The sequence below is a fragment of the Streptomyces sp. NBC_00207 genome (assembly GCF_045160965.1).
In the GTDB taxonomy this organism is placed as follows: Bacteria; Actinomycetota; Actinomycetes; order Streptomycetales; family Streptomycetaceae; genus Streptomyces.
The window spans coordinates 2,715,001-3,169,406 of the sequence record NZ_CP130715.1; the positions used below are offsets into that span (position 1 = coordinate 2,715,001).

The following is a 454,406-nucleotide window of genomic DNA, read 5'->3' on the forward strand; positions in this document are numbered from 1 at the left end:
GGCCACGGTGAGGACCGGCCGGTCGAAGAAGGACCGGGGCAGGGGCGTACGGTCGGGGCGCGCGCTCATCCGGTCGAGCGTAGTGGAACGCGCACACCTGCAACCGGGGCCTAAGGTTCCGCGTTGGTAAGGGGTAGGCGCGGCGTAGTGCCAGTCCTTAGATCTGTATCAGGGAGTTTGAGCATGGGGTTCAGGAAGCTGTTCGCGAGCCTGGGTGCCGGTGGTGCCTCGGTGGACACGATCATCACCGAGCCGAACGTCGTGCCGGGCGGAATCGTCCAGGGCGAGGTCCGGATCCAGGGCGGATCCGTGGAGCAGCAGATCGAGGGGCTGTCCGTCGGGCTGCAGGCGCGGGTCGAGGTCGAGGGTGGCGACCAGGAGTACAAGCAGGACGTGGTCTTCACGAAGCAGCGTCTCGGCGGTGCCTTCAAGGTGGAGGCCGGCGCGCTGCACGTGGTGCCGTTCGGGCTGGAGATCCCCTGGGAGACGCCGATCACCCACTTCGGGGGTCAGCACCTGCACGGGATGAACATCGGGGTGAGCACCGAGCTGGAGATCGCGCGGGCGGTGGACGCGGGTGACCTCGACCCGATCAACGTGCACCCGGTGCCGGCGCAGCAGGCGATCCTCGACGCCTTCCGTCAGCTCGGCTTCTCCTTCCGCAGCGCGGACATGGAGCGCGGGCACATCCGCGGGACGCGGCAGTCGCTGCCCTTCTACCAGGAGATCGAGTTCCTGCCGCCGTCGCAGTACCGGGGGCTGAACCAGGTCGAGCTGACCTTCGTCTCGGACGGCCGGGAGATGGACGTCGTCCTGGAGATGGACAAGAAGCCGGGTCTGTTCAGCGAGGGCAGCGACACCTACCGCTGCTTCCAGGTGGGTCTGCAGTCGTACCAGGGCACCGACTGGGCGGCGTATCTGAACCAGTGGATCGCCAGCGTCGGTTCGCAGCGCAACTGGTTCTAGGCTCGGGACCGCGTTCGTACGCGGACGCGGATCCGATGTCTCCCCCTCCCGGAGGTTCAGCAGTGTCAGAGCAGAGCAGGGCGCCCCTTCCGCACGACTTCCACCCCGAGGTGCCGTCCTTCACGGTGACCAGCGAGGACGTCTCCCACGGAGCCGATCTGCACGCGGCGCAGGTCCTGACGGGGAAGAACGTCTCGCCGCATCTGCGGTGGGAGGGCTTCCCCGAGGGGACCAAGAGCTTCGCCGTGACCTGCTTCGACCCGGACGCGCCCACGGGCAGCGGGTTCTGGCACTGGGTGCTCTTCGACCTGCCGGTGTCGGTGACGGAGCTGCCGGCCGGGGCGGGCACCGGGTCCTTCCCCGGGCTGCCCGAGGGGGCCGTGCACGCGCGGAACGACTACGGCACGAGGGACTTCGGCGGGGCGGCTCCGCCGCGCGGGGAGCGGCACCGCTACGTGTTCACCGTGTACGCGGTGGACCGGGAGCAGCTCGGCCCGGACGAGGACTCGTCCCCGGCGTCGGTCGGTTTCCATCTGCGGTTCCACGCCCTCGGGCGGGCTCAGCTGATCGCCGAGTACGAGTCGCCCGCCCGCTGATCGTTCTCCGAGCGTTTGCCCGGTCCTGGTCTAAAGAAGGCCAGGACCGGGCATTTTTATTGCGTTGTCCCGCGTGGCGCGCGCGGCCAGAGTGGTTGCGGGCCCAGCCGCCGGTGTGGTCGCGGGCCTGCACACGGGAGGTGGGCGAGATGCGGGACACGCTGGTGCTGAATGCGAGCTTCGAGCCGCTGTCGACGGTGACCCTGAACCGGGCTGTCGTCCTGGTACTGCAGGACAAGGCCGTCGTCGAACAGTCGCATCCCGAACTGCGCGTGCGCGCGGCCACCATGGATCTTCCGATGCCCCGGGTGATCAGGCTCTGCAGGTACGTACGGGTGCCCTTCCGAAGACATGCTCCCTGGTCGCGGAGGGGGGTGCTGGTCCGGGACCAGCATCGTTGCGCGTACTGCGGGAAACGCGCGACGACCGTGGACCACGTGCTGCCCCGGGCCCAGGGGGGCGGGGACACGTGGCTGAACACGGTGGCGTCCTGCGCCGAGGACAACCACCGCAAGGCGGCCCGGACTCCGGAGGAGGCGGGGATGCCGCTCCTCCGGAAGCCCTTCGTGCCGTCTCCGGCGGACGCGATGCTGCTGGCCCTGGGGGTGGGCGCGCGGGAGGCCCTGCCGGAGTGGCTGGAGCGCTCCGCCTAGTCGGATACCCGCTCGCCGGGTAGTCGCGCGCGCTGAGCGGCGTAGCTTTCCTACGTCGCTCAGCGGACCAGTAGCTGGACGATGGCGATGATGCCGACCGTCACGATGACCGCGCGCAGGACGGTCGGCGAGAGCCTGCGGCCGACCTTGGCGCCGATCTGACCGCCGATGGTGGAGCCGACGGCGATGAGGAGGACGGCCGTCCAGTCGAACTCGGCGACGAAGAGGAAGACGACGGCCGCGACGCCGTTCACCAGGGCGGCGATGACGTTCTTGACGGCGTTGATCCGTTGCAGGTCCTCGCGGAGCAGCAGGCCCATCAGGCCGAGGTAGAGCACGCCCTGGGCGGCTCCGAAGTAGCCTCCGTACGCGCTGGAGACCAGCATGCCGCCGAGCAGGGCCGGGCCGCCGTCGGGGTGGGTCGTGTCGCCTCCGGCGGCTTCCTGCCGACGGCGCAGGGCCGCGGCGAGCCTGGGCTGGAGGACGACGAGTACGAGCGCGAGTCCGATGAGGACGGGCACGATCGTGTCGAAGGAGTCCGACGGCAGGGTGAGGAGCAGGACCGCGCCCGCGAGGCCGCCGACGACGGATACGGAACCGAGCCGCAGGATGCGGGCCCGCTGGCCCTGGAGTTCCTTGCGGTAGCCGATGGCTCCGCTGATCGAACCGGGCACCAGGCCCAGGGTGTTGGACACGTTGGCGGTCACCGGCGGGAGGCCGGTGGCCAGCAGCACCGGGAAGGTGATCAGGGTGCCGGAGCCGACGATGGTGTTGATCGTGCCCGCGCCGATGCCGGCGGCGAGGACCGCGAGTGATTCCCAGATGGACATGGACGGTGCCATCCCCTTTGCATGAGTGAGTCGCCTCCCCGCCATGAAGGTCGAGGGGCCTCACCGATCATGCAGGAGGGGATGGCCGTTCAGTCGATCGGGGGCTGTTCGCGGCGCTCCGCGGCGTCCTTGTCCCGTGCGGAGGGGATACCGCCGCCGTCCTTGCCCGTGCCCTGCGGGTTGAAGCCGGAACCGCCGCCCATGGGGCCGAAGTTGCCCATGGCACCGGAGAGGCCCTTGAGGGCGTCGCCGATCTCGCTCGGCACGATCCAGAGCTTGTTGGCATCGCCCTCGGCGATCTTCGGGAGCATCTGGAGGTACTGGTAGGCGAGGAGCTTCTGGTCGGCGTCGCCGGCGTGGATGGACTCGAACACCGTGCGGATGGCCTGGGCCTCGCCCTCGGCGCGCAGCGCGGCGGCCTTGGCGTCACCCTCGGCGCGGAGGATGGAGGACTGCTTCTCACCTTCGGCGCGCAGGATCTCGGACTGCCGGACACCCTCGGCCTGGAGGATCGCGGCGCGCTTGTCGCGGTCGGCGCGCATCTGCTTCTCCATCGAGTCCTGGATGGAGGTCGGCGGCTCGATGGCCTTGAGCTCGACGCGGTTGACGCGGATGCCCCACTTGCCGGTGGCCTCGTCGAGGACCCCGCGCAGGGCGGCGTTGATCTCCTCGCGGGAGGTGAGGGTCCGCTCCAGGTCCATGCCGCCGATGATGTTGCGCAGCGTGGTGACGGTGAGCTGCTCGATGGCCTGGATGTAGCTGGCCACCTCGTACGTCGCAGCCCGGGCGTCGGTCACCTGGTAGTAGATGACCGTGTCGATGTTGACGACCAGGTTGTCCTGGGTGATGACCGGCTGCGGCGGGAAGGGGACGACCTGTTCGCGGAGGTCGATGCGGTTGCGGATCGAGTCGATGAACGGGACGACGATGTTGAGGCCCGCGTTGAGCGTGCGGGTGTAGCGGCCGAACCGCTCGACGATGGCGGCGCTGGCCTGCGGGATCACCTGGATCGTCTTGACCAGTGCGATGAAGACCAGAACCACCAGAATGATCAGGACGATGATGATCGGTTGCATGCGGTTCCCCGTGCCCTTCCGGCTGTCTGTGCTGCCCCGTTGTGCGGAGTCTCGCAGACCAGCGGGCTGCGAGCAGGCTGCTTGTCACATCACGACGGCGGTCGCCCCGTCGATCTCCACGACGTCGACGGACTGGCCCGGTTCGAAACTGGTGTCCGTGTCGAGGGTGCGCGCCGACCAGATCTCGCCGGCGAGCTTGATGCGTCCGCCGCTGCCGTCGACCCGTTCGAGGACGACGGCCGTTCTGCCCCTCAACGCGTCGATGCCGCTGCGGTGTTGGGGGCGCTGGTCACGGTGCCGGTTGGCGATGGGCCGGACGACGGCGATGAGCGCGACCGACACGATGACGAAGACCAGGACCTGTGCCACCACTCCCCCGCCGAGGGCCGCGGTGACGGAGGCCGCCACGGCGCCGACGGCGAACATGCCGAACTCCGGCATCGCCGTCAGGACGAGGGGGATGCCCAGTCCGACCGCGCCGATGAGCCACCACACCCATGCGTCGATGTCCACATGGTCATGGTAGGTCCGGCGGGCGCGGTCCGGACAGGGTGCGGGGGCCCGTTACTGCCCCAGGGGAAGGCCCTGGGCGGTCCAGCGGTCACTCCCGTTGCGCTCGACGACCAGGGGGAGGCCGAAGCAGAGCGAGAGGTTGCGGGAGGTCAGTTCGAGGTCGATCGGGCCCGCGGTGACGACCTTGCCCTGACGGATCATCAGGACGTGGGTGAAGCCGGGGGCGATCTCCTCGACGTGGTGCGTGACCATGACCATGGAGGGGGCGAGCGGGTCGCGGGCGAGCCGGCCGAGGCGGCGTACGAGGTCCTCGCGCCCGCCGAGGTCCAGGCCGGCGGCGGGCTCGTCGAGGAGCAGCAGCTCGGGGTCGGTCATCAGGGCGCGGGCGATCAGCGTGCGCTTGCGCTCGCCCTCGGAGAGGGTGCCGAACTTGCGGTCGAGGTACTCGGTCATGCCGAGGCGGTCGAGGAAGGCGCGGGCGCGCAGCTCGTCGATCTCCTCGTACTCCTCCTGCCAGGTCGCCGTCATGCCGTAGGCGGCGGTGAGGACGGTCTGCAGGACGGTCTGCCGCTTGGGCAGCTTGTCGGCCATCGCGATGCCGGCGACGCCGATGCGGGGGCGCAGCTCGAACACGTCGGTGCCGGGCTTGCCGAGGGTGCCGCCGAGGATGGTGGCGGTGCCCTTGGTGGGGAAGAGGTAGCTGGAGGCGAGGTTCAGCAGTGTGGTCTTGCCGGCGCCGTTGGGGCCGAGGATCACCCAGCGCTCGCCCTCCTTCACCGACCAGGAGACCTGGTCCACCAGAGCCCGGCCCTCGCGGACCACGGATACGTCCACCAGCTCCAGAACATCGCTCATGAGCGTGTTGTCACCCCTTGCAGTCACGGTTCTCTGTGCGCCGGTAGACGCAGCCCCAGGGGAAAACCTACGCCACTCGGCGAGGGGTCCGGGGCCGGGGCCCGGTGCCGGGTCCGATCCGTAAAGTGGGGGGATGCTTTTCGAACCACGTTCAGGGCGGCTGGCCGCCTGGGGGAACGCGCTGCTGGCCGGTCTGGTCTCGCCCGACGAGGCCGTGTTGTCGATCGTGGGCGAGGACGCCGTGCACCGGGTGGAGGGGCTGCCGGGCGAGTCGGGTCCGGTGGGGCTCACCCTTGCGCTCGGCCGGATGCGGGCGCTGGGGGTGACGGGGCTGCGGGTGGCGCTGCCGGCGCCGGGGCATCCGCTGGGGCTGAGCGGGCCGCCGGAGTTCAATGCGCGGGCGCTGGAGGCCGAGGAGGCCGTGGTGTGCGCGGGGGCCGCGCTGGGGCTCGTACCCGAGGTCGCCGAGGTGGGGCCCGAGGGTGATGTGCACGTGTCGGTGACCTGGCACTGCCTGCCGGTACGGGAGGCTCCGCCGGCCGACGTGCCGTCGCTGGGCGAGGCGGAGCGGGAGCTGGCGGAGGCCCTGCGCGAGGCCACCGTGACGCTGACCCGGCTGGACGTGGCCGGGTCCGGGCCGGTGGCGGAGGCGGCGCTGTCGGCGTACCGCGCGCGGGCGGAGGCGGGGCGGGACGCGCTGGCGCCGGGCTATCCGGCGCGGGCGGTGCGGGTGCTGGCGCTGGCGCAGCGGGTGGACCTGATGGTGTCGCTGGCGTACGAGAACGGGCACGGGGGTGCGGTGGCCGCCTCGGAGATGGCGGCGCGGGCGGAGGCCTTGCGGCCGGTGGAGCGGGTGGCCCGGCGGGCGCTCGTCGCGGCGTACAACTCGGCCGTCGAGGAGAGCTAGGCCGGGCCGGCTGCGCCGGGGCTCCCCGGGCTCCGCCCGGACCCGCGCCTCAAACGCCGGAGGGGCTGACATTGCGAGGAACGCATCGGGAGCAGCGTGCCGCGGCCCCGCTTCCCGGGGAGAGGGGGGAAGCGGGGCCGTGGTGCGCGAGGGGCGCGTCAGGCGTTGACGCCGGTGTTGCCGAAGGCGGGGTTGAGCAGGCCGATCACGTTGACCGTGTTGCCGACCACGTTCACAGGGACGTGGACCGGGACCTGGAGCAGGTTCCCGGAGGCCACGCCGGGCGAGTTCAGGGCCTCGCCCTCCGCCGACGCACCGCCGTGCGCCGAGGAGACACCGGCGCCGGCGGCCAGGAGGCCGCCCGCGATCATGGTGACGGCTGCGGCCTTCTTGAAGTTCTTCACGTTCTCGTCCTCCAGTACGTCTGCCGCGACCAGCCGTCGCGGCACGCCATGGAGAACGCCGGCCCCCTCCGCGGGGATACGCCATGTGGGCGACATACACCCGACCGTATGAATCTCAGTCCGGAAGGAGACGGTCCGATTTACGTCGCTTATTCGGCGAGTCCGTGCCTGACCGCCCACAATGCGGCCTGAGTCCGATCGGAAAGGTCCAACTTCATCAGGATGTTCGAGACGTGGGTCTTGACCGTCTTCTCGGACAGCACCAGCGCGCGGGCGATCTCGCGGTTGGAGCGGCCGTCCGCGATCAGGCCGAGCACCTCGCGCTCGCGGTCGGTCAGCGAGCCGGGCCGGCCCGCCGGGGGACTCTGGTCGTCCTGGGAGAGCAGGGCCACCGCGACCTCCGGCTGGAGCAGCACGTGGCCCGCGTGGACGGAGCGGATGGCTCCGGCCAGGGCGTCGGGGTCGATGTCCTTGTAGACGTATCCCGCGGCGCCGGCCCGCAGGGCGGGGACCACCGTCCGCTGCTCCGTGAAGCTGGTGACGATCAGCACGCGCGCCGGGTTCGCCAGCTCGCGCAGCCTGCGCAGCGCCTCGATCCCGTCGGTGCCCGGCATCTTGATGTCCATGAGGATCACGTCGGGCCGCAGTTCCTCGGCGCGGGCGATGCCCTCCTCTCCGTCGGAGGCCTCGCCGACGACCTCGATGTCCTCCTGGACCTCCAGGAAGGTGCGCAGACCGCGCCGGACCACCTGGTGGTCGTCGACCAGCAGTACGCGAACGCGGCTGCCGCTGCCGCCGGGACTCTCAGCCACCGGGTACCTCCATCTCGATCGTCGTGCCCTGACCGGGCTCCGAGTGCACGGTGAGCCGGCCGCCGACGCCGTCCGCGCGGTCCCGCATGGAGACCAGCCCCAGGTGGCGGCCCGCCCGGCGGACGAACCGGGGGTCGAAGCCCTTTCCGGAGTCGACGACCTTGAGGACCGCGCCGCCGGCGGGCGTCCTGGTGAGGGCGACCTCGACGCGGTCGCCGCCCGAGTGGCGCAGGGCGTTGTGGAGGGCCTCCTGGGCGACGCGGAGGACTGCTTCCTCCTGGGTCGCGGGGAGGGCCCGTACGCCGTCACACGTGAAGGTGACGTGCGCGGTGTGGGCGCGGTCGAGTACGTGGACGTGCGTGCGCAGGGTGGCGACCAGTCCGTCCTCGTCCAGTGCGGCGGGGCGGAGCTCGGTCACGGCGGCGCGCAGTTCGTCGGCTGCCTCCGCCGCCAGGGCGGCCACCTGCTGGAGCTCGTCCTTGGCGCGGGCCGGGTCGCGGTCGACGAGGGCGGCGGCGGCCTGGGCGGTGAGGCGGAGCGAGAAGAGCTTCTGGCTGACGGCGTCGTGCAGCTCGTGGGCGAGCCGGGAGCGCTCCTCGGCGATGGTGAGCTCGCGGCTGCGCTCGTAGAGGCGGGCGTTGGTGAGGGCGATGGCCGCGTGCTGGGCGAGGAGGGAGAGGAGGTCCTGGTCCTCGTCGGTGAAGCCGCGCGGGCCGCCCGGGGCGCTCTGCTTGTTCGCGAGGAAGATCGCGGCGAGGGTCTCCTCGCCGTCCCGGACGGGCATGCCGAGGAAGTCGGACATGTCGGGGTGGGCGGCGGGCCAGCCCTCGAAGCGCGGGTCCTTGCGTACGTCGGCCAGTCGCTGGGGGCCGTCCTCGTGGAGCATCGCGGCGAGGATGCCGTGCTGGCGGGGCAGCGGGCCGATGCGGCGCCACTGCTCCGCGCTGATGCCGTCCACGACGAACTGGGCGAAGCCGCCGTGGTCGTCCGGAACGCCCAGGGCCGCGTACTCGGCGCCCAGGAGCTCGCGGGCCGACGCGACGATCGTGCGCAGGACGTCACGGACCTCCAGGCGGCGGCTCATGGCGAGCAGCGCGGTGCTCACCGCGGCCAGGCCGCTGCGGGGTCCGCCCGGTAGGGGGCTTGCGGTCATGGCCTCACCGTACCCGCGGCCGTGACCTGCGGGATCGGGCCGGGGCATCCCCCGATGGACGTAGGTCCAAGGGACCTGTACGGGTGGGGCCCGCGGCCGACGCGGCGCCGGGCGGGCCTTCCTACGTTGGGGGCATCTGCTGATCCGGATGGAAGAGGGCGAGGGAGCTGTCATGTCGGTGGCGATCGTGACGGGGGCGTCCAGGGGGCTCGGCCGGGCACTGGCCGGGGAGCTGGCGGCGCGGGGCTGGGACCTGGTGCTGAGCGCGCGCGGGGCGGCGGCGCTGGAGGAGGCGGCGGCCGCGCTGGAGCAAGGGGGAGGGGCGGCGCGCAGCGCCTCGGTGAGGGGTGGCGGCCGGGCGACGGGTGGGCGGGTGGTCCCGGTGGCCGGGGACGTGTCCTCGGGGGCGCACCGGGCGGCTCTGGTGGCTGCGGCGCGGGGGCTGGGCGGGCTGGACCTGCTGGTGAACAACGCGGGGGTGCTGGGGGCGGAGCCACTGGTTCCGCTGGCGGTGCATTCGCTGGACGGGCTGCGCGAGGCGTTCGAGGTCAATGTGGTGGGGGCGCTGGGGCTGGTCCAGGAGGGGCTGCCGCTGCTGCGGGCCGCGGAGGCCGGGGCGGTGCTCAACATCAGCTCGGACGCGGCGGTGGTGGCGTACGCGACGTGGGGTGCGTACGGGGCGACCAAGGCGGCGGGGGATCTGCTGTCGGGCGTGCTGGCGGTGGAGGAGCCGGGGCTGCGGGTGTGGTGGGCGGATCCGGGCTCGATGCGGACGCGGATGATGGCGGCGGCCGAGCCCGGGGAGGACCTGGCGGGGCTGCCGACGCCGGAGGAGGTGGCTCCGGCACTGCTGCGGCTGGTGGCGGAGGGCCTGCCGAGCGGTCGCTACACGGCGGAGGGCCTGTCGGCGGGACCGGCGGCGGGGACGGCCCCGGAAGCAGCGGGTGGTGGGCTGTGAGGGCGGGGCGGCTTCGGGAGGGGGGACTGTATATACAGATACCGGACATTCCGCCGGAGCTGCTGGCCCGGGTTCCGGCCGAGCAGCGGGGGCCGGGGCTCGGGCGGGACGCGGTGCGGCTGCTGGTGTCCGGGGGCGGTGGGGACGTGTCGCTGCACGCCTTCCCGGAGCTGCCGGAGCTGCTGCGGGCCGGGGACGTACTGGTGGTGAACACGTCGACGACGCTGGCGGCCGCCGTGGACGCCCGGCTCGGCGGCGAGGAGCTGGTGGTGCACTTCTCGACCCGGGGCGACGACGGCCGCTGGGCGGTGGAGCTGCGCGCCCCCGCGGGCGGGGGAACCACGCGGCCCCGCGCCGGGGGTCCCGCGGGGGCGGTGGTGGAGCTGCCGGGCAGGCGTGCCCTCGTACTGGAGGAGCCGCTGGCGGCGGGGGCGGACCGGCTGTGGTGGGCGCGGCCGGTACTGGAGGGGCCGCCGGGGGTCGCCGCCGGGCCGCGGGACGGCGTGCCGGCGCTGCTGCGGGCGTACGGGCGGCCGATCCGGTACGGGTACACGGAGCGGGACCAGCCGCTGTCGGCCTACCAGACGGTGTTCGCGGTGCCGGCCGCCGACGGGTCGGGCTCGGCGGAGATGCCGAGTGCGGGGCGGCCCTTCACGGCGGAGCTGGTGGCGCGGCTGGTGAGCCGGGGGGTGCAGTTCGCGCCGCTGACCCTGCACACGGGGGTGGCCTCGCAGGAGGCGCACGAGCCGCCGTACCCGGAGCGGTACGAGGTGCCGGCGACCACGGCGTGGCTGGTGAACGCCGCCAGGGCCAGCGGGGGGCGGGTGATCGCGGTGGGGACCACGGCGGTGCGGGCCCTGGAGTCGGCCGCCGACGCGCGCGGGGTGGTGCGCCCGGCCGGCGGGTGGACCGACCTGGTGGTGACGCCGGAGCGCGGGGTGCGGGTGGTGGACGGGCTGCTGACCGGGCTGCACGAGCCGGAGGCGTCCCACCTGCTGATGCTGGAGGCGGTCGCGGGGCGGACCGCCGTACGGCTCGGGTATGCCGAGGCGCTGGCCCGTCTCTGCCTTTGGCACGAGTTCGGGGACGTCCATCTGCTACTCAAGGATGAGAACCGTGACGGATTGAATTGCACGGGCAACGCACGGTGAGACCACAACGTGCCCGATGTGAGCCCGGGCATAGGACGCACATCACTTACGAAGCTCCCTAGTGGACAGGTAAAGGTCCTGTCAGCACGGGCGCACCTAGCGCCGAGGCCGGAATTGCGGCCTCGGCGCCCGGCCCTGATCCACTAAGCGGGATCGTACGTCACACCTTTGCCACAGCTTTTTGCCACCGCTAAGAATTGCCCTCGTCGCACAGCGCCGCGGCGGATCCCGGATCCTCGAGGCGCTTTCCTGCGGCTCCCGCGATTCGAAGAGGTTGCCCCGCCATGTCTGCTTCCCGCACTCCCGGTCACAGTCGTCTGACGAAGGCACACAAGCTGTCCATTGCCGGCGTCGCCACGTTCAGCGCCGCCGCGCTCGCCTTCTCCCTCGTCCCGGCCGACACCGCCGAGGCCGGAACGGTCAACGCCGCTCCCGTCGCCTGGACCAAGGTCGTCGACGCCGCGCAGACCCAGGCCGTGCAGCAGCACCTCTCCGCACAGCAGGTCGTCGCCGACAAGAAGGCCAAGGACGCGGAGAAGGCCAAGGCCGAGGCCGCCGCGAAGAAGGCCCGCGCGCAGAAGGAGGCCGCGAGCCGCTCCGCCGCCCGCACCCCCGTCTTCGCGAACAACCTGGACGGCTGGATCAAGGAAGCCCTCTTCATCATGAAGAAGGAGGGCATTCCGGGCACCTACGCCGGGATCCACAAGAACATCATGCGCGAGTCCAGCGGTAACCCGATGGCGATCAACAACTGGGACATCAACGCCCAGAACGGTATCCCCAGCAAGGGTCTGCTCCAGGTCATCTACCCGACCTTCAAGGCCTACCACGTCAAGGGCACCAAGTTCGACCAGTACGACCCGGTCGCCAACATCGTCGCCGCCTGCAACTACGCGGCCGACCGCTACGGCTCGATGGACAACGTCAACAGCGCCTACTAGGCCACTGGCGTTCCCCCAGCCCCCCACGCGCCTCAGGGCGGCACCCGGACTTCCGGGTGCCGCCCTGAGGCGTTTCGTGCGTGAGGTCCTGCCTGCGGACCCCGTCTGCCGGCCCTGACTGCGGGGCCTTCCGCGGACTACTTGCCCGCGCGCATGACCTCGGGCTCGTGGCGGCGCAGCAGGCGCTGCACCAGGAAGCCGCAGGCGATGCCGAGGAGCAGCAGAACGGTGATGTTCAGGCTCCACTGGCCGACCGTGGCGTCCCAGAGCGGGTCGGTGTTGGTCGGGTTGTCGCGGTCCCACGGCGGCATGAGCTTGCCGAGGTTCAGCGTGGTGCCTGCGGCGGCGACGGCCCAGCGGGACGGCATCAGCCAGGCGAACTGCTCCAGGCCCGGAGAGTCGTAGACCTGGAAGAGGATGCCGGTGAAGACGACCTGGACGATCGCGAACATGACCAGCAGCGGCATGGTCTTCTCGGCGGTCTTCACCAGCGAGGAGATCACCAGGCCGAACATCATCGAGGTGAAGCCGAGCGCGATGACCGACAGGCAGAGCTCGACGGCCGGCGGCATCAGCAGGCCCTCGGTGGGCAGGTCGCGCGGGAAGAAGCCGATCCCGCAGATGATCACGCCCTGGATGGCGGTGATGACGCCGAGGACGATCACCTTCGACATGAGGTACGCCGACCGGGACAGGCCGGTCGCGCGCTCACGCTCGTAGATGACGCGTTCCTTGATCAGCTCACGGACCGAGTTGGCGGCGCCCGAGAAGCACATGCCGACCGCGAGGATCAGCATGATCGTGCCGGCGTCGCCGTTGAACTGGGACGGCGGCTTCGGCGGGGCGAGGCCGAAGGTCGCGGGGATGACCGTGGAGACCACGCCGAGGACCGCGGGCAGGATCAGCATCAGGCCGATGAAGCCCTTGTCGGAGGCGATCACCGAGACGTAGCGGCGGATCAGCGTCCACAGCTGCGAGCCCCAGCCCTGCGGCTTGGGCGGCATCATCTGCTGCGGCGACGGCATCGCGACGGACTGCGGGGCGACCGCGTCGATGTCGGCGGCGTACAGCTGGTAGTGCTGCGAGCCCTTCCAGCGGCCGGCCCAGTCGTAGTCGCGGTAGTTCTCGAAGGCCGAGAAGACGTCGGCCCACGTGGTGTAGCCGAAGAAGTTCAGCGCCTCGTCCGGCGGGCCGAAGTACGCGACCGAACCGCCCGGGGCCATGACCAGCAGCTTGTCGCAGATGGCCAGCTCGGCGACCGAGTGGGTGACGACGAGGACCGTGCGGCCGTCGTCGGCGAGGCCGCGCAGCAGCTGCATGACGTCGCGGTCCATGCCCGGGTCGAGACCGGAGGTCGGCTCGTCCAGGAAGATCAGCGAGGGCTTGGTGAGCAGCTCCAGGGCCACGGACACGCGCTTGCGCTGACCACCGGAGAGCGCGGTGATCTTCTTGTCCTTGTGGATGTCGAGCTTGAGCTCGCGCAGCACCTCGTCGATGCGGGCGGCGCGCTCGGACTCGGCGGTGTCTCCGGGGAAGCGGAGCTTGGCCGCGTACTTGAGCGCGGTGCTGACCTTCAGCTCCTTGTGCAGGATGTCGTCCTGCGGGACCAGGCCGATGCGCTGGCGGAGCTCCGCGAACTGCTTGTACAGGTTGCGGTTGTCGTAGAGGACGTCGCCCTGGTCGGCGGGCCGGTAACCGGTCAGCGCCTTGAGCAGGGTGGACTTGCCGGAGCCGGAGGGCCCGATGACGCCGATCAGCGACTTCTCCGGGACGCCGAAGGTGACGTCCTTGAGGATCTGCTTGCCGCCGTCGACGGTGACCGTGAGGTGGCGGGCCGAGAAGGAGACCTCGCCGGTGTCGACGAACTCCTCGAGGCGGTCGCCGACGATCCGGAACGTCGAGTGGCCGACGCCGACGATGTCGTTCGGACCGAGCAGCGCGGTGCCGGACTTGGCCAGCGGCTGACCGTTGACGTAGGTGCCGTTGTGGCTGCCGAGGTCGTGGATCTCGAAGCGGCCTCCCGGCATCGAGCGGAACTCGGCGTGGTGGCGGGAGACCTGGAGGTCGGAGACCACCAGCTCGTTCTCCAGCGCACGGCCGATCCGCATGACGTGGCCCAGCGAGAGCTGGTGGAACGTCGTCGGGCTGCGGTCCCCGTAGGCCGGGGCTCCGCCCTGTGCCGGGCGGGGCGCGCCGCCGCCCTGCTGGTGCGGGAGGTGCGCCTGCGGCTGCTGTTGGTACGGAGCCTGCTGCTGCTGTTCCCAGGCCTGCTGCTGGGGCTGCTGCTGCGGGGCTTGGTAGGCCGGGGCCTGCGGCTGGGCGTACGCCTGCGCCTGCTGGGCCGGGGCCTGCTGGGCCACGGCCGGCTGCGGCGCGGCGGCGGCGCTCAGATTCAGCCGCGGGCCGTCGGTCGCGTTGCCCAGGTGGACCGGCGTGCCGGGCACGAGCTGGGTCTGCTGGACCCGCGCCCCGTGCACGTAGGTGCCGTTGGTGCTGCCGTGGTCCTCGATGCCCCAACTCTGGCCGTTCCAGGCGATCGTGGCATGCCGCCACGACACCCGCGCGTCGTCGATCACCACGTCTCCCTGGGGATCACGCCCCAGCGAGTACGACCTGGACGGATCGAGCGTCCAGGTCCTTCCATTCAATTCCAGTACGAGTTCCGGCACTCCAGCCCCACTTAAGTCCCCCGAGAATCCCCCATGACGTCAGGGAGTCTAGGGATGGCGAACATCCGGGGGAACTATTTCAGGCCCGCAGCCGTATGTGGAATCCGGGCCTTGCCGGGGCGTCTACGACTGCCCGTTGACGGGGTCGAAAGTCACCCGGAGAGTGAGATACGGGACTTCTCGCCCGGAGGTCCCCTCGCGTACCGCTCGGTAGGCATCGGGGGTTCACCGCATGCGCCGCATTCGTTGGGGAGACGTGCTCGTGTCCGCGGTCGCCGCGGTGGGCTGGTGTCTGATCGTGATGGCGGGGGTGGCAGGGCTCGGGCTGCACCTCCTGGGCGCCGATGCCGCAGGAGGGTCGCTCGGGGCGATGACGGCCGCCGTGGTGGTCCTCGCGGCCGGCGGCACCGTGACCCCCTCGGGCGAGGTGTCGGCCTTCGGCGTCGTCGGGGCGGGTGCCGAAACCTCCCTGGACGTCATGCCCTTGGGGGTGGCGCTGGCCGGGGCGCTGGTCCTGGGGTCAATGTTCGTGCGCTCGCTACGGGCCGGGGCGGGCCCCGGTGAGACGGCCGCCCGGGTCCTCGTGCTCACGGCGCTGTTCGTCGCGACGGCGGGCGGGCTGGCCTGGGCCGGGCACGACGTGGTCACCCTCGACGGGACGGTGCTGCCCAAGACCCCGGCCAAGGTGGAGATCCCGGGGATCGGCGACATCGGCGGGCTGCTGCCGGACCGCATCGGGGACCTGATCGAGACGCGGACCCGGGTCGGGTTCTCGGTGGAGACCGGGCCGACGCTGCTGGGCGCGGGGCTGTGGGCGCTCGCCGTGCTGGCGGTGGCCCTGCTGGTCTCGCGGCGCGGGCCGGCCGCACTCGCCCGGATCCGCCCGGCCGCCTCGGCGGTGGTGGCGATGCTGCTGGTCGCGGTGGCGGCCGGGCTGGCCGCGGCGGTGTGGGCGGCGCTGGGCGACGCCCATCCGCGACGGGTCATGGGGGCCGCGCTGCTGGGGGCGCCGAACGGAAGCTGGCTGGGGGTGCTGCTGGGGCTGTTCGTACCGGTGCGCGGCCGGGCCGAGGGGGAGCCGGCCCGGCTGCTGCCCGATCCGCTGGACGACCTGCTGGCCGTGTCCGCGCAGGAGCCGGTGACGGTGGCCCGCCTCGCGGAGTACGACGGGCGGGTCTGGCTGCTGGTCGCGGGGGTGGCCCTGCTGCTGCTCTACGCGGGCGTGCTGGCAGCCGTACGGACCCCCGTACGCGGTCCGGGGCGCGGGGTGCTCGGGTGCGCGGCGCGGCTGTCGGCGGTGACGGCAGTGGCCCTGGCGGGGCTGGTGTGGCTGACGGGGCTCTCGGCGGACGCGTCGCTGGCGGTGCTGGGGGTGGACGCGGTGGACGCCGGGGTCGAGCTGCGGGGGTCCCTTCCGCTCGCCCTCGTGCTGGGCGCGGTGTGGGGGGCGGTGGCCGGGGCGGCGGGCGCGGTCCTGGCGCCCCGGCGCCGGCCGGCCGTCCCGGGACGGGCCGGCGCGCGGGGGCCCGCCCCGGGGTGGCCCGACCCGGAGGCGCCGACGGCCGCGTACCCCGGGATCGTGCCGTACGGCGGGCCCCCGCGCGGCTCGCCTCCCCGGCCGGCCGGGGAGGCGGACGGCTCCTGGGACGTGACCGTGACCGGCATCCCGCCCTGGTCGCCCAGGCAGCCGAGGCCGCCCCGCCGGGAGCCCTTCACTCCGCCTCCCCCGCCGGGGGCGCCACCGCCCCCGCCGAAGCCGCCGGCGCCGCCGCGGTGAGGCTCGGCGCGGGGCCGCTCCCCACCCCGCCCTTCCGCCGTTCCCCGGGGCTCCGCCCCGGATCCCGCTCCTCAAACGCCGGAGGGGTTGAAAGATCGTTCAAGACGTGGGACGGGGGTCCTGGGCCCGGGGTGGGGAAGATACGGTGAGGGCACCATGAGCGCATCGCAGACCTCCGACGTCCCCACCCTCCTCGTCAAGATCTTCGGCAAGGACCGTCCCGGGATCACCGCCGGGCTGTTCGACACCCTCGCCGCCTACTCCGTCGATGTCGTCGACATCGAGCAGGTCGTCACCCGTGGCCGCATCGTTCTGTGCGCCCTCGTCACCAAGCCCGCCGGAGGCGCCGAGGGCGACCTGCGGGCCACCGTCCACAGCTGGGCCGAGTCCCTCAAGATGCAGGCCGAGATCCTCTCCGGCACCGGTGACAACCGGCCGCGCGGCAGCGGCCGCTCCCATGTCACCGTGCTCGGGCATCCGCTCACCGCCGAGTCCACGGCCGCCATCGCCTCCCGGATCACCGAGACCGGCGGCAACATCGACCGTATCTTCCGCCTTGCCAAGTACCCGGTGACGGCGGTGGAGTTCGCCGTCTCCGGTGTCGAGACCGAGCCGCTGCGCACCGCGCTGGCCACCGCCTCCGCGCACATCGGCGTGGACGTGGCCGTGGTCTCGGCCGGACTGCACCGCCGGGCCCAGCGCCTGGTCGTCATGGACGTGGACTCGACCCTGATCCAGGACGAGGTCATCGAGCTGTTCGCCGCGCACGCCGGCTGCGAGGCCGAGGTCGCCGAGGTCACCGAGCGGGCCATGCGCGGCGAGCTGGACTTCGAGCAGTCGCTGCACGCCCGGGTGGCGCTGCTGGCGGGCCTGGACGCCTCCGTCGTGGACAAGGTCCGCGCCGAGGTGCAGCTGACCCCGGGTGCCCGGACCCTGATCCGCACGCTCAAGCGGCTCGGCTACCAGGTGGGTGTGGTCTCGGGCGGCTTCACCCAGGTCACGGATGATCTGCGGGAGCGGCTGGGGCTGGACTTCGCCTCCGCCAACACGCTGGAGATCGTCGACGGGAAGCTGACGGGCCGGGTCACCGGCGAGATCGTGGACCGGGCGGGCAAGGCCCGGCTGCTGCGCCGCTTCGCCGCCGAGGCCGGGGTGCCGCTGGCCCAGACGGTGGCCATCGGCGACGGGGCCAACGACCTGGACATGCTGAACGCGGCCGGGCTCGGTGTGGCCTTCAACGCCAAGCCGGTGGTCCGCGAGGCCGCGCACACGGCGGTGAACGTGCCCTTCCTGGACGCGGTGCTGTACCTGCTCGGGATCACCCGCGAGGAGGTCGAGGCCGCCGATCTGGCCTGACCCCCGGGACACGAACGGGATGCGAACGGGCCCCGGCGGCCGATGCGGCTGCCGGGGCCCGTTCGCGCGTACGCGGCCGGTCGGGCCGGTCAGTGCCCCTTGGGGGTCCAGTAGTCGAGCAGGGTGCCCACCCCGTGCTCCACGGACTTCCACGATCCGGTGAAGGAGACGACGGCGAGGGCCGCGGTCGGGAATCCCGTACGGGTCATCCTCGCGAGGGTGTCTCCCTCCGCGCGCCCGGAGAGGGCGTCGGCGAGGGCGTGCATGCCGGGGTTGTGGCCGATGACGAGGAGGTCGGAGACCTCGTCGGAGGTCTCGTTCAGCAGGGCGATGAGCTCGCCCAGCGAGGCGTCGTAGAGCCTCTCCTCGTAGTGGGTCTTGGGCCGGTGCGGCATCTCCTGGACGGCGAGCTTCCAGGTCTCTCGGGTGCGGGCCGCGGTGGAGCAGAGGGCCAGGTCGAAGACGATGCCGGTCTCGGCGAGCTTCAGACCGACGGCCGGCGCGTCCTTGCGGCCTCGTTCCGCCAGCGGGCGGTCGTGGTCGGACACCTCGGGCCAGTCGGCCTTGGCGTGCCGGAGGAGGGCGATCCTGCGGGGTGTGTCGGCGCTCATGACTCCCAGCTTCGCATGAAAGGAGCCACGCGGCGCAGGGTGTTGAGGGGGCTCACCCCGGGAGGTGAGGGGCGCTCGGGAGGTCAGCCGACGGCGCGCAGGAGCTGCTCCGCGACCTGGACCAGGGACGAGGCCTCGCCGGTGGCCGCGTGGGCCTCGCCGGAGCCGGCGAGGAGCGTCAGCAGGAGGCCGAAGGCGAGGGCGGGCAGGGCCAGCGCCCACCAGTGCAGCCGGGCGCTCGCGCCGGCGGCGGCGCGGGCCCGGGGGGCGGTGGCGGACGGGAGGGACCGGGTGTGCGTGGGGGCCGACATGGCCGCCTCCGTGGGTGTGCGGACGGGACTGGCTCGCTGTTCACGAATCTATGGATCCGGTGCGGCCGTTCCCATCCGGGGCACACCCCACTTCACCCTGAGCCTGACCCCCTAGGGGTGGTGGGGTTGTCCCCACCCTCGGGGGGAGGCGGGCGTCCTCGGGGAGGTCGTGAGGGGCGTCCTCAGGGGCGTCCTCAGGGCGAGGCGATCGTGGCGATCACCGAGATGATCACGGTGATGCCGAGGATCGCGCCGAGCACGAGGCCGAGCTTCTTGCGGCCGTCCTGCGGGTTCGGTTCAAGTACGGGCGACATGCCGGTCAGTCTCGCATGCCGCATTCGTCCTCGATCGTGCGGTCCCGGCCTGCCAGGACTCCCAGCGCGATCTGCGGGACGAGCAGGCCCGCCATCAGGGCGAGCGGCAGGTCCCAGCCGCCGCTGTGCTGGTAGAGGGCGCCGATGAGGAGGGGGCCGGGGATGGAGATGAGGTAGCCGGTGCTCTGGGCGAAGGCGGAGAGCTTGACCACGCCGGCCGGGGACTTGGCGCGCAGCCCGATGAGGGTGATGACGAGGGGGAACGCGCAGTTGGAGATGCCGAGCAGGAGCGCCCAGGCCCAGGCTCCGGCGGCGGGGGCGAAGTAGAGCCCGAGGTAGCCGGTGAGGCCGAAGACGCCGAGGACGGCGGCGATGGCGCCCTGGTTCCTCATCCGGGCGGCGAGGCCCGGTATGACGAACGCGAGCGGGACGCCCATGACCATGGTGACGGCGAGCAGCACACCAGCGGTGGAGGCGGAGACCCCGGCGTCGCGGAAGATCTGCGGGAGCCAGCCCATGGTGATGTACGCGCCCGTGGCCTGGAGGCCGAAGTAGCAGGCGAGGGCCCAGGCGGTGCGGCTGCGGACGACCCGCGGGCCCGCGTCGGCCCGTACGGCGGTGCCCGCGCCGGAGGCGGCGGCTGCGGCCGTGGCCCGCTCGGCGCGCCGGGAGGCCCGGGCGACGGGCAGCCAGGGCAGTACGGCGGCCAGGGCGAGCACGGCCCAGATCAGCAGGCCGGTGCGCCAGCTGCCGCCGAGGGCGCCGGTCAGCGGGACGGTCGCGGCGGCGGCGAGCGAGGTGCCGGCGGCCAGGGCCATGGAGTACAGGCCGGTCATGGTGCCGACCCGGTCCGGGAAGTAGCGCTTGACGATCACCGGGAGCAGGACGTTGGTGAGGGCTATGCCGGCCAGGGAGAGGGCGCTGGCGGCCAGGAAGCCCGCGGCTCCACTCGTGAAGGGGCGGATCAGCAGGCCCGTGGCGACGGCGGCCATGCCGGCGCAGACGACGGCGGCCGGGCCGAAGCGGCGGGAGAGCCGGGGCGCGGTGACGCCGAAGACGGCGAAGCAGAGGGCGGGGACGGAGGTGATCAGTCCGGCGACGGTGCCGCTCATGCCGAGACCGGTGCGGGTCTCCTCGAAGAGGGCGCCGAGGCTGGTGATGGCGGGCCGCAGGTTGAGGGCGGCCAGCACGATTCCGACGATGAGCACCGGGCCGAGCCAGGCCGGCTGCGCCGTCGCGTGCGGGGTGGCGGCGGCCGCGGTGCGGGCCGCGGCCTCCTCGCGGGCGGCCTGCCGCGGGGGCTGGTGGCTCCCGTCGGGCCGGTCGAGCGTCTGGAGTTCTTCGTCGGACATCCAGCCATCATAGAATCATGGGATGATTGGTTGTCCAGTCGCTCTTGAGAGGAACCCATGCCGCTGACGTCGCCACGGCGCTCCGCACTCGTCGATCAGGTGATCGCCCAGCTGCGGAACCAGATCACCTCCGGCGAGTGGCCGGTCGGCGCCCGCATCCCGACCGAGCCGGAGCTCGTCGAGCTGCTCGGCGTTGCCCGCAACACGGTGCGCGAGGCCGTGCGGGCGCTGGCGCACAACGGCCTCCTGGACATCCGGCAGGGCTCGGGCACGTACGTCATCGCCACCAGCGAGCTGGCCGGCGTCATGCACCGCCGGTTCGCCGGTGCCGAGCCGCGGCACATCGCCGAGCTGCGTTCGACGCTGGAGTCCTCGGCGGCCCGGCTGGCCGCGGAGCGGCGCACCGAGCGGGACCTCGTACAGCTGGACGCGCTGCTGGCGCGCCGCGAGGAGGCCTGGGCGGGCGGGGACGCGGAGGTCTTCGTGGCCGCGGACGTGAGCCTGCACATGGCGGTGGTGACGGCCTCGCACAACGAGGTGCTGATCGGGCTGTACGCGGACCTCGGCGACCTGGTGGCCGACTGGCTGCGGGCGGACGTGGGCACCGAGCTGCATCCGTCGGCCCATCTGGACCACGCGCGGCTGATCGAGGCGATCCGGCGCGGGGACGGGGACGCCGCGGCCTCGGAGGCGGCGGGCTACCCCTTCGCCTGCCTCGGCAAGAACACGGACGGCGAGGACAAGGACGGCGCGCGCGGGGGCGGGGAGAGCACGGGCGGCGAGGACAGGGCCGGGGGTCCGCTCACGCCCGCTGGTGGCTGACCCAGGCCGAGCGGACCTCTTTCCAGCAGCGGCCGATGAGCTCCACCCGGCCGGCCGGTCCGACGGGCACGGCCGCGCCGTCGCCGTCCACGTCCCACCAGCGGTCGCATTCGACGTGCAGCCGCAGCAGGTCGGTCTCCGGGTAGGCGTTGTGGCAGTTCGCCGTCACCTGCGAGCCCTCGATGATGGTGTCGCAGTCGGCTCCGAAGAGTTCCCGCCCGGTGGGGCGCGAGGGCTGGGCGGGGGGCTCGGCGGGGATCTCCGCGAGCTCCACGACGGCCGGGGCCACCGCTTCGGGGCCGGGTGCCGATTCGTCTCCCACGGGCTGGGCGGCCGCTCCGGGGACCAGGAGTCCGGTCAGGATCACCGAGGTGACCAGCATCGATACCGTTCGGCTCGGCCTCGCTCGCACTCCTACCCTCCTCCCCGCAGGAGCCGGGAAGATCCCGACCTGGCCAGTTTGCAGGCATCCGTCCTGGTTTTCGACTCGGGAAGATCCGGTCGGCCGGTGAACATACGAGCGATCGATGCCCGCGGGCCACGTGAAACGGCGGCGGCCGCGCCTCCCCGGGAGGGAAGCGCGGCCGCCGCCGTACGGACGCAGGAGCCCTGACCTGAGGTCAGGCACCCATCGCGTGCAGGCCGCCGTCCACGTGGACGATCTCGCCGGTGGTCTTCGGGAACCAGTCGGACAGCAGGGCCACGACGCCCTTGCCCGTCGGCTCCGGGTCGCTCATGTCCCACTCCAGCATGGAGCGGGAGTTCCAGACGTCGGCCAGCTCGCTGAAGCCCGGGATGGACTTCGCGGCCATCGAGCCGATCGGACCGGCCGAGACCAGGTTGCAGCGGATGTTCTCCTTGCCCAGGTCGCGGGCGAGGTAACGGCTGGTGGCCTCCAGGGCGGCCTTGGCCGGGCCCATCCAGTCGTACTGAGGCCAGGCGAACTGCGCGTCGAAGGTGAGGCCGACGATGGCCGCGCCCTCCGCCGGGAACAGCGGCTTGCAGGCCATGGCCAGCGACTTCAGCGAGAACGCCGAGACGTGCATGGCGGTGGCGACCGACTCGAACGGGGTGTTCAGGAAGTTGCCGCCGAGGGCGTCCTGCGGCGCGAAGCCGATCGAGTGGACGACGCCGTCGAGGCCGCCGAGCTCGTCGCGGACGAGGCCCTCCAGGCGGGCCAGGTGCTCGTCGTTGGTGACGTCGAGCTCGATCACCTTGACCGGCTTGGGCAGCTTCTTCGCGATGCGCTCGGTCAGCGACGGGCGCGGCCAGGCGGTGAGGATGACCTCGGCGCCCTGCTCCTGGGCCAGCCGGGCCGTGTGGAAGGCGATGGAGGACTCCATCAGCACACCCGTGATGAGGATGCGCTTGCCCTCGAGAATTCCGCTCATGGTGATCAGTGACCCATGCCCAATCCGCCGTCAACGGGAATGACGGCTCCGGTGATGTACGCGGCGTCGTCGGACGCCAGGAAGCGGACGGCTGCCGCGATCTCCTCGGGCTGCGCGTAACGGCCGAGCGGCACCTGGCCCACGATGCCCGCGCGCTGCTCGTCGGTGAGCACCTTCGTCATGTCGGTGTCCACGAAACCGGGGGCGACGACGTTGAAGGTGATGTTGCGGGAACCCAGCTCACGGGCGAGCGAGCGGGCGAAGCCGACCAGCGCGGCCTTCGAAGCGGCGTAGTTGGCCTGGCCGGCCGAGCCGAGCAGTCCGACGACCGAGGAGATCAGGACGACGCGGCCCTTCTTGGCACGGAGCATGCCACGGTTCGCGCGCTTGACCACCCGGAACGTGCCGGTGAGGTTCGTGTCGACGACGGACGCGAAGTCCTCCTCGGACATCCGCATCAGCAGCGTGTCCTTGGTGATGCCGGCATTGGCCACCAGCACCTCGACCGCGCCGTGCGCGTCCTCGATCTGCTTGTAGGCCTGCTCCACCTGCTCGGAGTCGGTGATGTCGCACCGCACCGCCAGGACACCGAGCGAGGTGAGCGCCTCCGGCGGCTCACCCGACCGGAACGTGATCGCGACCTTGTCGCCGGCCTCCGCGAAGGCTCGGGCGATGGCGAGGCCGATGCCCCGGTTTCCTCCGGTGACGAGAACCGAGCGGCTCAACAGATCACCCTTTCGCTAGCGGTCTGAATACCAAAAACCTATAGGTCGCATCGCTCGTACGGAGAATCGACCCCCGACAGGGCCTCGCGGCGGGCTCTGTCGAGTCCCTACAGAAAGATGTAGGCACGAAGGCCCCGATCGCGACATGATCGGGGCGACCGGCCCCGACCCCGGGAGGACTTCCGTGCCCCATTCCATCGACGCGGCCTTCACCGCGCTTCCCTTGCGGGCGCTCGCCGACGCGGCGCTCGCCCGGGCCCGCGCGCTGGGCGCCGAGCATGCCGACTTCCGGCTGGAGCGGATCCGCAGCGCCTCCTGGCGCCTGCGCGACGCCAAGCCCGCCGGCGGGTCCGACACCACCGACCTCGGATTCGCGGTCCGGGTGGTGCACGGGGGCAGCTGGGGATTCGCCTCCGGTGTGGACCTGACCATGGACACCGCCGCCAAGGTGGCCTCGCAGGCCGTGGCCATGGCGAAGCTGTCCGCCCAGGTGATCAAGGCCGCCGGTTCGGACGAGCGCGTGGAGCTCGCCGACGAGCCGGTGCACGCGGACCGCACCTGGATCTCCGCCTACGACGTGAACCCGTTCGAGGTGCCGGACGCGGAGAAGGCGGCGCTCCTCGCCGACTGGAGCGCGCGCCTGCTGGCGGCCGACGGCGTGGCGCACGTGGACGCCTCGCTGCTCGCCGTGCACGAGAACAAGTTCTACGCCGACACCGCGGGCACGTCGACCACGCAGCAGCGGGTGCGGATCCACCCGCAGCTCACCGCCGTCGCCGTGAACGGCACGACCGGCGAGTTCGACTCCATGCGCACGATCGCCCCGCCCGCCGGCCGCGGCTGGGAGTACCTGACCGGCACCGGCTGGGACTGGAACTCCGAGCTGGAGCAGATCCCCGGCCTGCTCGCCGAGAAGATGCGGGCGCCGAGCGTCCAGGCCGGGCGCTACGACCTGGTGGTGGACCCGTCCAACCTGTGGCTCACCATCCACGAGTCCATCGGCCACGCCACCGAGCTCGACCGGGCCCTGGGCTACGAGGCGGCGTACGCGGGGACCTCCTTCGCCACCTTCGACCAGCTGAACAAGCTGACGTACGGTTCCTCGATCATGAACGTGACCGGTGACCGCACGGCCGAGCACGGTCTGGCGACCATCGGGTACGACGACGAGGGCGTCCAGGCGCAGTCCTGGGACCTGGTCAAGGACGGCACCCTGGTCGGCTACCAGCTGGACCGGCGGATCGCGAAGCTGACGGGCCTGGGCCGCTCCAACGGCTGCGCCTACGCCGACTCCCCCGGGCACGTGCCCGTCCAGCGGATGGCGAACGTCTCGCTGCAGCCGGATCCGGGCGGGCTCTCGACCGAGGACCTGATCGGCGGGGTGGAGCGCGGGATCTACGTGGTCGGCGACCGCTCCTGGTCGATCGACATGCAGCGCTACAACTTCCAGTTCACCGGGCAGCGGTTCTTCCGGATCGAGAACGGCCGGCTGGCCGGACAGCTGCGCGACGTCGCGTACCAGGCCACCACGACCGATTTCTGGGGCTCGATGGAGAAGGTCGGCGGCCCGCAGACCTACGTCCTGGGCGGCGCCTTCAACTGCGGCAAGGCCCAGCCGGGCCAGGTCGCGGCGGTCTCGCACGGCTGCCCGTCCGCGCTGTTCCGCGACGTGAACATCTTGAACACCACGCAGGAGGCCGGCCGATGAGCACGCTTTCGAACGGACGCACCAAGCCCCACGAGATCGTCGAGCGGGCGCTGGAGCTGTCCACCGCCGACGGCTGTGTCGTCATCGCCGACGAGGAGTCCAGCGCCAACCTGCGCTGGGCGGGCAACGCGCTCACCACCAACGGCGTCACCCGCGGCCGGACCCTGACGGTCATCGCCACGGTCGACGGCAAGGAGGGCACGGCCTCGGGGGTCGTCTCGCGCTCCGCCGTGACCGCGGACGACCTGGAGCCGCTGGTGCGGGCCGCCGAGGCGGCCGCACGCGGGGCGGGCCCGGCGGAGGACGCCCAGCCGCTGGTCACCGGGACCCCGGCCTCGCCGGACTTCACCGACGCCCCCGCCGAGACCACCTCGGCGGTGTTCGCCGACTTCGCGCCGGCCCTCGGCGAGGCCTTCGCCCGGGCCCGGGCCGGCGGCCGGGAGCTGTACGGCTTCGCCAACCACGAGCTGGTCTCCACGTACGTCGGCACCTCCACCGGGCTGCGGCTGCGCCACGACCAGCCCAACGGCACGCTGGAGCTGAACGCGAAGTCCCCGGACCGGCAGCGCTCGGCCTGGGCCGGCCGCTCCACCCGGGACTTCAAGGACGTGGACCCGACCGCACTGGACGCCGAGCTCGCCGTGCGCCTGGGCTGGGCGGAGCGGAAGATCGACCTGCCCGCCGGGCGGTACGAGACCCTGCTGCCGCCGACGGCCGTGGCGGACCTGCTGATCTACCAGATGTGGTCGGCGGCGGCCCGGGACGCGGTGGAGGGCCGTACGGTCTTCTCCAAGCCCGGCGGCGGCACCCGGCTCGGCGAGAAGCTGTCCGAGCTGCCGCTGACGCTGCGCAGCGACCCGAACGCGCCGGGTCTGGAGACCGCGCCGTTCGTGATCGCGCACAGCTCCGGCGACGACGCCTCGGTCTTCGACAACGGCCTGCCGGTTCCGGCGACCGAGTGGATCCGCGACGGGGAACTGGCCCGGCTGACCACGACCCGGCACACCGCCGGCCTGACCGGGATGCAGCTCTCCCCCGGCTTCGGGAACCTGATCCTCGACGGGGGCGGCGAGAAGTCCCTGGAGGAGATGGTGGCGGGGACCGAGCGGGGTCTGCTGCTGACCTGCCTCTGGTACATCCGCGAGGTGGACCCCGCCACGCTGCTGCTCACGGGGCTCACCCGGGACGGCGTCTACCTGGTGGAGAACGGGCAGGTCGTCGGCGAGGTCAACAACTTCCGCTTCAACGAGTCCCCCGTGGACCTGCTGTCGCGGGCCTCGGAGGCCGGCCGGACCGAGAAGACGCTGCCGCGCGAGTGGAGCGACTGGTTCACCCGGGCCGCGATGCCTGCGCTGCGCATCCCGGATTTCAACATGAGTTCGGTCAGCAAGGGCGTCTGACCGGCCTAGACTGACCGTTGCAACGAAGTGTTGCAATTTCCATCATCCGAAGGAGTCGAGAGACCGTGACGGACATCGTCGACGAACTGAAGTGGCGTGGGCTCTTCGCCCAGTCCACTGATGAAGAAGCGCTGCGCAAGGCCTTCGCGGACGGTCCGGTCACGTTCTATTGCGGCTTCGACCCGACGGCCGCCTCGCTGCACGTGGGGCACCTGGTGCAGGTGCTCACCGTGCGCCGGCTCCAGCTGGCCGGGAACCGGCCGCTGGCGCTGGTCGGCGGGGCCACCGGGCAGATCGGCGACCCGCGGCCGACGGCCGAGCGCACGCTGAACGACCCGGAGACGATCGCGAACTGGGTGACCCGGCTGCGCACCCAGATCGAGCCGTTCCTGTCCTTCGAGGGCGAGAACGCGGCGCTCATGGTGAACAACCTGGACTGGACGGCGGGCATGTCCGCCATCGAGTTCCTGCGGGACATCGGCAAGCACTTCCGGGTCAACAAGATGCTGACGAAGGACTCGGTCGCCAAGCGGCTCGACTCCGACCAGGGCATCAGCTACACGGAGTTCAGCTACCAGCTGCTCCAGGGGATGGACTTCCTGGAGCTGTACCGGCGCTACGGCTGCGTGCTCCAGCAGGGCGGCTCCGACCAGTGGGGCAACCTGACGGCGGGGCTCGACCTGATCCACCGCGTCGAGCCGGGCGCGGTCGTGCACGCGCTGGCGACCCCGCTGATGGTCAAGGCGGACGGCACCAAGTTCGGCAAGTCCGAGAGCGGGGCCGTCTGGCTCGACCCGGAGATGACCACGCCGTACGCGTTCTACCAGTTCTGGCTGAACGTGGACGACCGGGACATCTCCACCTACATGCGGATCCTGTCCTTCAAGTCCCGTGAGGAGCTGGAGGCGCTGGAGGCGCAGACCGCCGAGCGGCCGCAGGCGCGTGCCGCGCAGCGGGCGCTGGCGGAGGAGCTGACCACGCTCGTGCACGGCGCCGACCAGTGCGCCGCCGTGATCGCCGCGTCGAAGGCGCTGTTCGGCCAGGGCGAGCTGGCGGACCTGGACGAGGCCACGCTGGCCGCGGCCCTGTCCGAGCTGCCGCACGCCCGGGTCGCGGAGCCGGGCCTGGTCGTGGACCTGTTCGCGGAGACCGGCCTGGTCGCGAGCAAGTCGGCCGCCCGCCGGACCGTGAAGGAGGGCGGTGCCTACGTGAACAACGTGAAGGTCGCCGCCGAGGACGCGGTCCCCGCCAAGGAGGACCTGCTGCACGGGCGCTGGCTGGTGCTGCGCCGGGGCAAGAAGAACCTGGCGGCCGTCGAGGTCACCGGGGCCTGAGGCCTCGTAGGACGGCACGCGGAACACGGCGGAGGGGCCGGTTCGGACTCGGGGTCCGGCCGGCCCCTCCGTCATGATCCGGAGTGCCTCACGTCATCTGCCGCTTGCGGCCCCGGATCGATCCGTAGAGCATCTCGCCCAGCCCGACCACGAGGACCGCTCCGGCGAGCTGCAGCAGGTGCCGGGTCCAGTCGATGCCCGCGGTCTCCCCCACGCCGATCCAGCCGGCCACGGCGTTGCCGAGGACGGCGCCGGCGATGCCGAAGAGGGTGGTGAGCCATAGGGGCTGGTGCTGCTTGCCCGGCAGGATGGCCCGGGCTATCAGCCCCAGCACGAAACCGACGATGATCGCCCACAACCAAGACATGTCGAGCCTCCTCCTGGCGCGTTGTGCGCACGTGGGCCCAGTTTCGGCCCGCCCGGCGTACCGCGCATTTCGGACAGCCCCCAATGGGGGTGCCCCCTCTCCTCGCGGATGCGGGGGCGGCGTACCGTGGAGAGGTCCGGGCCGGGGAGCGCCCGGCGGGCGATCGGGCGGTGGAGCGTGGAACGGACGAAGCGGCAGAAGCGGAACGGGGCCGAGGTGTTCCGGATCACCGGTGCGCGGATGGGCCTCGACGAGGACGTGCGGGGCCGCCAGCGCCGGTACGTGATCTCGATGGGCATCAGGACCCTGTCGGTCATCGCGACCGTGCTGTTGTGGAACGTGCAGCGCCCGGTGGCCATCGTGACGCTCGTCGCGGGAGCCCTGCTGCCGTACGTGGCCGTGGTCATCGCGAACGCGGGGCGCGAGTCGACGCCCTCGCTGCCCTCCCACTTCATCCCCGCTCCGGTGCGGCCGGCGCTGGACGCGGGAAACCTCAAGAAAAGCTCAGATCAATCATGAAGTTCCGGTGCACTCCACCGGGTCGTGCGTGACATACTGCTCACGCGCTCCGCATCCCCCGTCGGAGCGACGGACCGACGCCGGGCAGCTCCCCCCGTGGCTGCTCGGCGTCGCCTTTCCGTTCTAGGGTTGGGCCGTGACTTCCTCCGACGCTTCCGGTGTCCCCTCCGGCCCCGACGAAACCCCCACCTGCTCCGCCAAGGGCTGCCGCGACGCGGCCGTCTGGGTCCTGGCGTGGAACAACCCCACGCTGCACACGCCGGAGCGGCGCAAGACCTGGCTGGCGTGCGAGGAGCACCGCGAACACCTGTCCCAGTTCCTGGGGGTCCGCGGTTTCCTCAAGGACGTCGTGAAGATCGGCGAGTGGGTCCAGCCGGAGGGCTCGGAGCGCCAACGCTGAACCCGGCCTGCCGCCGAGCACGGCCGGGCCGCCGGACCCGGCCGGCTGGACGAGCCCGGCCGGCTGGACGAGCCCGGCCGGCCACCGACGCCCGGTCAGCCGCCGATCGCGGACATCGGGCGGTCGGGCTGCAGGAAGGACGGGTCGTCGAGGCCGGACCCGGCCTTCTTGCCCCACATCGCCACCTTCCACAGCCGGGCGATCTCCTCGTCCGGGGCGCCCGAGCGCAGGGCGGCGCGCAGGTCCGACTCCTCGGTGGCGAACAGGCACGTACGGATCTGGCCGTCGGCCGTGAGCCGCGTACGGTCGCAGGCGCCGCAGAACGGGCGGGTGACCGAGGCGATGACGCCGACGGTGGCCGGGCCGCCGTCGACCACCCAGCGCTCGGCCGGGGCGGAGCCGCGCTCGTCGGCGCCTTCCTCGGTGAGGGTGAAGCGGGTGCGCAGGGACTGCAGGATGTCCCCGGCGGTGATCATGCCGTCGCGCTTCCAGCCGTGCTGGGCGTCGAGCGGCATCTGCTCGATGAAGCGGAGCTCGTACTCGTTCTCGACGGCCCAGGCCAGCAGGTCGGGGGCCTCGTCGTCGTTGAGCCCGGGCATGAGGACGGCGTTGACCTTGACGGGGGTGAGGCCGGCCTCGCGGGCGGCGGCCATGCCGTCGATGACGTCCTTGTGCCGGTCGCGGCGGGTGAGGGTCTTGAAGACCTCGGGCCGCAGGGTGTCCAGGGAAACGTTCACGCGGTCCAGGCCGGCGGCCTTGAGTGCCTGCGCGGTGCGCTTGAGACCGATGCCGTTCGTGGTCAGCGACATCTTGGGGCGGGGTTCCAGGGCCGCGCACTGCTCGACGATCCCGACCAGGCCGGGGCGGAGCAGGGGCTCGCCGCCGGTGAAGCGGACCTCGGTGATGCCGAGCCGGGTGACGGCGATGCGGATCAGCCGGACGATCTCGTCGTCACTGAGCAGATCGGACTTGCCGAGCCACTGCAGCCCTTCTTCGGGCATGCAGTAGGTACAGCGCAGATTGCACCGGTCGGTGAGCGAGACGCGCAGGTCAGTGGCCACGCGGCCGTAGGTGTCGAGAAGCACTGTGGGCCCCCTCCCCTGTCCGGATCTAGAGGTACGCGCGATATTTGGATCTACTTCACGCGTTCTATTTCGAGCCTACGCGACGCCTGTGTCGTGAAGAGGTCCCCGAATGAACGAGACGTAACGTGGCCGCGTCGTAGGGACCTACGACACGGCCACGCTGGGTGTTCGGACGATGTCAGTGCGCCCCTGTTCCGGTGAGGGAGCGCACCTCCAGCTCGGCGAACTTCTGGGGGTCGGCCTTCTCCTTGGAGAGGACGGTTCCCAGCCAGCCCAGGAAGAACCCGAGGGGGATCGAGATGATGCCCGGGTTCTCCAGCGGGAACCAGAAGAAGTCCGCGTCCTTGAACATCGAGGTGGGCTTGCCGGACACGACCGGGGAGAAGAGCACCAGGCCGACGGCCGAGATCAGGCCGCCGTAGATGGACCAGAGCGCGCCCTGGGTGGTGAAGCGCTTCCAGAAGAGGCTGTAGAGGATCGTCGGCAGGTTGGCGGAGGCGGCGACCGCGAAGGCGAGCGCGACCAGGCCGGCGACGTTGAGGTCGCGGGCCAGGGCCCCCAGGCCGATGGCGACGGCCCCGATGACGACCGTGGACCAGCGGGCGGCGCGCACCTCCTCCTTCTCGGTGGCCTTGCCCTTGCGGATCACGTTCACGTACAGGTCGTGCGCGAAGGACGAGGAGGAGGCGAGGGTCAGGCCCGCGACGACGGCGAGGATGGTGGCGAAGGCGACCGCGGAGATGACGGCGAGCAGGATCGCGCCGCCCGTGGAGTCGGGTCCTCCGCCGACCGCCTGGGCGAGCAGCGGCGCCGCCGTGTTGCCCGCCTTGTTGGACTTGATGATCTCGTCCCGGTCGAGCAGGGCCGCGGCCCCGAAACCGAGGGCGATGGTCATCAGGTAGAAGGCGCCGATGATGCCGATGGCCCAGAGGACGGACTTCCGCGCGGCCTTGGCGGTGGGCACCGTGTAGAAGCGGATCAGGATGTGCGGCAGGCCGGCGGTGCCCAGGACCAGGGCGATGCCGAGCGAGATGAAGTCCAGCTTCGAGGTCGAGTCCTTGCCGTACTTCATCCCCGGCTCGAGGAACTTCGCCCCCTGCTCGCTGTTCTCCGCCGCCTTGCCCAGCAGGTCGGAGATGTTGAAGTTGAACTTCACCAGCACCAGGAAGGTGATCAGGAGCGTGCCCGCGATGAGCAGGACGGCCTTGACCATCTGGACCCAGGTGGTGCCCTTCATGCCGCCGATGGTCACGTAGACGATCATCAGGACGCCGACCAGCGCGACGATGGCGACCTTGCCGCCGTCGCTGGTGATGCCCAGGAGCAGCGAGACGAGCACGCCGGCGCCGGCCATCTGGGCGAGCAGGTAGAAGATCGAGACCACGATGGTGGAGGTGCCGGCGGCGGTCCGGACGGGCCGCTGGCGCATCCGGTACGCGAGCACGTCGCCCATGGTGTAGCGGCCGGAGTTGCGCAGCGGCTCGGCGACGAGGAGCAGCGCGACCAGCCACGCGACGAGGAAGCCGATGGAGTAGAGGAAGCCGTCGTAGCCGAAGAGGGCGATGGCTCCGGCGATGCCGAGGAAGGACGCGGCGGACATGTAGTCGCCGGAGATGGCGAGGCCGTTCTGGAAGCCGGTGAACTGGCGCCCGCCCGCGTAGAAGTCGGCGGCGTCCTTGGTCTGGCGGCCGGCCCAGACGGTGATGATCAGGGTGGCGACGACGAACAGCCCGAACAGGGTGATGATCAGCGGGCGGTGCTCGGTGGCGCTTGCGGCCGTCGTCAGGTGGAGCGCGCCGGTCATTCCGCGGCCTCCATCCGCGCCTTGATGGCCTCGGCCTTGGGGTCGAGCCTGGTCGCGGCGTGCTGCGCGTACAGCCAGGCGATGAGGAAGGTCGTCGCGAACTGGGCGAGGCCGAGCACGAGGGCGACGTTGATGTTGCCGAAGAGCTTGGTCCCCATGAAGCCGCCCGCGTAGTTGGACAGCAGGACGTAGAGCAGGTACCAGGCGATGAAGGCCACGGTGAGCGGGAAGGCGAAGGAGCGGTAGGAGCTCCGCAGTTCGGCGAATTCGGCGCTCTGCTGGACGCTCGCGAAATCTTCGGCCGTGGGGCCGGCCAGTGGCGTTCCCGCGCTGCCCGGCGGCGGCGCTGCTTCGGTGGTCACGGGGGGATCTCCTTGTGACGCGGGTGCGGTGGGGACGACGGACAAAACAACCTCCGTGTGGGGGGCCGGTGGTGCCGAGCCCCCCTGTCAACGGCACGTACGGCGGGTCGGGACGGTTCAACACCCATGGGTTCTTCGGAAACTGATTTCTCGAACTGATGGCGTAGCAGGGAACGGCAGCGCTAGGTTCGCTTGTCATGAACCCGTCCGACGCAACCGCGTGCGGACGGCTTTTTCAAAGATGATCTGGAGAACCCATGGCTCATCTGGGACCCGTCCGCCGGCGCGCCCTCGCCGTGCCGGTCGGCCTGGCGCTCACCGCCTCGCTCGCCTTCCTGCCCTCGGTCCCGGCCTCCGCCGCGCCGCTGGGCAACACGGCGGACGGGGCGGTGACCGCGAAGCCCTCGACCTCCGGGCCCAAGCTGTCGTACGTGGCGAACCTGAACGCGTACGCCACGGTGAAGGCGGCGAAGAAGGCCGTCGAGCGGGCCGGCGGAACGGTGGTGACGGCCTATGAGCAGATCGGGGTCGTCGTCGCACATTCCCAGAACCCCGACTTCGCCAGGCAGCTGCGCGCCCAGCGCGGTCTGTTCGTGTCGGTCGGCGCCACCCGGACGGCCCCGATGCAGGCGGTGCAGACCACCGAGGAAGGCGCGACGCAGCGGTTGAGCGCGGCGGACGCCGCCAAGGCCGCGGCGCAGGCCCAGGAGGGTCAGGAGCCGCTGGAGCCCAACCAGTGGGACCTGCGGACGATCAAGGCCGACGAGGCTCACAAGATCAACGATGGCAGCCCGGACGTAACCGTGGGCATCATCGACACGGGTGTCGACGACACCCACCCCGATCTCGCCCCGAACTTCTCCAAGGGCCAGTCCGCCAACTGCGTCGGCGGCGTCGCGGACACCACCGAGGGCGCCTGGCGCCCGTACCCCGACGGCAGCGACCACGGCACCCACGTGGCCGGCACCATAGGCGCCGCGCGCAACGGCCTCGGCATCAGCGGTGTCGCACCGGGCGTGAAGATCGCCGCGATCAAGGTGAGCGAGCCCGGGACCAGCCTCTTCTACACCGAGGCGGTCGTCTGCGGCTTCATGTTCGCCGCCGAGAAGGGGATCGAGGTCACCAACAACAGCTATTACGTCGACCCGTACCTCTTCAACTGCAAGACCGACGACGACCAGAAGGCGCTGGTGGAGGCCATCGGCAGGGCCACCAAGTACGCCGAGCGCAAGGGCACGCTCCACGTGGCCTCGGCCGGCAACTCGAACCAGGACCTGGCGGCCGACTCCCTCGTCGACGAGACCAGCCCGAACGACACCACCCCGGTCACCCGCACCATCGACCCGAAGGTCTGCCTGGACCTGCCCACGCAGCTGCCGGGCGTGGTCACCGTCTCGGCGACCGGCGACAAGGGCCTGCGCTCGTACTACTCCAGCTACGGCCTCGGGGTCGTGGACGTCGCCGCCCCCGGCGGCGACAAGTGGCAGGTCCCGGCCACCCCGGACGCCAACGGGCGCGTGCTGTCGACCGTCCCGGGCGGCGGCTACGGCTACAAGCAGGGCACCTCGATGGCCGCCCCGCACGTCGCGGGCGTCGCGGCGCTGCTCAAGAGCGCCCACCCGGGGGCCACGCCCTCCCAGCTGCAGGCGATGCTCAAGGTGCAGTCCACGAAGGCGGCCTGCCCGACGCAGATCTACGACGCCACGGGCGCGCTGATCAACGCCACCACCTGCAAGGCCAAGTGGGGCCAGACGGGCTACTACGGCTCCGGCGTGGTCGACGCGCTCAAGGCCGTCAAGTAGGGCGGTCGGCCGGCAGCGGCAGAGCGCGGGAACGAGGACGGGCCGGGCGGGGATCATCCCGCCCGGCCCGTCCGGTCATCCGGACCGCCGGTTCATGCAGTCATCCGGTCATCCGGTCAGGGCTTGATCAGCACCTTGAGCGCGGTGCGGTCGTCCATCGCGCGGTAGCCGTCCGGGACCTCGTCCAGGGACACGGCACGGTCGAAGACGGGCGCCGGGTCGATCGCGCCGCTGAGCACGTCCTCCAGCAGCTCCGGGATGTACGCGCGGACCGGGGCCACACCTCCGCGCAGGGTGATGTTGCGGTCGAACATGACGCCGAGGTCGAGGCCGGTGCCGCTGCCGTGCGGGACGCCGACGTAGCCGACGGAGCCGCCGTCGCGGGTGATGTTCACGGCGGTGCGCATGGACTGCTCGGTGCCGACCGCCTCGATGACGGAGTGCGCGCCCCGGCCGCCGGTGAGCTCGCGCACGGCCGCCTCGGCGGCCTCGCCGCGCTCGGCGACGACGTCGGTGGCCCCGAAGAGCCTGGCTATGTCCGTACGGACGGTGTGGCGGCCCAGTGCGATGATCCGCTCGGCGCCCAGGCGCTTGGCGGCGAGGACGCCGCACAGGCCGACCGCGCCGTCACCGACGACGGCGACCGTGGAGCCCGGGCGCACCCCCGCGCCCAGGGCCGCGTGGTGCCCGGTGCCCATGACGTCGGAGAGCGCGAGCAGCCCGGTGAGCAGGTGGTCGTCGGAGACGGCCTCGGCGGGCAGCTTGACCAGGGTGCCGTCGGCGTGCGGGACGCGGACCGCCTCGCCCTGGCCGCCGTCGTGGCCGACCGAGCCCCAGAAACCGCCGTGGTCGCAGGAGGTGAAGAGGCCTTCCTTGCAGTACTCGCAGGTGCCGTCCGACCACATGAAGGGCGCGACGACCAGGTCGCCGGCGCGCAGGCCGGACACGGCGGGGCCGGTCTCCTCGACGATGCCCAGGAACTCGTGGCCGATCCGCTGGCCGGGCTGGCGCTCGGCCTCGCCGCGGTAGGCCCACAGGTCGCTGCCGCAGATGCAGGCACGCAGGACGCGGACGACGGCGTCCTCGGGGCGCTGGATCGCAGCGTCGGGCACCTCCTCCACGCGGATGTCGTGCGGGGCGTGGATGACGGTGGCGCGCATGGTGGTGCAGTCCTCCGGCTCGGGGTTGTTCAGTCTTGTACGACTGAGGACCGTCCTACGGTACGCCTGCTTCGCGGGTGGTCGTCGCACCGGTGGCCAGGAGGTACTGGGCGGCCACGTAGGTGGCCATGATCCAGAAGTCCGGGCGGGGCAGCTGGGGCCACTCGGCGACCCCGGAGGCGATGAGGGTGTCGGAGAGCAGGAACAGCGCCCCGCCGATCCCGGCCCGCAGGCCGAGGGCGCTGGAGCAGAACGCCATGGCGGTGAGCAGCAGGCTGTAGCCGGCGACCGGGATCCGCAGGTCGGCCGGCAGGTCGGACCAGAGCAGGGCGACGGTCCCGAGGAGGGCGAGCGCGTACGCGCCCCCGAGCAGCGGGTTCGCGGGCCGCTTGCCGAAGAGGACGAGGTAGCAGACGTGCCCGACGGCGAAGGAGCCCATGCCGACGAGGAAGGCGGCCTCGGCGTCGAAGAGCAGGGCCAGGTCACCGCCCCAGCCGAACAGCAGGGCGGCGACCAGCAGCCGGGGCGCGCCGCGGGTGATCGCGTAGGCGACGAGCAGCGGCATCAGCAGCGGCTTGGCGATGAGGTGCCCGAGGTGCCAGTCGGCCAGCAGGGACCCGAGGTCGACGGCGGTGGCCGCGGCGAAGGCCGCGAGGGCGCGGCGCCCGAGGCGGTCCCGGCCGGCGGGCGCGCGGCCGGCGGCCCAGGAGGGGGCGGGGCGTTCCGGGGACGGTGCGGTGCTCACGCGGTGGTCTCCCGTACGGAGGTCCGGGCGTCGGCGGCGGCGTCCGCGGCGGGCGCTCCGGCGGGGGCGGGGGCTTCGGGGGCAGGGGCAGAAGCGGGGGCAGCGGCTTCGGCGGCAGGGGCAGAAGCGGGGGCGGCGGCGGGCTGCCAGCCCGGGCCGCGGAAGACCCGTCCGGCGCGCTCGCGCCAGTTCGCGGCGGCCCGCACGTCCCGCGCGATGGCCGCGTACTCGTGGGTGGCCACGCGCAGCGGGTTGTGGGTGCCGATGTTCTTGGTGAGCCCGTAGACGGGCCGCTCCGTCTCCCCCACCCAGGAGCCGAACATCCGGTCCCAGACGATCAGGATCCCGCCGAAGTTCCGGTCCAGGTATCCGCCCTGCGAGGCGTGGTGGACGCGGTGGTGGGAGGGGGTGTTGAAGACGTACTCGTAGGCCCGGGGGAGCTTGCCGATGCGCTCGGTGTGGACCCAGAACTGGTAGAGGAGGTTGAGTCCGTAGCAGAACGGGATCGCCGCGGGGTGCACGCCGAGGGCCACCATCGGCAGGTAGAACCACCAGGTGGTAGCGCTGGTCCAGGGCTGGCGCAGGGCGGTGGTGAGGTTGAACCGCCGGCTGCTGTGGTGGACCACGTGGCAGGCCCACAGGATGCGGATGACGTGGTGGAGCCGGTGCTGCCAGTAGTAGAGGAAGTCCTGGACCAGCAGCATCAGCAGGGCGGTCCACCACAGGAACGGCACCCGCAGCGGGGTGAGTTCGTAGACCGCGGTGAAGACGGCGACGACGGGGATCTTCCACAGCAGGTCGAAGCCGATGCTGCCGAGCCCCATGGTGATGCTCGTGGCCGCGTCCTTGGTGTCGTACCCGGCCGCGTCGTCGTCGGGATGGATCCGGTAGCTCACCACCTCCAGGACGGTGAGCAGCACGAAGGCCGGTATGGACCACAGCACGACATCGGGCAGGTTCGGCATGAGCGCACCATAGAGGCGCCCTCGGGGGCTCCGCTAGGGGTTGTTACCGATCGGTATCCGACCGGGTTACCGCAGGTTCGCGAGATGATGTCCGGGCCGACGGGAGGGCACGGGATGACGGGCTTCGAGACGGTTCTCTTACGGGTGGCCGGGACGGCGGCGGGGGCTCTGGTGAAGTCCCTCCTGGCGCGGGCCCCCGGCGCGGGCCTGACGGCCGACCCGGCCCGTCCGGTGCCGGCCTGGCGCAAGCCGGCGGCGGAGCTCGGACCCGCGGAGGTCCGGCGCCTGACCGACATCCTGGCGGCCCGCATGGGCCCGGCCTGCGCGGCGCTCCCGGAGGCCGAACGCCTGGCGGCACTGGACGCGGTCGGCGACGCCTTCGCGGCCCTGGGCCCGCTGGACGCGAAGGCCCTCTTCGCGGCGGACCTCGACCCGGCGGCCCTGGCGGCGACCGCGCCCCCGCCCCCGGCGGGCCTGGCGCCCGCGGCCGAGGCCCTGTACGGGCGGCTGGTGCGGCTGTGCTGCGAGCACGCGGTGGAGTACGCGACCACCCTGCCGGGGTTCGGGGCCCGGACCGGTGTGGAACTGGTCCGGCGCACCGGGGAGCTGGCCCGCGCGCTGGACCGCCTGGGCGCCGCCGGGGACGGGACGGCGTACTCATTCGAGGAGCGGTACGCCCGGTACATGGCCGAGGAGCACGGCCGCCTCCAGCTGTTCGGCGTCACGCTCGGCCAGTCGCGCCAGGACTGGCCGCTGGACCTGGCCTACATCAGCCTCGCCGTGAGCGCGGAGACGTCGGCGCTGGACTCCTACGGCTTCTCCCACTCCACGCAGGGCAAGCAGGTGCGGATCGAGCAGACCCTGTCGGTGTCGGAGCGGATCCTGCTGCGCGGAGCCGCCGGTTCCGGCAAGAGCACCGTGGTGCAGTGGCTGGCCCTCAACGCGGCCCGGCGCACCTTCGGCCCCGGACTCGAATCGTGGAACCTGCTGGTCCCGTTCGTCCTGCGGCTGCGTTCGTTCACCTCGGCCAAGTCCCTGCCGATGCCCGGCGAGTTCCTGTCGGCGGCGGGAGTGCCGCTCCCGGCGCCCGAGGGCTGGGTGGAGGGGCTCCTCGGGAGCGGCCGCGCCCTGATCCTCGTGGACGGCGTGGACGAGGTGCCGCTGCGGCTGCGCAAGCGGACGGAGGCCTGGCTCCGGTCGCTGATCACCGCCTATCCGCAGGCGCGGTACGTGGTCACGACGCGTCCGTCGGCGGTCCCGGAGGACTGGCTCTCGCGGCAGGACTTCACCCACTACTCCCTCCTCCCCATGGAGCGGGAGGACATCCGCGCGTTCATCGCTCAATGGCACGCCTCCGCCCGGGCCGAGTGCTCCACCGAAGAGGAGAGGGCCCGACTGCACTCGTACGCCGGGTCCCTCATGAGCGCGGTGGGAACCCGCCGCGACCTGAGCCGGCTGGCGACCAACCCCCTCATGTGCGCACTGCTGTGCGCCCTCAACCGCGACCGCCGCATGCACCTCCCCCGCGCGCGCAAGGAGTTGTACGACGCGGCGCTCGAAATGCTCCTGGTCCGCCGTGACACGGAACGCGAGATCAGCGCGGTCGAGGGGGTCTACCTCACCCGTGACGAGCAGATCCTGCTCCTGCAGCGGTTCGCGTACTGGCTGATCCGCAACGGGCAGGCGGAGACCTCGATCGGGGAGGTGGTGGGGCTGGTCGACGGGTGGCTGGACCTGATGCCGCAGGTGCGCGCCCAGGGCACCGCCGAGCAGGTCGTCACACACCTGCTGATCCGGTCCGGACTGCTGCGCGAGCCCACCAAGGGTTCCGTGACCTTCGTGCACCGCACCTTCCAGGACTACCTGGGCGCGAAGGCCGCGGTGGAGGCGAGGGACTTCGGCGTACTGGTCCGCCACACGCACGACGACACGTGGGACGACGTCGTACGCATGGCCGTCGGGCACGCCCGTTCGGACGAGCGGGCGGAGATCCTGCGGCGCGTGCTGGACCGCGCCGCCCAGGAACCCGACCTGGACAACCGGCTCGTGCTGCTCGCGGCGACCTGCCTCGAGCACTCCCCCGAGCTGGCCCCCGACGTGCGGCACGAGATCGAGACGCGCGCGGCGCAGCTCGTTCCACCGCGCACGTTCAACGAGGCGGAGGAGCTGGCGCGGGCCGGCGGGCTGACGCTGGAGCTGCTCCCCGGTCCGGACGAGGTGACGGAGCCGGAGGCGGCCGCCGTGATCCGGACGGCCGCGCTGATCGGCGGCGCGCACGCGCTGCAGGTCATCGGCCGTTTCCGGGATGACCTCCGGGTCGGGGTGATGGCCGAGCTCAACGGTTCCTGGGGAAGGTTCAAGGCCCAGGACTACGCGGACACGGTGCTCTCCGGCTCGTCCCTGACCCAGGGGTTCCTGAACGTGCGCACGGCCCGGCAGCTCGCCGCCCTGCCCAGGCTGCGGCACATCCTGCGGCTGCGGCTGACCGGGGACCACCGGCTCACCGACGAGGTCGTCTCGCGGGAGAACCTGCTCGGGCTGCAGCTGTCCGACAACGGCGCCCTCGTCGACCTCGCACCGCTCCGGGCGCTGGACCGGCTCGAATACCTCGGCCTCGAATCCTGCCGGTCGCTGTTCGACCTGTCGCCGCTCTGCGGGACGGCGGTGCAGCGCCTCTTCCTCACCCGGATGCCCGGGCGCCTGGCCCTGGAGCCGCTGCGCGACCTGCGCCGCCTCGCGCTGCTGGGTCTCGACTCGGCCTGGGGTCACCGTTGTGTGGGCACGCTGCCGGCTCCCGAAGGGCTCACCGGTCTGTGGCTGGTGAGCGGCGGCTGTCTCCTCGACCTCGATGGTCTCGACCGGTGGCCCCGGCTGTCCTCGCTGACGGTCTCGGGGAACCGGCAGGCCGGCCGGCTCGCGAAGCTGCCCTACGACCTTCCCCTCTCCTTCCTGCAGGTGACGAGTGCGTCGGAGCTGGACCTCACGGCCTTCACCCGGTACCGGGGACTGCGCGAGCTGTTCCTGGCCGGCTGCTCGCTCGCTTCGGGGCTGGAGGCGCTGGCGGAGCTGCCCGAGCTCGCCACGCTGACGTTGAGCGCGTGCGACGGGCCGCTGGACCTCGCGCCCCTGGCCGGGCTGGAGAAGCTGCAGGTCGTGGTCCACCGGGACACCCCGGTGCGGGGGACGCACGCGCTGGCGCCGACGCAGCTCACCTATGCGGGAGCGTGAGCCGCGTCGACCGCAGCGCTACCAGACCCGGACCGAGCCCCCCTTGGCGAAGGCCGGGCTGGTGGCCTCGGGGGGGACCTGCGCCAGGGGTTCGGCGATCTCCGAGACCAGCGGGCCGTGTTGGGCGGCGAGCGCGTCCAGGAGGGTCAGGTCGAAGCCGTAGACGCGGGCCGCGTTGCCGCCGGCCATGGCCGCCACCTCCGCGCGCGGGAGGCCCGCGTAGGCGATGCGGAGGCCTTCGCGGGAGAAGGGGGTGGTGCCCTCGTCGTGCGGGTAGTCGCTGCCCCACATGATCTTGTCGAGGCCGATCCGGTCCCGGAGCGGGACCTCGTGGGGGCGCATGAAGCTGGCGCCCACGAAGCAGTTCTCCCGCCAGACCTCGCTCGGGCCGCTGCCCATGGACTCCGCGAGGCCCGCCCCGAACTTGGCCTCGGCCGTGGCCGAGGCCGCGACCAGGCGGCCGTGGTAGTAGTCCAGCATCTCCAGCACGCCGGGGATCCAGCCGGATCCCTGCTCCGTCAGGACCAGTTTGAGGCCCGGATGGCGGCGGAAGGCCCCGCCGAAGATGAGGTGCCACAGGGCGCGGTGCGAGAACCAGGTGGTCTCCACCATGAAGACCGCGCGGGCGGCCGGTTCGTCGCCCAGCGGCGGGGACGCCGAGCCGCCGTGGTGGTTGACCGGGACGTCCAGCTCGTCGCACACCGCCCAGATGGGGTCGTACGCGGCCGAGTAGAGCTCCGGGACCGTGGAGCCGGGCGGGACGCCGGGCAGCAGGATGCCGCCCGTGAGGCCCGCCTCCTTCGTGCGGCGGATCTCCTTCACCGCCGCGTCCACGTCGTTGAGGAGGATCTGCACCACGCCGGCGCGCCGGCCCGGCGCATCCGCGCAGAAGTCCGCCAGCCAGCGGTTGTGGGCCTGGAGCCCGGCCCAGCGCATCTCGTACTCGGCGGCCGTGGGCGGCTGCGCCATCAGGGAGGCCTTGGGGAAGAACGGCGGGATGGTGTTCGGGAAGACGACCTCGGCGACGATGCCGTCCGCCTCCAGCTCGGAGAGCCGGCGCCGGGAGTTCCAGTTGCGGTCCGCCGTGTCCGCGAGGAGGTCCTCGTACGGGTTCACGTAGGTGGCGGCCCAGGCGTCGAAGTCGTCGTGGTACCGCTTCTCCAGGTACGGCTTGTAGTCCAGCAGGTCGGCGCCCGCGTGGCAGTCCGCCGAGATGACCGTGTAGCGGTCCTGGTCCTGCGTCATCACGAGACCCCCAGTACCGGGAAGTCGCCGCCCGTGAGCCAGTGGCGGCCGGCCTCGCGGGAGCGGGCCCAGGAGGCCGCCACCGCCGCCTGGTCGGGGGACTGGCCCAGCTCGGCCGGGGTGGGGCCGATCCGGCGGGCGACGGGAGCGAGCTTCTCCGTGTCGAAGCCGAAGACCTCGGCCGCCGCGAGGCCGAGCATCCGGCGGGTCTCGTCGACGGGGATGTCGTGGAAGGTCCTCCGCAGCCAGTTCCGGGTGTCGGGCCAGGTGCCCTCCGGGTGCGGGAAGTCCGAGCCCCACAGGATGTTGTCCACGCCGATCTCGTAGCGCTGGGCCAGTTCGCGCCGCTTGGTGTTGGTCGCGCAGACGAACACCTGGCGGTCCAGGTACTCGCTCGGCGGCCGTTTCAGCTCCTCGAACGGGGAGAGCTTCTTGCCGCCGTGCGCGCCGAGGTAGAGGCGGTCCATGAACCACAGCTGGTTCGGCAGCCACCAGCAGCCCGATTCCGCCACGCCGAACCTGAGGCCGGGGTGGCGCTCGAAGACCCCCGACCAGAGCAGGAACCACAGCGGGCGGGCCGGCCACCAGGTGACCTCGGAGACGAAGATGCCCAGGTGGTCGCCGTACTCGTGGCGCGGGGAGGACCCGGAGTGGGTGACGATCGGCATCCGCGTCTCGGCCGCCGCCGCCCAGACGGGGTCGTAGCGGCGGTCGTGGTAGGGGGCCTTGTCCACCCACATGGCGGGGATCATCAGCGCGCCCAGTCCGGACTCCTTGGCCCGGTGGATCTCGGCGACGACCTTCGACGGTTCGCCCGTGATGGGGAGCAGGGCGACCCCGCAGTGGCGCTCGGGGTTCTCGGAGACGAACTCCGCCAGCCAGCGGTTGTGCGCCTGCGCGCCCGCCATGCCGAGCTCGGGGTCCTGGTCGCCGGAGAGGCCGAGGCCCACTCCGAAGGGGGCCGCGGTCTGGCTGTCGACGGCGTCCGCGTCGGGGAAGACGACCTCGGCGGCCACGCCGTCGCCGTCGAGCTCCTTCAGCCGCTGCCCGGTGTCCCAGCCGCCCCTCAGGCCTTCCTCGTGGTCGTGGAACCACTTCTCGGCGAAGGCCTCGTTGCGGACGCCGAGCCGGGTGGCCTCCGCGCGGCGGGCGTCGCGCTCGCCGAGGAACTCGTCGAACTGGGGGTGGAAGCGGGAATCGAGGTAGGGCCGGTACCGCTCCGTGGGCAGGCCCGCGTGGCAGTCGGAGGAGATGATCAGGTACGGGTCTTCGTACGGTGTGCCGCTCACGATGTCACTCACGACGAACGCCCCTCAGTCGAGGATGAAGCTTTCCAGGTAGGCGGGGTTGGCCCGGTCGAGCATCGACTGCGACCGGGCGCGGATCTGCCGGTCGCTGTGCTCGCTGGCCGGGAGCATCCAGAAGCGGTCGGCGCGGATGCCGTCGAGGACGTGCTCGGCGACCTCCTCGACGGGGGTGAAGTTCACCTCGTGGCCGGCCTGCCTCATCGCCGCCTCGTACTGGTCGAGGCTGCGGTACGGGGACTTGCGCGGCCGTTCCTTCGCGTACCGCTCGGGCCGGTTGCGGTGCGACTCCCACAGCCCGGTGCGCAGCATGTGCGGTCCGGGGAAGAGGACGGAGGCCCCGACGGCGGCGCCCTCCGCCTTGAGGTGGGCGTAGAGCGACTCGGTCATGGTGACCACGGCCGCCTTGGTGACGGCGTAGACCGAGGCGGTGGGCAGGGGGGCGATGCCGCCGTCGCCGGAGGAGGTGTTGACGACGTGGCCGGGCGCGCCGCCCGCGATCATGCGGGGGACGAAGGCCTGGATGCCGTGGAAGACGCCCCACACGTTGACGGAGAAGGCCCATTTCCAGTCGTTGGGCTCGTGCTCCCACATCCGGCCCTCGGCGCCGGAGCCGACGCCCGCGTTGTTGCACAGCACGTGCACGGCGCCGAAGGTCTCGTACGCCGCGTCGGCCAGCGCGGTCACGGAGTCCCGGTCGCTGACGTCGACGATGTGCGCGAGCACCTGGGCGCCGTCCGCGGCGAGTTCGTCGGCGGCCTTGCGCAGGGCGCCCTCCTCCACGTCGGCGAGGACCACCTTCAGTCCCTCGGCGGCGAAGCGGCGGGCCATCGCGAGGCCGATGCCGCCGGCGGCTCCGGTGACGACGGCCACCTGTCCCGGTTCGATGCGCATGTCAGACACTGCCTTCCGGAGGGCCGTCGAGGATCTGCATCGGGTCGTCATAGCGCTGGTGGATGTAAGGGAGCAGGGCCTGGGCGCTGACCCGCTCGACGACCCGGCCCTTCTGGTCGGTGGTCTTCTCGCCGATGGTGATCTCCACGATCCGGCGGACCGGGAGGTCGGCGATGGGGTCGAACATCGACTCGCGCAGGACGATGTCCCCGGTGATGTGCTCCAGCCTGCGAACCCTCTCGTTGCGCGTGCAGTGCACGAGGACCGGGTCGGCGTCGAAGCCCGAACCGTCCACGGCGGGCAGGAACTTGAAGTAGAAGTCGGTCTTCCGGGTGGGCTCGGGCAGCGGCAGTGCGCGGTCCACCGCCCCGCGCACCTCGACGAAGGCGATGCCGTGCCGGGCGAGGGCGGCCCGGACGACGAGGCCGTCGCGCTCGACGGTGACCTCGCCCAGCTTCTTCGGCTCGCCGAACACCTCGCGGCCGCCGATCAGGGCGCGCTCGTGGGTCATCGGCATGACCAGCGGGTACCAGCCCTCGACCCCGCCGTGCCGGGCGGCGACGGCCACCGAGCCGGCGCCGAGCGGGTAGCCGGGCAGGTCGACCTTGCTGATGTTGGCCCGTACGAGGGGCCGGTCGGCCGGTTTGAGGGGCGGCGGCAGGACCGCCCCCACGACGTCGGGGTCGCTCTCCCAGACGGCCACCACACCGGTGGACCAGATGTCGGGGAGCTTGGAACTCTTCTCGCGCGCCGCCGCGATCTCGGCCTCGGTCCGCGCTCCGTACCGTACGCGTGCCATGTCTCGCACCATCCCTCGTCTCGGGGGGAGTCGGTTCTGTAACACAGTTACACCGCCACCGATGAAGGGTAAAGACCCGTGCACACACGAGAACTGACACTTCGACAGATCGGCGGCCCGCAGACATGGCCAGATCAGCGCTGACCCGCGACGAGGTGCTGGACGCCGCCGCGTCCCTGGTCAAGCAGCACGGTCCGGCCGCGCTCACCATGCGCAAGCTCGCCGCCGAGCTGGGCACCGCGGTGACGTCGATCTACTGGCACGTCGGCAACCGCGAATCGCTGCTCGACGCCCTCGTGCGGCGGACCGTGGAGGACATGGGCGCGATCAGGCCCGTGGGCCGCACCCCCGCCGACCGCATCCTGTCGGTGGCCCGGACCCTGCGCCGCGAACTGCGCGAGCGCCCGCACCTGATCGCGATGGTCCACGAGCGCGGGCTCACCGAGCGGATGTTCCTGCCCGCCCAGCAGGCGCTCGTCCACGAGGTGCACGCCGCGGGACTGCGCGGCGCCCGGGCGGCCGACGCGGTGCGCGCGATCCAGTTCCAGATCGTCGGCTTCCTGCTCGTCGAGCGCAACCGCGAGCGCTCCCCCGCGCAGTCCCCGGCCGAGAGCGAGCTCTGGGACCCGGCCGCGGCCCCCCACGACCCGGCCCTCGCCCGCGCCCTGGCCCGCCCGGCGGACCCGGAGCGGCTGTTCCTGCTGTCCGTACGGGCCCTCGTGCACGCCCTGCTCGCGCCGGGCGGATAAACACTTGGCCCGGCGCCCGCCTCCGTGATGGGATCCGCAGTACGGGGGCGGCTCCCCGGCGCGCATCCTTCTCCCTTCCTCCAAAGAATCCCAGCGCGCCCACTCTCCGCCCCCGTTTTCGTACGCGGAGGGAATACACGCATGTCTGCCATCGAGTCCGTGCTGCTGCGCCGGCTCCAGACCGTCTACGTCGGCCCCGCGCCGGAAGGTGCCGCTCCCTGGGGTGACGCTTCCGGAGGCACCGCTCCCGAAGGGGACCGGACCACCGCCGGACCCGGCCTGCGCAGGCTCGAGTCCGAGCTGCTGGACCGCGGCTGCACCCTCTCGCCGGGCCTCTACGCGGCCCTGGCCGCGCTCCCCTCCGGGGAACTCCCCGCCACCCACGCCCGGCTGGTCGGCCTCGCCGACGAGCTGCTCGGCTCCGACCGCACGCACGTCCCGCTCCTGCGCCGCTTCCCGGGCGTCGTCCCGCACAGCACCGAGCGGCTCTACACCGACCGGGTCTTCGCCCACCTGCTCCAGCAGCCCGACCAGCCGTGCGTGCTGTGCGGGGAGCAGCGCACCGTCTTCCCCGTGTCGCCCTGCGCCCATCTCGTGTGCCGGCTGTGCTGGGACGGCGCCGACTACGCGGGCTGTCCGCTGTGCCACCGGCGGATCGATTCCGCCGACCCGTTCCTGCGCCCCGTACGGGCCGTCGGGGCCGCCAAGGCGCCCTCAAAGGGCCCGCTCCGGCTGCTGCGGCACGGCACCGACCCGGCCGCCGACGCGCTCCCGGTCCTGCAGGCCCTGCTCACCCAGAGCACCCCGCTCTCGCCGCAGGACCGCGAGGACCTGACCGTTCTGCTGGCCGTCGCCCCGGCGGACCCTGGCCTGCTGCCCGAGCACATCCCGGTCCGCGAGACCAAGGCCCTGGTGCTGGGCACCCTGCTGCCCGGCGCCCCCGACAGGGCCGCGCTGCTCGGGCGGCTCGATACCGCCACCGACGTGCTGCGGCTGCTCGCCGTCCTGTCCGGCGGGGAGGCCGGCCTGGACCCGCTGCCGCGCTTCGCGGGCCCGGGACGGCCGCTGCGCCGCGAACTGCTCGGCGTGCTCGACGCGTTGCCCACGGAGTACCTCGTCGAGGACGTGCTGCGGCATCCGACCGCGTGGAAGCGTGCGGCCGAGACCCTCCACCCCTTCGAACAGCACGGCCGGCACCCGCGCGCCGCACTGGCCTTCGCCGTGCTGCGGGGCACCACGGTGACGCCCGGCACCCCGCTCGGGGCGGCGCTGCTGGAGACCGCCGCCGCGCACCCGGACGCCGTGCGCGTGGAGGGCAGCCGGATCCGGCCCGCCACCTGGGCCGGCCGGCTGGAGCAGGCCCTCGCCGACGGGGACGCGGGAGCCGCCGCCGCGCTCGCCGGACAGCGCCCGGGTGAACTCGTACGCCGCCTCGACCACCTGCTGCGCCTGCACACCGGACCGGAGCTCGTGCCCGCGCTGGAGAAGGCCCTCGAACGCGGGTTGCCCAAGGCCGGCGCGGGCCCGCTGCTCTCGGCGCTCGGCGCGCTGCGGGTGCGCGCCGAGGACCGCAGGGGCAGCCGGCGCGTCTTCTTCCCCGCCGGGCAGGTCGCCTCCGCCCAGTCGGTGACCGAGGTGCGCCCGCCGCTGCCCGAGCGGCTCGTCGCCGCGGTGGTCGCGCTGCTCGAGGCCGAGGTGCTGCGCCGGCTCGCGGCGGCCGGGGCCGAGGCGGGCCCCTACGACCTGGCCGTCCTCGACTCGGCGCTGGCCGACCTCACCGTGCCCTTCGGCGAGCGCACCGCCGCCAAGGCCCTGGTGGCCGTGCCACGGGGCAGTGTCCAGACCCTGCCCGAGGGCGAGGTGCTGCGGCTGTTCCTGCACTGGACGGAACCGGAGGGCATGCGGACCGACCTCGACCTGTCCGTCGCCTTCTTCGACGCCGACTGGAACTTCACCGGCCTGTGCGACTACACGAACCTCGTGCACGGGCCGGACCGGGGCGCCGTGCACTCGGGCGACCTCACCTCGGCTCCGGCGCCGCTCGGGGCCACCGAGTACGTCGACCTGGACCTCGCGGCGCTCGCCGCGCACGGCGACGTGTACGCGGTCCCGCTGGTCTTCAGTTTCAACAACGTGCCCTTCGAGGAGCTGACGGACGCCTTCGCCGGCTTCATGGCGCTGCCCGTCGACGGGCCGCGCGACGCCTCGTACGACCCGCGCACCGTGCGCCAGCGCTTCGACCTGACGGGCAGGTCCCGGGTCTGCATGCCGATGGTGGTGGACCTGACCGCCCGCAGGGCGCTGTGGACGGACGTCCACCTGCCGCCCTCGGGCGGGTACCAGAGCGTCCGCTCGCACGCGGACGAGCTGGCCGTGGTGGCTTCCGACCTCTGGGAGTCCTTCGGCTCCGGCACCCGCACGAGCCTGTGGGACCTCACGGTGTGGCGGGCTGCGGCCCGCACCCGTGAAGTGGCCGTGGTACGGCGGGCAGCGCTTCCGGGCCTGCTCGACGAGCTGTGGCTGTACCGGGCCGGGGACGGCGAGCCGGTGGCCGCCTTCGCCGCCCGGATCGCGGCGCTGGAGCCGCCGCAGGAGCGCCGCCCGCGCACGGACGCCGACACGGAGGCCGCCGAAGTGGCGGCGGGGAAGCGGGTGTTCCTGGCGCTGGTGCACGCGAGCGTGGCCCCGCACGGGGCTTCGGGGACGGCCTTCCGGCTGTTCCCCGGGCCTGCCGAACCGGCGGGCACCCTCGCCCTCGTGAGCGCCGGCGAACTGGTCTCGGAACTGGGCTGATGGGGCATCGCGGCCACGGGTGTCAGTCGGGGCCGATATCCTCTGTGACCATGCTCGACGACCGTACGACCGCAGAGACGACGTGGCCGACCGCGTACCCACAGGGGTACGCGGTCGTCGACGTGGAGACGACCGGGCTCGCCCGCGACGACCGGATAGTCTCCGCCGCCGTCTACCGGCTCGACGCGCAGGGCAATGTCGAGGACCACTGGTACACCCTGGTCAACCCGCAGCGGGACCCGGGACCGGTGTGGATCCACGGCCTGACGAGCGAGGTGCTCGCCGGTGCACCGCTCTTCAAGGACATCGCCGAGGAGTTCGCCGGCCGGCTCGCGGACCGGGTGCTGGTCGCGCACAACGCCATCTTCGACTGGCAGATGATCGCCCGGGAGTACGCGCGGGCCGCCGAGACCGCACCGGTCCGTCAGCGGCTGTGCACCATCGCCCTGTCGAAGGAACTGAACCTCCCGCTGCCCAACCACAAGCTGGAGTCGCTCGCCGCGCACTTCGGCGTGGTCCAGCAGCGCGCCCACCACGCGCTCGACGACGCCCGGGTGCTGGCGGAGGCGTTCCGCCCGTCGCTGCACGCGGCCGCGCAGGGCGGCGTACGGCTGCCCCTGCTGGAATGCCGGCCGCTGACGGAGTGGTCGGACTCGGCCGCCGCCCCGCGCGTGGGGTACCAGTCCTCGTACCGCGGCGGCGGCTGGCGGCCCTCGCGCAAGCGGCCGCCGTGCCCGCATCCGAATCCGGGGCGCTACGAGGACGGCGAGCCGCTGAAGCAGGGCATGCGGATCGCCTTCTCCGGTGACACCTCGGTGGAGCGGGAGCTGCTGGAGGACCGCGCGGTCGAGGCGGGTCTGCACATCGCGACGAGCGTGTCGCGGCTCACCAGCCTCCTGGTGACGAACGACCCCGACTCGGCGACGTCGAAGACGGTCAAGGCGAAGACCTTCGGCACTCCGGTCGTCGACGAGGCCGCCTTCACCCAGCTGCTGCGGGACGTGGCCCCGGCGGAGTCCTGAGCCCGATCGCCGGGACGGGGAGGAGCCGTTGCGCCGGGCGGGTGCAGGCGCGGCGACTCACCCCGCTGGATCTTGTTCCGGTCCCTCCCCGTGCGCAGCATTCGGCGCATGGCACGTTGTGAGGTCTGCGGAAACGATTACGGCATGTCCTTCGAGGTGCACGCGCAGGGCGCCGTGCACGTCTTCGACTGCTTCTCCTGCGCCATCCACCGCATGGCGCCCGTCTGCGAGCACTGCCGGGTCTCGATCATCGGGCAGGGCGTCGAGGTCTCGGGGCAGTGGTTCTGCGGGGCGCACTGCGCCCGCGCCGAGGGGAAGGTGGGCATCGTCGACCGCGTCTGACTCTCCCGTCCCGTCCCTCCCCCTCCTGCCCCTCCTCCCCCTCCTGCTCCTCCTCCCTCCCCGATCCCGCACCCGTGACCCCGGACGGCCACCCGGCCGCCGGGGTCTTCCGCGCTGGGGGTACCGTCGTGGGCGTGTACCGCTTTGTGCTGACCCGGCAGTGGGTGTGCCTCACCCTGATCGCCCTCGCCCTCATCCCCGTGATGATCAAGCTGGGGTTCTGGCAGTACCACCGCCATGAGCACCGGGTCGCGCAGAACCAGCTGATCGATGCGAACCTGCGGGCGAAGCCGGTCCCCATGACCGAGGTCACCTCCCCCGGGCACCGGGTGCCCCGCGCCGACTTCTGGCGTGCGGTCACCGCGACCGGCACGTACGACACCGCGCACGAGGTCGTCGTACGGATGCGCACCGACAACGACGACAAGGTCGGCTTCCACGTCCTGACCCCGCTGGTCCTCTCCGACGGCCGGGTGGTCCTGGTCAACCGGGGCTGGGTGCAGGGCGGCGACGACCCCCGCGCCTACCCGCCGGTCCCGGCCGCACCCTCGGGCGAGGTCACCGTCACCGGCCGGCTGAAGGCCGACGAGACGAGCGGCGGCAGCGGCATCAAGGACCGCAAGGGCCTGCCGGACCGCCAGGTCATGCTGATCAACAGTGCACAGCAGGCGGAGTACCTGGGCCGGCCGGTTCTCGGCGGATATCTGGAGCTCACCGCTCCGGCCCCGGCGGACGGCACCCCGGAGCCCATCGCCGACCCCGACCACGACTCGATCGGCCCCCACATGGCGTACGCCGTCCAGTGGTGGCTGTTCACAGCCGCGGTGCCGGTGGGCTGGGTGGTCCTCGTACGGCGGGAGAAGCGCGACCGCGAGGAAGCGGCGGCCAAGGCCGAAGCCATCGAACAGGAGCCCGCGACCGCGTAGCGTGTCGGCATGGATCTTGGACTGAAAGACCGTGTCTACATCGTCACCGGGGCCACGCGCGGCCTCGGCTTCGCCTCCGCCCGGGAACTGACCGCCGACGGCGCGAAGGTCCTCGTGACGGGCCGGGACGAGAAGCGGGCGGCCGACGCCGCCGCCTCGCTCGGCCCGAACGCCGTGGGTGTGGCGGCCGACAACTCCGACCCGGCGGTGGCCGGGCGGCTCGTCGCCACCGCGCGCGAGCGCTTCGGCCGCCTCGACGGCATCCTCATCAGCGTCGGCGGCCCGGCCCCCGGTTTCGCGGCCGACAGCACCGACGAACAGTGGTCGGCGGCCTTCGACTCGGTCTTCCTGGGCGCGGTCCGCCTCGCTCGGGCGGCGGCGGCCGAGCTGGGCGAGGGCGGGGTCATCGGCTTCGTCCTGTCGGGCTCGGTCCATGAACCGATCCCCGGGCTGACCATCTCCAACGGCCTGCGCCCGGGCCTGGCGGGCTTCGCGAAGTCCCTCTCGGTGGAGCTCGGCCCGCGCGGGATCCGGGTCGTCGGCCTGCTCCCGGCGCGCATCGACACCGACCGCGTGCGGGAGCTCGACGCGCTGGGCGGTGACGCGGACGCCGCCCGCGCCGGGAACGAGTCCCGCATCCCGCTGCGGCGGTACGGCGCCCCGGAGGAGTTCGGCCGCACGGCGGCCTTCCTGCTGTCCCCGGCCGCCTCGTACCTGACGGGCATCATGCTCCCGGTCGACGGCGGCTCCCGCCACGGCTTCTGACCCGCCTTCGGGCATGTCGGCCCCGCCGGCCCGGGGCTACGTGACCCGCTGCGCCCGGTGCGACGTCACCGACAGGCGGGCCTCCGTCGGGAGATCGGCGAGGCCCGCCGAGGCGCGGGCGTGGGTGAGGACCGGGCCCGCCACGGCGGCGAGCGTGTCGACGGGGACCGCGTGGGGTTCCAGTTCCAGGGCAACCCGCAGCGCGGGCGACCCGCGCCGCCCGCGCAGCACCACCCGGCAGCCTGCGACCCCGTCCAGCGCGCCGGCCTCCGCGGCCACCGCCTCCTCCAGGGCGCGCCCGCGCAGCACGGCGAAGGCCCCGTCCCCGGTGTCCACGACCACCGCGGGCAGCCGCGGGCGCCGCAGCTGGGACAGCAGCCACCACAGCGCGAGCAGCACGACCACTGCGAGCCCGGCGAGCACCGCCCACCACTCCCAGCCGTCGGCGTGCCAGTACCGATGCCTCGCCGCGGCCGTCAGCAGCGGGGCCTGCCGCCCATGTAGGGGCCACGAGCCCGTCAGCAGCACGGCCCCGGCCGCCAGCAGGACCGCTCCGGACACCGCCAGCAGGATCCGGTTCACCGTCCCGAGCATCCCGCTCACCTCCTGACCCGTACGCGTGTGTGCGGCGGGTGCGCGAGGCCCAGTTCCTCGACGCCGACGGCGAGTACGGCGTCCAGGTCGGCCCGTACCTCGTCCAGCTCTCGGAAGTGCGAGGTGGCCCGCACCCCGATCCGGGACCGGCCCACCTTGACCCGGACCGAGCGCACCCCGGACACCTCCATGGCCCGGTCCCGCAGGACCTGCGCGGCGGCCTTGCGGCCGAGACCGGCCCGTACCGCGGCGCCCTGGCCGGGCGCCCGCATGGTCAGGATCCGGCGGAGCCCGGGGGTGAGCGCCAGCAGCAGGAGGACCGCCCCGGCCACGGCCAGGGCCCCGCCGGTCACCTGCACCGACAGGTCGGCCGGTGTCTGCGTTTCCAGCCAGTGGGCGAGGTCGTGGCGCCAGCTCATGGCGGGCCGGCCGGCCCGTACGGCGGCCAGGTCGTACAGGAACAGCCCCGCCACCCCCAGCACGGCCAGGGCGGTGAGCGCGGCGGGCACCCGCCGGGCGGAGCGGAACCGGTGGGCGCGGCCGGAGCCGGGCGCCGTCACCGCAGCCGCCGGTCCCGCCCGGCGGCGGTCCGGGTGTGGGCGGAGTGCAGGTGCTCGACATCGATGTCCACCTCGGGCACGGACATCTGCGCGCACTCCTCGACGCGGAGGGCGACCCGGGCGCGTACGGCGGCGCACTGGGCGGCGAGGTCGGAGGGGTAGTCGAGCTCCAGGCTCACCCGTACCCGTGCGATGTCGTGGTGCACCGTGACGGTGGCGTGCGGGGGCGCGCCCGAGGGGGCAGCGAGCGCCTCCCTCGCGGCCTGGGCCGCGATCTTGGCGACGACCCGGTCTGCGATGAGGGTGGATCCGCGGTCTGCGGCCGCCACCCGTGGCGGGGTGGCCCGGGGCTGAGTCGTGCTCATCGGCCCCTCACCCGCGCCGGTCGTCACGGCGGCGGAACAGGTCTCCGGCGTCCAGGTCCCCGTCGAGGAAGCGTCCTACGACGAATCCGAGGGCGCCGAGGGCCGCCACCAGGAGGAAGGCGCCGAAACCGCCGAAGTAACCGGCGAACGCCAGGGCCATTCCGGCGAACAGGCCGGCGATCGCCATGCTCATTGCGGGCTCCTTGTCGGCTACTGGAGACGGGACTCCGGCTCCTCGTCGGGCTCGTCGGGCAGCTTGACGTCGCTGACGGCGATGTTGACCTCGACGACCTCCAGGCCGGTCATCCGCTCGACCGCCGAGATGACGTTCTCACGGACCGCCCGTGCCACGTCGCGGATCGACACGCCGTAGTCGACGATGATCTCCAGGTCGAGGGCGGTCTGGACCTCGCCGACCTCCGCCTTGACCCCGCGGCTGACGGAGGCCTTCTGGCCGCCGGGCACGCGGTCGCGGACGGCGCCGAAGGTACGGGAGAGGGCGGTGCCGCTGCCCATGGCGTGTACGCCGACCACCTCGCGGGCGGCCAGTCCGGCGATCTTCTCGACCACGCCGTCGGAGATGCTCGTGCGGCCGCGGTCGCCGGGTTCCTTGGCGGAGCCACCGCGGCCTGATGCGGATTCGGTCATGGCGTGCCCTTTCGCGCGTGCGGAGTCGGACTCACTCCGCACCACGGTAAGCGCGTTGCCGCGTCCGCGCCCCGGGACTACGCCGCTCGGCCGTCGGCGAGTCCGGATTCGGCCGCGCCGAATCCGGCCCCGCCGACGGTTGAGGCGCGGGGGTGCGGGCTAGTCGGACAGCCCCGCGAGGTCCCGCAGGCGGCGGGCCTGCGCGGCGCGTTCGGCGGCGCGCTGGTCGTCGTACGGGCGGGACTGCGCGGCTCGCAGGAGCGCCTTGGTCTCGATCACGGCGTCGCGCGGCGGAGCGAGCAGCGCGGTGGTGAGGTCCTGGACGGCGGCGTCGAGCTCGTCGGCCGGGACGACCAGGTTGGCGAGGCCGACCCGCTCCGCTTCCTCGGCGTGCACGAAGCGGCCCGTCGCGCAGATCTCCAGCGCGCGGGCGTAGCCGACCAGGGAGGTCAGGGGCTGGGTTCCGGCCAGGTCGGGGACCAGGCCCAGGCTGGTCTCGCGCATGGCGAACTGCACGTCGTCCGCGACCACGCGCAGATCGCACGCGAGCGCGAGCTGGAAGCCGGCGCCGATCGCGTGCCCCTGCACGGCGGCGACGGAGATGATGTCGTTACGCCTCCACCAGGTGAATGCCTCCTGGTACTCGGCGATCGTGGAGTCGAGCAGTTCGTCCGATCCACGTGCCAGATCGAGGAAGGACGGCTCTCCCTCGAAGCCTTCGGGGGTGAACGCCTGCCGGTCGAGCCCGGCGGAGAAGGACTGGCCCTCACCGCGCAGCACGACGACCCGGACGGTGCCCGGCAACGACCTCCCGGCCTCGGCCAAAGCCCGCCAGAGCGCGGGGGATTGGGCATTTCGCTTGGCCGGATTGGTCAGTGTCACCGTGGCGACCGTGTCGTCGACGGTGAGTCGTACGCCGTCCTTGTCGAGCAGAGCCATCTGTGTATGCCTCCGGTGTGCAGTCGGCCGCAAGCCCGGCCTAAGTGACTGCACAGTAACCACCCAGCCGACCGGGAGGCCGACCGGGGGTCACCGAAGGAAACGTCGGAACATGTGAGCTTTGAAGCCGTTGGAGCGTTGGAACCGATGGGACCAGGGTCAGGCCGTAGCCGCCTTCTTGCCTCGCGTCGCGCCACCGCGACCGCGCAGCGAAACCCCGGACTCACTGAGCATCCGGTGGACGAATCCGTAGGACCGACCGGTCTCTTCGGCCAGCGCCCGGATACTCGCACCGGAGTCGTACTTCTTCTTCAGGTCTGCCGCGAGCTTGTCGCGCGCGGCGCCGGTTACCCGGCTGCCCTTCTTCAGAGTCTCGGCCACCCGTGCCTCCTCATGGGAAGTGCGCTCTGGACTTCTCATGATCACCCCTCCCACGCTTCCTGGCCACCCATTCAGCAAGGTCGGTACGGCGGCATTTCTCGAGCCGTGGACGCCCGAGCAGAACGGAATCTTCTCTTCCGCCGCATGACTTCCGTCACACTTCGCCGCCCCCGACGGGAATCGCCAGGTCAGAGGCGGGGCGGCGGAAAACGAACGGCCCCGGCCGCGCACCTTCGCTGGTGCGGCCGGGGCCGTCGTACGACGCGCAACGGTACGAGACCGTCTCACTCAGATGATGGATCACCCCTGAGCCGAATGATCCATAAGGAACTGGATCAGGTCCGGGGCGGCCCCGGACCGGGCCCGACCGGGGGCCGGGCGGGACCCTGCCCGGGTCAGGCGAGCGCCACCAGGTCCCGGTAGTCCGGGCCCCACAGGTCCTCGACGCCGTCGGGGAGCAGGATGATCCGCTCCGGCTCCAGCGCCTCGACCGCGCCCTCGTCGTGGGTCACGAGGATGACCGCGCCCTTGTACGTGCGCAGGGCGCCCAGGATCTCCTCGCGGCTGGCCGGGTCGAGGTTGTTCGTGGGCTCGTCGAGCAGCAGCACGTTCGCCGAGGAGACGACCAGCGTGGCCAGGGCCAGACGGGTCTTCTCACCGCCGGAGAGCACCCCGGCGGGCTTGTCCACGTCGTCCCCGGAGAACAGGAAGGAGCCGAGCGTCTTGCGTACGGCGACCAGGTCCAGGTCGGGCGCGGAGGAGCGCATGTTCTCCAGGACCGTGCGGTCCGGGTCCAGGGTCTCGTGCTCCTGGGCGTAGTAGCCGAGCTTGAGGCCGTGGCCGGGGACGACGGTGCCCGTGTCCGGCTTCTCGGTGCCCGACAGCAGGCGCAGCAGGGTGGTCTTGCCGGCGCCGTTGAGGCCGAGGATGACGACGCGGGAGCCCTTGTCGATGGCCAGGTCGACGTCGGTGAAGATCTCCAGCGAGCCGTACGACTTGGAGAGGCCCTCGGCGGTCAGCGGGGTCTTCCCGCAGGGAGCCGGGTCCGGGAAGCGCAGCTTGGCGACCTTGTCGGAGACGCGGACGGCGTCCAGGCCGGCGAGCAGCCGGTCGGCGCGCTTGGCCATGTTCTGCGCGGCGACGGTCTTGGTGGCCTTGGCGCGCATCTTGTCGGCCTGCGAGTTCAGGGCCGCGGCCTTCTTCTCGGCGTTCTGGCGCTCGCGCTTGCGGCGCTTCTCGTCGGCCTCGCGCTGCTGCTGGTAGAGCTTCCAGCCCATGTTGTAGACGTCGATCTGGGCGCGGTTGGCATCCAGGTAGAAGACCTTGTTGACGACGGTCTCGACCAGGTCGACATCGTGGGAGATCACGATGAAGCCGCCGCGGTAGTTCTTCAGGTAGTCCCGCAGCCAGACGATGGAGTCGGCGTCGAGGTGGTTGGTGGGCTCGTCGAGGAGCAGGGTGTCGGCGTCCGAGAAGAGGATCCGGGCGAGCTCGACGCGGCGGCGCTGACCACCGGAGAGGGTGTGCAGCGGCTGTCCGAGCACCCGGTCGGGCAGGCTGAGCGCCGCGGAGATGGTGGCGGCCTCGGACTCGGCGGCGTACCCGCCCTTGGTGAGGAACTCGGTCTCCTGGCGCTCGTACTGCTTGAGCGCCTTCTCCCGGGTGGCGCCGGCGCCGGTGGCGATGCGCTCCTCGTTGGCGCGCATCTTCTTGATCAGTACGTCGAGTCCGCGGGCGGACAGGATCCGGTCGCGGGCCAGGACGTCGAGGTCGCCGGTGCGCGGGTCCTGCGGGAGGTAGCCGACCTCGCCCGAGCGGGCGATGGAGCCGGCGGCGGGCTGTCCCTCGCCCGCGAGGCACTTGGTGAGGGTGGTCTTGCCCGCTCCGTTGCGGCCGACCAGGCCGATGCGGTCGCCCTTGGCGACGCGGAAGGAGGCGGACTCGATGAGGATGCGGGCGCCGGCGCGCAGCTCGATGCCGGTGGCGGTGATCACGGAAATACTCCAGGGCGGGTGGGGACGGCGGAAGGGGGGCAGGACGCGATGCTTCGACGCCGCTAATCCGCGAGGAGATTTGCCATGGGAGACATTCTACCGGGGGTGTGCAACTGGTTTCCGGGCGCGGGCCGGGCCGCCCGCCGGGCGGGAGCCGCCGCCCGGTGTCCCCCGTTCGGCCCTGGGACCCCGCGGAGGGCCGGGGCGCGTACCTGGAGCAATGGGTCGATACTCGCCGCAGGGGCGGGTATGCGGCCCACCCGGTCCCCCGAAGAGAGGGCGGTGCGGGGATGCAGTTCGACGACGACGCCGACCTGGACACCTCCGAGGTCGAGGACGTGCGCGGCAGCCGCATCCCCGGCGGGAGGGCCACGGTCGGCGGCGGCCTCGTCGGCATCGTCGCGCTCATCCTGGGACTGCTCTTCGGTGTGGGTCCGGACGAGCTGGGGCTGTCCTCCGGGGACCAGGAGCCGGGGCCGGCCGCGTCCTCCGTCAACGAGGTCCGGCAGGAGTGCAGGAAGGGGCGGGACGCGAACGCGCGGGAGGACTGCCGGCTGGTCGCGGTGGTCAACAGCACCCAGGACTTCTGGAGGCAGGAGTTCGCCCGGCGCGGGGGCCAGTACGGCCCGGCGTCGACGGTGTTCTTCACCGGCCGGGTGAACACCGCGTGCGGGGCCGCCACCTCGGCGGTGGGCCCCTTCTACTGCCCCGCCGACCGGCAGGTCTATCTGGACCTGGGCTTCTTCAACGAGCTGCGGACGAAGTTCGGTGCGAGCGGCGGCCCGTTCGCCCAGGCCTACGTCGTCGCCCACGAGTACGGGCACCACATCCAGAACCAGCTCGGGACGCTCCAGCGCGCCCAGGACGGCCGGCAGGGGGCGAACAGCAACGCGGTCAGGGTCGAGCTGCAGGCCGACTGCTACGCCGGGGTGTGGGCGCGCAACGCGACGCGCACCCCGGACGAGTCCATCGGGCGGCCGCTGATCACCACCCTGACCGACGAGGACATCAGGGACGGGCTGGACGCGGCGGCCGCGGTCGGCGACGACCGGATCCAGGAGAAGTTCCAGGGCCGGGTGACCCCGGAGTCCTGGACGCACGGCTCGGCCGAGCAGCGCCGGCAGTGGTTCTACCAGGGCTACCGCACGGGCGACATGGCCCAGTGCAACACCTTCCGCTGACTGTCGCCGCCGCCTGCCATGCTGGTGTGACGCGGGTCACCGTCACGAGAGGGAGTGATCGTCATGGCAGGCGTTCCGTCCATCTGTCCCACGCTGGTCTACCGCGACGCGAAGGCCGCCATCAGGCTGCTGACCGAGGCCTTCGGGTTCAGCCAGGTCGAGGTGTACGAGGGTGAGGACGGCTCGGTGGTGCACGCGGAGCTGAGCTACGGCAACGGCGTGGTGATGCTGGGCAGCAAGGGCACCGGCGGGGTCTTCGACAAGGCCATGGAGGGCGCGGGCCCTTCGGGGATCTATGTCGTGGTCGACGACGTGGACGCCCACCACCGGCGGGCCGCCGAGCACGGGGTGGAGATCGTGATGGAACCCAAGGACCAGGACTACGGCTCGCGCGATTACATGGCCCGCGACGCCGAAGGCAACATCTGGAGCTTCGGCACGTACGCGCCGCAGGTCTGAGACCCGCGGCGCCGCGTCCCCGCCGCGGCCGGGACTACGCGCCGCCGGTGTGGACCTGGAAGGCGGCCCGGCGGACGGCCTTGGCCAGGGCCGGGTCGGGGTGTGCGGCGGCCAGCGCGACCAGGACCTGCACGGTGCGCGGATGGCCGACCGCGCGGACCTCGTCCAGCAGCCGGGGGACGGTGGTGCGGACGGCCGAGTCCAGGTGGCGGGCCAGCAGCTCGGCCTCGCCGTGGTCGGCGATGGCGGCCGCGGTGTCCACCCAGAGCCAGGTCGACTCCTCGGCGGTGAGGACGTCCTGCGCCTCGTCGGGGTCGATCCCGTCGTGCTCGGCGAGCCAGAGCAGGGCGTACGGGCGCAGGCCGGGTTCGCGTACGGCGGCGCGCACCTCGGGCTCGGCGGGGGCGCCGACGACGCGCAGCGCCTCGAAGGCGAGGCCGCGCAGCAGGGCGTCCTCGCCGCGGGCGGCCTGCAGGAGCTCGGCCACGGCGTGGCCGACGGGCCGGGCGGCGAGCCAGGCCTGGTACTCGGCGCGGGCCGGGCCGGGGGTGAGCCGGGCGCAGCCGTGCAGCATGGCGGCGGCGGACTGCTCGATGTTCCCGGCGGGGCTCTGCGCGGCGACGCAGATCTGCTCCAGCTTGACCCAGACGGCCCAGCTGCCGAGCGGGGTGAGCGTGGCCCGGGCGGGGCCGAGGGTGACGGCGTCGACGGCGGCGAGTCCGCCGAGCGCCCAGCGCAGCAGCCGGGCGAGGGGGACGGGGCGGGCCTCCGCGGAGCCGGTTCCGGCGGACGTCAGCGCCGTCGCGGGCTCTGCGTCGTAGGGGATCTCGCACCGCTCGTCGCGCAGTTCGGTGACGCGCTGCCCGAGCAGGTCGAGCAGGTCGGGGACGGTCACCGGGCCGGCGGACAGCTGGAGCAGGGAGAGGAGCTGGGGCATCGCCTCGACGACCTCGGCGACGGCCGAGGGGGCGATGTCGGCGGGGGCGGGGTGGACCAGGGACCAGGCGTCGAAGAGGGCGACCCAGCCGCGCAGTACGGCGGTGTCGTCGCGGTCCCAGGCCCGCAGCCGCCAGCCGGGCCGGGCGTGGCCGCCGTGCACCTCGACCAGGCCCGCCAGCCGGGCGCGGTCCCAGCCGACCCGGATCTGGCCGTGCGTCAGGCCCAGTTCCCCGGCGGCGCGTTCGACGTCGGAGGCCGGCAGCGCGCCGGTGGGTGCGGGCCGTCCGCCGTCTCCGGCACCGAGGTTGCGCTCGGCCCAGCGGGTCAGGCGTACGGCGTCGGCGAGCGAGGCCCGGGCCCGGTTCGCGAGGTCGGCCGTGGCGGGGGTGCCCGCCGGGGGCCTCGGGGCGGGCCGGGTGCGTCGGTCCGTCACCGCCTTGCGTGCCGCGGCGACCGAACGCGGGGAGACGAGTCGGAGTCTGGAGTCGCGAGCCAACTGCTCATCAGGCTTTCGGGACGTCACGGAAGCAGTCTCGCCCGTCACTGGCCGAAAGCCCAAACGGAATCAGCCGTTGCCGCCACCCGCCTGCGGGGCAGACCGGGACAACACGCCCGCGGACACCGCTCCGTCACACGGCCTTCACATGACAGGCCCTCACATGAGGGGGGTGAGGAAGCGTCGCAGGGCCTCCTCGTAGCCGGCCGGGTCGGCGTTCCACATGGCTCCGTGGCCGGCCCCGTGCACGGTGTGCAGGGTGACGAGGTCGGGGCGGGCCGCGGCGAGCCGGCGGGAGGGGCCCCAGGGGGCGAGGGCGTCGTCCGGGCCGTGGAAGATCAGCACGGGGACCCGCAGGGATCCGGGGTCCGCCCCCGGCGGCCGGCGGTCGGCCCGCAGCCCCGCGCGGCCCTCGGCGGCCCGGACGGCCAGTGGCAGCACCACGGCCGGGGTGCGGCGCGCCGCGGCGAGCCCGCGCAGGGTCGTGTGCCAGTCGAGCACCGGCGAGTCCAGCACCAGCCCGGAGATCCGGTCGGCCAGCGCCGAGCGTTCGGCGGCGTGCAGGGCCATGGCGGCGCCGGTCGACCAGCCGTGCAGGACGACGCGGCGGGCGCCGTAGCGCACGGCGTAGCGGATGGCGGCGTCCAGGTCCCGCCACTCCGATTCACCGAGGTGGCCGATGCCGTCGGGCGGGGCCGGGGCGCCGAGGTCGCCGCGGTAGCCCAGGTCCAGGACGGGCAGCTGGTGCCGGTTCAGGAAGGGCATGACCACCATCGGGTGCTCGCGGCTGCTGCCGAGGCCGTGCACGGTGATCACCCAGGTGTCGCGGGCGGCGGGCACGAACCAGGCGGGCAGCGCCCCGAGCTCCCCGGGGATGTCCACGTCGGCGTGGTCGAGTCCGAGGGCGGTGCGCGGGTCGCCGAGGTACACCTGCGGCGTCAGGGCGACCCGGGTGCCGGGGCCGAGGGTGCCGTGGCTGACGGTGAGGAGCTGCCGTACGACGGTGTCGGGGTAGTGGTCGGCGTCGGAGATCACGGGCCCGACGACCGCGTGCACACCGGGCGCGACCAGGCCGTAGGTGCCGGGGCGCAGGGAGGCGAGCGAGCGGGTCAGCGTGACCCGGCCCGGGGCGGTGGAGTGGACGCTGAGCCGTGGCCCGCCGGGGAGGGGGCGTCCCGGTTCGGGGCGGAGGGCCGCGTCGGCGGCGTACCTGCCGACCACCACGGCGGCCGCACCGGCGCCGAGGAGGGTCGTGGTGACGGCCGCTGCCGTTGCTGTCGCGGTACGCACCGTTCCAGTGTCCCGGCGGGTGCTCCGGAGGGCCACCGGAGCGCCACCGGAGGAGATCGCTCCGCTGCCCGCGGCGCCGCCGCCGGAAGCGGAGTGATCTAGGTCTCATTCGGGCACGCGAGTGGGGTGCCGTCCGCCCCTCCGGTCCGGTGCGGAGGCGTGGATTCACCCGGCTTTGACGTGCATTTATCGAGATATCTACGTCAGAATCAGGACGAATGTCCCGATCGCACCCCGAGCCAGTACACCGCTCCGCCCGAGTCAGTTCACCTTCCGTTCATCCAGATTGCCTACGGTCGCCGAGCCACTGACGTCAAACAGAAGCCTGGGTAAATGGAGCACATAACGCTTCTCCTCGGGATCGTGATCATCACCGCTCTCGTGTTCGACTTCACGAACGGTTTCCACGACACAGCCAACGCGATGGCCACCACCATCTCGACCGGCGCCCTCAAGCCCAAGACGGCGGTGGCCATGTCCGCCGTGCTCAACCTCGTCGGCGCGTTCATGTCCGTGGAGGTCGCCAAGACGATCTCCAAGGGCCTGGTCAACGAAGAGGGCATCCAGCCAGAAGTGATCTTCGCCGCCCTGGTCGGCGCGATCCTCTGGAACCTCGTCACCTGGCTGGTCGGACTGCCCTCCAGCTCCTCGCACGCCCTGATGGGCGGCCTGATCGGTGCCGCGGTCGCCTCCGCCGGCATCGGCGCGGTCAACGGCAGCGTCGTCGTCACCAAGGTGCTCATCCCCGCGATCGCCGCCCCGATGGTGGCCGGCATCGCCGCGTACGTGGCCGCCAAGCTCACCTACAAGCTGGGCAACAAGGTCGGCGAGAAGACCTCCGCCAAGGGGTACCGCGCCGGTCAGATCGCCTCGGCCGGTCTCGTCTCCCTCGCGCACGGCACCAACGACGCGCAGAAGACGATGGGCATCATCACCCTGGCCCTCATCGCCGGCGGCGCGATCGCGCCCGACGCGAACCCGCCGGTCTGGGTCATCGTCTCCGCCGGTATGGCCATCGCGATGGGCACCTACCTGGGCGGCTGGCGCATCATCCGCACCATGGGCAGCGGCCTGACCGACCTGCAGCCGCAGCAGGGCTTCGCCGCCCAGACCTCGGCCGCGTCCGTCATCCTCGCCTCCTCGAACCTGGGCTTCTCGCTCTCCACCACCCACTCGTGCTCCGGTGCGGTCATGGGTGCGGGCCTGGGCCGCAAGGGCGGTGTGGTCCGCTGGTCCACCGCGACCCGGATGTTCGTCGCCTGGGGCCTGACCCTGCCGGCCGCCGCGCTGGTCTCGGCCGGTGCCGAGCTGGTCATGCGCATCGGTGACGTCGGCATCGCCGCGGTCACGCTCTTCCTGATCGGCTCCTGCCTGGCCATCTGGTTCATCTCGCGCCGCCAGGTCGTCGACCACAACAACGTCAACGAGGTGGAGCCGGCCCGCGCCGAGGAGCCGGGTGTCGTCACCACGGCGATGGCCGCGGTCACCGTCCCGCCGACCGTCGCCGCCGCCGGCACCACCGCCGCGGTCACGGACGAAGACCTCAAGGCCACCATCCCGGCCGCGACGCAGACCCCGGCGGCTCCGGCCGCCGCGGTCTGACCGCGACAGGGACACAACAGAGACCCAGACATTCAGAAAGCGACAGTATGAAGATCGACTGGGAAGCGCTCGGCTCCGTCTTCGGGGTCAGCCTCTTCGCCACCGTCGCCCTCGTGGCCCTCTTCACCCTGGGCCTGGTGGGCCTGTCCAAGCACGAGACCGCCACCGAGCAGGGCGGCACCGCCACCCTCGCCCGCAGCGGCGCGTACGCCTGCTTCGCGGTCATCGCGGCGGCCGTGGGCTACGGGATCTACCTGATCGTCGCCTGAAGCACCGCCCGGGGCACCGCCCCGGGCGCCTTCCGGGGCATCACACGCGAAGGCTCCCTCCGGGTTTCTCCCGGGGGGAGCTTTCGCGTACCCGGACACTCCCCGGCCGCTCCTCCGTCCTCCCACGCCTCTGCCGCGCCGCAGGTCAACGGCGAGTTGACGGGCCTTCTCGGCCCGTGGTGGACTGCCCGAGCCAATACGGCGGCATGGAGAGGAAGTCCGGTGCGAATCCGGCGCGGTCCCGCCACTGTCACCGGGGAGCGCACGCCGCGAGTGCGCCCCGGGAGCCAGGAACTCTCGCCGCCGGACACGTCGAACCAGGGCGCGGACCCTGAGTGAGGACATACCTGCCACCATGCGTGCCGATCGCGTCTTCGCGTACGGCGCCACGGCGGGCCTGATCGGCGACCGGATCCTCGGTGATCCCCGCCGAGGGCACCCCGTGGCCGCCTTCGGACGGGCCGCCGCCGCCGTCGAACGCGCCCTGTGGCGCGACGACCGCGCCCGCGGCCTCGTGCACACCCTGGTGTGCGCCGGCGGCGCGGCCGCCGTGGGCGCGCTGGGCGCCCGCGCCGTGCGCTCCCGGCCCGCAGCCGCCCGTATCGCCCTCACCGCCGCCGCCACCTGGGCCGTCGTGGGCGGCACCTCGCTGGGCCGGGAGGCCCGCGCCATCGGCGGGGCCCTCGCCGCCGGGGACACCGAGGTGGCCCGGGAGCGGCTGCCGCACCTGTGCGGGCGCGACCCGCAGGCCCTGGACGGCCAGCAGATGGCCCGGGCCGTCGTGGAGTCGGTCGCGGAGAACACCTCCGACGCGGTGGTCGGGGCCCTGGTCTGGGGCGCCGCGGCCGGTGTCCCCGGCCTGCTGGCCTTCCGCGCCGTCAACACCCTGGACGCGATGGTCGGCCACAAGTCCCCCCGCTACCTCCGCTACGGCTGGGCCTCGGCCCGGCTCGACGACCTGGCGGGCTGGCCGGGCGCCCGGCTGACCGCGGTCGCCGCCGTCCTGGCCGGCCCCGACCGCCGGGGAGCCGTACGCGCCTGGCGCGCGGACGCGGCCGCGCACCCCAGCCCGAACGCCGGTCCCGTCGAGGCCTCCTTCGCCGGGGCGCTCGGCGTGCGGCTGGGCGGCACCCTCGCGTACGGCGGCCGGGTCGAGCACCGGGCGGTGCTGAACGGCGAGGCCGGACGCCCGGTGGAGGTCGCGGACATCGAACGGGCGGTACGGCTGTCGCGGCAGGTGACCTGGCTGGCGCTCGGGGCCTGTGTGGCGGCCCGGACGCTGGTCTCCGGCAGGACGAGGAAGGGACGTCGATGAGCGGCGCGAAGCTCGGCGGCGGACTCCTGGTCGCCGGAACCACGTCGGACGCCGGCAAGAGCGTGGTCACGGCGGGCATCTGCCGCTGGCTGGCCCGCCAGGGCGTGAAGGTGGCGCCCTTCAAGGCGCAGAACATGTCGCTGAACTCCTTCGTCACGCGGGAAGGCGCCGAGATCGGCCGCGCCCAGGCGATGCAGGCCCAGGCGGCCCGCGTGGAGCCGACCGCGCTGATGAACCCGGTGCTGCTCAAGCCGGGCAGCGACCGCAGCAGCCAGGTGGTGCTGCTCGGCAAACCGGTGGGCGAGATGAGCGCCCGCGGCTACCACGGCGGCAGGCAGGAGCAGCTGCTCGGCATCGTCACGGACTGCCTGGCGCAGCTGCGGGGCACGTATGACGCCGTGATCTGCGAGGGGGCGGGAAGTCCGGCCGAGATCAACCTGCGCCGGACCGACATCGTGAACATGGGCATCGCGCGGGCCGCGCGGTTCCCGGTGGTCGTGGTCGGGGACATCGACCGCGGCGGGGTCTTCGCGTCCTTCTTCGGGACGACGGCGCTGCTCTCCCCCGAGGACCAGTCGCTGATCGCCGGATACATGGTCAACAAGTTCCGCGGCGACGTGTCGCTGCTGGAGCCGGGCATGGAGATGCTGCGCGGCCTGACCGGACGGGCCACGTACGGGGTGCTGCCCTTCCAGCACGGGCTGGGCATCGACGAGGAGGACGGCCTGCGGGTCTCCCTGCGGGGCGCGGTACGGGAGTCCGTGGTGGCGCCGCCCGTCGGCGAGGACGTGCTGCGGGTCGCCGTGTGCGCGGTGCCGCTGATGTCGAACTTCACGGACGTCGACGCGCTCGCGGCGGAGCCCGGGGTCGTGGTGCGGTTCGTGGACCGGGCCGAGGAGCTGGCCGACGCGGACCTGGTCGTCGTACCCGGCACCCGGGGCACGGTGAAGGCCCTCGCCTGGCTGCGCGAACGCGGGCTCGCGGACGCGCTGCTGCGGCGGGCCGCCGAGGGACGGCCGGTGCTCGGCATCTGCGGCGGGTTCCAGGTGCTGGGCGAGCGGATCTCGGACGAGGTCGAATCGCGGGCGGGCGACGTCGACGGCCTCGGACTCCTCCCCGTACGGGTCCGCTTCGAACGGGAGAAGACCCTGGCACGCCCGGTGGGCTCGGCGCTCGGGGAGCCGGTCGAGGGGTACGAGATCCACCACGGCGTGGCGGAGGTCCTCGGCGGGGAGCCCTTCCTGGACGGCTGCCGGGTCGGGTCGGTGTGGGGCACCCACTGGCACGGCTCGCTGGAATCGGACGGCTTCCGCCGCGCGTTCCTCCGTGAGGTGGCTTCTGCGGCCGGGCGCCGCTTCGTCCCCGCCCCGGACACCTCCTTCTCCACGCTACGGGAAGAGCAACTGGACCTGCTGGGCGACCTGATCGAGGAACACGCCGATACGGATGCGCTGCTGAAGCTGATCGAGGGCGGAGCCCCGGCGGGCCTGCCCTTCCTTCCGCCGGGCGCGCCGTGACGGGCCGGGCCCTGCGGGGCTGTCCCCCACCTCGCCCCTTCCCGGAACCGGGCCCCGCCCGGACCCGGCGGGCGCCGCATCCCGGGGAGGCCCCATCCCCGCGGGAGCGGGGACCAGAGCAGGAGCTCGATCAGGTGCTCGTGCAGGAGGGGGGCATCCCCGCGGGAGCGGGGAGCAGGAACGCCAGCATGGCCAAGCGCCGGTACAGCGGCACCGATGTCCATCGCAAGCCACTCGAAGGAGTGACCGTCTCGTGAGCAGCACCCACTTCCCGTTTTCAGCCGTCGTCGGGCAGGACGATCTACGGTTGGCTCTGCTGCTCAACGCCGTGAGCCCAGCGGTCGGCGGGGTGCTCGTGCGCGGCGAGAAGGGGACCGCCAAGTCCACCGCCGTGCGCGCGCTGTCGGCGCTGCTGCCGCAGGTCGACGTCGTTCCCGGCTGCCGGTTCTCCTGCGCACCGGCCGCGCCCGACCCGTCGTGCCCGGACGGCCCGCACGAGTCCGGCCCCGGCGCCCTGCGGCACGCGCGCATGGTGGAGCTGCCCGTCGGTGCCTCCGAAGACCGGCTGGTCGGTGCTCTGGACATCGAACGCGCCCTCGCCGAGGGGGTGAAGGCCTTCGAGCCCGGACTGCTCGCCGACGCCCACCGCGGGATCCTCTACGTCGACGAGGTCAACCTCCTCCATGACCACTTGGTGGACGTGCTGCTGGACGCCGCCGCGATGGGCGCCTCGTACGTGGAGCGCGAGGGCGTCTCCGTCCGGCACGCCGCCCGCTTCCTGCTCGTCGGCACCATGAACCCCGAGGAGGGCGAGCTGCGGCCGCAGCTCCTCGACCGGTTCGGACTCACCGTCGAGGTGGCCGCCTCCCGCGAGCCCGCCCAGCGCGTCGAGGTGGTCCGCCGCCGACTCGCCTACGAGGACGACCCCGCGGGCTTCGCGACCCGCTGGGCCGGGGACGAACACGAGGTCCGCGCCCGGGTGGTGGCCGCCCGGGCACTGCTCCCGAAGGTCTCCCTCGGCGACACCGCACTTCTGCAGATCGCGGCGACCTGCGCCGGGTTCGAGGTCGACGGCATGCGCGCCGACATCGTGATGGCCCGGACCGCTACCGCGCTGGCCGCCTGGGCCGGGCGGACCGACGTGCGCAAGGAGGACGTCCGGCAGGCCGCTCTGCTGGCGCTCCCCCACCGGCGGCGCCGCAACCCGTTCGACGCGCCGGGGCTGGACGAGGACATGCTCGACCGGATCCTGGACGGGTTCCCCGACGAGGAGCCGGAGCCCGACCCGGAGCCGGAGCCCGAGGGCCCCGACGACGGCGGTCCCGGGGACGGCGGTCCCGACGGCGGCCCGGGCGGCACGCCCCCACAGGACGGCGGACTCCAGGACCCGGGCCCCTCGCCCGAGACCCCCGAAGGCGGCGAGGCCCCCGCGGAAGCCCCCGAGGCCCCGCAGCCCGCCGCCCAGGAGAACGCCGGGCCCGAGCAGGCCGCCGTACGGGCCGCCGAGCCGTTCCGGACGAAGATGCTGAGCGTGCCCGGCCTCGGCGAGGGCGCCGCCGGGCGCCGTTCGCGCGCCCGTACCGCGCACGGCCGGACCACCGGCGCCCAGCGCCCCCGCGGCCACCTGACGAAGCTGCACCTGATGGCCACCGTGCACGCGGCCGCCCCGCACCAGAGGGCCCGCGGCCGGGACGGACGCGGGCTGGTCATCCGCAAGGACGACCTGCGCCAGGCCACCCGCGAGGGCCGTGAGGGCAATCTCGTCCTCTTCGTCGTCGACGCCTCCGGCTCCATGGCCGCCCGCCGGCGCATGAGCGCGGTCAAGGGCGCCGTGCTGTCGCTGCTCCTGGACGCCTACCAGCGCCGGGACAAGGTCGGCCTGATCACCTTCCGGGGGGCCACCGCCGAGCTGGCACTGCCCCCGACCTCCTCGGTGGACGCGGCCGCGGCCCGGCTGGAGCAGCTGCCCACCGGCGGCCGCACCCCGCTGGCCGCCGGGCTGCTGAAGGCCCACGAGGTACTGCGGATCGAGCGGCTGCGGGATCCCTCGCGCCGGCCGCTGCTGGTGGTCGTCACCGACGGCCGGGCCACCTCGGCCGGGACCGCCGCGGGCCGGACGGACAGCACCCCGCGGGAACTGGCCGGGCGCAGCGCGCGCCTGCTGCAGGCCGGAGGCGTCGCCTCGGTGGTCGTGGACTGCGAATCCGGGCCGGTCCGGCTGGGGCTGGCCGGCGTACTGGCCGCCGACCTCGGCGGACCCGCCGTCACGCTCGACGGGCTGCGGGCCGACTCGCTGGCCGGGCTCGTGAAGAACGTACGTACCGCAGTGACATCCGACAGCAACAGGAGGGCCGCGTAATGCCTCAGGGACAGCCGTCCGTCGTTCCGGACGACGGACTCACGACGCGCCAGCGCCGCAACCGCCCGCTCGTCTTCGTGCACACCGGCCCCGGCAAGGGCAAGTCCACGGCGGCCTTCGGGCTGGCCCTGCGCGCCTGGAACCAGGGCTGGTCGATCGGGGTGTTCCAGTTCGTCAAGTCGGCGAAGTGGAAGGTCGGCGAGGAGAACGCGCTCAAGGTGCTCGGCGCATCGGGCGAGGGCGGCGCGGTCGCCTGGCACAAGATGGGCGAGGGCTGGTCCTGGGTCCAGCGGGACGCGCAGCTCGACAACGAGCAGGCGGCCAAGGAGGGCTGGGAGCAGGTCAAGCGCGATCTGGCCGCCGAGACGCACAAGCTGTACGTGCTGGACGAGTTCGCCTACCCGATGCACTGGGGCTGGATCGACGTCGACGAGGTCATCGAGGTGCTGCGCAACCGTCCCGGTACGCAGCACGTGGTGATCACGGGCCGCAACGCGCCGGAGAAGCTGGTGGAGTTCGCGGACCTCGTCACCGAGATGACCAAGGTCAAGCACCCGATGGACACCGGCCAGAAGGGCCAGAAGGGCATCGAGTGGTGACCTCGTACCGGTTCGACGTGCCTCGTCTGGTCATCGCCGCGCCCTCGTCGGGCAGCGGCAAGACCACCGTCGCCACGGGCCTGATGGCGGCCTTCTCGGAGCGCGGCCTCGCCGTGTCCCCGCACAAGGCCGGGCCCGACTACATCGACCCCGGCTACCACGCGCTGGCCACCGGCCGGCCGGGGCGCAACCTCGACGCCTTCATGTGCGGGCCGGAGCTGATCGCTCCGCTGTTCGCGCACGCGGCGGCCGGGTGCGACCTCGCCGTGGTCGAGGGCGTGATGGGGCTCTACGACGGGGCGGCGGGCCGGGGTGAGCTGGCCTCGACGGCGCAGGTCGCGAAGTTGCTGCGGGCGCCGGTGGTGCTGGTGGTCGACGCCTCCTCGCAGTCGCGGTCGGTGGCGGCGCTCGTACACGGCTTCGCGTCCTTCGACCCGCAGGTGCGGCTGGGGGGCGTGATCCTGAACAAGGTCGGCTCCGACCGGCACGAGGTGATGCTGCGGGAGGCCCTGGAGGAGGCGGGGATGCCGGTGCTCGGCGTCCTGCGGCGGGCTCCGCAGGTGGCCACGCCCTCGCGCCACCTGGGCCTGGTCCCGGTGGCCGAGCGGCGCGCGGACGCCGTTGCCGCCGTGGCCGCGCTGGCCGAGCAGGTCAGGGCGGGCTGCGACCTGGACGCCCTGATGGCCCTGGCGAGGACCGCACCGCCGTTGGCCTGCGAAGCCTGGGATGCGGAACGCGCCCTGGCGGGCACTCGCCCCAGCGGACGGCCGGTGGTCGCGGTCGCCGGAGGACCCGCGTTCACGTTCTCCTACGCCGAGCACGCGGAGCTCCTCACCGCCGCCGGGGCGGACGTCGTCACCTTCGACCCGCTCAGGGACGAGGCGCTGCCCGAGGGAACCACCGGCCTGGTGATCGGCGGCGGCTTCCCCGAGGTGTACGCGCCGGAGCTGTCCGCCAACGAACCGCTCCGCAAGGCCGTGGCCCGCTTCGCGGAGGCCGGCGGCCCGGTGGCCGCCGAGTGCGCCGGGCTGCTGTACCTCGCGCGGTCGCTGGACGGCAAGCCCATGTGCGGCGTGCTCGACGCCGACGCCCGGATGTCGGAGCGGCTCACCCTCGGCTACCGCGAGGCGGTCGCGGTGTCGGACAGCGCGCTCGCCGCCAACGGCACCCGGCTGCGCGGCCACGAGTTCCACCGGACGGTGATCGAGCCGGGCGCCGGGGCCGCGCCGGCGTGGGGGTTCACGCACCCCGAACGCCGCGTCGAGGGCTTCGTACAGCAGGGTGTGCACGCCAGCTACCTGCACACGCACTGGGCGGCGGAGCCTTCCGTCGCGCTCCGCTTCGTCGAAGCGGCGGCGGCCCGGCCGTGAGATCAGTCCGCGATGCCCACCACGAGCCAGATCCCGGCCACCCCGCCCACCGTGCACATCAGCGTGGACAGGGCGGGGTGCTTGTGGTGGGCCTCGGGCAGGATCTCGGCGGCCGCGAGGTAGAGCAGGACGCCGCCGAAGAATCCGAGGTACGCGCCGAGGGGTTCCTCCGGAAGGGTGAACAGCAGAGTGGACGCCGCGCCCACGACCGGGGCGACGGCGTCCGCGAAGAGCATCATCAGGGCCTTGCGGCGGTCGTTCCCGTAGAGGCTGGTGAGCGTGTACGTGTTGAACCCGTCGGCGAAGTCGTGGGTGATGACGGCCAGCGCCACGGCCACGCCCATCCCCCCGCCGACCTGGAAGGCCGCGCCCAGGGCCACTCCGTCGGCGAGGCTGTGGCCGACCATGGCCGCGGCCGCGGTGAGCCCGACCTGCGGGACGCGGGCGCCGTCCTCGGCGCCGTGTGCGGCCTGGCGGACCGCCAGGAGCCGCTCCACGACGTGGGCGACGAGGAATCCGGCCACGAAGAGCAGCAGGGCGAGGGGGACGCCGAACACCTCGTCGCCCGCCGCGTGGAGGGACTCCGGGAGCAGGTCGAGGCCGACGACGCCGAGCATCAGCCCGCCGGCCAGGCCCAGCACGAGGTGGCGGCGGTCGGTGACGCGCTGCGCCGTCCATCCGCCCGCCAGGGTCATCAGGAACGCACCCAACGCCACGATCACGGCCATGTGCCCCTGAATACAGACTCCTCGCGTCGCGCGCACGTCCGCGCGCGGGTGGCGGGCATCGGAGTGTTGACGACCGACCGGTGCCGGTGACGTGCGGGTGGCGGGCCGGTGACCGAGGCGGTGACGGTGTTGGTGTCGGTGGGAGTGACTGTGACTGTGACTACGGAGGGAGGACTCCCGGTGGGCGACTACGCGACGCATCTGGTGGTCGGGGTCGGCGGACGCGCGGGGGTCTCCGTCGCGGAGGTCTGCGCCCTGATCGAGGAGACGCTGCGGGGGGCCGGGCTGACCGCGGAGGCGGTGACGGCCCTGGCGACGGTGGATTCGAAGGTGGGCGAGGCGGGGATCGCGGGCGCGGCGGAACGTTTCGGCGTACCCCTCGTCGGCTACCCCGCCGAACAGCTGGCCGCGATCGCCGTGCCGCACCCCTCCGAGGCGGCGCGCACCGCCGCCGGGACCCCCTCGGTGGCGGAGGCCGCGGCCCTCGTGACGGGCGGGGAACTCCTCGTGCCCAAGCGACGGTCGGTGGCGGCCACCTGCGCGGTGGCCACGGCGCAGGCGCACGACCTGCGCCATCACGGGGACGCCGAGGTGATCGATGCGGGCTCCGGGCTGGTGGACCTCGCGGTCAACGTACGGGCGGACACCCCGCCGGCCTGGCTCAAGCAGCGGATCGCCGCCTCCCTCGGGGATCTCGCCGCCTACCCCGACGGCCGTGCGGCCCGCGCGGCGGTGGCGGCCCGGCACGGGCTGCCGGTCGAGCGGGTGCTGTTGACGGCGGGGGCCGCGGAGGCCTTCGTCCTGATCGCGCGGGCGCTGGGCGCCGTACGGCCGGTGGTGGTGCATCCGCAGTTCACCGAGCCGGAGGCGGCCCTGCGGGACGCGGGCCACCGGGTGGAGCGGGTGGTGCTGCGGGCGGAGGACGGGTTCCGGCTGGACCCGGCGGCGGTGCCGGAGGACGCGGACCTGGTGGTGATCGGCAACCCGACCAACCCGACGTCCGTCCTGCACCCGGCGGCGACGCTGGCCGCGCTGGCCCGGCCGGGCCGGATCCTGGTGGTGGACGAGGCGTTCATGGACGCGGTCCCGGGCGAGCGGGAGGCCCTGGCCGGACGGATGGACCTGCCGGGGCTGGTGGTGCTGCGGAGCCTGACCAAGACCTGGGGGCTGGCGGGGCTGCGGATCGGCTACGTGCTGGCCGAGCCGGAGGTGATCGCGAAGCTCGCGGGCGCCCAGCCGCTGTGGCCGGTGTCGACCCCTGCCCTGGTGGCGGCCGAGGCCTGTCTGGCTCCGGCGGCGCTGGCCGAGGCGGAGGAGGCGGCCCGGCGGATCGCGGTGGACCGGGCCCATCTGCTGGCCGGACTCGCGGAGTTCGACGAGGTGACGGTCGTGGGGGTGGCGGAGGGGCCGTTCGTGCTGATCCGGGTGGCACGGGCCGCGGAGGTCCGCACCCGGCTGCGCGCCCTCGGTTTCGCCGTCCGCCGCGGGGACACCTTCCCGGGGCTGGACCGCTCCTGGCTGCGGCTGGCGGTCCGCGACCGGGCGACGACGGGCCGACTGCTGCAGGCCCTGGACCGCGCCCTCGCCCTGACCGCCCGCTGAGCCGACGCCCGCCGCGCGCCCTCCGGCGGCTTCATCCGGCTAGAAACCGCTCCTGACCTGCGCACTTTCCCTCAAGCCTGGGGCGGCGCCACTCGATCGGCCCCCCTACTATGGCCACGGGGGCGGGGGCCGGGTCAGGATCCCCGCATCGGTGCATGACATCGGGGGGTTGGAAATGAAGGCATCCGCCAAGATATCCGCGGCGCTGGCCGGGCTGGCGGTCGTGGGCGGCTGTGTCTACGCCGTGCCGCAGCTGTTCGACCGCGGCGCGGCGCCCGGAACGCAGCAGCGACTGCAGGGCCTGCCGGACCGGGCCGCGTCCGCCCCGCCGGAGGGCGCCGGCTCCCCGGGACAGCCCTTCACCCTGGTGGCGACCGGCGACATCATCCCGTACCCCTCGATCGTCCAGCGGTCTGCGGACGATGCCGACCAGGCCGGGGAGTACGACTTCCGGAAGATACTCGCCGGGGTCAAACCCCTGGTCTCCGCCGCCGACCTGGCGATATGCCACCACGAGATACCGTACGGCCGGCCCGGCGGGCCCTACACGGGCTATCCCACCTTCAAGGCCCCGCACCAGCTGGCGGACGCCCTCAAGGACGCCGGGTACGACGGCTGTTCCACCGCCTCGAACCACACCCTCGACGACGGCTACGAGGGCCTCGCCCGCACCCTGGACCACCTCGACCGGGTCGGCATCCCGCACGTCGGCTCGGCCCGCAGCGCGGAGGAGGCCAAGGCCCCGGCCCGGCTCGCGGCCGGCGGCGCGCAGGTCGCCCAGCTCTCGTACACGTACGGCACGAACGGCATCCCGCTCCCCCAGGACAAGCCGTGGGCCGTGAACCTGATCGACAAGGACCGGATCCTCGCCGACGCCCGCGCCGCCCGGGCCGGCGGCGCGAACGTGGTGGTGCTCAGCGTCCACTGGGGCACCGAGTGGCAGACGGCGCCCGACGAACAGCAGAAGGAACTGGCGCAGGCGCTGACCGCCTCCCGCTCGGCCGACGGCCTCCCCGACATCGATCTGATCATCGGCACGCACAACCACGTGCCGCAGCCCTACGAGAAGATCAACGGCACGTGGGTGGTCTTCGGGATGGGCGACCAGGTCGCCAGCTTCGTACCGGCCGACAAACTGCGCGGCAACCAGTCCTCGGTCCCCCGCTTCACCTTCGCCCCGGCGGCGGCCCACCCCGGCCGCTGGGAGGTGGTGAAGGCCGAGTACCTCACGCAGTACTCGGACATGGGGCCGCCGTTCCGCGTCGTCTGCGCCTCCTGCGCGGCCTCCGACACCGCCCTGCCCGCCGCGAAGCGGAGCGAGTACGCCCGGATCGACCAGCAGGTCACCGAGGCCGTGCTGTCGCGCGGCGCGGGCGGGCAGGGGCTGGAGCACGCCACCCGCTGAGCACTCCCCTCCGTGTGCTCCTCGGGGCGGCGGCCCGGATGGGTCCCGGTCCGGTCCTGTCCTCCGGTCCGGTCCTGTCCTCCGGTCCGGTCCGGCGGTCCTACGAGGCCCTGCCCCGGCGGGTCACCAGGAGCGCGACCCCGCCGATGCCGAGCAGGAACAGTGCCCCGCCCGCGACGTACGGGGTCAGTGAACCGCCGCCGGTTTCGGCCAGGTTGGCGTCGGTGGTGATGCCGGAGGCGATGCCGGAGCCGGTCCCCGTCCCCGCCTGCGGCTTGACGTCCGGGTTCACCGCCGGCGGGGCCGACGAAGGCGCCGGGCCCGCCGGGGTCTCGCAGTGCGCCTCGGCGAGCACGATCTCGCCCTCCACCTGCGCCACGTTCAGGTTCAGCGGGTTCACCGACACCTTCAGGCGGAGCGCGGCCGCGGCGGCCGTGGTGGAGGTGGTCTGCGTGTCGGACAGCTCCAGGTCGACCACGCCCACGCCCGGGACCTCCAGCTTGGTGGGGCCGCCCGCCGACAGGGTGACCTTCTTGCCGAGCGCCGTCACGTTCCCGAGGACGTTCGCGCTGGCCACCGGTTTCTTGCCCGTCTCGCACACGGCCTTGGACGTGACCTTCTCCACCTCGACGAGGGAGAGCAGGGGCAGCCCGGGCACGTGCACCGAGGCCTTGGCGAGGTTGGCCTCCGCCTCGGCCCGGTTCTTGTCCGCGGTCGCCTTGGACGTGGCCACATCGGCGCGCAGGACACTGACCGGCTTGTTCCCCTCGACCCCGTCCAGGGTGACCGTCAGCGCGGTCTTCTCGGCCGTCGCCGGTGCGCTGACCTCGTTGAGGGTCGTCTTCAGCGGTACGTTCACGGTCTTGTTGAGCAGGCCCACGTCCAGTCCGGCGCGCAGGACCACGGCGCCGGCCTTGCCCTCGCCGCCCGTCCCGGCTCCGCCGCCTCCCGTGGCGAGGGCGGGCGGGGCGGTGAGCAGGGCCATCGCTCCCGTGGCGAGCAGGACGGCCGCGGGCATGCGGAAGCTGTTGCTGTTCAAGGTGTGGAACCCCCGGGGAGATGGGTGCCGTCGCGCCGCCAATGGGGGACACCGCGCGCGCCGACGGCCTTGACCCCGGAATCTTTACGCACTGTGAGTGAACGAGCGGCAACCTGACGTGAGTTCACCCCAAAGGGTGGTTTCCACGCACGTATTCGATTCATGGCGCCTCAGAAGGAACGGGAGTTCCCTCCTTTCACGGACGGCCGGCCCGTGCGGCCGTCTTCAACGACCGACGGGCCCCCGATGTCACGCGGCGTCAACAGGGTGCCGAGGCAAGGCTCAAGCCCTGACCTCGCCGTTCACGACGACCCGCAGCGGCTGCGCCAGCGCGCGGACGTCGGCCCGCGGGTCGGTGCCGTAGACCACGAGGTCCGCCGGCGCCCCCTCCGTGAGACCGGGCCTGCCGAGCCACTCGCGCGCCGCCCAGGCCGTCGCCGAGAGGGCGTCCAGCGGCGGGATCCCGGCCTTCACCAGCTCCACCACCTCCGCCGCGACCAGGCCGTGCGGCAGCGAACCGCCGGCGTCCGTGCCGACGTAGACGGGGATGCCCGCGTCGTAGGCGGCGCGCACGGTGTCGTACCGCCGCTCGTGGAGCCGCCGCATGTGCGCCGACCAGCGCGGGAACTTCGCCTCGCCGCCCGCCGCCATCTTCGGGAACGTCGCGATGTTCACGAGGGTCGGGACGATCGCGACCCCGCGCTCCGCGAACAGCGGGATGGTGTCCTCGGTGAGGCCGGTGGCGTGCTCGATGCAGTCGATGCCCGCCTCGACCAGGTCCCGCAGCGAGTCCTCCGCGAAGCAGTGCGCGGTGACGCGGGCGCCCAGCCGGTGCGCCTCGGCGATGGCCGCCTCGACCTCGGCGCGCGGCCAGCAGGCCGCCAGGTCCCCGGCGTCGCGGTCGATCCAGTCGCCGACCAGCTTCACCCAGCCGTCGCCGCGCAGCGCCTCGCGGCCGACGTACTCGACCAGGTCGGACGGCTCGATCTCGTGCGCGTAGTTGCGGATGTAGCGGCGGGTGCGCGCGATGTGCCGGCCGGCCCGGATGATCTTCGGCAGGTCCTCGCGGTCGTCGATCCAGCGGGTGTCGGAGGGCGATCCGGCGTCGCGGATGAGGAGGGTACCGGCGTCCCGGTCCGCGAGGGCCTGGCGCTCGGCGGTCGCGGCGTCGACCGGACCGTGGGCGTCCAGTCCCACGTGGCAGTGCGCATCGACCAGCCCCGGCAGCGCCCAGCCCGTCACCGTGGTGACCTCGCGGGCCCCGGGCGGGCGCTCGTAGGCGACCCGCCCGCCGACCACCCAGAGTTCGTCGCGGACCTCGTCGGGCCCGACCAGCACCCGCCCCTTCACGTGCAGCACATCACTCATGGCGGCACTGTACGTGCGCCCCGCACGTGCGCGCCGTCCGCCTCAGGACGAGGAGAGGACGTCCAGCAGCCGGTCCACGTCCGCCTCCGTGCTGTAGAGGTGGAACGAGGCCCGCAGGGCGCCGGCGCGGGCCGAGGTCGCGATGCCGGCCGCCTGCAGGGCGGGCTGCCGGTCCGCGAGGCCCGGCACCGAGACGATGGCGGCCTCGCCGGGCACGGGCTCGTGGCCGAGGCGGGCGAGTCCGGCCCGGTAGCGGGCGGCGAGGGCGGTGTCGTGGGCGTGGATGGCGTCGATGCCGATCCGCTCGATCAGGGCCAGCGAGGCTTCGGCCGCGTGGTAGGCGAGGAAGGCCGGGGACTCGTCGAACCGCCTTGCTCCGTGGGCCAGTTGCGAGATCGGCCCGTAGGTGGCGTCCCACATGGACTCGGCCGCCACCCAGCCGGCGTGCAGCGGGGTCAGGGTGGGCTGGGCCTCCTGTGACACGGTCAGGAACGAGGCCCCGCGGACGGCGAGCAGCCATTTGAAGCCGACGGCGACCGTGTAGTCGTAGGGCGAGGCGTCGAAGGGCAGCCAGCCCACGGCCTGGGACGCGTCCACGAGCATCCGGGCCCCGTGCGCCGTCGTCGCCGCGCGCACCGCGGGCAGGTCGGCGATCCGCCCGTCCGCGGACTGTACGGCGCTCAGCGAGACCAGGGCGGTGTCCGGGCCGACGGCCTCGGCGAGGGACTCCAGCGGCGCGAAGCGGACCTTGAGGTCGTCCCGCACCACGAAGGGGTTGATCACGGAGGAGAAGTCGCCCTCCGGGCACAGGACTTCGGCGCCGGGCGGGAGCGAGGCCGCGACGAGGCCGACGTGGGTGGAGACGGCCGAGCCGACGGCCACCCGCTCGGCGTCCACTCCGACGAGGCGGGCGAAGGCGGCCCGGGAGCGGTTCACGCGGTCGAAGTCGCCGAAGCCGGTGGGGGCGCCGGCCCCCGCCGCCTCGGCCAGCTCCCGTACGGCCGCGACGGCGGAACGCGGGAGCACCCCGCAGGTGGCGGTGTTGAGGTAGGTGGTGGAGTGGGCGAACTCGGCACGGGTCGCTTCGTCGAGAAGATCCATGCCGTCAACTCTGCGACAGGAACAACCCAAAGTCCATTGCCGAGTTATCTACTCCCACCCCAAGTCATCCTTATGCCTGCGGGACGGCGCAGGCCCCGTCCGGCTCGCACGCCTCCGCCTCGGCGGCCGGCTCCTCGATCTCCCGCCCCGCCCATGCCTGCTCCAGGGCCCGGGTGAACACCTCGGCCGGCTGCCCGCCGGAGATTCCGTAGCGGCGGTCGAGGACGAAGAACGGCACGGCGTTCGCGCCCAGCTCTGCAGCCTCGCGCTCGTCGGCCCGCACCTCGGCGGCGTAGGCGGAGTCGTCGGCGAGCACGGCACGCGCCTCGGCCTCGTCCAGCCCGGCCTCGACGGCGAGCGCGACCAGCACCTCGGGGTCGAAGACGGAGCGCTCCTCGCCGAAGTTGGCCCGGTAGGCGAGGTCGAGCAGCTCCTCCTGCCGGCCGCGGGCACCGGCCAGGTGCAGCAGCCGGTGGATGTCGAAGGTGTTGCCGTGGTCGCGGCCGTCGGTCCGGTACTCCAGCCCCTCGGCGCGGGCGCTGGCCGCCACATGCTCCTCCATGCCCCGCGCCTCGTCGAGGGTGCGGCCGTACTTCTTGGCGAGCATCTCCAGGACGGGTGCGGTGACCCCCTTGGCACTGCCCGGGTCGAGCTCGAAGGACCGGAACACGACCTCCACCTCGTCACGGTGCGCGAACTCGGCCAGCCCCTTCGTGAAACGGGCCTTGCCGATGTAGCACCAGGGGCAGGCGATGTCGCTCCAGATCTCGACGCGCATGATCCTTCTTCTCTCCGGGGTCGGGGGACAAAACGGTTTCCCCTTCAACCACCCGCTGCCCCGTCTCATTCCCCGGACACGGCGGGGAGCGGACGTGCGGGCAGGGTGCGGGGACCGCGCCGCAAGTGAACGGGCGCGGTCCCCGTGGGCATGCGGGTCCGGAGGCGGCTCGTCAGCGCTGGGGCGGTCGGGGGTCCCCGGGGGCGGGGGGCTCGTTGCCGCCGATCTGCTCGTTGAGCTTCTGCTGCGCCGTGTCGACCTGGCTCTGGTATTTGTTCCCGGTCTTCGCGTCGAAGGCGTCTCCGGCCTTCTCGACTCCTTGGCGGGCCTGGTCAGGGTGTCCCTTGATCAGGTCTTTGAGCTTGTCGAGCATGGACATGGGGCGTCCTCTCTACGGAATGCCGGTCGCTTCCAGCTTCTCCGCGAAGGCCGGTGTCCGCACCCGGAGCGTCCGCGGACCCCCCGGTCGAGTCCTCTGCGGGCGGCGGACCGATCTGGAGCCAGAGGGTGCGGTGGGTGCCCGCGTGCGGGGTGGAGGGGTCCGGGCGCCAGCCGTGGGTGGCGTAGAAGGCCTGGGCGCGGAGGTTGTGCGCGTAGACCTCCAGGCGGACCCGGCTGACCCCGGTGCGGCGCCACACGTCGAGGCAGGCGGCGTGCAGGGCGGCTCCGGTGCCGCGGCGCCAGTGGACCGGGTCGACGTGGAGCTGGGTGAGCGTGGTCTCGCCGCCCTCCGTACGGAAGGCGGCGACGCCGGTGAGCCGGCCGTCCTGCTCGGCGCAGAGCACCGCGCCCTCGGCGGGGTCGCGGGCGACGGCCCGGGACCAGCCCTCGCGCGTCCGGTGGAACTCCACGTCACCCGCGTAGGCCTGTTCGGGGATGTGGCCCCGGTAGTACGTGGCCCGGGCCCGCGTGTGCAGGGCGGCGATGGCGTCGAGGTCTGCGGGCTCCGCGGCTCTGATCACGGGAAGGGGAACGCGCCGGGAACCCGGGCGGTTCCCGGCGCGTGGACTGCGAAGCCCGCGTGGCTACTTCTTCAGCCACGCCTCCATCATCTTCTGGGCGATGGGGGCGGCCAGCCTGCCGCCGCCGATCTCGGAGCGGTCGGTGTCCGAGTTCTCGATCACCACGGCGACCGCGATCTGCTTGCCGCCCAGCTTGCCGTACGAGGTGAACCAGGCCAGCGGTGCGAGGCTGTTGTTGACGCCGCGCTGGGCGGTACCGGTCTTGCCGCCCACCTCGGCGCCCGCCACCTGGGCCGGCTTGCCGCCGCCCTCGGTGGCGACCGTGCGCATGGCGTCCCGGATCATCGAAGCGGTCTTCTCGCTCATGACCTGCTGGGACTTCGGGTCCTTGAAGCTCTCCAGCACGTCGCCGTTGCCGTCGGTGACCTCGGAGACCATGTGCGGGGCGACGAGCTTGCCGCCGTTCTCGATCGCGGCCGTCACCATCGCCATCTGCAGCGGGGTGGCCTGCACGTCGAACTGGCCGATACCCGTCTGCGCGACCTGGTCGACCGACATCTTCTTCGACGGGTACTTGCTCGGCGGGTTGGTGCGGACCGGGGTGTCGATCTGCACGTTGAATCCGAGCTTCTCGGCCGTCGCGCGCATCTTGTCCTGGCCGAGCTTGGAGGCGAGCTCGGCGAAGACGTTGTTGCAGGACAACCGCAGGGCGGTGCGCACGGAGGCGTTGTTGCAGGCCGCGGAGCCCGCCTCGCTGGGCAGCAGGGTGCGGGTGCCGGGGATCGTGTACGGGTCGGCGATGCCGGTCGGCTGGTCGAGGTTGCCCACGAGGCCGTTCTCGATGGCCGCGGCGAGGGTGACCAGCTTGAAAGTGGAGCCGGGCGCCTGGGGCTTGCGCAGCGCCACGTTCTCCAGGGCCTTGCCCTTGTCCGCGGAGAGTTCGGTCCAGGCCTTCTCGTCGTTGGCGCCGGCGATGCTGCCCGGGTCGAAGGAGGGGTTGTTCACCACGGCGAGGACCTCGCCGGTCGCGGGGTCGATGGCCACGGCGGCGCCCTGCTTGCCCTGGAGCGCGTCGTAGGCGGCCTTCTGCACGCCCTTGTCGATCGTGGTCAGGACGTTGCCGGGGGCGGCCCGCTTGTTGGTGAGCATGTCCATCACGGTCTTCAGCCGGCTGTCCGAACCGTTGAGGACGTTCTTGTAGATGCCCTCCAGCAGGGTCGTGCCATAGGCCTGGGAGCTGTACCCGGTGATCGGCGCGTAGAGGGGGCCGTCGACATACGTCCGCTTGTAGCCGAAGTCCTTGCCGCCCGTCTTCACCGAGCCGGTGATCGCCTCCCCGCCCACGATGATGTTCCCCAGCGGGTTCTCGTACTGCCCGATGAGGTTCCGGCGGTTGTGCTTGTCGTCTGCGAGGGCCTGGCCTTGGTATGCCTGCACCCAGGTGACGCGGACCAGCAGGGCCAGCACCAGAAGCAGACAGAAGACCGACGCACGCCTGATCGTCTTGTTCATCCCCCAGAAGGACGTCCCGGCGACCCCAGCCGTTCCGCTCTGCCCCGATTGTGGCGGGGTTCTCAGCTTTTCTTCATGATGAAGCCCCCCTCGTACGCCGCGATGACCGCCTGGGTGCGGTCGCGGGAGCCGGTCTTGGTGAGGACCGCCGCGACGTGCGTCTTGACCGTCTGCGGTCCGACCCCGAGGCGCTCGCTCATCTCGTGGTTGGACAGTCCGGTGGCCATCAGCCGCAGTACGTCGGCCTCGCGGTCGGTGAGCCGGGCCACCCAGGGCGCGGTGGCGGGCGGGGCGCCGCCGGCCGTGTGGGCGGCGGCGAGGGAGCGCACCGCGGCGGGGAAGAGCAGCGAGTCGCCGCGGGCGACGAGCCGGACCGCGCCGATCAGCTCGTCGGGGTCGGCGCGCTTGAGGAGGAAGCCCACGGCTCCCGCCCGCAGCGCGTCGTAGACGTAGGCGTCGTTCTCGAAGGTGGTGACGACCACGATCCGGGGCGGCGCGGCCATGGTGGCGAGGATCTGCTCGGTGGCCCGGATCCCGTCGATCTCGGGCATCCGGACGTCCATCAGCACCACGTCCGGGGCCAGTGAGCGCACCAGCGGGACGGCTTCGGCGCCGGTGGCGGCCTCGCCGACGACCTGCAGGTCGGGCTCGGCCTCCAGGATGACCCGCAGCGCGGTGCGGACCATCCGCTCGTCGTCGCAGAGCACGATCCGCAGCGGCGGACGGCCCGCCGGGATCGGCGGGGCGGGCGGGGCGGGCGGAGTCGGCGGGATCGCCCCGGTGGGCGGGGTCGGCGGGGTCGGCGGGGTCGCCCCAGTGGGCGGAGTCGGCGGGGTCGGTGCGCTCATCGGTCGCCTCCGGCGAGCGGGAGGACGGCCCGCAGCCGCCACTGGTCCTCGTACGGGCCGGCCTCGACGCTGCCGCCGAGCAGTGCGGCCCGTTCCGCCGAGCCGGTCAGTCCCCGGCCCCCGGTGGTGCGGGGCTCCCCTTGGCCGGGGGCGGCGGGCGCATTGGTCATGATGATCTCCAGTTCGCGGTGTCCGCTCTCGTGGCCGGCCCGTACCCGGATCCGCAGATCCACCGGGCCGGTGCCGTGGCGGAGGGCGTTGCTGAGTCCCTCCTGGACTATCCGGTACGCCTCGCGGGAGGCGATCGCCGGAAGCCCTGTCCAGTCCCCGCCGGGGCCGGGGTCCTGGTGCGCGGTGATGGTGGTGCCGGCCGCCCTGGTGCGGGCCAGCAGTCCGTCGAGGTCGGCGCCGAGGGTCGGGGCCGGTGCCGCGTCCGGCCGGGCCGGGTCCCCGTCCCGCAGCAGGCCCAGTACGGCGTCCAGCTCGCCCACCGTCCGCCGGGTGGTGTCCTCGATCGCGGCCAGCGCCTCCCGTACGAACTCGGGGTCCCGCTCCAGCATCCGCCGGGCGGCGACCGCCTGGAGGGTGACGGCGCTCAGCGCGTGCCCGACCGCGTCGTGCAGCTCCCGGGCCAGCCGGTTGCGCACGGCCAGGTCCGCGGCCCGCTCCTCGGCGGCGGCCAGCCGGTCCGCCGCCGTCGGCCCGAGGAGTACGGGCGCCATCCGGGCCAGCAGCGCCCCGGCCCCGGCGGCGCACAGGACGAGCCCGCCCAGCAGACCGATCCCGATCAGGGGGGCCACGTACGGATCGGCCTCGGAGGTGAACCAGCCCAGTCCGAGCTCGGCCTCACGCAGTCCGCTCACGAGCGGCAGCGTGATCAGCAGCACCGCCATGGGCGGTACGGCGAGGGTCATCCCGCTGATCACCGCGCCGACCCCCAGGTGCAGGGTCCACCAGGCGGAGGTCCGCCCCCGCGCGGCCCAGGACCGCGCCGGCCCTTCCGCCAGCTGCTCCCCCGGCACCCCGCACATGGCCCGGACCGCGGCCACGGACAGCGGCCGGACCAGCCCGAAGACGGCGGTCACCGCGACCAGCGGCAGGGCCGCCGCATAGGCGGCGAGGGTCAGCGGGAAGGAGTTGAGGGCATTGGCCCCGCCGGCCGCCATACCGACCCCCACCTGGGTGAGGAGGAAGTACGGCATCAGCAGCGCCCCGCCGAGGATCAGGTGGATCCAGCGCAGCCGGGCCCGCGAGCCCAGCAGCCGGCCCGGAGCGCCGCGCTTCATCCTTCGCGGCGGGATATGAGGAAGCGGGTGAGGACGGCGGCGGCGAGCGATCCGGTGATCATCTGGCCAGCGTAGGCCAACAGGACTGCGGAGGAAGGTCCTTCACCACCGTCCAGCTGCGGTCCCAGCGAAGCGACCAGCACCCAGGCCCCCCAGGTCAGCGCCGCGCCCGCCCCGATCCAGGCGAGGGCGAGCGGCCACCGCGCCCGGAGCCCCCCGCCACGGGCCAGCAGCAGCGCCCCCGCCCCGGCGGCGAGCGCGCACATCCCGTGGACCGCGGACACCACACCCGTCTCCGCGGAGTGCGCGGCCGCCTGTTCGGCACCCAGTCCGGCCGTGCCGCCGAAGGCCCAGTACGCGTACACCGCCGCGACCGCCAGGCCGGCGGTGGCCGCGGCCGCCGCCACCACCCCCGTGGATGACGGCAGCCGCGCCCCCGTCCCGCCCTGCCACAGCCGGCCCCAGCGCTCTCGCGCGTAGGGCACGAACAGCCCGGCCAGGGCGAGTCCTTGGACCATGAAGCCGCCGTAGACCACGTTGAACACCCAGGGGTCCAGGAACGGCTCGCGCGCGGCCGCCGCGGCCGGGCCCTCCCCGAAACCGAGCGCCCGTATGAGCAGTTGGCCCGGGAACGCCGTGACGATCGGGGTCAGCAGTCCCGTGGCCACGAAGACGGGGACGGCCAGCAGCCAGGCGGGCACTCGTATGCCCCAGGGCCTGGTGAGCACCAGGACGAGCAGGATGACGCTCGCGTCCATGGCCAGCGTGACGGAATTGGCCGCGATAAAGAACGGCCCGGGCTCCAGCAGCACGCTGCCGTCCGTTATACCGGTCCGGCTCCCGGACAGCCAGGCGGTCTTCAGCGCCAGGTACGGCACGGTGGCCGCGATGGCCACCGCCCCCAGGGTCCGCCGCCCGGCCCCCGGAGCGGGGGCCGGCGGCCTCGTCGCGTACGCCGTCCGAACGGCTCGTGTGCTCATGACCCAACGGTCCCGCGCCGACCGCCCCCGCCACCTCCCCCTCAAAGGGGAACCACCTCCCCCGCGCGGGGGAGGAACCACCCGCACCGCCGCGTCACATGCGGCGCGTCACCACCGACAGCCGGTCCCGTGCCTCGAACAGCGCCGCCTTGATGACCTGTTCGTGCCCCGCCGTCAGCCGGGCCACCGGCACCGAGCAGCTCACCGCGTCCCGGGCCGGCGTCCGGTACGGGACCGCCACGCCGAAACAGCGCAGCCCGAGCGTGTTCTCCTCCCGGTCCACCGCGTACCCCTGCTCCCGCACCAGCGCCAGCTCCTCGACGAGCTGCTCCCGGTCGGTGATGGTGTGCTCGGTGACCGCCTCCAGCCGCCGGGGCAGCAGCCTCCGTACCTCTTCGTCCGTGTGCGTGGCCAGCAGCGCCTTGCCGAGCGCCGTCGAGTGCACGGGGAGCCGCCGCCCGACCCGGGTGAAGGGCCGCAGGTAGTGCTGGGACTGCCGGGTGGCGAGGTACACCACGCTCGTCCCGTCCATCCGCGCCAGGTGGATGGTCTCCGTCGTGTCGTCGGAGAGGCGGTCCAGAGTGGGCCGGGCGGCGGCGACCACCTCGTCGCCGTCGATGTACGAACTTCCGACCAGCAGGGCCCGTACGCCGATTCCGTACCGCGTGCCCGTCGCGTCCGTCTCCACCCACCCCAGGTTCACCAGCGTGCGCAGCAGCATGTAGAGGCTGGACTTGGGCAGGTCGAGGTCGTGCTGGATGTCCGCCAGGCTGTGCAGCCCCGGCCGCGCCGCGAAGTGCTCCAGCAGCAGGACGGTCCGTACCGCCGATTTGACCGGCGCCGCCGCAACCGGGATCCCCGACTCGGTCGTCGTCATACGCCTGCTTCCCCTCTGGTCGCCTCTTGTCACGCGGAGGACGCGGAAATAGAGTCCGCAGCAGATGTGATCATTCATCCACCGGAACCGCGTTCAGAATACTGAACGATCCAGGAGGCAGTGGGCCATGACAACGACACCAGTCTGGAGTGTGGACCCCCGCACCGGGAAGCAGCGCGAGCAGGTTGCGGTGGAGGCCACGCCCCAGGAGGTGGCCGAAACCGTACGGGCGGCCCACGCGGCCCGTGGCGCACTCGCCGACGCCACCGTCCGCGCCGCCTTCCTGCGCACCGCCGCCGCGCTGCTCGACGAGTCCGCCGCCCACGTCATCGAGGCCGCCGACGCCGAGACGGCTCTCGGCCCGGGCCGGCTCACCGGCGAACTGGCGCGTACCACCGGCCAGCTGCGCGCCTTCGCCGAGGCGGTCGACGAGGGCGCCTACCTCGACATCCGGATCGACCGCGCCGACCCCTCCCTCAGTCCGCCCCGCCCCGAACTGCGCCGCTACAAGGTCCCGCTCGGCGTGGTCGCGGTCTACGCCGCCTCCAACTTCCCGCTCGCCTTCTCCGTCCCTGGCGGTGACACCGCGAGCGCGCTGGCGGCCGGCTGCCCGGTGGTCGTCAAGGCGCACCCCGACCACCCCGCCACCTCCGAACTGTGCGCCTCGCTGCTGCGCCGGGCGGCGGCCTCCGTCGGACTTCCGGCCGAAGTGGTGAGCGTGGTCCACGGGTTCGACGCCGGCCTGGAGCTGATCCGCCACCCGCTGGTGGCCGCCGCCGGATTCACCGGTTCCATCCGGGGCGGGCGGGCACTGTTCGACGCGGCTGCCGCCCGGCCCGTGCCGATCCCCTTCCACGGCGAGCTGGGCTCCCTCAACCCCGTCGTGGTCACCCCGGCCGCGGCCGCCGAGCGCGCCGAGGAGATCGGCGCCGGGCTGGCGGGCTCGGTCACCCTCGGCCTCGGCCAGTTCTGTGTGAAGCCCGGGCTGGTGCTGGTCCCCGAGGGCCCGGCTGGCGACCGCCTCACCGGCGCGCTCACCAAGGCGCTCGGGGAGACCGAGCCCGGGGTGCTGCTCGACCACCGGATGCGGGAGAACTTCGTCTCCGGGGTGCGCGAGCGGGCCGGGCTGCCCGGCGTCGACGCGCCCGTCACCCCGGGCTCCGGCGGGGAGCACACCGTCGGCGCGGGCTACCTGACCGTGCGGGCGGGGGACCTGCTCGGGGGCGGCGCCCACGACCTGCTCCTGGAGGAGTGCTTCGGCCCGGTCACCGTCGTCGTGCGGTACGCCGACCAGGGCGAGGCCGGCGCGGTGCTCGGCCGGCTCCCCGGGAACCTGAGCGCCACGCTCCAGCTGTCGGCCGCCGAGACGGAGGGCGCACCGGGCCCGGCCGCCGAGCTGATCGGGCAGGTCACGGAGCTGGCGGGCCGGATCGTGGTCAACGGCTGGCCGACCGGCGTGGCGGTGGCCCCGGCCCAGCACCACGGCGGCCCCTACCCGGCGGCGACCTCGCACTCCACCTCGGTGGGCGGAACCGCGATCGAGCGCTGGCTGCGGCCGGTGGCCTACCAGTCCGTGCCGGACGCACTCCTTCCGGCGGAACTGCGCGAGGCCAATCCGCTGGGGCTGCCGCGCCGGGTCACGGGCGACTGAGCGCAGGGCGTACCCGGCCGGGGGGCGTAACCCCGGCCGGGACGCGCCCAGGCCGGGACGCGCCCAGGCGGGGCCACCACCCGTAAACCCGTTGCCCGCCCCGCTCGCGGCGGGCAGGCTGCGCCCCATGCCGAAGCCGCACGGATTCACGTACGAGGCACTCGGCGCCCAGTGCCTCGTCATCACCCACCAGGGCCGCACCGCCGCCACCCTGCGCGGGGCCCGGGCGGAGAAGTTCCTCGCCGAGGTGGAGTCCGGCGACGCGCAGCTGGTCATGGCCCGCTGGACCGGCTCGTACAAGTTCGGCAACGAGCGCGCGGCGCGGAACCATCCCCGCAACCGGCGCTGAAATCTCGCGCGAGGGTAAGGGAACGGCAAAGCCCCTCCGGTCGTTCTCCGGGCATGACCGCTATGACCCCTGGTTCCAACCTGCCGCTCAACACCGTCCGCGTGACGGTGGACGTGGCTGCGCCGGTGCGGCTCGACGTATCGGCCCTGCTCCTGACGGCCGACGGCAAGGTGCGCTCCGACGCCGACTTCATCTTCTTCAACCAGCCCTCCGGCCCCGGTGTCAGCTACCGGTCCGGTGGCGGTGCGGCGCCGGACTCGATCACGGTGGACACCGGCGCGGTGCCGCCGGGCATCGAGCGGATCGTGGTCACGGCCAGCCCCGACGCCGCCGGGCAGAGCTTCCAGGGCATCGAGCCCACGGCCACCGTGCGGGGCGCCGACGGCGGCACGGTGATCGCCTCCTTCACCCCGCCGCAGCTGGGCACCGAGACGGCGCTCGTCGTCGTCGAGATCTACCTGCGCGGCGGCGTGTGGAAGGTGCGCGCGGTCGGCCAGGGGTATGCGAACGGCCTCGCCGGCATCGCCACCGACTTCGGGGTCTCCGTGGAGGACGAGCCGGCTCCCGCGGCCGCCGCCGTCACTCCGCCCGTCGCCCCGGCACCTCCCGCGCCGCCCGCGCCCCCCGCCCCGCCGGTCTCCTACCCGCCCTCCCCCTGGCTCGGCGGCGCCACGACCCCGGCCGCCCCCGTCACCCCCGCCGCGCCGGTCCCGGCGGCGGCGCCCGCCGCACCCCCGGCCGCCCCGCCCGGCACCGGGAAGATCAACCTCGACAAGGGCCGGGTCAGCCTCCAGAAGAACCAGACCGTCTCCCTGGTCAAGGGCGGCCGCCCGCTGCTCTCCCAGGTGAAGATGGGCCTGGGCTGGGAGCCCGCCTTCGGCGGCCGGGACATCGACCTCGACGCCTCCGTCATCGCGTACGGCCCCCAGCGCAACCACATCGACAGCTGCTACTTCGGCAAGCTGTCCATCCTGGGCGGCTCCGTCAAGCACTCGGGGGACAACCTCACCGGTGAGGGCGCGGGCGACGACGAGGTGATCGTCGTGGACCTCGGCCGGCTCCCCGCCGAGGCCACGGGCCTGGTCTTCACGGTCAACTCCTTCTCCGGCCAGAAGTTCACCGAGGTGGCGAAGGCCTACTGCCGCCTGATCGACGCGGCGAGCGGCGAGGAGCTGGTGCGCTTCGACCTGACCTCCGCCGAGCCGCAGACCGGCGTGATGATGGCCAAGCTGATCAAGCAGTTCAGCGGCGAGTGGGAGATGACGGCCATGGGCGAGTTTGTGAAGTCGCGCACAGTGCGCGGCATGGTCAAGCCCGCCGCGCAGGCACTCTGAGCAGGTGGGCGGGCACCGGCAGCCACGGCGGCGCATCCCGGGTGATGGATGCCACGCGTAATCCGTACGTTGCTGTCAGTGCCCGCCCGTAGCCTTGAAACCATGCACCAGACACTCACACCCGCGGGACCCGCCCGCCCGTCCGCCGCCGAGGCGAACGAGGCGATACGGCTCCTCGTCGAGACCCGGGTGGACGGCGAGTGGCCCTCGGCGGCGTATGAGTTCCTGCTCACCGAGTGGGCCGACGGCTCGCGCGCGGAGGTTTCCGCAGGCCAGTGAGCGCGGGCGCCCAGGCGCCCGCGCCATGCCCGTACGAGCGCTCGCGCCCGTGGGGCCGCCCGGGCTCCGCCCGCGTCAGTGGCCGCGCCGCCACGGCCCGGTGATGGCCAGCATGATGCCCGGGCTCTGGATGTTGGCGAACAGCGTCCGCCCGTCCGGGGAGAAGCAGACACCGGTGAATTCGGAGTACTCCGGCTCCTCGGCCGACCCGATGTTCAGCTCGTTGCGCGCCAGCGGGTAGGTACGGCCCGAGTCGGTCGCGCCGAACAGGTGCTGCAGCCCCGAGCCGTCCTCGGCGATGACCAGCCCTCCGTACGGCGACACGGTGATGTTGTCCGGGCCGTCGTAGCCGCCGTCCACCGACGGATCCGCGTTGACACCGATCAGGACGGTCAGCCGGACCGTGCGCCGCTTCGGGTCGTAGAACCACACCTGGCCGTCGTGCGCCGCGCCCGGGCTCTCCGCACGGGCGTAGGAGGAGACGAAGTACGCGCCTCCGTCGGCCCACCACATGCCCTCCAGCTTGCGCCCGCGCGTCACCACCCCGTCCGCGAACTGCTTGCGCACCGAAACGGTCCGGGCGTCACGGTCCTGGACGTCCACCCAGTCGACCCCGTAGACGGTGCCGATCTTCGTGGCGCGCGAGAAGTCGTCGACGAACCGGCCCGAGCTGTCGATGCACTTGGCGGCCTGCAGCACGCCGGCGTCGGCGGCGAGCGTACGGAGCCTGCCGCGCCCGTGGTGGAAGCCGCGGGGCGGGGTCCAGCGGTAGAGCAGCCCGTTGGGGCCGGAGGCGTCCTCGGTCAGGTACGCGTGGCCCTGGCGCGGGTCGATGACCACGGCCTCGTGGTCGTAGCGGCCGAAGGCCTTGACCGGGCGCGGGTCGCGGTTGGCGCGCCGGTCGTGCGGGTCGACCTCGAAGACGTAGCCGTGGTCCTTGGTCATGCCGTTCTTGCCGGCGAGGTCGGAGTTCTCCTCGCAGGTCAGCCAGGTGCCCCAGGGGGTGGAGCCGCCCGCGCAGTTGGTGGACGTACCGGCGATGCCCACCCATTCGGCGACCTCGCCGCCGCGCCGGACCTCGACGACCGTGCAGCCGCCGGCCGCGGCCGGGTCGTAGACCAGGCCCTCGGTGAGCGGGACGGGGTGGGCCCAGCCCGAACGGGGGCCCTTGAGCTCGTGGTTGTTGACGAGGAGGGTGACTCCTCGGTGGCCCTCGAAGGCGGCGGTCCCGTCGTGGTTGGACGGGGTGCTCTCGCCGGACTCCAGCGTGGTGACCCCGCTGTGGGTGATCACGCGGTACTTGAACCCGGCGGGGAGCGCGAGGATGCCCGCCGGGTCGGGGACGAGCGGGCCGTAGCCGGGCTCGCAGGGCCGTCCGTGCTCGTCCCGGCGGGTGCTGTCGTCGGCCGCCAGCGCTCCCGGAGCGGTGGCGAGGGCGCCGACCGTCCCGGTGAGCGCGACTCCCGCGCCGGCGATGACGGTGCGGGCGGTGAAGTCTCTACGGCTGAGCGGCATCGGTTCTCCTGGGGTGGGGAGGTGGTGCGCCTGTCGTGCGGTCGTCGGCGCACACGCTCTCGCCCGCACGTGAACGGCGGCTGAACTACCCACGAAGAGGATCAGTCCCCTTGCCGGAGGCCGGAATGGCCAACTCCGGCCGCAGGAACGGCGCATTGTCACTACCCCGGCCGGGGCGCCCGGGATTCCGGGGCCGCCCGGCCCCACCGGCCACGCCAACCCCACCGGCCCCCACGGGCCACGTCGGCCAACCCCACCGGCCACCGCCACCGCCCCCACTGCTACGCCACCGCTGCCCACCACCACCGCTCGGCTCAGGGGCGGCGGGAACGTGCCTTGAACGCGGCCTTGCGGGCCTCCTTCGCCGCCTTCTTGTCCGGGTGCAGCCGGCCCATCGCCTCCAGGACGTACGCCGTCGCCGGGTGCTCCACCCGCCACACCTGATCGAAGAACCCCGCGTGATGGGCCGTCAGCGTCTCCATCAGGAGCGGCAGCTCCTCCGTCTCCCCGTCGGCGGCCAGCTGCGCCGCGATCGTGTCGACCGTCAGCCAGAACACCATCTCCGGGTCCGGCGCCGGTACGTCGGCCACCCCGCGCTCCGCCAGCCAGACCCGGGCGAGTCCGCCGAGCTCCGCGTCGTCCAGCACCGCGCGGACCGCCGGCTCGGCCTCCGGCCCGGCCGGCGCCAGGGCCTGCTGGCACCGGAGGCGGCGCAGCGGGCCGGCCTCGTCGTCCCCGCGTGCGGCGGCCAGCAGTTCGGCGACCGCTGCGGGCAGTTCGCGGCCGGCCAGCCACTGTTCGATCTCGGCCTGGGCGGCGTTCTCGGGGTAGAAGGAGACCGCGTCGAGCAGTGCGTCGGCGCCCTTGTCGGCCAGTTCGCCGACGGCGGGGGCCTCGACCCCGGCCTCCAGCATGCGGGCCCGGATCCCGTACAGGCCGAGCGGGGTGAGGCGGACCATGCCGTAGCGGGAGACGTCCTCGTCGTCCACGGCGGCCGGGCCGCCCGCCTGGGCGGCGCCGGCGGCGATCTCCGCTTCGTCGGCCTCCGCCATCAGCTCCTCGTCGACGGGCCGGAACTCGACCAGCCCGATCGGCTCCAGCTGGCTGAACTGGTCGTCGAGGCGCATCATCGCGTCCGAGACTTGCTCCAGCACGGCGTCGGTGGGCTCGCCCATGTCGTCGGGGACGACCATCGACGCGGCGAGCACCGGCAGCGGAACCGGCCGGTCCGCCGCTCCCCCCTCGGTGACGGTGAGCAGGTAGAGGTTGGCCAGGACCCCGTCGAGGAAGTCCGCCTCGCGGCCCGGGTTCCAGTCCAGCCGGTCGAAGTCGACCTCGCCGCCCGCGTCCAGCGCGTCGACGAGGCCGTCCAGGTCGGGCACCGCCGCGTCGGCGAGCACCGTGTCCAGGGCCGCCAGCCACAGGTCGAGCACGTCGCCGGGCGCACCTCTCGTCACCAGCGCCAGGTCCTCGCCGGGCGCGGCCGTGCCGAACCGCTCCTCGCCGCCCTGCCCGGCCCCGGGGCCGCCGGCCGGACCGGCGTCCTCCTCCGGCTCCGTCACGTCGACCAGGCCGGTGTCCACGGCCACCCGCCAGGCCTGGCTCGCGTACCCGGCGGAGTCCGCGTCGGCGGCGTCGAGGCCGAGGACCGTGACGGCCTCCGGCAGCTGGTCCGCGACGAGTTCACCGCCGATGCCGACGCGCGTCCCGGGTCCGGCCCAGCGGGCGAGGCGTACGGCGCGCGCGAACAGCGGGGCGACGAGGGCGTCGCGCGCCAGTTCCGCGTCGGAGTGCAGCCGTACCGGCGGCAGCGTGGGGTGCGACTCTGCGGACATGGTGCTGTTCTCCTCGCGGACGCGGTGGGGCCGGGCGCGCAGCCGGGCCGGCGGGCCGTGACGACCGATTGGTCCGTCATGTGCGCGCGGACATCGGCGACATGGCCGACATGGCAGGCAGGCCGGCGCAGGGCAGATGTGGCGCAGATGACAGCGGTGGCCGTCGTTCGGCGCTCCAGCGTAGACGCATTTCGGGACCATCCGGCGGTCCATCACCTTTGGTTCATCCCACAGTCAGCTGTCGTATTCCCTGGAGGGCTTGACAACTTTGCTGGCCACACAGGAAATTGACGCGCGTAGATGTATCGGGAGCGGCACGCCTCCCGCAGATCTCGCTGCGACCCCGCTGCCGCGCCCCTCCTTTCCCTCTCCCACACCGGAGTTCCTGCCCATGCGCTCCTCGCATCCCCGTTCCGCCGCCGTCGCGGCCCTCGTCGCCACCGCACTGGCCACCGGCCTGCTCGCGGGCTCCGCCGACGCGGCCGAAGGCGCCGTGTCCGCCGATCCGATACGCATCCACGACATCCAGGGCACCACCCGGATATCCCCGCTGAACGGCAAGCAGGTCACCGACGTCGAGGGCATCGTGACGGGCGTGCGGACGTACGGCTCGCGCGGCTTCTGGATCCAGGACCCGGACGCCGACGACAACGACGCCACCAGTGAAGGCGTGTTCGTCTTCACCAGCTCCGTTCCGACCGTCGCCGTGGGCGACGCGGTGAAGGTCTCCGGCACCGTCGGCGAGTACGTCCCCGGCGGCCTGAACTCCGGCAACCAGTCGGTGACCCAGATCTCCAAGCCGGCGGTGACCGTGGTCTCCTCCGGCAACGCGCTGCCCGAGGCCACCGCGATCAACGAGTACTCGGTGCCCGCGGAGTACGCCCCGGCGGGCGACCCGGCCGCCGCCGGCAGCATCAACGGCCTGACCCTGCAGCCCGCGCGCTACGCCCTGGACTACTACGAGTCCCTGGAGGGCATGAACGTCCGCATCGGCACCTCCCGCGTGGTCGGCGCCACCGACCCGTACTCGGAGCTGTGGGTCACGGTGAAGGGCTGGGAGAACACCGCCAAGCGCGGTGGCACGATCTACGGCTCCTACGAGTCCCAGAACACCGGCCGCCTCCAGATCCAGCAGCTCGCGCCCCTCGCGCAGCAGCCCTTCCCGGTGGCCAACGTCGGCGACAAGCTGACCGGCACCACCGAGGGCCCGCTGGACTTCAACCAGTTCGGCGGCTACACGCTGGTGGCCCGCACCCTCGGCACGGTCGCGGCGGGCACCCTCGCCCCCGAGAAGACCAAGCCGCAGGCCGAGCAGGAGCTCGCGGTGGCCACGTACAACGTGGAGAACCTCGACCCGACCGACCCGCAGGAGAAGTTCGACGCGCTGGCGAAGGCCGTCGTCGAGAACCTCGCCTCCCCCGACGTCCTCGCCCTGGAGGAGATCCAGGACGACAACGGCGCCAAGAACGACGGCACCGTCTCGGCCGAGCAGACGCTGACGAAGTTCACCGCGGCGATCACGGCGGCGGGCGGCCCGGCCTACCAGTGGCGGACCGTCAACCCCGAGGACAAGAAGGACGGCGGCGAGCCCGGCGGCAACATCCGCCAGGTCTTCCTCTTCAACCCGGCGCGCGTCTCCTTCACCGAGCGCGCCCCGGGCGACGCGGTGACGGCGACCGGCGTGGTCAAGGAGAACGGCAAGGCCGCCCTGACCCACTCCCCCGGCCGCGTCGACCCCGCGAACCCGGCGTGGGCGGACAGCCGCAAGCCGCTCGCGGGCGAGTTCGTCTTCCGCGGCAAGACGGTCTTCGTGATCGCCAACCACTTCGGTTCCAAGGGCGGCGACGAGGGCCTGACCTCGCACCACCAGCCGCCGGTCCGTTCCTCGGAGGCCAAGCGGCTGCTGCAGGCGCAGGCCGTGAACGGCTTCGTCAAGGAGATCCTGGCCGCGGACAAGAACGCGAACGTCCTGGTCCTCGGTGACATCAACGACTTCGAGTTCTCGGCGACGACGAACGCGCTGGCGGACGGCGGGGCGCTGTACCCGGCGATCAAGTCGCTGCCGAAGGCGGAGCGCTACTCGTACGTCTACCAGGGCAACGCCCAGGTGCTGGACCAGATCCTGACCAGCCCGGCCATCAAGAAGTTCACGTACGACAGCGTGCACATCAACGCGGAGTTCGCGGCGCAGAACAGCGACCACGACCCGCAGGTGCTGCGCTTCCGCCCGTAACACCCCGCTCCCACGGGCCGCAGGGGGTCCGGCCGCCGTCCGGGCCGGACCCCCTGCCACAATCCGGCCATGACCTTCCGCACCGCCACCCGACGGGACCTGCCCGCCGTACTCGCCCTGCTCGCGGACGAGGACCGGGTCCTCGACCCGGCCTCGATCGTGGTCGGCGAGGCGCACGAGCGGGCCTTCGCCGCCATCGAGGCGGATCCCCGCAACGAGATGCTGGTCCTCACGGACGGAGCGGAAGGGCCGGACCGGGCGGAAGGACCTGACCGCGCTGGCGGAGCGCACGCGTCGGACGAGGCGCACGAGATCGTCCTCGGCTGCCTCCAGCTGACGTACATACCGGGCCTGGGCCAGAACGGGCAGGAGCGGGCCGTGGTGGAGGCCGTACGGGTCCGCGCGGACCGGCGGGGCGCGGGACTCGGCGCGGAGCTGATGCGCCTCGCCGTCGAGCGGGCCCGCGAGCGCGGCTGCGGCCTGGTCCAGCTGACGAGCAGCAAGCGGCGCACCGCGGCCCACCGCTTCTACGAGCGGCTGGGCTTCGCACGCAGCCACGAGGGCTTCAAGCTGCAGCTGGAGCCGTAACGGGCGCTTTCCGGGCAAGGTGGGGACTTTCGGCCCTGGCGTGACGCTCGACACATCCCTACCGAATCCACCGGTTGTGGTGTTGAGTGTCTCCACGCCCGATCTTGCCCCGGCTTGCACCGCCCCCTCCCTGGAGGATCCGCGTGTTCCCCTCCATCCCACTCGCCCAGGAAATCGGCCTCGCCGTCCTGCTCGTGGCTGCGATCGTCTGGGTCGTCGGACTCGGCCACATGCTGTGGGGCAGCCGCTTCCAGCACCCGGAGCCCGCCGCCCACGAGGGCCTGCCGATGATCCCGGCCCAGCGCAGCTCCGCCTCGCACCCGATGGAGTCGGTGGAACTGACCGAGGCGGAACAGCAGGCCTTCGCCGGCCTGATCCGGACGATCCCCCTGCACTGACCGCCGCCGCCCCTGCCCCTGCCCCTAGGCCTGCTCGCGGGCGCGGGCCGGGGCCCGCCGCCGTCCCACGGCGCCGACCAGGGCGCAGACGCCGGCGGTCACGGCGAGGCTCCCCACCATGACCATCCCCGCGCCGATCACGAAGAGCCCGCTGGCGTCGTCCGACCAGTCGTAGGCGGCGGCGATCGTCAGGCCGGCCGTGACGCCCGCGACGGTGCCCGCCGCGTGGCCCCGGAATGCCGCCCAGCACACCGGCACGAGCAGGGTCAGCACGAGCCCGATCACCTGCCAGGCCTCGTAGGGCCCGGTCTGCGTACCGTCGGGGTGCACGTCGCGCTGCTGGTCCCAGCCCAGCCAGGCGGCCCACGCCGCCGATGCCACCACGGCGAGCAGCACGGCTATCAGGGGGCGGGGAGCTGGGCCGGAGAGGAGTCGTCGTCGCATGCTCCCAGCCTCCCCTCCGGCCCCACTGCCGGCCAGAGCGCACGTACTCAGTCGCGACCGAGTACCAGACGACCGAACGCCCTCCCGGCCCGTGACGGGCCGAGAGGGCGTTCGGTGCTGACCGCCGGCGACCGGCAAAGCGTCAGTTGTGGCTGTGCAGGACCTCGTTCAGGCCGCCCCAGGCCGCCTTGTACGGGCGGGCCTCGACGGCGCCGGTGACCGAGTTGCGGCGGAAGAGGATGTTGCTGGCGCCGGAGAGCTCCAGGGCCTTGACGATCTGGCCGTCCGGCAGGGTGACGCGGGTGCCCGCGGTCACGTACAGGCCGGCCTCGACGACGCACTCGTCGCCCAGCGCGATGCCGACGCCTGCCTCGGCGCCGATCAGGGTGCGCTCGCCGATCGAGATGATCTGCTTGCCGCCGCCCGAGAGGGTGCCCATGGTGGAGGCGCCGCCGCCGATGTCGGAGCCGTCGCCGACCACGACGCCCGCGGAGATGCGGCCCTCGACCATGGAGGTGCCGAGGGTGCCGGCGTTGAAGTTGACGAAGCCCTCGTGCATGACGGTGGTGCCCTCGGCGAGGTGCGCGCCGAGGCGGACGCGGTCCGCGTCGGCGATGCGCACGCCCTTGGGGGCGACGTAGTCGGTCATCCGCGGGAACTTGTCGATCGAGGTGACCTGGAGGTGCAGGCCCTCGGCGCGCGCGTTGAGGCGGACGGTCTCGACCTGGTCGATCGCGACCGGGCCCAGCGAGGTCCAGGCGACGTTGGCGAGCAGCCCGAAGACGCCGTCGAGGTTCTGGCCGTGCGGCTTGACCAGGCGGTGGCTGAGCAGGTGCAGGCGCAGGTACGCGTCGTGCGCGTCCAGCGGCTTGTCCTCCAGGGAGGCGATCACCGTACGGACGGCTACGACCTCGACTCCGCGGACCGCGTCCGTGCGGATCGCCTTGGCCGCGGCGGCGCCGAGGAGCTCCACGGCCTGCTCGGCGGTGAGGCGCTCGGTGCCGGCCGGGCCGGGCTCGGCGACCAGCTCGGGGGCGGGGAACCAGGTGTCGAGGACGGTGCCGTCGGCGGTGAGGGTGGCAAGTCCGGCGGCGACGGCGCCGGTGGTACGCGTAGCAGTCATATCCGAAACCTAACCGGCGACGGCCTGAGGTTGCGAACCGGTCTCATGTGCCGGTCGGAGGGTGTGTCGCCGCTGCCGTGCGGACGCCCACAGCACCGCCCCGCCCGCCCCCGCCGCCAGCACCGCGCACAGCGGCCACAACAGTCCGGGCGCGACGGAATACAGCGCTCCGCCCAGCGGCGGGCCGATGACGACCCCGCTGACGGAGATCCCCGCGTACAGGCTCTGGAACCGCCCCACGGCGTGTTCGGGCGCCTCGTCGGCGACGTAGGCGGTGGCGGTGGTCTTGTAGAGGATCTCGCCGAGGCTCAGCAGGACCATCATCGCCACGGCGCTCGCGATCCCGGCCCCGAGCAGCAGCGCGGCGTACCCGGCTCCGACCAGCACCAGCCCGGTGCCGATCACCGGCAGCGCCGGCCGCTCGCGCAGCGCGACCGCGGCGGGCAGCTCCAGCAGCAGGATCACCCCGCCGTTGAGGGCGATGACGAGCCCGAAGGCCCGCGGGTCCAGCCCGTGGTCGGTGAGGAAGACGGGGAAGGTGGAGTACTGCTGGCGGTAGACGACGTCGGTCACCAGGATGGCGCCGAGCAGCACCAGCAGGGCGGGCCGGGCCCGCAGTTCGGCGGCGAGTCCGCGGCCCCGACCCCCGTCCGGGGCCGCGGAGGTCTTGCGGGAGGCGCCGCGGGCGGGGACGACGCGGGCGGTCCAGAGGGCGAAGAGGAGCGTGCCGGCGCCGTCGGCGACGAACAGCCAGTCGTAGGAGAGCCCGGTCGCGACCAGGGCTCCCAGCGGCGGCCCGAGGGTGAATCCGCCGTTGGAGACGCAGCGGACGACGGCGAAGGCCTGGCGGCGGGCTCCCTCCGGGACGGTGACCGCGACCAGAGCGGAGTTGGCGGCACGGATCACGCCGGAGGCGTACTGGGCCAGGGGCAGCGCCGCCCACAGGAGCGGGGTGGGCAGCAGCGGGAGGACTCCCAGGGCCACGCCGCCCACGGTGGCCGCGACGAGGAGCACCCGGCGGTGGCCGAAGCGGTCCCCGTACCAGCCGCCGGTGAAGTTTCCGGCGACCAGGCCGATGCCGCCGATGCCGGTCACCAGGCCGGCCTGGGCGGCGCCGAGGCCGCGCGGTCCCGTCAGGTAGAGGAAGACGAAGACGAAGGTGAAGCTGACGACGGCGTTGACGAAGACCCCCGCAGCCAGCAGCCACACGACCCTCGGTATGTCCTTGAACCCCTGCAGCACACCCGTGCCCCCCACATCCGACGAGTAAGTTCCCTTTGGGAACTGACTATGTCAGCATGACAACCTCGGGTCAACGGACAAAGGAGCTCCCATGGCCCAGCGCACACACCTCGGCGACGCGGACTGCGCCATCGCCCAGGCCCTCGACGTGGTGGGCGACTGGTGGACGCTGCTGATCGTGCGCGACACCGCGCGCGGCCTGCACCGCTTCGACGAGCTCCAGCGCGAGCTGGGGATGTCCCGCAAGGTGCTGACGGAGCGGCTGAAGATGCTCGTCGACGCCGGGGTGCTGACGCGCGAGCCGTACCAGGAGCGCCCGGTGCGGCACGAGTACCGGCTGACCCCGCGCGGGCGGGGGCTGCTGCCGGTCCTGGTGGCCCTCCAGGACTGGGGAGACACCTGGGTCCTGGGAGAGGGAGAGATGACGGCGACGACCGACGAGGCCTCGCGGGAGGCGGAACGGGTGCATGCGCTGCGCGGCACGCGGGTGCCGGAGCTGCTGCTGCCGGACCGTTTCGGCGGGCTGAGCGACCCGGTGGCGGACACCCCGTTCACGGTCCTGTACTGCTTCCCGGGCGCGTACGCGCGCGCCGAGTCCTACCCGCCCGGCTGGGCCGGCATCCCGGGCGCCAAGGGCTGCACGTTCGAGTCGTGCACCTACCGCGACCAGCTCGCGGAGTTCACCGCGGCCGGCGCCACCGTGCACGGGGTGTCGTCCCAGCGCCCGGACGAGCAGGGGGAGTTCGCGGAGCAGGAGCGGCTGCGGTTCCCGCTCCTCTCGGACGCGGACCTCGCACTGACGGCGGCGCTGCGCCTGCCGACCTTCCGGGCGGCGGGCGTGACCCGGATCAAGCGCCTCACCCTGGTCGTGGACCGCGACCGCACGATCCGCGAGGTGTTCTACCCGATCCGGGACATCGAGGCGAGCGTGGCCGCGGCGCTGGCGACGGTCCGCTCCGCGGGTTAGCCGGGCTGCGGGTCAGCCGGGCCGCGCTCCGGGCCGGGCCGGCGAGGCCGGGCCGCCACGGCACGGAGCCCCGCCCCCGCCGGCGCAGCTCCGCGCCTAGGACGGCCGCAGCACCCGCCCCAGGACCTCGCGGGCGTACTCCTCGTCGTACGCGGCGTCCGTCAGCAGGACCTGGAGGCCGATGCCGTCCATGACCGCCACCAGCGCCCGCGCCGTCACCGGATCCGTTCGCGAGGCCAGCCCGGCGGACACGGCCTCGCACCACTGCGCCGCCACCGGCCGCAGCGCCGGGCGGCGCAGGGCCGCGAGGTAGAGCTCGTACTCCAGCTCGACCCGGCCCCGGTCCGCCGCCAGGAACTCCCCCAGCAGACGGGCCAGGGCCCGGGCGAGGTCCGCGTCGGGATCGGCCAGCGCCGGCGAGTCCGCCAGTGCCCGCGCGAAGCCCTCGTTGGCCTGGCGCAGGGCCGCGACCAGCAGATCGTCGAGGGTCTTGAAGTGGTACGTCGTCGACCCGAGCGGTACGTCGGCCTCCGCGGCCGCGCTGCGGTGGCTCAGCCCCGCGATGCCCTTGGCTTCCACCACCCGGATCGCGGCGTCGATGATCCGCTGCCGCCGGTCCGGGTCGTAGCGTCGCGCGCCGGAGGGCATCAGTGCGCTCCGCCGAGGTTCAGCAGGACCACCCCGCCGATCACCAGGGCGATCCCGGCGATCTTGGCGGCGGTGGCCGCCTCCCCCATGAACAGGATGCCGATGGCGGCGATGGCGGCGGTGCCCACGCCCGCCCATATGGCGTACGCCGTGCCGACCGACATCGACTTCAGTGTCTGCGCGAGCAGGGTGAAGGCGATGACGTACCCCAGCAGGGTGCCCAGCGAGGGCCACAGCTTCGTGAAACCGTCGCTGTACTTCATGGCGGTGGTTCCGGCGACCTCGGCGGCGATGGCCGCGGCAAGCAGTACGTAGGGCATGTGTACAAGGGTACACATCGATGCGTACACCTGTACACACAAGCGACCCGCCGCACGACCCGGGACTCCTGCGGCCCGCGGCGCTACCCTGTCCGCCTCCTGGGGAGACGAAGGGGCGGCCCGCGCATGGCGCAGCATTGGACCCATCAGGGCGGCGGCTGGCTGCCCCCGCGCTCTCCCCGGCCGGGGGTCATACCCCTGCGCCCGCTCTCACCGGGGGAGATCCTCGGCGGCGCCCTCGCCACCCTGCGCCGGTACGGCGGCCGCTTGGTCGGCGCCCTGCTCCTCGGCCAGCTCGGCGCGCTGCTGCTGGTCGCCGCCGTCGCCGGGGCGGCCACCCTCGCCTCCCTGACCCGTACCGCCGGCAGCCGGGCCTTCGTCTACGCCCTCTTCCCGGCCGTCGCCCTGTTCCTGCTGTTCAGCTGGGCCCTGGCCGGCGCCCTGGCCGCGGCCCTGCTCCGGCCGGCCGTGCTCGGGCGGCGCGTGGCGGTGCGCGAGCTGCTGCGCGCCGCCCTGCCCCGGACCCCCGCGGTGCTCGGCGCCCGGCTGCTGGCCCTGCTCGCCGCCGCCGGACCGGGCGCCGCCGCCTTCGCCGCCGGGCTGCCTCCGCTCGCGCTGCTCCCCCTGGCGCCGGTCGCCCTGTGGCTCGCCGTGCTCTTCGCCCTGGCGCCCACGGCCTCCGGGTACGAGGGACTCGGCCCCGTGGCGGCCCTGCGCCGGTCGGCCGGGCTGGTGCGAGGCGGCTGGTGGCGGACCCTGTGCGTCACGGCTCCGGCGGGCGTGCTCGCGCTGGGGGCCGCATACGTCCTCCTGCACTGGTTCGGCGCCCTGGGTGTGCTGCTCGCGCCGGCGCTGCTGCTGACCTTCCCCCAGGTGACCGTCGGCCTGCTCTACGCCGACCGGCGGCTCCGCCGTGAGCACCCCGCCGGGTCGCTCACGGCGGAGCCCCTGGTCACGGGTTCAGCGTGAACCAGGCCGCCCGCGCCTTCTTCCACTCGGCGTGCGTCAGGTCCTTGGCCTCGGTGCCGTCCCCGTAGAGGTCCGCGGACCCGCTGTCGGTGATCAGCTGCACCCGGGCTCCCGCGGCCGTCAGGTCGGGGACGTCCACGACGGCCTCCCAGCCGCCCGGGTCGGTGGTCGGCAGGTCGGCCCGCTTGACCGGGGCGTGACCGGCGACGCCGTCCCACTGGTAGAGCGCGTACGGGTCGGAGTTGTCGTCCGCGGCCCAGGAGCCGGCCAGGATCAGGTACTGCCCGGCCGCGTTCTTGCGGATGTCCCGGACGGAGAGTCCGCCGAGGTCCAGCTCGATGCCCGTCCCGAAGACCGCCTGGGCCCCGCTCGCCAGGACCTGGTCGAAGTTGGTGACCGGCACGATCAGGGCCTTGCCTCCCGGCACGGCCGGCGCCAGCGGGGCGCGGAAGCCCAGGTAGGCGGTGGTCGTGGAACCCGGCGCGAACTCCAGGCCCTCCACGTTGAATCCGTCGATCTGCTTCGGCGCCTCACCTGCGGCGGTGCCCGCCGCGAAGCCGTAGCGGTTGCCGTTCGCCCTGTCCCAGGCGACGAGGTCCTCGCGGAGCTTCTTGTACGAGCGCCCGTACGCCAGCTGCGTGCCCGTGCCGGACCCGCTCACCGTGGTGGTGAACACCGTGTTCCGGGGCGCCTTGTACTCGCCGTCCTTGTTGTTGCCGAGCGAGCCCGTCCAGTAGATGGTGTCGCCGATCCGGGTCGCCCCCTCGATGTCCACCTCCTTGCTGACGCCGAGCTGCGAGCTGAAGTCCCAGGTCTTCACCGGCGCGCCCGAGCGGGACCGGTCGTAGAGGCGCAGCACGTTGGACTCGTCGTCGGCCACCACCGCGTACCCGCCGCCCACGTCCACGGCGGCCGAGGCGTCCGCGGAGCCGGTGAAGTAACGCGCGTCGGCCGGGTTCTGCACGGCGGCGGATGCCGCGTAGTACAGCGCCCTGGTGGCGGTCTTCCCGCCCAGCCCGGTCACCTTGACGGTGAGGTTGGTGTAGCCGCGGCCGCGTGCGGCGACGGCCAGCTGCCGCACCGCCCCGGCGCCGGTGACGGTGACGTCCCCGGTCCCGGCGACCGAGGCCTTGCTCGACGCCGAGGCGCTGACCGTGAGGGCGGCGGCGTCGGCGCCGCTCTGGCCGACGGTGACGTTCACGACCGGGTCCCCGGTCGCCCCGACGGCCCCGGACAGGTAGGACGCGGACAGGGCGATCGTCGGCGTCCCGTACGTCACGGCCTGTGCGGGCGCGGTCAGCCCGACGATCAGCAGGGCGGCGGCGCCGGCTGTCCCGGCGGCGAAACGAACGGTCACAGAGGGTCCTCTCGTATGCGGCGCCACGTCGTGACGGCCGTCGAGAAGGTTCGGTGACGGTGGACAACTCCGGGTGCACGCCATCCGTCCGGCCGGAGAACAGCGTTCCGGAAAACCGAGAGGGCCCCCGGCACGCGTGTGCCGGGGGCCCTCCTGGGCGAGCTGGGGGTGATCAGACGTTGAAGCCGAGCGCGCGGAGCTGCTCACGACCGTCGTCCGTGATCTTGTCCGGGCCCCACGGCGGCATCCAGACCCAGTTGATCCGAAGCTCGTTGACGATGCCGTCCGTCGCCGACTTCGCCTGGTCCTCGATGACGTCCGTCAGCGGGCAGGCCGCCGAGGTCAGCGTCATGTCGAGGGTGGCGATGTTCGCGTCGTCGATGTGGATGCCGTAGATCAGGCCCAGATTGACGACGTCGATGCCCAGCTCGGGGTCGACCACGTCGTAGAGGGCCTCGCGGACCTCTTCCTCGGTGGCCGGCTTGATCGACGCCTCGGGCGTCGCGTTCTCGGTCATGCCGTCTTCCTCTCCGCGTCGCCCAGAGCCTGGGCGGTCGCGTCCTTCCACGCCATCCAACTCAGCAGAGCACACTTCACGCGAGCCGGGTACTTGGAGACGCCGACGAACGCGACCGCGTCCTCCAGCACGTCCTCCATGGCCTCGTCCGGCTCGATCTTGCCCTTGGACTGCATCATCTCCAGGAAGACAGCCTGGATCTTCTGCGCCTCGGCCAGTTCCTTGCCGACCAGCAGCTCATTGAGTACGGACGCGCTGGCCTGGCTGATGGAGCAGCCCTGGCCCTCGTACGAGACGTCGGTCAGCGTCTCGCCGTCGTACTTCACGCGCAGCGTGATCTCGTCGCCGCACGTCGGGTTGACGTGGTGCACCTCGGCGTCGCCGTCGCGCAGGCCACGCCCGTGCGGGTGCTTGTAGTGGTCCAGGATCAGTTCCTGGTACATCGAATCCAGCTTCACCGTGTCCTCGTCAGCCTCATCGTCGTCGACTCGTCGTCACCCGAAGAAGTTCCGTACGTGCTCCAGCCCGTCGATCAGTGCGTCGACCTCGGCCGGAGAGGAGTACAGGTAGAAAGACGCCCGCGTCGTCGCAGGAATTCCGTAGCGCAGGCAGACGGGGCGCGCGCAGTGGTGTCCCACGCGGACCGCGATGCCCTGCTCGTCCAGCACCTGGCCGACGTCGTGCGGGTGGATGTCGCCGAGGACGAAGGAGATCGCGGCGCCGCGGTCCTCGGCCGTGGTGGGGCCGATGATCCGCAGGTCGGGCACCTCGGCGAGGCGCTTGATCGCGTACTCGGTGATCGCGTGCTCGTGCGCGGCGATCTTGTCCATGCCGATCGCGGACAGGTAGTCCACGGCCGCGCCGAGGCCGACGGCCTGGGCGATCGGGGGCGTACCGGCCTCGAACTTGTGGGGCGCCGGGGCGTACGTCGAGGCGTGCATCGACACGGTCTCGATCATCTCGCCGCCGCCGAGGAACGGCGGCAGGTCTTCCAGGAGCTCCTGGCGGCCCCAGAGGACGCCGATGCCGGTCGGGCCGCACATCTTGTGGCCGGTGAAGGCCACGAAGTCGGCGCCGAGCGCCTGTACGTCCAGCGGCATGTGCGGGGCGGCCTGGGAGGCGTCGATCAGCACCAGGGCGCCGACGTCCTGGGCGCGCCGGACGATCGCCTCGACCGGGTTGACCGTGCCCATGATGTTGGAGACCAGCGTGAAGGAGACGATCTTCGTCTTCTCCGTGATGACCTCTTCGATGTTGGACAGGTCGAGCCGGCCGTCGTCGGTGAGGCCGAACCACTTCAGCTTCGCGCCGGTGCGCTGCGAGAGCAGCTGCCACGGGACGATGTTGGAGTGGTGCTCCATCTCCGTGATGGCGATCTCGGTCTCGCGGTCGACCCGGTAGGGCTCGTCCGCCCAGCCGAGCATGTTCGCGACCAGGTTGAGCGACTCCGAGGCGTTCTTGGTGAAGATCACCTCGTCGCGGCTCGGGGCGTTGATGAAGGCGGCGACCTTGTCGCGAGCGCCCTCGTACAGCGCCGTGGCCTCCTCGGCGAGCACGTGCACGCCACGGTGGACGTTGGCGTTGTGCTGCTCGTAGTACTCGTTCAGCGCATCGAGCACCTGGCGCGGCTTCTGCGAGGTCGCCGCGTTGTCCAGGTAAACGATCTTCTTCCCGTCGTGGACCACACGATCCAGCAGGGGGAAGTCCTTGCGGATCGCCTCGATGTCGAGGAGGCCAGGCAGCTGTGTCACGCGGTCGCGCCACCCTTCACGTACTTGTCGTAACCCTCGGCCTCCAGCTGGTCGGCGAGCTCGGCGCCACCGGACTCGGCGATACGGCCGTTCGCGAACACGTGCACGAAGTCGGGCTTGATGTAGCGCAGGATGCGCGTGTAGTGGGTGATCAGCAGGGTGCCGACCTCGCCGCTCTCGCGGACGCGGTTGACGCCCTCCGAGACGATGCGCAGCGCGTCGACGTCGAGGCCGGAGTCGGTCTCGTCGAGGATCGCGATCTTCGGCTTGAGGAGCTCGAGCTGCAGGATCTCGTGGCGCTTCTTCTCACCGCCGGAGAAGCCCTCGTTGACGTTGCGGTCGGCGAAGGCCGGGTCCATGGAGAGCTGCTCCATCGCGGACTTGACCTCCTTCACCCAGGTGCGCAGCTTCGGGGCCTCGCCGCGGATGGCGGTGGCCGAGGTGCGCAGGAAGTTGGAGACCGAGACGCCGGGGACCTCGACCGGGTACTGCATCGCGAGGAAGACGCCGGCGCGCGCGCGCTCGTCGACGGACATCTCCAGGACGTCCTCGCCGTCGAGGGTCACGGTGCCACCGGTGACGGTGTACTTCGGGTGACCGGCGAGCGAGTACGCGAGGGTGGACTTGCCGGAGCCGTTCGGACCCATGATGGCGTGCGTCTCACCCTGCTTGACGGTGAGGTCGACGCCCTTGAGGATCTCGCGGGCGCCGTTCTCGGCCTCGACGGAGACGTGCAGGTCGTGGATTTCAAGCGTTGCCATGGATACCTCAGGACTCCTGGGTGAGGGAGACGAGCACGTCGTCCCCTTCGATCTTTACGGGGTATACGGGTACGGGGCGCGTCGCGGGCAGACCGGAGGGCTTGCCGGTGCGCAGGTCGAAGGCCGACCCGTGCAGCCAGCACTCGATCATGCAGTCCTCGACCTCGCCCTCCGAGAGCGAGACGTTCGCGTGCGAGCAGATGTCGTTGATCGCGAACACCTCCCCGTCGGTGGAGACGATGGACACCGGCGTGCCGTCGAGTTCCACCCTCTTCGGGGTGTTCTCCTCCAGCTCGCTCAGCGTGCAGGCCTTGACGTAATTCATCAGACGGAACCCTGGAGCTCGGTCTCGATCTTCGAGAGCAGACGCTCCTCGATGTCCGGGACACCGATCTGCTGGACGAGCTCGGCGAAGAAGCCGCGGACGACCAGACGGCGGGCCTCGTCGGCCGGGATGCCACGGGCCTGCAGGTAGAAGAGCTGCTCGTCGTCGAAGCGACCGGTCGCCGAGGCGTGGCCGGCGCCGACGATCTCGCCGGTCTCGATCTCCAGGTTCGGCACCGAGTCGACCCGCGCACCGTCCGTGAGGACGAGGTTGCGGTTCATCTCGTAGGTGTCGGTGCCCTCGGCGGTCTTCTCGATGAGCACGTCACCGATCCAGACCGCGTGGGCGTCCTGGCCCTGGAGCGCGCCCTTGTAGACCACGTTCGACTTGCAGTGCGGCGCGACGTGGTTGACCAGGAGGCGGTGCTCCTGGTGCTGGCCGGCGTCCGTGAAGTACAGGCCGAACAGCTCGGCCTCTCCGCCGGGGCCGGCGTAGGTGATGCGCGGGTGGATGCGGACGACGTCGCCGCCGAAGGTGACCACGATCGACTTGAAGGTCGCGTCGCGGCCGATCAGCGTGTTGTGCTGCGAGCAGTGGACGGCGGTGTCGTCCCAGTCCTGCACCGAGACGACCGTGAGCTTGGCGCCGTCGCCGACCAGGAAGTCGACGTTGGCGGCGCGCACGGCGTCACCGGTGTGGTCGATGACGATGACGGCCTCGGCGAAGGCCTGCACGTCGAAGACGGTGTGCCCGAAGGTGGTGCCGCCCTCGCCGTGCAGCGTGAGGCGCACCGGCTCGGTCAGGACGGCCTCCTTGGGCACGGTGACGACCGTGGCCTTGGCGAAGGACGAGAACGCCTGGGCGGCGATCCGGTCCACGGGGGTGCCGGCCTTGCCGATGCGCGCGTCGCCGCGCTCCACCGACTCGACCGTGACGCCCTCGGGCGCGTCGATCTGGGCCTTGATGGCGCCGTCGGCGACCGCGGTGCCGTCGTGGAGACCACGCAGGCGGGCCAGCGGGGTGAAGCGCCACTCCTCCTCGCGGCCGTGGGGCACGGGGAAGTCCGCCACGTCGAAGGACGGGGGGGCACTCATCCGGGTGGCGACGGTGGACTCGGCGGCCACCGCGATCGCGCCGGCGGTGGTCGAACCCGCCGGAATGTTCTGAGCCTCAGCCATGGCTGTCTTCGTGCTCTCTTCCTACGTCAAAGAATGTCTGCGGGACTCGGGCGGCCGGGACTAGCCGACCGAACCCTCCATCTGCAGCTCGATCAGCCGGTTCAGCTCCAGGGCGTACTCCATGGGCAACTCACGCGCGATGGGCTCGACGAAGCCGCGCACGATCATGGCCATCGCCTCGAACTCCGTCAGACCGCGGCTCATCAGGTAGAAGAGCTGGTCGTCGGAGACCTTGGAGACGGTGGCCTCGTGGCCCATGGAGACGTCGTCCTCACGGACGTCCACGTACGGGTACGTGTCCGAGCGGGAGATGGTGTCGACGAGGAGCGCGTCGCACAGCACGTTGGACTTCGAGCCGTGGGCACCCTCGCCGATCTCGACCAGGCCTCGGTACGAGGTGCGGCCGCCGCCCCGGGCCACCGACTTGGAGACGATGTTCGAGGAGGTGTTCGGCGCCATGTGGACCATCTTGGAGCCGGCGTCCTGGTGCTGGCCCTCGCCCGCGAAGGCGATGGAGAGGGTCTCGCCCTTGGCGTGCTCGCCCATCAGGTAGACGGCCGGGTACTTCATGGTGACCTTGGAACCGATGTTGCCGTCGATCCACTCCATGGTCGCGCCCTCGTACGCCACGGCGCGCTTGGTGACCAGGTTGTAGACGTTGTTCGACCAGTTCTGGATCGTCGTGTAGCGGCAGCGGCCGCCCTTCTTGACGATGATCTCGACGACGGCGCTGTGCAGCGAGTCCGAGGAGTAGATCGGGGCGGTGCAGCCCTCGACGTAGTGGACGTAGGCGTCCTCGTCGACGATGATCAGCGTCCGCTCGAACTGGCCCATGTTCTCCGTGTTGATGCGGAAGTAGGCCTGGAGCGGGATGTCGACCTTCACGCCCTTGGGGACGTAGATGAAGGAGCCGCCGGACCACACCGCGGTGTTCAGCGACGCGAACTTGTTGTCGCCGACCGGGATGACCGTGCCGAAGTACTCCTGGAAGAGCTCCGGGTGCTCCTTGAGCGCGGTGTCCGTGTCGAGGAAGATGACGCCCTGCTCCTCCAGGTCCTCACGGATCTGGTGGTAGACGACCTCGGACTCGTACTGGGCCGCGACACCGGCGACGAGGCGCTGCTTCTCCGCCTCCGGGATGCCGAGCTTGTCGTACGTGTTCTTGATGTCCTCCGGCAGGTCCTCCCACGAAGCGGCCTGCTTCTCGGTGGAACGCACGAAGTACTTGATGTTGTCGAAGTCGATGCCCGAGAGGTCGGAACCCCAGTTCGGCATGGGCTTCTTGTCGAACAGCTTCAGGCCCTTGAGGCGGAGCTTCAGCATCCACTCCGGCTCGGACTTCTTCGCCGAGATGTCGCGGACGACATCCTCGGACAGACCCCGCTTGGCAGCGGCACCGGCCGCGTCGGAGTCGGCCCAGCCGTATTCGTAGGTGCCCAGGCCATCGAGCTCAGGGTGAGCAGTCTCCGTGGTCATGCGGGGTTCCTCCCGGCCGTACTTGCAGATACTGATGTGTCGGTCTGTGTGGTGCTCGCGCTGCGCGGAATGAACGTGGTGCACACTCCGTCGCCGTGGGCGATGGTGGCGAGGCGCTGCACATGCGTCCCGAGCAGGCGTGAGAAGACCTCGGTCTCCGCCTCGCAGAGCTGCGGGAACTGCTCGGCCACATGGGCGACCGGGCAGTGGTGCTGGCAGAGCTGCTCACCGCTGTGCGGACCGGGAGCGCTCTTCGCCGTAGCAGCGTACCCGTCTGCGGTCAACGCCTTGGCCAGGGCCTCCGTGCGGTCCCCGGGAGCAGCCGCCTCCATTGCTTCCCGGTAGGCGCGCGCCTGCGTCTCCATCCGCGACCTGGCGAAGGCGGCGACGGCCGCCTCGCCCTGCTCGCCGCCGCCGACCGACTGCGCGATCCAGCGCAGGGCGTCCGCGGCGAGCGTGTCGTAGGACTGGTCGAAGGCGTCGCGGCCGCAGTCGGTGAGCGCGAAGACCTTGGCGGGCCGACCCCGGGTACGCGCACCGTACACACGCTGCTCACGGGGTTCGACCACGTCGTCGGTGACGAGCGTGTCGAGGTGGCGGCGGACGGCGGCCTGGGTGAGGCCGAGACGCTGGGCGAGGTCGGCGACGGTGGACGGACCGTGGTCCAGGATCGAGCGCGCCACTCGGTTGCGGGTTGACCGCTCCCCGGTGGCGAGCTCCCCCTGGGGGGTCTCGATCTGCCGTTCGCCGTATTTCACAACGCCATTGTTGCGTAATTAGTCGAGCCCCGACAAGCCGTGACGGATGCCACTCCTGGTGGCCTCCATCACTAAGGGTTACCTAATCTATCGACGCAGAGTTATTTGGAGGGAGGCATTCCGCCCTCTCCCCGACCGGCTCCGGAACGCCGGTACACGGCTCCCACCAGCACACCTCCGCCCGTGACGTTTCCCGGGGAGGTGAACATCAAGTTCCGGAAAAGATCACGGAAAGCGGCCGGGCCGTCCGGGACGGCGGACCGAAAAGAACCCCTCTTCACTACGCCGCGGTCGTGAATAAGCGGCCCGCACACCCTCCACCGGGGTCCGCAGCCCCCCGACCCCGGGGCCCGTGGACCCTCCCCCGGCTCCGTAGACTCACCCTTCATGAGCAACGACCCCGCCGTGGAGATCCGCGGACTGGTGAAGCGGTACGGCACCAAGACCGCGGTGGACGGCCTGGACCTCACCGTCCGCACGGCCTCCGTCACGGCGGTCCTCGGTCCCAACGGCGCGGGCAAGACGACCACGGTGGAGACCTGCGAGGGCTACCACCGCCCCGACGCCGGCACCGTCCGCGTCCTCGGCCTCGACCCGGTCGCCCAGGCCGGGGCGCTGCGCCCGCGGATCGGTGTGATGCTCCAGTCCGGAGGCGTCTACTCCGGGGCCCGCGCGGTCGAGATGCTGCGCCACATGGCCAAGCTGTACGCCGACCCGCTCGACGTCGACACCCTGGTGGAACGCCTCGGACTCGGCGGCTGCGGCCGCACCGCCTACCGCCGGCTCTCCGGCGGCCAGCAGCAGCGCCTGGCCCTGGCCATGGCCGTCGTGGGCCGCCCCGAGCTGGTCTTCCTGGACGAGCCCACCGCCGGACTGGACCCGCAGGCCCGCCGCGCGACCTGGGACCTCGTACGCGAGCTGCGCACCGACGGGGTCACCGTCGTCCTCACCACCCACCACATGGACGAGGCCGAGCAGCTCTCGGACGAGGTCGCCATCGTGGACGCGGGCCGGGTCATCGCCCACGGCAGCCCCGAGCAGCTCTGCCGGGGCGGCGCCGAGAACACCCTGCGCTTCACCGGCCGCCCCTCCCTCGACCTCGCCTCGCTGCTGAAGGCGCTGCCCGACGGCACCCAGGCCGCCGAGCTGCTCCCGGGCACCTACCGGGTCACCGGCGACGTCCACCCGCAGCTGCTGGCCACCGTCGCCTCCTGGTGCGCGCAGCACGGCGTGATGCCGGACAGCCTCACGGTGGAGCGGCACACCCTCGAAGACGTGTTCCTCGAACTGACCGGTAAGGAGCTGCGCGCATGAGCGCCGGTACGTTCACCCCCCATCCGGGGGCCGCGCCCGTGTCCCGCATGATCCTCGCGCAGACGGCTCTGGAGACCCGGATGCTGCTGCGCAACGGGGAGCAGCTGCTGCTCACCGTGATCATCCCGGCGCTGCTGCTGACCCTGTTCTCCGCCGTCGACATCATCACCGTGCCCGTCGAGGAAGGGGGCTCCGGGAAGTCCGTGGACTTCCTCGCCCCCGGCATCCTGGCGCTCGCCGTGATGTCCACCGCCTTCACGGGCCAGGCCATCGCCACCGGCTTCGACCGCCGCTACGGGATCCTCAAGCGGCTCGGGGCCTCCCCGCTGCCGCGCTGGGCCCTGATGGCCGCCAAGACCCTGTCGGTGCTGGTCACCGAGGTACTGCAGATCGCCCTGCTGACGGTGATCGCCCTCGCCCTGGGCTGGTCCCCGCACGGGAACCCGCTGTCGGTCGCCGCGCTGATCCTGCTCGGCACGGCCGCCTTCTCCGGGCTGGGACTGCTGATGGCGGGCACCCTCAAGGCCGAGATGACCCTGGCCGCCGCCAACCTGGTCTTCCTGCTGCTGCTCGTCGGCGGCGGGGTGATCGTCCCCATGGAGAAGTTCCCGGAGGCGGTGCAGTCCGTCCTGGGGCTGCTGCCCATCTCGGCCCTCTCCGACGGTCTGCGCGAGGTGCTCCAGCACGGGGCCGCGCTGCCGTGGGGCGACGCCGCCGTGCTCGCCGGCTGGGCCGTACTCGGTCTGGGCGCCGCCGCGCGGCTCTTCCGCTGGGAATGAAACCCTTCCCCTCCCGCTGAGATTGCCGCGAGGATGGGCGCCTCCACACATGAAGCCGGGGGGCGGACATGGTGCAGCGGGAGGCCGTACTTCGGCTGGACGAGCAGTGGGCACAGGTGCGGTCGGGGGCGGCGCACGCGGGACCGGAGGAGCGCGAACGGCTCCTCGACGAGCTCATCGGCGCCCTGCGCGCCCTCACGGACGACCCGCAGTGCACCGCGCTGCTCGGGCTCCGGCTCGCCGACCGGGCCGCCCTGCGGTTCGCCACGGGGGACCGGGCGGGTGCGCTGGCCACGATCGAGGAGGGGCTGCGCAGCTCCGAGCGCGCGGCCCGGCACTCCGCCGAGTTCGCCCGCTGGTACGCCCGCGGGCTGATCAACCACGGGGTGTGGCTGGCCTGGCCGCTGAGCGACGAGGCCCGGCTGCCGAAGCACCCGCTGGGCCCGGCCGCCACCGAGGGTCCGAGCGCCATGGAGCGGGCGGCCGGTGAGCGCGCCCGTGATCTGACCCGGACCGCGGTGGAGGTGTGGGCGGGCCTGGACCAGCACGATCCGGTCAACCGTCGGGGCCTCGCCCAGGCCAAGGTGTTCCTCGGCGACCGCCTCGCCGAGCTGGGCTTCGCCGAGGACGCGGTGGCCTGGGCCGTGGACGCGGAGTCCGACTTCCGGCAGCTGCTGCTCGCGGATCCCGGCGCCGAGGAGTCGGAGGAGGCCGAGGAGGCCCTCGACCACATCGGCCGCCAGCTGGAACTGCGGCTGCGCTTCCTGGCCTTCGAGTCCCTGGTCGGCCTGCGCGCACGGAGGCTGATGCCCGAACGGCTGCTGCCGCAGGCCGTGGTGGCCGCCCGCATCCAGGGCGTGGAGGAGTCCGAGGTTGCGGCCCGGCTGCGCCTCGACCCCGAACAGGTGCGGACGATGCTGGAGGTCACACCCTGGCTCGCGGTGTGGCGCGTCGAGGTGCGCGGCCCTGACGGGCTGTGGCACATACTCCCCCATCCATGGCACAGCGCCACAGAGGTGAGGAACCGGACAGCCGAGGATGTAGCGGGCGAATTGATACGGGGGTTCACGGGATCGGCGGACTACCCGGGCGACGGCGTCCCTTGGCGCATCCGAGTGTGGTGGCACGAGGAGGGCGACCCGGCCGGGGCGAGGTTCCGGCTGGTCGCGGGCCCCGACGCCCCCACGGCCACCCCCTCGTGAAACTTTGCACAAGGCGCCGCCTACGATAGGTGCCGTGTTGAACCCCTTCGCTTACATCGCCGACCGCTGGACTCCGTCACCCCGGATCGTCCGGCGCGCGGCACTCGCCGCCCTCGTCATGAGCGTGGCCATTGTCGTCACCGGCGGCGCGGTGCGGCTGACCGGATCCGGTCTCGGCTGCGACACCTGGCCCAAGTGCACCGACGACAGCCTGATCGCGACGCAGGCCCAGGGCTTCCACGGCGCCATCGAGTTCGGCAACCGGATGCTGACGTACGTCCTCAGCGCGGCCGTCGGCTGGATCATCCTCGCGGCGCGCTCGGCCAAGCCCTGGCGCCACTCGCTGACGCAGCTCGGCTGGGTCCAGTTCGTCGTCGTGATGGCCAACGCCGTGCTCGGCGGCATCACCGTCATGACGGGCCTCAACCCGTACAGCGTGGCGGGGCACTTCCTGCTCGCCACCGCGCTCATCGCGGTGACGACCGTCACCTGGCAGCGCACCGGCGAGGGCGACACCGCCCCCCGCCCGCGCGTGCCGGGCCCGGTGCGGAAGCTGTCGTGGGCGCTGATCGTCACCACCCTCGTGCTGATCGCGGCGGGCACGGTGGTCACCGGTTCCGGACCGCACGCCGGCGACAGCAGCGAGATCCGGCGGATGCCGTTCGACTGGACGGCCACCGCCCACGTGCACGCCGTCGCCGCCTGGCTGGTGTGCGCCCTGGCCGTCGCGATGTGGCTGGTGCTGCGCGTGGTCGACGCCCCCGTCGACACCCGGGCGCGCGCCCGCGACCTGCTGATCGTGCTGCTCGCCCAGGGCGGCATCGGCTACGTGCAGTTCTTCACCGACCTGCCCGAGCTCCTCGTCGCCGCGCACATGCTGGGCTCCTGCCTGGTGTGGATCGCCGTGCTCCGGGTCGCGCTGAGCCTGCGCGAGCGGCCGTCCGAGCAGGCGGGGATCCCGGCCCAGGGCGACCCGCAGCTCTCCGCCGTCTGAGCCGTGCGGGCTTGAGGGACGCGGGCCGGGGGGTGCGTGGACCGGGGGGCCGCGTGCGCCGGGCGCGCGTGCGCTAAGGGCCGTCCAGTCGGTAGACGCGGCGGGCGTTGCCCGCCGCGACCATGGCGGCCACGCGCTCCGCGTCGCGCCAGGACCAGGACCCCTCCGCGACCCAGCCGCCCAGCACCCGGCCCAGCGCCTCCCGGAACACCAGGGCGCCCACCGCGTGCAGTTCCGGCAGCCGCCGGCCGCCGCTGGAGAAGAGCAGTTTCCCGAACGGCGCGAGTTCCAGCAGCTCGGCCAGGACCGCCGCGGCCCCCGCCCCGGTCCGCCCGAGGGCCGGCCCGGTGTCGGCGTAGACGTGCGGGAAGGCCGCCGCGAGCCGCGCCGCGTGCCGGTGGTGGTGCGGATGTCCGCCGAGCAGCACCAGCCGTGCGCCCAGGCCCGCGGTGGCCCGTACGAACTCCGTCAGCGGCGCCGGATCGGCCGCGTCCGTGTGCAGCTGGAGCGGCAGCCCGGACGACACCGCGCTCCACAACAGGTGCCGCAGGAGTACGGGGTCCCGTACGGCCCCGCCCCTGGACCGCCCGGCCAGCCACCGTCCGGCCGCCCCGCGCACCTCGCCCGGACCGGGCGGCTCGGGCGCGAGGGCCGGGGCGCCCTCGCCGTCGAAGGCGGCCGCGCAGGTGAAGGCCGCGGCCCCGGCGGCGGCGTGGTGGACGGCCTCGGCGAGATTGGCGAGGAAGGCGGACACCGTGCCGGAGGTGTCGGCGACCTGCTCGGCCAGTAACTCCAGCCGGACCGATTCGAAGGCCTCGGCGTCCCCGGCGAGAGCCAGCTCCTTGGGCCCGGTGAGGTCCCCGGCCACCCCGGTGTCGACCAGGTAGGCGGCGACCCCGGACCCCCTGAGCAGCCGCCGCGCGGTCTCGGCCGCGCCCAGCTCGCGCCGCCGGGCCAGATAGCGGGCGGGGGCGGCGTGCGGCTCCAGGCCCAGCAGCGGCGAGCACCAGCGGCGCACCGCGAAACCGGTCTGGGTGTCGAAGAAGGTGGTGCCCGCGGCAGGCGGGCCTGCCGAGCGGACCAGCTCGGCCTCGAAGGTGCCCAGGCCCAGCTCCGTACGGAGTACTCCGTGGCAGTACTGGTCCACCAGGGGCGGCGTTTCGATCATCCGGGCATCCCGTTGCGGACGTGAGGAAGGGGCTTCCACACGTCCTAACGGGTGAGCGGGGTGTGAGGTGTTGCTCGCGCTGTTGACCGAGAACCTAGTTCTCGTGTCCGCCGAGCTGGATGCCGGCCATCCGCGTCCACTCGTACGGGCCGGTGCGCACGCGCGCCGCGAACTCCCCGTCGAACTCTTCGTGGAGGGTCAGCCCGGCCTTCTCGGCGGCGAGCTGCGCCACCGCGAAGGTCGGCGCCACCAGGTCGCCCCAGCCGCCGTCCGAACCCACGAGCACGATCCGGGTGCCGGCCTGGCCGATGTGGGCGAGCTGGCCCTCGGCGCCGCCGTGCTGCTTGGCGAAGGCGCCGATCTGCTTGGCGAGCTTCGCCGCCGTACGGTCCTGCTTCTTGTCCGCGGCGCCTGCGGTGTCCGCTGCGCCTGCGGTCTCTGCGGTGTCTCCCATGGAAGGCATGCTACCGGCGAGTAATCAACGGAGGAAGGGATCCACGGCCACCGCCACGAACAGCAGCGACACGTAGGTGATCGACCAGTGGAACAGGCGCATCTCCTTGAGCTTCACGCCCGTCACGCCCGCCTTGGCGCGTGCGTGCAGCGCGTGCGCCTCCCACAGCCACCAGCCGCCCGCCGCCAGCGCGACCGCGGTGTAGAACCAGCCGGTGTACCCCAGCGGGGTCAGCAGCAGCGAGACCGCCACCATCACCCAGCTGTAGAGGACGATCTGGCGCGCCACGGCCTTGTTGCCCGCAACGACGGGGAGCATCGGCACGCCGGCCCGGGCGTAGTCGTCCTTCACCTTCATCGACAGCGGCCAGTAGTGCGGCGGCGTCCAGAAGAAGATGACGAGGAAGAGGATGACCGCGGCCCAGGAGAGCTCGTTCGTCACCGCGGACCAGCCGATGAGCACCGGCATGCAGCCCGCGATGCCGCCCCAGACGATGTTCTGCGCGGTGCGCCGCTTCAGCAGCATCGTGTAGACCACGACGTAGAAGAGGAGCGCGCCGAGCGACAGGGCCGCCGAGAGCCAGTTGACGAGCAGGCCGAAGAACAGGGTGGAGACCACCGCGAGGGTGAGGCCGAAGGCCAGGCACTCCCGCGGGCTGACCATGCCGGTCACCAGCGGGCGCTGCGAGGTCCGGTCCATCAGCGCGTCGATGTCGCGGTCGATGTACATGTTCAGCGCGTTGGCGCCGCCCGCGGACAAGTAGCCGCCGAAGCAGGTCACGAGGACCAGCCACAGGGACGGCACGCCCTGCTCGGCAAGGAACATCACCGGCACTGTGGTGATCAGCAGAAGTTCGATGATCCGCGGCTTGGTCAATGCCACGAAAGCCATGACGCGGGTCCCGAACGGCCGGTGACCGGGGCTCGTCCCGAGCACCGCCGCTGGACGGGATTCGACGGCCGTCACGCACACCCCTGAGAGAGAATCCAGCAAGCTCCGACTCAGGCCATTCATGACATGAAGGCCCGGTTAAGGCTTGCGCGTACCACGCCACTGTAGACGTTGCGCTTACGTCGCCCGGCGCCGGGGTCGCCTCGTGTTGGGCCGATCGGACCGTGCATACCTACGGGGGACGCCGCGGTCCGGGCTCCCGTGCGCGGGTGAACACACGTCGGCGGCGCGGTGACGGACTGCCTGCACTCGAATAGCTGCACGCCGTTGCGGGGGTAGGCTCGGAATCGCGCCGGTGCACCGTTCGTCACCGGGATTCATACATGTGGAGAGGAGCCCTGACCCACGGTGAGCACCAAGCCGACCACCACAGAGCTCGAGTGGACCGAACTGGACCAGCGGGCCGTCGACACCGCCCGCATCCTGGCCGCTGACGCGGTCCAGAAGGTCGGAAACGGCCACCCCGGTACGGCGATGAGCCTGGCCCCCGCCGCGTACACCCTCTTCCAGAAGGTGATGCGGCACGACCCGGCGGACCCCGAGTGGGTGGGCCGCGACCGCTTCGTGCTCTCCGCGGGGCACTCGTCCCTGACGCTCTACACCCAGCTGTACCTCGGCGGGTTCGGGCTCGAGCTGGACGACCTGAAGGCGTTCCGCACCTGGGGCTCGAAGACCCCCGGTCACCCGGAGTACGGCCACACGGCCGGCGTGGAGACCACCACCGGCCCCCTCGGCCAGGGTGTCGCCAACGCGGTGGGCATGGCCATGGCCGCCCGCTACGAGCGCGGCCTGTTCGACCCAGAGGCCGCCCCGGGCACCTCTCCGTTCGACCACATGGTCTACGCGATCGCGGGCGACGGCTGCCTCCAGGAGGGCATCTCCCACGAGGCGTCCGCGCTGGCCGGCCACCAGAAGCTCGGCAACCTCGTACTGCTGTGGGACGACAACCACATCTCCATCGAGGGTGACACGGAGACGGCCGTCTCCGAGGACACCATCAAGCGCTACGAGGCGTACGGCTGGCACGTCCAGCGCGTCGCGCAGCAGGAGAACGGCGACCTCGACCCGAAGGCGCTGTTCGCCGCCCTCCAGGCCGCCAAGGCCGAGACCGGGCGCCCGTCCTTCATCGCGGCCCGCTCGATCATCGCCTGGCCGGCCCCCCACGCCCAGAACACCGAGGCCGCCCACGGCTCCGCGCTCGGCGACGACGAGGTCGCGGCCACCAAGCGCGTCCTCGGCTTCGACCCGGAGCAGACCTTCGAGGTCGCCGACGAGGTCATCGCGCACACCCGCAAGGCCCTCGACCGCGGCCGCGAGGCCAAGGCCGCCTGGGAGAAGGACTTCTCCGCCTGGCGCACCGCCAACCCGGAGCACGCCGCGTCGTTCGACCGCATCAACGCCAACGAGCTGCCCGCGGGCTGGGAGGACGAGCTCCCCGTCTTCGAGGCCGGCAAGGGCGTCGCCACCCGCGCCGCATCCGGCAAGGTTCTCCAGGCCCTCGGCGCGGTCATCCCGGAGCTGTGGGGCGGCTCGGCCGACCTGGCCGGCTCCAACAACACCACCATCGACAAGAACTCCTCGTTCCTGCCGAAGGACAACCCGCTGCCGGAGGCCGACCCGTACGGCCGCACCCTCCACTTCGGCATCCGCGAGCACGCCATGGCCGCGGCCATGAACGGCATCGCCCTGCACGGCCACACCCGTGTCTACGGCGGCACCTTCCTGGTGTTCTCCGACTACATGCGCAACGCCGTGCGCCTGTCGTCCCTGATGCACCTGCCGGTGACCTACGTGTGGACGCACGACTCCATCGGCCTCGGCGAGGACGGCCCGACCCACCAGCCGGTCGAGCACCTGGCCTCGCTGCGCGCCATCCCGGGCCTGAACGTCGTCCGCCCGGCCGACGCCAACGAGACCGCGATCGCCTGGCGCGAGATCCTCAAGCGCCACACCAAGGTGTTCGGCAAGGGCGCCCCGCACGGTCTGGCCCTCACCCGCCAGGGCGTGCCGACCTACGAGCGCAACGAGGACGCCGCCAAGGGCGGGTACGTGCTCTTCGAGGCCGAGGGCGGTCCCGCCCAGGTCGTGCTCATCGGCACCGGCTCCGAGGTCCACCTCGCCGTCGAGGCCCGCGAGCAGCTCCAGGCCGAGGGCATCCCGGCCCGGGTGGTCTCCATGCCGTCCGTCGAGTGGTTCGAGGAGCAGCCGCAGGAGTACAAGGACAGCGTCCTGCCCTCCTCGGTGAAGGCCCGCGTCGCGGTCGAGGCCGGCATCGGCCTGACCTGGCACCGGTACGTCGGCGACGCCGGCCGCATCGTGTCGCTGGAGCACTTCGGCGCCTCCGCCGACGCGAAGGTGCTGTTCCGCGAGTTCGGCTTCACCGCCGAGGCCGTGACCGCCGCCGCCAAGGACTCCCTCGCCGCCGCCGCGCGCTGACGCCGGTCCAGAACCAAGTAGGAGATGTAATCCCATGACAGACGCACTCAAGCGCCTCTCCGACGAAGGCGTGGCGATCTGGCTGGACGACCTGTCCCGCAAGCGCATCACGTCCGGCAACCTGGCCGAGCTCATCGACCAGTCGCACGTGGTCGGTGTCACCACCAACCCGGCGATCTTCCAGAAGGCGATCAGCGGCGGCGAGGGCTACGAGCAGCAGCTCACCGACCTCGCGACCCGCAAGGTCACCGTGGAGGAGGCCCTGCGCATGATCACCACGGCGGACGTCCGCGACGCCGCCGACATCCTGCGCCCGGTCTACGACCGCACCGACGGCCAGGACGGCCGCGTGTCGATCGAGGTCGACCCGCGCCTGGCGCACAACACGCCCGCGACCGTCGCCGAGGCCAAGCAGCTGGCCTGGCTGGTGGACCGCCCGAACACGCTCATCAAGATCCCGGCGACCAAGGCCGGCCTGCCGGCGATCACCGAGGTCATCGGCAAGGGCATCAGCGTCAACGTCACGCTGATCTTCTCGCTGGAGCGCTACCGCGAGGTCATGGACGCGTACCTGGCGGGCCTGGAGAAGGCCAAGGCCGCGGGCCTGGACCTGTCCCTGATCCACTCGGTCGCCTCCTTCTTCGTGTCCCGCGTGGACAGCGAGATCGACAAGCGCCTGGACGCGGTGGGCACCGACGAGGCGAAGGCCCTCAAGGGCAAGGCGGCGCTCGCCAACGCCCGTCTGGCCTACGAGGCGTACGAGGAGGTCTTCTCCTCGGACCGCTGGAACGCCCTGGAGCGCGTCGGAGCCAACAAGCAGCGTCCGCTGTGGGCCTCGACCGGCGTCAAGGACCCGGCGTACAAGGACACCCTGTACGTGGACGACCTGGTCGCCCCGAACACGGTGAACACCATGCCGGAGGCCACCCTGGAGGCCACCGCCGACCACGGGCAGATCACGGGTGACACCGTGCGCGGCTCCTACGAGCAGGCCCGTGCCGAGCTCGACGCGGTCGCGAAGCTGGGCATTTCGTACGACGATGTGGTGCAGCTGCTCGAGGACGAGGGCGTCGAGAAGTTCGAAGCGTCCTGGAACGACCTGCTGAAGTCGACCGAGGCGGAGCTTGAGCGCCTTGCCCCCACGGAGGCCTGAACACCTTGTCTGTGAACGGAGCGAACCCGCTTCGTGACGCACAGGACCGGCGGCTCCCGCGCATCGCGGGGCCGTCCGGCCTGGTCATTTTCGGCGTTACGGGTGACCTGTCGCGCAAGAAGCTGATGCCTGCCGTCTACGACCTGGCCAATCGCGGCCTGCTCCCGCCCGGCTTCTCGCTGATCGGGTTCGCCCGCCGCGAGTGGGAGCACGAGGACTTCGCCCAGGAGGTGTACGAGGCCGTCAAGGAGCACTCGCGCACCCCGTTCCGGGAGGAGGTCTGGCAGCAGCTGGTGCAGGGCTGCCGATTCGTGCAGGGCGACTTCGACGACGACGCGGCCTTCGAGACCCTGAAGGCCACGATCGACGAGCTGGACAAGGCGCAGGGCACGGGCGGCAACTTCGCCTTCTACCTGTCGGTCCCGCCCAAGTGGTTCCCGAAGGTGGTCCAGCAGCTCAAGGACCACGGGCTGGCCCAGAAGGAGGGATCCTGGCGGCGCGCCGTCATCGAGAAGCCCTTCGGCCACGACCTGAAGAGCGCCGAGGAGCTCAACAAGGTCGTTCACGAGGTCTTCCCCCGTGACGAGGTCTTCCGGATCGACCACTACCTCGGCAAGGAGACCGTCCAGAACATCCTGGCGCTCCGCTTCGCCAACACCATGTTCGAGCCGATCTGGAACCGGTCGTACGTCGACCACGTGCAGATCACCATGGCCGAGGACATCGGCATCGGCGGCCGGGCCGGGTACTACGACGGCATCGGCGCGGCCCGTGACGTCATCCAGAACCACCTGCTGCAGCTGCTCGCGCTGACCGCGATGGAGGAGCCCGGCTCCTTCCACCCCAAGGCGCTGGTGGCGGAGAAGCTCAAGGTGCTCAGCGCCGTCGAGATCCCCGAGGACCTGGGCAAGCACACCGTGCGCGGCCAGTACGCGGCGGCGTGGCAGGGCGGCGAGAAGGTCGTCGGGTACCTCGAAGAGGACGGCATCGACCCCAAGTCGAAGACCGACACCTACGCGGCCATCCGGCTGGAGATCAACAACCGCCGCTGGGCGGGCGTCCCGTTCTACCTGCGGACCGGCAAGCGCCTGGGCCGCCGGGTGACCGAGATCGCCGTGGTCTTCAAGCGCGCCCCGTACCTGCCGTTCGAGTCGGGCGCGACCGAGGAGCTGGGGCAGAACGCCCTGGTCATCCGGGTCCAGCCGGACGAGGGAGTGACGGTCCGCTTCGGTTCCAAGGTTCCGGGCACCTCCATGGAGGTCCGGGACGTCACGATGGACTTCGCCTACGGCGAGTCCTTCACGGAGTCGAGCCCCGAGGCGTACGAGCGGCTCATCCTCGACGTGCTCCTCGGCGACGCGAACCTCTTCCCGCGTCACCAGGAAGTCGAGCTCTCCTGGAACATCCTCGACCCGATCGAGGAGTACTGGGACAAGCACGGCAAGCCCGCGCAGTACCCGTCGGGCACCTGGGGGCCGGTCGAGGCGGACGAGATGCTCGCACGAGACGGACGGAGCTGGCGCCGGCCATGAAGATCGACCTCACGGAGACCAACTCCAGCAAGATCAACGCCGCGATGGTGCAGGCACGCCGGGACATCGGCACGCCGGCCATCGGCATGGTCCTCACGCTGGTGATCGTGACCGACGAGGAGAACGCGTACGACGCGCTCAAGTCGGCGAACGACGCGTCCCACGAACACCCCTCGCGGATCGTCGTCGTCATCAAGCGGGCCAGCCGCTCCCCCCGCAGCCGCCGCGACGCCCGGCTCGACGCGGAGATCCGCGTCGGGGCGGACTCCGGCAGCGGTGAGACGGTCGTGCTCCGCCTTCACGGCGAACTGGTCGACCACGCCCAGTCGGTGGTTCTCCCCCTGCTCCTGCCGGACGCCCCCGTGGTCGTCTGGTGGCCGGACGGTGCACCCGCGGACCTGGCGGGCGATCCGCTGGGGACGCTGGGCCAGCGCCGGATCTCGGACACGTACTCCTGCGAGGACCCGACCCGGGAACTCAGCGCCCGGGGGGCGGCGTACGCCCCGGGGGACACGGACCTCTCGTGGACCCGCATCACCCCGTGGCGTTCCATGCTGGCGGCCGCGCTCGACCAGCAGCAGCTGTCGGTCACCTCGGCGACCGTCGAGGGCGAGGACGAGAACCCGAGCTGCGAGCTGCTGGCCATGTGGCTGGCGGACCGTCTCAAGGTCCCGGTCACGCGCACGCTGTCCTCGGGCCCCGGCCTGACGGCGGTACGCCTGTCGACCAAGGACGGCGACATCGTCCTGGACCGCGCGGACGGGGCACTGGCCACGCTGTGCATGCCGGGGCAGCCCGACCGTGCGGTGGCGCTCAAGCGCCGCGACACGGCCGAGCTCCTGGCGGAGGAGCTGCGCCGGCTGGACCCGGACAACACGTACGAGTCCGCGCTGAAGTTCGGCGTGGCCAGGCTCCAGCCGTCGGCTCCGGCCAAGGCCGAGGCCCCGGCGAAGCCCGAGGCGGAGGCCGAGGCGGAGGCCGAGGCGGAGGCCGAGGCCAAGCCGGAGCCCCCGAAGCCGGCCGCCAAGCCGTCGAAGAAGGCCGCGAACAAGTAACGGGGCCCTGCGGGAGACTGGGGCTCCGCCCCAGACCCCGCGCCTCAAACGCCGGCGAGGCTGGATTTTCCAGCCCGTCCGGCGTTTGAGGACCGGGTCCGGGCGGAGCCCGGTTGCTCCGCGCAGCGGCACCCGCACCACCGCACCCCGGAACTACACAAAAGGCGGCAACACCATGGGTATGACGACTCCCCAGGTCGTCGTCCACCGGGACAAGGAACTGATGGCCCAGGCCACCGCGGCCCGGCTCATCACGAAGATCGTGGACGCTCAGGCGGCCCGCGGCAGCGCGTCCGTGGTCCTCACCGGCGGACGCAACGGCAACGGCCTCCTCGCGGCACTGGCCACCGCCCCCGCCCGCGACGCCGTCGACTGGGCGCGGCTCGACCTCTGGTGGGGCGACGAGCGGTACGTCCCCGCCGACGACCCCGAGCGGAATCACACCCAGGCCCGCGAGGCCCTCCTGGACTCGGTCCCGGTGGATCCCGCCCGCGTGCACGTGATGCCGGCCTCGGACGGCCCGTACGGGGCCGACGTCGACGCGGCCGCGGCGGCCTACGCGGCCGAGCTGGCGAAGGCGGCCGGCCCCGAGGACCACGGTCCGGTCCCCCGCTTCGACGTGCTGATGCTGGGCGTGGGCCCGGACACGCACGTGGCCTCGCTCTTCCCGGAGCACCCGGCGGCCCGCGAGAGCGAGCGGACGGTGGTCGGCGTCCACGGCGCCCCGAAGCCCCCGCCCACCCGGATCTCGCTGACGCTCCCGGCGATCCGGGCGGCCCGTGAGGTCTGGCTGCTGGCGGCGGGCGAGGACAAGGCCGGCGCGGTGTCCATCGCCCTCGGCGGCGCGGGCGAGGTCCAGGCCCCGGCCGCGGCCGCCTACGGCCGCTCCCGCACCCTGTGGCTGCTGGACCGTGCGGCGGCGGCCAGGCTCCCGGCCGGGATGTATCCCCCGGCCTCCTGACCGGTATGACGCGAAGGGCCCGCTCTCCCGAGGAGAGCGGGCCCTTCGTCGTCGACGGTCAGCTCCGGCCGCGCAGCTTCCGGTACGTGGCCACCAGCGCCTTCGTCGAGGCGTCCAGGCCCTGCACGTCCGCGCCCCCGGTCAGGGCGGGCTCGACGCGCTTGGCGAGCACCTTTCCGAGCTCGACGCCCCACTGGTCGAAGGAGTCGATGTTCCACACCGCGCCCTGGACGAACACCTTGTGCTCGTACAGCGCGATCAGCTGGCCCAGCACGCCCGGGGTGAGCTCGGTCGCCAGGATGGTGGTCGTCGGGTGGTTGCCGTGGAAGGTCTTGTGCGGGACGAGCGACTCCGGCGCCCCCTCGGCGCGCACCTCGTCCGCCGTCTTGCCGAAGGCCAGCGCCTGGGTCTGGGCGAAGAAGTTGGCCATCAGCAGGTCGTGCTGGGCCGCCGGGGCCGCCTCCAGCTCGGCCACCGGCTTCGCGAAGCCGATGAAGTCCGCGGGGATCACCTTCGTCCCCTGGTGGATCAGCTGGTAGTAGGCGTGCTGCCCGTTGGTGCCGGGCGTGCCCCAGACCACGGGGCCGGTCTGCCACTCGACCGGATTGCCGTCGCGGTCCACGGACTTGCCGTTGGACTCCATGTCCAGCTGCTGCAAGTACGCGGTGAAGCGCGAGAGGTAGTGGCTGTACGGGAGCACCGCGTGCGACTGCGCATCGAAGAAGGCGCCGTACCAGATGCCCAACAGGCCCATGAGGAGCGGGACGTTCTCCTCCGGCGGCGCCGTGCGGAAGTGCTGGTCCATCAGGCGGAAGCCGGCCAGCAGGTCACGGAAGGCGTCCGGGCCGATCGCGATCATCAGGGAGAGGCCGATGGCCGAGTCGAAGGAGTAGCGGCCGCCGACCCAGTCCCAGAACCCGAACATGTTGGCCGGATCGATGCCGAAGTCGGTGACCTTCTCGGAGTTGGTCGACAGCGCGACGAAGTGCCGTGCCACGGCCTTCTGCTCTCCCCCGAGGCCCGCCAGCAGCCAGCCGCGCGCCGTGGTGGCGTTGGTGATGGTCTCGATGGTGGTGAAGGTCTTGGAGGCGACGATGAACAGCGTCTCGGCCGGGTCCAGGTCCCGTACGGCCTCGTGGAGGTCCGCGCCGTCGACGTTGGACACGAAGCGCACGGTCAGACCGCGGTCGGCGAAGGCGCGCAGGGCCTCGTAGGCCATGGCCGGACCGAGGTCGGAGCCGCCGATGCCGATGTTGACGACGTTCTTGATGCGCTTGCCGGTGAAGCCGGTCCACGCCCCCGACCTGACCTGGTCGGCGAAGGCCGCCATCTTGTCCAGGACGGCGTGGACGCCGGGGACCACGTCCTCGCCGTCCACCTCGACGACGACGTCCCTCGGCGCGCGCAGGGCGGTGTGCAGCACCGCCCGGTCCTCGGTCGTGTTGATCTTCTCGCCTCGGAACATCGCCTCGCGCAGCTCGGCCACGCCCGTGGCCGCGGCCAGCTCGCGGAGCAGGGCGAGCGTCTCGTCGGTCACGAGGTGCTTCGAGTAGTCGATGTGCAGGTCCCCGACCCGCAGGGTGTAGGCCGCGCCGCGGCCGGGATTCTCCTCGAACAGCTCCCGCAGATGCGTCTGCCCGAATTCCTCCCGGTGCTTGCCGAGTGCCAGCCACTCCGGCGTCCGGTTGAGCTTCGTCCTGCTGTCTGCGTTCATCTCGGACATCAACCCGTTTCTTCCGTCCTGTCGTGCCCCGCCGTTCTCCAACCTAAGGGATCAGAAGCGGCGCAACGCACACAAAGAGGCCCGGCTCCGCAGGAGATGATTCCTGCGGGGCCGGGCCTCACGTCACATACTTGGGGCGGTGTCAGATCTCGCCGCGGAGTTTGGCGAGCGCCTCGGCGAGGATCGCCTCGCCGTCGGCGTCCGAGCGGCGTTCCCGTACGTACGCCAGGTGCGTCTTGTACGGTTCGGTGCGCGGCGGCGCGGGCGGGTTGTCCCGGTCCTGGCCGGCCGGGAACCCGCAGCGCGGGCAGTCCCAGGTGTCCGGCACCTGTGCGTCGCTGGCGAAGCTCGGCTGCGTCTCGTGCCCGTTCGAGCACCAGAAGGAGATGCGCAGGCGGGGCGCGGACTCGCCGCGCTCTGCCTCACCCATCGGCCCCGCTCCGACCCGGCTACCACGGATCGCGTTGCCACTTGCCACGGTCGTAACTCCCTGCGTGATGGTGCCGCGGAGTGTGAGTGGAATTTCCGCCGCGGAGCGCCCAAGTCTACGTAAGGCCCAACGCACGTCCAGTGAGCGGAGTTACTGATTCCGCGCTGTGAACGCCGGACCTCATGATAGGCCGGGCACCACCGACAGGACTGCCGGAATGGCCAGAACGGTCAGCTGCTCGACTTCATCAGCAGGCCGAGCGCGACGATGCACGCGAACCACAGCAGACCCACGACGACGGTGATGCGGTCCAGGTTGCGCTCCGCGACGGAGGAACCGCCGACCGACGACTGCATTCCGCCGCCGAACATGTCGGAGAGGCCGCCGCCCTTGCCCTTGTGCATCAGCACGAGCAGCATCAGCAGGGCGCTGAAGACGATCAGGGCGATCGAGAACCCCATAATCACGGCTGATTCCTACTTTCTGGCTTTTTCAGGCTTTCCGGCTTTGCGTGATGTGCGCGGGGGCCAGTGGCTGATGGTTCAGCCCCTGGCCCCCGCAAGGGTACGACGGATCGGCCCTACCGCATACTCACTGGTCGCGGAAGCGGACGATCTTGACGAACTCGTCCGCGTCCAGCGCCGCGCCGCCGATCAGGGCGCCGTCGACGTCGGGCTGGGCCATGATCGCCGCGATGTTCCCGGACTTCACCGAGCCGCCGTACTGGATGCGGACCTTGTCGGCCAGCTCCTGCGAGTACAGCTCCGCGAGGCGGGTGCGGATCGCCCCGCAGACCTCCTGGGCGTCGTCGGGGGTGGCGACCTCGCCGGTGCCGATGGCCCAGACGGGCTCGTAGGCGATCACGATGGACTCGACCTGCTCGGCCGGGACGTCCTTGAGGCCGCCGTCGAGCTGGCTCAGCGTGTACGGGACCTGCTGGCCGGCCTTGCGGACGTCCAGGCCCTCGCCGACGCACAGGATCGGGGTGATCCCGTGCCGGTAGGCGGCCTTGACCTTGGCATTGCAGATCTCGTCCGTCTCGCCGTGGTACTGACGGCGCTCGCTGTGGCCGACGGCCACGTACGTGCACTTCAGCTTCGCCAGCATGGAGCCGGAGATCTCACCGGTGTAGGCGCCGGAGTCCTGCGCGGAGAGGTCCTGGGCCCCGTACTTGATCTTCAGCTTGTCGCCGTCGACCAGGGTCTGGACCGAGCGCAGGTCGACGAAGGGCGGCAGGACCGCGACCTCGACGGCGTCGTAGTCCTTGTCGGCGAGCGCGAAGGCGAGCTTCTGGACGTGGGCGATGGCCTCGAGGTGGTTGAGGTTCATCTTCCAGTTGCCCGCCATCAGCGGGGTACGGCCGTTCACAGCGTCAGACATAAGGGGTCAGCCCTCCAGGGCGGCGAGGCCGGGGAGCGTCTTGCCCTCGAGGTATTCGAGGGAGGCGCCGCCACCGGTCGAGATGTGGCCGAAAGCATTCTCGTCGAAGCCGAGGATGCGGACCGCGGCGGCGCTGTCTCCGCCGCCGACGACGGTGAAGGCGCTGCTGTCGAGCAGTGCCTGGGCGATGGCCGTGGTACCGCCGGCGTAGTCGGGGTGCTCGAAGACGCCGACCGGGCCGTTCCAGAAGACGGTCCTGGCATCGGCGATCTTCGACGCGTACAGCTCGCGCGTCCTGGGGCCGATGTCCAGACCCTCCTTGTCGGCGGGGATCTTGTCCGCGTCCACGATCGCGAAGTCGGCCGGGGTCTTGCCCTTGAGGTCCGGGAACTCCGCGGAGACCAGCACGTCGACCGGGAGGACCAGCTCGACGCCGGTGTCCTCGGCGCGCTGCATGTACTCCTTGACCTTGTCCACCTGGTCCTTCTGGAGCAGGGAGATGCCGACCTCGTAGCCCTTGGCGTAGAGGAAGGTGTAGGCCATGCCGCCGCCGATGAGGATGCGGTCGGCCTTGCCGAGCAGCTCGTCGATGACGGCCAGCTTGTCGGAGACCTTGGCGCCGCCGAGGACCACGACGTACGGGCGCTCGACCTCGGCGGTGAGCTTCTTCAGGACGCCGACCTCGGTGGCGATGAGGTAACCGGCCGCGTGCGGGAGGCGCGCGGGCAGGTCGAAGACCGAGGCGTGCTTGCGGTGGACGGCGCCGAAGCCGTCGCCGACGTAGACGTCGGCGAGCTGGGCGAGCTGGTCCGCGAAGGCGCCGCGCTCGGCATCGTCCTTCGAGGTCTCGCCGGCGTTGAAGCGGAGGTTCTCGATGACGGCCACGTGGCCGTCGGCGAGGGCCGCGACGGTCTCCTTGGCGGAGGCTCCGACGGTGTCGGTGGCGAAGGCGACGTCCGCACCGAGCAGTTCGCCGAGGCGCGTGGCGGCGGGCGCGAGCGAGAAGGCCGGCTCCACGCCGGTCCCCTTGGGCCGGCCCAGGTGCGAGGCCACGATGACGCGGGCGCCGGCGGCGGCGAGCTTCGCGATCGTGGGCTGGACGGCGCGGATGCGGCCGTCGTCGGTGATGGTGCCTTCGGCCAGCGGGACGTTCAGGTCCGCGCGGACGAAGACCCGCTTGCCCTTGACGCCCTCGGCGAGGAGTTCATCGATCGTCTTCATGTGTACCTACTCCTTTGTGTCCTTCACTCGAAGGGCGAGGAAGGGAGAACGAGGCAAGCAACAGGGCCCGTGCGGCGCTTCGTCGCGCTGCTCGGACCCTGTGCTCACATCGTGGTGCCTTGCCTGCGTGCTTAGAGCTGACCGCCGACGAAGACGGTGAGGTCGACGAGACGGTTGGAGTAGCCCCACTCGTTGTCGTACCAGCCGACGACCTTAACCTGCGTGCCTTCCTGGACCATGGTCAGGGAGGAGTCGAAGGTGCAGGACGCGGGCCAGTTCACGATGTCGGAAGAGACGATCGCGTCCTCGGTGTAGTCGAGGATGCCCTTGAGCTGCCCCTCGGCGGCCTTCTGGAAGGCCGCGTTGATCTCTTCCACGGTGGTCTCGCGGGAGAGCTCCAGGACCAGGTCGGTGACCGAACCGGTCGGAACCGGGACGCGCATGGCGATGCCGTCCAGCTTGCCCTTGAGCTGCGGCAGGACCAGAGCGGTGGCCTTGGCGGCACCGGTGGAGGTCGGGATGATGTTCTCGGCGGCGGCGCGGGCGCGGCGCAGGTCCGAGTGCGGGAAGTCCAGGATGCGCTGGTCGTTCGTGTACGCGTGGACCGTCGTCATCATGCCCTTGACGATGCCGAAGTTCTCGTCGAGGACCTTGGCCATCGGCGCCACGCAGTTGGTGGTGCAGGAGGCGTTGGAGATGACGTGGTGGTTGGCCGCGTCGTACTTGTCCTGGTTGACGCCCATCACGATGGTGATGTCCTCGTCCTTGGCCGGAGCCGAGATGAGGACCTTCTTCGCGCCGGCCGCAATGTGCTTGGCGGCGTCGGCCTTCTTGGTGAAGATGCCGGTCGACTCGATGACGATGTCGGCGCCCAGCTCACCCCAGGGGAGGTTCGCGGGGTCGCGCTCGGCGAAGGTCTTGAAGGTCTGGCCACCGACGGTGATGCTGTTGTCGGTGTGGCTGACCTCGTGCTTCAGCCGGCCCAGGATGGTGTCGTACTTGAGAAGGTGCACCAGGGTCGCGTTGTCAGTCAGGTCGTTGACACCGACGATCTCGATGTCCGCTCCCTGCTCCAGGAGCGCCCGGAAATAGTTGCGGCCAATGCGGCCAAAACCGTTGATGCCTACGCGGATCGTCACGAACCGATCTCCTCGTTGGTGCGCCGGTTAGTGCGCCGGCGAGCTGAAATGGGATGTCCCCGACCGCTTACGACCCTACCTCTCCGTGAGCTTTTGGGTGACATCGGTCGGGGCCTGACACGCCCCCCGGTCCCGTACCTGACGCTCCGGAACCGGACCGGGGGACTTTGCTCCTTGTCACTCAGGGTGAGTGGTGAAGGGGCCGCTGATCAGCGGTTCAGCGTGCGCAGTGCCTTACCGACGAGTAGCGCGCGGTCCGCCGCTGCGGGCACGTGCTCCAGGCCGAAACCGAGCAGGACGGTGTCACGGGTAGTGATCGCCGCGAAGGACTTGAACAGTTCGCCGGACCGGGACCAATCGCCGGGAACCTCAGGGCTTCCGGCGGGTGCGCCCTGGGCCGTCCAGACGCCGAGCGAGGACTCGAAGCCCTCGACGGCCTGGTCCGCTCCGCCGACGGACAGGCGCGCCTCGTCCGCGAAGACGCCGCGGCCGCCCGAGCCCGGGTCGGTGATGTAGGAGAGCGAGACCTCGACGCTCTTGCCCGCGTAGGCGCTCAGGTCGAAGGAGACCTGCTTCCAGCCGCCGGAGGAACCGGTGAAGCTGTTCCACGCGCCGCTGGTGCCCTGCGCGGTGCAGCCGCCGGAGTCCAGGGTGAGGTAGCGGCGCAGGAACGGGTGGCCGTTCATGAAGAATCCGGCCGCGCACTCCTCCGGGACCGTGGTGCTGCTCAGGCCGCCCGTGTCCGGCAGCGTCGTCCAGTCGTCGCCGCCGGCCGTACGGGCCTCCAGCGCGGCGTGGTCGTAGCCCTCCTCGACGTTCCAGTTGAGGGCGAGCTTCAGCTGCGGCTTGTCGGCCGCGGTGACGCCGGTGAGGTCGATCGTGCGGACGAGGCGCTTCCAGTCGTCGTCCGCGTGCAGGGCCGAGGCCATCCCGGTGCCCGCGTAGGGGGCGTACGGGTTCACGACCCCGGTGAACCGGCCCGCCTGGGCGCTCTTGAACTGCGGGAACTGTGCGGGGGCCAGGGTCTCGGAGGTGGCCGTGTAGGCGCCCGGGGCGTTCAGCGGGTTGCCCGCGGCGTCGCCGAGGCCGCCCTTCGCCCCGCTCAGGGAACCGTCGCCGATGAAGCCGCTGGCGCCGGGCGTGCTGATCCGGCTGTACGCGCCGAGCCAGTACTGGCTGAAGTCGTTGGTCACGGCGCGGCCGACCTGGGCGTTGCCGCCCGCCAGCTCGCCGGCCTCGATCAGCTTGCCGCCCTCGTTGAGGAAGTCGCGCACCGCCAGCTGGGTTTCACCGCCCGGGGTCTTGGCCCCGGTGTAGTGAACGGCCGTACGGAAGTGCGAGAGCACGCCCAGGTGGTGCGGGGCGCCCTGGGTCGCCACGTCCCAGACCGCCGCGGACTTCCCGTTGGCGCGCAGGGCGTCGACGTAGCTCTGGGCGTGCTGGGCCTTGGCCCCCTCCTCGGCGATCACCAGGACGTCCGCGCGGGGCCGCTCGGACACCGTGTAGGTGAAGTGCTCGCTGGAGACGGACTTGCCGGAGCGGTCGCGGCCGGTGAACCAGACCTCGACCTTGTCGCCGGGCTTCGCGCCGTCCACCTTGGCGCGGTACTCGTCGAACCAGTTGTTGTCGTCGCCGCCGTAGACCTCGCCGCCCTTCCAGGCCTTGAGGTCCTCGTCGTGCGTGCGGCCGCCGTTGATCCGGAAGTTGAGCTCCTTGTCCTTCAGCGCCTTGCGGGCCGTGACGGAGACCGTCTGGTCCTCGCCGCGGGCCACGTAGGAGGTGGTGAAGGGGTCGGGGGTGAAGTCAGCGGCGCTCAGGCCCACGGAGGACACCGGGCGGTCCGGCTGCGCGGCGCTCTCGCCCACCGAGAGGGCGAAGGGGACGTTCTTGGCGAACTCCGCCTGGACGAGCTTCTCGTCGTCCGGGAAGTTGAAGCCGGAGGCGCAGTCCTCGGGCTTCCACTGGTCGTTCGGGTCGACCGCCGAGGCGGTCTGGCAGGTGGTCATCTCCGGCGTGAACATCATGATGCCGTTGACGTTGGAGGCGTGGCCGTCGGCCTCGCCGTTCGTGGTGTAGAGCTCGGAGGAGACCTGCGGGTAGTAGCCCGGTACCGCGGGGTTCTCCGGCGTGCCGGCGAGCGCCTTGTACGCGATGTCGTCGGGGGTGGGGGTGGCCACCTGCCAGCCCACGCCGTAGAGCAGCAGCTCGGCGGCGGAGTGGTAGTTGATGGCGTAGTCGAAGCCGATGCGCTTCTCGAAGGCGTCGAGGGCGGTGGTCTCCGGCTCGGAGGACGCCTTCGGGCCGCGGTAGGTCTCGCTCGCCTGGTTCGGCGAGGAACCCTCGTTGTCGTAGCCCCACTTGAAGGCGAAGTTGCGGTTGAGGTCGATCCCGTCGCCGGCACTGATCTTGCCGTCGCCGTTGTTGTCGCGCAGGTTCTTGCGCCACAGCCGCTCGCCGTCCGGCGCGTGCGTGAAGTCGTACCCGTCCGGGTTGGCGGAGAGCAGGAACCACAGCTCGGTCGAGTCCACCAGCTTGGTGATCCGCTGGTCCTTGCCGTAGTTGTCGATCGTGTGGTGCATCAGCCGCCGGGTCATCTCGGGGGTGATCCACTCACGGGCGTGCTGGTTGGACATGTAGAGCACGGAGGGCTTGTCGCCGTCCTTGGTCTTCTTGGCGTTCTTGCTGACCTTGAGGGCGAGGATGTCCTTGCCCTGGACGGTCTTGCCGATGGAGACGACCTTGGTGAGCGCCGGGTTCTCCTGCGCCGTGCGCAGGATCTCCTCCTGGAGGCCGCCCTTGCCGCTGTACGGGCGGAACACGCCGTCGCCCGCCGCCTTGGCGCGGGCCAGCCCCTGGGCGCCGATCCTCCGCTCGGCGAGCTTGACGCCCTGGGCTTCGAGCTCCTTGGCCTGCCCGCCGGTGAGGAAGAGCTCGACCCGGGCGGTCCCGGTGTCCGGGGCGCGCTCGGTGAGCTCGTGGGCGTCCTGGCCGGCGGCGAGGACGAGCGGGACCTGTTCCCGGGTGATGTCGGCGTCGTAGACCCGTACCTCGTCGGCGCCGGGTGCGGTGCCGGAGCCGGGCTGGGCCTGGGCCGCCACGGGTAGCGCGGCGAGTGTGCTTGCGAAGACGAGTGCGCTTGCGGCGAGGATCGATCTCGCGCGGTGCCTCATATGCCCCCCTGGGCGTCGTCTGCCACGAAAGCTTCGGACGCCAGACTCAAGACCGGCCCATGCTCATGTCAATGGGGCCTACGGCAAAGGGGCCCGCACGAGTGATCGCGCGGACCCCTTTGCCGTACAAGGGGATCACCGGCTAACCGGCCATGTTGTCGGCCATCTCCTCGCTGAGGTCGAGGTTCGACTCGGTGCCCGGGATGCCGAGGTCCTGGGCGCGCTTGTCGGCCATCGCCAGCAGGCGGCGGATCCGGCCCGCGACCGCGTCCTTGGTCAGCGGCGGGTCGGCGAGCGCGCCCAGCTCCTCCAGGGAGGCCTGCTTGTGCTCCATGCGCAGCCGGCCGGCCGCGGCGAGGTGCTCGGGGACCTCCTCGCCGAGGATCTCCAGCGCGCGCTGCACGCGGGCTCCGGCGGCCACCGCGGCCCGCGCCGAGCGGCGCAGGTTGGCGTCGTCGAAGTTGGCGAGGCGGTTGGCGGTGGCGCGGACCTCGCGCCGCATCCGCCGCTCCTCCCAGGCCAGCACCGACTCGTGGGCGCCGAGGCGGGTCAGCAGGGCGCCGATCGCGTCGCCGTCGCGGACCACGACCCGGTCGACGCCGCGCACCTCGCGCGCCTTGGCGGCGATGGAGAGCCTGCGGGCGGCGCCCACCAGGGCCAGGGCGGCCTCCGGGCCGGGGCAGGTGACCTCCAGGGAGGAGGACCGGCCCGGCTCGGTGAGCGAGCCGTGGGCCAGGAAGGCGCCGCGCCACGCCGCCTCGGCGTCACAGGTGGCCCCGGAGACCACCTGCGGGGGAAGGCCCCGGATGGGGCGGCCGCGGCCGTCCACGAGGCCCGTCTGGCGCGCCAGCTGGTCACCGCCGGCCACGACGCGGACCACGTAGCGGCTGCCGCGGCGCAGTCCGCCGGGGGCCATCACCACCAGGTCCGAAGAATGGCCGAAGATCTCCAGGATGTCCTTGCGCAGGCGTCTCGCCGCGATCCCGGTGTCGAGCTCCGCCTCGATGACGATGCGGCCGCTCACCAGGTGCAGGCCGCCCGCGAACCGAAGGATCGCCGAGACCTCCGCCTTCCTGCAGCAGGTCCGGGTGACGGGGAGGCGGGAGATCTCATCCTTCACCGCGGGCGTCATCGCCATGGGCCGATCCTTCCATGCATCCGAAAAATACGGTCGTACGCGGCGGCCAGCAGCTCCGGATCGTGCTTCGGAGAACCGTCCTGCCTGGCCACGGGGGCCAGCTCGACCGCGGCACCGAACCGTTTCGCGGCATCGGCGAGGGACTCGCGGTCGGGTACGGCGGCCTCGTCGGCCAGCACCACGTCCAGGGCGAGTTTAGGGGCGTGTCGGGCCAAAACCTCCAAATGACGCTGCGGAGAGAAGCCCTCTGTTTCGCCGGGCTGCGGCGCGAGGTTCAGCGAGAGGACCCGGCGGGCCTTCGTCTCGACCAGTGCGTCGAGCAGTTCCGGCACCAGCAGGTGCGGAATGACGGAGGAGAACCAGGACCCCGGACCGAGCACCACCCAGTCGGCGTCCAGGACCGCCGCGACGGCCTCCGGCACGGCCGGCGGGTCGCTCGGCACCACCTGTACGGAGAGCACCTCGCCCGGGGTCAGGGCCACCGTGGCCTGCCCGCGGACGGTGTCCACGTCCTCGGGGCGGGCCGGGTCGTGCCCCCTGACCAGGGCCTGCAGCTCCAGCGGCACCGCCGACATCGGCAGCACCCGGCCCTGGGCGCCGAGCAGCCTGCCCACCAGGTCGAGGGCCTGGACGGGGTCGCCGAGCTGTTCCCACAGGGCGACGATCAGCAGGTTGCCGACGGCGTGGCCGTGCAGGTCGCCCTCGGACTGGAAGCGGTGCTGGATGACCCGGGCCCAGGTCTGGCCCCAGTCGTCGTCGCCGCACAGCGCGGCCAGCGCCTTGCGCAGGTCGCCGGGCGGCAGCACGTCGAGCTCCTCCCGGAGCCGGCCGCTGGAGCCGCCGTCGTCGGCGACGGTGACCACGGCGGTGAGGTCACCGGTGATCCGGCGCAGGGCGGCGAGGGAGGCCGACAGGCCCTGGCCGCCGCCGAGCGCCACCACCTTGGGCGTGGCGCCGCGCCGGCGGCCGGAACGGCCGGAGCGGCCCGCGCCGTCCTCGCCCCGTCCCGGGGTGAGGCGGCGCAGACGGCTCAGCCGCGGGGTCCGTGCGGTCACTCGCGCCCCATGTCCCGGTGGACGACGACGGTCTCGACTCCCTCGGAGGCGAGGCGGGCGGCGAGCTTCTCGGACATGGCCACGCTGCGGTGCTTGCCGCCCGTGCACCCGACCGCGATGGTCACGTACCGCTTGCCCTCGCGGCGGTAGCCGGTGGCGATGAGCTGGAGCAGCTCGGTGTAGCGGTCGAGGAACTCCTTGGCGCCGGGCTGGCTGAAGACGTACCCCGACACCTCCTCGTTGAGCCCGGTGAAGGGGCGCAGCTCCGGGACCCAGTGCGGGTTCGGGATGAAGCGGCAGTCGACGACCAGGTCGGCGTCGACGGGGAGGCCGTACTTGTAGCCGAAGGACATGACGGTGGCCCGCAGCTCGGGCTCCTCGTCCCCGGCGAACTGGGCGTCCATCTTGGCGCGCAGCTCGTGCACGTTGAGGCTGGAGGTGTCGATCACCAGGTCGGCGTCGCCGCGCAGCTCGCGCAGCAGGTCCCGCTCGGCGGCGATGCCGTCGGTGATGCGGCCGTCACCCTGGAGCGGGTGCGGGCGGCGGACCGACTCGAAGCGCCGGACCAGGGCGTCGTCGGAGGACTCCAGGAAGACGATGCGCCGCGTGACGCCCTTGCTGTCGAGGTCGGCGAGGGACTCGCGCAGGGCGTCGAAGAACTGGCGGCCGCGGACGTCGACGACGACGGCGATGCGCGCCACGTTGCCCTGCGAGCGGGCACCGAGCTCCACCATGGTGGGGATCAGCGCCGGCGGGAGGTTGTCGACGACGAACCAGCCGAGGTCCTCCAGACACTTCGCCGCCGTACTGCGGCCCGCCCCGGACATGCCGGAGATGATCACCAGCTCGGGGATGGCCGCCTCGGCGGTCTCGCCGGGCTCCGCTGTCGTGCCCGTACTCACCTGTGCTCCGTCTCGGTCGTGCGTGGTCTCGTGCTCGGTCATTGCTCGGTCCCCCGTTCGGACGATGACTCCCGGCTACTGCCGGGAGGTGCCCCCACCCGCGGGGGCGGGGTTCTCATCCTCAATGATCTCTCCTGTGGCCGTGTTGACGGCAGGGCCGGCGGGGACCGCCCCGGCGAGGGCCGCGGCCACGGTCTCGGCCGTCTTCCGTCCTATGCCCGGGACCTCGCAGATCTGGTCGATTGTCGCCTGTCTCAGCTTCTTCACCGAACCGAAGTGCTTGACCAGGGCCTGTTTGCGACTCTCGCCGAGGCCGGGCACCTCGTCCAGCGGGCCCGACTTCAGGCGCTTGCCGCGCTTGTTGCGCTGGTACTGGATGGCGAAGCGGTGGGCTTCGTCACGCACCCGCTGGAGCAGGTAGAGGCCCTCGCTGGTGCGGGGCAGCACGACCGGGTCCTCCTCGCCGGGCAGCCAGACCTCCTCCAGCCGCTTGGCCAGGCCGCACACGGCGACGTCGTCCACCCCGAGCTCCTCCAGGGCCCGCTTGGCGGCGGCGACCTGCGGCTGCCCGCCGTCGACCACCACGAGCTGGGGCGGGTACGCGAAGCGCCGGGGCCGCCCGTCGTCCTCGGGCACCGCGCCGTCGCCCTCCTCGGCCTCCCACTCGCCCGTCTTCAGCTTCTCCTGGAGGTAGCGGCGGAAGCGCCGCGAGACCACCTCGTGCATGGAGCGGACGTCGTCCTGCCCCTCGAACGACTTGATCTGGAAGCGCCGGTACTCGCTCTTGCGGGCCAGCCCGTCCTCGAACACCACCATCGACGCGACGACGTCGTCCCCCTGCAGGTGGGAGATGTCGAAGCACTCGATGCGCAGCGGGGCACCGTCGAGCTCCAGGGCCTCGGCGATCTCCTCCAGTGCCCGGGAGCGGGTGGTGAGGTCGCTGGCGCGCTTGGTCTTGTGCAGGGCGAGGGACTGGAGCGCGTTGCGGTGGACGGTCTCCATGAGGGCCTTCTTGTCGCCGCGCTGCGGTATCCGCAGGCTGACCTGGGACCCCCGGCGGTCGGCGAGCCACTGGCTCAGCACGGGCGTGTCCTCGGGCAGCGCCGGGACCAGCACCTCCTTGGGGACGGCCTCGCCCTTCTCCTCGCCGTACAGCTGCTGGAGGGCGTGCTCCACGAGCCCGGCGGTGTCGACGGCCTCCACCTTGTCGGTGACCCAGCCGCGCTGGCCGCGGACGCGGCCGCCGCGCACGTGGAAGATCTGCACCGCCGCTTCGAGCTCGTCCTCGGCGACGGCGATCAGGTCGGCGTCGGTGGCGTCGGCCAGCACGACGGCGTTCTTCTCCATCGCCCGGCGCAGCGCCCCCATGTCGTCGCGCAGCCGGGCGGCCTTCTCGTACTCCATCTCCTCGGCGGCCTCGTGCATCTCCTTCTCCAGGCGGGAGAGGTACGTCCCCGTCCGCCCGGCCATGAAGTCGCAGAAGTCCTCGGCCAGTTCGCGGTGCTCCTCGGGGGTGACCCGGCCGACACAGGGAGCGGAGCACTTGCCGATGTAGCCGAGCAGGCAGGGGCGGCCGATCTGGGCGGAGCGCTTGAACACTCCGGCGGAGCAGGTCCGCACCGGGAACACCCGGAGCATCAGGTCGACGGTCTCGCGGATCGCCCAGGCGTGCCCGTACGGCCCGAAGTAGCGCACGCCCTTCTTCTTGGGCCCCCGCATGACCTGGACCCTGGGGTACTCCTCGTTCAGCGTCACGGCGAGGGAGGGGTAGCTCTTGTCGTCCCGGTACTTGACGTTGAACCGCGGATCGAACTCCTTGATCCACGAGTACTCCAGCTGGAGCGCCTCGACCTCGGTGGACACCACGGTCCACTCGACGGAGGCGGCCGTGGTCACCATGGTGGCCGTACGGGGGTGCAGGCCGGCCACGTCCTGGAAGTAGCTGGCCAGGCGCTGGCGCAGGCTCTTGGCCTTCCCGACGTAGATCACCCGGCGGTGTTCGTCGCGGAATTTGTAGACCCCCGGGGAGTCGGGGATCTGTCCCGGCTGGGGGCGGTAGCTGGAAGGGTCGGCCATGCCAACCACCCTACTGGCGCGGTCCGACAACCGACCGCAGGCCTCCGGCCCGGTGTGCGGCTCCGGGCCGCCTGCTGCGCGAGGCTCCCCGGGCTCCGCCCGGACCCGGAAGAACGGGGCTCCACCCGGACCCGCGCCTCGAACGCCGACGGGGCTGCATTCCAGCCCGTCCGGCGTTTGAGGACCGGGGTCCGGGGCGGAGCCCCGGTATTTCAGCCCCGCCGGCGTTTGAGGCGCGGGGCGGAGCCCCGGGAGCTACGCCCCGACGGCGCGGCGGCGGCGCAAGGCCAGGAGCCCGGCTCCGCCCAGCGCCAGCGCCACGGTGCCTCCGGCGACCACCTCCACCGGAGTCCCGGCGGCCTCGGCCTCGGCCGGCCCGGCATAGCCGCCCGCCCCGCCCCGCGCGGCATAGGCGGAGCCGGGGAGCTTGTCCCCGTACGCCCCGGCCACCCGGGCCCGGTAGGCGGCCAGGCTGGTACCCCCGGTGCCCACGGCCCTTACGGCGTCCTCGTCCAGCGGCAGCACCCGACCGCCCCCGGCCACGTACCACGCGTCGATCTGCGGCTCCCGGAACACCGTTCCGCCGGGCAGTTTCTCCGCGCCCAGCTGCGCGTAGCGGAATTCGTCGTCGCCGGAGGCGATGTTCACGACCTGCCAGCCCGTCTCCGTCCGCGCCGTCCACAGCGCGGCCTGCTGGCCGTCGGAGGAGACCGCCTTGCTCGCGAGGAACTCCAGGCGGGCGACGGACGCCCCCGCCCGGCCCGCGACGAAGTCCGGGGAGAGGTGGTTGACCGGTATCGCCTCGCCCTCGACGCGGGGCTGCGCGGCGGCCGGGGAGACCCTGCCCTCGCGGGCGAAGAAACGGGACAGCGTGGCGAGGGTGTCGGGAGCGGTCGCCGCCCGCCCGGCGGCGGCCTTGTGCTCGGCTGTGGCGGTCTGCGGCTGCGGCACGGGGGCCGGGGCGGCCGCGAGGGCCTGCGGGGCGAGCCCGAGGAGGGCGGTGGCGGCGAGGACCGCGGCGGCGGTGGCGGTGGCGGTGGCGCGCAGGGTCATGGTGGTCACGCCCCGATCCGGTAGAGCGAGTGGGTCCAGGAGAAGGTGCTGTTGTTCACGTACCAGGCGTGCGAGGCCCAGTTGTAGCGGTCGCTGGAGGGCCAGGGGTCGCCCCAGTAGACCCAGTTGCTTGCGGTGTCGTAGCCGTAGACGACGTGCATGTGGCCGCCGCCGTTCGACCACTGGATCCGGGTCTCGATCGGCCGGTCGGCGTTGATCTCGGTCTGGACGGTGGAGTACTGGAGCCAGCCGTTGACGTACGAGCCGGGGTTGATGCCGGCCCAGCGCAGTCCGGTCTGGACGTTGCCGAGGGTGGCCTGGTTGTTGGGGCACTCGGAGCCCTGCTGGCGGTTGAAGGCGGCGTTGCAGAACTGGTTCTGGGTGTGGTTCCGGCCGAACCAGGTGGCGATGGTGTTGCCGCCCGCGGCCCAGCACCAGTTGGTCTTCTGCTGCGCCTGCATGGTGATGTTCAGGCGCTTGTAGGCCAGTGCGGAATCGGTGCCGGCCTCGGCTGCCGTGGCGGTGGCGGTGCCGACAGGCAGGGTGAACAGCACGGCGGTGAGGAGGGCGGCCAGGGAAAGCCGCCGGTTTCGGTTGCGCATCGCGTTCCTCCCGATGGGGGGAGTGGGGGGTGGAGGAGCGCGTCCGGACGCTGTGGAGGAGCATCGAGCAGTTGTCGCGATCAGGTCAACACGCTTCAATACGCGGTGACGTTGCAGTGTGAACGGTGGGGCTGCGGTGTGAACGGTTGCTGTCGTTTCACCTGGTCCCCCGGAGCCTCCGGCGCGATCCTCCGCGCCGGCGCGTGTGAACGTTCACAGAGGAGTCGCGATGGCGCCGACCGGGGACACGGCCGAACTCGGCCGGTTGCTGCGCGGCGGCCCCTTCCACCTCGCCCTGCGCGCCGCCCTCGCCGCCCGGGGGCTGCCCCTGCACCGGATCCAGCACCGGCTGGCGGCACAGGGCATCAAAGTCGGTGTCACCAGCCTCAGTTACTGGCAGCAGGGCGCCCGCCGGCCGCGGCACCCGGAGTCGCTGCGGGCCGTCACCGCCCTGGAGCGGATCCTGGAGCTGCCCGACGGCGCCCTCGTCCGCCTGCTCTCCGCTCCGCAACCCGCCCCGGGGCCCGCCCGCCCGGCCACCCGCCCGTACCGGGCCCTGTTCAGCATGGGCGGCACGGTGGAGCGGCTGCTGGACGGCATGGAGCTGCCGCCGGACGGCGGACTGCACTCGCTCGGCCACCACGAGCGGGTCCGCATCGGCCCGGCGGGCGAGCTGCGGGTCCGGGAGTCGCAGCAGATCGTCCGGGCGCACCGCGACGGCGTCGACCGCTACCTGGCCGTCCACCACGGCGATCCGGGCTGCGACGTGTCCCGGATCCGCGTGACGGCGTACGAGAACTGCCGTACGGGCCGGGTGCGCTGCCATCCGGAGGCCGGGGTGGTGGTCGCGGAGCTGCTCTTCGACGCACGGCTGCGGCGCGGGGACACCTACGTCTTCGGCTACGGCATCGAGGACGGCACGGGCGCCCGCAGCGGCGAGTACGTGCGCGGATTCAGCTACGCGGGCGGCCAGTACATGCTCCAGGTCCGCTTCGACGAGGCGGCCCTTCCGGTGCGCTGCCGGCGCTTCGCCCGCACCGGACCGAAGGCCCCGCGCACGGGCCTCGTCGACCTGACGCCCAGTGGCCGGCACCGGGTGGTGCACCTGGTGGAGCAGACGGTGCGGCGCGGGATCCTCGGGATCACCTGGGACTGGGAGTGACCGACCGGCGGGGTCAGCCCGCGATGAGCTTGCCGTTCTCGGCCCGGACCGGGACGGCGGGCAGCGGGGCGGACGCCGGGCCGCGCAGGACCTTGCCGGTGGCCACGTCGAAGCGGCTGCCGTGGCAGGGGCAGTTGCCCTGACCCTCGACGATCTTGTCCAGGACGCAGCCGGCGTGGGTGCACTGGGCGCTGAACGCCGTGTACCGGCCCTCCGCCGGGCAGCTGACGATCAGCTTCTGCTCCCGGTACAGCTTGGCCCCGCCGACCGGGACGTCGGCCGCGGCGCCGAGCTCCACCGGCGCGGTGGGCGTGGCGGGGGTGTTGCCCCCGCTGTCGGTCTCCGTGGAGCAGGCCGCGAGCGTCATTCCGGCCCCGGCGGCCCCGGCGAGCGCGGCGGCGCCCTTGAGGACGGTACGGCGGGCGGCGGACTGCGGCGCGGGCATGCGGTTCTCCTGGGGTGGCGGCACGGTGGGGACGGTACGGGACGGGCACGGGCCGGGTGCGGGCGGGGCCCGTCCGGGGCACCGGCCCACCCGACGATACCGCCGCCCCATGGGGTACCTTCCCCGCGTGATCGTCGTCGGCGGAGAAGCCCTCATCGACCTGGTGCCCGCGGCGCGGCCGCCGGGCGCGCTGCTGCCCCGGCCGGGCGGGGGACCGTACAACACCGCGCTCGCCCTCGGGCGGCTCGGCGCCGAGGTGGCCTTCTGCTCGCGGGTCTCGTCGGACGGCTTCGGCGAGAGCCTGCTGGCCGGGCTGCGGGCGGCCGGGGTGGACGTGTCGCTGGTCCAGCGCGGACCGGAGCCGACCACCCTCGCCGTGCCCTCGCTCGCCCCGGACGGCTCGGCCTCGTACGGCTTCTACGTCGAGGGCACCGCGGACCGGCTGTTCACCCTGCCGCCCGCCCTCCCCGACGGGGTACGCGCCCTCGCGCTCGGTACCTGCTCTCTGGTCCTGGAACCGGGTGCCGGCGCGTACGAGGCCCTGCTGCGGCGGGAGGCCGGGCGCGGGCTGCTGACCCTGCTGGACCCCAACATCCGGCCGGCGCTGATCGCGGACCCGGCGGCGTACCGCGCACGCTTCCGGGAGCGGCTGCTGCCGAGCACGACCGTCCTCAAGCTGTCCGAGGAGGACGCGGCCTGGCTGGGCGGCGGGGTCCGCGACTGGCTTGCCGCGGGGCCCTCTGCGGTGGTGCTGACCCGGGGCGCGGCGGGCCTGACCGTCTGGACGCGGGAGGGCGAGGAGCACTCGGCGGCAGCCCGCCGGGTCGAGGTGGCCGACACCATCGGGGCCGGCGACACCGTCAACGCCGCCCTGCTGCACCGGCTCGCGGGCGCGCCGGGGCGCCCGGTGGACTGGCCGGACGTCCTGGCCTACGCCGCCCACGCGGCGGCTCTGACCTGCACGCGGGCCGGCGCGGAGCCTCCGTACGCGGCGGAGCTCAGCGGATAGCGGCCCAGACGGTCCCGGCCACGGCCGGAGCGAACTCCTCGACCGGCCGGACCACCTGGGCGCCGGAGAAGTGCAGGAAGAAGGCCCGCTGGAAGCAGGCGCCGAGCAGCAGGGCGGCGGCGGCCGCCGGGTCGGCGTCGGGCCGCAGCCGCCCGGCGGCAAGCTCGCGCCGCAGCCGGCCGGCCAGGGCGTCGAGGACCGTGTGGGGCCCGGTGCCGATCTTCTGGACGCCCTCGCGGTGGCGGATGAGCAGGGCGGGTTCCGCGAAGAGCGAGGCGGCCATGGGCATGGCGTCGGCGTAGAAGAGCGAGGCGTGCCGGGCGATGTCGGTGAGCGTCTCCTCGACCCCCTGCTCCCCCGGATCGGGATCGGCCCGCAGGACGGCCATGAGCGGGCCCGCGTTGGGGGTGCGCTCCATCAGCACGCGGACGAACAGTTCCTCCTTGTTCGCGAAGTACTTGTAGAGCGCGGCCTCCGAGCAGCCGGCCTCGCGGGCGATGGCCTTGGTGGTGGCCTTGGCCAGGCCGCTGGTGCGCATCAGCTTCTCGGCGGCGTCGAGCAGCCGCTCAGGGGTGGGACGGCTTGACTTCGGGGTGAGCATTCACTCACTCTAAGGGCAGGAAGGGGTAAGTGAACACTCACCCACCTACCTACGCACATGTCGGGAGCCAGCATGAAACTCACGGTGTTCGGAGCCACGGGCGGCGTCGGCCACGAGGTCGTCAGGCAGGCACTGGCCGCGGGACACGAGGTCACGGCGGTCGTCCGCGACCCGGCCCGGCTGACCATGCCGGCCCACGACCGGCTCCAGGTGGCCGTCGTCGGCGACCTGACGGACGAGGACGCACTGGTCCCCGTACTGGCGGGCCGGTCGGCGGTGATCTCGGCCCTCGGCGCAGCCGGCAACAAGCAGGCCAAGGCGGCCCCGGTGACGGGTCCGGCGGTACGGGCCATCCTCGCGGCGATGGGCCGGGCGGGCGTGACCCGCCTCTCGGTCGTCAGCGCGGCCCCGGTCGGCCCGCCGGCCCAGGGCGAGGGCGTGCTCACCCGGGCGGTGGTCTACCCGCTCCTGCGCAGACTGCTGCGGGACCTCTACGCGGACCTCGCGGTGATGGAGGCGGAGCTGCGCGCGAGCGGAGTCGAGTGGACGGTCATCCGCCCGCCGATGCTCCGCGACAAGCCGCACACCGGCACGTACCGCCGGGCGATCGACGCCAACGTCCGCGGAGGCCACGCCATCCCCCGCGCGGACGTGGCCGACGCGCTCCTCACCACCCTCACCGACCCGGCTTACACGGCCCGCACAGTGGGCGTCGCCTCCTAGCGGAACCGGGCCCGCGGCCCGGTGGGTCGCCTCCTCACAGCGCGGGGCTACGCCCCACACCCCGACGGCGCTCCGCGCCCGCGCCTCAATCGCCGGCGGGCTGAATTGTCCGGCCCCGCCGCACCCTCCAGCCTCGTCGGCGTTTGAGGCGCGGGGTTCGCGGCGGAGCCCAGGGGCTGCCTTGGGGCAGACGAAGAGGGGCCCGGCCGCAGCCGAACCCCTCCCGCCGAGCTCAGCGCAGCGGCTACGCCTTGCGGGCCCGCGCAGCCGTCTTCTTCGCCGGCGCCGCCTTCTTCGCGGCGGCAGCCGCCGTCTTCTTGGCGGGAGCCTTCTTCACTGCGGCCCGCGCCGGAGGCGCCCCCGCGTCGGAGACCCGGTCCGCCCCCAGGATGTCCCGCAGGAACTTGCCCGTGTGGCTGGCCCCCACCGACGCCACCTGCTCCGGCGTGCCCTCGGCCACCACCAGGCCGCCGCCGTAGCCGCCTTCCGGGCCCATGTCGATGACCCAGTCCGCGGTCTTGATGACGTCCAGGTTGTGCTCGATGACGATCACCGAGTTCCCCTTGTCCACCAGCCCCGACAGCACCTTGATCAGCTTCGAGATGTCCTCGAAGTGCAGACCCGTCGTCGGCTCGTCCAGCACGTACACCGTCCGGCCCGTCGACCGCTTCTGCAGCTCGGAGGCCAGCTTCACGCGCTGCGCCTCGCCACCCGACAGCGTCGGCGCCGACTGGCCGAGGCGGACGTAGCCCAGCCCGACCTCGTTGAGCGTCTTCAGGTGACGCGCGATCGTCGGCACCGCCTCGAAGAAGCCCAGAGCCTCCTCGATCGGCATGTTCAGGACCTCGGCGATGGACTTGCCCTTGTAGTGGACCTCCAGCGTCTCCCGGTTGTACCGGTCGCCGTGGCAGACCTCGCACGGGACGTAGACGTCCGGCAGGAAGTTCATCTCGATCTTGATCGTGCCGTCGCCGGAGCAGTTCTCGCACCGGCCGCCCTTGACGTTGAAGGAGAAGCGGCCCGGCAGGTAGCCGCGCACCTTCGCCTCCATCGTCTCCGCGAAGAGCTTGCGCACGTGGTCGAAGACGCCGGTGTACGTCGCCGGGTTGGACCGCGGCGTCCGGCCGATGGGCGACTGGTCGACGTGGACCACCTTGTCGACGAGGTCGTCCCCCTCCACCCGGGTGTGCCGCCCGGGCACCGAGCGGGCGCCGTTCAGCTCGCGCGCCAGGTGCGTGTAGAGGATGTCGTTGACCAGCGTCGACTTGCCCGAGCCGGACACTCCGGTCACGGCCGTGAGCACGCCCAGCGGGAAGGACACGTCGATGTCCCGCAGGTTGTTCTCCTTGGCGCCGTGGACGGTGAGCCTGCGCTCGCCGTTCACGGGCCGGCGCATGTCCGGGATCGCGATGGAGCGCTTGCCCGACAGGTACTGCCCGGTCATCGACTCGGGGTTCTTCAGCAGCTCCTTGAGCGAACCGCTGTGCACCACCTTGCCGCCGTGCTCGCCCGCGCCCGGGCCGATGTCCACGACCCAGTCGGCCACCTTGATGGTGTCCTCGTCGTGCTCGACCACGATGAGCGTGTTGCCCATGTCCCGCAGCCGCACCAGCGTCTCGATCAGCCGGTGGTTGTCCCGCTGGTGCAGGCCGATGGAGGGCTCGTCCAGCACGTACAGCACGCCGACCAGGCCGGAGCCGATCTGCGTCGCGAGCCGGATGCGCTGGGCCTCGCCGCCCGACAGGGTGCCCGCGGCCCGGTTGAGCGAGAGGTAGTCCAGACCGACGTCGACGAGGAAGCGGAGCCGCTCGTTGACCTCCTTCAGGACCCGCTCGGCGATCTTCTTGTCGCGGGCGTCGAGCCGCAACCGTCCCAGGAAGTCCGCGCACTCGCTGATCGACATGGCGGCGACCTCGGCGATGGACTTCTCCATCACCGTCACCGCGAGCACGATCGGCTTGAGGCGGGTGCCCTCACAGGTCGGGCAGGGCACCTCGCGCATGTAGCCCTCGAAGCGCTCGCGGCTGGCGTCGCTCTCCGACTCCGCGTGCCGCCGCTTGACGAACGGCACGGCGCCCTCGAAGGCCGTCGTGTACGCCCGCTCCCGCCCGTACCGGTTGCGGTAGCGGACCTCGATCTGCGTCTTGTGCCCGTAGAGCAGGGCCTTCTTCGCACGCGCCGGCAGGCCGGCCCACGGGATGTCGGTCCGGAAGCCGAGCTCCCCGGCGAGCGCGCCGATCAGCCGCTGGAAGTAGTCCTTGGTGTGGCCGAGCGACCACGGCGAGACCGCGCCCTCGTCCAGGGACTTGTCCTCGTCCGGAATGATCAGCTCGGGGTCGACCTCCATGCGCGTGCCGATGCCGGTGCACTCGGGGCAGGCGCCGAAGGGCGAGTTGAAGGAGAAGGAGCGCGGCTCCAGCTCCTCGAAGGAGAGGTCGTCGTAGGGGCAGTAGAGGTGCTCGGAATACATCCGCTCACGCTCGGGGTCGTCCTCGGCGAGGTCGACGAAGTCCAGGATCACCATGCCGCCGGAGAGGCCGAGGGCCGTCTCCACGGAGTCGGTGAGCCGGCGCTTGGCACTGTCCTTGACGGTGAGGCGGTCGATGACCACCTCGATGGTGTGCTTCTCCTGCTTCTTCAGCGTGGGCGGCTCGGAGAGCTGGATGGTCTCCCCGTCCACCCGCGCCCGGCTGTAGCCCTTGGTCTGCAGGTCGGAGAAGAGATCGACGAACTCGCCCTTGCGCTCGCGCACCAGCGGCGAGAGCACCTGGAAGCGGCTGCCCTCGGGGAGCGCGAGCACCTTGTCGACGATCGCCTGCGGCGACTGGCGCGAGATGGGGCGGCGGCACTCGGGGCAGTGCGGCTTGCCGATGCGGGCGAAGAGGAGGCGGAGGTAGTCGTAGACCTCGGTGATGGTGCCCACGGTCGAGCGCGGGTTGCGCGAGGTCGACTTCTGGTCGATCGAGACGGCCGGGGAGAGGCCCTCGATGAAGTCGACGTCGGGCTTGTCCATCTGCCCGAGGAACTGGCGTGCGTACGACGAGAGCGACTCGACGTAGCGGCGCTGGCCCTCGGCGAAGATCGTGTCGAAGGCCAGGGAGGACTTGCCCGACCCGGAGAGTCCGGTGAAGACGATGAGCGAATCGCGGGGCAGGTCGAGCGAGACATTCTTGAGGTTGTGCTCGCGAGCGCCACGAACGATGAGACGGTCGGTCACGCCGGTCCGCACCTTTCTTGAGAGAGCGGGGGCACGGGCCCCCGTCCCAGGGTATGGGGGGCGCCTCTGCGGTGGAGATGGAGTCTGAACTTCGAGCGTATAGCACGCACATTCGATTTACGGCACTCCGAAGACCTCTTCACCCGATCGTGTGGCCGAAGCCCGCAGACCACTAGGCTCGTCCCATGACTGATCATGTGCACGACCTGCGATCTGTACGTGAAGCCACGGACCGGCTGCTGACCGCAGTCGCGAAAATGGACAACGCAGCCCTTGCCGAGGAGTCACATCTCCCCGGCTGGACCCGCGGCCACATCCTGGCCCACCTCGCGCGCAACGCGGACGCCCTCGTGAACGTCTTCGAGGGGCGCCCGATGTACGAGAGCGCCTCCGCACGCGACGCGGACATCGCACGCGATGCCGGCCGGCCCCTCGAAGAACACCTGACGGACCTCCGTGATTCCGGGGCCCGCTTCCTCGCCACCACGGAGCCCGACCAGGACTGGTCCCGCACCGTCGAGCTGCGCAACGGCATCACCGACCTGGCCGCCAACGTGCCCTTCCGCCGCTGGATCGAGGTCGACCTGCACCACGTCGACCTGAACATCGGCTACGAGCTCGAAGACCTGCCGCAGGAGTTCACCGACCGCGAGATCACCTTCCTCGCCGACCGCTGGTCCGCACGTCCGGAAGTGCCGCCGACGGCCCTGGTCGCCGCCGACGGGCGGACCTGGCGCACCGGCTCCGCCGGGGAGCCGGCCGTGACCGTGTCCGGCACCGCCGCCGGGCTGCTGGCCTGGCTGGCCGGCCGCGGCGACAAGGGCGCCTCGCTCACCACCGCGGGCGGCCCCCTCCCCGGGCTCCCGCCGCTCTAGGATCAAGACATGACGTACACCGGAGAGGTCAAAGTCGGCGGTCCGGCCGACGTGCACGAGCTCGCGGACCTGATGATTTCCAAGGTCGCGGTGGGCTCCATGAACAACAACGCCTACCTGCTGCGCTGCCGGGCCACCGACGAGCAGCTGCTCATCGACGCGGCCGCCGAGGCGGTCACGCTGCTGAGCCTGATCGGGGACGACGGCATCGCGTCCGTGGTCACCACCCACCGGCACGGCGACCACTGGGGAGCGCTCGAGGAGGTCGTCGCGGCGACCGGCGCGCGGACCTACGCGGGCGCCCAGGACGCCGAGGGCATCCCGGTGCCGACCGACGTGGCCGTTGCGGACGGGGACACGATCCAGGTCGGGCGGGTCAAGCTGACCGCCCGCCACCTGGTCGGACACACCCCCGGCTCGATCGCCCTGATCTACGACGACCCGCACGGCCACGCGCACGTGTTCACCGGCGACTGCCTCTTCCCCGGCGGAGTCGGCAACACCGGGGGCGACCCGAAGGCCTTCGCGAGCCTGATCGACGACGTCGAGCACAAGCTCTTCGAGCAGCTGTCGGACGAGACCTGGGTCTACCCCGGCCACGGCAACGACACCACGCTCGGCGCGGAGCGTCCGCACCTGGCCGAATGGCGCGAGCGCGGCTGGTAGGCAGCGCAACGCGTCAACTTCGGTACGCGACGCACTCCTTCCGGTCGTTGACGGCCGAACGCACGTCCTGAGGGCGGGGAGCGGGTAGTTGGTGCAGCATGCACCAGGACCCATCCCCGCCCCTCGCGTCCTCCCCCGCTCCCTCTCCCGACTCCGCCGCCGCCGCTCGGCACGCCGGGACGGACGACACCGCCCGCCCCGGCATGCTGCGGCTCGCCTCGGCCTCGCTCGCCGGGACCGCGATCGAGTTCTACGACTTCTTCGTCTACGGAACGGCCGCCGCCCTCGTGCTCGGCCCGCTGTTCTTCCCCTCCTTCTCCCCGCTCGCCGGGACCCTCGCCGCCTTCGGCACCTTCGGCGTCGGCTTCCTCGCCCGCCCGCTCGGATCGGCGGTCTTCGGCCACATCGGCGACCGCTACGGCCGCCGCCCGGTACTCCTCGCCTCCCTGCTGCTGACCGGCCTCGCCACGGTCGCCGTCGGCTGCGTGCCCACGTACGGATCGATCGGCGTGGCCGCGCCCGTACTCCTGCTCCTGCTGCGCTTCCTGCAGGGCCTCGGGCTCGGCGGCGAGTGGGGCGGCGCGGTGCTGCTGACCGCCGAGCACGCGCCCGAGCAGCGGCGCGGGCTGTGGTCGAGCTTCCCGCAGATCGGCCCGCCGGTGGGTTTCCTGCTGGCCAACGGCCTGATGCTGGGGCTGTCCGCGTCGCTGAGCGATGCGCAGTTCACCTCGTGGGGGTGGCGGGTGCCGTTCTGGGCCGCCGGGCTGCTGGCCCTGGCCGGGCTGTGGCTGCGCCGCTCGGCGGAGGAGACCCCGCAGTTCAAAGCGCTGACGGAGACCGGGCGGCGGGCCGAGGCGCCGCTGGCCGAGGTGGTCCGCGGGCACTGGCGGCTGCTCCTGCTGACCGGCGGGGCGCTCGCCGTGGCCTACGCCGTCTTCTACGCGGTCACCACCTGGGCGCTCGCGTACGCCACCGAGCGCCTCGGCCTCGGCCGGACGGTGGTGCTGGCCTGCATCATGGGCGCCGTCGCACTGATGGGCCTGGTGACCCCGCTGGTGGCGGTGCTCGGCGACCGGTACGGCCGCCGGCCGCTGTGCCTGGCCGGGTGCACGGCCTGCGCGCTGCTGATGTTCCCGCTGGTGGCGCTGCTCGATACGGCCGACCCGCTGCTGATGACACTGGGCTTCACGGGGGCGCTGCTGGCCATGGTGACGATGTTCGCGGTGGTGGGGGCGTACCTGCCGGAGCTGTACGCCCCGCGGATCCGGTGCACGGGCGCGGCCGTCGGCTACAACCTGGGCGGCGTGCTGGGCGGGGCGCTGACCCCGATCGTGGCGACGGCGCTCGCGGACGGCTCGGGTCCGCCGTGGGGCGTCGCCGTGTACCTGACCGGGATCGCCCTGCTCAGCCTGGGCTGCTTCGCGCTGCTGCCGGAGACCAGTCCGCTGGTCGTGGGGGCGCGGTCGGGCGCCGGCAGGGGAACGGAAACGGGGGCGGCCGAAGCGGCCGCCCCCGCGTAGCTGCGTAGCTCCCGTTACGCGTCGATGCTCTCCTGGCGGGCGGCGGCCTCGGCCGCCGCCTGCTTCTTCGAGGCCATCAGGCTGGTGACCGTGGTGATGACCAGGACACCGCAGATGACGCCGAGGGAGACCGGGATCGAGATCACCGGGACGTGCACCCCGTTCTCGTGCAGGGCGTGCAGCACCAGCTTGATTCCGATGAAGCCCAGGATGATCGACAGGCCGTAGCTGAGGTGGACCAGCTTCTTCAGCAGGCCGCCGATGAGGAAGTACAGCTGGCGCAGGCCCATCAGGGCGAAGGCGTTGGCCGTGAAGACGATGTACGGGTCCTGGGTGAGGCCGAAGATCGCGGGGATGGAGTCCAGGGCGAACAGCACGTCGGTGGTGCCGATGGCCAGCATGACGACCATCAGCGGGGTCAGCACGCGCTTGCCGTTGTTGACGATGAAGAGCTTGGTGCCGTGGTACTGGTCGGCGACGCCGAACTTCTTCTCGACGGACTTGAGGAGACGGTTCTCCTCGAACTCCTCGTCGTCCTCGTCCTTGCGGGCCTCCTGGATCAGCTTCCACGCGGTGTAGATCAGGAACGCGCCGAAGATGTAGAAGACCCAGGAGAAGCTGGCGATGATCGCGGCGCCGGCGGCGATGAAGACCGCACGCAGGACCAGGGCGATCAGCACGCCGATGAGCAGCACGCGCTGCTGGAGGTGGGAGGGCACCGCGAACTTCGCCATGATCAGGACGAAGACGAAGAGGTTGTCGACGCTCAGCGACTTCTCGGTGATGAAGCCCGCGAAGAACTCCTGGGACGCCTGGGGGTTGCCGAAGAACCACAGGCCGAGTCCGAAGAGTGCGGCGAGGACGATCCAGACGACCGTCCAGATGCCCGCTTCCTTGACCGACACGTCGTGCGGCTTGCGGCCGATGAAGAAATCGGCACCGATGAGGAGGGACAGACCGAGAATGGTCGCGGCCCACAGGGCCCAGGAAACTTCCATGGTGAACACGCCTCCGGCGGATGGCTCAGGACTACGTCAGCGTCATCGCTGCCGGAGGTCTCTTCCACCCGGGCGGCCTGGAGGCCGTGGGCCGGCGCCCCGGGACCGACTGCGCTCACATCACCGCAGTGGTCCGTATTGACGGGTACGCCGTAGCAGGAAAGCAGGAATACTCCCCTCCGCACACACGAGCATACCCGTCAAAGGCAGATTAGGTAAAGAGAATCCCAAAGGATGGTCACGGACCGGTAGTGCGACGGGTCTGCGCCACCCGGTCCAGCGCCTGTTCCAGGACCCCGCTGCCCTGCGGCGGAAGGTCCGGTTCGAAGGTCCAGGCGTGGTGGACCCAGGGATCGGCGAGATGGCTGTCCGGAACCGGCGACAGCCGCATCAGCGAGCGCCACAGCGGGTCGAGCAGCGGCCCGTAGGCCGAGGCCTCGTCGCGGTCGGCGACCATCAGCAGGTGCACGCCGACCGCCGGGCCCTCGTCGGCGAGGTAGCGCAACTGGGTCACGGCCCGGTCGTCGAAGCCGTGCGGGAAGTCGTGCACGAGCAGCAGCTGGTCGGCCGTGTCCACGTCCGGCGGCAGATCCTCGGGGGCGCCGGCCCGCAGCGCCATCTGTACGAGGTCCACCCGCCGGGTCAGCCGCGCCAGGGTCTGGGTGACCCCGTGTGCCCCGGCGGCGGGCGGCCCGGCCAGCACCCCGGCGCGGACGAGGGGCGCCAGGGAGGCGGCGCCCGCCCCGGCCGCGTCGATGACGTGCACGGAGAACTGGTCGCCGGGGTGGACCGCGAGCAGCCGCACCGCGTGCGCGACGGCCATGTCCATGGCGGCCCGGCGCAGCCGGTCGGTGTCCATGGCCATCGCGGCCTCGGAGCCCGTACGGCCGTTGTCGATCCAGATCCCGCGCTCCAGCGGGACCCTCATCAGCATGGGGATCCGCAGGTCGGGGCGCTCGGGCAGGTGCAGGTCGCCCAGGCGCAGGGCGAGCGGGTTCTCCTCGGGCGGCGCGGTCGCCCGGCTGTCGTGCCAGACCGGGTTGTCCCAGCGGGCGTACGCGGCCGGCAGCGCGGGCTCGACCACCTCCGACTCGGCGATCAGCTGGGCGAGATCGCGGTCGAGGACGGCCTGGGCCTGGGCGACGAGCTCCTCGCGGCGGGCGCGGGCGGTGTCGCGGGCGGCGTTGCCGGAGCCTCCGAGGCGGTGGCGCGGGTCGGAGAGGGCCTCGTCCAGTTCGCGGTCCATGCGGGAGTCGGCGAACTCGACGGCGCTGCGGTAGGCGGCCACCGTGCGGGCCAGGTCCTCGAACATGCCCCAGACCTGGTTGTAGAGCCGCTCCTCCATGGACCAGCCGCTGGCGTCCCCGGCCACGGGCCGCGGAGGCTGTCCGGGCTCCTGCGGCGCGGCGGCCCGCGGCGCCGGCTCGGGCGGCTCCGTGCTGGTGCGGCGGCGCCGCGGGTGGGCGTAGTTGATGGTGGGCGGCGAGCCCCCGGTGTCGCCGCCGGGCGCGGGCCCGGGCGTACCGGCGTACGGGACGCCGGAGACGGGGACCGGGCCGGGCGGCTCGGGGGCGGCCGCGGGGCCCTGGACCTGGTTCTGGGCCGGGGTGGCCGGGGCCTGCGGGGCGCGCAGGTCGCGGGCCGGGCTCCGCAGGGCCGCAAGCGTGCCGTCGCCCTGCGCGGCCGGGGCTGCCGTGCGCAGCGCGGCGGCGGCCAGCGCGGCGGCGTCCGCCGCCGGGAGTCCGCCGTCGGTCAGCAGGGCGCCGAGGCCGTCGGCGTAGCCCTGGCCCACGGCGCGGACCTTCCAGGCACCCTGGCGCCGGTACAGCTCCAGGGCGACCACGGCGGTCTCGGCTTCCAGCCCGGTCAGCGTGTAGCCGGCGAGCTCGGCGCCCGCCGGGTCGGCCACGGCCACGTAGGAGGCCGGGACCGAGCCGAAGCGTGCCGGGCCGCCGGGCGGCAGCACGAGCAGCACGCCGACCCGGTGGACGTCCGCCGCGACCGCGTCGAGGTCGACGGCGAGGGTGTGCCGGTCGGCGAGCTCCCCGGGCGCCTGCACGCCGGGGAGGGACCTGGCCCCCGGGTGGGCCAGTACCGCGTCGCCGGCGAACCGGCCCTGTTCGTCGGCGAGCGAGGCCAGGGCGAGCACGGGTGTGCCCGCCGAGACCCTGATCTCCACCCGGCTGTGGGACACGGGGTGGTTCTGCCCCCGGACCAGTTCGGCCGTCATCGTGCAGCCCCTCCCCCGTGCCTTCTTCTCTCGTGCCTTCTTCTGTGCCGGTACTTCTACAGGTGCGGCAGGATCGCCGGCATGAGGTCCTGGAAGGTACGGCCGTTGGCCGGGTTCCCGAGGGCCGTCATCTGCCAGCCGGCGCCCACGCGGGACACCTTCGCCATGATCTGCGCGGTGTACTGACCGCCGCCGTCGAGGGTGTAGCGGGCCAGCTCCTGGCCGTTGGTCTCGTCGACGATGCGGCAGAACGCGTTCTGCACCTCCTGGAACGTCTGGCCGGTGAAGGAGTTCACCGTGAAGACGATCTGGTCGATGTGGACCGGCACGCGCTGGAGGTCGACGAGGATCGCCTCGTCGTCCCCGCCCTGGCCGACGCCGCCGACGAGGTTGTCGCCGGTGTGGCGCACCGAGCCGTCGTCGCTCTGGAGGTGACGGAAGAACACGACGTCCACCGGCTGCTTGTCGGCGAAGAGCACCGCCGACGCGTCGAGGTCGATCTCCCGCGTCCGCGAACCGAACAGTCCGCGGCGCTTCGCCGCCTGCCAGCCGAGGCCCATCCGGACCGCGGTCAGCGTGCCCCCGTCCGCCTTCTGCAGACTGATGGCCTGACCCTTGGTCATATTGACCGTCACGAGCTGTCCCCTCTCCATGGCCCGCCCCAATAACGGGCGCGCAGGGTGTACCTGCGGCTGTGATTCAACCCTACTGACCCGCTCCGGGTCAGGCGAGGCCCGCTTCCTTCATCTGCCGCAACTCCTTCTTCAGCTCGCCCACCTCGTCCCGGATCCGGGCCGCGACCTCGAACTGCAGCTCCGCGGCCGCCCCGCGCATGCGCTCCGTCATCTGCTCGATGAGCGAGGCCAGCTCCTCGGCGGGCCGGTCGGTGAGCACCTCGGCGCCCTTGGCGGCCTTGGCCCCCTTCGCGCCCTTGCCGCCCGCCTTGGTCTGGGCGGCCCGGCCGCCGAGCGCCGGCACAGGGGCCTTGGCTCCCTTGCCGTCCTTCGCCTGCCGGTATCCGGTGCCGAGGAGCTCCTCGGTGTCGAGTTCCTCGCGGGCGATCGTGGCGACGATGTCGTTGATCTTCTTGCGCAGCGGCTGCGGGTCGATCCCGTTCGCCGTGTTGTAGGCGATCTGCTTCTCCCGGCGCCGGTTGGTCTCGTCGATGGCCTTCTCCATCGCCGGGGTCATCTTGTCCGCGTACATGTGGACCTGGCCCGAGACGTTGCGCGCGGCGCGGCCGATGGTCTGGATCAGGGAGGTCCCGGAGCGCAGGAAGCCCTCCTTGTCGGCGTCGAGGATCGCCACCAGGGACACCTCGGGCAGGTCGAGGCCCTCGCGCAGCAGGTTGATGCCGACCAGGACGTCGTACTCGCCGGCCCGCAGCTCGCGCAGCAGCTCGATGCGGCGCAGGGTGTCCACGTCGCTGTGCAGGTAGCGGACCTGGATGCCGAGCTCCAGGAAGTAGTCCGTGAGGTCCTCGGCCATCTTCTTGGTGAGGGTGGTGACCAGGATCCGCTCGTCCTTCTCCACCCGCTGCCGGATCTCGTGGACCAGGTCGTCGATCTGCCCCTCGGTGGGCTTGACCACGACCTCGGGGTCGATGAGGCCGGTGGGGCGGATGATCTGCTCGACGAAGCCGTCGCCGCGCGAGAGCTCGTACTTTCCGGGGGTCGCCGACAGGTAGACGGTCTGGCCGATGCGCTCCTGGAACTCCTCCCACTTCAGCGGCCGGTTGTCGAGGGCCGACGGCAGCCGGAATCCGTGGTCGACCAGGGTCCGCTTGCGGGAGGCGTCGCCCTCGTACATGGCGCCGATCTGCGGCACGGTCACGTGCGACTCGTCGATGACCAGGAGGAAGTCCTCCGGGAAGTAGTCGATGAGGGTGTTCGGGGCGGAGCCGCGCTCGCGGTCGTCCATGTGCAGCGAGTAGTTCTCGATGCCGGAGCAGGACCCGATCTGCCGCATCATCTCCAGGTCGTACGTGGTGCGCATGCGCAGCCGCTGCGCCTCCAGCATCTTGCCCTGCTTCTCCAGCTCGGCGAGGCGCTCGGCCAGCTCGGCCTCGATGCCGGTGATCGCCTTCTCCATGCGCTCGGGGCCGGCGACGTAGTGGCTCGCGGGGAAGACGTACAGCTCGCGGTCCTCGCTGATGACCTCGCCGGTCAGCGGGTGGAGGGTGGAGAGGGCCTCGATCTCGTCGCCGAACATCTCGATGCGGACGGCCAGTTCCTCGTAGACCGGGAAGATCTCGATGGTGTCGCCGCGCACCCGGAAGGTGCCGCGGGTGAAGGCCACGTCGTTGCGCGTGTACTGGATGTCGACGAAGCGGCGCAGCAGCTGGTCCCGGTCGATCTCCTCGCCGACCTTGAGGGAGACCATCCGGTCGACGTACTCCTGCGGGGTGCCGAGGCCGTAGATGCAGGACACGGAGGCGACGACGATCACGTCGCGCCGGGTCAGCAGCGAGTTGGTCGCGGAGTGGCGCAGCCGCTCCACCTCCTCGTTGATCGAGGAGTCCTTCTCGATGTACGTGTCCGACTGCGGTACGTACGCCTCGGGCTGGTAGTAGTCGTAGTACGAGACGAAGTACTCGACGGCGTTGTTCGGCAGGAGCTCGCGGAACTCGTTCGCCAGCTGGGCGGCGAGCGTCTTGTTCGGCGCCATGACGAGGGTGGGGCGCTGAAGCTTCTCGATCATCCAGGCGGTGGTCGCCGACTTGCCGGTGCCGGTCGCACCCAGCAGGACGACATCCTTCTCACCTGCACGGATACGCCTCTCCAGGTCGGCGATGGCCGTCGGCTGGTCGCCGCTGGGCTGGTAGGGGCTGACGACCTCGAAAGGCGCCACCGTGCGTTCGATCTTCGATACGGGCCGCATGAGTCCACCGTACGACCCCCCACTGACACTCACGCATCCGCGCCGGTCCTCGGCGCGCTCCGACGGCTCCGGACGCTCGGGGGCCCGTCATTCGTTCTGGTCCGTTTGTCGTAGTTCGGTGGCGGCTCGGTGATCTTCAACCCCATGATCGCCGTGAAGTGCATCGCCACAACGTCTGCCGCTCCGCACCCGTCTGACGCAGGAACAGGGCTCACGACCCGAGGAGAACGCACATGTACGTCCGAGTCCGCCCCGCCGCCGCGGCCGCCGCCGCGTTCCTGGGCTTCACCCTCACGTTGCTGGGCGGGACGGCCTCGTACGCCGCCACCGGCCCCGGATCCGCCACCGGCCGGGCAGTGCTGGGGGAGCCCGTCGTGTACGCCCACCGGGGGGCTTCGGCGTACGCCCCCGAGAACACCCTGGCCGCGATCGACCTGGCGATGCGGCTGGGCTTCGACTGGGTCGAGAACGACGTGCAGCGCACCAGGGACGGCGAGCTCATGGTGATCCACGACGACACCCTGGCCCGGACCACGAACGTCGAGCAGGTGTTCCCGGGCCGCTCCCCCTGGAAGGTCAAGGACTTCACCGCGGCCGAGATCGCCCGGCTGGACGCGGGCAGCTGGTTCGGCGAGGAGTACGCGGGCGCCCGCGTGCCGACCTTGCGGCAGTACCTCAACCGGGTGCAGCGCAACCAGCAGAAGCTGCTGCTGGAGATCAAGAAGCCGGAGCTCTACCCGGGGATCGAGGAGCAGACCCTGAAGGTGCTGGAGGAGGCCGGCTGGCTCGACGAGCGGCACGTGACGCAGCGCCTGGTGGTGCAGAGCTTCAGCGCCGACTGCGTGCGCATCGTGCACCGCCTGCGCCCGGACCTCGTGACGGCCTTCCTGGGCACCCCCACCGTGGCGGACCTGCCGCTGTACGCGGAGTTCACCGACCGGATCAACCCGTGGCACACCACGATCTCGGCCGACTGGGTCGCGGCCGTGCACGGCCTGCTCGGGGCCCACGGCAAGGCCATGGAGGTGGACACCTGGATCGTGGACGACGCGGCGACCGCCCGGAAGGTCCAGGACATGGGCGTGGACGGGATCATCACCAACGCCCCGGACGTGGTGCAGGAGGCGGTCGGCGGGTTCTGAGCCCGCAGGGCCGCGGCCGGCGTGGGTGACGAGGATGATGTGGCCGAAGCGGCCGGCGTTGTCAGGGGGGAGCCGTACGGTGGACGCGTGGACACCACCGAGCGGCCCCGCGGGCCGCACCTCGAATGGACCGTCGTCGCCAGCGACATCGGTCCCCTGCTCCTGGCCGCGACCCCGGAGGGTCTGGTCCGGGTCGAGTTCCATGCCACCCCGGACCGGGTCGAGAAGATGATCGGCCCGCTCGTCTCCCGGCTGGGCGCCGACGCCCGGCGGCCGGCCCCGGGCGAGGAGGTGCTGCTGGCCGAGCCCATACGCCAGCTCAAGGCGTACTTCGCCGGCACGCTGCGGCGCTTCGAGCTGCCGCTGGACTGGCGCCTCAGCTCCGGTTTCAACCGGCAGGTGCTCCAGGAGCTGGACCGTTCCGTGCCGTACGGATCGGTCGTGGGCTACGGCGAACTGGCCGCCCGCGCCGGACAGCCCGGCGCCGCCCAGGCCGTGGGCAACGCCATGGGTTCGAATCCGCTGCCGCTGGTGGTGGCCTGCCACCGGGTCGTGGAGAACGACGGGGGCATCGGGGGATTCGGCGGCGGGGTGGAGACCAAGCGGCAGCTGCTCGCGCTGGAGGGCGTGCTCCCGGAGCCGCTGTTCTGAACGGGGCCCTGACCTGCGTGCGGGCCGGGACGCGGGAACGGTTCCGCCGGGCGGTAAGGGGTGGCACACTGCGGCGGTGACTACTGCTGCCGCCGCACCCGGCTTCACCACGCCCTCCGGGCCCCTCGTCACGCACCCGCGGAAGCGGAGTGCGGCATGACGGCCTCCCCCGGCACGGACCGGCCTGCCCCGCCGCTCGGCCTGCCGGACGTGGCCCGGTTGCAGCGGCGCACCTCCTGGGTCCTCATCGCCGGCCAGATCCTCGGCGGCCTCGGCGTGCCCATCAGCATCGCCCTGGCCCCCGTGCTCGCCACCGAGATCAGCGGCACCGAGGCCCTGTCCGGCCTCGCCTCCACCGCCGCGGTGATCGGCACCGCCCTGGTCTCGCTGCCGCTCGCCGCCCTGATGACCGCGCGCGGCCGCCGCCCCGGCCTGGTCCTCGCCTACGCCATCGGCGCCGTCGGGGCGGGACTCGTCGTCCTCGCCGCCACCATCGGGAACTTCCCGCTGCTGCTGCTCGGCATGGCCGCCTTCGGCGCCGCCTCCTCCGCCAACCTGCAGGCCCGGTTCGCAGCCGCGGACCTCGCCGCCCCGGACCACCGGGCCCGGGCGATCTCCGTCGTCGTGTGGGCGTCCACCCTCGGCGCGGTGCTCGGCCCCAACCTCTCCGCGCCGGCCAGCCGCAGCTTCGCCGGGACCTCGATACCCGAGACGGCGGGCCCCTTCGTGTGGGCCGCCGTCGTCTTCCTGCTCACCGGCACGCTGATCGGCGTACTCCTGCGCCCCGACCCGCTGCTGACGGCCCGGGCGCTCGCCGCGCCGGCGGAGCAGACCCGCGAGGGCCGCTCGCTGCGCGCCGGATTCGCCGCCGTCAAGGCCTCCCCGCGGGCCCGGCTCGCACTCGTCACCGTCGCCGTGTCGCACACCGTCATGGTCTCGATCATGGTGATGACCCCGATGGACCTGGGCCACCACGGCGCCGGCCTGGAGCTCATCGGCCTGGTCATCAGCATTCACATCGCCGGCATGTTCGCCTTCTCCCCGTTGATGGGGTGGCTCGCGGACCGGCTCGGACGGCTGTCCGTGATCGGCCTGGGCGCCGGGCTGCTGTCGCTCGCCGCGCTGCTCGCGGGGACGGCCGGGCCCAGCCACGGCCGGACCGCGCTCGGGCTGTTCCTGCTCGGGCTCGGCTGGTCCGCCGGGATGGTGTCCGGCTCGGCCCTGCTGACCGACTCGGTGCCCCAGCCCGCGCGGGCCGCCGTACAGGGCCTGAGCGACCTCACGATGAACGCGTCCGCGGGGGTGGGCGGCGCGGCCGCCGGCCTGGTCATGTCCCAGGCGGGCTACGGCTGGCTGAACGCCGTCGGCGCCGCGCTGCTGCTGCCGATGGCCGCGCTCGTCCTGTTCACCGCGCGCCGCCACCCCGTCGCCGCGAAGGGTGCCGGCGGCTGAGGGGTGTCGGCGGCCGATCGGCGTCAGTAGCTGATGTGGTAGGCCTTGCGGAGCGTCTCGTGCACGGTCCAGGTGGTCTTGTCGCCCTCCCGCAGGACGCAGGCGGAGCCGGGGCCCACCTCGAGGGTCTCGCCTCCCTCGACCTCCACGGTGGCGCGGCCGCTGACCACCACGAACAGTTCGTTGGCCTCGGTGTCGGTGACCACGCCCGGGGTGATCTGCCAGATCCCGCGCACCTGTGTGCCGTCCGGCGACTCCCAGAGCACCTTGCCCGTCACGACGGGCTCCCCCGAGACGATCTGGGCGGGGTCGAGGTCCTCGGGCTCCAGTTCCACGTCCGCGACGGTGACGGAGAAGGAGGCGGGGGTGGCGGAGTGATCACTGGTGCTCATGGCGCGCCAGCCTAGTCCGGCCCGCCCGTACGGCGCGGTGACCACAGCGTCCAGGAACGGCCGGGCCTACGAGTCACCCTGTCCAGTCGGACCGGGTCGCCGGGTGGTGAGGACCGGCTGGAGGAACCCGGTGTCCGCCGGTGCGTGCCAGACCGTCTCGCGCAGGCCGGCCTCCCGGGCGAATTCGGCGGTCCGCTCCTGCGGCAGCGCCCAGTACGTCGCCCTCGACGTCCGTGTGGTCCACGTGTCGCCGGTCGGCAGCAGCTGGAAGAGCTCCAGGTCGTAGCGTTCCCCGTCGGCGTGCCAGTGCCACAGCTGGAAGGTGATGGTCCGCCCGTCGGGGCCGGTGCGGACGCGCGGGGCCTCGCTCTGCGGGCGGGCCCGGAGCAGTTCGCCGTACGGGCGGGTGGAGAGCAGCAGCAGTCCGCCGGGGCGCAGGACCCGCCGGGTTTCGGCCAGCGCGGTGCGCACGTCGTGAGCGGTGAGCAGGTGCGGCAGCGCGTTGTCGGCGCAGACCACGGCGTCGAAGGAGGCGTCCGCGAAGGGCAGGGCCAGCATGTCGGCGGCCGCGACGCGCAGGTCGAGCCCCCGGCCGGCGGCCTCCCTGGCGGCACGGGCCGCGGAGGCGGGGCTCAGGTCGGTCCCGGTGACCCGGTGGCCCAGGGCCGCGAGGCCCAGGGCCTGGGTGCCGATGCCGCAGGCGTTGTCGAGGACGGTGTGCGGTCCGGCGCCCAGCGCGGTCGTGAGGAGGGCGTCGAGGGCCCGGCCCTGCCGGGTGACGGACGCGTCCCAGTCCGCGTAGATGAGGTCGTACCGGTCGGCCAGTTCGTCGTAGAACCCGCGCGTGTCCATGGGGGAACGCTACTCGGACAGGTTGGGACGGGTGTGGCGGGAGTGCGTTTGGAGGCGCTGATCCCGTGCCATGGATGGGGACATGTCACAGCACACAGCAACTGCACCCCTGTCGGGCGGACCGGTCCTGTCGGAAGAGGTGCGCGAGGCGCTCGCCCGGGGCAAGCCGGTGGTGGCCCTGGAGTCGACGATCCTCGCGCACGGCCTGCCCCGCCCCCGCAACCTGGCGGTGGGACTCGAACTGGAGGCGCTGGTCCGTGCGGAAGGCGCGGTTCCGGCAACGGTGGCGGTCGTGGACGGGGTGGCGTACGCGGGCCTGGACAAGGCGCAGCTGGAGCGGATCGCGGGCGGCGACGGCGTCCGCAAGCTCGGCCACCGGGACCTGGCCCCCGCGCTGGCGACGCGCACGACCGGGGCGACGACGGTGTCCGCGACGGCCTTCCTGGCCGCGCGGGCGGGCCTGCGGGTCTTCGCCACGGGCGGGCTGGGCGGCGTACACCGGGAGTGGGCGCAGACGCAGGACGAGTCGGCGGACCTCGCGCTGCTGGCGCGGACGCGGATCACGGTGGTGTGCGCGGGGGTGAAGTCCATCCTGGACGTGCCGGGCACGCTGCAGCGGCTGGAGACGCTGGGGGTCGGGGTGCTCGGGTACGGGACCGACCGCTTCCCCGGGTTCTACCTGGCCGATTCCGGCGAGCCGGTGGACTGGACGGTGCACCGGCCCGAGGAGGTCGCGGCGGTGATGGCCGCTCAGGACGCGCTGGGCGGACCGGAGTCGGCACTGCTGGTGGCCAATCCGGTGGCCGAGGCGGAGCAGCTGGACCCGGAACTGCACGACCGGGTGCTCGCGGAGGCGCTCGCCGAATGCCGTGAGCGGGGGATCACAGGGCAGGCGGTGACCCCGTTCCTGCTGGGGTTCCTGGTACGGGCCACCGGCGGCGCCTCGCTGGAGGCCAATCTGGCGGCGGTGCGCGGCAATGTGCGGCTCGGAGCCCGGATCGCGGGGGCCTGGGCGGCACGGGCATGACCGGGGCGGGCCTGACCGGGGCGGGTCTGACCGGGCCGGGAGCACTGGTCGTCGTCGGGGACGTGGTGACGGACGTGGTGGCGATACATCCGGAGCCCCTCGCTCCGGCCACGGACACCGCCGCCCGCATCCGGACCCTGCCGGGTGGCGCCGGGGCCAACGCCGCCTGCTGGGCGGCCCGTACGGGGACCGCGGAGGTACGCCTCCTGGCGCGGGTGGGCAGCGAATCGGCGCGGTGGCACGAACGCGCGCTGGTGGACGCCGGGGTGCGGCCGCGGCTGGTGATCGACCCGGAGGAACCGACCGGGACGGTCGTCGCGCTGGTCGGCAAGGACGCGGAGCGCACCTTCCTGACCGACAGCGGGGCCTCGCTGCGGCTGTGTCCCGCCGACTGGGCTCCCTCGCTGCTGGACGGGGCGGCCCACCTCCACCTGTCCGGCTACCTCTTCTTCGCCGACAGCAGCCGCGAGCTGGCCATGGTCGCGCTGCGGGCGGCCCGGACCCGGGGGGTGCCGGTGAGCGTGGACCCCGCCTCGGCCGGTTTCCTGCAGGCCCTGGGGCCGCAGCGCTTCCTCGACGCGGTGGCCGGAGCGTGCGTCCTGCTGCCCAACGAGGACGAGGCCCGGCTGCTGGCCGGACTGCCGGAGCCGGCCGGGGTGGCCCGCGCGGCGGTGGAACTCAGCCGGCGGATACCGCTGGTGGTGGTGACCCTGGGACCGGCCGGTGCGCTGGTCGCCGAACGGGGCCGGATCACCGCCGAGGTCGCCGCCGAGCCGGCCGAGGCGGTGGACTCCACGGGCGCCGGAGACGCCTTCACCGGCGGCTTCCTGGCAGCCCGCCTCCAGGGCGCGGACCCCGCGGAAGCCGCCCGGGCCGGCTGCCGCACGGCAGCCCTGTCGGTAACCCGCCCGGGCGGCCGCCCTTAGGCACGGGCCGCCTATTGCGGCCCGGCCGGGCCGTCCCGGCTCCGCCGGCGTTCGAGGCGCGGGGGCCGGGGCAGCGCCCCCGGAAACGGCGCCGCACCCGCCCCGCCGCCCCCGCGCCCCTCTCACCGGCCGCGGCCCCGAACCCCCGTCCAGGCGGGATGCCTGGAATCATCGGCCCGCACCACCACGTCCGCGCCGGCCCCCGGATCCACCTCCGCCTCGTACCGCGCGAACGCCGCCACCGTCCACCGCGCCGACTCCTCCGTCCGCCGGCCCAGCGCCCCCTGCGACAGCCGGATGTGGACGCTCAGGTCGAAGGGGAACCACTGCCCCAGCAGCAGCGGGCCGTGCACCAGCAGCACCCCGCCGGCCGGGAGTTCCGCGTACGGGCTGCGCGTCGCCCGGTCGGTCACGGGGTCCCACAGGTCCGGCAGCACCCGCCCGGTGCCTCCGGGGTCCGTCGGGCCGAACACCTCCCGCCAGAGCGCCGCCGTGTCGTACCAGCCGTCGAGGTACGAGTCCACGTCCTGCCGCCCGTACTCGAAGCGGAGGGAGGCGGGCCGCAGGAATCCGCCGGTCGCCACCACCATCACCGCACGTCCGCGCCTGCGCAGCGCTTGCGCGAGCTCCTCCGCCAGCACGCCGGTCCCGGCGGCAGGCGCTCCGTCGATGCCCACCCTCTGCCAACTGCCCTGCCCGGGCAGGTTGTCAGGGTCGTCGAGGTGACCGGCGAGCTGCTCGGCCATCCGCTGCCATGTGATCGCTTCCCACTTCACCGGCCCATTGTCAGTGGTCGGCCTTAGCGTTTTTCACGAGGGATCACCGGCGGAAACGGAGCCGGCGGCCCGGCCTTCGGGGAGGGGTTTGTCATGGCTCGGGAGACGACGTATCTGGAGCTGTCGCAGGACGGCGGCGGGGCGCACAAGTTCTACGAGGTGACCGTGGACGGCACGGCCGTCTCCGTGCGGTACGGACGCATCGGCGCGGACGGCCAGTTGCAGAGCTCCTCCTTCCCGACCGCCGAGAAGGCCCGTGCGGCTGCCGCGAAGAAGATCGGGGAGAAGGTCCGCAAGGGGTACGCCCCCGCCGTGCAGGGGCAGCGCGCGGCGCGGTCGGTGACCCGCCGCCAGGTGACGTCGGCTCCGTCGACGGCGCGCGCGGTGGCCCCGGTGCTGTGGCGTTTCCGCACCGGCTCCTCCGCTTTCGGGATCCATGTGGACGAGGACCGCTGCTGGGTCGGCAACCAGGCCGGTGACGTCTACACCCTGAGCCACGGCGGAGAGGTGCTGGCCCGGTATTCGCTGCCGGACGGGGTGAAGTGCCTGGTGGCGGACGAGTTCTGGATATACGCGGGCTGCGACGACGGCACGGTGTACGACCTGTCGTCGAAGGTTCCCTTCGGGGCGTACGACATCGCGGAGGACGTGGACATCTTCTGGCTCGACATCCGCGAGGGCGTCCTGAACGTCTCCGACCGCAACGGCGGGCTGACGGTCATCGACCACGAGGACGAGTTCCAGTGGTCGAGGCGCTCGGCCGGCTCCAACGCGTGGATGGTCCGGGCGGACGCGGACGCCGTCTACCACGGGCACAGCAAGGGGGTGACCGCGTACGCGCCGGACGGCGGGCGGGAGCTGTGGCACACCGCGACCAACGGCTCGGTGCTGTTCGGCTGGCAGGAGGACCACGCGGTGTACGCGGGCACCGGGAGGAACACCGTGCAGCGCCTGTCGAAGGCGACGGGCGCGGTGGAGGCCACCTACCGGTGCGACGCGGCGGTGTACTCGTGCGCGACCTCGCCGGACGGAAGGCACGTCTTCGCGGGTGACCTCTCCTCCTCGGTGTACTGCTTCGACGCCGACGGGCAGCGGCTGTGGAAGCTGGGTACGGGAAGCGGGTCGGCGCTGTCCATGCAGTACCTGGACGAGCGGCTGTACCTGGTCACCACGGACGGTTCGCTGGTCTGCGTGGATGCGAGCGAGCAGGCGATCACGGCGGCCCAGCAGGGCTCGGTGCCGGCGCCGGTGGACGTGAAGTCGGCGGCGGCGCTGCCGGTGTTCACCCCGGCCGCGTCGGCCTCGGCTGTGGCCACGGTCTCGGTGGCCTCGGCGCCGGCCGGCGGTGTGGTGGTGGAGTGCGTCCAGCAGGGCGGCCGGATGCGGGTGCAGGTGGTGTCGGACGGCTTCGAGCCCTCGTGGAACGTCCAGTTCCCGCGCGGGATACGGGAGCCCGGCGCCCGGTACGTGGTCGAGGGGCTGCACGCCGCCTCAGGGGGCTTCTACCGGGTCCGCGGAGAGATACGACGGCTTGTGTGAGCGGCAGGCCGGCGACGCGGCACCGGCCGGTGCCGGGGTGGGTATCGCGAAGGGGGTCCCCTCGGGGAGCGCGGGGGTCACGTAGAGCACGACCGGCTCGGTACCGAGGTTGTGGCCCAGGTGGATGTGCCCGATGCCCGCAGGTTCCACGAAGGTGGTCCCGGCCCGGTGCACCACCACGGTGCGATCGTGCAGGATCCGGGTCAGGGTCCCGGCCAGCACCTTCGCGTCCAGCCGGACCCGGTGGAAGTGCCAGCCGGTGCAGCCGCCGGGCGGGATGACGATCTTCCGTCCCGACGGGGCCCCGGCACCACGTGCCCTGCCCGGCGGTACCGTCGCCGTCGTCGCCTGTCTTCCACCCATGTGTCCTCCTCCGCGGGCCGGCCCCGGTTCACGGCCCACCGTAGAAGGGGTTGTGGCATCCAGGAAGAGTTGACAAAACATCAACCGACCCTCCCCACCAGGTGATATGAGGCCCCTACGGCGGTATCACCCCTGTATGAGCCTGGTGGTGTTCGAGTCCCTGAAGCAGATCCACTGCGCCGAGTGCCGGCAGGGCCCGCTCCGGCACCTCGTGCGCGAGACGGGCGTGCCCCGCTGCCTGGACTGCGCGGATCTCGGGCACCTCGTCTACCTGCCGCGCGGGGACGCCGCGCTCACCCGACGTTCCCGCGAGGCCAGTTCGCTCTCCGCGGTGGTCGTCCGCTTCAACAAACGGCGCCGCCGGTACGAGCGCCTGGGGCTCCTCGTCGAGAACGCCGCCCTGGCCCGCGCGGAGCGCGCCTGTCTCGCGGACTCCGAGGCACGGGCGCGCCGCCGGGAGCGCGACCGGCTGCGCCGCGCAGCGGAGGACACCCGGTTCACGGCGGCCTTCGCCGCCGAGATAGTGCGGCTGTTCCCCGGATGTCCGGCCGACCGGGCGGTGGCGATCGCCACGCACGCCTCGGTGCGCGGCAGCGGCCGGGTGGGCCGCACCGCGGCCGGCCGGGCCCTCGACGAGCTGGCGGTCTCGGTCGCGGTACGGGCGGCGGTGCGGCACACCGACACCGAGTACGACGCCCTGCTGATGGCGGGCGTCCCCCGGTTCGCGGCCCGGGCCCGGCTGGCGCCGCGGATCGACGCCATCCTCGACGGGTGGCGCTCCGTGCCTAGTTGAGGCGGAAGCGGCGGTAGAGGAGGACACCGCCGAGCAGGAGCGCTCCGCTCCCGGGCAGCAGGTATCCGAGGCCGTCGGCCCCGGTGTGGGCGAGGGCCTCGGTGTGCCGCGGCGGTGCGGGCGGGGTGGCCGGCCGCTCGGTGACGGGCGGCGCGACGACCGGCGGCGCGACGACGGGGGGCTGGGCGGGCTTGCCACCGGTGGGCTCCTCGCCGTTGACGGAGGTGTTGCCGTGCGAGGAGTTGCCGACGCCGACCACGCTCACGGAGTTGCCGCTGAGGTTCAGCGGAAGCTCGACGGGAAGCTGCAGTCCGTTGCCGGACAGCACCCCCGGCGAATCCTTTCCGCGCCCTTCCGCCACGGCCCCTCCGCCGTTTCCGGCCCCCGGTTTCGACGCATGCGAGGACCCCGAGGACCCCTGACCGGGCTGCCCGCCACCGCCTCCCGGCGCCTGATTGCCACAGCGGTTCCCGGCGGCCGGGTTGAGCACTCCGACCACGTTCACGGTGTTCCCGCAGACGTTGACCGGGACGTGCAACGGCAGTTGGACCAGGTTCCCGGACAGCAGCCCCGGCGAGCGCTCGGCCCGCCCGCCCGCGTCCGCATCGGCGTAGGCGAATCCGCTCACGCCCGCGACCGCCAGCCCACCTCCCGCAACCACCGCCGCGATCACACCATTCCGACGACTGTGACGCATCAGCTTCCCTGCCTTCCGGAGGATTCAGCGGGCGCTTCACCCGCACCGGAGATAACGCGGTAAACCCATTCGGGTTATAGAGCCGATAGGCATTTCACTCCATCGTGTACTGGGTAGTGCCTACTTCATGACTGATCGCCCGCTGCTCCTCCTCGACGTGGACGGACCGCTCAACCCCTTCCGTTCGCCCCTCGCCGGTCTGCGCGGCTACCGGAGCCACCGGATGCGGCCGGACGTCTGGCTCTCCTACCGCGACCCGGAGTCGCGCAGCGCCCGGCGCGGCGCACGGGTCCGCCTCCACCCGTCCCACGGGGCCCGGCTGCTGGCCCTGCCCTTCGAGCTCGCCTGGGCCACCGCCTGGACGCACCAGGCCAACACGATGATCGCCCCGCACATCGGACTGCCCGGAGACCTGTCCGTCGTCGAATGGCCGGAGCTCTTCGTCGAGGACCCCGACGGCCTCTCCTGGAAGACCCGCCACCTCCTCGAGTGGGCAGGGGGCCGGCCGTTCGCCTGGGTCGACGACATGATCAACCCCCGCGACCGCGCCTGGGTCGCCGCCCACTACCCGGCCCCGGCCCTCCTCCTGCGCATCCACCCCCGCCACGGCCTGCGCGACCGCGACTTCACCGCCTTGACCCGCTGGGCCGCCGGACTCAGCCCAGCAGAGCCGTGACCGGGTCCGGGGAGGGGCGGCCCGTGGGCCACCAGTCCTCGTCGTCCGGGCGGGATTCGTAGGCGTACCAGAGGGCGTCACGGCCGAGGCGGAGCTGGCGTGTGCGGCCGGTGAGGCGGTTGCGGTCCGGGCGGAACGAACCCTGGGCGGCGGCCAGCAGCACCGGGCGGGCCCGGTCGAAGGGGCCCGCCGGCGGGTCCCAGGGCTCTTCGAGCGCGGCCAGTGCCGGGCGGCCGCCCTGGCGCCACGCGGCGGCCGCCCGGGCGAGGTCGGTGGTGGTGCGGCCGGTGGCGCGGGCCAGGTCGCGGTAGAGGGTGCGGGCGGCGCCGGTGAGCCCGGCCGTGGGGTGCGCGGACGCCAGCCGGACGGCGTCCTGCCAGAGGCTGAGCCCGGCGATCGGGTCCTCGCCGGTGGTGAGGAGGGCGAGGGCGCGGGCGGCCGCGTCGCAGGCGAGCTGGTCGAGGGCCAGCGGGTCCGGGGCCGCCGGATCGGCCGGGTAGGCGGGCGGGAGGCCTGCGGCGGCGGGCGCCGCAAGCGGCGCGGGCAGCAGCGGCAGGCCGGTGCGGGCGAGCGCGGCCCGGGCCGGGACCCCGGGGAAGTCCGGTGCAGTGTCGGGCTGTTCGCGGGCGGCGTGGGCGGCGTTGCGGCGGGTGAGCTCCTCGAGGAGCTCCCGCTCCCCCCGGCCGCGCAGGAGCAGCAGGACGAAGGGGTCCTCGTCGAGGAGGCGGGCCGCCCGGTAGCAGAGGGCCGCCGCGTGCTTGCACGGCGGACGTCCGAAGTCCGGGCAGGAACAGTGCGGGACGAGCTCGCCCGCACCGGGCAGGACGCTCTGCGCGAGCGACTGCGGAACCTCCCGCTCCAGCAGCGCGGCGAGCGCCGCGGGGTCGGCCGCGACCTCCTCCAGGAGCCCGTTCCACTCCGGGTCCGCGAAGGCGGGCAGGGTCAGCTCGGTGCGGTACGGGCGGGGCCGGCTGCCGCGGACGTACGCCACGATCCGGCCGGGCGTGACGGTCACGGCGTCGACGTGCCCCTCCGCGGCGTACGCACGGCCGCGGGCCAGGCGGGCCGTGTCGTGGGAGACCTCCTCCAGCGCCGTCACCCAGGCCCGGCCCCACCAGCTCACCGCCGCGGCCCCGGCGGGCACGGTCTCGAAGGTGCGGCGGCGGTCGTCCCGCGCGGTGATCATGCGGGCCTCCGCAGGGAGACGAGGTCGGCCAGCTCGCGGTCGGTCAGCTCGGTCAGCGCCGACTCGCCCGAGCCGAGGACGGCATCGGCCAGGGCCCGCTTCGCCTCCAGCATCTCGGCGATCCGGTCCTCGACGGTGCCTTCGGCGATGATCCGGTGGACCTGTACGGGCTGGGTCTGGCCGATGCGGTAGGCGCGGTCGGTGGCCTGTTCCTCGACGGCCGGGTTCCACCAGCGGTCGAAGTGGATGACATGGCCGGCCCGGGTGAGGTTCAGCCCCGTGCCCGCCGCCTTCAGGGACAGCAGGAAGACGGGCACCTCGCCGGCCTGGAAGCGGTCGACGAGCTCCTCCCGGCGCGGCACCGGAGTCCCCCCGTGCAGCAGTTGGTGGGAGATCCCCCGGGCCGACAGGTGCCGTTCGATCAGGCGGGCCATCGTCACGTACTGGGTGAAGACGAGGACGGAGCCGCCCTCGGCCAGGATCGTGTCCAGCAGCTCGTCCAGCAGGGCGAGCTTCCCCGAGCGGTGGCCGATCCTGGGCTGCTCCTCCTTGAGGTACTGCGCCGGGTGGTTGCAGATCTGCTTGAGCGAGGCCAGCAGCTTCATGATCATGCCGCGTCGTTCCATGCCCTCGCTCGACTCGATCACGGCCATCGCCTCGTCCACCGCGGCCTGGTAGAGCGAGGCCTGCTCCCGGGTGAGGGAGACGGGGTGGTCGGTCTCCGTCTTCGGCGGCAGCTCGGGCGCGATGCCGGGGTCGGACTTCTTGCGCCGCAGCAGGAACGGCCGTACGAGCGCGGACAGCCGGGCGACCGCCGCCTCGTTGCCGCCGTCCTCCTCCGTCTGGTGCTCCACCGGGCGGGCGTGGCGGGCCCGGAAGGCGGTGAGCGGCCCCAGCAGCCCCGGCGTGGTCCAGTCGAGCAGCGCCCACAGCTCGGAGAGGTTGTTCTCCACGGGGGTGCCGGTCAGCGCCACCCGGGCCGGCGCCGGCACCGTGCGCAGCGCCTTCGCGGTCGCCGAGTGCGGGTTCTTGACGTGCTGCGCCTCATCGGCGACGACCATGCCCCAGCGCTGCTGCGCCAGCAGGGCGGCGCTGGCGCGCATCGTGCCGTACGTGGTGAGGACGAACCCGCCCTCGCAGGACGTCAGGTCCTCGATGCTGCGGCCGCCTCCGTGGAAGCGGCGCACGGGCGTGCCGGGGGCGAACTTCTCGATCTCCCGCTGCCAGTTGCCCAGGAGGGACGCGGGGCACACCACGAGCGTCGGCTCGGGCCGGTCCCGGTGCAGGTGCAGCGCGATCAGGGTGACGGTCTTGCCCAGGCCCATGTCGTCGGCGAGGCAGCCGCCGAGACCGAGCGAGGTCATCAGGTCCAGCCAGGCCAGGCCGCGGGCCTGGTAGTCGCGCAGGGTGGCCTTGAGGGCGGCGGGCTGCGGGAGCGGGGCCAGCTCCCCCGTCAGCCGCTCCCGCAGGGCGGCCAGTGCCCCCACCGGCACCGCCTCGACCGGCTCGCCGTCGACCTCGGCCGTCCCCGACAGCGCGGCGGCCAGCGCGTCCACCGGGTCCAGCACGCCCAGTTCCCGCTTGCGCGCCTTGCGCACCAGCTCCGGGTCCACCCGCACCCACTGGTCCCGCAGCCGTACGACGGGCCGGTGGGCCTGTGCCAGCGCGTCCATCTCCCCCGGGGTGAGCCGGTCGCCGCCCAGCGCCAGTTCCCAGGAGAAGGCGAAGAGGTGCTCGGCGTCGAAGAAGGCGGTGCCGTCGGTCGCGGAACCGGGCGCGGTGGACCGTACGACGGCGGTCGCGGACAGCGTACGGGCCAGCTCGCGCGGCCAGTGGACCAGGACCCCGGCGGCCGCGAGCCGGCTCGCAGCCACCCCCAGCAGGTCCTCGAGCTCCGGATCGGACAGGGCGAGGGAATCGGGCACGGGCTGGTCCAGCAGCCGCAGCAGGGGCGGCCAGACCCGCGCGGCGCGGCGCAGCGCGAGCACGGCGTCGATCCGGGCGCGGGGACCGAACCCGGCGGCCGCCGTGCCCGCCCACAACTGGCCGGCGTCGGTGACCAGGGTCGGATCGGCCAGGCTGTGCACCTGGACGACGGCGGCCCCGGCGCGCCGGACGTCCTCGCCCTCGGCTTCGTCGAAGAGCCGGAAGGACGACAGGTCGAGCCGCAGCGAGACGCCGACCCCGGCGTCGGCTCCGGCCGCGACCTGTGCGGCCCAGTCCTGTATCCCGGGCACCTGCTGCGCCTCCCGCGCGGCGAACGGCCGCCCGGCGGCCACGGACGCGGCCGGGGTACGGGGCAGGCTGTCGGCGACGGCGTCGAGGAACGCGCGGACCAGCGCCTCCGGTTCGGGCAGCTGGAGCGGGCGGCGGCCGGGCAGGGGGGTCGCGTACCCCTCGTGCGGCAGGGCCGCGGCGATCGCGCGCAGGTGGTCGATGTCCGCGGCGTCGAGCGGCCCGGCGCGCCAGGCGTCCACGCCCTCGGGGGTGAGCCCGGGGAGCAGCCGGCCGCGGGCGGCCAGGGTGAGCGCCTGCGTGGCGGCGGTCCCCCAGGCGCGGGTGGCGGGGTGCGCGGCGGGGCTGCGGGGCGCCCGCGCGAGCAGGGGCAGGGAGGAGGCGACGGAGAAGGTCACGGCGGGCACGGTCCGGCTGCGGACGCCGTCGCCGTGCGGGCGCACGACGGTGAGCTGCGTCGGCGTACCCGCCTCGGGCAGGGCGTCCCCGTCGGGCGCCCAGAAGGCGACCCGCCCCTGGCGGGGGACGGCTGCGGGCAGGAAGACGGCGGCGTGGCGCAGCAGCGCGGATGCCTGCACGGATGCCTGCGCGGCTGCCTGCGGCTGCGGCTGCGTTGTCACGGTGTCCCCTCCCCGTCTCGCCCGTCGATGCGCTTGCGGATCTGCTGATCCGCTCTGCCGACGAGTCTAGGCGCGGCCACCGACAACGCCTCTGACCTGCGGATCACCGTCCCCAGCGGCCCTGCTCCGCCGCGTACCCGTACACCGGTCGGCCGGGGGCCGCGCTCGTGCGCAGCGGGCGCCCGTCGTCGTCGATGCGGAGGGTGCCCGAGCCGGACGGCGCGGACCACCAGAGGTCGAGGGACCAGTCGCAGTCGCAGCCCGTGGTGACCGCCTCCACCCGCAGGACGACCGGTTCGGACGCCGAGACGCGCATCGGGAAGGCGGGGGCCGGCAGCGTGCCCCCGGCGTCGTTCCCGGCGACCGGGCGGGCCAGCGGGCGCGGCGCGTCCAGGTTGACGGCGAAGACGGCCGGCGTGAGGGCCCCGCCGCAGCCCTGCGACATCTGGTAGACGTTCCAGGCCGGCGGGGTACGGCGGCCTGACACGCGGACCTGCAGGTCCTCCAGGACCACGGCGCCCGGGCCCGTGCCGTGCAGGGTGACCTCCACGATCTGCTTCCCGGCGTGCACGGCGCGCTGCGCCGATGCCCAGGCGGGCGCGTCCGCCTCCACGGGCGGCGGCGGCACCGATCCCGGACCCCGCTCGGCCAGGTAGGCGTGATCGCAGCCCGCGGTCCACACGTGCGACCGGACCGCCGCCCTCAGGGGCGCTGCCGGAGACCGGGGCGGAGCCGGGACCGGCGGTGACGCGGAGGGCGGGACGGACGCCGGACCCGGACCACCGGCCGGCGGCGGGGGCTCCGGTGTGCTCGTGGCCCCTGGCGCCGACGCCGGGGCGGACTCGGTTCCGGAGGCGCCTGCGGATGCCGCCGGCGCCGTCGTACCCGCCCCGGGCCCGCTCCCCGTCCCCATCCCCGTCCAGGCTCCGGCCCGCGGCGCACGGGGCTCGGGGCCGGCCGCCGCGAGCAGGGCCACGGCCACCGCGCCCGCCGCCACCCCCGCGGCGGCGACCACGGCCACCCGCCTCCGATACCAGGGCCTGCCTCCCGCGGGCTCCGCGACGACGGCCGGCTCCCCCACGACGACGACGGGCTCCGCCCCCGACTCCGACTCCGACCCCGGCTCCTGCTCCGGCACAGGCACAGGCTCCGGTGGCGCCCCCGCGCGCCGCCGCGCATCGGCCAGCAGCCACGCCCGGTGAAGGTCCACCGCCTCCCCCGGCGATGCCCCGCAGGCCCGTGCGAAGCGGTCCACCACCGCAAACTCCGCCGGCAGCGCCTCCCCGTTGCAGTAGCGGTGCAAGGTCGACGTACTCGTGTGCAGGCGGCGTGCCAGGGCCCCGTAACTCAGCCCCCCACGCTCCTTCAGCTCCCGCATCAGCCGCGCGAAATTCCCGGCCTCGCTCACCGCGTTCCCCCGTCCGGCGTCCCGTGACTGCGTTCCATGCCTGAGGTGTTCCCCCAGGTGACAGTGCGTACGGCCGTTCCAGCGTCCCGAATTCGCCCCAAACCGTGGCCGGCCGGGCGGCCCGGGGAACAGGCTCGTCAGGCACACCGAACCACTCACGGGGAGACCGTTCATGTTCCGACGCACCGACACCGCCGCCACCCTCGCCACCGCGCTCGTCGCCGCGGCGACCGCCTTCGTCCTCACCGCCCCCGCCTCCGCAACGGCCGCCACCGCGACGCCCGTCCCGCCCGGATTCCTGGCCGGCACCGACCTGCCGCCGCACCCCGGATCGGCCTGGTACCCGGGCAAGATCACCAAGGGGCTGCCCGAGTTCGCGCCCTTCTGCCTGGACGGCGTGCTTCCGGCGGCGGGCAGCTGGCACCGCGCCTTCGGCACCGAGTTCGACACCGGCGCCGTGCAGGTCTCCGTACGGTCCTCCTCGGCCTCCGCCGCGACCGAGCTCGTCGGCAGGCTGGAGCGCAAGGTCGCGGCGTGCGCCGCCGACTGGCTGCGGACGACCCCGGGCGGCACAGCCTCCTGGGAGGACTACGGAACGCTCCCCGTCGAGGAGGGCGCGCACGTCTACGGGGTCCACACCTCGGTCCCCGACTCGGAGCCGGGTGTGCACCTCTACGGGATCGGCCGCGACGGCTCCACCGTGACCGTCGTGAAGTGGGGCGAGATGGGCAACCTGTCCCAGGCCCCGGTCGCCGCGTTCAAGAAAACGACCACGACGGCCGTGAACAAGCTCAACCCGTAGCCGGGCGACGTCCCGCCCCCGGCGCGCCGGCCGGCCCGAGTGGGACCATGGACGTGAGAGGCGATGCCATGCGTTCCGGGAATGAGCCGGTGACCGCGCGCAGCCCGCTGCGGCTGCGGTTCTGGCTGGGTGTCTGGGGGCTGATCTGGGCCGCCGCCGGGACGGCCGCCTTCTCGCTGGCGGGCCGTCCCGGATGGGCGGCCGCCTGCGGCGCGCTGGCGGTCATCGTGGCCGTGGACCTGGCCGTGATCGTGCGCCATATCCGGCAGGGGCCGCACTACCAGCCGGGCCGGGACATCCCACCGTACGAGCCGCCCCGCAGCCGGTGAGCCGGCGGACGGTGGGCGGCGGACGGTGGCCGTTCGGCTGGTGAGCCGTCGGCTCAGGCCTGGTCCTCGAAACGGGCCGCCGCCAGGTACTCCGGCTGCGGGTCGAGGGCGGCGGCGAGGCGGAAGTGCTTGCGCGCCTGCTCGGGCCGGCCCGCGCGCTCATGGGTACGGGCCAGCGCGAAATGGGCGAAGGCGTTGTCCGGCTCCCGCTCCAGCACCAGCTCGAACTCCAGCTCCGCGGGGCGCAGTTGGGCCGCGGCGAAGAAGGCCCGGGCCCGCAGCAGCCGCGCCGCCGTGTTCTCCGGATGGGCGGCTATGACCGAGTCGAGCAGCTTGACCGCGCCGCGCGGGTCGCGTGCGGCCAGCAGTTGCTCCGCGGCCCGGTAGTCGATGACGTGCGTTTCCGGGCTGGACGGCGTGGGGCGCGTGGTCTCGGACACAGTCTGGATCCTTCCCTCTACGGGCGCGTTCAACGCCCCCACCATGGTCGCTATTCCATGAACACGTCAGGCGGTGCCGCCGGCGGCCCGCGCCGTGAGCTCTTCCCAGACCTTGCGCACCTGCGGCTCCAGCGCCTCCAGGGGCCCGTCGTTGTCGATCACGAGGGTCGCCACCGCGAGCCGCTGCTCCCGCGTGGCCTGCGCGGCCATCCGGGCCCGCGCCTCCTGCTCGGCCATCCCGCGCAGCGCCGTCAGCCGGGCCAGCTGCGTCGTCGGCGCCGCGTCCACCACGACCACCAGGTCGTAGAGCGGCGCCAGGCCGTTCTCCGTGAGCAGCGGTACGTCGTGCACCACGATCGCGTCGGCCCCCGCGGCCGCCTCCAGCTCGGCCGACCGGGCCCCGACCAGCGGGTGCACGATCGCGTTGAGCGTCTGGAGCTTCGCCGGGTCCGAGAACACGATGGACCCGAGCTTCGGCCGGTCCAGCACCCCCTCGGCGGTCAGCACCGACTCCCCGAAGGCCGCCACGACGGCCGCGAGCCCCGGCGTACCGGGCTCCACGACCTCGCGCGCGATCCGATCGGCGTCGACGACGATCGCCCCGTACCCCGCCAGCAGCCGCGAGACCTCGCTCTTGCCGGCACCGATTCCGCCCGTCAGGCCCACTTTCAGCATGTCCGCAGCCTAGACCCCGCCCCCGGCGCCCCTACAGCCCCGTCGGCGTCAGTTCTCGCCCTCGCGCTCCGCCAGGAACCGCTCGAACTCGCGCCCGATCTCGTCCGCCGACGGAAGCTCCGCGGGCTCGGCGATCATGTTGCCCCGGGTCTCGGCTCCGGCGGCCGCGTCGTACTGGTGCTCCAGCCCCTGCACCAGGCTGACCAGCTCCTCGTCGCCCTCCCGGATCTGCCGGTCGATCTCCGTCTGCGTGCGGTGCGCCTCGGTCCGCAGCGCGTGCGCCACGGCCGGCAGGACCAGCCCGGTCGCCGCCGTGATCGCCTCCAGCACCGTCAGCGCGGCGTCCGGGTACGGGGAGCGCGCGACGTAGTGCGGTACGTGCGCGGCGACGCCCAGCACGTCGTGCCCGGCCTGGGCCAGGCGGAACTCCACCAGGGACTCCGCGCTGCCCGGGACCTGCGCCTCGTCGAAGGGGCTGCGGTGGCCGGGCATGAGGTCGGTCCGGTTGCCGTGCGGGGTGATGCCCACGGGACGGGTGTGCGGAACGCCCATCGGGATGCCGTGGAAGTTGACCGAGAGCCGGACCCCGAGGCGCTCGACGATCTGCCGGACGGCGACGGCGAAGCGCTCCCACTCCACGTCCGGCTCCGGGCCGGACAGCAGCAGGAAGGGCGCGCCGGTGGCGTCCTGGACCAGTCGGAGCTCCAGCCGGGGCTCCTCGAACTCCGTCCAGTGGTCGCGCTGGAAGGTCAGCAGCGGGCGGCGTGCCCGGTAGTCCACCAGCCGGTCGGCGTCGAAGCGGGCGACCACCTGGTGGGGCAGGGTGTCCAGCAGCCGCTCGACGATCTGCTCGCCGGCCTCACCCGCGTCGATGTACCCCTCGAAGTGGTACAGCATGACCAGCCCGGCCGAGTCCTGGGCGACCGCCAGGTCGGCCACCGCCAGGCCCTTGGCATCCCATTCGTACAAACCCTGTGGATCAAGCACCGCCACCACTCCTCCTCGCCTCGTTCCCTGCCAAGAACGTCCAAGACGGCGCCGCCATTCCCCAGTTGGCCGCATTCACAGGAACGCAACGGATCAGCGGCGGATCGACGGCGGTCAACCGCGGCCCGGCGGCGGTCAGGCGGGAAACGCGGTGAGGCCCGCCCCCCGAAGGGGACGGGCCTCACCGTTCAACTCAACTCAGCTCTGCTCACACCGGAGTGTGATGCGCGCTGCGATCAGCTCTGGCCGCCGGCCAGCTTCTCGCGGAGCGCGGCCAGGGCCTCGTCCGACGCCAGGGCGCCGGAGGTCTCGTCCGACTCCGAGGAGTACGAACCACCCGAGATGCCCGCACCGGCGTTGCCACCGGCGGCCGGGGCGGCAGCGCCCTCGGCAGCAGCGGCCTCGTCGGCCTCGCGGCTCTTGATGACCTGGGCCTGGTGCTGCTCGAAGCGCTGCTGCGCCTCGGCGTACTGGGTCTCCCAGGCCTCGCGCTGCTTCTCGTAGCCCTCGAGCCAGTCGTTGGTCTCGGGGTCGAAGCCCTCGGGGTAGATGTAGTTGCCCTGGTCGTCGTAGGACGCGGCCATGCCGTACAGGGTCGGGTCGAACTCGACCGACGCCGGGTCGGCACCGAAGGACTCGTTGGCCTGCTTCAGGGACAGCGAGATCCGGCGACGCTCGAGGTCGATGTCGATGACCTTGACGAAGATCTCGTCGTTGACCTGGACGACCTGCTCCGGGATCTCCACGTGGCGCTCGGCCAGCTCGGAGATGTGGACCAGACCCTCGATGCCCTCGTCCACGCGGACGAACGCACCGAACGGAACCAGCTTGGTGACCTTACCCGGGACGACCTGACCGATCTGGTGGGTCCGGGCGAACTGCTGCCACGGGTCCTCCTGCGTCGCCTTCAGCGACAGGGAGACGCGCTCGCGGTCCATGTCAACGTCGAGAACCTCGACGGTGACCTCCTGGCCGACCTCGACAACCTCGGACGGGTGGTCGATGTGCTTCCAGGACAGCTCGGAGACGTGGACGAGACCGTCGACGCCACCCAGGTCCACGAAGGCACCGAAGTTGACGATCGAGGAAACGACGCCGGAGCGGACCTGACCCTTCTGCAGGGTGGTGAGGAACGTCTGGCGAACCTCGGACTGGGTCTGCTCCAGCCAGGCGCGGCGGGACAGGACCACGTTGTTGCGGTTCTTGTCCAGCTCGATGATCTTCGCCTCGAGCTCCTTGCCCACGTAGGGCTGGAGGTCGCGGACACGACGCATCTCGACGAGAGAGGCCGGCAGGAAGCCGCGGAGGCCGATGTCGAGGATGAGACCACCCTTGACGACCTCGATGACGGTACCGGTGACGATGCCGTCTTCTTCCTTGATCTTCTCGATCGTGCCCCAGGCACGCTCGTACTGAGCGCGCTTCTTGGACAGGATCAGGCGGCCTTCCTTGTCCTCCTTCTGGAGAACCAGGGCCTCGATCTCGTCGCCGACCTTGACGACCTCGTTCGGGTCGACGTCGTGCTTGATCGAGAGCTCACGGCTCGGGATCACGCCTTCGGTCTTGTAACCGATGTCGAGCAGGACCTCGTCCCGGTCGACCTTCACGATGACGCCGTCGACGATGTCGCCGTCGTTGAAGTACTTGATCGTCTCGTCGATCGCGGCGAGGAAGGCTTCCTCGTTACCGATGTCGTTGACCGCTACCTGCGGAGTGGTAGAGGTGGTCTCGGTGCTGCTCGTCATGTGGGAAAGGGCTCCGGTTACGGACAGAAAGTCGTAGGTACTGCTACGCCGGGAGCCCTTATCGGCATCTGCCGAAGCCGGACAGCCAAGGAGACCCCCATTTCCGCGAAACGCGGCGGGGCCTCGAAAACCGAGGGGACATCAACAGATACAAGCGCAGCCTGCTAGGTCTGAGGAGCACAGGCTCGCAGCGCAACTTGTAGCATACGGGGGCGGCCGGACAGGGTCAATGCGCGAAGGCGCACACCACGGGCGGATCACCGCATAACCGGCACAATTCGTGGGCTGGAGCGCCTTCCTGACGCTTCCTGCCACTTTTTGAAGACATTCGCAGACTACGACGACGGGCCCCATGAACCAAGAGGACTACGCCCCCGAAGACGCGTACGAGGCCGATCCGGGCTCCGTGGAAGACGCCGAGGCCACACGGCGTGACGCGGGGGAGGCGGAGAGCAGCCGGGCGAGCCGTGGCTGGTGGGACCGCAACGCCGACGAGTACCAGAGCGAGCACGGCGCCTTCCTCGGCGACGACCGCTTCGTGTGGGGGCCCGAGGGGCTGGACGAGGCGGAGGCGGCCCTCCTCGGCCCCGCCGGCTCCCTCAAGGACAAGGACGTCCTGGAGATCGGCGCCGGCGCCGCCCAGTGCTCGCGCTGGCTGGCCGCGCAGGGCGCCCGCCCGGTGGCCCTCGACCTCTCCCACCGCCAGCTCCAGCACGCCCTGCGCATCGGCGATGACGTCCCCCTGGTCGAGGCCGACGCCGGGCGGCTCCCCTTCCGCGACGGCTCCTTCGACCTCGCCTGCTCCGCCTACGGCGCCGTCCCCTTCGTCGCCGACCCGGTCAACGTCATGCGCGAGGTGCACCGCGTCCTGCGCCCCGGCGGCCGCTGGGTCTTCTCCGTCACCCACCCCATCCGCTGGGCCTTCCCCGACGAGCCCGGCCCCGAGGGGCTGTCCGTCGCCGCCTCCTACTTCGACCGGACCCCGTACGTGGAGCAGGACGAGCAGGGGCGCGCGGTGTACGTCGAGCACCACCGCACCCTCGGAGACCGGGTCCGCGACGTGGTCGCGGGCGGCTTCCGCCTGGTCGACCTGGTCGAGCCGGAGTGGCCCGAGTGGAACAGCCAGGAGTGGGGCGGCTGGTCCCCGCTGCGCGGCAACCTGATCCCGGGCACCGCGATCTTCGTGTGCGAGAGGGCCTGATCCCTTGATCCGCCAGGCCGCCCTCGACGCCCTCCCCGTAAGAGGGGCCGTGCCCGCGCTGGTCTCCGCGCTGGACGGCCACGGCGCCGCGGTGCTCTGTGCCCCGCCCGGCACCGGCAAGACCACGCTGGTGCCGCTGGTGCTGGCGGGGCTGGTGGGCGGCGGGCCCCGGCGCCGGGTCGTGGTCGCCGAGCCACGGCGGATCGCCGCCCGTGCCGCGGCCCGGCGCATGGCCTGGCTGCTGGGCGAGGCCGTCGGCGGCTCCGTCGGCTTCACGGTGCGCGGGGAGCGGGTGGCGGGTCCCGGCACGGTGGTGGAGGTGGTCACCACCGGGGTGCTGCTCCAGCGGCTCCAGCGCGACCAGGAACTGGCCGGCGTGGACGTGGTGGTCCTGGACGAGTGCCACGAGCGGCACCTGGACGCCGACACGGTCGCCGCCTTCCTCCTCGACGTACGGGAGACACTGCGGCCGGAGCTCCGGCTCGTGGCGGCTTCCGCGACGACCGACGCTGCCGGCTGGGCGCGCGTACTCGGCCGCGGCGGTCCCGGCGACGCGCCGGTGGTGGAGGCCTCGGGAGTCTCGTACCCGGTGGAGACCGTCTGGGCCCCGCCGGCCCGGCCGGTGCGGCCCCCGCACGGGATGCGGGTGGATCCGGCGCAGCTGACGCACGTGGCCTCGGTGGTGCGGCGGGCCCTCGCGGAGCGGGAGGGCGACGTCCTGTGCTTCCTGCCCGGCGTCGGCGAGATCGCCCGCGTCGCCGGGCAGCTGGGCGGCGTGGACGCGGAGGTGCTGCAGGTCCACGGCCGGGCCCCGGCTGCCGTGCAGGACGCGGCACTGACGGCCTCGGACCACCGCCGGGTGATCCTTTCCACCGCGGTGGCGGAGTCGAGCCTGACCGTTCCCGGAGTACGGGTGGTGGTGGACTCGGGGCTGGCCCGCGAGCCCCGGGTGGACCACGCCCGGGGGCTGGGCGCGCTGGCGACCGTACGGGCCTCCCGCGCGGCCGGGCGGCAGCGGGCGGGCCGGGCCGGACGCGAGGCGCCGGGCGCGGTGTACCGCTGCTGGGCCGAGGCGGAGGACGGCCGCCTGCCCGCGTTCCCGTCGCCGGAGATACGCATCGCCGACCTGACGCAGTTCGCGTTGCAGGCGGCGTGCTGGGGCGACCCGGACGCGTCCGGCCTGGCGCTGCCGGACCCGCCGCCCGCCGGGGCGATGGCCGCGGCGCGGGAGGTGCTGGTGGCCGTCGGCGCGGTGTACGGGGCCGGTCGGCCGACCCCGCGCGGCCTGCGCATGGCCCGGCTCGGGCTGCACCCGCGGCTGGCCCGCGCCCTGCTGGACGGCTCGGCCGCGCTCGGTGCCCGGCGGGCGGCGGAGCTGGTGGCCCTGCTCAGCGAGGAGCCGCCGCGCGAGTACGGGGACGACCTGGCCGGTGCCTGGCGGCAGGCCAGGCGGGGCGGCGACGCCTACGCGGCCCGCTGGCGCACGGAGGTCAGCCGCCTGGAACGCGCCGTGCGGGACCCTGCGGGGCCTTCGGGGGCTCCGCCCCCGGACCCCCGCGCCTCAAACGCCGGCGAGGCTGTTTCTTCAGCCCCTCCGGCGCTTGAGGAGCGGGGTGCGGGGCGGAGCCCCGGCAGCGGCGCTGCGCCCGACGACGGCGCTGCCGGGCTCGTCGCCGCCCTGGCGTTCCCCGAGCGGGTCGCGAAGGCCAAGGGGGAAGGGGCCTTCCTGATGGCCTCCGGCACCGGGGCCGAGCTCGGCGACGGCTCGGGCCTGCGCCGCGCGCCCTGGCTGGCGGTCGCCGTCGCCGACAGGCCCCCGCACTCGGCCTCCGCCCGGATCCGGCTGGCCGCGGTCATCGACGAGGACACCGCCCTGGCCGCCGCCGCCCACCTGCGGACCGAGGGCGAAGAGGTGCGCTGGGAGGACGGGGACCTGATCGCCCGCGCAGCGCAGCGGCTCGGGGCGATCGAGCTGGCCGTGCGCCCGCTGCGCAGCCCGGACCCGGCGCTCGTACGGGCCGCCCTGCTCGACGGGCTCCGCTCCGAGGGCCTCGGCCTGCTGCGCTGGTCCCCGGACGCGCAGACCCTTCGGGCCCGGCTGGGCTTCCTGCACCGCACGCTCGGCGGTGCGTGGCCCGACGTAGTAGAGGACGGCGCCCTGCTGGACCGGGCCGACGACTGGCTGGAGCCCGAGCTGTCGCGGGCCCGGCGCCGGGCGGACCTGGGGCGCATCGACCCCGGGCAGGCGCTGAACCGGCTGCTGCCGTGGGCCACCGGTGAGGCCGCCCGGCTGGACGAGCTGGCTCCGGAACGGCTGGAGGTGCCCAGCGGATCCCGGATCCGGCTGGACTACTCCGCCGAGCACGGGCAGCCGGTGCTCGCGGTGAAGCTCCAGGAGCTGTTCGGGCTGGCCGAGACCCCGAAGGTGGCCGGTGTGCCGGTGCTGGTGCACCTGCTGTCGCCCGCCGGACGGCCCGCCGCCGTCACCGCCGACCTCGCCTCCTTCTGGCGGGGCGGCTACCGCGCCGTCCGTGCCGAGCTGCGCGGCCGCTACCCCAAGCACCCCTGGCCGGAGGACCCGGCGACCGCCGAGCCCACCCGCCACACGAACGCCCGGCTCAGACGCTGAGCCCTTCCTCTTCCTCTTCCTCCCGCACCCGGCGTCCGCGGGCCTCCAGCCACAGCGCCAGCCCCAGCAGCGCGAGCCCGCCGCCGGCCAGGCCGATGGGCGCGTAGGTGTGCAGTGCGAGGACCTTCGTACGGTTCGACTTGACCAGGTCGACGGTGTAGTCGGAGTAGTCCTCGCGCATCGTCACGTGCCCGGCGAAGGCGGTGAGCTTGCCGTCGGGGCCGCCCGCCGCGATGCCGCCCCGCATCTCCTGCTGGATGTCCTGCTCGGCGTTGACCGGCGCCCCGGTCACCGGGTCGACCCAGAACCTCACCTTGGCGGTGTACCAGAGGGTGGTTCCGGTGGCGGCCTCGATCGTCGACGGGTCGATGCCCTCGATCGGCATCTTCTTCGGCATGGCGACCTTGGTCCAGGGGATCGTCTGCTCGAAGTAGTAGACGTCCATGCCCTTGAAGGTGCGCGGTCCGACGTAGTGGATCGGCGAGGAGGTCCGGGTCTGCGCGTCGAAGTACAGGTAGTCGCGCGGCTCGGTGAAGAACGGCCACTTGAACTCGATGCCCTCGCGCTTGACGGCGTCCCCGTCGACCATCTCCCCGGTGGCGTGCACCGGGTCCTGGGTGTGGGCGTCGAAGATGTAGCGCTCGGGGATCTGGGAGACCATCTTCCCGTCGGGGCCGATGATGTAGGACAGCGTGTCCCAGACGACGACGTCCTTGCCCGCGCTCGATTCGATCTCCTTCGACGCCTCCACGTTCCCCTTGAGCGTCTGGACGATCGTGACCTTGTCGACCTTCTTGGGCTGCATGCCGCCGGTGTAGTCGAGGAGGGTCGCGTCCTTCGCCTCCAGGACCATCTCCTGGTACTGGCTCGGCGGGATCTTGGCGAGGCGGGGGTACGCGTACCAGCGCAGCAGCGGCGCGAGGGCTGCGCAGAACACGGCTAGGGCCAGCAGGACAAGGCTCGCTCTGCGTCGCAAGGCCGGGCCCTCCTCTACTTTCCGGGCGCGGGGGGCGCGGTGGTGAGCAGGGGCTTGGGTGAGGTCTCGCCTTCGGGCACCCCGAACGCCGTGATGGCGAACACGAGGGCCAGCGCGGCCGCGAGGCCGATGACGGCGGCGACGAATGCGCGCATGCCGGGGCTCCGAAATCTGATGAGGCGTCAGAGATGGGGCACCGTAGCAACGCGGGGGCGAGATGAGAACCGTTCGAGCGGCGGATCACCACTGGGCCGCCCGGGGGGCCTCGGTGCCCGCCGGCACGCCGCCCCCGCGTTGCGCACGGCGGGACGCCCACCCCATGGAACACTCATCGCCAACAGAATGTAATCACACGATTACATATAGCGATCGGAGAAGTGATGCGCAGACGTCGGTTCATGACCGTGGCCCTGGCTCTGCCGTTCGTGGCCGCACTCAGCCTCGGCAGCACCGCGGGCGCGACCTCCCTGGCGGCCATTCCGTGCGACGTCACCGCCCTCAACAACGCGATCATCGCCGCGAACAACAACACCGGACCGCACACGATCCGGCTCGCACCCAAATGCGTCTACAACGTCCTCACTCCCGCGTCGACCGGCGGTCTCGGCCCCAACGCCCTGCCCCTGATCTCGGGCACCGTCACGCTGCTGGGGAACAAGACCACCATCCGACGGGATCCCGACGCGACCGAGGGCTTCCGCATCGCGCAGATCGACGGCCCCGGCGGGCGCCTGACCGTCGAGGGCGTCACCGCGACCGGCGGCGGCTATCTCGACTACGCCGGCACCTACCTGCCCACGGACGGAGGGACGCTCATCCTCAAGCACAGCACCGTGACCAACAGCACGGCGAACCAGGGGGGCGCCATCTACGTGAACCAGAGCAGCACCCTTGAGATGTACGACAGTGTCGTGCGGGACAGTGCAGCCCAGCGGGGCGGTGCCATCTACAACGGGCCGGGAAGCACCACCCTGCTGCAGAAGACCAAAGTGGTGCGGAACCAGGCCACGGAGCTGGGGGGCGGCCTCTTCACCGCCGGGGTCTCCATGACCATCAAGAACTCGCACATCGGGGGCAACCGCGCCTACCAGCAGGGCGGCGGAATCTACAACGACCGCTCTCCGCTGGACATCTCCTCGACGACCATCGCAGACAACCGCGCGGGCCAAACGGGTGGCGGTATCACCAATGACGGCACCACCACGCTGACGGACACAAAGGTGCGGCGCAACATCGCGCTCAACGGCGGCGGCGTCTGGCAAGGAACCTCCGCCGGCACCGCCCTGACCCTCGTCAGGAGCCGGATCTTCGAGAACACGCCCAACAACTGCCGGCCCGTCGGGTCGATCCCCGGCTGCACGAACTGACCCCGGGCTCGATCCGCAAGCCCGGCTTGATCCGCAAGGCGCGGCCTGTGCTGCGACCCGGTGAACCTTCCCGGTCACAGCACTAGGTGTGCTGCCCCGGGGTCGACCGGGGCACCTCCGGAGTGGATGCCGGAGACGCGGTGGGCTTCGGCGTGCGTGAGGAGCTAGGCGTCGGGCTGGACGTCGAAGTCGGCATGGGGGTGGGCGTCGGGGTCGGCGAGGGCTTCGGGTCCGGCGTGGGCGTAGGGGTCGGCGTAGGGGTCGGCGTGGGCGTAGGGGTCGGCGTGGGCGTGGGCGTGGGCGTCGGGGACGGCGTAGGCGTCGGGGTCGGCTTCGGGTCCGGCGTGGGTGTCGGGGTGGGCTTCGGGTCCGGGGTCGGAGTGGGCGTCGGGGACGGCGTGGGCTTCGGGTCCGGCGTCGGAGTGGGGGTCGGCTTCGGCTTCGGCTTCGGCTTCGGGGTGGGGCTCGGGGGCGGCGTCGTGGGCGTGCCCGATCCCGTACCGGGCCGGTCCGGGATCTCGTGCGTCCCCTTCAGGTAGTACGCGAACCAGGACCGGACCGTCCGCAGGTACTCCGAGGAGCGGTTGTAGGAGAGCACCGCCCGGTCCAGGTCCGCGTCCGTCCGCAGGTCCCGGGTGCCCGCACACAGGTACCGTCCGGCCGCGAGGGCCGCGTCGTGCACGTTGTTCGGGTTGCGCCGGCCGTCGCCGTCCGCGTCCTGGCCCCATGCCGCCCACGTGGAGGGGATGAACTGCATCGGCCCGACCGCCCGGTCGTACCGGGCGTCCCCGTCGTAGGCCCCGCCGTCCGTGTCCGGGATGTTCGCGAAGCCCTTGCCGTCGAGCACCGGCCCCAGGATCGGCCGCAGGGTGGTCCCGGCCGCGTCGACCTGGCCGCCGCGCGCCTGACCGGACTCCACCTTCCCGATCGCCGCGAGGAGTTGCCAGCGCAGTCCGCATCCGGGGTCGCTCTGTCCCACCGTCTTCTCCGCCCGCAGGTAGGCCGCGAGCACGCTCGCCGGTATGCCCTGCGCCCCTTCGGCCGGTCCGGTTCCGGCGAGCACCGGCACCGCCGTCGTCTCCGGAGCCTGCGGCTGCGGCTGCGTGGTCTGCGCCTCGTCCGGCAGCACCACGGCCGGTGGCTCCGGGCGGGCCAGCGGCGGGAGTTCGGTGAAGTAGGCGGAGTCGCCGCCGCTCGCCTGCGCCGGGAGGGCCGGCTCGCCTTCGCCGATCGCGGCCGTCCGGTCCTCCCCGGCGCCCGCCGGCCCCTGCGAAGCGGTCAGCGCCGCGGCCACCAGCGCGGAGACCAGGGCGGCTGCCGCCCCCTTGCGCAGCCTGCGTCCGATTATTCGAGCCGACATGAGCCGGACCCCTCCCCCTCGACGTCCGCGTGACCATACGTCAACTCGCTGCAATGGGCACGGACAGCGGGCCGGAATTCACCACATCGCCACGTCCGTGCGCAGGTCACGCATACTGTCGGGACCCTTCGGGAGCATTGGCCCGAAGTAAGGAACAGCCACGGGGACTTCCACGAGTCCGTCCAGGAGAGGTGCCATGCCGTTCACTCTCAGCCATGCGGCCGCCGTACTTCCGGCCATCCGCCGGACCGGGCGTGCGCGCGGCCACCTCGTCGCCTCGGCCCTGGTCCTCGGGTCGTTCGCGCCGGACACCTTCTACTTCACTGACGCGATCGTCGAGGGCGTCCTGGCGTACGGGGCCTTCACGCACTCGCTGCCGGGCATCCTCACGCTGGACGCCCTGCTGACCGCCGTGCTGGTGGGGTTCTGGCTTCTGCTGCGCGAGCCGCTGATCGCGCTCCTGCCGCGCGGTCTGCAGGGCAGGGTGCACGCCTTCCTGCGGGGCGAGGCATGGCGCGATCGTCCCCGGCCGGCCGCGCTCGTCGGCTGGTTCTACGTCTCGGCGGCCCTCGGGTCCCTGACCCACGTGGCGTGGGACAGCTTCACGCACCACGACCGCTGGGGCACGAACGCGCTGCCCGATCTCGCCGAGCCGCTCGCCTACGGCCTGCCGGGCTACTCCTTCCTCCAGTACGGCACTTCGGCCGTCGCCGCATGTGCCCTGCTCTGGTTCACGGCGACCGCCCTGCGCCGGCTTCCCGCGCTCCCGGCCCCCGCGTCCGTGCCGGTGCTCTCCCGCGCGGAGCTCTGGGGTGCGCTCGCCCTGCTCGTGGTGTGCGTGGCGGCCGGGGTGACCCGGCGTGTGTTCCGCTTCTTCGACTTCTACGACCGGATCCGTACGCCGCTCGACATCATCCCGACCGTCTGCTTCGGCGCGGGCGCCGGACTGACCGTGGCGCTGCTGGGCTACGGGGTCCTCGTGCGGCTGCGGCACCGCCGCGACCGCACCGGGCGCCCCGCGGACGAGGAAACGCGGACGCCCGTCCCCACCGCCTGAGCGGGGACGGGCGCTGCCCTGGCCGTACGGGGCCTCAGTGCGCGGCGGACTCCCAGTCCGGGCCGACGCCCACGGACACGTCCAGCGCGGCCCGGAGCTCGACGGCGGCGCCCATCTCGCGCCGCACCAGCTCCTCGACCTGCTTCCGCTCGCCCGGGGCGATCTCCAGCACGATTTCGTCGTGGACCTGGAGCAGCATCCGCGACTGCAGGCCGGCTTCGACGATCGCCTTGTCCACGCGCAGCATCGCGACCTTGACGATGTCGGCGGCCGTGCCCTGGATCGGGGCGTTGAGCGCCATCCGCTCGGCGGCCTCGCGGCGCTGGCGGTTGTCGCTGTTGAGGTCGGGCAGGTAGCGGCGGCGGCCGAAGACCGTCGCCGTGTATCCGGTGGCCCGGGCCTCGTCCACGACGCGCTGCAGGTAGTCGCGGACCCCGCCGAAGCGCTCGAAGAAGGTCTCCATCAGGCCGCGCGCCTCGGCGGGCTCGATGTTCAGCTGCTGGGCGAGACCGAAGGCGGAGAGCCCGTAGGCGAGGCCGTACGACATGGCCTTGATCTTGCGTCGCATCTCGGCGTCGACCTGGGACCGCTCCACGCCGAACACCTGGGAGGCGACGGTGGTGTGCAGGTCCTCGCCCGTCGCGAAGGCCTCGATCAGGCCCTCGTCCTCGGAGAGGTGGGCCATGACGCGCAGCTCGATCTGGCTGTAGTCGGCCGTCATGAGGGATTCGAAGCCCTCGCCGACGACGAAGCCGCGGCGGATGGCCCGGCCCTCGTCGGTGCGCACCGGCACGTTCTGCAGGTTGGGGTCGGTGGAGGACAGCCGGCCGGTCGCGGCGACGGTCTGGCTGAAGCTGGTGTGCACCCGGCCGTCGGCGGCGATGGTCTTGACCAGGCCCTCGACGGTGACGCGCAGCTTGGCCTGCTCCCGGTGGCGGAGCATGATCACGGGCAGTTCGTGGTCGGTCTGCGTGGCCAGCCAGGCCAGCGCGTCCGCGTCCGTGGTGTACCCGGTCTTGGTCTTCTTCGTCTTCGGCAGGTCCAGCTCGCCGAAGAAGACCTCCTGGAGCTGCTTGGGCGAGCCGAGGTTGAACTCGTGGCCGACCGCCGCGTGCGCCTCCTTCACCGCCTGCTGCACGGCGCCGGCGAACTGCTGCTCCATCGCCTCCAGGTGGTCCCGGTCGGCGGCGATGCCGGACCGCTCCATCCGGGCGAGGAGCTCGGAGGTGGGCAGCTCCATGTCGTGCAGCAGCTCGGCCGCACCCACCTCGGAGAGCTTGTCGGTGAAGGCGTCGCCCAGGTCGAGGACCGCGCGGGCCTGCGCCATCAGTGCCTCGGCCTCGGCCGTGTCGTCGGCGCCGAAGGCCAGCTGGCCGTCGGCGGCGGCGGGCGCCAGCTCGCGGTGCAGGTACTCCATGGACAGGACGTCCAGGCCGAAGGAGCGGCGGCCCGGCTTGACCAGGTACGCGGCGAGGGCGGTGTCCATGGCCACGCCGGCCAGCGACCAGCCGTGCTCGGGGAAGACCCGCCACAGCGCCTTCGCGTTGTGCACGACCTTGGGGCGGGCCTCGTCCGAGGCCCAGGCACGGAAGGCCAGCTCGTCGGCCTCGTCCAGGGACAGCGGCTCGAACCAGGCGGCCGCCCCGCCCGCCGCGGCCAGCGCGACCTCGGTGATCCGGCCGGCGCCCAGCGCCCAGCTGTCGACGGTCGCGATGCCCAGCGGTCCGCCCGCGTGGGCCTCCAGCCACGGCGCCAGCTCGCCCGTGCCCAGTACGGAGGCGTCCAGCTCCACGCCGGCCGCCGGAGCCGGGGCCTCCTCCTCGGCCGAGCCCGGGTCCACGGCGAGCAGCCGCTCGCGCAGCGAGGCGTTGCGGATCTCCAGCACGTCCAGCACGCCGAGCATGGCGCTCCGGTCGTACGCGACGCGCACCAGGTCGGCGGGGGTCTTGGGCAGCTCCACGTCCTTGACCATCTCGGTCAGGACCCGGTTGAGCTTGACGGCCTCCAGGTGGTCCCGGAAGTTCTGCCCGGCCTTGCCCTTGACCTCGTCGGCGCGCTCCACGAGCTCCGCGAACGACCCGAACTGGGTGATCCACTTGGCCGCGGTCTTCTCGCCGACGCCCGGGATGCCCGGCAGGTTGTCGGACGGGTCGCCGCGCAGGGCCGCGAAGTCCGGATACTGCTGCGGGGTGAGCCCGTACTTCTCCTCGACCTTCTCCGGCGTGAACCGGGTGAGCTCGGAGACTCCCTTGGTCGGGTAGAGCACGGTGGTGTGCTCGGACACCAGCTGGAAGGAGTCCCGGTCGCCGGTGACGATCAGCACGTCGAAGCCGAGGGCCTCCGCCTGCGTCGCCAGCGTCGCGATCACGTCGTCGGCCTCGAAGCCGTCGACGGCGAAGCGCGGCACGTGCATCGTGTCGAGCAGCTCGCCGATCAGCTCGACCTGCCCCTTGAACTCGTCGGGGGTCTTGGAGCGGTTCGCCTTGTACTCGGGGAACTCCGTCGAGCGCCACGTCTTGCGCGAGACGTCGAACGCCACCGCGAAGTGCGTGGGCGCCTCGTCGCGCAGCGTGTTCGCCAGCATGGACGCGAAGCCGTAGATGGCGTTGGTCGGCTGGCCGGTCGCCGTCGTGAAGTTCTCCGCGGGCAGCGCGAAGAACGCCCTGTACGCCAGGGAGTGCCCGTCCATGAGCATCAGGCGGGGGCGGTCCGCTGCGGTCGTCTGGTCGGTCTTCTTCGATGCTGTCTCTGCCACGCCCCCGATCCTAGGCGCCCCCACCGACAAAACCGGACGGCCGGCAAGGAGGGGCAAAGCCGCCGTCGGCGATGTCGGCGGAGCGTGACAGGATCGGTGTATACGACAGGACTGTTCAAAGGGGAGCGTCATGGCCACCAAGCCGCCCGCAGGTGATCCGGTACAGGATGCTCCGCAGGTCGCGCCCCCCAAACACGCGGCCGCGGGGCTGCCCGCCATCGGGCACACCCTGAGGATCGCCCAGCAGCAGATGGGCGTGGCCCGCACCGCCCGCACCCTGCTCAAGGTCAACCAGAAGGACGGCTTCGACTGCCCGGGCTGCGCCTGGCCCGAGGGCGACAAGCGGCACACCGCCGAGTTCTGCGAGAACGGCGCCAAGGCCGTCGCGGAGGAGGCCACCCTGCGCCGGGTCACGCCCGAGTTCTTCGCCGCGCACCCGCTGGCCGACCTGGCCACCCGCTCCGGCTACTGGCTGGGGCAGCAGGGCCGGATCACGCACCCCATGTATCTGCCGGAGGGCGGCGACCGGTACGAGGCGATCAGCTGGGAGCGGGCCTTCGCGGTCATCGCCGAGGAGCTGACCGCCCTCGCCTCCCCCGACGAGGCCCTCTTCTACACCTCGGGCCGCACCAGCAACGAGGCCGCGTTCCTCTTCCAGCTCTTCGCCCGCGAATTCGGCACGAACAACCTGCCCGACTGCTCCAACATGTGCCACGAGTCCTCGGGCTCCGCGCTGAACGAGACCATCGGCATCGGCAAGGGCAGCGTCTCCCTCGAGGACCTGCACCAAGCCGACCTGATCATCGTCGCCGGGCAGAACCCCGGCACCAACCACCCGCGCATGCTCTCGGCCCTGGAGAAGGCCAAGTCCTCCGGCGCGAAGATCATCTCGGTGAATCCGCTGCCCGAGGCCGGCATGGAGCGGTTCAAGAACCCGCAGACCCCCCTCGGCATGCTCAAGGGCACCGCCCTCAACGACCTCTTCCTGCAGATCCGCATCGGCGGCGACCAGGCCCTGTTCCGCCTCCTCAACAAGCTCGTCATCGAGACCGAGGGCGCCACCGACGAGGCCTTCATCCGCGAGCACACCCACGGCTACGAGGAACTCGCGGCCGCCGCGAAGGAAGCCGACTGGGACGAGACCCTCACCGCGACCGGCCTGACCCGGCCGGAGATCGAGCAGGCGCTGGCCATGATCCTGGCCTCGGAGCGCACCATCGTCTGCTGGGCCATGGGCCTCACCCAGCACAAGCACGCCGTCGCCACGATCCGCGAGGTCGTCAACCTCCTCCTGCTGCGCGGCAACATCGGGCGGCCCGGCGCCGGCGTCTGCCCGGTCCGCGGCCACTCCAACGTGCAGGGCGACCGCACCATGGGGATCTTCGAACGGCCCGCGCCCGCCTTCCTCGACGCCCTCGACAGGGAATTCGGCATCACCTCGCCGCGCGGGCACGGCTTCGACGTGGTCCGCTCCATCCAGGCGATGCGCGACGGCAGGGCCAAGGTCCTCTTCGCCATGGGCGGCAACTTCGTCGGCGCCACCCCCGACACCGAGGTCACCGAGGCCGCGATCCGCCGCACCGCCCTGACCGTGCACGTGTCCACCAAGCTGAACCGCTCCCACGCGGTCACCGGCCGGCGCGCCCTGATCCTGCCCACCCTCGGCCGCACCGACAAGGACGTGCAGGCCGCCGGCAAGCAGGTCGTCACGGTCGAGGACTCCATGGGCATGGTCCACACCTCCCGCGGCAACCTCGCCCCCGCCTCCCCGCACCTGCTCTCCGAGCCCGCGATCGTGGCCCGCATGGCCCGCGCGGTCCTCGGCGCCGCCTCGGCCACCCCGTGGGAGGAGTTCGAGCGGGACTACGCCACGATCCGCGACCGGATCTCCCGCGTCGTCCCCGGCTTCGAGGACTTCAACGCCAGGGTGGCCCGCCCCGGCGGCTTCCAGCTGCCGCACGCCCCGCGCGACGAGCGCCGCTTCCCCACCACCACCGGCAAGGCCAATTTCACCGCCGCGCCCGTGGAGTACCCCACGGTTCCGCAGGGACGGCTGCTCCTGCAGACCCTGCGCAGCCACGACCAGTACAACACCACGATCTACGGCCTCGACGACCGCTACCGCGGCATCACCGGCGGCCGGCGCGTGGTCATGGTCAATCCCGAGGACGCGGCCGAGCTGGGCCTGGCCGACGGCTCGTACACCGATCTGGTGAGCGAGTGGAAGGACGGCGTGGAGCGGCGCGCGCCCGGCTTCCGCGTCGTGCACTACCCGACGGCCCGCGGCTGCGCGGCCGCGTACTACCCCGAGACCAACGTGCTGGTCCCGCTGGACTCCACCGCCGACACCAGCAATACCCCGGCGAGCAAGTCCGTCGTCGTGCGTTTCGAACCGGCCTGATAGAACGACCTCAGGACAAGAAGGTTAACGAGCGTTGACGAACGGAGCCTGACCATGGGCGAGCAGCACGCAGTGAAGTTCCCGCAGGAGGTACTCGACGAGTACGCGGCCCTGGGCATCGACCTCCCCGCACTGTTCTCGGCGGGAGACCTCGGCGAGCGGATGGACATCCGCATCCTGGAGGCCTCGGCCGACCGCGTCGTCGGCACCATGCCCGTCAAGGGCAACACCCAGCCGTACGGGCTGCTGCACGGCGGGGCCTCCGCCGTGCTGGCCGAAACCCTCGGCTCGATCGGCGCGATGATGCACGGCGGCATCACCAAGATCGCCGTCGGCGTGGACCTGAACTGCACCCACCACCGGGGCGCCCGCACCGGCATCGTCACCGGCGTCGCCACCCCCGTGCACCGCGGCCGCTCGACCACCACCTTCGAGATCGTCATCACCGACGAGCAGGACAAGCGGATCTGCACCGCCCGCCTGACCTGCCTGCTGCGCGAGGTCGACCAGTCGGCCGGGGCCGCCGCCGAGGCCCCCGCAGGGGCCTGAGCGGCCGCGTACACCCGCCGACAGGCCCGGATCCCGCCCCGCACCGGCGGCGGATCCGGGCCTGCGCCGTTTATCGGACCGGGCCCCGCCCGCCAACCGCCCGGAATCCGCCACTCCGCACACTTCGCGGTGACATCTGTTGTGTCACCGATGGTGACGCGCCTACCTTCCCCTCATGGGGACCATGCCACGCACGGCCCGGTACGCCGCCCACATCCTCCTCGCGGCGCTCGCCCTGTCCGGATGCTCCTCCTCCGCGCCACCGCCGGCGGCGGCTCCGGAGACCCCTTCCGCCGGCCCCTCCTCGCCCGTACAGGTGTGCACGAGTCTCGTGTCGTACTGGGCGAAGGAGACCCTCCTGGGCACCAAATGGTCCGGCCTCGACTGGGAGCAGAAGGGCCTGTCGAACGAGCAGTACGCGATCCACGAGGACGCGGTCGCCGCCGGCCGCGCGGAAGAGCGAACTGGCGGACAGCGCAAGGCACTTGAGCTGATCGACCGCTTCGTGGCCCGGCGCTGCGCCGAGCAGGACGGCGCGACCGGCAGCTCGGAGAACTGGCGACCCCCGACGTGACCCGGGTCACCGCATTCCCGAGCGCACTGTCCGGCTTCCGGGCAGATCCCCTTCTACGGACGAACCGCAGGTCGGAGGCCATGCCGCCGACCTGGACAAGATCCATGCGGCGGGGGTGCATCACGCGCAACATTACTCTGAGTAATTAACATGCCGTACGCAATCCGTCTTTTCCTCCGAGAATCGCCACCCGGAGGATTCTTTCGGACACGCACCGCCACATTCGGCTGAATTTGATCTAAGACAGGTGCATGAAGGCCTCAAGCCCCTTAGGGGAACAGGTATTTCTCAAGATGCGGACACTATTCAGCGTCACGAAATGTCCGTTCTGTCCACACTCTCGCCACACATTCTTGGCCTTGGCATAACAAGAGCGTCACATCCTCCTTTCCCGCCTCCCGGTGCTCGTCACCTCGGGCCTAGAGTCACGGCCAGTCACCGCGCCACAGAGCGCGAATCAGCACGGCCGTGGACCTCCCAGTGCGGCCCGGCGACCTAACGGCACCTCGAATGAGAGCGCCGCGCCAGGGAAAGGAAGAATCGTGCGACACCGTTCTTTGCTCGTCCTCACCACCGTGATCACCACGGGAGCACTGACCCTCACCGCTTGCGGATCGCGCGACGGAGACTCCAAGGACAACGGCGGCGGCAAGAAGACCGTCGTGGTCATCGGCGTGGATGCCCCGCTCACCGGCTCGCTCTCCGCGCTCGGCCAGGGCATCAAGAACTCCGTCGACCTCGCGGCCAAGACGGCCAACAAGAACAACGAGGTCCCCGGGATCGAGTTCAAGGTCGAGGCCCTCGACGACCAGGCGGTCCCCGCCTCCGGTCAGGCCAACGCCACCAAGCTCGTCGGCAACAAGGACGTCCTCGGCGTCGTCGGCCCGCTGAACTCCGGCGTCGCCCAGCAGATGCAGGGCGTCTTCAACTCCGCCAACCTGGCGCAGGTCTCGCCCGCCAACACCAACCCCGCGCTCAGCCAGGGCGACAACTGGGGCAAGGGCGAGTTCAAGCGCGGCTTCAAGACCTACTTCCGCACCGCCGCCACCGACGTGGTCCAGGGCAAGTTCGCCGCCCAGTACCTCTTCAAGGACGCCGGCAAGAAGAAGGTCTTCATCGTCGACGACAAGCAGACCTACGGCGCCGGCCTCGCCGCGATCTTCGCCGACGAGTTCAAGAAGCTCGGCGGCGAGGTCGTCGGTACCGACCACGTCACCGTGAAGGAGACCGACTTCTCCTCCACCGCCGACAAGGTCAAGACCTCCGGCGCCGACTCCGTCTACTTCGGCGGCCAGTACCCCGAGGGCGGCCTGCTCGCCGACCAGATCAAGAAGACCGGCGCCAACGTCCCCCTCATGGGCGGCGACGGCATCCAGGACCCGGCCTTCATCAGCGCCTCCGGTGAGGCCAACGAGGGCGACCTCGCCACCTCGATCGGCTACCCGGTCGAGAAGCTGGACACCGCCAAGAAGTTCATCGAGGACTACAAGGCCGAGGGTTACAAGGACCCGTACGCCGCCTACGGTGGCTACTCCTACGACGCCGGCTGGGCCGTCATCCAGGCCGTCAAGGCCGCCGTCGCCGCCAACAGCGGCAAGCTGCCCACCGACGCCCGCGCCAAGGTCGTCGAGGCGCTCGGCAAGGTCTCCTTCGAAGGCGTGACCGGCAAGGTCGCCTTCGACGAGTACGGCGACACCACCAACAAGCAGCTCACCGTCTACAAGGTCGAGGGCGGCAAGTGGGTCGACGTCAAGAGCGACACCTTCAACCAGTAAGCCCGTAGTCCCCAGCACCACCCGCACCACCTGAACCAACGCCGCGCGAGGGCGCAAACAGCGCCCTCGCGCGGAGTCTTATCCGACACGCTCATCGGAGGCCCTGCGGTGCACGAACTGCCGCAACAGCTGGCCAACGGCCTGGCCCTCGGTGCTCTCTATGGTCTCATCGCCATCGGGTACACCATGGTCTACGGCATCGTCCAGCTCATCAACTTCGCCCACGGCGAGATCTTCATGATCGGCGGCTTCGGCGCGCTCAGCGCCTACGCCATCCTCCCGACCGGCACCTCCCTGCTGATCGCGATACCCGTCATGATCGTCGGAGGTGCTGCCACCTCCGTCGCCGTGGCCTGCGCAGCCGAACGCTTCGCCTACCGCCCACTGCGCAGCGCCCCCCGGCTCGCACCCCTCATCACCGCAATCGGCCTCTCGATCGCGCTCCAGCAGCTCGTCTGGCAGTTCTACCCGGACGCCAAGAAGGCCGTCAGCTTCCCTGAGTTCAAGGGCGCCGCCTTCAAGATCACCGACAGCCTGGCGATCCAGCGCGCGGACCTCTTCGTCCTCATCCTCGCCCCGCTCTGCATGCTCGCCCTCGGCATCTTCGTCCAGAAGAGCCGCAGCGGCCGCGCCATGCAGGCCACCGCGCAGGACCCGGACACCGCGAAGCTGATGGGCATCAACACCGACCGCATCATCGTCATGGCCTTCGCCATCGGTGCCGCGTTCGCCGCCGTCGCCGCCGTCGCCTACGGCCTCGACAAGGGCCAGATCAACTTCGAGATGGGCTTCATCCTCGGCCTCAAGGCCTTCACCGCAGCAGTCCTCGGCGGTATCGGCAACATCTACGGAGCCATGGTCGGCGGCGTCGTCCTCGGACTCGCCGAAGCCCTCTCGATCGCCTACATCGAAGAGATCCCCGGCATGTCGCAGCTCGGCGGTGGCGCCTGGTCCAACGTCTGGGCCTTCGTACTCCTCATCGTCGTCCTCCTCGTGCGGCCACAAGGCCTGCTCGGTGAGCGCGTCGCGGATCGGGCGTGAGAACCATGACCACCAACACCACCCCGCAGACCGACACGGTGAAGCAGGGCCCCGCGCCCACCACGCTCCTGTACGCGGTCATCGGCGGCAGCCTCCTCACCATCGTCAGCGCCTTCCTCGCGTGGACGTGGACCGCCGAGTTCCCCGGCGACCTGACCTACTACGGCAGCCCTGCCGGCCTCCAGTACGTCACCCTCGCCGGAGCCGCCCTCACCCTCGCCTACGCGCTCTCCGCGCTCGGCGTCAAGGGCCTCGGCTGGCTCGCCCCCGCCGGCACCCGCAAGGCCATCTGGTTCCTGGCCCTCGGCAGCCTCGCCGCCACCTGGTTCACGGTTCTCTCCATCACCGTCGTCCTCGGCGGAGTGATCAACCTCGAACCCGGTGCGTACGTCGCCCTCGTCGGCTCGGTCATCCCGGTCCTCGCAGCGAACAAGCTCCCGGACGACACCCGCAAGGCGGCCCCCGCCAAGCAGCTGCCCTCCTGGGCCGAAATCCTCATCATCACCGGCGTCTTCGCCATCGGCCTCTTCGTCATCACCTTCGGTATCGACACCGATGACAAGGAACCGCAGCTCTTCGTCGCCTACCTGATCACCGTCGGCTTCGTCGCCCTCGCGCTGAACAAGGCCGGCCTCTTCGCCCGCCTCGGCGGCATCACCGCCAAGCACCGCCAGGTCACCCTCATCGGCAGCGCGGCCGCGGCGATCGCCTTCCCGTTCATCCAGCAGAGCGGCGACACCTACACGCTGATCGCGGTCAACATCCTGATCTTCGCGACCGTCGCCCTCGGCCTCAACGTCGTCGTCGGCCTCGCCGGCCTCCTCGACCTCGGCTACGTCGCCTTCCTCGGCGTCGGCGCCTACGCCGCGGCCCTGGTCTCCGGAAGCACCGCCTCCGCCTTCGGCATCCACCTGCCCTTCTGGGCAGCGGTCATCGTCGGCGCCCTCGCCTCGCTCATCTTCGGCGTGGTCATCGGTGCCCCGACCCTGCGTCTGCGCGGCGACTACCTCGCCATCGTCACCCTCGGCTTCGGAGAAATCTTCCGCATCGCCATGGGCAACCTCGACGGCACGTCCGGCCCGGACATCACCAACGGCCCGAACGGCATCCCCAACATCCCCCACCTCGAGATCTTCGGGTGGAACTTCGGGGAGTCCCACGTAGTCGGCGGCATCACCCTCGGTGCCTACGCCAACTACTACTTCCTGATGCTGCTCGTCATGGCCCTGGTCGTCCTGGTCTTCGCCCGTGCCGGCAGCAGCCGCATCGGCCGCGCCTGGGTCGCCATCCGCGAGGACGAGACCGCCGCCGAAGCCATGGGCATCAACGGCTTCAAGGTCAAGCTCATCGCCTTCGCCCTCGGAGCCACCCTCGCCGGCCTCGCCGGCACCGTCCAGGCACACGTCAACAGCACGGTCGTCCCCGAGAACTACGTCTTCGCCGGGCCCGTCCCGCCGAACTCCGCGTTCCTCCTCGCGGCCGTCATCCTCGGCGGCATGGGCACCATCCGCGGCCCCATCCTCGGCGCCGCACTGCTCTTCCTGATCCCGGCGAAGCTGGCCTTCCTCCAGGACTACCAGCTCCTCGCCTTCGGCATCGCCCTCATCCTGCTCATGCGCTTCCGCCCCGAAGGCCTCATCGCCAACAAGCGCGCGCAGCTCGAGTTCCACGACGACACCGCTGACCAGGCCCCCACGGACCTGGCCACCGCCAAGGCGGGGGCATAACGGCCATGACGAACACCGCGACCACCACGGACACCACCACCAAGACCACGGTTCTCGAAGCCAAGGGCGTCACCATGCGCTTCGGCGGCCTCACCGCCGTCAAGGGCGTCGACCTCCAGGTCAACTCGGGCGAGATCGTCGGACTCATCGGCCCCAACGGCGCCGGCAAGACGACCTTCTTCAACTGCCTCACCGGGCTGTACGTCCCCACCGAGGGATCCGTCAGCTACAAGGGCACCGTCCTGCCTCCCAAGCCCCACAAGGTCACCGAGGCCGGCATCGCCCGCACCTTCCAGAACATCCGGCTCTTCCACAACATGACCGTGCTGGAGAACGTCCTCGTCGGACGCCACACCCGCACGAAGGAAGGCCTCTGGTCCGCCCTGCTGCGCGGCCCCGGCTTCAAGAAGGCCGAAGCCGCCAGCGAAGCGCGCGCCATGGAACTCCTGGAGTTCATCGGGCTGGAGAACAAGGCCCAGCACCTGGCCAAGAACCTCCCCTACGGCGAGCAGCGCAAGCTGGAGATCGCCCGTGCCCTCGCCAGCGACCCGGGCCTCATCCTCCTGGACGAGCCCACCGCCGGCATGAACCCGCAGGAAACCCGCGCTGCCGAAGAACTCATCTTCGCCATCCGCGACATGGGCATCGCCGTCCTCGTCATCGAGCACGACATGCGCTTCATCTTCAACCTCTGCGACCGCGTCGCCTGCCTCGTCCAGGGCGAGAAGCTCATCGAGGGCACCGCGGCCGAGGTCCAGGGCGACGAGCGCGTCATCGCCGCCTACCTGGGCGAGCCCTTCGAGGGCGACCCGGGCGCCGCCGAGGACGCCGAGGTCGTGGCGGCGGAAGCCGCGGCGGCGGCCACCTCCGCCGACGCAGAGACCGAGGTTGCCACCGAGGTCGAGGCCGACGCGGACGCCGCGCCCGAGGCCGACGCGGACGCCGACGCCGAGCCTGAGGCGGACGCCGACGCTCCGGCCGACGCCGACGCCGACGCCGACGCGGACAGCACCACCAGCACCACCAGCACCACCAGCACGGAAGGAGAGGCCAAGTGACCGCACTGCTCAAGGTCGAGGACCTCAAGGTCGCCTACGGCAAGATCGAAGCCGTCAAGGGAATCTCCTTCGAGGTCAACGAAGGCGAAATCGTCTGCCTCGTCGGCACCAACGGCGCCGGCAAGACGACCACCCTGCGCACCCTCTCCGGGCTCATCAAGCCCAAGAGCGGCACCATCACCTTCGACGGCCAGCCCCTGGCCGCCGTCCCCGCCCACAAGATCGTCTCCCTGGGCCTCGCCCACTCCCCCGAGGGACGGCACATCTTCCCCCGGCTGACGATCGCCGAGAACCTCCAGCTCGGCGCCTTCCTGCGCACCGACAAGGAAGGCATCGAGAAGGACGTCCAGCGCGCCTACGAGATGTTCCCCATCCTGGGCGAACGCCGCAAGCAGGCCGCCGGCACCCTCTCGGGCGGTGAGCAGCAGATGCTCGCCATGGGCCGCGCGCTCATGTCCCAGCCCAAGCTGCTCATGCTGGACGAGCCCTCCATGGGCCTCTCCCCGCTGATGATGCAGAAGATCATGGCGACCATCAAGGAGCTCAAGGCCTCCGGCATGACGATCCTGCTCGTCGAGCAGAACGCCCAGGCGGCGCTCTCGCTCGCCGACCAGGCGCACGTCATGGAGATCGGCAAGGTCGTTCTCTCCGGCACCGGCCGGGACCTCCTCCACAACGAGGACGTCCGCAAGGCCTACCTCGGCGAGGACTGAGCCGTCCTGAACGCGTGAGGCCCGCCTCCCCTCGGGGGGAGGCGGGCCTCACGCATGTTCCGGGACGGGAACTACTTCCCGCTCTCCTTCTTCTTCGCCTCGGCGTCCTCGATGACCACCTCGGCGACCTGCTGCATGGACATCCGGCGGTCCATGGAGGACTTCTGGATCCAGCGGAACGCGGCCGGCTCCGTGAGCCCGTACTGCGTCTGCAGGATGCTCTTCGCCCGGTCCACGAGCTTGCGAGTCTCCAGCCGCTGGGAGAGGTCCGCGACCTCCTGCTCCAGCGCGCGCAGCTCGGCGAAGCGGGAGACGGCCATCTCGATGGCCGGCACCACGTCGCTCTTGCTGAACGGCTTCACGAGGTACGCCATGGCCCCGGCGTCCCGGGCCCGCTCGACGAGGTCGCGCTGCGAGAACGCGGTGAGCATGAGCACGGGGGCGATGGACTCCTCCGCGATCTTCTCGGCGGCGGAGATCCCGTCCAGGACGGGCATCTTCACGTCGAGGATGACGAGGTCGGGCCGGTGCTCGCGCGCGAGCTCGACGGCCGTCTGCCCGTCCCCGGCCTCGCCGACGACGGAGTAGCCCTCCTCCTCCAGCATCTCTTTCAGGTCCAGGCGGATGAGCGCCTCGTCCTCGGCGATGACGACGCGGGTCGTCAGCGGCGGAACGTGCGACTGGTCGGCGTCGGGCGTGGGCGTCGACTCGTGCTCGGCGGTCACGGGGGCTCCTCTTTGCGGGGCATAACAGCTCCCCCGAGCCTACCCAGCTCCTGTAAGGTGGTGTCACGCAGGGTTCCCGGAATCCTTCGTTTCTTAGGCCCCAGTACTCCAACTGGTCAGAGAGGCCGCTCTCAAACAGCGGACAGTGTGGGTTCGAATCCCACCTGGGGCACCTTTCCTTGAATTCCAAGGTCACGTCCCATTGAATGAGCCTCCCCCTTTCGGGGGAATGTGCTGCAATACGGACCCACCGGCAGGGAATTTTCTCCACTGTCGTTCGCATGTACGATCTGGCAACTCGACGGCATGCGCTAGCCCTTCTTGGTGACGGCCGCAGCATGAACTCGGTCAGTAAGGAAACGGGGATATCCCGGGCAGCCATCCGCGCATGGCAGGTTCGCATCGAACCGCTCCCCCGTGTGGAACAGACACCATGCTCGGGGCCCGGCGACCCGGCAGCGTACGCATATCTCCTCGGCCTCTACCTTGGCGACGGCTGCATCAGTTCTCACCCCAAGGGCGGTTACTATCTCCGCGTTGCCTGCGCGGACGCCTGGCCCGCTCTCATCGAACAGTGCAGGGCAGCGATCCTGGCGGTCCGCCCGTCCGACAAGGTCTACGTCCTGCAGCGCCAGGGCTGCGTCAACGTGACCAGCTACGGTCGGCACTGGACCTGCCTGTTCCCGCAGCACGGACCCGGCCGCAAGCATGATCGCCGCATCGCCTTGGAGGACTGGCAGCAGGAGATCGTCGACGACCATCCCTGGGAGTTCATCCGGGGGCTGATCCACTCGGACGGGTGCCGGATCACCAACTGGACCGTCCGCAACGGCAAGCGCTACGAGTACCCGAGGTACTTCTTCACCAACAGGTCGGACGACATCCGGAAGCTGTGCACGGACACGCTCGCCAAGGTCGGCGTCCAGTGGACGATCCTCGCACGCGGCAGCGACCCGCTGAACGTGTCCATCGCCCGACGGGAGTCCGTGGCGCTCATGGACGCCCACATCGGGCCCAAGCACTGAGCCTTCGCGGTCCCGCCCTGCTTAGGCTGACCGCGTGAACGACACGACACATGACATACGCATCAGGCCGGGCGGCCCCGACGACGCCGTGGACATGCTCGGGATGCTCGACTCCGCGGTGGCGTGGATGAACTCCCGCGGCAATACCGAGCAGTGGGGCACGACCCCGTATTCGCAGCGGCCCGGCGGACCGGCGCGGGTCGAGCGGTACACGACCGAGAACGTGCCCTACGTCGCGGAGTTGGACGGGGTGCCGGTCGGGGCCCTGGTGCTGGACTCCGGGCCGAGCCCGCAGATGCCGATCGCGCCGGCCGGCGAGCCCGAGCGGTACGTCCGGCTGCTCGTCTCCGACCGGCGGCACGCGGGGCTGGGGATCGGGGCGGCGCTGCTCGCCCATGCCGCCGAGGAGACCCGGCGAGCGGGTGTGGAGTTGTTGCGGGTGGACTGCTGGGCGGGCGGCGGGGGCGAGCTGGTCGCGTTCTACGAGCGCAACGGCTTCACGCCGACCGCGCGTTTCCTGGACGGGGACTGGCCGGGTCAGGTGCTGGCCCGCCGCGTCGGCTGACGGACCCACCGGTCTAGGGGAGGTCGCCTTTGCCGCCGAGGTTGGCGACCACGAGGCGGAGGGTGTCGATGGTGGCTGCGTACGTGGCGTCGTCGATGCCCTCCCGCATGCGGGCGTGGACCTTGGCGTTGCGGTCGCGGGCGCGCAGGCGGCCCGCTTCGCCGGCTTCGGTGAGGGTGAGGCGGTCTTCGGCCCCGGTGATCCAGCCGCGGGCGGCGAGGTCGGCGTAGACGGCTTCGAAGTCGGTGTCCTGGTCGTCGAAGGGTGCCAGCTTCGCGGTGAGGGCGGTGCGGGTCCATTTCCCGGGGGCGCCGGCCACGTGGCCCAGGGTCCACCAGTGGGGCTGGGTGAGGTTCTCCTCGGCGAGGGCGGCGCGGAGGCCGCCGATGACCAGATCGGCCGCGGCGCGGGTCCAGTAGCCGATGGGCTGGGCGGCGAGCTGTTCCTGGGGGTATTCCTTGATCGTCATGTGATGACCGTATGAGCTCAGGTTAGGTTGAGGTCAAGGTCGACAACGAAGTGGGGACGCCGTGATGAGTGACAAGGCCCGGAAGCTGTTCGACGCGCTCGATCTGAACGCGGACGGTGAGCTGACCCGGGTGGAGGTGATCTCGGCCCTGCGGTCGAAGGGGCCGACCCTGGCCGCGCGCGGGGATCTGCCGTTTTGGGGCCTCGGGGACGCGGATGCGTCGTCGGCGCTGTTCGATGCGGCTGATGCGAACGGGGACGAGGTGCTGTCCTTCGAGGAGTTCGCGGCTGTGGTCGACCGGCGCTTCGGCTGGTAGTGCCGGGTGCGGGTGACCGCGTCGGGCCGGTGGGAACTGCCCGACGCGGTGCGTCTCATGCGCGGGGTGCGGTGGCCGCGGTTGCCGCGGCGGGCGGGTTCAGCGGACCGCGTCGCCGATGTGGTGGATGCGGACGAGGTTCGTGGATCCGCTGACGCCGGGGGGTGAGCCGGCGGTGATGACGACGGTGTCGCCGGGTACGCAGCGGCCGATCCGCAGGAGTTCTTCCTCGACTTGGGCGACCATGGCGTCGGTGGAGTCGACGTGGGGGCCGAGGAAGGTCTCCACGCCCCAGGTGAGGTTGAGCTGGGAGCGGGTGGCGGGGTCGGGGGTGAAGGCGAGCAGCGGGATGGGTGAGCGGTAGCGGGAGAGCCTGCGGACGGTGTCGCCGCTCTGGGTGAAGGCGACGAGGAACTTGGCGTCGAGGAAGTCGCCCATCTCGGCGGCTGCGCGGGCGACGGCTCCGCCTTGGGTGCGGGGCTTGTTGCGGTCGGTCAGGGGCGGCAGGCCCTTGTCGAGGATGTCCTCTTCGGCGGCTTCGACGATGCGGGACATGGTCCGCACGGTTTCGACGGGGTACTTGCCGACGCTGGTCTCGCCGGACAGCATGACGGCGTCGGTGCCGTCGATGACGGCGTTGGCGACGTCGGAGGCCTCGGCGCGGGTGGGCCGGGAGTTCTCGATCATCGAGTCGAGCATCTGGGTCGCGACGATGACGGGCTTGGCGTTGCGCTTGGCGAGCTTGACGGCCCGCTTCTGGACGATCGGGACCTGTTCCAGGGGCATTTCGACGCCGAGGTCGCCGCGGGCGACCATGATCCCGTCGAAGGCGGCGACGATGTCGTCGATGTTCTCGACGGCCTGGGGCTTTTCGATCTTGGCGATGACCGGGAGGCGGCGGTCCTCCTCGTCCATGATGCGGTGGACGTCTTCGATGTCGCGGCCGCTGCGGACGAAGGAGAGGGCGATGACGTCGGCGCCGATGCGCAGGGCCCAGCGGAGGTCTTCGATGTCCTTGTCGGAGAGGGCCGGGACGGAGACGGCCACGCCGGGGAGGTTGAGGCCCTTGTGGTCGGAGACCATGCCGCCTTCGACGACGCGGGTGTGCACGCGGGGGCCGTCGACCGCGGTGACTTCGAGGGTGACGCGGCCGTCGTCGACGAGGATGCGCTCGCCGGTGGTGACGTCGCCGGCGAGTCCCTTGTAGGTGGTGCCGCAGGTGTGGCGGTCGCCTTCGTGGTCTTCGACGGTGATGGTGAACTCGTCACCGCGTTCAAGGAGTACGGGTCCTTCGCGGAAGCGGCCGAGGCGGATCTTCGGGCCTTGAAGGTCGGCGAGGATGCCGACGCTGCGGCCGGTCTCGTCGGAGGCCTTGCGTACGCGCTGGTAGCGCTCCTCGTGTTCGGCGTAGGTGCCGTGGCTGAGGTTGAAGCGGGCGATGTCCATTCCGGCTTCGACCAGGGCTTTGATCTGGTCGTATGAGTCGGTGGCGGGGCCCAGGGTACATACGATTTTCGCTCGGCGCATGAGGCGAGCGTATTCCCCTACCAGAGAGTAGGTAATCGCTTCCGGGTGTCCACTCAACAACCTTTGAGCAAAAGGTTGTTGACAACTGTTGAATGTGCATGGGGGTGCTCTGATGAGCACCCCCGGGGTGCCGATTTCGCCGGTTCTTCAGAGCTGCGGAGGGGTCATCGTGAACCGGGCGTTCACCTGGGCGTAGACGGTCTGGCGCTGCGGTTCGAGGTCGAGCGGCGGCGGGCCGGCGTCCTCGGCGGCGCTGAAGGCCATGGTGCGCATTCCGGCGCCGGGGGCGGCGGGGAAGGGGTTGGCGTTCTCGGCGCCGAGGTCGGCGAGTTCGACGAGGGCGGCGAGGCGGGCACCGAGGGCTTCGGCGTATTCGCGGGCGCGCTGGACGGCTTCGAGCACGGCTTGGCGGCGGGCCTGGCCGTGGGCGGGAGAGGTGGGGCGCAGGGCCCACCAGGGGCCGTCGACCTGGGTGAGTTCGAGGTCGGCGAGGCGGGTGGTGAGTTCGCCGAGGGTGGTGAAGTCGGCGAGTTCTGCGGTGATGTGCACGCGGCCGTGGTAGGCGCGGATGCGTTCGGCGCGGCCGTGGCGGGTGAGTTCGGGGGTGATGGAGAAGGAGCCGGTTTCGAGTTTTTCGACGGGGTCGCCGTAGCTCTTGATGAGGTCGAGGACGGCGTTGTTGCGCCGGGTGAGGTCTTCGAGGGCGGTACGCCGGTCGGTGCCGCGGGCGCTGACGGTGATGCCGATGCGGGCGATCTCGGGGTCGACTTCGATGCGGGCTTCGCCGCGGACTGCGACGCGGGGTACTTCGGGTGTGCCGTAGGGCTGGTGCGATGCGTCCTGGGTCATGGATTCACTCTCGCACTGTCGCTCGCACGGGTGTGGTCATCGGATCGAAACCTGCCGGGGGTGTTGCCGCTTGTTACCAGTGGGTCAGAATCTACGCGCGTTGTTCAGGCCTCGAAAGGGAGATGGCATGGCGTTCGACCGCAGGACTTTTCTGGGGACCACGGCCGCGACAGGTGCGGCCGTTGCGTTGGCGGGGGCCACGAGCACCCCGGCCGCCGCACAGCAGCAGGAGGTGACGGGCCCGGGGCCGCGGACGTACGCGTTCACGGTGATGGGCACGACCGACTTGCACGGGAACGTCTTCAACTGGGACTACTTCACGGACAAGGAGTTCGACGACAAGGCGCACAACGACGTCGGCCTGGCGAAGATCTCCACGCTGGTGAACCAGGTGCGGGCGGAGAAGGGGCGGCGCAACACGCTGCTGATCGATGCCGGTGACACGATCCAGGGCACGCAGTTGTCCTATTACTACGCCAAGGTGGACCCGATCACGGCCCGGCGCGGTCCGGTGCACCCGATGGCGCAGGCGATGAACGCGATCGGGTACGACGCGGCGGCGCTCGGGAACCACGAGTTCAATTACGGGATACCGGTGCTGCGCAAGTTCGAGGAGCAGTGCGACTTCCCGCTGCTGGGGGCGAACGCGCTGGACGCGAAGACGCTGCGGCCGGCGTTCCCGCCGTACAGCATGCACCGGCTGCGGACGCCCTGCGGGCGGGACGTGAAGGTGGCGGTGCTGGGGCTGACGAACCCGGGGATCGCGATCTGGGACAAGGCCAATGTCCAGGGCAGGATGACGTTCCCGGGGCTGGAGGAGCAGGCGGCGAAGTACGTGCCGAAGCTCCGTTCGATGGGCGCCGACGTGGTGATCGTGTCGGCGCACTCGGGGTCGAGCGGGACGTCCTCGTACGGGGACCAGCTGCCCCACATCGAGAACGCGGCCGGGCTGGTGGCGGAGCAGGTGGCGGGGATCGACGCGATCCTGGTGGGGCACGCGCACACGGAGATTCCCGAGTACCGGGTGAAGAACAAGGCGACCGGCAAGGACGTGGTGCTGTCGGAGCCGCTGAAGTGGGGCCAGCGGCTGACGCTGTTCGACTTCGAGCTGGTGTGGGAGAGGGGCCGCTGGTCGGTGGCGAAGGTCGCGGCGAAGGTGCTGAACTCCAACGCGGTCGCCGAGGACCCGAAGATCACGCGGCTGCTGTCGGACGAGCACCGCAAGGTCGTGGCGTACGTGAACCAGGTGATCGGCACCTCCACGCAGGCGATGTCCTCGGCGGAGGGGCCGGTCAAGGACGTGGCGATCATCGATCTGATCAACCACGTGCAGGCGGAGACGGTGAAGGCGGCGCTGGCGGGTACGGAGTGGGCGGCGCTTCCGGTGCTGTCGCAGGCTTCGTGCTTCTCGCGGACGGCGGCGATCCCGGCCGGGCAGGTGACGATCAGGGACGCGGCGGGCCTGTACCCGTTCGAGAACACGATGGAGGCACGGCTGCTGACGGGTGCGCAGCTGAAGGACTACCTGGAGTACTCGGCGCGGTACTTCGTGCGGACGGCGCCGGGTGATGCGGTGGATCCGGCGAAGCTGACGAATGCCGAGAGCATTCCGGACTACAACTACGACGCCGTGTACGGGCTGGCGTACGACATCGACATCGCGCAGCCGGCGGGTTCGCGGATCACGGGGCTGACCTTCCAGGGGAAGGCGGTGGATCCGGCGGCGCAGTTCGTGTTCGCGGTGAACAACTACCGGGCCTCGGGCGGCGGGAACTTCCCGCACGTGCCGCAGGCCAGGCAGCTGTGGTCGAACTCCGACGAGATCCGCAACACGATCATCCAGTGGGTGAAGGCGAAGGGGACGATCGACCCGGCGCAGTTCGCGTCCGTGGACTGGCGTCTGACGCGGGCCGGCGTGCCGGTGTTCTAGTCCGTTCGCGAGCCGTGCGGCCGGGACCTGCTGTGGCGGGGTCCCGGCCGCCGTGCGTGGGGGGGGCGGGCCGCGGCCGTCGGGTGGGGGTCAGCACTGCCAGAGGAGTGCGGCGCGGCCGCAGGGGGTGCAGGTGTGGGTGTAGGCGCGGCCGGAGCCGAAGTTCATGGCGGTGACGGGGTCGGGGCCTTCCGTCAGCTCGGCGGCGAAGTCCATAGGCCGTGCGCAGGCGGGGCAGTCGGGTGTCTCGTCGTACTGGAGCCAGTCGGGGGTGCCGCCGAGGCGGCCCAGGATCGTCGCGGTGGCGGGTGCCATGGGGGTGGGTACGGCGGCGCGTACGGCTCCGAGTCCGAGGAGGTCATGGTCCGCCCCGCCGGGGGTCCGTACGGGTTCCAGGTGGTCGGCGGGGAGCAGCAGGGCGAGGTTGCCGCCTGCGGTGGGGCTCCATTGTTCGCACTGCCCGGGGCGGTTCGCGCACATGAAGAGGGCCAGTACGCCCGGGGTGGGGGCGGTGGGGCCGGGGAGGTCGCCGAGGTGGATCTGGGCGAGGAACTGCAGGGGTGCGGCGCATGAGGCGCAGGTCGGCCATGCGGTGCCGGCGGGGGCCAGGGGTATGCCGCCGGTGCGGGTGACCGGGGCGTCCGGGGCGACCGGCCCGCCGTCGAGGAGGAGCGTCGTCATGCCGGGAATGTATGCGCAGCGGTGCGGGGGGCTGGGCGGTGGGGTCAGGGGTGGTCGACCAGCGGGAGCAGGTCGCCGGCGGGCCGGGGGCGGGTGTGTTCCCGCTGTTCGAGGCCGAAGGTGGTGAAGGCGGTCCGGGCGGGCTGGGGGTAGGGGTCCTTGCCGGTGAGGGTGTTCAGGATGGCGGCGCTGCGCCAGGCGGCGAGGCCGAGGTCGGGGGCTCCGACGCCGTGGGTGTGGCGTTCGCCGTTCTGGACGAAGATGCTGCCGCCGACGGTGGGGTCGAGGATCATCCGGTACCGGTCGTCGATGCGGGGGCGGCCGGCGGAGTCCTTGCGCAGGTAGGGGTCGAGGCCGGCGAGGAGGCCGCCGAGGGGGCGTTCCCGGTAGCCGGTGGCGAGGACGACGGCGTCGGTGGTGAGGCGGGAGCGGGTGCCCTGCTCGACGTGTTCGAGGTGGAGTTCGACCTTGGTGGTGGCGACGCGGCCGGCGGTGCGGACGGTGACGCCGGGGGTGAGGACGGCGTCGGGCCAGCCGCCGTGGAGGGTGCGGCGGTAGAGCTCTGCGTGGATGGCGGCGATGGTGTCGGTGTCGATGCCCTTGTGGAGTTGCCATTGGGCGGGGACGAGCTGGTTGCGTACGGGTTCGGGGAGGGAGTGGAAGTAGCGGGTGTAGTCGGGGGTGAAGTGTTCGAGGCCGAGCTTCGAGTACTCCATGGGGGCGAAGGAGGGGGTCCGGGCGAGCCAGGTGAGGCGTTCGCGGCCGGCGGGGCGGGCGCGGAGGAGGTCGAGGAAGACTTCGGCGCCGGACTGGCCCGATCCGATGACGGTGACGTGGTCGGCGCCGAGGATGCGCCGGCGGTGGTCGAGGTAGTCGGCGGAGTGGATGACGGGGACGGTGGGGGCCTCGGCGAGGGGGCGCAGGGGTTCGGGGATGTAGGGGGCGGTGCCGATGCCGAGGGCGAGGTGGCGGGTGTAGGTGCGGCCGAGGGCTTCGGCTTCGCCGCCGGCGTCGAGCTGGGTGAAGTCGACTTCGAAGAGGTCGCGTTCGGGGTTCCAGCGGACGGCGTCGACCTGGTGGCCGAAGTGGAGTCCGGGGATGCGGCCGGCGACCCAGCGGCAGTAGGCGTCGTATTCGGCGCGGTGGATGTGGAACTGCTCGGCGAAGTAGAAGGGGAAGAGACGTTCCTTGTGCCTGAGGTAGCTGAGGAAGCTCCAGGGGCTGGTGGGGTCGGCGAGGGTGACGAGGTCGGCGAGGAAGGGGACTTGGAGGGTGGCGCCTTCGATGAGGAGTCCCGGGTGCCAGCGGAAGTCGCGCCGCTGGTCGTAGAAGACGGTGGCGAGTTCGCCCGCGCCTTGTTGCGGCAGGCCGTGGGCGAGGGCCGCGAGGGACAGGTTGAAGGGGCCGATGCCGATTCCGACGAGGTCGTGGGGGGCATCGAGCTGGGCGGTCATCGGTGGGTGCTGCCTTCCAGGAGGGCGATGAGGGTGTCCAGGTCCCCCGCGGTGGTGTGCGGGTTGAGCAGGGTGGCTTTGAGCCACAGGCGGCCGTCGGCGTGGGTGCGGCCGAGGACGGCGCGGCCTTCGTTCAGGAGGGTGCGGCGCAGGGTGGCGAGCTGGTCGTCGTCGGCGTGGGTGGGCCGGAAGAGGACGGTGCTGATGGTGGGGGCCGAGTGGAGTTCGAAGCCGGGGTGGGCGTCGAGGAGCGCGGCGAGCTGCCGGGCGAGTTCGCAGGTGCGGTCGATGAGGCGGACGAGGCCGTCGCGGCCCAGTGAGCGCAGGGTGGCGGCGATCTTGAGGGCGTCGGGGCGCCGGGTGGTGCGCAGGGAGCGGCCGAGGAGGTCGGGGAGGCCGGCTTCGGTGTCGTCGGTGGCGTTGAGGTAGTCGGCCTGGTGGGCGAGGGGGGCGAGCAGGGCGCTGTCCGGGACGGCGAGGAGGCCTGCGGCGACGGGCTGCCAGCCGAGTTTGTGGAGGTCGATGGTGAGGGAGTGGGCGCGGCCGAGTCCGGCGACGGTGTCGCGGTGGCGGGGGCTGAGGGCGAGGAGGCCGCCGTACGCGGCGTCGACGTGGAGGTCGGCGCCGTAGCGGTCGCAGAGGTCGGCGATGCGGTGGAGGGGGTCGACGAGTCCGGCGTCGGTGGTGCCGGCGGTGGCGGTGACGAGGGTGGGGCCGGGGGCGGCGGCGAGGGCTTCGGCGAGGCGGGCGGGGTCGAGGACGCCGGCGGGGGTGGGGAGTTCGGTGGCCGGGGGGAGGCCGAGGAGCCAGGCGGCGCGCGGGACGGAGTGGTGGGCGTTGGCTCCGTGGAGGACGGTCAGGGCGGGGCCGTGGCGTTCGCGGGCGAGGAGCAGGGCGAGCTGGTTGGCTTCGGTGCCGCCGGTGGTGACGAGGGCGTCGGCGTGGGGGGTGTCGTAGAACTCGGCGGCGAGGGCGCGGGTGAGGAGGGCTTCGACGGCGGAGGCGGCGGGCGCCTGGTCCCAGGAGTCGAGGGAGGGGTTGAGGGCGCTGGCGGCGAGGTCGGCGGCGGCCGCGACGGCGAGCGGGGGGCAGTGCAGGTGGGCTGCGCAGAGGGGGTCGGCGGGGTCGGCGGCGCCTGCGGCGAGGGTGTGGACGAGGGTGCGCAGTGCTTCGTGGTCGCCGGTTCCGTGGGCGGGGAGTACGTCGCCGAGTGCGGCCCGGACGCGGGCGGCCTGGGCATCCGGGCCGCCTGCGGGCAGGGGACCGCCGCGGTCACGGGCTCCGGCGGCCAGGGCGTCGAGGACGGTGTCCAGGAGGGGCCGCAGGGCGGTGGGGCCGTCGGCTCCGCCGGCGAGCGGGGGCGGTGTGCCTGTGCCTGTGCCGGGCGGCGCGGTCATCGGGGTCCTCCGGGGCTGGGAGGGGTGCGGGGCGGGGCACCCTGCCAGTACAACGATCAGACCCGAATGGGGTAACCGCCGGGGTTTGTCCGGAGTTTCCGGTCGGTGCGGCGACCGCTGCCGGGACCTGCGCCTCAAGCGCGGGCGGGCCCACGGACCCGGGCTCCGCCCCGTACCCCGGGGGGCTGCAGGAGCGGGGCGGAGCCCGGGGGCCCGGCAGGGGCGGTCGGGGCCGGTCAGGCGGTGCGGACGCGGAGGGCGCGGGCCAGGTCGTCGAGCTGGTCCACGAGTTTGCGGCGCAGGAGCGGGAGGATGTCCGGGTCGGTGAGGCAGGCGTGGCCGGCCTGGAGGTTGGCCTCGTGGACGGCGTAGGCGGGGAAGGCGTAGCGGCCGGCGGCCTCGGCGATGGCGGGGCCGCGGCGGGCCCCGAGGGCGACGGCCTCGGGGTAGAAGCGGGTGACGTACTCCTCGACCAGGTCGGCCTGTTCGGGCTGCCAGAAGCCCTGGGCGGTGGCGCTGAACAGGTAGTTGGAGAGGCTGTCGTCGTGGAAGAGCCGGTCCCAGGCGGCGGCCTTGGCCTGCGCCGTGGGGAGTGCGGCGCGGCAGCGGGCGGCGCCTTCCTGGCCGGTGGCGCTGGGGTCGGCGGCGAGGGCGGCGTCGATGTCGCTCTCCTGGACGGCGCCGAGGACGGCGAGGCGGGCGAGGATGCGCCAGCGCAGCTCGGGGTCGAGCGCGGGGCCGCCGGGGACGGTGTCGTCGGCGAGCCAGGCGGCGATGGCGTCGGGCTGGGTGGCGCTGTCGATCAGGACGCGTACGGCGCTGAGCCGCATGCCGGGCTCGGAGCCGTCCTCGGTGCGCCGCAGCAGGTCGCGGGCGGTGGTGGTGAGGGTGGCCAGGGCTGCGGTCCGGTCTTCGGGGGCGACGTAGCGCACCGCGACCTGGGTGCGGGCGAAGGAGAGGACGCCCTGGACGATGGCCAGGTCGTGTTCCTCGGGCAGGTGTGCTTCGGCGGTCAGCAGGTAGTCCTGCGGGTCCAGTTCGCCGTCGCGGACCATGTCGCGCAGGGCGTTCCAGACGACGGCGCGGGTGAGGGCGTCGGGGATGCCGGACAGGCCGCGCAGGACCGTTTCGAGGGAGGTCTCGTCGAGGCGGACCTTGGCGTAGGTGAAGTCTCCGTCGTTGAGGAGGACCAGCGCGGGGCGGACGCCGCTCACCGAGACGACCTCGTCGGAGGGGATGTCGAGGGCGAGGTGGTCGCGGGGTTCCAGGGTGCGGCCGTCGGCGGGGTCGCGGTCGTAGATGCCGACGGAGATGTGGTGAGGGCGGCTGCCGTGGCGGTCGACGGTGAGGGTCCAGCCGGCGGCTTCGTCGGCGCCGTGTGCGGCTTCCTCGATGCGCGGGGTGAGGGTGTCGATGCCGGTGGTGCGCAGCCAGACGTCGGCCCAGGCGCGGACGTCGCGTTCGGTGTGGGCGGCGAGGGAGTCGATGAAGTCGGCGAGGGAGGCGTTGGCGAACTTGTGGCGGGCGAAGTGGGTGTTGATGCCGGCCAGGAAGTCCTTCTCGCCGAGCCAGGCGACGAGCTGGCGCAGGGCGGAGGCGCCCTTGGCGTAGGAGATGCCGTCGAAGTTGAGGAGGGCGGAGGCGGTGTCGGGGACGTCGTCGGGGGCGGGGGCGACGGGGTGGGTGGAGGGCCGCTGGTCGGCGTCGTAGCCCCAGGGCTTGCGGGTGACGCCGAAGTCGGTCCAGGTGTCTGTGAAGCGGGTGGCTTCGGTGAGGGTCTGGTAGCCCATGTATTCGGCGAAGGACTCGTTGAGCCAGATGTCGTCGAACCAGGCGAGGGTGACGAGGTCGCCGAACCACATGTGGGCCATCTCGTGGGCGATGACCATGGCCCGGGACTGGCGTTCGGTGTCGGTGACGGCGGAGCGGTAGATGAACTCGTCGCGGAAGGTGACGAGTCCGGGGTTCTCCATGGCGCCGGCGTTGAACTCGGGTACGAAGGCCTGGTCGTAGGAGTCGAAGGGGTACGGCTCGGTGAACTTCTCCTGGTACCGGTCGAAGCAGTCCTTGGTGATGGAGAGGATTTCCCCGGCGTCGGCGTCCATGTGGGGTGCGAGGGACTGGCGGCAGTGGATGCCGAAGGGCAGTCCGGCGTGTTCCGTCGTCAGGCTGTGCCAGGGGCCGGCGGCGACGGCGGCGAGGTAGGTGGAGATGACGGGCGTCGGGGCGGAGGTCCAGATGCCGGCGCCGTCGCCGGACGGATGTCCCGTGCGGTCGCCGGTGCGGGTGGTGATGCCGTTGGCGAGGACGGTCCAGTGGGCGGGGGCGGTGACGGTGAACTCGAAGACGGCCTTGAGGTCGGGCTGGTCGAAGGCCGGGAAGACGCGCTGGACGTCGTCCATGAACATCTGGCTGTAGACGTACGTTTCCCCGTCCGCGGGGTCGGTGAAGCGGTGCAGGCCCTCGCCGGTGCGGGAGTAGCGCATGCGCGTGTCGAGCCGCAGCTCGTGGGGGCCCTGGGTGAGGCCGGTGAGCGGGAGGCGGTTGTCGTCGAGGGCGGCCGGGTCGAGGGGGCGGCCGTCGAGGGTGACGGAGCGCAGCTCCACCGGCTTCAGCTCGACGAAGGTGTCTCCGGCGGTGCGGGCGGTGAACCGGATGACGGTGGCCGAGTCGAAGGTTTCGTCGTCGTCGCCGGTGAGGTCGAGCGTGACGGCGTAGTGGTGGACGTCGAGGAGCCGGGCTCGGAGCTGCGCTTCGGTGCGCGTCAGTGCGGACATGGGGCAATGCTGCCCCAGCGGGCGACGGAGCTCGATCTTCCGTTTCCCTCTTCCGCTGCGCGGCGGGTGCTCCGGCCCGCGGCTCCCGAGCGGCTGCTCCTCGCCCGCGGCTCCCGAGGGGCTACTCCTCGCCTGCGGCGATCGTCTCGTGGTGGCGGATGACCTCGGCGATGATGAAGTTGAGGAGCTTCTCGGCGAAGGCCGGGTCGAGCTTGGCGTTCTCGGCGAGCTGGCGCAGCCGGGCGATCTGGCTGGCCTCGCGGCCCGGGTCGGCGGGCGGCAGCTGGTGCCGGGCCTTGAGGTGGCCGACCTGCTGGGTGCACTTGAAGCGTTCGGCGAGCATGTGGACCACGGCCGCGTCGATGTTGTCGATGCTGTCCCGCAGGCGGGCGAGTTCGGCGGTGACGCTCTCGTCGATGCCGCCGGCGGCGCCCTTGTCGGTGCCCGCGCCCGGGCCCGCGCCGTTGTCGAGGTCGCTGATGTTCATGGTTCCCGAGAATACGTGGCGGCGGCCGGTGAGTCTCCGGGCAGTCGGCCTGTGAGACGGGGGCGGGCCGCGGGCGTCCGGGCGGGGGGTCGGTGGGCGCTTCCCGGGCGCCTCGGGAGTCCTTCCCAGATGCCAAGTACTTGCAAATCTGGAAAGTGCTCGCCATATTGGAAATTGACCGATGAGTGTGCGGACGAGGGGGAAGCGAAGCATGTACGAGGCGACGGAGGCGGCGGCCGGGGCGTTGGGCCGGGCGGCCGGAATGGAGAAGGCGGCCCGGGCGCGGAGCGGCTGGTACGCGCGCTACCTGTGGGCTTACGCCGCCGGGCAGCTGGTGCTCGTACCGGTGGCCGTGCTGGGGCGCGGTCCGGTGGCGGCGACGGCGATGGGGGTGATCAACGTGCTGCTCGTGAGCGGGCTCAGCGTGTACGCGGCGCGGCAGCGCGTCGTGCGCCGGGGCTTCGGCCTGAAGCACGGGGTGCTGATCGGGACCTGGGCGACGGTCTTCGCCCTGATGGTCCTCCTCGGCACCACGGTGTTCGGCCGCAGCGTGCCGTTCGCGGCGGGGGCCGCGCTGGCGTGTGCGCTGCCGCTCGCGGTCGGCGCGTGGACCGAGATGCGGGGTGCGGCATGACGGACGGGGAGACCGAGGGGGCGGTGGGGGCTGCGGGTTCGGCCGGGGCCGGGGCCGGGCAGGCGAAGCGGGCCGGGCATCCGCGGCACGACCTCGCGCCGCTGCTGAACGCGCCCGTGCGGCTGTCGGTGGTGGCGGCGCTGGTTCCGCTGGACAAGGCCGAGTTCGGCTTCGTACGGGACCTGGTCGAAGTCACGGACTCGGCACTGTCCAAGCAGGTCGCGGCGCTGGAGGAGGCGGGCTGGGTGGCGGTCCGCAAGGGCCGCGTGGGGCGCCGGCCGCGCACCTGGCTCTCGCTGACGCCTGAGGGCCGGACCGTGTACGAGCGCCACTTGGCCGCGCTGCGGGCGATCGCGCTGGGCTAGGCCCTGCGCGGGCCGGGGCGGCGGGCTCCGCCGGTGCGGCCTGGGGCGGGCGCGCGCCGGGGCGTCTCCTCGGGCGCCGAACGTGGCGGGGGGTCGGAGGGCCGAGCCACAGTGCGTTCGACGCCCTGCGGGGAGCGCCCCGGCACACACCCGACCCCGTCGGGAGGGGCCGCCTCCGCGGCTGCCGCACCCCCGTCGGCAAAGCAACCGGTGGCGGGCTACAGCGGCAGGGTCGCCTTGGCGAGCCAGCCGGTGGGGCCGGCGGTGAAGGAGCCGCCCAGGGCCTCCGCGCGTTCGGCCATGTCGGCGAGGCCGTAGCCGCCGGCGGGGACGGTGTGCAGGCCGACGCGGACGGCGGTGGCGGCCGTGGAGCCGTCGTCGTTCTCGCGGAGGATCTTGACGAGGCGGCGCATCGAGACTCGTCCCCGGCGGTCTCGATCCGGCCGAGGATCTCGCCCGCGCGTTCGGCGGAGACCTGGGTGAAACGGGCGGCCCTCGCCTCGACGACGATGGCGACGGGCCTGGGAGGCCGGGGTCCGCGGGGCCATTTCGCGCAGCAGCCGCACCGTGATGGCGGGCGAGACGAGGGAGTCGCACGGACCGCTTCAACCAGCATGGCCGGGCTGGCGTCCTTCAGGAGGAAGCCGGATGCTCCGCCGTGGAGCGCCGCGTGGACGTACTCGTCGAGGTCGAAGGTGGTGACGATGACGATGTGTGGTGTGTCGCTGCCGGACAGGCGCCGGGTGACTTCGAGGCCGTCCGTCTTCGGCATGCGGATGTCGAGGGCGGCCTCGCCGTCGACGACGTCGGCGACGACCTCTCTGATCGCCGTGCGCCACCTGCCCCGCTCTCGCCCGCCGCTGCCACCTCCGGTCGCTTCCCGTGGGACCGGTGCGCGCCCCGGCCCGCACCCGCACGGCGGACCGCCGGGTGGCTCGTGGGGTGTTCCGGCCGAGCTTGCGTACGGGCGGGGCGGGGCGCCTCGCCCTTCCGGCCGGTTCGCGCCCGGCCGGAAGGGCGAGGGGGTGCTACATGCTCGCCGCGGCGCTCTTGATCGCGGCGGCGAAGGTGGAGACCTCGGTGTAGACGCCGGGGTAGTCGGGGCGGGCGCAGCCTTCGCCCCAGCTGACTATGCCGACCTGGATCCAGGCGTTGTTGTTGTCGCGGCGGAACATCGGGCCGCCGGAGTCGCCCTGGCAGGTGTCGACGCCGCCCTGGTCGAAGCCGGCGCAGATCTCCTCGCCCGGGATCAGGGAGCTGCCGTACGAGGCCTGACAGCTGGCGTCGGAGACGAAGGGGACGTTGGCCTTCATGAGGTACCGCTGCTGGCCGCCGCCTTCGCGGGTGGCGCCCCAGCCGGCGACGGTGAACGTGCCGTTGTCGTACTGCTTGGTCTCGGCGATCTTGAGGGTGGGCAGGTTGATGGGCTTGGCGAGCTTGATCAGGGCCCAGTCCTTGCCGCTGCCGTTGTAGCCGGGGGCGCGCAGGACCTTGGTGGACTTGACCTTGATGGCGCTGGAGCTGTTGAGGTCGACGACGCCGGCGGTGGCGGTGATGGAGGTGTTGTTGCCGGAGCCGTTCACGCAGTGGGCGGCGGTGAGGACGATCTGCTGGGTGTAGAGGGCGCCGCCGCAGCCCATGGAGAGGCGCACCATGAAGGGGAACTCGCCCTGGGCGGCGCGCGTGCCGCCGACGACGGGGGCCGTGCCGGCGGAGGCGGAGCCGGGCTGGAGGCTGACGGCCGCGAGGGCGACCGCTCCGACGGCGAGGCTGCGCTTCATGAACTGCACAAGGGTGGTCACAGTCAACACACTGCCTTTCGTGGGGGGTTGGGCCGTGCGTGCCATTGGGTGAATGACGGGTCCATGACACATCAGAGGCGCGGGCGCCATCAAGAACGCAATTTCGGCCAATCGTCCGTTCGGACGGCAGGGATTGCGGCGAAGGGGACGCGGTGACGCAGAAGGGCGGGCCGGGAGGTCCGATCGAGCACGGATTTCCACATCTGGCGACGATGCGGGCCTCGATCACCGCGCTCTTCCGGCGGTTGTCGGCCGACGGGATCCGCGCTTACGACACGAGCTTCGCGCCCGCCGACGCCGCCTTCGACACCACCGACGACCTGCACCTGGGCGCGCAGCGGGTGGCCTCGGCGATGGTGCGCGCGCTCCGGCTGCCCGACGCGCGGATGGTGGTCGCCTTCCGGCCGACGGAGCAGGCGGCCACCGTGGAACTGACCGCGGGCCCCGAGTACTTCGTCGAGGTCAGCGACCGCTTCCGCACCCATCGCCGGGACCTTGCGGCGGCCCTGTCCCACGAGGTCACCCACGTCCTGCTGCACCGGCTGGACCTGCGCTTCCCCGGCACCGGGGAGAACGAGATCCTCACCGACACCGCCGCCGTCTACCTGGGGGCGGGCTGGCTGCTGCTCGACGCCTACCGCGAGGACGCGCTCACCCACCAGAAGTTCGGCTACCTCACCCCGGAGGAGTTCGGCTACGTCCTCGCCAAACGGGCCGCCCTGTTCGGCGAGGACCCCTCCACCTGGTTCACCAGCCCGCAGGCCTACGAGGCGTACGTGCGCGGGCGCGCGCTGGCCGAGCGGGACCACCGCCGGCCCCCGCTGGCGGCCGCGGGCGCGCTGGCGCGGCGGCGGTACGCGATGGCGCGGCGCAGCGGGCCCGCCCCGGCGGGCGGATCGGCGTATCGCTTCGAGCGCGAGGGATCCGGTCCCGGACTGCGGGTGGACTTCCCCTGCCCGGCGTGCGGGCAGCGGCTGCGACTGCCGGTGCGCGGGCGGCTCCGGGCCCGGTGCGGCCTGTGCCGCACCGTCCTCGACTGCGACACCTAGCAGCAGGCGGCATCCGGACGATCTTCATTCACCGGTCGGCCACGAAAAGTTTCTTACCGGCCAGTAGACATGGGGGCGGATCTCGCCAACCCTGGTCGCGTACACGTCAATTCGTGACCGAGGAGCGCCCCCCCATGCGCAGCACCCGCCGCACCCGTATGTCCCGTACCGCCGCCGTCGGCGTGGCCGCAGCAGCCGCCGTCATGACGCTGGTTCCGGCCACCGCCGCCCAGGCGGCCCCCGCCGCCGCGCCTGCCCCCGCCGCCTCCGCCTCCGCGCCCGGCGGCAACGCGGCGATCCTGGGCATCGACTACGCCACCTGGCAGCGGGACGTGGCCGCGGTCATCGACGCGGCCCGCCCCGGCATCGAGCAGCGCATCGCCGCCTCGCCCGCCGGCGAGAAGCCGGCGCTCGTCCTCGACATCGACAACACCTCGCTGGAGACGGACTTCCACTGGTTCTGGACCTTCCCGACCCCGGCGATCGCCAAGGTCCGCGCCCTGACCCAGTACGCGAACGCCCGCGGGGTCGCCGTCTTCTTCGTCACCGCCCGCCCGGGGATCATCCAGTCCCTCACCGAGCGCAACCTCAAGGCGGTCGGCTACCCGGTCTCGGGGCTCTACGTCCGTGACCTGCCCGACCTGTTCGACGAGGTCAGCGCCTACAAGACGGAGAAGCGCGCGGAGATCGAGGCCCGCGGCTACACGATCATCGCCAACATCGGCAACAGCCCGACCGACCTCGTCGGCGGCCACGCCGAACGCACCGTCAAGCTGCCGGACTACAACGGCAAGCTGTCCTGACCCGAGGGTCCGAGACCGCGGCGGTGGCGGTCCCGGAACAGGCGGGGACAACATCTTGGGCCGGCTGCGGTTCAGCGGGTGGATGTAGCGGGTAGTCATATCCCACCGCACGAAACGAAGACCCGGTCCCGACCCCTCGCCAGGGGGCCGGGCCCGCTTCGTTGTGCCCCCCTAGGCCGGCGGCCCGACGGGCTCCACCGTGCCGGAGCAGCGGGCCCGTTCGGCGGCCAGGACGGTCAGGTGGCTGGTGAGCGACTCCCGGGGGCCGGACCTGACCAGGCCCGGATCTCCGGTGGCGACGGCGGCGACGAAGGCGTCCATGAGGCCGGCGTCCCCGCCGCCGTGCCCGCCCGCGGCGTCCATCGGCCCGCCCCCGCCGATGGCGATCTGCTCCCCGGCGCGGGTCAGGAAGTCGTAGACCGTGATGCTGCGGCCGTCGCCCCGCAGTTCGCCGCGGGTTCCGAAGATCCGCGTGTGGCGGTCCGCCTGCTCGGTGAAAGCGGTCATGGTGAAGGTGGCCGTCGCCCCGGAGTCGAACTCCATGGCCACCACCTGGTGGTCGACGACGTCGTTGTCGCACGCGTACACGCACCGCCCGTACGGCCCCTCCCGCAGTGCGGTCTCCAGGGCCCGCGGGGTGAACTCGTCGATCAGCACGCTCAGCGGCCAGCGGTGGCGGCCGTCGGCCAGCCGTTCGCCGTACTCGCGCACGGCGGAGTACGGGCAGTCCGGCTCGACCGCACAGTCCAGGCAGCGGTCCGCCGCGCCCGGCGGCCTGTTCTCGGGCCGGAAGTGAGAGAGCCGGCCGAAGCTGGAGACCCGTACGGGCGGGCGCCCCAGCACGTACTGGAGCCAGTCCAGGTCGTGGCAGGACTTGGCCATCAGCATGGTCGTCGCCTCGTCGGCGCGCCGCCAGTTGCCCCGTACGAACGAGTGGGCCTGGTGCCAGAAGCCGACCGGCTCCAGGTGCTGGACGCTCACGATGTCGCCGATGCGGCCGGAGTCGACGACGTCCTTGAGGGTCTGCGTGTAGGGCGTGTAGCGCAGGACGTGCCCGACGGAGAGGATGACGCCCGCCCGCTCGACGGCGTCGACGATGCGCCGGCACTCGTCCTCGGTGAGGGCCATCGGCTTCTCCAGCATGATGTGGTAGCCGAGCGCGGCGAACGCGAGGACCGGCTCCAGGTGGTCGCGGTCCAGGGTGCAGACGAGCACCGCGTCCGCGATCCGCCCGAGGGCGGCCAGCTCCCGCCAGTCGCCGAGCACGTGGCGGGCGTCGATGCCGTGGGCGGCGGCGAGCCGCTCCCGCCGGGGCGCGCGCGGTTCGGCGACCGCGACCACCCGGGCCCGCTCCGGGTGGGCCAGGGCCCATCCGGCGTAGCCCCTCCCCCGCTCCCCCGCCCCGACGACGGCGAGCGTGATGGTGTCGGACATGGGCCCAGCCCCGCTTCCCGAACCGATTGCCGCGCGCAGCAAGCGCTTTCCCCGGAGAAGCTAGCGGCCGCAGGTCCTGCCCGACACCCCCCTTCACCCGTGCGCGATCCGCACCGCGGGGCCGAGCGGCAGGGCCCGGCAGGCCGGGACGCAGCTCTCGGCCAGGGCAGCCCTCGGCCTGGACCGGCCCCGCCCGGGCGGCGCCGGCTCCTGAGCCCGGTCCGTCACCCGGCCGCGCTGGGCGGGGCCGCGACGTTCAGCTGCCAGGAGACGCCGAAGCGGTCGTTCACCCAGCCGAACCGGTGGCTGAATCCGTACGAGCCCAGGGGCATCAGCTCCTGGCCCTGCTCGGCGAGCGCGCCGTAGAGGCGGTCGATCTCGGCCTCGTCCTCGCACTGGACGTACAGCGACACCGCGGGCGTGAAGCCGAACGCGTGCTGGGCCGGGCTGTCGATGCACATCAACTGCTGTCCGGCCAGGGAGAAGGTCGCGTGCCGCACGGTTCCCTCGGGCCCGGCCCCGGGCCCGGTCTCGTCGGGGCCGTAGCGGCTGATGGCGAGCACCTCCGCGTCGTCGAACAGCGAGACGTAGAAGCCCATGGCTTCCTCGGCCCGCCCCTCGAACATCAGAAACGTGGTGATCTTCTGCGGGGTCGGCGTGACGGCCATCGTCGGTTCGTGTCCCTTCGGCTCGTGTCCCGGACCAGGAACCTTAGCCTCCGGCCCGGCTCCCGGGACCGGACCCGGGCCGCTACCGCGCGCCGTACACCGGCAGCGGAGCCTGCGCCGCGGCGAGGAGTTTCAGGGTGGCCTCGCCCGCCTCCGCGGGGGTCCAGCGGGAGTCGCGGTCGGCCGTGGGGCCGGGCCGCCAGCCCTCCATCACGGTGATCCGGCCGCCCTCCGTCTCGAAGACCCGGCCCGTGACCCCGGTCGAGGCGTCGGAGCCCAGCCACACCACCAGCGGGGACACGTTCTCCGGGGCCATCGCGTCGAAGCCGCCCTCCGCCGGGGCGGCCATGGTCTGCGCGAAGGTCTGCTCCGTCATCCGGGTCCGGGCCGCCGGGGCGATCGCGTTGACCTGGACCCCGTACCGGCCCATCTCCGCCGCCGCGACCATCGTGAGGCCGAGGATCCCGGCCTTGGCCGCGCTGTAGTTGCCCTGGCCGACCGAACCCAGCAGCCCGGCCCCGGAGGAGGTGTTGACCACCCGGGCCGCCGCCTGCCGGCCGGCCTTCGCCTCCGCACGCCACCACGCGGCCGCCGCCCGCAGCGGCAGGAAGTGCCCCTTCAGGTGGGCCCGCATGACCGCGTCCCAGTCGTCCTCGTCCAGGTTGACCAGCATCCGGTCCCGCAGGAACCCGGCGTTGTTGACCAGGGTGTCGAGGCGCCCGAACGCGCCGAGCGCCGTCTCCACGAGGGAGGCCGCGCCCTCGGAGGTCGCGATGTCCCCGCCGTGCGCCACCGCCTCCCCGCCCAGCGCCCCGATCTCGGCGACGACCTGCGCCGCCGGACCGTCCGGCCCCGGCAGCCCGTCCAGCCCCACCCCCAGGTCGTTGACGACGACCCGCGCCCCCTCGGCCGCGAAGGCGAGCGCATGGGCCCGGCCCAGCCCCCGCCCCGCACCCGTCACGATCACGACCCGGCCTTCGCACAGTCCCGCCATCTCAGCTCTCCTTGTTCACAGTTGCCGCATCCAGAAACGCCGGGCGTTCCCCGCCGCCGTGCACCAGCAGGCTCGCCCCGCTCACGTACGCCGCCCGGCCGGAGGCCAGGAACACGGCCGCCTCGCCCACGTCCGAGGGCTGCGCCAGCCGCCCGAGCGGCACGGTCGCGGCCACGGCCGCGACCCCGGCCTCGTCCCCGTAGTGCAGGTGCGCCAGCTCGGTCCGCACCATGCCCAGGACCAGCGAGTTCACCCGTACCTCGGGCGCCCATTCCACGGCCATGGACCGGGCCAGGTTCTCCAGGCCGGCCTTCGCGGCCCCGTACGCCGCCGTCCCCGGCGAGGGCCGGGTGCCGCTGACGCTGCCGATCATCACCACCGAGCCGCGGGTCTCCCGCAGCCACGGGTACGCCGCCAGGGAGGCCGTCATCGGCGCCACCAGGTTCAGCTCGACGACCCGTGCGTGGCGTTCCGCCTCCCCCTCGCCCAGCAGCCGGTACGGGGTGCCGCCCGCGTTGTTGACCAGGCAGTCGAGGCGCCCGTACCGTCCGGCGACCACGCCGAAGAAGTCCTGCACGGCGGCGGGATTGCGCAGGTCGACGGCGGTGTAGGCGGCTTTGCGGCCGTCCGCCGAGACCGGTTCCTCCGGGGGCCGCCGGGCGCAGACGGCGACCTCCGCGCCGGCCGCGAGGAACGACCGGGCGATTCCGGCGCCGACGCCCCGCGTTCCCCCGGTGACGACGACAACCCTCCCGTCGAGCTCCATGGGCTGCTACCTTCCTCACCTAACAAATGTTTGGTGGAAAGGTAGCTGATCCGCTCATGGGTGTCTCCACCTCCAGCCCGGACAAGGGCATCGCACTCGTCACAGTCGACTTCCCGCCCGTCAACGCGCTGCCCGTGCAGGGCTGGTACGACCTCGCCGACGCCCTCCGCGCCGCCGGCCGCGACCCCGAGGTCCGCTGCGTAGTCCTCGCCGCCGAGGGCCGCGGCTTCAACGCCGGGGTCGACATCAAGGAGATGCAGCGCGACACCGGGCACACCGCCCTCATCGGCGCCAACCGGGGCTGTTACGAGGCCTTCGCCGCCGTCTACGAGTGCGAGGTACCGGTCGTCGCGGCCGTGAACGGCTTCTGCCTGGGCGGCGGCATCGGCCTCGTCGGCAACGCCGACACGATCGTCGCCTCCGACGACGCGACCTTCGGCCTGCCCGAGCTCGACCGGGGCGCGCTCGGCGCCGCCACCCACCTGGCCCGGCTGGTCCCCCAGCACCTGATGCGCGCGCTGTACTACACCTCGCGCACCGCCACCGCCGCCGAACTCCACGCGCACGGCTCGGTCTGGAAGGTGGTCCCGCCGGGCGAACTGCGCGCCGCCGCCCTGGAACTGGCCGCCGAGATCGCGCGCAAGGACGGCTACCTGATCCGGCTGGCCAAGGCGGCCATCAACGGCATCGACCCCGTGGACGTGCGCCGCAGCTACCGCTTCGAGCAGGGCTTCACCTTCGAGGCCAACCTCAGCGGAGTGGCCGACCGGGTCCGCGACGCCTTCGGGAAGGGAGAGCGCTCATGACCGACAAGTCCATGACCCCCGAGGAGGTGGTCGGACAGCTGCGCAGCGGGATGACCATCGGCATCGGCGGCTGGGGATCCCGGCGCAAGCCCATGGCCCTGGTGCGGGCACTGCTCCGCTCCGAGATCACCGATCTCACCGTGATCTCGTACGGCGGCCCCGACGTCGGCCTGCTGGCCGCCGCCGGCCGCATCCGCCGCCTCGTCGCCCCCTTCGCCACCCTCGACTCCATCCCGCTGGAGCCGCACTTCCGGGCCGCCCGCGAGCGCGCCGCCTTCACCCTCACCGAGCTCGACGAGGCCATGTTCATGTGGGGCCTGCACGCCGCCGCCAACCGGCTCCCCTTCCTCCCCGTCCGCGCCGGCCTCGGCTCCGACGTGATGCGGGTCAACCCGGAGCTGCGCACGGTCACCTCCCCCTACGCCGACGGCGAGGAGCTCGTCGCCGTCCCCGCCCTGCGCATGGACGCCGCCCTGGTCCACCTGAACCGGGCCGACCGGCTCGGCAACGCCCAGTACCTGGGTCCGGACCCGTACTTCGACGACCTGTTCTGCGAGGCCGCCGACGCCGCCTACGTCTCCTGCGAGCAGCTCGTCGAGACCGCCGAGCTCGCCAAGGCCGGCCCCCCTCAGTCCCTGCTCGTCAGCCGCCACTCCGTGACCGGCGTCGTGGAGACCCCGAACGGCGCGCACTTCACCTCCTGCGTCCCCGACTACGGCCGCGACGAGCCCTTCCAGAAGCTCTACGCGACCACCCCCTGGCCCGAGTTCTCGACACGCTTCCTCTCCGGGGCGGGCGAGCACGACTACCAGTCCGCCGTCCGGACCTGGCACGAGGAGCAGCAGCCGTGACCACCACGCCGACCACCGCGACCGTCACCCGCGCCGAATACTGCGTGATCGCCTGCGCCGAGGCCTGGCGCGGCAACGGCGAGGTCCTCGCCAGCCCGATGGGCCTGATCCCCTCCTTCGGGGCCCGGCTCGCGAAGCGGACCTTCTCCCCCGACCTGCTCCTGACCGACGGCGAGGCCCTGCTCGTCGGCCTCGACGGCACGCCCGAGGGCTGGCTCCCGTACCGGCGCCACCTGACCATGGTCACCGGCGGCAGGCGGCACGTGATGATGGGCGCCAGCCAGATCGACCGCTACGGCAACCAGAACATCTCCTGCATCGGCGACTGGGAACGGCCGGCCCGCCAGCTCCTCGGGGTGCGCGGCGCACCCGCCAACACCCTGAACAATCCGGTGAGTTACTGGATCCCCAAGCACTCCACCCGGGTCTTCGTCGAGCGCGTGGACATGGTCAGCGGGGTCGGCTACGACCGCGCCGAGGCGGCCGGGGTGACCCGCTTCCACCGCCTCCCCCGGGTGGTCAGCGATCTCGGCGTCTTCGACTTCGGCGGCCCCGGCCACGCGATGCGGCTGGTCTCCGTGCACCCCGGGGTCACCGTCGGGGAGGTCCGGGCGGCCACCGGGTTCGAGCTGGCCGCCGCCGAGGAGGTCCCGTACACGCGGGAGCCGACGGCGGAGGAGCTGCGGCTGATCCGCGAGGTGATCGACCCCAAGGGGCTGCGCGAGCGCGAAGTGCGGGGCTGATCCGATGGAGACGGCATTCACCAGGCTGGTCGGGGTCGAGCACCCGATCGCGCAGACCGGCATGGGCTGGGTCGCCGGCCCCCGCCTGGTGTCGGGCGCGGCGAACGCGGGAGCGCTCGGGATCCTGGCCTCGGCGACGATGACCGTGGACCAGCTGCGGTCCGCGGTCCGCGAGGTCAGGTCCCGCGTCCCGGACGGGACCCCCTTCGGGGTCAATCTGCGCGCGGACGCCGGGGACGCGGCCGAGCGCGCCCAGCTGATCATCGACGAGGGGGTGCGGGTCGCCTCCTTCGCGCTCGCGCCCTCCAAGGAGCTGATCGGGCGGCTCAAGGATGCGGGCGTGGTCGTCATCCCGTCGATCGGGGCCCGGCGGCACGCCGAGAAGGTCGCGGCCTGGGGCGCCGACGCGGTGATCGTCCAGGGCGGCGAGGGCGGCGGCCACACCGGGGACGTGGCCACGACCGTGCTGCTGCCCCAGGTGGTGGACGCCGTGGACATCCCGGTGGTCGCGGCGGGCGGCTTCAGCGACGGCCGCGGCCTGGTCGCGGCCCTGTCGTACGGGGCCGCTGGCATCGCCATGGGCACCCGTTTCCTGCTGACCTCGGACTCCACGGTCCCGGACGCCGTGAAGGCCGAGTACCTGAAGGCCACCGTCAAGGACGTCACGGTCACCACCGCCGTGGACGGGCTGCCGCACCGGATGCTGCGCACCGCGCTGGTCGACTCCCTGGAGCGGGCGGGCCGCACGCGGGCACTGGCCCGGGCGGTCCGGCACGCGGCCGGCTTCCGGAAGCTGTCCGGTCTGAGCTGGCCGCAGATGGTCCGCGACGGCCTCGCGATGAAACACGGCAAGGACCTGTCCTGGAGCCAGGTCCTCCTCGCCGCGAACACCCCGATGCTCCTCAAGGCGTCCATGGTCGAGGGCCGTACGGACCTCGGCGTCATGGCATCGGGCCAGGTCGCGGGGGTGATCGACGACCTCCCGTCCTGCGCGGAGCTCGTCTCCCGCGTCATGGCCGAAGCACAACAGGCACTGGAATCACTCGAAGCACTGCACTCGCTCCGCACCCTGCCACCACCAGGGTGATCCCCCTTCTCCGTCACAGGAGTCGCCTCCATGAGCCGTGCCCGAATCCGCCTGGCGACCGCGGCGGCCGCCGCCGCTCTCGCCATCGGGACCCTGCCCGCCTCCGCGTACGCGGCGGCGGCGCCCGGAGCCGGGGTCAGCGCCCGGCACCACCAGTCCCACCTGCAAGAAGAAACGATCCGTCAGATCCCTCTCCAGGGCGCCGTCAACGTCCGTGACATCGGCGGCTACCGCACCTGGACCGGCGGCAAGGTCCGCCAGGGGCTCGTCTACCGCTCCGACGCACTGAGCAAGCTGACCGACGCCGACGTCACCACCGTCTCCGGTCTCGGCCTCACGAAGGTCGTCGATTTCCGCATCCCCATGGAGCTCCAGTACGACGGCGCCGACCGGCTGCCGCCCGGGCTCACCCCCACCTCGCGCCCGGTCAGCGACCTCGGCCTCTACGGGACCCTCGTCGGCGCGATCGCCAGCGGCGACCCCGTCACACAGGAGCAGATGCTCGGCGGCGGCCGCGCCGAGGCCTACATGCGCGACATCTACCGGACCTTCGTGACCAGCCCCGAGAACCGGGCGCAGTTCGCGGCGACCCTGCGGGAGATCGCGGACGGCTCCCAGGGGCCGATCCTCTACCACTGCACCTCCGGCAAGGACCGGACCGGCTGGACGAGCTACGTCCTGCTGCGCGCGCTGGCCGTCCCCGAGGACACCGCCGAGCGCGACTACCTGGCGTCGAACACCTTCCGCGCCGCCTACGACGCCCGGCTGCGGGCGGGCCTCAAGCAGTCGGGGCGCATGCAGAACCCCGACCTGCTGATCCCGCTCCAGGAGGTCCGCCAGGACTACCTGGACGCGGCGACGGCGCAGCTGGAGGCCGACTACGGCAGCTTCTACGGCTACCTGACGCAGGGCCTCGGCCTGGACCTGCGGACGCTGGCGAAGCTCCAGAACAAGATGGTCCGCTAGCGGACGGCAGGGCGGGGCAGGACAGCACTACGCCGGGCAGTGCGAGAAGCACTGCCCGGCGTAGTGGTCACTGTGTACGGTCAGACCGCCCGGCGGCGACCCTGTCCGCCCGTTCCGACGCGGCTGCGCGCCGAAGCCGCGGCCGCACCGCCGGTGGCGGCGCCGCCACCGGTGCGCCGGCCGCGCTCGCCGGAGCCGGCGGCCCCGCCGCCGCCCTGGCCGCCGCGACGGGCCTGGCCCGACCCGGAGGCCGCCGGGGCCTGTCCGGAAGCGCCGCCACCGGAGCGACGGCCGCGACCGCCGGCCGCCGGGGCGCCGCCCGTGGCGGAGCCGGTGCGCGGCCCGCCCGACCGGCGGCGCGAGCCGGAGCCCGAACCGGATCCGGATCCGCTCCGCGGCTTCGGGGCGGTCGGCTGCGGCACGTCCAGCACCACCGGGATGCCCGAGGGCTCCTTGGCGCCGGTCAGCCGGGACAGCTCCTCGTCCGAGGACTTGATCTGCGCGGTGCGCGGGGAGATCCCGGCGTCCGACATCAGACGGGTCATGTCCCGCTTCTGGTCGGGCAGCACGAGGGTGACCACGCTGCCGGACTCGCCGGCGCGGGCGGTACGGCCGCCGCGGTGCAGGTAGTCCTTGTGGTCGGTGGGCGGGTCCACGTTGACGACGAGGTCGAGGTCGTCGATGTGGATGCCGCGCGCCGCGACGTTCGTCGCCACCAGTGCGGTGACCTCGCCCGTCTTGAACCAGTCCAGGGTGCGGTTGCGCTGCGGCTGGGAGCGGCCGCCGTGCAGGCCGGAGGCGCGGACGCCGTCCGCGAGGAGCTTCTTGACCATGCGGTCGACCCCGCGCTTGGTGTCCACGAACATGATCACCCGGCCGTCGCGAGCGGCTATACGCGTCGCCACGGCCTTCTTGTCGGTCTCGTCCATGACGTACAGGACGTGGTGCTCCATCGTGCTGACCGCGCCGGCGGACGGGTCGACGGAGAAGGCGACCGGGTCGTGCAGGAACATCTTCACGAGCTTGTCGATGTTCTTGTCGAGGGTCGCCGAGAAGAGCATGGTCTGGCCGTCGGCCCGTACCTGCTTGAGCAGCGCGGTGACCTGCGGCATGAAGCCCATGTCGGTCATCTGGTCGGCCTCGTCGAGGACGGTGATGCCCACCTGCGAGAGGTCGGCGTCACCGCGGTCGATGAGGTCCTTGAGACGGCCGGGGGTGGCGACGAGCACCTCGGCGCCGCGGCGCAGGGCGCCGGACTGCCGGTTGATCGACATGCCGCCGACGACGGTCGCGATGCGCAGGTTGACGGCCGTGGCGTACGGGGCCAGGGCGTCGGTGACCTGCTGCGCGAGCTCGCGGGTCGGTACGAGGACCAGGGCGAGCGGCTGCTTCGGCTGCGCGCGGTGGCCGGCGGTACGGGCCAGCAGCGCCAGGCCGAAGGCCAGCGTCTTGCCGGAGCCGGTGCGGCCGCGGCCGAGCAGGTCACGGCCGGCGAGCGAGTTCGGCAGCGTCGCGGCCTGGATCGGGAACGGCTCGGTGACGCCCTGGGCGGCGAGGGTCTTCAGCAGCGCCTCGGGCATGTCCATGTCCTCGAACGCGGCGACCGGCGGGAGCGCCGGGGTCAGCGGTTCGGGCATGGTGAATTCTTGGGGCCTGGCAACGGGGGCGGACTTCTGCCGTCCCGCGCCAGCCTTCGGACGTCCCTGGGCCGCGCCTCGGCCCCGGGTGGGGCGGCGGCTGGGTCGTGCGGAGCTGGAGCTGGTCATGCGGAAATGCCCTCCTGAAACCGGCAGGTACAACAAGGTCGAAACAGCAGACAAGCCGGGGCCCGCACCTCACGGTGCGGACCCCGGCGAGCTGAAGAAATTAGGCGGGGAGGATGTTCTCCGCCTGGGGGCCCTTCTGGCCCTGGGTGACGTCGAAGGACACGCGCTGGCCCTCCTGGAGCTCACGGAAGCCCTGGGTGGCGATGTTCGAGTAGTGGGCGAAGACGTCCGGGCCGCCACCGTCCTGCTCGATGAAGCCGAAGCCCTTTTCCGAGTTGAACCACTTCACGGTGCCAAGTGCCATTTTGAATCTCCTGAATAGGCGGCAAAGGGCCCCATCCGGAGATTCCGGCAAAACAATAAAAGCGCCTGAGGAACATTCCCGTCAGGCGCACATAAAGTTCATGGGTACCACAACTGCAACGAGCTCTAAGCTAGCACACCTCCGTGCGGGGATGTGGCCGCAGGCGTGTGACCTGCGTCGTCCGTGTGAAAACCCCGGGCGGGGCCCCGGCCCCGCCGGGAGTGTCGGGGCCCCTGCCGGGCCCGGGCTACAGCCGCTCGATGATCGTCACGTTGGCCTGGCCGCCGCCCTCGCACATCGTCTGGAGGCCGTAGCGCCCTCCCGTGCGTTCCAGCTCGTGCAGGAGCGTGGTCATCAGCTTCACGCCCGTCGCGCCGAGGGGGTGGCCCAGGGCGATCGCGCCGCCGTTGACGTTGACCCGCTCCGGGTCGGCCCCGGTCTCCTTCAGCCAGGCCAGCACCACCGGGGCGAAGGCCTCGTTGATCTCCACCAGGTCGATGTCGGCCAGCGACATGCCGGTCTTCTTCAGCGCGTACGCCGTCGCCGGGATCGGCGCGGACAGCATGCGGATCGGGTCCTCGCCCCGGACCGAGAGGTGGTGGATGCGGGCGCGCGGCCGCAGGCCGTGTTCCCGTACGGCCCGCTCGGAGGCGATCAGCAGGGCCGCCGCGCCGTCCGAGACCTGGGAGGAGACGGCTGCAGTGATCGTGCCGCCCTCGACGACGGGCCGCAGGGCCGCCATCTTCTCCAGCGTGGTGTCCCGGCGGGGGCCCTCGTCCACCGTCACGTCCCCGTACGCCACCGTCTCCCGGGTGAACCGGCCTTCGTCGATCGCACGCAGCGCCCGCTGGTGGGAGCGCAGGGCGAACTCCTCCATGTCCCGCCGGGTGATGCCCCACTTCTCCGCGATGAGCTGGGCGCCGTGGAACTGGTTGACCGGCGCGTCCCCGTACCGGGCCCGCCAGCCCGCCGATCCCGCGTACGGGCCCTCGGTGAGGCCCAGCGGCTCGGCCGCCTGCCGCGAGGCGAAGGCGATCGGGATCATCGACATGTTCTGGGTGCCGCCCGCGACAACCAGGTCCTGGGTCCCGGAGAGCACCCCCTGCGCCGCGAAGTGCACGGCCTGCTGCGAGGACCCGCACTGGCGGTCGACGGTGACCCCGGGCACCTCCTCCGGGAGGCCCGCCGCCAGCCAGGCCGTCCGCGCGATGTCGCCGGCCTGCGGCCCCACGGTGTCGAGGCAGCCGAACACCACGTCCTCCACGGCGGCCGGGTCCACCCCGGACCGCTCGACCAGCGCCTTCAGGACGTGCGCGCCCAGGTCGGCCGGGTGGACGGCGGACAGTCCGCCCTTGCGCCGCCCCACGGGGGTGCGTACCGCATCGACTATGTAGGCCTCGGGCATCGGGACTCCTCGGATCGGGATCGGATCTGTCACGTGGGGCGGAGGGCGATCCCGTCCAGCACCATCGACAGGTACTGGCGGGCGATCTCCTCGGGGCTGTGCTGTCCGCCCGGCCGGTACCAGGACGCCGCCACCCACACCGTGTCGCGCACGAAGCGGTAGGTGAGGCGGATGTCGAGGTCGGCGCGGAAGACCTTGGCGGCGACCCCCCGCTCCAGCGTCCCCAGCCAGGCCTTCTCGAACTTCTGCTGCGAGTCGGACAGGTAGTGGAAGCGGGGCTGCGCGGAGAGGGTCCGGGACTCCTTCTGGTAGATCGCGACGGCGGCGCGGTGCCGGTCGATCTCCCGGAAGGACTCGGTGACGAGGGCCTCGATGGTCTCCCTGGGGCCGAGGCCCGCGGCGAGGACGGTGTCGTACCCCTGCCAGAGTTCGGAGAGGAAGGCCGAGAGGATCTCGTCGAGCATCGATTCCTTGGAATCGAAGTGGTAGTAGAGGCTGCCGGCGAGCATGCCGGCGGCGTCGGCGATCTTGCGGACGGTGGTGGCGTTGTACCCCTGCGCGGCGAAGACCTCGGCGGCGGTGTCGAGGAGTTCGCGGCGCCGCTCGGGCGAGGCCGTCACCTGCGGCTTCTTCTTGGGCGTCGGCTGGTTCGGCTGGTTCGTTGGCACGCGTCCATTCTCGGCCTAGGGGTGCTGGCTGCTGACCGACACGGTCTCGCCCGTCATGTACGACGCATAGCCGCTGGCCAGGAAGACGATGACGTTGGCGACCTCCCAGGGCTCGGCGTAACGGCCGAAGGCCTCGCGGGCGGTGAGTTCGGCCAGCAGCTCCTCGCTGGTGACCTTCACCAGGTGCGGGTGCATGGCCAGGCTCGGGGCGACCGCGTTGATCCGTACGCCGAACTCCGCGGCCTCCAGGGCCGCGCAGCGGGTCAGCGCCATCACCCCGGCCTTGGCGGCGGCGTAGTGGGCCTGGCCGGTCTGTGCGCGCCAGCCGACGACGGAGGCGTTGTTGACGACGACCCCGCCCGCGCCGGACGCCTTGAACGAGCGCAGTGCGGCGCGCGTGCAGCGGAAGGTGCCGTTCAGGGTGACGTCGAGGACCTTGCCCCACTGTTCGTCGGTCATGTCGACGAGGGCGGCGGTGCCGCCGAGTCCGGCGTTGTTGACGACGACGTCGAGGCGGCCGTGGGTCTGTTCGGCGAGCGCGAAGAGGGCTGCGACCTGCTCCTCGTCGGTGACGTCGCAGGGCAGGGAGGCGACGCGGTCCGCCCCGAACTCTGCGGCGAGCGCGCCCTCGGTCTCCTTCAGGCGGCGGGCGTGGGCGTCGCCGATGACGATGCGGGCGCCCTCCTCCAGGAAGCGGCGGGCGGTGGCCCCGCCGATGCCGGCCCCGGCGGCCGCGGTGATGACGGCGGTGCGGTCCTTCAGCAGTCCGTGCCCGGGGACATAGTCGGGGGTGCTCACGCTCCCGTACCTCCTTGGGAAGGCCGAGGATCCGCTCGGCGATGAGGGTGCGCCGGATCCCGTCCGAGGCCGCGTGGCCCGTGTCGGCGCGGGAGGAGGGGAAGAGCCGCTGCCGGTCGGCGAGCCGACCCCGAACCCCGGTGCGCGACTCCTCGACGCTGCTCACGGCCGTACGTTAACCTACCAAACACTTGTTAGGGAAGGATCCCGCATGCCCGAAGCCCCGGTGGTGCTGTACGAGCGGCGCGGCCCGGTCGCGTACGTGACCATGAACCGCCCCCGCTACCGCAACGCGCAGAACAGCGCCATGACCTACGCCCTGGACGACGCCTTCTACCGCGCCGCCGACGACCCCGAGGTCAAGGTGGTCGTCCTGGCGGGGGCCGGGGAGCACTTCTCCGCGGGCCACGACATCGGCACCCCCGAGCGCGACGCCCACCTCCCCTTCGAGCGGCGGGCCGGCCTGTGGTGGGACCACCGCGGCCGGGCGGGCGCCGACTCCCGCTTCGCGCGCGAGTCGGAGGTGTACCTGGGCATGTGCCGACGCTGGCGGGAGCTGCCGAAGCCGGTGATCGCCTCGGTCCACGGGGCCTGCGTGGCGGGCGGGCTGATGCTGGCCTGGGTCTGCGACCTGATCGTGGCGAGCGAGGACGCATTCTTCGCGGACCCGGTCGTACGGATGGGCATCCCCGGCGTCGAGTACTTCGCCCACCCCTGGGCGATGCCGCCGCGCATCGCGAAGGAGTTCCTCTACACGGGAGACCGGATGCCCGCCCGGCGCGCGTACGAGGTCGGCATGGTCAACCGGGTCGTGGAGCGGGCCGGGCTGGCGGACGCCACCGGCGTGCTGGCCCTGCGGATCGCCGAGATGCCCGGCTTCGGGCTGGCCCTGACCAAGCGGGCCGTCAACCAGGCCGAGGACCTCCAGGGGCTGCACACCGGCATGGACTCGGTGTTCGGCCTGCACCACCTGGCGCACGCCCACAACGCGGACACGGCCGCGGACCCCCTCGGCGGCATGGACGCGTCCGCCATGAAGGGCGCCGCGATGAAGGAGGCGAACCGCTGATGGAGCTCGTACACACGCCGGACGTCGAGGAGTTCCGGGCCGAGGCGCGCGCCTGGCTGGCCGGGCACGTCCCCGCGCGGCCGCTGCGCTCCCTGGAGACGGAGGAGGGGTTCGCGGCGCACCGGGAGTGGGAGGCGCTGCTGTACGCGGACCGCTGGTCGGTGGTGTCCTGGCCCGAGGAGTACGGGGGCCGGGGCGTCGACCTCGTGAAGTGGCTGGTCTTCGAGGAGGAGTACTGGGCGGCGGGCGCACCCGGCCGGGTCTCGCAGAACGGCATCAACCTCCTCGCGCCGACCCTCTTCGACCACGCGACGGCCGAGCAGCGGGCGCGGGTGCTGCCGTCGATGGCGAGCGGCGAGGTGATCTGGGCGCAGGCCTGGTCGGAGCCGGAGTCGGGCTCGGACCTGGCCTCGCTGAAGTCGCGGGCGGTGCGGACGGAGGGCGGCTGGCTGCTGTCCGGGCAGAAGACCTGGTCCTCGCGGGCGGCCTTCGCGGACCGCGCCTTCGGCATCTTCCGCACCGACCCGGACACCCCGAAACCGCACCAGGGGCTGACGTACCTGATGTTCGACCTGCGGGCGCCGGGGGTGACGGTGCGGCCCATCGGCCGCCTCGACGGCAAGCCGGCCTTCGCGGAGCTCTTCCTGGACCGGGTCTTCGTACCGGACGGGGACGTGATCGGGGAGCCGGGACAGGGCTGGCGGATCGCCATGTCGACGACCGGCAACGAGCGGGGGCTGACCCTGCGCTCCCCCGGGCGCTTCCTCGCGGCGGCGGACCGGCTGGCCGGGCTGTGGCGCGCGCAGGGCGACCCCTGCGACACCGCGCTGCGGGACCGGGTGGCGGACGCGGTGGTCGGGGCGCGCGCCTACGAGCTGTTCACCTGGGCCAACGCCTCCCGGTTCGCGGCGGGCGAGACCATCGGCGCCGAGTCCAGCCTGAACAAGGTGTTCTGGTCGGAGTACGACATCGCCCTGCACGAGACGGCGCTGGACCTGCTGGGCGCGGACGCGGAGCTCGCGGAGGGCGAGTGGGCCGAGCCGTGGGTCTTCTCCCTGGCCGGGCCGATCTACGCGGGCACGAACGAGATCCAGCGCGACATCATCGCCGAGCGGCTGCTCGGCCTGCCGAAGGGCCGCCGCTGATGCGCTTCCTGCCGACCGACGAGCAGTCGGACTTCGCCCGTACGCTGCGCTCCCTGCTGGGCTCGGCGCAGGTCCCGGCGACGGTACGGGCCTGGGCGGACGGTGAGCACGGGCCGGGGCGGGCGCTGTGGTCCCGGCTCGCGGGGACGGGCCTGTTCGCGCTGGCCGCGCCGGAGCCGTACGAGGGCCTCGGGCTGCTCCCGCTGGAGCTGTCGCTCGGCTTCGTGGAGCTGGGGCGGGCGGGGGTGCCGGGGCCGGTGGTGGAGAGCGCGGCCGCGTCGGTCCTCCTCTCGGAACTGGGGACCGTCCTCGACGACGAGCTGGCGAAACGCTTCGTCCCGGGTCTGGCCGCGGGCGCGACCTCGGCGACGCTGACCCTGCCGGGCGGCGGCCCGTACGCCCTGGACGCGGACGCGGCGACGCACTGCTTCACGGTGTCGCCGGCCGGCGAGCTGCGGCTGGCGGCCGGGCGCGGGGAGCTGCTGGCGTCGACGGACCCGGCGCGGCGGCTGTACCGGCCGGCCCCGGACGGCGAACTGCTGGCCGCGGGCCCGGCGGTGGTGGCCGCGGCGCAGAAGGCCCTGCACTGGGCGCGCCTGCTGACGGCGGCCCAGTGTCTGGGCGTGGGCGAGGCGCTGCTGGCCAGGACGGTGGAGTACGCGAAGCAGCGCACCCAGTTCGGCGCGCCGATCGGGTCCTTCCAGGCGGTGAAGCACCGGCTGGCGGACACCCTGCTCGCCCTGGAGTTCGCCCGCCCGCTGGTGTGGGCGGCGGCGCTGTCGCCGGCCGCACCGGACGTGGCGGCGGCGAAGCTGTCGGCGGGCGAGGCCTGCCACCGGGCGGCGATGACGGCGCTCCAGCTGCACGGCGCGGTCGGCTACACGGAGGAGCTGGACCTGTCCCTGTGGCTGCGCAAGGCCCGCCCGCTGCGGGACGCGTGGGGAACGCCGTCGGCCTGCCGGGCGGAGGTCCTGCGGTCGCGCGCCGGGGAGGGGGTGCCCGTCACACCCGCACGAGGCTGAGGGTCACGACGTACTGCTCCTCGACGGTGCCGTCCGGGAAGAGCGGGGCCAGCAGCTCCCGTTCCGTGGCGAAGTACTCCCGGGTGCCGGACTCGCCGAGGACCAGGAAGGCGGAGTGGCTGGCGAGGTTGGCGAGGTGGGCGTCGAGCGTGATGCGGCGCGACCAGCGCAGGGTGCGCGTGGTGAACTCGCCCAGCCCCTGCGGCAGGGTGCGGTAGCCGTTCACCCCCTCGGCGGCCCGGAAGAAGACGCGCAGCCGCTCCTCCTGCTCGGCGATCCACGGGACGCCGGAGTCGCTGTCGTTCCACCAGACGGCGAGGGCGCCGCCGGGGCGCAGCACCCGGCGGGCCTCGGGGACGGAGCGGGCCGGGTCGGTCCAGTGCCAGGCCTGGGCGTAGGTGAGGAGGTCGAAGGCGCCGCTCGCCAGCGGCAGCCGGTCCCCGTCCCCGCGCACGAGCGGGATCGAGGGGTTGGCCCGCCGGAACTCGGCGGCCATCCCGTCCCCGGGCTCCACTGCGAGGACCTCGGCCCCGCGCTCGTGGAGCAGCGCCGTGGCGATCCCGGTCCCCGCCCCTACGTCGGCCACGCGGGCCCCGGCGAGCGGCCGCCCGGCGAGCTCCTCGAGGGCGTCGAACAGGGCCGGTGGGTAGCCGGGCCGGTTCGCGGCGTACAGAGCGGCTGCGGAATCGAAGGAACGGGCGCGCGTCGTCATGCGTCCATTGTTTTCGATCAAGCAATCGAGCAACAAGATCGAGGGATCAGGAACATGCGAAGCACGAAGACCGCGATGTCCGCGATGACGCTGTGCGCGGCGGCGGTGCTCCTCACCGGCTGCGGGAGTGACGCCTCGAAGCCGGCCGTCGACAGCGGCAAGCCCGCCGCGGCGTCCCCGGCCCCCGCCTCGTCCGCGCCGTCCGCGCCGCCGGCCAAGTCCGGCGGCGCGACCCACGAGGTGACGCTGGAGGTCGGCGGCACCGGCAAGACGGCGGTCATGTACAGCGGCATCGGCAGCGGCTTCGAGCAGCAGACCCTGCCGTGGTCGAAGTCGGGCACCGCCGAACTCACCGCCGCCGAGCGGAAGGTGGGCTACCTGGTGAACGTCGTCCCGGGCACGGTCACGGGCGCCGACGGGAAGCTCCAGCAGGCCCCGTGCACCATCAAGGTCGACGGCAAGCAGGTGGCGGAGAGCGACGGCGTCAAGAACACGAAGGGCTGCTCCTACATCATCAAGGACTAGCAACCGGCTTCCGGATCGGGAGCGGAGGCGGCGGCGGCGGAGCGCGCCGGGGACGAAGACGGCCACCGGGAAGGAGACCCGGAACCACTCGGGGCCCCGCGGCGGCCGGACCGCAGCGAGCCTCCGCGCCGTCCGTGCGGCACCAGTTCCCGATCGCACACGCGTGCGCGGCCTGCGTTACTCTCTCGGGGCGCAGAAGCGGAACGCAGACGTAGACGGGGGAGCCGTGTCCTATTCGGAGCGCTGGCAGGAGCTGTTCGGACCGGCCGACGGCGGGCCCGCGATGAGGCTCGCCTCCGCGGCCCCCGGCCCCGGGGGCCCCGGGACCAACGCGGGTGTGAGCGGCGGCATCAATTACACCAGCGGCCCCTGGACCAGCGCCTCCAGCACCGCCGCCGACCTGCGCACCAGCACGGAGACGAGCCGGTCGGCGCTCGGCCCCGGGCACGAGGGCGTCGAGGCGGGAGCCGCCGGTCTCAGCTCGGTCGCGGCCCTCAAGAGCGTGATGACGTCCTGGGAGGAACGCCTTCAGGCGGTGCGGGACGAGTGCGAGCAGCTCAAGGGCACCCTGCTGACGGTCGCCAAGGAGATGGGCGAGACGGATACCGCGATCGAGACGTCCTTCAAGGGCGTCGGCGGCAGCAAGGCGGATGAGAAGCGATGACCGGAACCCTCACCTGGCAGCAGCTGCGCGACCTCAAGACCTCCGAGTTCACGGAGGCGGGCGACAAGTGGCACGAGGTCTCGGGCCGCTCCGACCACGACCGCGTACGGGTCGACCGCGCGATGTCCGCGAAGCTCCGCGAGACCCAGGAGAGCGAGTCGGCGGAGGCGGCCCTCGGCAGGCTCCAGCGCCTCAGCCGCAACTTCCAGTACCTGCACGTCGAGTGCGGGCTCGTCCGTACCGCGCTCAACGGGCTCGCCAGCGATCTCGCCGAGCCCCAGAACCAGTTGAAGCAGGCCCTCGCGGATGCCGCCGCCCTGAACTTCACCGTCCACGAGGACGGTTCGGTCAGCTACCCGGCCGCCGAGGTCCAGGACCTGACCGGGGCGAAGAAGGAGGCCCCGGGCAGCAAGGTCCAGGGCAGCTCCCGCCTCCCGCTGGAACCGCCCGGCCTCGGCTCGCAGGGGCAGTCGCCGCTGTACCCCGGCTACTCGGGCTTCAAGCCGATGAACCCGAACGCGGCGAAGGCGCAGGACGTGGCCGACCGTGTCGCCCGGGCCGTACGGTCCGCGCACGAGATCGACGCCCGGTACGCGAAGACCCTCGGCGGGCTGAAGGCGGAGAAGGGCCTGGACGTCACCGAGGCCACGCTGAAGGACGTCTTCCAGGACACCTCCTCCGTCCGCTCCACCGCCGGCATGTACCTCGGCGAGAGCGTCCCGGAGGACAAGAGCCCCGCCGAGCGCAAGCAGTGGTGGGACGGCCTGACCGACGAACAGCGCCAGGAGTACCTGGAGATCGCACCGGACCTGATCGGCAGCCTGGACGGCATCCCGGCGGTCGCCCGCGACGAGGCGAACCGCAACTACCTGCCGGTCCTCATCGACGACCTGACGCGCCGGGGCGGCGACGACGCGGAGACCAAGCTCGACGCCCTCCACATGATCCAGGACAAGCTGAACAAGCCGAGCTACCCGCCCATGTTCCTCCTGGGCATCGGAGACGAGGGCAACGGACGCGCGATCGTCTCGTACGGCAATCCCGACACCTCCAAGAACGTCTCGGCGTACGTCCCCGGTCTCAGTACCAAGCTCAACGACGAGTTCGTCAAGGACACGATGAAGCGGGCCCAGGACACGGCCATCGGCGCCCAGCGCGTGGACCCGTCCAGTGCCTCGATCATCTGGCTGGGCTACGACGCCCCGCAGAACATCGACGTGATGACGAGGGGCGACGCGCAGCGGGGTGCCCCGGCGTACAACCAGTTCATGGCGGGCCTCTCGGCGACGAACGAGAACGCGGACCCGCACGTGACGGCCATCGGGCATTCCTACGGCTCGCTCACGGTGGGCACGGCCGCCAAGCAGTCCGGCGGGATCCCGGGCGTCGACGACGTGATCCTGCTCGGCAGCCCCGGCGTGGACGCGCAGAAGGCGACGGAGCTCGGGGTGGGCAAGGACCACGTGTTCGTCGGCGCCGCCGACAACGACCCGGTCACCCACCTCCCCACGAAGGACGAGGCGGCGCTCGGATTCATACTGGGAGGCCCGGTGGGGGTCGCCGTCGGACGCGACCTCTTCGACATCGGCAACGACGACGTGTACTTCGGCAAGGACCCGGCGAGCAAGGCCTTCGGGGCACAGCGCTTCCTGGTCGACGACGGGCCCAGGATGATCGTCGAGGGCGGAGGGTTCGACGCGCACTCCCAGTACTTCACTCCGGAGAAGGACCAGGTGTCGGCGAACAACATCGCCACGATCGTCGGCGGACGTCCGGAGGACATCGTGAGGGAGAAGCATCGATGAAGCGCATCACACGGATTACCCGCCTGGCCTGTGCGATCGCCGTGGCCGGCGCGCTGCTCGCCGGGTGCGGGCCCTCGGACGGCGCCAAGCAAGGTGAAGGGACAGTGGCAGGCATGGACATGCAGGGAGCGGCAGAGCGCGCCGACGCGATGCTCTACGCGACGGTCGGGGCGATCAAGCCGGACATCGAATGGGTCCACGCCAACACGACGACCGGCAGCTGCGACGTGACGCGCTACTGGACGGTGATGACGGTCGTCTCCCCCGAGCGCCGCGGCAACTTCCTCGGTGTGGTCGAGAGTTTCTGGAAGGCGAGCGGCTATCGGATCAAGACGGTGAATCCGAGCAAGGAGAGGCCGGCGATCTACGCCACCTCCCCGGACGGCTTCGGCATCGTGGTCCTCTTCGGCCACGAGGGGCAGGCCTTCTTCGAGGTCACCACCCCCTGCGTGGGCGAGTCTGAGGTGGCGGCGCCCACGAAGGTGGCGAACGGCCGCACGTACGAGGGCCAGGTCCCCACCCCCAACGTCCGCTCCGACTTCTGGTCCGCCACGACCCCGGCGCCGGGCTCCACCCCCTCGTCCTGACCGAGGCGGGACGAGGGCCCCGTGGCCGCGCAGGTGATCACGGGGCCGGGGGCCGGTGTGTCGGCCGGGCCGGATCGGGGAGCCCAGCCACCCAGTGCGCCGCGGCCCGCAGCGCGGCCGCGCCGGCCGGCAGCGGCAGGCCCAGGAAGCCGTGGAAGACGCCCGGGTGGAGCCGGACCGTGCAGTCGACGCCGGCCGCCGCGAGGCGGCGGGCGTAGGCGAGTCCCTCGTCGCGCAGCACGTCGCAGTCCGCGAGGACGATCAGCGCGGGCGGCAGGCCCGAGAGGTCGGGGGCACACAGGGGCGAGACGTGCGGGTGCCGCGGGTCCCCTCCGTACTGGTCCCAGTACCAGGCCATGTGGGCGGCGGTGTGGAAGTAGCCCTCCGCGTACGTCTCCACCGAGGCGCAGCCCATCGAGGCGTCCAGCGGCGGATAGAACAGCAGCTGGCCCGCGAGGAGTTCGGGCGCGCGCAGGGCGGTCACGGCTGCGAGGTTGCCGCCGCTGGAGTCCCCCGCCACCACCACCCGGCCCGGGTCGCAGCCGAGTGCGGCCGCCTTCTCGCGGGCCCACAGCAGGACGGTGAGCGCATCGTCGGGCGCCGCCGGCCAGGGATGTTCCGGTGCGAGGCGGTAGTCCGCGGAGACGACCACCGCGCCGGAGGCCGCCGCGAGGGTGCGGCAGGTCGCGTCGTGGGTGTCCAGGCCGCACATCACCCAGCCCCCGCCGTGGAGGAAGACGACCAGGGGGCGGTCCCGGGAGCCCGGCGCGGGATCGTAGATCCGGACCGGGACCCCGCCCGCGGCCGTGTCGGACACCGAGGCCACGGACGGGCCCGGCCAGGCGGACACCGCCGCCGCCCGCAGCGCCGCCGTGTCGCCCGGCCCCGGGAAGCCCGCGGTCATCGCGTCACACAGCAGCCTGGCCGCCGGCGACAGCGGGTCGCCCATGCCGTGGGGGCTCATGGCGCCTTCGTACGTGCGGGAGTCGTCCGTGCCGTGGCCGCTCATGCCGTCGTCATCCCTCCGTCCACGGTGAACTCGGCGCCCGTCACGTACGAGGACGCGTCCGAGCAGAGGAAGAGGACGAGCTCCCCGACCTCTTCCGGGCGGCCCATCCGCCCCAGCGGTACGTGCGACCAGTCCCGGCCGGCGACCGCCCCCGCGACCATCGGGGTGTCGATGGCCCCCGGGTGCACCGAGTTGACCCGGATCCGGTCACCGGCCAGGTCGAGCGCCGCCGACCGGGTCAGTCCGCGCAGCCCGAACTTGGTGGATCCGTAGGCCGCGTGGCCCGGTATCCCGACCAGTCCGGCGGTGGAGGAGATGTTGACGACCGAGCCGCCGCCGCCCGCCCGCAGCACCGGGGCCACGGCCTGGATGCCGAGGAACGGCCCCAGCAGGTTGACCCGCAGCAGGGCCTCGAACTCGTCGAGCGTCTGCTGTTCCACATGGGCGGTGCGCCACAGGGCCGCATTGTTGACCAGGGCCGATACCATGCCGAAGGCGCGGACCGACTCCGTCACCACCGCCGCCCAGCTCGCCGCGTCCGCCACGTCGTGGCGGATGTACAGCCCCTGGTCGCCGAGTTCCGCGGCCACCGCCCGGCCCTCGTCCTCCCGTACGTCCGTGACGACCACCCGCGCCCCCGCCTCGGCGAACAGGCGGGCCCCGGCGGCGCCCTGGCCGCGTCCGGCGCCGGTGACGAGGACCACCTTCCCGTCGAGGGAGACCCCCACGGCTCAGCCCGCCAGCGCGCGGAAGTGCGGGGGCACCGGGGTCGGGTCGACGAGCTGCACCTCGAAGATCATCGAGAGTTTCACGGGGCCTCCGCAGGTTCGCAGGCGTATGTATCCCTAATAGGCATACTTCTAGCAGTCATATTGCGCAGGGGGAAGGCCGCCGCGGGTGCCGGTCGTAGACTGCGCTGCGTGGCAGACGAGACGAGCAGGCGCACGCTCCCCACGACCAGTTGGGCGGTGCTCGGGCTGCTCTCCTTCGGAGAGGAGCTCTCCGGCTACGACCTGAAGAAGTGGTCGGACTGGTCGCTGCGGTTCTTCTACTGGAGCCCGTCGTTCAGCCAGATCTACAGCGAGCTCAAGCGCCTGGAGAAGGCCGGCTACGCCTCCTCGCGGATGGTCGCCCAGGACACCGGGACCCGCGACAAGCGGGTGTACCGGATCACCGACGAGGGCATGGCGGCCGTACGGGAATGGGCCCGCGAGACCCCGGTCGACCCGCCCGTCCTCAAGCACGGGCCGATGCTGCGGCTGTGGCTGGGCCACCTGCTGGAGCCGGAGCAGATGCGCGAAGTCCTCCTGCAGCAGCAGGAGTTCGCGGAGCAGATGCGCCGCCGCGCGGTGGCCGACGCGGAGGGCGCCGAGGACGGGGCGGCGTGGGCGTACCCGGCCGTCACCCTCAAGTGGGCCGAGCGGTACTACGCCTCCGAGCGCGATCTCGCGGCGCGCATGCTCGAAGACATCAGCGAGCTCGACGAACTCGGGAAGCCCGGCAAGCTGCCGTAGGGACGGCGTACCCTCGCCCCATGACGGGCAGTGCGATAGACCTCCGCAAGGTCGAGGAGACGGCTCCGGCGCTCGTGAGCCTGTACAAGAGCGCCGGGGTCTCCCTGCGCAAGTACGGCATGGAGGGCGGGCGCGCGACGGTCTACCTGGTGCTGGACTACTCCGGGTCGATGCGCCCGTACTACGCGGACGGCAGTGTGCAGGCCCTGGCCGACCGGGTGCTGGGCCTGTCCGCGCACCTGGACGACGACGCCCGCGTACCGGTGGTCTTCTTCTCCACGGAGGTCGACGCGGTGGAGGAGATCCCCCTGGGCGGGCACGAGGGGAAGGTCACCGAGATCGCCTCCCGTCTCGGCCACATGGGGAAGACCGCCTACCACGCGGCGATGGACGCGGTGATCGACCACTACCTGGACTCGGGGTCGACGCAGCCGGCCCTCGTCGTCTTCCAGACCGACGGCGGGCCGATCAACAAGCTCGCGGCCGAGAAGTACCTGTGCAAGGCGGCCCGGTTGCCGCTCTTCTGGCAGTTCGTCGGCTTCGGCAACACGCGCAGCACGCAGTTCGACTTCCTGCGCCGGCTGGACGAACTGCCCGTGCCGTCCCGTCGCCCGGTGGACAACGCCGGCTATTTCCACGCGGGCCTGGATCCGCGCACCGTCCCGGACGCGGAACTGTACGACCGGCTGGTCGGGGAGTTCCCGGCCTGGCTGGCGGCGGCGCGCGGCGCAGGCATCGTGCGCGCCTGACCCGGGACCGCCCGGGCCACGCGCTTTCATGGACCTATGACGCACACCAGCTGGGCAGTCTTCGAGAAGGCGGAGCCGGAGTTCGCGGCGGCCGTCCAGGCGCGCTTCGCGCAGTACCCGCACCATGTCCTGGCCACGCTCCGCAAGGACGGTTCCCCCCGGGCGTCCGGGCTGAATGTCGACATCCGCGGCGGTGAGCTGTGGCTGGGCATGATGGCGGGCTCGATGAAGGCCAGGGACCTCCAGCACGATCCGCGCTTCGCCCTGCACACCAATCCGGGCCAGGGCGAGGAGATGCCCGACGGGGACGTACGGATCTCCGGGCGGGCGGTGGAGCTGGTGGACCCGCCCGAGCTGCACCGGTACGCGGAGGAGACGGAGACCCCGCACCCCTTCCACCTCTTCTACGCCGATCTGACGGAGGTCGTCCACATCGGTGTGGAGGGCGATGACCTGGTGCTGCGGTCGTGGACCCCGGCGCGCGGCACGCACACCGTCCGCCGGGGCAACGACGACGAGCCGCCGCGCGAGGACCCGGTGCCGGGCGACTCGGCGCCGGGCGCGGCGGCCGGCTGAGCGGGTCGGCTAGCTGAGCGGGAGGACGCCCCCGACCGGGCCGAGGGCCGCCGGGTCCACGTCCACCCAGCTGCGGTCGATGTTGATGGTGACCCCGCCGTACGTGGCGTCGTGGTCGCCGCGGAACTGGTGGGCCCGGCGCGGGCCGGCCCACTGGTCCGTGCCCGCCGGCAGGCCCATGTCGGCGTCGCCGACGGAGGCCGAGAGGTTCCAGCGGGCGGCCCACAGCACGTCCGGCATGGCCTGGGGTGCCTGGTGGTAGTGGTCGCTCAGCGCCTTGACGCCGGAACTCACCGAGACGTAGGCGGCGGAGCGGAAGCCCAGCTCGTGCAGCCGCTGTGTCCAGGAGGTCAGGTAGGCGACGACGGGGGCGTCCCAGGTGGCACGGTCGGTGTAGTGCTCCAGGTCGTTGTAGAGCACCGTGCCCTCGGCCATGCCGAGGGACCGGGCGGCGTCCACCGCGCCCTCGGCGGCCTCCCTCCCCTGCCCGTCGGCCTCGGAGGGGTCGGTGGACAGGCCGGTGCTGGAACTGTTCCAGGGCTGCGGCCCCACCCAGATCGGCATCAGGTGCCAGCCCGCCGCGGCCTGCCGCTCGACCCAGCGGGCGGTGAGCTGCGGCTGCGCGCAGGCCCGGGCGCGGCCGCCGATGTAGATGCCGATCGCACGGAACGGGGAATCGGCCCGCCAGGTGTCCATGGCCTTCTGGGTCGGGGCGGTGCAGGCGTCGAAGCCCTCGCCCTTGAAGGCTTCCTGGACGCCGCGGTGGTCCGCGCCGCCGTGGGCCACGGCGGGCGCCGCCGGGCGCGGGGCGGGGGCGCTGGGGTCCAGGGCGCGGGCCCGGCTGAGGACCCTGCGTACGGCGTCGGGCGCGGCCCCGTAGGAGACGGTGGCCATGACCCCGGGCCGGAGCAGGGCGTAGCGCAGCTCGTTGCTGGCGGAGGGGTGGGGGGCTTCGGGCAGCGCGGTGGCGGTCTCGACGGTGACGGTGAGGACGTCGGCGCGTTCGGGAGCCCCGTCGAGGGGTTCGAGGTGCAGGGTGTCGGCGCGGCTGGCGACGGCCCGGCCGGTGCATTCGCTCTGCGTGCCGGCGTGGCCCAGGTACAGGGTGGGCAGGTCCAGCCGGAGGCAGGCGCCGGGGTCGCGGTCGAGGTCGACGACCCGCCAGTCGGCGGGGAGGGCGAGGCGCAGCCCGTGGTAGTCGACGGTCTGCCGGTCGGCGGCGGCTACGGAGGGCTGGACGGACAGCAGCAGGGCGGCGGCGCCGAGCAGCCCGTTCAGCAGGGTTCGGGTGGGGGCCATGCTGCAGATGGTTACCAGACGGCGCGCCCCTCAACTGTGCGGCGCACCACCCCGGATGGCCCGTCCGGCGTAGGCCGTCTCGTCCCGGTCTTGCCGGCCCGCGGTGCCCTGCACTTCCCCGTCGGCGCTCCTCATCACCCGCACGAGCGAACCGGGCCCGGCCCCGTCGTTCGGCAGGTGACGGCCGGCGCCCACCGGGCGTTGTCCCGTGCCCGGCGCCAGTAGAGTCGAGGGGCGGCCGAAGCCAGTTGCGTTGGCTTCGGCCGCCCCTGTCTCCTCGTCCCGGTCAGGCCGTCCGACGGCGCAGCCACCAGGAGCAGAACCCGGCCAGCAGCCCGGAGAGCGCGAGGAAGATCCCGGTCTCGATCCACTGGAAGGTCCAGTAGCGGTCGGCGGGCTGGTAGTCGACCTCCGTGTGGAGGTCGGAGGTGGTGAAGCACTTGAAGGGATCCCCTTCGCGCTCCGCACAGCCGCGCGGGCCCCGGACCTCCCGGCCGGACTGATCGAGCGTCGCGCCGGGGTCGGAGACGACCCAGGCGCCCGGCCTGAGGACCCCGACCTCCAGGTGGGCGTCGTCGCCGTAGCCCTTCAGCTGGACGTGGTTCACGTTCCAGCCGTCCGCCGGCGCACCGGATTCTCCGTCGCTGCCGACCGGCGCCAGGACGAGGGAGCTGAGCGCGACGTCGGTGTGCTCCGGCATCACGAAGTGCGGGCGGATCGCGAAGGGCACGAGGATCTGGACCGCGAGGAAGGCGACGAGGGTCGCCGCCATCGCGGGCACGGTGCGCCGGATCAGGAGTCCGGCCGAGGCGCCGAGGGTGAAGGCGAACGCCGCGTAGCCGAGGGGGACGATCGCACGGCCGCTGAACATGAGCGGGGTGAACCGGTCCAGGTTGACCCGGTCGATGGGACTCGCCCACCAGGTCACCAGGAGGCTGAGCACCCCGGTGACGGCGACGGCGACCAGGCCGACGGCCCCGAGCTTGACCAGGAGCCAGCGGCCGCGGGTGATGCTCTGGTTCCAGACGAGGCGGTGGGTGCCGGTCTCCAGTTCACGGGCGATCAGCGGGGCGCCCCAGAAGACGCCGATGAGGCCGGGCGCGGCGAGCAGCGCGCTCGTGACGTAGTAGGTCAGGGTCTGGTACTCGACGACCAGCGCGTTCTTGGCCCTTGCGCAGTCGCCCTGGCAGCCGGCGACGGTGCTGTCGTAGAGGTCGCGCATCTGGAGGCCGGTGACCACGAGGAAGAGCGCGAACGCGGCCAGGACGGCGAGCGCGGCGAGGGTCTGGACGCGGTACTGGCGCCAGGTCAGCCAGATCATCGCTGGTCCTCCCGGGTGGTTCGGGGGCCGGGCGCGGAGGCGGACCGGCTCATGTAGGTGATGACGAGGTCCTCCAGGTTGAGGGGTTCCAGGACCCAGGAGGGGTCGTGGACCGCCTTGTCGGAGCGCACGATGAAGGTGCTCTGCCGCTCGGTGTGCGTCTCCCGGACGACCTGCATGCCCTCGGGCAGGGTGGCGGCCTCGCGGCGCGCGGTGGTGAGCCGGAAGTGCGTGGCGAGGAGGTCCTCGACGTCGCCGGCGAGCTGGACGCGGGAGGCGACGAGCGAGATCAGGTGGTCGCAGACCCGTTCCAGGTCGGAGACCAGGTGCGAGGAGAGCACGACGGTGGTTCCGTGTTCGGCCACGACCTCCATCAGGCTCTGCAGGAACTCCCGCCGGGCCAGCGGGTCCAGGGCGGCGACGGGCTCGTCGAGGATCAGCAGCTCGGGCCGTTTGGCCACGGCGAGGGTCAGGGCCACCTGGGCGCGCTGGCCGCCGGAGAGCTTGCCGGCCTTCTGTGCGGGGTCCAGGCCGAGCTGCCGGATCCGGTCCTGCGCCAGCTGTGCGTCCCAGCCCGGGTTGAGCCGGGCCCCCAGCTTCAGGTGGTCGGCGATGGACAGCCCGGCATACGTGGGGGTGTCCTGGGCGACGAAGCCGACCCTGGCGAGCTGCCCGGGCCCGGAGGCGGGCCGGCCGCCGAGCACCTCGATGCTGCCGGAGGTCGGGCCGATCAGCCCGCAGGCCAGCTGCAACAGGGTGGACTTGCCAGCTCCGTTGGGCCCGACCAGGCCGACGACGCGCCCGGACGGCACGCTCAGGGTACAGTCGCTCAGCGCCTCTTTGCGGCCGTACCGCTTGCCCAGCGCGCGGGCTTCCAATATGGCGGTCATTGCTCCTCTTCGGTGTGCGTGTCCGTGCCGGTCCGGGCGCGGAAGGTGCTCAGGAACAGGGCCTCGATGCTCTCCTCGCCCAGCCCGGCGGCCCGCGCCTTGTCGAGCCACAGCTGCAGCTCCCGGCGCAGTGGCTCGTGTTCGGAGAGCGAGTCGTCGCTGAGCGTGCCGGAGATGAACGTGCCGACTCCGGGCTTCTTCGCGACCAGGCCCTCGTACTCGAGCTCCCGGTAGGCCTTGAGCACGGTGTTCGGGTTGATCGCCACGCCGGCCGCCACGTCCTTGACGGTCGGCAGCCGGTCCCCCTGGGCCAACAGCCCCAGCCGCAGGGCCTGACGCACCTGGTGGACGAGCTGCATGTACGGGGCGACGCCGGACCGGGCATCGAGGTGAAACTCGATCACTGTCCTCCTCTATTCATCTAGCTTCCTAGCACTATAGGACTATGGGTGGGCGATCACTGTCAAGGGAGGCACGCCTCAACCCGGGCGCGGGCAGAGCTGATTGGGTGCTCTGGCCCATAACCCTGCGCGATGCCCTCGGGGTGCCCCAGGATGTGCGTGTCGGGTGCAAGGAGGGACCGCGGGCGGTCCCGGAGCCATGGGGAGCGTGGCGGACGTGGCAGGACAACTCATCTCCATGACGCTGGAGGACGGCGGCGACGAGACCGCCGTCGTGTTCGAGGTCGACGGGGCACTGGCGGGATCCGACCTGGAACTCGCGGCAGGCGACGGGCTGGTGGGGCGGGCCCGCATCTCGGTGCAGGAGGCCCTGGACCAGGTGAAGCCCACGCTGGCGAGGGTCGCCCGGACGGTACGCGAACTGGGCCCGGACGAGGCCGAGATCGAGTTCGGGCTGAAGATGGGCGGCGAGACCGGCGTCATCGTCGCGAAGGGCACGGCAGAGGTGAACTTCGCCGTCCGGCTCGTCTGGCACCGCGCCTGAACCGGATCGGCGCGCGGCGCGAGGGGTTCGTCGTCAAGCTGCGCCAGGGCACGTCCGAAGTCCCCGTCGGGGTCGGCTTCGTCGTGGGCGACAAGCACATCGTGACCTGCGCGCACGTCGTCAACGTGGCCCTGGGCAGACCGAAGGGCTCCACCGAGCGACCGGGTGAAGAGGCCCGCGTCCAGGTCGAGTTCGTCCTGCTCGGCGACGCCGAGGGAGCTCCGCTGCGCAACTGCCGGATCGTGGCCTGGGACCCTCCGCCGGGGGACCGGCGGCCCGGGCGCGACGTCGCGGGACTCGTGCTGGTGGGGGGCGACACCCTGCCGGTGGGAGCCGGGCCGGCCCGGCTCGTCGACCCCAGGAACGGCCTGGCGCAGACCACCGAGGTGTCCGTCTTCGGCTACCCGGGGAACCCGCCGCGGAAGGCCAACGGCGCCTGGAGCAGCTGCGTGCTGCGGGGCGCCGTCGGCGGCGGCCTGGTCCAGCTCGACACGTCCGGCGAGTCCGCGCTGCGCGCCCAGCCGGGGTACAGCGGCGCCGCCGCCATCGCCTCCGACCGCTGGGGGGACGTGGTGATCGGCATGCTGGCCGTCGCGAGCCGGGGCGGCGAGCACGAGGACGCGTACGCCGTACCCGTGTCGGAAATGGCGTCGGCCTGGCCCGAGGTCCTGGAACGCAGCGTGCTGGCCCCGTGCCCCTACCGGGGGTTGCAGGCCTTCACCGCGGCCGATGCCCGGGCCGGCGTGTTCGTGGGCCGTGAAAGGGAGATCGAACGCCTCCGGGCGATGCTCCGGAACCAGCCCTGCGTCGTGGTGGCCGGCCCCTCGGGAGTCGGCAAGTCCTCCCTGGTCGGGGCCGGCCTGCAGCCGGCGCTGGCCGCCGACGGCTGGACCGTGGCGACCTTCCGGCCCGGATACACCCCCTACGACTCGGTGGCCCGTGCGCTGCTGGACCTGGAGAACCCCGACGCCGACCACACCCTGGAACGGCTGGAGAGCAGGGCGCGCGCCCTCAGGGATGAGGGGTTCTGGCCGGTCGCCACGCGGATCGCGCTGCTCACCGGCCGTCGGCTCACCCTCATCGGCGACCAGTTCGAAGAGGTCCTCAGCAACGGCGGCCCCGCCCTGCGCCAGGAGTTCCTGGAGCGGATGCTCCCCGAACCGGACACCGTGGGCGACTCACCGGTGCGGCTCGTCTGCACCCTGCGGTCCGACTTCCTGCCGGACCTGCTGGATCTGCCCGCCATCGGTCCGCGCATCCAGGACCGCCAGCTCAACGTCTCCCCGCTGGACGAGGCCGCGCTGACCCGGGTGATCGTCGAACCGGCCGCCGCGGCCGGGGTCGTCTACAGCCAGGGCGTCGCCGAGGCGATCGCCGCCGAGGCGGCCAAGGCCCCGGGCAGCCTCCCGCTGCTCGAGTTCGCCCTGACCGAGCTCTGGCCCATGCAGCAGGAACGGAAGATCACTTTCGACGGCTACCACGCCCTCGGCGGGGTCGCGGGCGCGCTCAACCGGCACGCCGAGAACGCCTTCCGGTTCCTGGCCCGGCGACTGGACGAGGCCCGGATCCGGCGGGTGCTGCTGTCGATGGTGCGGGCCCGCGGCGGGGCGAGCAGCGCGGTCCGGGTGACCGCCCTGCGTGCCCATCTGGGCCGGGACTGGCAGGTCGCCCGGCTCCTGGCGCAGCCCGACCAGCGGCTGGTCGTGCTCGGGACGACCGGACCGGGAACGGCGGAGATCGCCCACGAGGCGCTGATCAGGGAATGGACCAGGCTCGCCGACTGGGTCGACGCCGATGCCGACTTCCAGCAGTGGCTCGCGGTCATGGAGGAGCGGGCCGCGGACGGAGACCTGCTCTCCGCCGCCCGGGTGTCGGAGGCGGAGCACTGGCGGAGCGAGCGCAGCACCGACGTGCCCGCCGTGGTGTCCGAGTTCGTCGACCGCAGCGCGGCGGCCATCCTCGTCCAGCAGCACAACGAGGTCCTGCTGACCAAGTCGCAGGCCCTGACCGAGCAGTTACGCCGGCGCTCCACGATGCTGGAGAACCGCCAGGCGGCGCTCCAGGCCGCGAACCGCCAGCTGGAGGAGCAGGCGGCGCAGCTGGCCCACGAGAACGATGCGATGGAGGTCCAGTACGCCCGGACCGAAGAGGCGCGGCAGACCCTCCAGGAGCACAACGAAGTGCTGGCCCTGTCGATCAGGCAGAAGAGCGAGTTCCTGGCGAACATGTCCCACGAGCTGCGCACTCCGCTGAGTTCCCTGCAGCTCCTGGCTCAGGAGCTCGCCGACAACGCCGACCGGACGCTCACCCCGAAGCAGGTCGAGTACGCCCGGGCCATCCAGGGGGCGGGCCGCGACCTCCTCCTCCTGCTGGACGACATCCTCGACCTCTCGGACGCGGAGACGGGCCGCATGGAGATCCTCCCGGTCCCGGTTCCCCTGCTCCAGGTCGCCGACCATCTCGACGCCGCGTTCTCGCCCCTGGCGGAGGTCAAGGGGCTGGACCTGTCCGTCCGGGTGGCGCCGGAGCTGCCGGCGACCCTGCACGCGGACGAACGGCGTCTGCTCCAGATCCTGCGCAGCCTGCTCGCCAACGCCGTGAAGTTCACCGACCACGGCGAGATACGGCTCGACATCCGGCCCGCCGGCCGGGACGTGCCGCCGTCGGTCCACGGACGGCTCGCCGACATGAAGGCGGCGGAGCTGATCGCCTTCTCGGTCAGCGACACGGGGATCGGGATTTCCGACGGAAGGCTGAAGGTCATCTTCGAGGCGTTCGAGCATGCCGGCGACCTGACCGGGAAGCGGTACGTCGGGGCCGGGCTCGGGCTGTCCATCAGCCGGGAGATCGCCCGGCTGATGGAGGGCGAGATCCATGTGGCCAGTGAACGCGGACTCGGGTCCGTGTTCACCCTCTACCTCCCGCTCGTTCCCGGCGGGCCGGTGCCCCAGCCGGAGCCGTGGGAGCTGTCCGGGCCGCGGGAACACGCCGATGGCACCGTGTCCACCACGGCCTACGGCTTCTCCGGGCAGAAGGTGCTGATCGTGGACGACGACGTCCGGGTGGCCTTCGCCCTCACCACCGACTTCGAGCGCCACGGCCTGGAAGTCCTGTGGGCAGAACGCGTACCGCAGGCGGTCGCCGCGGTCGCCGCCGCCCCGGACGTCGCGCTGGTGCTGCTGCGCCTGCCCGGTCAGGGAATGAGCGGCGGCTCCGCAGCGGCCTCCGTCATCGCCCGACTGGCCGGCCCCTCCCAGCGCCCCGTCATCGCCCTCGCCCGCAAGGCGACCGCCCTGGGCCGCGAGAAGGCCCTGGCCGCGGGCGCGTCCGACTACGCCGCCAAGTCCCTCGACGGCGAACAGCTCCTCCCGCTCGTCCACCACTGGCTCCGCCCGGACCGTGACGGACCGTGACGGACCGGGACGCCTACGGGTACGAGTGCACCCCGAACAGCGGCCCCGAGCAGCGGCCCCGGGAACGCCACAGCGCCCGTCATCCCTGGTCGGGGACATGACGGGCGCTGTGTCGGGAGTTCCGTACGCCGTTGTACGGACCGTATGAGGGGTCCCGCCCTTCGCGGGGCGGGGGTACTGCGGGTGCTACACGGTCAGCGAGCGGTCCGTCGGCTTGACCGGGTACGGGAGCGCGCTGGTTCCGGTCAGGAAGCGGTCCACGCCGCGGGCGGCCGAGCGGCCCTCCGCGATGGCCCAGACGATGAGCGACTGGCCGCGGCCCGCGTCGCCGGCGACGAAGACGCCGTCGACGTTGGTCGCGTAGGAGGCGTCGCGCTCGATGTTGCCGCGGGCGTCCAGGTCCAGGCCGAACTGGTCGACCAGACCGTTGGCCTGGTCCGTGCCCGTGAAGCCCATCGCCAGGGTGACCAGCTGCGCCGGGAGGACGCGCTCGGTGCCGGGCTTCTGGACGAGCTTGCCGTCGACGAACTCGACCTCGACCAGGTGCAGGGCCTTGACGTTGCCGTCCTCGTCGCCCTCGAAGTGGGTGGTGGAGACGGAGTAGACCCGCTCGCCGCCCTCCTCGTGCGCCGAGGTGACCTTGTAGAGCATGGGGAAGGTCGGCCAGGGCTGGTTGGCGCTGCGGTCCTCGCCCGGCTTCGGCATGATCTCCAGCTGCGTGACCGAGGCCGCGCCCTGGCGGTGGGCGGTGCCCACGCAGTCCGCGCCGGTGTCGCCGCCGCCGATGACGACGACGTGCTTGCCCTCGGCGGTGATGGGGGGCGCCATGAAGTCGCCCTCCTGCACCTTGTTCGCGAGCGGCAGGTACTCCATCGCGAAGTGGATGCCGTTCAGCTCGCGGCCCGGGACCGGGAGGTCGCGGGAGACCGTGGCGCCCGCCGCGATGACCACCGCGTCGAACCGCTTGCGCAGGTCGGTGGCGGTGATGTCGCGGCCGACCTCGATGCCGGTACGGAACTTGGTGCCCTCCGCGCGCATCTGCTCGATGCGGCGGTTGATGTGCACCTTCTCCATCTTGAACTCGGGGATGCCGTAGCGCAGCAGGCCGCCGACGCGGTCGGCGCGCTCGTACACCACCACGGTGTGGCCGGCCCGGGTCAGCTGCTGGGCCGCGGCGAGACCCGCCGGGCCGGAGCCGATGACGGCGGCCGTCTTGCCGGAAAGGCGCTCCGGCGGCTGCGGGGTGACGTTGCCGTTGTCCCAGGCCTTGTCGATGATCGAGACTTCGACGTTCTTGATCGTGACGGCCGGCTGGTTGATGCCGAGGACGCACGCCGACTCACACGGGGCCGGGCACAGGCGCCCCGTGAACTCCGGGAAGTTGTTCGTGGCGTGCAGGCGCTCGCTCGCCGCCGACCAGTCGTCGCGGTACGCGAAGTCGTTCCACTCGGGGATCAGGTTCCCGAGCGGGCACCCGTTGTGGCAGAACGGGATGCCGCAGTCCATGCAGCGGCCGGCCTGCTTGCTGATGATCGGGAGCAGCGAGCCCGGAACGTAGACCTCGTTCCAGTCCTTCAGCCGGTCGGCGACAGGACGGGTACAGGCGGTCTCGCGCTGGGTGGTGAGGAAGCCCTTCGGGTCAGCCATGGGTCGCCGCCTCCATCATCTTCTCCGTGGTCTCGGATTCCGAGAGTCCGGCGAGCTCAGCGGCGTCCTTGGCGGCGAGCACTGCCTTGTACGTGGTCGGGATGATCTTGCTGAAGCGGTCCACCGCGACGGACCAGTCAGCCAGGAGCTTCGCGGCCACGGTCGAGCCGGTCTCCTCCTCGTGGCGGCGCACCACATCGTGCAGCCACTGCTTGTCGGTGTCGGACGGGGCCTCGACGGCGCCCGCGTTGCCGACGTTGACGTTGTTCGGGTCGAGGTCGATGACGTACGCGACGCCGCCCGACATGCCGGCCGCGAAGTTGCGGCCCGTCTCGCCGAGGACGACCGCGGTGCCGCCGGTCATGTACTCGCAGCCGTGGTCGCCCACGCCTTCCGAGACGACCAGGGCGCCGGAGTTGCGGACGCAGAAGCGCTCGCCGGTGCGGCCGCGCAGGAACATCTCGCCGCCGGTGGCTCCATAGCCGATGGTGTTGCCGGCGATGGTGGAGTACTCGGCGAGGTGGTCGGCGCCGCGGTCCGGGCGGACCACGATCCGGCCGCCGGAGAGGCCCTTGCCGACGTAGTCGTTGGCGTCGCCCTCCAGGCGGAGGGTGATGCCCTTCGGCACGAAGGCGCCGAAGGACTGGCCGGCCGAACCGGTGAAGGTCAGGTCGATCGTGTTGTCGGGCAGGCCCGCGCCACCGAACTTCTTGGTGACGTGGTGGCCGAGCATGGTGCCGACGGTCCGGTTGATGTTGCGGATCGCGACCTGGGCGCGGACCGGCTGGGCCGTCTCCGCGGAGTCCGCGTTCAGCGCGTCGGCGGCGAGCTCGACGAGCTCGTTGTCGAGCGCCTTCTCCAGACCGTGGTCCTGCTCGATCAGGGCGTGGCGCACCGCGCCCTCGGGCAGCTCCGGCACGTAGAAGAGCGGCTCCAGGTCGAGGCCCTGTGCCTTCCAGTGCGTGACGGCCTTCGTCGTGTCGAGGAGCTCGGCGTGACCGACGGCCTCCTCGATCGTGCGGAAGCCCAGCTCGGCGAGGAGCTCGCGCACCTCCTCCGCGATGAACTCGAAGAAGTTGACGACGAACTCGGGCTTGCCCGAGAAGCGCTCGCGCAGGACCGGGTTCTGCGTGGCGATGCCGACCGGGCAGGTGTCCAGGTGGCAGACGCGCATCATGACGCAGCCGGAGACGACGAGCGGCGCGGTCGCGAAACCGAACTCCTCGGCGCCGAGCAGCGCGGCGATGACCACGTCGCGGCCGGTCTTGAGCTGGCCGTCCGTCTGGACGACGATCCGGTCGCGCAGCCCGTTGAGCAGCAGGGTCTGCTGGGTCTCGGCGAGGCCGAGCTCCCAGGGACCGCCCGCGTGCTTGAGCGAGGTGAGCGGGGAGGCTCCCGTACCGCCGTCGTGGCCGGAGATGAGGACGACGTCCGCGTGGGCCTTGGAGACACCCGCGGCGACCGTGCCCACGCCGACCTCGGAGACCAGCTTCACGTGGATGCGGGCGACCGGGTTGGCGTTCTTGAGGTCGTGGATCAGCTGAGCCAGGTCCTCGATGGAGTAGATGTCGTGGTGCGGCGGCGGGGAGATCAGGCCGACGCCCGGGGTGGAGTGCCGGGTCTTGGCGACCCACGGGTAGACCTTGTGGCCGGGCAGCTGCCCACCCTCGCCGGGCTTGGCACCCTGCGCCATCTTGATCTGGATGTCGTCCGCGTTGACCAGGTACTCGGAGGTGACGCCGAAGCGGCCGGAGGCGACCTGCTTGATCGACGAACGCCGCGCCGGGTCGTAGAGACGGTCCGGGTCCTCGCCGCCCTCACCGGTGTTGGACTTGGCGCCCAGCTGGTTCATGGCGATGGCGAGGGTCTCGTGCGCCTCCTTGGAGATGGAGCCGTACGACATGGCGCCGGTGGAGAAGCGCTTGACGATGTCGGAGACCGGCTCGACCTCGTCGATGGAGATCGACGGGCGGTCGCTCTTGAAGCCGAAGAGGCCGCGGAGCGTCATGAGGCGCTCGGACTGCTCGTTCACGCGGTCCGTGTACTGCCGGAAGATGTCGTACCGGCGGTTGCGGGTGGCGTGCTGGAGGCGGAACACCGTCTCCGGGTCGAACAGGTGCGGCTCGCCCTCGCGGCGCCACTGGTACTCGCCGCCGATCTCCAGCGCGCGGTGCGTGGCCGCGATGCCGGAGACGGGGTACGCCTTGGCGTGGCGCGCGGCCACCTCCTTGGCGATGACGTCCAGGCCGGCGCCGCCGATCTTCGTGGCGGTGCCCGCGAAGTAGGTGCCGACGAAGTCCTCGTTCAGGCCGACGGCCTCGAAGACCTGGGCGCCGCGGTAGGAGGCGACGGTGGAGATGCCCATCTTCGACATGACCTTCAGGACGCCCTTGCCGAGCGCGTAGATCAGGTTCTTGATGGCCTGCTCCGGCTCCAGGCCGGTCAGGAAGGTACCGGCGCGCAGGAGGTCCTCGACGGACTCCATGGCGAGGTACGGGTTGACCGCGGCGGCGCCGTAGCCGATGAGGAGCGCGACGTGGTGGACCTCGCGGACGTCACCGGCCTCGACCAGCAGACCCACCTGGGTGCGCTGCTTGGTGGCGATGAGGTGGTGGTGCACGGCGGAGGTGAGCAGCAGCGACGGGATCGGCGCGTGCTCGGCGTCCGAGTGGCGGTCCGACAGGACGATCAGGTGCGCGCCGTTCGCGATGGCCGCGTCGACCTCGCCGCGGATCTCCTCGATCCGCGCGGCGAGCGCCTCGCCGCCGCCGGAGACCCGGTAGAGGCCGGAGAGCGTGGCGGCCTTCATGCCCGGCATGTCGCCGTCGGCGTTGATGTGGATGAGCTTGGCCAGCTCGTCGTTGTCGATCACCGGGAAGGGCAGGGTGACGCTGCGGCAGGACGCGGCGGTCGACTCCAGCAGGTTGCCCTGCGGGCCGAGCGAGGACAGCAGCGAGGTGACGAGCTCCTCGCGGATGGCGTCCAGCGGCGGGTTGGTGACCTGCGCGAAGAGCTGGGTGAAGTAGTCGAAGAGCAGCCGGGGGCGCTCGGACAGGGCCGCGATCGGGGAGTCCGTACCCATGGAGCCCAGCGGCTCGCCGGCGGTACGGGCCATCGGCGCGAGGATGACGCGCAGCTCTTCCTCGGTGTAGCCGAAGGTCTGCTGGCGGCGGGTGACCGAGGCGTGGGTGTGCACGATGTGCTCGCGCTCGGGCAGGTCCGAGAGCTCGATCTCGCCGGTCTCCAGCCACTCCGCGTACGGGGCGGCGGCGGCCAGCTCGTTCTTGATCTCGTCGTCCTCGATGATCCGCTTCTGGGCGGTGTCGACGAGGAACATCTTGCCGGGCTGCAGGCGGCCCTTGCGGACGACCTTCGCCGGGTCGATGTCGAGCACGCCGACCTCGGAGCCGAGGACGACGAGGCCGTCGTCGGTGACCCAGTAGCGGCCGGGGCGCAGACCGTTGCGGTCGAGGACCGCGCCGACCTGGGTGCCGTCGGTGAAGGTGACGCAGGCCGGGCCGTCCCAGGGCTCCATCTGGGTGGAGTGGTACTTGTAGAACGCGCGGCGGGCCGGGTCCATGGAGGTGTGGTTCTCCCACGCCTCCGGGATCATCATCAGCACGCTGTGCGGGAGCGACCGGCCGCCGAGGTGGAGCAGCTCCAGGACCTCGTCGAAGGAGGCCGAGTCGGAGGCGTCCGGGGTGCAGATCGGGAAGATCCGGTCCAGCACGCCGTCGCCGAAGGCCTCGGAGGCCAGCTGGGACTCGCGGGCCTTCATCCAGTTCCGGTTGCCCTTGACCGTGTTGATCTCGCCGTTGTGCGCGACGAAGCGGTACGGGTGGGCGAGCGGCCAGGACGGGAAGGTGTTCGTGGAGAACCGCGAGTGGACCAGGGCGAGCGTCGAGGCGAAGCGACGGTCGGAGAGGTCGGGGAAGAAGGGCTCCAGCTGGCCGGTGGTCAGCATGCCCTTGTAGACGATGGTGCGGGCGGAGAGCGACGGGAAGTAGACCCCGGCCTCGCGCTCGGCGCGCTTGCGCAGCACGAAGGCCTTGCGGTCCAGCTCGATGCCGGTGCTTCCGTTGCTCACGAAGAGCTGGGAGAAGGCCGGCATGGTGGCGCGGGCGCCGTTGCCGAGCAGGTCCGGGGTGACCGGGACCTCGCGCCAGCCGAGGACCGTGAGGTTCTCCTGGGCGGCGATGGCCTCGATCTGCTCCACGGCGACGGCCTGTGCGGTGCCGTCGGCGGGGAGGAAGGCGATGCCGACGGCGTAGGCGCCGGCCTCGGGGAGCTCGAAGCCGGCCACCTCGCGCAGGAACGCGTCCGGGACCTGGCTGAGGATTCCGGCGCCGTCGCCCGAGTCCGGCTCGGAGCCGGTCGCGCCGCGGTGCTCGAGGTTCCGCAATACGGTCAGGGCCTGCTCAACGAGGGTGTGGGTGGCCTCGCCGGTGAGGTTCGCCACGAATCCGACGCCACAGGCGTCCTTCTCGTTGCGCGGGTCGTACATGCCCTGCTGGGCGGGGCGACCGTCCATGGGCGACCAGGCGGTGGTGCTGAGGCCGGTCGCGGAGTGCGTGGATGCGGAACGCATCGGCTCTCCCGTCGTCGTCGTGGCATATGTGCATAGCCGAGGGACGACGTTGGCCCTCTGCGAAATTTCGTGCAGATTACATGATGACGACAATCCCGAGAAGCGGATATGCCATTCCAGCATGCGGACACTGCACGAGGCAGGAAGAGGGGACTTTCGCGGCGTTCTACGGGCGTTCTACGGAGGCAGACCGGCGTAGCACGAGGCGGAGGTCCCGGGTGCAGGGCGGGCATCGTTGCCCGGAGCCCTGGTCTGATGCCCGGCGGACACGGGATCGAAACCGCCGGGTAACGGACTAATTATGTGGTGCACTGCATAGTGTCTCACTCCGAGGCCGGTCAGCCTATGGATCCGCCGATCCAGGTTCCCAGGATGTACGTCACACCGGCGGCCGCGCCACCCAGGACGAGCTGGCGCACGCCGCTGTACCACCAGGACCGGGCGGTGACCCGGGAGACCACCGCGCCGCAGGCGAAGAGGCCGACCAGCGCGAGCAGCACCGCGGGCCACAGGGACGTGGCACCGAGCAGGTACGGCAGTACGGGGAGCAGCGCGCCCAGCGCGAAGGAGCCGAAGGAAGAGACCGCGGCCACGAGCGGCGAGGGCAGGTCGTCGGGGTCGATCCCGAGCTCCTCGCGGGCGTGGATCTCCAGCGCCTGCTCGGGGTCGCGGGACAGCTGCATGGCGACCTCGCGGGCGAGCATGGGCTCGACCCCGCGGGAGACGTAGAGCTCGGCCAGCTCCTCCATCTCGTCGACCGGGTGCTTGCGCAGCTGCTGCCGCTCCACGTCCAGTTCCGCGAGGACCAGCTCGCGCTGCGAGGCGACGGAGGTGTACTCGCCGGCCGCCATCGAGAAGGCGCCGGCCGCGAGGCCCGCAAGTCCGGTGATGACGACGGTCTGCGGGGCGACGGCGCCGCCGGCCACGCCGGTCATGAGGGCGAGGTTGGAGACGAGGCCGTCCATGGCACCGAAGACGGCCGGGCGCAGCCATCCGCCGTTGACGTCGCGGTGGGTGTGGTTGTCCCGGTGCGCGGTGTGCAGCGGTGCTTCGATGTCGATGATGGACATGCCGAGATATCTCCCCATTTGTGCGAACGGGTGCCGCGAGACACCCCGCTCCCCCTGAACACCTCGAAAGTACGCACGATTTCTGTCGCCCGCCAGCAAGGAAGGCCGTACTTACCTGCGGTTTTGCGGGTCGGCGACCGGGTGACGGCGGGGTTCGCGGGGTGTTTCGCGACGAGCGACAAACCACATGCCGTGGCACAAATCCCCCAAGGGCTCATGATGAGCCCCATCCAATGTGGGAGAGGCGCGCCATGGAGCCGGTGAAGCTGATTGCATGCAATCCGCAGGTCCTCCTCGAACGGGCCAGGGGCGCTCTTCTCGGGCTCGCGGTGGGCGACGCGCTGGGCGCCCCCGCGGAGAACATGAAGCCGTCGGAGATCCGGGCGAAATGGGGCCGCATCGAGGGCTTCGTGTCGGAGGACCCGGCGGGCACGGACGACACCGAGTACGCGATCTTCTCCGGACTGCTGCTGGCCCGCCACGGCTCGGCCCTCACCGTCTCCCACGTGGAGCGCGCCTGGCACCACTGGATCGCGGACCTCGACGAAGGCCCGTTCCGCGGCGCCGGGTTCTCGGAGCGCGGCACCCTCGAAAACCTCCGACGGGGCCTGGCCGCCCCCATCTCCGCCCAGCACCGGCACGCGTGGTCGGACGGTCTCGCCATGCGGGCGGCGCCGTTCGGCGTCTTCGCGGCCGGCCGGCCCGCCGAAGCGGCCCGGCTGGTCGCCATCGACGGCACGGTCAGCCACGACGGCGAGGGCATCTACGGCGGCCAGGCAGTGGCGGCGGGCGTGGCCGCGGCGATGGCCGGCGGCAGCCCGGCGTCCGTGGTCTCCGCGGCCCTCTCCGTCATCCCGTCCGACTCCTGGACGGCCCGCTCCCTGCGCCGGGCGGTCACCGCCGCCCCGCGCGGGGAACGGGCGGTGCGCTCGGCGGTGGTCATCGGCGGCTACCCGTGGACGGACCTGGCCCCCGAGGCCGTCGGCCTCGCCTTCGGCGCCTTCGCCGCGTGCCGGGGCGACTTCCCCTCCTCGGTCCTGACCGCGGTCAACATGGGCCGCGACGCGGACACCACGGCGGCGGTGGCGGGCGCGCTGTCCGGTGCGATGTCGGGCGCCGCCGCGATCCCCGCCGCCTGGTCCTCGGCCATCGGCCCGGTCCGCGGCAGCTGCCTCCCCTCGATGCGGGGCTACCACGTCCTCGACATCGCGGACCTCCTCACCCCCGAATACGAGGCCCCCCGATGACCCCGCAGCCACCCGGACCCCGGCCCGACGCAACACCGAGCCCGACGCAACGCACTCCGGATCCAGAACCACGCACAGCACCCGACGGCACCTGGGACCGGGGGGCCGGGGGGCTGCCCCCGGATTCGGGAACGGGCGGGGTGGGAGGAGTCTCCGCCCACGCCGGCGGCCCGCACCCGGATCACCGCACATCCGCGGCCGGAGCCGGGGTCCGGACCCTCGCCGGAGGCGAATTCGGAGCCCTGGCCGGGGCCCTGGCCGTGGCCGGGGGCCGGCCCCTGGTCGAGGCGGCGCGCGGTTGGGCCGGTGATGTGGCCTTCGGGGTGCTCGGCCCGGGGCCGGGCCTCCGTATCGCCGGGGTCCGGATCGTCGAGCGGCCCGCCCCGCCGACGGCCTCCGCACCCGCCGAGCCGCCCGCAGGGCCCCGGCGGATCGAGGGCCTCCTCCTCGGGCTCGCCGCAGGCGACGCGGCCGGGTGGCCCGCCGCCCGCCACCGCGCCAGCCGGATGCCCGAATGGACCCGCCGTCTCACCCGCGAGCTCGACACCTTCGCCGAGCAGAACGCCACCACCACCCTCCCCGTCCCCATCGCCCTCAACCAGCCCCCCGAGCCCCTGCGCCTCGGCCCGTCCGACGACGCCGAGTGGGCCGCGTTCGTCGCCGAGTCCGTGCTCACCGCCGCCGGCGTCCTGCTCAGCGACCTCTCCCGGTCCCGCCGCATGCGCGCCGCCATCGACCTCGCGTGGAACGCCCTGGCCTCCGAGGTCGCCGCGGCGGCGGAACGCGCGCCCGAGGTCGAGTCCGCCGTCCTCCCCCTCCGCGCCCGGATCTCCGTCCGCGCGGGCCTCGGCAACCTCGCCACCGGCCTGCGCCCGCCCGCCACCGGCCACGACAACCCGCACTACTTCGACGACGCCGCCTGCATCCGCGCCTGCGTGCTCGCCGTCGTCCATCCGGGCGACGCCGGGGCCGCCGCCGACCTCGCCGAGTTCGACGCCCGCTACACCCAGGACGGCGACGGCGTCCACGGCGCCCGCGCCATGGCCGCGGCCATCGCCGCCGCCCTCGCCACCGCGGACGTCGACGCCGCCGTGGAGGCCGCCCTCGCCCAGCTCCCCGAGGCCACCGAGATCGGCCGCAACGCCCGCCACGCCGTGGACCTCGCCCGTACCCGCACGGACGGCGGCGGCGCCTTCGCCATCGTGCCCATCCTCGAACACGAGATCGTGGACCACGTCTACAGCTACGGGATCGCCGCCGCCGAGACCGTCCCCGTGGCCCTCGCCCTCGCGACCGCCGCCCGCGGCAGGGTGACCGAGGCCGTCCCGGCGGCCGCCTGCCTGTCCCGCGTCGCGGACTCCGCCCCCGCCCTCGCCGGCGCGCTCACCGGCGTGCTCGGCGGCGGCGATTCGATCCCCGCCGCCTGGCGCGAGGCCTGCCGCACCCTGTCCGGCTGCGCCCTCCCCCGCCTCGCCGGCACCGACCTCGTGGAACTCGCCGCGCTCCTGGCGCGTACGGAACTCACCTCACCCAAACCTCAGGGGATGATTCGGACATGACGCTCACGTTGGAGGACCGGGCCTGCGGCGCTCTCGTCGGGGCCGCCGTCGGTGACGCGCTCGGCGGCCCGGTGGAGGGCTGGACCCCGGACCAGATCGTGGAACGGCACGGCGGCCGCGTGCACGGCATCGTCGGCCCGTGGCACGAGAACTGGCGCACGGCCCGCCCCATCGCCCCGTACCACAAGGGCGACGGGCACGTCACGGACGACACCTTGATGACGCACGCGCTGGTCCGCGTGTACGAGGCCGTACGGGACCACCTCGACTCCCACGCGATCGCCGAGCACCTGGTCCCCGACCTCATGAACAACCCCCGCTGGATCCCCGAACTGGAGGCCGAGGCCCTGCCGTTGCAGCGGATCTTCCTCGCCGAGAAGTGGATCGTGACCCGGCTGCACTACGCGCACGTCGACCCCCGCGAGGCCGGCAGCGGAAACATCGTCAACTGCGGGGCCGCGATGTACATGGCGCCGGTGGGCCTCGCCAACGCGGGCAACCCGGCGGGCGCGTACGCCGAGGCGCTCGACATCGCCGGCGCCCACCAGTCCTCGTACGGGCGGGAGGCGGCGGGCGTGTTCGCGGCGGCGGTGGCCGCCGCGTGCGTGCCCGGGGCGACGGCCGCCTCGGTGGTGGACACGGCCCTGTCCCTGGCCAAGGACGGCACGCGCGCCGCGATCTCCGCCGTACGTGAAGTGGCCTCCGGCCACCGGGACTTCGAGTCGGCGCTGGCCCCGCTGCGGGCGGCGGTGGCCCCGTACGACTCGGTCGGCCCGGACTACCGCACCCCCTCGCTCGACGCCCGCCGCCCCTCCCGGCTGCACTCCATCGAGGAACTCCCGGTCGCGCTGGGGATGCTGCTGGTCGCGGACGGCGCGTACGAGGCCTCGGTGCTCGGCGCGGTCAACTACGGCCGGGACTGCGACTCCATCGCCACCATGGCGGGGGCGATCGCCGGGGCCCTGGGCGGCGAGGCCGTGGTCCCGGCCGTCTGGGCCAAGCAGGTCGCCGAGGCCAGCCGCCTCGACCTGCACGCCCCGGCGCTGGCGATGGCCGCCGTGGCCCGGGAGGTCTTCGCCCTCGACCGGGCCCGCCGCCGGAACCACGAGTCGGCCTTCACCGCGATCTCGGCCCCGCGATGACGGCGCCCGCGGCCTGCGCCCCGGACTCCGTCCGGCTCACATGGGCCCAGCCCGAGGACCTCGTCGGGCACGAGCTGCGCCAGGCGGCCGAGGACGGCCGGAACCCGGAGCCCGCCCGGCGCACCTGGCTGGCGGCGGGCGGCGGCCCGGCCCCGGACCGCGACGGCGCCTCCCCGACCCCGGCGGCCCCGGAGCTCCGCGCCCTCGCGGTCGGCCTGCTGGACGAACTCGCCGCGCAGACGTCCCCGCTGGCCGCCGCCGAACCGCAGCCCTGGAAGGCCATCGTCGCAGCCTGCCCGGACTGGCCCCCACCCCCGGCCCCCGCCGCAGAGCAGCACCCCGTCGACCCGGCAGGGCCGGACCGGGCCCCGACCGGACACGAACCGTCCCCGCACCCCGCAGCCCCGGCAACGACGCACGACCCCGCCCGGACCGGACACGACGCGCAGCGCCGGCCGCGGGCCACCGGGCAGGACCGCGACCCCGGCGGACCCACCCCGCACTCCCCCGGCAGCCCGGCCGCGCAGGACCCGGACCCCGCCGGACACCGGTCGGCCTCCCGCCCCGGCGCCGCGGCCGCGCAGCACCGGGAACCCGGCGGCCACGGGCTGTCCGTGCACCCCGCCACCCCGGCCGGACACGACCCGCGGACCCGGCCGGAAGCCGCCCGGCAGGACCGTCCCGACGCGGACGCCCCGGCCGGGCAGGACCTGCGGACCCGGCTGGAAGCCGCCTGGCTCGGCCGGGCCGTCGGCTGCCTGCTCGGCAAACCCGTCGAGAAGCTCCCCCTGGAGGGGATCCGGGCGCTGGCCCGCGCCACCGGCAACTGGCCGCTGAACGACTGGTTCAGCGCACGCGGGGTACCGCCGGAGGTGCTGGCCGCGCACCCCTGGAACCGCCGCTCCGCCCCCACCTCGCTCGCCGAGAACATCGACGGCATGCCCGAGGACGACGACCTCAACTACCCGCTGCTCGGCCTGCTCCTGCTCCAGCGGCACGGCAAGGGCTTCACCACCGCCGACGTCGCCCGCCTCTGGCTCGACGAACTGCCCGCCGGGCGGACCTTCACCGCCGAGCGCATCGCGTACCGCAACCTCCTGCTCGGGCTGGAGCCGCCCGCCACCGCCACCCACCACAACCCCTTCCGCGAATGGATCGGCGCCCTCATCCGCGCCGACGTCCACGGCTGGACCAACCCGGGCGACCCGGCCGCCGCCGCGGCCCAGGCGTACCGGGACGCCGTCCTGACCCACACCGGCAACGGCGTCTACGCCGCCCTCTTCATCGCGGCCGCCACCGCCGAGGCCGCCACCGGCCGGGCGGACGTCCACACCGCGCTCCGGGCCGGGCTGGCCGTCGTACCGCCCCGCTCCCGCCTCGCCGAGGCCGTCCGCCTCGGGATCCGGGCCGCCTCGGACGAGGCGGACTTCGACCTCGTCGTCGACCGGCTGCACGCACGCTTCGGGCACTACCACTGGGTCCACGCCATCCCCAACACCGCCCTGATCGCGGCCGCCCTCACCCACGCCGACGGGGACTTCACCCGCTCCGTCTGCCGCGCCGTGTCCGGCGGCTGGGACACCGACTCCAACGGGGCCACCGCCGGCGCCCTCGCCGCACTGGTCGCGGGCTCCCCCGGCGCCCTCCCGCACCGCTGGACCGCTCCCCTCAAGAACCGCCTCGCCACCACCGTGCCCGGCTTCGACGGCATCGGCTTCGACACCCTCGCCCACCTCACCGCACAGGAGGCAGCACGCTCATGACGGCAATCGCCGTGCTCGGCAGTACGAACATGGACCTCGTCGCCTACGTCCCCAAGGCCCCCCGCCTCGGGGAGACCGTCACCGGACGGGCCTTCCGCACGGTCCCCGGCGGCAAGGGCGCCAACCAGGCCGTCGCCGCCGCGCGCTCCGGCGGGGAGGTGGTGATGATCGGGGCGGTCGGGACCGACGAGTTCGGCGTACGGCTGCGCTCCGCGCTCACCGCAGACGGGATCGACACCGCGGCCCTGCGCACCGTCGAGGGAGCCAGCGGCACCGCCCACATCACCGTGGACGACGAGGGCGGCAACAGCATCATCGTCATCCCCGGCGCCAACGCCCGCGTCACCGTCCTGGAGGCGGGGGACGACACCCGGATCGCGGCCGCCGACTCCCTCCTCCTCCAGCTCGAACTCCCCCTCACCGCCGTCCTCGCCGGCGCCCTCGCCGCCCGCGCGCACGGCGTCCGTACGGTCCTCACCCCGGCCCCGGCCCAGCCGCTGCCCCCCGAACTCCTCGCCGCCACCGACCTCCTGGTGCCGAACGAGCACGAGGCGGCCGCCCTCACCGGCCTCACCGACCCCGGCCAGGCCGCCGAGGCCCTGCTGAACGACGTGCCCGAGGTGGTGATCACCCTCGGCGCGGCCGGAGTCCTGTACGCCGCCCGCGGCCGTGCGCCCCTCGCCGTGCCCGCGCCGCGGGTCCGGGCCGTGGACACCACGGCCGCCGGGGACACCTTCGTCGGCGCCCTCGCCGTGGCCCTGGGCGAGGGCCGGCCGATGCCCGACGCCCTGCGCTGGGCCGGGGCGGCGGCCGCCCTGTCCGTGCAGCGCCCCGGCGCCCAGGACTCGATGCCGACCCGCGCCGAAACCGACGCCTTCGCCGCGGCGCGGCCCGGGGCCGCCTCGTGACGACCACCGGGCCCCTGGAGGGGCTGCGCGTGCTCGACCTGGCCACCCTGTTCGCCGGGCCGCTCGCCGCCACCCTCCTCGGCGACTTCGGCGCCGAGGTCGTCAAGGTCGAGCACCCCGGCATCCCCGACCCCTCCCGCGGCCACGGCCCCGCCAAGGACGGGATCGGCCTGTGGTGGAAGCTGCTCGGCCGGAACAAGCGGACGATGACCCTCGATCTGTCCACCCCGGGCGGCCGGGACACCCTGCTGCGCCTGGCCGCGACCGCCGACGTGGTCATCGAGAACTTCCGCCCCGGCACGCTGGAGAAGTGGGGCCTCGGCTGGCCCGAGCTGTCCGCCGCCAACCCGCGCCTCGTCCTGGCCCGCGTGACGGCCTTCGGCCAGCAGGGCCCGTACGCCCACCGCCCGGGCTTCGGCACCCTGGCCGAGGCGATGAGCGGTTTCGCCGCGATCACCGGGGAACCGGACGGGCCGCCGACCCTGCCGCCCTTCGGGCTCGCCGACTCGATCGCCGCACTGACCACCGCGTACGCCGTGATGACGGCCCTGGCCGGGCGCGACCGCACCGGGCAGGGCCAGGTCGTGGACCTGGCCATCATCGAGCCGATGCTCACCGTGCTCGGCCCGCACCCGCTCTGGTACGACCAGCTCGGCTACGTCCAGCCCCGCACCGGCAACCGCTCCGCGAACAACGCCCCCCGCAACACCTACCGCAGCGCCGACGGCCGCTGGCTGGCCGTGTCCACCTCGGCGCAGTCCATCGCCGAGCGGGTCGTACGGCTGGTCGGCCGGCCGGAGCTGATCGCGGAGCCCTGGTTCGCGACCGGAGCCGGTCGGGCCCGGCACACGGACGTCCTGGACGAGGCGGTCGGCGGCTGGATCGCCCGGCACAAGGCCGAGGAGGTCACCGCCGCCTTCGAGGACGCCGAGGCGGCCGTCGCCCTGGTGTACGACATCCGGGACGTGATGGCCGACCCCCAGTTCGCCGCCCTCGACACGGTCACCGAGATCGAGGACCCGGAGCTGGGCCCGCTGCGGATGCAGAACATCCTCTTCCGGCTGTCCGGGACCCCCGGCGGGATCCGCTGGGCCGGCCGCGCGCACGGCGCGGACACCGACGAGGTCCTGACCGAGCTCGGGCTGACCCGGGCCGAGATCACCGAGCTGCGGACCGAGGGGGCCCTGTGATCCTGACCTGGCTGTACGCACCCGGCGACCGCCCCGCGGTGGTCGCTAAGGCCCTCGGCTGCGGGGCGGACGCCGTGATCGTCGACCTGGAGGACGCGGTACCGGTCTCCCGCAAGGAGTACGCCCGCGCCGCCACCGCCGAACTGCTCGGCGAGCGGCCCCCGGTCCCCGTGCACGTCCGCGTCAACGCCCTGGACTCCCCCTGGGGCGGCGCCGACCTCAACGCGCTCGGCGGGCTGCGCGGGCTCGCCGGGCTGCGGCTGCCCAAGATCAGCGCCCCGGAGCAGATCGGCGCGATCGCCGACCGCACCGGCGGGGTCGGCCTCCACGCCCTGCTGGAGTCGGCGCTGGGCGTGGAGCGCGCGTACGAGATCGCCCGCGCGCACCCCGCCCTGCGCGGGCTCTCCCTCGGCGAGGCGGACCTGCGGGCCGATCTGGCCGTCAGCGCGGAGACGGGGCTGGACTGGTGCCGGGCGCGGGTGGTGGTCGCGGCCCGCGCGGCGGGGCTGGCGCCCCCGACCCAGTCGGTGTTCCCGGACATCCGGGACCTGGAGGCGCTGGCCGTCTCGTGCGTCCGCGGCCGGTCCCTCGGCTTCCTCGGCCGGGCGGCGATCCATCCGCGCCAGCTGCCGGTGATCGAGCAGGCCTACGTTCCGGCACCGGAGGAGGTCACGGCCGCCGAGGAGGTCCTCAGCGCCGCCCGGGCAACCCCGGGCGCCCTGGCCCTGCCCGACGGCCGGTTCGTGGACCCGGCCGTCGTGGCGGCGGCCCACCGCACCCTGGCCCTGTCCCGGCGGATGGCTACGCGTTGAGTGCCGACCAGAGCCACTGGCCGCCGACCCGGACGTAGAGCCGCTTGTTGGCGGAGTCCACGGCCATGGTGCCGTCGAGCGGCGGGCGGGTGAAGGAGGCGTCGGTGACCGGGCCGGGCACCAGCCGCAGCGGCGGGTTCGGCGCGTTCTTGACCGGGATCGTGCCGGTGGCCTGGGCGCCGAGGGTGCCGTAGCTGTTCTCCACCCGGAAGTCCCCCGTGGAGGACTGCTCGTAGTAGATGTGGGTGCCGGTGGGCGCGGTGCCGTACAGCCCGACGACGTTGCGCAGCACGGCGGTGGAGCCGGGTCCCGAATACAGGGCCACGCCCGCGTTGACGGTGGCCCGGTCCCGGTTGGCGATGACCACGTTCTCCAGCGCGCTGGAGCTCGCCGCCCAGCTGATGATGTTCCGCGCGGTGGCCGGGGTACCGGCCGCGAAGTCGCCCGCGTAGCAGTAGATGTGGTTCGCGTAGACGTGCTTGCAGCCCGCGTCGGTCTTCAGGTGCGGGCCGCCCTGCATCCGGGAGGTCTCGAACTTGCAGTCCGTGAGGTAGACGCCGTTGGGGTTGTTGGTGGTGACCGCGCCCTGCCCGATCCACAGCGCGCCGGTGCCGAAGGCCTCCAGGCGGCAGCCGGTGAAGTGGATCTGGTTGATGTTGTCCTTGCTGTGGCCCCAGGCGCCCTCGGTGGCGGAGGAGGCGTTGCGCAGCCAGATGTTGGGCTGGGTGGTGCTGCCGGTGGTGCCGGTGCAGTCCTCGATGACCAGGTTGGTGAAGCGCGAGTCCCAGAACTCCACGGCGTCGATGCACATGTCGTTGTTCGACGACATGAAGACGTCACGGAAGGCGGAGTTGTTGTTGTAGTACAGCTCCACCAGCAGGCCGGTCTTGCGGTTGCCGTTGAATCCGAGGTTCTCCACGGCGCAGTGGCGGCGATGTGTGGCGCCGGTGGAGTAGGCCGCTCCCGTACCGGACATCCGCAGCAGGATGCCGTCGGCGCCCTTGACCAGGGTGGCGGCCTTGGCCCCGGCGCCGACGAGGCGGATGCCGTCGGCCTTGACGGCCAGGGCCGGGGCGCCGCCGGCGGGCTTGACCAGGTACTTTCCGACGGGGAAGTACACGGTGCCACCACCTGCGGCGGCTGCCGCGTCGAGTGCCCGCTGGACGGCGGCGGTGTCGTCGGCGGCTCCGTCGCCGACCGCGCCGTGGCCCTTCACGTCGAACCAGTCCGGCGTGCCCGAGCCCGTGGCCGCGCCCGCCGCAGTGGCCGGCGCGCCGCCGGATATCACCGCGGCTCCGGCCAGTCCGGCCACGGCTCCGGTCAGCAGGGCCCGGCGGGCGGTCTTCGGCGGCTGTTCGGTCATGATCTCCCCCTCGTGACGACGGTCATCGGAGATGATCATGTCAGTGGGCACCGACAGACGAAGAGGGGTGCCGCGTGGTGGCGGCACCCCTCTTGCGTGACTCCTCCGGTCAGCGCGTCTCGGCCCCCGGGGCCTCGGCCGGCGCGGCCTTGCGCAGATCGGCCTTGGCGTCCTTGGGCTCCGCGTCCTTCGCCTCGGTGCCCTTGGCCTCGGCATCCTTCGCCTTGGCGTCCTTGGCCTCGGTGTCCTTGGCCTCGGCGTCGCCCTCGTCACCGCCGGGGGCAGCCGGTTCGACGACCGTCTCCCGGCCCGGCCGCAGCTTCGCGGACAGCACCAGGTAGACCACGGCCAGCACGAAGACCACGATCGAGGTCCAGACGTTCAGCCGCACGCCCAGGATGTGGTGCGCCTCGTCGACCCGCATGTACTCGATCCAGCCGCGGCCCACGCAGTACGCGGCGACGTACAGCGCGAAGGCCCGTCCGTGGCCGAGCGTGAAGCGGCGGTCGGCCCAGATGACCAGCAGCGCGACGCCGATGCACCACAGCGACTCGTAGAGGAAGGTCGGGTGGTAGGTGCCCGCGTCGCGGTTCGGGCCCGCGGTGATCTCCACCGCCCACGGCAGGTCGGTGGCCCGGCCGTACAGCTCCTGGTTGAACCAGTTGCCCCAGCGGCCGCAGGCCTGGGCCAGCGCGATGCCGGGGGCCAGGGCGTCCGCCCAGGCCGGCAGCGGGATGCCGCGCAGCCGGCAGCCGATCCAGGCACCCACCGCGCCCAGCGCGATCGCACCCCAGATGCCGAGGCCGCCCTCCCAGATCTTGAAGGCGTCGACCCAGTTGCGGCCCTCGCCGAAGTACAGCTGGTAGTCGGTGATCACGTGGTAGAGGCGACCGCCGACCAGGCCGAAGGGCACCGCCCACACGGCGATGTCCGCGACCGTGCCCGGCTTGCCGCCGCGCGCGATCCAGCGACGGTTGCCGAGCCAGACGGCGACGAAGACGCCGATGATGATGCAGAACGCGTAGCCGCGGAGCGGGATCGGTCCGAGATGGATCACGCCGGTCGACGGACTGGGGATGTAAGCAATGTCCATGGCAGACATGACGCTACCTTGCCGGGCGGTACCGACGGCAACCCGCCCGGCAAGACGAAACCAAATCCAGACATGGACCGGCCGGTAGCCGGTCCTCGTTCAGTCTCCCGAGGAGCCGGTCGAAGAGCGGTTCGCGGAGCCGTTCGCGGAGCCGTTCGACGCCGTCTTCGAGGCTGACGGCGAGGCCTTCGCTCCGGCCTTCGTCCCGGATCCCGCCGACGGCGAGGCCTTCCCCGCCGCCTTGTCGGCCCCCTTGTCGGCTTCCTTCTCGGCCACGGTTCCGCCGGAGCCCTTGGCCGCCCCCTCCACCTGTTCCTTCAGCTTCTGCGGGGTCACCGGATTGGCCTCGTCGGCGAAGATGTTCTTGCCGTCCAGCAGCACGGTCGGCGTGCCGCGGAACTTCCCGGCGATGAACGCCTCGTGCGATTTGCCCACCCAGGTGTTGTGGGTGCCGTCCTCGACGCACTTGCGGAACGCGGGGGTGTCCAGCCCGTTCACCTTGCCCGCCAGTTCCAGCAGCTTCGCGTTCTTGCCGTAGGCGTCGTCGACCTCCTGCGGCTGGTTCTGGAAGAGGACGTCGTGGTACTCGGCGAACTTGCCGGCGTCCTGGGCGCAGGCCGCCGCGTTCGCACCCTTCAGGGAACCGCTGCCGCCCATGTTCCCGTCGATGAGCTTGACCAGGTGGTAGTCGACCTTGAGCAGGCCCTTGGCCTCCAGCTCGTGGATCGTGTCCCGGTAGTTGTCCTCGAAGGACTTGCAGGCGGGGCAGCGGAAGTCCTCCCACACGGTGAGGGTGGACTTCGCCTCGGCCTTGCCCGTCTGGATGGCGAGGGCGTCCTTGCCGGTGGCCCCGGAGGGGGCGACCACCGGGCCCGCCTTGGAGCTGCCGCTCTTGCCGGTGTTGGCCGCGATCACGCCGACGACGGTCGCCAGAGCCAGGACGCCGACCACCGCCGACGCCACGATGAGGGTCCGCCGGCGCTTGTCCCGGGTCTTCTGCCGCTGGCGCTCCTCCTGGAGTCGCTCCCGGGCCGATCGTTTCGTCGCATCGCGGTTCGCACCGTCGTTCTTCTCGCTCACGTTCCGCCAAACGAAGCAGGGAGGCACTCGCGTGCCTCCCTGCTCCCACTTCCACCCGATCGGGCTACAGAACCCGGTCAGAGTTCCGCGCTTTCTATCGAACGGGGCCCGTCAGCTCCTGCGGACGCCTTCCGCGAGCTCGCCCGCGAGCGCCCGTACGGCGTCCAGCCCGGCGGGCAGGTCCGGCGCGTCCAGCAGCAGCTTCACGAAGGCCGAACCGACGATCACCCCGTCGGCGAAGCCGGCGACCTCCTTGGCCTGCACGGCGTTGGAGACGCCGAGGCCGACGCAGACCGGCAGGTCGGTCGTGGCGCGGGTGCGCCGGACCAGGTCCTGGGCCTGGTTGCCGACCGATTCGCGGGTACCGGTGACCCCCATGAGGGAGGCGGCGTAGACGAAGCCGGAACCGGCGGCCGTGATGGTGGCCAGCCGTGCGTCCTTGCTGCTGGGGGCGACGACGAAGACGGTCGCCAGACCGTGCTTCTCGGCGTGCTCGCGCCACAGCGCGGACTCCTGCACCGGCAGGTCGGGCAGGATGCAGCCGGCGCCGCCCGCCGCCGCCAGCTCGGCCGTGAACCGCTCGACGCCGTAGCGGTCGATGGGGTTCCAGTACGTCATGACCAGGACCGGGGCCCCGGTGGCCTCGTGCGCCTCGCGGACGGTACGGATCACGTCGGCGATCTTGACTCCGCCGCGCAGGGCGATGTCGTCGGCGGTCTGGATGATCGCGCCGTCCAGCACCGGGTCGCTGTGCGGAAGGCCGATCTCGACCACGTCCGCGCCGCCCTCGATGACGGCCTTGACCGCCTCGATGGCGCCGTCGACGGTCGGGAAGCCCGCCGGGAGGTAGGCCACGAGGGCCGCGCGGTCCTCGGACTTCGCCTTGGCGAGCGTGTCGCTCAGCAGCTGGATGTTGCCGTTGCTCACTTCGACTCCCCCTCGGCCTTCTCGCCGTCGTACAGCCCGAAGTAGCGGGCCGCCGTGTCCATGTCCTTGTCGCCGCGGCCGGACAGGTTGACGACCAGCAGGCCGTCCTTGCCCAGCTCCTTGCCGAGGTCCAGGGCGCCCGCGAGGGCGTGCGCCGACTCGATCGCCGGGATGATCCCCTCGGTGCGCGACAGCAGCCGCAGGGCCTGCATCGCGGCGTCGTCGGTGACCGCGCGGTACTCGCCGCGGCCGGAGTCCTTGAGGTAGGAGTGCTCCGGGCCGATGCCCGGGTAGTCCAGACCGGCCGAGATGGAGTACGGCTCGGTGATCTGGCCCTCCTCGTCCTGGAGGACGTACGAGCGGGAGCCGTGCAGGATCCCGGGCTCGCCGGCGGTCAGCGTGGCCGCGTGCTCGCCGGTCTCGACGCCGTGCCCGGCGGGCTCGAAGCCGACCAGGCGGACGCCGGCGTCCGGGATGAAGGCGTGGAAGAGGCCGATGGCGTTCGAGCCGCCGCCGACGCAGGCCGCGACGGCGTCGGGCAGCCGGCCGGCGCGCTCCAGGATCTGGCGGCGGGCCTCGACCCCGATGACCCGGTGGAAGTCGCGGACCATGGCCGGGAAGGGGTGGGGGCCCGCGACCGTACCGAAGAGGTAGTGGGTCCGGTCCACGTTCGCGACCCAGTCGCGGAACGCCTCGTTGATGGCGTCCTTGAGCGTCCGGGAGCCGGACTTCACGGCGATGACCTCGGCGCCCAGCATTCGCATGCGGGCGACGTTCAGCGCCTGGCGCTGGGTGTCGATCTCGCCCATGTAGATGACGCACTCGAGGCCGAAGAGCGCGCAGGCGGTGGCGGTGGCCACGCCGTGCTGGCCGGCGCCGGTCTCGGCGATGACCCGGGTCTTGCCCATGCGCTTGGTGAGCAGCGCCTGGCCCAGCACGTTGTTGATCTTGTGCGAGCCGGTGTGGTTCAGGTCCTCGCGCTTGAGGAAGATCCGCGCGCCGCCCGCGTGCTCGGCGAAGCGGGGCACCTCGGTGAGGGCGCTGGGGCGGCCGGTGTAGTTGACCATCAGGTCGTTGAGCTCGGCCGCGAAGGCCGGGTCGCCCTTGGCCTTCTCGTACTCGACGGCGACCTCGTCCACGGCGGCGACGAGCGCCTCCGGGATGAACTTGCCGCCGAAGTCGCCGAAGTAACCCTCGGCGTTGGGAACGTGACCCTCCGGGTCCGGAATGAAGAACTCGCTGGACATGTCCAGTGCTCCTACGGGTGCGATATGCGGCGGGGTGGATTCACCGTATTGCGCCGCCCGCAAGTACCGCGCACACCCCGCTGGGGGATGTCGCGCGGACGGTGCGGAGCGGCCCGCGCCCGGAGCCGGCCGGCTCGGGCTGCAGGCCGTACGGGAGCAGCTCGCGGCACGGTACGTCTCGCGTACCGGGCCGCGGCGGCCCTCGTTACAGCGCGCCTCCGCGGCGCCATCGCATGCCGTTGACCTGACCGGGCTCGGAGCCGATCACGTACCGGACCCGCCGCCCGTGCACGCGCCGGGCCGGGGCGCGGCAGCCGCGGGGGCGGCAGCCGCGCGCCAGGGGCGCGTGCGCCGTCGGCACGCCGACCGGGCCGCGGCGGAATGCCGGCGGCGCGGACTGCGTGCGGACGGAGGGGAGGTCGGGGGCCATGGGACGGGTCAGCTCCGCCCGTGGCGCAGGGCGGGGTGGGCGCCGGCGGCGACGAGGTCGGCCACGGCCGACTTCGGGTCGCGGCCGGTCACCAGGGACTCCCCGACGAGGACGGCGTCGGCGCCCTCGTTGGCGTAGGCGATCAGGTCGTGCGGCCCGCGGATGCCGGATTCGGCGACCTTGACGATGTGGGCCGGGATCTCTCCGACGACGCGCTCGAAGGTGGAGCGGTCGACCTTGAGGTCCTTGAGGTTGCGGGCGTTGACACCGATGATCTTGGCACCGGCGGCGACCGCGCGCTCCACTTCCTCCTCGTCGTGGACCTCGACGAGCGGGGTGAGACCGATGGACTCGGCCCGCTCGATGAGGGAGACGAGGGCCTCCTGTTCCAGGGCCGCGACGATCAGCAGCACGAGGTCGGCGCCGTAGGCGCGGGCCTCCCAGAGCTGGTACGCCGTGACGATGAAGTCCTTGCGCAGGATCGGGATGTCCACGCGGGCGCGGACGGCCTCCAGGTCGGCCAGCGAGCCGCCGAAACGACGCTGCTCGGTGAGGACGGAGATGACCGCCGCACCGCCCGCCTCGTAGTCGGCGGCGAGCCCTGCCGGATCCGCGATCGCGGCCAGCGCGCCCTTGGAGGGGCTGGAGCGCTTGACCTCGCAGATCACCTTGACGCTGTCGCCGCGCAGGGCAGCGACGCCGTCCTTGGCCTGGGGCGCCTTGGCGGCACGCTCCTTGAGCTCGTCGAGGCTCACGCGGGCCTGCCGTTCGGCAAGGTCTTCGCGGACCCCTTCGATGATCTCGTCGAGCACACTCACGCGAGCGGCCCCCTTCCGGGTCGATGACGGTCGGCCGCCTTGCAGACACGTACAACTGCAAGGTCAGCAATTCAAATGGTATCCGCAGGAGGCCTTGCCCTCCGCACGTGGTTGACGGCGTCCCAGTAACTGGACATCCGGAACCCGGGCTCCATATGGGCTGCTCACGGGGCTCAGGGGGCCAGCATCGACCCGAAGGAAAGATTTCGGACGACGACGAAGACCAGGGCGAGTGCCCCGAGCCCCCACCAGTACCGGCGCCGCAGGACGATCCTGGGGACCGGGCCGCCGCGGAAGGCGCGAACCAGCCACAAGGCCATGAACCCCGCGAAGACGAAGTAGCCCGTGACGGCGAGGGCATTTGCCCCGAAAGCCGTGACCAGATCGCCGTGGGCGAACGCGTGCGCGCTGCGCAGACCGCCGCAGCCCGGGCAGAGGATCCCGGTCAGCCGCAGCAGCGGGCAGACCGGATAGTGGCCCGGCTCGTTGGGGTCCACGGTGCCCACGTATGCAAAGGCGGCCACGGCCCCGGCCAGGTAGGACGCCGGAGCGGCGAGCCTGCGCGCGCGGGACCGCGGGGGCGCAGGGGGCGCCTGGTACGCCGGGGGCACGGCCGGCGGCGGGACATCGGGGGTGCGAGAGGCGTCCACCCGGTGATTCTCTCCGGTCATGGCAAAAGGCGCAGCCCGGCGGGGCCACGCCTTTCGGCTGCGCTGCATCTCGTCGCGTACCTCGTCGGTCGCGTCAGACCTTGGCAGGGACCTTGTTGGCGGCGATGACCTCGGCAAGGTCCTTGTGAGCGGCCTTCGGCGCACCCATGCCCGCGGCCTTCATCGCCATGCCCACGACACCGCCGAGCACCACGACGACGAGACCGGCCCAGAAACCGATCGGGTTCGCGATCACCATGAAGGCGCCGGAGATGCAGAAACCGATGAAGGCGATGATGACACCGGTCCAGGCGGCCGGGGTGTGTCCGTGGCTAGTGCCCGCCATGAGTTGCTCCTCGTTGCTCTGTCGCGCTGCTGTGTCGAACGTGCGGTCTGTGTCGAACGCTCGGTGACCATTGTCCCGCACCGGGGGGCCTCGTCGTCCAGGGGGGTCGGGTCAGCGGGCCGGGCCGGCGGTCGGGTCCGTGGTCGGGTCCTCGCCCCGGTCCAGAGCCTTCCACAGATCTTCCGGCCGGTCCGGATCCACGGCCGCGACGGCGCGCTGACGGGGGCTGCCGTCACGCTCGTAGCGGCCTCCCATCGAGGGCCAGCCCCGGCCGAAGCGCAGCGCCAGCAGCCCGGCGGCCAGGATCAGGACCGCGCCGGCGGCCGTGACGTACGGCCACGTCGTCTGGGTGAGCCCCGCCACGTGCGCGGCGCTGTCCGCGGTCGTACGGGCGGCCTCCGCGTCCAGGGCCCGGCGGCCGTCCGAGCCGAAGAGCGCGGACAGCAGGGCGCCCAGGCCGCTGAGCGCCAGCAGGCCCGACACCAGCAGGCGGCTCTTGCCGCGGACGGCGAAGACGGCGACCAGCGCGGCCAGGCCCACGATGGCCAAGGCGGCCGGGAGACCGGTGACGGCCCGGCCGTCGGCGGCCAGCTGGAGCGAGTCACCGCCGATGGCGGCGGTGCCCCGGGCCCAGGTGCGGCCGGAGGCGAGCAGGACGACGGTGGCGCCGAGCGCGCCCAGCAGCAGCGCGACGGCCACGCTGCGGCGGGCGCTGCGGCTGTCGGGGGCCTCGGGCGCGGACGCGGCATCGTTTCGGGGCGGGGGTACGGCACTCACGTACCCCACTATCCCCTACGCCCTCAGGAGCCGTGGAGGCGGTTCGCCGCTGCCACCGCGCGCAGCACCGCGGCCGCCTTGTTGCGGCACTCCTTGTCCTCCAGCTCGGGCACCGAGTCGGCGACGACACCGGCACCGGCCTGCACGTACGCCGTGCCGTCGCGCAGCAGCGCGGTGCGGATGGCGATGGCCGTGTCGGAGTCCCCGGCGAAGTCCAGGTAGCCCACGCAGCCGCCGTAGAGGCCGCGCCGGGAGGGTTCCAGCTCCTCGATGATCTGCATGGCACGGGGCTTCGGCGCGCCGGAGAGGGTGCCGGCCGGGAAGCAGGCGGTGAGCACGTCGAAGGCGGTCTTCCCCTCGGCCACGCGTCCCGTCACGGTGGAGACGATGTGCATGACGTGGGAGTAGCGCTCGATCGACATGAAGTCGACGACCTCCACCGATCCCGGCTCGCAGACCCGGCCGAGGTCGTTGCGGCCCAGGTCGACGAGCATCAGGTGCTCGGCCCGCTCCTTGGGGTCGGCCATCAGCTCGTCGGCGAGGTCGTTGTCCTCCTGCGGGGTCGCGCCCCGGTGGCGGGTGCCGGCGATGGGGTGGACCATGGCCCGCCCGTCCTCGACCTTGACCAGCGCCTCGGGGCTGGAGCCGACGACGTCGAAGCCGTTCTCGAAGCGGAAGAGGTACATGTACGGGGACGGGTTGGTGGCCCGCAGGACCCGGTAGACGTCCAGCGCGGAGGCCCGGCAGTCGGTCTCGAACCGCTGCGAGGGCACCACCTGGAAGGCCTCGCCGGCCCGGATCCGCTCCTTGATGTCCTCGACGGCCGCCTGGTACTTCTCTCCGCCCCAGAGGGCGGAGAACTCCGGCAGCTCGGAGGCGGGCAGCGGGGCCGGCGTGTACGGGGCGGGCCGTGCGAGGTCGGCCTCCATGGCGTCGAGCCGGGCCACGGCGTCCGCGTGGGCCTCGTCCACGCCCGTGTCGAGGTCGTTGTGGTTGATCGCGTTGGCGATGAGCTGGACGGTGCCGTCCCAGTGGTCCAGGACCGCCAGGTCGGAGGTGAGCAGCATGGTCAGCTCGGGCAGTTCGAGGTCGTCGGCCGTGTGCTCGCCGATCCGCTCCAGGCGGCGCACGATGTCGTAGCCGAGGTAGCCGACCATGCCGCCGGTGAAGGGCGGCATCCCGTACGCGAGGTCGCGGGGGGTGTGCAGGGCCTCGACGGTGGCGCGCAGGGCGTCCAGGGGGTCGCCGTCGGTGGGTACGCCGACGGGCGGGGTGCCGATCCAGTGCGCGCGGCCGTCCCGGGCGGTCAGGGTCGCGTCGCTGCGGACGCCGATGAAGGAGTACCGGGACCAGGAGCGGCCGTTCTCGGCCGACTCCAGCAGGAAGGTGCCGGGGCGTTCGGCGGCCAGCTTGCGGTAGAGCCCCACGGGGGTGTCCCCGTCGGCCAGCAGCTTGCGGCTCACGGGGATGACGCGGCGGTCGGCCGCGAGCTTGCGGAACGTCTCGAGATCCATTGCGTGGGACCCTACCTAGTCGGCTGCGCGGAGGAGGACATCGTCGTCGAAGCAGGTGCGTGCCCCGGTGTGACAGGCGGCTCCGACCTGGTCGACCTTGACGAGCACGGTGTCGGCGTCGCAGTCCAGGGCGACGGACTTCACGTGCTGGAAGTGGCCGGAGGTGTCTCCCTTGACCCAGTACTCCTGGCGGCTGCGGGACCAGTAGGTGCAGCGGCCGGTGGTCAGGGTGCGGTGCAGGGCCTCGTCGTCCATCCAGCCGAGCATGAGCACCTCACCGGTGTCGTACTGCTGGGCGATGGCCGGTACCAGTCCGTCGGCGGAGCGCTTGAGCCGTGCGGCGATGGCGGGATCGAGGGAGCCGGGGCGGGGGGACGTACTCATACGGACATTGTGCCGGGCCGCAATGGTGGTGATGATCCGCGTCCGCCTGATGGGCGGGCACGCGGCGGGTTCCCGCCGTAGGCTGGCCTGCATGTCTACCCATGCGAAGCGTGAACGCCTGTTGCTGGCGGACCTGTTGGAGGCGGCCGGCCCGGAGGCCCCCACGCTGTGCGACGGCTGGACCTGCCGCGAGCTGGCCGCGCACGTCGTCGTCCGGGAGCGGCGGCCGGACGCGGCGGGCGGGATCCTGCTGAACGTGCTGAAGGCCCGCCTGGACAAGGCCATGGAGGAGTACGCGGCCAAACCCTACGAGGAACTGATCCAGCTGATCCGGACCGGCCCGCCGAGGATGTCCGTGTACGCGCTGAAGCAGATCGACGAGGCGGCGAACGCGGTGGAGTTCTTCGTCCACGCGGAGGACGTCCGCCGGGCGCAGCCGGACTGGTCCCCGCGGGAACTGGACCCGGTGTTCTCGGACTCCCTGTGGTCCCGCCTGGAGAAGATGGCCCGCCTGACGGGCCGCCGCTCTCCGGTGGGCCTGGTCCTGCGCCGCCCGAACGGCCAGACGGCGGTGGCGCACAAGGGGGCGCCGGTGGTGACGGTGACGGGCGAGCCGGGCGAACTGACCCTGTTCTGCTTCGGCCGTCAGGACGCTGCCGCGGTCACCCTCGACGGGGAGAAGGAAGCCGTGGCGAAGTTGACGACGGCGAAGCTGGGCATCTGACCACGGCTGCGGCGCCGCTGCGGGGGCCAGCCCCCGGACCCCCGCGCCTCAATCGCCGGCGGGGCTGGATTTTCCAGCCCCGCCGGCGATTGAGGCGCGGGGTGGCTCTAGCGGACCGGGTGGCCCGCCTCCCGCAGCGCGGCCTTGACCTCGGAGATCCGCAGGTCACCGAAGTGGAACACCGAGGCCGCGAGGACCGCGTCGGCGCCCGCCTCGATGGCCGGCGGGAAGTGCTCCAGCCTGCCGGCCCCGCCCGACGCGATCACCGGCACGGTCACGTGCTTGCGCACGGCCGCGATCATCTCGGTGTCGTAGCCGTCCTTCGTGCCGTCCGCGTCCATCGAGTTCAGCAGGATCTCCCCGGCGCCCAGCTCGGCCGCCCGGTGGGCCCACTCGACGGCGTCCATGCCGGTGCCCCGGCGGCCGCCGTGCGTGGTGACCTCGAAGGTGCCGGATGCGGTCCGGCGGGCGTCGACCGACAGGACGAGGACCTGGCGGCCGAAGCGCTCCGCGATCTCCTGGATCAGCTCGGGGCGGGCGATGGCGGCGGTGTTGACGCCGACCTTGTCCGCTCCGGCCCGCAGCAGCTTGTCGACGTCGTCCGCCGTGCGGACGCCGCCGCCCACCGTGAGCGGGATGAAGACCTGCTCGGCGGTCCGCCGCACCACGTCGTACGTGGTCTCGCGGTTGCCGGAGGAGGCAGTGATGTCGAGGAAGGTCAGCTCGTCGGCGCCTTCGGCGTCGTACAGCTTGGCCATCTCCACCGGGTCACCGGCGTCGCGCAGGTTCTGGAAGTTGACGCCCTTGACGACCCGGCCGTTGTCCACGTCCAGGCAGGGGATCACGCGTACGGCGAGGCTCATCCGGACACCGCCTTGTACGCCTCGACCTCCACCTCGACGACCATCGACGGGTCGACGAAGCCGGAGACGATGAGCATGGTCGCGGCCGGGCGGACCGCGTCGAAGAGTTCCTTGTGGGCGCGGCCCACCTCGTCCACGTCGCGGGCGTGCGTCAGGTACATGCGGGTGCGCACGACGTCCTCGGGGCCGAGCCCGGCCTGGGCGAGGGCCTTGAAGGCGACGCCGAAGGCCGCGACGGTCTGGTCGTACGGGCCGCCCGCGTCGGCCGCGGTGCAGCCGGAGACGAGCACGAGCCCGTTCGGAAGCTGCACGGCGCGGGAGTACGCGATGACGTCCTCGTAGGGGCCACCGGAGGAGATGCGGCGTACTTCTGCGGAGCTCATGCGGAGACCACCTTCAGGGCTTCTTCCAGGGTGAAGGCCTTGGCGTACAGGGCCTTGCCGACGATCGCGCCTTCGACGCCCAGCGGCACCAGATCGGCCAGGGCCCGCAGGTCGTCCAGGGAGGAGATGCCGCCGGAGGCGACGACGGGCCGGTCGGTGGCGGCGCAGACGTTCTTCAGCAGCTCCAGGTTGGGGCCGGTGAGCGTGCCGTCCTTGCCGATGTCGGTGACGACGTACCGGGCGCAGCCCTCGGAGTCCAGGCGCGCGAGGGTCTCGTACAGGTCGCCGCCCTCGCTGGTCCAGCCGCGGCCCTTGAGGGTGGTGCCGCGCACGTCGAGACCGACCGCGATCTTGTCGCCGTGCTCGGCGATGGCCTTGGCGGCCCACTCGGGGGTCTCCAGGGCGGCGGTGCCGAGGTTGACGCGGGTGCAGCCGGTGGCGAGGGCCGCGGCGAGCGAGGCGTCGTCGCGGATGCCGCCGGAGAGCTCGACCTTGATGTCCATGGCGCCGGTGATCTCGGCGACCAGGGCGCGGTTGTCACCGGTGCCGAAGGCGGCGTCGAGGTCGACCAGGTGCAGCCATTCGGCGCCGGAGCGCTGCCAGGCGAGGGCCGCCTCCAGCGGGGAGCCGTAGGAGGTCTCGCTGCCGGACACCCCGTGCACGAGGCGGACGGCCTGGCCGTCGCGGACGTCGACCGCGGGGAGGAGTTCCAGCTTCGCTGAGGACACGGTCATCACAGGGTCTCGATCCAGTTGGTGAGGAGCTGGGCGCCGGCGTCGCCGGACTTCTCGGGGTGGAACTGGGTGGCCCACAGGGCCCCGTTCTCCACCGCCGCGACGAAACGTTCGCCGTGGGTGGCCCAGGTGACCTTGGGGGCGCGGATGAGCGGGTTGGTGGTCTCCAGGCTCCACTCGCGCGCCGCGTAGGAGTGCACGAAGTAGAAGCGGGCGTCGGCGTCCAGGCCGGCGAAGGCCTGGCTGTCGGCCGGGGCCTCGACGGTGTTCCAGCCCATGTGGGGGACGATCGGGGCCTTGAGCGGGCCGACCGTGCCGGGCCACTCGTCCAGGCCCTCGGTCTCCACGCCGTGCTCGATGCCGCGCTCGAAGAGGATCTGCATGCCGACGCAGATGCCCATGACGGGGCGGCCGCCGGAGAGCCGACGGCCGATGATCCAGTCGCCGCGGGCCCCGCGCAGGCCCTTCATGCAGGCGGAGAAGGCGCCGACGCCGGGGACGAGGAGTCCGTCGGCGTCCATGGCCTTGTCGTAGTCACGGGTGATCTCGACGTCGGCGCCGACGCGGGCGAGGGCGCGCTCGGCGGAGCGGACGTTGCCGAAGCCGTAGTCGAAGACGACGACCTTCTTGGTGGGGCGTGCTGTGCTCATTCCCAGATTCCTTGGATCCGCAGGACTCCGGCGGCGAGGCACATCGCGGAGCCGATGGCGAGCAGGACGATGACCGACATCGGCATCTTCTGCTTGTGGAAGGAGTAGACGCCGCCGGCCAGGAACAGGCCGAGGACGATCAGGATGGTGTTGAGGCCGTTCACGGCTAGAGGGCGCCCTTCGTGGAGGGCAGGATGCCGGCCGCGCGCGGGTCGAACTCCGCGGCGTAGCGCAAGGCCCGCGCGAGGGCCTTGAACTGGCACTCCACGATGTGGTGGGCATTGCGCCCGTACGGGACGTGGACGTGCAGGGCGATCTGCGCCTGCGCGACGAAGGACTCCAGGATGTGCCGGGTCATCGTGGTGTCGTACTCGCCGATCATCGGCGCCATGTTCTCGGGCTCGGTGTGCACGAGGTACGGGCGGCCGGACAGGTCGACGGTCACCTGGGCGAGGGACTCGTCGAGCGGCACGGTGCAGTTGCCGAAGCGGTAGATGCCGACCTTGTCGCCGAGGGCCTGCTTGAAGGCGGCGCCCAGCGCGAGGGCGGTGTCCTCGATGGTGTGGTGGCTGTCGATGTGCAGGTCGCCGTCCGTCTTGACCGTGAGGTCGAAGAGGCCGTGGCGGCCGAGCTGGTCGAGCATGTGGTCGTAGAAGCCCACGCCCGTCGAGACGTCGACCTTGCCGGTGCCGTCGAGGTTTATCTCGACGAGGACCGAGGTCTCCTTGGTGGTCCGTTCGACCCGTCCGATGCGGCTCATGCGTGCTGCTCCTTCTTCAGTGCGCGAACCGCTTCCAGGAACGCGTCGTTCTCTGCCGGGGTGCCGGCGGTGACGCGCAGCCACCCCGGTACTCCGTTGTCACGGACCAGGACACCCTGGTCGAGGATCTTCTGCCATGCGGTGTGGGAGTCATCGAACTTCCCGAACTGGATGAAGTTCGCGTCGGACTCGGTGACCTCGTAGCCGACGGCCCGCAGTTCGACGACCAGCCGGTCCCGCTCGGCCTTGAGCTGCTCCACGTAGCCGAGCAGGGTGTCGGTGTGCTCCAGGGCGGCCAGCGCGGTGGCCTGGGTGACGGCCGACAGGTGGTACGGCAGGCGCACCAGCTGGACGGCGTCGACGACGGCGGGGTGCGCGGCCAGGTAGCCCAGGCGCAGGCCGGCCGCGCCGAAGGCCTTGGACATGGTCCGGGAGACCACCATGTTCGGGCGGCCTTCGATGAGGGGCAGCAGCGAGTCGCGGTGGCTGAACTCGACGTACGCCTCGTCCACGATGACCAGCGAGGGCTTGGCCGCCTGCGCGGCCTCGTAGAGGGCGAGGACGGTCTCCGCCTCGACCGCGGTACCCGTGGGGTTGTTGGGCGAGGTGATGAAGACGACGTCGGGGGCGTTCTCGGCGATCGCCCGTTCCGCCGCCGCCACGTCGATGGTGAAGTCCTCCCGGCGCGGGCCGGAGATCCAGCGGGTGCCGGTGCCGCGGGAGATCAGCGCGTGCATCGAGTACGAGGGCTCGAAGCCGATCGCGGTGCGGCCGGGCCCGCCGAAGGTCTGCAGCAGCTGCTGGATGACCTCGTTGGAGCCGTTGGCGGCCCATACGTTCTCCCGCGCGACCGGGTGCTTGGCCGTACGGGTGAGGTAGGCGGCCAGCTGGGTGCGCAGCTCGACCGCGTCCCGGTCGGGGTAGCGGTTGAGGGTGCGGGCGGCCTCGGCCACCCGCTCGGCGATCCGCGCGACGAGCTCGGCGGGGAGCTCGTAGGGGTTCTCGTTGGTGTTCAGCTGGACGGGCACGTCGAGCTGGGGGGCGCCGTACGGGGTCTTGCCGCGGAGCTCGTCCCGGATGGGGAGGTCGTCGATGCCGGTCACGCCTGGGGAACCTTCCATCCGAAGCGGGCCTTGAGGGCGGCGCCGTGCGCCGGCAGGTCCTCGGCCTCCGCGAGGGTCACCACGTGGTGGGTGACCTCGGCGAGGGCGTCCCGCGTGTAGTCGACGATGTGGATGCCGCGCAGGAAGGACTGCACGGACAGGCCGGAGGAGTGGCAGGCGCAGCCGCCGGTGGGCAGCACGTGGTTCGACCCGGCGCAGTAGTCGCCGAGCGAGACCGGGGCCCACGGGCCGACGAAGATCGCGCCGGCGTTGCGGACGCGGGCGGCCCAGGCCGCGGCGTCCGCGGTCTGGATCTCCAGGTGCTCGGCGCCGTACGCGTCGACGACCTTGAGGCCGTCCTCCAGGCTGTCGACCAGCACGATCGCGGACTGCTTGCCGGCGAGCGCGGGCTTGATCCGGTCCTCGACGTGCTTGGTCGCGGCGACCTGCGGCTCCAGCTCCCGCTCGACCGCGTCCGCGAGCTCGGCGGAGTCGGTGACGAGGACGGCGGCGGCCAGCGGGTCGTGCTCGGCCTGGCTGATCAGGTCGGCGGCGACGTGCACCGGGTCGGCCGTGGAGTCCGCGAGGACCGCGATCTCCGTCGGGCCGGCCTCGGTGTCGATGCCGATCTTCCCGGTGAAGTAGCGCTTGGCTGCGGCGACCCAGATGTTGCCGGGGCCGGTCACCATGTTCACGGGCAGGCAGTCCTCCGTGCCGTACGCGAACATCGCGACGGCCACGGCGCCGCCCGCCGCGTACACCTCGTCCACGCCGAGCAGCGCGCACGCGGCGAGGATCGTCGGGTGCGGCAGGCCGTCGAACTCCTTCTGCGGCGGGGACGCGAGCGCGATGGACTCGACGCCCGCCTCCTGGGCCGGGACGACGTTCATCACGACGGAGGAGGGGTACACCGAACGGCCGCCCGGGGCGTACAGCCCCACGCGCTCCACGGGAACCCACTTCTCGGTCACGGTGCCGCCGGGGACCACCTGGGTGGTGTGCTCGGTGCGGCGCTGGTTGCGGTGCACGATCCGGGCGCGCCGGATCGACTCCTCCAGGGCGGCGCGGACGGCCGGGTCCAGCTGCTCCAGGGCGGCCTTGATGGCCTCCGCGGGTACCCGGACCTGCGAAAGCTCGACTCCGTCGAACTTCTGCGCGTACTCGATCAGCGCCGCCGTGCCACGATGATGGACGTCCTCGCAGATGGGCCGCACCTTCTCCAGGGCAGCTTCTACGTCGAACTCGGCACGGGGCAGCAGATCGCGCAGGGCGCCACCCTCGGGGAGGGCGTCACCGCGCAGGTCGATACGAGAGATCACCTCCCAATTCTCTCAGACCGCCTCACGCCGCCGTTCGCCCGTATCACTGGCTGATACACGCCCCGGATGTCACAGGTGCCCGTTAGCGTTCCCCTACACGTACATGATCAGCGGAGGGGGGCCGCCGTGACCGAGGCGCGCGCGGGCGAGGAACCGGCGGATCTCACCGCTTCCGAGCGCCGCATGTGGGAGGCGTTCCGCACCGGCAGCATCTGCGACCTCAGCGCCCGCACCGCCGAGCATGACGATCCGCACGCCGACGGCGTCTGGGGGCCCGGGCGCAGCGTCCGTGCCCGGGTGGTCGCCCTGCTGCTGCTCCACGGGCCGCCGCCGGTGCCGGGCCGGGTGGCCTCCCTCAAGCTGCGCGGGGTGCGGATCACCGGGCGGCTGGATCTGTCCGGTGGCACGGTGGCCCCGTACGTGGAGCTCCAGTCCTGCCGCTTCGACAGCGAGATCCAGCTGTCCGAGGCACGCTTCGGCACCCTGCGCCTGATCAACTGCGCGATTCCGCGGCTGGAGGCGGCCCGCCTGCACACGGAGGGCGATCTGCACCTGCCGCGCTGCCGGGTGGCGCGCGGGATCCGGCTGACCGACGCCCAGATCGGCACCGATCTGCTGGTCAGCCAGGCCGTGGTGCAGAGGGACAGCAAGGGCCGGGCCGTGGCGGCCGACGGGATGTCGGTCGCGCAGGACTTCCAGGGCGAGCTGCTGGAGACGTACGGGGAGGTGAGCCTGCGCGGCGCCAAGGTCGGCGTGTCGATGAACCTGCGCGGGGCCCGCCTGCGCAACCCCTCGGGGCGGTTCGCGCTGAACGCCCCGCAGCTGACCGTCGAGCGGACCCTGTACCTGACCTCGATCGCGCTGGGCTACGTGCAGGGCGGCGACGGCTCCTCCACTCCCCCGTACGGGCTGGGGCCGACCCCGGTGCGCGGCCAGCGGGCGCAGCGCTTCGAGTGCCGGGGCGGGCTGCGGCTGGACGACGGCCGCTTCGGCGACGCCATCGACTTCTACGGCGCGCGGTTCGAGCTCACGGAGGAGCAGGAGATCTCCCTGCGCCGGATCCAGACCCCCGAGTTCCGCTTCGTCGGCGAGCGGCCGGAGCGCGGGCGCGTCGTGGTGTCCGGGGCCAAGGTGGTCAAGCTCGTCGACACCTCCACGAGCTGGCCGGGCCCGGGCGGAGTGTCCATCGAGGGATTCGTCTACGAGAACCTCGCGCCGCGCGGCCACTTCCCCCTCGCCCGGCGCCTCGCCTGGGTGGCGGCGGCCACCCCCGAGTACTCGCCGGAACCGTACGAGCGGCTGGCCGCCGTCCTGCGGGCCAGCGGCGAGGACCAGGACGCCCGCGAGGTGCTGCTGGCCAAGCAGCGCCGGCGCCGGGCCACGCTGCCGCCGGGGCCGAAGGCGTGGGGGTACCTCCAGGACTGGACGGTGGTCTACGGGTACCGCCCGGGCCGCGCCGCGCTGTGGATGGCGGTGCTGTGGGCGGCGGGCGCGCTGATGTTCTCCCAGCTCGATCCGCCGGCCATCAAGGAGGACGAGCATCCGCAGTGGAGCGCCGCCCTGTACGCGCTGGATCTGCTCCTCCCGGTGATCGACCTCGGCCAGCAGGGCCAGTGGAAGCTGGAGGGCGGCTGGCAGTGGGGGGCGGCAGGCCTCGTCATCATGGGCTGGATCCTGGCCACGACGGTGGCCGCGGGGGCGTCCCGGCTGCTGCGGCGGGGGTGACGGGTCCTGTGCCCGGGCCATTACCCTGTGCCTCGTGACCACCGTTCGCCTGCCCCTCTTCCCGCTGAACTCGGTGCTGTTCCCGGGACTCGTCCTCCCGCTGAACATCTTCGAGGAGCGTTATCGCGCCATGATGCGCGAGCTGCTGAAGACGGGCGAGGAGGAACCGCGCCGGTTCGCCGTCGTCGCGATCCGCGACGGCCGGGAGGTGGCGCCGACCGCGCCCGGTCTGCCGGACCAGACCGCCGTGCCCGAGCGGGGCCCCGCCGCGGGCTTCGGCTCCGACCCGATCCAGGCCTTCCACCGGGTGGGCTGCATCGCGGACGCGGCGACGATCCGGGAGCGGGAGGACGGCAGCTTCGAGGTCCTGGCGACCGGCACGACGCGGGTCCGCCTGCTCTCGGTCGACTCCTCCGGCCCCTTCCTCACGGCCGAGCTGGAAGAGCTCCCGGAGGACTCGGGCGACGGCGCGGGTGTCCTGGCCGAGGGGGTGCTGCGGGCGTTCCGCAACTACCAGAAGCGGCTGGCGGGGGCCCGTGAGCGGTCCCTGACGGGCGCGGAGCTCCCCGACGAGCCGTCGGTGGTCTCCTACCTTGTGGCTGCCGCGGCGGTGCTGGACATCCCCGCGAAGCAGCGGCTGCTGCAGGCCCCGGACACCGCGACCCGGCTGGCGGAGGAACTGAAGCTGCTGCGCACGGAGACGGCGGTGATCCGCCACCTCCCGTCCCTGCCGGCGGTGGACCTGACCCGTTCCCCGACCAGCCCGAACTGACGGACGAGGCGATGGCGAAGAAGACCAAGCAGGCGGCCGGCACCCCGGCGATCGTGGCCCTCACGACGGCGGGCGTCCCGTTCACCACTCACGCGTACGAGCACGACCCGGCGCACCCCTCGTACGGCGAGGAGGCGGCGCAGGCGCTCGGAGTCTCGCCCTCGCAGGTGTTCAAGACCCTCGTCGCCGACGTGGACGGGGTCCTGACGGTGGCGGTGGTCCCGGTCTCGGGGTCGCTGGACCTGAAGGCGCTGGCGACGGCGGCCGGCGGCAAGCGGGCGGCGATGGCCGATCCCGCGCTGGCGGAGCGCACCACGGGCTACGTGCGCGGCGGCATCTCGCCTCTGGGGCAGCGCAAGCGTCTGCGTACGGTGATCGACGCGTCCGCCTCGGGACACGCCACCATCTGCGTCTCGGCGGGCCGCCGGGGCCTGGAGGTCGAGCTCGCCCCGTCGGACCTGGCCTCCCTCACCTCGGCCGTGCTGGCCCCGATCGCCCGCGGCTAGGTCGTCTCTTTCGGATCTTGTCGGTTAAGCCCGCGTCGTCTGGTGCCGTGCATCGCAAGGCGGAGGGGCGCCCGAGTACTGGACGTACTCGGGCGCCCCGACAACGCGGCGAGGTGCGGTGCCAGGCGGCGCGGGGCAGACCAGATCCGAAAGAGACGGCCTAGGGCCGTTCGAAGGCCTGGAGCACACCGCCGAGGGAGAAGCACAGGGCTCCGGTCAGCGTCCCCCAGTTGGCGATTCCGGTGCTGACCAGGCTTCCGGTGGCGGGCCGGGTGAAGGCGGCCAGTGCCGAGACCATGAACAGCACCGACCCGAGCTGGTTCACCGCGACGATCCACCAGCCGAGGCTGCGCGAGCGCAGGCACGGCCAGGGCCGGTGGCAGATCTCGGCGAACGCCAGGTGTCCCGAGACCAGGAACAGCACGCACCCGATCACGTCGGGGGTCCAGATCAGCCGGTTGACCTGCTGGGCGGTGAGCCCCTGCAGGAACGAGTCCAGCAGGTTGACGCCGAACACGAGCGTCCCGACGAACAGCACGAACGTGCTCAGCCAGTCCAGGCGCGTCGGCTCGTACCCCCACCACCTCCAGCCGGACGTGACCAGTCCGCCGCCTCCCGGGGAGTGGCGGGGCGCGTTCAGCACCTGCAGGAGCGAGGTGTAGCCCCCGGTGTTGAAGAACAGGCCCCCCGCGAAGTAGATCGCGGCGCTCTCCAGGGCGTCGCCCGCGCCGAACTGCGACACCGCGGCGCCGAGCGCGAAGAGCGCCCCTCCGACGACGAACGCCCCCGAGGCGAGGGCGTTGAGCCTGCGGAGGCGGCGGAGGGCCTCGGCGTCGGCGGTGGTGGTTCTGTCGACCGTCTCTCCCGGACCGCGGACCGAGAGGGCCCCGCGCCTGCGCGCGAGCCGCGACTCCCACACCACCGTTTCCCCTTCGGGCCGGTACCAGGTGAGCCGGGTGGTGAACGGTCCTGCGCCTTCGGCGCGCTGCTCGGGCTGTCCCACGGCCCGAGCGTAGCCGCAGGTACGACGCCCGCGGCGGAGCCCCGCCGCTCCCTGCGGCCCGGCCGGTGCCGGGGGCGCGGGGCTACGGGCTGAGCCCCGGTGCTTCAGCCGCGCGGCGGCTCGGACTGCGGCGGCTGGTAGGAGCCGGACCAGCCGTAGACCGGGTCGGGGTCCGGGTCGCGGGGGGCCCACAGGGCCGTGAGGCCCAGGTGGACCAGGACCGCGGCCACCGGCCACGCCAGCAGCGCCCCGTGCGCCAGCAGCTGCAGCGGCGCGTCGAAGGCCACTCCCTGCCCCGCCTTGGCCGCGGCGGCGGCCAGGTCCGAGGAGGGCCCCAGCCACAGCCCGAACCGCCACCCCACGACCGCGGCGAAGCAGGACCCGACCGCGAGCCCGATCACCAGCGGCACGCCCCCGGCCCGGCGCCACAGGAACACGCCGGCGGCGCTCAGCACGCCCAGCCCCACCGCCAGCAGGAAGAAGGTTCCGTCGGACGCGATCCGCGCCTCGCTCTCGCTGTTGCGCAGGAACACGGCGTCCCCGTTGGCGACGTACTGCACGCGCGGCGCCAGCCACACCCACAGCGCGCCGAGGAGCAGGCCGGCCATGCCGACCGCGAGGGCGACGACGGCCCCGTCCCGGATGTCGTCCGGGGTGATGGCCGAGGCGGTTCCGCCGGGCTTCTCGGGCGGGAGCGACGGCGGGTCGAAAGGAGACGGCGGGGTCACGGCTTCGGTCACCCCCACATCGTGCCAGGTGTGCCGGGCGGCGGCGTCGCCGGACCGCTTCAGCGGACCGCGGCCCGCCGGTACGCCCAGGTGGCGGCGGCCAGCGAGAGCACGCCGACCGCTGCGCACACGCCGAGGTCCAAGGCGACGGCGGCCCAGTCCGGTTCGGGGGCGAAGGTCCGCGCGAACGCCTCCACCCCGTACGTCGAGGGCAGCAGGTCCCGCGCCCACACGATCACGCCGGGCATCCGCTCGGGCGGCAGCACCCCCAGCAGCAGCGCGGCCGACATTCCGAGCTGCCCGGCGAGCGTGGCCAGCTCCTGCCTGGGCGCCAGCAGCCCGAGCGCCGCGCCGAGCCCGGCCAGCGCCGCCCCGGCCAGCGGCACCACGGCGGCCAGGATCCACAGCCCGCTCATCGGCAGGCCGAAGAGCACGCATCCGAAGACGGCGGTGACCAGCGTTCCGGGCAGGGTGAAGGAGGCGTACGCGGCGGCCGCGCCCAGCACCACCGACGCGGGCGGCACCGGCAGGGTGGCGTAGTGGTCGAGCCCGCCGCTCGCCCGCAGCTGCCCGAAGTACTGCGCGAGCAGGTTCAGCGCGACGAAGGCGACGACCAGTACGGAGGAACCCGCGACGACGGCCCGGGCCTCCGAGCCGCCGTCCACCACGCCCCGCATCAGGATCATGATCCCGACGGACTGGAAGGTGGCCACGAAGAGCAGCGGGATCCGCGCCACCCGTGCCCGGGACAGCTGGGCCCGGTAGACGGCGGCCAGCGCGGGCAGGAACCGTGCCCGCGGGGCCAGCGGCGCGGCGGCCGGCTCCTCGACCGGGGCCGGAGTCGGCAGGACGGCGCTTGCCGGACGGTCGCTCACGACTTCACCAGGCCTTTCGTCTTTCCGCCGAGCGCGAGGTACACGTCCTCGAGGCTCGGCGTGGCCAGCGTGAAGTCGTCCAGGGCGGCGAAGGCCGGCCCGCCGGTCACCGACGCGACGGCCGCCCGGGCCTCGTCCGGGCCGAGCCGCAGGACCCAGCGCCGTCCGGACTCGACGGCGAGCTCGCGCAGCGCGGCGACCTCGGGGACGTCCAGCGGGGCGGTCTCCCGCCACACGAGCTCCAGCCGGACCTCGCCCGAGACCCTGGCCTTCAGTCCGGCCGGGGTGTCGCAGGCGATGACCCGGCCCTGGTCGATGACGGCGACCCGGTCGAGGACGGTCTCGGCCTCCATGACGTTGTGGGTGACGAGGAGGACCGTCGCGCCGTGCTGGGCGCGCCGCCGGTCCACGGCGGACCAGACGGCCCGCCGGGCCACCGGGTCCATGCCGGTGGTGGGTTCGTCGAGGACCAGCACGGGCCGCTCCCCCACCAGTGCGGAGGCGAAGCAGGCGAGGCGCCGCTGTCCGCCGGAAAGTTTCTTCAGGGGCCGCCCGGCGATCTCGGTGAGCCCGAGCTCCTCCAGTACGGCGTCGCGCGCGGCCCTGGCCGCCCGTGCGCCGAGCCCGCGCAGCCGCCCGGTGGTCTCGGCGGCCAGCGCCACCGTGAGCTCGTCGAGGGCGGTGGACTCCTGCCCCAGGTAGGCGAGCAGGCGCGAGGCCCGCTCGGGGTGGCGTACGAGGTCGTGGCCGAGGAGGGTCACGGTGCCCGCGTCGGGCCGCATCAGGCCGGTGAGCTGGCGGACCAGCGTGGACTTGCCCGCGCCGTTGGGGCCGAGCAGCCCGAAGATCTCGCCGCGCCGCACGTCCAGGGAGACGCCGTCGCTGGCGCGGGTCTCGGGGAGTGCGGGAGCCCCGCGCCGGCCGCGGACGGCGGGATACGTCTTGACCAGGTCACGCACCGCGCAGATCACGTCCGAAGCCGCTCCCGCGGCCGCCGCCGTGCTGTTTTCCGCCTGTGCTGTGCCCGTACTCACGAGGGAGCAGCCTACGGGGTTCCCGCCCCTACTCGGCCGCCGGGGTCAGCGGCCCACCGAGCTCGCCGGTACCGGATCCGGGCGCGGCGGCCGGTACGGCGGCCACGTGCTCGGCGGCCGCGCGGACGTCGATCTCCCTCCAGAACCCGGCGCGGATGGCGTACCGGTCGTGCTCGTCGATCTGGTCGTCCTTGTGCGCGAGCAGCCCGAAGCGGGCGGCGTACCGCAGGAGCTCGCCGTCGATGCGGTGCGGGATGCGCGGGTACATGGTGGCCAGCTTCTGCAGGTGCACGGTCTCGGGGAGCCGTTCCATCCAGCGGCGGGCGAACACCTGTCCCACCTCGAACGGGTCCCCGCCGACGGTGGTGATGTCCTCCTCGCGGTCCGCCCAGCGCTGTTCGGCGCTGGTGAGCTGGGCGAGGGTGGGCAGCGAGGCGGTCTCGGCGGGTTCGCCGAGCGGTCCGGCCCGGTCGATCCAGCCCTTGTCGGAGGACCAGCGCAGGGCGCTGGCGGGGGCCGGTGCGCTGCCGGACCCGGCCTGCGGACCGCTCTGCGGGCCGGGGGCCCGCAGGGATCCGGCGAGGTCCTTGGGCGTGGGCACGGTCTTGCCCCCGGGGGCGGCCGGCGCCGGTACGGGGGCCCCCTCGCGGTCGTCGTCGCCGGTGGCGGCGGTGCCGTTGCGGGCGGCCTCGGCGAGCGCCGCCTCGGGCAGCGGGGCCGAGAGGATGGCGGCGATGTCGGGGCGCGGTGCGGGCGGCGGCGAGCACAGGCCGGTGAGGTCCTTGGCGCGGACGGCCCGGGTGATCCAGGCCCGGTCCAGGACGCGCCGTTCGTCGGCCTCGGCCACGAGGTCCTCGGACTGGTTGTAGTCCCCGTCGGCGGCCTGGACGGCCCACAGGTGGACGGCGACGCCGTGTTCCTTGGCGGACATCAGGCCGGGCAGCAGGTCGCCGTCGCCGGTGACCAGGACCACGTCGGAGCAGGCGCGGTTGCGGGCGAGCTCGGTGAGCTCGGCGTGCATGGCGGCGTCGACGCCCTTCTGGGCCCAGCGGCCGTCGCTGCGGGTCAGGGCGCCCAGGCGGACGGTGACGCGGGGCATGACGCGCAGCCGCCGGTGTTCGGGCTGTGGCACCCGGTCGGGTGCGCCGTCGAACCAGTAGATGCGCAGCAGGGGCTGCTCGGTGTCGGCCTCGGCCCGCTCGCGCAGGCCCTGGATGAGGGCGGCATGGTCCACGGTGATCCGGGAGCGGGAGGGCTCCCCGGCGAGAAGGCTGGCGGCGGCGCCCAACAGGTAGCCGGCGTCCACCAGGACGACGCAGCGGTCCACGCGTTCCACCCTCTTCCCTGGGGGTCCTCTGTGTTTTTCGACGGGTGCCCCGAGTCTGCCCGACCTCAAGGGTGTTGAAGGCCGGAACTCGATCATCGGCGTGGCGGATCTCCCGGGGCGGCCGGGAAGGGCCGTTCGGCTACGCGCAGTAATGATCCAAAATGCGCGGTTTCGGGCGCTGTGTGAGTGTGAAGGCGGTCCTGGCCCCTAGACCCTCACGGAGGTTCCACCATGGCCAAGAACAAGAATCAGAAGCAGCCGTCGAAGCAGCAGCAGGCCCGCTCTTCGCAGGACCCGTCGAAGAGCTCGATGGACAGCCCGTCCGAGTCGGTGAACCCGTCGCCGAGTCCGATGGATCTGGCCCACAAGAGCAAGCAGAAGAAGTTCGGCCACAACTGACGACGCGCGACGTGATGTGACGGAAGGGCCCGCCCGGTGTTCCCGGGCGGGCCCTCCCGTACGTACGGCGCCGGTCGGCGGACGTCGTTATCCGGCCAGGCAGGACGGCCCGAGCAGCACCTTGAGGTCGCCGAAGAGGGCCGGGTCGGGCTGTACGCGGTGCTTGTCGAGGCGCAGCACGGTGGTGGTCCGCGGCCCCTGGAGCTTGATCCGCACCTCGGTGTTGCCCTTGTGGTGGCGCAGGATCTCCCCCAGACGGGTCACCATCGGCGGCGTGACCTTGACGGTGGGGATGGTGAGGACCACCGGGGCGTTCGTGCCGGCCGAGGTGAGGTCGGGGACCATCATCTCCATGGCGACCAGGCGGGGGACGTCCTCGCGCTTGTCGAGGCGGCCCTTGACGAAGACGACCGTGTCCTCGACCAGCTGGGTGGAGACGAGCTGGTAGGTCGCGGGGAAGAACATGCATTCGATGGAGCCGGCCAGGTCCTCGACGGTGGCGATGGCCCAGGCGTTGCCTTGCTTGGTCATCTTGCGCTGGAGGCCGGAGATGATGCCGCCGATGGTGACGACCGCGCCGTCGGAGTGCTCGCCGCCGGTCAGCTGGGAGATTCCGGCGTCCGTCTTGTCGGAGAGCACGTGCTCCAGGCCGAAGAGCGGGTGGTCGGAGACGTAGAGGCCGAGCATCTCGCGCTCCTGCGCGAGCAGGTAGGACTTCTCCCACTCGACGTCGGAGAACTCCACGTCGAGGCCGAATCCGGGCTCGTCGCTCGCGCCCTCGTCGCCCATTCCGCCGAAGAGGTCGAACTGTCCCTCGGCCTCCTTGCGCTTGACGGCGACCACGTTGTCGATCATCGGCTCGTGGTGGGCGACGAGGCCCTTGCGGGTGTGGCCCATCTCGTCGAAGGCGCCGGCCTTGATCAGCGACTCGACGGTCCGCTTGTTGCAGACGACGGCCTCGACCTTGTCCAGGAAGTCGGGGAAGGTGGAGTACTTCCCCTTGGCCTTCCTGGTCTTGATGATCGACTCGACGACGTTGCTGCCGACGTTGCGGACGGCGGTGAGGCCGAAGAGGATCACGTCGTCGCCCTGGGCGGCGAAGTTCGGCTCGGACTCGTTCACGTTCGGCGGGAGCACCTTGATGCCCATGCGCCGGCACTCGTTCAGGTAGATCGCGGACTTGTCCTTGTCGTCCTTGACCGAGGTGAGCAGGCCGGCCATGTACTCGGCCGGGAAGTTCGCCTTGAGGTAGGCGGTCCAGTAGGAGACCAGGCCGTACGCGGCCGAGTGGGCCTTGTTGAAGGCGTAGCCGGCGAAGGGGACCAGGACGTCCCACAGGGCCTGGATCGCCTTGTCGTTGTAGCCGTTCTTCCGGGCGCCCTCCTGGAAGATGGTGAAGTTCTTCGCCAGCTCCTCGGGCTTCTTCTTGCCCATCACGCGGCGCAGGATGTCGGCCTCGCCGAGCGAGTACCCGGCGATGATCTGGGCGGCCTTCTGCACCTGCTCCTGGTACACGATCAGGCCGTAGGTGACCGCGAGCACCTCTTCGAGGGGCTTCTCCAGATCCGGGTGGATCGGGGTGATCTCCTGCTGCTTGTTCTTGCGCAGGGCGTAGTTCGTGTGCGAGTTCATGCCCATCGGGCCCGGCCGGTACAGGGCCGAGACGGCGGAGATGTCCTCGAAGTTGTCGGGCTTCATCAGGCGCAGCAGGGAGCGCATGGGGCCGCCGTCGAACTGGAAGACGCCGAGGGTGTCACCGCGGCCGAGCAGTTCGAAGGTCTTGGGGTCGTCGAGCGGGAGGCCGAGGAGATCGATGTCGATCCCCTTGTTGGCCTTCACCATCTTGACGGCGTCGTCCATGATCGTGAGGTTGCGCAGGCCGAGGAAGTCCATCTTCAGCAGGCCGAGCGACTCGCAGCTCGGGTAGTCCCACTGGGTGATGGTGACGCCGTCGGTGTGCCGCACCCAGACGGGCACGTGGTCGGTGATCGTCTCGCTGGACATGATCACGCCGGCGGCGTGCACGCCCATCTGGCGGACCAGGCCCTCCACGCCGCGGGCGGTGTCGATGACCTTCTTGACGTCCGGCTCGTTCTCGTACATCCCGCGGATCTCGCCGGCCTCGCCGTAGCGGGGGTGCTGCGGGTCGAGGATGCCGGAGAGCGGGATGCCCTTGCCGAGGACGTCGGCGGGCATGGCCTTGGTGAGCCGGTCGCCCATGGCGTACGGGTAGCCGAGGACGCGCGCGGAGTCCTTGATCGCGTTCTTGGCCTTGATGGTGCCGTACGTGCCGATCATGGCGACCTTGTCGGCGCCGTACTTCTCGGTCACGTACCGGATCACCTCGACGCGCCGACGCTCGTCGAAGTCGATGTCGACGTCGGGCATGGAGACGCGCTCGGGGTTCAGGAAGCGCTCGAAGATCAGACCGTGGGTGAGCGGGTCGAGGTCGGTGATGCCCATGGCGTAGGCGACGATCGAGCCGGCCGCGGAGCCTCGGCCCGGGCCCACCGCGATGCCCTGGTTCTTGGCCCACATGATGAAGTCGGCGACCACGAGGAAGTAGCCGGGGAAGCCCATCGAGATGATCGTGTCCATCTCGTACTCGGCCTGCTTCATCCGGTCGTCCGGGATGCCTCCCGGGTAGCGGCGGTGCATGCCGCGCATGGTCTCCTCGCGGAACCAGGTGACCTCGGTGTAGCCGTCCGGGATGTCGAACTTCGGCATCAGGTTCCGGAACTTGAACATGCCCTCGGTGTCGATCTGGTCCGCGACCAGCTTCGTGTTGGCGCAGCCCTCCTGCCAGGCGTCCGAGGCGTCGATGGCGTACATCTCGTCGGTCGACTTCAGGTAGTAGCCGGAGCCGTCGAAGCGGAAGCGGTCCGGGTCCGAGAGGTTCTTGCCGGTCTGGATGCACAGCAGGGCGTCGTGGGCGCCGGCCTCGCTGGCGTAGGTGTAGTGCGAGTCGTTCGTCACCAGCGGCGGGATGCCGAGCTTCTTGCCGATCTCCAGCAGCCCGTCGCGGACCCGGCGCTCGATCTCGATGCCGTGGTCCATCAGCTCCAGGAAGTACCGGTCCTTGCCGAAGATGTCCTGGTACTCGGAGGCGGACTTCAGGGCCTCGTCGAACTGGCCGAGACGCAGCCGCGTCTGCAGCTCGCCGGAGGGGCAGCCGGTGGAGGCGATGAGCCCCTCGGACCACTTGGAGATGGTCTCCTTGTCCATGCGCGGCCACTTCGTGAGCCAGCCCTCGGCGTACGCGTCGGAGGACAGCCGGAAGAGGTTGTGCAGGCCGGTGGCGTTCGCCGCCCAGATCGTCTTGTGGGTGTAACCACCGGAACCGGACACGTCGTCGCGCTTCTGGTGGGGCTGGCCCCACTGGATGCGGCGCTTGTTGCGCCGGGACTCGGGGGCGACGTACGCCTCGATGCCGATGATCGGCGTGATGCCGGCCTTCTGGGCCGTGTGGAAGAAGTCGTAGGCCCCGTGCAGGTTGCCGTGGTCGGACATGGCGATGTGCGTCATGCCCATCTCGTTGCACGCGTTGAACATGTCCTTCAGCCGCGCGGCACCGTCCAGAAGCGAATACTGGGTGTGGACGTGCAGGTGCGTGAACGGCGGCTTGGTCACGGTGTGAGTCCTCCGGAGGGGAGAGAGGGGGCAGCTCTGAATCCTACGTCGACCGGGTGACAATTCTCGGGCACCGACGAGTACGGTCGTGCGTTGCAGAACCAAGGACACCTGTCCGGAATGCGATCGGCAACGATCCGCCCCGCACCACCAGGAGGCATCCGCCATGGCGGTTCCCGAGACGACCGACGAGCAGCGCGCCGAGCAGATCCTCGACGTGTTCGACACCGCATTCGGTGAGCTCCTCGCCGCCGACCCCGCTGCCTTCCGGGTCAAATTCCGCAAGATGGCGGCCTCCGCCTTCGCCTTCTACCGGGGCACGGCCTGCCTCTTCTACTCCGACCTGGAGCGGGACCGGCACGGCGGCCCGTACCTGGACGAGCGGACGGGCCGGGTGTGGATCCACGGCGATCTGCACGCCGAGAACTTCGGCACCTACATGGACTCCAACGGCCGGCTGATCTTCAACGTCAACGACTTCGACGAGGCCTACGTCGGCCCCTTCACCTGGGACCTGAAGCGCTTCGCCGCCTCCGTCGCCCTGATCGGCTACACCAAGGCGCTCAGCGACGACCAGATAAGCGGGCTGGTGCGGGTCTACGCCGGCGCCTACCGGGAGCGGATCCACCGTCTCGCGGCGGGGGCCAAGCACGAGGAGGTGCCCTCCTTCACCCTGGACACCGCCGAGGGCCCGCTGCTGGACGCGCTGCGCTCGGCCCGTTCCCGCACCCGCTTCTCCCTGCTGGACTCCATGACGGAGATAAGGGACTACGAGCGCCGCTTCACGGCCGGCGGCGGTGCCATCGAGCTGGACGCCGCCACCCGCTACAAGGTGCTGGCGGCCTTCGACGGGTACCTGGAGACCCTCCCCGACGAGTCCCTCGTGCGGCCCGACTCCTACCGGGTCAAGGACGTGGTGGGGCGCCGGGGCGTCGGGATCGGCTCGGCCGGTCTGCCCTCCTACAACATCCTGCTGGAGGGGCACAGCGACGCCCTCGAGAACGACGTCGTGATCTACCTCAAGCAGGCGCAGACCCCCGCGGTGTCCCGGCACATCACGGACCGGGCGGTGCGGGAGTACTTCCGGCACGAGGGGCACCGCACGGTGATCTCGCAGCGCGCCCTGCAGGCCCACGCCGACCCGTGGCTGGGCTGGACCGAGCTGGACGGGGCCGGGCAGCTGGTGGCCGAGGTCTCCCCGTACGCGGTGGACCTGGACTGGTCGGACCTGGACGACCCGGAGGAGATCGCGGCCGTGGTCGCCGATCTCGGCCGGGCCACGGCGACCATGCACGCGGCGGCCGACGAGGCCGAGAGCGGGCACTCCCTGGTCCCGTTCTCCACCGAGCGGGCCATCGACGCGGCGATCGCGGGCGACGAGGAGGGCTTCGCGGAGCTGCTCGTGGACTTCGCCCACGCGTACGGCGCCCGGGCCCGCGCCGACCACCAGATCTTCGTCGACCTCTTCCGCAACGGGCGTCTGACCTCGTAGTTCGTGCCCGTGGCCGGGACCGGGACGCGGCTTTCACAGGTACGCATGGCAGACTCGCGACGATGGACATTTCAGGAGTGAGGCTTCGAGGGCTGCGTGCCGCGCTGTTCAGCGCGCTCGTCGTGCTGCTCTCGGCCGGCTCGCACGTCCTCATGTCCCGCGTCCCGCTGCCGCCCGCGCTGGTGGGCGGGGCCTTCGCCGCCGTGTTCGCGATCGCCTACGCGCTCGCGGGCCGGGAACGGGGCTTCGGCCCCATCGCCGGGCTGCTCGTTCCGCTGGAGCTGGCCGCCGACACCGTCTTCACCGCCGGACAGCACCTCTGCTACGGCCCGGCCGGCGGCCCCGTCTCGGGTCCGCTGCGCGCGATGGGCCTGGACGAGCTGTGCGGGGGCACGCCCGTGGGCGGGCCGCTGACCGAGGTGACCGGGCCCGTCGCCGATCCGGCCGCGCTGCTGGCCGCGCCCGGGCCGTGGACGCCCTGGCTGCTGCTCGGCGCCCACGTCTCGGTCGGACTGCTCGCCGCCGCATGGCTGCGCCACGGCGAGCGGGCCTTGGGGCAGCTGCTGCGCGCGGTGGCCGCCTTCGCGTTCCGGCCTCTGCTGCTGGCGGTGGCCTCGGCTGCGGCCGTCTCCGGTCCGGTGCGGCGGCTGCTGCGGCCGGTCCCGGCGGGCACGGGGGCCCGTACGCGATTCCCCGCACACTCCGTGGGCCGACGGGGACCTCCCGTGCTCGGCGCGCTCGCACGCGCCTGACGCACGTAAGGCATCCCCTTTGACACGTCACACCCCACGGAGATCACGATGAGTTCACGCAACAGCCAGGCGAACAAGGCAGCGGCCCGCGAGCGTCTGCGCGCCGAGCGCGAGGCCCAGGCCAAGAAGGACAAGGTGCGCCGCCAGGTGATCGTGGCGGGCGCGCTCGTCGCCGGGCTCGGCCTGGCCGGCGTCGTCGGCTACGCGATCGTGCAGTCCAACCAGCCCGGCTACTGGGACAAGGCCGCCAAGGCCGAGCTGGTCAAGCCGAAGAACACCGAGGGCGAGGACGGCACCACGGTCGTCATCGGCAAGCCCGACGCCAAGAAGACGCTGGAGCTGTACGAGGACTCGCGCTGCCCGGCCTGCGCCGGTTTCGAGCAGGCGGCCGGCGAGCAGATCAAGAAGGACGTGGACGCGGGCAAGTACAAGCTCCGGTACTTCGGCGCCACCTTCATCGACAACGCCGTCAAGGGCGACGGCTCGAAGAACGCGCTGAGCGCGCTGGGCGCGGCGCTGAACGTCAGCCCGCAGGCCTTCCTCGACTACAAGGGCGCGCTGTACTCCAAGGAGCAGCACCCCGAGGAGACCGTCGACAGCTTCGCCAAGGACGATTACCTGCTGAAGGTCGCGGACACCGTCCCGGCCCTCAAGGGCAACGCCGAGTTCAGGAAGGCCGTCGAGGACGGCACCTACGACCGGTGGGCGATGGACATGTCGAAGGCCTTCAACAAGTCCGGCGTGACGGGTACCCCCACGCTGAAGATGGACGGCAAGAAGATCGACACCCCGCAGACGGCGGAGCAGTTCACGGCGGCGATCGAGAAGGCCCTGCAGGGCTGATCCCCGGACATTCCGGGACACGCTTCCGGAAAGGCCCCACCATCGGGCGGGCGAACTCCCAGAGTTCGCCCGCCCGTTGCATTCCGACATCTGTTCCATCGGGTGTACCCGTCGGTAATGTGACCGGTCGTGACCAGTCATCTCATCCCTTCTCAGAGCACGGCGACTCCCCGTCGCCGTACGGTCGTTCTCGCCGCCGCGGCCACGGCCGCGCTGGCCCCGCTGACCTCGCTCGGCGCCTCGGCGGCCCACGCGGCGACGCAGGCCGCGCCCGCCTTCCTGCACGGTGTCGCCTCGGGCGACCCGCTCCCCGACGGGGTCCTGCTGTGGACCCGCGTCACCCCGACCCCCGAGGCCGTACCCGGCTCCGGCCTCGGCCCGGCCACCCAGGTGAGCTGGGAGGTGGCCTCCGACCAGGCCTTCTCCCGCATCGTCGGCTCCGGCACCGTCACGGCGAGCGCCGCCGCCGACCACACGGTCAAGGTGGACGTGCGCGGGCTGCAGCCGCAGACGCCCTACTGGTACCGGTTCACCGCCGGCGCCACCGTCTCCCCCGTCGGCCGCACGCTGACCGCCCCGGGCCACGACGTGACGACCTCGGGGGTCCGTTTCGGTGTGGTCTCCTGCGCCAACTGGGAGGCCGGCTACTTCTCCGCCTACCGCCACCTGGCCGCCCGCACCGATCTGCACGCGATCCTGCACCTGGGCGACTACATCTACGAGTACCAGACCGGGGGCTACCCGGAGGCGAAGTACGTCGTGCGCCAGCACGAGCCGAAGCACGAGATCGTCTCGCTGGCCGATTACCGCACGCGGCACGGCAAGTACAAGACGGACGGCGACCTGCAGGCGCTGCACCACGCGCACCCGGTCATCGCCATCTGGGACGACCACGAGTTCGCGAACGACATGTGGGCCGGCGGCGCCGAGAACCACACGCCGGGCGCCGAGGGCGAGTGGGCGGCCCGCGCGGCCGCCGCCAAGCAGGCGTACTTCGAGTGGATGCCCGTACGCACCTCCGTCGCTGGCACCGTCTACCGGCGGCTGCGGTTCGGCACCCTCGCCGATCTGCACCTGCTGGACCTGCGCTCCTTCCGCTCGCAGCAGGCCAAGGTGGGCAGCGGCGCGGTGGACGACCCGGAGCGCACGATCACCGGGCGCGCCCAGCTGGACTGGCTCAAGTCGGGCCTCGCGGGCTCGAACGCGACCTGGAAGCTGGTCGGCACCTCGGTGATGATCTCGCCGGTGGCCTTCGGCTCGCTGCCCGCGCACCTGCTGAAGCCGCTGGCCAAGCTCCTCGGCCTGCCCGAGGGCGGCATAGCGGTCAACGTGGACCAGTGGGACGGGTACACCGACGACCGCAAGGAGCTGCTGGGCCACCTCAAGGACCGGAACGTCAAGAACACCGTGTTCCTGACCGGCGACATCCACATGGCGTGGGCGAACGAGGTCCCGGTGAACATGGCCACGTACCCGGGCTCGGGGACCGCCGCGACCGAGTTCGTCGTCACCTCGGTGACCTCCGACAACATCGACGACATCCTGCACGTGCCCGCGGACACCGCCTCGCTGGTCGCCGAGACGGCCGTCAAGGCCGCCAACTGGCACGTGAAGTGGCTCGACATGGACGCGCACGGCTACGGGGTGCTGGACGTGACGGCGGAGCACTCGCAGATGGACTACTACGTGGTGTCCGACAAGCGGCGGCAGGACGCCACGGCCGCGTGGACCCGTTCGTACCGGACCCTGAACGGGACGCAGAAGGTGGAGCGGTCATACCAGCCCGTCCGCTGATTTAACTGATTGACCGTCAAATCTCCTGCCACATGGGGCGCCTGGTACATACCAGGCGCCCCATGTGCGTTTCTGGCAACAAATCTTTTACGCAAGACACTTGACCTGAATATGTCATGCACACATAAGCTTCCCGCCAGCTGAAGAAGATCCTTCAGGCCATCACCCCCCACCACCCCCCACCCGCGAGGAGCACACGTGCGCGCAATTGCCCGCATATCCCCCCTTCTTCGCCGCCGCCTGATGGGCACGGCGGTTCTGGCCGGAACCCTGGCCTTCACCCCGCTCGCGGCCCCCACCACGCTCGCGGCAGCCAAGGCCCCCGCCGAGCAGTGCGCCGAGCAGCCCGCCGCCGCGGGCGCCGCCAACGCCCGCGTGAGCCGCGTGCACGACGAGCACGCGAACGAGCCCAACGCGATCACCGACGCGCAGGCCCAGGTCATGGACGCCGACCTCAAGGCGAAGCTGGACAAGGCCCTCAAGAACCAGCCGCAGCGCAGCCTGCGCGCCGCCGAGGCCGCCAAGACCATCCCGGTGTACTTCCACGTGATCCACTCCGGGAACACCGGGAAGCTGACGTCCACCCAGATCAACAACCAGCTGGCGGTCCTCAACGCGGCGTACGGCGGCCAGGGCACCGGCAACGTCAACACGAACTTCCAGTTCACCCTGGCCGGGACCGACTACACGGACAACGCCGGCTGGTACAACCTGGCCGACGGCTCCACGGCCGAGAAGGACATGAAGAACACCCTGCGCAAGGGCGGCCCCGGCGCGCTGAACTTCTACACCGCCAACCTCTCCGGCGGCCTCCTCGGCTGGGCGACCTTCCCGACCTCCTACGCCTCCAGCCCCAAGATGGACGGCGTGGTCGTGCTCGACTCCTCGCTGCCGGGCGGTTCCGCCGCCAACTACAACGAGGGCGACACCGCGACCCACGAGGTCGGCCACTGGATGGGTCTCTACCACACCTTCCAGGGCGGCTGTAACGGCAACGGCGACTACGTCTCCGACACCCCGGCCGAGAAGACCGCGGCCTTCGAGTGCCCGACCGGCCGCGACAGCTGCACCTCCAAGTCCGGCGTGGACCCGATCCACAACTTCATGGACTACACGTACGACTCCTGCATGTACCAGTTCACCTCGGGCCAGGTGGCCCGGATGAGCAGCAGCTGGACCGCGTACCGCGCCGGCTGACCCCGGCGACGAGCACCAACGGCAAGGGCACGGTCGGCATCCGCCGGCCGTGCCCTTGCCGTTGCCGTTGCCCCGTCCGTACCGGCTACAGGCTGTCGAGGAATCCGATCGCGACCTTCCACAACTGCTCGGCGGCCTCCGCGTCGTAGTCGTCCAGGTCCGGGTCGGTGAACAGGTGCCCGGCACCCGGGTAGCTGTGGACCTCCACGTCCGCCCCGGCCCGCTGCATCCGCAGGTACCAGGCGGTCAGCCAGTCGTGCGGCTCGAAGGGGTCCGGGTCCGCGATGTGCAGCTGCACCGGCAGCTCGTCCACCGAGGCGCCCTCCTCCAGATCCGCCGTCCCGTGCAGGAGCAGCAGCCCGCGCGCCTTCTCGTCGGCCATCGCAAGGTGCTGGGCGACGGAGCCGCCGAAGGAGAAGCCCGCGTAGACCAGGCCCTGGTCGGAGTGGGGGGCGGCGGCCAGCACCGCGCGCTTCAGCAGTTCGTCACGGCCGATCTCGTCCTGGTGGGCCATGCCCTCCTCGACGGTCCCGAAGGTGCGTCCCCCGAAGAGATCCGGCACCTGGACCTGGTGCCCGGCCGCGCGCAGCCGGTCGGCCGCCGCGTGCACCGCGGGCCGCAGCCCGTACGTCGAATGGAAAAGCATGATGTTCATGCCTCCATCGTGCCAGCCGCCGAACGGAAGGTGCCCGCGGACCGCTTCCCGCTACGTTCGTCCCATGGAGATGGAGAACTTCCTTCGCCCCGTCCTCGTCATCGGCGGCGCGCTGGTCGCCACCCTGATCGCGGGCTGGCTGCTGGACCTGCTGCTGCGCCGGGCCGACGCCCGGCACACCGAGACCCCCTTGTGGGGCCTGCTGCGCCACTGCCGGCTGCCCTTCCAGGTGGTGCTCTGCGCCTCGCTGCTCAGAGGCTCCTACCGCTGGGCGGGGGTCCTCCCCGACCACCCCGTCGGCGTCGGCCGCTTCCTCACCCTGGTGCTGATCGCCTCCGCGGCCTGGCTGGCGGTGCGCATCGCGACCGCCGCCGTCGACTCGACGTACGCGCGCTTCGCCGCGGCGACCGAGGACGACGCCCGGGTCCGCCGGGTCCGCACCCAGGTCACACTGATCCAGCGGGTGGTCACGGCGGTGGTGGTCGTGGTCGCCGCGGCGGCGATGCTGCTGACCTTCCCCCCCATGCGTACGTTCGGCGCCTCGATGCTGGCCTCGGCGGGCGTCCTCGGCATCGTGGCGGGCATCGCCGCCCAGGCCGCGCTCGGCAACCTCTTCGCCGGCCTGCAGATCGCCTTCGGCGACACCGTCCGCATCGGCGACACGGTGGTGGTCGACAAGGAATGGGGCCGGGTCGAGGAGATCACCCTGACCTTCCTGACCGTCCGCACGTGGGACGAGCGCCGCATCACGATGCCGGTCTCGTACTTCACGAGCAAGCCCTACGAGAACTGGTCGCGCGGCGGCGCGCAGATGACCGGCACGGTCTTCTGGCACCTGGACCACAGTGCACCGCTCCCCCTGATGCGGGAGCAGCTCCAGGAGATCCTGAAGGAACTCCCGGAGTGGGACGGCCGCGGCGGCAGCCTGGCCGTGACGGACACCACACCGCACACCGTCCAGGTCCGCGCGGTGGTCACGGCGAAGGACGCGGACGACCTGTGGATCCTCCGCTGCGCGGTCCGCGAACACCTGATCGACTGGCTCGTCGCCCACCACCCCTACGCCCTGCCCCGCGTCACCACCTCCGAAGCCGCCCCGAGGCCGGACGCCTGAGCCCGGCCCGGGCGGGCACGGCTACCGTGCGCGGTGCTGTCCCCTCCAGCGGCCGCCGGGCCTAGAGCAGGGCCGCCGCGCACTCCTCGGCGAGGTCCTCGGCGTGCGGCGGCAGCGGACCGCCGGCGCGCAGGTGACGGCGGACGACCGAGAGCGGCAGGTCGATCAGGGCGAGGGTGACGCGGTCCCGGCCCTGGGGGTCCGTCGCGCCGAGGGAGTCGGCGAGGGTGCCGAGGGCGGCGTACACGCGCTGGTTGCCGGAGTCGGCCCGCCGGGTGTGCTCCTCGGACCAGTCGGCGCGGCCGAACTCCGCGGGGCCGTAGAGCAGGAGCGCGGCCTCCTGCGGGTGGGCCCGGCTCCAGGCCACGACGTGGCGGGCGGCCGCGCGGGCGGCCTGGCGGGGGTCGGGGTCGCTGTGGAGCATGGCGAAGTAGCCCTCCTGGAAGCGCTCGACGCTCCGCAGCCACACCTCGGCGAGCAGGGCCGTCCGCCCGGCGAACCGGTGGTACATGGAGCCGCTCGGCGCGCCGACCGCCTGGGCCGCGGCCGACATGGTCACGCCGCCCGGTCCGGCGGTGGCCGCCAGCCGTACGGCGGCGTCGAGGATCTGGTCGGTGTCGAAGCGGGGTGGTCTCGCCATGAATCAGAGAGTACCCTCCAGATTATTAGAGACTGATCTCTAATAATCTGAGGGGAGGACGCATGGGCGTCTACAACGTGCACGAACGCCTGCTGGAGGCCAAGCAGAGCGAGGTCGGCGCGCTCATCGACACGCTGTCCAGCGGGGAGGACGACCGGCTCTGGCCCGGCCGCCTGTGGGAGGAGATGGAGCTCGACCGCCCCCTGGGCGTCGGTGCGGCGGGCGGACACGGACCCGTGCGCTACACGGTGGCCGCGTACGTGCCGGGGACCTGGGTCCGCTTCGCCTTCACCGGGCCCCGCGGGTTCCACGGCTTCCACGAGTTCACCGCGCTGGCCGTCGACGCGGAACGGACCGCGCTGCGGCACACCCTCGCGATGTCCGTCAGCGGCCTGGCCCGCCTCACCTGGCCCCTCGCCTTCCGGCCGGCGCACGACGCCTTCCTGGAGGACAGCCTGGACCGCGCCGAGCTGGCCTGCACGGGCACGATCGCCCGCCGGGCCCGCTGGTCGCCGTACGTCCGCTTCCTCCGCTCGCTGGAGCGGCTGGCGTCCCGGCCCGCCCAGGCCCTGTCCGGGCGCTAGGGGGCGCGCAGGCTGCGTACGTCCAGGTGCCGCAGCACCCGGTCGACGACTTCCGGGTCGGAGCCGGGTTCGCTGCGGGCGGCCAGCACCTCGTGGCGGGCGGCCGACATCATCTCCCGCTGGATCCGCTGGATGTCGTGAAGCCGCTGCACGCGCTTCGCGTACGCCTCCCGCCGTTCCTCGTCCACCATGTCCGGGCTGATCCTGGCCCCCACGTCGTACGCGCGCCGGGTCAGCTGCTCGATCAGGTCCTCCGGCAGCTCCTCGGCCTCGTCGATCTCCTTCAGCCGCCGCTTCGCGGCCTTCGCGGCGCGGATCGCCAGCTGCCGTTCGGCGTCCCGCCGCGCGTCGGTGTCCTCCTCCACCCCCAGCCGGCGCACCAGCCACGGCAGGGTCAGCCCCTGGCACACCAAGGTCGCCATGATCACCGCGAAGGCGATGAAGATGATCTCGTCGCGCGCCGGGAAGGGCTCGCCGGAGTCCGTCTTCAGCGGGATGGCCAGGGCCAGGGCGACCGAGGCCACCCCGCGCATCCCGGCCCACCACATCACCACGCTCTCCCGCCAGCTCAGCGGGATCTCCTCGTCGTAGTCGCGCCGCTGGTGAAGCTTCTTCGCGAGCCACCCGGCCGGCAGCAGCCATGCCAGCCGTACGCCGACCACCACCGCGACGACGACCGCCGCCCACCCGGCCATCTCCCACTCGCGGTCCTGCGCCGTCCCGAAGACGGTGTGGAGCTCCAGCCCGATCAGCCCGAAGGCCACCCCGGTGACCAGCGTGTCCACGACCTCCCAGAAGGTGTGCCCGGCGAGGCGCCCCAGCACGTCGTCGGCGTCGGACGCGTACTCGGCGAGGAACAGCGCCGTCGTCAGCACGGCCAGCACCCCCGACCCGTGGAGCTCCTCCGCGACCACGTACGACACGAAGGGCACCAGCAGCGTCAGCCCGATCTGGAGGGTGGCGTCGTCGAGCCGGCCCATCAGCCGGTGGGTGGTCCAGCCGAGGGCCAGGCCGACGACCACGGCGACGACTGCGGACAGCACGAACTCCCCCAGCGCGTCGGGCCAGGAGAAGCTGCCGCTGACGGCCGCGGCGATCGCCACGTGGTAGAGCACGATCGCCGTCACGTCGTTGAAGAGCCCCTCGCCCTCCAGGATCGACACCATGCGCCGGGGCAGCCCGAGCGATCCGGCGACGGCGGTGGCGGCGACCGGGTCGGGCGGGGCCACGAGCGCTCCGAGCGCGACGGCGGCGGCGATCGGCAGCGTGGGCACCACGGTGTACGCGACGGCGGCCACGGCGGCGGTCGTGACGAACACCAGGGCCACGGCCAGCAGGAGGATGGGCCGCACGTTGGCGGCGAACTGCCGCCACGAGGTCCGCTGCACGGAGGCGTACAGCAGCGGCGGCAGCACCAGCGGCAGGATGAACTCGGGCGGCACCTCGACCTCCGGCACGGCCGGCACCAGAGCGAGGACCACCCCGCCGAGGGTCATGAGGACGGGCGCGGGCAGTCCCAGCCGGTCCCCGAGCGGCACCATGACCACGGCGCCGAGCAGCAGCACGAACAGCAGAGCAAGCTGGTCCACTCCCCCACCCTGCCAGTCCGCTGCGCTTGGCTGGAGCGGTGACTGCGGCGACCCGCGTGTCGGCCCCCGCGGGGCTCCGCCCCACACCCCTACGGCGCTCCGCGCCCGCGCCTCAATCGCCGGCGGGGCTGGATAGTCCAGCCCCGCCGGCGATTGAGGCGATCTTTGAGCCCCGCCGGCGTTTGAGGCGCGGGGGGCCGGGGGCAGAGCCCCGCAGGGCTACGGCAAGGGGCGGCGCATCGCGCGGTGGGGGATGCCGGCGTCCTGGAATTCCGGGCCGTAGGCCACGTACCCGAGGCGCTCGTAGAAGCCGAGCGCATGCGTCTGCGCGCCCAGGTCGACGCCCGTCAGCCCGAGCCGGACCGCTTCGGCCTCGATCGCCCGGACCAGGGCCACGCCCACGCCGAGTCCGCGCGCGGCCTTGGCGACGGCCAGCCGGCCCAGGGAGCCGACCGCCGGGTCGCCCGTCTTGGCCAGCGCGGCGGCGCCGTGGAGCAGCCGGCCGGTGCCCAGCGGCGCCCCGTCCGGCCCCACGGCCAGTACGTGCACCGCGCCCGCGTCGTACGCGTCGTACTCGATCGACTCCGGTACGGACTGCTCGACCACGAACACCTCGGTCCGCACGGCGAAGCACGCCGCCACGTCGGCCTCGGAGTCCGCGACCCGCACCTCGAAGCCGACGGCGGTCACTCGCTCTCCGCCCGGATCACGTCCAGCGCGTGCTGCAGGTCCGCCGGGTAGCTGCTCTCGAACTCCACCCACTGCCCGTCGGAGGGGTGCTCGAAGCCGAGCCGCACCGCGTGCAGCCACTGCCGGGTCAGGCCCAGCCGCTTGGCGACCGTCGGGTCCGCGCCGTAGGTCAGGTCGCCGACACACGGGTGCCGGTGCGCCGACATGTGCACGCGGATCTGGTGCGTACGCCCGGTCTCCAGCTTGATGTCCAGCAGCGAGGCGGCGCGGAAGGCCTCGATCAGGTCGTAGTGGGTGACGGAGTCCTTGCCGTCCTGCGTCACGGCCCACTTGTAGTCCGCGCTGGGGTGGCGGCCGATCGGTGCGTCGATCGTGCCGCTCATCGGGTCCGGGTGGCCCTGCACCAGCGCGTGGTAGCGCTTGTCCACGATCCGCTCGCGGAACTGGTTCTTCAGCGAGGTGTACGCGCGCTCCGACTTGGCGACGGCCATCAGGCCGGACGTGCCGACGTCGAGGCGGTGCACGATGCCCTGGCGCTCGGAGGCGCCGGAGGTGGAGATGCGGTAGCCGGCCGCGGCGAGGCCGCCGATGACGGTGGTGCCGGTCCAGCCGGGGCTCGGGTGGGCGGCGACGCCCACCGGCTTCATGATGACCACGATGTCGTCGTCGTCGTGGACGATCTCCATGCCGGGGACCGGCTCGGCGACGACCTCGACCGGCCGCGGCGGCGCGGGCATCTCGACTTCGAGCCAGGCGCCACCGTGCACACGCTCGGACTTCCCGACGACACTGCCGTCGACCGACACCTTCCCCGCGGCCGCGAGGTCGGCCGCCTTCGTCCGGGAGAAACCGAACATACGGGCGATGGCGGCGTCGACACGCTCGCCTTCGAGGCCATCGGGAACGGGCAGGGTGCGGATCTCGGGAATCGTACTCACCCGTCGAGTATGCAGGACTCGACAGCCGGGCAGTTCCGCGAGCGGCCCCCGGTCAGTCGGGCGATCGGTTGCGCGATCGGTTGCGCGATCAGTCCTTGTGGATGGTGCCGTCCGGGTCGAGGCCCTTGAACGACAGCAGGACGATCAGGATGCCGCCGCACACGATCGCCGAGTCGGCCAGGTTGAAGACCGCGAAATGGGCCGGCGCGATGAAGTCGACGACCGCGCCCCGGAACACGCCCGGCGAACGGAAGATCCGGTCGGTCAGATTGCCCAGCGCACCGCCCAGCAGCAGGCCCAGCGCGATCGCCCACGGCAGGCTGTAGAGCTTGCGCGCGAGCCGCACGATCACCACGATCACGGAGGCCGCGATGCAGGTGAAGATGATGGTGAAGGCCTCGCCGAAGCCGAAGGCGGCGCCCGGGTTGCGGACCGCCTCGAACTTCAGCAGGTCACCGATGACCTCGATCGACGGCTGGTGCTCCAGCTTCGCCACCACGAGCATCTTGGTGCCGAGGTCCAGCAGGTAGGCGAGCACCGCCACGACGAGCAGCGCCACGATCCGCCGGCGCCCCTTGGGCACGGCGGACTCCGGCTGGGCGTCGTCCCCGACCTCCGGCGTACCGATGATGCGCTCCGCCTCTGCCACGTGAGTCCCTCGAACTAGCTCGAACCAGGCTCCTCCTGGACCCTGACGAAACACGAGGGTACGTCAGGGCCCCTGCTCACCGCCTGCCCCACCTCCACCTGATTCCGCCGCCTAGTGCCGCCGCTCCTGCTTCTGCTTGCAGTCCACGCACAGGGTGGCCCGTGGGAAGGCCTGCATCCTGGCCTTGCCGATGGGCTGCCCGCAGTTCTCGCAGAGGCCGTACGTGCCCGCCTCCAGCCGTTCCAGGGCCCGCTCGGTCTGCTCCAGCATCGAGCTGGCGTTCGCCGCGAGCGCCAGCTCGGACTCCCGGGTGATGTTCTTGGTGCCGGTGTCGGCCTGGTCGTCGCCCGCGCCGTCGCCCGAGTCCCGCATCAGGCCGCTGATCGCCACCTCGGAGGCGTCGAGCTCGGCGCGCAGCCGCAGCACTTCGCTCATCAGCTCGCTGCGGGCCTCGTCGACCTCTCCTTGCGTCCAGGGGTCCTCGCCGGGCCGTACGGCGAGCTCGCCCGGGGTGAGGGCCGCGGTGGCCCGTGCCTTGGGCAGCCCGCTGGTGGCCGCCGCGGCCGTCTTCCTCGCCGTACCGGTGCTCTTCTTGGCAACCACTTTGCGGACTCCCGTCTTCTTCGCGGCATGCGCCGCCCCCTCGGCCCCGGCCTGCTTGGCCGTGGCCGTCCGCTTCTCGACGGCGGTCGTCTTCTTGACGGCGGTCGCCTTGACGGCGGTCGTCCTCTTGACGGCGGTCGCCTTGTCGGCCGTCGCCGTCCCGGCCGGAGCCTTCTTCGCCGGCGCCTTCGTGGCCGGCGCCTTGGTGGCGGCAGCGCTCTTCCCGGCAGCGGTCGCCTTCTTGGCGGGAACCGCGTCCTTGGGGGCCTCCGCCTTCCCGGCGGCCTTCCCGACAGCCTTCTTGGCAGTACTCCCGGCGGTCTTCTTCGCCACCATGGCCGCGGCCCCTTCACATACTGTGATCAATGCTCGCGATTCGTGCCGGAACGATAAATCGCCTCCAGCCCCGCGGCAACGGGGCACGCATCCATCGAGGTCAACCTGCATCCGTTGTGCCCATCCGGAGCCCCGGTAATCCGCCCCACCCGCCCCACCCGCGTCCCTGCCGGCGCCCAGGCCCATTCGGGTCACACGCGGGCCCGCCCCGTGCCTCCCCCCGCGCGCCGGCCGCGCCCCCGCCACGCCGTGGCGCCGCCCCCCGCACGGGCCCCCGTAAACCGGTCTGCCGAGCGCCCGCCCGGCCCGTACACTGGCCCCAGCGAAAGGCATGGACGGGGACGAGTAGCGCCGTACGCAGCCAGGAGCGACCCGGGGACGGTGAGAGCCCGGGGGCGAGCGCGATGTGAAGGATCACCCCTGAGCCGCCGGAAGAAAGCCCGCACGGGATCCCCGTACGGCGAGTAGAACCGGCTTCGCACCCCAATGAGGGGGCCACCGGATCCGTCCGGCGGCCAAGGAGGGTGGTACCGCGGGAGCAGCAGTCGGCTCTCGTCCCTCCGGACGGAAGTGACACCCCGCCGGAGGAAGAGTTCAGCCTCATGACCACACCGCCGCAGTACCGCCCGGTACCCGCCCAGGTCGACCTGCCTGCCCTCGAGCACGCGGTCCTCGACTTCTGGCGCGAGAGCAAGACCTTCGCCAAGACCCTGGAGCAGTCCGAGGGACGCCCCGAGTGGGTCTTCTACGAGGGCCCGCCCACCGCGAACGGCATGCCCGGCGCGCACCACATCGAGGCCCGCGTCTTCAAGGACGTCTTCCCCCGCTTCCGCACCATGCGCGGCTACCACGTGGCCCGCAAGGCCGGCTGGGACTGCCACGGCCTGCCCGTCGAGCTCGCCGTCGAGAAGGAGCTCGGCTTCAACGGCAAGCAGGACATCGAGGCGTACGGCATCGCCGAGTTCAACGCCAAGTGCCGCGAGTCCGTGACCCGCCACACCGACGCGTTCACCGAGCTCACGACCCGCATGGGCTACTGGGTCGACCTGGACGACGCCTACCGGACCATGGACCCCGAGTACGTCGAGTCCGTGTGGTGGTCGCTGAAGGAGATCTTCAACAAGGGCCTGCTCACCCAGGACCACCGCGTCGCCCCCTGGTGCCCGCGCTGCGGCACCGGCCTCTCCGACCACGAGCTGGCCCAGGGCTACGAGACGGTCGTCGACCCGTCGGTCTTCGTCCGCTTCCCGCTGACCTCCGGCCCCCTCGCGGGCGAGGCGGCCCTCCTCGTCTGGACGACGACCCCCTGGACCCTGGTGTCCAACACCGCGGTCGCCGCGCACCCGGACGTCACGTACGTGGTGGCCACCAACGGCGAAGAGAAGCTGGTCGTCGCCCAGCCGCTGCTTGAGAAGGCCCTCGGCGAGGGCTGGGAGGCCACCGGCGAGTCCTTCACGGGCAAGGAGATGGAGCGCTGGACGTACGAGCGCCCGTTCTCCCTCGTCGAGTTCCCGGCCGAGGCCCACTACGTCGTGAACGCCGAGTACGTCACGACCGAGGACGGCACCGGTCTGGTCCACCAGTCCCCCGCCTTCGGCGCCGACGACCTCGCGGTCTGCCGCGCGTACGGCCTGCCCGTCGTGAACCCGGTCCGCCCCGACGGCACCTTCGAGGAGGAGGTCCCGCTCGTCGGCGGCGTCTTCTTCAAGAAGGCCGACGAGAAGCTGACCGCCGACCTCGACGCGCGCGGCCTGCTCTTCAAGCACATCGCCTACGAGCACAGCTACCCGCACTGCTGGCGCTGCCACACGGCCCTGCTCTACTACGCGCAGCCGTCCTGGTACATCCGCACCACCGCCGTCAAGGACGCGATGCTGCGGGAGAACGAGAAGACGAACTGGTTCCCGGACTCGGTCAAGCAGGGCCGCTTCGGCGACTGGCTGAACAACAACATCGACTGGGCGCTCTCCCGCAACCGCTACTGGGGCACCCCCCTGCCGATCTGGCGCTGTGAGGAGAACCACCTCACCTGCGTCGGCTCGCGCGCGGAGCTGACCGAGCTGTCGGGCCGGGACCAGTCCGCCCTGGACCCGCACCGCCCGTACATCGACGACGTGACCTTCACCTGCACCGCCGAGGGCTGCTCCCTCGAGGCGGTCCGCGTGCCGGAGGTCATCGACGCCTGGTACGACTCCGGCTCGATGCCGTTCGCGCAGTGGGGCTACCCGCACAAGAACAAGGAGATCTTCGAGAAGCGCTACCCGGCGCAGTTCATCTCGGAGGCCATCGACCAGACGCGCGGGTGGTTCTACACCCTGATGGCGGTCGGCACCCTCGTCTTCGACAAGTCCTCCTACGAGAACGTGGTCTGCCTGGGCCACATCCTCGCCGAGGACGGCCGCAAGATGTCCAAGCACCTGGGCAACACCCTCGAGCCGATCCAGCTCATGGACCAGCACGGCGCGGACGCGGTCCGCTGGTTCATGGCGGCCGGCGGCTCCCCGTGGGCGGCGCGGCGCGTCGGCCACGGCACGATCCAGGAGGTGGTCCGCAAGACCCTCCTCACGTACTGGAACACGGTCGCCTTCCAGGCCCTGTACGCCCGTACGTCGAACTGGGCGCCCTCCGCCGCCGACCCGGCGCCGGCGGACCGCACGGTCCTCGACCGCTGGCTCCTCTCCGAGCTCCACACCCTCGTCGCCGACGTCACGGACGCGATGGAGGCGTACGACACCCAGCGCGCCGGAAAGCTGCTGTCCGCCTTCGTGGACGACCTGTCCAACTGGTACGTCCGCCGCTCGCGCCGCCGCTTCTGGCAGGGCGACAAGGCCGCGCTGCGCACCCTCCACGACGTCGTCGAGACCGTGACCCGCCTGATGGCCCCGCTCACCCCCTTCATCGCCGAGCGGGTCTGGCAGGACATGATCGTCCCCGTCACCCCGGACGCCCCGGAGTCGGTGCACCTGTCGGCGTGGCCGGAGGCGGACGCCACCCAGGTGGACCGGACGCTGTCCCAGCAGATGCTGCTGGTCCGCCGCCTCGTCGAGCTGGGCCGCGCCACGCGTGCCGAGTCGGGCGTGAAGACCCGCCAGCCGCTGTCGCGGGCGCTGGTCGGCGCGGTCGGCTTCGACGCGCTGTCGCCGGAGCTCCAGTCCCAGATCACGGAGGAGCTGAACGTCTCCTCCCTGGCCTCCCTCTCGGAGGTCGGCGGCTCGCTGGTGGACACCACGGCGAAGGCGAACTTCCGGGCCCTGGGCAAGCGCTTCGGCAAGGGCGTGCAGGACGTCGCCAAGGCGGTGGCCGCGGCCGACGCTGCGGCGCTGTCCCTGGCCCTGCGCTCGGGCTCCGCGGTCGTCTCGGTGGACGGCGAGGAGGTGGCCCTCTCCCCGGAGGAGGTCATCATCACGGAGACCCCCCGCGAGGGCTGGTCGGTGGCGTCCGACTCGGGCGCGACGGTGGCCCTGGACCTGGAGATCACCCCGGAGCTGCGGCTGGCGGGTCTGGCGCGTGACGCGATCCGGCTGATCCAGGAGGCCCGGAAGAACTCGGGCCTGGACGTGGCGGACCGCATCGCCCTGCGGTGGTCCTCCTCGGACCCGGAGGTCGTGACGGCCCTGACGGACCACTCGGCCCTGATCGCGGACGAGGTGCTGGCCACGGACTTCGCGTCCGGCGAGGCCGACGGCGCCTACGGCGACCCGTTCACGGACGAGTCCCTGTCCCTGGCCTTCCGCCTCCGCAAGGCGTAGCCCTCCGCCCGAGCGGCCCGTACCTCCCCCGGCCGGGAGGTGCGGGCCGCTTTACTTTCCCCCACCCCGCCCTTTCACCGTTTCCTGGAGCTCCGGCCCCAGACCCCGGCTCCTCAAACGCCGGAGGGGCTGGAAAATCAGCCCCTCCGGCGTTTGAGGAGCGGGGTGCGGGGCGGAAGCCCCGGTCCTTTCAGCCCCGCCGGCGTTTGAGGCGCGGGGGCTCGGGGGCGGAGCCCCCGCAGCGGCGCCGCACCCGGTACGCAAACGGGCCGGGCCCGGTGCCCCCGAAGGGGAACCGGGCCCGGCCCGTAGAGCGGCTGCCGACCGCAGAAACGGCGGCGGCGCTTAGTTGTCGTCCTCGTCGATCAGGAAGCCCCGCATCGGCGACGGCGCCTGCATCGGCTGCGGCGCAGCCGGCCGCACCGGAGCCATCGGCTGGGTCATCGCCGGGGACATCTGCTGCTGGCCGCCGTACGACGGGCCTGCGCCCATCGGGGAGGGACCGCCCATGGGGGACGGGCCGCCCATCGAGGGACCACCCATGGAGTGCCCCATCGCACCGGCCGGAGCCATCGAGGGGGACGGCGACGGCGGCAGCGCGGGACCGGCCGGGTTGCGCGGCGGGGCCAGCGAGTCGTCGGCCTGGGTCTCCAGCTGGCGCAGCTGCGACTCCAGGTAGGACTTCAGTCGCGTACGGTACTCACGCTCGAAGCCCCGCAGGTCCTCGACCTTGCGCTCCAGCGTGGCGCGGGCGGACTCCAGGGAGCCCATCGCGACGCGGTGCTTCTCCTGCGCGTCCCGCTCCAGCGCGTCGGCCTTGGCGCGGGCGTCCCGCTCCAGGCCCTCGGCGCGCGACCGGGCCTCGCCGACGATCTTGTTGGCCTCGGAGCGGGCCTCCGCGATCGCCTGGTCGGCGGTCTGCTGCGCCAGCGACAGGACGCGGGCGGCGCTGTCGCCACCGGGGCCCTGCTGCGGGAGCTGCGGCTGCTGCTGCATCTGCTGCATGGGCTGGCCCATGGGCTGCATCTGCTGCCCCATCGGCTGCATCTGCTGCCCCATGGGCTGCATCTGCTGGCCGAGCTGGTTCTGGCCGCCCATCGACTGCTGCTGCTGGCCCATGCCCTGCTGGCCCATGCCCTGCGGTCCACCCATGGGGTGCTGCTGCATGGGGCCGCCCATGGAGCCGCCCATCGGGCCGGGGCCCTGCTGGCCCTGGCCGCCGGGGCCCGGCGGAAGCTGCGGCTGGCCGCCCGGGAGCTGCGGCGGGCCCATCTGCTGCTGCGGCGGGCCGGATATGGCCGCGGGCACGGGGGCGCCGGGGCCGCGCTGGTCCTGGGGTTCGGGCTTGCGCATGCCCTGCTGCTGCTGGTTCTGCGCGGCGGCACGCGTGGCGGCTGCCAGCTTGGCGCGCAGGTCCTCGTTCTCGCGCAGCAGGCGCGTCAGTTCGGACTCGACCTCGTCGAGGAAGGCATCGACCTCGTCCTCGTCATAGCCTTCTCGGAGGCGGACGGTCGTGAACTGCTTGTTCCGCACGTCCTCGGGAGTCAGCGGCATGTCTTCTTCACCTCTACGTAGTCGTCGGCAGTCGGCAAGACCGTATCGGGACTGTCCCCGCGCGCGCGGAGAAGCTCATCGTTCACACGCTTCTCGCAGCGGTGCTCACGAAACTGATGAGGATGTAAACGATGATCATCAGAACGAAGAAGGACAGGTCGAGTGCCACGCCCCCGAGACGCAACGGCGGAATGAACCGCCGAAGAAGCTTGAGCGGTGGATCGGTGACAGTGTAGGTGGCCTCCAGAACGACCACCATCGCCTTGCCGGGCGCCCATGAACGTGCGAACTGGAACACGTAGTCCATGACCAGTCGGAAGATCAGCACGATGAGGAAGCACATCAGCGCGATGTAGACCACCTGTAGTGCGACGCCCATCCCGCGCTTCCCTCTCCCCGTTTCCCGCTCTGTTCCCGGTCCCGTATCTGACGGATCGGTCTAGCTTTGGTTGAAGAACCCGCCCTCCGCGATGCGAGCCTTGTCCTCCGCCGTGACATCGACGTTAGCAGGCGACAGCAGGAACACCTTCTGTGTCACGCGTTCAATGCTGCCGTGCAGACCGAAGACGAGTCCGGCGGCGAAGTCCACGAGACGCTTCGCGTCCGTGTCGTCCATCTCCGTGAGATTCATGATCACCGGAGTGCCCTCACGGAAGTGTTCCCCGATGGTACGGGCCTCGTTGTAGGTCCGGGGGTGCAGCGTCGTGATGCGGTACGGCTCCCGCTCGGAGACGACCTTGGGCATGATCACGGGGGCGTTCTTCTCCAGGTTGGTGCGATCAGGTGTGATGGATGCCACGGGGGCAATTCGCGCAGGACGTCCGTTTTCCACCGGAATTGGGATGGGTTCCCGCTGCGCCGGAGGCTGTACGGCTCGTACCGGTTCGTCCGAAATGGGCGATTGGTGCACGGGCTGCTGTCGGCGATCCCGCTCCCGAGCCCGTTCCATCTCCGGCTCGGGCTCGAACTCGTCGTCGGGGTCGTACCCCGGGTTGTCGTACCGGTCGTCCTCCACGAGGCCGAGGTAGACCGCCATCTTGCGCATCGCGCCGGCCATTCTCCGAGTCCTCCGCTCTGTGGTGGATCGCCCTGTCGCAGGTGCCGCCGTGTCACGAATGTCACCAACTGCCCGCGATCCACGTGGTCTGCCCGCTCATCGGCGGGAATGACCATATTTTCTGCTGTGGTCCGACTTTCTTCGCGACGTTACCCGAGCCGGGGTCTCGCGCCGAGTACCGCGGTGCCGACGCGTACATGTGTCGCACCGGCCGCCACGGCCTGTTCCAGGTCTGCGCTCATCCCGGCCGACACCATCGTGGCAGCAGGATGGTCCGCGCGCATGCGGGATGACAATTCCATCAACCGCTCGAAAGCGGCCTGTTCGCGTCCCGCGTAGGGGCCGGACAGCGGAGCGACGGTCATCAGCCCGTCGATCCGCAGTCCCGGTGCGGCGGCAATGAGGTCCGCCAACTCCGCGAGCTGCTCCGGCGCCGCGCCTCCGCGGGCCCCGCGCTCCCCCGATTCGGCGTCGAGGGCGATCTGCACGAGGCAGCCGAGTTCCCGGCCGGCGCTCGAGGCGGCGGCCGAGAGGGCGGTCACGAGCCTGGGGCGGTCGACGGACTGCACCACATGCGCGTATCCCGCCACAGAACGGACTTTGTTCGTCTGCAACTGACCGACGAAGTGCCAGCTGAGCGGCAGATCCGCGCAGGCCGCGGCCTTGGGGGCGGCATCCTGGTCGCGATTTTCCGCAACATGACGGACACCCAGGTCCGCCAGCAGTCGTACGTCGCTCGCGGGATAGGTCTTGGTGACCACGATGAGCGTCACCTCGTCCCGCGCCCGGCCCGCCGCCGCGCAGGCGGACGAGATACGTTCCTCCACCCGCGCCAGGTTCTCGGCGAGCTCCGACTTACGATCCGTCATTCTTCTTTTCCCCCGGGGGTCCGGGGGGCGTCCCCCGGGAAGACTCTGTCAACCAGACATATCCGGCAAGCCGCCCGGTCACCCGGTCGCGGCGGTACGAGAAGTGGTCCCGCGACTCCAGTGTGCAGACCGGTGAGCGGCGGCTGTTCACCACCCCCGCCTCCGCGAGCTGCGCGTGCACTCCGGCGACCACGTCCACGGCCGGTGTCCCCCAGCTGGTCTCGGCCCGGGCGGCGGGCACCACTTCGGCCACCGCCTCCCGCATCTCGGCCGGCACCTCGTAGCAGTGTCCGCAGACCGCGGGTCCGGTACGGGCGACGATCCGCCCGGGCTCGGCCCCGAGGGAGACCATCGCCTCGACGGCCGCGGGCACCACCCCGGCGACCAGTCCGGGCCGGCCCGCGTGGGCGGCCCCCACGACCCCGGCGACGGGGTCGGCCAGCAGGACGGGCGTGCAGTCGGCGGTGAGCACCGCGAGGGCGAGCCCCCGACGGGCGGTCACCACCGCGTCCACCGCGGGGACCTCCGCGTCCGGGCCCCACGGCCCGTCCACCACGGCGACGTCGCGGCCGTGCACCTGGTTCATCCAGACCACCCGGTCCGGGGCGAGCCCCAGGGACCTCGCGGCCAGTGCCCGGTTCGCGAGAACGGCGGCCGGGTCGTCTCCGACCGCGCCGCCGAGGTTGAGCTCTTCGTACGGAACGGCGCTCACTCCGCCCCACCGGTCGGTGAAGGCGAAGTGGGCGCCGCCCACGTGGTGCTGCTCCGGTGTCACTTCAAGAAGTCCGGAACGTCCAGTTCCTCGGCCGGGCTGTCCTGGTACGGGCGGGCCGTCGGAACCTGCGGCGCGGGGGCCTGGGTCTCGACCGGGGCCGGCTCGACCGGGGCCGGGGGGTCCTCGCGCGGGGTGACCGTGCCGAGTCCGCCGAAGGCCGGGCGGGCCGGCTCGGCGGCGCGGACCGGAGCCGGGGCCGGCTCCTCGCGCTTGGTGGACGCCGCGCCGATGACGTTGTCCCGGCGTGCCGGGGGCTGTCCGCCGTCGAACCCGGCCGCGATGACGGTGACCCGCACCTCGTCGCCGAGCGCGTCGTCGATGACCGCACCGAAGATGATGTTCGCCTCGGGGTGCGCGGCCTCGCTCACCAGCTGCGCGGCCTCGTTGATCTCGAAGAGACCGAGGTCCGAGCCACCGGAGATGGAGAGCAGCACGCCCCGGGCGCCGTCGATGGACGCCTCCAGCAGCGGCGAGGAGATCGCCATCTCGGCCGCGGCCACCGCGCGGTCGTCGCCGCGGGCCGAGCCGATGCCCATCAGGGCCGAGCCGGCCTCGGACATCACGGACTTGACGTCGGCGAAGTCGAGGTTGATCAGACCCGGGGTGGTGATGAGGTCGGTGATGCCCTGGACGCCCGAGAGCAGGACCTGGTCGGCCGACTTGAAGGCGTCGAGCACGCTGACCTGGCGGTCCGAGATGGACAGCAGTCGGTCGTTGGGGATGACGATGAGGGTGTCGACCTCTTCGCGGAGCTCGGCGATGCCGTCCTCCGCCTGGTTCGCGCGGCGCCGCCCCTCGAAGGTGAACGGCCGGGTGACCACACCGATCGTCAGGGCGCCCAGCGAGCGCGCGATGTTGGCGACGACGGGTGCGCCGCCGGTGCCGGTGCCGCCGCCTTCACCGGCGGTGACGAAGACCATGTCGGCCCCCTTGAGGACCTCCTCGATCTCCTCGCGGTGGTCCTCTGCCGCCTTGCGGCCGACGGCCGGGTTGGCGCCGGCGCCGAGGCCCCGGGTGAGTTCACGGCCGACGTCGAGCTTGACGTCGGCGTCGCTCATCAACAGCGCCTGGGCGTCCGTGTTGATGGCGATGAACTCGACGCCCTTGAGACCGACCTCGATCATTCGGTTGATGGCATTGACACCACCGCCGCCGACACCGATGACCTTGATGACTGCGAGGTAGTTCTGCGGTGCTGCCACGTCGAAGGCCTCTCGCCTCGAGTTACGTGTCGCCGCCTCGCGGGCCTGCGTTGCGACGACTGATGCCGAAATAGGGACGGTCCGAACGCGCCGACCCGAACCCTCACCCTGAAGTTTAGGGTTAGGGGTGTGTCTGTTCCTTGGACTCTTCCGAACAGGACACTAAGTCGACAAGTAGCGCGTGTTCAACGAACACGCCGAACCTCCCGTTTTTCTTTTCACCCTATGTGATCACCCGTATCGCTGGCCAACCAGGGTGCGTCGTTGTTCGACCGGGAGTCAACTCCCGGACACCGCAGGGGCGGTGGGGACGCTCACGTCGAAGTGAGCGGCCTTGGGCGCGGCTTTCAGCAAAGCGGTCAGCGCACGCCCCTTCGCCTCGCTCTGTTCACCGCTCCCCCACGTCACGGAGCGGCCCCTGGACAGCTCCAGGACCACCGAATCGTAGGAACCCACCTTGACCTGCACGGTTTCCCTGGCGACCGGTTCCGGGAGGGCTCCGGCGACGAGAACGGCCTCGTGCAGGAGCCGTTCCTCGTCGAAGCGGCGGGCGCTCGGCGATCGTGCGGCGTTCAATTCCAGGACCGGAACGCCCTCGGGCGCTTTCGGAACCGTGTCGAATCGCACACCCGAAGCGTCCACTTCGACGAAGTCGGCGTCCTTTTTGATGAGCAGGACGGGTTTGCGTTCCGTCACTTTCAGCCCGATTCCATGCGGCCAGGACCGCACCACATCGACCGAATCGATGCGGGGCAGCCGGCCGCGGACGCGGCTCTCGATCTCGTCGGTGTCCACGCTCACCAGGGGCGCGCCGACGGGCACGGCCGCGGCCGAGAGGACCTGCTCGGGGGTGAGCACCTCCGTGCCGGCCGCCGTGACCTTCTCGACGCGGAGCCAGGAGGACCCGTAGAGCACCCAGGTCCCGCCCGCGACGAGGAGCACCGCGGCGGCCAGGGAGGCCAGCACGGGGCCCCGGCGCAGGCGTGCGCCGGGGCCCTGCGGGCCGGATCCCTTCACGGACTTGCCGGACTTGGGGGCCTTGGGCGGTTTGGGAGAGCCGGCGCCCTTGCGGGCGGGCCGGCCGGACCCGCCGGAACCCGGGGTCCCGCGCTCTGCGGTCGTCGCTCCGGCCACTCCTGTGCCTCCTGCGTCTGGGCTCCGCGTCAGCGGTTCCTGTGGGCTGCGATCGCCTCGTACACCATGCCGACCAGCAGCTCGTCGGCGTCCCGGCGGCCGAACTCACCGGCGGCGCGGGACATCTCGTACAGGCGGTGCGGGTCGGACAGCACCGGGAGGACCTGGCTGAGCACCCACTCGGGCGTCAGCTCCGCGTCGTCCACGAGGAGGCCGCCGCCGGCCTTGACCACCGGCTGGGCGTTGAGCCGCTGTTCGCCGTTGCCGATCGGCAGCGGGACGTAGGCGGCGGGGAGCCCGACGGCGGAGAGTTCGGCGACGGTCATCGCACCCGCGCGGCACAGCATCATGTCGGCGGCGGCGTACGCGAGATCCATCCGGTCCACGTACGGTACCGGCACATACGGCGGCATCCCGGGCATGTTGTCGACACGCGGCAGTTCGTTCTTCGGGCCGACGGCGTGCAGGATCTGGACGCCGGAGCGCTGCAGGGTCGGGGCGACCGCCTGGATCGTCTCGTTGAGGCGGCGTGCGCCCTGTGAGCCGCCGGAGACCAGCAGCGTCGGCAGGTTGGGGTCCAGGCCGAAGGCGGCGCGCGCCTCCGGGCGCATGGCGGCCCGGTCGAGGGTGGAGATGGAGCGGCGCAGCGGGATGCCCACGTAGCGGGCGCCGCGCAGCTTGCTGTCGGGGGTGGAGACCGCGACGGCGTGCGCGTACCGGGAGCCGATCTTATTGGCCAGTCCGGGCCGGGCGTTGGCCTCGTGGACGATGATCGGCACCCCGAGCCGCTTGGCCGCGAGGTAGCCGGGCAGGGCCACGTAGCCGCCGAAGCCGACGACGCAGTCCGCCTTGGTGCGGATGAGGATCTCCTCCGCGGCCTTGATGGTGCCGCGCAGCCGTCCGGGAACGGTGATCAGCTCCGGGGTCGGCTTGCGGGGCAGCGGCACGGCGGGGATCAGCCCGAGTTCGTAGCCGCGCTCCGGCACCAGGCGCGTTTCCAGTCCGCGCTCGGTGCCGAGGGCGGTGATGCCCACTGAAGGGTCCTGCCTGCGCAGGGCGTCCGCGAGGGCGAGCGCCGGCTCGATGTGGCCGGCGGTCCCCCCACCGGCGAGTACGACATGCACCGAAATTCACCGCTCTCCGGACGGACGCTTCTTGACGCGCCGTCTCATCGACTTCCATCTCACCCCGGTCCGCCACCAGCCGGTCTTCGGCTGTCGCATCGCGAGGGCCGCGCGCGCCGCCGGCTCCTCACGCGCGAAGGCGATGAGCAGTCCGACCGCGAACATGGTCGGCAGCAGGGCTGACCCTCCGTAGGAGAACAGCGGGAGCGGGACTCCGGCGATCGGCAGCAGGCCGAGCACCGCACCGATGTTGATCACGGCCTGGGCCGTGATCCAGGTGGTCACGCCTCCCGCGGCAAACCGTACGAAGGAATCCTCCGTGCGTCCGGCCACGCGGATACCCGCATAGCCTAGAGCCGCGAACAGGGCGAGCACCGACAGCGTCCCCGCGAGACCCAGTTCCTCCCCGGTGATGGCGAAGATGAAGTCGGTGTGGGCTTCGGGTAGTTGCCCCCATTTTTCCACACTTGCACCCAGCCCGGAACCGAACCATCCGCCCGAAGCGAGGGCGTAGATCCCATGGACGGCCTGCCAGCAAAGGTCGTTCTTGCCCGGGTCTGTCGCACCGAGGCATTCCAGCCGGTCCATCCGGTGCGGACTGGTCTTGATCAGCAGTGCGACGATCGCACCCGCGAAGGCCAGCACTCCGACGAACAGCCGCGTCGGGGCGCCCGCCAGCCAGAGCAGGCCGAACAGGATGGCACCGAGGATCATCGCGGTGCCCATGTCCCCGCCCAGCATGATCAGGCCGAGCAGCAGGAAGGCCACCGGGACCAGCGGCACCAGCAGGTGCTTCCACTGGCTCAGCAGCCCCTTGTCGCCCTTGCGCGCCAGCAGGTCGGCGCCCCACAGGATCAGTGCCAGCTTGCCGAACTCGCTGGGCTGCAACATGAACGGACCGCCAAGGGAGATCCAATTCTGGTTGCCGTTGATCGAGACCCCTATCCCGGGGACCTGGACCAGGACCATCAGGAAGAGCGTGCCGGCGAGCACCGGATAGGACAGAGCCCGGTGCAGCTTGACCGGCATCCGGGAGGCGACGAGCATCAGTCCGGTGCCGATGAGGGCCGCCAGGAACTGCTTCTTGAAGAAGTACGCGTCGCCGAGGCCGAGCTGGAGGGCCTTGATCATGGAGGCCGAGTACACCATCACCAGACCGAGCACGGTGATGAGCAGCGAACTGCCGAAAATCAGGTAATAGGCGGTGAGCGGGCGGTCCCAGGCCCTGCGCAACTGCCCCTGCGTACGCCGCAGGCCGGCCAGCGGCCCGCGCCCTGCGGGCCGCTTCACACGCACCAGGGGCCGTTTGCGGCCCTGCGCCTTCACGGCGGACGGCCGCCGCCCCGGCAGCATCTGCTTGGCCGGCATCTGTGATCTTCCCCTCCACTCGTACGAGGCGAGCAGCCGGCCGGAGGGAACCAGCCCCGGAGCCCCGGCCTAGACCGTGTCCGCAGCGCTCTCGGCGGCCAGTTCGCGCACTGCGTCGGCGAACGCGTCCCCACGCTTGTTGTAGTTCGCGAACATGTCCATCGAGGCACAGGCAGGCGCCAGCAGGACCGTGTCGCCGGGCTCGGCGAGCGCGGCCGCCTCCCGGACCGCTGCGAGCATCGCCCCAGTGTCGGTCCGGTCGAGGTCGACGACCGGGACCTCGGGGGCGTGTCGCGCCAGCGCCTCGGCGATGAGCGCCCGGTCGGCGCCGATCAGCACCACACCGCGCAGCCGCTTGGCCGACTTCTGCACGAGCTCGTCGAAGGTCGCGCCCTTGGCGAGACCTCCGGCGATCCACACGACCGGCTCGAAGGCGGCCAGCGAGGCCTCGGCCGCGTGCGTGTTGGTGGCCTTGGAGTCGTCGACGTACGTGACCCCGGCGACCTCGTCCACGCGCGCGACCCGGTGGGCGTCGGGGCGGAAGTTGCGCAGTCCGTCGCGGACCGCGCGCGGCTCCACGCCGAAGGCGCGGGCCAGGGCCGCGGCGGCGAGCGCGTTGGCGATGTTGTGCGGGGCCGGCGGATTGACGTCCGTGACCTCGGCGAGCTCCTGGGCGTTCTTCTGCCGGTTCTCGACGAAGGCGCGGTCGACGAGGATGCCGTCGACGACGCCGAGCATGGAGGGGCCGGGGGCGCCGAGGGTGAAGCCGATCGCCCGGCAGCCCTCTTCGACGTCGGCCTCGACCACGAGGTCCTCGGTGGCCTTGTCGGCGACGTTGTAGACGCAGGCCACCGTGTTGCCCTCGTAGATCCGGCCCTTGTCGGCGGCGTACGCCTCCATCGAGCCGTGCCAGTCGAGGTGGTCCGGGGCCAGGTTGAGGACGGCGCCCGAGTGGACGCGCAGCGAGGGCGCCCAGTGCAGCTGGTAGCTGGAGAGTTCGACGGCGAGCACGTCGTACTCCTGCTCGCCGAGCACCACGTCGATGATGGGCGTGCCGATGTTGCCGACGGCGGCGGTCCGCAGGCCGGCGGCCTTCAGGATCGACGCGAGCATCTGGGTGGTGGTGGTCTTGCCGTTCGTACCGGTGATGGCGAGCCAGGGCGCGGCGTTCTCACCGCGCAGCAGCCAGGCGATCTCCACGTCTCCGACCACGTCCACACCTGCGGCGGCGGCGGCCGCGAACAGCGGGCTGTCGGGCTTCCAGCCGGGAGAGGTGACGACCAGCTCGGTGCCCTCGGGGAGGGTCTCGGCGTCGGCGAGGCGTACGGAGATCCCCAGCTCGGCCAGTTCGGCGGCGCGGGCGCGGTGGCCCTCGCCGTCGCCGCCGTCGACGACGGTCACCACGGCGCCGAGGCCGGCCAGGGCGCGGGCGGCACTGATGCCGCTCACGCCGAGACCGGCCACGGTGATGTTCTTGCCCTGCCAGGAGGTCACTTGTCGGCTGCCCATCCCGCGTAGAAGAGACCGAGACCCACGATCACGCACATGCCCTGGATGATCCAGAAGCGGACCACCACAAGGACTTCGGACCACCCCTTGAGTTCGAAGTGGTGCTGCAGCGGGGCCATCCGGAAGACGCGCTTCCCGGTCATCTTGAAGGAGCCGACCTGGATGACGACCGACATGGTGATGAGGACGAAGAGGCCGCCGAGCAGGGCGATCAGGAACTCCGTGCGGGAGCAGATCGCGAGACCGGCGAGCGCGCCGCCGAGGGCCAGCGAGCCGGTGTCACCCATGAAGATCTTGGCGGGCGAGGTGTTCCACCACAGGAAGCCGAAGCAGGCGCCCATCAGGGCGGAGGCGACCACGGCGAGGTCGAGCGGGTCGCGCACCTCGAAGCAGGCGTTCGGGCTGGGCAGGGTCTGCGCGTTCACGCAGGACTCCTGGAACTGCCAGACCCCGATGAAGGTGTAGGCGCCGAAGACCATCACGGCGGCGCCGGTGGCGAGGCCGTCCAGACCGTCGGTCAGGTTCACGCCGTTGGACATCGCCAGGATCATGAAGAGCGCCCAGACGACGAACAGCACCGGGCCGATCGACCAGCCGAAGTCCGTCACGAACGACAGCTTGGTGGAGGCCGGGGTCAGCCCGCGCGAGTCCTTGAACTGGAGCGCGAGCACCGCGAAGGCGATGCCGACGATCAGCTGGCCGGACATCTTGGCCTTGGCCCGCAGACCGAGCGAACGCCGCTTGACGATCTTGATGTAGTCGTCCAGGTAGCCGACCAGGCCCATGCCCGCCATCAGGAAGAGCACGAGCAGGCCCGAGAAGCTCACCGCCTCACCGGTGATGACCTTCGTCAGGGCGTACGCGACGAGCGTCGCCAGGATGAAGGAGATACCGCCCATGGTGGGCGTCCCCTTCTTCCCCGCGTGGCCGCGCGGGCCGTCGTCGCGGATGAACTGGCCGTAGCCCTTGCGGGCCAGCAGCTTGATCAGCAGCGGGGTGCCGACAACGGTGAGGAACATGCCGATGACACCGGCGAACAGGATCTGCCTCATCGGCCGGCGACCTCGCCCTCGACAGTGCCCTCGAGCAGGGCCTGGGCCACCCGCTCCAGACCGGCCGACCTGGAAGCCTTCACCAGCACGACGTCACCCGGGCGCAGTTCACTGCGCAACAGGTCGACCGCCGCCTGCGCGTCGGACACGAGCACCGACTCCTCACCCCACGAACCCTCGTTATATGCGCCCAGTTGCAGCCAGGAGGCTTCCCTGCCCCCGACTGCGACGAGCTTGCTCACGTTGAGCCGGACGACAAGTCGCCCGACCGCGTCGTGCTCGGCGAGCGCGTCGTCCCCGAGCTCGGCCATCGGGCCGAGCACCGCCCACGTGCGTCCCCCGTTCGCCCTGCCGGCACCGCCCATCGCGGCGAGCGCGCGCAGTGCGGCCCGCATGGACTCGGGATTCGCGTTGTAGGCGTCGTTGACGATCGTCACACCGTCCGCGCGCTCGGTGACCTCCATCCGCCACCGGGACAGCGTGCCCGCCCCGGAGAGCGCCGTGGCGATCTCCTCGACGGACATGCCCAGTACATGGGCAACGGCGGCCGCGGCGAGCGCGTTCGACACGTGGTGCTCACCGTACAGCCGCAAGGTCACGTCACTGCACCCGGTCGGTGTTCGCAATGTGAAGGAAGCCTGCCCCCTGTCCGTCATGCGGACTTCGGTGGCCCGGATTTCGGCGTCCTCGGCCTCGCCGAACAGCACCGTACGGGCCTTCGTGCGCCCGGCCATGGCGCGAACCAGCAGGTCGTCGGCGTTGAGGACGGCGACACCGCCCTCCGCCTCGGCGGGCAGCGCCTCGACCAGCTCCCCCTTGGCCTGTGCGATCTGCTCCCGGCCGCCGAACTCGCCGATGTGCGCGGTGCCGACGTTGAGGACCAGGCCGATCCGCGGCGGGGTCAGCCCGGTGAGGTAGCGGATGTGGCCGATGCCGCGGGCGCCCATCTCCAGGACCAGGTGCTGCGTCTCCTCGGTGACGCGCAGCGTCGTGATCGGCAGGCCGATCTCGTTGTTGAGGTTCCCGGGGGTCCACACGGTCGGCGCGTGGTGCTGCAGGACCTGCGCGATGAGGTCCTTGGTGGAAGTCTTGCCGGCGGAGCCGGTGAGGGCGACGACGTCGGTGCCCAGGCGGGCGACGACGGCCCGGGCGAGCGCCCCGAGGGCGGCCACCACGTCGGGGACGACGATCGCCGGTACGCCCACGGGCCGGGTCGCGAGGACGCCCACGGCGCCGGCGGCCAGCGCGCGTTCGGCGTAGTCGTGGCCGTCGACCCGCTCGCCGACGAAGGCGGCGAACAGGCTGCCCGGCCGGACCTCGCGGGAGTCGTAGACCACGGGACCGGTGACCTGTACGGACGGATCCGGTATGTCGTGGGGCCGCCCGCCGGTGATGTCGGCGATCTCGGCGAGGGAAAGGGCGATCACTGGTTCACCTCGGCCTGTCGGACCGTAGTCGTTTGACCGGGCACGGCGGCCTGGTCGAGCACGGCCTGGTGCTCGATCGCGGCGCGGAGCACGGTGCGGTCGTCGAAGGGCCGTACGACACCGGCGGTGTCCTGGCCCTGCTCGTGGCCCTTGCCCGCCACCAGCACGGTGTCGCCGGGCCGGGCGCGCGCGACGGCGGCGGCGATGGCCGCGGCCCGGTCGGCGTCGACCAGGACGGTGCCCCGCTCGGCGGGCGGTACGGACACGGCGCCTTCGAACATCGCGGCGAGGATCGCGAGCGGGTCCTCGGAGCGCGGGTTGTCAGAGGTCAGGACGGCCACGTCGGCGTACCGGGCGGCCGCGGCGCCCATCGGGGCGCGCTTGGTGGTGTCGCGGTCGCCGCCGCAGCCGAGGACGATGTGCAGCCTGCCCTCGGTGACCTCGCGCAGCGCGCGCAGGACCGATTCCACGGCGTCCGTCTTGTGCGCGTAGTCGACGACGGCGAGGTACGGCTGTCCCGCGTCCACCCGCTCCAGCCGACCGGGGACCCCGGGGACCGCGGCGACGCCGTCGGCGGCGGTCTGCGGGTCGAGGCCGGCGGCGGCGAGGGTGACGATCGCGGCGACGGTGTTGGCCACGTTGAACGGGCCGGGCAGCGGCGCGGCGGCGCGCACGCGCTGTCCTTCGGGGCCCAGCAGGGTCAGGGTGGAGCTCGCCGGCCCGAACACCACGTCCTCGGCGCGCCAGTCGGCGGCCGGGTCGCCGGCGGCGGAGAAGGTGACGACCGGGATCGTCGCCTCCTTGGCCAGGCGGCGGCCGTACTCGTCGTCGAAGTTGACCACGCCCAGGCGGGCCCGACGGGTGGTGAAGAGCCCCGCCTTGGCCTGGAAGTAGTCCTCCATGTCGGAGTGGAACTCCATGTGCTCCGGGCTCAGGTTGTTGAAGACGGCCACGTCGAAGACGCAGCCGTCGACCCGGCCGAGCACCAGGGCGTGGCTGGAGACCTCCATCGCCACGGCCTCGACGCCGCGCTCGCGCATGACCGCGAAGAGGGCCTGGAGGTCGGTGGCCTCGGGGGTGGTCCGCTCGGACTTGATGCGCTCGTCGCCGATGCGCATCTCGACGGTGCCGACCAGTCCGGTGCTGCGGCCCGCCGCGCGCAGACCGCCCTCGACGAGGTACGCCGTGGTGGTCTTGCCGGAGGTTCCGGTGATGCCGATCTGGAGCAGGTCGTCGCCGGGGCGGCCGTAGATCGCGGCGGCGAGCTCGCCCATCCGGCCGCGCGGGTCGTCGACCGCCAGGACCGGCAGGCCGGTCGCCGCGGCGCGCTCCGCCCCTGCGGGGTCGGTCAGCACGGCGGCGGCACCGAGGCCGGCGGCCTGGGCGGCGAAGTCGGCGCCGTGCGTCCTGGCTCCCGGCAGGGCCGCGTACAGGTCTCCGGGACGGACCGCACGGGAGTCGTGCGTGATCCCGGTGATCTGCGCCGCGGAGGGCGCCGGGATGCCCAGCAGGGTGGCCAGCTCGCCCAGAGGGGTCGGGCGGGCGGACAGGGGCCTGGGCGCTCCCGGCGGCGCTGCCGGGGCGTCTTTCTGGGTGGTTCTGGGCTGATCAGCGTGGGGCACGGCGGTGAGCGTACCGGGCGCGGCGGGCCGGTCGCGAAGTGAGGGCCCGGCCTCGGCGTCGGCAACCGGCTGGTTCCCGGGTTTCGGGGTGATCGTTGTCACTGATGGTGCCTCACGCTTTTCTGGCGGGCCGACCGGGCTGTGGGTCACGGACCGGGCTGCGGACTGGGCTGCGGGGCGGGCTGCGGGCCGGGTTCGTAGGTGACCGGCAGCCCGGCGGGGGAGGTTCCGGTGGGGGCGACCTGGAGGGTCTTGAGGGCGAACTCCATGACCTTCTTGTAGATGGGGCCGCAGATCTGGCCGCCGAAGTAGCTGCCCTTCGTGGGGTTCTGGATGGCGCAGTAGACGGTGATCCGCGGGTTGTCCGCGGGTGCGAAGCCGGCGAAGGAGGCGGTGTAGCCCTTGTAGCGGCCGGTGGCCGGATCCACCCGGTTGGAGGTGCCGGTCTTGCCGCCGACCCGGTAGCCGGGGATCTTCGCCTTGGTGCCGGTGCCCTCCTGGTCGTCGACGACGGATTCGAGCATCGCGGCGAGGGTCTTGGCGGTCTCCGAGCTGATCACGCGGTGCTGCTCGGGGGCCGGGGCCGGGGTGAAGCGGCCGTCGGGGCCCTTGGTGCCGCGCACCAGGGTCGGCTCGACCCGGATCCCGTCGTTGGCGATGGTCGAGTACACGGAGGCCGCCTGCATGGCGTTGAGGGACAGGCCCTGGCCGAAGGGGATCGTGTACTGCTGGGAGGTGGACCAGTCCTTGGGCTCGGCGAGGATGCCGCGGGACTCGCCGGGGTAGCCCAGCCCGGTGGGCCGGCCGATGCCGAACTTGGTCAGGTAGGAGTGCAGGACCTTGTTGGCCTCGGGCTGGGTGGGTCCGAGCTGGCCGGTGGCCAGGATCGTGCCGATGTTGGAGGACTTGGCGAGGACCCCGTTGAGGGTCAGGTACCAGGTCGGGTGGTCGATGTCGTCCTTGAACAGCCGGTCGCCGCGGTGCAGCCGGTTGGGGACCTCGACGCGGGTCTCGGGGGTGGCCTTCTTCTCCTCCAGCACGGCGGCCATCGACATCACCTTGGCGGTGGAGCCGGGCTCGTACACGTCCTGGAGTGCGGCGTTGCCCATGGCGGCGGAGCTGGCCCGGGTCAGGTCGTTGGGGTCGAAGCCGGGGGCGTTGGCCATGGCCAGCACCTCGCCGGTGCGGGTGTCCTGGACGATGACGTAGCCGCGGTCGGCCTCGGACTTCTGGACCTGCTCGGCGATGGCGCTCTGGGCCGCCCACTGGATGTCCCGGTCGATGGTCAGCGCGATGTCCTCGCCGGGGACGGCGGGCTTCTCGCTGGAACCGGCCGTGGGGACCTTGCGGCCGCCGGACTGGGCGTACGTGATCTCGCCGTCCTTGCCGGACAGCTTCTTGTCGAGGGAGGACTCCAGGCCGCCGCCGCCCTTGCCGTCGGCGTTGACGTAACCCAGTATCCCGGCGGCGAGGTCGCCGTTCGGGTACACGCGCTTGCTGCTGTCCTCCTTGAACACGCCGGCGAGGACGTTGGCGCCGGGGCCGTTGTTCTTCTTGTCGGCCGTCGCCTTGTCCCGGAAGACCCGCTGGAGGTCCTTGATCTGGTTCCAGACCTGGGGGGTCTGGCGCTGGGCGAGGATCACGTACCGGCTGTTCCTCGTGCTCAGCTTGGCGGTGAGCTCCTTGGCGTCCTTGCCGAGGATGGGCGCGAGGAGGGCGGCGGCCTGCGCGGGGGCGTCCGGGGCCTTGCTCTCCTGCGGGGTGAACATCTTCGGGTCGGCGGTGATGTCGTACGCGTCGACGCTGGTGGCGAGGGCCACGCCGCGGCGGTCGGTGATCTCGCCGCGCTCGGCGGCCAGCTTGACGCTGGTGTAGCGGTTCTTGGAGGCCTCGGCGGAGAAGGTCGAGGCGTCGACGGCCTGCACCTGGAGCAGCCGGACGACGAACGCGAGCATGACGAGGGTCAGGCCGACGCTGACGAGGCGGAGCCGGGGGCGGGGGCTGCCGAGGCGGATGGTGTGGGGCCGCCTGGCCGCCGCGGGCCTGCGGGTCGCCGGGCGCGAGGCCGGGCGGGCGGTGGCCCGGGCCCGGTCGCCCGGGCGGGGCGGCCTGGCCGGTCCCGGCACCCGCCGCCGAGGCGGCTCCTGCGGGCTCACGCGGCCACCGCCCCATACGCCGGCGAGGCCGAAAGACCCGGGGCTCCGCCCCGGACCCCGCTCCTCGAACGCCGGAGGGGCTGGATTCGTCCGGCGAGGCTGAATCTTTCAGCCCGTCCGGCGTTTGAGGACCGGGTCCGGTCAGAGCCCGGGGAACGGCGAAAGGGCGGGGTGGGGAAAGGCCCCGCAGGGCTGAGCCCCGCCACCGCGATACCGCCTGCCATCGGGGTCACGACGTCACCTTCCAGGGGTCTGGCTGGGCTGCTGCAAGGGCGGGGCCGGGGAGGCAGGCGCGGCCGACGCCGGGGGTGCGGCCGGCGGCGGGGTCGGGCTCGGGGAGGCCTCTGCCGGGGCGGCGGTGCCGGCGACCTTGCCGTCCGGGCCGATGAAGACGGGGCTGCCGCCCGGGACCAGCCCGAGCTCCTGCGCCCGGCGCTGCAGCGCGTCGGGCGCCGAGTAGGCGTCCACGTCCCGCTGGAGCGCCTGCTCCTCGTCGGTGAGCGCGGTGGTCTCCTTCTTCAGCCGGGTCAGCTGGAAGGAGCCCTCGTTCAGCGCCGAGTTCAGCAGCAGCAGGCTGATCAGACCGCCGCCGAGCAGCGCCACGACCAGCAGGACGAACGGCATCCGCGCGGCCTGCCCGCCGGGGCGGGGGCGGGCCGGGCGGCCGCCGAGCGCCCGGCCGAGCCGGGCCGCCTGGCCGCGGGTCAGCGTGGCGACCTTCCCGGCCTTGGTCACAGTCGCGCCTCCCGGATGCGTTCGACCCCGCGGAACCTCGCCGGGGCGGCCCGCCGGTTCTCGGCGATCTCCTCCTCGGTCGGCAGTTCCGCTCCGCGCGTGAGCAGCTTCAGCTTCGGCTGGTACTTCTCCGGTACGACGGGCAGCCCGGGCGGGGCCGTGGAGGCCGCGCCGGCCGCGAAGACCTGCTTGACCAGGCGGTCCTCCAGCGAGTGGTACGAGAGCACCGCGATCCGGCCGCCGACCGCGATCCGGTCCACCGCCGCCGGGATGGCCTTCTCCAGGCCGGAGAGCTCGCCGTTGACCTCGATGCGCAGGGCCTGGAAGGTCCGCTTCGCCGGGTTGCCGCCGGTTCGCTTGGCCGCCTGCGGCAGGGAGTCGCGGATCAGTTCCACGAGACGGGCGCTGTTGGTGAAGGGCTCCTTGTCCCGCTCCCGGACGATCGCGGACACGATGCGCTTGGCCTGCTTCTCCTCGCCGTACTGGCGCAGGATCCGGACGAGCTCGCCCGGCGCGTAGGTGTTCAGGACCTCGGCGGCGCTGATGCCGGTCGTCTGGTCCATGCGCATGTCCAGCGGCGCGTCCTGGGCGTACGCGAACCCGCGGTCGGCCTCGTCCAGCTGCATGGAGGAGACGCCGAGGTCGAAGAGGATGCCCTGGACGGCGGGGATGCCGAGCCCGTCGAGGACCTCGGCGAGGTCGGCGTAGATCGCGTGGACGAGGGTGGCCCGGTCGCCGAAGGGTGCGAGGCGTTCGCCGGAGAGCCGCAGGGCTTCCTTGTCGCGGTCGAGGCCGATGAGGTGGGCCTCGGGGAACCGGGTCAGCAGGGCCTCGCTGTGGCCGCCGAGGCCGAGGGTGCAGTCGACGACGACGGCCCCGGGCCTCTCCAGCGCCGGGGCCAACAGGTCCAGGCACCGCTGGAGCATCACCGGGACATGTCGGGACTCGCTAGTCAAAGCGCCCTCTCAGATAACGGCGCGGCAGGCATACGCCGCGCCGCGCACGCGGAGTGTTACCAGGGGGCCGGGCGGCCGGTCAGGGCCGGGCTCCGGCCGGTTCGCGTCACTTTAGTGCAACGGTCGCCGCGGTCAACGAACCGCCCCGCGCGCCGTGCACCGCTCTCGGACCCAACCGACAAAAGCCGTGAATCACCCGAACGGCCGCCTCGTACCCACCCCTGTGGGTTAGCTCACAACAAGGCGCGTTGGCGTTCTTTGTCCGCCCTCACCCGAGGCCTTTGCCTGCCGTGACCATTAACGTCGTAGCCATGACGACTTCCGCATCCCTGCCTGCAGAGTCCGCGTCCGAGGCATCCGTCGGCGGATCCGTCACCGACCGGCTGGTCGAGGCGAATCAGCGATACGCCTCGGAGTTCACCGACCCCGGGATGGACGCCCGCCCCGTGCTCCACGTCGCCGTCGTGGCCTGCATGGACGCCCGCCTCGACCTGCACAAGGCGCTCGGCCTGGAGCTCGGCGACTGTCACACGATCCGCAACGCCGGCGGCGTGGTCACGGACGACACCATCCGTTCCCTCACCATCAGCCAGCGCGCCCTCGGCACCCGCACGGTGATACTCATCCACCACACCGGCTGTGGTCTCGAAAGCCTGACCGAGGACTTCCGGCACGAGCTGGAGGACGAGGTCGGCCAGCGCCCGGCCTGGGCCGTCGAGGCCTTCCGCGACGTGGACCAGGACGTCCGCCAGTCCATGCAGCGGGTTCGCACCAACCCGTTCCTGCCCCACAAGGACGATGTGCGAGGCTTCGTCTTCGATGTGCACACCGGGCTCCTGCGGGAGATCGATCCCAGCTCTTGAGTGACACAAGGCCGTAACGCCGTCAAGAATGCGGGGTGGCACCACCCGGGATCCCCCGGGACCGGTGTCCGTGTTTCGGGGTGGGCCGGTCATGCGCCAAGGGCGTCGGCCCTGGAAAAGGGCCGAGGAGAACCAAGGTGACGACGTATGACGACCGAGCGAGCCTCGCGGATCTGACCAGCACGGCGGAGCGGGTGCGCCAGTCGGTCGAGAGCGTGATCGAGGGCAAGCCCGAGGTCGTACGCCTCGCGCTGACCGTACTGCTCGCCGAGGGGCACCTGCTGATCGAGGACGTCCCCGGCGTCGGCAAGACGATGCTCGCCAAGACGCTCGCCAAGTCCATCGACTGCTCGGTGCAGCGCATCCAGTTCACGCCGGACCTGCTGCCCTCCGACATCACCGGTGTCAGCATCTACGACCAGCAGCGCCGCGAGTTCGAGTTCAAGCCGGGCGCGATCTTCGCGCAGATCGTCATCGGCGACGAGATCAACCGCGCCTCGCCGAAGACCCAGTCCGCGCTGCTCGAGTCGATGGAGGAGCGCCAGGTCACCATCGACGGCACGACGTACACGCTGCCGAGCCCGTTCATGGTCGTCGCCACCCAGAACCCGGTGGAGATGGAGGGCACGTACCCGCTGCCCGAGGCCCAGCGCGACCGCTTCATGGCCCGCGTCTCCGTCGGCTACCCCAGCCCCGAGGCCGAGCTCCAGATGCTCGACGTGCACGGCGGGGTCTCCCCGCTCGACGACCTGACGTCCGTCGCGCACGCCCACGAGATCATCAAGCTCATCGAGGCCGTCCGCGAGGTGTACGTGGCCGAGCCCGTCCGGCGCTACGTCGTCGACCTGGTCGCCGCCACCCGCAGCCACCCCGACCTGCGGCTCGGCGCCTCGCCCCGCGCCACCCTGCACCTGCTGCGCGCCGTGAAGGCCTCCGCCGCGCTGGCCGGCCGGGACTACGTCCTGCCCGACGACGTCCAGGCCCTGGCCGCCCCGGTCCTCGCGCACCGGCTGCTGCCCACCGCGCAGGCCCAGCTGAACCGGCGCACCGCCGAGCAGGTCGTCCACGACATCCTGCAGCGCACCCCCGTCCCGGCCGCGCACGCCCGCGGCGAGATGCCGCCCGGCGCGGGCATCCGGGGCTTCTGATGAGCGCCGGTGCCCCGCGCGGCGCCGGCGGCCCGGGGGACGGCGGCGGGTTCCGCGCGTCGCTGTCCGGGCTGACCACCCGCGGCCGCTCGTTCGTGGCCGCCGGGATAGCCGCCGCCGCCTGCGCGTACGTCCTGGGCCAGGGCGAACTGCTCCGGGTCGGCCTGCTGCTCTCCGCCCTGCCGCTGATCTGCGTCTACGCCCTGCACCGCACCCGCTACCGGGTCTCCGGCAGCCGCCGGCTGAGCCCGGGACGGGTGCCCGCGGGCGCCGAGGCCCGGGTGCAGCTGCGCATGGACAACGTCTCCCGGCTGCCCACCGGCCTGCTGATGCTCCAGGACCGGGTGCCCTACGTACTGGGCCCGCGCCCCCGCTTCGTCCTGGACCGGGTCGAGCCCGGCGGGCGCCGCGAGGTGTCCTACCGGGTCCGCTCCGACCTGCGCGGCCGCTATCCGCTGGGCCCGCTCCAGCTGCGGCTGACCGACCCCTTCGGGCTGGTCGAGCTGACCCGCTCCTTCAGCACCTACGACACCCTCACCGTCATCCCGCGCACCGAGCCCCTGCCGCCGGTCCGGCTGACCGGCGAGTCCAACGGCTACGGCGACGGCAGCCGCCGCTCGCTGGCCCTGGCCGGTGACGACGACGTGATCCCGCGCGGCTACCGGCGCGGCGACGACCTGCGCCGGGTCCACTGGCGCTCCACGGCCCGCTACGGCGAGCTGATGGTCCGCCGCGAGGAGCAGCCGCAGCGCAGCCGGGCCACCGTCCTGCTCGACACCCGGCGCCTCGCCTTCGACGGCGCGGGCCCCGACTCCGCCTTCGAGTGGGCCGTCTCGGCGGCCGCCTCCAGCCTCGTGCACGTACTGGAGCAGGGCTTCTCGGTACGGCTGCTCACGGACACCGGCAACTCGGTGCCCGGCGACGGCGGGGGCGGTTTCTCCGCCGGCGGCCAGGAGTCCGCGGAGGCCGCCGGGCTGATGATGGACACCCTCGCCGTGATCGGGCACTCCGACGGCGCCGGCCTCTCACGGGCCTACGACGCGGTGCGCGGCGCCGGTGCCGGAAGCTTCGGCGGAGGCGGCGGGGACGGGCTCCTCATCGCCTTCCTCGGCGACCTGGACGACGTACAGACGGAACTGGTGGCCAGGATGCGCCAGCGCACCTCGGGTGCGGTGGCCTTCGTACTGGACTCCGAGGCCTGGGGCGGGCAGCCCGCACCCGGGCACGCCGTGGCCCCGCTGGAGGAGCGGCTGCGCAGGCTGCGCGACGCGGGCTGGACGGCACTGGCCGCCCCGCCCGGGGTCGCTTTCGGCGAGCTGTGGCGCCAGGCCGGCACCGCTCGCGTCGGTACGGGGACTTCCGGAGGCCGGGCATGAGCGGGCGGGCGAAACTGACGCTGTTCGCGGCACTCGCGACGCTGCTCACCTCGTGGTCGCTGGCCCCGCTGGTCGAGTCGCAGGCGTGGCTGCTGCAGGGGGCGCTGCTGCTGGCCGTCCAGAGCGCGGTGGGGGCCGGGGCCCGGCGGGTGCCGCTGGCGCGGTCGCTGACCGTGGCCGCGCAGCTGCTGGTGTCCCTGCTGCTGCTCGTCTTCCTCTTCGCCGGCAAGGGCGAGTCCACGGGGAGCGGGCCGCTGGCGTACCTGGTGGACGATTTCGGCTCGCTGTTCGGGCAGGGCGTCCGGGACGTGGGCGAGTACGCGATCCCGGCCCCGCTGACGGACGGCATCCGGCTGCTGCTGGTCTCCGGCATGCTGCTGATCGGGCTGCTCGTGGACACCCTGGCGGTGGCCCTGCGGACGGCCGCCGCGGCCGGGCTGCCGCTGCTCGCGCTGTACTCGGTGGCCGCGGGTCTGTCGGGCGGCGGGGATGCCTCCTGGCTCTCCTTCCTGCTGGCGGGCTGCGGGTACCTGCTGATGCTGCTGGCCGAGGGCCGCGACAAGCTCGCCCAGTGGGGCCGGGTCTTCGGCGCGGCCCCGCGCGCACGCGGCGCCGCCGACTCCGGTCTCACCACCGGTGCGGGCGGGCAGGCGACGGCCCCGGCGCGGTTCGGCCGGCGGATCGGCGCGATCGCCCTGGGCGTGGCGCTGGCGGTGCCGGCGGCACTGCCAGCGCTCGGCGGAGGGCTGCTGGGCGGCAATCAGGACGGCGGCGACAGCGGCAGCGGTACGGGCGGGACGATCTCGGCGGTCAACCCGCTGGTCTCCCTGCAGAGCAACCTGAACACGCAGGACAACCGCGTGATCCTCAAGTACCGGACGGAGAACCCGCAGCAGAGCGAGCAGTACCTGCGGATCGTCGCGCTGGACGAGTTCAACGGCGTGAAGTGGGAGGCCTCCGGGCGGGCCCTGAGCGACGTGCCGAAGCAGCTGCCTCCCCCGCCGGGGCTCGGCGACCAGGTCCGCGCGAGCGCGACGGAGGTGGCGACCACCATCTCCGCGGCGGACGGCTACATCCAGCGCTACCTCCCGATGCCGTATCCGGCGACGTCGGTGGACATCGAGGGGAAGTGGCGCTTCGAGCCGGCCGGCCGGACCCTGGTCGGGGACCAGCTGGGCCGGGACAGGTTCCAGAACGTCCAGGGCGCCCAGTACCTGGTGCGCAGTCTCCTGCTGAAGCCGACGGCGCAGCAGCTGCAGAAGGCCCCGGAGCCGGATCCGGAGATCCGCGCCGAGTACACGAAGGTGCCGGACAACCTGCCTCCGGTGGTCGCCGACCGGGCCCGCCAGGTGACGCAGGGGACGAAGGACGACTACTCGCGGGCGGTGAAGCTGCAGGACTACTTCGCCGTGAACGGTGGCTTCCGCTACAACACGAGGACGGCCTCGGGCACGGGCCCGCAAGCGGTGGCCCGGTTCCTCGACGACAAGGAAGGCTTCTGCATCCACTTCGCCTTCTCGATGGCGGCGATGTCCCGCACCCTGGGCATCCCGGCACGGGTGGCGGTGGGCTTCACGCCCGGTGAGAAGCAGTCGGACGGCAGCGTGAACGTGTCGATGCGGGACGCGCACGCCTGGCCGGAGCTGTACTTCGAGGGCGTGGGCTGGACCCGGTTCGAGCCGACGCCGCGGTCCGGGCTCAACGTGCCGGACTACTCCCGGCCGCAGACGCCGACGGCCCCGCAGCCGTCCGCGCCGGCGCCGCTGCCCTCGCAGAGCGCCGCGCAGCCGTCGGCGGCGCCGTCGGCGTCCGCCGAGTGCCCGCCCGAGCTGAAGAAGCTCGGCGAGTGCGCGGCGCCCGCGGCCGCGCAGGGCCCGACCCGCGGCGACGGGCCGTCGGTGACGACGGTCCTCGGCTGGGTGGCGGCCGTGCTCGCGGTCCTCGCCCTGCCGCTGCTGCCGCTGCTGTGGCGGAACCGGCTGCGGGCCCGCCGCCTGGGGACCGGGGAGGTCCTGACGGCGTGGCGGGAACTGGGCGATGCCGCCTGGGACGTGGGCGTGGTCCCCGACGAGGCACTGTCCCCGCGCCGGGCGGCGGGCCGGGTCGTGGACCTGGGCCGCCTGGACGCGGAGGCCGCGGCAGCGGTCCACCGGGTCGCGGGCGCGGTGGAACGGGCCCTGTACGCGCCGCCGGGCGCGGAGGTCTCGTACGCGGGGCTGGCGGACGACGTCCTGCTGACCCGCACGGGCCTGCTGGCCGCGGTGAGCCGTCCGGCCCGCCTGCGCGCCCTGCTCCTCCCCCGCTCGGCGACCCGCCTCGCCTGGTCGGCGTCGGCCCGCTGGTCCACGGTCGCCTCGGCGGTCTCGACGAGCCTCACGACCGCCCGCCGCCGCCTCCCCCTCCGGAACCGCGGCTGAAGTCCACGCCTCAAACGCCGGCGGGGCTGGAATAACCAGCCCCGCCGGCGTTTGAGGCGCAGGTTCGGGACGGGCCCCGGGCTTTGAGGGCTGCCGGGCGGCGCCCAGGAGGAGACGGCTGAACCCGCGGACACGAGAACGCGGCGAGGCTCGATCCCCCCGAGCCCCGCCGCGTTCGCGTACTGCATCACCGGGTTCGAATCCCCCGCCCGGTCACGGTGAGGAGGTACCCGGTCCGCTCCGCAGCCCCGTGTCGGCGGTGCGGACCGGGTCTCCTGTCCGTTGCTCCCAGTCTGGCGTCTGCGCAGGTGGGAGCCATCCGCGCGCGTACTCATTTCCGTGCCTAGGTACGGATACTCAGCCGCCGCGGCAGGCCCCACCAGTTGTACGGGCTGCCGCGCCCCCGCGGCACCGCCGACTGGGGGGTGGTCGCCGCGCCGGACGGGCTCAGCGGTTGCCGCTGACCCGGCCCCGCAGCAGCAGCGACAGCGCCGAGTGGACGTCGTCGAGGGACCGCTCGCTCTGGAAGGACTGCCAGTCCAGCGCGGCCACCAGCACCATCCCGACCATCGCGGCCGCGGTGAGCGGCACGTCGATCTCGGCGCTCAGCTCACCGCGCTCGACGCCTTCCCGCAGCACCTTCTCCACGACGGCCACGGCCTCCTGCCGGACCACCATCAGCGTGGACTGCCACGCCCGGTTGGTCCGCCACAGTTCGGCGACGTAGAGCTGGGTGAAGGCCGGGTAGCGGTCGATGAAGACGAGGCCGGCGCGGATCATCGCGTCGAGCGCCTCGACCCGGCTCCCGCCGCGCGCCTCCGTCTCCTCCGCCGCCGTCCGCAGCGAGGCCGTCAGCAGCCCGACCCCGTGCCGCAGCAGCTCCTCGAAGAGGTCGTTCTTGCTCGCGAAGTTGTAGTAGACGGTGCCCTTGGCGACGCCCGCCCGCTCGGCGATCTCATCGACGGTGGTCGCGGAGAAGCCCTGCTCCGCGATGAGGGTCACGGCCGCTTCGTAGAGCTTCTGCCGGGTGGCCTGCCGACGGCTCCCGCCGGTACCCGTACCGGTGCTGCTGCTGTCCATGGCGCTGATTGTCACAGGTCAACACGTCCCTACAGGCTCAGTTCCGGGTGCAGTCGGTCCATCGTCCACACCTGCTTGCCGCGGGCGGCGAGCGAGGTCAGGGCGAGGGCACCGACCGTGAAGGCCGCCAGGACCGCGAAGCCCTGCCACACCGGGCCGAGGTCGCCGCCGGTGATGAGGCGGCGCAGGCTCTCGACCACGTAGGACATCGGCAGGTAGGGGTGGACGGCGTTGAAGAAGTCCGGGCTGGTCTGCACGGGGTAGGTGCCGCCCGCCGAGGTCAGCTGGAGCATCAGGACGGCGAGGACGAGGATCCGCCCGGCCGCGCCGAACTTGGCGTTGAGCCACTGGATGATCGCCGCGAAGCAGGCGGTGACCAGCAGCAGGAACGCGATGGTGAGGGCCGGGTGGGCCATCTTCAGGCCGAGGCCCGGGGCCCAGTGGAGCACGGACATCAGCAGGCCGACCTGGGCGGCGCCGATCCCCACCACGGGCAGCCAGCCGGCGAGGGCGATCCGCCAGGGCGAGGCGCCCGCGGACAGGGCGCGCCGGTTCATGGGCGCGATCAGCATGTAGGCGACCATCGCGCCGACCCAGAGGGAGAGCGGGATGAAGTAGGGCGCGAAGCCGGTGCCGTAGTTGGGCGCCTTGTGCAGGGACTGGTTGGCGAGCCTGATCGGGTCGGCCATGACCTCGGTGCGGGCGTCGCGCTGCTGCTGGTCGTAGTCGGGGATCTTCCCGGCGCCGTCGTGGAGGCCGCCGGCGAGCTCGCCGGTGCCGTCGACGAGCTTGTACATGCCGCCGTCGAGGCGGTGGGCGCCGTCGCCGAGCTTGCCGACGCCGTCGGTGAGCTTGCCGGATCCGGTGGTGGCGGAGCCGAGGCCGGTGTGCAGCTGGGCCATGCCGGTGGCGACCTTGTGGGCGCCGGTGTTGAGGGCGTTGACCTTGGCCACGGCCGCGTCGAGGTCGCCCGCGAGCTGCGGGGCCTTGTCGGCGAGCTCGCGGGCCTTGTTCTCCAGGTCGGTCAGCTGGGTGCGGAGCTTGCCCACGTCCCCGCTCGCGTTCTTGGCCAGGGTGCTGACGTCACCGCTGAGTTCGGCGGCCTCGGCCGTGTCGTCCCGGACCCTCTTCAGGTCGGGGCAGGAGGCGAGGTGAGGTTCGCCGCCGGGGGTCACGCAGTGCTTGGTGTAGTAGGCGTCGGCGCCGGTGGAGGCCCGCTTGGCGACGGCCGCGGCGGCCGGGGCCTTCTCCACGAACTTGTCGAGGTGGTTGTTGACCACCTTCGCGCTGTCGGCGACCAGCTCGGCGGTGGCCGCGAGGCTCTTGGGGTCCTTGACGAAGGGACGGGCCTTGTCGGCCGCGCCGTTGACCTTGTCGGCGACGGCCTGGGTGCCGTTCGCGACGTCCCGCGTGCCGGTCTCCAGCTTGGCGGCGGCCGCGTTGAGCTTCTTCAGTCCGCTGTTGAGCTCGCCGCTCTTCTCCCCGGCGGTGTCGAGGCCGTCGGCGAGCTCCTTGGCGCCCTCCTGGGCCTTGCCCGCCCCGTCCTTGAGCTTGTCGGCTCCGTCGGCGGCCTCGGCGGTCTTGTCGTGCAGGTCGGAGAAGCTGACGAAGATCTTGTCGAGGAAACCGCGGGAGGCGTTGGTGGACGCCGCCGAGCGGACCTCGGAGAAGACGGAGCGCGAGATCGAGCCGACGACGTAGTTGTTGGAGTCGTTGGTGCGGACCTGGAGGGCGCCGGTGGCGGGGTCCTCGCCCGCGCTGGAGGCGATCTTCTCGCTGAAGTCGGCCGGCATGGTCAGGGTCAGGTAGTACGTACCGTCCTCCAGGCCCTTGGCCGCCTTCTCGGCGCTCACCTCCCGCCAGTCGAAGGTCTTGCTGTCGCGGAGCTTCTTGGTGAGCTCACCGCCCGCGTCCAGGCGCTTGCCGTCGACGGTCGCGCCCCGGTCGGAGTTGACGAGGGCGACGGGCACCTTGTCGAGGCGGTGGTACGGGTCCCAGAAGGACCAGAGGTACAGGGCTCCGTAGAGCAGCGGGAGCAGGAGCAGCGCGACGAGGGCAGCCCGGGGCAGCTTCCCCCGCCCGAACCGCTTCATCTCAAGCGCGGCCAGCTTCGGCGAGCGCATCGTCCTCCCCCTTCGTGTCGTCGTTCTCGGTGTCGGTGTCGGTGTCGGTTTCACCGGCGGTGTCGGTGTCACGGGCGGTGTCGCCGTCGTTCTCAGCGGCGGCGTCGGTGTCCGGGACGGCGTCCGGGCGGGCGTCCGCATCGGCATCCGTGTCCGCGTCGGGGGCGCTCTTCGCGGAGCTTCCCCAGGTGACCTTCCGGTCGGCGGCCCGCGGTGCGGCGCCGGGCGCCTCGGGCGCGTCGGGTGCGTCGGGTGCGTCCGGCTCCTCCGGGCCGGTCCGCAGGGCCACCGCGTCGGCCGGCGCCTCGCTGCACACCGCGAGGACGGTGGTCCCGCGGGCAGCGATCGAGCGGAGCAGGGCCCAGGCCTCGGTGCGCTCGGTGTCGGAGAGCTTGAGGTCGAGGTCGTCGAGGGCCAGCAGTCGCGGGGAGCCCAGCAGGGCGATGGCCACGGACAGCCGTACGGCCTCCAGGCGCTCCAGGTCCCGTACGGAGGTGCGCGCGCCCTTGGGCAGGGTGTCGAGGTCCAGTCCGGCGGCGGCCAGGGCCTCGTCGATCCGGGCCGCGGCGCGGGCGCGGCGCTCGGCGCGGGGCCGCAGCAGGGCGCGGACCGGGCCGTCGTAGCGGCGGTGGAGCAGGGCGCCCTCGCGCAGCTGTTCCGCGACGGTGAGGGCCTGGTCGAGGTCGTTGACCCCGGGGACGTGGCCGAGGGCGGCGATCCGGCGGACGGCGGCCATCCGCTTCGGCAGCCGGTGCCCGTCGATCTCGGCGTGGCCCTGGGTGGCCTTCATCCGTCCGGTGAGGGCCAGGAGCAGGCAGGTCCGGCCGCTGCCGGAGGGGCCTTCGACCGCGATGAGCGAGCCGGGCGCCGCGTCGATGCCGACTCCTCGGAAGACCCAGCCGCGCGGGCCCTTGAGTCCGAAGTCCTCGGCCTTGACGGCCGCGCCGTGCTGGCTGTCCACGCCGTCCCCCTTCTTTTGAACTGACCGGTCAGTTCAAAAACTATCACCCTCTTCCGCACCAGGTGTGCAGGAGGGGGCAGTTGTGTGGGATACGACCGCAAAAATGCAGGTCAGGGCGATTGTCAGTGGTGCCGGTCACGATGGAGGCAACGCATCGACAGGAGGTTCGTCATGGCCACACCGTCCCCGTCCCCTGTCCACCCCGTCCTGCGCAAGTCGGCGGCCGACCCGGCCGCGCTCGACCTGCTCGCCAAGGCCCGCAGCGGCCTGGCCGAGGCCGCCCTGCTGGCCCGGCCCAACGAGCGGTACGCCACCGCCCACCTCGCCGCCCTGCGCACCGCCGCGGCCGTGCTCGCCGCGCGCGGCCGGCCCGAGCCGGTGAACCCGCGGCGGCGGCCCCGGATCCGCAGCGCGTGGGAACTGCTGCCCGAGCTGGCGCCGGAGCTCGCCGAGTGGAGCGCGCTCTTCGCCTCGGGCGCGGCCCGCCGGGCCCGGGCCGAGGCGGGCATAGCGGACGCGGCGAGCGGCCGTGAGGCGGACGATCTGGTGCGGGCCGCCTCGATGTTCCTGCGCCTGGTGGAGCGGATGCTCGCCGTCCGGGCACCCGCCCCGAGCCCGCAGCAGGCCCTGCCGCAGCCGCGCCCGGAGCGTCCGGACGCGCGATGAGCTGCCCGGCTGCGGAAGGCCATAAGGTAGACCGGGGTGGGGCACGGACCGCTCACCCCTTCCCTACCGCGCCGAGGAGCCATCAGCCGTGTCGGACACTTCCCGCCCCCGTGCCTCCCTTCGCACCGCCGTGGTGTGGGAGGTCCTCAAGGAGGCGCTCGACCGCCGGGTGAAGGCGACCGGGCGGGACGTGCTGGACGTGCTCGACACCGGTGGCGGCACCGGCAAGTTCGCCGTGCCGGTGGCCCGTCTGGGCCACCGGGTCACCGTGGTCGACCCCAGCCCGAACGCGCTGTTCGGGCTGGAGCGCCGGGTGTCCGAGGCCGGCGTCGCCGACCTGGTCCGCGGCGTCCAGGGGGATGCCCAGGGCCTGTTGGACGTGGTCGAGCGGGACGCGTACGACGTGGTGCTCTGCCACGGCGTGCTGGAGTACGTGGACGACCCGGCCGAGGGCGTGGCCAATGCGGTCTCGGCGCTGCGCCCCGGTGGCGTGCTCAGCCTGCTGGCCGCCGGCCTCGGCGGGGCCGTGCTCGCCCGCGCGCTGGCCGGGCACTTCACGGAGGCCCGTACCGCCCTGACCGACCCGGCCGGCCGCTGGGGCTCCGGCGACCCGGTGCCGCGGCGCTTCACCGCCGAACAGCTCTCCGAGCTCGTCGGCGGGTCCGGCCTGGCCGTGGGCGCGGTCCACGGCGTGCGGATCTTCGCCGACCTCGTACCGGGGGTCCTGGTGGACACCGAGCCGGGCGCGGTGGAGGCGCTGCTGCGTCTGGAGGAGGCCGCGGCGGAGCTGCCCGCCTTCCACGCGGTCGCCACACAACTGCACGTCCTCGGCCAGAAGCACGCCTGAACTGCGCTCTTCCACGGACGGAGTCGGCCGCACACCCTGTGAACCGGCGGTCGGCCCCGTATGATCGAGTGCAGTGACCGGCATGGTGGACGGACCATTGGGGAATAACGGCCTCAGTGACCGCTCCCGCGGCGGTACGGTTTTCGAGCAGTGGTTTTACCGCTGTGTCTTTTCTGGGCTGTGTCTTTTTGGAACGTGGCGTAGAGGGCGGGTGTCACGGGGGCGATTCCCCGCCTATCCTGAAGGGGACCCCTGGTCGCTACCCCCCGCGACCGACGGATGAGGAGGACTCCCGTGCCGCTCTCGGAGCACGAGCAGCGAATGCTCGAGCAGATGGAGCGAGCGCTGTACGCCGAAGATCCCAAGTTCGCGACAGCGCTTGAGGGAAGCGGACTGCGTACGTACACCCGGCGACGGGTCTACACGGCAGTCGCAGGCATTGTGGTGGGTATCGCGCTCCTCATGACCGGTGTGATCATTCCGAACGTGCTCTGGATCAGCGTGGTGGGATTCCTCGTCATGCTGGGATGTACGGTCCTGGTGGTCACCGGTTGGCGCAAGGCACCCAAGCCTGGCGAGCAGCCCGTCTCCGGAAGTACAGGCGGTTCGGCCCATGGCCGGAACCGGCAGCGTCGGTCGATGATGACCCGCATCGAGGAACGGTGGCAGCGCCGCCGTGACGAACAGGGGCAGTAGCCCCCGAACAGTGTGAGTGAGGGGACGGCCGCCGCCGGGCGACCGTCCCCTCGCTGTTCTGTCCCGGTTCTGTCTCCGTGTCCGCGTTCTGTCCGTCGCATCGGCACCCGTGCGACATGATGATCCAATGAGTGTGCTCCCCCTGGTCTTCACCAGCGGCTGGGCCAGCGGGATCAACGCCTACGCCGTGGTCCTCCTGCTCGGCATCTTCGGCCGGACCGGCCTGAGCGACGAGGTCCCTGCGTCCTTGCAGCGCACGGACGTGCTGATCGTCGCCGCGGTGCTGTTCCTCTGCGAGGCGGTCGCCGACAAGGTCCCGTACGTCGACTCGATATGGGACGCCGTCCACACCGTGATCCGCCCGCTCGCCGGCGCGGTGATCGGTGCGCTGCTGGCCGGGCAGAGCGGCTCGCTCTCCGACATCACCGCCGGCGCGATCGGCGGCTCCACGGCGCTGGCCAGCCATTTCGTCAAAGCCGGCACCCGGATGGCGATCAACACCTCGCCCGAGCCGTTCACCAACGTGGGCATGAGCATCGCCGAGGACCTCGGCGTGGCCGGCCTCATCACCTTCGCCATATTCAACCCGGAGGCCGCCGCGGTCATCGCGGCCGTCCTGCTGGCCGCGGGTCTGGCCATACTCGTCTTCCTCTGGAGCCGGATCCGCCGCTTCCTGCGCCGCCGTGCCCAGCGCCGCGAGGAGAAGCGGCTGGCCACCGAGGCCCGCGAGGCCACCGGGGCCCCGCCCCTGTGACCACGACCGGCCCGAGGGGGTCGATAGGCTCGGCCGCATGGCACGAATTGCGGTGATCGGCGCCGGGATGGGCGCGATGGCGACGGCGGCCCGGCTGGCCGTGGCAGGACATCAGGTGGCGGTGTACGAGCGCGGGGCGACCTACGGCGGCGCCGTCGGCCGGTACGAGCGCGAGGGCTTCGCCTTCGACACCGGGCCCGGGCTGCTCCACCTGCCGGCCGTCTACCGCGACCTGTTCGTGAAGACCGGCAAGCGGCCGCTGGAGGACTGCGTCGACCTGGTCCAGGTGGACCCCGCCGTCCGGCACGTCCTCCCCCACCACGGCATCGACGTCACCCTGCCGGGCGCCTCGCACGGCGGGGTCGCGGCCGCTCTCGACACCGCCTTCGGCCAGGGCGCGGGCGAGCGCTGGAACGCCCTGCTGGGCCGCGCCCGGGACGCCTGGGACGCCACCCGCCGCCCGCTGCTGGAGGAGCCGCTGCACGACGGGGCCCGGCAGGCGCTGGGCGGCGACCCGTACCCGGCCCTGCGCCGCAGCGGCCTGTTCCGCCGCCGGCCGCCGACCCTCGCCGAGGTGGCCGACCGGGAGCTGGGCGGCGCTCTCGCCGAGCTGCTGACCGGCCTCGTGCGCACCTACGGGATCGACCCCGCCACCGCGCCCGGTTCGGCCACCGTGCTCCCGTACATGGAGCAGACCTTCGGCAGCTGGTACGTGCGCGGGGGCATGCGCGCCCTGGCCACCGCCGTGTACGAGCGCTGCCTGGAGCGGAAGGTCGTCTTCACGTTCGGGGCGGACGTGCGCGAGGTCCTGGTCCGCGACGGCCGCGCGGCCGGGCTGCTGCTGGCCGATGGCAGTGAGGTGGCCGCCGACCACGTGGTGTGCGCGATCGACCCCCGGCAGCTGCCCGCCGGCTCGCTGCGGTGGCCGTCGGACGCGGTCCCCGCGCGCGGTGCGGACGTGCCCGGCCGGATCACGCTGCTGCTCGCGCTGCGCGGCGCGCGCCCCGGCACGGCCGTCCACCGCACGCTGGTGCACGCCCCGGGGGCGCAGGTCACCGTGTTGCGCCCGGACGACCCCGCCGGCCGGCCCGACGCGGAGCACGAGGCGGTCACCGTGAGCGCCGTGTACGGGCCCGGGACCTCGGAGCCCGCGGAGCTGCTGAACCTCGCGGAGAAGGCCGTCCAGGGGCTGCGGGAGCGGCTGTTGTGGCAGGAGGTGCGCACCCCTGCCGATGTGGAGGCGGCGACCGGTGCACAGGGGGGTGCGGTGCCGCCGCCCGCCCTCGCGGGGGCCGGCGGCCGGCTGCTCCACCCGGCCAACACCACGGCCGTGCCCGGGCTCTACCTGGCGGGGGGCTGGGCGCACCCCGGCGGCGGGCTGCCGCACGCCGGGATGACCGGGGCCCTGGTGGCCGGGCTGATCGTGGAGGGCGCGGAGTTCCGCGGCTCGCAGTGAGACGTCAGTAGCGGTATTGCTCGTACCCGCCCTGCTGGGGGTACGGGTACTGCTGCTGTTGCGGCTCGCCCTGGTCCTCCATCGGGTAGGACTGGCCGGCCCCGTCGGTGGACCGCTGCTGCGGGACCCAGACGCCGCCGGGCGGGGTGTCCGTGGAGTACTGCTGCTGTCCGTAGTCGGCGTACGGGGTGTAGTCGTACGGCTGGGGCGGGACGACGCCGCCGCCGGTGCCGATGTACGGGTCCGAGTAGGCGGCGTAGACCTGCTGCTGGTCGCCCGTCGGGTAGCCGCCCGAGTAGTCGTAGCCGCCCTGGTTCTGCTGGTCGTAGTACGCCGCGTACTGGTGGGCGTCCTGCTCGGCCGTGGTGAACGGCGAGGCGAAGGCCGCCGTCCGGTCGGCCTCGGGCGCGAGGCTCTGTATCCCGTAGGACCCGGTGTCCTCGGGTACCGGCTCCGGGCTGTAGACCACCGGGGGCGCCTCGCGGAACGGCCGCTCCTCGGCGGCCCCGTTCCCGGCGGCGTCTGCGTCCTCGTACTGCAGCGCGGTGACCTGGAGGGCCGGCTCCTGCTTGGTGCCCGCGGCCCGGCGCCGTCTGGACTGCCGTACGGGCTCCCCGCCACGGCGCAGCGCCCAGCCGGCGACGAAGCCCTTGCGGAAGGAGAGCGTCACCAGGGTCTGGCCCAGGGCGAACGCCGCGGCGCCGGCCCCGATGACCGGAACCGACGGCAGCACCACCCCGGCGACCACGCCGAGGAATCCCGCGAAGGCGAGCAGGCGCCAGCGGAGCCGGGCCTTGTACTGCATCAGGACCTCGGCAAGCAGCCACAGCGCGACGAAACCGAACGCGATGTAGAGGACCGTCATTCCCATGCATGGCCCCTCTCGGTACGGCCGCCGGCGCGGGAACGGGAGGCGGCCGCTCAGGCCCGCTGGTGCAGGCCCAGGTTCTCGTAGATTTCGAGAGTCGCCGTGGAATTGTTCAGCGTGATGAAGTGCAGCCCCGGGACACCCTCGGACAGCAGCCGCGCGCAGAACTCCGTGGCGAACTCGATGCCAATGGAGCGTACAGCGGCCGGATCGTCCTTGACGGCGAGCATGCGCTCTTTCACGTCCGCGGGGAAGACTGCGTTGCTGAGTTGGGGCAGCCGGTCGAGCTGCTTGATCGCCACAACAGGCATGACCTCGGGGATGATCGGGGTCTCGCAGCCCGCCTTCTCGACGCTGTCGCGCAGCCTCAGATAATTCTCCGGATCGAAGAACATCTGGGTGATCGCATAGTCGGCGCCCGCGCGGCACTTGTCCACGAAGTGCCGGATGTCCGTGTCCCAGTCCGACGAACGCGGGTGCATCTCGGGGAAGGCCGCGACGCCGACGCAGAAGTCGCCGGACTCCTTGACGAGGCGGACCAGGTCGGCGGCGTAGTGCACGCCCTCGGGGTGCGCCACCCACTCGCCCATCGGGTCGCCCGGCGGGTCTCCGCGCACGACGAGCATGTTCCGGATCCCCGCGTCGGCGAACTGCCCGATGACGTTGCGCAGCTCGGCGACCGAGTGGTCCACGGCGGTGAGGTGCGCGACGGGGGTCAGGGTGGTGTCCGCGGCGATCTCCTGGGTGGCCTTGACGGTGCCGCCGCGGGTGGAGCCGCCGGCTCCGTAGGTCACGGACACGAAGCTGGGGGATACCGCCTCGACCCGGCGCAGGGCATTCCAGAGGTTGCGTTCGCCCTTCTCCGTCTTCGGGGCCCAGAACTCGAAGGAGTACGAGCGCCCGGACGCGAGGAGGTCGCGGACCGTGTGTGCACGGTCCGACCAGGTGGAAGCGGTACCAGAGGCCATGTGGGCAGGTTAGACGCGGCCGGCCGGTCGCCGAAGCGCCGTCCGCCTTTTGGACACGTTTTTGGACACTTGAGGACGAGCCCCTGGTCAAGCAGGGGATGAACCGGTAAAGGGGGCGCGCTGCCCTCTGTCCGGGCGGACAGGACTCAGCCGAGCCGGGCCCGGACGCGCTTGGCGAGTTCCGCAGCGGCCGCACCGGGGTCGGTGGCCTCGGTGAGGGCGCGGACGACCACGACGCGGGTGGCGCCGGCGTCCAGCACCTCGTCCAGGTTCGTGCTGTCGATGCCGCCGATGGCGAACCAGGGCCGGTCCTGCTCCAGCGAGGCCGCGTACCGGACCAGCCCCAGGCCGGGGGCGTGGCGGCCGGGCTTGGTGGGGGTGGGCCAGCAGGGGCCGGTGCAGAAGTAGTCCACGCCGGGCTCGGCGACGGCGGCGTCGACCTCGTCCTCCGCGTGGCAGGAGCGGCCGATCAGCACGCGCTCGCCGAGGATGGCGCGGGCCGCGGGGACGGGGATGTCGCCCTGGCCGAGGTGGAGGACGTCGGAGCCGATGGCGTGGGCGACGTCGGCGCGGTCGTTCACCGCGAGGAGCTTGCCGTGGCGGCGTGCGGCCTCGGCGAACACCTGGAGGTGTTCGAGCTCCTCCCCCGCCTCCATGCCCTTGTCCCGGAGCTGGACGATGTCCACGCCTCCGGCCAGGACGGCGTCGAGGAACTCGGGGAGGTCACCCTGCCGCTTGCGGGCGTCCGTGCAGAGGTAGAGCCGGGCGTCGGACAGCTGCATGGGTGAACCCCCCGTGGTGGAGGCGGTGTACGGGCGCGGGGCCCGTACACCGCGGTGGAGCGAACTGCGGATCAGGTCAGAGGGCGAGCGCCTGAGCGCGGCGCTTCACCTCCGTGCCGCGATTCTCGCTCAGCGCCTGCACGGGAGTGCCGGGCAGGGTCGGATCCTCGGTGAAGAGCCACTCCAGGATCTCCTCGTCGGTGAAGCGGTCGTCGCGCAGTACGGTCAGCAGACCGACCAGGCCCTTGACGACCTTGTCGCCGTCGATGAAGGGAGCCGGCACCTGCAGGGAACGGTTCTCGCCCCGGCGGACGGCGATGAGCTGCCCTTCCTTGACCATCTGGCGGACCCGGGTCACCTCGATGTTCAGCATCTCCGCGATGTCGGGGAGGTACAGCCACGAGGGGACAAGGGCATCGATCTTTGCGTCAATCTCGGTCACGGACACAAGCCTGCCATCTCGGCTCCGCCGCCGGTACCTGAGCAGCCCCGTCCGGGTCGCGGCCCGGACCGGGCCCCGCCCGGGACCCCGCGCCGCAAAGGCCGGCGGGGCTGGTTTTCAGCCCCGCCGGCGTCAGGCCGAGGCCGACTTCAGCGGGGTCGCGGGGTCGGTGACCTTGGCGGGGTCCAGAGGGACCGCCGTCTCGATCAGGCGGCGGCCCTGTGCCACGTCGCGGGGGCGGCCCACCGCCAGGACCGCGACCAGCGCGCCGCCCCGCAGCCAGCACACCGACCAGGCCGGTCCGGCCGGGTCTCCGCGCCAGAGCAGGGTGTCGGCCCCGCCGTGGTGTCCGGCGTACTGCACGAACCGGCCGAACTGCTCCGACCAGAAGTACGGCACCGGGTCGTACACCCGGGCCGGCTCCCCGGCGCCGGCGCCGGCCAGGATGTTCGCCGCCACCGTCCGCGGCCCCTGGAGCGCGTTGTCCCAGTGGTGCACGAGCAGCCGCTTCCCGTACCGCCCGGAGGGGAAGGAGGCGCAGTCTCCGACCGCGTACACGCCGGGCAGGGAGGTGCGCAGGTACGCGTCGGCGGTGACCGAGCCGTCGGTGCCCAGTTCCACACCGGTCCCGGCCAGCCATCCCGTGGCGGGGCGCGCGCCGATGCCCACGACGACCGCGCCGGCCGGCAGGGCGCGCCCGTCCGCGAGCAGGACCCGGCCCTCCTCGATCCCGGCGACCTTCGCGCCGGTGATCAGCCCGGCGCCCGCCTCCTCGTACCAGCGCGCCATCGGTTCGGCGACCTCGGCGGGCAGTGCCCCCGCCAGCACCCGGTCCGCCGCCTCGACCACGGTCACCGCGCAGCCCGCCTCGCGGGCCGCGGTGGCGAACTCGGCGCCGATCCAGCCCGCCCCGACGACCACCGTCGAGGGCGCGGCCGCCAGGACCGGGCGCAGCCGCGCCGCGTCGTCCAGCGTGCGCAGCAGGTGGACGCCCGGGACGCCCTCGGTGCCGGCGAGGGTCAGCGGCTCGGCGCCGGTCGCCAGGACGAGGACCTCGTACGGGACCGGGCCGGCCTCGGTGTCCAGCTCGCGGTCGGCGGCCCGGAGCCCGGTGACCTCCGTCCCGAGCCGCAGCTCGATGCCGAGCCCCTCGAAGTCCACGTCGAAGGCGGAGTCCTCGGCCTTGCCGAGCAGGACCGCCTTGGACAGCGGGGGCCGGTCGTAGGGCTGGTGGGGTTCGGCGCCCAGGAGGGTCAGGGGGCCGGCGAATCCCTGCTCGCGCAGGGCGACCGCGGTCTGCACCCCGGCCATTCCGGCGCCGACGATCACGACGCCGCGCTCTTTGTGTTCCGTCTGCTCGCTCACCCGGCCACCCTAATCATCTGACGCTCCGTCAGGAATAGGTGCCGCCTTACCGGCCGTCCGGGGCCGGGATAGTCTGGCCACCGTACCTATCGCGGGAGTCCGGCGCACCGGGCTGAGAGGGAGGCTGGCCGGCCTCCGACCGTACGAACCTGATCCGGGTCATGCCGGCGAAGGGAGGGGCTGGACGCCCATGCACTCATCTCGGAAGGGATCCGACGTCCTCGTCATCGGGGGCGGGATCATCGGTCTGGTCACCGCCTGGCGGGCCGCGGCGCGCGGGATGCGCACCGTACTCGCCGACCCGGCACCCGGCGGCGGCGCCGCCCAGGTTGCGGCCGGCATGCTCGCCCCCGTCACCGAACTGCACTTCGGCGAGGAAGCCCTCCTGGGCCTCGGCCTTGCCTCCGCCGCACGCTATCCGGAGTTCGCCGCCGAGCTCGCCGACGCGAGCGGCGGCATGGACATCGGCTTCCGCGCCTGCGGCACCCTCGCCGTCGCCCTCGACTCCGACGACCGGCTCCACCTGCGGGAACTGCACGCGCTGCAGCGCCGCTGCGGCCTGGAGTCCGAGTGGCTCACCGGCCGCGAGTGCCGCCGCCTGGAGCCCATGCTCGCCCCGGGCGTGCGCGGCGGCCTGCGCGTGGACGGCGACCACCAGGTCGACCCGCGCCGGCTCGCGGCCGCCCTGCTGGCCGCCTGCGAGCGGGCCGGCGTGATCATCCACCGGGCCGCCGTGGAACGGCTCCTGGTCACCGCCGACCGGGCGGCCGGGGCCGCACTCGACGACGGTACGGAGCTGCGCGCCGCCCAGGTGGTCCTGGCGGCGGGCTCGCTCAGCGGCAGGCTGGCGGGCGTACCGCCGGAGGTGCTGCCTCCCGTACGGCCGGTCAAGGGCCAGGTCCTGCGCCTGTCCGTGCCCCCGGCCTACGCGCCGTTCCTGTCCCGGACCGTCCGGGCGGTCGTCCGCGGCAGCCACGTCTACCTGGTGCCGCGCGAGAACGGCGAACTCGTCGTCGGCGCCACCAGCGAGGAACTCGGCTGGGACACCACGGTCACCGCGGGCGGGGTCTACGAACTCCTGCGCGACGCCCACGAACTGGTCCCCGGCATCACCGAACTCCCCCTCACCGAGACCCGTGCGGGGCTGCGCCCCGGCTCGCCCGACAACGCCCCGCTGCTCGGCCCGACCGACCTGCCGGGCCTGCACCTGGCCACCGGGCACTACCGCAACGGGGTGCTGCTGACCCCGCTCACCGGCGAGGTGCTCGCCGAGCTGCTGGCCACCGGCGAAGTGCCGGAAATCGCGCGCCCCTTCACCCCCCGCCGGTTCTCCGCCGCACGTCAGGAGTCGTACGCATGAACCTCCCCGCCTCCGTCTCCCTCTCCGTCAACGGCGAGCCGCGCGAGGTCGCGGCCGGCACCACGCTCGACAGCGTGGTCGCGACCCTGACCACGGCCCCCTCCGGCGTCGCCGCCGCGCTCAACGAGACCGTGGTCCCGCGCGGTCAGTGGCCGGCCACGCCGGTGGGCGACGGCGACCGGGTCGAAATCCTCACCGCGGTCCAGGGGGGCTGAGCGCCATGGCGGACGACCTCTTCACCCTCGGCGGCCGGACCTTCTCCTCCCGCCTGATCATGGGCACGGGCGGGGCCCCGAGCCTGGACGTGCTGGAACGCTCGCTGGTCGCGTCCGGCACCGAACTCACGACGGTCGCGATGCGGCGCCTCGACCCCACGGTCCAGGGCTCCGTCCTCTCCGTCCTGACCAAGCTCGGCATCGCGGTCCTGCCCAACACGGCGGGCTGCTTCACGGCCGGCGAGGCCGTGCTCACGGCCCGGCTGGCCCGGGAGGCGCTGGGCACGGACTGGATCAAGCTGGAGGTGGTCGCGGACGAGCGGACCCTCCTGCCCGACGGCGTCGAGCTGCTGGACGCCGCCGAGATCCTCGTGGACGAGGGCTTCACAGTCCTCCCCTACACGAACGACGACCCGGTGCTCGCGCGGAAGCTGGAGGACGTGGGCTGCGCGGCGATCATGCCGCTGGGGTCGCCCATCGGCTCGGGCATGGGCATCCGCAACCCGCACAACTTCGAGCTGATCACGGAGCGGGCTTCGGTGCCGGTCATCCTGGACGCGGGCGCGGGCACGGCGTCGGACGCCGCCCTCGCCATGGAACTGGGCTGCGCGGCGGTGATGCTGGCCTCGGCGGTGACGCGGGCGCAGGAGCCGGTCCTGATGGCGTCCGCCATGCGGGACGCCGTCTCGGCGGGGCGGCTCGCCTTTCGCGCGGGGCGCATCCCGCAGCGCCGCTTCGCCGAAGCCTCCTCTCCTGCGGAGGGCCGCGCCGCCCTGGACCCCGAACGCCCGGCGTTCTGACCGCGGGTCTCCCGCTGGGGCTCCGCCCCAGACCCCCTACGGCGCTCCGCGCCCGCGCCTCAAACGCCGGCGGGGCTGCATGTCGGCCCCGCCGGCGTTTGGGGCGCGGGGCCTGGGGCGGAAGCCCCTGGAGCGTGGCCGCGGGCGGCCCGGACGTCACAGCTGCGCTGCAAGGCGGACCACCCAGGCGGGGCCGGCGCGACGCCCCAATAGAATCGCGGCGTGGATACGACCCTGGATGACCCCCTCGTCGGGCGCGTGCTCGACGGCCGCTACCGCGTCGACGCCCGCATCGCGGCCGGCGGCATGGCCACGGTCTACCGGGCCGTCGACACCCGCCTCGACCGGGTGCTCGCCCTGAAGGTGATGCACCCGGCCCTCGCCGCCGACGCCGCCTTCGTGGAGCGGTTCATCCGCGAGGCGAAGTCCGTGGCCCGGCTCGCGCACCCCAACGTGGTGGCCGTCTTCGACCAGGGCACGGACGGGCCGTACGTCTACCTCGCGATGGAGTACGTCTCCGGCTGCACCCTGCGCGACGTGCTCCGCGAGCGCGGCGCGCTCCAGCCGCGGGCCGCCCTCGACATCCTCGAACCCGTGCTCGCCGCCCTCGGCGCCGCCCACCGGGCCGGCTTCGTCCACCGCGACATGAAGCCCGAGAACGTCCTGATCGGCGACGACGGCCGGGTCAAGGTGGCGGACTTCGGGCTGGTCCGGTCCGTGGACTCGGTCACCAACACCACGGGCTCCGTCCTCGGCACCGTCTCCTACCTGGCGCCCGAGCAGATCGAGAACGGCGTCGCCGACACCCGCGTGGACGTCTACGCCTGCGGTGTCGTCCTCTACGAGATGCTCACCGGCTCCAAGCCCCACCTCGGCGGCACCGCCGCGCAGGTCCTCTACCAGCACCTCCACGAGGACGTCCCGCCTCCTTCCGCCACGGTCCCGGGGCTCCCCGTCGGGCTCGACGAGCTGGTCGCGCAGGCCACCGCCCGCAACGCCGACCTGCGCCCCTACGACGCCGCCGCGCTGCTCGGCCTCGCCCGCGAGGCCCGCGCCCTGCTCAGCGACGCCGAGCTGGACGCCGTACCGCCGCAGGCGCGCGCCGAGGAGCGGTCGTCCGCCGAGGACCGCACCGGCGTGATCCCGCGCCCGGTGGCCGCGCAGCCCGTGAACCTCACCTCCCGGCTGGAGACGCTGCCGCCGCCGGCCGCTCCGCCCGCGCGCCGGCCGGCGCCCGCCGGGCGGCCCCGCCGCGGCGTGTTCCTCGTCATCGCGGGGGTGCTGCTCGCCCTCGGGGTCGGCACCGGCGTCTGGTACATCAGCTCCGGTCAGTTCACCAAGGTCCCGAACCTGCTCGGCAAGACCGAGGCGCAGGCCCGCTCCCAGCTGTCGGCGGCCGGGCTCGGCGTGAAGGGGGTCGACCGGAAGTTCAGCGACGCCTTCGACCGCGGGACGGTGATGAACACCGATCCCCCGGGCGGCCGGCGGATCCGCGGCAACGGCGCGGTGACCCTCACCATCTCCCGCGGCCCCGAGGTCGTGGCCGTGCCCAACCTCAAGGGCAGGCCGCTGGAGGAGGCCACGGCCGAGCTGACCAGGTCCGGGCTGGCCCCCGGCATCGTCACGCAGGCCTTCAGCCAGGACGTCGCGCAGGGCTCGGTGATCGCCACCGACCCGGTGGGCGGCGAGAAGCGGGCGCCGGACACGGCCGTCTCGATCGTCGTCAGCAAGGGCCGGCCGGTGCCCGTCCCGACCGTGACCGGGCTCCCCGTCGAGCAGGCGAAGGCCAGCCTGGAGGCGCTGGGTCTGAAGGTGGCGACGGCTCCCGAGCAGGTCAACTCCCCCTCGGCGGCCGGTACGGTCGCCAACCAGTCGATCGGCGCCGGCACCCAGGCCGCGGCCGGTGACACGGTCACGCTGACCGTGTCCAAGGGACCCCGCCAGCTCCCGGTGCCGAACGTGACCGGCCAGGAGGTGGACGCGGCCCGCAAGGCCCTGGAGGCCGCCGGCTTCAAGGTGAAGGTGGACCGGCCGCTGATCTCCTTCAGCAACACGGTGGAGAGCCAGTCGGTGCTGGGCGGACTGAACGCTCCCGAGGGCACCACGATCACGATCAGGACCAAGGGGCTGTAAGGCGCAGTGATTCGCAATCCAGTGGGCGGGCACGTCCCCGTCGCCGGCGGCCTCGCCTCGGTCGGGCTGACCTACGCCCGCGAGATGGGCGCCGAGGCCGTCCAGGTCTTCGTCGCCAATCCGCGCGGCTGGGCCACCCCGGTGGGCAACCCGGCGCAGGACGAGCGGTTCCGGGCGCAGTGCGCGGAGGAGTCCATCCCGGCCTACGTGCACGCGCCGTACCTGATCAACTTCGGCTCGCACACCGAGGCCACCGTGGAGAAGTCGGTGGAGTCGCTGCGCCACTCGCTGCGCCGTGGCCGGGAGATCGGCGCGCTCGGCGTGGTCGTGCACACCGGGTCGGCGACCGGAGGCCGACCGCGTGAGGCGGCGTACGCGCAGGTCAGGGAGCACATGCTGCCACTGCTGGACGAGCTGACGCATGACGACGACCCCTTCCTGCTGCTGGAGTCCACGGCCGGGCAGGGCTCCTCGCTGTGCTCGCGCACCTGGGACTTCGGCCCGTACTTCGAGGCGCTCGACCACCATCCGAAGCTGGGGATCTGCCTGGACACCTGCCACATCTTCGCGGCCGGTCACGACCTCGCGGAGCCGGGCGGGACGAAGCTGACGCTCGACCTGCTCGTGGACACCGTGGGCGAGGGCCGGCTGAAGCTGGTCCACGCGAACGACTCCAAGGAGGGCGTGGGCGCCCACAAGGACCGGCACGCCAACATCGGCCAGGGCCACATCGGCCGGGACGCCTTCGCCGAGCTGTTCACGCACCCGGCGATGGAGGGCGTACCGCTGATCACCGAGACCCCCGGCGGCAAGGAAGGGCATGCGGCGGACGTGGCGCTGCTGAAGGAGCTGCGCGGCCCGCAGTGATCCGGTGATCCCTTGAGGAATACCCCTGTGGGGTATACGGTTCTGGCATATCGACAGAACCGCTACTCGGCATTTCCCATCAGGGGGTCGTCATGGAGCAGGCACACGCAGACCACGGACACCACCAGCACCACGGCGGACACGACGGACACGGGCACGACGCCGCCGGCCGCGCCGGCAAGGCGAGCTGGGCCATGGCCGCCCGGGCCACCCTCCACTGCCTCACCGGATGCGCCATCGGCGAGGTGCTGGGCATGGTCATCGGCACGGCGCTCGGGTGGGGCAACGTGTCGACCATGATCCTGGCGATCGTGCTGGCGTTCTTCTTCGGCTACGCCCTCACCCTGCGCGGGATCCTCTCCGCCGGCGTCGACCTCCGTACGGCCATCCGGGTGGCCCTGGCCGCCGACACCCTGTCGATCGCCGTCATGGAGCTGATCGACAACGGGGTGATCGCCCTGTGGCCCGGCGCGATGGACGCGCACCTCTCGGAGCCGCTGTTCTGGGCGGTGCTCGCGATCTCGCTCGGCGTCGCCTTCGTGGTCACGGTGCCGGTCAACAAGTGGATGATCGGCCGCGGCAAGGGTCACGCGGTCGTCCACCAGTACCACCACTGAAGGCCGGAGACCCCTACAACTCGGGGCCGTCCCCAGGCTCCTCCTGGTACGAGTAGCGCTGCTCGCGCCAGGGGTCGCCGATGTTGTGGTAGCCGCGCTCCTCCCAGAAGCCGCGGCGGTCAGCGGTCATGTACTCGACGCCGCGGACCCACTTGGGGCCCTTCCAGGCGTACAGGTGCGGGACCACGAGCCGCACGGGGAAACCGTGCTCGGCGGTGAGCAGTTCACCGCCCTGGTGGGTGGCGAAGACGGTCCGCTCGGATGCGAAGTCGGCCAGCCGCAAGTTGGAGCTGAAGCCGTACTCGGCCCACACCATCACGTGCGTGACCTGCGGCGCGGGCGGCGCCAGGGCCAGGATCTCGCGGGCGAGCACTCCGCCCCATTCGGCGCCCTGCATGCTGAACTTGGTGACGCAGTGCAGGTCCGCCACGACGGAGTCGAACGGCAGGGCCGTGAACTCCTCGTGGTTCCAGCAGTGCTTGTCGCCGTCGGCCGTCGCGCCGAAGACCCGGAATTCCCAGCGGTCCGGCTTGAACTTGGGTACGGGCCCGTAATGGGTGACCGGCCAGCCCCTCTGCAGCCGCTGCCCCGGTGGAAGCTCCAGCGGCTCTGCTCCCGGAGATTCCCGGCTTTCCGGCTGACCCATGACTCCATGGTGACAGACTGGGCGGGGTGGTCATGACCAGGTCTGGACCGATTCGGGCAAGTCACGGCAACTCCCACTAAGGAGGCACTTACTGGACGGCCTCCAGCGGCGGTGCAAGGATGCGCGCAACTGCCCCGTCACATAGCTGACATTGCCTGGAAGGAGCCTCTGCGATGCAGGGCGACCCCGAGGTCCTTGAGTTTCTGAACGAGCAGCTGACCGGCGAGCTGACGGCCATCAACCAGTACTGGCTGCACTACCGCATCCAGGACAACAAGGGCTGGACCAAGCTCGCCAAGTACACGCGTGAAGAGTCCATCGACGAGATGAAGCACGCGGACAAGATCACCGAGCGCATCCTGATGCTCGATGGCCTGCCGAACTACCAGCGCCTCTTCCACGTGCGCGTTGGGCAGACGCTCACGGAGATGTTCCAGGCGGACCGGCAGGTCGAGGTCGAGGCCATCGACCGCCTCAAGCGGGGCATCGAGGTCATGCGCGGCAAGGGTGACATCACCTCGGCACGGCTCTTCGAGGAGATCCTGGAGGACGAGGAGCACCACATCGACTACCTCGACACCCAGCTGGAGCTCATCGAGTCGCTCGGCGAGCCGCTGTACATCGCCCAGCTGATCGAACAGCCGAGCTAACCGGCTCTAGGCCGCTCCCGCCAGTGCGGGCGAACGTGCCGGCTCCGTTTCGGCGGCGAGCACGGCCGCAGCGTCACCCTTCTCCAGCAGCTCCCGGCGCGGGCAGGCGCCACGGCCGAGGATGCCCTGGATGGTGCGCACGCAGGAGCCGCAGTCGGTGCCGGCCTTGGTGGCCGAAGCGATCTGCCGCGGGGTGCAGGCCCCGGCGGCCGCGTGGTCCTTCACCTGCTTGTCGGTGATCCCGAAGCAAGAGCAGACGTACACGCGGTTCACCTCCCTGGGCGGAATGGTTCGACGAGCCATCCCCTATTCGGTGAGGCTTACCTAACCGTACCCAAAGTTAGGGTGACCTAAAAGCCCTGGAGACAACTGTGGGGCGCGGATCACATCGATCCGCGCCCCACAGTCGTAGGAAGGTACTGGTTGATCCTTACTGGTCGCGGTACATCTCGGCGACCAGGAACGCCAGGTCCAGGGACTGGCTGCGGTTGAGCCGCGGGTCGCAGGCCGTCTCGTAGCGCTGGTGCAGGTCGTCGACGAAGATCTCGTCGCCGCCGCCCACGCACTCGGTGACGTCGTCACCGGTGAGCTCGACGTGGATGCCGCCCGGGTGGGTGCCGAGGGCCTTGTGGACCTCGAAGAAGCCCTTGACCTCGTCGAGCACGTCGTCGAAACGGCGCGTCTTGTGGCCGGAGGCCGCCTCGAAGGTGTTGCCGTGCATCGGGTCGGTGACCCAGCCGACGACCGCACCGGAGGCGGTGACCTTCTCGACCAGCTCGGGGAGCTTGTCGCGGACCTTGTCGGCGCCCATGCGGACGACGAACGTCAGCCGGCCCGGCTCGCGCTCGGGGTCCAGGCGGTCGATGTACGTCAGCGCCTCGTCCACCGTGGTGGTGGGGCCGAGCTTGATGCCGATCGGGTTGGCGATCTGCGAGCAGAACTCGATGTGCGCGTGGTCCAGCTGGCGGGTGCGCTCACCGATCCAGACCATGTGGCCGGAGGTGTCGTACAGCTTGCCGGTACGCGAGTCGGTGCGGGTCAGCGCGCCCTCGTAGTCGAGCAGCAGCGCCTCGTGGGAGGCGTAGAACTCGACGGCCTTGAACTCCGCCGGGTCGGTGCCGCACGCCTTCATGAAGTTCAGCGCGTTGTCGATCTCCCGCGCCAGCTGCTCGTACCGCTGACCGGACGGGGAGGACTTCACGAAGTCCTGGTTCCAGGCGTGCACCTGGCGCAGGTCGGCGTAACCACCGGTGGTGAAGGCGCGCACCAGGTTGAGCGTGGAGGCGGAGGCGTTGTACATGCGCTTCAGCCGCTCGGGGTCCGGGATCCGGGCCTCTTCGGTGAAGGCGAAGCCGTTGACGGAGTCGCCGCGGTAGGTCGGCAGGGTGACGCCGTCGCGGGTCTCGGTGTCCTTGGAGCGCGGCTTGGAGTACTGGCCCGCGATGCGGCCGACCTTGACGACCGGCACGGAGGCCGCGTACGTCAGTACGGCACTCATCTGGAGCAGCGTCTTCAGCTTGGCTCGGATGTGTTCGGCGGACACGCCGTCGAAGGCCTCGGCGCAGTCGCCGCCCTGGAGGAGGAACGCCTCGCCCTTGGCGACGGCTCCCAGACGGGCACGCAGCTGGTCGCATTCACCCGCGAAAACGAGCGGAGGATACGACTCGAGGTCCGCGACGACAGCGCGCAGAGCCTCGGCATCGGGGTACGAAGGCTGCTGCGCCGCGGGAAGGTCTCGCCAGGTCGCCTTGGCGGCGGGGGCTTGGGTTTCAGCGTTCACGGTCACCTCGTACACATTACGGCGTCATACGTCCCATCCCGCCCTCCGCCCACAACGTGAGACGGCCCCGCTCGAAGGCAGGGGGACCCCAACGGAACGGAATCCATGGTTCAGCCCACGCCGTGAGACGGATCCCGCGCCGGAGGGCCGCTCTGGGCTAGGGTGCCTCCCATGTACGCGCACACGAACCAGAACTGGTGGTGGCCCGCTCCCGGCGGCCCACTTCTCGCGCGTACCTGAAGACACGCGACGACGCGAAGGCCGCCCCGAGGGGCGGCCTTCCGTGTTTTCCGACGCGGGCGCCGCTCCTCCCACCGGAAGGACGCCCCGCCCATGGACCCCCGGCACCCGAACCGCCCGAGCCGCCCGAACCGGCTCAGCCGCCTGCTCGACGACTCCTGCCCGCCGTTCGCCCTGCTGCGCCGGCGGACCCCCGGCCGCGACCACGACACCGTCGAGGTGCTGATCGGCGCGGTCCACGAGGCCGAACACCTCGCCGACCTGCCCGTCCGCGAGCTGCCCACCCTCGCCCTCGTCCCCTTCCGGCAGATCCGGGAGCGCGGGTTCGGCGTACGCGACGACGGGACGCCGCTGAGCGTGCTGGCCGCCGAGGAGGCGTACGAGATCCCGCTCGCCGAGGCGCTGGCCGCGCTGCCCGCGCACGAGGTGCGGGTCGAGGGCGGCGGCTTCGACGTCCCCGACGCGCAGTACGCGGCCACGGTCGAGCGGGTCGTCGAGGACGAGATCGGCCGCGGGGAGGGCGCGAACTTCGTCATCCGGCGCACCTACGAGGGCCGGATCGACGGCTTCGGCCGGGCCGACGCGCTCGCCCTGTTCCGGCGGCTGCTGCTGGGCGAGCGCGGCGCCTACTGGACGTACGTCGTCCACACCGGGGAGCGGACGCTGGTCGGGGCGAGCCCCGAGGTGCACGTGCGGATGTCCGGGGGCACCGTCGTGATGAACCCGATCAGCGGAACGTACCGTCACCCGGCCGGGGGACCCACCGTGGACTCCCTCCTCGCCTTCCTCGGCGACCGCAAGGAGACCGAGGAGCTGTCGATGGTCGTCGACGAGGAACTCAAGATGATGTGCACCGTCGGCGACCGCGGCGGCGTCGTCGTCGGACCGCGGCTGAAGGAGATGTCCCACCTCGCGCACACCGAGTACGAGCTGCGGGGGCGCTCCTCGCTGGACGTACGGGAGGTGCTGCGCGAGACGATGTTCGCGGCCACGGTCACCGGCTCGCCGGTGCAGAACGCCTGCCGGGTCATCGAGCGGTACGAGAGCGGGGGCCGCGGCTACTACGCGGGGGCCCTGGCCCTGCTCGGGCAGGACGCGGCCGGGGCCCAGACCCTCGACTCCCCCATCCTGATCCGCACCGCCGACATCGCCTCGGACGGCGCGCTGCGGGTGCCCGTCGGCGCCACGCTCGTGCGGCACTCCGATCCGGCGGGCGAGGTCGCGGAGACGCACGCGAAGGCGGCGGGGGTGCTGGCGGCGCTCGGGGTGCGGCCGGCCGCGCCCCGGCCGTCCTTCGAGGGAGCGCGGCTGGCGGACGACCCGCGGGTACGGGCGGCCCTCGCGGCCCGGCGGTCGGACCTGGCCCCCTTCTGGCTGCGCATGCAGGAGCGGCCCTCCTCCCTGACCGGCCACGCGCTGGTGGTGGACGGCGAGGACACCTTCACGGCGATGCTGGCGCACGTCCTGCGGGTGGCCGGGCTGGAGGTGACCGTACGCCGCTACGACGATCCGGGACTGCGGGCGGCCGCCCTGTCCTGGGAGGGCCCGATCCTCCTCGGGCCCGGCCCCGGCAACCCGGCGGACGCCGCGGACCCCAAGATGCGGATGCTGCGCGCGCTGGCCGCGGAACTGCTGGCCGGGCACCGGCACGGGCTGGTCGGGGTCTGCCTGGGGCACGAGCTGCTGGCGGCCGAGCTGGGGCTGCCGCTGATCCGCAAGGCCGAGCCGGCGCAGGGGGCGCAGGTCCGGATCGACCTGTTCGGGGCCGAGGAGGTGGTGGGCTTCTACAACACGTACACCGCGCACTGCGACGAGCCGCTGGCCGCGCGGCTCGCCGTGGACGGGGTGGAGGTGGCCCGCGATGCGGTGACGGGCGAGGTCCATGCCCTTCGCTCTGCGTCGGGCTTCGCGGGGCTCCAGTTCCACCCGGAGTCCGTCCTCACCCTCCGCGGCGCGGACCTGCTGCACGAACTCCTGACGAGCGTGACGACCCCGGCCCCGGCGTAACCGCTGCCCGCCCTTTCCCGGGCTCTGCCCGGACCCGGTCCTCGAACGCCGGACAGGCTGAAGAGGACCGGGCCCGGCATGCGCGGACGCCCGGCGGGTCAGCCGAAGAAGACCCCCACCTCCTTGTAGAGCGCGGGGTCCACCGTCTTCAGCTTCGCCGTCGCCTCCGCGATCGGGACCCGGACGATGTCCGTCCCCTTGAGCGCGACCATCTTGCCGAAGTCCCCGTCGTGCACCGCGTCGATCGCGTGCAGCCCGAACCGGGTCGCCAGCCACCGGTCGAAGGCGCTGGGCGTGCCGCCGCGCTGGATGTGCCCGAGCACGGTGGTGCGGGCCTCCTTGCCGGTCCGCGCCTCGATCTCCTTGGCCAGCCACTCGCCCACGCCCGACAGCCGGACGTGCCCGAAGGAGTCCTTGGTGGCGTCCTTCAGGACCAGGTCCCCGTCCTTGGGCATCGCGCCCTCGGCGACCACGACGATCGGGGCGTAGCTCGCCTTGAAGCGGGAGGTCACCCAGGCGCACACCTCGTCCATGTCGAAGCGCTGCTCCGGGATGAGGATGACGTTGGCGCCGCCCGCGAGCCCCGAGTGCAGGGCGATCCAGCCGGCGTGCCGGCCCATGACCTCGACGACCAGGACCCGCATGTGCGACTCGGCCGTGGTGTGCAGCCGGTCGATGGCCTCGGTCGCGATGCCGACGGCGGTGTCGAAGCCGAAGGTGTAGTCCGTGGCGGACAGGTCGTTGTCGATGGTCTTGGGCACGCCGACGCAGGGGATTCCGTACTCCTCGTACAGCCGGGCGGCCACCCCGAGGGTGTCCTCGCCGCCGATCGCGACGAGCGCGTCCACCTCGTACTTGGCGAGGTTGTCCTTGATGTCGCGCACCCCGTTCTCCGTCTTGAACGGGTTGGTGCGCGAGGAGCCGAGGATGGTGCCGCCGCGGGGCAGGATGCCGCGGACGGCGGGGATGTCGAGCGGGACGGTCCTCCCCTCGATCGCGCCCCGCCAGCCGTCCTTGAACCCGACGAACCCGCAGCCGTACTCCTGGGTGCCCTTGCGGACGACGGCCCTGATCACCGCGTTGAGCCCGGGGCAGTCGCCGCCACCGGTCAGCACTCCGACCTTCATTGCATCTCCCTTCGCCATGACGGTCACGCTAGTGGTGACACAGGTCACAGCAAGGGAGCTGAAGGCGTCAATTCCGGTGGAATCGCGGGGCGTTGCGTACGCCCGTTCACTCGTACGAGGACGTAAGTACGATCGACGCCCGGTGCGCGCCGCCCCGGACGGGGCCTACGCGTCGTCGAGACCCCGCTCTATGGCGTACCGGACGAGCTCCACCCGGTTGTGCAGCTGCAGCTTGCCGAGGGTGTTCTGGACGTGGTTCTGCACGGTGCGGTGGGAGATGACCAGCCGCTCCGCGATCTGCTTGTACGAGAGCCCCTTGGCCACCAGGCGCAGCACCTCGGTCTCGCGGTCGGTCAGTTGGGGCGCCTTCGGCTCGTCGGAGGCGGTCGGCACCGGGTCGCTGGCCAGCCTCCGGTACTCGCCGAGCACCAGTCCGGCCAGGCCGGGGGTGAAGACCGGGTCGCCGACCGCGGTGCGGCGGACCGCGTCGATGAGTTCCTGGGCGCCCGCGGACTTCAGCAGGTAGCCGGTCGCGCCGGACTTCACGGCCTCCAGGACGTCCGCGTGCTCACCGCTGGCGGACAGGACCAGGACGCGCAGCGCCGGGTGGGCGCCGACCAGTTCCTTGCAGACCTGCACCCCCGGCATGCCGGGCAGGTTGAGGTCGAGGACCAGGACGTCGGGGGTGACGGCGCGGGCCCGGCGTACCGCCTCGGGGCCGTCGCCGGCGGTGGCCACCACGTCGAAGCCCGCGGCGGCCAGGTCGCGGGCGACCGCGTCCCGCCACATCGGGTGGTCGTCGACGACCATCACTCTGATCTCGTGCGGTTCGTTCGTGCTCATTGGGTCCTCCCCCTGGGTACCTTCAGTTCCACTTCGGTGCCCTGCCCGGGGACGGACACCAGATCGGCGCTGCCGCCGAGGTCACGCAGTCGGCCGCGGATGGACAGGGCCACTCCCATCCGCCCCTCGCCCTCGGCCTGGTCGAGCCGGCCCGCCGGGATGCCCGGGCCGTCGTCGCGGACGGTCACGATCACCTCGTCGCCCCAGTCCTCGACCAGGATCCAGGCCCTGGCCCCCTCGCCCGCGTGCTTGCGCACGTTGTCGAGGGCGGCGCCGACCGCCGCGGCCAGCTCCTTCGCGGCGGGCACCGGCAGCGGCACCGGGGTGCCCGGCTCGGCGAAGCTCACCCGGGACCCGGCGTGCGGGGCGAGGAGCGTGCGCAGGTCCAGCTCGCCGTCGTCGGCGCCCGGCTCCTCCACCTCGTACGTGTCCACCAGCGCGCCGCGCGACTGGTCGGAGGAGACCCGGGAGGGGTGCACGAGCCCGGTGGAGACCAGCGTGCGCAGCGCCACCTCCTGCTCCCCCGCCATCCGGCCGAGCTCCTCGGCCTCCCCGCCCAGTTCGGTGCCGCGCCGCTGGACCATGGCGAGGACCTGGAGGACCCCGTCGTGGATGTCGCGGGCGAGGCGCTCGCGCTCGCGGGTGGCGGCCTCGATCTCCAGGGCGCGGGCGAGGGTGTTCTCGCTGGCCCGGGCGACCTCGACGACGTAGCCGATGGCCACGGAGGAGACCCAGACGAGCAGCACGTTGTGCAGGGCGTCCCGGGTGGGCTGGCCGCCGTGGATGAGGATGGTGGCCGCGGCCACGAAGGTGGAGGCGAAGCAGGCCCAGCGCCAGCCGCCCTTGATGGCGAAGCCCAGGACCGCGCCCCCGGTCCAGATCGTGGGCAGGGTGGGACCGCCGCCCGTGATCCGCTCGTGGGTGTCGGCGAGCGGGGTCAGCCCGATCCCGACGATGGCGACGGTGAGGTCGGCGACGAGGAAGCCCTTGGTGCAGCTGGCGGCGTTGGTCACCTTCGAGGTGGTGGCCAGGGTCCAGAGGGCGAGGAAGGCGAGGTATCCGGCCGCGACCCAGGGGTGCGGGTACCTCTTGTACGCGGAGGCGAACAGCAGCACCGCGTAGACCATGGTCAGCAGCCGGTACACCGTCAGGGCACGCCAGAGCGGCTGCTCGACCGACATGCGTACGACGCGTTCGCGTTTCGCCATCTCCCCCACCCCTTGCGGGCGGTACCGCCCGACCTACTCCGCCGTACCGTCGGCCTTCTCGCCCTTGGCGGTCTTCTCGGCCTTCTCTGCCTTCTCCGCATCGGCGATCTGGCGCTTGGCCGCCGTCGCGTAGATGTCGACGTACTCCTGGCCGGAGAGCTTCATGATCTCGTACATGACCTCGTCGGTCACCGAGCGGAGGATGAACCGGTCGCTGTCCATGCCGTGGTAGCGGCTGAAGTCCAGCGGCTTGCCGATCCGGATGCCCGGGCGCATGAGCTTGGGGACGACCTTGCCGGGCGGCTGGATCTTCTCCGTGTCGATCATCGCCACGGGAATCACGGGCGCGCCCGTGGCCAGCGCCACGCGGGCCAGACCTCCGGGCTTGCCGCGGTACAGGCGTCCGTCGGGTGAACGCGTGCCCTCGGGGTAAATACCGAACAGCTCCCCGCGCTCGATGACCTCGATGCCGCTCTTGATCGCGGCCTCGCCGGCCCCGCGGGCACCGGAGCGGTCCACCGGGAGCTGTCCGACGCCCTTGAAGAAGGCGGCCGTCAGCTTGCCCTTGACGCCCGGAGAGGTGAAGTACTCCGCCTTCGCGATGAAGGTGACCTTCCGGTCCAGCACGGCCGGCAGGAAGAAGGAGTCGGAGAAGGACAGGTGGTTGCTCGCGAGGATCGCCGGCCCCTCCGCGGGAATGTTCTCGAGGCCCTCCACCCACGGCCTGAAAGCGAGTTTCAGTGAACCGCCGATGGAGAACTTCATTGCGCCGTAGATCAACTCGAAAGCCTTCCTGTGTCTGTCGAACAGACCATATCCCGTGCCTACACCGGCAGGGGCCCGACGACCCTGGCCGGTGCCACCCCGGTCGCGTACGGTGAAGTCACACAGAGCAACGCACCCACCCGACGTACCTCATGATCAAGGAGACCCCGGTGCCCGTCCTCCCTGGAGCCGAGCCGTTCCGCCACGAGGGCGGAGAGGTCGGCGTCCTCCTCTGCCACGGCTTCACCGGCTCCCCGCAGTCCCTGCGCCCCTGGGCCGACTATCTCGCCGGGCAGGGCCTCACGGTGTCGCTGCCGCTGCTGCCCGGACACGGGACGCGCTGGCAGGACATGCAGCTCACGGGCTGGCAGGACTGGTACGCCGAGGTCGACCGCGCGCTGCGGGAACTGCTGGACCGGTGCGAGCAGGTGTTCGTCTTCGGGCTGTCGATGGGCGGCGCGCTGACCCTGCGGCTGGCCGCCAAGCACGGGGACGCCATCCGCGGCATCGTCCTCGTCAACCCGGCCAACAAGGTGCACGACCCGCTGGCCGTCGCCCTCCCGGTGGCCAAGCACTTCATCCGGTCGACGCCGGGCATCGCCAGCGACATCGCGAAGCCGGGCTCGGAGGAGGTCGGCTACGACCGGGTGCCGACCCGGGCCGCGCACTCGCTGCGGAAGTTCCTGCAGCTGGTGGACGCCGACCTGCCGCAGGTCACGCAGCCGCTGCTGCTGCTCCACAGCCCTCAGGACCACGTCGTTCCGCCCGTCGACTCCGAGCGGATCCTGGCCCGCGTCTCCTCGACGGACGTCACCGAGACCCTGCTGGAACAGAGCTACCACGTCGCGACGTTGGACCATGACGCGGAGCGGATCTTCGCGGACAGTTATGCGTTCGTCGGCCGACTGGCGGAGAGCGTGGGCAGGGAGGGGGCGCAGGCCGGTGGCTGAGCACGAGGAGCAGTCGGGCGGAGTCCCGCCGCTGGACGAGGAAGCGGCGTGGGCGGCGATCGTCGCCGGGTACGGGCAGGAGCCGCCGGACCCGCCGGGGGCCCGGCCGTTCAAGCCGATCGAGAACCTCCTCCTGCCGGAGGAGGACGTCAAGCCCCTGCCGCCGGACCCCGAGGCGAAGCCCGAGGCCGAGCCCGAGCCAGAGCCGCCGGCTGCGGCGCTGGGCAGCTCGGTGGTCTTCGCCCCGGGCGTGGGCATGACGGGCCCCCGCGACCACTCGCTGGCGGAACCGCAGGAGGACGACCTGACTCCGGCGGAGGAGGGCCACTTCGTCCAGCCGGAACCGGAGCTGCCGCCCGCGGACACGACGGCGAAGTTCGCGTGGCTGGCCGTGGTCGGCGGACCGGTGCTGCTGCTGCTCGCGGTGCTGTTGCAGTGGGAGATGACCTGGTGGCTGACGACGCTCGGCATCGGCGGCTTCCTGGGCGGGTTCGCGACGCTGGTCGCACGCATGCAGCACGGCGACGACGAGGATGACGACCCCGGCCGCGGAGCCGTGGTCTGAGCCCCTGGGCTCCGCCCCGAACCCCGTGGGCTCCGCCCGGACCCGCTCCGCAAACGCCGGAGGGGCTGACATTGCGCTCCGCGCAATCCGCCCCTCCGGCACATGCAGACTGACGCCGGCCAAATCCAGCCCCGCCGGCGATTGAGGCGATCTTTCAGCCCCGCCGGCGTTTGAGGCGTGGGGGTCCCCCCGGACGGAGTCTGGGGGAGGGTCTGGGGGAGGCGCCGCGCCCGGACCGCGGAGCTACGGCGCAGCCGGCAGGCGGAGGACCGCCAGGACCGGGAGGTGATCCGTGGCCGACCGGAGGTCGGTGGACGAGACGCCCGGCAGCCCCGCAGGGACACCGCAGGCCAGCACCTCCACGCCCCCGCTCGCGAACACCGCGTCGATGCGCCGGTCCGGCGCCGACACCGGGAAGGTCCGTTCCCCTCCCCAGGGGGCCACCGTCCAGCAGTCCTGCAACGTGCCCGCGAGACGGGAGAAGGCCGGACCGCGCGGGTCCTCGTTCACGTCGCCCGCGGCGATCCCGTACGGCGTGTCCATCCCCGCCACCCGTTCCAGGAGGAGCTCCGCCTGCGCGACCCGTTCCGCCCGGTCCAGGGACAGGTGCGCGCAGACCAGCCCCGCGCGGGCGGCGCCGATGCGGACGACCGCCGTGGCGAAGCCCCTCCGGTGCAGGCCGGGCGTGCGCGGCAGCAGGACGTCCTCGGTCCGCTCCACGAAGACCCGCAGCGAGCAGAGCAGCAGCGGCCCGGTTGCCGTCGCTCCCCCGCCCAGCACCACCAGGTCGCATTTCGCGGCCAGTCGCGCCGCGTGTTTGCGCCACCGGAAGAACCGCGGCGCCTCCTGTACGAAGACGAGGTCGGGCTCGCAGGCCCGGATGACCCTGGCCAGCGCCTCCTCGTCGTCGCGCAGCGAGCGGATGTTGTAGCTGAGTACCCGGATCACGGCAGAACCGTCGGGCTCCGTACGGGACTTCGGCAGCGAGGGCAGCAACTGGTCCATGCACGGCAAGATACGCAGCCGCCCGCCGCTCCCCCAAGGGGCGCGGCGGGCGGTCCGGGTGGAAGGGGTCAGCCCTGGCGGGCCAGGTCCGCCGCTCCGACGAGGCCGGCCTTGCCGCCGAGCTGCGCGGCGAGGACCTGGGCGTGCGGCCGCCAGGCGCCGCCGACCAGCCAGCGCTTGAAGGACTTGCGGATCGGGTCGAGGACGAGGTCGCCCTCGTCGGAGACCCCGCCGCCGACGATGAACGCCGACGGGTCGAAGAGCGAGGCCAGGTCGGCGAGGCCGGCGCCGGCCCAGCGGGCCAGCTCGCGGAAGGCGTCGATGGCCACCAGGTCGCCCTGCCGGGCGGCCTCGCTGATGTGCTTGCCCTCGATGCCGTCGGGGGTGCCGTCGCCGAGCGAGAGCAGGACCGTAGCGTTCTCGGGGGTGGCGTTGGCGCGCTGCTTCGCGTACCGGACGAGCGCGCGCCCGGAGGCGTACTGCTCCCAGCAGCCCTGGCTGCCGCAGCCGCACAGCAGGCCGTCCGGGACGACCCGGATGTGCCCGAACTCGGCGGCGACGCCGAAGCGTCCGCGGCGCAGCTTGTTGCCGATGATGATGCCGCCGCCCAGGCCGGTGCCGAGCGTGATGCAGATGACGTCGTCGTGGCCCTGGCCGGCGCCGAAGCGGTATTCGCCCCAGGCGGCGCAGTTCGCGTCGTTCTCGACGACGACGGGCAGGCCGATGCGCTGCTCGACCTTGTCCTTGAGCGGTTCGTGCCGCCAGTTGATGTTCGGCGCGAACAGTACGGTCGCGCGCTTGTCGTCCACGTATCCGGCGGCGCCGATGCCGACGGCGTCGATGGTGTGGTTGCTGCTGACCTCGGAGACGGCGGCGCAGATGGCCTCCGTCACTCCGTCCGCGGTCGGCGGGGTGGGCACCTTGTACGTCTCAAGGATCGTGCCCTCTTCGTCGACCACGCCGGCCGCGATCTTCGTGCCGCCGATGTCGACGCCGATGGTGAGTCCCATTAGTCCCTCGGTTTCCGGTCAAACCCCGCCACGGCCAACGGTACCCGAGGGCGGCGGGCCCTCAGTCGAGATCGATCCGCTCGGCCGGGCCCGCGTCGGGGCCGTCGTCGCGGGGGTTGCGCTCCCGGCGGGGCGCGGGAGGGGTGTCCTGGGTCCAGCGGCGCTCGTGGCCCTCGACGGCGGAGCGGTAGGCGGCGAGGAGCTCGGAGCCGGCGGCCGCGAGGTGGTCGAAGACCTGGGGGTTGCGCTCGATGACGGGCTTGGCGGCGGTCTTGGCCTGGTCGACGATCTGGCGGACCGCGCCCTGGGCAGCGGCTCCGATCAGCGGGTTGTTCAGCCCGGAGACCTTGTCGGCGACGGCTTCGAAGAGCTTGAACAGCTCCTCTGCGGCGGTTCCGGTGCCGGCCGAGCCGGCCCGGTCCCGTCCGCGCAGGCGCTCCTTCTCGGCGGCGAGGTCCTCGGCACAGGCCTTGGCCCAGGCGTCGTCGTCGGTGGGGCGGTCGGTGGCCTCGCTCATGGCGGACTCTCCTGCGGCGGCTGCTGGGCGTGCGTACGGGCTACCTTCGACGGTACCCGAACGGGGGTACGCCGTTCACTGCGTGCGGGGCCACAGCCCCGGGTCCGGGGTGAACCGGATGCGGAGCTCGCCCGCGGTCAGGGCGGCGCCGGAGACGGTGCAGCGGCGCAGCGCCGCGGGCAGCGGAACGATCCTGCGGTACGGGCCCGCCGTGAGCAGCAGCTCGTCGCCGCGGCGTACGAGGTCGAGGTCGCTCTTGTGTGCGCCGGGCAGCGGTACCACCCAGACGAGCACCCCGTCCCCGGCGAGCCGGTCCTCGACGGCCCAGGCCCTGCGGGGTGCGGGCGCCGCCGGGAGGAGCCCGTCCGCGGCGGCGAGCCGGTCGAGGTCCTGCGGGCCGCGCGGGTCGCGGCCGAGGTGGGCGAGCGTGACGACGGGCAGGTCCGCGGCCCATTCGGTGGCGTACTTCTCCTGCTGGGCGGCGAGCCCGGCGAGCCAGGGGTCGGCGGAGCCCTGCGGCACCGTCCGGTTGGCGACGAGGCCGGAGACGGGCAGCTGCTGGAGGGCGAGCCCGAGCCGTCCGAGCCGCAGCGCGTCGGCGGCTGCCGGTCCCGGCTCGGCGACCAGGCGCAGCTCGGTGGTGTCGGCCTCGACGACGGCCTGGACGGCGGCGAGCTCCTCGTCCCAGCGGGCGGCGGCCTCGTAGAGCCACTGCGCGGGCATGGGCACGCCGGCGAGCTGGGCCAGTACGGGCCGCAGGGCGCGGGCGGCCTGCTTCTCTGCGGGGAGCAGCCGGGCGAGGTAGCGGCGCAGCTGGGCGGGCAGGGCCAGGGTGGAGAGGGTCTGGTGGAGCGGGGGCATGTCGACGACGACGAGGTCGGTGCCGGGTGCGGCGGCGGCCCTCCGCAGGGCGCGCAGCAGGGCGAACTGCTCGGCGCCGGGCAGCTCGGTGAGCTCCTCGGCGCCGAGCGGGCGGGCCCCGACCATGGCGAGGAGCGCGGATCCGCGTTCCTGCAGGGCGACGAGCTCCTCGCGGAACTCCTCGCCCGAGTCGACCCGGGCCACCCGCAGCCCCGGTACGGGCTCTTCCCCGGCCAGGGCGGCGAGCGGGTCGCCGACGTCGCCGGACAGCAGCAGCACCCGCCTCCCGTGGCGGGCCGCGGCGAGGGCGGTGGCCGCGGCCACGGTGGTCCGCCCGGCCCCGCCGGGGCCGGTGATCAGCAAGGTGTGCATGTGCGGTGCCTACAGGTGCCGGGTGTTCAAGGGCGCCGGGTGGCGCCTTCGGGTGTTCAGACGGACTCGACGCGCTTCTTCAGGCCCGCCAGCGCACGGTCGATGATGACCTTCTCCGCCTTGCGCTTGATCATGCCGAGCATGGGGATCTTGACGTCCACGGTCAGCTGGTAGGTGACCTCGGTACGCTTGCCGCCGTCCACCGGGGCCAGCCGGTACGAGCCGTCCAGCTGGCGCAGCATCTGGGACTTGTCCAGGGTCCAGCTGACCTCGTCCGTGCCCTTCCAGGTGTAGGCGAGGGTGTGGTCGTCCTTGATCGCGCCTGCGTCGAGCAGCAGGCGGACCTTCTCGGCGCGCCCCTCGGCGTCGGTGGCCAGCACCTCGGCCTCCTTCACCTCCCCGGTCCATTCGGGGTAGCGGGCGAAGTCGGCGATCACGGCCATCACGTCGCTGGGCGCAGCCTCGATCGTGATGCTTGAGCTGGTGTGTTCCGCCATCGCGGTCGCTCCTCCGTGGAGTGTTTCGAGGATGTGTGCGGCCTCCGGCCGCCGCGTGAAGGCTACCGCGCGTGCGGACTCCGCCACTCCAGGGCCTCCCGCGGCCCCGCGGGGGCCGTCGCGAACCGGCCGCCGGTCACCATTCCAGCGCCCACGGCCGGCCGGTCGCCGCGAAGTGGCCGACGTTCACGCACTCCGTGGCCCCGATCCGCATCCGCTGCGCCAGCGGCTGGTGCACGTGTCCGAAGAGCGCGTACCGGGGCCGGGTGCGGCGGATGGCGGCCAGCAGGGCCTCGCTGCCGCGTTCGAACCGGCGCGCGACCGTGTCGTAGCAGAGCTCGGGCACCTCCGGCGGGATGTGCGAGCACAGTACGTCCACCTCGCCGAGCGCCTCCACCTTGGCCGCGTACTCCTCGACGCTCACCTCGTACGGGGTCCGCATCGGCGAGGGCAGCCCGCCGCCGACGAAGCCGAAGACCCGGCCGCCGATCTCCACCCGCTGCCCGTCGAGCACGGTGAGGCCGTCGCGGTCGGCGTATTCCGGCCACAGACCCGGGATGTCGACATTGCCGTAGGTGGCGTACGTCGGGTTCGGGAAGGCGGCGAACATCTCGGCGTACTGGCGGCGCACCGCGCCCTCGATCAGCCGTTCCCGGTCCAGCCCGGCCCAGAGCTGCCGTCCGAAGGCGTGGGCCTCCTGGAAGCGGCGGGCGGTGCGCAGCTCGACGATCCGGTCGGCGTTCTCGATGCCGAACAGGTCGGGGAAGATCCCGCGCGAGTGGTCGGCGTAGTCGAGGAAGAGCACGAGGTCACCGAGGCAGATCAGGGCGTCGGCCCCTTCGCCGGCACGGGCGAGGGCCTCGGTGTTGCCGTGCACGTCGCTCACGACGTGGACCCGCGTGCGGCCCGGTGTGGTCGTCCGGCCCGATCCGCCCGGTCGGCTCGATCCGCTCGTGCCGCCCTGCCCGCCCCGCATGCTGCCACCCATGCGGACAACCCTAGGGGGGCCCGGCAGTTGCGGGGTAGAGGGGCTGTGAGGGGCGGGCGGACCTGCGGTTACTTCCGAGTCTCCAGAGGGGTCGACTACTGTCGGCACGTGGGGGCCAGGCAGTGCAAGGGCAGAATGTGACGCACGGAACATCTGGCCGGTTCCCTCTATCGGGAACCCACTACCGGTGGGTAACGTCCGGTCGGTCCACATGGTGGCGATGGCGCCCAGAGGAGCAGCAGTCTTGCGCGAGTTCAGCCTTCCGGCCCTGTACGAGGTCCCGTCGGACGGGAACCTGACGGATCTCATCCGCCGCAACGCCGCTCAGCATCCAGACACCGCCGTCATGAGCCGCAAGGTCGACGGCCGGTGGCAGGACGTGACCGCGACCGAGTTCCTCGCCGAGGTCCGGGCCGCGGCCAAGGGCCTCATCGCGGCCGGCATCCGGCCCGGCGACCGGGTCGCCCTCATCTCCCGCACCCGCTACGAGTGGGTGCTGTTCGACTTCGCGATCTGGAGCGCGGGCGGCATCACCGTCCCCGTGTACGAGACCAGCTCCCCCGAGCAGGTCCAGTGGATCCTCGGCGACTCCGGCGCCGTGGCGGTCATCGTGGAGAGCCCGGCGCACAGCGCGTCCGTGGCCTCGCTGCGCGACCGGCTGCCGGAGCTGCGCGAGGTCTGGGAGATCGAGCAGGGCGCGCTGGAGACGCTGAAGGCCGCCGGCGCGGAGATCTCCGACGCCGAGGTCGAGGAGCGCAGCAGCCTCGCCAACGCCGACGACCCGGCCACCATCGTCTACACCTCGGGCACCACCGGCCGCCCCAAGGGCTGCGTGCTGACCCACCGCAACTTCTTCGCCGAGTGCGGCAACGTGGTGGAGCGCCTCAGCCCGCTCTTCCGCACCGGCGAGTGCTCGGTGCTGCTCTTCCTCCCGGCCGCGCACGTCTTCGGGCGCCTGGTGGAGGTGGCGGCCGTACTGGCGCCGATCCGCCTGGGCTGCGTACCGGACATCAAGAACCTGACCGACGAGCTGCAGTCCTTCCGGCCCACGCTGATCCTCGGCGTGCCGCGCGTCTTCGAGAAGGTCTACAACTCGGCGCGCGCCAAGGCGCAGGCCGACGGCAAGGGGAAGATCTTCGACGCCGCCGCCGAGACGGCGATCGCCTACAGCCGGGCGCTCGACGCCCCGGGCGGCCCGTCCTTCGGCCTGAAGCTCAAGCACAAGATCTTCTCCAAGCTGGTCTACAGCAAGCTGCACACGGTGCTCGGCGGGCGCGGCGAGTACGCGATCTCCGGCGGCGCCCCGCTGGGCGAGCGGCTCGGCCACTTCTTCCGCGGCATCGGCTTCACCGTGCTGGAGGGCTACGGCCTGACGGAGTCCTGCGCGGCCACGGCCTTCAACCCGTGGGACAAGACGAAGATCGGTACGGTCGGCCAGCCGCTGCCGGGCTCCGTGGTGCGCATCGCGGACGACGGCGAGGTGCTGCTGCACGGCGAGCACATCTTCAACGGCTACTGGCAGAACGAGACGGCGACCGCCGAGGCGCTGACCGACGGCTGGTTCCACACCGGCGACGTCGGCACCCTCGACGAGGACGGCTACCTCGCGATCACCGGGCGCAAGAAGGAACTCATCGTCACCGCGGGCGGCAAGAACGTCGCGCCCGCCGTGATCGAGGACCGGATCCGGGCGCACGCGCTGGTCGCGGAGTGCATGGTCGTCGGCGACGCGAGGCCGTTCGTGGCCGCGCTCGTCACCATCGACGAGGAGTTCCTGGGCCGCTGGGCGGCCGAGAACGGCAAGCCGGCCGGGGTGACCGCGGCCGAGCTGCGTGAGGACGCGGACCTGGTCGCCGCCGTCCAGAAGGCCGTGGACGACGGCAACGCGGCGGTGTCCAAGGCGGAATCGGTGCGGAAATTCCGCATTCTGCCCTCCCAGTTCACGGAGGAGTCGGGTCACATCACGCCGTCGCTGAAGCTGAAGCGCAACGTGGTGGCGAAGGACTTCGCGGACGAGATCGAGGCGCTCTACCGGGGCTAGTCCCGGCCGTCGTTACCTGGGGTCCTCGGCGAGAATCCGGGCCATGTTCCGCTCCGCGAGGGCGGTGATGGTCACGAACGGGTTCACGCCGAGCGACCCGGGGATCAGGGAGCCGTCCACGACGTACAGCCCCTGGTAGCCCTTCGCCCGTCCGTACGCGTCGGTGGCGTCGCCGAGTACGCAGCCGCCGAGCGGGTGGTAGGTGAAGTTGTCGGCGAAGGCCTTGTTGTCGCCGAAGAGGTCGTACCGGTACATCGTGAAGTTCCGCCAGTTGATGCGGTCGAAGAGGTTCTTCGCCGCGTTGACCGAGGGCGTGTTCTGGTCCCTGCGCCAGTTGAGGCGGGCCGAGTCGGTGGCGGCGTCGTAGGTGAAGTGCCCGCGCTCCGGATTCTTCGTTATGGCCAGGTACATCGAGATCCAGTGCTCCAGCCCCATGGGGAGCGGGGCGATCTCGGCGAAGACCGGGTTGGCCGCGTTGTCCCAGTCGTCGATGCCCATGGCGGGCATGGTGGCCTGGTTGGCGCCGACCGTGTCCCAGAGGTGGTTGGCGCGGGCGGTCATGACGTTGCCGTTGGGGCCCCAGCCGCGCCCGACCTTGCCGTCGAGCGCGGGCAGCGTCCCGGTCTCGCGGGCCCGCAGCAGGATCTCGGTGGTGCCGAGACTGCCCGCCCCGAGGAAGAGCTGCCTGCAGCCGAGTTCGCGGACCTGGGTGACCCGCCCGGTCACATCGCTGGTCTGCACCGTCAGCACGTACCCCCCGGCGGGGTCCTGCCGTACGCCGACCACGCGCTGCATGGTCTCGATGGTGACGTTGCCGGTGCCGAGGGCGGCGGCGAGGTAGGTCTTGTCGACGCTCTTCTTCCCGTGGTTGTTGCCGTAGATGACCTCGCCGGCCAGCGCCGACCGGGGTGCGGTGCCCGCCGCCTCGCGCTTCATGTACTCGAAGTCGTAGACGTTGGGGACGAAGACGGTCCTCAGGCCGGTGTTCTGGGCGTGCTTGCGGGAGATCCGGGCGAAGCGGTACCACTCCGTGGACTCGAACCAGGCCGGGTCGATGTCGTTGACCCCGAGCATGGCCCGGGCGCGGGGGTAGTACGTGCCGTACATCTCGTCGGCGTTGACCTGGGGCAGCACCTCGGAGAAGTACGAGCGGCGGGGCGTGGGCGCCATGCCGCCGTTGACCAGCGAGCCTCCGCCGACGCCGCGGCCCACGTACACGGACATGTCGCCGAAGTTCACCCGGTCCAGCACCCCCGGGTACGGGCTGATGTTGCGGTTGACCACGTCGAGCCAGAGGAACTGGGCGAGCGGGGCCTCGGTGCGGGTGCGGAACCACATGGAGCGGTGGTCGGGAGCGGAGGTGGAGGGGAACACCTTGCCGTCGAGCCCGGCGGTGTCCCAGAGCCGGCCCATTTCGAGGACGACGGTCCGCACGCCCGCCTGACCGAGCCGCAGCGCGGCGACGGCGGAGCCGTAACCGGAGCCGACGACTATGGCGGGCGCGTACTGGGCTGCGGCCGGCTCGGAAGCCGCGGCGGAGGCCAGGCCGATCCGGGTGAACCCGAGGGCGGAGGCGGTCGAGAGTGCGCCGAGTCCCAGAAGGTGACGGCGCGTCAGATTGGGTGTCATGGCCGCATCATGGGCGGAATCCAGCCGTCCGGCCAGACGCCGTCTTGACAGGTATCTGAGAGACAGTCAGCCATGGCTGCACAGCCCGTCGGCCGCGGCTCCGCCGTCAGGGCTCCGCCCCGAACCCCGCTCCTCAAACGCCGGAGGGGCTGGATCTTGCCGGCGCCGGCTGACAATTTCAGCCTCGCCGGCGTTTGAGGGGTGGGGGTCCCCCCGGACGGAGTCTGGGGGAGGGTCTGGGGCGGAGCCCCGGCAGCGGCGGCGCGGCCGTACGGCTACAGCAGCGCACGGAGGTGGTCCGCCAGGAGGTCCCAGCGCCACTTCTCCTCGACCCACTCACGCCCCCGCTCGCCCATCCGACGGCGCAGTTCCGGATCCTTCAGCAGGGTGACGATCCGGTCCGCCGCGTCTTCGGGGGCGCCGCCCCGGACGACCCAGCCCGTCTCGCCGTCCAGCACCGCGTCCGGCGCCCCGCCGGAGTCGCCCGCGATCACCGGCAGGCCCGTGGCCGAGGCTTCCAGGTAGACGATGCCGAGCCCCTCCACGTCCAGCCCGCCCCGCCGGGTCCGGCACGGCATCGCGAAGACGTCGCCCGCGCCGTAGTGGGCGGGCAGTTCGGACCACGGGACCGCCCCCGTGAAGACCACCGAGTCCGCGACCCCGGTCGAGACGGCCAGCGCCCGCAGGTCCGCCTCGTACGGCCCGCCGCCCACGATCAGCAGCACCGCGTCCGGCTCCGCCGCCAGGATCCGCGGCATCGCCTCGATCAGCGTGTCCTGCCCCTTGCGGGGAACGAGGCGCGAGACGCAGACGACCACCGGCCGGTCGGTCAGCCCGAGCCGCGCCCGGACCTCCGCCCCGCCCGACTCCGGGTGGAACGTCTTCTCGTCCACCCCCGGCGGGAGTTGCACCATCCGGGCCGCCGCCCGGTCCGTCACCGCCGAGGCGATCCGCGAGCGCGTGTACTCCCCCAGGTAGGTCAGCGTGTCCGTGCCCTCGCCGATCCGCCGCAGCAGCTGCCGCGCCGCCGGCAGCTGGGCCCAGCCCGCCTCGTGCCCGTGCGTGGTCGCCACGATCCGCCGTGCGCCCGCGCGCCGCAGCGCCGGGCCCATCAGACCGAGGGGGGCCGCCGCCCCGAACCACACGGACTCGCATCCGTGTTCGCGCAGCAGGCCCACCGCCCGCCGCGTCACGCGCGGGGTCGGCAGCAGCATCGTCGTACGGTCGCGGACCACCTGGAACGGCTGCTCCGCGTCGAAGGCCGCGGTGGCCTCGCGGCCCTCCGCGCTGTGCTTCCACGTGGAGGCGTAGACGACGATCCGGTCGGGATCCAGCCTCAGCGCCATGTTGTGCAGGAAGGCCTGGATGCCGCCCGGTCGCGGCGGGAAGTCGTTGGTCACGATCAGCGTCTTGTGCATCGCTGCCAACGTACCGGACGCCCTCAGCGGAACTCCTTCCGCAGGGCCTCCTGCCACTCCTCGGTCAGCCCGGCCGGATCCGTCCCGAGCGCCTCCCGCAGCGCCGACGGCCACGGCCCGCGCCCCGCCTTCTCGTACAGGTCCACCAGCGCCGCCTCGCCCCACCGGTCCGCGATCAGCCGGCAGGCCAGCCACGCCCCCTCGTACGCCCCGGCCAGCGCCTCCGGGTCGCCGCCGAAGGCGAAGTCCTCCGAGCGCGGCAACCCGGCCGGCACCGCGCCGCGCCGTACCGCCCGGGCCAGGGCCGGGGCGCCCTGCTCCGGGGTGGTGGAGGTGCCGCGGTACGCCGCCCAGTCCGCGAAGCCCTCGGAGAGCCACAGCGGGGTCGTCGCGGAGGTCGCCGCCCGGGTGGCCACGTGGGTGACCTCGTGGGTGAGGATGACCCGCCGGCCCGCCTCGCCCAGCTCCGCGTACCCCTCCGGGTTGATCACCACCCGGTCCGCGGGGGCCGGTCCGGCGCCGACCCGGCCGGTGGTGACGGCGCCCATGCCCCGGTACTCGTCGGCGGGCCGGCCCAGCAGCTGCGCCATCCGCTCCAGGGATCCGGGGACCAGTACGACCACCCGTCCCGCCCAGGGTCCGGGCCAGGCCGCGCTGGCCGCGGGCACCGCCCGGTCGGCCTCGGCGGCGATCCCGGCCAACTCCTCGGGGGACCGCCCGGCGCCGCCCAGGACCAGGGAGTGCGTCCCCCGGACCACCGACACCGGGCCCTGGTCCCACAGCTGCGGCGGTGCGCCCGGTGCGGGCCGGTCGGCCCGCACCAGCCAGGGGCCGCCGCCCGCCGCGCGTGCGAGTTCCAGCTCGCGCGCCGAGCCGCCCGGGGCCGTGTCGTAGCCGGCCAGCCGGTAGCGCAGCTCGGCCCGTACGAGGGCCCGTGCGCCGTCCCGCCGCACCGAGGCGACCTCGTACGTCCAGCCGTCGAGGGGGATCCCGGAGAGTGCCTCGGGGGGCACCCGCGACCAGTCGGCCACGGCCCGGCGGACGTCGCGCGCGGTGGTGTCGGCGGGCCGCGCCGCGCAGCCGGCGAGCAGCACGCACAGCAGGAGCGGCAGTACGCGGACGAGACGGCGACCCGGGAGCATCCGCCGATCGTACGCACGGTCCGGACCAGGGGTCCCCGGCCGGGGCCGGGGGCGGGGCTCCGCGGGCGGCGGTCAGGGGCGGGTCACCGACGAGACGGGCATCATCCCGACGGGGTCGTAGCGCACCCGGGCCCCGGGGTACGGGGCGTGGACCACCTGGCCGTTGCCGACGTACATGCCGACGTGGCTGGCGTCCGAGCGGTACGTCACCAGGTCGCCCGGGCGGGCCTGCGAGAGCGGCACCTGCCGGCCGGCGTGCCGCTGGGCCTGCGAGGTGCGCGGCAGCGAGACCCCCGCCTGCCGGTAGGACCAGACCATCAGCCCGGAGCAGTCGAAGCCGGAGGGGCCGGTGGAGCCCCACACGTAGGGGCGGCCGACCGCCGACCGGGCCGCCATCACGGCGGCCGCGGCCCGCCCCGAGGACGGGCCGGAGAAGGGCATCTCGGGCATCTCGTCGGCGCGGCCGCCGGAGCGCGAGGAGCGTTCGAAGTCGGCCCGCTCCTCGGACGGCATGGTGCTGAGCAGGCGCCGGGCGGCGGCGAGCTTCGCGGTGACGGAGCGCTTGTGCCGGGCCACGTCGGAGCGCAGGGCGTCGAGTTCGGCGAGTTTGCGGGAGGCCTCCCGGCGCTCCTGGCCGAGGCTGCGCTGCTCCTCGCGGAGTTCGTCGAGCTGCCGGGCCTGACGGCTGGTCAGCCGGTCGAGGGCGGCGGCCTGCTCCAGGTACGCGTCGGGGTCCTCGGCCAGCATCAGGCCGACGGCGGGGTCGATGCCGCCGCTGCGGTACTGGGCCCCGGCGAAGGTGCCGAGGACGCCCCGCATGGTGTTGATGCGCTCCTGACCGCGGGCCACCGCCTCCTGGGCCCGGTTGACCTCGGCGCGCAGCCGGTCGGCCTTCTCGCCCGCCTCGTTGAAGCGCTCGGTGGCCTGCTCGGCCTCTTCGAAGAGCCGGTCGACCTGGGCGCTGACGCCCGTCCTCGCCGCGCCGCCCGGCTCGTACGGGAGGCCGGGAGCGGCGCTCGCGGGTGCCCCCGCCATGGCGGCCGCGGCCGTGGCCGCGGCGGCGGTGAGGACGGTGACCTTCGTGCTCCGGTCGAGGCTGCCGAGCCCGCTCCGGCGATGGGACGCCACGTGAAACCGCTCCCTTCCGCTGTGTGTGGCCCGGGTCCGCCCCCCGTGGACGGCCTTGTGCCGGGTTCCGCGCTGGCAGACAGTAGCCGGACGGTCACATGCCGACCAACGACCGCCGGAGGGCGCACACGGCGACGCCCCGCAGGAGACGCAGGTCACCGGCGGGGCGTGTGGTCGCAAAGGGGCCGCGGAATTCGCCCGGATGGGCGGTGTGCGGCGCGTCAGCCGACGCGGACGCCGAACTGGAACGGCATGTTGTCCATGGACTCGTACTTGATGCCGCTGCGCGGGTTCGAGGCGTGCAGCGTCATGTTGTTGCCGGCGTAAAGGCCGACGTGGTGCAGGTCCCCGTAGAAGAAGACCAGGTCACCGGGCTGGAGCTGGCTGCGGCTGATGCGGGTGCCGTCATTGACCTGAGTGAAGGTGGTGCGGCTGATGCTGACGCCGGCCTGCTTGTACGCCCACTGCGTCAGCCCGGAGCAGTCGTAGACGTTGGGACCGGTGCCGCCGGACTGGTAGGTGAAGCCCAGCTTGGTCTTCGCCGCGGCGAGGGCGGCTCCGGCGCGGCCGGAGGCGCTGACGTTGCCGAGGTCGACACGCTGGCCGTCGGCGCGGCTGGCGCGCGCCTCGTCGTCCTTGAGCGCCGCGCGCTCCTGCGCCGTCAGGGTGTTGAGCAGGGCCTGGGCCGCGGCGAGCTTCTCCGTGGAGACCTTCTTCTTCTCGCCGAGCTCCTTGCGGGTGGCGTCGAGGTCGGCGAGCTTGCCGGCGGCCTCCTGGCGCTGCTGCGCGAGGCTGCGCTGCTTCGCCTGGATCTTCTGGACCGCCTCGACCTGCTTGCCGCTCAAGTGCTCGAGGGAGGAGGCCTTGTCGAGGTAGCTGTCGGGGTCCTCGGAGAGGAGGAGGGCGAGGGAGGGGTCGATGCCGCCGTTGCGGTACTGGGCGCTGGCCATCGAACCGAGGGTGCTGCGCAGCTCGTTGAGGTCACCCTGGCCGCGGGCGACCTGGTCCTGAAGCTGGGCTATCTCCTTCTCGAGCTTCTCCTGGCGCTCCTTGGCCCCGTTGAACTTCTCGGTGGCCTGCTCCGCCTCTTCGTAGAGGGCGTCGACCTGGGTCTTGACCTCGTCCTTGCTCGGCTTCGCCGGAGCGGCGGAGGCGCTCTGGGAGGTGAGGGCCACCACGGCGGCGGCGGTGGCGCCGAGCACGGTCACACGAGTGCGGTTCGGCTGCTTGGGTCGACGGTGGGACGCCACGGAGGCGAGCTCCTTCTTCCTAGAGCCGCCGAAGAACGCAACTCGGCAGCACCTCCGCCGCCACTCCGAATGAGTGATCTACCGCACGAAGGTTTGACCGCACCCTAGTGACCTTGCTGTGATCAGTTCAAATCCCGCCAGGTAAAAACCCGCTCTCCGACCAGGTTCTTTACCTACAGTGCACGCTCTGTGCCGGGCACTTGACGGTACGTTCGCTACGGCGCCGGTCAATTCCGGCATTCGGGCGGGGAGTTACGAAACGCGCGAAAGCCGCTTCAGTAGCAAAGCGGACGTCACGGGCCGCGCACCCGCCTTGGCCACCCCGTCGGCGACCTCCCGGTCCGTCGAGACCACGACCACCGGCCGGCCGGGCGGTTCGGCGCGCACCAGCTGACGGATCAGCTCGTCCGCCGTCACGCCCGCCTTGGAGAAGAGCACCCGCACCCCGCGCGGCGGGGCGAGCAGCACCGGGGCCGCCAGTTCCGCCCCGTCGAAGACACAGGTCATCTCCGCGCCCGTCTGCGCGGCCAGCATCGACAGCCCGCCCAGCAGCCGCAGCCGCTGCTTCTCCAGCGGCATCGTCGGATAGCCGGTCTTGGTCACGTTGTAGCCGTCGACCACCAGATGGGCCTGCGGCAGCGCCAACAGCTGGTCCAGCAGCGCAGGATCGGTCTCCGACAGGGCGCGCGCCGCGATGTCCTTCGGCGTCATCCGGCCCGGCTCCACCGCGTCCACGGTGTCGGCCGGGCGCGTGTTCACGGGCGGCAGCGCCAGCTCGCGGCGCAGCCCCTGGGCCGCGTCCAGCACGGTGTCCAGCAGCAGCCGCAGCCGCATGTCCTCGATGCTGCGCCCCTCGCGGGTGGCCCGGCGCGAGGTCTCCAGCGCCGCCTCCACCTCCGCGAGGCGGGACTTGAGCCGCCGGCTCTCGCTCTCCGCGGCGGCCACCCGGGTGGCCGCGTCGCCGCGGATCCCGTCGACCTCGGCGGTCAGCTTGCGCAGGGCCGCCTCGCCGCGCTTGACGTCACTGAGGGCGCTGCGCAGCTTGCGCTGAAGCGATTCCGCTTCCTTGCGGGCCGCGTCCAGCTCCACGCGCACGTGCTCGCCGCCCGTGCGCTGCAGTTCCCGGGCGTGGGCCAGCTCCTCGCGCAGCCGCTCCAGCTCACGCCGGGTCTCCTCGCCGACCCGCTCGGCGTCGGCGCGCTGCGCCTCCTCGCCCGCGGCGGCCACCAGCTTGACCCAGCCGGCCGGCCTCAGGACGAACGCGGCGGCCGCCACGTCCAGCGGATCCGCGGCGGCGGGCGGCGCGCCCGACTCCAGCGCGGCGGCCAGCTCCGCCTGCGCCTCGCGCAGTTTCTCGGCGACCCGGCTTCGGAACACGGCGTCGGTCTCGACCGCCGTGGCCATGGCGTTGCCCGCGAACTTGGCGCGCCGGGTCGGGGTGAAACGGGCGTACTGCCGCAACTGCGCCGGCAGGTCCGCGACCGTCAGTGCGCCGAAGGCGTCCGAGACGAGCGCGACGACCCGCCGCCGCACGCCTTCCGGCAGCGGGCGGTCGAGCGCCTCGGCGGCGTCGCCGGCCGCGTCGGCCGGCTCAGCGCCGCTTGCTGGCTCCACAATCCGTCACCCCTACCGTGATCTACGTGTGGGCACGCCTCCGTCAGGAGTCCGCGCCCGGCCTGTCCACGAGCTCGATCTGGTCCACCGCGTTGCACCAGCGGCAGCGGACCGACTCGATGGTCTCATTGACCACCTCGCGCTCCTCGACCTTGGGCTCCCCGGCGAGGTCCAGGTGGACGTACTCGACGACCTTCGACGAACGGGTGACGTCGAAGCGCGTGAGGTTGCCGCACAGGGTGCAGCGCCACCGGGTGGTGTCGGTCGGCAGGGGAACCGTCATCAGGCCGCTCTCTCCTTCGTAGCTGATTCAATTAAAGCCGTCCGCGCCGCCGTCCGCGCAGCTCTCCGTGTCTGTCGGCGTATCTCGGCGTCGCTCTGCGGCGGTATTCCTCGGACGGCGGACCGCAGCTCGTAACCCTACGGCCTGCCACCGCCTCAGGTGGGTCCCGTTGCGTCATGCTCTGTCACATGATCGTAAGGTGGCGGGCCGTACGCGAGGCTGCCCGGGGACCGGTGGTCACCCATGCGCTGATCGCGGGCTGCGGTGTGGTGTTCGTACTCGGCCCTGCCTCGGGGCTCAACCCGGTCTACGGGACGGGCGACGAGCTGCTGGCGGCCGGTACCGCGTACTTCCGGCGCTGGGGCGTGGTCCCGGACGAGCTCTTCACGGGCACCCCGCGCGCCTGGCTGACCCCGCTGACGGCCCTGTTCGTCCACGGCAGCTGGCTGCACCTGCTCGGGAACATGCTCTTCCTCTACGTCTTCGGGGCGATGACGGAGGAGCGGATGGGCCGCCCGGCGTTCCTCGTCTTCTACATCTGCACGGGGTACGTGGCGCTGGCGGCGTACGCGGCGGCCAACGCGGGATCCCCGCAGACCCTGGTGGGGGCGTCCGGAGCGATCTCGGCGGTCCTGGGCGCCTTCCTCTTCCTGCTCCCGCGGGCGAGGGTGACGAGCCTGTTCCCCTTCTTGTTCTTCCTGCCGCTGCGGTTCCCGGCGTGGCTCGTGCTGCTGTTCTGGTTCGCCCTCCAATGGGTGGCCGCGCACCGGGCGGAAAGCGGCCCCGGGGTCGCGTACCTGGCCCATCTGGTGGGCTTCTCGGTCGGCTTCCTCTACGCGTGGGCCCGCTATCGGGGTACGACTAGAGTGAGGCGACCAGCGACGGCCACCGAGGGAGACAGCCAGCCGTGATCACCGCGATCGTGCTCATCAAGACCAGCGTGGACCGCATCCCCGAGATCGCCGAGTCCATCGCCGCGCTGGACAGCGTCAGCGAGGTCTACTCCGTCACGGGAACGTACGACCTGATCGCACTGGTCCGCGTGGCCCGCCACGAGAACCTGGCGGACATCATCCCCGGCCGCATCAGCAAGATCCCGGGCGTCGAGGCGACGGACACCCACGTGGCCTTCCGCACCTACTCCCAGCACGACCTGGAAGCGGCGTTCGCGATCGGCCTCGACGCCTGACGCCTCCGGCGCGGTCTGCGACTGACCCGCCTGCCCCGGCTTCACGACGCCTCAAACGCCGGCGGGGCTGGGATGGTGCCCCGGAGCGGAACCCGTAGGCCCGGCCGTCCGCGGGGCCCCTCCGGGACGTCTCCTCGTCGTCGCGCCTGCGGGCGCGAGCCGAGGAGATACTCCGGCGGGGCAATGCCCCACCGCCAATCCCAGCCCCGCCGGCGTTTGAGGCGCGGGGTCCGGGGCGGAGCCCCGTGCAGCGGCGCCGCACGTCAGACGGCGGGAACGCAGCGGCCCTCCTCCGTGCGGTACTGCCACTTGGCTCCGTCCGCGACGAGCTCCTTCACCGCGCGGACGAAGCGCTCCACGTGCTCGTCCGGGGTGCCCGCGCCGAAGCTGACGCGGATCGCGTTCAGGGAGCGCTCCCCCGGGGCCGCCTCCGGGGCGCCGCATTCGCCCTGGGCCTGCGGCTCGCTGCCGAGGAGGGTGCGGACCAGCGGGTGGGCGCAGAACAGGCCGTCGCGGACGCCGATCCCGTACTCCGCGGACAGCGCGGCGGCGAAGTGGGAGCTGTTCCAGCCGTCCACGACGAAGGAGATGACGCCGACGCGCGGGGCCTCGTCTCCGAAGAGGGACAGGACGCGGACCGCCGGGACCTCCGCCAGGCCCTCGCGGACCTTCGCGATGAGGTGGCGCTCGCGGGCGACGAGGCTGTCGAAGCCCGCCTCGGTCAGGGCCTTGCAGGCCGAGGCGATGGAGTAGACGCCGATGACGTTCGGGGAGCCGGCCTCGTGGCGGGCGGCCGTGGTGTGCCACTCGACGTCGACGCCGCCGTCCTCGCGCCGGGCCACCTTGCGGGAGGCGCCGCCGCCCGCGAGGTACGGCTCGGCCTGCTGCAGCCAGTCCGCGCGGCCGGCGAGCACGCCCGAGCCGAAGGGCGCGTAGAGCTTGTGCCCGGAGAAGGCGACCCAGTCCACGTCCAGGTCCCGGACCGAGACGGGGTGGTGCGGGGCCAGCTGGGCGGCGTCCAGGACGATCCGCGCGCCGTGGGCGTGCGCGGCGGCGGCGAGTTCCTTCACCGGCCACAGTTCACCGGTGACGTTGGAGGCGCCCGTGACGCAGACCAGGGCCGGGCCCTTGGGGTCTCCCCAGCTCGAAGAGCTAGGGGATGGCTCGCGGTCGGCGAGGGCCCGCTCCAGGGTGGCGACGGCCTCGTCCGGGGTGCGCGGGGCGTTGAGGTAGGTGACCTGCGCGTTCGTCCAGGGCAGCAGCGAGGCGTGGTGCTCGGTCTCGAAGACGAACACCTGGCAGTCGGCGGGGAGCACGGCGGCGAGCAGGTTCAGCGAGTCGGTGGTGGACCGGGTGAAGATCACCTGGTCGGCGGGGCGGCAGTCGAGGAACTCGGCGACCGTGACCCTGCTCTGCTCGAAGAGGTCGGTGGAGAGCTGCGAGAGGTAACCGGCGCCGCGGTGCACGCTGCCGTAGTACGGGGCGTAGGCGGCCACGTCGTCCCAGACCCGCTGGAGCGCCGGGGCGCTGGCCGCGTAGTCCAGGGCCGCGTAGGTGACCTCGCCGCCGGTGACGAGCGGGACGGTGACGTCCCGGCCGAGCACCGGCAGCGGCTCGGCACAGGCGGGACCCTCGGCGGTCGCGACGGAGGCGGTGGCCACGGAGGCGGAGGCGGCGGCGGCGTTCAGGAATGCGGACATGGCGGTATCTCCCGGCAGGCAGGGCTGAATGGCTTCGGTGTGTCCGTACGCGGGTACGGCCGTGCGGCCGTCCTGGGGGTCCCCCCGGACGGAGTCTGGGGGAGGTACGGGAGAGCCCTCGGGCCCGACCTGACGGTCGGCGGGGGTACACGGAAGTGACCCTGATCCGAGGGGTGAAGTAGGGGCGGAGTCGCCCTATCGCATTCGCTTGCTCACGGAAAAAGCTCCTCGAGAAGACCAGGACCCCTGGTGTCGAGGGATCCGCGCTTGCCGTAGGCCTTGCTGCCTACGACCTGGTCATCACCCGGGGCACCCCGCCACGGAAGGAGGGTTGCCGGACAGCAAGCCGGGGCCTAAACGCTGTCACTCGTGACCTGGTCAGCATCCTGCCACATGATCCTCCGTGCGCAAGACCCCGGTCCGAATGGCGGACCGGGGCCTTGGCTCGAAACGATCGGCGGGCCGTCGGGGGCGGAGCCCCCGGCCCTCGCTACGCGTTGCTGGCCGCCACCCACCGCTCCAGCGCCGCACGTGCCGCACCCGAGTCGATGGACTCCGCCGCGCGGGTGATGCCGGCGGCGAGCTGCTCCTCCAGCGTGCCCGTACCGGGGTCCAGGGCCACCAGGGCCGCCGCCGAGTTCAGCAGCACGGCGTCGCGGACCGGGCCGGTCTCGCCGGCCAGCAGGCGGCGGGCCACGTCCGCGTTGTGCGCGGGGTCGCCGCCGGCCAGCGCCGAGACGTCGACCAGGTCGATGCCGATGTCGCGCGGGTCGAAGACCTGCTCCGCCACCTTGCCGTCCCGGACCCACCACACCCGCGAGGTCGCCGTCGTCGTCAGCTCGTCCAGGCCGTCGTCACCGCGGAAGACCAGCGCGGAGGAGCCCCGTTCGGCGAGCACGCCCGCGATGATCGGAGCCATCCGGGGGTCGGCCACGCCGGTCGCCTGGGCGCGCACCCGGGCCGGGTTGGTGAGCGGGCCCAGCGCGTTGAAGAAGGTCCGGATGCCCAGTTCCTTGCGGGCCGCCGCCACGTGCCGCAGCGCCGGGTGGAACTTCACCGCGAAGCAGAAGGTGATGCCGGCCTCCTCGGCGACCTCCACGACCCGCGCCAGGCTGAGGTTGAGGTTCACCCCGAGCTTCTCCAGGACGTCCGAGGAGCCGCTCGCCGAGGAGGCGGCCCGGTTCCCGTGCTTGACGACCTTGGCCCCGGTTCCGGCCACCACGACCGCCGACATCGTCGAGATGTTCACCGTCTTGGCCCCGTCGCCGCCCGTGCCGACGATGTCCACCGTCCGGCCCGGCACCTCGATCAGGTTGGCGTGCTCGTACATGGCCCGTACGAGGCCGTTGATCTCCGCGACCGTCTCCCCCTTCGCCCGCAGTGCGACGGTGAAGCCGGCGATCTGCGCGTCGGTGGCCTCCCCGCGCATGATCCGGTCCATGGCCCAGGCAGTGTCGTCGGCACGCAGGTCCTGGCCGGTCAGCAGAGCGTCGAGGACGCCCGGCCAGCCACGGGCCGCCACGCTGTCGCCGCCTGCCGGGGTCACAACGTTCATGGTCCGCTCCTGCTGGTCGTCAAGGTTTCCACGTCGAATGGGACGGGTTAAGCCTATCCAGCCCGGAAGACGGCAAAGAGCCCCGTCCAGACACTGGACGGGGCTCTCGCCGTGGCGACACCAGGACTGACCTGAAATCAGTCCCTCATTCGGTCGTGCAGGGGATCAGTGGTGGCCGTGGCCGGCCTGGATCTCCTTGTACTCCTCCGCCGTGGGCTTCGGAATCTGATTGTTCTCACCGTAGAAGCCCTGGCTGAGCTTCGCGCGCAGCTTCTCGGTGGCCTTCACCTTGCGCTCGACACCGTTCTCGTCGACCGTCGGGCCGATCTCGACCGGCTTGTACTGCTCGTGCGCGGTGAGCTTGTGCAGCTGGCCCGCCGGGAGCGGCTCGTGGACCTCGACGAACTCACCGTGCGGCAGACGCTTGATGATGCCGGTCTCGCGACCGTGCAGCACCTTGTCGTGGTCCCGGCGCTGGAGGCCGAGGCAGATCCGCTTGGTGACGATGAAGGCGAGGACCGGGACGACGAAGAAGCCGATCCGGACGAACCAGGTGATCGAGTTGATCGACAGGTGGAAGTACTGGGCGAACATGTCGTTGCCACCGCCGATGAGGAGCACGATGTACTCCGCGATCCAGGCGACACCGAAGGCCGTACGGGTCGGGACGTTGCGCGGGCGGTCCAGGATGTGGTGCTCGCGCTTGTCCCCGGTGACCCAGGACTCGATGAACGGCCAGACGGCGATCGCACCCAGCACCAGCGGGAAGAGCAGCAGCGGGATGAACACGCCCAGGACGAGCGTGTGGCCCCACAGGTTGATCTCCCAGCCGGGCATGGCACGGATCAGGCCTTCCGGCATACCCATGTACCAGTCGGGCTGCGCACCGGTGGACACGTGGTCCGGGCGGTACGGGCCGAGCGCCCAGATCGGGTTGATCGTGGCGATGGCCGCGACGGCCGCGATGACACCGAAGACCAGGAAGAAGAAGCCTCCGGCCTTGGCCATGTAGACCGGCAGCAGCGGCATGCCGACGACGTTCTTGTTCGTCTTGCCGGGACCCGCGAACTGGGTGTGCTTGTGGTAGAAGACCAGGATCAGGTGGGCCACGAGCAGGCCCATCATGATGCCGGGCAGCAGCAGGATGTGCACCGAGTAGAACCGCGCGACGAAGTCGCCGCCCGGGAACTCCCCGCCGAACAGGAACATCGACAGGTACGTGCCGACGACCGGGACGGACAGGATGGCGCCCTGCATGAAGCGGACACCGGTACCCGAGAGCAGGTCGTCCGGCAGCGAGTAACCGGTGAAGCCGGTGAACATGCCGAGGACCAGCAGCAGGAAGCCGAAGATCCAGTTGACCTCACGCGGCTTGCGGAACGCGCCGGTGAAGAAGACGCGCATCATGTGCACGACCATGGCCGCGACGAAGATCAGCGCCGCCCAGTGGTGGATCTGACGGATCAGCAGACCACCGCGGACGTCGAAGCTGATGTCGAGCGTCGAGGCGAAGGCCTCGGACATCATGACGCCCTGCATCGGCACGTACGAGCCGTGGTACACGACCTCGTTCATGCTCGGGTGGAAGAACAGCGTCAGGTACACACCCGTGAGGATGATGATGATGAAGCTGTAGAGGCAGATCTCACCCAGCATGAAGGACCAGTGGTCCGGGAAGATCTTGCGCATGTTGGCCTTGGCCAGACCGTAGATGCCCAGGCGGCCGTCCGCCCAGTCCGCTACGCGCTCGCCGGCCGGCGCTTTGCGCTCGTTGTTGTCGCTGGTGCTCATCCGCGCTCCCAGAATGCAGGACCGACGGGCTCTTCGAAGTCGCCGAGCGCTTCGAGGAAGCCTTCGTCATTCACGCCGATCCGCAGCTGCGGAAGCGCGTGACCGGCCGGGCCGAAGATGACACGGGCGCCGTCGGAGAGGTCGAAGGTGGACTGGTGGCACGGGCAGAGCACGTGGTGCGTCTGCTGCTCGTACAGGCTGATCGGGCAGCCGACGTGGGTGCAGATCTTGGAGTAGGCCACGATCCCCTCGTGGGACCACTCCAGCTCCTGCTTGTCCTTGATGTCCTCCGGCTGGATACGGACGATCATCAGGGCGGCCTTGGCGATCTGGACCTGGAAGTCGTGCTGCTCCTCCTCCAGGCCTTCCGGCCTGACGAAGGTCAGCGACCCGACGAGCACGTCCTCGGGACGCAGCGGCTCGTTCGTGTTGTCGTTGATGAGCAGCTTGCCCTTGGCCCACACGGTCTTGCGCAGCTTCTGCTCGGGCAGCGGGCCCAGGTCGCGCATGATCATGACGGCGGAGAGCGGCAGCATGGCCAGCGCACCGAGCATCGTGTTGCGGATCAGGGGCCGGCGGCCGATGCCGGACTCGCTCGCGCCGTCGCGGAAGTCCTGCAGGACCTGAGCCTTGACCTCCGGCGGAGCGGCGATCTCGTGGCGCTCGGCGGCGACCTCCACGTCGGACATCAGGGTGCGGGCCCAGTGGACCGCGCCCGCGCCGATGCAGAAGAGCGCCGTGCCCAGCGTCATGCCCAGGGCGAAGTTGAGCGCGCTCACCTTCCCGATGGGGAAGATGTAGACGATCTTTCCGACCGGGAAGATCACGTAGGACGCGATGAAGCCGATCGTGGCCAGCATCGACAGCGTGAACAGCATCGCGACGGTGCGCTCGGAGCGCTTCGCCGCCCGCTCGTCGATGTCCTGGATACGCGGCTTGTGGACCGGAAGGCCCGGGTCGGCGAACGGGTCGTCCGCGACCGCTACGGCACCGTGGTGCGCGTCGCCCTGCTCGCTCGGCAGGTGCTTCTCTTCGGGAATCTCTTGGCTACTCATGACTTCTTGGCCTTAGCGGTGTGGGCCGCGACCCAGACGGCGACAGCGATCAGCGCACCCAGGGCGAAGATCCAGCCGAACAGACCCTCGGAGACGGGGCCGAGGCCACCGAGCTTCAGGCCGCCAGGGCTGACCGACTTCTCGCCGTTCACGTTCTGGAGGTACGCGATGATGTCCTTCTTCTGCTGCTCCGGCATGGTCTGGTCCGGGAAGGAGGGCATGTTCTGCGGGCCGGTCTGCATGGCCTCGTAGATGTGCTTCGGGTCGACACCCTCAAGGTTGGGGGCGTACTTGCCGTTCGTCAGCGCGCCGCCCTCACCGGTGAAGTTGTGGCACTGCGCGCAGTTGTTGCGGAACAGCTCACCACCCCTGGCGATGTCGGCACCTGCCGGGTCGTACTGCTTTGCGGTCGGCGTGATCGGACCGGCGCCGAGGGACGCGATGTACGCCGCCAGCTGGTCGATCTGCGCCTGGGTGTAGATGACGGGCTTCTTCGGCACCTGGGCGCCGGGCTGCTGGGCGGGCATGCGGCCCGTGCTCACCTGGAAGTCGACGGCCGCGGAGCCGACGCCGACCAGGCTCGGGCCGTCAGAGGAACCCTGACCGCCGGTTCCGTGGCAGCTTGCGCAACCCACGGCGTAGAGCTTCTTGCCCTCCTCGATGGCGAGGGACTGGGCGGTTTCATCGGCCTGCGCCTTGCCCGCGGGAGCAAAGGCGGCGTAAAGCCCCCCAGTGGCCGCCAGCGCGAGGAGTAGAACGACGACCGCCGCCAGCGGATGGCGTCGTCGTGCGGAGAGCTTTTTCACGGATTACCCCGGTGTCAGGATCTTCTGCGTCGGTGTGTCTGGATGGAGTGCCGGGTCTTGCCCGGTGACGTGTTCGCTACTTGATCAGGTAGATCGTGGCGAAGAGGCCGATCCAGACGACATCGACGAAGTGCCAGTAGTAGGACACGACGATGGCCGACGTGGCCTGTTCGTGGGTGAACCTCTTGGCCGCGTACGTCCGGCCGAGGACCAGCAGGAAGGCGATGAGGCCGCCCGTCACGTGCAGACCGTGGAACCCGGTGGTCAGGTAGAAGACCGAGCCGTACGGACCGGACGAGAGGCTCATGCCCTCGTGCTTGACCAGCTCGGTGTACTCGAACACCTGGCCGCCAATGAAGATCGCACCCATGACGAACGTGATGATGAACCACGTCCGGAGCTTCTTCACGTCACCGCGCTCGGCTGCGAATACGCCGAGCTGGCAGGTGAGCGAGGAAAGCACCAGGATCGTCGTGTTCGTCGCCGAGAAGGGCAGATTCAAGGCCGAAGCCTGTTCTGCCCAGTACTCGGGGCCTGTCACGGATCGCAGGGTGAAGTACATCGCGAAGAGGGCCGCGAAGAACATCAGCTCGGAACTCAACCAGATGATGGTTCCGACGCTGACGAGGTTCGGCCGGTTGACCGTCGGGTGCGCGTGCCCGGTATCTACTGTCGTTGCTGTCGCCACGACCGACATTATGTCGGTCGCTTATCCCGCCCTCACCCCGGGGGGTGCCGTTCGGAGTGTCAGCGGCGTGTGCAAGGCCCGAACGGCCCATCAGATGACCTCGGTGGGATGTCCCGTGCACATGTCCGAACCGATGTTGACAGCGCATCGGGAGGAGTAGCATCCCGCGCAACATCAACGTGATTCACGGGACACGTGGAGGAACGAAATGCGGGCGACTGCGCGGGTTCTGGTCTACAGCGACGACGCGGGCACCCGGGAGCAGGTGCGGCTGGCGGCCGGACGCCGGCCCGCCGCGGACCTGCCGCCGGTGGAGTTCGTGGAGTGCGCGACGCTGCCGGCGGTCCTGACGGAGCTGGACGCGGGCGGCATCGACGCGTGCGTGCTCGACGGCGAGGCGGTTCCGGCCGGTGGCATGGGCGTGTGCCGGCAGATCAAGGACGAGATCTTCCGGTGTCCGCCGGTGCTGCTGCTGATGGGACGCCCCCAGGACGCCTGGCTGGCCACGTGGAGCCGCGCGGACGCCGCCGTGACCCTTCCGGTGGACCCGGTGGAGTTCGCGGACGCCCTGGCGGGCGTTCTGCGCTCCCGGCTCTCCTCCTCGGCGGCCTGACGGAGCGCCTGCGGGCCCACGGCTTCCCCGCGGGCCCGCAGCGCGCTTCCCGTCACACGGTGGGCCGGAGGCGGGCCTGGTCCATCGGGGTGCGGCCTTCCTGGGTGCCCTTGAGGAGGGCGCTGCCCTGGCGCCAGTCCTTCCAGTCCATGTTCCAGTCGCCGAAGCCGTTGCCGAAGATGTCCATGTCCTCGCCGATGCTGTTGACCACCTGGACGATGTCGCCCTCGGTGATGTTCTCGTAGAACCAGGCGGCGTTGCCCGTGCTCATGCCGGTGCAGCCGTGGCTGACGTTCTCGTAGCCCTGGGAGCCGACGGACCACGGTGCGGCGTGGACGTATTCACCACTCCAGGTGACGCGGGTGGCGTAGTAGACGGGCAGGTTGTAGTACTCGCTGCCGCCGATGCCGACGGTGTCGCCGCGCATCTGGACGAAGTACTGCTTGCCGAGGACCACCTTGACCCCGTTGCGGGTGGAGAAGCCGGGCTTCCCGGTGGTCACCGGGATGGTGTTGATCACTTCTCCGTTGCGCTTGAACGTCAGGTAGTGCGAGGAGGCGTCGGTGGTGACCTCGACCCGGTCCCCGATCTCCAGCTTCAGCGGCTTGGACGCGACCCCGTGGAGCTCGTCGGTGACCCTGATGCCCTCCAGGTTGCTCCGTACGGAGACCGTGGAGTGGGCGGGCCAGTAGTCCTTCGGGCGGTAGTGCAGTTTCTTGTCGTCCACCCAGTGCCAGGCGCCCTCGACTCCGGCCGGGGCGTCGACGATCAGGCCCCGTTCCACGATCGCGCGGGCGGCCTTGTCCTTGACGGGCTCGCTGAGCTCGGCGGTGAGGGGCTGTCCGACGCCGTACTTGCCCTCGTCCGGGCCGAATTCGACCTTCAGGACCCCTTTCGACGGGGTCGTGTTGAAGGTGAGCGTGCGCTGCCCCGGGGCGCCCCGCTCGTCCTCGGTGCTCACGGTGACCGTGTAGCGGACTCCCGAGGCCATCGGGACCGTACTGTGCCAGCGGTCGCCGTTGGCGCTCAGCTCGCCCGCCAGGCGGCGGCCGTGGGTGTCCACGGCCAGCACGTCAGTGATCCGGCCGCCGCCGGCCTTGGCGGTGATCTCGAGGGGTTTGTCGGGGTCCACGGGGCGGCTGCCGGCGCTCTGGTTGGAGGCGACCTGATCGCCCGCGTCGTACGGGCGGGCGGACAGCGGGTTCTTGTCGCCGGACCCGCATGCGGTGGCGCCGGCCCCGAGGGACGCGACCAGCAGGGAGCAGCTGAGTACCGTCCAAAGACGCGGTGAGTGCTTCATGGGGCCAACGCTATGAAGATATGACAATTACGGCGCGCGGGGTGACTGCAAACGAGGGGCCCGGACTCCTCCGAAGAGGTGTCCGGGCCCCAAGTGCTCGCGCGGCACGCCGCGCGCAGGTGCTGCCTACTGGTTCGCGTTCTCACCGCGGTAGTACTCGTACACCCAGCCCCACAGGCCGATCACGATGATCGGGGCCGAGAAGTACATGAGCCACCAGCCGAAGATGACGCCCATGAAGGCGAGCGCGCCACCGATGGCCAGCGAGAGCGGCTGCCAGCTGTGCGGGGAGAAGAACCCCAGCTCGCCGGCCTCGTCGGCGACGTCGGCCTCCAGGTTGTCCTGGGCCATCTCGTCGACGCGCTTGGCCGTGAAGGCCAGGTAGTAGCCGATCATGACGCTCAGGCCGAAGGCCAGGAAGAGCGCGGTGGTACCGACGGGCTCCTTCGACCACACGCCGTACACGACGGCCATGATCAGGATGAAGAAGGAGAGCCAGAGGAACATCTTGCCCTGGATCTTCACTTGCCGGCCTCCTTGCCACCGGTGACGGCCTGGGCCGCGACGCTGTGGTCCTCGAGGTGGTCGAGGGCCGCGATCTCCGGGTGGTGCAGGTCGAAGGCCGGGGACTCGGAGCGGATCCGCGGCAGGGTGAGGAAGTTGTGCCGCGGCGGCGGGCAGGAGGTCGCCCACTCGAGCGAACGGCCGTAACCCCACGGGTCGTCGACCTCGACCTTCTTGCCGTACTTGGCCGTCTTCCAGACGTTGTACATGAAGGGAAGCATCGACATGCCGAGCAGGAACGAGCTGATCGTGGAGATCGTGTTCAGCGTGGTGAAGCCGTCGGCCGCGAGGTAGTCCGCGTAACGACGCGGCATGCCCTCGGCGCCCAGCCAGTGCTGCACCAGGAACGTGCCGTGGAAGCCGATGAACAGCGTCCAGAAGGTGATCTTGCCGAGGCGCTCGTCCAGCATCTTGCCCGTGAACTTCGGCCACCAGAAGTGGAAGCCGGCGAACATCGCGAAGACCACGGTGCCGAAGACGACGTAGTGGAAGTGCGCGACGACGAAGTACGAGTCGGAGACGTGGAAGTCCATCGGGGGCGAGGCCAGGATGACGCCGGTCAGACCACCGAAGGTGAAGGTGACCAGGAAGCCGATCGTCCAGAGCATCGGGGTCTCGAAGGACAGCGAGCCCTTCCACATGGTGCCGATCCAGTTGAAGAACTTCACACCGGTCGGTACCGCGATCAGGAAGGTCATGAAGGAGAAGAACGGCAGCAGCACACCGCCGGTGACGTACATGTGGTGGGCCCACACGGTCACCGAGAGGCCGGCGATCGCGATCGTCGCGGCGATCAGGCCGATGTAACCGAACATCGGCTTGCGCGAGAAGACCGGAATGATCTCGGAGACGATTCCGAAGAATGGCAACGCGATGATGTACACCTCTGGATGTCCGAAGAACCAGAAGAGGTGTTGCCACAGCAATGCGCCGCCGTTCGCGGCATCGAACACATGCGAACCGAACTTGCGGTCGGCCTCCAGCGCGAAGAGCGCGGCGGCCAGCACCGGGAAGGCGAGCAGGACCAGGACACCGGTCAGCAGCACGTTCCAGGTGAAGATCGGCATGCGGAACATCGTCATGCCGGGTGCGCGCATGCAGATGATCGTGGTGATGAAGTTGACCGAGCCGAGGATCGTGCCGAAGCCCGAGAAGGCCAGACCCATGATCCACATGTCGGCGCCGATGCCCGGCGAGCGGACCGCGTCCGACAGCGGGGAGTAGGCGAACCAGCCGAAGTCGGCGGCGCCGTTCGGCGTCACGAAGCCGGCCACCGCGATGGTCGAGCCGAAGAGGTACAGCCAGTAGGCGAACATGTTCAGCCGCGGGAACGCCACGTCGGGCGCGCCGATCTGCAGCGGCATGATCCAGTTCGCGAAGCCCGCGAACAGCGGGGTGGCGAACATCAGCAGCATGATCGTGCCATGCATGGTGAACGCCTGGTTGAACTGCTCGTTCGACATGATCTGCGTACCCGGACGGGCCAGCTCGGCGCGCATGAAGAGCGCCAGGACTCCGCCGATGATGAAGAACACGAACGACGTCAGCAGGTACATCGTGCCGATGGTCTTGTGGTCGGTGGTGGTGAGCCACTTCACGACCACGTTGCCCGGCTGCTTGCGCCGTACCGGCAGCTCGTTCTCGTACGAGTCAGCTGCGGCGGCACCCTGGGATTCGTTGAGGATGCTCACAGTTTGTTCACTTCCGCATTCCGGGCCGGGTCGGTCTGCTGGATGCCGGCGGGCAGGAAGCCGGTCTGGCCCTTCTCGGCCAGCTCCTTCAGGTACGCCTGGTACTTCTCGGGCGAGACCACCTTGACGTTGAAGAGCATCCGGGAGTGGTCGACGCCGCAGAGCTCGGCGCACTTGCCCATGAAGGTGCCCTCTTGGCTCGGGGTGACCTCGAAGACGTTGGTGTGGCCCGGGATGACGTCCTGCTTGAACAGGAAGGGGACCACCCAGAAGGAGTGGATGACGTCGTTGGACGACAGGATGAAGCGGACCTTCTCGCCCTTGGGCAGGACCAGGGTCGGACCCGGGTTGCCCGTCTGGGGGTTCTTGTCGCCCGGGACGCCCTTCTCGTAGACGCCCTCGGCGCCCTCCGGGAAGGCCTTGGTGAAGCGGTCCGGGATCGAGGCGAGCTCCTTGGGAACCTCGCCCTTCTTCGGGGTCGCCCCGTCGCCGTCGACGTTCTCCACGTAGTTGAAGCCCCAGCTCCACTGGAAGCCGATCACGTTGATCGTGTGCGCCGGCTTCGAGAGGGCGAGCAGCTTCGACTCGTCACGCGCGGTGAAGTAGAAGAGCACCGAGACGATGATGAGCGGGACCACGGTGTACAGCGCCTCGATGGGCATGTTGTACCGGGTCTGAGGGGGGACCTCCACCTTCGTCCGGCTGCGCCGGTGGAAGATGACGCTCCAGATGATCAGGCCCCAGACCAGGATGCCCGTGACGAGCGCGGCCGCCCAGGAGCCCTGCCACAGGGAGAGGATGCGCGGCGCCTCCTCGGTGACCGGCGTCGGCATTCCGAGGCGGGGGAAGCTTTTCCAGTTATACGAGCAACCAGTGGCGGTCGCCAGGACCGCGCCCGCAGTCAGCGCCTGCAGCAGCTTCCGCCGCATCGGGCGCCGCGGCGAGCGGTCGGAGCCGTAGGGACTCACGTAGCGCCTTCCCGAGAGTCTCGGCCCGCGCGGCCGGCCGCGGCCGTGTTCGGGTCGGTCGCCGGCCCTGACGCAGGCAGGGGTTTGGATGTTTATGCGGACCAAACCCTACTGGACGCTATTTGGGGTCGCGCGGGGAGGGTGCCCAACGCGCCGCTACAGCCCCCGAAGGGATGGATCCGCCGTCCGGGGGACGGCGGATGCGGCCCTGAATGGCGGACTCCGGAGCACAACTGACGCCCCCTGACCTCGAACGCTCCCGGACTCGCCGCCTTGCCTTACGGTGGCCGGATGCCGTACTTCGACAGCGCGTCCGCCGCCCCCCTGCACCCCGTGGCCCGGCAGGCGTTGCAGGCCTCCCTGGACGAGGGCTGGGCCGATCCGGCCAGGCTGTACCGGGAGGGCAGGCGCGCCCGGCTGTTGCTGGACGCGGCGCGGGAGGCCGCGGCGGAATCGGTGGGATGCCGCCCCGACGAGCTCGTGTTCACTCCTTCGGGGACGCACGCGGTTCACACGGGGGTGGCGGGGGTCCTCGCGGGGCGGCGGCGCGTCGGAGGCCATCTGGCCGTGTCCGCGGTCGAACACAGTTCTGTACTCCACGCGGCGGCGGCGCACGAGGCGCACGGCGGGACGGTGACCGAGGTCCCGGTGGACCGGTCGGGCGCGGTGACCGCGGCCGGGTACGCGGAGTCGCTGCTCCCGACGACCGCCCTCGCCTGCCTGCAGTCGGCCAATCACGAGGTGGGCACCGTCCAGCCGGTGGCGGAGGTGGCCGAGGTCTGCGCGGCGGCCGGGGTGCCGTTGCTGGTGGACGCGGCGCAGTCGCTGGGCTGGGGTCCGGTGGAGGGAGCCTGGTCGGTCCTGGCCGCGAGCGCCCACAAGTGGGGCGGCCCGCCCGGGGTCGGCCTGCTGGCGGTCCGCAAGGGCGTCCGGTTCGCCCCCCAACACCCCTCCGACGAGCGGGAGTCGGGGCGCTCCCCCGGGTTCGCGAACCTCCCCGCGATCGTGGCGGCCGCGGCGTCCCTGCGGGCCGTACGGGCCGAGGCGGACGCGGAGGCGGCCCGGCTTCGGACCCTGGTGGACCGGATCCGGCGGCGGGTGGTGCGGCTGGTCCCGGACGTGGAGGTGGTCGGCGACGCGGACCGGAGGCTGCCGCACCTCGTCACCTTCTCCTGCCTGTACGTCGACGGGGAGACGCTTCTGCACGAGCTGGACCGGGCGGGCTTCTCGGTCTCCTCGGGCTCCTCGTGCACGAGCTCCACCCTGACCCCCAGTCACGTGCTGCGGGCGATGGGCGTGCTGTCGGAGGGCAACGTACGGGTGTCCCTGCCGCCGGGGACCACGGCGGAGGAGGTCAACGCGTTCCTGGAGGTGCTGCCGGGTGCGGTGGCGGGCGTACGGGAGCGGCTCGGCGTGTCGGAGCCGCCGGCGGTGCAGCCGGTGGCGGACTTCCTGGAGCTCGACGCGCTCGGTCTGCGGTGCCCGCAGCCGGTGATCGAACTGGCCCGGGCGATCTTCCGGGTTCCGGTGGGCGGCACGGTCACGGTCGTCTCCGACGACGAGGTGGCCCGGCTGGACATTCCGGCGTGGTGCGCGATGCGGGGCCACGAGTACGTGGGGGAAACCCCCCGCGACACCGGCTCCGCCTACACGGTCCGCCGCCTGCTCTGAGCGCTGCCCGAGGCACGGCCTTTGAAGGCCACCGCCGACAAACCCGGTCCCGCCGGCCAACCCAGCCCCGCCGGCGTTTGAGGAGCGGGGTTCAGGGCGGAGCCCTGGGTCTTTCAGCCCCGCGGTGTCCGAGGCACGGCCTTGAAGGCCACCGCCGGCCAATCCAGCCCCTCCGGCGTTTGAGGAGCGGGGTGCGGGGCGGAGCCCCGGTCATTCAGCCTCGCCGGCGTTTGAGGCGCGGGCGCGGAGCGCCGTGAGGGGTCTGGGCCGGAGCCCCGGCGGCGGCGCCGCACCCGGCATCGGGCAGGACCACCGGGCTCCGCCGGCGCACCGGGCTCCGCCCGGACCTCCCCCAGACTTCGTCCGGGGGGACCCCCACTCAAACGCCGGCGAGGCTGATTTTGCCGGCGGCGCCTCGCGTGGGCTCGGCGCCGCCGGGCGGGTCAGGAGAGGTGGGCGCGGACCTCCGCCGCGGCCTCTTCGCCGTAGGCCTTCGTGAAGCGCTCCATGAAGTGGGCCCGGGCCAGGGTGTACTCCTGGGTGCCGAGCGTCTCGATGACCAGCGTCGCGAGCATGCAGCCCAGCTGCGCGGCCCGCTCCAGGCCCACACCCCAGGCCAGCCCCGTGAGGAACCCGGCGCGGAACGCGTCGCCGACACCCGTCGGGTCGACCTTCGCGGTCTCCTCCGGGCAGCCGACCACGATCGGTGCCTCGCCGACCCGCTCGATCCTGACGCCGTTGGAGCCCAGCGTGGTCACGCGCGTGCCGACCTTCGCCAGGATCTCCGCGTCGGTCCAGCCCGACTTCGACTCGATGAGGCCCTTCTCGTACTCGTTCGAGAAGAGGAACGTCGCGCCCTCCATCAGGGTGCGGATGTTGTCGCCGTCCATCCGGGCGATCTGCTGCGAGAAGTCGGCGGCGAAGGGGATCCCCCGCGTCCGGCACTCCTCCGTGTGGCGCAGCATCGCCTCGGGGTCGTCCGCGCCGATCAGGACCAGGTCCAGCCCGCCGACCCGGTCGGCCACGGACTTCAGCTCGATCAGGCGGGCCTCGCTCATCGCGCCCGTGTAGAAGGAGCCGATCTGGTTGTGGTCGGCGTCCGTGGTGCACACGAAGCGCGCGGTGTGCAGCACCTCGGAGATCCGGACGGACTCGGTGTCGACGCCGTGCCGGTCCAGCCAGGCGCGGTACTCGTCGAAGTCGGAGCCGGCGGCTCCGACCAGGATCGGGCGGCTGCCGAGCTGCCCCATGCCGAAGCAGATGTTCGGGCCGACGCCGCCCCGTCGCACGTCGAGGTTGTCGACGAGGAAGGAGAGGGAGACCGTGTGCAGCTGGTCGGCGACCAGCTGGTCGGCGAAACGGCCGGGGAAGGTCATGAGGTGGTCGGTGGCGATGGAGCCGGTGACTGCAATGCGCACGGCGTGGACGCTCCTGCTGAGGACGGCGAGGGACAGTCAAAACTACCCGGTGAGCGACCTCAGGCCGAACCCCAGAAACTACCCCTTAGTAGCTCTTTCTTCGCGAGAGCCCCGATGCCTACGGTGCCTTCATGACCTATACCGATGGTTACGGCTACGGCGAGTACACCGCGGACAAGCGCGGCACGGAAGCCCCCCGGCAGCCCGGCCTCGCCCGGCTGCTGGGCGACTGCGCCCGGATGGCCCCGCACTGGGCGGTCCCGGCGGACCCCCGGCCGGCCCGGGTGGCGCCCTCCCAGATCCACGGCATCAGCGTCCCGTCGGCCTCGGCGCGGCTGATCGCCTCCACCGCGGCGTACGGGGACCAGTAGGAGGGCGGGGAACCGGTTGCGGCCCTGTTCCGTCACACCCGCATCAGACACGGCGGGACCGGTGAAGGAGCGATGCGGTGACCAGCGAACAACCCGACACATCACGCGGCGGCACACGACGGCGGCCCGCTTGGGCCGTCGGCTCGATCGCGGCCGCGGTGCTGCTCGCGGGCGGCGGCACCGCGTACTGGGCGTCCACCGCCCACGGCGACGGCGGGCCGGGCCACCGTACGGGTGACAGCGCGGCCTCGGCGCCCCGTGACGCGGGAGACCCCCCGGGGCCGGGCATCGCGCCCGGTGAGCCCGATCCGTCCGGCGAGGGGGTCGTCTACCGGGCCGACGTGAAGCTCCCGGAGGGGCCGGCCTCCACGCCCGCCTTCGCCGCGTCGGGCGAGGTCACCTCGGCAGAGGTGGCCCGGCTCGCCGCGGCCCTCGGCATTGCGGGCGAGCCGCGGCTGGCCGGGGACGTATGGCTGGCCGGGGAGGCCGCCGACGGCTCCGGTCCCCGGCTCACGGTGAGCCGTACGGCTCCGGGGACCTGGAACTTCGCCCGCTTCCAGGCACCGGCCAACGGCACCGGGGACGACTGCGCCCGCGGCAAGGACACCTGTGGCCCCGCGACCGTCCCGCAGGACGGCGGCGCGGTCGCGGGCGCGGACAAGCCCGCCTCCTCGGCCAAGCCGGTGTCCGAGGAGGCCGCCAAGGCCGCCGCGGCCCCCGTGCTGGCCGCCGCGGGGCTGGACGGGGCGAAGCTCGACGCCCGGCTCGCCCAGGGTTCGGTGCGGGTCGTCAGCGCCGATCCGGTGCTCGGCGGGCTGCCCACGCAGGGCTGGTCCACGAAGGTGAGCGTGGCCGGCGACGGCTCGGTGGTGGGCGGCAGCGGCGAGCTGAAGGCCCCCGTACGGGCGGCCGAGCAGCCGGTGGTCGGGGCCGTGGAGGCGCTGGCCAAGCTGAACGCGAAGTCGGGCGGCCGGGAGGGCGTCGCACCCGACCCCAGCGGCTGCGCCACCGCGGTCCCGCTGGCGCCGGACGCCCCGGTGACGGCCACCGACACGGTGCCGTGCAACCCGGAGCCGCGGCCCATGAAGCCCCCGCGGACGGAGACGGTCCAGGGCGCGGTGCTCGGGCTGGCTCCGGGCACGGTGAACGGCTCGCGGGGCCTGGTCCCGGCCTGGCTCTTCGAGGTGGCGGGCCGCGGCGGCGCGCCCGCCCACACGGTGGCCCAGCCGGCCTCCGCCGAGGAGAGCACCCCGGGCCCGAAGGACGGTCGTACCGTGCCCGGATTCTCGTACGCGGAGGCCGACCGGAAGCTGACCGTGAACTTCTGGGGCAGCGTGTGCAGCACCTACGCCCTGGAGGTGCGGGAGTCGGCCGAGTCGGTCCTGGTGAAGATCACGGACACCCCGAACAAGCCGGGTCAGGCCTGCATCATGCTTGCGGAGGAGAAGTCCCTGACGGCCACGCTGCAGCAGCCGCTGGGCGACCGGAAGGTGCTCGACGCGACGACGGGCAAGGCGCTCCCCCGGCAGTAGGAGCGGGCGCCCGGCCCCCGGGCATGCGGCGAGGGCCCGCCTCCGGTCGATGCGACCGGAGGCGGGCCCTCGTCGTGGGGATGCGCTGAGCGTCCAGGCTTAGCTGAACGAGTCGCCGCAGGCGCAGGAGCCCGTGGCGTTCGGGTTGTCGATCGTGAAGCCCTGCTTCTCGATGGTGTCGACGAAGTCGATGGACGCGCCGTGGAGGTACGGGGAGCTCATCCGGTCCGTGACGACCTTCACACCGTCGAAGTCCTTCACGACGTCGCCGTCGAGGGAGCGCTCGTCGAAGAAGAGCTGGTAGCGCAGGCCGGAGCAGCCACCGGGCTGGACGGCGACGCGCAGCGCCAGGTCATCGCGGCCTTCCTGCTCCAGCAGGGTCCTGACCTTTTCGGCGGCGGCGTCGGACAGGAGGATGCCGTCGCTCACGGTGGTCTTGTCGTCCTGTACGGACATCTGCATTCACTCCCGAAGTGGGCGGCTCCCCGCCGGAGACGGGGAAACGTCGGACTCTTGCCGTCGGTGGCAACGAGCGGGACCGCGGATTCATTCCGGGACCCGACGCTTGTTTCAGATATTCCATGCTCGCACACCGCGCGCGGGGCGGGCCGACGGATCGAGGGCTGATGCGTCACATTGACACTATCGGCATCGTCAAACTGACGTGAAGCGGTTATGATAGATAACGTCAAGTAGACGAGAAGTCGAAGCGATGATCCAGAAGTCCCTTGTCGCAGAACAGAAAGGGTGCGTGTCGTGACCACCGCCCAGCCGTTGGACGTCCAGCCGACGCCCCTTGCCCTGCTGCTGCTCGGCCGCGAGGCCGACCCCAAGAGCGAGCGCGGGGTGGAGTGCCCCGGCGACCTGCCCTCGCCCTCGGACCCGAACCTCGTGGAGCGTGCCCGCGCGGCCAAGGAGAAGCTGGGGGACAAGGTCTTCATCCTCGGCCACCACTACCAGCGTGACGAGGTCATCGAGTTCGCCGACGTCACCGGCGACTCCTTCAAGCTGGCCAAGGACGCGGCCGCCAAGCCGGAGGCCGAGTACATCGTCTTCTGCGGCGTGCACTTCATGGCCGAGTCCGCGGACATCCTGACCTCGGACGACCAGAAGGTGGTCCTGCCGGACCTGGCCGCCGGCTGCTCGATGGCCGACATGGCCACCGCCGAGCAGGTCGCGGAGTGCTGGGACGTGCTGACCGAGGCCGGCATCGCCGGTGCGACGGTTCCCGTCTCGTACATGAACTCCTCCGCCGACATCAAGGCCTTCACCGGCAAGCACGGCGGCACGATCTGCACCTCGTCGAACGCGAAGAAGGCCCTGGAGTGGGCCTTCGAGCAGGGCGAGAAGGTGCTCTTCCTCCCGGACCAGCACCTGGGCCGCAACACCGCCGTCCGCGACATGGGCATGTCCCTGGACGACTGCGTGCTCTACAACCCGCACAAGCCGAACGGCGGCCTGACCGCCGAGCAGCTGCGGAACGCCAAGATGATCCTGTGGCGCGGGCACTGCTCGGTCCACGGCCGGTTCTCGGTCGACTCGGTCAACGACGTCCGCGCCCGCATCCCCGGCGTGAACGTCCTGGTCCACCCCGAGTGCAAGCACGAGGTCGTGGCGGCCGCGGACTACGTCGGCTCGACGGAGTACATCATCAAGGCGCTGGAGGCGGCCCCGGCCGGCTCCAAGTGGGCCATCGGCACCGAGCTGAACCTGGTCCGCCGCCTGGCGAATCGATTCGCCGCGGAGGACAAGGAGGTCGTCTTCCTCGACAAGACGGTCTGCTTCTGCTCGACGATGAACCGCATCGACCTGCCGCACCTGGTGTGGACCCTGGAGTCCCTGGCCGAGGGCACCCTCGTCAACCAGATCCAGGTCGACAAGGAGACGGAGAGCTTCGCGAAGCTCGCCCTGGAGCGCATGCTGGCGCTCCCGTAGCCGTCCGGCAATCGATCGACGAAAGGGGCACCCCACGGGTGCCCCTTTCGTTTAACCTCCCCGGTACTGAGGGGAGTTGATCGCAATGACGCGTTACTTCGAGGTCCTGGCCGACGCGGGCGCCGACGCCGACGCACAGCAGCAGGAGGAGGCCCGCGCCGAGCTGGTCGCGGCGCTGGAGGAACTGGGAGTGGACGAGGTCCGCTCCGCGGAGCTGCCCGCCGCGCCCGGCACCAAGTCCGGCGCCCTGACCACCACCGAGATCGTGGTGGCCGCCGGCCCGCCGCTGATCGCCGCCGTGGTCGCGGCCTTCGAGTCCTGGGTGCAGTGGGCCTCCTCGCGGCAGGTCCGCGTACGGCTCGGGGAGAACGAGTTCGAGGCCGGCCGGCTGACCGCCGAGGAGCGGCAGCGGCTGATCGACCACTTCATCGCCCACACCGCCTCCCCGGCCCGGGAGCCGCACGATGACGGTGCGTGAAGCGCTCGTCATCGGCACCTCCGCCTACGAGGACAGCCGCCTCGCCCGGCTCCGCTCGCCCGGGCTCGACGCCATGGAGCTGTCCGGGGTGCTCAGCGATCCGGACGTCGGCGGGTACGCCGTCCGCCCGGTCATCGACCAGCCCGCGCACATCGTGCGGCGCGAGATCGAGCGCTTCTTCATCCACCGCAAGCCGAACGACCAGCTGCTGCTCTACCTGTCCTGCCACGGCATCAAGGACTCCAAGCTCCAGCTGCACTTCGCCGCCGCCGACACCGACCGCGATCTGCTCGACTCGACCTCCGTCGCGGCCTCGTTCGTCAACGGCCAGCTGATCCGCTGCGCGTCGCGCAAGGTCCTGGTGCTGCTCGACTGCTGCTACAGCGGGGCCTTCCGGCCGGGCGGCGCGAAGTCGGCGGACACGTCCGTGCACCTGCTGGAGGAGTTCAAGGACACCGGGGTGGCGGTGATCACGGCCACGGACGCGCTCCAGCCGGCCTGGGAGGGCGACGGCCCTGCCACCGGGAACGGGGAGGGACAGCTCTCCGTGTTCACCGCGGCGGCCGTCGAAGGGCTGCGTTCCGGGCGAGCCGACCGCGACGGCGACGGCTGGATCTCGGTCGACGACCTCTACGGCCACGTCCGCGAGGAGATGCTGACCCGCGACGCCCGCCAGAACCCGCTGCGCTGGATCCTCGGCGGCCAGGGCGACCTCAAGATCGCCCGCCGGGCCACCGCCGGTTCGGCGCCGCAGCCGCTCCCCCGGCCGCTGCCCGCCCTGGGCAGCCCGGCCGTGGAGATCCTGGCCGGCATCTCCTCGGCGGCCACGCCCCTGAAGCGGACCCTGGGTCCCGTCCCCCGGCGGGTCCTGCTCAGCGACCCGCACGGCACCCCGTACAGCAGCACGGACACGCGGGAGATCGTCGCCGCCCTGCCGGCGGGGCGCGGCCACGCGGCGCTCGGGGTCGGGCTCGTCCGCGACCTCGTCGCCGACCAGTACGGGCGTTCGCAGGACGGCACCGTGACCGCGGTGGTGCTCTTCGACGCGCTGGTACGGGCACTCCAGCCCGCGCTCGCCCGGGGAACGCACCCGACCGTGCTGAACCACACCGTCTCGGCGCTCCTCGGCCTGGCGCGGGAGACGCTCCTCCTCGCGGGCGGCCGCCCGGGGAACTCCGGCGAGGCCGAGGTCCTGCGGGCCGTCGCGCCCGAGGCACCGGAGCAGGCCGATCCCGAGCTCACGTCGAGCGTGGTCAGGGCCGTGCTCGGCGCCGGCCCCGAAAATCTCGTCACCATCGAGCCGTCCGCCGGCTTCGGCATCACCAGCCGGGTCTCCGCCGCCTGCGTGCTGCGGGACGGCCACCTCTCCCCGTACCTCGCCACCGACGAGCTGACGGGGCTGGTCGTCCTGCGGGACGCAGCGGTGCTGGTCAGCGAAGTGCCGATCTCCTCGGCGGACGACGGCCGGGCCGCGGTCGAGATGCAGGACCGGCGGCCGCTGGTCCTGGTCGCCCCCTCGTTCGGCGAGGACGCGCTGGCCGTCCTCGCGGAGCACAGCCTCACGGGCGGGCCGCCCTGCATGGCCGTCCCCCTGCCCGCCTCGTCCGCCGGCTGGCGCGAGACCCAGTGCAAGATCCTCTCCCTCTTCACCACCGCCTCCGTCTTCACCCGGACGACGGAGATACGGACGCTCGGGACGTCGTTCTTCGGCAGCGCCCGGCGGGTGATCGCCACCGACCGGACCGTGGCGCTGGTCGACGGAGGCGGGGCCGCCGACCGCTACGCCGCCCATGTCCAGCGCTTCCGGGACCCCCTCCGCGGGGACTGGCCCCCCGAGACCGTGGACCGGTTCGTGCTGGCCGGCACCGTCTGCGACCTCTTCGTCGGCGGTACGGACGAAGGTGCCGTCCGGGAGCGCAGGGCGCTCGTACGGAGGGCCGTGCGCCGCGGGCAGGCCGCGCTGTCCGGCGGCGTGCTGCCCGGCGAGGCCGCAGCGCTGGCGGCGCTGGCGCACTGGACGGCCCCGGTGGACGGCGCGGAGCAGGACGGGGTCGGCGCGGCCCTGCGGGAGGCGTTCTCCCAGCCGCTGTGGGCCCTGGCCGAGAACCACGGGGATCCGGATCCGGGCGCGGTGATCGCCCGGATCCGTTCCGATTGGCCGGAGGTCACCTACGAGGCGCTGCGCACCCGGGTCGTCCCGGCCGAGGAGGCCGGGGTCTGGGTCCCCGCCGCGTACACGAGCGTGATGCTGGAAGCCGTCGAGAGCGCCGTGACCGCGTACCTGTCGCTGGTCTAGGTCGCTCTGCGAGCGGGCGGGGGGGCCGGACAGCGCGAAGGGGCGCCCCGCCGTTGCGGGACGCCGCCTCGCCGTGGCTGCCGGCGCTCCGGTCAGACCGTGGCCGGGGACTCCTCGTCCGAGGCCTTCTGGGGGGCCGGGACCACCGTCAGGCGGGCCTCGCGCTTCGCCGAGCGCTTGGCGCGGCGGCGCTCCTTGCGGAGTTCGACCATCGTGTAGAGGGTCGGCACCAGGAGCAGCGTCAGCAGGGTCGAGCTGACCAGGCCGCCGATCACCACGACCGCGAGCGGCTGCGAGATGAAGCCGCCCTCGCCGGTGACGCCGAGCGCCATCGGGAGCAGCGCGAAGATCGTCGCCAGGGCCGTCATCAGGATCGGGCGCAGCCGGTGCCGGCCGCCCTCGATGACCGCTTCGACGACGCCCAGGCCCTGGGAGCGGTACTGGTTGACCAGGTCGATCAGGACGATCGCGTTGGTCACCACGATGCCGATGAGCATCAGCATGCCGATCATCGCCGGGACGCCCATCGGGGTGCCGGTGGCGATGAGCAGGCCGAGTGCACCGGTCGCCGCGAACGGGATGGAGACCAGCAGGATCAGCGGCTGGATCAGCGAGCGGAAGGTCGCGACCAGCAGCATGAACACGATCGCGATGGCCGCGAGCATGGCCAGGCCGAGCGAGCCGAAGGCCTCGTCCTGGTCCTCGGAGACGCCGCCGATGGAGGCGGTGGCGCCCTCGGGCAGGTCCAGGGCCTTGAGCTTCGTCTGGAGCTCGGCGCTGACCGCGCCCGTGTTGTCGCCCTGCGGGCGTGCGGTGACGGTCGCGGCGCGGGCGCCGTCGATCCGGGTCATCGCGACCGGGCCGGGGACCTCCTTGACCTCGGCGATGTCGCCGAGCTTGACCGGGCCGACCGGGAGCGCCTGCAGTTCGGCCAGGGTGGTGGCCGGCTGCGCGGACCTGATGACGATGTCCCGCTCGGTGTCGTCCAGTACGGCCTTGCCCGCCGGGTTGCCCCGTACGGCCTGCGCGACGATCGCACCGAGGGCGGCCTGGTTCAGGCCCGCCTCCGCGGCCTTGGGGGTGGCGGTCACCGAGATGCGGGGCACGGACTGGGACAGGTCGCTCTGTACGTCGGTGACGTTGTCCAGCTTGGCCACCTCGGCGCGGACCTGCTCGGCGGCCTTGGCGAGGACCTCGCCGTCGCCGGCCTTGACGACCACGCTGAGGTTCTGGCTGCCGAAGGCGTCGCCCGCCGAGATGCGGGTGTCGCCGATGCCGTCGAGCCCGGCCAGCTTGTCCTCGATCTGCTTCTTCACCGCGTCCCCGTCGCCCGCGTCCTTCAGCGAGACCTGGTACGAGGCCTGGTTGGAGCCCGTACCGCCGCCGAAGGCCGCGAGGAAGCCGGAGGAGCCGACGGTGACCTGGTAGCTCTTGACGCCCTCGACCGAGGCCAGCACCTTCTCGATCTTGCGGCTCGCCTCGTCGGCGGCGGCCAGCGAGGTGCCCGGGGCGAGCTCCTGCTTGACCGTCAGGAGGTCCTGCTCGCCCTGGTCGAAGAAGTTCGTCTTCAGCATCGGGGTCATCCCGAAGGTGCCGATGAGGACGACCACGGCGATGGCCACACTGGTCAGGCGGCGCCGGGTGGCGAAGCCCAGGACGCGGACGTAGAACCGCTGGAGGCGGCTGCGCGACTCCTTCTCCTCGGCCTCGCGCCGGACCTTCGCGGCACTCTCTGCGTCGCCGGCCGTGATGCCCTTGGGCGCGCTGAGGAACCAGTACGACAGGACCGGAACGACCGTCAGGGAGACGAGCAGCGAGGCCAGCAGGGCCGCGGTGACGGTGAGCGAGAAGGAACCGAAGAGCTCGCCGATCATGCCGCCGGTGAGGCCGATCGGGAGGAAGACGGCGACGGTGGTGAGCGTGGAGGAGGTGACCGCGCCGGCGACCTCCTTGACCGCGGTGACGATGGCGGCCTCGCGCTCCTCGCCGTAGCCGAGGTGGCGCTTGATGTTCTCCAGGACCACGATCGAGTCGTCGACGACACGGCCGATGGCGATGGTGAGGGCGCCCAGGGTCAGCATGTTGAGCGACAGGTCGCGGGTCCACAGCACGATGAGCGCGAGGACCACGGACAGCGGGATGGAGACCGCGGTGACCAGCGTCGAGCGCAGCGAGGCCAGGAACACCAGGATCACGATCACCGCGAAGAGCAGGCCGAGCAGGCCCTCGGTGGTGAGGCTGGAGATGGACTTGGCGACGGCCGGGCCCTGGTCGCTGACGACGGTCAGGTCGGCGCCGGCGCCGAGGGTGGAACGCAGCTCGGGGAGCTTGTCCTTGACGGCGTCGGAGATGGCGACGGCGCTGCCGTCCTTGTCCATGGTGAGGACGAGGGCGAGGCTGGGCTTGCCGTTGGTGCGGGTGATGGAGTCGGCCTTGGCCGGCTCCTGCTTCACGGTGGCGACGTCGCCGAGGCGGACGGCCGGCTTGCCGGGTCCGGGGCTCAGGCGCAGGTCCTCCACCTGGGCGAGGGAGGTGTAGCCGGCGCCCACGCGTACGGTGCGGTTCTTGCCCGCCTCGTCGAAGGAGCCGGCGGGTACGGCCGCGCCGCCCGCCTGGAGGCCCTGGGCGAGCGCGGCGCCGTCGAGACCGGCGGCCGCAAGCCTGGCCTCGTCGGGGGTGACGGTGACCTGGAGGTCCTGGACGCCGTCGACGCTGACCTGGCCGACGCCCTCGATGTCCGACAGGACGGGGACGACGGACCGTTCCAGCTGGTCGGCGAGCGCCTGCTGGTCCTTGTCGGAGGTGACGGCGAGGATGACGGTCGGGATGTCGTCGGTGGAACCGGCGACCACCTGCGGGTCCACCTCGGCGGGCAGCCGGACGCGGGCCCGGTTCACGGCCTGCTGGACGTCGGCGACGAGCTGCTTGGTGCCGCTGTCGCCGTAGTCGAAGGTGGCCATGATGAGGGCGTTGCCCTCGCTGGCGGTGGAGGTGATGCCGGTGATGCCGTCGACACCCTTGAGCATGGCCTCGATCGGTTCGACGACCTGCTTCTCCACCACGTCGGGCGAGGCGCCCTGGTACGGCGCGAGCACGGACACCATCGGCAGTTCGATGGAGGGCAGCAGCTGCTGCTTGAGCTGCGGGATGGCTATGGCGCCGAAGAGGAGCGCCACGATCGACACGAGGCCGACCAGGGCTCTTTGGGCAAGGCTGAAGCGGGACAGCCACGACATGGTTATGGAATCTCTCTGCAGTGACGAACGCGAGGTCCCTCCCACCCTGTCCCATCAGCCGGGTGCGTTGCGTCGCTCGCAGGTCCCGTCCTTATGTGCGGCATACCGCGTCCGTAGTACGCCGCACCCTGCCGTACTACTCCGCGCGCGGGCGGACCAGGCCCGATTCGTAGGCAATGACCACCAATTGCGCCCGGTCGCGGGCTCCGAGCTTGGCCATGGCCCGGTTCACGTGGGTCTTGACGGTGAGCGGGCTGACCTCCAGCCGTCCGGCGATCCCGTCGTTGGACAGCCCCGCGGCGACGTGTACGAGGACCTCGCGCTCCCGGACGGTCAGCGCGGCGAGCCGCTCCGCGTGCATCCCGGCCGAGGCTCCGCCGGCGGCCGGGTCGGCGCCGCCGCCCTGCGCGAGGAAGGTGGCGATGAGGCCTTTGGTGGCGGCCGGGGAGAGCAGGGCCTCGCCGGCGGCGGCCACGCGGATGGCGTTGAGCAGCTCCTCGGGCTCGGCTCCCTTGCCGAGGAAGCCGGAGGCGCCGGCCCGCAGGGCCGAGACCACGTACTCGTCGACCTCGAAAGTCGTCAGCATCACCACGCGCACGGCGGCGAGTTCCGGGTCGGCGCTGATCATGCGGGTGGCGGCGAGCCCGTCGGTACCGGGCATCCGGATGTCCATGAGCACGACGTCGGCGCGGGTGCTGCGGGCCAGTTCGAAGGCCTGCGCCCCGTCGGAGGCCTCACCGACGACCTCCATGTCGGGCTCGGAGTCGACGAGCACCTTGAAGGCGCTGCGCAGCAGTGCCTGGTCGTCGGCGAGCAGCACCCTGATGGGCGCGGCGGCGGGCAGGTCCGTCGGCGTGTCGTCCACGGGGTGAGCGTACGCGGGCCCGCCCGGGCCGGCCGCACGGGTCCCGTCGGACCGGACGGCGCCGGAGTCGGCCTAGCCCAGGGCGAGGACGATCAGGGCGGTGGTCGCCGCGACCTCGGCGAGGGCGCCGAAGACGTCGCCGGTGACCCCGTCGAAGCGGCGTACGCAGCGGCGGAGCAGCAGTTGTGCGGCGAGCAGGGCCACCAGGACGGCCGCCGCCTGCCGGCCGGCGGCGGGGAGGCCCAGCGGGAGGGCGGCGGCCGCGGCCGCGGCGACGACGAGCACGGCGATCGCGGCGGCGACGGCGCGCGGGACCACCCCGGCGACGGCGGCGCCGAGCCCGCCGGGGCGGGCGGCCGGGACGCCTTCGCGGCAGGCCAGGGTCATGGCGAGGCGGGCCGTGACGGCGGCGACCACGGCGGCGAGGGCGCCGCGGATCCAGCTGTCGGCGTACACGTCGGACAGGGCCGCCACCTGCACCAGCATCGCGATCACCAGGGTCACGACGCCGAAGGGGCCGATGTCGGACTGCTTCATGATGCGCAGGGCCTCGTCGGCGGGTTTGGCGCTGCCCAGGCCGTCCGCCGTGTCGGCGAGCCCGTCCAGGTGCAGCCCCCGGGTCAGCGCGGCCGGTACGGCGACGGTGACGGCCGCGGCGAGCAGCGGGCCCCCGCCGAGCACCAGCAGGAGCACTCCGGGCACGGCCGCGAGCACGCCCACGACCAGCCCGGCGAGCGGGGCGCAGGCCATCCCGGTGCGGGCGGCGGGCCGGTCCCAGCGGGTGATGCGGGCGGGCAGCACGGTGAGGGTGCCGAACGCGAAGCGGAGGCCGTCGGGGAACGAGGCGCGTTCCGGGGGCGGCGTCAGGGGCGGGCCATCGAACGAATCTGTCATCGGCGGGAACGCTACCCCTTCGACGCGAGCGGTAAATTACCCATTACGTGCCAAATAGGGAGTCCGTGGGATGGGTCACTGGTGGTATCGGAACATCGTCGAACCGGGCAAGCTCCCCCTGCTGCTCGCTCTGGTCTCCTTCGTGATGTCGTTCCTGGTCACCCGTGTGATCACCCGGCTGATCCGGGCCGGCCGGGGCCCGTTCAAGAACGTCACCCCGGGCGGTCTGCACATCCACCACGTCGTCCCCGGCGTGATCCTCGTGATCATCGGCGGCTTCGGCGCGGTCGCCGCCGGCCGGTACGGCTTCGGCGGGGCGCTCTCGGCCGTGATCTTCGGGCTGGGCGCGGGCCTGGTCCTGGACGAGTTCGCGCTGATCCTGCACCTCGACGACGTCTACTGGAGCGAGCAGGGCCGCAAGAGCGTGGAGATCGTGGTCGTGACGGCGGCGGTCGTGGCCCTCGTCCTGGGCGGGTTCGTGCCCTTCGGGGTGAACGACCTGACCCCCGAGGAGCGCCAGAGCCGCGGACTGGTCGCCATGAACGCGGCCGGCAACTTCTTCCTGGCCCTGATCGCCCTGTGGAAGGGCAAGGCGCGCACCGCGCTCTTCGGCGTGATCGTCCCGTTCGTGGCGCTGGTCGGGGCGATCCGGCTGGCCCGGCCCGGGTCCCCGTACGCGAAGAGGTTCTACGCGAACCGCCCGCGCGCCCGCGCCAAGGCGGGGCTGCGCGCCTTCCACCACGACCGGCGCTGGGCGCGGCCGCGCCGCAGGTTCGAGAACTTCATCGGCGGCACCCCCGACCCCGAGCGGACCGCGGTCTCCCTGGAGAAGCCGCCCCCGCCGTGACGCCGACGGGCCCTCCCCCGGAAGGGAAGGGCCCGTCGTGCTGTCGGTGTGTCCGTGTGCGGTATGCCGGTGCGTCCGTGTGCGGCGTCCGCCGGGGACCGGCCCGGACTCAGCCCGGGATCAGCCCGTCGTCGCTGAGCATCTCCCTGACCTCGTCGAGGCTCGCGTCGGGGCCGGGCAGGATCAGCTCGGACGGCTCCAGCGCGTCGTCCGGGAGCGGCTCGCCCAGCCGCCGCACCGCTTCGAGCAGGGCTCCCAGCGTGCGCCGGAAGCCCTCCGAGTCCCCGCTCTCCAGCTCCGCGAGCAGTTCGTCGTCCAGCTTGTTGAGCTCGGCGAGGTGACGGTCGGCCAGCTCCACCTGGCCCTCCCCCATGATGCGGACAATCATGACGGGCCCCGTCCTACTGCTTGTCGAACCGGTGCTGGGTCTGCGACTGCTGGGCGTTGCCCGGGGCACCGCCCTCGATGGCCTGCTGCTGCGCGGACGGGCCGCCCGCCAGCTCGGCCTTCATGCGCTGGAGCTCCAGCTCCACGTCCGTACCGCCCGACAGGCGGTCCAGCTCGGCCTGGATGTCGTCCTTGGAGCCCAGCCCGCTCTGGTCGTCGAGCGCGCCGGAGGCCAGCAGCTCGTCGATCGCGCCGGCGCGGGCCTGCAGCTGGGCGGTCTTGTCCTCGGCCCGCTGGATGGCCAGGCCGACGTCGCTCATCTCCTCGGAGATGCCGGAGAAGGACTCCGCGATCCGGGTCTGCGCCTGGGCCGCGGTGTAGGTGGCCTTGATGGTCTCCTTCTTCGTCCGGAAGGCGTCCACCTTGGCCTGGAGCCGCTGGGCGGCGAGGGTCAGCTTCTCCTCCTCGCCCTGCAGGGTCTGGTGCTGCACCTCCAGGTCGCTGACCTGCTGCTGGAGCGAGGCGCGGCGGGACAGGGCCTCACGGGCCAGGTCCTCGCGGCCGAGGGCGAGGGCCTTGCGGCCCTGGTCCTCCAGCTTGGCGGACTGCCCCTGGAGCTGGTTCAGCTGCAGCTCCAGGCGCTTGCGGGAGGTCGCGACATCGGCGACTCCGCGGCGCACCTTCTGCAGCAGCTCCAGCTGCTTCTGGTACGAGTAGTCGAGGGTTTCGCGCGGGTCCTCGGCCCGGTCAAGGGCCTTGTTCGCCTTCGCGCGGAAGATCATCCCCATACGCTTCATGACACCGCTCATGGGCTTCGCGCGCCCCCTTCTAGACGGACTGTGCTCCAGGTCACCGACAGGACCCACAGTACGGGCCCTGTCTCCATTACCGCACTGTTCGAGTACGGATGCGCTCCTCCTCCAGGACGACTACACCCGCGCCGTATCAGGCGTAAGGAGTAGGTGATCCCAGGAGAGGCGGCCACCGCACACACCGTGCAATGGGAAGACGCCCGCCGTTGCCGGATCGTTCCCCAGCGGGGTGGGGCCCGTGCCCGCAACCACGTAGGCTTGGGTTTTGTGTTTGGTAGCCGCTCCTCCAAGGAAGAGAAGGCCGCCGCCACCGACAAGGTGAGCGCCGACCTCTCGCAGCCCCGTGACCCGCAGGCCCCGAAGGGCCGCCCTACGCCGAAGCGTGCTGTGGCCCAGTCGCAGCGCAAGAGCGTGGTGGCCTCGACCGGCAACCGCAAGGAGGATGCCAAGCGAGCCCGTGAGCGCCGCCGTGCCGAGATGGCCAAGCAGCGCGAGGCACTGGCCAGCGGCGACGAGCGTTACCTGCCCACCCGGGACAAGGGTCCCGTCCGCAGGTACGTCCGCGACTTCGTGGACTCCCGCTTCTCCGTCGCCGAGATGTTCCTGCCCCTGGCCGTGGTCATCCTGGTGCTCAGCATGGTCCGGCAGCCGGCGATCCAGAACATCGCGCTGCTGCTCTGGCTCGGCGTGATCGCCCTGATCATCCTCGACTCCATCGGCCTGGTGTTCCGCCTGCGCAAGGCGCTGAGCACGCGCTTCCCGGACGAGCCGCGCCGCGGCGCGATCGCGTACGGCCTCATGCGCACCCTCCAGATGCGCCGGCTGCGCCTGCCGAAGCCGCAGGTCAAGCGCGGGGAACGGCCCTGAGCGGATTCTCCGAGGGCGCGCGGATCTGGCTCGAGGGCCTCGGCGGACTGCGCAACGCCGTCCGGCAGGAACTGGTGGGCCGGCAGGTCGACGAGCAGATCGCGCACCGCTTCCCGGTCGGGCAGCGGCTGCGCGTCCTCGACGTGGGGATGGGCCAGGGCACCCAGGCGCTGCGGCTGGCCCGGGCCGGACACAAGGTGACGGGCCTGGAGAAGGACCCCGCCATGCTGGCCGTCGCCCGTGAGGCGCTGGCCGAGGAGCCCGCCGGGATCCGCGACCGCGTGCAGCTCATGGAGGGGGACGGGCGCGAGACCGGCGCCCACTTCCTGCCGGGCAGCTTCGACGTGGTGCTGTGCCACGGGGTGCTGATGTACGTGCCCGAGCCGGACGCCATGCTCGCCGGGCTGGCCCGGATGCTCGCACCCGGCGGTCTGCTGTCCCTGCTGGTGCGCAACGGCGACGCGCTCGCCATGCGGCCCGGGCTGGACGGCGACTGGAAGGGCGCGCTGGACGCCTTCGACGGCACCGAGTACACGAACCGGCTGGGCCTGGACGTGCGCGCCGACCGGCTGGCCGGGCTCACGGCCACGCTGTCCGGGATCGGCGCACCGCTGGGGGCCTGGTACGGCGTACGCGTCTTCACCGACGGCACCGAGGCGGCCGAGTCCCTGCCGCCCGACGAGGAGCTGGAGCGGCTGCTGGCCGCTGAGGACCGCGCGGGGCGGACCGACCCCTACCGCGGCGTCGCCGCGCTGCTGCACCTGTGCGGCGTACGGGGCTAGTGGTTCTCCGGGCCGCGCCCGGTGCCCGCTGCCTGCCGGCACGAACCAACCTCGCCGGCACAAACCAGCCCCTCCGGCGTTTGAGGAGCAGGTCCGGGCGGAGCCCGGTGCCCGGCGGAGCCGGGTTCTCCCCCAGCTACCGCTGGGAGGTGCCCCCAGGGGCTCCGCCCCAGACCCCGCGCCTCAAACGCCGGCGAGGCTGAGGTTGCCCGGCGACTCACGATCAGAGCCGCCGAGCCCCCGGCAGGGTCAGGCCTCGAGGGCTGAGCGCAGGCTCATCGTGTAGAGCTCGGTACCGCTGTCGTCGGACAGCTTCACCTGCTCAGTGCCGCCTTCCAGCAGGTCCTTCCAGTACTCGCCGATCCAGGACTCCGCGTCCCCCTGCGTGGTGAACTCCTCCGGTACCACCGACGGGCTCGTCTCGGTGCCGTCGGCCGTCTCGAACCGCCACGTCCACGCCATGTCCGCCTCCATTTGCTCGTCCGCTGCTCGCACGCTGCTCGCCGCCTTGAGTCTGCCCGCAGATTGACGTGCTCCCTGCCTGAAGGGCGGGGACTCCTGCCACGGTCGTCTGACCGTCTCGGTGGCTTCCTGCTTCACCGCGCTGTGCCGGGACTTTCGTCCCGGTCTTACCGGCGCTCCACAAGGCGTTTAGCCTGTCCGCCCGTCCGGCGGCCAGGGTGTTCACAGCGGCATTGTGGTCACGGTCGTGGACGGTCCCACACTTCTGACACGTCCATTCCCGGACGTGCGGGGGCTTGGGACCGTCCTTGACCCCGCACGTGGAGCAGACCTGAGAGGTCGGCTCGAAGCGTCCGATCCTGCCGAAGTACCGGCCGTACTTGACGGCCTTGTACTCCAGCATGTTCACGAACGCCGCCCATCCGGCGTCGTGTACGGACTTGGCGAGCCGGGTTCGTCCCAGACCGGACACCGCGAGGTCTTCCACATACACCGCTTGGCTGTCGCGGATGACGCGGGTGGATTCCTTGTGGTGCCAGTCCCGGCGCCGATCGGCCACCCTGGCGTGCTGCCGGGCTACCTTGATCCGGGCCTTGGCCCGGTTGTTGCTGCCCACAACCTTGCGGGACAGGTCCCGCTGCAACCGCTTGAGCCTCTTCTCCGCCCGCCGCAGGAAGCGCGGAGCGGCGATCTTCCGCCCGTCGGAGAGGACCGCGAAGACGGACAGGCCGAGGTCGATGCCGACCTCCGTGTCCGTCTCGGGCAGCAACTCCGGGTCGACATCGACAACAAAGGAGAGAAAGTAGCGTCCGGAGGAGTCCTTGATAACGGTCAGGGACGTTGGCGTGGCCGGGAGCGGCCGGGACCACTTCACCTTGAGATCGCCGACCTTGGCCACGTACACCGTGCCGTTGCTCTGGAGGGAGAAGGCGTTGGTGTTGAGCCGGATGGACTGCCGGGTGTCCTTCTTCGACTTGTAGCGGGGCGGAGCGACCTTCGGCCCCTTGCGTTCACCCTTGATGGAGTCGAAGAAGTTCTTGTAGGCGGTGTCCAGGTCCCTCAGGGCCTGTTGCAGCACCACAGCTGACACATCGGCCAGCCATGCACGCTCCTCGGTCCGCTTGGCTCGCGTGATGCGCAGCCGGGAAAGATCGGCCGACTTCACATACGGCAACCCAGCCGCGTGCGCTTCCTTACGGTCACGCAGGCAGTCATTCCACACCACACGGACGCACCCGAACGCCTGGGCCAGCGCACGACGCTGGCCGGCGTCCGGGTAAACCCGGTACTGATATCGAAGCTGCACGCCTTGATCGTACTGAGACTGGCCTCGTGGACGCACAGAAACGACTTTTGTCGTGGCAGACACCGGCAATGCACAGTCCACTGAGCAGCCACAGGATGTGGTCATGCCCGAGCTGAGGGCCGGGGCTTCCCCCAGAGGTCCCGGTAACCGGGCGCGCAGCAGTCTCGGCGACGCGGGAGGATCATCCTGTGGAACTCACTCTGCTCGGCACCGGCACACCCGAGGGCCTGCCCCGCCCCGGCTGCCCCTGTGCGGCCTGCGCGGTCTCCGTCGGCGGGCGCTCCCGCGCCGCGACGGCCGTCCTGGTCGACGGGGCACTGCTCCTCGACCTGACCCCCGGTGCGGTGCTGGCAGGCGCCCGGGCCGGGCATTCGCTGGCGGGCGTGCGCCAGGTCCTGCTGACTCACCCGCACGACGGACCCGCGGTCGAGCTGCCGCCCGGTCTGCCGGCCGCCGGGCGGGTCCCGGACGGGCGGGAGCTCGCGGTGATCTCCGGACACCGGGTGCGGGCCGTGCCGATGGACGCGCCGGGCACCGGGTACGAGGTGACCGGACCGGACGGCAGCCGGATGCTGTACCTGCCGCCCGGCGGGGCGCCGGCCGGGACGAACAACGTGACCGGGAAGCGCCCGTACGACGTCGTGCTCGCCGATGTGCTGGGACGGCCCGAGGCGCTCGCCCGGCTGCGCGCGAGCGGCGCCGTCGGCCCCGCCACGGACGTGATCGCCGTCCACCTGGACCACGACGTCGCTCCGGGCCGGGAGCTGGAGCGCCGGTGCGCGGCCGCCGGCGCCCGGGCGGTGCCGGACGGGACCACCGTGACCGTCGGGGAGTACCGCGCGGTGCCGGAACCGCCGCGCCGGACCCTGGTGCTGGGCGGGGCCCGCTCGGGCAAGTCCGTGGAGGCGGAGCGCCGGCTGGAGGCCTTCCCCGAGGTGGTCTACGTGGCCACCGGCGGCACCCGGGACGGGGACGCGGAATGGGCGCAGCGGGTCGGCCTGCACCGGGAGCGCCGGCCGGGGAGCTGGCGGACGGTGGAGACCTGTGAACTGGCCCCGCTGCTGGCCGGCGCCGGGCCGCCGCTGCTGATCGACTGCCTGGCGCTGTGGCTGACGGACGCGATGGACCGGGCGGGGGCCTGGGACGACGCCGTCTGGGCCAAGGGCGGGCAGCAGCAGCTCGGCGAGCGCACCGCCGAGCTGGTGGCGGCGGTGCGCGCGACCCGTCGTCATGTGGTGCTGGTCAGCAACGAGGTCGGATCGGGCGTCGTCCCCGCGACCTCCTCGGGCCGCCGTTTCCGCGACGAGCTGGGGCGGCTCAACGCGAGGGTCGCGGGCGAGTGCGAGCACGTGCTGCTGGTCGTCGCGGGGCAGGTGGCCGTGCTGAAGGAACCGCCGGGGTGAACCGGCGGCCGGTGTGCTGCCGCCGGGCACTGCGCTCGTCCTGTCCGGCGTCCGTCCCGGCGCCCCGCGGCCGGGCCGGAACGGCCTCCCGGAACCTGAACGCGGGGCCTTCGCCCAAGGCCTGAGGGTGTGCCTCACCGGCTGTACTCTCTGGCAGATGAGCACGCTGAATCTCGACGACTTCTCCGATCTGATCGAGCGCCCCGACGGGGGCGTCCGGCGTGATGCCGAGGAACGCCGTGAGCGCCTCGCCGTACCGCCCGGTGCGCTGGGCCGGCTGGACGAGCTCGCCGAGTGGCTCGCCGCCGCGCAGGGGCAGGTGCCGGTCAAGCCGATCGAGCGCCCCCGCGTGGTGCTGTTCGCCGCCGACCACGGGATCGCCGCGGCGGGCGTCTCCGCGCGGGCCGCCGCCACCGGCCACGAGCTGGTGCGGGCCGTGCTGGACGGGGCCAGCCCCGTCGCCATCCTGGCCGGCCGGCTCGGCGCCACGATACGGATCGTCGACGCCGGGCTGGACTGCGATCCCGGGCTGCTCCCCGCGGACGTGACCGGGCACCGGGTCCGGCGCGGCAGCGGCCGGATCGACGTGGAGGACGCGCTGACGGCCGAGGAGGCCGAGGCCGCGGTGCGGCTGGGGATGCGGATCGCCGACGAGGAGGCCGACTCCGGGACGGACCTGATCGTCCTCGGGGACCTCAGCGTCGGCGGGACCACCGTCGCCGCGACCCTCGTCGCCGCCCTCTGCGGAACCGATGCCTCGGTGGTCACCGGCCGCGGCGGACTGCCCATCGACGACCTGGCCTGGATGCGCAAGTGCGCGGCGATCCGCGACGCGCTGCGCCGGGCCCGCCCGGTGCTCGGCGACCAGGTCGCGCTGCTGGCCGCGGTCGGCGGCGCGGACGTGGCCGCCATCACCGGTTTCCTGCTCCAGTGCGCGGTGCGCCGTACGCCGGTCATCCTCGACGGTGTCGTTTCGGCCGCCTGCGGACTGGTGGCCCAGCGGGCCGCGTTCCGGGCGCCCGACTGGTGGCTGGCCGGTCAGGCCAGCGGGGAACCGGGCCAGGCGAAGGCACTGGACCGGATGGCACTCAACCCTGTGCTCGACCACGGCGTCACAGTGGGCGAAGGTACCGGGGCATTGCTGGCTCTCCCCCTCGTCCAGGCGGCCGCCGCACTCGCGGCGGAACTCCCTGAGCGGGCGGCGGCGGAGCCGACGGAATGAGCCGCCGGGGCCCGCGGTCCTGACCAGGCTGTGGTCCCCGACCGCCCAACCACGGACAGCGGCGCCCCATATGATCGCTTTTTATGGGAGAGGTCCGTTTGACCAGCGCAGAGACCGACCGCACCGCCTCACCGGCGACCGGTCCGTCATCCGGCAGGAAAGAGACCGGCGGCGATCCCGCCGGCAAGGCGGCGGGGGGCGGCCGGGAGGCCGGACGGGACCGGGAGGCCGGACGGGAATCGGGCCGGGGGACCCCCCGCTCGCGGCGCGGCGCCGCGTTCGCGGTCTGGTACCTGCGCGCCGTCACCTTCGTCAACTTCCTCAGCGCGGTGTGGGTTTCGCTCGGGCAGGACCTGCGGCGCCACAACGTCGAGGACTTCTACACCCCGTACATGCTCACGGCGGGCTTCGCCTCCGGGCTCTTCACGCTGCTGCTGGCCGTCACCCTCGGCCGCCGCAAGCGCGCCTCCTGGATCCTCAACCTCGTCCTCGGCGGCCTCCTGGCGCTGCTGCTCGCCTACGCGCTCTACGCGTACGAGGAGATCCGCGAGCATCCGCAGAACTGGGTCTCGCTCGGCGTGACCGCGCTGTTCGTCGGCGCCCTGCTGCTGGGCCGCCGCGAGTTCTACGCCAAGGGCGACCGCTCCAACCCGGCGCTCGCCACCGCCGTCGCCGCCGTCGGCCTGCTCGTCACCTCGCTGGTCGCCGCCCTGCTCGTCGGCGCCTCCAACACCGCCCCGCACAGCTCCGAGGCCACCTTCCTGGCGCGCTGGAAGTACGGCGTGATGCGGCTGATCACCCTCGCCCCGGACGACCGGGCCTACGAGGCGATCACCACGCCCGGCTGGGTGGACGTCGTCATCAACGTCATGTCGATGCTGCTGCTGCTCGCCGTGCTCTTCGCCGCCTTCCGCTCGCGCCGCGCCGTCGACCCGATCAGCGAGGAGGACGAGGAGCGGCTGCGGGCCCTGCTGGCCCGCCAGGGCGACCGCGACTCGCTCGGCTACTTCGCGCTGCGCCGCGAGAAGTCCGTCATCTGGTCCCCCACCGGCAAGGCCGCCGTCACCTACCGGGTCGTCGGCGGGGTCTCGCTGGCCTCCGGCGACCCGATCGGCGACCCCGAGGCCTGGCCCGGCGCCATCGACCCGTGGCTGGCCGAGGCCCGCGAGCACGGCTGGGTCCCGGCCGTGATGGGCGCGAGCGAGGAGGCCGGGCAGATCTACGCCCGGCACGGCCTGGACGCGCTGGAGCTCGGTGACGAGGCGATCGTCGAGACCGCCGAGTTCACCCTGGAGGGCCGCGCCATGCGGACCGTCCGGCAGGCGTTCAACCGCGTCAAGCGGGCCGGGTACACGGTCCGCATCCGCCGTCACGCCGACATCCCGGCCGAGGAGATGGCCGAGCTGGTGCGCCGCGCCGACGACTGGCGCGACGGCGCGACCGAGCGCGGCTTCTCCATGGCGCTGGGCCGGCTGGGTGATCCCGCCGACGGCCAGTGCGTGATGCTGGAGTGCACCGACGGCAACGGCGACCTGCGGGCCGTGCTGTCCTTCGTACCGTGGGGCCCCAAGGGCCTGTCCCTGGACCTGATGCGCCGTGACCGGGACTCCGAGAACGGCCTGATGGAGTTCATGGTCATCGAACTCCTCGAACGCTCCAAGGAGATCGGGGTCACCCAGGTCTCGCTGAACTTCGCGATGTTCCGGTCCGTCTTCGAGCGCGGGTCCCGGCTCGGCGCCGGTCCGGTGCTGCGGATGTGGCGCTCGCTGCTGAGCTTCTTCTCCCGCTGGTGGCAGATCGAGTCCCTCTACCGGGCCAACGCCAAATACCGGCCGATCTGGGAACCGCGGTTCATGCTCTTCGAGAAGAGTTCGGACCTGCTGCGGATCGGTGTCGCGGCCGGCCGGGCCGAAGGCTTCCTGGAGGCCCCCGGCCTTCCGAAGTGGCTGCACCGCAGACACCTGGAGACCCGCCGTTGACAGCGTGGAACGCATCCCCACTCCGGCGGTTCGCCGGCCGTGAGTGGGGGCCCCTGTTCCGGACCGTCCGGAACGCGCTCGTCCGCGACAAGTGGCGGGCGATCCCCATGACCATCGGCGCGGTCTGTCTGACCTCGGTCTTCCAGATCGTGCAGAACACCTCCTGGGGCTTCCAGCCGGTCCAGAACCTCGGGTCGGTCAAGGCCGCCGACCCGCTCTGGCTGGCCCTGCTGCGGACCCCGCTGTCGCTGTTCGTCCCGGCCCTGGACCTGCCGGTGTGGGGGGCGCTCGCGCAGATCCTGCTCGTCTTCGGGATCTCGGAGATCTGCATCGGCTGGTGGCGCACCCTGCTGATCGGCTACGTCGCCACCCTCGCCGGGACCACGTACGCGCGGATCGGGCTCGCACTGGGCCACGACCATCCCTTCGGCCTGCCGGTGTCCGACCGGATCGTCAACGACACCGGGCCCTCGGCCGCCGTGGTGGGACTCGCCATCTACGTCTGCTGGCGCTACCGGGCGTACCTGACCGGCGCCCTCGTGATCCTGGCGATGATCGGCGAGGTGCTCGTCAAGGACAACCTGGCGGGCAAGGAGCACCTGGCGGCGATCGCCGCGGTCATGGCGGTGTGCGTGGTGCGGGCCCAGTGGCACCCGGTGCGCACCCCCGCCGCCCTCGGGCAGCCACCGCCGCCCTGACCGGTGCGGGGCAGGCCGTACGGTATCGGGGTGACGACAGACCGCGGGCGGTTCGCCCCCACCCGGCAGTGGATGCGGGCCCATCCGCTCGCCACCGACGCCGTGCTGGCGTTCGGGGCGTTCACGGCCATGGTCGTCGGCTCCTTCGCCGATCCGCACGGGCCGCACGGCCCCACCTTCGGGACGCGCACCCCCGATCCGTTCTCGCTGCTGCTGATGCTGTTCGGCGCGGCCGCCCTGGTGTTCCGGCGCCGGCAGCCCCGCGCCGTGCTCGCCGTGACCTGCGGGCTCTCGCTGCTGGAGCTGACCACCGGTGAGCCCCGCGCGCCCGTCGCCATGTGCGCGGTGATCGCCCTCTACACGGTGGCCGCCCGCACCGACCGGCCCACGACCTGGCGGATCGGACTGCTGACCATGGCCGGGCTGACCGGCGTGGCGATGCTCGCCGGGCCGCTGCCCTGGTACGCGCAGGAGAACATCGGGATCTTCGCCTGGACGGGCATGGCCGCGGCCGCCGGCGACGCCGTGCGCAGCCGGCGGGCCTTCGTCGACGCCATCCGCGAGCGGGCCGAGCGCGCCGAGCGGACCCGCGACGAGGAGGCCCGGCGGCGGGTCGCCGAGGAACGGCTGCGGATCGCCCGCGACCTCCACGACGTGGTCGCCCACCACATCGCACTGGTCAACGTGCAGGCGGGGGTGGCCGCGCACGTCATGGACAAGCGGCCGGACCAGGCCAAGGAGGCGCTGGCCCACGTACGGGACGCCAGCCGGTCGGCGCTCAACGAGCTGCGGGCCACGGTGGGGCTGCTGCGGCAGTCCGGTGACCCGGAGGCGCCGACGGAGCCCGCGCCCGGGCTGGGCGTCCTGGAGGAGCTGGTGGACACCTTCCGGCACGCGGGGCTGCCGGTGAAGGTGATCGTCCAGCTGGAACCCGAGGCGGGACCGCTGCCGGCGGCGGTGGACCTGGCGGCGTACCGGGTGATCCAGGAGGCGCTGACCAACGTGCGCAAGCACGCGGGGCCCGGGGCCCGGGCCGAGGTCAGCGTGGTCCGGGTCGGGCCCTCGGTGGAGGTGACCGTACTGGACGACGGGGGCGCGGAGCCGGCTGCGGCGGCCGCGGAGCCGGGCGGGGGCCACGGCCTGCTCGGCATGCGGGAGCGCACGGGCGCCCTGGGCGGCTCCTGCTTCGCGGGCCCCCGCTTCGGCGGCGGCTACCGCGTCCACGCCATCCTCCCCACCTGACCTCCCCGGGCTCCGCCCGGACCCTCCTGCCCCGGCCGGGCCTTCCCCGGGCTCCGCCCGGACCCTTCGAGCTCGGCCGGGCAAATTCAGCCTCGCCGGCGTTTGAGGCGCGGGGTCTGGGGCGGAGCCCCGGGGGGCACCTCCCAGCGGTAGCTGGGGGAGAACCCGGCTCCGCCGGGCACCGGGCTCCGCCCGGACCTGCTCCTCAAACGCCGGAGGGGCTGAAATTGGCCCAGCTAGCGACAAGGGCGGCGCCAGGCGTCCAGGTCGTAGTGTTTCTGCATGGAGCTCAGTTTCAGTGCGCGCGAGCGTGCGCAGAAGCGGCTCGTCGGGAGTTCGTACTCCACGTGGAAGACGGCCTTGCCCGCTTCGATGAAGGGGGTCAGCTTCTCGCACTCGTCGTACTGCGCGCACTGCTCGTTCACCGCGAACTCGAACTCGCCGACGAGCTCCGGGATCTGGTCCAGGTCGTTCTTGAGGCCGACCGCCATCCCCCGGTCGTGCGCCAGCTTCGCGATCAGCCGGTTGTAGCGCAGCTGGTCGTCGGCGGTGAGCGGGAAACCGGACGTGTTGCGGTAGGCGTCCATGTTGTCCGGCTCGACCGCGTCGAAGCCCTTGTCCCGGCACATGTCGAACCGTTTGGCCATCAGCGGTTCCAGCTCGGTCACGCGGCGGATGTCCAGCCAGCGCTCCCCCTCCCACCCGTTGTCCTTGCCGAGCAGGTCCTCCGGGAACGCCTCCGCGTCGGGGCGGAAGTCCTCCCAGGCTCCGGTGGAGATGTAGCAGATGGTCTTGCGCCCGGCCTTCTTCAGCGCCGCCACCTGCTCCTTGGTGGTGGTGAACCCGTCGACGTCGTACACGGGCACCTTCACCGAGGTGTCGAGCTTCCCGGTGAGCTGCCACTGCCAGCCGACGCCCGGCGGGGGTCGCCAGAGCTCCCCGGGCACCGGGTCGGGCCACTGGTACCGCTCGTCCTCGCCGTCGTCGTCCGGCGGCTGCGCGGTACAGGCGGCGAGGAGCAGGAGGGGCAGGAGCAGCAGGAGTCCGAATCGTTTCATCCCGCCGCCTCCAGGGCGTACGGGAGGGTCCCCCAGGGGTGTGCGCCGGTCCCGGGGACCGCGCAGTGCACGCCCGCCCGCCGCTCCTCGGCGAGTTCGGCGGCGGGCGCGCCCGGCGGGACCGCGTACACGAGGTGGCAGAACCGCTGGGCGGGATGGTCCGCGGTCCAGGGCGGTACGGCGGCCGCGTCCCGGTAGGCGTCCCAGGGGCCCTCGAAGGTGACGAGCAGGTCCGCGAGTTCGGCGTAGCCGGGGTGCGGGTGGACCCCGTGGTTGAGGACGAGGGTGCGGGCGCCCGCGGCCCGCGCCGCGACCGCGAGCCGCCCGTAGTGCGGGAGGAGTTCCGGGTCGGCGGAGGCCTGGTCGAGGAAGGCCCCGTCGGTGGCGTACCAGTCGCGGTGGCGCAGCAGGTCCTGCACCACCTCGGCGTGCGGGCGCCGCCCGTAGTCGGTGTCCGCGTACCCGAGGACGGGTACCCCGGCCTCGCGCAGCCGCTCGGCGACGAGGGCGAACCGCTCGTCGGGGGCGGCGCCCGGCCCGCTGTCGGGGTTGAGCACCACCGAGTGCAGCCGGCCGGCGGAGTGGATGAGCCGCTCCCAGGCCTCGGGCCGGTCGGCGGGGTGCTCGTAGAGGGGCACCAGCAGCATGGGGTCCTTCTTCTCCTGCGTCTCGTTCGTCTCGTACGTCATCGGTGGGCGGTCGCGCGGCCGAGGAGCAGGCAGACCAGGGCGGCCAGGACGGCGGCCGCGGTGCCCGCCACGACCAGCTGGACGGCACGGGGCTGGCCCAGCCCGGTCAGCAGGGCCAGGCTCTGGGCGACTGCGGCCGAGGCGCAGACCGCGGCGGCGGGCCGGACCGCGCCGAAGGACTGCAGGAGCAGCCCGGTCCACATCACCGCCCCGAGCAGCAGCAGGGTGGCGACCCGGACCCCGGTGAGGCCGGGGGCGCCGGGCCACAGGAGGGTTCCGGCCAGGCCGAGGAGCAGCAGCACCGCCAGGTAGGAGGCGAGGCACCGGGCCAGCGTGACGAGCATCCGCTGCCGGAAGGCGCCTGGCGAGCGGGCTCCCTGGAGCCCGGAGAGGCTGCCGCTGCGGAAGCGGTGGAGCAGCCATTCGGCGGGACCCATGCTGAGGGTGAGGGCCACCGCCGAGGGGGCGGCGACCGCTTCGGCGGGGCCGCCGGCGAGCACCTCCCCGAGGGCTGCGTACAGCACGAGCAGGCCGGTGCCGAGGCCGAAGACCCCGTACGGAACGGAGTCGCCGAGCCGGGGACCGCGGGCAGCGAGTTCCTCCTCGGCGCCGCGCAGCATCTGCCAGCGCACGGGGCCCTTGCCGGGCCGGCGCACCGCCCAGCCGCGGATCCGGAGCACGGCGGCCCGGATCCCGTCGGCCAGCGGGAGTTCCCGTACGGCCAGGGTGCAGGCGGCCACCAGGGACACCACGAGCAGGGTGACCCGTACCGGCACGGGCAGGTCGACGAAGAGCACGAGCAGCGCCCCGGCGGCCATCGGGCCGAGGGCGACGAGCAGCACCCGCTCCCGGCCGAGGACCAGCAAGACGGTGGCGGCCCCGACATAGAGGGCCTGTCCGGCGGCGAAGGCGTAGGAGAACGGCGGCCCGCCGGGCACGGCCAGCGCGGCGGCGGTGCCGAGCAGGGATCCGGCGGGGGCCCCGACGAGCAGGGTGCGCCCGGCGGCGGCCCGGTCGCCGAGGCCGAGCCAGGAGTAGGCCCGGTGGGACAGGGTCTGGTCCCAGACCCAGCCGATGAGCGCCCCGGCGAGCAGGGTGAGCGTCCCGGCCGGCAGGCCGAGCCGGTCCTGCGGGCCTTCGAGGAGGGGCGCGCCGAGGAGGTAGGCGAGGCCGGGCAGGGCGAAGATCACCCCGCGCAGCAGGCAGGCGGTGAGGGAGACCTTCCAGGGGTCGGGGGCGGCGCCCGGGTCGGGGAAGGAGCGGGGGACCCGGGCGTAGAGCTCCTCGGCGAGGCTGAAGGAGTCGTGCCGGCCGTAGGTGAGCCGGATGTGTTCGTCCGTCATGCCGTCGGATTCGAGGATGGCGGCGATCTCGTCGGGGTGGACGGCGGCGGAGATGAACACCCCGAGGCGTTCGGCGAGTTCGTCCATGGGGTCGGCGGCCGGGCCGGGGCCGTCGCGGCGCGGGCGCGGGATGGCCGGGAGCGTGTCGGCGCCGGAGCCCGCGCCGGGCGGCTTGAGCCAGAGGGATCCGCTCACCACAGGCTCCCGTCGGCGGCGAGTTCGCGGTACCAGGGGTCGGCGAGCCGCTGGGTCCAGCTGTCGCCGGCGTGGACGGGCAGCACGGGCTGGCCGGCGAGTTCCCGGTAGATGTGCCGGAAGCCGTCCACGGACTGGTGGAGGGTGAACTTCTCCACCACTCGTTTGCGGGCCAGCCGGCCGAGCTCGGCGCGGCGTTCGTCGTCGCGGAGCAGGGCGAGGGTGGCGCGGGCCATGGTCTCGGGCTCGCGCGGCGGGACGACCAGGCCGGTGTCGCCGACGGCCTCGCGGACCCCGCCGACGTCGGTGGAGACGGTGGTGCGTCCGCAGGACATGGCTTCGATGATGCTGAAGGGGAAGCCCTCGCTGATGCTGGAGAGCATCACCACGTGGCCGGCCGCGTAGGCCCGGGCGACCTGATCGATGCGGCCCTCGTAGGTGATCCCGTCGCTCACCCCGAGTTCGGCGGCGAGCCTCTCCAGGCGGAGCTTGTACTCCTCGCAGCCGGCCGGGACCGGTCCGAAGAGGCGCAGCCGCAGGGCGGGCAGTTCCTCGCGCATGAAGGCGTAGGCCCGGATGAGGGTTTCGAGGTCCTTGATGGGGTCGATGCGGCCGCACCAGCTGAGGGTGGGCACGTCCGGTTCGGGGCCGGCCTCGGGGAAGGCGTGCGGGTCGACGCCGTTGTAGACGGTGCGGATCCGCTCGGAGTCGGCGCCTCCGCGCTCCTCCCAGCGGCGGTTGTACTGGTTGCACGGGGTGATCAGGTCGGCCTGCCGGTAGCCCTCGGTGTTGAGCTCGCGGTAGAAGCCGAGCATGAGCGCCTTGACGGGCCAGCGCTGTCCGGCGCTGCGGTAGCCGAGGTAGCGCTCGCGCAGGTAGATGCCGTGCTCGGTGAGCAGGAAGGGGACCCCGTCGAGGTGTTTGGCGGCGAGGGCCGGGAGGGTGGCGAGGCCACTGCTGACGGCGTGGGCGACGCTGTCGGGCGGGATCCGTACGCCGAGCGGGCGCAGCGCGTGTTCCAGCAGGTCGGTGGCGGTGAGCGCGTCGTGGATGGTGGGCTCGGCCGCGGCGGTGGTGAGGCCGGGGCGGGTCCATACGGTCATCAGCAGCCGCAGGACCGATTCGGAGCGCAGGGCCGGGGCCAGTTTTCCGGCCCGGGCGAGGACGGCCAGTTCGCGCAGGGCCGCGGAGAACCCGTGCCGGGCGGGGCCGCCCGCGGGGTCGAGCAGGGAGAGCAGGAAGGCTTCGTAGATCTCGGTGAAGCGGCGTTGGGCCTTGCCGCGCAGGGCCGAGCGGCGGCCGCGTCCGGGGGGCGGGCCCCAGAGCGGGACGGCGGTGTGCCGGTAGACGTTGCGCGGCAGGTCCCAGGTGACCGGCTCGCGTCCGGAGCCGGTCAGGGCTATGACGTTGAAGTCGACCTCCGGCATGCCGCGTACCAGTTGGTCGCACCAGGTGCTGACGCCCCCGTGGACGTGCGGGTAGGTGCCTTCGGTGAGCATGGTGACGTGACGCCCATGACTCATACGGTGTGTCCCCCCAGGACGGAAAAGGGGCCGGCGCCCGTGGGTGTGCGGAGCGCCGGCGCTGGGTGTTGCTGGTGACGGCTTGCGGGCCGGGCGGTCGGCCGGGCGGCATGAACGTGACGGACGGTCAGCCGGCCGGCGTGGGCGTGGCGGACGGTCAGCTGGGCAGCTTGAGCGTGACGGCGCTCTGGAGCAGTTCCGGAGCCGTCCAGGTGGAGCGGGTGCCCGCGTACGCGGTGCCGAAGTCGGCGGTGCCGAGCAGCATCTGCTTCTTCGTCCCGGTGGGGGCGGTGACCGGGGCGACGACTCCGGACGGCGCCTTGATGGTGACGGCGGTGCCGATGCGGTAGGCGGTGACCTTGCCGTCCGCGAGCGCCTTGTCCCAGGCGGCGCGGCGCTGGAACTCGACGCCCGTGTCCTTCATGGACTGGTTGACGATCGGCGCGCTGGGCGCGTAGAGGGTGCGGTAGGTGTCGAGGACCTGGTTGAGCACGGGGTAGAGGGTCCGGTCCTCGGCCAGGTTGGCCTGGTGGACGTAGTGCGGGCGGGGGTCGTTGGCCAGCACGTGGCGCAGGGCGGTCCGGGCCTCCTGCGGGACGATGTACTGGAGGTAGCCGGTGTTGACGTCGAGCGCGGCCGGGAGGCAGGTGGAGGTCCCCGGGTTGTCCTCGCAGGCGCCGCTGCCGCCTGCGGCGCGGCTGGTGTAGATCCAGTTGTACTCGTCGGCCATCTCGGCGTTGGTGCCCGTGTTGTAGTACACGTTCATCGGGTGCCGGGGGACGGTGAGGGCGGCGCCGACCGCCCGCTGGGCGGGCTCGCGGGAGTTGTCGCTGCCGGCCCACTTGACCCCGGTGTCGGCGAGGGCGCCGGCCAGGTTGGGGTTGTCCACGGGCTGCTGCGGTGCGGTCTTGAGGCCGGAGTGCTCACCGGTGACGAGCTCGGTCTTGTCGGTGGTGATGCCCTTGGAGGCGGCCCAGTTGTTGTTGTCGCGGATCTGGGCGGCGATGTCGGCGCGGCTCATGTACTGGACGGCGCCCTGGGCGTTCTTCGTGCACGTCCAGGGGACGACGGCGGTGTTCTGGACGCAGCCGAGGAACGGGTGGGTGTAGGTGTGGTTCATCCACCGGTACTTGGCGCGGTCGGCGACGAGCTGGGCGGTCAGGGCGTCGACCCCGCCGTTCTCGGCCTTCCACTCCTCGCCGGCGCCCCCGTTGAAGAGCATGTCGAGCTTGAAGTTCTTGGACGTCTGCCACTGCGCCGCGTACACGGCGTCGGCGGCGCTCATCCGGATGGTACTCTCCTTGCCCTCGCCGCCCGCGCAGGCGTAGTCGCCCGGCGTGCAGTTCAGGTCCTTGTTCCAGCGGGCGTCGGGGGCGAAGACGTCGTCGACGTGGACCGCGAAGTAGTTGCGGCTCTGGCCGAGGTGGACCCCCTGGGTGAGCCAGTCGACGATGCCGCGGGCCAGCAGCCGGAACTGCTGCTGGTACTGGTTGTAGCCGAAGGTGACGACCAGTTCGTTGCGCCCGTCGTGGGCGTACTCGCCGACGAGCGAGGCCCGCCCGGTGCCGACCGGGGCGTCGAGGTAGCTGGTGTAGCCGGGGCGCGGCTTGCCCATGAACCCGAAGCTCTCGGGGACGAGGGCGGAGTTGTCCTCGAAGGTGACCTGTCCGCCGAGGTAGGCGAAGGGGCCCGCCTTGCCGGCCGGGGTGACCGCGGCCTGGATGCCGTCGAGCTGGCCGCTGTAGCCGCCGTTGTCGGTGTACTCGAGCCCGACGCCCGGGTGCGACCAGGTGTAGGCGTCGACCTGGCGGATCCCGTACGTCGTCTCGTACGCGGCGAGCGCGGCCATCTCGGCCGAGCCTTCACCGAAGGGGTTCTCGTTCGGCAGGACGACGCCCTGGTACTTGGCGCGCGGCCGGCCGTCGAGCGTGTCGCTGAGGAACGCCGCGTTGATGACCGGGCGGCTCGCGCTGCCCAGCTCGACGCGGGTGTACGGGACTCCGGTGTCCCGGAGCTCCGCGGTGACCGCCTGGACCGAGCTGCCGCCGTCGTCGACGACGAGCACCTTCAGGTCGATCCGCGGTGCCTCGGCCGCCTGAGCGGTCGCGGCGGGTACTGCCACGGACACCAGGGCTGCGGCGGCCATGACGGCGGCGAGCCTGTTCATCCGGTTCTTGTTGACCATTTCGGCCTTTCCCCCCGCAGGCATCCCTCGACACGGCCCATGGCGGACGGCCGGGCCGGGGAGGCTCTGTGGAAATCATGCAAAGGAACCCCGCGTCCCCTTGCGAGAGTGGACCGAGTCTCTCGGACCTCGTCAGGTCTACGAGGCAAACCTGGAGCAGAGTCCACGGATGGGTGAACCTGGCAGCCCCTTGATCGAACAACTTGCCAAACCTTCGAGTGGCGTGCGGGCGAGCCCGTACGCGTAGGCTCATTTCTGGCGGCCGTCGGGCCCGAATACGATCGCTACGGATGGCCGTCCACCCACTCGGCCCACACACACAAACGGAAGCGAGACTTCACCACCGTGACTGCTCTGACTCTCAGCACTGCCGGCGCGGCGACGCTCCGCGCCGACGCCCTCGTCGTCGGCGTCGCGAAGGGCCCCAAGGGTCCGCTGGTGGCCGCCGGCGCCGAGGCCGTGGACAAGGCGTACGACGGTAAGCTCGCCGGCGTTCTCGAAGCGCTCGGCGCCTCGGGTGCCGAAGGCGAGATCACCAAGCTGCCGGCTCCGGCAGGCCTCAAGGTCCCGGTCGTGCTGGCGGTGGGGCTCGGCTCCGTCCCGGAGAAGGACGAGTCGTTCGACGAGGAGGTGCTGCGCCGCGCCGCCGGCGCCGCCGCCCGCGCGCTGCACGGCAGCAAGAAGGCCGGCTTCGCCCTCCCGCTGGAGGACGCCTCCGCCGTCACCGCCGTCGCCGAGGGCGCGCTGCTGGGCGCGTACGCGTTCACCGCCTACCAGGGCGGCGAGAAGAAGGCCGGCAACGGCAAGGACTCCGGTCCGAAGCAGCCGCTCGCCGAGGTGGCCCTGCTGGGCGCCAAGCCCCGCGACAAGGAGCACAAGGCCGCCTCCGAGCGTGCCGCTGTCGTCGCCGCCGAGGTCAACGTCGCCCGTGACCTGGTGAACACCCCGCCGAACGACCTGACCCCCGAGGCCTTCGCCGCGGTCGCCTCCGCGGCCGCGAAGGAGAACGGCATCAAGGTCCAGGTGCTGGACGAGAAGGCCCTGGTCAAGGGCGGCTACGGCGGCATCATGGGCGTCGGCAAGGGCTCCGAGAACCCGCCGCGCCTGGTGAAGCTCACCTACACGCACCCGAAGGCGGAGAAGACCCTGGCCTTCGTCGGCAAGGGCATCACCTACGACTCGGGCGGCATCTCCCTGAAGCCGGCCGGCCACAACGAGACGATGAAGTGCGACATGGCCGGCGCCGCCGCCGTCTTCGCCTCCGTCGTCGCGGCCGCGAAGCTGGGCCTGAAGGTCAACGTCACCGGCTGGCTCGCGCTCGCCGAGAACATGCCGTCCGGCTCCGCCACCAAGCCGGGTGACGTCCTGCGCATGTACAGCGGCAAAACCGTCGAGGTCCTCAACACGGACGCCGAGGGCCGCCTGGTCCTCGGTGACGCGCTGACCAAGGCCTCCGAGGACAACCCGGACGCGATCGTCGACGTCGCCACCCTGACCGGCGCCATGGTGCTCGCCCTCGGCGACCGCACCTTCGGGATCATGGCGAACGACGACGCCTTCCGCACCTCGATCCACGAGATCGCCGAGGAGGTCGGCGAGTCCTCCTGGCCGATGCCGCTCCCCGCGGAGCTGCGCAAGACCATGGACTCCCCCACCGCCGACATCGCGAACATGGGTGTCCGCATGGGCGGCGGCCTGGTGGCCGGCCTCTTCCTGCAGGAGTTCGTCGGCGAGGGCATCACCTGGGCCCACCTCGACATCGCCGGCCCGGCCTTCCACGAGGGCACGCCGCACGGCTACACCCCCAAGGGCGGCACCGGCTCGGCCGTGCGCACCCTGGTGCGGCTGGCCGAGCGCACCGCCACGGGCGACCTGGGCTGACAGCCCGGATGTGAGACGCGACGCACCCCGGGTCCCGGTCAGGGCCCGGGGTGCGTTCGGCTTATGGCGAAACGCCGGGGAACCGTACGTTTCTACGCATCGGTAACCCTCGCCTCGGACAGAACCTCCGTCCACAGTCCGGGCCCGGCGTCCCGCGTTCCCCCGACAAATGCGAAGATGGGTTCTCGGCAGGACAGGGCCCCCACCACAGGGCCGAAGAAACAAGCGGCCGATTACCAGCCGCCGCCCGGTCACAGAGGACCGGTGCCCGGCGCACATGCATGGAGGACGTGACGTGGCGAACGACGCCAGCACCGTTTTCGACCTAGTGATCCTCGGCGGTGGCAGTGGCGGTTACGCCGCGGCGCTGCGCGCATCCCAGCTGGGTCTGGACGTTGCCCTGATCGAGAAGAACAAGCTCGGTGGCACCTGCCTGCACAACGGCTGCATCCCCACGAAGGCTCTGCTGCACGCGGGCGAGATCGCGGACCAGGCTCGTGAAGCCGCCCAGTTCGGTGTCAAGGCCTCCTTCGAGGGCATCGACATCGCGGGGGTCCAGAAGTACAAGGACGAGGTCATCTCGGGCCTGTACAAGGGCCTGCAGGGCCTGGTCGCCTCCCGCAAGGTGACCTACATCGAGGGAGAGGGCCGCCTCTCCTCCCCGACTTCCGTCGACGTGAACGGCCAGCGCATCCAGGGCCGCCACATCCTGCTGGCGACCGGCTCCGTGCCGAAGTCCCTGCCGGGCCTGAACATCGACGGCAACCGCATCATCTCCTCGGACCACGCGCTGGTCCTGGACCGCGTGCCCGAGTCCGCGATCGTCCTGGGCGGCGGCGTCATCGGCGTCGAGTTCGCCTCGGCGTGGAAGTCCTTCGGCTCGGACATCACCGTCATCGAGGGCCTCAAGCACCTCGTGCCGGTCGAGGACGAGAACAGCTCCAAGCTGCTGGAGCGGGCCTTCCGCAAGCGCGGCATCAAGTTCAACCTCGGCACCTTCTTCGACAAGGCCGAGTACACGGAGAACGGCGTCCGCGTGACGCTGGCCGACGGCAAGACCTTCGAGGCCGAGGTGCTCCTGGTCGCGGTCGGCCGCGGTCCGGTCTCGCAGGGCCTGGGCTACGAGGAGCAGGGCGTCGCGATGGACCGCGGCTACGTCCTGGTCGACGAGTACATGCAGACCAACGTGCCGACCATCTCGGCCGTCGGTGACCTCGTCCCGACCCTCCAGCTCGCGCACGTCGGCTTCGCCGAGGGCATCCTGGTCGCGGAGCGTCTGGCCGGTCTCAAGACCGTCCCGATCGACTACGACGGTGTCCCGCGCGTCACCTACTGCCACCCCGAGGTCGCTTCCGTCGGCATCACCGAGGCCAAGGCCAAGGAGATCTACGGCGCGGACAAGGTCGTGGCCCTGAAGTACAACCTGGCGGGCAACGGCAAGAGCAAGATCCTGAAGACCGCGGGCGAGATCAAGCTCGTCCAGGTCAAGGACGGTGCCGTGGTCGGCGTCCACATGGTCGGTGACCGGATGGGCGAGCAGGTCGGCGAGGCCCAGCTGATCTACAACTGGGAGGCCCTGCCGGCCGAGGTCGCGCAGCTCATCCACGCGCACCCGACCCAGAACGAGGCGCTCGGCGAGGCCCACCTGGCCCTGGCCGGCAAGCCGCTTCACTCCCACGACTAATCGTCACGGGCGCGACGACCACTTCCGCACATTCGTTAGGAGCAACTGAAACCATGTCGGTTTCCGTAACCCTTCCGGCGCTCGGTGAGAGCGTCACCGAGGGCACTGTCACCCGCTGGCTGAAGGCCGAGGGCGAGCGCGTCGAGGCCGACGAGCCGCTGCTCGAGGTGTCGACCGACAAGGTCGACACCGAGATCCCGTCGCCCGTCTCCGGCATCCTGGCCTCCATCAAGGTCGCCGAGGACGAGACCGTCGAGGTCGGCGCCGAGCTGGCCGTCATCGACGACGGCTCCGGCGCCCCGGCCGCTGCTGCGGCTCCGGCCGCCGAGCCGGCCGCTGCCGCCCCCGTCGCCGAGCCGGCCCCCGTCGCCGAGGCCCCCGCGGCCCCGGCTCCGGTCGCCGAGCCGCCCGCCGCCGCTGCCCCGGCCGCGTCCGGCACCGATGTCGTGCTCCCCGCCCTGGGCGAGTCCGTCACCGAGGGCACCGTCACCCGCTGGCTGAAGCAGGTCGGCGAGTCCGTCGAGGCCGACGAGCCGCTGCTCGAGGTCTCCACGGACAAGGTCGACACCGAGATCCCCGCGCCGGTCTCCGGCACGCTGCTGGAGATCCGGATCGGCGAGGACGAGACCGCCGAGGTCGGCGCCGTTCTGGCCGTCATCGGTGCCGCCGGTGCCGCCCCCGCGGCCGCCCCGGCCGCCCCGGCCGCCGCCGCCCCGGCTCCGGTCCAGGCTGCCGCTCCGGTCGCCGCCCCGGCTCCGGTCGCGGCCGCCCCCGCCGCTGCCGCCCCGGTCGCCGCTCCGGCCCCCGTGACCGCGCCGGCTCCCGTGGCCGCTCCGGCCCCGGTCGCCCCGGTGGCTCCCGCCGCGCCGGTCTCCGCCGGTGACGAGGGCGCGTACGTGACCCCGCTGGTGCGCAAGCTCGCCTCGGAGTCCGGCGTCAACCTGTCCGCGGTCTCGGGCACCGGTGTCGGTGGCCGCATCCGCAAGCAGGACGTCCTGGCCGCCGCCGAGGCCGCCAAGGCCGCTGCCGCCGCCCCGGCGCCGGCCGCTGCCGCTCCGGCCGCCAAGGCTCCGGCCGCCGCGGTCTCCGAGCTGCGCGGTCAGACGGTCAAGATGACCCGCATGCGCAAGGTCATCGGCGACAACATGATGAAGGCCCTGCACTCGCAGGCTCAGCTCAGCTCCGTGGTCGAGGTGGACATCACCAAGATCATGAAGCTGCGCGAGAAGGCCAAGGGCGCGTTCCTGGCCCGTGAGGGCGTCAAGCTCTCGCCGATGCCGTTCTTCGTCAAGGCCGCTGCCCAGGCGCTGAAGGCCCACGCGGTCGTCAACGCCCGGATCAACGAGGACGAGGGCACCATCACCTACTTCGACTCGGAGAACATCGGCATCGCCGTGGACTCCGAGAAGGGCCTGATGACCCCGGTCATCAAGGGTGCCGGTGACCTCAACCTGGCGGGCATCTCCAAGGCGACCGCCGACCTGGCCGCCAAGGTCCGCGGCAACAAGATCACGCCGGACGAGCTGTCGGGCGCGACCTTCACCATCAGCAACACCGGCTCGCGCGGTGCGCTGTTCGACACGGTCATCGTGCCCCCGAACCAGGTCGCCATCCTGGGCATCGGTGCCACGGTGAAGCGCCCGGTGGTCATCGAGACCGCCGAGGGCACCAACATCGGCATCCGCGACATGACGTACCTGACCCTGTCCTACGACCACCGCCTGGTGGACGGCGCGGACGCGGCCCGGTACCTCTCGGCCGTCAAGGCGATCCTCGAGGCCGGCGAGTTCGAGGTCGAGCTCGGCCTGTAAGGCTCACCGCACAGCAGCAGCTGTCGCACACGGCGCCCCCGTCCGGGATCTCCCCGGGCGGGGGCGCCGTCGTCGTCCCGCCTCTGCTCAGCGCCGTGATCAGCCCGGTCGTGGGCGGTTCCCTGTAACCAGCCTCACCCGGCGTCCCTGACCGGGAACGCATCGCGTCGGCCTACTCCGCCGTATTGTCTACGCATCAGCCCCGGACCACCCCTGCACCCGCACCCAGGAGATGAACCGCCGATGATCACCCCACCCGTCGTGCACTCGCTGCGCGAGCAGATCCGCGAGCACATCGTGGAGGGGATCGTCAGCGGGCGCTGGAAGCCCGGTGAGCGGATCGTCGAGCGCCGGATCGCCGTGGAGCTGGAGGTCAGTCAGACGCCCGTACGGGAGGCCCTGCGCGAGCTGGAGACCCTGCGGCTGATCGAGTCGGCGCCGAACAAGGGCGTGCGCGTACGGAACCTCTCCGCGGCCGACCTGGAGGAGATCTACCCGGTCCGGGCCGGTCTGGAGCAGATCGCGGCCGAGCTGGCCGCGCCACGGCTGGCGGCCGACTGCTCGGCGCTGGAGCCGCACGTGGCGGCCCTGTGGGAGGCCGACCGCACCGAGGACGGGACCGCGCAGGTGAGGCACACCGTCGGGTTCCACCGGGAGATGGTCCGGGCGGCCGGGAACAGCGTGCTGCTGCACACCTGGGAGAGCCTGGGCATCGAGGTGTTCACGGCCCTGTCCATCCGCTGGCTGGGAACCGTCCAGAAGTCCTACGCCGAGGAGCACGAGGCCCTCGTCGAGGCCTTCCGCAGTCAGGATCCGGACATCGGTCTGCTGGTGAAGCGGCACGTCCTGGGGTGCGCTCCGAGGGCGTGATCCGCTCGAGATCCGCCCGTTTCACCCCCATTTGACCGGCACCGCGTGCCTTTCTTGCTGGCACGCGGTGCCGACTTTCGTCAGATGGACGTTTCTTTGTCACTTTTATTTGATCGATCATCGATCAGCGATTTACAGTCGTCGCGGACCTCAACCAGGTCCACCGACCCTGTCCTGCCCGTCAGGGATTTTTTCACCACCTCTCCATTACCCGGAAGGCGGCGCACAGCGATGTCCGACCCCGTAGGAAAGCTTCCGAGCGAGCTCGACCAGCTCCCGGACCGCGACACCGAGGAGACCGCCGAGTGGGCGGCCTCCCTCGACGCCGTCGCCAAGGCCGCCGGTACACGCCGGGCCGAATACCTGCTGCGTCGCACCCTCCAGCACGCCGAGGCCGCCGGCCTCGCGCTCCCCAAGCTGCTGGAGACGGACTACGTCAACACCATCCCCACCGCCGCGGAGCCCGAGTTCCCCGGTGACGAGGAGATGGAAGCCAGGATCACCGCCTGGAACCGCTGGAACGCGGCCGCCATGGTGACCCGCGGCTCCAAGTACGGCGTCGGCGGCCACATCGCCACCTTCGCCTCCGCCGCGTGGCTGTACGAGACCGGCTTCCAGCACTTCTTCCGCGGGAAGGAGGCCGACGGATCGGGCGACCAGCTCTACATCCAGGGCCACGCCTCCCCCGGCATCTACGCCCGCGCCTTCCTCGACGGCCGGATCTCCGAGCAGCAGCTCGACAACTTCCGCCAGGAGTCCGGCGGCAACGGCCTGCCGTCCTACCCGCACCCGCGGCGCCTGCCGTGGCTGTGGGAGTTCCCCACGGTCTCCATGGGTCTCGGCCCGCTCTCCGCGATCTACCAGGCGCGCTTCAACCGCTACCTGCAGAACCGGAGCATCAAGGACACCGCCAACTCGCACGTCTGGGCCTTCCTGGGCGACGGCGAGATGGACGAGCCCGAGTCGACCGCCGCCCTGGCCCTCGCCTCCCGCGAGCAGCTCGACAACCTGACCTTCGTCATCAACTGCAACCTGCAGCGCCTCGACGGTCCGGTCCGCGCCAACTTCCGCGTGGTCCAGGAGCTGGAGGCCCAGTTCCGCGGCGCCGGCTGGAACGTCATCAAGTCGCTGTGGGGCTCCGCCTGGGACGAGCTGTTCCAGCTCGACACCACGGGCGCCCTGGTACGCCGCCTGCGCGAGGTACCGGACGCGCAGTTCCAGACGTACGCGACCCGCGACGTGGCCTACATCCGCCAGCACTTCTTCGGCGCCAACGCCGAGCTCGTGCAGCTGGCCGGCGTGCTCTCCGACGCGAAGATCGCCGAGTGCTTCCACAGCTCCCGCGGCGGCCACGAGCCCCGCAAGGTCTACGCCGCGTACAAGGCCGCCCTGGAGCACAAGGGCGCGCCGACGGTCATCCTGGCGCAGACCGTCAAGGGCTACACGCTGGGTGCCGGGTTCGAGTCGAAGAACGCGAACCACCAGATGAAGAAGCTGACGATCGACGAGTTCAAGGACATGCGTGACCTCCTTGGCCTCCCGATCCCCGACAGCGCCTTCGCCGACGGCGTCGTGCCCTACGGCCACCCGGGCGCGAACAGCCCCGAGGTGCAGTACCTGAACGAGCGCCGCGCGGCGCTCGGCGGCCCGGCCCCGGCCCGCAAGGTCAAGCAGGTCGCCCTGCCGGCTCCGGCCGACCGTTCCTTCGCCCCGCTGCTCAAGGGTTCCGGCAAGCAGGAGATGGCCACCACCATGGCCTTCGTCCGCCTCGTCAAGGACCTGATGCGGGACAAGGAGACCGGCAAGCGCTGGGTGCCGATCGTCCCCGACGAGGCGCGCACCTTCGGTATGGAGTCCCTCTTCCCGTCGGCCGGCATCTACTCGCCCCTGGGCCAGACGTACGAGCCGGTCGACCGCGACCAGCTCATGTACTACAAGGAAGCCAAGGACGGCCAGATCCTCAACGAGGGGATCACCGAGGCCGGCGCCATGGCCGACTTCATCGCCGCCTGCACGTCGTACGCGACGCACGGCGAGCCGATGATCCCCTTCTACATCTTCTACTCGATGTTCGGCTGGCAGCGCACCGCCGACCAGATGTGGCAGCTCGCCGACCAGCTCGGCAAGGGCTTCATCGTCGGCGCCACCGCCGGCCGCACCACCCTGACCGGTGAGGGCCTGCAGCACGCGGACGGCCACTCGCACCTGATCGCGTCCACGAACCCGGCGTCGCTCAACTACGACCCGGCCTTCGCGTACGAGATCGCGGTGATCGTCAAGGACGGTCTGCGCCGGATGTACGGCGAGCAGCCCGAGGACGTCTTCTACTACCTGACGGTCTACAACGAGCCGAAGGTGCAGCCCGCGATGCCCGAGGGCGTCGAGGAAGGCATCCTCAAGGGCCTCTACCGCTTCAACACGGCGGCGGACCTGGCGGAGGCGGCCCCGGCCGCCGACGCCCCCAAGGTCCAGCTGATGGCCTCCGGTACGGCGATCCACTGGATCCTGGAGGCGCAGAAGCTGCTGGCCGCCGACTGGAACGTGTCGGCCGACGTCTGGTCCGCCACCTCCTGGGGCGAGCTGCGCCGCGACGCGCTGGAGTGCGACGAGGCGCTGCTGCGCGGCGAGGTGCGCACCCCGTTCGTCACCCGCGCGCTGGAAGGCGCCCAGGGCCCGGTCCTCGCCGTCTCCGACTGGATGCGTCAGGTCCCGGACCAGATCAGCCAGTGGGTGGAGCAGGACTACGCCTCGCTGGGCACGGACGGCTTCGGTCTGTCCGACACCCGTGAGGGCGCCCGCCGCCACTTCGGCGTCGACGCCCAGTCGATCGTGGTGGCCGCGCTGGCCCAGCTCGCCCGCCGCGGCGAGGTGCCGGCGTCCGCCGTCAAGGAGGCCCGGGAGCGCTACGGCCTCTGAGCCGTACGGATCCGACCGTGAGGCGGCCCACCCTTCGGGGCGGGCCGCCTCACGGCGTTTCAGCCCGCTTCCTGCTTCGTCTGCCGGGTCGGCGTCCGGCGGGTCAGGAGCGTGCGCAGGGACTGCAGGCCGGCGGCGAGCGCCTCTCGCTCCGCATCGATCTCGGCCTGCTCCCGCTCGGCGTCCTCGCGCAGCCGCTCGACCTGCTGGTGCGCCCCGGCCACCAGCTCGCCCGCCTGGCGCCGGGCCGTCTCCACGGTCTGGCGGGCCCGGCGCTCGGCGTCCACGAAGAGGCTCTCGGCCTCCAGACGCAGCTCCTCGGCGCGGTGCTCGATCTCCGCGAGGCGCTTTTCGGCCTTGGACTGGCGCGAGGCCAGGTCGCGCTCGGACTGCTCGCGGCGCTTGGCCAGGTTGGTCTCGAAGTCCGCGGCGGCCTGCGCGGCCCTGGCCCGGGTCTCCTCGAACAGTGCTTCGGCCTCCTCGCGCTTGGCCGCGGCCTCGTTCAGGGCCTGCCGGGCCGTTGCCTCCGCCCCCTGGACCCAGACCCTCAGGGTCTCGGCCGCTTCAGCACTCCTGCTCGCCTCGGCAAGCTTGCCTTCGGCCTCGTGGGCGGCGGCGGCCGCCCGCTCCTCCCGGACCCTGACCCGATCGAGGACCTCCTGCGCCTCGGCCCGCCAGGCCGCCGCGTCCTGCTCCGCCTGCGTCCGCACCCGGGCGGCCTGCGCCTCGGCGTCCTCGGTCACGAACCTGGCCAGGGCCTGTGCGTCGGCGAGGGCCTGGACGACCTTCGTCTTGTCCTCCCGCGTCACGGTGGACGGCCGGCGGTATTCGGTCAGGGAGGCCCGCAGCTCGGTGATGACCTCCGCCGCGCCGGCCGGCCGGTCCCCGGGGTTCTTGGCGAGCAGCCGCATCACCAGCTCGGTGACCCGCACCGGGACCCCGGTCACGGCCTCGGCGAGCGGCAGCGGGGCCTCGTTGATCTGCTGGTAGAGCAGCCCGTGCGCGGTGGCCGACACGAAGGGCGGCCGTCCTGCGAGCCCCTCGTACAGGAGGCAGCCCAGGCTGTAGAGGTCGGCGCGGTGGTCGATCCTCCGGTCGCCGCGGCATTGCTCGGGGGACATGTACTGCGGGGTGCCGAGCCCGGCTCCGGTGGCGGTCAGCTCCGCGACCCGCAGGGTGTCGCCGAGGAACTTGGCGATCCCGAAGTCCAGGACCTTGATCACGCCGCCCTCGGTGAGGACGACGTTCTGCGGTTTGATGTCCCTGTGGACGATGCCCCGCTGGTGGGCGGCGGAAAGAGCGGCCGCGATCTGGGCGGCCCAGTGCACGACGTCGTACCAGGGAACGGGAGCGGAGTCCCGGAAGGCCGCCGCCAGTGTCCGGCCGTCGAGGCGCTCCATGACCAGATAGAGGGTGCGGCGGCCGACCAGCAGGGTCTCACCGCAGTCGTGGACGGTCACCGTGTGCCGGTGCGGAAGGTTGGCCGCCGAGCGCACCTCGTGGGTGAAGCGCTGCTCGACCTCCGTCGAGGCCATACCGGGCACGGTGTGCACAAGTTTCGCCGCGACCGGTCGCAGCATCCGTACGTCCTGGGCGCTCCACACCTCGCCCATGCCGCCCCCGCCGAGGCGTTCCTCCAACCGGTATCTGCCTTCGAGTAATTCGCCCCGCATCAGAACCCCTCCCGCCCCTGCGTTCCGTGATCCGAGTATGCGGCCGGAGGATCGCGCTCCGGTCCCCGGTGTACGGCCGAGAAGGTGGGACAACCGGCCGTTGGCCGTATGCGCGGTGGCGGTGCGGGGGTCGACCCGTGATGCTGGGACCGTGATGGACGAGACGGAGTTCTGGGAGATCGTGGACCGTACCCGCGAGGCCGCCGACGGCGACCCCGAGGAACACGCCGAGCTGCTCGTGGAGCGGCTGGCCCAGCTCGACCCGGATTCCGTCCTCGACTTCGCCCGTCACTTCGAGTCGCGCTACAACCGGGCGTACACCTGGGACCTGTGGGGTGCGGCCTGGGTGCTGCTCGACGGGGCGAGCGACGACGCCTTCGACTACTTCCGCTGCTGGCTGATCGGGCAGGGCCGCGAGGTCTTCGAGGGCGGCGTGCACGATCCGGACCATCTCGCGGAGCTCCTGGGCGAGTTCGACGAGGAGATCGACGGGGACGGCGAGGAGCTGGGGTACGCGGCCGACGAGGCGTACGAGCAGCTGACCGGGGCGGTGGCACCCGACCTGGGCGTCCCCCTGCAGGCGGCGGAGCCGGAGGGCGCCCCGCTGGACTTCGAGAACGAAGCCGTGCTCGCGGAGCGCTTCCCCCGGCTGTGGGACCGGTTCCGCGCTTGATCAGTAGTGGGTGCCGCCGTCGATGCGGATCTCCGTACCGGTGATGAAGGCGCCGTCCTCGGAGCCCAGCATCGCGACGACGCCGGCCACGGTGTCGGGACCGGCGAAGCCCTGGCCGAGGGCCGGGGCGAGCTTGGCGAACAGGCTCCAGTCGGTGTCCTCGGGCAGGCCCGGGCCGTTGCCGGTGGTCATGCCGGACTCGATGGAGCCGGGCGCGACGGAGACGAAGCGCAGGCCCTGCTTGCTGTACTCGGCGGCCAGCGCGTGGGTCATGGACTGGATGCCGCCCTTGCTGGCCGCGTAGGCGGACATGTAGGGGTGCGCGAAGGACGCCGAGGTGGAGCTGAAGTTCACGACGGCCGGCCGGTCGCCCGCCAGCAGGGCCGGCAGCGACTCGCGGATCATCAGGAAGGTGCCGGTCAGGTTGACCCCGATGACCTGGTTCCAGAGGTCGAGCGTGGTCTGGTGGGTGTGCGCGGAGCGCAGGATGCCCGCGGCGTTGACGAGCACGTCGATCCCGCCGAGGGCGAGCGTCGCGGCGGCCACGCCCTCCTTGACCGCGTTCTCGTCGGATATGTCGAGGACGGCGGTGGTGAGCCGGTCCTGGTGGCCCTCGGCGGCCGCGCGGTCGGCGGTGGCCTTCAGGCCGGCCTCGCTGACGTCCACGGTGTGGACCCGGCCGCCCTCGGCGAGGATGCGGTGGACGGTGGCCCGGCCGATGCCGGAGCCGCCGCCGGTGATGAGGACGCGACGTCCTTCGTAACGGTTCATGGCGCGAGCGTACCGAAGGAGTGGCACGTTTTGCCATGCTGTCAGAAAATGCCACTGCCGGGATGCGCGGCAGGTACGCTTCACCCCGTGAGATCCCCTCGCCCGTACTCCCCCCAGGCCGGCCCCGGAGCCCAGTCGCTGACCGAGCGCCGCAAGGCCGCCACCCAGCTCGACATCGCTCGCGCGGCCTGCGAACTCTTCGCCGAACACGGCCCCGACGGCACCACCGCCGAGGACATCGCCCACCGCGCCGGGGTGGCACTGCGCACGTTCTACCGCTACTTCCGCAACAAGCAGGAGGCGGTGGCACCGCTGCTCGCGGGCGGCGGTGACGCCTGGCGCGCGCTGCTCGCCGAGGAGGACCCCGGCACGCCCCTCGCCGAGGCGCTGGAGCGCGCCGTCACCCGGTCACTGAGCGAAATGCAGGCGGTCGAGGAGGGCCTGGAGGTGACCCGGGGCCTGCTGCGCGCGGCGGCGGGGGACCAGGCCCTGCGGGCCGTCTGGTATCGCGTGAACCAGGACTCCGAGGAGCACCTGGTCCCGGTCATTGCCCGACTGGCCGGACCGGACGCCGATCCGCTGGAGGTCCGCCTGCTCGCCGCGGCGGCCACGGACGCGATCCGCGTCGCACTGGAGCTGTGGTCGACCACCGACGCACCGGTCTCGGGCCCCGGCTCCCCCGCCGAACTCGCGGTCCGGTGCCTGCGCGACCTCACCGGCGCGATGCCCCTGCTGCGCTGAGTTCAGCGCGGCAGGGGCATCGGCCCGGACCCGCGGTCCTACGTGTCGTACGCGCACTGCGCGTGCTGTGCGTGCTGTGCGTCCTCAGGCGTGCCGCGCGTCCCGGCCGGTCTCAGTGACCGCCGCCCCAGCCGCTGCCGCCGCCGTTGCCGCCGTCGCCTCCGCGACCACCGCTCCAGCCGCCGTTGCCGCCGTCGCCGCCGTTCCCACCGTCGCCGCCGCGTACGCCGCCCCAGCCTCCGTCGCCACCGCGACCGCCGTCGCCGCCTCGACCGCCGCCCCAGTCGTCGTGGTTCCAGCCCCAGTCACCGTTGCCGCCGCGACCGGAGTCGTTCCAGTTCGAGTCACGCCAGTTCGAGTCGTTCCAGTTGTTCCAGTAGTGACGTCCGCCGTTGCCGCCGACTCCGCCGTCGTCCCAGCACCAGCTCGGACGGTCACGCCAGTCCCGGTTGCAGCATTCGTCCCAGCGCCAGTCGCGCCAGTTGTTGTCCGAGCACCTCCAGCTGCCGCCCCCCGTGACAGCGCCGGCCGACGCGGTGACGGTGCTGGCCGACGCGCTGCCGACCGGCATCAGGCCGATCGCGGCTCCGGCCGCCCCCGCCAGGCATGCTGCAACGATCCTTCGGCGCATCTTCATGCACCTCCGTACGTGTCTCGCTTATACGGCATTTAGGTTATTCCACCCTCGCCCGCCCCTGCTGCCCTGTCAAAGGGAAAGGCCCCCCGCCGCTCTCCGTGGAGAGTGGCGGGGGGCCTCCCATCAGGCATGATGCTCGATCCGAGCGATCGCGGCCTAGAGGTCGAAGTACAGCTCGAACTCGTGCGGGTGCGGACGCTGCGCGATCGGGGCGATCTCGTGCGTGCGCTTGTAGTCGATCCACGTCTCGATCAGGTCCGGGGTGAAGACACCGCCGGCCAGGAGGTACTCGTGGTCGGCTTCCAGGGCCTTGAGGACGTCCTCGAGGCTGGTCGGGACCTGCGGGACGCTCGCGTGCTCGTCGGGCGAGAGCTCGTAGAGGTCCTTGTCGATCGGCTCCATCGGCTCGATCTTGTTCTTGATGCCGTCGAGGCCCGCGAGGAGCAGCGCCGAGAAGGCGAGGTACGGGTTCGAGGACGGGTCCGGCGCGCGGAACTCGACGCGCTTGGCCTTCGGGTTCGAGCCCGTGATCGGGATGCGCATGGCGGCGGAGCGGTTGCGCTGCGAGTACACCATGTTGACCGGCGCCTCGAAGCCCGGCACCAGGCGGTGGTAGGAGTTCACCGTCGGGTTGGTGAACGCCAGCAGCGACGGGGCGTGCTTGAGGATGCCGCCGATGTAGTAGCGGGCGGTGTCCGACAGGCCCGCGTAGCCGGCCTCGTCGTAGAACAGCGGGTCGCCGTTCGCCCACAGCGACTGGTGCACGTGCATGCCCGAGCCGTTGTCACCGAAGATCGGCTTCGGCATGAAGGTCGCGGTCTTGCCGTTGCGCCAGGCGACGTTCTTCACGACGTACTTGAAGAGCATCAGGTCGTCGGCCGCGGCGAGCAGCGTGTTGAACTTGTAGTTGATCTCGGCCTGGCCGCCGGTGCCGACCTCGTGGTGCTGACGCTCGACCTGGAGGCCCTGGGCGTCCAGCTCGAGGGAGATCTCGGCACGCAGGTCGGCGAAGTGGTCGACCGGGGCTACGGGGAAGTAACCACCCTTGTAGCGGACCTTGTAACCACGGTTGTTCTCCTCGGAGCCCGTGTTCCACGCGCCGGCCTCGGAGTCGATGTGGTAGAAGCCCTCGTTCGCGGAGGTCGCGAAGCGCACGCTGTCGAACACGTAGAACTCGGCCTCGGGGCCGAAGAACGCGGTGTCGGCGATGCCGGTGGAGGCGAGGTACGCCTCGGCCTTCTTCGCGATGTTGCGCGGGTCGCGGCTGTAGGCCTCACCCGTGATCGGGTCGTGGATGAAGAAGTTGATGTTGAGCGTCTTGTCCTTGCGGAACGGGTCCAGGCGCGCGGTGGTGATGTCGGCGCGCAGCGCCATGTCGGACTCGTGGATCGCCTGGAAGCCGCGGATCGAGGAGCCGTCGAAGGCGAGCTCCTCCGCCGGGTCGAACGCCCGCGCCGGGATGGTGAAGTGCTGCATCACACCAGGCAGGTCGCAGAAGCGGACGTCAACGAACTTGACGTCGTTCTCCTCGATGTACTGCTTCACTTCGTCGGCGTTCTGGAACATCCAACTCCTCCTACTCCCGGCCCCGGGGCAGGGCGGGCTTTATAGCTCGTGGTGCGTCAGTGCGGTGCCGCACGCTGACCCGACCATAAGCACAAGGGATTTCTCAAGCATGACCCATTTGTTTCGCACAAGTTAACCAGGGTCCCGCCCGAGTGCCGTGCGACGCCACCGGTACCGTGGTCGGGTGGACAACAGACAGGCAATCGGATCCTGGCTCTCCGGCCCCCGTGCGGCCGCCGAAGAGATGGGCGTCGACTTCGGCTATCCGGGTCAGCGGCTGGGCCTGCCCCAGCAGGGACCCGGCTCGGTGGCACGTTTCGGGCGCCGGCTCGGCGCCGTCGCGATCGACTGGATCGCCTGCCAGCTCATTGCGTACGGGCTGATCACGGGCGGCGACCTGGCCGCTGCGGGCAACTGGACCCTCTGGCTCTTCCTGGCCCTGAGCGTCCTGACGATCGGCACCGTGGGCTTCACCCCCGGTAAGCGGATCCTCGGCCTCCGGGTGATCTCGGAGAACGGCGGCCGCCTCGGCGTCCTCCGGGTGCTCCTGCGCACGCTGCTGCTGGCCCTGGTCATCCCGGCGCTGATCTGGGACCGCGACGGCCGCGGCCTCCACGACCGGCTGGCGCGCGCCGTCCAGGTCCGCATCTAGCGGCAGCGCCCATCACGCACGTGACACAGGGGCGCCCCCGAGCCGACCGGCTCGGGGGCGCCCCTGTGTCGTATACGAAAATCAGGTGAGCGGGTCAGCGCATCTTTCCGCCGCGCGGCATCTTCATGCCCTTGGGCATGGGACCCTTCGGCAGCGGCATGTTGCTCATGAGGTCGCCCATGGCACGCAGCTTGTCGTTGATCTCGGTGATCTGCGGGCCGGCCAGCACGCGCGGCAGCTTGAGCAGGGTGGTACGCACCTTCTTGAGCGGCACCTCGCCCTCGCCCGTACCCACGATGAAGTCGTGCACCGGCACGTCCGGCATGATCCGGGCCAGCTTCTTCTTCTCGTTCGCGAGCAGCGGCTTCACGCGGTTGGGGTTGCCCTCGGCGATCAGCACGACACCGGCCTTGCCGACGGCCCGGTGGACGATGTCCTGCTGCCGGGTCATCGCGACGGCCGGGGTGGTCGTCCAGCCGCGGCCCACGTTGTCCAGTACGGCCGCGGCCGCGCCCGGCTGTCCCTCCATCTGCCCGAAGGCAGCTCGCTCGGCCCGTCGTCCGAAGACGATCGCCATCGCGAGGAACGCCACGAGGAGGCCCAGGATGCCCAGGTAGAGCTCGTGCCCGATCAGGAAGCCGAATGCGAGAAGGACACCGAAGGTGACAATTCCCACGCCCGCGACGATCAGACCGACCTTCGGGTCGGCCTTGCGCGTCATCTTGTACGTGAGGGCGATCTGCTTCAGTCGCCCGGGGTTCGCAGCAGTCTCTGCGTTTGACTTCCTCGCCATACAGCGAAGTTTACGTGGCCTGCGGGGTTCGGGTAGCCGCGGCCTCAAGTACGTGTTCGGTTTCGACCCGGTCCTTGGCCCTGCGGCGGTCTTCGAGCACCGCCGTCCAGGCGTTCCGGCGGGCCCCGCTCATCAGCAGGGACTCGACGCCCCGGAAGGCGTCGGAGAGGGACGGGATGGCGATGGCGCGTACGGGCGCGGCCTGCATGATGTCGATCCCCTTCACGGAACTCGCGTCGGCAGTGCATGGAGCGTGCGTGCTGCGGTACGTGCGTACTGCGGTGTGTGCGGTGCGTGGACCCAGCGTCACTGATTGGTGTTACCAGCGCATGACCTGTCGGTCAAACGTGACGAAACATTGACGCGGCCCGCCGGGCTCTTCCTGAAAAGAGCCTAGGGGCCGCGTCGACGCGCTGTTACCGACTAGTAAGCTTTTGTGCGCGAGTTCACACGCTCGCGGCGCGCTTCTCGTTCCTGCGGTCGAGCTACGCCTCGCAACCGCTGCGGCCGCGTGCCCGCCCTCGTGCCTCGGGCGGACCCGCAACCTACGCTCCTGCTCGGCTGCGCTTCTCCATCGCCTGGTTGTAGAGACGCCCCGCCCGGTACGACGAGCGGACCAGCGGGCCCGACATCACGCCGGAGAAGCCGATCTCCTCGGCCTCCTTCGCCAGCTCGACGAACTCGGCCGGCTTCACCCAGCGCTCGACGGGGTGGTGCCGCGGCGAGGGCCGCAGGTACTGGGTGATGGTGATGAGCTCGCAGCCGGCCTCGTGCAGGTCCTTCAGGGCCTGCGAGACCTCCTCGCGCTCCTCGCCCATGCCGAGGATCAGGTTCGACTTGGTGACGAGGCCGTACGCGCGGGCCTTGGTGATCACGTCGAGCGAGCGCTCGTAGCGGAAGCCGGGGCGGATCCGCTTGAAGATCCGGGGCACGGTCTCGACGTTGTGCGCGAAGACCTCGGGGCGGGAGGCGAAGACCTCCTCCAGCAGCTCCGGGACCGCGTTGAAGTCGGGGGCCAGCAGCTCGACCTTGGTGTGCCCGCTCTCGCGGCCCGCCGTCTGCTGGTGGATCTGGCGCACGGTCTCCGCGTACAGCCAGGCGCCGCCGTCGGCCAGGTCGTCGCGCGCGACGCCGGTGATGGTGGCGTAGTTCAGGTCCATGGTGACCACGGACTCGCCGACACGGCGCGGCTCGTCCCGGTCCAGGGCCTCGGGCTTGCCCGTGTCGATCTGGCAGAAGTCACAGCGCCGGGTGCACTGGTCGCCACCGATGAGGAAGGTGGCCTCGCGGTCCTCCCAGCATTCGTAGATGTTCGGACAGCCGGCTTCCTGGCACACCGTGTGCAGTCCTTCGCCCTTCACCAGGGCCTGCATCTTGGTGTACTCGGGACCCATCTTCGCCCGGGTCTTGATCCACTCGGGCTTGCGCTCGATGGGGGTCTGGGCGTTACGGACCTCCAGGCGCAGCATCTTGCGTCCGTCGGGTGCGACTGCGGACACGACCGGCTCCCTGTGACTTCGATTGTTCGGGCGCCCACCAGGGTACGCCCGTAATTTCGTACGCTCTTACGTCGGCCAACCTGCGAGGGGTCGGTCGCATTCCCAGGGGCTAGGAGCCCACTGCCGGCTCTATCGCGCGGGGCCTCAGCTCCGCGTGCTCCAGTACGTCCTTCAGGTGCCGTTCGGCCACGGGAAGCACCTCGGCGATGGTGATCTCCCGGCCCAGTTCGTACGAGAGCGAGGTCACACCGGCGTCCCTGATCCCGCAGGGGATGATCCGGTCGAACCAGGTGCTGTCCGGGTTCACGTTGATCGCGAAGCCGTGCATGGTGACGCCCTTGGCGACCCGGATGCCGATGGCGGCGAGCTTGCGGTCCTCGCGGCGCTGGCCGGCGTTGGACGGGGCGTACTCGGGGCCGTTCAGCCGCGCGTCGAACTCCTCGTCGTGCAGCCGGGGGTCGAGGTCGAGGGAGAGGCCGCCGATCGTGGGGCGCTCCTCGACGGGGTCGCCCAGGACCCAGACGCCGGAGCGGCCCTCGACCCGGGTGGTCTCCACGCCGAACTCGGCGGCGGTGCGGATCAGCGCCTCCTCCAGGCGGCGGACGTGCGCGACCACGTCGACCGGGCGGGGCAGCTTCATGATCGGATATCCGACCAGCTGGCCCGGGCCGTGCCAGGTGATCTTGCCGCCGCGGTCCACGTCGACGACGGGCGTGCCGTCGAGCGGGCGCTCGCTGGGGTCGGTGCGCCGGCCCGCCGTGTAGACCGGCAGGTGCTCCAGCAGCAGGCAGGTGTCCTCGATCTCGTCCGCGAAGCGGGCGGCGTGCACCCTGCGCTGTTCTTCCCAGGCCCGGGTGTACTCGACGGATTCCGGTCCGAAGCCCAGATGGACAAACCCAAGCTCAGCCACCGCAGCGCCTCCTCATTGAACCTGCTGTGTGCACGTACTTCACTGAGCAAGGGTACGGCGACCCGTGCGGGCCTCTTCAGGGCCCCGGGCCGGGCTCCGCGGCGGGCCCCGGCGCGAGCTCCGGGGCGGGCGCCGGCGGGGGCCACGGCAGCTGCTTCGGCCGGCGCCGGCCCTTCGGCGGCCGGTCCGGGTCCTCGTCCGCGCGCGGCAGCCGCCGGTGCCCCTCCGAGTGGTCGTTGACCCAGCCGCACACCCCGCACGCGTACCTGCCGTCGAGCCCCGCGATGTAGGTGCCGCAGCGCCGGCACTCCGCCTCGGTCAGCTCGGGCGGGGGCAGCGGTGCGGTGGATTCGGTTCGCTCCTCGGGGAGGTGCGCCCCGTGGGGCCGAGGGGTCATGGCCCGCAGCCTATGCGGGCGGAGGGGGCCGGTCCGTAAAGAGCCCTACGCATTCTGCACACGATCGGATGAATGTGGGGCAGAGAGGGCGGCATGAGCGAAGTTCGCCGCTACATTCACGCCGTTCACAGGGCCGGGACCCCGGTCCGTCACGTCAGGAGACCGTGGAGCCGATGACGGAACGACCTGCCCAGCGCGTCCCCAACCGGCAGCTCGCGGCGCTGATCGCGGAAGCCGGGTTCTCCAACGCCGGGCTCGCCCGCCGCGTCGATCAGCTCGGGCTGGAACACGGTCTCGATCTGCGGTACGACAAGACCTCCGTGACCCGGTGGCTGCGCGGGCAGCAGCCGCGCGGGACCACCCCCGCGCTGATCGCCGAGGTCTTCACCCGGCGCCTGGGTCGCCGGCTGTCCGCGCAGGACCTGGGGCTGGACGCCTGCGCGCCCGTGTACGCGGGGCTGGAGTTCGCGGCCACGCCGGAGGAGGCCGTGGACATCGCGAGCGGGCTGTGGCGCAAGGACTCCGGCTCGCACGCCGAGCTGCGGAAGATCGCCTTCACCCCGGCCGGGCTGGTCGTGCCGAGCCGGGACTGGCTGATCGGGCGGCCCGACGAGCGGGTGGGCCGGGGCGCGGACCAGGCGGCGGCCCGCGTGCCGGTGCAGGGCCGGGCCACGGTGCCCCGGCAGCGGCAGATCGACCGGGGCCCCGGGCAGCGGGTGACGGGCGGGGACATCGCCGCACTGAGATCGGTGAGCGAGCTGTTCCGCACCCTCGACCACGCCTACGGCGGCGGGCACGCCCGGCAGGCGCTGGTGCGCTACCTGGAACACGAGGCCGAGCCGATGCTCCGCGGCACCTACGGGGAGACCACCGGGCGGCGGCTGTTCTCGGCCGCCGCCGATCTGACCCGGCTCGCGGGCTGGACCTCGTACGACATCGCCGCGCACGGGCTCGCCCAGCGGTACTTCGTGCAGGCCCTGCGGCTCGCGCAGGCGGCCGCCGACCGCCCCTACGGCTCGTACGTGCTGGTCACCATGAGCCGGCAGGCGGTCTACCTCGGCCACGGCCGGGAGGCGGTGCAGCTGGCCCGGGTGGCCCAGCAGGGCGTCGGCTCCGGCCCGCCGCCGGTGGTGCAGGCGCTGCTGCACTCGGCGGAGGCGCGGGGGCACGCCGTGCTCGGCGAGGTCCGGGCGTCGACGGCCTCACTGGTGCGGGCCGAGCGCGCGCTGGGCGCGGCCCGGCCCGGGGACGACGTACCGCACTGGGCGCGGTTCTACGACGAGGCGCAGCTCGCGGACGAGTTCGGGCACTGCCACCGGGACCTCCAGCAGTACCGGGCGTCGGCCCAGCACGCGGAGCGGTCCCTGCAGCTGAGGGCGCCGGGGTACGCGCGGTCCCGGCTGTTCTGCCGGGTGGTGCTGGCCACGGCCCGGCTGGGGCTGGGCGAGCTGGACCAGGCGTGCGCGCTGGGCGCGGAGGCGGCGCAGCAGGCGTCGGAGATGCGGTCGGTGCGCGCGGTGGAGTACGTACGGGACTTCGAGCGGCGGCTGGAGCCGTACCGGGACGCATCGGCCGTGCGCACCTACCGGGACCGGGTGGCGGCCCTGTCCTGAGCAGCGGGCCGGGCCGCGGCCCGGGAAGCCCGGGGACACCCCGGGGACGCACGGCAGGGGCCCGGTCCCGCGGACGCGGGCCGGGCCCCTGGGTCGTCTGTGGTTCTCAGGCCGCCACCGGAAGTGCGGGCTCCGGGGTGGCCGGGAGCGGGATGCCGAAGTCGCGCAGGAGGGCGCCGGCGGCCCGGCGGGCCGAGTGCAGGGCGCCCTGGACGGTGTTGGTGTCGCGGTGGTCGCCGCACACGTACAGCCCGGCCAGTACCCGTACCGGGCGTCGCAGGTCGTGGGGCGGGGGCATGGCGGGGACGGCCTCCGGGGTGTGGTGGACGGCCAGCAGCTCCCACTCCCGGGTGGCGGTGTCGTAGAGCCGGGCGAGGCGCGAGGCGACCGTGCGCACGGGCGGCGGCGGCCCGAGCACGGTCGTGGTGACCAGGCTCCGGCCGGCCGGGGCCCGCGTCGGGTCGACCGCGCTCATCACAGCGGTGTGCGAGACGGGCCAGTCGGGGTCCCCGTCCAGGAGCAGCGAGCCGTCCCTGGGCAGGGGTGTGGCCGTGGCGTGGTGCAGGACGGTGACCTCGTGGAAGGCGGGCACGCGCAGGCCGGGCAGCAGCTCGGCGGCGGCGCGGGCGCCGGTGGCGAGGAGGACGGAGCGGCAGCTGAAGTCGCCGTGCTCCTCGGTGGTGACCAGGTTCGTCGCCACCGACCGGACCCGGACCCCGGTCCGGACGGTTCCGGGCGGCAGGGCGGCGGCGAGCAGGTCGGGCAGGGTCGCCGCGCCGCCCTCGGGCACGGCGAGGCGGCCGCGGGCGAAGGCGCGCAGGGCGAGGTCCGCGACCCGGCTGGAGGTGGTGAGCGCCGGATCGCGGAGCAGGGCGGCGAGCAGGGGCCGGAGCACCCCGTTGAGGGTGCGCGGCGGCAGCCCGCGCGAGCGCAGCGCGGTGTGCGCGGTGCGTTCGGGACGGGCGAGCAGCTTGTCCTCGGGCAGGGCGGCGAGCCGGCCGAGGGCGGCACTGAGCCGGGCCTGGTCGAGGGAGCCGCTGGCCAGGGCCCGGGCCGGGGTGAGCGCCCCGGCCCGCAGCTGTTTGCCGTCGGTGTGGACCAGGACCCCGGGCACGAAGGGGCGCAGGGTCAGGGCCTGCAGGCCGGGGGTGCGTTCGAGTTCCGTGTACGAGGTGTTGAGCAGCTGGCCGATCCGGTCCAGCCGGAACCCGTCGGCCGACTCGGTGGCCATCCGGCCGCCGGGGTCGTCCGCGGCCTCCAGGACGGTGACCGTGACTCCCGCTGCGATCAGGTGCTGCGCGGCCGCGAGTCCTGAGACTCCGGCTCCTACGATGACGACGTCCGCATGGTGCGCGGCATGGTGTGCGCTGCTGAGCACGTGCCCCTCCCCGAGGTCGGCGCGGCTGTGTGGGGATCCTCCTTCCCCCAACCGGCTCCACGGGAACCCGAGTTCGGCCGGGTATTACGGTCAACTCCGGTCGCACGACGGTCGCATCCGGGTCACGAACGGTCGCACGGCGGTCGCACGCCGCGGGTGGCCGGGCCCGTCGCTCAGAGGGCTGCGCGGATGGCCTGCTCGATGCCGGGGTCGCGGAAGACGAATCCGGACTCCAGCAGCCGGGCGGGGCGGGCCCGCTGACTGCCCAGCACGTCCCCGGAGAGCTCCCCGAGCACGATGCGCAGGGCCGGCGCCGGCACGGGCAGCAGCGTGGGCCGGTGCAGCACCCGGCCCATGGCCGCCGTGACCTGGCGGTTGGTCAGCGGCTCGGGGGCGGTGAGGTTGACGGGGCCTTCGACTCCGGGGGTGTCGATGATGTGGCGCAGGGCCGCGACCTCGTCCCGGAGGGAGATGTACGACCAGTACTGGCGGCCGTTGCCGAGCCGGCCGCCGAGACCGGCGCGGAAGAGGGGGAACATCCGGCCCCAGGCCCCGCCCTCGCGGGCGACGACCAGGCCGGTACGGGCGAAGGCGGTCCGGATCCCGGCGTCCCGGGCGGGCGCGGCGGCCGCCTCCCACTCCACGCAGACCGAGGGCAGGAATCCCTGCCCGGCGGGGGCGCCCTCGTCCACGACCCGGTCGCCGGTGTCCCCGTAGTAGCCGACGGCGGAACCGCTGACGAGCACGGCGGGCGGCTCGTCGAGCGCGGCCACGGCCCGGGCGATCGCGGCGGTCCCGAGCACCCGGCTGTCGCGGATCTCCTTCTTGTACGCGGCCGTCCACCGGTGGTCGCCGATCCCGGCGCCGGCCAGGTGCACGACGGCTCCGCAGCCGGCCAGGCCCGCGGGGTCGACGTGGCCGCGCGCCGGATCCCACCGCGCCTCGTCCGCGCCCACCGGCTCCCGCCGTACGAACCGCACCACTTCGTGCCCGTCCGCCCGGAGGGACCGCACGAGTGCACTGCCGATGAGCCCGGTCGCGCCGGTGACTGCGATACGCATGCGGCCATTCTCCCTGGCGGGTGGCCGCGCCGACCCGGTGCTGTTCGCCCCCGGGCGCGGCGCGTGCCCTTCCGCCCGCCACCCCACGGCGCTCCGCGCCCACGCCTCAAACGCCGGCGGGGCTGAAATACCCAGCCTCGCCGGCGTTTGAGGCGTGGGGGTCCCCCCGGACGGAGTCTGGGGGGAGGGTCCGGGGCGGAGCCCCGGGGCCGGGCGGAGCCCCGGTTCAGGCGGTCGTGCCGAGCCAGGTGCCCACCGCGTAGGTGACGGCCATCGCCAGCGCGCCCCCGGCCACGTTCCGCAGGACCGCGCGGAGCGGCGGGGCCCCGCCCAGCCGCGCGCTGATCACCCCGCAGAGCGTGAGCGCCGCCAGCACCGCGACCACCGTCACCGGCACCCGCGCCGACGCCCCCGGCAGGACGATCGCCAGCAGCGGGAGCAGCGCCCCCACCGTGAAGGCGACGAGGCTGGCGAAGGCCGCGTGCCACGGGTTGGCCAGCTCGTCGGGGTTGATCCCGAGTTCCACCCGGGCATGGGCCCGCAGCGCGTCCCGTTCCGTCAGCTGCTCGGCCGCCTCCCGCGCCACCCCCCGGCTCAGCCCCCGCGCGGCGAGCAGGTCGGTGAGTTCGTCGAGCTCCGCCTCCGGCTCCTCGGCCAGCTCCCGCCGTTCCAGGTCCAGCGCGGCCCGTTCCGAATCCCGCTGCGAGCTGACGGACACGTACTCCCCCGCCGCCATCGAAAGCGAGCCCGCCAGCAGCCCGGCGACGCCCGCCGCCAGGATCGCTGAGCGGGAGGTGGTGGAGCCGGCCACGCCGACGACGAGGCCCGCGGTGGAGATGATCCCGTCGTTCGCGCCGAGCACTCCCGCGCGCAGCCAGTTGAGCCGCGTACTGATCTCCGCGCTCTGCGCGCCGTCACCGGTGCCGTGTGCCTCGATGTGCGCCCGGCTGGGCGGCTTCCCCGAGCCCTCGTTTGCCGTCACGCCACCACTTTCGCGGCAGGGGCCGTACGAGGCCACCCGGCGGGCCGGTCCGGGGTGCGCGGGTCCGGCCCGGGGACCAGGGTGGAAGGGTGAAACGCGGACGCGAGGAGCCGGGCAGGCTGCGCGGGGAGCCGCCGCCGCGCTGGGCCCGGATCGCGCCCGCGGTGGCCCTGGTGGCGCTTGTGCTCGCGCAGGCGCTCACCCCGGACGTGGAGCTGGGGTTCTTCCTGGCGGGCCTGCCCCCGGTGGCGGCCTTCGCGTACGGGGCGGGCGGGACCGCGGTCTTCGCCGCGGTCGTCCTCCTGCTGCTGGGGCTGCCGACCCTCGGCGTCGGCCATGCCCGCGGCACGGACCTGGCGACGGTGGCCGCCGTCGGGCTGCTGAGCGTGGTGATCGCCTGGGTCCGGCAGCGCCGGGACGCCCAGCTGGTGAGCGTGCGGACGGTGGCGGAGGCGGCCCAGTTGGCGGTGCTCCCGCCGGTGCCGGAGCGGGTGGGCGCGGTGCGCTGCTCGGGCCTCTACCGGGCGGCGCAGCGCGGCACCCTGGTCGGCGGCGACCTGTACGACGTACGGGCCGGGCCGCACGGCGTGCGGGCGCTGGTCGGGGACGTGCAGGGACACGGCCTGGCCGCGGTGGGCACCGTGGCGGCGCTGCTGGGGGCCTTCCGCGAGGGCGTGATCGACGACGCCGGGCTGGCGGCGGTCGCGGGCCGGCTGGACCGGCGGCTGGTGGCGGACGCGAGGGCCGCTTCCGTCGAACACCCGGAGCTGTTCGCGACGGCGGTGCTGCTGGAGTTCCCGCCGGGGCTGGACCTCGTGAGGATCGTGTCGTGCGGGCATCCGCCCGCCCTGCGGCTGCGCGGGGCGGTGGTGGAGGAACTGGTGGTGGAGCCGGGCCCGCCGCTGGGCCTGGGGCTCGCGGGGCCGGCGCTGCCGGCGGTGGCGGAGCTGCCGCTGCGGCCCGGGGACCAGCTGCTGCT

General features: G+C 72.1%; 417 protein-coding genes, 1 tRNA gene, 4 pseudogenes and 3 riboswitches (2 of these 425 only partly in view). Of the genes and pseudogenes, 174 read left to right on the plus strand and 248 right to left on the minus strand.

The genetic code is table 11. The annotated features are described in order from the left end of the window. Positions 1–69, minus strand: the start of a protein-coding gene (locus OG472_RS12970) for a DNA-3-methyladenine glycosylase (protein WP_401600697.1). It extends 573 nt beyond the left edge of the window; the window shows 69 of its 642 coding nt (coding positions 1–69); it begins with the start codon at positions 67–69; its stop codon lies off the left edge, out of view. Positions 70–183: 114 nt separating this feature from the next. Here OG472_RS12970 and OG472_RS12975 point away from each other — a divergent pair, with 114 nt between their 5' ends. The 3 genes from OG472_RS12975 (at position 184) to OG472_RS12985 (ending at position 2,215) form a co-directional block, all read left to right on the plus strand. Then, positions 184–966 carry a sporulation protein gene (locus OG472_RS12975; RefSeq protein WP_401600699.1) on the plus strand — a complete coding sequence of 261 codons (783 nt, stop codon included), beginning with the start codon at positions 184–186 and terminating at the stop codon, positions 964–966. Between the two features lie 62 nt (positions 967–1,028). After that, entirely contained in the window at positions 1,029–1,562 is a 534-nt protein-coding gene (locus tag OG472_RS12980; RefSeq protein WP_383569469.1) for a YbhB/YbcL family Raf kinase inhibitor-like protein, read from the plus strand. Positions 1,563–1,711: 149 nt separating this feature from the next. Further along, entirely contained in the window at positions 1,712–2,215 is a 504-nt protein-coding gene (locus tag OG472_RS12985) for an HNH endonuclease (protein WP_030717062.1), read from the plus strand. Positions 2,216–2,274: 59 nt separating this feature from the next. Here the strand turns inward: OG472_RS12985 and OG472_RS12990 are convergent, their stop codons facing one another. The 4 genes from OG472_RS12990 to OG472_RS13005 all read right to left on the minus strand — a co-directional run bounded on the left by OG472_RS12990 (position 2,275) and on the right by OG472_RS13005 (position 5,489). After that, a complete protein-coding gene (locus OG472_RS12990) occupies positions 2,275–3,045 on the minus strand; it encodes a sulfite exporter TauE/SafE family protein (RefSeq protein WP_405941443.1) in 771 nt (256 codons plus the stop codon). 89 nt (positions 3,046–3,134) lie between these two features. Beyond that, positions 3,135–4,121: an SPFH domain-containing protein gene (locus OG472_RS12995; RefSeq protein ID WP_401600705.1), complete on the minus strand. Its 987-nt coding sequence runs from the start codon at positions 4,119–4,121 to the stop codon at positions 3,135–3,137. 84 nt (positions 4,122–4,205) lie between these two features. Beyond that, positions 4,206–4,634, minus strand: coding sequence for an NfeD family protein (locus OG472_RS13000; RefSeq protein WP_327413158.1), 429 nt, complete (start codon positions 4,632–4,634; stop codon positions 4,206–4,208). Positions 4,635–4,685: 51 nt separating this feature from the next. Continuing rightward, positions 4,686–5,489, minus strand: a complete 804-nt coding sequence (locus OG472_RS13005; RefSeq protein WP_401600708.1) for an ABC transporter ATP-binding protein — start codon at positions 5,487–5,489, stop codon at positions 4,686–4,688. 133 nt (positions 5,490–5,622) lie between these two features. Here OG472_RS13005 and OG472_RS13010 point away from each other — a divergent pair, with 133 nt between their 5' ends. After that, on the plus strand, positions 5,623–6,396 hold the full coding sequence (locus OG472_RS13010) for a hypothetical protein (protein WP_401600710.1): 774 nt from the start codon (positions 5,623–5,625) through the stop codon (positions 6,394–6,396). Positions 6,397–6,554: 158 nt separating this feature from the next. Here OG472_RS13010 and OG472_RS13015 read toward each other — a convergent pair whose 3' ends face one another. The 3 genes from OG472_RS13015 to OG472_RS13025 all read right to left on the minus strand — a co-directional run bounded on the left by OG472_RS13015 (position 6,555) and on the right by OG472_RS13025 (position 8,765). Beyond that, positions 6,555–6,800, minus strand: coding sequence for a chaplin (locus tag OG472_RS13015; protein ID WP_383569457.1), 246 nt, complete (start codon positions 6,798–6,800; stop codon positions 6,555–6,557). 149 nt (positions 6,801–6,949) lie between these two features. Then, positions 6,950–7,612 (minus strand): response regulator, encoded by a 663-nt coding sequence (locus OG472_RS13020; RefSeq protein WP_401600712.1) that lies wholly within the window; start codon positions 7,610–7,612, stop codon positions 6,950–6,952. After that, a complete protein-coding gene (locus OG472_RS13025) occupies positions 7,605–8,765 on the minus strand; it encodes a GAF domain-containing sensor histidine kinase (RefSeq protein WP_405941444.1) in 1,161 nt (386 codons plus the stop codon). Before OG472_RS13025 ends, OG472_RS13020 begins: the two co-directional genes overlap by 8 nt. Before the next feature lie 172 nt (positions 8,766–8,937). Here OG472_RS13025 and OG472_RS13030 point away from each other — a divergent pair, with 172 nt between their 5' ends. From OG472_RS13030 to OG472_RS13040, 3 genes are all read left to right on the plus strand, one after another. Next, positions 8,938–9,723 carry an SDR family NAD(P)-dependent oxidoreductase gene (locus OG472_RS13030; protein WP_405941445.1) on the plus strand — a complete coding sequence of 262 codons (786 nt, stop codon included), beginning with the start codon at positions 8,938–8,940 and terminating at the stop codon, positions 9,721–9,723. Continuing rightward, positions 9,720–10,874 carry an S-adenosylmethionine:tRNA ribosyltransferase-isomerase gene (locus tag OG472_RS13035; RefSeq protein ID WP_405941446.1) on the plus strand — a complete coding sequence of 385 codons (1,155 nt, stop codon included), beginning with the start codon at positions 9,720–9,722 and terminating at the stop codon, positions 10,872–10,874. The genes OG472_RS13030 and OG472_RS13035 overlap by 4 nt, the downstream gene beginning before the upstream one ends. A gap of 284 nt (positions 10,875–11,158) precedes the next feature. Then, the gene (locus tag OG472_RS13040) at positions 11,159–11,815 is read left to right on the plus strand and encodes a transglycosylase SLT domain-containing protein (protein ID WP_401257899.1); all 657 of its coding nucleotides are present in this window, start codon (positions 11,159–11,161) and stop codon (positions 11,813–11,815) included. Between the two features lie 137 nt (positions 11,816–11,952). Here OG472_RS13040 and OG472_RS13045 read toward each other — a convergent pair whose 3' ends face one another. After that, entirely contained in the window at positions 11,953–14,463 is a 2,511-nt protein-coding gene (locus OG472_RS13045; RefSeq protein WP_405943170.1) for an FHA domain-containing protein, read from the minus strand. Between the two features lie 253 nt (positions 14,464–14,716). Between OG472_RS13045 and OG472_RS13050 the strand changes: the two genes are divergently transcribed. Continuing rightward, positions 14,717–16,261: a streptophobe family protein gene (locus OG472_RS13050; RefSeq protein WP_405941447.1), complete on the plus strand. Its 1,545-nt coding sequence runs from the start codon at positions 14,717–14,719 to the stop codon at positions 16,259–16,261. Between the two features lie 156 nt (positions 16,262–16,417). After that, positions 16,418–17,617: a phosphoserine phosphatase SerB gene (gene serB / locus OG472_RS13055; RefSeq protein ID WP_319729030.1), complete on the plus strand. Its 1,200-nt coding sequence runs from the start codon at positions 16,418–16,420 to the stop codon at positions 17,615–17,617. A gap of 89 nt (positions 17,618–17,706) precedes the next feature. On the opposite strand, the gene OG472_RS13060 is transcribed toward serB, so the two are convergent. The 4 genes from OG472_RS13060 to OG472_RS13075 all read right to left on the minus strand — a co-directional run bounded on the left by OG472_RS13060 (position 17,707) and on the right by OG472_RS13075 (position 20,205). Further along, positions 17,707–18,228 carry a histidine phosphatase family protein gene (locus OG472_RS13060; protein WP_361757335.1) on the minus strand — a complete coding sequence of 174 codons (522 nt, stop codon included), beginning with the start codon at positions 18,226–18,228 and terminating at the stop codon, positions 17,707–17,709. Between the two features lie 83 nt (positions 18,229–18,311). After that, the gene (locus tag OG472_RS13065; protein WP_405829557.1) at positions 18,312–18,539 is read right to left on the minus strand and encodes a hypothetical protein; all 228 of its coding nucleotides are present in this window, start codon (positions 18,537–18,539) and stop codon (positions 18,312–18,314) included. A gap of 194 nt (positions 18,540–18,733) precedes the next feature. Continuing rightward, on the minus strand, positions 18,734–18,853 hold the full coding sequence (locus tag OG472_RS13070; protein WP_267882100.1) for an SGM_5486 family transporter-associated protein: 120 nt from the start codon (positions 18,851–18,853) through the stop codon (positions 18,734–18,736). 5 nt (positions 18,854–18,858) lie between these two features. Then, positions 18,859–20,205, minus strand: a complete 1,347-nt coding sequence (locus tag OG472_RS13075) for a CynX/NimT family MFS transporter (protein WP_405941448.1) — start codon at positions 20,203–20,205, stop codon at positions 18,859–18,861. 57 nt (positions 20,206–20,262) lie between these two features. On the opposite strand from OG472_RS13075, the gene OG472_RS13080 reads away from it, so the two are divergent. Further along, positions 20,263–21,027, plus strand: coding sequence for a FadR/GntR family transcriptional regulator (locus tag OG472_RS13080; protein ID WP_401600732.1), 765 nt, complete (start codon positions 20,263–20,265; stop codon positions 21,025–21,027). Here OG472_RS13080 and OG472_RS13085 read toward each other — a convergent pair. From OG472_RS13085 to fabG, 3 genes are all read right to left on the minus strand, one after another. After that, the gene (locus OG472_RS13085; protein ID WP_401600734.1) at positions 21,008–21,439 is read right to left on the minus strand and encodes a hypothetical protein; all 432 of its coding nucleotides are present in this window, start codon (positions 21,437–21,439) and stop codon (positions 21,008–21,010) included. The genes OG472_RS13080 and OG472_RS13085 overlap by 20 nt on opposite strands. A gap of 208 nt (positions 21,440–21,647) precedes the next feature. Beyond that, positions 21,648–22,418 (minus strand): enoyl-ACP reductase FabI, encoded by a 771-nt coding sequence (gene fabI / locus OG472_RS13090; protein WP_389125486.1) that lies wholly within the window; start codon positions 22,416–22,418, stop codon positions 21,648–21,650. Between the two features lie 5 nt (positions 22,419–22,423). Beyond that, positions 22,424–23,143 carry a 3-oxoacyl-[acyl-carrier-protein] reductase gene (gene fabG, locus OG472_RS13095; protein ID WP_030717003.1) on the minus strand — a complete coding sequence of 240 codons (720 nt, stop codon included), beginning with the start codon at positions 23,141–23,143 and terminating at the stop codon, positions 22,424–22,426. A gap of 145 nt (positions 23,144–23,288) precedes the next feature. On the opposite strand from fabG, the gene OG472_RS13100 reads away from it, so the two are divergent. From OG472_RS13100 to tyrS, 3 genes are all read left to right on the plus strand, one after another. Further along, on the plus strand, positions 23,289–24,851 hold the full coding sequence (locus tag OG472_RS13100; protein ID WP_405941449.1) for a TldD/PmbA family protein: 1,563 nt from the start codon (positions 23,289–23,291) through the stop codon (positions 24,849–24,851). Next, positions 24,848–26,251: a metallopeptidase TldD-related protein gene (locus tag OG472_RS13105; RefSeq protein ID WP_401600743.1), complete on the plus strand. Its 1,404-nt coding sequence runs from the start codon at positions 24,848–24,850 to the stop codon at positions 26,249–26,251. Before OG472_RS13100 ends, OG472_RS13105 begins: the two co-directional genes overlap by 4 nt. A gap of 65 nt (positions 26,252–26,316) precedes the next feature. Continuing rightward, a complete protein-coding gene (gene tyrS / locus OG472_RS13110) occupies positions 26,317–27,585 on the plus strand; it encodes a tyrosine--tRNA ligase (protein WP_383569412.1) in 1,269 nt (422 codons plus the stop codon). Between the two features lie 88 nt (positions 27,586–27,673). On the opposite strand, the gene OG472_RS13115 is transcribed toward tyrS, so the two are convergent. After that, complete coding sequence (locus OG472_RS13115; protein ID WP_383569409.1) at positions 27,674–27,952, minus strand: GlsB/YeaQ/YmgE family stress response membrane protein; 279 nt, start codon at positions 27,950–27,952, stop codon at positions 27,674–27,676. A 240-nt stretch (positions 27,953–28,192) separates the two neighbouring features. Between OG472_RS13115 and OG472_RS13120 the strand changes: the two genes are divergently transcribed. Then, on the plus strand, positions 28,193–28,471 hold the full coding sequence (locus OG472_RS13120; RefSeq protein ID WP_361757390.1) for a DUF3099 domain-containing protein: 279 nt from the start codon (positions 28,193–28,195) through the stop codon (positions 28,469–28,471). A gap of 136 nt (positions 28,472–28,607) precedes the next feature. Beyond that, on the plus strand, positions 28,608–28,871 hold the full coding sequence (locus OG472_RS13125) for a hypothetical protein (RefSeq protein ID WP_401600747.1): 264 nt from the start codon (positions 28,608–28,610) through the stop codon (positions 28,869–28,871). Between the two features lie 95 nt (positions 28,872–28,966). Here the strand turns inward: OG472_RS13125 and moaA are convergent, their stop codons facing one another. From moaA to OG472_RS13140, 3 genes are all read right to left on the minus strand, one after another. Continuing rightward, positions 28,967–29,956, minus strand: a complete 990-nt coding sequence (gene moaA, locus OG472_RS13130; RefSeq protein ID WP_401600749.1) for a GTP 3',8-cyclase MoaA — start codon at positions 29,954–29,956, stop codon at positions 28,967–28,969. 178 nt (positions 29,957–30,134) lie between these two features. Next, positions 30,135–31,760 carry a cation acetate symporter gene (locus OG472_RS13135; protein WP_405941450.1) on the minus strand — a complete coding sequence of 542 codons (1,626 nt, stop codon included), beginning with the start codon at positions 31,758–31,760 and terminating at the stop codon, positions 30,135–30,137. Then, the gene (locus tag OG472_RS13140) at positions 31,757–32,122 is read right to left on the minus strand and encodes a DUF485 domain-containing protein (protein ID WP_405941451.1); all 366 of its coding nucleotides are present in this window, start codon (positions 32,120–32,122) and stop codon (positions 31,757–31,759) included. The genes OG472_RS13135 and OG472_RS13140 overlap by 4 nt, the downstream gene beginning before the upstream one ends. Before the next feature lie 257 nt (positions 32,123–32,379). Here OG472_RS13140 and OG472_RS13145 point away from each other — a divergent pair, with 257 nt between their 5' ends. Beyond that, a complete protein-coding gene (locus tag OG472_RS13145) occupies positions 32,380–33,924 on the plus strand; it encodes a S8 family serine peptidase (protein WP_401600753.1) in 1,545 nt (514 codons plus the stop codon). 116 nt (positions 33,925–34,040) lie between these two features. On the opposite strand, the gene OG472_RS13150 is transcribed toward OG472_RS13145, so the two are convergent. The 3 genes from OG472_RS13150 to OG472_RS13160 are packed head-to-tail and all read right to left on the minus strand — an operon-like array spanning position 34,041 to position 36,794. Beyond that, the gene (locus OG472_RS13150) at positions 34,041–35,084 is read right to left on the minus strand and encodes a zinc-dependent alcohol dehydrogenase family protein (protein WP_383569391.1); all 1,044 of its coding nucleotides are present in this window, start codon (positions 35,082–35,084) and stop codon (positions 34,041–34,043) included. Between the two features lie 55 nt (positions 35,085–35,139). After that, a complete protein-coding gene (locus tag OG472_RS13155; protein ID WP_405941452.1) occupies positions 35,140–35,829 on the minus strand; it encodes a lysoplasmalogenase in 690 nt (229 codons plus the stop codon). After that, positions 35,826–36,794, minus strand: coding sequence for a sterol desaturase family protein (locus OG472_RS13160; protein ID WP_405941453.1), 969 nt, complete (start codon positions 36,792–36,794; stop codon positions 35,826–35,828). Before OG472_RS13160 ends, OG472_RS13155 begins: the two co-directional genes overlap by 4 nt. Before the next feature lie 114 nt (positions 36,795–36,908). Between OG472_RS13160 and OG472_RS13165 the strand changes: the two genes are divergently transcribed. Then, a complete protein-coding gene (locus OG472_RS13165) occupies positions 36,909–40,022 on the plus strand; it encodes an NACHT domain-containing protein (RefSeq protein WP_405941454.1) in 3,114 nt (1,037 codons plus the stop codon). 18 nt (positions 40,023–40,040) lie between these two features. On the opposite strand, the gene OG472_RS13170 is transcribed toward OG472_RS13165, so the two are convergent. The 4 genes from OG472_RS13170 to OG472_RS13185 are packed head-to-tail and all read right to left on the minus strand — an operon-like array spanning position 40,041 to position 44,264. Further along, positions 40,041–41,267, minus strand: coding sequence for an amidohydrolase family protein (locus tag OG472_RS13170; protein WP_405941455.1), 1,227 nt, complete (start codon positions 41,265–41,267; stop codon positions 40,041–40,043). Then, positions 41,267–42,568, minus strand: coding sequence for an amidohydrolase family protein (locus tag OG472_RS13175; RefSeq protein ID WP_401600762.1), 1,302 nt, complete (start codon positions 42,566–42,568; stop codon positions 41,267–41,269). Before OG472_RS13175 ends, OG472_RS13170 begins: the two co-directional genes overlap by 1 nt. Positions 42,569–42,580: 12 nt before the next feature. Beyond that, positions 42,581–43,465, minus strand: a complete 885-nt coding sequence (locus OG472_RS13180) for an SDR family NAD(P)-dependent oxidoreductase (protein WP_401600765.1) — start codon at positions 43,463–43,465, stop codon at positions 42,581–42,583. A 1-nt stretch (position 43,466) separates the two neighbouring features. Then, positions 43,467–44,264: an acetoacetate decarboxylase family protein gene (locus OG472_RS13185; RefSeq protein ID WP_405829571.1), complete on the minus strand. Its 798-nt coding sequence runs from the start codon at positions 44,262–44,264 to the stop codon at positions 43,467–43,469. A gap of 125 nt (positions 44,265–44,389) precedes the next feature. Here OG472_RS13185 and OG472_RS13190 point away from each other — a divergent pair, with 125 nt between their 5' ends. The 6 genes from OG472_RS13190 (at position 44,390) to OG472_RS13215 (ending at position 50,861) form a co-directional block, all read left to right on the plus strand. After that, on the plus strand, positions 44,390–45,013 hold the full coding sequence (locus tag OG472_RS13190) for a TetR family transcriptional regulator (RefSeq protein ID WP_327413257.1): 624 nt from the start codon (positions 44,390–44,392) through the stop codon (positions 45,011–45,013). Between the two features lie 141 nt (positions 45,014–45,154). Beyond that, the gene (locus tag OG472_RS13195; protein ID WP_405829573.1) at positions 45,155–47,806 is read left to right on the plus strand and encodes an MXAN_6230/SCO0854 family RING domain-containing protein; all 2,652 of its coding nucleotides are present in this window, start codon (positions 45,155–45,157) and stop codon (positions 47,804–47,806) included. A gap of 44 nt (positions 47,807–47,850) precedes the next feature. Next, entirely contained in the window at positions 47,851–48,828 is a 978-nt protein-coding gene (locus tag OG472_RS13200; protein WP_405829575.1) for a DEDDh family exonuclease, read from the plus strand. Positions 48,829–48,936: 108 nt separating this feature from the next. Continuing rightward, a complete protein-coding gene (locus OG472_RS13205) occupies positions 48,937–49,170 on the plus strand; it encodes a hypothetical protein (protein ID WP_030716941.1) in 234 nt (77 codons plus the stop codon). A 134-nt stretch (positions 49,171–49,304) separates the two neighbouring features. Continuing rightward, complete coding sequence (locus OG472_RS13210) at positions 49,305–50,096, plus strand: SURF1 family protein (RefSeq protein ID WP_401600775.1); 792 nt, start codon at positions 49,305–49,307, stop codon at positions 50,094–50,096. 9 nt (positions 50,097–50,105) lie between these two features. Further along, positions 50,106–50,861: an SDR family oxidoreductase gene (locus OG472_RS13215; protein ID WP_401600777.1), complete on the plus strand. Its 756-nt coding sequence runs from the start codon at positions 50,106–50,108 to the stop codon at positions 50,859–50,861. A 36-nt stretch (positions 50,862–50,897) separates the two neighbouring features. Here the strand turns inward: OG472_RS13215 and amaP are convergent, their stop codons facing one another. The 8 genes from amaP to OG472_RS13255 all read right to left on the minus strand — a co-directional run bounded on the left by amaP (position 50,898) and on the right by OG472_RS13255 (position 56,342). Further along, complete coding sequence (gene amaP / locus OG472_RS13220; protein ID WP_405829577.1) at positions 50,898–51,455, minus strand: alkaline shock response membrane anchor protein AmaP; 558 nt, start codon at positions 51,453–51,455, stop codon at positions 50,898–50,900. Positions 51,456–51,460: 5 nt separating this feature from the next. After that, a complete protein-coding gene (locus OG472_RS13225; protein ID WP_405829579.1) occupies positions 51,461–52,111 on the minus strand; it encodes a DUF6286 domain-containing protein in 651 nt (216 codons plus the stop codon). Beyond that, a complete protein-coding gene (locus tag OG472_RS13230) occupies positions 52,012–52,380 on the minus strand; it encodes a hypothetical protein (protein WP_361757245.1) in 369 nt (122 codons plus the stop codon). The genes OG472_RS13225 and OG472_RS13230 overlap by 100 nt, the downstream gene beginning before the upstream one ends. A gap of 7 nt (positions 52,381–52,387) precedes the next feature. After that, a complete protein-coding gene (locus tag OG472_RS13235; protein ID WP_030716925.1) occupies positions 52,388–52,573 on the minus strand; it encodes a hypothetical protein in 186 nt (61 codons plus the stop codon). A gap of 17 nt (positions 52,574–52,590) precedes the next feature. Next, positions 52,591–53,028 (minus strand): Asp23/Gls24 family envelope stress response protein, encoded by a 438-nt coding sequence (locus tag OG472_RS13240; protein ID WP_401600783.1) that lies wholly within the window; start codon positions 53,026–53,028, stop codon positions 52,591–52,593. A 159-nt stretch (positions 53,029–53,187) separates the two neighbouring features. Beyond that, a complete protein-coding gene (locus tag OG472_RS13245) occupies positions 53,188–53,967 on the minus strand; it encodes an enoyl-CoA hydratase/isomerase family protein (protein ID WP_401600786.1) in 780 nt (259 codons plus the stop codon). A gap of 159 nt (positions 53,968–54,126) precedes the next feature. After that, positions 54,127–54,348 carry a helix-turn-helix domain-containing protein gene (locus tag OG472_RS13250; protein ID WP_030010789.1) on the minus strand — a complete coding sequence of 74 codons (222 nt, stop codon included), beginning with the start codon at positions 54,346–54,348 and terminating at the stop codon, positions 54,127–54,129. A 395-nt stretch (positions 54,349–54,743) separates the two neighbouring features. Then, positions 54,744–56,342: an ABC-F family ATP-binding cassette domain-containing protein gene (locus OG472_RS13255; RefSeq protein WP_319731979.1), complete on the minus strand. Its 1,599-nt coding sequence runs from the start codon at positions 56,340–56,342 to the stop codon at positions 54,744–54,746. Between the two features lie 290 nt (positions 56,343–56,632). On the opposite strand from OG472_RS13255, the gene OG472_RS13260 reads away from it, so the two are divergent. Together OG472_RS13260 and OG472_RS13265 are read left to right on the plus strand one after the other, a co-directional pair. Next, the gene (locus tag OG472_RS13260) at positions 56,633–57,523 is read left to right on the plus strand and encodes a neutral zinc metallopeptidase (RefSeq protein WP_405941456.1); all 891 of its coding nucleotides are present in this window, start codon (positions 56,633–56,635) and stop codon (positions 57,521–57,523) included. A 63-nt stretch (positions 57,524–57,586) separates the two neighbouring features. Beyond that, positions 57,587–57,982 carry a VOC family protein gene (locus OG472_RS13265; RefSeq protein ID WP_383569336.1) on the plus strand — a complete coding sequence of 132 codons (396 nt, stop codon included), beginning with the start codon at positions 57,587–57,589 and terminating at the stop codon, positions 57,980–57,982. A 34-nt stretch (positions 57,983–58,016) separates the two neighbouring features. Here the strand turns inward: OG472_RS13265 and OG472_RS13270 are convergent, their stop codons facing one another. Together OG472_RS13270 and OG472_RS13275 are read right to left on the minus strand one after the other, a co-directional pair. Beyond that, positions 58,017–59,444, minus strand: a complete 1,428-nt coding sequence (locus tag OG472_RS13270) for a hypothetical protein (protein WP_405941457.1) — start codon at positions 59,442–59,444, stop codon at positions 58,017–58,019. 132 nt (positions 59,445–59,576) lie between these two features. Continuing rightward, positions 59,577–60,707 carry an alpha/beta hydrolase family protein gene (locus OG472_RS13275; RefSeq protein WP_405941458.1) on the minus strand — a complete coding sequence of 377 codons (1,131 nt, stop codon included), beginning with the start codon at positions 60,705–60,707 and terminating at the stop codon, positions 59,577–59,579. Between the two features lie 333 nt (positions 60,708–61,040). On the opposite strand from OG472_RS13275, the gene OG472_RS13280 reads away from it, so the two are divergent. From OG472_RS13280 to OG472_RS13310, 7 genes and pseudogenes are all read left to right on the plus strand, one after another. Beyond that, positions 61,041–62,309: an anion permease gene (locus OG472_RS13280; RefSeq protein ID WP_401600798.1), complete on the plus strand. Its 1,269-nt coding sequence runs from the start codon at positions 61,041–61,043 to the stop codon at positions 62,307–62,309. A 47-nt stretch (positions 62,310–62,356) separates the two neighbouring features. Continuing rightward, positions 62,357–62,578: a hypothetical protein gene (locus OG472_RS13285; protein WP_030012731.1), complete on the plus strand. Its 222-nt coding sequence runs from the start codon at positions 62,357–62,359 to the stop codon at positions 62,576–62,578. Between the two features lie 210 nt (positions 62,579–62,788). Next, positions 62,789–62,875, plus strand: a riboswitch (cobalamin riboswitch). Positions 62,876–62,933: 58 nt separating this feature from the next. Beyond that, positions 62,934–63,893: a cobalamin biosynthesis protein gene (locus tag OG472_RS13290; RefSeq protein ID WP_405941459.1), complete on the plus strand. Its 960-nt coding sequence runs from the start codon at positions 62,934–62,936 to the stop codon at positions 63,891–63,893. Next, positions 63,890–65,407: pseudogene (locus OG472_RS13295) on the plus strand (cobyric acid synthase); the annotation flags it as partial. The gene OG472_RS13290 and the pseudogene OG472_RS13295, both read left to right, overlap by 4 nt. Before the next feature lie 256 nt (positions 65,408–65,663). Beyond that, on the plus strand, positions 65,664–67,769 hold the full coding sequence (locus tag OG472_RS13300) for a putative cobaltochelatase (protein ID WP_405941460.1): 2,106 nt from the start codon (positions 65,664–65,666) through the stop codon (positions 67,767–67,769). After that, positions 67,769–68,368 (plus strand): cob(I)yrinic acid a,c-diamide adenosyltransferase, encoded by a 600-nt coding sequence (gene cobO / locus OG472_RS13305; protein WP_319731803.1) that lies wholly within the window; start codon positions 67,769–67,771, stop codon positions 68,366–68,368. The genes OG472_RS13300 and cobO overlap by 1 nt, the downstream gene beginning before the upstream one ends. Then, positions 68,362–69,738, plus strand: a complete 1,377-nt coding sequence (locus OG472_RS13310; RefSeq protein WP_405829588.1) for a cobyrinate a,c-diamide synthase — start codon at positions 68,362–68,364, stop codon at positions 69,736–69,738. Before cobO ends, OG472_RS13310 begins: the two co-directional genes overlap by 7 nt. 2 nt (positions 69,739–69,740) lie before the next feature. Here OG472_RS13310 and OG472_RS13315 read toward each other — a convergent pair whose 3' ends face one another. After that, entirely contained in the window at positions 69,741–70,466 is a 726-nt protein-coding gene (locus OG472_RS13315) for a ZIP family metal transporter (protein WP_401600806.1), read from the minus strand. A gap of 180 nt (positions 70,467–70,646) precedes the next feature. Between OG472_RS13315 and cobC the strand changes: the two genes are divergently transcribed. Together cobC and OG472_RS13325 are read left to right on the plus strand one after the other, a co-directional pair. Continuing rightward, complete coding sequence (cobC, locus tag OG472_RS13320; RefSeq protein ID WP_405941461.1) at positions 70,647–72,068, plus strand: Rv2231c family pyridoxal phosphate-dependent protein CobC; 1,422 nt, start codon at positions 70,647–70,649, stop codon at positions 72,066–72,068. 175 nt (positions 72,069–72,243) lie between these two features. Then, positions 72,244–73,473, plus strand: a complete 1,230-nt coding sequence (locus tag OG472_RS13325; protein ID WP_401600811.1) for a CapA family protein — start codon at positions 72,244–72,246, stop codon at positions 73,471–73,473. A gap of 100 nt (positions 73,474–73,573) precedes the next feature. On the opposite strand, the gene OG472_RS13330 is transcribed toward OG472_RS13325, so the two are convergent. From OG472_RS13330 to OG472_RS13380, 11 genes are all read right to left on the minus strand, one after another. Then, positions 73,574–74,512: an SCO1860 family LAETG-anchored protein gene (locus OG472_RS13330; protein WP_405941462.1), complete on the minus strand. Its 939-nt coding sequence runs from the start codon at positions 74,510–74,512 to the stop codon at positions 73,574–73,576. Positions 74,513–74,794: 282 nt separating this feature from the next. Further along, the gene (locus OG472_RS13335) at positions 74,795–75,880 is read right to left on the minus strand and encodes an amidohydrolase family protein (protein ID WP_383569303.1); all 1,086 of its coding nucleotides are present in this window, start codon (positions 75,878–75,880) and stop codon (positions 74,795–74,797) included. A 42-nt stretch (positions 75,881–75,922) separates the two neighbouring features. After that, positions 75,923–76,981: an aminotransferase class V-fold PLP-dependent enzyme gene (locus OG472_RS13340; RefSeq protein WP_405941463.1), complete on the minus strand. Its 1,059-nt coding sequence runs from the start codon at positions 76,979–76,981 to the stop codon at positions 75,923–75,925. Between the two features lie 70 nt (positions 76,982–77,051). Beyond that, a complete protein-coding gene (locus tag OG472_RS13345; protein WP_401600819.1) occupies positions 77,052–77,759 on the minus strand; it encodes a DsbA family oxidoreductase in 708 nt (235 codons plus the stop codon). 172 nt (positions 77,760–77,931) lie between these two features. Next, positions 77,932–78,138 carry an antitoxin gene (locus tag OG472_RS13350; RefSeq protein ID WP_362232355.1) on the minus strand — a complete coding sequence of 69 codons (207 nt, stop codon included), beginning with the start codon at positions 78,136–78,138 and terminating at the stop codon, positions 77,932–77,934. Then, the gene (locus OG472_RS13355) at positions 78,092–78,721 is read right to left on the minus strand and encodes a GNAT family N-acetyltransferase (RefSeq protein WP_405941464.1); all 630 of its coding nucleotides are present in this window, start codon (positions 78,719–78,721) and stop codon (positions 78,092–78,094) included. The genes OG472_RS13350 and OG472_RS13355 overlap by 47 nt, the downstream gene beginning before the upstream one ends. A 63-nt stretch (positions 78,722–78,784) precedes the next feature. Continuing rightward, complete coding sequence (locus OG472_RS13360) at positions 78,785–80,233, minus strand: peptidoglycan D,D-transpeptidase FtsI family protein (RefSeq protein WP_401600825.1); 1,449 nt, start codon at positions 80,231–80,233, stop codon at positions 78,785–78,787. A 62-nt stretch (positions 80,234–80,295) separates the two neighbouring features. Beyond that, positions 80,296–80,949: a response regulator gene (locus OG472_RS13365; protein WP_401602423.1), complete on the minus strand. Its 654-nt coding sequence runs from the start codon at positions 80,947–80,949 to the stop codon at positions 80,296–80,298. Positions 80,950–81,077: 128 nt separating this feature from the next. Next, positions 81,078–82,367, minus strand: coding sequence for a sensor histidine kinase (locus OG472_RS13370; protein WP_405941465.1), 1,290 nt, complete (start codon positions 82,365–82,367; stop codon positions 81,078–81,080). After that, positions 82,364–83,347: a hypothetical protein gene (locus tag OG472_RS13375; protein ID WP_405941466.1), complete on the minus strand. Its 984-nt coding sequence runs from the start codon at positions 83,345–83,347 to the stop codon at positions 82,364–82,366. The genes OG472_RS13370 and OG472_RS13375 overlap by 4 nt, the downstream gene beginning before the upstream one ends. 94 nt (positions 83,348–83,441) lie before the next feature. Then, positions 83,442–84,224 carry an IclR family transcriptional regulator gene (locus tag OG472_RS13380; RefSeq protein WP_361757166.1) on the minus strand — a complete coding sequence of 261 codons (783 nt, stop codon included), beginning with the start codon at positions 84,222–84,224 and terminating at the stop codon, positions 83,442–83,444. A gap of 127 nt (positions 84,225–84,351) precedes the next feature. Here OG472_RS13380 and OG472_RS13385 point away from each other — a divergent pair, with 127 nt between their 5' ends. The 4 genes from OG472_RS13385 (at position 84,352) to OG472_RS13400 (ending at position 87,837) form a co-directional block, all read left to right on the plus strand. Further along, positions 84,352–85,875 (plus strand): aldehyde dehydrogenase (NADP(+)), encoded by a 1,524-nt coding sequence (locus tag OG472_RS13385; protein ID WP_405941467.1) that lies wholly within the window; start codon positions 84,352–84,354, stop codon positions 85,873–85,875. Positions 85,876–86,002: 127 nt separating this feature from the next. After that, on the plus strand, positions 86,003–86,224 hold the full coding sequence (locus OG472_RS13390) for a hypothetical protein (RefSeq protein WP_401600834.1): 222 nt from the start codon (positions 86,003–86,005) through the stop codon (positions 86,222–86,224). Positions 86,225–86,286: 62 nt separating this feature from the next. Then, positions 86,287–87,558: a TerD family protein gene (locus OG472_RS13395; RefSeq protein WP_401602425.1), complete on the plus strand. Its 1,272-nt coding sequence runs from the start codon at positions 86,287–86,289 to the stop codon at positions 87,556–87,558. Positions 87,559–87,660: 102 nt separating this feature from the next. Then, complete coding sequence (locus OG472_RS13400) at positions 87,661–87,837, plus strand: hypothetical protein (RefSeq protein ID WP_383569276.1); 177 nt, start codon at positions 87,661–87,663, stop codon at positions 87,835–87,837. Positions 87,838–87,912: 75 nt separating this feature from the next. On the opposite strand, the gene OG472_RS13405 is transcribed toward OG472_RS13400, so the two are convergent. Together OG472_RS13405 and OG472_RS13410 are read right to left on the minus strand one after the other, a co-directional pair. Further along, on the minus strand, positions 87,913–89,352 hold the full coding sequence (locus OG472_RS13405) for an alkaline phosphatase PhoX (protein ID WP_401600836.1): 1,440 nt from the start codon (positions 89,350–89,352) through the stop codon (positions 87,913–87,915). A gap of 314 nt (positions 89,353–89,666) precedes the next feature. Further along, positions 89,667–91,187 carry a hypothetical protein gene (locus OG472_RS13410; RefSeq protein ID WP_405941468.1) on the minus strand — a complete coding sequence of 507 codons (1,521 nt, stop codon included), beginning with the start codon at positions 91,185–91,187 and terminating at the stop codon, positions 89,667–89,669. A 391-nt stretch (positions 91,188–91,578) separates the two neighbouring features. Here OG472_RS13410 and OG472_RS13415 point away from each other — a divergent pair, with 391 nt between their 5' ends. The 3 genes from OG472_RS13415 (at position 91,579) to OG472_RS13425 (ending at position 94,406) form a co-directional block, all read left to right on the plus strand. After that, on the plus strand, positions 91,579–93,420 hold the full coding sequence (locus OG472_RS13415; protein ID WP_405829606.1) for an endonuclease/exonuclease/phosphatase family protein: 1,842 nt from the start codon (positions 91,579–91,581) through the stop codon (positions 93,418–93,420). Between the two features lie 69 nt (positions 93,421–93,489). Further along, positions 93,490–94,008: a GNAT family N-acetyltransferase gene (locus tag OG472_RS13420; protein WP_401600845.1), complete on the plus strand. Its 519-nt coding sequence runs from the start codon at positions 93,490–93,492 to the stop codon at positions 94,006–94,008. A gap of 143 nt (positions 94,009–94,151) precedes the next feature. After that, a complete protein-coding gene (locus OG472_RS13425; RefSeq protein ID WP_401600847.1) occupies positions 94,152–94,406 on the plus strand; it encodes a hypothetical protein in 255 nt (84 codons plus the stop codon). A 24-nt stretch (positions 94,407–94,430) separates the two neighbouring features. Here OG472_RS13425 and OG472_RS13430 read toward each other — a convergent pair whose 3' ends face one another. The 3 genes from OG472_RS13430 to OG472_RS13440 all read right to left on the minus strand — a co-directional run bounded on the left by OG472_RS13430 (position 94,431) and on the right by OG472_RS13440 (position 97,230). Continuing rightward, positions 94,431–94,850 carry a hypothetical protein gene (locus OG472_RS13430; RefSeq protein ID WP_405829609.1) on the minus strand — a complete coding sequence of 140 codons (420 nt, stop codon included), beginning with the start codon at positions 94,848–94,850 and terminating at the stop codon, positions 94,431–94,433. 142 nt (positions 94,851–94,992) lie between these two features. After that, positions 94,993–95,973 (minus strand): 2,3,4,5-tetrahydropyridine-2,6-dicarboxylate N-succinyltransferase, encoded by a 981-nt coding sequence (dapD, locus tag OG472_RS13435; RefSeq protein WP_030706992.1) that lies wholly within the window; start codon positions 95,971–95,973, stop codon positions 94,993–94,995. A gap of 9 nt (positions 95,974–95,982) precedes the next feature. Continuing rightward, on the minus strand, positions 95,983–97,230 hold the full coding sequence (locus OG472_RS13440; protein ID WP_401600853.1) for an MFS transporter: 1,248 nt from the start codon (positions 97,228–97,230) through the stop codon (positions 95,983–95,985). 76 nt (positions 97,231–97,306) lie between these two features. Between OG472_RS13440 and OG472_RS13445 the strand changes: the two genes are divergently transcribed. Beyond that, positions 97,307–98,182, plus strand: coding sequence for a winged helix-turn-helix transcriptional regulator (locus tag OG472_RS13445; RefSeq protein ID WP_401600855.1), 876 nt, complete (start codon positions 97,307–97,309; stop codon positions 98,180–98,182). A gap of 96 nt (positions 98,183–98,278) precedes the next feature. Here the strand turns inward: OG472_RS13445 and OG472_RS13450 are convergent, their stop codons facing one another. Next, a complete protein-coding gene (locus OG472_RS13450) occupies positions 98,279–98,830 on the minus strand; it encodes a TetR/AcrR family transcriptional regulator (protein ID WP_383569250.1) in 552 nt (183 codons plus the stop codon). Continuing rightward, positions 98,830–99,150, minus strand: coding sequence for a DMT family transporter (locus OG472_RS13455; protein WP_401600858.1), 321 nt, complete (start codon positions 99,148–99,150; stop codon positions 98,830–98,832). The genes OG472_RS13450 and OG472_RS13455 overlap by 1 nt, the downstream gene beginning before the upstream one ends. Before the next feature lie 126 nt (positions 99,151–99,276). On the opposite strand from OG472_RS13455, the gene OG472_RS13460 reads away from it, so the two are divergent. Beyond that, complete coding sequence (locus OG472_RS13460; protein WP_405829611.1) at positions 99,277–100,119, plus strand: hypothetical protein; 843 nt, start codon at positions 99,277–99,279, stop codon at positions 100,117–100,119. On the opposite strand, the gene OG472_RS13465 is transcribed toward OG472_RS13460, so the two are convergent. The 9 genes from OG472_RS13465 to OG472_RS13505 all read right to left on the minus strand — a co-directional run bounded on the left by OG472_RS13465 (position 100,103) and on the right by OG472_RS13505 (position 108,242). Continuing rightward, positions 100,103–101,434: a hypothetical protein gene (locus OG472_RS13465; protein WP_405943171.1), complete on the minus strand. Its 1,332-nt coding sequence runs from the start codon at positions 101,432–101,434 to the stop codon at positions 100,103–100,105. The two genes, OG472_RS13460 and OG472_RS13465, sit on opposite strands and share 17 nt — an antisense overlap. Positions 101,435–101,648: 214 nt before the next feature. Then, positions 101,649–101,993 (minus strand): metal-sulfur cluster assembly factor, encoded by a 345-nt coding sequence (locus OG472_RS13470; protein ID WP_030388904.1) that lies wholly within the window; start codon positions 101,991–101,993, stop codon positions 101,649–101,651. Beyond that, positions 101,990–102,451, minus strand: a complete 462-nt coding sequence (gene sufU, locus OG472_RS13475; RefSeq protein WP_319723175.1) for a Fe-S cluster assembly sulfur transfer protein SufU — start codon at positions 102,449–102,451, stop codon at positions 101,990–101,992. Before sufU ends, OG472_RS13470 begins: the two co-directional genes overlap by 4 nt. Positions 102,452–102,487: 36 nt before the next feature. Beyond that, on the minus strand, positions 102,488–103,744 hold the full coding sequence (locus tag OG472_RS13480; RefSeq protein ID WP_189973804.1) for a cysteine desulfurase: 1,257 nt from the start codon (positions 103,742–103,744) through the stop codon (positions 102,488–102,490). Continuing rightward, complete coding sequence (gene sufC, locus OG472_RS13485) at positions 103,741–104,505, minus strand: Fe-S cluster assembly ATPase SufC (RefSeq protein ID WP_327413315.1); 765 nt, start codon at positions 104,503–104,505, stop codon at positions 103,741–103,743. The genes OG472_RS13480 and sufC overlap by 4 nt, the downstream gene beginning before the upstream one ends. Positions 104,506–104,512: 7 nt before the next feature. Continuing rightward, positions 104,513–104,830 carry a bifunctional 3-phenylpropionate/cinnamic acid dioxygenase ferredoxin subunit gene (locus OG472_RS13490; RefSeq protein WP_319723179.1) on the minus strand — a complete coding sequence of 106 codons (318 nt, stop codon included), beginning with the start codon at positions 104,828–104,830 and terminating at the stop codon, positions 104,513–104,515. Then, positions 104,830–106,008 (minus strand): Fe-S cluster assembly protein SufD, encoded by a 1,179-nt coding sequence (gene sufD, locus OG472_RS13495; RefSeq protein ID WP_383569236.1) that lies wholly within the window; start codon positions 106,006–106,008, stop codon positions 104,830–104,832. Before sufD ends, OG472_RS13490 begins: the two co-directional genes overlap by 1 nt. A gap of 60 nt (positions 106,009–106,068) precedes the next feature. After that, entirely contained in the window at positions 106,069–107,484 is a 1,416-nt protein-coding gene (gene sufB / locus OG472_RS13500; RefSeq protein ID WP_214930288.1) for a Fe-S cluster assembly protein SufB, read from the minus strand. Beyond that, on the minus strand, positions 107,481–108,242 hold the full coding sequence (locus tag OG472_RS13505) for a metalloregulator ArsR/SmtB family transcription factor (protein WP_361765085.1): 762 nt from the start codon (positions 108,240–108,242) through the stop codon (positions 107,481–107,483). Before OG472_RS13505 ends, sufB begins: the two co-directional genes overlap by 4 nt. A gap of 387 nt (positions 108,243–108,629) precedes the next feature. On the opposite strand from OG472_RS13505, the gene OG472_RS13510 reads away from it, so the two are divergent. The 4 genes from OG472_RS13510 to OG472_RS13525 all read left to right on the plus strand — a co-directional run bounded on the left by OG472_RS13510 (position 108,630) and on the right by OG472_RS13525 (position 112,531). Beyond that, on the plus strand, positions 108,630–109,556 hold the full coding sequence (locus OG472_RS13510; protein ID WP_361765082.1) for an ABC transporter ATP-binding protein: 927 nt from the start codon (positions 108,630–108,632) through the stop codon (positions 109,554–109,556). Next, on the plus strand, positions 109,553–110,335 hold the full coding sequence (locus tag OG472_RS13515) for an ABC transporter permease (protein WP_405829614.1): 783 nt from the start codon (positions 109,553–109,555) through the stop codon (positions 110,333–110,335). The genes OG472_RS13510 and OG472_RS13515 overlap by 4 nt, the downstream gene beginning before the upstream one ends. Positions 110,336–110,403: 68 nt before the next feature. Next, on the plus strand, positions 110,404–111,537 hold the full coding sequence (locus tag OG472_RS13520; RefSeq protein ID WP_405829616.1) for a hypothetical protein: 1,134 nt from the start codon (positions 110,404–110,406) through the stop codon (positions 111,535–111,537). A gap of 4 nt (positions 111,538–111,541) precedes the next feature. Then, positions 111,542–112,531: a heme A synthase gene (locus OG472_RS13525; protein WP_401600875.1), complete on the plus strand. Its 990-nt coding sequence runs from the start codon at positions 111,542–111,544 to the stop codon at positions 112,529–112,531. Between the two features lie 73 nt (positions 112,532–112,604). Here the strand turns inward: OG472_RS13525 and OG472_RS13530 are convergent, their stop codons facing one another. From OG472_RS13530 to OG472_RS13540, 3 genes are all read right to left on the minus strand, one after another. Beyond that, positions 112,605–113,699, minus strand: a complete 1,095-nt coding sequence (locus tag OG472_RS13530) for an amidohydrolase (protein ID WP_405829619.1) — start codon at positions 113,697–113,699, stop codon at positions 112,605–112,607. Positions 113,700–113,793: 94 nt separating this feature from the next. After that, positions 113,794–114,162 carry a hypothetical protein gene (locus tag OG472_RS13535; protein ID WP_401600881.1) on the minus strand — a complete coding sequence of 123 codons (369 nt, stop codon included), beginning with the start codon at positions 114,160–114,162 and terminating at the stop codon, positions 113,794–113,796. Positions 114,163–114,177: 15 nt separating this feature from the next. Continuing rightward, positions 114,178–115,125, minus strand: coding sequence for a heme o synthase (locus OG472_RS13540; protein WP_319723223.1), 948 nt, complete (start codon positions 115,123–115,125; stop codon positions 114,178–114,180). 327 nt (positions 115,126–115,452) lie between these two features. Between OG472_RS13540 and tkt the strand changes: the two genes are divergently transcribed. The 5 genes from tkt (at position 115,453) to pgl (ending at position 122,241) form a co-directional block, all read left to right on the plus strand. Next, complete coding sequence (gene tkt / locus OG472_RS13545) at positions 115,453–117,540, plus strand: transketolase (RefSeq protein ID WP_383569212.1); 2,088 nt, start codon at positions 115,453–115,455, stop codon at positions 117,538–117,540. A 34-nt stretch (positions 117,541–117,574) separates the two neighbouring features. Beyond that, positions 117,575–118,693, plus strand: a complete 1,119-nt coding sequence (gene tal, locus OG472_RS13550) for a transaldolase (protein WP_405829620.1) — start codon at positions 117,575–117,577, stop codon at positions 118,691–118,693. A gap of 5 nt (positions 118,694–118,698) precedes the next feature. Further along, the gene (gene zwf, locus OG472_RS13555) at positions 118,699–120,225 is read left to right on the plus strand and encodes a glucose-6-phosphate dehydrogenase (RefSeq protein WP_383569206.1); all 1,527 of its coding nucleotides are present in this window, start codon (positions 118,699–118,701) and stop codon (positions 120,223–120,225) included. Continuing rightward, entirely contained in the window at positions 120,222–121,280 is a 1,059-nt protein-coding gene (gene opcA / locus OG472_RS13560; protein ID WP_405829622.1) for a glucose-6-phosphate dehydrogenase assembly protein OpcA, read from the plus strand. Before zwf ends, opcA begins: the two co-directional genes overlap by 4 nt. 181 nt (positions 121,281–121,461) lie before the next feature. Further along, entirely contained in the window at positions 121,462–122,241 is a 780-nt protein-coding gene (gene pgl / locus OG472_RS13565; RefSeq protein WP_401602429.1) for a 6-phosphogluconolactonase, read from the plus strand. A gap of 58 nt (positions 122,242–122,299) precedes the next feature. On the opposite strand, the gene pgi is transcribed toward pgl, so the two are convergent. The 13 genes from pgi to OG472_RS13630 all read right to left on the minus strand — a co-directional run bounded on the left by pgi (position 122,300) and on the right by OG472_RS13630 (position 138,130). After that, on the minus strand, positions 122,300–123,955 hold the full coding sequence (gene pgi, locus OG472_RS13570; RefSeq protein ID WP_401602430.1) for a glucose-6-phosphate isomerase: 1,656 nt from the start codon (positions 123,953–123,955) through the stop codon (positions 122,300–122,302). A gap of 151 nt (positions 123,956–124,106) precedes the next feature. Continuing rightward, complete coding sequence (locus tag OG472_RS13575) at positions 124,107–124,442, minus strand: RNA polymerase-binding protein RbpA (RefSeq protein WP_010352468.1); 336 nt, start codon at positions 124,440–124,442, stop codon at positions 124,107–124,109. A gap of 182 nt (positions 124,443–124,624) precedes the next feature. Next, positions 124,625–124,855, minus strand: a complete 231-nt coding sequence (gene secG, locus OG472_RS13580) for a preprotein translocase subunit SecG (protein ID WP_030388924.1) — start codon at positions 124,853–124,855, stop codon at positions 124,625–124,627. Between the two features lie 130 nt (positions 124,856–124,985). Next, a complete protein-coding gene (gene tpiA, locus OG472_RS13585; protein ID WP_327419181.1) occupies positions 124,986–125,762 on the minus strand; it encodes a triose-phosphate isomerase in 777 nt (258 codons plus the stop codon). Between the two features lie 18 nt (positions 125,763–125,780). Further along, complete coding sequence (locus tag OG472_RS13590) at positions 125,781–126,995, minus strand: phosphoglycerate kinase (RefSeq protein ID WP_405941469.1); 1,215 nt, start codon at positions 126,993–126,995, stop codon at positions 125,781–125,783. A 131-nt stretch (positions 126,996–127,126) separates the two neighbouring features. Continuing rightward, positions 127,127–128,134 carry a type I glyceraldehyde-3-phosphate dehydrogenase gene (gene gap / locus OG472_RS13595; protein ID WP_327413330.1) on the minus strand — a complete coding sequence of 336 codons (1,008 nt, stop codon included), beginning with the start codon at positions 128,132–128,134 and terminating at the stop codon, positions 127,127–127,129. Between the two features lie 209 nt (positions 128,135–128,343). Beyond that, positions 128,344–131,304: a M14 family zinc carboxypeptidase gene (locus OG472_RS13600; protein WP_405829624.1), complete on the minus strand. Its 2,961-nt coding sequence runs from the start codon at positions 131,302–131,304 to the stop codon at positions 128,344–128,346. Between the two features lie 142 nt (positions 131,305–131,446). Then, positions 131,447–132,442 (minus strand): DNA-binding protein WhiA, encoded by a 996-nt coding sequence (whiA, locus tag OG472_RS13605; protein ID WP_030009075.1) that lies wholly within the window; start codon positions 132,440–132,442, stop codon positions 131,447–131,449. After that, positions 132,433–133,497, minus strand: coding sequence for a uridine diphosphate-N-acetylglucosamine-binding protein YvcK (gene yvcK / locus OG472_RS13610; protein ID WP_361765036.1), 1,065 nt, complete (start codon positions 133,495–133,497; stop codon positions 132,433–132,435). Before yvcK ends, whiA begins: the two co-directional genes overlap by 10 nt. Beyond that, on the minus strand, positions 133,494–134,441 hold the full coding sequence (rapZ, locus tag OG472_RS13615) for an RNase adapter RapZ (protein WP_030388929.1): 948 nt from the start codon (positions 134,439–134,441) through the stop codon (positions 133,494–133,496). Before rapZ ends, yvcK begins: the two co-directional genes overlap by 4 nt. Positions 134,442–134,474: 33 nt before the next feature. Then, positions 134,475–136,475: an excinuclease ABC subunit UvrC gene (uvrC, locus tag OG472_RS13620; protein WP_405829625.1), complete on the minus strand. Its 2,001-nt coding sequence runs from the start codon at positions 136,473–136,475 to the stop codon at positions 134,475–134,477. 255 nt (positions 136,476–136,730) lie between these two features. Further along, a complete protein-coding gene (locus OG472_RS13625) occupies positions 136,731–137,528 on the minus strand; it encodes a hypothetical protein (RefSeq protein WP_405943172.1) in 798 nt (265 codons plus the stop codon). Between the two features lie 5 nt (positions 137,529–137,533). Then, complete coding sequence (locus tag OG472_RS13630; protein WP_383569188.1) at positions 137,534–138,130, minus strand: papain-like cysteine protease family protein; 597 nt, start codon at positions 138,128–138,130, stop codon at positions 137,534–137,536. A gap of 229 nt (positions 138,131–138,359) precedes the next feature. Here OG472_RS13630 and OG472_RS13635 point away from each other — a divergent pair, with 229 nt between their 5' ends. After that, positions 138,360–139,292 (plus strand): hypothetical protein, encoded by a 933-nt coding sequence (locus OG472_RS13635; RefSeq protein WP_405941470.1) that lies wholly within the window; start codon positions 138,360–138,362, stop codon positions 139,290–139,292. A 13-nt stretch (positions 139,293–139,305) separates the two neighbouring features. On the opposite strand, the gene OG472_RS13640 is transcribed toward OG472_RS13635, so the two are convergent. Continuing rightward, positions 139,306–139,737, minus strand: a complete 432-nt coding sequence (locus OG472_RS13640) for a Rieske (2Fe-2S) protein (RefSeq protein ID WP_401600907.1) — start codon at positions 139,735–139,737, stop codon at positions 139,306–139,308. A gap of 127 nt (positions 139,738–139,864) precedes the next feature. Between OG472_RS13640 and OG472_RS13645 the strand changes: the two genes are divergently transcribed. After that, complete coding sequence (locus OG472_RS13645) at positions 139,865–140,746, plus strand: carbohydrate kinase (protein ID WP_405943173.1); 882 nt, start codon at positions 139,865–139,867, stop codon at positions 140,744–140,746. Here OG472_RS13645 and OG472_RS13650 read toward each other — a convergent pair. Next, entirely contained in the window at positions 140,736–141,347 is a 612-nt protein-coding gene (locus OG472_RS13650) for a TetR/AcrR family transcriptional regulator (RefSeq protein WP_401600909.1), read from the minus strand. The two genes, OG472_RS13645 and OG472_RS13650, sit on opposite strands and share 11 nt — an antisense overlap. 72 nt (positions 141,348–141,419) lie before the next feature. Between OG472_RS13650 and OG472_RS13655 the strand changes: the two genes are divergently transcribed. Continuing rightward, positions 141,420–142,070, plus strand: coding sequence for an NAD(P)-dependent oxidoreductase (locus tag OG472_RS13655; protein WP_405941471.1), 651 nt, complete (start codon positions 141,420–141,422; stop codon positions 142,068–142,070). A 244-nt stretch (positions 142,071–142,314) separates the two neighbouring features. On the opposite strand, the gene uvrA is transcribed toward OG472_RS13655, so the two are convergent. After that, entirely contained in the window at positions 142,315–145,287 is a 2,973-nt protein-coding gene (gene uvrA / locus OG472_RS13660) for an excinuclease ABC subunit UvrA (RefSeq protein ID WP_405941472.1), read from the minus strand. A gap of 185 nt (positions 145,288–145,472) precedes the next feature. On the opposite strand from uvrA, the gene OG472_RS13665 reads away from it, so the two are divergent. The 3 genes from OG472_RS13665 to OG472_RS13675 all read left to right on the plus strand — a co-directional run bounded on the left by OG472_RS13665 (position 145,473) and on the right by OG472_RS13675 (position 148,348). Continuing rightward, positions 145,473–146,162, plus strand: coding sequence for a maleylpyruvate isomerase family mycothiol-dependent enzyme (locus OG472_RS13665; RefSeq protein ID WP_405829632.1), 690 nt, complete (start codon positions 145,473–145,475; stop codon positions 146,160–146,162). A 9-nt stretch (positions 146,163–146,171) separates the two neighbouring features. Then, on the plus strand, positions 146,172–146,828 hold the full coding sequence (locus OG472_RS13670; protein WP_401600920.1) for an MBL fold metallo-hydrolase: 657 nt from the start codon (positions 146,172–146,174) through the stop codon (positions 146,826–146,828). Between the two features lie 203 nt (positions 146,829–147,031). Then, positions 147,032–148,348 (plus strand): MFS transporter, encoded by a 1,317-nt coding sequence (locus OG472_RS13675; protein WP_405943174.1) that lies wholly within the window; start codon positions 147,032–147,034, stop codon positions 148,346–148,348. A gap of 14 nt (positions 148,349–148,362) precedes the next feature. Here the strand turns inward: OG472_RS13675 and OG472_RS13680 are convergent, their stop codons facing one another. The 4 genes from OG472_RS13680 to uvrB form a co-directional block, all read right to left on the minus strand. Next, entirely contained in the window at positions 148,363–149,346 is a 984-nt protein-coding gene (locus OG472_RS13680) for a TerC/Alx family metal homeostasis membrane protein (protein ID WP_405941473.1), read from the minus strand. 238 nt (positions 149,347–149,584) lie between these two features. After that, positions 149,585–151,576 carry a TerD family protein gene (locus tag OG472_RS13685; RefSeq protein ID WP_405941474.1) on the minus strand — a complete coding sequence of 664 codons (1,992 nt, stop codon included), beginning with the start codon at positions 151,574–151,576 and terminating at the stop codon, positions 149,585–149,587. Positions 151,577–151,632: 56 nt separating this feature from the next. Next, on the minus strand, positions 151,633–152,211 hold the full coding sequence (locus OG472_RS13690) for a TerD family protein (protein ID WP_030720460.1): 579 nt from the start codon (positions 152,209–152,211) through the stop codon (positions 151,633–151,635). 88 nt (positions 152,212–152,299) lie between these two features. After that, positions 152,300–154,456, minus strand: coding sequence for an excinuclease ABC subunit UvrB (uvrB, locus tag OG472_RS13695; protein ID WP_401600928.1), 2,157 nt, complete (start codon positions 154,454–154,456; stop codon positions 152,300–152,302). A gap of 233 nt (positions 154,457–154,689) precedes the next feature. Between uvrB and OG472_RS13700 the strand changes: the two genes are divergently transcribed. The 3 genes from OG472_RS13700 (at position 154,690) to OG472_RS13710 (ending at position 157,701) form a co-directional block, all read left to right on the plus strand. Continuing rightward, positions 154,690–155,598, plus strand: coding sequence for a glycerophosphodiester phosphodiesterase (locus tag OG472_RS13700; RefSeq protein WP_405941475.1), 909 nt, complete (start codon positions 154,690–154,692; stop codon positions 155,596–155,598). A gap of 87 nt (positions 155,599–155,685) precedes the next feature. Further along, the gene (locus OG472_RS13705) at positions 155,686–156,249 is read left to right on the plus strand and encodes a methylated-DNA--[protein]-cysteine S-methyltransferase (RefSeq protein ID WP_383569154.1); all 564 of its coding nucleotides are present in this window, start codon (positions 155,686–155,688) and stop codon (positions 156,247–156,249) included. 156 nt (positions 156,250–156,405) lie between these two features. Then, positions 156,406–157,701: an MFS transporter gene (locus tag OG472_RS13710; RefSeq protein ID WP_401600934.1), complete on the plus strand. Its 1,296-nt coding sequence runs from the start codon at positions 156,406–156,408 to the stop codon at positions 157,699–157,701. Between the two features lie 23 nt (positions 157,702–157,724). Here the strand turns inward: OG472_RS13710 and OG472_RS13715 are convergent, their stop codons facing one another. Both OG472_RS13715 and OG472_RS13720 read right to left on the minus strand, forming a co-directional pair. Then, positions 157,725–158,093, minus strand: coding sequence for a cupin domain-containing protein (locus OG472_RS13715; RefSeq protein ID WP_405941476.1), 369 nt, complete (start codon positions 158,091–158,093; stop codon positions 157,725–157,727). A 66-nt stretch (positions 158,094–158,159) separates the two neighbouring features. Beyond that, positions 158,160–158,945: a methyltransferase domain-containing protein gene (locus OG472_RS13720; protein WP_405941477.1), complete on the minus strand. Its 786-nt coding sequence runs from the start codon at positions 158,943–158,945 to the stop codon at positions 158,160–158,162. Positions 158,946–159,027: 82 nt separating this feature from the next. Here OG472_RS13720 and OG472_RS13725 point away from each other — a divergent pair, with 82 nt between their 5' ends. Beyond that, positions 159,028–159,972, plus strand: a complete 945-nt coding sequence (locus OG472_RS13725) for a pseudouridine-5'-phosphate glycosidase (protein WP_405941478.1) — start codon at positions 159,028–159,030, stop codon at positions 159,970–159,972. Next, the gene (locus OG472_RS13730; protein WP_405941479.1) at positions 159,969–160,898 is read left to right on the plus strand and encodes a carbohydrate kinase family protein; all 930 of its coding nucleotides are present in this window, start codon (positions 159,969–159,971) and stop codon (positions 160,896–160,898) included. The genes OG472_RS13725 and OG472_RS13730 overlap by 4 nt, the downstream gene beginning before the upstream one ends. 122 nt (positions 160,899–161,020) lie before the next feature. Here OG472_RS13730 and OG472_RS13735 read toward each other — a convergent pair whose 3' ends face one another. Next, entirely contained in the window at positions 161,021–161,674 is a 654-nt protein-coding gene (locus OG472_RS13735; protein WP_401600945.1) for a uridine kinase, read from the minus strand. A gap of 93 nt (positions 161,675–161,767) precedes the next feature. Here OG472_RS13735 and OG472_RS13740 point away from each other — a divergent pair, with 93 nt between their 5' ends. After that, positions 161,768–163,213 carry a WGR domain-containing protein gene (locus tag OG472_RS13740; protein WP_401600948.1) on the plus strand — a complete coding sequence of 482 codons (1,446 nt, stop codon included), beginning with the start codon at positions 161,768–161,770 and terminating at the stop codon, positions 163,211–163,213. Here the strand turns inward: OG472_RS13740 and OG472_RS13745 are convergent. Then, the gene (locus OG472_RS13745; RefSeq protein ID WP_405941480.1) at positions 163,166–163,576 is read right to left on the minus strand and encodes a cupin domain-containing protein; all 411 of its coding nucleotides are present in this window, start codon (positions 163,574–163,576) and stop codon (positions 163,166–163,168) included. The genes OG472_RS13740 and OG472_RS13745 overlap by 48 nt on opposite strands. A gap of 136 nt (positions 163,577–163,712) precedes the next feature. Here OG472_RS13745 and OG472_RS13750 point away from each other — a divergent pair, with 136 nt between their 5' ends. Beyond that, a complete protein-coding gene (locus OG472_RS13750) occupies positions 163,713–164,369 on the plus strand; it encodes a DUF2293 domain-containing protein (protein ID WP_405941481.1) in 657 nt (218 codons plus the stop codon). On the opposite strand, the gene OG472_RS13755 is transcribed toward OG472_RS13750, so the two are convergent. Next, positions 164,362–164,997, minus strand: coding sequence for a chaplin (locus OG472_RS13755; RefSeq protein WP_405941482.1), 636 nt, complete (start codon positions 164,995–164,997; stop codon positions 164,362–164,364). The genes OG472_RS13750 and OG472_RS13755 overlap by 8 nt on opposite strands. 196 nt (positions 164,998–165,193) lie before the next feature. Between OG472_RS13755 and OG472_RS13760 the strand changes: the two genes are divergently transcribed. Then, positions 165,194–165,742 (plus strand): hypothetical protein, encoded by a 549-nt coding sequence (locus OG472_RS13760; RefSeq protein WP_401600958.1) that lies wholly within the window; start codon positions 165,194–165,196, stop codon positions 165,740–165,742. Here the strand turns inward: OG472_RS13760 and OG472_RS13765 are convergent. From OG472_RS13765 to OG472_RS13775, 3 genes are all read right to left on the minus strand, one after another. Then, positions 165,723–166,928: an SWIM zinc finger family protein gene (locus OG472_RS13765; protein ID WP_405941483.1), complete on the minus strand. Its 1,206-nt coding sequence runs from the start codon at positions 166,926–166,928 to the stop codon at positions 165,723–165,725. The genes OG472_RS13760 and OG472_RS13765 overlap by 20 nt on opposite strands. After that, a complete protein-coding gene (locus OG472_RS13770; RefSeq protein WP_401600964.1) occupies positions 166,925–169,783 on the minus strand; it encodes a DEAD/DEAH box helicase in 2,859 nt (952 codons plus the stop codon). The genes OG472_RS13765 and OG472_RS13770 overlap by 4 nt, the downstream gene beginning before the upstream one ends. A gap of 103 nt (positions 169,784–169,886) precedes the next feature. After that, the gene (locus tag OG472_RS13775) at positions 169,887–171,191 is read right to left on the minus strand and encodes a helix-turn-helix domain-containing protein (RefSeq protein WP_405941484.1); all 1,305 of its coding nucleotides are present in this window, start codon (positions 171,189–171,191) and stop codon (positions 169,887–169,889) included. 172 nt (positions 171,192–171,363) lie between these two features. Between OG472_RS13775 and OG472_RS13780 the strand changes: the two genes are divergently transcribed. Together OG472_RS13780 and OG472_RS13785 are read left to right on the plus strand one after the other, a co-directional pair. Beyond that, complete coding sequence (locus OG472_RS13780; RefSeq protein ID WP_405941485.1) at positions 171,364–171,993, plus strand: hypothetical protein; 630 nt, start codon at positions 171,364–171,366, stop codon at positions 171,991–171,993. A gap of 68 nt (positions 171,994–172,061) precedes the next feature. Next, positions 172,062–172,322: a DUF6343 family protein gene (locus OG472_RS13785; protein WP_401600972.1), complete on the plus strand. Its 261-nt coding sequence runs from the start codon at positions 172,062–172,064 to the stop codon at positions 172,320–172,322. A 53-nt stretch (positions 172,323–172,375) separates the two neighbouring features. Here OG472_RS13785 and OG472_RS13790 read toward each other — a convergent pair whose 3' ends face one another. The 4 genes from OG472_RS13790 to rpsA all read right to left on the minus strand — a co-directional run bounded on the left by OG472_RS13790 (position 172,376) and on the right by rpsA (position 176,169). Beyond that, a complete protein-coding gene (locus tag OG472_RS13790; RefSeq protein ID WP_362815097.1) occupies positions 172,376–172,762 on the minus strand; it encodes a tetratricopeptide repeat protein in 387 nt (128 codons plus the stop codon). 66 nt (positions 172,763–172,828) lie between these two features. Continuing rightward, positions 172,829–173,437 (minus strand): dephospho-CoA kinase, encoded by a 609-nt coding sequence (gene coaE / locus OG472_RS13795; protein WP_405829649.1) that lies wholly within the window; start codon positions 173,435–173,437, stop codon positions 172,829–172,831. 48 nt (positions 173,438–173,485) lie between these two features. Next, positions 173,486–174,424 carry a PAC2 family protein gene (locus OG472_RS13800; protein WP_383569098.1) on the minus strand — a complete coding sequence of 313 codons (939 nt, stop codon included), beginning with the start codon at positions 174,422–174,424 and terminating at the stop codon, positions 173,486–173,488. 236 nt (positions 174,425–174,660) lie between these two features. Then, on the minus strand, positions 174,661–176,169 hold the full coding sequence (gene rpsA / locus OG472_RS13805; protein WP_327413389.1) for a 30S ribosomal protein S1: 1,509 nt from the start codon (positions 176,167–176,169) through the stop codon (positions 174,661–174,663). Positions 176,170–176,521: 352 nt separating this feature from the next. Here rpsA and OG472_RS13810 point away from each other — a divergent pair, with 352 nt between their 5' ends. After that, positions 176,522–177,370: a class I SAM-dependent methyltransferase gene (locus OG472_RS13810; protein WP_383569095.1), complete on the plus strand. Its 849-nt coding sequence runs from the start codon at positions 176,522–176,524 to the stop codon at positions 177,368–177,370. Positions 177,371–177,374: 4 nt separating this feature from the next. Then, a complete protein-coding gene (hrpB, locus tag OG472_RS13815) occupies positions 177,375–179,999 on the plus strand; it encodes an ATP-dependent helicase HrpB (protein ID WP_405941486.1) in 2,625 nt (874 codons plus the stop codon). Here the strand turns inward: hrpB and OG472_RS13820 are convergent. Both OG472_RS13820 and OG472_RS13825 read right to left on the minus strand, forming a co-directional pair. Continuing rightward, positions 179,989–180,975 (minus strand): DUF3068 domain-containing protein, encoded by a 987-nt coding sequence (locus tag OG472_RS13820; RefSeq protein ID WP_405829653.1) that lies wholly within the window; start codon positions 180,973–180,975, stop codon positions 179,989–179,991. The two genes, hrpB and OG472_RS13820, sit on opposite strands and share 11 nt — an antisense overlap. Before the next feature lie 14 nt (positions 180,976–180,989). Further along, the gene (locus OG472_RS13825) at positions 180,990–181,130 is read right to left on the minus strand and encodes an SPW_0924 family protein (protein WP_106971437.1); all 141 of its coding nucleotides are present in this window, start codon (positions 181,128–181,130) and stop codon (positions 180,990–180,992) included. Between the two features lie 225 nt (positions 181,131–181,355). Here OG472_RS13825 and OG472_RS13830 point away from each other — a divergent pair, with 225 nt between their 5' ends. Beyond that, positions 181,356–182,342, plus strand: coding sequence for a hypothetical protein (locus OG472_RS13830; protein WP_405829655.1), 987 nt, complete (start codon positions 181,356–181,358; stop codon positions 182,340–182,342). A gap of 82 nt (positions 182,343–182,424) precedes the next feature. On the opposite strand, the gene OG472_RS13835 is transcribed toward OG472_RS13830, so the two are convergent. Beyond that, on the minus strand, positions 182,425–183,702 hold the full coding sequence (locus tag OG472_RS13835) for a lytic transglycosylase domain-containing protein (RefSeq protein ID WP_405941487.1): 1,278 nt from the start codon (positions 183,700–183,702) through the stop codon (positions 182,425–182,427). A gap of 196 nt (positions 183,703–183,898) precedes the next feature. On the opposite strand from OG472_RS13835, the gene OG472_RS13840 reads away from it, so the two are divergent. After that, on the plus strand, positions 183,899–184,759 hold the full coding sequence (locus tag OG472_RS13840) for a DUF4184 family protein (protein ID WP_401600990.1): 861 nt from the start codon (positions 183,899–183,901) through the stop codon (positions 184,757–184,759). A gap of 34 nt (positions 184,760–184,793) precedes the next feature. On the opposite strand, the gene polA is transcribed toward OG472_RS13840, so the two are convergent. Next, on the minus strand, positions 184,794–187,514 hold the full coding sequence (gene polA / locus OG472_RS13845; RefSeq protein WP_405941488.1) for a DNA polymerase I: 2,721 nt from the start codon (positions 187,512–187,514) through the stop codon (positions 184,794–184,796). 130 nt (positions 187,515–187,644) lie between these two features. On the opposite strand from polA, the gene OG472_RS13850 reads away from it, so the two are divergent. The 8 genes from OG472_RS13850 (at position 187,645) to OG472_RS13885 (ending at position 197,352) form a co-directional block, all read left to right on the plus strand. Beyond that, a complete protein-coding gene (locus tag OG472_RS13850; RefSeq protein WP_401600995.1) occupies positions 187,645–189,915 on the plus strand; it encodes an FdhF/YdeP family oxidoreductase in 2,271 nt (756 codons plus the stop codon). A 54-nt stretch (positions 189,916–189,969) separates the two neighbouring features. After that, positions 189,970–190,464 carry a PaaI family thioesterase gene (locus tag OG472_RS13855; RefSeq protein ID WP_383569074.1) on the plus strand — a complete coding sequence of 165 codons (495 nt, stop codon included), beginning with the start codon at positions 189,970–189,972 and terminating at the stop codon, positions 190,462–190,464. A 175-nt stretch (positions 190,465–190,639) separates the two neighbouring features. Further along, positions 190,640–191,038, plus strand: a complete 399-nt coding sequence (locus OG472_RS13860) for a hypothetical protein (protein WP_401600998.1) — start codon at positions 190,640–190,642, stop codon at positions 191,036–191,038. A gap of 542 nt (positions 191,039–191,580) precedes the next feature. Beyond that, the gene (locus OG472_RS13865; RefSeq protein WP_401601001.1) at positions 191,581–192,813 is read left to right on the plus strand and encodes a branched-chain amino acid ABC transporter substrate-binding protein; all 1,233 of its coding nucleotides are present in this window, start codon (positions 191,581–191,583) and stop codon (positions 192,811–192,813) included. A gap of 108 nt (positions 192,814–192,921) precedes the next feature. Continuing rightward, positions 192,922–193,854, plus strand: a complete 933-nt coding sequence (locus tag OG472_RS13870) for a branched-chain amino acid ABC transporter permease (RefSeq protein WP_319724855.1) — start codon at positions 192,922–192,924, stop codon at positions 193,852–193,854. Positions 193,855–193,859: 5 nt separating this feature from the next. After that, complete coding sequence (locus tag OG472_RS13875) at positions 193,860–195,581, plus strand: branched-chain amino acid ABC transporter permease (RefSeq protein ID WP_401602438.1); 1,722 nt, start codon at positions 193,860–193,862, stop codon at positions 195,579–195,581. A gap of 5 nt (positions 195,582–195,586) precedes the next feature. After that, the gene (locus OG472_RS13880; RefSeq protein WP_405829662.1) at positions 195,587–196,639 is read left to right on the plus strand and encodes an ABC transporter ATP-binding protein; all 1,053 of its coding nucleotides are present in this window, start codon (positions 195,587–195,589) and stop codon (positions 196,637–196,639) included. After that, positions 196,636–197,352 carry an ABC transporter ATP-binding protein gene (locus OG472_RS13885; protein ID WP_401601008.1) on the plus strand — a complete coding sequence of 239 codons (717 nt, stop codon included), beginning with the start codon at positions 196,636–196,638 and terminating at the stop codon, positions 197,350–197,352. The genes OG472_RS13880 and OG472_RS13885 overlap by 4 nt, the downstream gene beginning before the upstream one ends. 71 nt (positions 197,353–197,423) lie before the next feature. Here the strand turns inward: OG472_RS13885 and OG472_RS13890 are convergent, their stop codons facing one another. Continuing rightward, positions 197,424–198,077, minus strand: coding sequence for an ANTAR domain-containing response regulator (locus tag OG472_RS13890; RefSeq protein WP_030008501.1), 654 nt, complete (start codon positions 198,075–198,077; stop codon positions 197,424–197,426). A gap of 97 nt (positions 198,078–198,174) precedes the next feature. Between OG472_RS13890 and OG472_RS13895 the strand changes: the two genes are divergently transcribed. The 3 genes from OG472_RS13895 to OG472_RS13905 all read left to right on the plus strand — a co-directional run bounded on the left by OG472_RS13895 (position 198,175) and on the right by OG472_RS13905 (position 199,667). Beyond that, positions 198,175–198,249 (plus strand) — tRNA-Leu (locus tag OG472_RS13895). Between the two features lie 109 nt (positions 198,250–198,358). After that, complete coding sequence (locus OG472_RS13900) at positions 198,359–199,102, plus strand: transcriptional regulator (protein ID WP_405829664.1); 744 nt, start codon at positions 198,359–198,361, stop codon at positions 199,100–199,102. 34 nt (positions 199,103–199,136) lie between these two features. Next, entirely contained in the window at positions 199,137–199,667 is a 531-nt protein-coding gene (locus OG472_RS13905) for a GNAT family N-acetyltransferase (protein WP_405941489.1), read from the plus strand. A 13-nt stretch (positions 199,668–199,680) separates the two neighbouring features. On the opposite strand, the gene OG472_RS13910 is transcribed toward OG472_RS13905, so the two are convergent. Then, positions 199,681–200,136, minus strand: a complete 456-nt coding sequence (locus OG472_RS13910; RefSeq protein ID WP_405941490.1) for a MarR family transcriptional regulator — start codon at positions 200,134–200,136, stop codon at positions 199,681–199,683. 64 nt (positions 200,137–200,200) lie between these two features. Here OG472_RS13910 and OG472_RS13915 point away from each other — a divergent pair, with 64 nt between their 5' ends. Continuing rightward, positions 200,201–200,452, plus strand: a complete 252-nt coding sequence (locus tag OG472_RS13915) for an EF-hand domain-containing protein (protein WP_401601021.1) — start codon at positions 200,201–200,203, stop codon at positions 200,450–200,452. 99 nt (positions 200,453–200,551) lie between these two features. On the opposite strand, the gene pyk is transcribed toward OG472_RS13915, so the two are convergent. Beyond that, the gene (gene pyk / locus OG472_RS13920; protein ID WP_401601024.1) at positions 200,552–201,979 is read right to left on the minus strand and encodes a pyruvate kinase; all 1,428 of its coding nucleotides are present in this window, start codon (positions 201,977–201,979) and stop codon (positions 200,552–200,554) included. Between the two features lie 147 nt (positions 201,980–202,126). Then, positions 202,127–202,828, minus strand: coding sequence for an SIMPL domain-containing protein (locus tag OG472_RS13925; protein ID WP_401601027.1), 702 nt, complete (start codon positions 202,826–202,828; stop codon positions 202,127–202,129). A 127-nt stretch (positions 202,829–202,955) separates the two neighbouring features. Between OG472_RS13925 and OG472_RS13930 the strand changes: the two genes are divergently transcribed. Further along, positions 202,956–204,758 carry a bifunctional metallophosphatase/5'-nucleotidase gene (locus tag OG472_RS13930; protein ID WP_405941491.1) on the plus strand — a complete coding sequence of 601 codons (1,803 nt, stop codon included), beginning with the start codon at positions 202,956–202,958 and terminating at the stop codon, positions 204,756–204,758. Positions 204,759–204,848: 90 nt separating this feature from the next. On the opposite strand, the gene OG472_RS13935 is transcribed toward OG472_RS13930, so the two are convergent. The 5 genes from OG472_RS13935 to OG472_RS13955 form a co-directional block, all read right to left on the minus strand. After that, a complete protein-coding gene (locus OG472_RS13935; protein ID WP_405941492.1) occupies positions 204,849–205,439 on the minus strand; it encodes a DUF1963 domain-containing protein in 591 nt (196 codons plus the stop codon). A 44-nt stretch (positions 205,440–205,483) separates the two neighbouring features. After that, positions 205,484–206,893: a lysine N(6)-hydroxylase/L-ornithine N(5)-oxygenase family protein gene (locus OG472_RS13940; protein WP_405829671.1), complete on the minus strand. Its 1,410-nt coding sequence runs from the start codon at positions 206,891–206,893 to the stop codon at positions 205,484–205,486. Beyond that, positions 206,890–208,290, minus strand: coding sequence for a pyridoxal phosphate-dependent decarboxylase family protein (locus tag OG472_RS13945; RefSeq protein ID WP_405941493.1), 1,401 nt, complete (start codon positions 208,288–208,290; stop codon positions 206,890–206,892). The genes OG472_RS13940 and OG472_RS13945 overlap by 4 nt, the downstream gene beginning before the upstream one ends. Before the next feature lie 236 nt (positions 208,291–208,526). Continuing rightward, positions 208,527–211,067 (minus strand): aminopeptidase N, encoded by a 2,541-nt coding sequence (gene pepN, locus OG472_RS13950; RefSeq protein WP_405829673.1) that lies wholly within the window; start codon positions 211,065–211,067, stop codon positions 208,527–208,529. Between the two features lie 121 nt (positions 211,068–211,188). Beyond that, a complete protein-coding gene (locus tag OG472_RS13955; RefSeq protein WP_401601043.1) occupies positions 211,189–211,554 on the minus strand; it encodes a chorismate mutase in 366 nt (121 codons plus the stop codon). A 211-nt stretch (positions 211,555–211,765) separates the two neighbouring features. On the opposite strand from OG472_RS13955, the gene OG472_RS13960 reads away from it, so the two are divergent. Both OG472_RS13960 and OG472_RS13965 read left to right on the plus strand, forming a co-directional pair. Then, positions 211,766–212,188: a hypothetical protein gene (locus tag OG472_RS13960; RefSeq protein WP_401601046.1), complete on the plus strand. Its 423-nt coding sequence runs from the start codon at positions 211,766–211,768 to the stop codon at positions 212,186–212,188. Next, a complete protein-coding gene (locus tag OG472_RS13965) occupies positions 212,185–212,553 on the plus strand; it encodes a winged helix-turn-helix domain-containing protein (RefSeq protein WP_401601049.1) in 369 nt (122 codons plus the stop codon). The genes OG472_RS13960 and OG472_RS13965 overlap by 4 nt, the downstream gene beginning before the upstream one ends. A gap of 218 nt (positions 212,554–212,771) precedes the next feature. Here the strand turns inward: OG472_RS13965 and OG472_RS13970 are convergent, their stop codons facing one another. The 3 genes and pseudogenes from OG472_RS13970 to OG472_RS13980 form a co-directional block, all read right to left on the minus strand. Continuing rightward, positions 212,772–212,966: a hypothetical protein gene (locus OG472_RS13970; protein WP_401602523.1), complete on the minus strand. Its 195-nt coding sequence runs from the start codon at positions 212,964–212,966 to the stop codon at positions 212,772–212,774. Positions 212,967–213,068: 102 nt separating this feature from the next. After that, positions 213,069–213,373, minus strand: a pseudogene (locus tag OG472_RS13975) (response regulator transcription factor); the annotation flags it as partial. A gap of 208 nt (positions 213,374–213,581) precedes the next feature. Next, the gene (locus OG472_RS13980; RefSeq protein ID WP_383577826.1) at positions 213,582–214,334 is read right to left on the minus strand and encodes a S1 family peptidase; all 753 of its coding nucleotides are present in this window, start codon (positions 214,332–214,334) and stop codon (positions 213,582–213,584) included. Between the two features lie 233 nt (positions 214,335–214,567). Here OG472_RS13980 and OG472_RS13985 point away from each other — a divergent pair, with 233 nt between their 5' ends. Next, on the plus strand, positions 214,568–215,404 hold the full coding sequence (locus OG472_RS13985) for a hypothetical protein (protein WP_405943175.1): 837 nt from the start codon (positions 214,568–214,570) through the stop codon (positions 215,402–215,404). A gap of 134 nt (positions 215,405–215,538) precedes the next feature. After that, on the plus strand, positions 215,539–216,207 hold the full coding sequence (locus tag OG472_RS13990; protein ID WP_405941494.1) for an HAD family acid phosphatase: 669 nt from the start codon (positions 215,539–215,541) through the stop codon (positions 216,205–216,207). A 171-nt stretch (positions 216,208–216,378) separates the two neighbouring features. Here the strand turns inward: OG472_RS13990 and OG472_RS13995 are convergent, their stop codons facing one another. The 4 genes from OG472_RS13995 to OG472_RS14010 all read right to left on the minus strand — a co-directional run bounded on the left by OG472_RS13995 (position 216,379) and on the right by OG472_RS14010 (position 220,069). Then, on the minus strand, positions 216,379–217,641 hold the full coding sequence (locus OG472_RS13995; protein WP_401601057.1) for a Gfo/Idh/MocA family protein: 1,263 nt from the start codon (positions 217,639–217,641) through the stop codon (positions 216,379–216,381). Between the two features lie 224 nt (positions 217,642–217,865). Continuing rightward, positions 217,866–218,309: a VOC family protein gene (locus OG472_RS14000; RefSeq protein WP_401601059.1), complete on the minus strand. Its 444-nt coding sequence runs from the start codon at positions 218,307–218,309 to the stop codon at positions 217,866–217,868. Positions 218,310–218,391: 82 nt separating this feature from the next. After that, the gene (locus OG472_RS14005) at positions 218,392–219,303 is read right to left on the minus strand and encodes an SDR family oxidoreductase (RefSeq protein ID WP_405941495.1); all 912 of its coding nucleotides are present in this window, start codon (positions 219,301–219,303) and stop codon (positions 218,392–218,394) included. A gap of 1 nt (position 219,304) precedes the next feature. Beyond that, a complete protein-coding gene (locus OG472_RS14010) occupies positions 219,305–220,069 on the minus strand; it encodes an SDR family oxidoreductase (RefSeq protein ID WP_405941496.1) in 765 nt (254 codons plus the stop codon). A gap of 56 nt (positions 220,070–220,125) precedes the next feature. On the opposite strand from OG472_RS14010, the gene OG472_RS14015 reads away from it, so the two are divergent. Genes OG472_RS14015 through OG472_RS14035 form a run of 5 tightly spaced genes read left to right on the plus strand, consistent with a single transcriptional unit; the run spans position 220,126 to position 224,522 of the window. Then, positions 220,126–220,875, plus strand: coding sequence for an enoyl-CoA hydratase family protein (locus tag OG472_RS14015; RefSeq protein WP_405941497.1), 750 nt, complete (start codon positions 220,126–220,128; stop codon positions 220,873–220,875). Beyond that, the gene (locus OG472_RS14020) at positions 220,872–221,726 is read left to right on the plus strand and encodes a CoA transferase subunit A (protein ID WP_401601069.1); all 855 of its coding nucleotides are present in this window, start codon (positions 220,872–220,874) and stop codon (positions 221,724–221,726) included. Before OG472_RS14015 ends, OG472_RS14020 begins: the two co-directional genes overlap by 4 nt. Beyond that, positions 221,723–222,469: a CoA-transferase subunit beta gene (locus OG472_RS14025; protein WP_401601072.1), complete on the plus strand. Its 747-nt coding sequence runs from the start codon at positions 221,723–221,725 to the stop codon at positions 222,467–222,469. Before OG472_RS14020 ends, OG472_RS14025 begins: the two co-directional genes overlap by 4 nt. Positions 222,470–222,473: 4 nt before the next feature. Next, a complete protein-coding gene (locus OG472_RS14030) occupies positions 222,474–223,556 on the plus strand; it encodes an NAD(P)H-dependent flavin oxidoreductase (RefSeq protein WP_405941498.1) in 1,083 nt (360 codons plus the stop codon). Between the two features lie 30 nt (positions 223,557–223,586). After that, positions 223,587–224,522 (plus strand): tyrosine-protein phosphatase, encoded by a 936-nt coding sequence (locus OG472_RS14035; protein ID WP_405941499.1) that lies wholly within the window; start codon positions 223,587–223,589, stop codon positions 224,520–224,522. Positions 224,523–224,602: 80 nt separating this feature from the next. On the opposite strand, the gene OG472_RS14040 is transcribed toward OG472_RS14035, so the two are convergent. The 5 genes from OG472_RS14040 to OG472_RS14060 all read right to left on the minus strand — a co-directional run bounded on the left by OG472_RS14040 (position 224,603) and on the right by OG472_RS14060 (position 229,463). Further along, a complete protein-coding gene (locus OG472_RS14040; protein WP_401601080.1) occupies positions 224,603–226,288 on the minus strand; it encodes a DEAD/DEAH box helicase in 1,686 nt (561 codons plus the stop codon). 100 nt (positions 226,289–226,388) lie between these two features. Further along, a complete protein-coding gene (locus OG472_RS14045; RefSeq protein WP_150520063.1) occupies positions 226,389–226,592 on the minus strand; it encodes a cold-shock protein in 204 nt (67 codons plus the stop codon). A 247-nt stretch (positions 226,593–226,839) separates the two neighbouring features. Then, positions 226,840–227,997: an acetyl-CoA C-acetyltransferase gene (locus OG472_RS14050; RefSeq protein WP_405829694.1), complete on the minus strand. Its 1,158-nt coding sequence runs from the start codon at positions 227,995–227,997 to the stop codon at positions 226,840–226,842. Positions 227,998–228,026: 29 nt separating this feature from the next. Beyond that, on the minus strand, positions 228,027–228,665 hold the full coding sequence (locus OG472_RS14055) for a TetR/AcrR family transcriptional regulator (protein WP_405941500.1): 639 nt from the start codon (positions 228,663–228,665) through the stop codon (positions 228,027–228,029). Positions 228,666–228,680: 15 nt separating this feature from the next. Then, positions 228,681–229,463 (minus strand): SDR family oxidoreductase, encoded by a 783-nt coding sequence (locus tag OG472_RS14060; protein ID WP_405829696.1) that lies wholly within the window; start codon positions 229,461–229,463, stop codon positions 228,681–228,683. A gap of 211 nt (positions 229,464–229,674) precedes the next feature. Between OG472_RS14060 and OG472_RS14065 the strand changes: the two genes are divergently transcribed. Genes OG472_RS14065 through OG472_RS14075 form a run of 3 tightly spaced genes read left to right on the plus strand, consistent with a single transcriptional unit; the run spans position 229,675 to position 232,699 of the window. Then, entirely contained in the window at positions 229,675–230,532 is an 858-nt protein-coding gene (locus OG472_RS14065; RefSeq protein ID WP_401601087.1) for an enoyl-CoA hydratase, read from the plus strand. Continuing rightward, positions 230,532–231,677 (plus strand): acyl-CoA dehydrogenase family protein, encoded by a 1,146-nt coding sequence (locus OG472_RS14070; RefSeq protein WP_405941501.1) that lies wholly within the window; start codon positions 230,532–230,534, stop codon positions 231,675–231,677. Before OG472_RS14065 ends, OG472_RS14070 begins: the two co-directional genes overlap by 1 nt. Next, positions 231,677–232,699, plus strand: a complete 1,023-nt coding sequence (locus OG472_RS14075) for an acyl-CoA dehydrogenase family protein (protein ID WP_405941502.1) — start codon at positions 231,677–231,679, stop codon at positions 232,697–232,699. The genes OG472_RS14070 and OG472_RS14075 overlap by 1 nt, the downstream gene beginning before the upstream one ends. On the opposite strand, the gene OG472_RS14080 is transcribed toward OG472_RS14075, so the two are convergent. Then, positions 232,680–233,411, minus strand: coding sequence for a class I SAM-dependent methyltransferase (locus tag OG472_RS14080; protein WP_401601095.1), 732 nt, complete (start codon positions 233,409–233,411; stop codon positions 232,680–232,682). The two genes, OG472_RS14075 and OG472_RS14080, sit on opposite strands and share 20 nt — an antisense overlap. 54 nt (positions 233,412–233,465) lie before the next feature. Between OG472_RS14080 and OG472_RS14085 the strand changes: the two genes are divergently transcribed. The 4 genes from OG472_RS14085 (at position 233,466) to OG472_RS14100 (ending at position 236,992) form a co-directional block, all read left to right on the plus strand. Further along, complete coding sequence (locus OG472_RS14085; protein ID WP_405941503.1) at positions 233,466–233,936, plus strand: hypothetical protein; 471 nt, start codon at positions 233,466–233,468, stop codon at positions 233,934–233,936. Between the two features lie 226 nt (positions 233,937–234,162). After that, complete coding sequence (locus tag OG472_RS14090) at positions 234,163–234,600, plus strand: hypothetical protein (protein ID WP_405941504.1); 438 nt, start codon at positions 234,163–234,165, stop codon at positions 234,598–234,600. Further along, positions 234,597–236,405: an alpha/beta hydrolase gene (locus OG472_RS14095; protein ID WP_401601103.1), complete on the plus strand. Its 1,809-nt coding sequence runs from the start codon at positions 234,597–234,599 to the stop codon at positions 236,403–236,405. Before OG472_RS14090 ends, OG472_RS14095 begins: the two co-directional genes overlap by 4 nt. Continuing rightward, complete coding sequence (locus OG472_RS14100) at positions 236,402–236,992, plus strand: hypothetical protein (RefSeq protein WP_401601106.1); 591 nt, start codon at positions 236,402–236,404, stop codon at positions 236,990–236,992. Before OG472_RS14095 ends, OG472_RS14100 begins: the two co-directional genes overlap by 4 nt. Before the next feature lie 37 nt (positions 236,993–237,029). On the opposite strand, the gene OG472_RS14105 is transcribed toward OG472_RS14100, so the two are convergent. Further along, the gene (locus OG472_RS14105) at positions 237,030–238,001 is read right to left on the minus strand and encodes an alpha/beta hydrolase (RefSeq protein WP_405941505.1); all 972 of its coding nucleotides are present in this window, start codon (positions 237,999–238,001) and stop codon (positions 237,030–237,032) included. Next, positions 237,998–238,729, minus strand: coding sequence for a glucose 1-dehydrogenase (locus tag OG472_RS14110; RefSeq protein ID WP_405941506.1), 732 nt, complete (start codon positions 238,727–238,729; stop codon positions 237,998–238,000). The genes OG472_RS14105 and OG472_RS14110 overlap by 4 nt, the downstream gene beginning before the upstream one ends. Positions 238,730–238,921: 192 nt before the next feature. On the opposite strand from OG472_RS14110, the gene OG472_RS14115 reads away from it, so the two are divergent. From OG472_RS14115 to OG472_RS14125, 3 genes are read left to right on the plus strand one after another with little or no spacing between them, the layout of a single operon-like run. Then, positions 238,922–239,515 carry a PadR family transcriptional regulator gene (locus tag OG472_RS14115; RefSeq protein ID WP_401601114.1) on the plus strand — a complete coding sequence of 198 codons (594 nt, stop codon included), beginning with the start codon at positions 238,922–238,924 and terminating at the stop codon, positions 239,513–239,515. A gap of 20 nt (positions 239,516–239,535) precedes the next feature. Beyond that, complete coding sequence (locus OG472_RS14120; RefSeq protein WP_401601115.1) at positions 239,536–240,264, plus strand: VWA domain-containing protein; 729 nt, start codon at positions 239,536–239,538, stop codon at positions 240,262–240,264. 36 nt (positions 240,265–240,300) lie between these two features. Further along, complete coding sequence (locus OG472_RS14125) at positions 240,301–240,840, plus strand: pyridoxamine 5'-phosphate oxidase family protein (protein ID WP_405941507.1); 540 nt, start codon at positions 240,301–240,303, stop codon at positions 240,838–240,840. A 9-nt stretch (positions 240,841–240,849) separates the two neighbouring features. Here the strand turns inward: OG472_RS14125 and OG472_RS14130 are convergent, their stop codons facing one another. The 4 genes from OG472_RS14130 to OG472_RS14145 all read right to left on the minus strand — a co-directional run bounded on the left by OG472_RS14130 (position 240,850) and on the right by OG472_RS14145 (position 244,754). Next, positions 240,850–242,139, minus strand: coding sequence for a DUF1906 domain-containing protein (locus OG472_RS14130; protein ID WP_405941508.1), 1,290 nt, complete (start codon positions 242,137–242,139; stop codon positions 240,850–240,852). Between the two features lie 286 nt (positions 242,140–242,425). After that, complete coding sequence (locus tag OG472_RS14135; protein WP_405829718.1) at positions 242,426–243,460, minus strand: ABC transporter permease; 1,035 nt, start codon at positions 243,458–243,460, stop codon at positions 242,426–242,428. Beyond that, positions 243,457–244,350: an ABC transporter ATP-binding protein gene (locus OG472_RS14140; protein WP_405941509.1), complete on the minus strand. Its 894-nt coding sequence runs from the start codon at positions 244,348–244,350 to the stop codon at positions 243,457–243,459. Before OG472_RS14140 ends, OG472_RS14135 begins: the two co-directional genes overlap by 4 nt. Beyond that, a complete protein-coding gene (locus OG472_RS14145) occupies positions 244,347–244,754 on the minus strand; it encodes a GntR family transcriptional regulator (protein ID WP_401601128.1) in 408 nt (135 codons plus the stop codon). Before OG472_RS14145 ends, OG472_RS14140 begins: the two co-directional genes overlap by 4 nt. 214 nt (positions 244,755–244,968) lie before the next feature. Here OG472_RS14145 and OG472_RS14150 point away from each other — a divergent pair, with 214 nt between their 5' ends. The 3 genes and pseudogenes from OG472_RS14150 (at position 244,969) to OG472_RS14160 (ending at position 248,708) form a co-directional block, all read left to right on the plus strand. Then, a complete protein-coding gene (locus OG472_RS14150) occupies positions 244,969–245,295 on the plus strand; it encodes a CU044_2847 family protein (RefSeq protein ID WP_401602440.1) in 327 nt (108 codons plus the stop codon). A 38-nt stretch (positions 245,296–245,333) separates the two neighbouring features. Further along, positions 245,334–247,076 (plus strand): annotated as a pseudogene (locus tag OG472_RS14155) (AAA family ATPase); the annotation flags it as partial. Between the two features lie 444 nt (positions 247,077–247,520). Next, positions 247,521–248,708, plus strand: coding sequence for a hybrid sensor histidine kinase/response regulator (locus OG472_RS14160; RefSeq protein ID WP_405943176.1), 1,188 nt, complete (start codon positions 247,521–247,523; stop codon positions 248,706–248,708). A 186-nt stretch (positions 248,709–248,894) separates the two neighbouring features. Here the strand turns inward: OG472_RS14160 and OG472_RS14165 are convergent, their stop codons facing one another. From OG472_RS14165 to OG472_RS14175, 3 genes are all read right to left on the minus strand, one after another. After that, positions 248,895–250,355 carry a glutamate synthase subunit beta gene (locus OG472_RS14165; protein ID WP_401601131.1) on the minus strand — a complete coding sequence of 487 codons (1,461 nt, stop codon included), beginning with the start codon at positions 250,353–250,355 and terminating at the stop codon, positions 248,895–248,897. Continuing rightward, positions 250,348–254,886 (minus strand): glutamate synthase large subunit, encoded by a 4,539-nt coding sequence (gene gltB / locus OG472_RS14170; RefSeq protein WP_405943177.1) that lies wholly within the window; start codon positions 254,884–254,886, stop codon positions 250,348–250,350. Before gltB ends, OG472_RS14165 begins: the two co-directional genes overlap by 8 nt. A gap of 395 nt (positions 254,887–255,281) precedes the next feature. Continuing rightward, positions 255,282–256,013: a VIT1/CCC1 transporter family protein gene (locus tag OG472_RS14175; protein WP_401601132.1), complete on the minus strand. Its 732-nt coding sequence runs from the start codon at positions 256,011–256,013 to the stop codon at positions 255,282–255,284. 251 nt (positions 256,014–256,264) lie between these two features. Here OG472_RS14175 and OG472_RS14180 point away from each other — a divergent pair, with 251 nt between their 5' ends. From OG472_RS14180 to OG472_RS14210, 7 genes are all read left to right on the plus strand, one after another. Beyond that, positions 256,265–257,260 carry an ADP-ribosylglycohydrolase family protein gene (locus OG472_RS14180; protein ID WP_327413455.1) on the plus strand — a complete coding sequence of 332 codons (996 nt, stop codon included), beginning with the start codon at positions 256,265–256,267 and terminating at the stop codon, positions 257,258–257,260. A 365-nt stretch (positions 257,261–257,625) separates the two neighbouring features. Next, positions 257,626–258,819: an ADP-ribosylglycohydrolase family protein gene (locus OG472_RS14185; RefSeq protein WP_405943178.1), complete on the plus strand. Its 1,194-nt coding sequence runs from the start codon at positions 257,626–257,628 to the stop codon at positions 258,817–258,819. Further along, positions 258,816–259,961, plus strand: coding sequence for an ADP-ribosylglycohydrolase family protein (locus OG472_RS14190; RefSeq protein ID WP_401601135.1), 1,146 nt, complete (start codon positions 258,816–258,818; stop codon positions 259,959–259,961). The genes OG472_RS14185 and OG472_RS14190 overlap by 4 nt, the downstream gene beginning before the upstream one ends. After that, positions 259,958–261,724 (plus strand): ADP-ribosylglycohydrolase family protein, encoded by a 1,767-nt coding sequence (locus OG472_RS14195; protein WP_405941510.1) that lies wholly within the window; start codon positions 259,958–259,960, stop codon positions 261,722–261,724. Before OG472_RS14190 ends, OG472_RS14195 begins: the two co-directional genes overlap by 4 nt. Beyond that, a complete protein-coding gene (gene rbsK, locus OG472_RS14200; RefSeq protein ID WP_405941511.1) occupies positions 261,721–262,632 on the plus strand; it encodes a ribokinase in 912 nt (303 codons plus the stop codon). The genes OG472_RS14195 and rbsK overlap by 4 nt, the downstream gene beginning before the upstream one ends. Continuing rightward, positions 262,629–263,822 carry a CaiB/BaiF CoA transferase family protein gene (locus OG472_RS14205; protein WP_405941512.1) on the plus strand — a complete coding sequence of 398 codons (1,194 nt, stop codon included), beginning with the start codon at positions 262,629–262,631 and terminating at the stop codon, positions 263,820–263,822. Before rbsK ends, OG472_RS14205 begins: the two co-directional genes overlap by 4 nt. After that, positions 263,819–264,634, plus strand: a complete 816-nt coding sequence (locus OG472_RS14210; protein WP_401601146.1) for an HpcH/HpaI aldolase/citrate lyase family protein — start codon at positions 263,819–263,821, stop codon at positions 264,632–264,634. The genes OG472_RS14205 and OG472_RS14210 overlap by 4 nt, the downstream gene beginning before the upstream one ends. Here the strand turns inward: OG472_RS14210 and OG472_RS14215 are convergent. From OG472_RS14215 to hisI, 12 genes are all read right to left on the minus strand, one after another. Continuing rightward, on the minus strand, positions 264,624–266,036 hold the full coding sequence (locus tag OG472_RS14215) for a glycosyl hydrolase family 28-related protein (RefSeq protein ID WP_405941513.1): 1,413 nt from the start codon (positions 266,034–266,036) through the stop codon (positions 264,624–264,626). The genes OG472_RS14210 and OG472_RS14215 overlap by 11 nt on opposite strands. A gap of 70 nt (positions 266,037–266,106) precedes the next feature. Continuing rightward, positions 266,107–267,090, minus strand: coding sequence for a prolipoprotein diacylglyceryl transferase (gene lgt / locus OG472_RS14220; RefSeq protein ID WP_401601152.1), 984 nt, complete (start codon positions 267,088–267,090; stop codon positions 266,107–266,109). Between the two features lie 99 nt (positions 267,091–267,189). Further along, positions 267,190–268,170 (minus strand): DsbA family protein, encoded by a 981-nt coding sequence (locus OG472_RS14225; protein ID WP_401601154.1) that lies wholly within the window; start codon positions 268,168–268,170, stop codon positions 267,190–267,192. 111 nt (positions 268,171–268,281) lie between these two features. After that, positions 268,282–269,097: a tryptophan synthase subunit alpha gene (trpA, locus tag OG472_RS14230; protein ID WP_383575494.1), complete on the minus strand. Its 816-nt coding sequence runs from the start codon at positions 269,095–269,097 to the stop codon at positions 268,282–268,284. Beyond that, complete coding sequence (gene trpB / locus OG472_RS14235) at positions 269,094–270,344, minus strand: tryptophan synthase subunit beta (RefSeq protein ID WP_383575492.1); 1,251 nt, start codon at positions 270,342–270,344, stop codon at positions 269,094–269,096. Before trpB ends, trpA begins: the two co-directional genes overlap by 4 nt. Positions 270,345–270,549: 205 nt before the next feature. Continuing rightward, positions 270,550–270,774 carry a tryptophan biosynthesis modulator TrpM gene (trpM, locus tag OG472_RS14240; protein ID WP_405829730.1) on the minus strand — a complete coding sequence of 75 codons (225 nt, stop codon included), beginning with the start codon at positions 270,772–270,774 and terminating at the stop codon, positions 270,550–270,552. Between the two features lie 8 nt (positions 270,775–270,782). Further along, a complete protein-coding gene (trpC, locus tag OG472_RS14245) occupies positions 270,783–271,592 on the minus strand; it encodes an indole-3-glycerol phosphate synthase TrpC (protein WP_243330285.1) in 810 nt (269 codons plus the stop codon). A gap of 173 nt (positions 271,593–271,765) precedes the next feature. Next, positions 271,766–272,263, minus strand: coding sequence for a DUF2752 domain-containing protein (locus OG472_RS14250; RefSeq protein WP_405829732.1), 498 nt, complete (start codon positions 272,261–272,263; stop codon positions 271,766–271,768). Between the two features lie 73 nt (positions 272,264–272,336). Continuing rightward, positions 272,337–272,588, minus strand: a complete 252-nt coding sequence (locus tag OG472_RS14255) for an HGxxPAAW family protein (protein ID WP_383575486.1) — start codon at positions 272,586–272,588, stop codon at positions 272,337–272,339. A 111-nt stretch (positions 272,589–272,699) separates the two neighbouring features. Beyond that, positions 272,700–273,374 (minus strand): TIGR02234 family membrane protein, encoded by a 675-nt coding sequence (locus OG472_RS14260; protein ID WP_401601161.1) that lies wholly within the window; start codon positions 273,372–273,374, stop codon positions 272,700–272,702. Between the two features lie 14 nt (positions 273,375–273,388). Then, positions 273,389–274,879: an anthranilate synthase component I gene (locus OG472_RS14265; protein WP_401601163.1), complete on the minus strand. Its 1,491-nt coding sequence runs from the start codon at positions 274,877–274,879 to the stop codon at positions 273,389–273,391. Between the two features lie 15 nt (positions 274,880–274,894). Next, positions 274,895–275,263 carry a phosphoribosyl-AMP cyclohydrolase gene (gene hisI, locus OG472_RS14270; RefSeq protein ID WP_319721786.1) on the minus strand — a complete coding sequence of 123 codons (369 nt, stop codon included), beginning with the start codon at positions 275,261–275,263 and terminating at the stop codon, positions 274,895–274,897. Between the two features lie 91 nt (positions 275,264–275,354). On the opposite strand from hisI, the gene OG472_RS14275 reads away from it, so the two are divergent. Next, complete coding sequence (locus OG472_RS14275) at positions 275,355–275,987, plus strand: TIGR03085 family metal-binding protein (RefSeq protein ID WP_401601165.1); 633 nt, start codon at positions 275,355–275,357, stop codon at positions 275,985–275,987. 107 nt (positions 275,988–276,094) lie between these two features. Here OG472_RS14275 and hisF read toward each other — a convergent pair whose 3' ends face one another. The 8 genes from hisF to hisD are packed head-to-tail and all read right to left on the minus strand — an operon-like array spanning position 276,095 to position 281,799. Then, positions 276,095–276,850 carry an imidazole glycerol phosphate synthase subunit HisF gene (hisF, locus tag OG472_RS14280; protein WP_405941514.1) on the minus strand — a complete coding sequence of 252 codons (756 nt, stop codon included), beginning with the start codon at positions 276,848–276,850 and terminating at the stop codon, positions 276,095–276,097. Then, positions 276,847–277,233 (minus strand): RidA family protein, encoded by a 387-nt coding sequence (locus OG472_RS14285; protein ID WP_383575476.1) that lies wholly within the window; start codon positions 277,231–277,233, stop codon positions 276,847–276,849. Before OG472_RS14285 ends, hisF begins: the two co-directional genes overlap by 4 nt. Further along, complete coding sequence (gene priA, locus OG472_RS14290) at positions 277,230–277,967, minus strand: bifunctional 1-(5-phosphoribosyl)-5-((5-phosphoribosylamino)methylideneamino)imidazole-4-carboxamide isomerase/phosphoribosylanthranilate isomerase PriA (RefSeq protein WP_401601172.1); 738 nt, start codon at positions 277,965–277,967, stop codon at positions 277,230–277,232. Before priA ends, OG472_RS14285 begins: the two co-directional genes overlap by 4 nt. Next, a complete protein-coding gene (gene hisH / locus OG472_RS14295) occupies positions 277,967–278,617 on the minus strand; it encodes an imidazole glycerol phosphate synthase subunit HisH (protein WP_383575472.1) in 651 nt (216 codons plus the stop codon). Before hisH ends, priA begins: the two co-directional genes overlap by 1 nt. Further along, positions 278,614–278,781 carry a hypothetical protein gene (locus OG472_RS14300; protein ID WP_030707277.1) on the minus strand — a complete coding sequence of 56 codons (168 nt, stop codon included), beginning with the start codon at positions 278,779–278,781 and terminating at the stop codon, positions 278,614–278,616. The genes hisH and OG472_RS14300 overlap by 4 nt, the downstream gene beginning before the upstream one ends. Positions 278,782–278,783: 2 nt before the next feature. Then, the gene (hisB, locus tag OG472_RS14305) at positions 278,784–279,377 is read right to left on the minus strand and encodes an imidazoleglycerol-phosphate dehydratase HisB (RefSeq protein WP_030707279.1); all 594 of its coding nucleotides are present in this window, start codon (positions 279,375–279,377) and stop codon (positions 278,784–278,786) included. Beyond that, positions 279,374–280,480, minus strand: a complete 1,107-nt coding sequence (locus tag OG472_RS14310; RefSeq protein WP_401601179.1) for a histidinol-phosphate transaminase — start codon at positions 280,478–280,480, stop codon at positions 279,374–279,376. The genes hisB and OG472_RS14310 overlap by 4 nt, the downstream gene beginning before the upstream one ends. Next, on the minus strand, positions 280,477–281,799 hold the full coding sequence (gene hisD, locus OG472_RS14315) for a histidinol dehydrogenase (protein WP_401601181.1): 1,323 nt from the start codon (positions 281,797–281,799) through the stop codon (positions 280,477–280,479). Before hisD ends, OG472_RS14310 begins: the two co-directional genes overlap by 4 nt. A gap of 126 nt (positions 281,800–281,925) precedes the next feature. Between hisD and OG472_RS14320 the strand changes: the two genes are divergently transcribed. From OG472_RS14320 to ybaK, 3 genes are read left to right on the plus strand one after another with little or no spacing between them, the layout of a single operon-like run. Then, positions 281,926–283,524 carry an oxidoreductase gene (locus tag OG472_RS14320; protein ID WP_405941515.1) on the plus strand — a complete coding sequence of 533 codons (1,599 nt, stop codon included), beginning with the start codon at positions 281,926–281,928 and terminating at the stop codon, positions 283,522–283,524. A gap of 34 nt (positions 283,525–283,558) precedes the next feature. Continuing rightward, the gene (locus OG472_RS14325) at positions 283,559–284,296 is read left to right on the plus strand and encodes an LON peptidase substrate-binding domain-containing protein (protein ID WP_383575463.1); all 738 of its coding nucleotides are present in this window, start codon (positions 283,559–283,561) and stop codon (positions 284,294–284,296) included. Between the two features lie 11 nt (positions 284,297–284,307). Continuing rightward, positions 284,308–284,802, plus strand: coding sequence for a Cys-tRNA(Pro) deacylase (gene ybaK / locus OG472_RS14330; RefSeq protein ID WP_401601189.1), 495 nt, complete (start codon positions 284,308–284,310; stop codon positions 284,800–284,802). A 160-nt stretch (positions 284,803–284,962) separates the two neighbouring features. Here the strand turns inward: ybaK and OG472_RS14335 are convergent, their stop codons facing one another. The 5 genes from OG472_RS14335 to OG472_RS14355 form a co-directional block, all read right to left on the minus strand. Continuing rightward, complete coding sequence (locus OG472_RS14335) at positions 284,963–285,805, minus strand: hypothetical protein (protein WP_401601191.1); 843 nt, start codon at positions 285,803–285,805, stop codon at positions 284,963–284,965. 104 nt (positions 285,806–285,909) lie between these two features. Continuing rightward, positions 285,910–286,545 carry a hypothetical protein gene (locus OG472_RS14340; RefSeq protein WP_405829741.1) on the minus strand — a complete coding sequence of 212 codons (636 nt, stop codon included), beginning with the start codon at positions 286,543–286,545 and terminating at the stop codon, positions 285,910–285,912. 47 nt (positions 286,546–286,592) lie between these two features. Beyond that, a complete protein-coding gene (locus OG472_RS14345; protein ID WP_401601196.1) occupies positions 286,593–287,408 on the minus strand; it encodes an ABC transporter permease in 816 nt (271 codons plus the stop codon). Further along, on the minus strand, positions 287,405–288,442 hold the full coding sequence (locus OG472_RS14350; RefSeq protein ID WP_405829742.1) for an ABC transporter ATP-binding protein: 1,038 nt from the start codon (positions 288,440–288,442) through the stop codon (positions 287,405–287,407). Before OG472_RS14350 ends, OG472_RS14345 begins: the two co-directional genes overlap by 4 nt. A gap of 28 nt (positions 288,443–288,470) precedes the next feature. Further along, entirely contained in the window at positions 288,471–289,778 is a 1,308-nt protein-coding gene (locus tag OG472_RS14355; protein WP_401601199.1) for an NYN domain-containing protein, read from the minus strand. 222 nt (positions 289,779–290,000) lie between these two features. Here OG472_RS14355 and OG472_RS14360 point away from each other — a divergent pair, with 222 nt between their 5' ends. Then, complete coding sequence (locus tag OG472_RS14360) at positions 290,001–290,168, plus strand: hypothetical protein (protein ID WP_327413484.1); 168 nt, start codon at positions 290,001–290,003, stop codon at positions 290,166–290,168. An 87-nt stretch (positions 290,169–290,255) separates the two neighbouring features. Here the strand turns inward: OG472_RS14360 and dnaE are convergent, their stop codons facing one another. Further along, positions 290,256–293,798, minus strand: coding sequence for a DNA polymerase III subunit alpha (gene dnaE, locus OG472_RS14365; RefSeq protein ID WP_401601201.1), 3,543 nt, complete (start codon positions 293,796–293,798; stop codon positions 290,256–290,258). A 166-nt stretch (positions 293,799–293,964) separates the two neighbouring features. On the opposite strand from dnaE, the gene OG472_RS14370 reads away from it, so the two are divergent. The 5 genes from OG472_RS14370 to OG472_RS14390 all read left to right on the plus strand — a co-directional run bounded on the left by OG472_RS14370 (position 293,965) and on the right by OG472_RS14390 (position 299,876). Beyond that, positions 293,965–295,290 carry a DUF2252 domain-containing protein gene (locus tag OG472_RS14370; RefSeq protein WP_405829744.1) on the plus strand — a complete coding sequence of 442 codons (1,326 nt, stop codon included), beginning with the start codon at positions 293,965–293,967 and terminating at the stop codon, positions 295,288–295,290. 62 nt (positions 295,291–295,352) lie between these two features. Beyond that, on the plus strand, positions 295,353–296,042 hold the full coding sequence (locus OG472_RS14375; RefSeq protein WP_405829746.1) for a hypothetical protein: 690 nt from the start codon (positions 295,353–295,355) through the stop codon (positions 296,040–296,042). Positions 296,043–296,090: 48 nt separating this feature from the next. After that, entirely contained in the window at positions 296,091–296,885 is a 795-nt protein-coding gene (locus tag OG472_RS14380; protein ID WP_401601208.1) for a DsbA family protein, read from the plus strand. 129 nt (positions 296,886–297,014) lie between these two features. Next, positions 297,015–298,679 carry an alkaline phosphatase D family protein gene (locus OG472_RS14385; RefSeq protein ID WP_405829748.1) on the plus strand — a complete coding sequence of 555 codons (1,665 nt, stop codon included), beginning with the start codon at positions 297,015–297,017 and terminating at the stop codon, positions 298,677–298,679. 243 nt (positions 298,680–298,922) lie between these two features. Beyond that, on the plus strand, positions 298,923–299,876 hold the full coding sequence (locus OG472_RS14390) for a zinc metalloprotease (RefSeq protein WP_401602449.1): 954 nt from the start codon (positions 298,923–298,925) through the stop codon (positions 299,874–299,876). Between the two features lie 85 nt (positions 299,877–299,961). On the opposite strand, the gene OG472_RS14395 is transcribed toward OG472_RS14390, so the two are convergent. After that, positions 299,962–300,531 (minus strand): dienelactone hydrolase family protein, encoded by a 570-nt coding sequence (locus OG472_RS14395; RefSeq protein WP_401601214.1) that lies wholly within the window; start codon positions 300,529–300,531, stop codon positions 299,962–299,964. 70 nt (positions 300,532–300,601) lie between these two features. Between OG472_RS14395 and OG472_RS14400 the strand changes: the two genes are divergently transcribed. Next, positions 300,602–301,645: a mechanosensitive ion channel family protein gene (locus OG472_RS14400; protein ID WP_405943179.1), complete on the plus strand. Its 1,044-nt coding sequence runs from the start codon at positions 300,602–300,604 to the stop codon at positions 301,643–301,645. 61 nt (positions 301,646–301,706) lie between these two features. Here the strand turns inward: OG472_RS14400 and OG472_RS14405 are convergent, their stop codons facing one another. Next, positions 301,707–302,285, minus strand: coding sequence for a TetR family transcriptional regulator (locus tag OG472_RS14405; protein WP_405941516.1), 579 nt, complete (start codon positions 302,283–302,285; stop codon positions 301,707–301,709). A gap of 62 nt (positions 302,286–302,347) precedes the next feature. On the opposite strand from OG472_RS14405, the gene OG472_RS14410 reads away from it, so the two are divergent. After that, on the plus strand, positions 302,348–302,869 hold the full coding sequence (locus tag OG472_RS14410; RefSeq protein ID WP_405829749.1) for an SRPBCC family protein: 522 nt from the start codon (positions 302,348–302,350) through the stop codon (positions 302,867–302,869). On the opposite strand, the gene OG472_RS14415 is transcribed toward OG472_RS14410, so the two are convergent. The 5 genes from OG472_RS14415 to OG472_RS14435 form a co-directional block, all read right to left on the minus strand. Next, the gene (locus OG472_RS14415) at positions 302,866–304,458 is read right to left on the minus strand and encodes a Na+/H+ antiporter (protein WP_401601220.1); all 1,593 of its coding nucleotides are present in this window, start codon (positions 304,456–304,458) and stop codon (positions 302,866–302,868) included. The two genes, OG472_RS14410 and OG472_RS14415, sit on opposite strands and share 4 nt — an antisense overlap. 219 nt (positions 304,459–304,677) lie before the next feature. Continuing rightward, positions 304,678–305,148, minus strand: a complete 471-nt coding sequence (locus OG472_RS14420; RefSeq protein WP_401601223.1) for a GNAT family N-acetyltransferase — start codon at positions 305,146–305,148, stop codon at positions 304,678–304,680. Further along, complete coding sequence (locus tag OG472_RS14425; RefSeq protein ID WP_383575431.1) at positions 305,145–306,086, minus strand: RluA family pseudouridine synthase; 942 nt, start codon at positions 306,084–306,086, stop codon at positions 305,145–305,147. Before OG472_RS14425 ends, OG472_RS14420 begins: the two co-directional genes overlap by 4 nt. A gap of 88 nt (positions 306,087–306,174) precedes the next feature. Then, a complete protein-coding gene (lspA, locus tag OG472_RS14430; RefSeq protein WP_401601225.1) occupies positions 306,175–306,735 on the minus strand; it encodes a signal peptidase II in 561 nt (186 codons plus the stop codon). 111 nt (positions 306,736–306,846) lie between these two features. After that, a complete protein-coding gene (locus OG472_RS14435) occupies positions 306,847–307,674 on the minus strand; it encodes a TraR/DksA family transcriptional regulator (protein WP_405829751.1) in 828 nt (275 codons plus the stop codon). Positions 307,675–308,276: 602 nt separating this feature from the next. On the opposite strand from OG472_RS14435, the gene ileS reads away from it, so the two are divergent. Beyond that, on the plus strand, positions 308,277–311,423 hold the full coding sequence (gene ileS / locus OG472_RS14440; RefSeq protein WP_405829753.1) for an isoleucine--tRNA ligase: 3,147 nt from the start codon (positions 308,277–308,279) through the stop codon (positions 311,421–311,423). 345 nt (positions 311,424–311,768) lie between these two features. Here ileS and OG472_RS14445 read toward each other — a convergent pair whose 3' ends face one another. The 16 genes from OG472_RS14445 to rsmH form a co-directional block, all read right to left on the minus strand. After that, the gene (locus OG472_RS14445) at positions 311,769–312,977 is read right to left on the minus strand and encodes a DivIVA domain-containing protein (RefSeq protein ID WP_405941517.1); all 1,209 of its coding nucleotides are present in this window, start codon (positions 312,975–312,977) and stop codon (positions 311,769–311,771) included. 82 nt (positions 312,978–313,059) lie between these two features. After that, positions 313,060–313,356: a YggT family protein gene (locus OG472_RS14450; protein WP_007263603.1), complete on the minus strand. Its 297-nt coding sequence runs from the start codon at positions 313,354–313,356 to the stop codon at positions 313,060–313,062. A 60-nt stretch (positions 313,357–313,416) separates the two neighbouring features. Beyond that, the gene (locus tag OG472_RS14455) at positions 313,417–314,034 is read right to left on the minus strand and encodes a cell division protein SepF (RefSeq protein WP_030707332.1); all 618 of its coding nucleotides are present in this window, start codon (positions 314,032–314,034) and stop codon (positions 313,417–313,419) included. A gap of 149 nt (positions 314,035–314,183) precedes the next feature. Continuing rightward, a complete protein-coding gene (locus OG472_RS14460; RefSeq protein ID WP_405829755.1) occupies positions 314,184–314,903 on the minus strand; it encodes a YggS family pyridoxal phosphate-dependent enzyme in 720 nt (239 codons plus the stop codon). After that, entirely contained in the window at positions 314,890–315,678 is a 789-nt protein-coding gene (pgeF, locus tag OG472_RS14465) for a peptidoglycan editing factor PgeF (protein WP_383575270.1), read from the minus strand. Before pgeF ends, OG472_RS14460 begins: the two co-directional genes overlap by 14 nt. Further along, positions 315,675–316,880, minus strand: coding sequence for a cell division protein FtsZ (gene ftsZ / locus OG472_RS14470; RefSeq protein ID WP_327413503.1), 1,206 nt, complete (start codon positions 316,878–316,880; stop codon positions 315,675–315,677). Before ftsZ ends, pgeF begins: the two co-directional genes overlap by 4 nt. A 279-nt stretch (positions 316,881–317,159) precedes the next feature. Beyond that, the gene (locus OG472_RS14475; protein WP_401601236.1) at positions 317,160–318,014 is read right to left on the minus strand and encodes a cell division protein FtsQ/DivIB; all 855 of its coding nucleotides are present in this window, start codon (positions 318,012–318,014) and stop codon (positions 317,160–317,162) included. 29 nt (positions 318,015–318,043) lie between these two features. Beyond that, entirely contained in the window at positions 318,044–319,138 is a 1,095-nt protein-coding gene (gene murG, locus OG472_RS14480) for an undecaprenyldiphospho-muramoylpentapeptide beta-N-acetylglucosaminyltransferase (protein ID WP_401601238.1), read from the minus strand. A gap of 6 nt (positions 319,139–319,144) precedes the next feature. Continuing rightward, positions 319,145–320,506, minus strand: coding sequence for a putative lipid II flippase FtsW (ftsW, locus tag OG472_RS14485; RefSeq protein WP_401601240.1), 1,362 nt, complete (start codon positions 320,504–320,506; stop codon positions 319,145–319,147). Between the two features lie 69 nt (positions 320,507–320,575). Then, positions 320,576–322,015: a UDP-N-acetylmuramoyl-L-alanine--D-glutamate ligase gene (murD, locus tag OG472_RS14490; protein WP_383575262.1), complete on the minus strand. Its 1,440-nt coding sequence runs from the start codon at positions 322,013–322,015 to the stop codon at positions 320,576–320,578. Continuing rightward, entirely contained in the window at positions 321,997–323,067 is a 1,071-nt protein-coding gene (gene mraY, locus OG472_RS14495) for a phospho-N-acetylmuramoyl-pentapeptide-transferase (RefSeq protein WP_030707344.1), read from the minus strand. Before mraY ends, murD begins: the two co-directional genes overlap by 19 nt. Further along, entirely contained in the window at positions 323,064–324,494 is a 1,431-nt protein-coding gene (gene murF / locus OG472_RS14500; RefSeq protein ID WP_401601245.1) for a UDP-N-acetylmuramoyl-tripeptide--D-alanyl-D-alanine ligase, read from the minus strand. The genes mraY and murF overlap by 4 nt, the downstream gene beginning before the upstream one ends. Continuing rightward, complete coding sequence (locus OG472_RS14505; RefSeq protein ID WP_401601248.1) at positions 324,491–326,218, minus strand: UDP-N-acetylmuramoyl-L-alanyl-D-glutamate--2,6-diaminopimelate ligase; 1,728 nt, start codon at positions 326,216–326,218, stop codon at positions 324,491–324,493. Before OG472_RS14505 ends, murF begins: the two co-directional genes overlap by 4 nt. Positions 326,219–326,262: 44 nt before the next feature. After that, positions 326,263–328,272, minus strand: a complete 2,010-nt coding sequence (locus OG472_RS14510) for a peptidoglycan D,D-transpeptidase FtsI family protein (protein WP_401601251.1) — start codon at positions 328,270–328,272, stop codon at positions 326,263–326,265. A gap of 237 nt (positions 328,273–328,509) precedes the next feature. Further along, on the minus strand, positions 328,510–329,007 hold the full coding sequence (locus OG472_RS14515) for a hypothetical protein (RefSeq protein WP_401601252.1): 498 nt from the start codon (positions 329,005–329,007) through the stop codon (positions 328,510–328,512). Then, positions 329,004–329,933 carry a 16S rRNA (cytosine(1402)-N(4))-methyltransferase RsmH gene (gene rsmH / locus OG472_RS14520; protein WP_401602452.1) on the minus strand — a complete coding sequence of 310 codons (930 nt, stop codon included), beginning with the start codon at positions 329,931–329,933 and terminating at the stop codon, positions 329,004–329,006. The genes OG472_RS14515 and rsmH overlap by 4 nt, the downstream gene beginning before the upstream one ends. A 341-nt stretch (positions 329,934–330,274) precedes the next feature. On the opposite strand from rsmH, the gene OG472_RS14525 reads away from it, so the two are divergent. The 4 genes from OG472_RS14525 (at position 330,275) to OG472_RS14540 (ending at position 335,767) form a co-directional block, all read left to right on the plus strand. Next, positions 330,275–330,826: a beta-class carbonic anhydrase gene (locus OG472_RS14525; RefSeq protein WP_401601255.1), complete on the plus strand. Its 552-nt coding sequence runs from the start codon at positions 330,275–330,277 to the stop codon at positions 330,824–330,826. Positions 330,827–330,963: 137 nt separating this feature from the next. Beyond that, positions 330,964–331,974 carry an AAA family ATPase gene (locus OG472_RS14530; RefSeq protein ID WP_383575251.1) on the plus strand — a complete coding sequence of 337 codons (1,011 nt, stop codon included), beginning with the start codon at positions 330,964–330,966 and terminating at the stop codon, positions 331,972–331,974. Next, complete coding sequence (locus OG472_RS14535; RefSeq protein WP_401601257.1) at positions 331,974–333,350, plus strand: DUF58 domain-containing protein; 1,377 nt, start codon at positions 331,974–331,976, stop codon at positions 333,348–333,350. Before OG472_RS14530 ends, OG472_RS14535 begins: the two co-directional genes overlap by 1 nt. Continuing rightward, positions 333,347–335,767, plus strand: a complete 2,421-nt coding sequence (locus OG472_RS14540; protein ID WP_405829760.1) for a transglutaminaseTgpA domain-containing protein — start codon at positions 333,347–333,349, stop codon at positions 335,765–335,767. The genes OG472_RS14535 and OG472_RS14540 overlap by 4 nt, the downstream gene beginning before the upstream one ends. Before the next feature lie 447 nt (positions 335,768–336,214). Here the strand turns inward: OG472_RS14540 and OG472_RS14545 are convergent, their stop codons facing one another. Genes OG472_RS14545 through OG472_RS14555 form a run of 3 tightly spaced genes read right to left on the minus strand, consistent with a single transcriptional unit; the run spans position 336,215 to position 339,931 of the window. Then, positions 336,215–336,847: a TetR/AcrR family transcriptional regulator gene (locus OG472_RS14545; RefSeq protein ID WP_383575245.1), complete on the minus strand. Its 633-nt coding sequence runs from the start codon at positions 336,845–336,847 to the stop codon at positions 336,215–336,217. 29 nt (positions 336,848–336,876) lie between these two features. Further along, the gene (locus OG472_RS14550) at positions 336,877–338,970 is read right to left on the minus strand and encodes a YhgE/Pip family protein (RefSeq protein ID WP_401601263.1); all 2,094 of its coding nucleotides are present in this window, start codon (positions 338,968–338,970) and stop codon (positions 336,877–336,879) included. Next, complete coding sequence (locus OG472_RS14555) at positions 338,942–339,931, minus strand: ATP-binding cassette domain-containing protein (RefSeq protein WP_405829761.1); 990 nt, start codon at positions 339,929–339,931, stop codon at positions 338,942–338,944. Before OG472_RS14555 ends, OG472_RS14550 begins: the two co-directional genes overlap by 29 nt. A 171-nt stretch (positions 339,932–340,102) precedes the next feature. On the opposite strand from OG472_RS14555, the gene OG472_RS14560 reads away from it, so the two are divergent. From OG472_RS14560 to OG472_RS14580, 5 genes are all read left to right on the plus strand, one after another. Next, positions 340,103–340,597: an SAV_6107 family HEPN domain-containing protein gene (locus OG472_RS14560; protein WP_405829763.1), complete on the plus strand. Its 495-nt coding sequence runs from the start codon at positions 340,103–340,105 to the stop codon at positions 340,595–340,597. Between the two features lie 88 nt (positions 340,598–340,685). After that, positions 340,686–341,444: a methyltransferase gene (locus OG472_RS14565; protein WP_383575237.1), complete on the plus strand. Its 759-nt coding sequence runs from the start codon at positions 340,686–340,688 to the stop codon at positions 341,442–341,444. Between the two features lie 294 nt (positions 341,445–341,738). Further along, the gene (locus tag OG472_RS14570) at positions 341,739–342,140 is read left to right on the plus strand and encodes a DUF3040 domain-containing protein (protein ID WP_327413520.1); all 402 of its coding nucleotides are present in this window, start codon (positions 341,739–341,741) and stop codon (positions 342,138–342,140) included. Between the two features lie 127 nt (positions 342,141–342,267). Continuing rightward, positions 342,268–342,894, plus strand: a complete 627-nt coding sequence (locus OG472_RS14575) for a DUF4126 domain-containing protein (protein WP_401601269.1) — start codon at positions 342,268–342,270, stop codon at positions 342,892–342,894. 37 nt (positions 342,895–342,931) lie between these two features. Beyond that, positions 342,932–344,350 carry a phytoene desaturase family protein gene (locus tag OG472_RS14580; protein WP_401601271.1) on the plus strand — a complete coding sequence of 473 codons (1,419 nt, stop codon included), beginning with the start codon at positions 342,932–342,934 and terminating at the stop codon, positions 344,348–344,350. Positions 344,351–344,354: 4 nt separating this feature from the next. On the opposite strand, the gene OG472_RS14585 is transcribed toward OG472_RS14580, so the two are convergent. The 5 genes from OG472_RS14585 to OG472_RS14605 all read right to left on the minus strand — a co-directional run bounded on the left by OG472_RS14585 (position 344,355) and on the right by OG472_RS14605 (position 348,775). After that, positions 344,355–345,221, minus strand: a complete 867-nt coding sequence (locus OG472_RS14585; protein WP_401601273.1) for a hypothetical protein — start codon at positions 345,219–345,221, stop codon at positions 344,355–344,357. 50 nt (positions 345,222–345,271) lie between these two features. After that, on the minus strand, positions 345,272–346,186 hold the full coding sequence (metF, locus tag OG472_RS14590) for a methylenetetrahydrofolate reductase [NAD(P)H] (RefSeq protein WP_383575229.1): 915 nt from the start codon (positions 346,184–346,186) through the stop codon (positions 345,272–345,274). A 146-nt stretch (positions 346,187–346,332) separates the two neighbouring features. Beyond that, positions 346,333–346,968, minus strand: a complete 636-nt coding sequence (gene thiE, locus OG472_RS14595) for a thiamine phosphate synthase (protein ID WP_383575227.1) — start codon at positions 346,966–346,968, stop codon at positions 346,333–346,335. A gap of 76 nt (positions 346,969–347,044) precedes the next feature. Beyond that, positions 347,045–347,410: an Rv2175c family DNA-binding protein gene (locus tag OG472_RS14600; protein WP_383575225.1), complete on the minus strand. Its 366-nt coding sequence runs from the start codon at positions 347,408–347,410 to the stop codon at positions 347,045–347,047. A gap of 132 nt (positions 347,411–347,542) precedes the next feature. Next, on the minus strand, positions 347,543–348,775 hold the full coding sequence (locus tag OG472_RS14605) for an NAD(P)/FAD-dependent oxidoreductase (RefSeq protein ID WP_405941518.1): 1,233 nt from the start codon (positions 348,773–348,775) through the stop codon (positions 347,543–347,545). Between the two features lie 81 nt (positions 348,776–348,856). After that, positions 348,857–348,968, plus strand: a riboswitch (TPP riboswitch). Between OG472_RS14605 and thiO the strand changes: the two genes are divergently transcribed. The 6 genes from thiO to OG472_RS14635 all read left to right on the plus strand — a co-directional run bounded on the left by thiO (position 348,966) and on the right by OG472_RS14635 (position 354,767). After that, positions 348,966–350,135 (plus strand): glycine oxidase ThiO, encoded by a 1,170-nt coding sequence (thiO, locus tag OG472_RS14610; protein WP_383575221.1) that lies wholly within the window; start codon positions 348,966–348,968, stop codon positions 350,133–350,135. It overlaps the preceding riboswitch by 3 nt. After that, complete coding sequence (gene thiS, locus OG472_RS14615; protein ID WP_405829768.1) at positions 350,132–350,350, plus strand: sulfur carrier protein ThiS; 219 nt, start codon at positions 350,132–350,134, stop codon at positions 350,348–350,350. The genes thiO and thiS overlap by 4 nt, the downstream gene beginning before the upstream one ends. 5 nt (positions 350,351–350,355) lie before the next feature. Beyond that, a complete protein-coding gene (locus tag OG472_RS14620) occupies positions 350,356–351,150 on the plus strand; it encodes a thiazole synthase (RefSeq protein ID WP_319720999.1) in 795 nt (264 codons plus the stop codon). A gap of 222 nt (positions 351,151–351,372) precedes the next feature. After that, positions 351,373–353,283 carry a Stk1 family PASTA domain-containing Ser/Thr kinase gene (pknB, locus tag OG472_RS14625; protein ID WP_405829769.1) on the plus strand — a complete coding sequence of 637 codons (1,911 nt, stop codon included), beginning with the start codon at positions 351,373–351,375 and terminating at the stop codon, positions 353,281–353,283. A gap of 9 nt (positions 353,284–353,292) precedes the next feature. Continuing rightward, positions 353,293–354,150 (plus strand): deoxyribonuclease IV, encoded by an 858-nt coding sequence (locus OG472_RS14630; protein ID WP_405834870.1) that lies wholly within the window; start codon positions 353,293–353,295, stop codon positions 354,148–354,150. 92 nt (positions 354,151–354,242) lie between these two features. After that, complete coding sequence (locus OG472_RS14635; protein ID WP_405829770.1) at positions 354,243–354,767, plus strand: DUF4396 domain-containing protein; 525 nt, start codon at positions 354,243–354,245, stop codon at positions 354,765–354,767. A gap of 13 nt (positions 354,768–354,780) precedes the next feature. Here the strand turns inward: OG472_RS14635 and OG472_RS14640 are convergent, their stop codons facing one another. After that, positions 354,781–355,413 carry a sulfite oxidase-like oxidoreductase gene (locus tag OG472_RS14640; RefSeq protein ID WP_327413534.1) on the minus strand — a complete coding sequence of 211 codons (633 nt, stop codon included), beginning with the start codon at positions 355,411–355,413 and terminating at the stop codon, positions 354,781–354,783. Between the two features lie 173 nt (positions 355,414–355,586). Between OG472_RS14640 and bfr the strand changes: the two genes are divergently transcribed. After that, a complete protein-coding gene (gene bfr, locus OG472_RS14645; protein WP_030010525.1) occupies positions 355,587–356,063 on the plus strand; it encodes a bacterioferritin in 477 nt (158 codons plus the stop codon). Positions 356,064–356,069: 6 nt separating this feature from the next. On the opposite strand, the gene OG472_RS14650 is transcribed toward bfr, so the two are convergent. After that, a complete protein-coding gene (locus OG472_RS14650) occupies positions 356,070–356,336 on the minus strand; it encodes a bacterioferritin-associated ferredoxin (protein ID WP_401602456.1) in 267 nt (88 codons plus the stop codon). Between the two features lie 157 nt (positions 356,337–356,493). Then, positions 356,494–357,849: a class II 3-deoxy-7-phosphoheptulonate synthase gene (locus OG472_RS14655; protein ID WP_351303669.1), complete on the minus strand. Its 1,356-nt coding sequence runs from the start codon at positions 357,847–357,849 to the stop codon at positions 356,494–356,496. Between the two features lie 327 nt (positions 357,850–358,176). Here OG472_RS14655 and OG472_RS14660 point away from each other — a divergent pair, with 327 nt between their 5' ends. Beyond that, complete coding sequence (locus tag OG472_RS14660) at positions 358,177–360,090, plus strand: anthranilate synthase family protein (RefSeq protein ID WP_405941519.1); 1,914 nt, start codon at positions 358,177–358,179, stop codon at positions 360,088–360,090. A 98-nt stretch (positions 360,091–360,188) separates the two neighbouring features. On the opposite strand, the gene OG472_RS14665 is transcribed toward OG472_RS14660, so the two are convergent. The 4 genes from OG472_RS14665 to OG472_RS14680 all read right to left on the minus strand — a co-directional run bounded on the left by OG472_RS14665 (position 360,189) and on the right by OG472_RS14680 (position 364,033). Beyond that, positions 360,189–361,217, minus strand: coding sequence for a 6-phosphofructokinase (locus OG472_RS14665; protein ID WP_401602458.1), 1,029 nt, complete (start codon positions 361,215–361,217; stop codon positions 360,189–360,191). Between the two features lie 165 nt (positions 361,218–361,382). Continuing rightward, entirely contained in the window at positions 361,383–362,060 is a 678-nt protein-coding gene (locus tag OG472_RS14670) for a response regulator (protein ID WP_401601290.1), read from the minus strand. Then, positions 362,057–363,268: a MacS family sensor histidine kinase gene (gene macS, locus OG472_RS14675; protein WP_401601291.1), complete on the minus strand. Its 1,212-nt coding sequence runs from the start codon at positions 363,266–363,268 to the stop codon at positions 362,057–362,059. The genes OG472_RS14670 and macS overlap by 4 nt, the downstream gene beginning before the upstream one ends. A 33-nt stretch (positions 363,269–363,301) precedes the next feature. After that, a complete protein-coding gene (locus OG472_RS14680; RefSeq protein ID WP_383575279.1) occupies positions 363,302–364,033 on the minus strand; it encodes a lysophospholipid acyltransferase family protein in 732 nt (243 codons plus the stop codon). A gap of 170 nt (positions 364,034–364,203) precedes the next feature. Between OG472_RS14680 and OG472_RS14685 the strand changes: the two genes are divergently transcribed. Beyond that, positions 364,204–364,983, plus strand: a complete 780-nt coding sequence (locus OG472_RS14685) for an alpha/beta hydrolase (protein ID WP_405829777.1) — start codon at positions 364,204–364,206, stop codon at positions 364,981–364,983. Further along, the gene (locus OG472_RS14690; protein ID WP_405829779.1) at positions 364,976–365,548 is read left to right on the plus strand and encodes a hypothetical protein; all 573 of its coding nucleotides are present in this window, start codon (positions 364,976–364,978) and stop codon (positions 365,546–365,548) included. The genes OG472_RS14685 and OG472_RS14690 overlap by 8 nt, the downstream gene beginning before the upstream one ends. Before the next feature lie 243 nt (positions 365,549–365,791). On the opposite strand, the gene OG472_RS14695 is transcribed toward OG472_RS14690, so the two are convergent. The 6 genes from OG472_RS14695 to OG472_RS14720 all read right to left on the minus strand — a co-directional run bounded on the left by OG472_RS14695 (position 365,792) and on the right by OG472_RS14720 (position 370,786). Next, complete coding sequence (locus tag OG472_RS14695) at positions 365,792–366,553, minus strand: endonuclease/exonuclease/phosphatase family protein (protein ID WP_405829781.1); 762 nt, start codon at positions 366,551–366,553, stop codon at positions 365,792–365,794. Between the two features lie 68 nt (positions 366,554–366,621). Then, positions 366,622–367,563 carry an ROK family glucokinase gene (locus tag OG472_RS14700; RefSeq protein WP_401601299.1) on the minus strand — a complete coding sequence of 314 codons (942 nt, stop codon included), beginning with the start codon at positions 367,561–367,563 and terminating at the stop codon, positions 366,622–366,624. Between the two features lie 61 nt (positions 367,564–367,624). Further along, positions 367,625–368,080 carry a DUF5304 domain-containing protein gene (locus OG472_RS14705; protein ID WP_383575196.1) on the minus strand — a complete coding sequence of 152 codons (456 nt, stop codon included), beginning with the start codon at positions 368,078–368,080 and terminating at the stop codon, positions 367,625–367,627. Positions 368,081–368,155: 75 nt separating this feature from the next. After that, positions 368,156–369,313: an ArsA family ATPase gene (locus OG472_RS14710; RefSeq protein WP_405829784.1), complete on the minus strand. Its 1,158-nt coding sequence runs from the start codon at positions 369,311–369,313 to the stop codon at positions 368,156–368,158. Between the two features lie 56 nt (positions 369,314–369,369). Continuing rightward, positions 369,370–369,810 (minus strand): SRPBCC family protein, encoded by a 441-nt coding sequence (locus OG472_RS14715; RefSeq protein WP_030707427.1) that lies wholly within the window; start codon positions 369,808–369,810, stop codon positions 369,370–369,372. 136 nt (positions 369,811–369,946) lie between these two features. Beyond that, positions 369,947–370,786 (minus strand): metallophosphoesterase, encoded by an 840-nt coding sequence (locus OG472_RS14720; protein ID WP_405943180.1) that lies wholly within the window; start codon positions 370,784–370,786, stop codon positions 369,947–369,949. A 256-nt stretch (positions 370,787–371,042) separates the two neighbouring features. Here OG472_RS14720 and OG472_RS14725 point away from each other — a divergent pair, with 256 nt between their 5' ends. Further along, the gene (locus tag OG472_RS14725; protein WP_383575192.1) at positions 371,043–372,839 is read left to right on the plus strand and encodes an AMP-dependent synthetase/ligase; all 1,797 of its coding nucleotides are present in this window, start codon (positions 371,043–371,045) and stop codon (positions 372,837–372,839) included. Between the two features lie 12 nt (positions 372,840–372,851). Here the strand turns inward: OG472_RS14725 and OG472_RS14730 are convergent, their stop codons facing one another. The 7 genes from OG472_RS14730 to OG472_RS14760 all read right to left on the minus strand — a co-directional run bounded on the left by OG472_RS14730 (position 372,852) and on the right by OG472_RS14760 (position 381,303). After that, positions 372,852–374,468, minus strand: coding sequence for a GMC oxidoreductase (locus OG472_RS14730; RefSeq protein ID WP_405941520.1), 1,617 nt, complete (start codon positions 374,466–374,468; stop codon positions 372,852–372,854). Between the two features lie 275 nt (positions 374,469–374,743). Continuing rightward, a complete protein-coding gene (locus OG472_RS14735; protein WP_405829789.1) occupies positions 374,744–375,886 on the minus strand; it encodes a glycosyltransferase family 4 protein in 1,143 nt (380 codons plus the stop codon). Positions 375,887–375,909: 23 nt separating this feature from the next. Next, entirely contained in the window at positions 375,910–377,028 is a 1,119-nt protein-coding gene (locus OG472_RS14740) for a hypothetical protein (protein WP_405941521.1), read from the minus strand. 72 nt (positions 377,029–377,100) lie between these two features. Next, positions 377,101–378,156, minus strand: coding sequence for an NlpC/P60 family protein (locus OG472_RS14745; protein ID WP_401601312.1), 1,056 nt, complete (start codon positions 378,154–378,156; stop codon positions 377,101–377,103). Between the two features lie 221 nt (positions 378,157–378,377). Continuing rightward, positions 378,378–379,406, minus strand: coding sequence for an NlpC/P60 family protein (locus OG472_RS14750; protein WP_401601315.1), 1,029 nt, complete (start codon positions 379,404–379,406; stop codon positions 378,378–378,380). A gap of 252 nt (positions 379,407–379,658) precedes the next feature. Beyond that, a complete protein-coding gene (locus OG472_RS14755; RefSeq protein ID WP_327419203.1) occupies positions 379,659–381,023 on the minus strand; it encodes an NYN domain-containing protein in 1,365 nt (454 codons plus the stop codon). A gap of 40 nt (positions 381,024–381,063) precedes the next feature. Then, a complete protein-coding gene (locus OG472_RS14760; protein WP_008738811.1) occupies positions 381,064–381,303 on the minus strand; it encodes a hypothetical protein in 240 nt (79 codons plus the stop codon). Between the two features lie 188 nt (positions 381,304–381,491). Here OG472_RS14760 and OG472_RS14765 point away from each other — a divergent pair, with 188 nt between their 5' ends. Beyond that, positions 381,492–382,214, plus strand: a complete 723-nt coding sequence (locus OG472_RS14765) for a rhomboid family intramembrane serine protease (protein ID WP_401601318.1) — start codon at positions 381,492–381,494, stop codon at positions 382,212–382,214. After that, positions 382,211–382,492 (plus strand): Lrp/AsnC family transcriptional regulator, encoded by a 282-nt coding sequence (locus tag OG472_RS14770; protein WP_008738815.1) that lies wholly within the window; start codon positions 382,211–382,213, stop codon positions 382,490–382,492. Before OG472_RS14765 ends, OG472_RS14770 begins: the two co-directional genes overlap by 4 nt. 263 nt (positions 382,493–382,755) lie before the next feature. On the opposite strand, the gene OG472_RS14775 is transcribed toward OG472_RS14770, so the two are convergent. The 6 genes from OG472_RS14775 to OG472_RS14800 form a co-directional block, all read right to left on the minus strand. Then, positions 382,756–384,192: an aminotransferase class V-fold PLP-dependent enzyme gene (locus OG472_RS14775; protein ID WP_405941522.1), complete on the minus strand. Its 1,437-nt coding sequence runs from the start codon at positions 384,190–384,192 to the stop codon at positions 382,756–382,758. A 258-nt stretch (positions 384,193–384,450) separates the two neighbouring features. Then, positions 384,451–384,567: riboswitch (SAM riboswitch) on the minus strand. 115 nt (positions 384,568–384,682) lie between these two features. Continuing rightward, positions 384,683–385,747 (minus strand): anthranilate phosphoribosyltransferase, encoded by a 1,065-nt coding sequence (gene trpD, locus OG472_RS14780; RefSeq protein WP_383575175.1) that lies wholly within the window; start codon positions 385,745–385,747, stop codon positions 384,683–384,685. Between the two features lie 165 nt (positions 385,748–385,912). Beyond that, complete coding sequence (locus OG472_RS14785; RefSeq protein ID WP_401601323.1) at positions 385,913–387,538, minus strand: cytochrome bc complex cytochrome b subunit; 1,626 nt, start codon at positions 387,536–387,538, stop codon at positions 385,913–385,915. Then, complete coding sequence (locus OG472_RS14790; RefSeq protein WP_383575171.1) at positions 387,535–388,593, minus strand: Rieske 2Fe-2S domain-containing protein; 1,059 nt, start codon at positions 388,591–388,593, stop codon at positions 387,535–387,537. Before OG472_RS14790 ends, OG472_RS14785 begins: the two co-directional genes overlap by 4 nt. Next, positions 388,590–389,399, minus strand: a complete 810-nt coding sequence (locus OG472_RS14795) for a c-type cytochrome (RefSeq protein ID WP_361758332.1) — start codon at positions 389,397–389,399, stop codon at positions 388,590–388,592. Before OG472_RS14795 ends, OG472_RS14790 begins: the two co-directional genes overlap by 4 nt. A 76-nt stretch (positions 389,400–389,475) precedes the next feature. Beyond that, a complete protein-coding gene (locus tag OG472_RS14800) occupies positions 389,476–390,096 on the minus strand; it encodes a heme-copper oxidase subunit III (RefSeq protein WP_401601326.1) in 621 nt (206 codons plus the stop codon). Positions 390,097–390,295: 199 nt separating this feature from the next. Between OG472_RS14800 and OG472_RS14805 the strand changes: the two genes are divergently transcribed. Further along, a complete protein-coding gene (locus tag OG472_RS14805; RefSeq protein WP_319721033.1) occupies positions 390,296–390,700 on the plus strand; it encodes a hypothetical protein in 405 nt (134 codons plus the stop codon). Between the two features lie 52 nt (positions 390,701–390,752). Here the strand turns inward: OG472_RS14805 and OG472_RS14810 are convergent, their stop codons facing one another. The 4 genes from OG472_RS14810 to coxB all read right to left on the minus strand — a co-directional run bounded on the left by OG472_RS14810 (position 390,753) and on the right by coxB (position 395,223). Continuing rightward, positions 390,753–392,000: an Ig-like domain-containing protein gene (locus OG472_RS14810; RefSeq protein WP_401601329.1), complete on the minus strand. Its 1,248-nt coding sequence runs from the start codon at positions 391,998–392,000 to the stop codon at positions 390,753–390,755. A gap of 126 nt (positions 392,001–392,126) precedes the next feature. Continuing rightward, positions 392,127–392,525, minus strand: a complete 399-nt coding sequence (locus OG472_RS14815; protein ID WP_376620148.1) for a cytochrome c oxidase subunit 4 — start codon at positions 392,523–392,525, stop codon at positions 392,127–392,129. Further along, a complete protein-coding gene (ctaD, locus tag OG472_RS14820) occupies positions 392,522–394,255 on the minus strand; it encodes a cytochrome c oxidase subunit I (protein WP_401601332.1) in 1,734 nt (577 codons plus the stop codon). The genes OG472_RS14815 and ctaD overlap by 4 nt, the downstream gene beginning before the upstream one ends. Further along, complete coding sequence (gene coxB / locus OG472_RS14825) at positions 394,252–395,223, minus strand: cytochrome c oxidase subunit II (RefSeq protein ID WP_383575164.1); 972 nt, start codon at positions 395,221–395,223, stop codon at positions 394,252–394,254. Before coxB ends, ctaD begins: the two co-directional genes overlap by 4 nt. Before the next feature lie 291 nt (positions 395,224–395,514). Between coxB and OG472_RS14830 the strand changes: the two genes are divergently transcribed. Continuing rightward, a complete protein-coding gene (locus OG472_RS14830) occupies positions 395,515–396,894 on the plus strand; it encodes a cysteine desulfurase/sulfurtransferase TusA family protein (protein WP_405941523.1) in 1,380 nt (459 codons plus the stop codon). A gap of 443 nt (positions 396,895–397,337) precedes the next feature. Here OG472_RS14830 and OG472_RS14835 read toward each other — a convergent pair whose 3' ends face one another. Further along, positions 397,338–398,312 carry a carbohydrate kinase family protein gene (locus OG472_RS14835; protein ID WP_401601339.1) on the minus strand — a complete coding sequence of 325 codons (975 nt, stop codon included), beginning with the start codon at positions 398,310–398,312 and terminating at the stop codon, positions 397,338–397,340. A gap of 131 nt (positions 398,313–398,443) precedes the next feature. Here OG472_RS14835 and OG472_RS14840 point away from each other — a divergent pair, with 131 nt between their 5' ends. Both OG472_RS14840 and OG472_RS14845 read left to right on the plus strand, forming a co-directional pair. Next, positions 398,444–398,683 carry a hypothetical protein gene (locus tag OG472_RS14840; protein WP_383575158.1) on the plus strand — a complete coding sequence of 80 codons (240 nt, stop codon included), beginning with the start codon at positions 398,444–398,446 and terminating at the stop codon, positions 398,681–398,683. A gap of 77 nt (positions 398,684–398,760) precedes the next feature. Continuing rightward, positions 398,761–400,215: a hypothetical protein gene (locus tag OG472_RS14845; RefSeq protein WP_405941524.1), complete on the plus strand. Its 1,455-nt coding sequence runs from the start codon at positions 398,761–398,763 to the stop codon at positions 400,213–400,215. 99 nt (positions 400,216–400,314) lie between these two features. Here OG472_RS14845 and erpA read toward each other — a convergent pair whose 3' ends face one another. Then, entirely contained in the window at positions 400,315–400,671 is a 357-nt protein-coding gene (gene erpA / locus OG472_RS14850; protein ID WP_030010511.1) for an iron-sulfur cluster insertion protein ErpA, read from the minus strand. Between the two features lie 291 nt (positions 400,672–400,962). Here erpA and nadA point away from each other — a divergent pair, with 291 nt between their 5' ends. The 3 genes from nadA (at position 400,963) to OG472_RS14865 (ending at position 404,924) form a co-directional block, all read left to right on the plus strand. Continuing rightward, the gene (nadA, locus tag OG472_RS14855) at positions 400,963–402,150 is read left to right on the plus strand and encodes a quinolinate synthase NadA (RefSeq protein ID WP_319721042.1); all 1,188 of its coding nucleotides are present in this window, start codon (positions 400,963–400,965) and stop codon (positions 402,148–402,150) included. An 85-nt stretch (positions 402,151–402,235) separates the two neighbouring features. Further along, positions 402,236–402,628 (plus strand): hypothetical protein, encoded by a 393-nt coding sequence (locus OG472_RS14860; protein ID WP_405941525.1) that lies wholly within the window; start codon positions 402,236–402,238, stop codon positions 402,626–402,628. Then, positions 402,615–404,924 carry a caspase, EACC1-associated type gene (locus OG472_RS14865; protein ID WP_405941526.1) on the plus strand — a complete coding sequence of 770 codons (2,310 nt, stop codon included), beginning with the start codon at positions 402,615–402,617 and terminating at the stop codon, positions 404,922–404,924. The genes OG472_RS14860 and OG472_RS14865 overlap by 14 nt, the downstream gene beginning before the upstream one ends. A 92-nt stretch (positions 404,925–405,016) precedes the next feature. On the opposite strand, the gene OG472_RS14870 is transcribed toward OG472_RS14865, so the two are convergent. From OG472_RS14870 to OG472_RS14880, 3 genes are all read right to left on the minus strand, one after another. Continuing rightward, a complete protein-coding gene (locus OG472_RS14870) occupies positions 405,017–408,160 on the minus strand; it encodes an efflux RND transporter permease subunit (protein ID WP_405829803.1) in 3,144 nt (1,047 codons plus the stop codon). A 136-nt stretch (positions 408,161–408,296) separates the two neighbouring features. Then, positions 408,297–409,025 (minus strand): response regulator, encoded by a 729-nt coding sequence (locus OG472_RS14875; RefSeq protein WP_405941527.1) that lies wholly within the window; start codon positions 409,023–409,025, stop codon positions 408,297–408,299. Between the two features lie 72 nt (positions 409,026–409,097). Next, positions 409,098–409,919: an adenosylcobinamide-GDP ribazoletransferase gene (locus tag OG472_RS14880; RefSeq protein ID WP_401601354.1), complete on the minus strand. Its 822-nt coding sequence runs from the start codon at positions 409,917–409,919 to the stop codon at positions 409,098–409,100. Between the two features lie 70 nt (positions 409,920–409,989). Between OG472_RS14880 and OG472_RS14885 the strand changes: the two genes are divergently transcribed. Further along, positions 409,990–410,766, plus strand: a complete 777-nt coding sequence (locus tag OG472_RS14885; RefSeq protein ID WP_401601356.1) for a hypothetical protein — start codon at positions 409,990–409,992, stop codon at positions 410,764–410,766. Between the two features lie 109 nt (positions 410,767–410,875). Here OG472_RS14885 and pspAA read toward each other — a convergent pair whose 3' ends face one another. Together pspAA and OG472_RS14895 are read right to left on the minus strand one after the other, a co-directional pair. Next, positions 410,876–411,154: a PspA-associated protein PspAA gene (pspAA, locus tag OG472_RS14890; protein WP_401601359.1), complete on the minus strand. Its 279-nt coding sequence runs from the start codon at positions 411,152–411,154 to the stop codon at positions 410,876–410,878. A gap of 13 nt (positions 411,155–411,167) precedes the next feature. Continuing rightward, a complete protein-coding gene (locus tag OG472_RS14895) occupies positions 411,168–411,962 on the minus strand; it encodes a PspA/IM30 family protein (RefSeq protein ID WP_401601360.1) in 795 nt (264 codons plus the stop codon). 261 nt (positions 411,963–412,223) lie between these two features. Here OG472_RS14895 and OG472_RS14900 point away from each other — a divergent pair, with 261 nt between their 5' ends. Further along, on the plus strand, positions 412,224–412,832 hold the full coding sequence (locus OG472_RS14900) for a DUF3043 domain-containing protein (protein WP_401601363.1): 609 nt from the start codon (positions 412,224–412,226) through the stop codon (positions 412,830–412,832). 74 nt (positions 412,833–412,906) lie between these two features. Beyond that, on the plus strand, positions 412,907–413,614 hold the full coding sequence (locus tag OG472_RS14905) for a class I SAM-dependent methyltransferase (RefSeq protein ID WP_401601365.1): 708 nt from the start codon (positions 412,907–412,909) through the stop codon (positions 413,612–413,614). Between the two features lie 249 nt (positions 413,615–413,863). Here the strand turns inward: OG472_RS14905 and OG472_RS14910 are convergent, their stop codons facing one another. Next, positions 413,864–414,076, minus strand: a complete 213-nt coding sequence (locus OG472_RS14910; RefSeq protein ID WP_319721050.1) for a hypothetical protein — start codon at positions 414,074–414,076, stop codon at positions 413,864–413,866. A 223-nt stretch (positions 414,077–414,299) separates the two neighbouring features. Continuing rightward, positions 414,300–415,487, minus strand: a pseudogene (locus tag OG472_RS14915) (RNA-guided endonuclease InsQ/TnpB family protein); the annotation flags it as partial. An 83-nt stretch (positions 415,488–415,570) separates the two neighbouring features. Here OG472_RS14915 and OG472_RS14920 point away from each other — a divergent pair. The 5 genes from OG472_RS14920 to OG472_RS14940 all read left to right on the plus strand — a co-directional run bounded on the left by OG472_RS14920 (position 415,571) and on the right by OG472_RS14940 (position 421,926). Further along, on the plus strand, positions 415,571–416,785 hold the full coding sequence (locus OG472_RS14920) for a bifunctional adenosylcobinamide kinase/adenosylcobinamide-phosphate guanylyltransferase (RefSeq protein WP_401601368.1): 1,215 nt from the start codon (positions 415,571–415,573) through the stop codon (positions 416,783–416,785). Positions 416,786–416,942: 157 nt separating this feature from the next. Further along, the gene (gene cobT, locus OG472_RS14925; protein ID WP_401601371.1) at positions 416,943–418,007 is read left to right on the plus strand and encodes a nicotinate-nucleotide--dimethylbenzimidazole phosphoribosyltransferase; all 1,065 of its coding nucleotides are present in this window, start codon (positions 416,943–416,945) and stop codon (positions 418,005–418,007) included. A gap of 83 nt (positions 418,008–418,090) precedes the next feature. After that, a complete protein-coding gene (locus OG472_RS14930; protein WP_383572304.1) occupies positions 418,091–419,986 on the plus strand; it encodes a phosphatidylglycerol lysyltransferase domain-containing protein in 1,896 nt (631 codons plus the stop codon). 107 nt (positions 419,987–420,093) lie between these two features. Beyond that, positions 420,094–420,684, plus strand: a complete 591-nt coding sequence (locus OG472_RS14935) for a hypothetical protein (protein ID WP_405829807.1) — start codon at positions 420,094–420,096, stop codon at positions 420,682–420,684. Between the two features lie 30 nt (positions 420,685–420,714). Continuing rightward, a complete protein-coding gene (locus OG472_RS14940; RefSeq protein WP_405941528.1) occupies positions 420,715–421,926 on the plus strand; it encodes a sensor histidine kinase in 1,212 nt (403 codons plus the stop codon). A gap of 236 nt (positions 421,927–422,162) precedes the next feature. On the opposite strand, the gene OG472_RS14945 is transcribed toward OG472_RS14940, so the two are convergent. The 5 genes from OG472_RS14945 to OG472_RS14965 form a co-directional block, all read right to left on the minus strand. Further along, positions 422,163–422,984, minus strand: a complete 822-nt coding sequence (locus OG472_RS14945) for an endo alpha-1,4 polygalactosaminidase (RefSeq protein ID WP_401601378.1) — start codon at positions 422,982–422,984, stop codon at positions 422,163–422,165. Next, the gene (locus OG472_RS14950) at positions 422,981–423,673 is read right to left on the minus strand and encodes a spherulation-specific family 4 protein (RefSeq protein WP_405941529.1); all 693 of its coding nucleotides are present in this window, start codon (positions 423,671–423,673) and stop codon (positions 422,981–422,983) included. The genes OG472_RS14945 and OG472_RS14950 overlap by 4 nt, the downstream gene beginning before the upstream one ends. Beyond that, entirely contained in the window at positions 423,670–425,211 is a 1,542-nt protein-coding gene (locus tag OG472_RS14955) for a hypothetical protein (protein WP_401601383.1), read from the minus strand. The genes OG472_RS14950 and OG472_RS14955 overlap by 4 nt, the downstream gene beginning before the upstream one ends. Continuing rightward, entirely contained in the window at positions 425,208–426,734 is a 1,527-nt protein-coding gene (gene pelF, locus OG472_RS14960; RefSeq protein WP_405829811.1) for a GT4 family glycosyltransferase PelF, read from the minus strand. Before pelF ends, OG472_RS14955 begins: the two co-directional genes overlap by 4 nt. Before the next feature lie 157 nt (positions 426,735–426,891). Next, on the minus strand, positions 426,892–428,919 hold the full coding sequence (locus OG472_RS14965) for a hypothetical protein (protein ID WP_401601389.1): 2,028 nt from the start codon (positions 428,917–428,919) through the stop codon (positions 426,892–426,894). A 345-nt stretch (positions 428,920–429,264) separates the two neighbouring features. Here OG472_RS14965 and OG472_RS14970 point away from each other — a divergent pair, with 345 nt between their 5' ends. The 5 genes from OG472_RS14970 (at position 429,265) to aceE (ending at position 438,081) form a co-directional block, all read left to right on the plus strand. Then, positions 429,265–430,800: a leucyl aminopeptidase gene (locus OG472_RS14970; RefSeq protein WP_401601392.1), complete on the plus strand. Its 1,536-nt coding sequence runs from the start codon at positions 429,265–429,267 to the stop codon at positions 430,798–430,800. A gap of 295 nt (positions 430,801–431,095) precedes the next feature. Beyond that, entirely contained in the window at positions 431,096–432,484 is a 1,389-nt protein-coding gene (gene lpdA, locus OG472_RS14975; RefSeq protein ID WP_030707524.1) for a dihydrolipoyl dehydrogenase, read from the plus strand. Positions 432,485–432,537: 53 nt separating this feature from the next. Next, positions 432,538–434,295 carry a 2-oxoglutarate dehydrogenase, E2 component, dihydrolipoamide succinyltransferase gene (gene sucB, locus OG472_RS14980; protein ID WP_405941530.1) on the plus strand — a complete coding sequence of 586 codons (1,758 nt, stop codon included), beginning with the start codon at positions 432,538–432,540 and terminating at the stop codon, positions 434,293–434,295. A gap of 246 nt (positions 434,296–434,541) precedes the next feature. Continuing rightward, a complete protein-coding gene (locus OG472_RS14985) occupies positions 434,542–435,165 on the plus strand; it encodes a GntR family transcriptional regulator (protein WP_319725692.1) in 624 nt (207 codons plus the stop codon). Positions 435,166–435,396: 231 nt separating this feature from the next. After that, the gene (gene aceE, locus OG472_RS14990; RefSeq protein ID WP_405941531.1) at positions 435,397–438,081 is read left to right on the plus strand and encodes a pyruvate dehydrogenase (acetyl-transferring), homodimeric type; all 2,685 of its coding nucleotides are present in this window, start codon (positions 435,397–435,399) and stop codon (positions 438,079–438,081) included. 59 nt (positions 438,082–438,140) lie between these two features. On the opposite strand, the gene OG472_RS14995 is transcribed toward aceE, so the two are convergent. Then, positions 438,141–439,754, minus strand: coding sequence for a protein kinase domain-containing protein (locus tag OG472_RS14995; protein ID WP_405829815.1), 1,614 nt, complete (start codon positions 439,752–439,754; stop codon positions 438,141–438,143). A 154-nt stretch (positions 439,755–439,908) separates the two neighbouring features. Here OG472_RS14995 and OG472_RS15000 point away from each other — a divergent pair, with 154 nt between their 5' ends. Continuing rightward, a complete protein-coding gene (locus OG472_RS15000; protein ID WP_351295812.1) occupies positions 439,909–440,427 on the plus strand; it encodes a DUF4240 domain-containing protein in 519 nt (172 codons plus the stop codon). Here OG472_RS15000 and OG472_RS15005 read toward each other — a convergent pair whose 3' ends face one another. Next, entirely contained in the window at positions 440,428–441,198 is a 771-nt protein-coding gene (locus OG472_RS15005; protein ID WP_405829816.1) for an SDR family NAD(P)-dependent oxidoreductase, read from the minus strand. It lies immediately after the preceding gene. 87 nt (positions 441,199–441,285) lie between these two features. Between OG472_RS15005 and OG472_RS15010 the strand changes: the two genes are divergently transcribed. Next, on the plus strand, positions 441,286–441,939 hold the full coding sequence (locus OG472_RS15010; protein WP_319725640.1) for a TetR family transcriptional regulator: 654 nt from the start codon (positions 441,286–441,288) through the stop codon (positions 441,937–441,939). 112 nt (positions 441,940–442,051) lie between these two features. Here OG472_RS15010 and OG472_RS15015 read toward each other — a convergent pair whose 3' ends face one another. Together OG472_RS15015 and glnA are read right to left on the minus strand one after the other, a co-directional pair. Next, on the minus strand, positions 442,052–442,576 hold the full coding sequence (locus tag OG472_RS15015; RefSeq protein WP_401601404.1) for a hypothetical protein: 525 nt from the start codon (positions 442,574–442,576) through the stop codon (positions 442,052–442,054). Between the two features lie 156 nt (positions 442,577–442,732). After that, complete coding sequence (glnA, locus tag OG472_RS15020; RefSeq protein ID WP_362400780.1) at positions 442,733–444,142, minus strand: type I glutamate--ammonia ligase; 1,410 nt, start codon at positions 444,140–444,142, stop codon at positions 442,733–442,735. A 184-nt stretch (positions 444,143–444,326) separates the two neighbouring features. Here glnA and OG472_RS15025 point away from each other — a divergent pair, with 184 nt between their 5' ends. Next, positions 444,327–444,794 (plus strand): RDD family protein, encoded by a 468-nt coding sequence (locus tag OG472_RS15025; RefSeq protein ID WP_405941532.1) that lies wholly within the window; start codon positions 444,327–444,329, stop codon positions 444,792–444,794. Positions 444,795–444,888: 94 nt separating this feature from the next. On the opposite strand, the gene OG472_RS15030 is transcribed toward OG472_RS15025, so the two are convergent. The 5 genes from OG472_RS15030 to OG472_RS15050 form a co-directional block, all read right to left on the minus strand. Continuing rightward, positions 444,889–445,587, minus strand: coding sequence for a DUF4191 domain-containing protein (locus tag OG472_RS15030; protein ID WP_383572258.1), 699 nt, complete (start codon positions 445,585–445,587; stop codon positions 444,889–444,891). A 10-nt stretch (positions 445,588–445,597) separates the two neighbouring features. Next, on the minus strand, positions 445,598–445,795 hold the full coding sequence (locus OG472_RS15035) for a hypothetical protein (RefSeq protein ID WP_383572333.1): 198 nt from the start codon (positions 445,793–445,795) through the stop codon (positions 445,598–445,600). A 337-nt stretch (positions 445,796–446,132) separates the two neighbouring features. Further along, entirely contained in the window at positions 446,133–447,086 is a 954-nt protein-coding gene (gene lipA, locus OG472_RS15040; RefSeq protein WP_401601408.1) for a lipoyl synthase, read from the minus strand. A 109-nt stretch (positions 447,087–447,195) separates the two neighbouring features. Continuing rightward, entirely contained in the window at positions 447,196–447,996 is an 801-nt protein-coding gene (gene lipB, locus OG472_RS15045; RefSeq protein WP_401601410.1) for a lipoyl(octanoyl) transferase LipB, read from the minus strand. A 76-nt stretch (positions 447,997–448,072) separates the two neighbouring features. Beyond that, positions 448,073–448,393 (minus strand): hypothetical protein, encoded by a 321-nt coding sequence (locus tag OG472_RS15050; protein ID WP_405829824.1) that lies wholly within the window; start codon positions 448,391–448,393, stop codon positions 448,073–448,075. 173 nt (positions 448,394–448,566) lie between these two features. On the opposite strand from OG472_RS15050, the gene OG472_RS15055 reads away from it, so the two are divergent. Next, a complete protein-coding gene (locus tag OG472_RS15055; protein WP_383572246.1) occupies positions 448,567–450,006 on the plus strand; it encodes a regulator in 1,440 nt (479 codons plus the stop codon). 106 nt (positions 450,007–450,112) lie between these two features. Here OG472_RS15055 and OG472_RS15060 read toward each other — a convergent pair whose 3' ends face one another. The 3 genes from OG472_RS15060 to OG472_RS15070 all read right to left on the minus strand — a co-directional run bounded on the left by OG472_RS15060 (position 450,113) and on the right by OG472_RS15070 (position 453,382). Further along, a complete protein-coding gene (locus OG472_RS15060; RefSeq protein ID WP_401601417.1) occupies positions 450,113–451,384 on the minus strand; it encodes an NAD(P)/FAD-dependent oxidoreductase in 1,272 nt (423 codons plus the stop codon). Between the two features lie 173 nt (positions 451,385–451,557). After that, positions 451,558–452,445: a TIGR01777 family oxidoreductase gene (locus OG472_RS15065; protein WP_401601419.1), complete on the minus strand. Its 888-nt coding sequence runs from the start codon at positions 452,443–452,445 to the stop codon at positions 451,558–451,560. A 226-nt stretch (positions 452,446–452,671) separates the two neighbouring features. Beyond that, positions 452,672–453,382: a VIT family protein gene (locus OG472_RS15070; RefSeq protein WP_401602463.1), complete on the minus strand. Its 711-nt coding sequence runs from the start codon at positions 453,380–453,382 to the stop codon at positions 452,672–452,674. A 134-nt stretch (positions 453,383–453,516) separates the two neighbouring features. Here OG472_RS15070 and OG472_RS15075 point away from each other — a divergent pair, with 134 nt between their 5' ends. Next, positions 453,517–454,406, plus strand: the 5' portion of a protein-coding gene (locus tag OG472_RS15075) for a PP2C family protein-serine/threonine phosphatase (RefSeq protein WP_405941533.1). The gene runs 193 nt beyond the window's last position; only the first 890 of its 1,083 coding nucleotides appear in the window; its start codon is at positions 453,517–453,519; its stop codon lies off the right edge, out of view.

Bases quoted from the DNA above. Each gene is read 5' to 3' on its own strand.
- sufB (WP_214930288.1), bottom strand. From the start codon at position 107,484: ATGACCACGGAGACTGCTCACCCTGAGCTCGATGGCCTGGGCACCTAC.
- OG472_RS14575 (WP_401601269.1), top strand. From the start codon at position 342,268: ATGAGTGTGCTCCCCCTGGTCTTCACCAGCGGCTGGGCCAGCGGGATC.
- OG472_RS12985 (WP_030717062.1), top strand. From the start codon at position 1,712: ATGCGGGACACGCTGGTGCTGAATGCGAGCTTCGAGCCGCTGTCGACG.
- rbsK (WP_405941511.1), top strand. From the start codon at position 261,721: ATGACGGCAATCGCCGTGCTCGGCAGTACGAACATGGACCTCGTCGCC.
- OG472_RS13370 (WP_405941465.1), bottom strand. From the start codon at position 82,367: ATGAAGCGCGGCGCTCCGGGCCGGCTGCTGGGCTCGCGGGCCCGGCTG.
- OG472_RS14860 (WP_405941525.1), top strand. From the start codon at position 402,236: ATGACGCGTTACTTCGAGGTCCTGGCCGACGCGGGCGCCGACGCCGAC.
- OG472_RS13060 (WP_361757335.1), bottom strand. From the start codon at position 18,228: ATGAGCGCCGACACACCCCGCAGGATCGCCCTCCTCCGGCACGCCAAG.
- OG472_RS14460 (WP_405829755.1), bottom strand. From the start codon at position 314,903: ATGACGGATCGTAAGTCGGAGCTCGCCGAGAACCTGGCGCGGGTGGAG.
- OG472_RS13680 (WP_405941473.1), bottom strand. From the start codon at position 149,346: ATGGAAGTTTCCTGGGCCCTGTGGGCCGCGACCATTCTCGGTCTGTCC.
- OG472_RS14880 (WP_401601354.1), bottom strand. From the start codon at position 409,919: ATGACAGATTCGTTCGATGGCCCGCCCCTGACGCCGCCCCCGGAACGC.
- OG472_RS13165 (WP_405941454.1), top strand. From the start codon at position 36,909: ATGACGGGCTTCGAGACGGTTCTCTTACGGGTGGCCGGGACGGCGGCG.
- OG472_RS14830 (WP_405941523.1), top strand. From the start codon at position 395,515: ATGCCGTACTTCGACAGCGCGTCCGCCGCCCCCCTGCACCCCGTGGCC.
- gltB (WP_405943177.1), bottom strand. From the start codon at position 254,886: ATGGACGGTCGCCCCGCCCAGCAGGGCATGTACGACCCGCGCAACGAG.
- OG472_RS13880 (WP_405829662.1), top strand. From the start codon at position 195,587: ATGACGAACACCGCGACCACCACGGACACCACCACCAAGACCACGGTT.
- OG472_RS13530 (WP_405829619.1), bottom strand. From the start codon at position 113,699: ATGATCGAAACGCCGCCCCTGGTGGACCAGTACTGCCACGGAGTACTC.
- OG472_RS13080 (WP_401600732.1), top strand. From the start codon at position 20,263: ATGCCGCTGACGTCGCCACGGCGCTCCGCACTCGTCGATCAGGTGATC.
- OG472_RS15065 (WP_401601419.1), bottom strand. From the start codon at position 452,445: ATGCGTATCGCAGTCACCGGCGCGACCGGGCTCATCGGCAGTGCACTC.
- OG472_RS14390 (WP_401602449.1), top strand. From the start codon at position 298,923: ATGGGCACGGCGGTTCTGGCCGGAACCCTGGCCTTCACCCCGCTCGCG.
- OG472_RS13930 (WP_405941491.1), top strand. From the start codon at position 202,956: ATGGCGTTCGACCGCAGGACTTTTCTGGGGACCACGGCCGCGACAGGT.
- OG472_RS14680 (WP_383575279.1), bottom strand. From the start codon at position 364,033: ATGAAGTTCTCCATCGGCGGTTCACTGAAACTCGCTTTCAGGCCGTGG.
- OG472_RS14450 (WP_007263603.1), bottom strand. From the start codon at position 313,356: ATGGGCGTCGCACTACAGGTGGTCTACATCGCGCTGATGTGCTTCCTC.
- OG472_RS15005 (WP_405829816.1), bottom strand. From the start codon at position 441,198: ATGAACCGTTACGAAGGACGTCGCGTCCTCATCACCGGCGGCGGCTCC.
- OG472_RS13010 (WP_401600710.1), top strand. From the start codon at position 5,623: ATGCTTTTCGAACCACGTTCAGGGCGGCTGGCCGCCTGGGGGAACGCG.
- OG472_RS13650 (WP_401600909.1), bottom strand. From the start codon at position 141,347: ATGCTCACCCCGAAGTCAAGCCGTCCCACCCCTGAGCGGCTGCTCGAC.
- hisF (WP_405941514.1), bottom strand. From the start codon at position 276,850: ATGAGCCTCGCCGTACGCGTGATCCCCTGCCTGGACGTGGACAACGGC.
- rpsA (WP_327413389.1), bottom strand. From the start codon at position 176,169: ATGACGAGCAGCACCGAGACCACCTCTACCACTCCGCAGGTAGCGGTC.
- OG472_RS13260 (WP_405941456.1), top strand. From the start codon at position 56,633: ATGCAGTTCGACGACGACGCCGACCTGGACACCTCCGAGGTCGAGGAC.
- OG472_RS14250 (WP_405829732.1), bottom strand. From the start codon at position 272,263: ATGACCGGAGAGAATCACCGGGTGGACGCCTCTCGCACCCCCGATGTC.
- OG472_RS14360 (WP_327413484.1), top strand. From the start codon at position 290,001: ATGGCCAAGAACAAGAATCAGAAGCAGCCGTCGAAGCAGCAGCAGGCC.
- OG472_RS13720 (WP_405941477.1), bottom strand. From the start codon at position 158,945: ATGGACACGCGCGGGTTCTACGACGAACTGGCCGACCGGTACGACCTC.
- OG472_RS13780 (WP_405941485.1), top strand. From the start codon at position 171,364: ATGTTCCGACGCACCGACACCGCCGCCACCCTCGCCACCGCGCTCGTC.
- OG472_RS14160 (WP_405943176.1), top strand. From the start codon at position 247,521: ATGTCCCACGAGCTGCGCACTCCGCTGAGTTCCCTGCAGCTCCTGGCT.
- OG472_RS13740 (WP_401600948.1), top strand. From the start codon at position 161,768: ATGGCTCGGGAGACGACGTATCTGGAGCTGTCGCAGGACGGCGGCGGG.
- OG472_RS13840 (WP_401600990.1), top strand. From the start codon at position 183,899: ATGCCGTTCACTCTCAGCCATGCGGCCGCCGTACTTCCGGCCATCCGC.
- OG472_RS13385 (WP_405941467.1), top strand. From the start codon at position 84,352: ATGACAACGACACCAGTCTGGAGTGTGGACCCCCGCACCGGGAAGCAG.
- murD (WP_383575262.1), bottom strand. From the start codon at position 322,015: ATGGGCAGCCGACAAGTGACCTCCTGGCAGGGCAAGAACATCACCGTG.
- OG472_RS14135 (WP_405829718.1), bottom strand. From the start codon at position 243,460: ATGATCTGGCTGACCTGGCGCCAGTACCGCGTCCAGACCCTCGCCGCG.
- OG472_RS14100 (WP_401601106.1), top strand. From the start codon at position 236,402: ATGAAGCGCATCACACGGATTACCCGCCTGGCCTGTGCGATCGCCGTG.
- OG472_RS13390 (WP_401600834.1), top strand. From the start codon at position 86,003: ATGCCGAAGCCGCACGGATTCACGTACGAGGCACTCGGCGCCCAGTGC.
- lgt (WP_401601152.1), bottom strand. From the start codon at position 267,090: ATGGACATTGCTTACATCCCCAGTCCGTCGACCGGCGTGATCCATCTC.
- OG472_RS14285 (WP_383575476.1), bottom strand. From the start codon at position 277,233: ATGAGCTCCGCAGAAGTACGCCGCATCTCCTCCGGTGGCCCCTACGAG.
- OG472_RS13960 (WP_401601046.1), top strand. From the start codon at position 211,766: ATGTACGAGGCGACGGAGGCGGCGGCCGGGGCGTTGGGCCGGGCGGCC.
- OG472_RS14395 (WP_401601214.1), bottom strand. From the start codon at position 300,531: ATGAACATCATGCTTTTCCATTCGACGTACGGGCTGCGGCCCGCGGTG.
- OG472_RS14020 (WP_401601069.1), top strand. From the start codon at position 220,872: ATGACCGACAAGTCCATGACCCCCGAGGAGGTGGTCGGACAGCTGCGC.
- OG472_RS14840 (WP_383575158.1), top strand. From the start codon at position 398,444: ATGACCTATACCGATGGTTACGGCTACGGCGAGTACACCGCGGACAAG.
- OG472_RS14120 (WP_401601115.1), top strand. From the start codon at position 239,536: ATGACGGGCAGTGCGATAGACCTCCGCAAGGTCGAGGAGACGGCTCCG.
- OG472_RS13065 (WP_405829557.1), bottom strand. From the start codon at position 18,539: ATGTCGGCCCCCACGCACACCCGGTCCCTCCCGTCCGCCACCGCCCCC.
- OG472_RS13665 (WP_405829632.1), top strand. From the start codon at position 145,473: ATGACTGATCATGTGCACGACCTGCGATCTGTACGTGAAGCCACGGAC.
- OG472_RS14275 (WP_401601165.1), top strand. From the start codon at position 275,355: ATGTCTACCCATGCGAAGCGTGAACGCCTGTTGCTGGCGGACCTGTTG.
- OG472_RS13100 (WP_405941449.1), top strand. From the start codon at position 23,289: ATGATCGGGGCGACCGGCCCCGACCCCGGGAGGACTTCCGTGCCCCAT.
- OG472_RS13230 (WP_361757245.1), bottom strand. From the start codon at position 52,380: ATGAGCACGACTCAGCCCCGGGCCACCCCGCCACGGGTGGCGGCCGCA.
- OG472_RS14950 (WP_405941529.1), bottom strand. From the start codon at position 423,673: ATGACGTACGAGACGAACGAGACGCAGGAGAAGAAGGACCCCATGCTG.
- OG472_RS13290 (WP_405941459.1), top strand. From the start codon at position 62,934: ATGCGTGCCGATCGCGTCTTCGCGTACGGCGCCACGGCGGGCCTGATC.
- OG472_RS14105 (WP_405941505.1), bottom strand. From the start codon at position 238,001: ATGAGCGGCCACGGCACGGACGACTCCCGCACGTACGAAGGCGCCATG.
- OG472_RS13075 (WP_405941448.1), bottom strand. From the start codon at position 20,205: ATGTCCGACGAAGAACTCCAGACGCTCGACCGGCCCGACGGGAGCCAC.
- pelF (WP_405829811.1), bottom strand. From the start codon at position 426,734: ATGAGTCATGGGCGTCACGTCACCATGCTCACCGAAGGCACCTACCCG.
- OG472_RS12975 (WP_401600699.1), top strand. From the start codon at position 184: ATGGGGTTCAGGAAGCTGTTCGCGAGCCTGGGTGCCGGTGGTGCCTCG.
- OG472_RS13515 (WP_405829614.1), top strand. From the start codon at position 109,553: ATGAGCGCCGGTACGTTCACCCCCCATCCGGGGGCCGCGCCCGTGTCC.
- OG472_RS13715 (WP_405941476.1), bottom strand. From the start codon at position 158,093: ATGAGCACCAGTGATCACTCCGCCACCCCCGCCTCCTTCTCCGTCACC.
- OG472_RS14965 (WP_401601389.1), bottom strand. From the start codon at position 428,919: ATGGTCAACAAGAACCGGATGAACAGGCTCGCCGCCGTCATGGCCGCC.
- OG472_RS13925 (WP_401601027.1), bottom strand. From the start codon at position 202,828: ATGACCCAGGACGCATCGCACCAGCCCTACGGCACACCCGAAGTACCC.
- OG472_RS13470 (WP_030388904.1), bottom strand. From the start codon at position 101,993: ATGACCGAGAACGCGACGCCCGAGGCGTCGATCAAGCCGGCCACCGAG.
- OG472_RS13150 (WP_383569391.1), bottom strand. From the start codon at position 35,084: ATGCGCGCCACCGTCATCCACGCCCCGCACGACATCCGCGTGGAGGAG.
- sucB (WP_405941530.1), top strand. From the start codon at position 432,538: ATGTCGGTTTCCGTAACCCTTCCGGCGCTCGGTGAGAGCGTCACCGAG.
- hisB (WP_030707279.1), bottom strand. From the start codon at position 279,377: ATGAGCCGCATCGGACGGGTCGAACGGACCACCAAGGAGACCTCGGTC.
- OG472_RS13405 (WP_401600836.1), bottom strand. From the start codon at position 89,352: ATGCCGCTCAGCCGTAGAGACTTCACCGCCCGCACCGTCATCGCCGGC.
- OG472_RS13395 (WP_401602425.1), top strand. From the start codon at position 86,287: ATGACCCCTGGTTCCAACCTGCCGCTCAACACCGTCCGCGTGACGGTG.
- OG472_RS14800 (WP_401601326.1), bottom strand. From the start codon at position 390,096: ATGTCGGTCGTGGCGACAGCAACGACAGTAGATACCGGGCACGCGCAC.
- OG472_RS15050 (WP_405829824.1), bottom strand. From the start codon at position 448,393: ATGACCCCTCGGCCCCACGGGGCGCACCTCCCCGAGGAGCGAACCGAA.
- OG472_RS13655 (WP_405941471.1), top strand. From the start codon at position 141,420: ATGAAACTCACGGTGTTCGGAGCCACGGGCGGCGTCGGCCACGAGGTC.
- dapD (WP_030706992.1), bottom strand. From the start codon at position 95,973: ATGACTGCTACGCGTACCACCGGCGCCGTCGCCGCCGGACTTGCCACC.
- OG472_RS14265 (WP_401601163.1), bottom strand. From the start codon at position 274,879: ATGGATCTCGAGACGTTCCGCAAGCTCGCGGCCGACCGCCGCGTCATC.
- OG472_RS13945 (WP_405941493.1), bottom strand. From the start codon at position 208,290: ATGACCGCGCCGCCCGGCACAGGCACAGGCACACCGCCCCCGCTCGCC.
- OG472_RS14620 (WP_319720999.1), top strand. From the start codon at position 350,356: ATGGCGGACGACCTCTTCACCCTCGGCGGCCGGACCTTCTCCTCCCGC.
- OG472_RS14175 (WP_401601132.1), bottom strand. From the start codon at position 256,013: ATGTCCATCATCGACATCGAAGCACCGCTGCACACCGCGCACCGGGAC.
- OG472_RS14695 (WP_405829781.1), bottom strand. From the start codon at position 366,553: ATGGACCAGTTGCTGCCCTCGCTGCCGAAGTCCCGTACGGAGCCCGAC.
- OG472_RS13030 (WP_405941445.1), top strand. From the start codon at position 8,938: ATGTCGGTGGCGATCGTGACGGGGGCGTCCAGGGGGCTCGGCCGGGCA.
- cobT (WP_401601371.1), top strand. From the start codon at position 416,943: ATGAGCACGCTGAATCTCGACGACTTCTCCGATCTGATCGAGCGCCCC.
- OG472_RS14050 (WP_405829694.1), bottom strand. From the start codon at position 227,997: ATGCCCGAGGCCTACATAGTCGATGCGGTACGCACCCCCGTGGGGCGG.
- OG472_RS13850 (WP_401600995.1), top strand. From the start codon at position 187,645: ATGGCCACCAAGCCGCCCGCAGGTGATCCGGTACAGGATGCTCCGCAG.
- thiS (WP_405829768.1), top strand. From the start codon at position 350,132: ATGAACCTCCCCGCCTCCGTCTCCCTCTCCGTCAACGGCGAGCCGCGC.
- OG472_RS13875 (WP_401602438.1), top strand. From the start codon at position 193,860: ATGACCACCAACACCACCCCGCAGACCGACACGGTGAAGCAGGGCCCC.
- OG472_RS14180 (WP_327413455.1), top strand. From the start codon at position 256,265: ATGGAGCCGGTGAAGCTGATTGCATGCAATCCGCAGGTCCTCCTCGAA.
- OG472_RS14375 (WP_405829746.1), top strand. From the start codon at position 295,353: ATGGACATTTCAGGAGTGAGGCTTCGAGGGCTGCGTGCCGCGCTGTTC.
- bfr (WP_030010525.1), top strand. From the start codon at position 355,587: ATGCAGGGCGACCCCGAGGTCCTTGAGTTTCTGAACGAGCAGCTGACC.
- OG472_RS14665 (WP_401602458.1), bottom strand. From the start codon at position 361,217: ATGAAGGTCGGAGTGCTGACCGGTGGCGGCGACTGCCCCGGGCTCAAC.
- OG472_RS14740 (WP_405941521.1), bottom strand. From the start codon at position 377,028: ATGCTCCCGGGTCGCCGTCTCGTCCGCGTACTGCCGCTCCTGCTGTGC.
- serB (WP_319729030.1), top strand. From the start codon at position 16,418: ATGAGCGCATCGCAGACCTCCGACGTCCCCACCCTCCTCGTCAAGATC.
- OG472_RS13105 (WP_401600743.1), top strand. From the start codon at position 24,848: ATGAGCACGCTTTCGAACGGACGCACCAAGCCCCACGAGATCGTCGAG.
- OG472_RS13340 (WP_405941463.1), bottom strand. From the start codon at position 76,981: ATGGATCTTCTCGACGAAGCGACCCGTGCCGAGTTCGCCCACTCCACC.
- OG472_RS13160 (WP_405941453.1), bottom strand. From the start codon at position 36,794: ATGCCGAACCTGCCCGATGTCGTGCTGTGGTCCATACCGGCCTTCGTG.
- OG472_RS14580 (WP_401601271.1), top strand. From the start codon at position 342,932: ATGGCACGAATTGCGGTGATCGGCGCCGGGATGGGCGCGATGGCGACG.
- OG472_RS14010 (WP_405941496.1), bottom strand. From the start codon at position 220,069: ATGGAGCTCGACGGGAGGGTTGTCGTCGTCACCGGGGGAACGCGGGGC.
- OG472_RS14130 (WP_405941508.1), bottom strand. From the start codon at position 242,139: ATGGCCCCCACCCGAACCCTGCTGAACGGGCTGCTCGGCGCCGCCGCC.
- OG472_RS13050 (WP_405941447.1), top strand. From the start codon at position 14,717: ATGCGCCGCATTCGTTGGGGAGACGTGCTCGTGTCCGCGGTCGCCGCG.
- OG472_RS13070 (WP_267882100.1), bottom strand. From the start codon at position 18,853: ATGTCGCCCGTACTTGAACCGAACCCGCAGGACGGCCGCAAGAAGCTC.
- OG472_RS14930 (WP_383572304.1), top strand. From the start codon at position 418,091: ATGGGAGAGGTCCGTTTGACCAGCGCAGAGACCGACCGCACCGCCTCA.
- OG472_RS14085 (WP_405941503.1), top strand. From the start codon at position 233,466: ATGCGAAGCACGAAGACCGCGATGTCCGCGATGACGCTGTGCGCGGCG.
- rsmH (WP_401602452.1), bottom strand. From the start codon at position 329,933: ATGCTCCAGCGGTGCCTGGACCTGTTGGCCCCGGCGCTGGAGAGGCCC.
- cobO (WP_319731803.1), top strand. From the start codon at position 67,769: ATGCCTCAGGGACAGCCGTCCGTCGTTCCGGACGACGGACTCACGACG.
- OG472_RS14870 (WP_405829803.1), bottom strand. From the start codon at position 408,160: ATGTCGTGGCTGTCCCGCTTCAGCCTTGCCCAAAGAGCCCTGGTCGGC.
- pepN (WP_405829673.1), bottom strand. From the start codon at position 211,067: ATGTCCGCACTGACGCGCACCGAAGCGCAGCTCCGAGCCCGGCTCCTC.
- OG472_RS13345 (WP_401600819.1), bottom strand. From the start codon at position 77,759: ATGCGCGTCGAGATCTGGAGCGACATCGCCTGCCCCTGGTGCTACATC.
- OG472_RS13825 (WP_106971437.1), bottom strand. From the start codon at position 181,130: ATGCGCGCATTCGTCGCCGCCGTCATCGGCCTCGCGGCCGCGCTGGCC.
- OG472_RS13235 (WP_030716925.1), bottom strand. From the start codon at position 52,573: ATGAGCATGGCGATCGCCGGCCTGTTCGCCGGAATGGCCCTGGCGTTC.
- OG472_RS13985 (WP_405943175.1), top strand. From the start codon at position 214,568: ATGCGGGCCTCGATCACCGCGCTCTTCCGGCGGTTGTCGGCCGACGGG.
- OG472_RS14705 (WP_383575196.1), bottom strand. From the start codon at position 368,080: ATGAGCGAGGCCACCGACCGCCCCACCGACGACGACGCCTGGGCCAAG.
- OG472_RS14885 (WP_401601356.1), top strand. From the start codon at position 409,990: ATGGGTCACTGGTGGTATCGGAACATCGTCGAACCGGGCAAGCTCCCC.
- OG472_RS13415 (WP_405829606.1), top strand. From the start codon at position 91,579: ATGCGCTCCTCGCATCCCCGTTCCGCCGCCGTCGCGGCCCTCGTCGCC.
- OG472_RS13910 (WP_405941490.1), bottom strand. From the start codon at position 200,136: ATGACGATCAAGGAATACCCCCAGGAACAGCTCGCCGCCCAGCCCATC.
- OG472_RS13670 (WP_401600920.1), top strand. From the start codon at position 146,172: ATGACGTACACCGGAGAGGTCAAAGTCGGCGGTCCGGCCGACGTGCAC.
- thiE (WP_383575227.1), bottom strand. From the start codon at position 346,968: ATGCAGCTGTCCGACGCCCGGCTCTACCTCTGCACGGACGCCCGCAAG.
- OG472_RS14040 (WP_401601080.1), bottom strand. From the start codon at position 226,288: ATGACCAGCTCCAGCTCCGCACGACCCAGCCGCCGCCCCACCCGGGGC.
- OG472_RS13285 (WP_030012731.1), top strand. From the start codon at position 62,357: ATGAAGATCGACTGGGAAGCGCTCGGCTCCGTCTTCGGGGTCAGCCTC.
- OG472_RS14545 (WP_383575245.1), bottom strand. From the start codon at position 336,847: ATGGACAGCAGCAGCACCGGTACGGGTACCGGCGGGAGCCGTCGGCAG.
- OG472_RS14165 (WP_401601131.1), bottom strand. From the start codon at position 250,355: ATGGCTGACCCGAAGGGCTTCCTCACCACCCAGCGCGAGACCGCCTGT.
- OG472_RS13685 (WP_405941474.1), bottom strand. From the start codon at position 151,576: ATGACGGCCGAACTGGTCCGGGGGCAGAACCACCCCGTGTCCCACAGC.
- OG472_RS13195 (WP_405829573.1), top strand. From the start codon at position 45,155: ATGTCTGCCATCGAGTCCGTGCTGCTGCGCCGGCTCCAGACCGTCTAC.
- OG472_RS13830 (WP_405829655.1), top strand. From the start codon at position 181,356: ATGCGCAGACGTCGGTTCATGACCGTGGCCCTGGCTCTGCCGTTCGTG.
- tal (WP_405829620.1), top strand. From the start codon at position 117,575: ATGACAGACGCACTCAAGCGCCTCTCCGACGAAGGCGTGGCGATCTGG.
- sufD (WP_383569236.1), bottom strand. From the start codon at position 106,008: ATGGCTGAGGCTCAGAACATTCCGGCGGGTTCGACCACCGCCGGCGCG.
- OG472_RS13180 (WP_401600765.1), bottom strand. From the start codon at position 43,465: ATGCGCATCGAACCGGGACAGGTGGCCGTCGTCACCGGAGCCGCCGGC.
- OG472_RS13185 (WP_405829571.1), bottom strand. From the start codon at position 44,264: ATGGCACGCGTACGGTACGGAGCGCGGACCGAGGCCGAGATCGCGGCG.
- priA (WP_401601172.1), bottom strand. From the start codon at position 277,967: ATGACCGTGTCCTCAGCGAAGCTGGAACTCCTCCCCGCGGTCGACGTC.
- OG472_RS14765 (WP_401601318.1), top strand. From the start codon at position 381,492: ATGATCGTAAGGTGGCGGGCCGTACGCGAGGCTGCCCGGGGACCGGTG.
- OG472_RS13710 (WP_401600934.1), top strand. From the start codon at position 156,406: ATGACGGCCTCCCCCGGCACGGACCGGCCTGCCCCGCCGCTCGGCCTG.
- OG472_RS13005 (WP_401600708.1), bottom strand. From the start codon at position 5,489: ATGAGCGATGTTCTGGAGCTGGTGGACGTATCCGTGGTCCGCGAGGGC.
- OG472_RS14370 (WP_405829744.1), top strand. From the start codon at position 293,965: ATGGCGGTTCCCGAGACGACCGACGAGCAGCGCGCCGAGCAGATCCTC.
- thiO (WP_383575221.1), top strand. From the start codon at position 348,966: ATGCACTCATCTCGGAAGGGATCCGACGTCCTCGTCATCGGGGGCGGG.
- OG472_RS14190 (WP_401601135.1), top strand. From the start codon at position 258,816: ATGACGCTCACGTTGGAGGACCGGGCCTGCGGCGCTCTCGTCGGGGCC.
- ileS (WP_405829753.1), top strand. From the start codon at position 308,277: ATGACCACACCGCCGCAGTACCGCCCGGTACCCGCCCAGGTCGACCTG.
- OG472_RS13040 (WP_401257899.1), top strand. From the start codon at position 11,159: ATGTCTGCTTCCCGCACTCCCGGTCACAGTCGTCTGACGAAGGCACAC.
- OG472_RS13455 (WP_401600858.1), bottom strand. From the start codon at position 99,150: ATGCCCTACGTACTGCTTGCCGCGGCCATCGCCGCCGAGGTCGCCGGA.
- OG472_RS13675 (WP_405943174.1), top strand. From the start codon at position 147,032: ATGCTGCGGCTCGCCTCGGCCTCGCTCGCCGGGACCGCGATCGAGTTC.
- OG472_RS13980 (WP_383577826.1), bottom strand. From the start codon at position 214,334: ATGAAGCGCAGCCTCGCCGTCGGAGCGGTCGCCCTCGCGGCCGTCAGC.
- OG472_RS13335 (WP_383569303.1), bottom strand. From the start codon at position 75,880: ATGAGTGATGTGCTGCACGTGAAGGGGCGGGTGCTGGTCGGGCCCGAC.
- OG472_RS13325 (WP_401600811.1), top strand. From the start codon at position 72,244: ATGAAGGCATCCGCCAAGATATCCGCGGCGCTGGCCGGGCTGGCGGTC.
- OG472_RS13785 (WP_401600972.1), top strand. From the start codon at position 172,062: ATGCGTTCCGGGAATGAGCCGGTGACCGCGCGCAGCCCGCTGCGGCTG.
- OG472_RS13400 (WP_383569276.1), top strand. From the start codon at position 87,661: ATGCACCAGACACTCACACCCGCGGGACCCGCCCGCCCGTCCGCCGCC.
- OG472_RS14785 (WP_401601323.1), bottom strand. From the start codon at position 387,538: ATGAGCACCAGCGACAACAACGAGCGCAAAGCGCCGGCCGGCGAGCGC.
- OG472_RS14380 (WP_401601208.1), top strand. From the start codon at position 296,091: ATGAGTTCACGCAACAGCCAGGCGAACAAGGCAGCGGCCCGCGAGCGT.
- OG472_RS14005 (WP_405941495.1), bottom strand. From the start codon at position 219,303: ATGGCGGGACTGTGCGAAGGCCGGGTCGTGATCGTGACGGGTGCGGGG.
- OG472_RS13955 (WP_401601043.1), bottom strand. From the start codon at position 211,554: ATGAACATCAGCGACCTCGACAACGGCGCGGGCCCGGGCGCGGGCACC.
- opcA (WP_405829622.1), top strand. From the start codon at position 120,222: ATGAAGATCGACCTCACGGAGACCAACTCCAGCAAGATCAACGCCGCG.
- pgl (WP_401602429.1), top strand. From the start codon at position 121,462: ATGACGACTCCCCAGGTCGTCGTCCACCGGGACAAGGAACTGATGGCC.
- OG472_RS14125 (WP_405941507.1), top strand. From the start codon at position 240,301: ATGACGCACACCAGCTGGGCAGTCTTCGAGAAGGCGGAGCCGGAGTTC.
- OG472_RS13700 (WP_405941475.1), top strand. From the start codon at position 154,690: ATGTACGTCCGAGTCCGCCCCGCCGCCGCGGCCGCCGCCGCGTTCCTG.
- OG472_RS14095 (WP_401601103.1), top strand. From the start codon at position 234,597: ATGACCGGAACCCTCACCTGGCAGCAGCTGCGCGACCTCAAGACCTCC.
- OG472_RS13725 (WP_405941478.1), top strand. From the start codon at position 159,028: ATGTCACAGCACACAGCAACTGCACCCCTGTCGGGCGGACCGGTCCTG.
- OG472_RS14730 (WP_405941520.1), bottom strand. From the start codon at position 374,468: ATGACACCCAATCTGACGCGCCGTCACCTTCTGGGACTCGGCGCACTC.
- OG472_RS13630 (WP_383569188.1), bottom strand. From the start codon at position 138,130: ATGCGCAACCGAAACCGGCGGCTTTCCCTGGCCGCCCTCCTCACCGCC.
- OG472_RS14995 (WP_405829815.1), bottom strand. From the start codon at position 439,754: ATGCGGGGCGAATTACTCGAAGGCAGATACCGGTTGGAGGAACGCCTC.
- OG472_RS14660 (WP_405941519.1), top strand. From the start codon at position 358,177: ATGGACCCCCGGCACCCGAACCGCCCGAGCCGCCCGAACCGGCTCAGC.
- OG472_RS13460 (WP_405829611.1), top strand. From the start codon at position 99,277: ATGGCGCAGCATTGGACCCATCAGGGCGGCGGCTGGCTGCCCCCGCGC.
- sufC (WP_327413315.1), bottom strand. From the start codon at position 104,505: ATGGCAACGCTTGAAATCCACGACCTGCACGTCTCCGTCGAGGCCGAG.
- OG472_RS15035 (WP_383572333.1), bottom strand. From the start codon at position 445,795: ATGCAGGCCGCGCCCGTACGCGCCATCGCCATCCCGTCCCTCTCCGAC.
- OG472_RS13145 (WP_401600753.1), top strand. From the start codon at position 32,380: ATGGCTCATCTGGGACCCGTCCGCCGGCGCGCCCTCGCCGTGCCGGTC.
- OG472_RS15015 (WP_401601404.1), bottom strand. From the start codon at position 442,576: ATGAAGATGCGCCGAAGGATCGTTGCAGCATGCCTGGCGGGGGCGGCC.
- OG472_RS13350 (WP_362232355.1), bottom strand. From the start codon at position 78,138: ATGTCCATGCTCGACAAGCTCAAAGACCTGATCAAGGGACACCCTGAC.
- whiA (WP_030009075.1), bottom strand. From the start codon at position 132,442: ATGGCGATGACGCCCGCGGTGAAGGATGAGATCTCCCGCCTCCCCGTC.
- uvrC (WP_405829625.1), bottom strand. From the start codon at position 136,475: ATGGCCGACCCTTCCAGCTACCGCCCCCAGCCGGGACAGATCCCCGAC.
- macS (WP_401601291.1), bottom strand. From the start codon at position 363,268: ATGGCGAAACGCGAACGCGTCGTACGCATGTCGGTCGAGCAGCCGCTC.
- OG472_RS14710 (WP_405829784.1), bottom strand. From the start codon at position 369,313: ATGCACACCTTGCTGATCACCGGCCCCGGCGGGGCCGGGCGGACCACC.
- OG472_RS14945 (WP_401601378.1), bottom strand. From the start codon at position 422,984: ATGAAACGATTCGGACTCCTGCTGCTCCTGCCCCTCCTGCTCCTCGCC.
- OG472_RS13900 (WP_405829664.1), top strand. From the start codon at position 198,359: ATGTACGATCTGGCAACTCGACGGCATGCGCTAGCCCTTCTTGGTGAC.
- OG472_RS13970 (WP_401602523.1), bottom strand. From the start codon at position 212,966: ATGCGCCGCCTCGTCAAGATCCTCCGCGAGAACGACGACGGCTCCACG.
- OG472_RS13765 (WP_405941483.1), bottom strand. From the start codon at position 166,928: ATGATCACCGCGCGGGACGACCGCCGCCGCACCTTCGAGACCGTGCCC.
- OG472_RS13360 (WP_401600825.1), bottom strand. From the start codon at position 80,233: ATGAACAAGACGATCAGGCGTGCGTCGGTCTTCTGTCTGCTTCTGGTG.
- OG472_RS13625 (WP_405943172.1), bottom strand. From the start codon at position 137,528: ATGACCCTGCGCGCCACCGCCACCGCCACCGCCGCCGCGGTCCTCGCC.
- OG472_RS13745 (WP_405941480.1), bottom strand. From the start codon at position 163,576: ATGGGTGGAAGACAGGCGACGACGGCGACGGTACCGCCGGGCAGGGCA.
- OG472_RS14895 (WP_401601360.1), bottom strand. From the start codon at position 411,962: ATGAGCGGTGTCATGAAGCGTATGGGGATGATCTTCCGCGCGAAGGCG.
- OG472_RS14670 (WP_401601290.1), bottom strand. From the start codon at position 362,060: ATGAGCACGAACGAACCGCACGAGATCAGAGTGATGGTCGTCGACGAC.
- fabI (WP_389125486.1), bottom strand. From the start codon at position 22,418: ATGAGCGGAATTCTCGAGGGCAAGCGCATCCTCATCACGGGTGTGCTG.
- OG472_RS14015 (WP_405941497.1), top strand. From the start codon at position 220,126: ATGGGTGTCTCCACCTCCAGCCCGGACAAGGGCATCGCACTCGTCACA.
- OG472_RS14700 (WP_401601299.1), bottom strand. From the start codon at position 367,563: ATGGGACTCACCATCGGCGTCGACATCGGCGGCACGAAGATCGCGGCC.
- OG472_RS14865 (WP_405941526.1), top strand. From the start codon at position 402,615: ATGACGGTGCGTGAAGCGCTCGTCATCGGCACCTCCGCCTACGAGGAC.
- OG472_RS15000 (WP_351295812.1), top strand. From the start codon at position 439,909: ATGGACGAGACGGAGTTCTGGGAGATCGTGGACCGTACCCGCGAGGCC.
- OG472_RS14760 (WP_008738811.1), bottom strand. From the start codon at position 381,303: ATGACGGTTCCCCTGCCGACCGACACCACCCGGTGGCGCTGCACCCTG.
- OG472_RS14525 (WP_401601255.1), top strand. From the start codon at position 330,275: ATGACGACTTCCGCATCCCTGCCTGCAGAGTCCGCGTCCGAGGCATCC.
- OG472_RS13430 (WP_405829609.1), bottom strand. From the start codon at position 94,850: ATGCGACGACGACTCCTCTCCGGCCCAGCTCCCCGCCCCCTGATAGCC.
- OG472_RS13855 (WP_383569074.1), top strand. From the start codon at position 189,970: ATGGGCGAGCAGCACGCAGTGAAGTTCCCGCAGGAGGTACTCGACGAG.
- OG472_RS14215 (WP_405941513.1), bottom strand. From the start codon at position 266,036: ATGATCATCTCCGATGACCGTCGTCACGAGGGGGAGATCATGACCGAA.
- OG472_RS13590 (WP_405941469.1), bottom strand. From the start codon at position 126,995: ATGAAGACGATCGATGAACTCCTCGCCGAGGGCGTCAAGGGCAAGCGG.
- OG472_RS14080 (WP_401601095.1), bottom strand. From the start codon at position 233,411: ATGACGACGCGCGCCCGTTCCTTCGATTCCGCAGCCGCTCTGTACGCC.
- erpA (WP_030010511.1), bottom strand. From the start codon at position 400,671: ATGTCCGTACAGGACGACAAGACCACCGTGAGCGACGGCATCCTCCTG.
- secG (WP_030388924.1), bottom strand. From the start codon at position 124,855: ATGGGGTTCTCGATCGCCCTGATCGTCTTCAGCGCCCTGCTGATGCTG.
- metF (WP_383575229.1), bottom strand. From the start codon at position 346,186: ATGGCCTCTGGTACCGCTTCCACCTGGTCGGACCGTGCACACACGGTC.
- OG472_RS14075 (WP_405941502.1), top strand. From the start codon at position 231,677: ATGCGCTTCCTGCCGACCGACGAGCAGTCGGACTTCGCCCGTACGCTG.
- OG472_RS13265 (WP_383569336.1), top strand. From the start codon at position 57,587: ATGGCAGGCGTTCCGTCCATCTGTCCCACGCTGGTCTACCGCGACGCG.
- OG472_RS15055 (WP_383572246.1), top strand. From the start codon at position 448,567: ATGACGGAACGACCTGCCCAGCGCGTCCCCAACCGGCAGCTCGCGGCG.
- OG472_RS14065 (WP_401601087.1), top strand. From the start codon at position 229,675: ATGCCCGAAGCCCCGGTGGTGCTGTACGAGCGGCGCGGCCCGGTCGCG.
- OG472_RS14635 (WP_405829770.1), top strand. From the start codon at position 354,243: ATGGAGCAGGCACACGCAGACCACGGACACCACCAGCACCACGGCGGA.
- OG472_RS13420 (WP_401600845.1), top strand. From the start codon at position 93,490: ATGACCTTCCGCACCGCCACCCGACGGGACCTGCCCGCCGTACTCGCC.
- pgi (WP_401602430.1), bottom strand. From the start codon at position 123,955: ATGAACGCAGACAGCAGGACGAAGCTCAACCGGACGCCGGAGTGGCTG.
- OG472_RS13760 (WP_401600958.1), top strand. From the start codon at position 165,194: ATGACTGATCGCCCGCTGCTCCTCCTCGACGTGGACGGACCGCTCAAC.
- OG472_RS13640 (WP_401600907.1), bottom strand. From the start codon at position 139,737: ATGCCCGCGCCGCAGTCCGCCGCCCGCCGTACCGTCCTCAAGGGCGCC.
- ftsW (WP_401601240.1), bottom strand. From the start codon at position 320,506: ATGCCGGCCAAGCAGATGCTGCCGGGGCGGCGGCCGTCCGCCGTGAAG.
- OG472_RS13835 (WP_405941487.1), bottom strand. From the start codon at position 183,702: ATGTCGGCTCGAATAATCGGACGCAGGCTGCGCAAGGGGGCGGCAGCC.
- OG472_RS14775 (WP_405941522.1), bottom strand. From the start codon at position 384,192: ATGTCCGCATTCCTGAACGCCGCCGCCGCCTCCGCCTCCGTGGCCACC.
- OG472_RS12990 (WP_405941443.1), bottom strand. From the start codon at position 3,045: ATGTCCATCTGGGAATCACTCGCGGTCCTCGCCGCCGGCATCGGCGCG.
- hisI (WP_319721786.1), bottom strand. From the start codon at position 275,263: ATGAGTACGTCCCCCCGCCCCGGCTCCCTCGATCCCGCCATCGCCGCA.
- OG472_RS14535 (WP_401601257.1), top strand. From the start codon at position 331,974: ATGAGCGCCGGTGCCCCGCGCGGCGCCGGCGGCCCGGGGGACGGCGGC.
- OG472_RS13245 (WP_401600786.1), bottom strand. From the start codon at position 53,967: ATGGCTCTGCTCGACAAGGACGGCGTACGACTCACCGTCGACGACACG.
- OG472_RS13730 (WP_405941479.1), top strand. From the start codon at position 159,969: ATGACCGGGGCGGGCCTGACCGGGGCGGGTCTGACCGGGCCGGGAGCA.
- OG472_RS14550 (WP_401601263.1), bottom strand. From the start codon at position 338,970: ATGCGCTCGCCGAAGCTGGCCGCGCTTGAGATGAAGCGGTTCGGGCGG.
- OG472_RS14445 (WP_405941517.1), bottom strand. From the start codon at position 312,977: ATGCCGCTGACTCCCGAGGACGTGCGGAACAAGCAGTTCACGACCGTC.
- OG472_RS14045 (WP_150520063.1), bottom strand. From the start codon at position 226,592: ATGGCACTTGGCACCGTGAAGTGGTTCAACTCGGAAAAGGGCTTCGGC.
- OG472_RS14585 (WP_401601273.1), bottom strand. From the start codon at position 345,221: ATGGGAATGACGGTCCTCTACATCGCGTTCGGTTTCGTCGCGCTGTGG.
- OG472_RS13025 (WP_405941444.1), bottom strand. From the start codon at position 8,765: ATGACCGCAAGCCCCCTACCGGGCGGACCCCGCAGCGGCCTGGCCGCG.
- OG472_RS13375 (WP_405941466.1), bottom strand. From the start codon at position 83,347: ATGAGCACACGAGCCGTTCGGACGGCGTACGCGACGAGGCCGCCGGCC.
- OG472_RS13445 (WP_401600855.1), top strand. From the start codon at position 97,307: ATGGCCCAGCGCACACACCTCGGCGACGCGGACTGCGCCATCGCCCAG.
- OG472_RS13600 (WP_405829624.1), bottom strand. From the start codon at position 131,304: ATGAGGCACCGCGCGAGATCGATCCTCGCCGCAAGCGCACTCGTCTTC.
- glnA (WP_362400780.1), bottom strand. From the start codon at position 444,142: ATGTTCCAGAACGCCGACGAAGTGAAGCAGTACATCGAGGAGAACGAC.
- OG472_RS14405 (WP_405941516.1), bottom strand. From the start codon at position 302,285: ATGGCGAGACCACCCCGCTTCGACACCGACCAGATCCTCGACGCCGCC.
- OG472_RS15030 (WP_383572258.1), bottom strand. From the start codon at position 445,587: ATGGCGAGGAAGTCAAACGCAGAGACTGCTGCGAACCCCGGGCGACTG.
- OG472_RS13380 (WP_361757166.1), bottom strand. From the start codon at position 84,224: ATGACGACGACCGAGTCGGGGATCCCGGTTGCGGCGGCGCCGGTCAAA.
- OG472_RS14070 (WP_405941501.1), top strand. From the start codon at position 230,532: ATGGAGCTCGTACACACGCCGGACGTCGAGGAGTTCCGGGCCGAGGCG.
- coaE (WP_405829649.1), bottom strand. From the start codon at position 173,437: ATGCTGAAAGTGGGCCTGACGGGCGGAATCGGTGCCGGCAAGAGCGAG.
- uvrB (WP_401600928.1), bottom strand. From the start codon at position 154,456: ATGCGGCCCGTATCGAAGATCGAACGCACGGTGGCGCCTTTCGAGGTC.
- OG472_RS13935 (WP_405941492.1), bottom strand. From the start codon at position 205,439: ATGACGACGCTCCTCCTCGACGGCGGGCCGGTCGCCCCGGACGCCCCG.
- OG472_RS13215 (WP_401600777.1), top strand. From the start codon at position 50,106: ATGGATCTTGGACTGAAAGACCGTGTCTACATCGTCACCGGGGCCACG.
- OG472_RS14735 (WP_405829789.1), bottom strand. From the start codon at position 375,886: ATGCACAAGACGCTGATCGTGACCAACGACTTCCCGCCGCGACCGGGC.
- OG472_RS13520 (WP_405829616.1), top strand. From the start codon at position 110,404: ATGGTGCAGCGGGAGGCCGTACTTCGGCTGGACGAGCAGTGGGCACAG.
- OG472_RS14195 (WP_405941510.1), top strand. From the start codon at position 259,958: ATGACGGCGCCCGCGGCCTGCGCCCCGGACTCCGTCCGGCTCACATGG.
- ybaK (WP_401601189.1), top strand. From the start codon at position 284,308: ATGGCGAAGAAGACCAAGCAGGCGGCCGGCACCCCGGCGATCGTGGCC.
- OG472_RS13115 (WP_383569409.1), bottom strand. From the start codon at position 27,952: ATGTCTTGGTTGTGGGCGATCATCGTCGGTTTCGTGCTGGGGCTGATA.
- OG472_RS14640 (WP_327413534.1), bottom strand. From the start codon at position 355,413: ATGGGTCAGCCGGAAAGCCGGGAATCTCCGGGAGCAGAGCCGCTGGAG.
- OG472_RS13120 (WP_361757390.1), top strand. From the start codon at position 28,193: ATGGGCCTCGACGAGGACGTGCGGGGCCGCCAGCGCCGGTACGTGATC.
- OG472_RS13535 (WP_401600881.1), bottom strand. From the start codon at position 114,162: ATGCCTTCCATGGGAGACACCGCAGAGACCGCAGGCGCAGCGGACACC.
- OG472_RS13410 (WP_405941468.1), bottom strand. From the start codon at position 91,187: ATGTCCGCAGAGTCGCACCCCACGCTGCCGCCGGTACGGCTGCACTCC.
- OG472_RS14030 (WP_405941498.1), top strand. From the start codon at position 222,474: ATGGAGACGGCATTCACCAGGCTGGTCGGGGTCGAGCACCCGATCGCG.
- OG472_RS13995 (WP_401601057.1), bottom strand. From the start codon at position 217,641: ATGTCCGACACCATCACGCTCGCCGTCGTCGGGGCGGGGGAGCGGGGG.
- aceE (WP_405941531.1), top strand. From the start codon at position 435,397: ATGTCCGACCCCGTAGGAAAGCTTCCGAGCGAGCTCGACCAGCTCCCG.
- OG472_RS13635 (WP_405941470.1), top strand. From the start codon at position 138,360: ATGGCGCCGACCGGGGACACGGCCGAACTCGGCCGGTTGCTGCGCGGC.
- OG472_RS14720 (WP_405943180.1), bottom strand. From the start codon at position 370,786: ATGCGGGGCGGGCAGGGCGGCACGAGCGGATCGAGCCGACCGGGCGGA.
- pyk (WP_401601024.1), bottom strand. From the start codon at position 201,979: ATGCGCCGAGCGAAAATCGTATGTACCCTGGGCCCCGCCACCGACTCA.
- OG472_RS14255 (WP_383575486.1), bottom strand. From the start codon at position 272,588: ATGGCGGGCACTAGCCACGGACACACCCCGGCCGCCTGGACCGGTGTC.
- OG472_RS13170 (WP_405941455.1), bottom strand. From the start codon at position 41,267: ATGACGCAGGACCAGGACCGCTACACGGTCATCTCGGCGGACTGCCAC.
- OG472_RS14935 (WP_405829807.1), top strand. From the start codon at position 420,094: ATGACCATCGGCGCGGTCTGTCTGACCTCGGTCTTCCAGATCGTGCAG.
- OG472_RS13990 (WP_405941494.1), top strand. From the start codon at position 215,539: ATGCGCAGCACCCGCCGCACCCGTATGTCCCGTACCGCCGCCGTCGGC.
- rapZ (WP_030388929.1), bottom strand. From the start codon at position 134,441: ATGACCGAGCACGAGACCACGCACGACCGAGACGGAGCACAGGTGAGT.
- OG472_RS13860 (WP_401600998.1), top strand. From the start codon at position 190,640: ATGGGGACCATGCCACGCACGGCCCGGTACGCCGCCCACATCCTCCTC.
- OG472_RS12995 (WP_401600705.1), bottom strand. From the start codon at position 4,121: ATGCAACCGATCATCATCGTCCTGATCATTCTGGTGGTTCTGGTCTTC.
- OG472_RS13280 (WP_401600798.1), top strand. From the start codon at position 61,041: ATGGAGCACATAACGCTTCTCCTCGGGATCGTGATCATCACCGCTCTC.
- OG472_RS14400 (WP_405943179.1), top strand. From the start codon at position 300,602: ATGGAGAACTTCCTTCGCCCCGTCCTCGTCATCGGCGGCGCGCTGGTC.
- OG472_RS14910 (WP_319721050.1), bottom strand. From the start codon at position 414,076: ATGGCGTGGACGTGGCGGTTCGAGACGGCCGACGGCACCGAGACGAGC.
- trpM (WP_405829730.1), bottom strand. From the start codon at position 270,774: ATGGCCCCCGACCTCCCCTCCGTCCGCACGCAGTCCGCGCCGCCGGCA.
- OG472_RS14410 (WP_405829749.1), top strand. From the start codon at position 302,348: ATGGGCGTCTACAACGTGCACGAACGCCTGCTGGAGGCCAAGCAGAGC.
- OG472_RS14790 (WP_383575171.1), bottom strand. From the start codon at position 388,593: ATGAGTAGCCAAGAGATTCCCGAAGAGAAGCACCTGCCGAGCGAGCAG.
- mraY (WP_030707344.1), bottom strand. From the start codon at position 323,067: ATGAGGCAGATCCTGTTCGCCGGTGTCATCGGCATGTTCCTCACCGTT.
- OG472_RS13940 (WP_405829671.1), bottom strand. From the start codon at position 206,893: ATGACCGCCCAGCTCGATGCCCCCCACGACCTCGTCGGAATCGGCATC.
- OG472_RS14035 (WP_405941499.1), top strand. From the start codon at position 223,587: ATGAGCCGTGCCCGAATCCGCCTGGCGACCGCGGCGGCCGCCGCCGCT.
- OG472_RS14540 (WP_405829760.1), top strand. From the start codon at position 333,347: ATGAGCGGGCGGGCGAAACTGACGCTGTTCGCGGCACTCGCGACGCTG.
- OG472_RS13240 (WP_401600783.1), bottom strand. From the start codon at position 53,028: ATGACCGAATCCGCATCAGGCCGCGGTGGCTCCGCCAAGGAACCCGGC.
- OG472_RS13315 (WP_401600806.1), bottom strand. From the start codon at position 70,466: ATGGCCGTGATCGTGGCGTTGGGTGCGTTCCTGATGACCCTGGCGGGC.
- OG472_RS14560 (WP_405829763.1), top strand. From the start codon at position 340,103: ATGGCCACACCGTCCCCGTCCCCTGTCCACCCCGTCCTGCGCAAGTCG.
- OG472_RS13510 (WP_361765082.1), top strand. From the start codon at position 108,630: ATGAGCAACGACCCCGCCGTGGAGATCCGCGGACTGGTGAAGCGGTAC.
- OG472_RS14810 (WP_401601329.1), bottom strand. From the start codon at position 392,000: ATGAAGCACTCACCGCGTCTTTGGACGGTACTCAGCTGCTCCCTGCTG.
- OG472_RS13450 (WP_383569250.1), bottom strand. From the start codon at position 98,830: ATGCCCTCCGGCGCGCGACGCTACGACCCGGACCGGCGGCAGCGGATC.
- OG472_RS13915 (WP_401601021.1), top strand. From the start codon at position 200,201: ATGAGTGACAAGGCCCGGAAGCTGTTCGACGCGCTCGATCTGAACGCG.
- OG472_RS13810 (WP_383569095.1), top strand. From the start codon at position 176,522: ATGAACCAAGAGGACTACGCCCCCGAAGACGCGTACGAGGCCGATCCG.
- OG472_RS13135 (WP_405941450.1), bottom strand. From the start codon at position 31,760: ATGACCGGCGCGCTCCACCTGACGACGGCCGCAAGCGCCACCGAGCAC.
- amaP (WP_405829577.1), bottom strand. From the start codon at position 51,455: ATGCTCGGGACGGTGAACCGGATCCTGCTGGCGGTGTCCGGAGCGGTC.
- trpB (WP_383575492.1), bottom strand. From the start codon at position 270,344: ATGTCCAGCGAGTTCTTCATTCCGGACCCGGAGGGTCACGTTCCCAAC.
- trpD (WP_383575175.1), bottom strand. From the start codon at position 385,747: ATGAACGTTGTGACCCCGGCAGGCGGCGACAGCGTGGCGGCCCGTGGC.
- OG472_RS13750 (WP_405941481.1), top strand. From the start codon at position 163,713: ATGAGCCTGGTGGTGTTCGAGTCCCTGAAGCAGATCCACTGCGCCGAG.
- OG472_RS14715 (WP_030707427.1), bottom strand. From the start codon at position 369,810: ATGGCGGAACACACCAGCTCAAGCATCACGATCGAGGCTGCGCCCAGC.
- hisH (WP_383575472.1), bottom strand. From the start codon at position 278,617: ATGAGCACAGCACGCCCCACCAAGAAGGTCGTCGTCTTCGACTACGGC.
- OG472_RS13965 (WP_401601049.1), top strand. From the start codon at position 212,185: ATGACGGACGGGGAGACCGAGGGGGCGGTGGGGGCTGCGGGTTCGGCC.
- OG472_RS13205 (WP_030716941.1), top strand. From the start codon at position 48,937: ATGGCACGTTGTGAGGTCTGCGGAAACGATTACGGCATGTCCTTCGAG.
- OG472_RS14435 (WP_405829751.1), bottom strand. From the start codon at position 307,674: ATGGTGGCGAAGAAGACCGCCGGGAGTACTGCCAAGAAGGCTGTCGGG.
- pspAA (WP_401601359.1), bottom strand. From the start codon at position 411,154: ATGATTGTCCGCATCATGGGGGAGGGCCAGGTGGAGCTGGCCGACCGT.
- OG472_RS14805 (WP_319721033.1), top strand. From the start codon at position 390,296: ATGCGGGCGACTGCGCGGGTTCTGGTCTACAGCGACGACGCGGGCACC.
- OG472_RS14140 (WP_405941509.1), bottom strand. From the start codon at position 244,350: ATGACCGCCATATTGGAAGCCCGCGCGCTGGGCAAGCGGTACGGCCGC.
- OG472_RS13490 (WP_319723179.1), bottom strand. From the start codon at position 104,830: ATGAATTACGTCAAGGCCTGCACGCTGAGCGAGCTGGAGGAGAACACC.
- OG472_RS13190 (WP_327413257.1), top strand. From the start codon at position 44,390: ATGGCCAGATCAGCGCTGACCCGCGACGAGGTGCTGGACGCCGCCGCG.
- OG472_RS14000 (WP_401601059.1), bottom strand. From the start codon at position 218,309: ATGGCCGTCACGCCGACCCCGCAGAAGATCACCACGTTTCTGATGTTC.
- OG472_RS14455 (WP_030707332.1), bottom strand. From the start codon at position 314,034: ATGGCCGGCGCGATGCGCAAGATGGCGGTCTACCTCGGCCTCGTGGAG.